Origin of the sequence: Streptomyces sp. NBC_01288 (genome assembly GCF_035982055.1) — a bacterium.
GTDB lineage: Bacteria > Actinomycetota > Actinomycetes > Streptomycetales > Streptomycetaceae > Streptomyces.
This window is the reverse complement of the sequence record NZ_CP108427.1, coordinates 7599701-8061073: the sequence shown is the minus strand read 5'-3', so window position 1 is coordinate 8061073 and position 461373 is coordinate 7599701. Positions and strand designations below refer to the sequence as shown.

The following is a 461373-nucleotide window of genomic DNA, read 5'->3' as shown; positions in this document are numbered from 1 at the left end:
TCATGCCACTCAACGCGACGATCCTCGCGGGCATCGCACCCCGCGAGGCGGGCGCCGCGTCCGGTCTCCTTCAGACCCTCCAGTGGCTCGGCGGCACCCTCGGACTGTCCATCCTGGTCACGGTGTTCGGCACGGCGACCCGGCACGCGACCGGGTCACCGTCCGAGATCCTCGTCCACGGATCGGCCAGGGCGTTCGGCGTCGGCGCGCTGATCGCCCTGACCGCGCTGCTGGTGTCGGCGTTCGTGATCACCGGGAGGAAGACCGAGGGGGCCGGGAGGGCTGCCGCGAAGGCTCCCTAGAACAGCGCGCTGTACGCGTTCAGCGCGGGCTGGCCGCCGAGGTGGGCGTAGAGCACGGTGGAGTCGGCGGCGATCTCACCGCGGGCGACCAGGTCGATCATCCCGGCCATGGACTTGCCCTCATAGACAGGGTCGGTGACCATTCCCTCGGTGCGGGCGGCGAGGCGCATCGCCTCCAGGGTGGTCTCGTCCGGGATGCCGTAGATGCCGGCGTGGTAGCGGTCGTCGAGTTCGACGTCGTCGAGGGTCAACTCACGCTTGACGCCGATCAGTTGGGCGGTGCTCTGGGCGATGCGGGCCACCTGCTCGCGGGTCTCGGCGGGCTTCGCCGAGGCATCGATGCCGAGCACCCGGCGCTCGCGGCCGCCCGCCTCCTCGATCGACCGGAACCCGGCGACCATGCCGGCCTGGGTGGAGCCGGTCACCGAGCACACCACCACGGTGTCGAAGAAGACGCCCAACTCCTGTTCCTGTTGGGCGACTTCGTGGGCCCAGTTGGCGAAGCCGAGGCCGCCGAGCGGGTGGTCGGAGGCGCCGGCCGGGATGGCGTACGGCTTTCCGCCGCCCTCCTCGACCTCCCTCAGCGCCTGCTCCCAGCTCTCCTTGAAGCCGATGCCGAACCCGGCCTTCACCAGGCGTACGTCCGCTCCGGCGAGGCGGCTGATCAGGATGTTGCCGACCTTGTCGTAGACGGAGTCGGGCCACTCCACCCAACTCTCCTGGATCAGCACGCACTTGAGCCCGGCGCGGGCGGCGCAGGCCGCGACCTGGCGGGTGTGGTTGGACTGCACGCCGCCGATCGAGACGAGGGTGTCGCAGCCCTTCGCGAGGGCGTCGGCGACGAGGTACTCCAGCTTGCGGGTCTTGTTGCCGCCGTACGCGACACCGGAGTTGCAGTCCTCGCGCTTGGCCCACAGGGCGGCGCCGCCGAGGTGCGCGGTGAGGCGCTCCAGCGGGTGGACGGGCGAGGGGCCGAAGAGGAGGGGGTAACGGTCGTACGAGGAAAGGGACATGAGTTCTCCAGGGTCAGTCGGCGTCGGCCAGGTCCGCGAGGGTGTGCCAGATGTCGGCCGTGACGCGGACCGCACCGTCCGTGTCACCTTCGGCGCAGGCCTCGATCAGCCGCTCGTGCAGTCCGGCCGAGCGGCATGAGCCGCCCTCGCCGAAGCGTCGTCGCTCCAGTCGGCGGATGAGCGGGGTGTAACGGGAGATGGTGGCGGCGGCGGCGCGATTGCCGCTCACCCGCACCGGTACGTCGTGGAGTTCGTCGTCGGCGCGCAGGGCCGCGTCCACGTCACCGGCGGCCACGGCGGCGGCGAACCGGTCGTTGGCCGCACGCATCACATCAACGTCGGTGTCCCGCAGGAGGGGTACGGCGACCCGGGTCACCAACTCGTGCATGGCCCCGACCACGGCGGCGGCGTCCCGCACCTCGGCGGCCACGACCGGCGTCACCCGGGTGTAGCTCTGCGGCTTGCTCTCCAGCAGCCCCTCCTCCACCAGCCGCGAGAACGCCTCCCGTACCGGTGCGCGCGACAACCCGAGCCGCTCGGCGAGATCGGCATCCCGCACCACCGCGCCGGGCTCGATGTCACCGGCCACGATGGCGTCGCGGATGGCTTCGTAGGCGCGGTCGCGGAGGAGGGTGCGCGGGACGGGCCGTAGGGCTTCCATGCATCGAATAGTAGAACTGAAATGTTAGATGTCAATGGCTCACCCGCACCCTTGTCCGGACATGGGTGTGGCCCGCACCCCCCGTGGAAGTGCGGGCCACGCCTCCGCTCTCAGGCCGCCCAGGGCCAGTCCGCGTCCCGGGCCGCCTCCAGCAGCGGCACCATCCGGAAGGCCGCGTCCGAGAGGCCGCCGAAGGTGTGCCGGTTCGCCGTGCCGGACGGGCCGTGGCCTGCCCGGTATCCGGCGAGGTTCCAGGTGTAGACCGGCACCCCGGCCGGTACCTGCTCGGTCGGGTCACCGTGCCGGCTGTACGCGTACTGCTCGTCGGTGACGATCAGCACCCGGTCCTGGCCCCGGTAGTGCGAGCGGACCGCCGAGGTGGTGTCGGTACCGCCCAGGTCGCCGAAGCGGCCCAGGATCTTGAGCACCGACTCGCCCGCGCCGAAGTCCAGACGCCTGCTCGTGGTGCCGAACTCGACGAGGTCCGCGTCCGCCGCCCGCAGCGCGAGCGCCGTGCCGAAGATCGCCGCCGCGTCGGCCCGGTTCAGCTCCGAACGGTCGGACAGCCGCGAGTAGAACATCGAACCCGAGCGGTCCACGAGCACGAGCGTGCGGCCCGGCAGCGCGGGAACGTTGGCCAGCGAGTGGCCGAGTGCCTGCTCCAGCGGGTACGACCAGCGCAGCGAGGGCGCGTGCCGGTACGCGGCGAGGTACCGGAACGGGAACTGCCGCGAGCGCGCGACCTCCGCCGGGTCGCTGATCTTCGCCGCGACCCGGGCCGCGACCTCGTCGGAGACCCCGGCCTCGTCGAAGTTCCGGAGATTTCGGACGAGCGCCATCGAACCCATGGACGGGATGACCGCCTCCCAGGCCGCCTTGTCCATCGGCCCCTGGAGCCACCCGGCCAGCGCCTCCCACGTCATCCCGGCCGCCGCGAGCCGCTCGGCACCGTCGGCCGCCGTGACGACAGCGCGTCGCCGCTCGACCGGCAGCGCCATCAACTCGCGGTGCGCGGTGAGGACTTGGTTCGACGCGGGCGGTACGGCGGTGTCCGGGTGGTGCCGGCGGTCCAGCGCGTACTGGAACAGCTCGCCCTGCCACGCCTTGTCCGGGTCCGGCGCCGCGTGCACCAGGTTGAGGATGTCGCCGAAGCGGTAACCCTTGGACGCGGTGTCGTACTTGAGCAGCGACTTGCCGCCGTAGAGACGTCGTACGGCGTCGGCGACACCGCGCTTGACGGGCTTCGGGACGGCGCGGCCGTAGCGCGCGGTCCAGTACGCGAGCAGTTCGCCGGGCTCGTCCGGGCGGCGGAGCACGGAGTCGACGACCTGTCGGTTCGAGGGGCCGTCGGTGGCTCCGGCGTCGAGGCGGGCCTTCACGTACTCGGCGGCGCCCACGACGGCGGCCGTACGGAGGTTGCCCTCGCCGCGCAGCCAGCCGAGGAGGCCGGCCGTCCAGGCCGGGTCGGTGACGGCGAGCTCGCGCACGAGGGTCGCGAAGCGGTCGTCCCGGTCGGCGCCGGACTCGTAAAAGGTCTGCTGGGAAACGAAGTTGGCCACCGCGAGCAGGAAAAGCTCGGAGCGCGCGTCGCGCTCACTGCCACGGCCGCCCTGGTAGGTGCGGAGCACTCGGCCCGTGGAGGTGACGCGCGAAGTGGGCTGGATCTTCGCCGCCTTGGTGTTGAAACGCGTCATGGTGAATTCCCCCGAATTCCTTGGTGTTTCGGAGGAGGACGCAGCGGAAGGTGGATGCCCGAGATCAGAAAGCGGCGACGGACTTATCAGATGCTCTACCCAATTGAGCTACACCGACCCGAAGTCGATGACGGGACTCGAACCCGCAACCGTCTGGCCCAATGAAGTAACCGTTGCCTGCGCACCGGGCACCCACCATGAGCTGCGCCTCCCGAGATCAAGCCGGCCACGGTGTTGGATTCTTTTTCGAGAAGAAGTAACCGCGTCCTTCGCACCGGGAGGTGCGTTGCCTTTCTGATCTCAATGTAGGAGACGCAGCAGGAGGTCGCGAACGAATTAAAGGGTGGGCCTCTCGGCTCGCTCAGCAGGCGGGCAGGTCGAGACCGTCGCGTTGGCCCGGGTCGATCCAGACGGCGGAGATGAAGCCGAACCTGCCGTCGCCCCAACGAATGCCGTACCAGAGGTGGGTCTTGTCGAGCCCGGGGTTGTTGTCGTCGCGCGCGTTCCCGTCCTCGCCGTTGGTCGTGCGGTCGCCGTCGGTGCGGCAGGTGGCGGTGATCACGTCGTCTGTAGTGAGCTGGGTGTCTGGGAGGGCGCAGCCGTTGTCCGCGCAGAAGTTCTTGGTCACCGTGGAGAGGTAGGCCGGGTGGTCGTCGTCGCGCATCTGGGTCGGGCCGTTGGTGACCTTGTTGTAGACGGTGAGCTGCCGACTTACGGGGGCCTCCGAGGGGGAAGACGTCGGAGAGGGCGGAGGGGCCTCCACCTCCTTGATCGTGAACGAGCCCTCCACCGTGCGCCCAGTCGATCCGTCGACGAGTTCCGTGGTGTACATCCCGGCGGGGTCGCCCTTGCACGGCCACTTCCAACCGACGGAGCCGTCGGCGGCCACAGTGCCGGAGTCGCTGTCGAGCGGATAGAGCGACCCGTCGGGACGAGTGGCGGAGATCGCGTACTGGCCGCCCGGCGTGAACTCCGCGCTGCGGTTGGACAGTTCACCGCCCTGGCTGGTGCAGGTTCCTGTCACGTCGAAAACGAGTGGCTTCGGGGGTGGTGCCGGCGGGTCCTTCTCGTAGCCGATGCTGGGGCACTCAGAGGTGCCGTACGTCTGGTCCTTGACCAGGTCCGACCACACCCAGCCCTCCCGCCCATGCGCGGCTCCGCTCGTAACAGTGACCTTGAACCATTTCGCGGACGGCTCGACCGTGTTGCCTTGCTCGTCCTTCCTGGGTTCCTCGTCTGGTGGGGGCGTGGTGCTCACCCAGCACTGCATGGTCACGGTGGTGCCGTTGTCCAGCCCCTCCAGGGCCATGCAGTCGAGACTCCAGGGGTTCTGCCCGAGCGGCTTGTCGGCACCGGCCTGCGGGCAACTGCGCAGGGTCACCTTGCCGTTCGCGCCGTTCTTGTCGTCCTCCAGACGCGTGTGCACGTACGGTGTTCGGGCGGCCGAAACGCCCGCGTCCGAGGCCCGTGCGGGTGCAGGTGCAGGTGCAGGTGCGCTGGAGGGCTCGGCCGGGGATCCCGGCGCGGCGGAGGCGAACCGGAGGACGGTGCCGGTGCCGCCGATCAGTGCCACGGTGGCGGCAATCGCCGTCAGGCGTCGGTTCATTCGCATGCGCGTCTCCTTCGGATGTGGGCGAGGCCGGATGTCAGTCGACCTTGTCCACCTGGAACGTGTCGTGAGCGGTCTTCCCCGTGGTCGTGTCGGTGACGGCGATGCTGTAAACGCCCGATGCGTCCTTCGCCTCGCAGGTCCAGCCGGTGTGCAGGGCGCCTTGCGCGGTCGCCGTGCCGCTGCTGCCGTATGACAGGTCGTAGGGTCGGCCACCAGGTTCCGTCACCGTCACCGTGTACTGCTTGTTCGGTGTGAATCCGCCGGAGGAGACGGCGAGTTGGTCGCCTGGGGCGGTGCAGGTGCCGGTGATGTCGACCCAGGGCGTAGTGCTGTCGGACTTGTCGGTGTTCCAGGGGAGGAAGGGCACCATCGCGACAGCGACCGCGGCGAGGGCGGCAATCGCCGCCCCGATGATGGTCGCGAGCGCCGGAGTCATCCGCCGTCGCTGGCGGTCTTCCGGGGTATCGCCCGGCGTAGGGCTTGAATCGTCGTCTCCGGGTTCTTCCGCATCGCGCGGGCGACGGGCAGGGACAACTCCGCTGCTTTCCGGCGTCGGTTCGGGCTGCCCCGCGGCGAGTTCCTTGCGCAGCAGTTCGAGTTCGGCCGCATCGCAGCCGGGCATGGTGAGCCAGGCAGACTCAGAGAATCCCTTGTCCGGGATCTCGACCTGAATGGGGATGAAGTTGCGCTCTTCAAGACTGCCCAGGCGCTGCTCGACCAGGCTGTGGAGCCGGTCGTCGATGACTACAACGAGCGGTCGGTGCGGGAGGAGTTCAAGGGCGGCACGGCTCTGCCGGCAGTCCAGGAAGCGTTTGGCGGTGATCGGCGCGGCCCCGACGAGACCATCACCGACCCGCCGACTGACGCCCTCTACCGCAGCCATCCGCATCCGGGAGCGGGCCTCCTCGGTGCGGCGCTCGTTGGCCCTGCCGAGTTCGACGGCGAGCGTCGGGACATAGCGGTCCAGCAGGTCCAACCCGCTGACGGTGTAGGGCCAACGGACCAAGTCGCCGTCGCCGTGGTTCTGGACAAAGGCCCCGTCCGAGTCCAGTCGGGCGTTGTGCACGGCGCGGGAGCGGGCGCTCCGTACGGTCGACAGTTGGTCTTCCTGGGCGTATGGCACGTTGTCGCTCCACCGCCTCAGATCGTCGTCGGTGTGGACGCGCTGAACGGGTCCTTCGGCGTGCTCCGGCGTCATCTGCCGTTACCCCCTGGAGGAGTGACGAGTCGTGGTGTTCGCGGTGCAGCGAGCAAGGAGGGCACCGCGGGACAGCAGTATGTCGATCCGCTCATCTCATGCCAAAGCACGCCGTCACGTGACGGCGTTCCCGTAACAGATGACTAAACGTCGGCGAAGGCGCGCAGCCTCGGCAGGTCCCGCACCACGATCCTGCGGTAGCGGACAGTAACGAGTTCCCGGTGCTTGAGCTCTTTCAAGGCGCGGAACGCGGTGGATTCACTCGCCCCTATCAGTGCTCCCCACTCGGTCTGGGTGAGGTCCACGCCGATCTCCAGGCCGTCACGAAAGGTGGGCGTACGAACCCCGTAGTCCTCCGCCATGTCCGCGATCACCCGCGCGAGCCGGATCTCCGCGGTGAATCCCGCGAAACCGGCGCGCCGGCGGGTCGCCGCAATGAGTTTGCGGGCCACGGAGGCGGTCAGCAGCATGTGCGCGTCCGGCAAGATCCGGATCACATCAAGGAAACGACGGCCTTCGACCTTCACGGCCAACACTGGTTCGCGGCCCCGTACCTCGACGGTGGCCGTGCGCCGGAAGCCCTCCAGTGTGGCGAGTTCACCGATGACATCGCCTCCGGCCCGGACCGCGATCAGGGTTCGCTTCTTCGTTCTGGTGCGCGTGGTGACCTTCACCGTCGAGGACAGCAGGAGGAAGACATCGGTGTCCGGTCCGCCTTCGGTGACCAGTACCTCTCCCCTGCCAAACTCGACCGGTGCGCCAGCGTCGAGGACAGCCCACAACTCGTCGTCGTTCAGTCGGGCCAGAAAGGTTCCCCCGCCCCAGGTTCTACGGTGCCGGCGTAGCAGGCCGGTCAGGTTCTGCGCGTCGATCCGCTCCACTGGGCCTCCCTCACCGACACCGTCGCGGTGTGGGCATTGTCCTGCTTCGGAATGCCGGAGGAGGGCGTTCCGGACAGAACATGAGATGCCACACAGATCGGGCCGACAAGCGCTTTCGCCCGTCGGCCCGTCAGATCGTGGTGGAACCGGTCAGCGCTTCTGCCGCTTCCAAGGCCCCGTGATCGCGAGCATGATCCCCGGAGTCTGGATGTTCGCGTACAGGGTCTTGCCGTCCGGGGAGAACGTCACACCCGTGAACTCGCTGTACTCCGGCTTCTCTTCGGTGCCGATGTTGAGTTCGTTGCGGGCGATCGGGTACGTGCGCCCGCTGTCCGTCGCGCCGAACAGGTGCTGGACGCCCTCGCCGTCCTCGGCGATGACGAGGCCGCCGTAGGGAGAGACGGTGATGTTGTCGGGGCCGTCGAACGCGCCGTCCACGGACGGGTCGGGGTTGACGCCGATCAGGACCTTGAGGGTGAGGGTGCGGCGCTTGGGGTCGTAGAACCAGACGGCGCCGTCGTGCTGGACGGGGCTCTCCGTGCGGGCGAACGAGGAGACGATGTACGTGCCGCCGTCGCCCCACCACATGCCCTCCAGCTTGCGGGCGCGGGTGATCTCGCCGGTGGCGAACTGCTTGCGGACGGAGGTCGTCTTCGCGTCGCGGTCGGGGACGTCGACCCAGTCGACGCCGTAGACCGTGCCGATCTTCGTGGCGCGGGAGAGGTCGTCGACGAACTTGCCGCCGGAGTCGAAGCACTTGAAGGCCTGGAGGACGCCCGCGTCGTCGGCGAGGGTGCGGAGCTTGCCGCGGCCGTGGTGGAAGTGCTCGGGCGGGGTCCAGCGGTAGAGGAGGCCGTTCGGGCCCGACGCGTCCTCGGTCAGGTAGAGGTGGCCGCGCTTCGGGTCGACGACCACCGCCTCGTGGGCGTAGCGGCCAAGTGCCTTGATCGGCTTGGGGTTCCGGTTGGCGCGGCGGTCCACCGGGTCGACCTCGAAGACGTAACCGTGGTCCTTGGTGAAGCCGTTGGTGCCGGCCTTGTCCTCGGTCTCCTCGCAGGTGAGCCAGGTGTCCCAAGGGGTGTTGCCGCCCGCGCAGTTGGTGACGGTGCCGGCGATGCCGACCCACTCGGCGACGTGGTCGCGGCGGACCTCGACGACCGTGCAGCCGCCGGCCCCGGCGGGGTCGTAGACGAGGCCCTCGGTGAGCGGGACGGGGTGGGGCCATTGGGCGCGGGGGCCGGCCAGCTCGTGGTTGTTGACCAGGAGGGTGGCGCCGCGCGGGCCGTCGAAGGTGGACGTGCCGTCGTGGTTGGAGGGGGTGAACTCGCCCGATTCCAGCTTGGTTTTGCCGCTGTAGGTGATGACGCGGTATTTGAAGCCGGCGGGCAGGGCGAGGATGCCGTCCGGGTCGGGGATCAGCGTGCCGTAGCCGACGCCGGTGTGCCCGTGTCCGTGTCCGTGATCGGCCGCCGACTTCTCGTCGTAGGTGTCGGTGGACGCGAGGGCGTTGGGCGCGGTGGCGAGGGCGCCGACGCTGCCCGCCAGCGCGACCCCGGCACCGGTCATCGCGGACTTGGCGGTGAAATCCCTGCGGGTGAGCGACATACGTGTCTCCTGTGACGGTGGGTGTGCCGTGGAGGGTGGCGGACCTCGGTCGGCGCCACGCTTCCGCCCATGTCTGAACACGAGTTGAACACCGGCCGACTTCGCCGGGCCCTCTTCCATGAATCCGTAAGAGCCGACCCACGAAGCCGTATGCACTCAACCATGGAACTCAAAAGTCCCGCAGGGTGGATCCGGTCAACTTCCTTGCTGGGAACGCGCCTTGAACGCCGCCTTCCGCGCTTCCTTCGCGATCCGCTTGTCCGGGTGCAGGCGTCCCATCGCCTCCAGGACGTCCGCGGTCGCCGGGTGGTCGACCCGCCAGGCAGCCGCGAAGAACCCGTTGTGCTGCTGGGCCAGCCCCTCCACCAGGGCCTGCAACTCCTCGGAGTTGCCCTCGGCGGCGAGCTGCGCGGCGACCGTGTCGACGGTGAGCCAGAAGACCAGGTCCTCGGAGGGCGCGGGGACGTCGCTCGCACCGTGCTCGCTCAGCCAGACCCGGGCGAGACCGCCCAGCTCGGGGTCTTCGAGCACCTCGCGCAGCGCCGGCTCGGCCTCGTCGCCGACGAGGGAGAGCGCCTGCTGGCAGAGCAGCCGTCGTAGCGGCGCGCCGGTGTCGGCGCCGCGGGCGGCGGCGAGCAACTCCCGTGCCGCGGCGAGGGGTTCACGGCCGGCCAGCCACTGCTCGGTCTCGGCCCGCGCGGCCGCCTGCGGGAACGTCGACGTCCCGTCGAGCAGCGCGTCCGCGCCCTTGTCCGCGAGATCTCCTACGGCGGGGGCGGCGAAGCCGGCCTCCAGGAGGCGGGCGCGGAGGCCGTAGAGGCCGAGGGGGGTGAGGCGGACCATGCCGTAGCGGGTGACGTCGGTCTCGTCGACGGGTGCGGAGGGTCCGTCCGTCAGTTCGTCGGGGTCGGCCATGAGTGCCTCGTCGACGGGCTGGTACTCGACGATGCCGATCGGTTCGAGGAGCCGGAACTGGTCGTCGAGGCGCATCATCGCGTCGGAGACCTGTTCCAGGACGTCGTTGGTGGGCTCGCCCATGTCGCTGGGCACGATCATCGACGCGGCGAGCGCGGGCAGCGGGACGGGGCCGTCGCCGGGGCCGTCCTCGTTGACGGTGAGGAGGTAGAGGTTGCCGAGGACGCCGTCGAGGAACTCGGCCTCCGCCTCGGGATCCCAGTCGAGTGACGAGAAATCGACCTCGCCGCCCTCGTCCATGGCGTCGACAAGACCGTCCAGATCGGGCACGCTCGCGTCCGCGAGGAGGGTGTCGAGGGCGCCGAGCCACACCGTGAGGACGTCGCCGGGCGAGCCGGAGGTGAGCAGCGCCAGCTCCTCGCCGGTCGCCACGGTGCCCTCCTCCTCGTCGACGACCTCGACGAGCCCGGTGTCCACGGCGACCCGCCAGGCCTCGCTCGCGTCGGCCGCGGCATCCTCGCCGGTGAGCCCGAGCAGCTCGGCCGCGGCGGGCAGCTGCTCGTCGACAAGGCTGCCACCGGCGTCGATGCGGGTGTCGGGGCCCGCCCAGCGGGCGAGCCGTGCGGCCCGGGCGAGCAGGGGTGTGGACAGCGCGTCGCGCGCCAGCTCCGCTTCGGAGTGCAGCCGCACCGGCGGCAAGGGGGAGCTGTCTGACATCGGTGGGTTCTCCTAGGCGCCTCGAAGGCCGTACGACGGCTGTACGACCGCCTTACACGACACACGACTCAGCCGCTCAGCCTAGACGGATTTCGACCCATGCCGCCCGGTTCATGTTCCGGCCACGAGGAGTACATGGCTGAAACCTTGACAACTGGGCGGCGCCGCAATGAGATTGACGCGCGTAGAAATGTCATGGACACCCATTCCAGGTAAGTTCTACGCGCGTCGCCACCGCCCCACCGGTTCGCGGCTCCCACCGCCGTATCACCTGTTCTCACCTGTTCCTGTTGTTCCATCACCCTCGTCCCGGCACTCATGCATGTCCCCGGAGGGATCCCGTTGCCGAGCAAGTCCTCCGCGCGCCTCGCCGCGCTGACCGTCGCCGCCGTCTGTTCCGTGGCGTCCACGATCGTTCTCACCTCGCCCGCGCACGCCGACAGCGTGCGCATCCATGACATCCAGGGCACGACCCGGGTGTCCCCGTACGCCGGCCAGAAGGTCGCGGACGTACCGGGCATCGTCACGGGCGTCCGTACGTACGGCTCGTCGAAGGGGTTCTGGTTCCAGGACGCGACCCCGGACGACAACCCGGCCACCAGCGAGGGCGTCTTCGTCTTCACCAGCTCCACGCCGAAGGTCGCCGTCGGCGACTCGGTCACCGTCTCCGGCACGGTCTCCGAGTACGTGCCGGGCGGTGCCTCCACGGGCAACCAGTCGCTGACCGAGATCACCAAGCCGACGGTCACCGTCGTCTCCAGCGGCAACGCCGTACCGGCCGCCACGGTGATCAGCGACCGGTCCGCGCCGAGCAGGTACACGCAGGCCGGCGACACCGCCGCGAGCGATTCGATCAACGCGCTCGCGCTCCAGCCCAAGAAGTACGCCCTGGACTACTACGAGTCCCTTGAGGGCATGAACGTCCAGGTCTCGAACGCCCGTGTGGTCACCGCGACCGACCCGTACGCGGAGCTGTGGGTCACGGTGAAGCCGCACGAGAACGCCACCCAGCGCGGCGGCACGGTCTACGGCTCCTACGACTCGCAGAACGGCGGCCGCCTCCAGATCCAGTCCCTGGGCGCGACGGCGGACTTCCCGGTCGTCAACGTCGGCGACAAGCTCACCGGCACCACGGCCGGCCCGCTGGACTTCAACCAGTACGGCGGCTACACCCTCGTCGCGAACGAGATCGGCGCCGTGAAGAGCGCCGGCCTCAAGCGCGAGACGACGAAGAAGCAGTCGCGCAGCCAGCTCGCGGTGGCGACGTACAACGTCGAGAACCTCGACCCGTCGGACGGCACCTTCGCCGCGCACGCCGCCGCGATCGTGAACAACCTCCAGTCCCCCGACATCGTGTCCCTGGAGGAGATCCAGGACAACAACGGTGCGACGGACGACGGCACGGTCGACGCGAGCGTCACGGTCAACAAGCTGATCGATGCGATCGTCGCGGCGGGCGGCCCGAAGTACGACTGGCGCTCGATCAACCCGGTCAACGACCAGGACGGCGGCGAGCCCGGCGGCAACATCCGCCAGGTGTTCCTGTTCAACCCGGAGCGGGTCTCCTTCACCGACCGCGCGGGCGGCGACTCGACGACCGCCGTCGGTGTCACCAAGGTGCACGGCAAGGCCCAACTGACCGCGTCCCCGGGCCGGATCGACCCGGCCAACGCGGCCTGGAGCGCGAGCCGCAAGCCGCTCGCGGGCGAGTTCGTCTTCAAGGGCAGGACGGTCTTCGTGATCGCCAACCACCTGATCTCCAAGGGCGGCGACCAGCCCCTGACCGCGCAGTACCAGCCGGTCACCCGCAGCTCGGAGACCCAGCGCCACGCGCAGGCGACGGCGGTCAACGCCTTCGTCAAGGAGATCCTCGCCGCGCAGAAGGACGCGGACGTCATCACGCTCGGCGACATGAACGACTTCGAGTTCTCCGACACCGCGAAGATCCTCGAAGGCAAGGGCGAGCTGTACTCGGCGATCAAGTCCCTGCCGAAGAACGAGCGTTACACGTACGACTACCAGGGCAACGCGCAGGTCCTGGACCAGATCCTGATCAGCCCGTCGATCCGCAAGGACTGCTTCGAGTACGACAGCGTCCACATCAACTCGGAGTTCAACGACCAGATCAGCGACCACGACCCGCAGGTGCTGCGCTTCCAGCCGTAGCACCTACGGGGTGGGCCACGGGGGCTCACGGGGGGGGTGGTTGGACGGGGTCTCGCCGACTTGCACCAGGTCAGACGAAGGCCCCGTCCAGCCAGTTCCGCCAGGCGAGTTCGTTCGTCTTGGCGTCGGCGTCCGGGGCGAAGTCGTGGACGCTGATGCCGACCGGGGCGCCCCAGTGGTTGCGCCCGAAGAAGCGGATCAACGCGCTGTCGGTGCGCAGTCCGATGAAGTACGGGCTGCGGAAGTCGAGTACGGCGTCCAGGAGTTGGCCCTCGGGCCCGCGCGCCCGGACCCGTGCTCCCTCATTGGTGTCGTCCGCGAGGCCGAGCGCCCGGCCGACAACTCCGAAGGCGTCGGCGGCGGTTGAGGCTTCGGGACCGTCGAATGTCGCGAACGCGACCGGGCGGCCCGCGAAGTGGGTGACGTACTCCCGCAGGGTGTGCAGGTAGAACGCGTTGTGCTTGCTCGCGCCGTCGTACTGGTTGTCCCAGTCGTCGGTGAAGATCCCGCTGTGCACGTACCGCACCCAGGCCCGCCGGCCGCCGTCGCGGGGCTCGATGGTCTCGTCGATCTGGTTGAGACTCTGGGTGGGGAAGCCGACGTCCTCGCTGAGGGCGGTGAGCCGGTGCGGCGGGTCGAAGTTGGTGAGCGTGGATCCGAAGGGCCCGACCCGCTTCTCCCCGTCGAACTCCATCGGCCACAGCCACCCGCCCGTACCGGACGTGATGGCGTCCCACACCTCCCCCGGCGTGGCGTCGACCTCAAACTCGTAGACGATCTCGAATTCCTTGGACATGACTGGCTCCTGAGTCCTACTGGTCCAATTCCGGTACGGGCAGCGGCTGTTCCTTCAGCGTGGGGTGGACGGCCACGACGATCCGGTGGTCGCGTCCCTCCTCCGCGTCACCCGCGTCGTACTTGCGGATGAGGGCGCTCACCCCGGCGGTCAACTCCTGGATGAACGCGGCCCGGTCGGCGGCGGACGCGAAGCGCACCTCGCCGTCCAGCGCGTAGGTCGCCAGCCGCTGATGGGCCTTGGTCGCCCCGGTGATCAGCGAACCGACGTCCCGCACCAGCCTGGCGCCGAGCGCCAGCAGCCACCGTGCGGAGAGCTGGTCGCGGAACCGGTCCGGGTCCGGCTGCACGGCGGCGAGCGCGAGCGGCGAGATGACGTACGACGCGGCGGTCGCCCGCATCACCCGCTCGGTGACATTGCCCTTGCGCCGCTCGCCGTCCAGCTCGACCAGGCCGTGCCGCTCCAGCGCCTTGAGGTGGTAGTTCACCTTCTGCCGGGGCAGTCCGACCTTGCCGGCCAGCATGGTGGCCGACGCGGGTCCGGCCGCCAGTTCGGCGAGCAGCCGGGCCCTTATGGGGTCCAGCGAGACGGCTGCGGCCTCGGGGTCCTCGATCACGGTGACGTCCAGCATGCGTCCACCGTCTCACCGAACACTTTTTTTGTCCAGGTGGGTGGGATTGTCGGCGGAAGCCGGGGCGCCGGTCAGTCAGGGACGAGGCCGAGCGCGTGGTCGTAACGGCTGACCGTGGTGCTCTTCAGTCCCGGCCAGGTCTGGACGCGTTCCCAGAGTGCGGTGGCGGAGCCGATGCCGTCGCCGGGGGCGGCGAGGGCCTCGATGTGGGCCTGGGCGCTGTCCCACTCGGCGTAGTTGAGGACGCGGGCGCCGTCGGTGGAGAGGTGGAAGTGGGCGGAGATACCGCCGGGGTGCGGCGCGGGCTCGTTCTCCAGGGCCTCGAACACGGCGTCCACCCAGGCGCGTTGGCGGTCGGGGTGGGGGCCCTCGAACACCACGTCGACGATCACGACGCAACCGGGGACGCGCCTGGGGATGCGCCCATCCCGGTCTGTCAGGGTGCCGCCGCTGCGGTAGTGGCGATAGCGGCCGAGGCCGAGGCGTTCGATGCCCGGTACGGCGGTGTCGATCTCGTCGACGCGCTCCTGGCGGTGGGTCTTGACGAAGGTCTCGTACGCCGGCTCGCTCGTCCACTGCGAGTAGTGCAGCAGGGTGGAGGCGTCGTGGCCGGTGTAGACGTGGTAGCCGAGGAGGTCGTCGGCGGGCCAGGGCCGGCGTTCCCAGGCGCCCGCGATCGCCTCGACGGACTGCCGTTGGCGCAGGGGTGTGCCAACGCGCCAGGTGCTGAAGAAGGGGGCGCCGACGCGGGGGTCGGCGAGGTCGGGGTGGGAGTCGGTTCGGCGGGTCATGCGGGCCTCCGGTGATCGGTACGGGTGTGTACCGACCAGCCTTCAACCTCGACCGGAGTTGAGGTCAAGGCCCGCCTTGTTGCTGTCCCCCGCTCCCTTCCAGACGCGCCAACCGGCTCTGGAACCAGTCGAGGCGGGCCTGCAACAGGGCGGCCTCCGCGACGAGTTCGGGCACGCCGAGTCCTTCGGGAAGTCCGGGGTCCACGGTCGCCGTCTCCCCGTCGCTTCCCGCCGCCACCCGTAGCCCGTCCCCGGCCCGCCGGGCGAACTCGGCGAGCGAGACGGACGTACGACTGCGGACGCAGCCCGCGCAGGCGGCGGCCAGGGCGCGCCAACCGGGCCTGCCCCAACCGGCGTCGGCGAGGGCGACGGCTCGGGCGCCGCAGGCGCAGGGGCCGACGGTGGCGGCGCGGACGCGTTGGCGGGCGTAGCGGAAGCCGAGTTCGAAGCGGATGTAGGCGCCGAGCACGGTGATGTCGAGGAGGACCGCCGCGCGGTGCTCGGCGGTGCACAACAGGGCTTCCGCCGCTGCCCGTTCGTGCACGCAGTGGAAGCCGCAGTCGCAGAGTCGCGCGGGCGAACGGTGGCGGCGGCCGTAGACGCAGGACGCGTCGGCCACGACTCCGTACGGCAGCGCGCCGCCCAGCGACACACCGGTGAACCCGGCCCGGGTGCCGTCCTGGGACAGCACCGGGTGGGCGATCTTGAATCCGGTCGGCGGCTCCGTCGGGCGTTCCTCGGGGAGCCGCAGCCTCATCGGGCGGCCGGGACCTCTTCGGGCGCCTTCTCCTCCGTGAACTCCGCGATCCTCTCGGGGAGTTCGAGCTCCTCCTCGTGGATCCGCTGCCGCTCTTCGGCGACTCCGGTGGCCAGTGCCTTGCCGAGCTTCATGACGCCTCCCGTGACCAGGGGTGGATCAACTTCCCACGTCCGTGACCTTCCTGGCCATGGTGACCCATGAGGGGGTCAATTGGACATAGGGCCTTGATGCTCGGGGGGCTAGTAGGGGCCGCCCCGGAAGTAGAGACTCCTGTACGGCCGAGGGCGGTCGCCGTGTTCGTGGGCGGCGTCGGAGCGGTCGGCGGGGGCCGTGCGCCCGGCCAGGCCTCGCAGCGTCTCCAGACCGGCCAGGAGCTCGGCGCGGTGCTCGGAGGTCTTCATCCAGGCAGGCAGCCGCGCGAACATCGCCCTCGTCGGCGACAGTCCGCCCCGCTCGCGCAACCGCGCGCCCACATAGGCCGAGAGGGCGTCGACGTGCACCTCGCTGTAGGCCCACAGGATGTGACCGACGCAGCGGGTCTGCAACCAGAGGGGGCGCCCGAAGAAGGGGTCCTCGGTGCCGCCCGGCGCCACGCCGATCAGGGCGTTGTCCCGCGTCGCGGCCGCCCAGTCGGCGACGGCCCCGCACCCGGCGCACGCCAACCGGCGTGGCTGGTACAGGAGTTCCGTGGCGTACCGGGGCGCGGGCAGACCAGGTCGCGGGACGACGAGCGCGCGGCCGCCGCAGCGGGGACAGACCACCAGCACGCGGTCGGTGAAACGGGCCAGCGGGACGCCGTGGTCGCGGTGGCGTACGGAGTCTTCGGCGTCCCCTTCCTCGTCGGGCCGCCGTGCGGGATCCCCCGTGCCGCCCCTCCCCGTCACACCGCCCCCATCTTTCATCGCCACACCACGCCACGCCACCCATTCCGCAGCATCACTTATCGATATCCGGTAGAAGAATTAAGTGGTGCTTCACTGTCGCTCTGCCGAGACTACTCCCATGACGACCGCAGCCCGACCCGCCCCTCCTCCCTTCGGCCGCGCCCTGTGCGCGATGATCACCCCCTTCACCGAGGCCGGGGAACTCGACCTCCCCGGTGCCCAACTCCTCGCCGGGCGGCTGGTGTCGGAGGGCTGTGACGGGCTCGTGCTGTCCGGGACGACCGGGGAGTCGCCGACCACGACGGACGCGGAGAAGGCGGCGCTCGTCACCGCCGTCCGCGAGGCCGTCGGTGATCAGGTCCCCCTCGTCTCGGGCGTCGGCACCTTCGACACCCGGCACACCGTGGAACTCGCCCTCCAGGCCGAAAAGGCGGGCGCGGACGGGGTGTTGGTGGTCTCGCCGTACTACAGCAGGCCCCCGCAGGACGCCCTGGAGGCGCACTTCCGCGAGGTCGCCGACGCCTCGGGACTGCCCCTCGTGCTCTACGACATCCCGGGCCGCACCGGCACCCGTATCGAACCGGAGACCATGATCCGGCTCTCCGAGCACCCCAGGATCGTCGCGGTCAAGGACTGTTCCTACGACTTCCTCGGCACCCAAAAGGTGCTGGACCGCACGGAGTTGGCGTACTACGCGGGCTGCGACGAGCACATCCTCGCGCTGTACGCGGTGGGCGGGGCGGGCTATGTGAGTACCGTCGCGAACGTCGTCCCGGCTCAACTCCGGGCGATCCTGGACGCGTTCGAGGCGGGCGACACCCCCGTGTCCGCCCGCCTCCAACAACGTGCCACGCCGCTCATCGAGTTGATGATGTCGGCGGGGCTCCCCGGCACCGTGACGGTCAAGGCCCTGCTCAACTCGCTGGGCCTGCCCGGAGGTTCGGTCCGGGCCCCGCTGCGGCCCGCCGGCCGGGACGCGGCCCGTGAACTGCTGGCGGCGTACGAGGAGTTCGTGGCCGCCTGACCGGCACGCGGTCGGTCAGCGCTCCGCGAACACGGGCTCCCACCGTCCGGAGCTGTTGTCTGGATCGGTGCCGCTGTCCTTGCGGAAGCCGCTCAGCGGTACCTCCTTGTCGCTGCCGATGGTGACCAGCACCAGCCGCTGGTGGTACTCGCTCTCCTTCGCCCCCTTCCCGATGTCCCAGGCGATGAGGGACCTGTCGTCGGCCCAGGCGAGCAGTTGCTGCCCGTGGATCTCGGTCTTCCTGCCGGTGGTCGCGTCGACGACGTAGGACGAGGTGTGCCACTTCTTGCCCGCGAAGTCACCGGCGACGAGGTTGCCGCTGGGCGAGTTCCACGCGTCGACGTACCAGACCAGGTACTTCGCGTTCTCCGGTACGGGCTCGGCGGCACCCGTGAGGTCCCAGAACTGCTTGCCGATGTTGCCCATGGGGTTCCCGGCCCAGATGTACCTGCCGTCCCGGGTGAGGGCGAAGTCCTGGCGGGAGTTGATGAAGCCGGCGCCCATGGGGTCGCTCGCGTCGCCACCGAGCTTGACCTCGCTCCAGGAACCGTTGCCGGAGCCCACGTCGAGGACGTAGAAGCCGGTGCGGCTCGACGGCTCCTTCCCGCTCCAGGCGTTGGAGCCCTTCGGCTTGACCATTTGGTCGGGGTTCTCGCCGTAGGTCGTCGCGACGAGCTTCCGTCCGTCGCGCGAGAACTCTAGCCCCGCGACCCCGTGGTCGACCTGGATCCACCTCTCGACCTTGCCGGTGGCCAGGTCGAGCAGGCCGATCCGGGAGGCGGGCAGGGTCTTCTCCAGGACGGCGGCGGTCTTCATGCCGGGGGCGACGGCGACGACGGACCACCGGGGGGCCTTCACGTACTTGCCGGTCTTCGGGTCGAGCAGCCGGTAGGCGCGCTCCGAGACGGCCTCCGTGGCCGACCGCTTGACGGTGGTCGGAACGTAGTAGGCGGCAACTGCCGTGTTCCCGGCCGCGATCAGGTCGCGCGGCGGCGACTGGCTCGGGTGGGCTTTGACTCCCTTCTGCTCCACGACACCCGACGGACGGACGTCGTCCTTCCCCGAGTCCAGCAGCGGCACGGCCACGGCGATGGCGACCACGGCGGCCGTGGCGGCGGCGACGCTCGCGAGCCTGCGGTTGCGGCGGCGCCGGCGGACGGCCAGTACCCAGTCGGCGAACCCCGGTCCCGCCGGGGGCTGTTCGGCGGCCTGCTCGCGCAGCGCGTCGCGGAGGAGTTCCTCGACGTTCACGGACGCACCTCCACGGGTGAGTAGTCGCGGGACGGCTGGAGCTCGACGTCGGCGAGGCCCAGAGCGGCCAACTCCGGTGCGAGGACGCGCAGTCGGGCCAGGGAGCGGTGGGTGGTGGACCGTACGGTGCCCACGGAGCAGCCGAGGAGGCGGGCCACGTCGGCCTCGGGCAGGTCCTCGAAGTAGCGCAGCACGAGCACGGTGCGCTGGCGGGCGGTGAGCCGGGACAGCGCCTGGCGCATGACCAGGCGCAGTTCGGCCGCGGCGGCCGCGTCGACACCCGCGCCCGCCTCGGGCGGCTCGGCCACGCTGACCTCGCGCCTGCGCCATTTCAGGCGCCAGCGGCTGACCTGCTGGCGGTAGAGGATCCGCCGTACGTAGGCCTCGGGTTCGTCGATCCGCTGCCACCGTCCGGCCGCTTTGGCCAGGGCGTTCTGCAGCAGGTCCTCACCGGCGTGCAGGTCTCCCCCGCAGAGCAGCACGGCCGTCTTCAGCAGGGCCGACGACCTGTTGTCCACGAAGTCCCGGAAACTCTCCAGCCCTTCGGCATTCATCGTCACCTTCTCTTCCCCCGGCGGAGCCCGTGCCCCACCCCTGTGTTCGTTGTGACGCTCGCGGGGGTGCCTGGCTATGCCTGCCGCCGCGAGAAATTTCCACCCGCCCCACACGACCACTCCCCTACGGTGGCCACATGAGCCGCCGCCCCCTGCTCTTCCTCGACGTCGACGGCCCCCTCAACCCGTACGCCGCCCAGCCGGAACGCCGCCCCGAGGGCTACAGCACGATCCGCGTCACCGTGCCCGACCGCCGCCGCCCCCTACGGGTCTGGCTGAACCCCGCGCACGGCCCGGCACTCCTCGGGCTCGGCTACGACCTCTGCTGGGCGACCACCTGGATGGCCGCCGCGAACCGCTGGATCGCCCCGGTCGTCGGCCTGCCCGAGCTGCCGTACGTCGACTTCGGCGACCGTCTGTTCGCCGAGCGGCCCGACGGGGTCCACTGGAAGACGGAGGCGATCGTGGCGTACGCCGAGGGCGGCCCGTTCGCCTGGGTGGACGACGAACAGAGCGCGCCGGACGGCGAGTTCGTGACCGCCCACCATCCCGGCCCCGCGCTGCTGCACCACGTGAACCCCCGACTCGGGCTGCGCGAGGGCGACTTCGCGGCGCTGGCGGAGTTCGCGGTGGCCGTGCGGACATGAGTGAGCGCCCTCCCGGTGAACGGAAGGGCGCTCGACTCACCTGACGGCGCTGCTAGTTGTGGCTGTGCAGGATCTCGTTCAGGCCGCCCCAGACCGCGTTGTTCGGGCGCGCCTCGACCGTGCCGGTGACGGAGTTGCGGCGGAAGAGGATGTTGGAGGCGCCGGAGAGTTCGCGGGCCTTGACGATCTGGCCGTCGGGCATCGTGACGCGGGTGCCGGCGGTGACGTAGAGACCGGCCTCGACGACGCACTCGTCGCCCAGCGCGATCCCGACACCCGCCTCGGCGCCGACCAGGCAGCGCTCGCCGATGGTGATGCGGACGTTGCCGCCGCCCGACAGCGTGCCCATCGTGGACGCGCCGCCGCCGATGTCCGAACCGTCGCCGACCACGACACCGGCGGAGATCCGGCCCTCGACCATCGACGTGCCGAGCGTGCCGGCGTTGAAGTTGACGAAGCCCTCGTGCATGACGGTCGTGCCCTCGGCCAGGTGCGCGCCGAGGCGGACCCGGTCGGCGTCGGCGATGCGGACGCCCTTGGGGGCGACGTAGTCCGTCATGCGCGGGAACTTGTCGATCGACGTCACCTGGAGGTGCAGGCCCTCGGCGCGCGCGTTCAGCCGCACCTTCTCGACGTCGTCCACGGCGACCGGGCCGAGCGAGGTCCAGGCGACGTTGGCGAGGAAGCCGAACATGCCGTCCAGGCTCTGGCCGTGCGGCTTGACCAGGCGGTGCGAGAGGAGGTGCAGGCGCAGGTAGACGTCGTGCGCGTCGAGCGGCTTGTCGTCGAGGGAGGCGATGACCGTGCGGACCGCGATGACCTCGACGCCCCGGCGGACGTCAGGGCCGATCGCCTTGGCCGCACCCTCACCGAGCAGCTCCACGGCACGCTCGGCGGACAGGCTCTCCGTACCGGCGGGCCCGGGTCGGGCGGACAGTTCGGGCGCGGGGAACCAGGTGTCGAGTACGGTCCCGTCGGCGGCGACGGTGGCGAGCCCGGCGGCAACGGCGCCGGTGGTGCGGGGTGCGGTCGTGTCGGTCATGAGGGAAACCTAACCTGGCGGGGGCGGCGGGGACCAACTCGTGCGCGGGGCGTCTCAGAGAACGACACGCACGGGCTCGTAGTACGGCGGCAGGGTCCGACTCAGCCGCGTTCGCCGGCCTTGTCCACCACCGCCCACGCCGCAGTCGAACTACCGCCGACGACCGTGCCGTCCAGGAGCATCCGCGTCCCCGTGATCCGGTACGTCTGCGGGTCGAACAGCCACTGATCCGCCTCCCCGGACTTCAGGGCGCCGCTCCTGACATAGGTCAGGACGATCACCCGGCGCCCGGCGGCGTCCTTCACCAACTGGTCGGTGACCTCGCCGCCGGGCAGGGTCGCGAGCGCGCGGTAGAGCGAGGCCAGCCCCTTGGACGTCATCAGATGGGCGCCCAGGAGGACGCTGATCCCGGTGTAGTCCGACTGGGCCTGGGTCCGCCCCTTCTGGTCGGCGATGGCGTTCTTGTGCCGGAGGAACTTCACGGTCTGCTCACCGCCGGCGGGCAGCGCCGTCAGGACCCGGCACATCTCGCGCGGCGAACGGTCGTCGCCCTCCCCGCCGTTCTCCAAGTGCATGGGGGTGACGATGAGTTGGGGGCGCTGTCCCTTGCGGGCGATGTCCTCGGACGCCGTCGCGGTGCCGTCGTAGCGGATCCAGCTCGGCATCTCGGTCACCGCCGCCACGGGGGCCTCCGACATCTGGAGGGTATAGATCCACTGATCGGCCCTCGGTACGGCGGAGTCCGGCTCCTTCTCGACCAAGTCGGCCGCCCGCTCCAGGAGTTGGGCCGCGCTCAGCCCCTTCAGGCTCACGTTCGGCGTGCCGGCGGGCTCCACCTTCCGGCTGCCGGGGGCGGTCCCGCTCAGCAGCACGGTGACGGTGACGGCCACGGCGGTGACCGCCGCCACCACCGCGACGATCACGAACTCCCGGCGCCGCCACAGCACTTGGTGCCGCCCGCCGGCCCGTGCCGACTCGGTCAGCCGCGTACGTCCCGCCACGAGCCGTCCGCGGTCGGGCACCGGCGCTCCGGCGCGCGGCTCGCGCACCTGCGTCATCTCGTCCATCGCTACGCCACCTCCGGCGCGTCGTTCACGAATGCGGGATCGGCGCCCAGTGCCGAACGCACCTTGCGCCGCGCCCTGTTGAGCCGGGAACGGACGGTGCCGACCGGGATGCCCAGCGCCTCGGCGACCTCCTGATAGGTGAGATCGGCCCAGGCGACGAGCAGCAGCACGTTCCGGTCGCCCGCCGAGAGCGCGGCGAGGGCACCGGCGAGCGGACCCTGCGCGGCGATCCGGCTGTCGGCGTCCTCGACCCAGGAGTCCCCCCAGGACGCGGCGACGGGGTCGCGCCCGGTGCGGGCCAGCGCCTTGAGCGCCCGCACCTCGGTACGGCGCTGCTTGCCGATGAGGTTGCCCGCTATGCCGTACAGCCAGGGGCGGGCGTTGGCCCGAGTGAGGTCGTAGCGCGAGCGGATGCGGAACGCCGTGAGGAACGTGTCGGCGATGAGGGTCCCCCCGCGCGAGCGCATTCGCGCGTGGGGGAGTCATCGGCCGCGCCGTCGCCCAACCGCCGTGCCGCGTACCGGTGGATGTCCGCCGCGTACCGGTCGTAGAGCAGGGCGAACGACTCCGGCTGCTCCAACGACCGGGCGACGACCTCCGCGTCGTCGCCGTCCCGCGCCGTGCCCGGCGGTGGTCCGCTCACCAGGTCTCCCCCGATTCGTCAGTAGCGTCGACGGCGTCGAACTGCCGTCGTGTCGGCCCCTGTTACCCGGTGGGGGTCGAAGAGTTCACGGAGCCGAAGAGTTCCCGAGGGGGCTGCGGGAAAGTACTTCAGTCCTCCGCAGGCCGCGGAATCACCCGCCCCAGCACCTCCCGCGCATACGCCTCGTCGTACACCGCGCCCGTCAACAGCACCTGTAGACAGATCCCGTCGATCAGCGCGACGAGCGCCCGCGCGGTCACCGGGTCGGTGCGCCGGGCCAGTTGGTCGGCGAGGTCGCGACCCCACTCGTCGGCGACGGGGCGCAGGGCCGGGCGACGCAGGGCGGCGAGGTACAGCTCGTACTCCAGCTCGACGCCGGTGCGGTCACCCGCGAGCCACTCCCCCATCCAGCCGGCCAACTCCCCGGCCAGGTCCGTCCGCGGGTCCTCAAGACCACCCCGCGAGGCGATCACCTTGGCGAAGGCCTCGTTGGCCTGACGCAGGGCGGCGACCATCAGTTCGTCGAGGGTCGTGAAGTGGTACGTCGTCGAGCCGAGCGGAACATCGGCCTCGGCGGCGACGGAACGGTGGCTCAGTCCGGCGATGCCCTTGGCCCCGACCACCCGGATCGCCGCGTCGATGATCCGCTGCCGCCGCTCGGGGTCGTAGCGCCGGGCCATCAGTGCGTGCGTCCCTCGACCATCATCAGTGCGCACCGCCGAGGTTGAGGACCACGACCCCGACGATGATCAGGGCGATGCCGGCGGCCTTCGCGAGGGTCATCCCCTCGCCGAGGAACACCGTCCCGATCCCCACGATGGCGGCGGTGCCGAGGCCCGCCCAGATCGCGTAGGCCGTACCCACCGACATGGACTTCAGCGTCTGCGCGAGCAGCGCGAAGGAGAGCACGTATCCGAGGACCGTGAGGACCGACGGCCACAGCCGGCTGAAGCCGTGGCTGAACTTCATGGCGGTGGTGCCGCCCACCTCCGCGGCGATCGCCGTGAGGAGCATCAGGAATCCCATGTGTACGAGTGTACATAACGGAATCTCGTAGAAACCGCTCACTGAAACGGCTGCTCGGACGCCTCTCGCTCCACTACTGTTTCACCGTTCACACACCTGGCTTTCACGGTCACTGCCGTCGCCATGGGCGCCGCTGGAGGAACAGCGCATGCCAGACAGTTCACCCCCGTCTTCCCCCAACTCCCCCTGGGAGAACGGCTGGAACCCCGACACCTCCCGGGCCCCCGGAACCCGCCGGCTCTATCTGGCCGGGGTGCTCGCCGTCACCACGATCGTCGTGTGCGTCACGGCAATCGTCGTGACGGACAAGCAAACTGACGACACGTCACGCACGAAGAAGGCGGATTCGACGACACCGGCGGGTGCGGACGGCCCCGGTCTGCTCTCGTACGCGTCCCCGTCGAAGCAGCGCACGCCGACGCCCGACGAGCACAAGTCGAACTCGGGCTCGGCGAAGACGCCGGGCAGCACCACGTCGACCGCCACCTCGGGACACAGCTCGAAGCCCGCCGCGAAGTCACCGTCCCCGTCCAAGTCGACGTCCTCCCACGGGAGTTCATCCGGCTCGCACGGATCGTCGGGCTCGTCGGGCTCCTCGTCCTCCACGGCCTGGAAGTCGGTCCGCTCGGTCAACTACCCGGACCGCTACTGGCAGGTGAGCGGCGACTTCGTCAAACTCAACCCGGCCACCTCCACCGCGGCCCGCCGCGCCGCCACCTTCAAAGTGGTCAAGGGCCTTGCGAACAGCTCCTGTTACTCCTTCACGACGGCCGGCGGCACCTATCTCCGCCACCGCAACTTCATCCTCCGCGCGGAACGCAACGACGGCTCCCCCCTCTTCAAACAGGACGCCACCTTCTGCCCCCGCCCGTCGCCCTACTCCGGCGCGGTGATGCTGGAGTCGGTCAACTACCCGGGCCGCTTCCTCCGCCACCAGAACTTCCAACTCAGGCTGGACCGCTACCAGGACAGCACCCTGTACCGGTCGGACTCGGCGTTCCGATTGGTGGCGGGGCTCAACTAGGCGGGCTCAACTAGGCGCGCTCAACTAGGGGGCGCGTCACGAAAGGCGATCAGCGAGGCCTTGGGCCGCAGGACGCAGAACTCGTTTCCCTCCGGGTCGGCGAGCACCACCCAGCCCACGGCCTCGCCCTGCCCGACATCGGCCCGCCGCGCCCCCAGCGCCAGGATCCGCTCGACCTCGGTCTCCTGGTCATCCGGCGCGAGGTCGAAGTGCAGCCGGTTCTTGACGGTCTTCGGATCGCTCACCGGCATGAAGCAGATGCCGGTCTCCGCGAACTCCCCTGGCCCGATGACCACTTCGCGCGGTTTCTCGGACAGCACCCGCCAGTCCAACACCCCGCACCAGAAACGGGCGAGCCCGGGAAGGTCGTACGCGTCGACAACGACGTGATGCAAAGAAACGGCCATACCCCAAAGGTATGGCCGTTCCCGGTGAGCCCGAAGGCTCAGAGCTGCTCAGGCAGGCTCACACGTTCTCAGACGTTGAACCCCAACGCCCGAAGCTGATCGCGGCCGTCGTCCGTGATCTTGTCCGGGCCCCACGGCGGCATCCACACCCAGTTGATGCGGAGTTCGTTGACGAGGCCGTCCGTCGCGGACTTGGCCTGGTCCTCGATGACGTCCGTCAGCGGGCAGGCCGCCGAGGTGAGGGTCATGTCGATGGTGGCGATGTTGGCGTCGTCGATGTGCACGCCGTAGATCAGGCCGAGGTTGACGACGTCGATGCCCAGTTCGGGGTCGACGACGTCGAGGAGGGCCTCGCGGACCTCCTCCTCGGAGGCGGGCTTGATCTCCATGGTCTCGGTGTCACTCATGCCGTCTTCCTTTCCGCGTCGGAGTCGGCTCCGCCCAGGGCCTGGGCCGTCGCGTCCTTCCACGCCATCCAGCTGAGGAGGGCGCACTTCACCCGTGCCGGGTACTTGGAGACACCGGCGAACGCGATCGCGTCCTCCAGTACCTCCTCCATCGCGTCGTCGGGCTCGATCCTGCCCTTGGACTGCATCAGCTCCAGGAAGGTCTCCTGGATCTTCTGCGCCTCGGACAACTCCTTGCCGACGAGGAGGTCGTTCAGCACGGAGGCCGATGCCTGACTGATCGAGCAGCCCTGGCCCTCGTAGGAGATGTCCGTGATCTGCTCGCCGTCGTACTTCACGCGCAGCGTGATCTCGTCGCCGCACGTCGGGTTGACGTGGTGCACCTCGGCGTCGCCATCCCGCAAGCCCCGGCCGTGCGGGTGCTTGTAGTGGTCCAGGATGACTTCCTGGTACATCGAATCCAGCTTCACGGTCTCAGTTCACGTCCCTCAGCCGAAGAAGTTCCGTACGTGCTCCAAGCCGTCGACCAGTGCGTCGATCTCGGCCGGCGTGGAGTACAGATAGAACGACGCTCGCGTGGTCGCAGGAATTCCGTAGCGCAGGCAGACCGGTCGGGCGCAGTGGTGTCCGACCCGGACCGCGATGCCTTCCTCGTCCAGCACCTGGCCCACGTCGTGCGGGTGGATGTCACCGAGCGTGAACGAGATCGCCGCGCCCCGGTCCTCGGCCGTGGTGGGGCCGATGATCCGCAGGTCGGGGACGTCCAGCAAGCGCTTCACCGCGTACTCGGTCAGCGCGTGCTCATGGGCGAGGATCTTGTCCATGCCGATCGCCGACAGGTAGTCGATGGCCGCACCGAGACCGACCGCCTGGGCGATCGGCGGGGTGCCCGCCTCGAACTTGTGCGGGGCGGGAGCGTACGTCGACGAGTGCATCGACACGGTCTCGATCATCTCGCCGCCACCCAGGAACGGGGGGAGGTCTTCGAGCAGCTCCTGGCGGCCCCAGAGGACGCCGATGCCGGTCGGACCGCACATCTTGTGGCCGGTGAAGGCCACGAAGTCGGCCTGGAGGGCCTGCACGTCCAGCGGCATGTGCGGCGCGGCCTGCGAGGCGTCGATCAGGACCAGGGCCCCGACCTCCTGCGCGCGGCGCACGATCTTCTCGACCGGGTTGACCGTGCCGAGGATGTTCGACACCAGGACGAAGGAGACGATCTTCGTCTTCTCCGTGATGATCTCGTCGATGTTCGAGAGGTCGAGGCGGCCGTCGTCCGTGAGGCCGAACCACTTCAGCTTCGCGCGCGTGCGCTGCGAGAGCAGCTGCCACGGCACGATGTTGGAGTGGTGCTCCATCTCGGTGATGACGATCTCGGTCTCGTGGTCCACGCGGTAGGGCTCGTCGGCCCAACCCAGCATGTTCGCAACGAGGTTGAGCGACTCGGAGGCGTTCTTGGTGAAGATCACCTCGTCGCGGCTGGGCGCGTTGATGAACGTCGCGACCTTGTCGCGCGCGCCCTCGTACAGCGCCGTGGCCTCCTCGGCGAGCACATGCACACCGCGGTGGACGTTGGCGTTGTAGCGCTCGTAGTACTCGTTCAGGGCGTCGAGCACCTGGCGCGGCTTCTGCGAGGTCGCCGCGTTGTCCAGGTACACAAGCTTCTTACCGTCGTGAACCGTGCGGTCCAGGATGGGGAAGTCCTTGCGGAGCGCCTCGGTGTCGAGGAGGCCGGAAAGCCCCTGGCGGGCCACTGTCACGCTGATACGCCACCCTTCGTGTAGGCCTCGTAGCCCTCGTTCTCCAGCTTGTCGGCGAGTTCGGCGCCGCCGGACTCGACGATCCTGCCGCCGGAGAAGACGTGCACGAAGTCGGGCTTGATGTAGCGCAGGATGCGCGTGTAGTGCGTGATCAGCAGGGTGCCGACCTCACCGGTCTCGCGGACTCGGTTGACGCCCTCGGAGACGACGCGCAGGGCGTCGACGTCCAGGCCGGAGTCGGTCTCGTCGAGGATCGCGATCTTCGGCTTGAGCAGCTCCAGCTGAAGGATCTCGTGGCGCTTCTTCTCACCGCCGGAGAAGCCCTCGTTGACGTTGCGCTCGGCGAAGGCCGGGTCCATGGAGAGGCGCTCCATGGTCTCCTTGACCTCCTTCACCCACGTACGCAGCTTGGGGGCCTCACCGCGGATGGCGGTGGCGGACGTACGGAGGAAGTTGGAGACGGACACACCGGGGACCTCGACCGGGTACTGCATCGCGAGGAACAGGCCGGCGCGGGCGCGCTCGTCGACGGACATCTCCAGGACGTCCTCGCCGTCGAGGGTGACGGTGCCGCCGGTGATCGTGTACTTCGGGTGGCCCGCGAGCGAGTAGGCGAGGGTCGACTTGCCGGAGCCGTTCGGGCCCATGATGGCGTGGGTCTCGCCCTGCTTCACGGTGAGGTCGACGCCCTTGAGGATCTCCTTCGTGGCGTTGTCGGCCTCGACGGTGACGTGCAGGTCGTGGATTTCAAGCGTTGCCATGGGTTCCTCAGGACTCCTGGGTGAGGGAGGCGCGTACGTCAACGAGGACGCTGCCCCCTTCGATCTGTACGGGGTAAACGGGTACGGGGCGCGTGGCGGGAAGGCCGGACGGCTTGCCGGTGCGCAGGTCGAACGCGGAGCCGTGCAGCCAGCACTCGATCTGGCAGTCCTCCACGTCGCCCTCGGAGAGCGAGACGTTCGCGTGCGAGCAGATGTCGTTGATCGCGAACACCTCCCCTCCGGTCTTCACGACCGAGACCGGCGTGCCGTCGAGTTCCACCCGCTTCGGGGTGTCCTCCTCCAGCTCGTCGAGGCCACAGGCGCGTACGAAGGTCATCAGACCGACGCCTCCAGCTCCGCGTCGATCTTCTCCAGCAGCCGCTCCTGGATGTCGGCGACACCGATCTGCTGGACCAGCTCGGCGAAGAAGCCGCGGACCACCAGGCGTCGGGCGTCGTCGGCGGGGATGCCGCGGGCCATCAGGTAGAAGAGCTGCTCGTCGTCGAAGCGGCCGGTCGCGGAGGCGTGTCCGGCGCCGACGATCTCGCCGGTCTCGATCTCCAGGTTCGGCACGGAGTCGACGCGGGCGCCGTCGGTCAGCACGAGGTTGCGGTTCATCTCGTACGTGTCGGTGCCCTCGGCGGTGGCCTCGATGAGGACGTCGCCGATCCACACCGCGTGGGCGCCCTCGCCCTGGAGCGCGCCCTTGTAGACGGCGTTGGACTTGCAGTGCGGGACGTTGTGGTCGACCAGGAGGCGGTGCTCCTGGTGCTGGCCGGCGTCCGTGAAGTACAGGCCGAACAGCTCGGCCTCGCCGCCGGGTCCGGCGTAGGCCACGCGCGGGTGCAGTCGTACGAGGTCGCCGCCGAAGGTGACGACGAACGACTTGAACGTGGCGTCCCGGCCGATCAGGGCGTTGTGCTGGCCGACGTGCACGGCCTTGTCGTCCCAGTCCTGGACGGAGACGACGGTGAGCTTGGCGCCGTCGCCGACGATGTAGTCGACGTTGGCGGCGAGGACCGCGTCACCGGTGTGGTCGATGACGACGACGGCCTCGGCGAAGGCTCCCAGCTCGATGACCTGGTGGCCGTAGGCGACGCCGCCCTCGCCATGCACGACGATGCGGATCGGCTCGGTCAGGACCGTCTCCGTGGGGACGGTGACGACCGAGGCCTTCTCGAAGGACGAGTAGGCCTGCGCGGCCACGCGGTCCACCGGGGTGCCGGCCTTGCCGAGTCGCGCGTCGTCACGGCCGACGGTCTCCACGGTGACCCCCTCGGGGGTCCCGATGGCGACCTTCACGCCGTCGCCGGTGGCGACCGCGGTGCCGTCGTGCAGCCCGCGCAGGCGCTCCAGCGGGGTGAACCGCCACTCCTCCTCGCGGCCGTGGGGGACCGGGAAGTCCGCCACGTCGAAGGAGGGGGGCGCGCTCATGCGCGTGGCGACGGTCGACTCGGCGGCCACCGCGATCGATCCGGCGGTGGTGGAAGATCCCACCGTGGAGTTCTGAGCCTCAGCCATGGCTGTCGTAGTGCTCGCTTTCTGTGATCAAGAAGTGTGCCGGCAGACGGTCGCGGTCAGCCGACCGAGCCTTCCATCTGGAGCTCGATCAGCCGGTTGAGTTCGAGCGCGTACTCCATCGGCAGCTCCTTGGCGATCGGCTCGACGAAGCCGCGCACGATCATCGCCATCGCCTCGAACTCGGTCATGCCCCGGCTCATCAGGTAGAAGAGCTGGTCGTCGCTGACCTTGGAGACGGTCGCCTCGTGGCCCATGGACACGTCGTCCTCGCGGACGTCCACGTACGGGTACGTGTCCGAGCGGGAGATCGTGTCGACGAGCAGCGCGTCGCACAGCACGTTCGACTTGGAGCCGTGCGCGCCCTCGCCGATCTCGACGAGACCGCGGTAGGACGTACGACCGCCGCCGCGCGCCACCGACTTGGAGACGATGTTGGAGGACGTGTTCGGCGCCATGTGGACCATCTTGGAGCCGGCGTCCTGGTGCTGGCCCTCGCCCGCGAAGGCGATGGAGAGGGTCTCGCCCTTGGCGTGCTCGCCCATCAGGTAGACGGCCGGGTACTTCATGGTGACCTTGGAACCGATGTTGCCGTCGATCCACTCCATGGTCGCGCCCTCGTACGCCACGGCGCGCTTGGTGACCAGGTTGTAGACGTTGTTCGACCAGTTCTGGATGGTCGTGTAGCGGCAGCGGCCGCCCTTCTTCACGATGATCTCGACCACCGCGGAGTGCAGGGAGTCCGAGGAGTAGATCGGCGCCGTACAACCCTCGACGTAGTGCACGTAGGCGCCCTCGTCGACGATGATCAGCGTCCGCTCGAACTGGCCCATGTTCTCCGTGTTGATACGGAAGTAGGCCTGGAGCGGGATCTCGACGTGCACGCCCTTCGGCACGTAGATGAAGGAGCCGCCGGACCACACGGCGCTGTTCAGCGACGCGAACTTGTTGTCACCGACCGGGATGACGGTCCCGAAGTACTCCTTGAAGAGCTCCGGGTGCTCCTTCAGCGCGGTGTCGGTGTCCATGAAGATGACACCCTGCGCCTCAAGCTCTTCGTTGATCTGGTGGTAGACGACCTCGGACTCGTACTGCGCGGCGACACCGGCGACGAGGCGCTGCTTCTCCGCCTCCGGGATGCCGAGCTTGTCGTACGTGTTCTTGATGTCCTCGGGCAGGTCCTCCCAGGACTCCGCCTGCTTCTCCGTGGAGCGCACGAAGTACTTGATGTTGTCGAAGTCGATGCCGGAGAGGTCGGAGCCCCAGTTCGGCATGGGCTTCTTCTCGAACAGGCGCAGGCCCTTGAGACGGAGCTTGGTCATCCACTCCGGCTCGTTCTTCTTGCCGGAGATGTCCCGGACGACGTCCTCGTTGATGCCGCGCTTGGCGGAGGCACCGGCCACGTCGGAGTCGGCCCAGCCGTATTCGTACGTGCCCAGACCTTCAAGCTCGGGGTGGGCGGTCTCCTCGATGGGGAGCGTCATGCGGGGTTCCTCCCGGCGGTACGTGCAGATGAGTCAGATGGATCGGAAACGGTCTTGGAATTCTTCGGGATAAACGTGGTGCACACGCCGTCGCCATGGGCGATGGTGGCCAGTCGCTGGACATGGGTGCCGAGCAGTTGGGAAAAGAGCTCGGTCTCCGCCTCGCACAGTTGCGGAAACTGCTCGGCGACATGGGCGACCGGGCAGTGGTGCTGGCAGAGCTGCTCACCGACCGGTGCGCTACGCGCCGTAGCAGCGTACCCGTCCACGCTCAGGGCCTTGGCCAGGGCTTCCGCGCGGTTCTCGGGCGCGGCGGCCTCGACGACCTTGCGGTAGGCGATGGCCTGGGCCGCCATGCGGTCGCGGGCGAAGGCGACGACGGCCTCGTCCCCGCCCTCACGCTGGGCGATCCAGCGCAGCGCGTCCGCGGCGAGCTTGTCGTAGGACTGGTCGAAGGCGTCACGGCCGCAGTCGGTCAGGGCGAACACCTTCGCGGGGCGGCCGCGCGTACGCGCTCCGTAGACCCGCTGCTCACGTGCTTCCACGACGTCGTCGGCGACGAGTGCGTCGAGATGACGGCGTACGGCGGCCTGGGTCAGCCCCAGCCGACCGGCGAGGTCGGTCACGGTCGACGGGCCGTGGTCCAGGATGGAGCGCGCGACGCGGTTGCGGGTGGACCGCTCACCGGTCGCGAGTTCCTCCTGCGGAGCCTCGCCAACGTTTTTCACAACGCCATTGTTGCGTAATTCCTCAGAGGCAGGCAACCCGCGTCCGGCGGACGGACGGTGCGCTGCATCACTTAGGCATACCTAATCTGACCTGCGGGAACGATCTTTGATCGATCAATTCACTGGCGTCACCGACCCCCTTCGAGGACACTCCACGACCATGCCGACACCCCCTCCCACCGGCCCACTTGTCACCCGGGACACAGTCGCCGCACAACTGCGCGAACTGGGCGTGCGCCCCGGCGAGACCCTCCTCGCGCACACCTCCCTCAGCTCCCTCGGATGGGTCTGCGGAGGCGCCGTGTCGCTCGTCCAGGGACTCCTCGACGCCATCGCCCCGGACGGCACCCTGGTCGTCCCCACCCAGACCGGCGACCTCTCGGACCCGGCCCAGTGGGGAAACCCGCCGGTCCCCCGCGAGTGGTGGGACACCATCCGCACGTCCATGCCGTCCTACGACCCCCTCGTCACGCCCTCACGAGGCGTCGGCATCGTCCCGGAGACCGTGCGCACCTGGCCCGGCGCCGAGCGCTCCGCGCACCCGCAGACCTCCTTCGCGGCGATCGGTCCCCGCGCGGGCGAGATCCTCGACGGCCACGCGACCGACTGCCGGCTCGGCGAGCGCAGCCCGCTGGCCCGCCTGGAGGGCCTCGACGCGCGCGTGCTGCTGCTCGGCGCGGGCTACGACGCCTGCACGAGCTTCCATCTCGCCGAGTACCGCATAGCCTCCCCGCTGGTCCAGGTCGGCCGCCCCGGTGCGGACGGCTGGGAGACGGTGACCGAGGTGTCGATCACCTCCGACCACTTCGACGAACTGGGCCACGACTTCGAACGGGACCGTCCGGTCCTCCGGGGGAAGGTGGGCGCGGCCGACGTACGCCTGTTCCCGGTGGCGGACGCCGTGGCGTACGCGGAACGGTGGCTGCCGCTGCACCGCCCCCGTGAGGAGGAGATCCCGTCCGGGGGAGATCCCGCACCCGCCCGCCTGAGGCGCGGGCCGCGTACCTAGACTCGGGCCCATGCGAAGTGAGCCCGTGGTCCAGGTCCAGGCCCTGGTGAAGCGGTACGGCACGAAGACCGCGGTGAACGGCCTCGACCTGGTGGCCGATGCGGGTGTCACCGCCGTGCTCGGTCCCAACGGGGCGGGCAAGACGACCACGGTCGAGACCTGCGAGGGGTACCGGAAGCCGGATTCCGGCACGGTGCGCGTCCTGGGCCTCGACCCGGTCCGCGAGTCCGCCGCACTGCGCCCCAGGATCGGCGTGATGCTCCAGTCCGGCGGCGTCTACTCGGGCGCCCGCGCCGACGAGATGCTCCGCCACATCGCCGAGCTGCACGCGCACCCGCTGGACGTGGACGCGCTCATCGAACGCCTGGGGCTCGGCAGTTGCGGCCGCACGACGTACCGCCGACTGTCCGGCGGCCAGCAGCAGCGCCTCGCACTCGCGATGGCCGTCGTAGGCCGCCCGGAGTTGGTCTTCCTGGACGAGCCGACGGCGGGCCTCGACCCACAGGCCCGCCGCGCGACCTGGGACCTGGTCAGAGACCTGCGCACGGACGGCGTCTCGGTCATCCTCACGACCCACCACATGGACGAGGCCGAGCAGCTCGCCGACGACGTGGCGATCATCGACGCGGGCAAGGTCATCGCGCACGGCTCCCCCGAGGACCTGTGCCGGGGCGGCGCCGAGAACACGCTCCGCTTCGGCGGTCGTCCCGGCCTCGACGTCGGCTCCCTCCTGAAGGCTCTCCCGGCCGACTCCACGGCCGTCGAACTGACCCCGGGCTCCTACCGCGTCGGCGGCAAGGTCGACCCGCAACTGCTCGCCACGGTCACCTCCTGGTGTGCGCAGCACGGGGTGATGCCGGAGAAGATCTCGGTCGAACGGCACACCCTGGAGGACGTTTTCCTGGAGCTGACCGGCAAGGAGCTGCGCTCATGACGACGACTGTTCCGGGGACCTACACCCCGCGGCCCGGGGCGGCCCCGCTCCCCCGCATGATCGCGGCACAGGCGGCCCTCGAAACGAAGATGCTCCTACGGAACGGCGAGCAGCTCCTCCTCACGGTGGTCATCCCGACCCTCCTGCTGGTCCTGTTCAGCTCGGTGGACATCGTCGACACCGGCAAGGGCAAGTCCGTCGACTTCCTCACCCCCGGCATCCTGGCCCTCGCCGTGATGTCGACGGCGTTCACGGGCCAGGCCATCGCGACGGGCTTCGAGCGCCGCTACGGCGTCCTGAAGCGCCTCGCGTCCTCGCCGCTCCCCCGCTGGGGCCTGATGACCGCGAAGACGGCGGCGGTGCTGGTCACGGAGATCCTCCAGATCATCCTGCTGACGGCGATCGCCTTCGCGCTCGGCTGGTCCCCGCACGGCAACCCCTTCGCGGTCTTCCTCCTGCTGATCCTGGGGACGGCGGCCTTCTCGGGCCTGGGCCTGCTGATGGCGGGCACCCTGAAGGCGGAGGCGACGCTGGCCGCCGCGAACCTGGTGTTCCTGCTGCTGCTCGTCGGCGGCGGGGTCATCGTGCCGATGGACAAGTACCCGTCGGGGGTTCAGGACGCGCTGGGGCTGCTGCCGATCTCGGCACTGTCGGACGGCTTGCGGGACGTGTTGCAGCACGGGGCCGGGATGCCGTGGGGCGACCTGGGGATCCTGGGCGTGTGGGCGGTCGTGGGGCTGGCGGCGGCCGGGACGTTCTTCCGCTGGGAGTGAGCGCCGTACTCCGACGCCGGGGACCCTCGTGAACGCGTGCACAAGCACCCCCCTACGATGGTCCCCGTGCCAAACGTGACCCCCGCCGACGTCGTAGCCGCCGCGCGCAACCCCCTCGCCTTCATCGCCGCACGTTGGACCCCGGATCCCCGGACGGTCCGACGGGCCGCTCTCGCCGCGCTCGTCATGTCGGTGGTCATCGTGGTCACCGGCGGTGCCGTGCGGCTGACGGGTTCCGGGCTCGGCTGCCCGACCTGGCCCAAGTGCACGGACGACTCGCTGACCACCACCAGCGCGATGGGCTTCCACGGTGCCATCGAGTTCGGCAACCGGATGCTGACGTACGTCCTGTGCGCCGCCGTCGGCTGGGCGATCATCGCCGCGCGCTCGGAGAAGCCGTACCGCCGCACCCTCACCCGGCTGGGCTGGGCGCAGTTCTGGATCGTGATGAGCAACGCGATCCTCGGCGGCATCGTGGTGCTGGTCGGCCTCAACCCGTACACGGTCGCGGCCCACTTCCTGCTCACCACGGCGCTCATCGCGGTCGCCGCGCTGATGTGGCAGCGCAGCCGGGAGGGCGACGGGGAACCCAAGCCGCTGGTCGGCAAGGCCGTGCAGCAGCTGGTGTGGTTCCTGGTCACCGCCTCCGTGCTGCTGATCGCGGTCGGCACGGTGGTCACCGGCGCGGGCCCGCACGCGGGCGACTCCAAGGAGGTCGAACGGATCCCGATCGACTGGGAGACGGTCGCCAAGCTGCACGCGGTGCTCGCCTGGATCGTGGTCACGCTGACGTTCGCCCTGTGGTTCGTCCTCAAGGCGGTCGACGCCCCCAAGGGCCCCCTGGACCGCACCCGCGACCTGTTCCTGATCCTGCTCGCCCAGGGCGTCATCGGTTACGTCCAATACTTCACGAACCTCCCCGAGGCCCTGGTCGGCCTGCACATGTTCGGCGCCTGCCTGGTGTGGATCGGGGTGCTGCGGGTGCTGCTGTCGCTGCGCGAGCGGCCGGAGGTCGTGGCCGACCTGCCGGGCCCGTCGGTGGAACAGTCACTGCCCACGCGCGCGTGAAGCGTCACCCGTAATAAATGGCTCACCCGTAGCGCGTCACCAAGTCGTCGATCGCCGGGCCCAGATAGGCCCGGGTCAGCTCCGCCCTGCGGTGGAGCCAATCGCCCTCTACGGAGGCGGCGGACGGGACCGTGTCGTCGTAACGCCGCCGTACGACGTCCTCCACGACCTCCACCGGAGCGCCGAGCGCGGGCAGCAGGTCGAGGGCCTCGCGCTTGGTGATCAGGCGGCCGTCCCGTCTGGTGACGGTCGCGCGGGCGAAGGTGGTCAGGCCCACGTCGACCCAGCCGTTCTCAAGCCAGATCTGCGGCTTGTCGACGGCCGGCCGCCAGAACTCCCGCTGGTCCCGTACGACGAACTCGGCCAGTTCCTGGTCCGTCACGGCCGGCAGCAGGTCCTTCGGTGATCCGCCGTGCAACACCCGCCCGAATTCGTGCAGTTCACGTCGTGTGACCGGCGTGACGGGCCGGCGGGTGACGTGGTCGTGGGCCCAGGTGAGATGGCGCTGGTTCGGGGCGTCCTGCGTTCCCGGGGCGAGGTAGCTGCAGTGCAGCCGGACGGCGAGGGGATCGGTGCGCAGCCCGCGGTGCAGGGCGACGAGTTGTCGGGCGGTGCTCGGCTTGAGGGGATGGTCGAGGATGGCTATCAGGTCCAGGTCGCTGCGGCCCTCCTGGTAGTCGCCCCCGCCGAGCGAACCGTGGGCCCACACGGCGACAGGCTCCAGGGGGGCCAGTTCGTTCAGGAAGCGGTCGAGCAACGCGTCGGTCGGCATGGGCCCAGTCTGTACAGCTCACTCCAGCCCGTACACCCTCTTTGCGTTGCCGACCGCGATCAGTCCCGCGACCCGTTGCGCGTCGGCCGGTGACCAGGCCCCCTCGGCGACCCAGGTACCGAGCACCCGCGCGAGCGCCTCACGGAACAGCCGCGCTCCCACGACGTGCAGTTCGGGCAGTCCGTGGGCCCCGCTGGAGAAGAGGATCTTGCCGAAGGGGGCCAGTTCCAGGATCTCGGCGAGCACGGTCGCGGCGCGGGCGCCGGTGCGGACGAGCGCGGCGCCGGAGTCGGCGTAGACATGCGGGAAGACGCCGGCGAGGTGAGCCGCGTGCCGGTGGTACGGATAGCTGTGCAGCAGCACCAGGTCCGTGCCGAGGCCGGCCGTCGCCCGCACGAAGTCGGTGAGCAGGACGGGGTCGGTGCGGTCGATGCGGACGCCCGGTTCGCCCAATCCGGCGTGCAGTTGGAGCGGCAGACCGGACGCCACGGCGATCCACAGCAGATGCCGTAGCAGCACCGGGTCGCTGAGCGTTCCGCCCACCCTGCGCCCGGCCAGCCAGCGGGCCGCCGCGCCCCGCACCTCACCGGACCCGGGCGGTTCGGGTGCGAGGGCGAGGCCGTGCCGTACGCCCGCCACGGAGGTGAAGGCGACCGCGCTGCCCGCCGCGCCGTGGACCGACTCGGCGAGGTTGGCGAGGAAGGACTCGACGGTGCCGGAGGTGTCGGCGACCTGTTCGGCGAGGAGTTCCAGGCGGACGATCTCCCGGGCGTCCGCCTGGCCCGCGGTCGCCATCTCGGCGGGTCCTGTGAGGTCGCCGGGCAGGCCGGTGTCGATCAGATACGTCGTGATGCCACTGCCGCGCAGCAGCCTGCGGCCCGCTTCGAGTACGCCGAGTTCACGGCGCCGGGCGAGATAGCGGGCGGGTGGGCAGTGCGGCTCCAGGCCGAGCAGGGGTGGGCACCATCGTCGTACGGCGAAGCCCGTCTGGGTGTCGAAGAGGGTGGTGCCGGCTGCGGGTGGGCCCTCGGTGCGGGCGAGTTGGGCCTCGAAGGTGCCGAGGCCCAGCTCCGTTCTCAGGACGCCGTGGCAGTACTGGTCCACGAGGGACGTCGTTTCGATCATCCGGACTCCCCGTGGCTGGACCGTGTGTTCCTGAGGTCCTAACGGGTGAATCGGGTGTGAGGTGTTGCTGGGACACACCCCGTGTGAGGGGACGCCAGGAGGGAGGGGTGCGGGTTCGTCAGCGATCTACGGTTCGTTGTGGCTGGTCGCGCCCACGCGGCGGAGCCGCAGATCGATACAGCCTCGCGCCCCTTTGGGGCGCTACCCGCCCACCTGGATGCCTGCCATGCGCTTCCACTCGTACGGGCCCGTCTTCACCTTGGCCGCGAACTCGCCGTCGAAGTTCTCATGGACGGTGATCCCGGACTTCTCGACGGCCTGCCGGGCGATCTCGTAGGTCGTGGCGACCAGGTCGCCCCAGCCGCCGTCCTCGCCGACGAGGACGATGCGGGCGCCGCGTTCGCCGATGTACGCGACCTGGGCCTCGGCCCCGCCGTGTGCCTTGGAGAAGGTGCCGATCTGCTGGGCGAGGCGGGCCACCTGGCGCTCGGCCTTCGCGTCAACCTGCTGCGTGTCTGCCATGGCCAGGATGCTACCGATGGGTAGATCGAACGGCGACGGGCGGGGTGAGTGACTCCTACCTCAGGAAAGGGTCCACCGCGATCGACACGAACAGGATCGACACATAGGTGATCGACCAGTGGAACAGCCGCATCTCCTTGAGCTTGCCGCCGGTCACCTCGCCCTTGGCGCGGTTCTGGAGGCCGTGGGCCTCCCAGAGCCAGAAGCCGCCGGCCAGGAGCGCGACCGTCGTGTAGAACCAGCCCGTGTAGCCGAGCAGGGGCAGGAGCAGCGAGATGCCGACCATCGCCCAGCTGTAGAGGACGATCTGGCGGGCGACGACCTTGTTCGAGGCGACGACCGGGAGCATCGGAACGCCCACGCGCGCGTAGTCGTCGCGGACCTTCATGGACAGCGGCCAGTAGTGCGGCGGCGTCCAGAGGAACATCACCCCGAAGAGGATGATCGGCGCCCACGACATGGAGTCCGTGACGGCCGACCAGCCGATGAGCACCGGGAGGCAGCCGGCGATGCCGCCCCACACGATGTTCTGCGAGGTACGGCGCTTGAGGATCATCGTGTAGACGACGACGTAGAAGAGGAGTGCTCCGAGCGCGAGCCAGGCGGACAGCCAGTTGACGGTCAGGCCGAACATCAGCGTCGAGATGACGCCGAGCGAGATGCCGAAGGCGAGGCACTCGCGGGGGCTGACCATGCCGGTGACCAGGGGGCGCTGCGAGGTGCGGTCCATGAGCGCGTCGATGTCGCGGTCGATGTACATGTTGAGCGCGTTGGCGCCACCGGCGGACAGATAGCCGCCGACGCAGGTGAGGAGGACCAGCTTGAGGTCCGGCACACCCTGCTGGGCCAGGAACATCACCGGAACGGTGGTGATCAGCAGCAGCTCGATGATCCGCGGCTTGGTCAACGCCACGAACGCCATGACCCGGGCCCCGATCGGCCGCCGGCTCGGGCTCTGGCTCGCCCCGACAATCCCCGCTGGACGGGATTCAACGGCCGTCACGCACACCCCTGACAGAGACATCCCAGCAAGCCTTCGGGTGTGAACTCCCCGTAAAGGCTCACGCGTACCACGCCACTGTAGACGTTGCCCAGACCCGGACATTCGCGGGGGTGGGGTCGTGTTGGACGGCACCCCCGGAAGAGCTGATCGCCACTCTGTTGAGCACTCGAACGAGCACCTCCGTATTCAGTTGCCGAATGCGAAACGGACCAGTCGGGAGGCGGATCCGCGAGACTCCCGGCAGTCTGGAATGACTCGAAAAAATGCACGTTCTTACGGGGGTAGGCTCGACAACGGCCGGTGGGCGCCGCGTGCACCGGCATTCGACATGCGTGACATGTGGAGAGGAGCCCTGACCCAGGGTGAGCACCAAGCCGACCACAACAGACCTCGACTGGACCGAGTTGGACCAGCGCGCGGTGGACACCGCGCGCGTCCTGGCAGCCGATGCCGTACAGAAGGTCGGTAACGGCCATCCCGGTACGGCGATGAGCCTGGCCCCGGCCGCGTACACCCTCTTCCAGAAGGTGATGCGCCACGACCCCGCCGACGCCGACTGGGTGGGGCGCGACCGGTTCGTACTGTCCGCCGGTCACTCGTCCCTGACCCTCTACACGCAGCTCTACCTGGCCGGGTTCGGCCTGGAGCTGGCCGACCTCGAAGCGTTCCGCACATGGGGCTCCAAGACTCCGGGGCACCCCGAGTACGGCCACACCACCGGCGTGGAGACGACGACGGGCCCGCTGGGCCAGGGTGTCGCCAACGCGGTGGGCATGGCCATGGCCGCCCGCTACGAGCGCGGCCTGTTCGACCCGGACGCCCCGCAGGGCGAGTCCCCGTTCGACCACTTCATCTTCGCGATCGCCGGTGACGGCTGCCTCCAGGAGGGCATCTCCGCGGAGGCGTCCTCCATGGCGGGCCACCAGGAGCTCGGCAACCTCGTCCTCCTGTGGGACGACAACCACATCTCCATCGAGGGCGACACCGAGACCGCGGTCTCCGAGGACACGGTCAAGCGCTACGAGGCCTACGGCTGGCACGTCCAGCGCGTCGCCCCGAAGCCGGACGGCGACCTCGACCCGCACGCCATCTACAACGCCATCGAGGCCGCGAAGAAGGTGACGAACAAGCCGTCGTTCATCGCGATGCGCTCGATCATCGCCTGGCCCGCGCCGCACGCGCAGAACACCGAGGCCGCGCACGGCTCGGCGCTCGGCGCGGACGAGGTCGCGGCCACCAAGCGGGTCCTCGGCTTCGACCCGGAGAAGTCCTTCGACGTCTCCGACGAGGTCCTCAAGCACACCCGCCAGGCGCTGGACCGGGGCCGCGAGGCGAAGGCCGCGTGGGACCCGTCGTACCAGGAATGGCGCACCGCCAACCCGGAGCGGGCGGCCGAGTACGACCGCATCCGCGCGGGCGAGCTGCCGGCCGGCTGGGAAGAGCAGCTTCCCGCCTTCGAGACGGGCAAGTCCGTCGCCACCCGTGCCGCGTCCGGCAAGGTGCTCCAGGCGCTCGGCGCGGTCATCCCGGAACTGTGGGGCGGCTCGGCCGACCTCGCGGGCTCGAACAACACGACGATCGACAAGACGTCGTCGTTCCTCCCGGCGGACAACCCGCTGCCGGAGGCGAACCCGTACGGCCGCACGATCCACTTCGGCATCCGCGAGCACTCCATGGGCGCGGAGCTGAACGGCATCACGCTGCACGGCAACACGCGCGCCTACGGCGGTACGTTCCTCGTCTTCTCCGACTACATGCGCAACGCCGTACGACTGTCGGCGCTGATGCACCTGCCGGTGACGTACGTGTGGACGCACGACTCCGTCGGTCTCGGCGAGGACGGCCCGACCCACCAGCCGGTCGAGCACCTGGCCTCGCTGCGCGCCATCCCGGGCCTGAACGTGGTCCGCCCGGCCGACGCCAACGAGACGGCCATCGCCTGGCGCGAGGTCCTGCGCCGCTACACGAAGGTCTACGGCGAGGGCGCTCCGCACGGTTTCGCGCTGACGCGCCAGGGTGTGCCCACGTACGACGCCAACGAGGACACCGCCAAGGGCGGCTATGTGCTGTTCGAGGCGTCCACGGGTACGCCCGAGGTGATCCTCATCGGTACGGGTTCCGAGGTGCACGTGGCCGTCGAGGCGCGTGAGCAGTTGGAGGCCTCCGGGGTTCCGACGCGGGTCGTGTCCATGCCCTGTGTGGAGTGGTTCGACGCGCAGGACCAGGGGTACCGGGACAGCGTGCTGCCGCCGTCCGTCAAGGCGCGGGTCGCGGTCGAGGCCGGGATCGGTCTGACCTGGTACCGGTTCGTCGGGGACGCCGGTCGCATCGTTTCCCTGGAGCACTTCGGGGCTTCCGCCGACGGCAAGGTGCTCTTCCAGGAGTTCGGCTTCACTGCCGAGAACGTGGCCGAGAAGGCCCGGGAATCCATCGCCGCCGCCCAGAGCTGACGCTGACAAACGACACGTAGGAGATGCATTTTCCATGACAGACGCACTCAAGCGCCTCTCCGAGGAAGGCGTCGCGATCTGGCTGGACGACCTGTCGCGCAAGCGGATCACGTCCGGCAACCTCGCCGAACTGATCGACCAGCAGCACGTCGTGGGCGTCACCACCAACCCGTCGATCTTCCAGAAGGCCATCTCGTCGGGCGACGGATACGAGCAGCAGCTCACCGACCTCGCCGCCCGCAAGGTGACCGTCGAGGAAGCCATCCGCATGATCACGACGGCGGACGTCCGTGACGCCGCCGACATCCTGCGTCCGGTCTACGACACGAGCGGCGGCCAGGACGGCCGGGTCTCCATCGAGGTCGACCCGCGCCTGGCGCACAACACGGCGGCGACCATCGCCGAGGCCAAGCAGCTGGCCTGGCTGGTGGACCGGCCGAACACCCTGATCAAGATCCCGGCCACCCGGGCGGGTCTGCCGGCGATCGCCGAGACCATCGGCCTCGGCATCAGCGTCAACGTCACGCTGATCTTCTCGCTGGCGCGCTACCGCGAGGTCATGGACGCGTTCGTCACCGGCCTGGAGAAGGCCAAGGAGCGCGGCCTGGACCTCTCCAAGATCCACTCCGTGGCGTCCTTCTTCGTGTCCCGCGTGGACACCGAGATCGACAAGCGGATCGACGCGCTGGGCACCGACGAGGCCAAGGCCGCCCGCGGCAAGGCCGGTCTCGCCAACGCGCGGCTCGCCTACGAGGCGTACGAGGAGGTCTTCTCCTCGGACCGCTGGGCCGCTCTCGACAAGGCGCAGGCCAACAAGCAGCGTCCGCTGTGGGCCTCGACCGGCGTCAAGGACAAGGCGTACAAGGACACGCTGTACGTGGACGACCTGGTGGCGCCGAACACGGTGAACACCATGCCGGAGGCCACCCTTGAGGCCACCGACGACCACGGACAGATCACCGGCAACACCATCTCCGGCACGTACGAGCAGTCCCGCGCCGAGATCGCCGCCGTGGAAGCGCTCGGCATCTCGTACGACGAGGTCGTACAGCTGCTGGAGGACGAGGGCGTCGAGAAGTTCGAGGCGGCCTGGACCGACCTGCTCAAGTCGACCGAGGCGGAGCTTGCGCGCCTCGCCCCTTCGGAGGGCTGAAACCTTGTCGAGCAGCAACCCGCTGCGTGACCCCGCCGACCGACGGCTCCCGCGTATCGCGGGGCCGTCGGGCCTGGTCATCTTCGGCGTCACAGGCGATTTGTCACGCAAAAAGCTGATGCCCGCCGTGTACGACCTCGCCAACCGGGGTCTGCTGCCGCCGGGTTTCTCGCTCGTCGGCTTCGCCCGGCGCGAGTGGGCCCACGAGGACTTCGCACAGGAGGTCCACGACGCGGTCAAGGAGCACTCCCGCACGCCGTTCCGTGAGGAGGTCTGGCAGCAGCTCGTCCAGGGGATGCGCTTCGTCCAGGGCACCTTCGACGACGACGACGCGTTCGAGCGGCTGCGCGACACGATCGACGAACTGGACAAGGCGCAGGGCACGGGCGGCAACTTCGCCTTCTATCTGTCGGTGCCCCCGCGCTCGTTCCCGGTCGTCATCCAGCAGCTGAAGAAGCACGGTCTCGCCGACCAGGAGAAGGGTTCCTGGCGCCGCGCGGTCATCGAGAAGCCCTTCGGCCACGACCTCAAGTCGGCCGAGGACCTCAACAAGGTCGTGCACGAGGTGTTCGCCGCGGACCAGGTCTTCCGCATCGACCACTACCTCGGCAAGGAGACCGTCCAGAACATCCTGGCGCTCCGCTTCGCCAATACGATGTTCGAGCCGATCTGGAACCGGTCCTTCGTGGACCACGTGCAGATCACCATGGCCGAGGACATCGGCATCGGCGGCCGGGCCGGCTACTACGACGGCATCGGCGCAGCCCGTGACGTCATCCAGAACCACCTGCTCCAGCTGATGGCGCTGACCGCGATGGAGGAGCCGTCCTCCTTCTCCGCCGACGCGCTGGCCGCCGAGAAGGAGAAGGTGCTCGGCGCGGTACGGCTGCCGAAGGACCTGGGCAGGAACACGGTCCGCGGGCAGTACGCGGAGGGCTGGCAGGGCGGCGAGAAGGCCGTCGGCTACCTCCAGGAGGACGGTATCGACCCCAAGTCGAAGACCGACACCTACGCCGCCATCAAGGTCGAGGTCGACAACCGCCGCTGGGCGGGCGTCCCCTTCTACCTGCGCACCGGCAAGCGTCTGGGCCGCCGCGTCACCGAGATCGCGGTGGTCTTCCAGCGCGCCCCGCACTCCCCCTTCGACCAGACGGCGACGGAGGAGCTGGGCCAGAACGCGATCGTCTTCCGCGTCCAGCCCGACGAGGGCGTCACGGTCCGCTTCGGCTCCAAGGTGCCCGGCACCTCGATGGAGATCCGGGACGTCTCCATGGACTTCGCCTACGGCGAGTCGTTCACGGAGTCCAGCCCCGAGGCGTACGAGCGCCTGATCCTCGACGTCCTGCTCGGCGACTCGAACCTCTTCCCGCGCACCGAGGAGGTCGAGCTCTCCTGGAAGATCCTCGACCCGATCGAGCAGTACTGGGACAAGCACGGCAAGCCCGCGCAGTACCAGTCCGGGACCTGGGGTCCGGTCGAGGCGGACGAAATGCTCGCACGAGAGGGACGGAGCTGGCGTCGGCCATGAAAATAGACCTCACCGACACCACTGCCAGCAAGATCAACAAGGGGCTGGTGAAAGCCCGCCGTGCCATCGGCACCCCGGCCGTCGGCATGGTGCTCACCCTCGTCGTCGTCACGGACGAGGAGAACGCCTACGACGCCCTGAAGGCCGCCAACGACGCGTCGCGTGAGCACCCCTCGCGCACACTCGTGGTCATCAAGCGCGTCTCGCGCTCACCTCGGGACCGCACCCAGTCCCGCCTCGACGCCGAGGTCCGGGTGGGCACGGACGCGGGCAGCGGCGAGACGGTCGTCCTGCGGCTCTACGGCGAGGTCTCCGACCACGCCCAGTCCGTGGTGCTGCCGCTGCTGCTGCCGGACGCGCCGGTGGTGGTCTGGTGGTCGGTGGACGCGCCGCGCGACCCGGCCAACGACCCGCTGGGCGCCCTGAGCCAGCGCCGGGTCACCGACAGCTACGCGGCCGAGAAGCCCGTCGACGAACTGCGGTCCCGCGCCGAGAGCTACGAGCCGGGCGACACCGACCTGGCCTGGGCCCGGGTCACCCCGTGGCGTTCGATGCTGGCCGCCGCGCTCGACCAGGTCGACTCGGAGATCGTCTCCGTCGAGGTGGCGGGCGAGGAGTCCAACCCGAGCGTCGAACTGCTCGCGATGTGGCTCGCCGACCGCCTCCACGTGCACGTCCGGCGGGCGGTCTCCGCGGGTCCCGGTCTGACCCAGGTGCGCCTGGAGACGACCGGCGGTCCCATCACGCTGCATCGCTCCGACGGGGCGATGGCCACCCTGGCGCTGCCCGGCCAGCCGGACCGCGCGGTGGCGCTCAAGCGCCGCGAGACGTCCGAGCTGCTCGCGGAGGAGCTGCGCCGGCTCGACCCGGACGACACCTACGCGTCCGCGCTGCGGTTCGGCGTGGACCGGCTGGGCGGCATCCAGTCGGCGGCGGAGCGGGCGGAGGCAGCGGCTCAGCCGGTGCCGGCGCTGCCGGTGCGCGCGGTGACGGAGCCGGCGGCGACCGGCGTGCGGCCGGCCGCCTCGGAGAGCGGGGACGCCGACCGGCCCACCCCCGCGAAGATGCCCCCGGTCAAGAAGGCTGATCCGCAGTGAGCACTCCCCAACTCGTCGTCCACCGCGACAAGGAACTGATGGCCCAGGCCGCCGCGGCCCGGCTGATCACGAAGATCGTGGACGCGCAGGCCTCGCGCGGCTACGCCTCGATCGTGCTCACCGGCGGTCGCAACGGCAACGGTCTGCTGGCAGCTCTGGCGGGTCAGCCCGCCCGGGACGCCGTCGACTGGGGCCGCCTCGACCTGTGGTGGGGCGACGAGCGGTTCCTGCCCGAGGGCGACCCGGAGCGCAATGTCACCCAGGCCCGTGAGGCACTGCTCGACGCGGTGCCGCTGGACCCGAAGCGCGTGCACGCCATGCCCGCGTCCGACGGCCTCTACGGCAACGACGTGGAGGCGGCGGCGGCAGGCTACGCCGAGGAACTCGCCCGGTCCGCCGGTCCCGAGAACCACGGTTCGGTCCCGACCTTCGACGTCCTGATGCTGGGCGTCGGCCCGGACACCCATGTGGCGTCGCTCTTCCCGGAGTTGCCCGCCGTACGGGAGACCGAGCGCACGGTCGTCGGCGTCCATGGCGCGCCCAAGCCGCCGCCGATCCGGGTCACGTTGACCCTTCCGGCGATCCGGTCGGCCCGCGAGGTGTGGCTGCTCGCGGCCGGCGAGGACAAGGCGGAGGCCGCGGCCATCGCCCTGTCCGGCGCGGGTGAGATCCAGGCACCGGCGGCCGGCGCGCAGGGCCGCGCCCGCACCCTGTGGCTGCTGGACGCGGCGGCGGCTTCCCAGCTGCCACGCGCGCTGTACCCGCCGGCTTCGGCCTGACACCGGCTGCTACACCGGCGGGGCGGGCAACCTGTTGAAGAGCCCGTACGACCTCGGTCGTACGGGCTCTTCCGTGTCTCAACGCCCGCGCAGCTCGCGGTACTTGGCGACCAGGGCCGTCGTCGACGCGTCCAGACCGGGCACGTCCGCGCCCTCGCTCAGGGCGGGTTCGACGCGCTTGGCGAGGACCTTGCCCAGCTCGACGCCCCACTGGTCGAAGGAGTCGATGTTCCAGACCGCGCCCTGCACGAACACCTTGTGCTCGTAGAGCGCGATCAACTGCCCGAGGACGGACGGGGTCAGCTCACGGGCCAGGATCGTCGTCGTGGGGTGGTTGCCCTTGAACGTCTTGTGCGGCACCAGCTCCTCGGGCACACCCTCCGCGCGCACCTCGTCCGGTGTCTTGCCGAACGCCAACGCCTGTGTCTGCGCGAAGAAGTTGGCCATCAGCAGATCGTGCTGCGCCTTGAGCCCGTCGCTCAACTCGGCCACCGGCTCGGCGAAGCCGATGAAGTCCGCCGGGATCAACTTCGTGCCCTGGTGGATGAGTTGGTAGTAAGCGTGCTGCCCGTTCGTCCCCGGGGTGCCCCACACCACCGGCCCCGTCTGCCAGTCGACCTCCTGGCCGTCCCGGCCCACGTACTTGCCGTTCGACTCCATGTCCAGCTGCTGGAGATACGCGGTGAACTTGGAGAGGTAGTGGCTGTACGGCAGCACCGCGTGCGACTGGGCGTCATGGAAGTTGCCGTACCAGACACCCAACAGGCCAAGGAGCAAAGGCACGTTGGACTCGGCGGGCGCGGTGCGGAAGTGCTCGTCGACGAGGTGGAAGCCGTCGAGCATCTCGCGGAAACGGTCCGGGCCGATGGCGATCATCAGCGACAGCCCGATCGCGGAGTCGTACGAGTACCGTCCGCCGACCCAGTCCCAGAACTCGAACATATTGGCCGTGTCGATGCCGAACTCGCTGACCTTCCCGGCGTTCGTCGACAGCGCCACGAAGTGCTTGGCGACGGCGTCCTGACCGGCCTTCAGCTCGGTGAGCAGCCAGTCGCGGGCGGAGGTCGCGTTGGTGATCGTCTCGATCGTGGTGAAGGTCTTGGACGCGATGATGAACAGCGTCTCCGCCGGGTCGAGGTCGTGGGTCGCCTCGTGCAGGTCGGCGCCGTCCACGTTCGACACGAACCGGACCGTCAGACCGCGGTCGGTGAAGCCGCGCAGCGCCTCGTAGGCCATCGCCGGACCGAGGTCGGAGCCGCCGATGCCGATGTTGACGACGTTGCGGATACGACGGCCCGTGTGACCGGTCCACTCGCCGGAGCGGACACGGTTCGCGAAGCCGGCCATCTTGTCGAGCACGGCGTGCACCTGCGGCACCACGTTCTCGCCGTCGACCTCGACCACCGCGTCACGCGGGGCGCGCAGCGCGGTGTGCAGGACCGCGCGGTCCTCGGTGACATTGATCTTCTCGCCGCGGAACATCGCGTCCCGCAGGCCGAACACGTCCGTGGCGGCGGCCAGCGCGTGCAGCAGCCGCAGGGTCTCGCCGGTGACGAGGTGCTTCGAGTAGTCGAGGTGCAGGTCACCGACCTTGAGCGTGTAGCCGGTGCCGCGCCCGGGATCTGCGGCGAACAGCTCCCTCAGCCGCACCTCGCCGAGCTCCTCACGGTGCTTGGCCAAGGCGGTCCACTCGGGCGTCTGGTTGAGCCTGGTACGGCCGTCTGCGTTCATTGCGACTTCAGCCTTCTTTCCTACCGACCTGGGGGCCGGTTCCAACCTAATTGATCAGCCCGTGGCATGAGCGGTCGTCGCGTCGTCCTGCGGGGCAACAACAGGTACGTCCGGCTTGACCGCAGGTATCAGCGCGATGACCGACAGGACGAAGAAGGCGGCGGTGAGCAGGGCGGGCGTGTTCAACCCCCAGGCGGTGGCGACGGCCCCACCGAGGAGGGCGCCCAGCGGGGCCCCGGCGGCGGCCAGGGTGCGGAAGGCGGAGCTGACCCGGCCCAGCATGTCGGCGGGGGCACGCTGCTGCATCAGCGTGGTCGTGTTGACGTTCCACAGCATGCTCATGCAGCCGAAGACGCCGAGGGCCGCCACGACCGCGATCAGGCTGCGCACGGAGCCCATGACGACGAGGGCGCCGGTCTGCACCAGGCCCGCGAGCAGCACGCTCCGCATCGGGCCGAGGCGGGTGGTGATCCGCCGGTTCACCAGTCCCCCGGCCAGACCGCCGACGGTGAACGCGGTGGTCGCCGCCGCGTACCCGGCGGTTCCGGCGTCCAGCCAGCCGGTCACCAGGATGACCAGGGTGGCGATCAGGGCGCCCATACCGACGTTGCACAGGGCTGTCGCGGCACACAGTCCGCGCAGGGGCCGGTCGCGCCACAGCGTGCGCAGCCCGTCCGCGATCTCCCCGCGCAGGGTGCTGCCCACCGGTCCCGGCCCGCGGTCGGGCGCCGCGGTGCGCAGCAAGGCGACCAGTGCGGCGGCGAGGAGGAAGGTGCCCGCGTCGGCCACGAAGGGAACCGCCGCCCCCGCGGCGATCAGCAGGGGCACCACGGGCGCTCCCATCAGGCCACCCGCGATCTTCTGCCCGGTCATCAGCCGGGCGTTGGCGCTGCCGAGCGCCGCCCGGTCCACCAGGGCCGGCAGCAGGGCCGTAGAGGCGTTGTCGAAGAGGGTCTGGAGCGTGGTCAGTGCGAAGGCCAGCGCGATGAGCAGCGGGATCGAGGCGTGACCGAGGGCGACGGCCACGGCGAAGGCGGCGACGAGCAGTCCGCGGGCCGCGTCCACCGTCCACATCGCGCGCCGCTGGTCCACCCGGTCCGCGACCGCGCCGCCGAGCAGCCCGAAGACGATCCAGGGCAGATAGCCGCAGGCGGTCACGGAGGCGATGAGGAGGGGCCGGTCCGTCAGCGAGACGGCGAGCAGTGGCAGTGCCGCACCCCGCAGCGCGTCCCCGAACCGCGAGATCACAGCGGCGCTCCACAGCCGCCCGAACCCCCCGCGCCACGCGGGCACATGACTGCCCGTCACCTCGACCGCCGTCACCGCTCCCCCTCACGATTCGTCACTTCACAAACCGTAGAGGGCACCACTGACAATCGGTCCGGAGGCAGTCGGCCACCGGCCTGCGAAACAGCTCCGGCCAGACACCTTGTGGGCGTCCGGCCGGTTCAACTCCTAGATTTCTCCCCGCAGTTTGGCGAGCGCCTCGGCGAGGATCGCCTCGCCGTCCGCGTCGCTGCGCCGCTCCCGTACATACGCGAGGTGCGTCTTGTAGGGCTCGGTGCGCGGCGGGGCCGGCGGATTGTCCCGGTCCTGTCCGGCCGGGAAGCCACAGCGGGGGCAGTCCCAGGTTTCGGGAACCTGCGCGTCGCTGGCGAAGCTGGGCTGTGTCTCGTGTCCGTTGGAGCACCAGAAGACGATGCGCAGCCGGGGCGCGGACTCGCCGCGCTCGGCCTCGCCCATCGGCCCCGCCCCGACCCGGCTTCCTCGGATCGCGTTGCCACTTGCCACGGTCGTAACTCCCTGCGTGATGGTGCCGCGAAGCGAGTCGGCGTTTTCGCTCCGTTGCGAGCGCCTCAGTCTACGTAAGGCCCAACGCGCGTCCAGTGGTTGGAGTTACAGCCCCTACACCTAGACGCAAGCCCCATGATAGGCCGCGCTCAGCTGCGCGTACCGAACATGGGGCCTTACGTACGGAATGTGCGAAGGAACGTGCGGTCAGCTCGTCTTCAGCAGCAGGCCGAGCACGACGATGCAGGCGAACCAGAGCAGACCGAGCACCACGGTGATGCGGTCCAGGTTGCGCTCGGCGACCGAAGAGCCGCCGACGGACGACGCCATGCCGCCACCGAACATGTCGGAGAGACCGCCGCCCTTCCCCTTGTGCATCAGCACCAGCAGCATCAGCAGCAGGCTGAAGACGATCAGGGCGATCGAGAACCCCAAAACCACGGCTGGACCAACTTCCTCGGATTCGGATGGACGACAGGGGCATAGCGGCTGGCGCTATGCCCCCGCAAGGGTACGACGGATCGCGGCTACCGCCTACACGCGGCCGGACTCACTGGTCGCGGAAGCGCGCGATCTTGACGAACTCGTCCGCGTCCAGCGAGGCACCGCCGACCAGGGCGCCGTCGACGTCGGGCTGGGCCATGATCTCGGCGACGTTGCCGGACTTGACGGAGCCGCCGTACTGGATGCGGACCTGGTCGGCCAGCTCCTGCGAGTACAGCTCGGCGAGCTTGCCGCGGATGGCCTGGCAGACCTCCTGCGCGTCGCCGGCGCCGCAGACCTTGCCGGTGCCGATGGCCCAGACGGGCTCATACGCGATGACGACGGACTCGGCCTGCTCGGCCGGGACGTCCTTGAGGCCGCCCTCGACCTGGGAGAGGGTGTGCGCGACGTGGTTGCCCGCCTCGCGGATGTCGAGTTCCTCGCCGACGCAGAGGATCGGGGTCAGGCCGTGCTTGTAGGCGGCCTTGACCTTGGCGTTGACGATCTCGTCGGTCTCCGCGTGGTACTGGCGGCGCTCGGAGTGGCCGATGGCCACGTACGTGCACTTCAGCTTGGCCAGCATCGCACCGGAGATCTCGCCGGTGTAGGCGCCGGAGTCGTGCGCCGAGATGTCCTGGGCGCCGTACTTGATCTTGAGCTTGTCGCCGTCGACCAGGGTCTGCACGGAGCGCAGGTCGGTGAAGGGCGGCAGGACAGCGACCTCGACGGCCTCGTAGTCCTTGTCCGCGAGGGCGAAGGCGAGCTTCTGGACGTGGGCGATGGCCTCAAGGTGGTTGAGGTTCATCTTCCAGTTGCCCGCCATGATCGGCGTGCGTCCAGAGGAAATAGATGGAGCCATGTGAGGTCAGTCCTCCAGTGCGGCGAGGCCGGGGAGCGTCTTGCCCTCTAGGTATTCGAGGGAGGCGCCGCCGCCGGTCGAGATGTGGCCGAATGCGTTCTCGTCGAAGCCCAGGATGCGGACGGCCGCGGCGGAGTCGCCACCGCCGACGACCGTGAAGGCCGGGGAGTCGAGAAGGGCCTGGGCGACCGCCTTGGTGCCCTCGGCGTAGTCGGGGTGCTCGAAGACGCCCATCGGACCGTTCCAGAAGATGGTGGCCGCGTCGGCGAGCTTCGAGGCGTACAGGGCACCGGTCTCGGGACCGATGTCGAGGCCCATCTGGTCGGCGGGGATGGCGTCCGCGGCGACGACGGTGGGGTTGGACGGGGCCTTGGTCTTCAGGTCCGGGAACCCGGCCGAGGTCACGACGTCGACCGGGACGACGAGTTCGACGCCGTTCTTCTCGGCGCGCTCGACGTACTCGGTGACGGCGGGCAGCTGGTCGTCCTGGACCAGGGAGGCGCCGATCTCGTAGCCCTTGGCCTTGAGGAAGGTGAAGGCCATGCCGCCGCCGATGAGGATGCGGTCGGCCTTTCCGAGCAGCTGGTCGATGACGGCGAGCTTGTCGGAGACCTTGGAGCCGCCGAGGGCTACCACGTAGGGCCGCTTGACGTCCTCGGTGAGCTTCTTCAGGACGCCGACCTCGGTGGCGATGAGGTAGCCGGCGTAGTGCGGCAGGCGGGCCGGGAGGTCGTACACGGAGGCGTGCTTGCGGTGCACGGCGCCGAAACCGTCGCCTACGTAGACATCGGCCAGGGCGGCGAGCTGGTCGGCGAACTCGCCGCGCTCGACGTCGTCCTTGGCGGTCTCGCCCGCGTTGAAGCGCAGGTTCTCGATGACCGCGACCTGGCCGGGTTCGAGGCCGCGCACCGCGTCGTGGGCGGCGGGGCCGACGGTGTCCTGGGCGAACGCGACCGGCGCGCCCAGGAGTTCAGCGAGGCGCTCGGCGGGCTGGAGGAGGGAGAAGGCCGGGTCCGGGGCGCCCTTGGGGCGGCCCAGGTGCGAGGCCACGATCACCTTGGCGCCCGCCTCGACGAGGGCCTTGACCGTGGGCAGCACGGCGCGGATACGGCCGTCGTCGGTGATGAGGCCGTCGGCCAGCGGGACGTTGAGGTCGGCGCGGACGAAGACCCGCTTGCCGTCCACGCCTTCGGCGAGAAGTTCGTCGATCGTCTTCATAAAGGGACTCCTAGGGAGGGCTCTTCAGATCCGAGAGGGCTGATCGATCACTACGTAGCAAAGGCTCGGACACTACGTAGCAAGGGCTCGGACAGCGCGGCGTGCGCTGCCCGAGCCCTGACTCACATCGAGTTGCCTGCTCTGGGAGTTAGAGCTGGCCGCCGACGAAGACCGTGAGGTCGACGAGGCGGTTGGAGTAGCCCCACTCGTTGTCGTACCAGCCGAGGATCTTCACCGTGTTGCCTTCCTGAACCATGGTCAGGAGGGAGTCGAAGGTGCAGGAGGCCTGGTCGCCGACGATGTCCGAGGAGACGATCGGGTCCTCGGTGTAGGACAGGTACCCCTTGAGGTCGCCGTCCTCGGAGGCCTTCTTGAACGCGGCGTTGACCTCGTCCTTGGTGGTCTCGCGCTGGAGCGTCACGACCAGGTCGGTGGCCGATCCGGTCGGGACCGGGACGCGCATCGCGATGCCGTCCAGCTTGCCCTTGAGCTGCGGGAGGACCAGGGCGGTGGCCTTGGCGGCACCGGTCGTGGTCGGGATGATGTTCTCGGCGGCGGCACGCGCGCGGCGCAGGTCCGAGTGCGGGAAGTCCAGGATGCGCTGGTCGTTCGTGTACGCGTGGACCGTCGTCATCAGGCCCTTGACGATGCCGAAGTTCTCGTCGAGAACCTTGGCCATCGGCGCCACACAGTTGGTGGTGCAGGAGGCGTTCGAGATGACGTGGTGGTTGGCCGCGTCGTACTTGTCCTGGTTGACGCCCATCACGATCGTGATGTCCTCGTCCTTGGCCGGAGCCGAGATGAGGACCTTCTTGGCGCCGCCGGCGATGTGCTTCTCGGCGTCGGCCTTCTTCGTGAAGATGCCGGTCGACTCGATGACGATGTCGACGCCCAGTTCACCCCACGGGATGTCGGCGGGGTTGCGCTCGGAAAGCACCTTGATCGTGTGCCCGTCGACGGTGATCGTGTCGGCGGTGTGCGACACCTCGGCCTGGAGGCGGCCCAGGATGGTGTCGTACTTGAGCAGGTGAGCGGTGGTCGCGGTGTCACCCAGGTCGTTGACAGCCACGATCTCGATGTCAGCACCCTGCTTCAGCAGCGCGCGGAAGTAGTTACGACCGATGCGGCCAAAGCCGTTGATGCCTACGCGGATCGTCACGAACCGATCTCCTCGTTGGTACGCCGGCTCAGTGCCGGCGAGTTGTATGGGATGTCCCCGACCGCCTACGACCCTACCCTCCTGAGCCCGCCGTGGTGACATCGAGATGCCCCATACACGGCAGGGCGGTCCGTACCCGCCAGTAGGGGTACGGACCGCCCTTGATGTTCATGACATGGTCACACGGGGTCAGCTGGTCAGAGCGGTCAACGCCTTCTTGAGGAGGGCTGCCCGGTCGGTCGCCGAGGTGACCTGTTCCAGGCCGAAGCCGAGCAGCACGGTGCGGTCGGTGGTGACCGCGCCGTACGTCTGGAACAGGGCTCCGGTGCGGGTCCAGTCCTTCAGGACCGCGGGGCTGCCCGGGGGCGGTCCCGTCACGCTCCAGGCGCCCAGGGAGGTCTCGAAGCCCTCGGTCTGGGTCGCCGTACCGCCGACGACGAGCGAGGTGTCGTCGGCGAGGACGCCGTGGCCGCCGGTGCCCGGGTCGGTGATGTAACTGAGCGAGACCTCCACCGACTTGCCCGCGTAGGCGCTCAGGTCGAAGCCGACCTGCTGCCAGCCGTTGGAGGCGCCGGTGAAGCTGTTCCACGAACCGGTGGAGCCGGTCGCGGTGCAGCCGCTGGTGGAGAAGGTCAGGTAGTGCTTGAGCCACGGGTGCTCGGCGACCAGGAACCCGGCCTCGCACTCCGAGGGCAGGGCGGTGCTGGTGGCGCCGCCGACCTCCGGGAGCGTGGTCCAGTCGTCGGCCCCGGTGGTGTGGATCTCGACGACGGCGTGGTCGTAGCCGGGCTCGGTGTCCCACAGCAGCTCACTGCGCAGCGTGGGCTTGTCGGCCGCGCTCACCCCGGTGAGGTCGATGGTGCGGGTGAGGCGCTTGTAGGCGTCGTCGGTGTGGACGGCGGCCGCCATGTAGGAGCCCGCGTAGGGCCCGTACGGGTTGACGGTCCCGGCGAACTGGCCCGCCCCCGCACTCGCGAACTGCGGGTACGTGGTGGGCGACAGCGAGTCGGAGGTGACGCTGTAGGTGCCGGCCCGGTCCAGCGGGTTGCCGGGCGCGCCGCTGAGCGGCGCGGTGAAGCCGGCGAGCTTGCCGGAGCCGGTGAAACCGGTGGCTCCGGGGGTGGATGTACGCGAATAGGCGCCCAGGTAGTACTGGCTGAAGTCGTTCGAGGGGGTGCCGTCGGCGAGGGCGACGGAGCCGCCGGCCTGTTCGCCGGCCTCGATCAGCTTGCCGCCCTCGTTGAGGAAGGCGCGCAGCTGGAGCTGGGTGTCGTTGCCCGGTCCCGCCGTGCCCGAGTAGTGGACGACGGTCTTGAAGTGGTCGAGCACGCCGAGCGCGTCGGGCGCGCCCTGGGTGGCGACGTCCCAGACGACCGCCTTACGGCCGTTCGCCTTCAGCGCGTCCACGTAGGTCTGCGCCTGAGTCGCGGCAGCGCCTTCCTCGGCGACGACGAGGGTGTCGGCCGCGGGCCGCTTGGCCACCGTGTAGGTGAAGTGCGCGCTGGAGGTGGGCTTCCCGGCCTTCGTCTCGCCGGTGAACCAGACCTCGACCTTGTCGCCCGGGTCGCCGTCCTTGACCTTGGCGCGGTACTCGTCGAAGTACAGGTTGTCGTCCCCGCCGTAGGTCCGGCCGCCCTTCCAGGGCTTCAGTGCCATGTCCTCCGTACGGCCGCCGTTGACGCGGTACTTGAGCTCCTTGTCGCGCACGGACTTCCGTACGACGACGGAGACCTCCTGGTCGGCGCCGCGCGAGTACGACGTGGAGAAGGTGGCCGGGGTGAAGTCGGCGGCGCTGAGGCCGACCGACGACGTGGGCCGGTCGGGGTGGGCCGCGGTCTCGGCGACGGAGAGCGCGAAGGGGATGTTCTTCGCGAACTCGTCCTGGATCAGCTTCTCGTCGTCGGGGAAGTTGAAGACGGACTGGCAGTCGGCCGCGTTCCAGGCGTCGTTCGGGTCGATGTTCGACGCGGTCTGGCAGGTCGACATCTCCGGGGTGAACATCGACATGCTGTTGACGTTCGACGCGTGGCCGTCCGCCTCGCCGTTGGTCGTGTACAGCTCTGAGGAGACCTGGGAGTGGTAGCCGGGGATCGCCGGGTTGTCAGGCGTACCCGCGAGGGCCTTGTAGAGGACGTCGTCCGGGGTCGGGGTCGCGACCTGCCAGCCGACTCCGTAGAGGAGCAGTTCGGCGGCGGAATGGTAGTTGATGCCGTAGGTGAAGCCGATGCGCTTCTCGAAGGCGTCGAGTGCGGCGGTCTCCGGCTCGGAGTTGGGGGCCGCGCCCCGGTAGGTCTCGCTGGTCGGGTTCGGGGACGAACCCTCGTCGTCGTAGCCCCACTTGTAGGCGAAGTTGCGGTTGAGGTCGACGCCGTCGCCGGTGGAGATGGTGCCGTCGCCGTTGACGTCCCGCAGGTTCTTGCGCCACAGGCGCGTGTCGCTGTTCTGGAAGGTGTAGTCGTAACCGTCCGGGTTGGCGGACAGGACGAACCACAGCTCGGTCGAGTCGACGATCTTCTTGATGCGCTTGTCGGTCTTGTAGTTGTCCAGGTAGTAGTGCATCAGCCGGCGGGTCATCTCCGGCGTGATCCACTCGCGCGCGTGCTGGTTGGACACGTACAGCACGGAGGGCTTGGAGCCGTCCTTGGTCTTCTTCGCGTTCTTGGTCAGTTTGAGCGCGAGGATGTCCTGGCCGTCGATCGTCTTGCCGATGGACTCGACCTTCGTGAGACCGGGGTTGGCCTGCCCGGTCTTGACGATCTCCTCTTCGAGGCCGCCGCTTCCGCTGTACGGGCGGAACACGCCCTGCGCCGCGTCCTCGACCCGCGTCTCGGCTTTGGCAGACAGGGTGTGCTCGGTGAGGTCGACGCCCTGCTTCTCCAGCTTCTGAGCCTGCTGGTCGGTGAGGTAGACCTCTACGGCGGTCTTGCCGGACGCGGAGAACTGGTTGTCGCCGAGTTCGTGGGCGTCCTGTCCTGCCTTCAGGAGCAGGGGTATCTGCTTCTGGGTGACGTCGGCGTGGAAGACCTTGACCTCGGCGGGGTCCGACTTCGTGGAATTCCCGCCCTGCGCCTGGGCGATGGGTGCGATGCTCGCCCCGGCGATCAGGAGGGCGCCGACAGCGAGGATCGATCTCGCTCTGTGTCTCATGAATCCCCCTAGCAATCGTTCGCCACAGCGGCGAACAGTTGCCAGGCTCATGACACTTCATGATCGAGTCAAGGGGGCCTCAAGGACAGTCAAATGGCGGGATGGGTGCGGGACTTCGGCGGGGGCGGCGGATCGTGCCGGGGAGGCGAGGGGCGACGCGTGTCCCTCGCGGGGGCTCAGGCGGCGTTGCTCGTGGGCCGCGCGGGGCCGAGCTGTATCGAGTTCGGCGGCGCGCAAGGCCGATGCAGGGCGACGCGGGGGTCCACGGGCAAGCCCGGCCGATCTCCCTGGGGGGTGTGGGCCGGGCGGAGGTCGCTTCCCCTTGAGGGGCGCGGGTCGGGCGCGGTTCGTTTCTCCTTGAGGGGCGCGGGTCGTTGATTCTCCCGGGCCTGATCAGCCGGCAGGCTGATGGGGCGCCCGCACCGGTGTATCGACAACTCGCCGGGATCGAGACGAGAGCGCCCGCAACAGAGAAGCGCCGGTGTCAGGGGCTTCCGAGGAGGCCCTCGGGTCTTCCCCAAAACCACACGGGCCGGCACACATTCGCCCGGCGGGAGCCCTCGCAGCCCTGCTCTCAGCCGTCGGCTCCCTCGCGCCGACCGGTCGGCGTCGTTTTCCTCCGGGCCGATCCACCGGACACGCCCGGACGGGGCCCGCACCGGCGAATTGACGACCCGTCGACATCGAGGCAATTGCACCCGGGCAGAAAACACGCCGACGCCCTCGGACGAGCCCGTACATCCTCCCGGGGACGCAAGGGCCGGCTTCCGCTCGCCCAGCGGAAAACCCTCACGGTCCGCCACCTCCGGCCCGATCCACCAGGCGCGCCCGCACAGGCGGCCCGCACCGGTGCGTTGACGGCCCGTCGGCATCGCAGCCAAGGCACCCCACGACAGACGAACGCCGGTGCCGACGCCCTGACTGGGCATCGACACCGGCGTATTGACGGATCGTCAGTCGATCCGTGACGAGTGATCGTCAGCCGACCATGTTGTCGGCCATCTCCTCGGTGATGCTGGACTCCGTGCCCGGGATGCCGAGGTCCTGGGCCCGCTTGTCTGCCATCGCCAGCAGTCGGCGGATTCGGCCGGCCACCGCGTCCTTGGTGAGCGGCGGGTCGGCGAGGGCGCCCAGTTCCTCCAGGGAGGCCTGCTTGTGGTCCATGCGCAGGCGGCCTGCCGCCGCGAGGTGCTCGGGGACCTCGTCGGCGAGGATCTCCAGGGCACGCTGTACGCGGGCGCCGGCGGCCACGGCCGCGCGGGCCGAGCGGCGGAGGTTGGCGTCGTCGAAGTTGGCGAGCCGGTTCGCCGTGGCGCGCACCTCGCGGCGCATCCGGCGCTCCTCCCAGGCCAGCACCGACTCGTGCGCGCCGAGCCGGGTGAGCAGGGCGCCGATCGCGTCGCCGTCACGGACGACCACCCGGTCGACCCCGCGCACCTCGCGCGCCTTCGCCGCGATCGACAGCCGGCGCGCGGCGCCGACCAGTGCGAGCGCGGCCTCCGGACCCGGGCAGGTCACCTCCAGGGAGGAGGACCGGCCGGGCTCGGTCAGCGAGCCGTGCGCCAGGAACGCGCCTCTCCAGGCCGCCTCCGCGTCACAGGTGGCCCCCGAGACGACCTGCGGCGGCAGGCCCCGGATGGGGCGTCCGCGGCCGTCCACGAGGCCCGTCTGCCGGGCCAGCTGATCGCCGCCCGCAACCACCCGGACGACGTAACGGGAACCGCGGCGGAGTCCGCCGGGCGCCATCACGATCAGTTCGGAGCTGTGGCCGAAGATCTCCAGGATGTCCCGCTTGAGCCGGCGCGCCGCCATCGCGGTGTCCAGCTCCGCCTCGATCACGATGCGCCCGCTCACCAGGTGGAGGCCTCCGGCGAACCGCAGAATGGCGGAGACCTCCGCCTTCCTGCAGCAGGTCCGGGTGACGGGGAGCCGGGAGATCTCATCCTTCACCGCTGCCGTCATCGCCATGGGCCGATCCTTCCATGCATCCGAAAAATACGGTCGTACGCGGCGGCCAACAGCTCCGGGTCGTGCCTTGGAGTTCCGTCGGTCCGGGCCACCGGCGCCAGCTCGACCGCGGCGTCCAGCCGCTTGGCGGCTTCGGTGAGCGACGCACGATCGGGCACGGCGGCCTCGTCGGCCAGCACCACGTCCAGGGCGAGTTTAGGGGCGTGTCGTCCCAAAACCTCCAAATGACGCTGCGGGGAGAAGCCATCGGTTTCTCCGGGCTGCGGCGCGAGGTTCAGGGAGAGTACCCGGCGCGCCTTCGTCTCGGTGAGCGCGTCGAGCAGTTCCGGCACCAGCAGGTGCGGGATGACGGACGAGAACCAGGAGCCGGGACCGAGCACCACCCAGTCCGCGTCGAGCACGGCGGCGACGGCCTCGGGCACGGCCGGCGGGTCGTGCGGCACGACGTGCACGGACATCACCTCACCGGGGGTGAGGGCGACGGTCGCCTGTCCCCGGACGGTGTCGACGTCGTCGGGCCGCGCCGGATCGTGCCCCTTGACCAGGGCCTGGAGCTCCAGCGGTACGGCGGACATGGGCAGCACGCGCCCGTGCGCGCCGAGCAGCTTGCCGACCAGGTCGAGGGCCTGGACGTGGTCGCCGAGCTGCTCCCACAGGGCGACGATCAGCAGATTGCCGACCGCGTGTTCGTGCAGGTCGCCCTTGGACTGGAAGCGGTGCTGGATGACGCGGGCCCAGGTCTGGCCCCAGTCGTCGTCGCCGCACAGCGCGGCGAGGGCCTTGCGCAGGTCGCCGGGGGGCAGCACGCCCAGTTCGTCGCGCAGGCGTCCGCTGGAGCCGCCGTCGTCGGCCACGGTGACGACGGCGGTGAGGTCGCCGGTGATGCGGCGCAGTGCGGTGAGCGAGGCGGACAGGCCCATGCCGCCGCCGAGGGCGACCACCTTGGGCTGGGTGCCGCGCCGGCGCGGCTTGCCGCCACGGGCCTCCACGGGCCTGGTCGTCCGTCCTTCGGGCACCACGCGGCGCAGCCTGCCCAGCCGTGGGCTACGTCCTGTCATTCCCGTCCCATGTCCCGGTGTACGACCACCGTCTCCACGCCCTCGGCCACGAGCCGCGCGGCGAGCTTCTCCGCCGTGGCGACCGAGCGGTGCTTGCCGCCGGTGCAGCCGATCGCGATCGTCACGTACCGCTTGCCCTCGCGCCGGTAGCCGGCCGCGATGAGCCGCAGCAGCTCGGCGTAGCGGTCGAGGAACTCCTTGGCGCCGGGCTGGTTGAAGACGTACGCCGAGACCTCTTCGTTGAGGCCGTTGAAGGGGCGCAGCTCCGGGATCCAGTGCGGGTTGGGCAGGAAGCGCATGTCGGCGACGAGGTCGGCGTCGACCGGGAGGCCGTACTTGAAGCCGAAGGACATGACGGTGGCCCGCAGTTCGGGCTCCTCCTCGCCGGCGAACTGGGCGTCCATCTTGGCGCGCAGTTCGTGGACGTTGAGGCTGGAGGTGTCGATGACGAGGTCGGCGTCGCCGCGCAGTTCGCGCAGCAGTTCGCGTTCGGCGTCGATGCCGTCGACGATGCGGCCGTCGCCCTGGAGGGGGTGGGGGCGGCGCACCGACTCGAAGCGGCGCACCAGGGCGTCGTCGGAGGACTCCAGGAAGACGATCCGCCGGGTGACCTGCTTGGAGGCCAGGTCGGCGAGGGACTCGCGGAGGTTGTCGAAGAAGCGCCGTCCGCGGACGTCGACGACGACCGCGATCCGTGCCACGTTGCCCTGGGAGCGGGCGCCGAGCTCCACCATGGTGGGGATCAGGGCGGGCGGGAGGTTGTCGACGACGAACCAGCCGAGGTCCTCCAGGCACTTGGCGGCGGTGGACCGCCCGGCTCCGGACATGCCGGAGATGATCACCAGTTCGGGGATGGCCGCTTCGGGCACCCCGGGTGTCGTGCTGTCCGTACTCACCTGTGCTCCGTCGTCCTGGACCTCTTGCTGTGGAGCTTGATCGTCGCCGGTTTCCTTGTGCGTCCGATCTCGGTCCGCTGTGGGCTGCTTCTCTTGTTCGCTCATGTCTCCTGCCCCCGTCGCTCGTCCGGGGCTCCCGCGGGTACGGGCTCCCCTGGGGCACCCGCCGTGGTCCCGGGTGTCCCGTCTTCCATGTCTTCCATGATCTCTCCAGTCGCCGTGTTCACGGCGGGTGCGGCCGGGGCCGCCTGGGCGAGGGCCACCGCGATGGTCTCGGCGGTCTTGCGACCTATGCCCGGAACCTCGCAGATCTGGTCGATTGTCGCGGACCGCAGCTTCTTCACCGAACCGAAGTGCTTGATCAGTGCCTGTTTGCGTGTCTCGCCGAGGCCGGGCACGTCGTCCAGGGGGCTCGCCCGGAACCGCTTGGCACGCTTGGCGCGCTGGTAGGTGATCGCGAAGCGGTGGGCCTCGTCGCGGACGCGCTGGAGGAGGTAGAGGCCCTCGCTGGTGCGGGGCAGGACCACCGGGTCGTCGTCGTCCGGGAGCCAGACCTCCTCCAGGCGCTTGGCGAGGCCGCACACGGCGATGTCGTCGATGCCCAGCTCGTCCAGGGCCCGCTTGGCGGCGGCGACCTGCGGCTGGCCGCCGTCGACCACGACGAGCTGCGGCGGGTAGGCGAACCGCTTGGGGCGGCCCTCGTCGTCCTTCAGGTCGCTCAGCTCGTCGCCGTCCGCCCACTCCCCCGTCTTCTCCTTCTCGGCGAGATAGCGCCGGAAGCGGCGGGTGATCACCTCGTGCATCGAGCGGACGTCGTCCTGGCCCTCGAAGCCCTTGATCTGGAAGCGGCGGTACTCGCTCTTGCGCGACAGCCCGTCCTCGAAGACGACCATGGAGGCCACGACGTCGTCGCCCTGGAGGTGCGAGATGTCGTAGCACTCGATTCTGAGGGGGGCGCTGTCCAGGTCGAGGGCGTCTGAGATCTCCTCCAGGGCGCGTGAGCGGGTGGTGAGGTCGGAGGCGCGCTTGGTCTTGTGGAGGATCAGCGACTGCTGGGCGTTGCGCGCGACGGTCTCCATGAGGGACTTCTTGTCGCCGCGCTGCGGGATGCGCAGCGACACGTTCGCCCCGCGCCGGTCGGTCAGCCACTGCTGGACCGGCTCCACGGGGTCGGGCAGGGCCGGGACGAGGACCTCCTTGGGGACGGAGTCCCCGGTCTCCTCGCCGTAGAGCTGCTGGAGGGCGTGCTCGACGAGGGCCGCGGTGGTGACGTCCTCGACCTTGTCGGTGACCCAGCCGCGCTGGCCGCGCACGCGTCCGCCGCGGACGTGGAAGATCTGGACGGCCGCCTCCAACTCGTCCTCGGCCACGGCGATCAGGTCGGCGTCGGTGGCGTCGGCGAGGACGACCGCGCTCTTCTCCATGGCCTTCTTGAGGGCGTCGATGTCGTCGCGCAGGCGGGCGGCCCGCTCGTACTCCATCTCCTCGGCCGCGTCCGTCATCTGCTTCTCCAGACGGCGGATGTACGTGCCCGTGCGGCCGGCCATGAAGTCGCTGAACTCCTCGGCCAGTTCGCGGTGCTCCTCCTCGGAGACGCGGCCGACGCAAGGGGCGGAGCACTTGCCGATGTAGCCGAGCAGACAGGGGCGGCCGGTGCGCGCGGCGTTCTTGAAGACGCCGGCCGAGCAGGTACGGACGGGGAACACGCGCAGCAGGAGGTCCACGGTGTCGCGGATCGCCCAGGCGTGGCCGTAGGGCCCGAAGTAGCGGACGCCCTTCTTCTTGTGACCGCGCATCACCTGCACGCGCGGGTACTCCTCGTTCATCGTCACCGCGAGGTACGGGTAGCTCTTGTCGTCGCGGTACTTGACGTTGAACCGGGGGTCGTACTCCTTGATCCAGGAGTACTCCAGCTGGAGGGCCTCGACCTCCGTGGACACCACCGTCCACTCCACCGACGCGGCCGTGGTGACCATCGTGCGCGTGCGCGGGTGGAGTCCGGCCAGGTCCTGGAAGTAGTTCGCCAGGCGCTGGCGCAGGCTCTTCGCCTTTCCGACGTAGATCACCCGGCGGTGCTCGTCGCGGAATCTGTAGACCCCGGGCGAGTCCGGGATCTCTCCCGGCCTGGGGCGGTAGCTGGAGGGATCGGCCATGTTTCCCACCCTACTGGCGCGGAGTGACAGCGCGGCGGGGCTGTGGACAACGCCGGACACGCCCGGCGGAACTCCTGCCGGAACGATTGTCGGATGTCCGGCCGGTCCTCCTAGCGGGACTCCAGGAACGTGAGAACGGCCAGGACGCGGCGGTGGTCGTCGGCGGCTTCCGGGAGGCGGAGTTTGCCCAGGATGCTGCGGACGTGTTTCTCGACGGTGCCCTCGGTGACCCACAGCCGGCGGCCGATGCCGGCGTTGGAGCGGCCCTCCGCCATCAGCGCCAGGACCTCGCGCTCGCGGGTGCTGAGGAAGGACAGCGGGTCGTCGCGGCGCTGTGCCGAGAACAGCTCGTGCACGAGGGAGGGGTCGACGACCGAGCCGCCCTTGTGGATGCGGTCGAGGGCCTCGACGAACTCGTCGACGACCGTGATCCGGCTCTTGAGGAGATACCCGACCTTGTGCCCGCCGGCCAGCAGCTCCAGCGCCTCCTCGACCTCGACGAACGCCGACAGCACAAGGATGCCGGTGTCGGGGTGGCGCTCCCGGATCGTGCGGGCCGCCTTCAGGCCCTCGGTGGAGTGGTCGGGCGGCATCCTGATGTCGACGATCGCGAGGTCGGGCCGCTCGGTGTCGACCAGTTCCAGGAGCCGTACGGCGTCGCCGGCCTGGCCCGCCACCTCGTAGCCCAGGCGTTCGCACAGGCTCGCGAGACCCTCCCTGAGCAGGACGTCGTCGTCGGCGAGGACCATCCGTCCCCGCGCGGTCTGCTGCGATGCGTCCATCGTCACGGCTCCCCTTGCCCGACCGGTGCGGTGCGCCACGCACAGACTGCCGGACCGGGTCGGGTACGGCTAGCCGGTAAGGGAATTGGGGGGTGACCGTGAAGACACGGCGCCGCGTCCGGGGGATTCTCGAAGCAGTGCGAATGCAGGCGGACCGGTCACCCGGGCGAGAGGCGACGGGCCCCGGGTCGGAAGGTCGGAAGGGCTGCGGGAGATGCGGCGGACACGGGCGGACAGACGACGGCGGTCGGTCCGTGTCCGCCCGTACGAGGACGGCACACGGTCCTTGAAGGACCTCCTGGACCCGCGCGACCCCGACATCATCCGCGCCAAGCGCCTACAAGCCAGAGCTTCGGAGCACACCTAGAACCGGACGGCTGCCTCTCCGTCCGAGAAGACCGCCCGACGCGTACGCGACGTCACCGAGTCCACGGCTCCCCCGACCTGGACCCCATCGCGTACGCATCGGGCGGTCACCCCTCCGTCCGGGGAAGCGGCAGTCGTACGGTCAGGGTCGTGCCCTCCCCGGGTGGGCTGCCGACGTGCAGCTTGCCGCCGATCGCCTCGACGCGGTCGACGAGTCCGATGAGCCCGGAGCCGTGCCCTGGATCGGCGCCGCCCACTCCGTCGTCGGCGATCGTCACCTCCAGGACGTCGTCCTCGACCCGCGCCGACACCGCCACGAAGCTCGCGCGCGCGTGCTTGACGGCGTTGGTGAGGCACTCGGAGGTCACGTAGTAGACGGCGACCTCGATCCGCTCCGGGAGCCGGCCCGCGGGCAGGCGCAGGTCGAGTTCCACGGGGACGGCGGAGCGGCGGGCGAGTGCGCGCAGGGCCGGGCCCAGGCCGCCCTTGGAGAGGATCGCGGGGTGGATGCCGCGCGCGACCTGCAACAGGTCGGCGAAGGTGTCGTCCAGGCCCTTGGCGATGTGGTCCAGCTGCTCGGCGAGTTCCTCCGGCTGCTCGTCCAGCATCGACTGGGCCATTCTGAGGTCGAGTTGGAGCGAGACGAGGCGCTGTTGGACGCCGTCGTGCAGATCGCGTTCGATACGGCGTCGGGAGGCGTCCCCGGCGGCCACCACGCGTGCGCGTGACGCGGTGAGCTGGTCGCGGCTGTCGGCGTTGGCGAGGGCGGTGGCGACGAGTTCGGTGAAGTCGGCGAGCCGGGACTCGGTGCCCGGGGGCAGCGGTTCGGTTCCGGCGGCCGCTACGACGGCACCCCACAGCCGGTCGTCCACGACGATGGGGGCGCCCACCGAGCGGCCCACGCGCGCGGGGCGGGCGGTGCGCGCCACCTCCGCCGCGGCGGCCGTCTCGGCCTCGGCCGCGGGCCCGCGCGCGGAACCGAGGACGGTGGCGGCCCCGTCGGCGCCGTAGCGCAGGACCGCTGCGGAGCCGCTGCTCAGGACCTTGCCCACCTGGTCGGCGACTTCGGAGAACACCTCGTGCGGTGGCACCCCGCGCGCGACGAGGGTGGCGACCCGGCGCAGCGCGGTCTGTTCGCGGGCGGCGCGGCGGCTCTCGGTGACGTCGCGCGCGGCGGCGTAGATCAGACCGTCCGCGGTGACCGGGCGGGCGCTCCACTGGAGCCAGCGTTCGGTGCCGTCGTCCCGGACGAAGCGGTTCTCGAACTCGGCCAGTTCGAGGCCGCTCGCGAGCCGGTCGAGGACGGCACGCGTGCGTGCCCGGTCCTCCGGGTGCACGAACTCCAGCCAGGGTCTGCCCAGGAGTGCGTCGGCGGAGTGGCCGAGGGTGCGCTCGAAGGCGGGGTTCACGCGCTTGAAGTAGCCGTCGAGTCCCGCGATGCACAGCAGGTCGAGGGAGAGGTGGAAGATGCTCGCCAGTTCCTGCTCGGCCTTGTCGCGCCGCCCGTGCGCGGCGGCGAAGGACGCCATGGTGCCGTTCATGCCGCCGAGCAGTTGCGCCCAGGTCCCCTCGAAGGCGGCGACGTCCGCGCGGTGACCGAGCCGGTTGTCGTCGATGGCCGTGTTCATGGTGTTGATCTCGCCGGCGAGCCGTTCGGTGGTGACCCGAAGTTCGCGGAACGTGTCGGCGACGGCGCCGAGTTCGTCCCGGCCCGCGTACCGGATGTCGTACGACAGGTCCCCCTCGGAGAGCGCGCGGGCGCCCGCCGAGACCTCGCTGAGAGGGCGGGTGATCGACAGCCGCAGGGTCAGCGCGAGGACGGTGACGGCGGCCAGGACGGCCAGCGACACGCTGAGGTCGCGTGCCTCACGCGTGCGTGCGGCGTCGAGATCGTGCGCGGCGTCATCGCCCAGCTCGGCGGCGGCCTGGTGCTGGATGACGCGCAGCGCCTCGATGCGCCGGGTCGACGCGGTCAGCCAACTGGCGTACGTGGGCGAGGAGTTGCGCTGGGCGTGCGAGTCGGCGAGGGTCTCGCGGGTCTGGCGTACGACGAGGCCGGGGTGCTGGAGGAGGACCACGTAGAGCCTGCTCTTGAGGGCGGCGGGCGCGGTCCGGTCGACGTCGTCCAGGAGCGCCTTCTCCAGGGCCGACCAGCGGTCCGTGGCGGTGGCGTGCGGGGCGTCGGGGGTGTCGAAGAGCACGGCCAGTTCGGCGCGTTCGCGTTCGGCGGCCTCGATGGCGTTCAGGAGCGCGATGTGGGTGTCGGCCGCCTGCCCTGAGGTGCGGGTCGGGCGCCCGGACTCCAGAGTGGCGGCCAGTTCCAGGAGGTCGTCCTCGATCGTGTCGTACTGGGCGGCGAGTTGGGGCGCGGTGAGCGAGCCGGTCCCCGACTGGAGCCGCAGGGCGTGCAGTTGGCGGTTCCGCGCGTCGAGCCGGCCCGGGACATCGGGTGGGCCGGTCCAGCCGGCGGCACCCAGGAGCGCCGCGTCCAGGGCGTGATCGGTGGCGCGTTGCGCACCGGAGCGTTCCTTCAGGGTCGCCGCTCCGGGACGCAGCCGGGCCTTAACGGCGGCGATGCGTTCCCCGGCGATGGCGTCGGTCAGCGCGGTGGTCCTGAACGACAGCGCGGTCGCAGCACGGAAGTCCCGCATCGTCTGTGCGTCGTGCCACTGCGAGACGGCGCCGAACACGGTGAACGCCAGCATGCCGGTCACCGGGAGCAGCACCAGGAGCATCAGCTTGCGCCCGACGCGCAGCCGGGCGAGGAAGGGGATCCGGAGGGCGGCACCGGGCCGCGGGCGCCGACGACGGGGGCCGCGCGGGCCGGGGCGGTCCGAGCGCGGACTGCGCAGCTCGGCGAGCGCGGTGGGCGTGGCGAGGTCGGGCTCGGGGCGGAGCCCTGCGAGCACCCTACTGAGCGGGCCCGGGGACAGGGGGCGACGCATGGCGGGCTCTCAGCGGCCGGCGGGTGGGGAGTATCGATGATGGTCGGTCACGTGCCCAGCCTGCCCCCAATCGGCCATGATCGTCAGGGCCTTGGGGAGGACGGGCCCCTCGGAATCGGGCACGTGCACCTAGGACCCACGTCGGGCACGCGCGCGTAGGACCCCTGTCGAGCACACGCGCGTGTAGGACCCATGTCGAGCACGCGCGTGAAGGCGGCCCCGCCAGGCACGCGCCCGTGGAACCCTTGTCGAGCAGGCGCGCGTACGACCCCATCCGGCACCCGCCCGTAGAACCCCGTCGGGCACACGCGCGTGGCGCCCGCTTTCGCTACTTGCTCGGTGGATAGCCGTCGTGCGCCGCGAGGTCCTCGTCGATCTTCCTGGCGGCCTCGTCGAGGGTGGCCTGGACCGGCGCCCGGTTGAAGATGATCTTCGCGAAGGCCCGGGAGAAGGCGTCGGTGATCGCCGGGTAGGCGGGCGTCTGCGGCCTGGGGCGGGCGACTCCGTCCCGGAGTTGCTCGATGAAGAGGTGCTCGGGGCCGCCGGGCGCGTACTGCGGCGAGAGCTTGATGGCGCTCTCGGTGGCCGGGATCGCCCCGTTGGCCACGGTCATCCGGTGCACCTGGGCGGGCCGGAGCAGGAAGGACAGGAAGCGCCAGACGGCGTCACCGTCCGCGTTGCCCGCCGGGACGCCCCACTGGAAGGAGCCCATGCCGGTGACGGTCCCCTGGCCGAAGTCGGGCAGCGGGACGATCGCGACGTCCCCGGGGAAGGCCTTGTTGAATTCCGGATAGGTCCAGTGCCCGCACCAGGAGATCGCGCTGCGGCCGCTGACGAACGCCTTGTCGTCCTTGACCATGTCGATGAGCCCTGCCTTGGCCCAGTTCTGCATGTCGGTGAGCGCCTTGACCGAACCGGGGCCGTTCACATAGCCGTCGGCAGTACGGAAGTTCTTGGGCTCGATCAGGTCGCCGCCCGCCGACCACACGGCGGGCGCGAAGCCGTAGGTGTTCCACTCCTGGCCCGGCTGCGAGTAGACGAGCCGCAGGTCGAGGGGTGCCTTGTAGCCCTGGGTGCGCAACTCGCGCAGGATGCCCGTCAGTTCGGTGGCCGTCCAGGCGTCCTCGGGGCCGGTCGGGATGCGTATCCCGGCCTTCTTCATGACGGACTTGCGCACATACAGGCCCATGCCCGAGTCGAAGGTGCCGATGCCCCACAACCTGCCCGCGTAGGTGCCCTGTTGACGGATCGTCGGCAACAGGTCGGCACGGACGCTCGCGGGCACACAGGAGTCGATCGGCCGGAGCTTGCCCGACCAGGCGTAGCTGTAGAGGTTGGGCCCGTCGAAGTCGAGGAGGTCGGGCAGGTCGCCGCTGGCCGCGGCGGAGAGCACCAGGTCGGTGTAGGCGCGGTTCTCCGGGAGGGTGACCAGCTCGACGCGCACCTGCTTCTGCGCCTTGTTGAAGTCCTTCACCTGGTCCCGCAACGTGGTGAGTTCGCCGCTCGGACCCGCGTGGAACCACACCGTGATGTGCGCGGTGCCGTGGATCTTCCCGTCGCAGGTGGTGTCCTTCGGGGACGCGCTCGCGCTCTTGGCGTCGCTCGCGCCGCCGTCGCACGCGGCCAGCAGCAGGGCCGCGCACACCACCCAGGGAACCAGGGTTCTCCGGATCCGACGGACCCTGCGAACCTGACGAGCGTCGGGCCACGCGCGCGTGGCACTCGTTCCGTTCATAGCACACCCCCACCCGACCGGACGGCATGGTCTCCCCAGGGCGCCGTCATGCTACCGCCCGTCGCATCCCCCTCGCCCTGCGTGCACGAGAACCTTCGGTCGCGGCACGGGAGTTCAGCACTTTCCGGCTAGCTGGAAGGCGCGACCGACCACCGGTTGGCAAGCTGGGCACATGTCGCTGCGCTGTCTCCTCGTCGATGACAGCGCCCGGTTCCTGGAGGCGGCTCGCGCGCTGCTGGAACGTGGCGGCGTGGAAGTCGTCGGCATCGCCTCGACGGGCGCGGACGCCCTCTCCCAGGCCCGGGAAAAGGCCCCCGACGTCGTCCTGGTCGATCTCGACCTCGACGGCGAGAACGGCTTCGACGTCGCGCGCCGGCTGGTGGGCGACGTACCGGCGGTGATCCTCATCTCGACCCACTCCAGGGAGGACTTCCAGGAACTCATCGCCGCCAGTCCCGCACACGGCTTCCTGCACAAGTCGGCCGTGTCCGCGCGGGCGATCAGGGACGTGCTGGGCACCGACGGGCCGCCCGCACCGCCGTGAGACCACCCACCGCGACCGGGCCAAGTCACATATGCCTGATGGGCGACAGGTGTTGTCGGGACTTGGTCAACACGCTTCAATGCGGGGGAACTCGGGGCGTGAACGAGGGCGTACGGATGTGAAGGACCTTTCTCCGGCGCCGACGGGGGCCCCGAAGCAACTCGCGTGAACGGCCTGACCAGCCGTTGTGAACATTCACAGAAAGGGCCCCTGCATGCCGCACGCCACACAGCAGGCGGACGTCGCCACCGCGGAACTGGACTCGGCCCTGCGCGGCGGCCCCTTCCATGTCGCACTGCGCGCCGCCATCGCCGCGCGCGGACTGCCGCTGCAACGCGTCCAGCACCACCTGACGCGCTACGGGGTCAAGGTCGGTGTCACCAGCCTGAGTTACTGGCAGCAGGGCGCCCGCCGCCCGCAGCGCCCCGAGTCGCTGCGCGCCGTACGCGCGTTGGAGGAGATCCTCCAGCTCCCGGAGGAGTCCCTGATCCGGCTGCTCGCCGAGGCCGAGGAACGCGCCGTGGCGCAGCGCCCGGCGGCCCGCTCGTACCGCTCCTTCGTCGAGGCCTCCGGCGTCCTGGAACAGCTGCTGGCCGAGCTGGAGGCCTCGCTCGACAGCGGCCTGCACACCCTGGGGCACCACGAGCGCGTGCGCATCGGGCCGCACCGCGAGCTGGTCGGCCGCGAGTCGCACCACATCGTCCGCGCCCACCGGGACGGCATCGACCGCTTCATAGCCGTGCACTACGGAGACCCGGGCTGCGCCCCGGACCGCATGACCGTGCACGCCCTGGAGAACTGCCGCACGGGCCGCGTCCGCCGCCACCACGAGACCGGCATCCTGGTCGCCGAGCTCCTCTTCGGCACCCGGTTGCGCTCCGGAGATACGTTCCTCTTCCGCTACGGCGTCGAGGACGGCACCGCCGGCGTCTCCCGCGAGTACGTCCGAGACTTCGGTATCGCGGGCGGCCAGTACGCGCTCCAGGTGCGCTTCGACGAGAACGCGCTGCCGGTGCGGTGCCACCGCTTCACCCAGCACTCGGCGGCAGCGCCGCGCAGCGGCCGCCAGGAGCTGCGGCTGGCCGGAGGGCACCACTCGGTGCACCTCGTGGAGCCGCGGATGCGGTCGGGGATCGTGGGGATCGGCTGGGACTGGGAGTGAGCCGCCCCGGTCCGGACGCCCTGAGGCTCAGGCGGCCGGCCCCGCGACGATCTTCCCGTTCTCGGCCGTCACCTTCAGCTCCTGCAAGGGCTCGGTGGCCGGCGCCTGCACCACCCTGCCGGTCATCGCGTCGAACTGGCTGCCATGACACGGGCAGACGAGGGTCGTGCCGTCCAACTTGTTGATGGGGCACTGCGCGTGCGTGCAGATCGTGCTGTACGCCTTGAGGGTGCCGTTCGCCGCCCGGCTGACGACCACGTTCTGATCGCGGTACAGCTTGGCGCTCCCCTTGGCGACCTCGCTCTCCGCGCCCAGCTCCACGGGCGCGGTCGGGGTCGCCGCGGCCCCTGAGCCACCGCCCGAGCAGGCGGCGAGTCCGAGCCCGGCGACAGGCGTGAGGGCCGCTCCGCGCAGGACGGTACGACGGCTCGGGGCGGGGCGGCCGGGCATGGGGGTCTCCAGCTGTTGTTCGGGCTGCTCAAGGGGCACTGCACGGCGACGATACCCGCGCGGTTCCGCCCGCTTTGAGGTGGGTTCACCGGACGGGCGCTCACGGTACGTAAACGTTTGCGCAAGCGTTTACGTCTGGCGGCGGATGGGATACGTTCCCGCCCAGAAGGCCCGCACCATTTCAGGGCCCGCCGCACCTCGGGGAGGGGGATCCGGGATGGCCACCATGGCCGACGTCGCGCGGAGCGCCGGTGTGTCCGTCGCGACCGTCTCGCACGTCCTGAACGACACCCGTCCGGTGCTGCCCGGCACCCGGCAGGCCGTACTGACCGCGATCGAGGAACTGGGCTACACCCCCAACACCCTCGCCCGTTCCCTGGTCACGTCCCGCACCCGCTCCATCGGCCTCGCGGTGTCGGCGATCAGCAACCCGTACTTCACGGAGATCCTCCAGGGCGTCGAGGCCGGAGCCCTGGAACAGGGCTACAGCCTGCTCATCGCCGACCCGCACGACGACCCGGAGCACGAGCGCACGGTCGTCCAACTCCTGCACGAGCGCCGGGTGGACGGCATGATCGTCGCGCCGTCGGCGGCCCCGGACGCCCTGGTCGCCTACCTCGGCCGGCACTCCGTACCGACGGTGTTCCTGGACCGGGTGGTCGAGGCGCCCTCGGCCGACGCGCCGCCCGTCGACCAGGTGTGCGCCGAGAACGTCGAACCGACGGCCCACCTCGTCACCCACCTCGCCGGACTCGGCCACCGCCGTATCGGTCTCGTCGCGGGCCTGCCCGGGCTGAGCACCACCCGTGAGCGGATCACCGGATACCGCCACGGCCTCGCCGCCGCCGGACTCCCTTACGACGAGCGGCTGTTGACGCACGGCGACTCCGAGTCGGCCGCCGCCGCGCGGGCCACCGAGAAGCTGCTGTCCCTCACCGCCCCGCCCACGGCCCTGGTCACCGCCAACAACGCGATGACCATCGGCGCCCTGCGCGCCCTGCGCGCACGCGGTCTGTCCGTCCCCGGCGACCTCGCACTGTGCTGCTTCGACGACTTCACCTGGGCCGACCTGTTCGAGCCCCGGCTCACCGCGATCGCCCAGCCCAGCAAGGAGATCGGCGCCCAGGCCGTACGGCTGCTGCTGGACCGGCTCGCCGCGCCGGACCGACCGGCCCAAGTCCTGCGGCTCCCCTGCGCCTTCGTCCACCGCACGTCCTGCGGCTGTCCCAACCAGCCCGCCCCGTCCGAACAGTCCCAGAAGGGAAACATCTCGTGATCGTCGTAGCCGGTGAGGCCCTGATCGACCTGGTGCCGCAGGGCACGGGAGCCCTCGCCGCCCTGAAGCCGGCGCTCGGCGGCGGCCCGTACAACACCGCCGTCGCCCTCGGCCGCCTCGGCTCCCCCACCGCCTTCTGCTCCCGCGTCTCCGACGACGCGTTCGGCGAGGCCCTCCTCGCCGGGCTGCGGCAGGCCGACGTGGACGTCCTGGACGTACAGCGCGGCCACGAGCCGACCACCCTCGCGGTCGCCACGCTCGACGCGCACGGCTCGGCCACGTACTCCTTCTACGTCGACGGCACCGCCGACCGGCTCTTCGAGGTGCCCGCGGCGCTGCCCGCCGAGACCGAGGCGGTGTCCTTCGGCACCTGTTCGCTCGTCCTGGAACCGGGCGCGAGTGCCTACGAGGAGCTGATGCGGACCGCGTTCGCGCAGGGCGTGTTCACTCTGCTCGACCCGAACATCCGGGCGGGTCTGATCCCCGACGCGGACGCCTACCGGGCGCGCTTCAAGAGCTGGCTGCCGTACGTGTCGCTCCTCAAGCTCTCCGAGGAGGACGCGCTGTGGCTGGGCGGCACCCCGCGCGAGTGGCTGGACGCCGGCCCCTCGGCGGTCGTGATCACCCATGGTGGCGACGGCCTCGCCGCGTACACCCAGGACGGCACGGTGTACCCGATTCCGGGCGAGAAGGTCGACGTCGTGGACACGATCGGCGCCGGCGACACCGTCAACGCGGCCCTGCTGCACGGCCTGTCCACGCGCAACGCGCTGTCCGCGGAGGGGATGGCCGTCCTGGGCCGCGACGGCTGGACCCAGTTGCTGCGGCTCGCGGCGCGGGCGGCGGCGATCACGTGCTCACGGGCGGGCGCGGAACCGCCGTACGCCTCCGAACTGGGCGATCTGTAGCGGGTGTTGAGCGGTGGCGGGCTGTGCGCGCCGCCAAGTGCGGCGCCCCGCGGGGGAGTTCCCGCGGGGCGCCGCATTCATGTTCCTGCCGTGTGCCGGTCAGGCCTTGCGGGCCCGCGTGGTCTTCTTCGCGGGCGTGGCCTTCTTGGCGGGCACGGACTTCTTCGCCGCGACCGCCGCGGTCTTCTTGGCGGCCGTCTTGCGCGGGGCCTTCACCGGGGCGCCGTCGCTGATCCGGTCGGCGTCGAGGATCTCGCGCAGGAACTTGCCGGTGTGGCTGGCTCCTACGGCGGCGACCTGCTCCGGGGTGCCCTCGGCGATGACGAGACCGCCTCCCGCGCCGCCTTCGGGGCCCATGTCGACGACCCAGTCGGCGACCTTGATCACGTCGAGGTTGTGCTCGATGACGATGACCGTGTTGCCCTTGTCGACCAGTCCGCCGAGCACCGTGAGGAGCTTGCTGATGTCCTCGAAGTGCAGGCCGGTGGTCGGCTCGTCCAGGACGTAGACCGTACGGCCGGTGGAGCGGCGCTGGAGCTCGCTGGCGAGCTTGACGCGCTGGGCCTCACCGCCGGACAGGGTGGTCGCGGACTGGCCGAGCCGGACGTAGCCGAGGCCGACGTCCTTGAGGGTGTTGAGGTGGCGGGCGATCCCGGGGACCGCCTCGAAGAACTCCGTGGCCTCCTCGATCGGCATGTTCAGGACGTCGGCGATGGACTTGCCCTTGTAGTGGACGTCCAGCGTCTCCCGGTTGTAGCGGGCGCCGTGGCACACCTCGCAGGGGACGTAGACGTCCGGCAGGAAGTTCATCTCGATCTTGATGGTGCCGTCGCCCGCGCAGTTCTCGCAGCGGCCGCCCTTGACGTTGAAGGAGAAGCGGCCGGGCAGATAGCCCCGCACCTTCGCCTCGGTCGTCTCCGCGAACAGCTTGCGGACGTGGTCGAAGACTCCGGTGTACGTCGCCGGGTTGGACCGGGGGGTGCGGCCGATGGGCGACTGGTCGACGTGCACGACCTTGTCGACGAGGTCGTCGCCGTCCACGCGCGTGTGCCGCCCCGGCACGCTCCTCGCGCCGTTCAACTCCCGGGCCAGGTGTGTGTAGAGGATGTCGTTGACCAGGGTCGACTTGCCGGAGCCGGAGACGCCGGTGACCGCGGTGAACACGCCCAGGGGGAACGAGACGTCGATGTCCTGGAGGTTGTTCTCCCGGGCGCCGTGCACCGTGAGCCGGCGGGAGGGGTCGAGCGGGCGCCGGACGTCGGGCAGCGGGATGGCCTTCTTGCCGGACAGGTACTGCCCGGTCATCGACTCCTCGTTGGCGAGCAGCTCCTTCAGGGAGCCGCTGTGCACGACGTTGCCGCCGTGCTCGCCCGCGCCGGGGCCGATGTCGACGATCCAGTCGGCGACCTTGATGGTGTCCTCGTCGTGCTCGACGACGATGAGCGTGTTGCCCATGTCGCGCAGCCGGACCAGGGTCTCGATCAGCCGGTGGTTGTCGCGCTGGTGCAGGCCGATGGACGGCTCGTCGAGGACGTACAGGACGCCGACGAGTCCGGAGCCGATCTGGGTGGCCAGGCGGATGCGCTGGGCCTCGCCGCCGGAGAGGGTGCCGGCCGCGCGGTTCAGCGAGAGGTAGTCGAGGCCGACGTCGACCAGGAAGCGCAGCCTCTCGTTGCACTCCTTCAGCACGCGCTCGGCGATCTTCTTGTCGCGGGCGTCGAGCTTCATGCCGCCCAGGAACTCCGCGCAGTCGCTGATGGACATGCCGGAGATCTCGGCGATCGACTTGTCCATGATCGTGACCGCGAGGACGACGGGCTTCAGGCGCGTGCCGTGGCAGGTGGGGCAGGGCACCTCGCGCATGTAGCCCTCGAAGCGCTCCCTGCTGGCGTCGCTCTCGGCCTCGCCGTGCCGCCGCTTCACGAAGGGGACGGCGCCTTCGAAGGGCGTCGTGTAGACGCGCTCGCGTCCGTACCTGTTCCGGTACCGGACCTCGATCTGCGTCTTGTGGCCGTAGAGCAGGGCCTTCTTGGCGCGCTGCGGGAGGCCCGCGAAGGGAATGTCGGTGCGGAAGCCCAGCGCGTCCGCGAGGGCGCCGATGAGGCGGCTGAAGTAGTCCTTGGTGTGGCCGTGCGACCACGGGTGGATGGCGCCCTCGTCCAGGGACTTGTCCTCGTCCGGGACGATCAGCTCGGCGTCGACCTCCATGCGCGTGCCGATGCCGGAGCACTCGGGGCAGGCGCCGAAGGGCGAGTTGAAGGAGAAGGAGCGGGGCTCCAGCTCCTCGAAGGACAGGTCGTCGTACGGGCAGTACAGGTGCTCCGAGAACATGCGCTCGCGCTCGGGGTCGTCCTCGGGGAGGTCGACGAAGTCGAGCACGATCATGCCGCCGGACAGCCCGAGGGCGGTCTCCACGGAGTCGGTGAGGCGACGCTTGGCGGAGTCCTTCACCGTGAGGCGGTCGATGACCACCTCGATGGTGTGCTTCTCCTGCTTCTTCAGGACGGGCGGCTCGGAGAGCTGGATGGTCTCGCCGTCCACGCGCGCGCGGCTGTAGCCCTTGGTCTGGAGGTCGGCGAACAGGTCGACGAACTCGCCCTTGCGCTCGCGCACCAGCGGCGACAGGACCTGGAAGCGGCTTCCCTCGGGCAGCGCCAGGACCTTGTCGACGACGGCCTGCGGCGACTGGCGCGAGATGGGCCGGCCGCACTCGGGGCAGTGCGGCTTGCCGATGCGCGCGAAGAGCAGGCGCAGGTAGTCGTAGACCTCGGTGATGGTGCCGACCGTCGAGCGCGGGTTGCGCGAGGTCGACTTCTGGTCGATGGAGACGGCCGGGGAGAGACCTTCGATGAAGTCGACGTCCGGCTTGTCCATCTGGCCGAGGAACTGGCGGGCGTACGAGGAGAGCGATTCCACGTAGCGCCGCTGGCCCTCGGCGAAGATCGTGTCGAAGGCCAGGGAGGACTTGCCCGACCCGGACAGGCCCGTGAAAACGATGAGCGAGTCGCGTGGAAGGTCGAGCGAGACATTCTTCAGATTGTGCTCGCGCGCGCCACGGACGATGAGACGGTCGGCCACGCCGGTCCGCACCTTTCTTGAGAGAAGTGACAGGGGCGGGGCCCCCGTCGTTCTCAGACTAGGGGGAGCCACTGACAACGCCGGTCGGAATCCCGGCCGAGGCATAACAACCTCCGGCCTTCCAGCATGCCCGACGCCGCACCCGACGATATAGCACGTGCATTCGATTTACGGCACTGCTTCACCACCTTCACCCAAAGGTGTGGCGGGACTAGGGTCAGCAGCATGATTGATCACGCTCATGACCTGGCCTCTGTACGTGATGCGACCGAGCGAGTGCTCACCGCTGCCGCCGGACTGGACAACGCTTCCGTGGCCGAGCCGTCACGGCTTCCCGGCTGGAGCCGCGGCCACGTCCTCGCCCACCTCGCCCGGAACGCGGACGCCCTCGTGAACGTCCTGGAGGGGCGCCCCATGTACGCGACGGCGAGCGTGCGCGACGCCGACATCGAGCACGACGCCCCTCGCCCCCTGGACGTCCAGCTCACCGACGTGCGCGAGAGCGGGGCCCGTTTCCAGGACGCGGGTGCCGCTCCCGCGGACTGGTCGCGCACCGTGGAGCTGCGCAACGGGGTCGTCGACTCCGCGTCCCAGATCCCGTTCCGGCGCTGGGCCGAGGTCGAGCTGCACCACGTGGACCTGGGCATCGGGTACGAGCTGGAGGACCTCCCGGAGGAGTTCACCCAGCGGGAGATCTCCTTCCTGGTCGAGCGGTTCGACGGGCACCCGGACGTACCGTCGACCCACCTCACCGACGGCACGCACGCGTGGAGCACGGGCCGGGCCTCCGAGAAGCCCGAAGTCACCGTCACCGGAAGCCCGGCGGATCTCCTCGGCTGGCTCAGCGGGCGCCGTGACGGATCCGGCCTGACGGTCGACGGGGGCTCCTTGCCGACGCTGCCGCCGCTATAGGCCCACGGCCCGGCCGTAGAGCCTCCGGTGCCACTCGTTGGCGTCGGGTGCGGGTTCGACGGCGAGCACGGGGTTCGGGCCGGTCTCGATGAGGTGGAGGAGCGTCCAGGCGACGCCGTAGCAGTCGTCCGGGCCGAAGCAGGAGACGAGTGCCAGGGCTTCCTCTCCGGTGACCGGCTTCGAGATCGCGTGGAGCTGTTGGACCCGTCTGTCGATCTCCTCTTCGCTCGCGTCCCAGTCGGGTAGCGGGCCGTCTGCGACGAACGTGCGCACTTCGGGTCTCATGGGTGGATGATCGGCTTCCGTCGCCACGGCGAGCAAAGGATCCCGGTCCCGCACCCGAACGCCCGGAGGACGCCAGTCCCTCCGGAACGCCCTTAAAGACGCACTAGGCTGACCGCCATGACGTACAGCGGCGAGGTCACGGTCGGTGGACCGGCGGATGTGCACGAGCTCACGGACCTGATGATCACGAAGATCGCGGTCGGGCCCATGAACAACAACGCCTATCTGCTGCGCTGCCGGGCCACGGACGAGCAGTTGCTGATCGACGCGGCCAACGACGCGGAGACCCTGCTCGGCACGATCGGTGACGACGGCATCGCGTCCGTCGTCACCACCCACCAGCACGGCGACCACTGGCAGGCGCTCGCCGAGGTCGTGACGGCCACGCGCCCGCGTACGCACGCGGGCCGCGAGGACGCCGACGGTATCCCGGTGCCGACCGACGTCCTGGTCGACGACGGCGACACCATCCGGGTGGGCCAGGTCGAGCTGACCGCGCGTCACCTCGTGGGCCATACGCCGGGTTCGATCGCGCTCGTCTACGACGACCCGCACGGGCACCCTCATGTGTTCACCGGGGACTGCCTGTTCCCGGGTGGGCCTGGCCGGACAACACAACCGGAGGACTTTCAAAGCCTGATGAGTGGGCTTGAGGAGAAGGTGTTCACCCTGCCAGATGAGACCTGGATCTACCCCGGGCACGGCAACGACAGCACCCTCGGGGCGGAACGCCCGCACATTCAGGAGTGGTGGGCTCGGGGCTGGTAGTCGCAGGCAATGAGAACTCAGATCGTCACGGCCGTAGTAGGCGTCGTTGGCACTGGCCTCGGCGCCTCCTTGACGCTGATAGGTACGACCTGGCAAGCCCGAACAGCAGCGCGCAGCAAGCGCCAGGAGCTGGATCAGTCGAAGGAACAAGCCCGCACGCAGTTGTACGTCGATCACGTGGGCAGGCGCCTGGAAAACCGTCGAGCGACGTACATCGCCTTCATGCAGGCGGTGTCGACACTGGTCCAGGCGACGCGAGACGACAGAGTTGACGGAGCTCGGTTGACCGGCCAAATCGTCCAACACCTCGCGGAGATGGCCGAAGCCGCTGGCGAGATCGATACGGCCCGCAACACGGTGATGATCGACGGGCCGCAGGCAGTCGCCGGCCAGGCCGCGGAGCTGTGCCGTATCCCGTACAGACTGGCGAGTGCCGTGTCGGCGATCTACGACGAGTCCTTGGACGACGACGGCAGGCAGCAGGCGTTGCAGGCGGCCGTCGACATTCGTGTCAATCTCGTCCGGGAGCTGACGCTGTTCTCGGTGATGGCGTCTGCGGCATTGAATCTGGACGGGGTCGGCAATCACCTCGACAGTTTTCAGACGCCCGGCGCTGCGCCCTCTGCTACATAGGCCAGGGCGGGCGCGTAGGGCAGACGCGGCCCATACTCAGGGATCTGTTCGAGGGTGACCCAGGCGACGGCGGAGAACTTCCGCAGAGAGGCCGCGCCGGTTTCGCCTCGGAGGACCCTGCAAGCCACGTAGGCGATGCGTCGGCTCCGGGCAGACGAGGGCCTGGTCGATGTGGAGGCCGGGTGCCTTGAGCGTCCACATCTTCACGTAGCCGCGCAGCTCGCGCAGTTGGACACGGATGGTCTTCTTCTCGTCGCTGGTCAACATCACGAGGCACTTCTCCTTCGGGTTGGCCGGCCGCCGGTCGACTGCCGGAGTTTCTGCGGTCACCGGGTGGACAGCGCAAACAACTGGTGGCACTTCACCTACGGTCTCTCTGTGACCAGGCAAAACACCGCGTCGCCACCTGTTCACCGGCGCCGCGCCAGTGACAGAACGCTGCGCTTGCCGAATACCTCCTCCATGCTGGTCAGGCGGCATGTTGACACTCGTGGAGGGTGCCGCCGAGTCGCGCTCGCCGTCGTATGTCCAGGTGGGCGATCCGGTCCGGGTCCTCGATCGGAGCGGGCAGCGAGTGGAGGGGGCGGGCATTCGCAAGACCCTGGTGCGGCCGGTGCTCGTTATAGAACGTCTCGAACTCGCGCAGGGCGCGCAGGAGATGGCGCTGGTTCCGGATCAACGTACGATCTGGCAGCTCTCGCCTGCACGTCTGCACCCACCGCTCCATGATCGAGTTCATGCGCGGCATCCGGACGCCGCTGAGCACCACCTCGATACCCGCGTCCTTGAGCACCTCGTCGAACGGCCGTGGGAACTTCCCGTCCCGATCCCTGATCAGACAGCGAGCCCGGCAGTCGGCGTCCTTGAGGTCCATGACGAGATTCTCCGCAGCCTGGACCACCCAGGACGCGGTCGGGTGCGCGGTCGTGCCCAGGATCCGGATCCGGCGGCTCGCGTGCTCGATCACGGCGAACACGTACAAGCGGGCCCCGGACGGGGTGACGGCCTCGAAGAAATCGCACGCCAGGAGCGCGTCGGCCTGGGAGCGCAGGAAGTCCGCCCACGTGCTGGAGGCCCGCCCGGGCGCCGGGTCGGCGTCGGCCTCCTTCAAGATTTCCCAGACCGTTGATGCTGCCACCTTCACCCCGAGTACGAGCAGCTCACCGTGCAGGCGCCGATAGCCCAACTTGGATTTCCCTGGCCAGGCGCAGCACCAGCGCCCGGGTCGAGTGCACGGTGCGGGGCCGGCCTCCGCGCTTCGGCCGGGACTGGGAAGCGTGTCGGCGGGCGATGACGTCGCGGTGCCGGCGCAGTACCGAGTCCGGCCGCACCAGCAGCCGCATCCGCGCAGCACTTCCCGTGGCAGGCCATGGAGGAGCGACGCCAAAAACGCCCGGTCGCTCGCGTGGAACCGGACCTGCTGCCCGTTCAGCTGCCGTTCCAGAACGCCGATCCGGTGGCGCAGAGCGAGGATCTCGACATCTTTCTCCCGGTCGCTCATCGGCAGCAGTCGCAGCCTCGCGAACGCGCTCGTCACACCCAGGTACGCCAGTCTCAGCAGCACGACCGATCATCATGCCGCGCCAACCGGCGCCGCGCGATACCGGCGACTCGATCGGCCTCGGCCAACGCCCAAACCCGATCTCACCTGCGTGGATGAGGTATTCGGCAAGGGCAGGGTCGGATCGAGCTACGACAATGCACTTGCCGAGTCATTCTTCGCCGGCATCAAGCGGGAACTGCTTTACGGAGAGCGATGGTTGAGGAATTCCGAGGCTCGCATGGCCGTTTTCACGTGGCTGGCCCGGTACAACAACCGGCGCCGTCACTCCGCACTCGGTCATATCAGTTCGGTCGAATTCGAACGACGCTCGATCAACTCGGGTGGCCTGAACTTGGCTGCACAGTTCGCAGATGTCCACACAGCGGGGCGAAGCCCGGTCGGCGGGACGGACCAGTTCGGCACTCGCCGGCGTACGTCCGGGGCGCCGTGTCACCGAGGTGAGGTGGGGTTTCGGTGCCGCTTAAGGGGAGTTGAAGGGGGGTGTTAGGGGGCGGACCTACGCTGCGCGGAGGAGCTTTTGTCGCGCTGTGTGGGAGGTTGGATGTCCGGCGAGGAGAAAATTCGCGAATATCTTCGGCGGGCGACGAATGACCTTTATCGCACGCGGGAGCGGGTGCGGGAGCTCGAAGAGCGGCAGGGTGAGGCGATCGCGATCGTCGGGATGGGGTGCAGGTATCCCGGCGGGGTGGGGTCGGCTCGGGAACTGTGGGAGCTGGTCGCCGACGGGCGGGACGCCGTTTCGGAGTTTCCGTCCGATCGGGGGTGGGACGTCGCCTCGCTGTACGACCCCGATCCCGGGAAGGCGCACACGAGTTATACGCGGTACGGGGGATTTCTGCATGACGCCGGGGAATTCGACGCCGAATTCTTCGGGATCAATCCGCGTGAGGCGCTTTCGATGGATCCGCAGCAGCGGCTTCTTCTGGAAACGACGTGGGAGACCGTCGAGAACGCGGGAATCGCCGCGGCGGAACTGCGCGGGACCGACGTCGGCGTGTTCGCCGGGGTGATGTACCACGACTACGGGGGGCGGATCGTCCGGGCGCCCGCCGAGGTCGAGGGATATCTCGGGCAGGGCAGCGCGGGCAGCGTCGCCTCGGGGCGGGTCTCGCACGCGTTCGGGTTCCAGGGGCCCGCCGTGACGATCGACACCGCCTGCTCGTCGTCGCTGGTCGCGATCCATCTGGCGGCGCGGGCGCTCCGGTCCGGCGAGTGCTCGATGGCGCTGGCGGGCGGCGTCACCGTGATGTCGACGCCGTCGGTGTTCCTGGAGTTCAGCCGGCAGCGCGGCCTGTCCCCCGACGGCCGGTGCAAATCGTTCGCGGCCGCCGCCGACGGCACCGGCTGGGGCGAGGGCATCGGGCTCGTCCTGCTGGAGCGGCTGTCGGACGCCGTCCGGCTCGGGCATCCGGTGCACGCGGTGCTGAAGGGTTCGGCGATCAACCAGGACGGGACGACCACGCAGCTGTCCGCGCCGAACGGACCGGCCCAGCGGCGGGTCATCGAGCTGGCGCTGGCGAACGCGGGGCTCTCCCCCGACGAGGTCGACGCGGTCGAGGCGCACGGCACCGGCACCACCCTCGGCGACCCCATCGAGGCACAGGCGCTGCTCACCACCTACGGGCGCGCGCACTCCGCCGACCGGCCCGTCCACCTGGGCGCGGTCAAGTCGAACCTCGGGCACACGCAGGCCGCGGCGGGCGTCGCGGGCGTCATCAAGATGGTGCAGGCGATGCAGCACGGCGTCCTGCCGAAGACGCTGCACGTGGACGCGCCGTCGCCGCACGTCGACTGGGCGGACGGTCATGTCGCGCTGCTCACCGAGGCCACGTCCTGGCCGGACACGGGACGTCCGCGCCGCGCGGCGGTGTCGTCGTTCGGGATCAGCGGCACCAACGCCCACGTCATCCTCGAACAGGCACCCGAGCGGGAGACCGCCGAGCCGCCCGTCGGCCCTGTCGTGGTGACGCTGTCGGCGCGGACCCCTCAGGCGCTGCGCACCGCGGCCGCCCGGCTGGCCGGTCATCTGGCCGCCGGCCCGAAGGCGTCCCCCGACGGGCTCGCGGCGTCCCTGACGGCCCGTGCCCTGTTCACGCGGCGGGCGGCCGTCATCGTGGACGGCTCCGACCGGGAGTCGCTCGCCGGAGCCCTGTCGGCGCTCGCCTCCGGTGCGCCCGACCCGCGCCTGGTGACGGGTGAGCCCGGCGACGGCGGGACCGTGTTCCTGCTCAGCGGACAGGGCAGCCAGTCCCCCGGCATGGGCCGGGGCCTGCATGCCGCGTTCCCGGTCTACGCCGCCGCCTTCCATGAGGTCTGCGCCGCGTTCACCCCGTATCTCGACCGGCCGCTCGACGAGGTGATCCTCGGCGGCGACGAGATCATCCACGACACCGCCTACGCGCAACCCGCCCTGTTCGCCCTCCAGGTCGCCCTCTTCCGGCTCCTCGAAGACCACGGCGTCCGCCCCGACCAGCTGCTCGGGCACTCCATCGGCGAACTCACCGCCGCCCACCTCGCCGGACTCTGGACCCTGGACGACGCCGCCCGGCTCATCGCGGCGCGCGGACGGCTCATGAGCGCACTCCCCGCCGGCGGAGGCATGCTCACCGTCCAGGCGGGCGAGGCCGAGCTGCTCCCCCACCTCGACGGCACCGGCATCGATGTCGCGGGCGTCAACTCGCCGCACGCGACGTCCGTCAGCGGCCCCCTCGACGCCCTCGACGCGCTCGCGGACCGGCTCGCCGCCCAGGGCATCACGGCACGCCGCCTGGTGGTCAGCCACGCCTTCCACTCGGCCCTCATGGAACCCATGCTCGCCGACTTCCAGAAGATCGCCGAGACCGTCACCTACCACCCGACCCGGCTTCCCGTCATCTCCAACGTCACCGGACGCACCGCCACCGAAGACCAGCTCACCGACCCCGCCTACTGGACGTCCCAGATCCGCAGTGCCGTCCGCTTCCACGACGGCCTCACCCACCTCCACACCGAACACTCCCCCGCCCTCTACCTCGAACTCGGACCGCGCCCGACGCTCACCACCCTGGCCCAGCAGAGCCTGGACGGGGCGGTGACCCAGGCCGTCCTCGATCACCGCGACCCCGACGCCACCGCGTTCCTGACCGCGCTCGCCCACGCCCACACCGGCACCCACGCCAAGGTCTCCTGGCGGCTCGCCTCCTCCCCGCTGCTGGACCCGCCGCCCGCCTACCCGTTCCAGCGGACCCGGTTCTGGCTGGAGGCCCCCGCCGGTGACGCCGCTGGGCTCGGCCTCGTACCGGCCGGGCATCCGCTGCTCGCGGCCGAGTCCGCGCTCCCGGACGGCAGTTGGCAGGCGACCGGCCGGATCGGTCTCACATCCCGTCCGTGGCTGGCCGACCACGCCGTCCACGGCATGCCGCTGCTGCCCGGCACGGCCCTCCTCGACCTGGCCCTGCACGCCGGGGAGGCCACCGGCTGCCCGGACGTCGACGAGCTGATCCTCCAGGCACCGCTGACGCTGTCGGCCCCGCGCGTCCTCCACATCGTGGCCGAACGGGCCGGTGACGACGGCCGCCGCCCGTTCGCCGTCCACTCGCGGCCCGCCGACGACCCGTCCGGCTGGGTGACGCACGCGACCGGGATCCTCGCCCCCGAACTCCCCGCGATACCGGTCCCGGACGTCCCAGACGTCCCGGACGGCGACCCGGCCGACCTGTCCGGCCTGTACGAACGTCTGGAGAGCGACGGCTACGGCTACGGCCCCGCGTTCCGCAACCTGCGCGGCCTGCGCCGGGCCGGTGACGCGCTACGCGCCGAGGTCCGGCTGGACGCGACGACACCCGTCGACGGCCACGGCCTTCACCCGGCCCTGCTCGACGCGGCGCTGCACGCCCTCGCCGTCGACGGCCTCGGCGAGCAGGGCACCGGTCTGCCGTTCTCGTGGCGCGGCGTCCGGCTGCACGCGACCGGCGCCGACACCCTCCAGGTCACCTTGACGCCGCTTCGCCCCGACGCGGTCGCCCTCCACGCGACCGACCCGGCGGGCCGTCCCGTCCTGACGGTCGAGGAGCTGGTCGTCCGTCCGCTGACCGGTGATCTCACCGCGGCGGCCCCTGCGAAGTCCGGTGTGCCCGGCCTGTTCCACCCGGTGTGGATCCCGGTCGAGGAGCCGGACCGGCTGAGCCCGGCGGACGCGGTCTTCCTCGGCTCCCCGCCGGACGACGCTGACGTCCCCTTTCACGCGGACTTCGCGGCCTGGTCGGCGGCGCTCGGCGACGACGTCCCGCCATCGGAGGTCGTCGCGCTGCCGGTGACGGCGGCCTGCCCGCACGCGTCCGGCGGCTGCGACTGCCCCGCCTCGGCGACCGCGGCGGCCGGAACCATGCTGGGGCTGCTGCGCGAGTGGGCGGCCGACGACCGGTTCGCCGGTTCGGTCCTGACCGTCGTCACGCTCCTCGCGCAGGCCCTCCCGGACGACGAGGAGGCCCCGTCCCCGGCGCAGGCGGCGCTGTGGGGCCTGGTCCGCAGCGCGCAGAGCGAGCACCCCGGCCGTTTCCGGCTGGTGGACGTCGCGTCGCCGGAGCCGGGCCCGCTGCTGTCGGCGATCGCGGCCGCCGAGGCCCTGGACGAGCCGCAGCTGGCGGTGCGGGCCGGGACGCTGTTCCGGCCGCGGCTGGCCGACGCCCACGAGTCGTTCCTGGTGCCGCCGTCGGACACGGGCTGGCAGCTGATGTCGACGAGCCGGACGGGGTCGCTCGACGACATCGTCCTGGCAGCGACCGATCTGCACGACGGCCCGCTGGGGCCGGACGAGGTCCGGATCCGCACCCGCGCGGCCGGTCTGAACTTCCGTGACGTCCTGGTCTCGCTCGGCATGGTGAAGGCGCTGGCCCCGATCGGCGGCGAGGAGGCCGGTGAGGTCATCGAGGTCGGCTCGAACGTGACGACGCTCCGTCCGGGCGACCGGGTGACGGGGCTGTTCTCACGTGGCGGCATCGGCCCGGTCGCCACCACCGACCGCCGGCTCGTCATGAAGATCCCCGACGACTGGACCTGGGCCGAGGCCGCGACCATCCCCGTCGCATTCCTGACCGCCTGGCACGGATTGGTCGTCCTCGGCGGCCTCAGGAAGGGCCAGAAGGTCCTCATCCACACCGCCACCGGCGGCGTCGGGCAGGCCGCCCTCCAGATCGCCCGGCTGTTCGAGGCCGAGGTGTACGCGACGGCCAGCCCACGCAAGTGGCCCGTCCTGCACGGCCACGGCCTCGAACACGACCACATCGCCAACAGCCGCACCACCGACTACGAGCACCACTTCAGGAAGACCGATCCGCACGGCGTCGACATCGTCCTCAACAGCCTGGCGGGCGAGCACATCGACGCGAGCCTCCGGCTGCTCAAGCCGGACGGCCGCTTCATCGAGATGGGCAAGACCGACATCCGAACGCCCGAGGAGCTGACCGACCACCCCGGCATCGACTACCAGGCGTTCGACCTGGTCACCACGGGGCCCGAGCACATCGAGGGCCTCAACCGGATCGTGCACGGCCATCTCGCCGCCGGGAGCCTCACGCCGCTCCCGCACACGTCCCACCCGATCGCGCACGCCCGCACCGCCATCCGCACCCTCGCCCACGCCACCCACATCGGGAAGATCACCCTCACGCTGGATCCGCCGCCCGTCCACCGGACCGTCCTGATCACCGGCGGCACCGGGACGCTCGGCGGGCTCGTCGCGGAGCATCTCGCCGAGCGGGGGGCCGAGCATCTCCTGCTTGTCAGCAGGCGCGGCCCGGACGCTCCCGGCGCGGACGACCTCAAGTCCCGTCTGGAAGCGCTCGGCGCGCAGGTGACGATCGCCGCCTGCGACAGCGCCGACCCCGACGCGCTCGCCGCACTCCTCGCCACCGTCCCCGCCGAACACCCCCTCACCGGGGTCGTGCACGCGGCGGGCGTGCTACGGGACGCGCCGCTCCACGAGCAGAGCCCAGAGCACCTCGCCGCGGTGTTCGGCCCGAAGGCGGACGCCGCCTGGAACCTGCATCAGCAGACCAAGAACCTCGACCTGAACACGTTCGTCCTGTTCTCCTCGGCAGCCGGCACCCTCGGCAACCCCGGACAGGCCAACTACGCCGCCGCCAACACCTACCTCGACGCCCTCGCCCACCACCGCCGCGCCCAAGGCCTCCCCGCCGTCTCGATCTCATGGGGGCTCTGGGAACGGGCCAGCGGCATGACCGGGACCCTCACCGACACCGACCTCGCCAGGCTCCGCCGATCCGGGCTCGTCCCCCTCACCGACGACCACGGGCTCGCCCTGTTCGACGCCGCGCTCCGGCTCGACGAACCGCACGTCGTCGCCCTGCCGATCGCCCCCGCGGCGGACACGCACCCATCGCCGCTGCTGCGCGACCTCGCCCCGCGATCCCGCAGGACGGCCGCCACCCGCGGCACTGACGGTCCCGGCGCGGGCGGCGACCTCGCCTCGACCCTGGCGGGGCTGACCGCCGATCAGCAGCGCCGGCGGATGCTCACCCTCGTACAGGCGCAGGCCGCCGCCGTCCTCGGGCATCCCGCCGCGCACACGATCGTCGCGGACCAGCCGTTCAAGAACCTCGGCTTCGACTCCCTCACCGCCGTCGAACTCCGCAACCGGCTCGCCAGCGCGACCGGGCTGCGGCTGCCGCCGACCCTGATCTTCGACCAGCCCAGCCCCGCCGAACTGGCCGCGTGGCTGCTCGGCCGGCTCGCACCCGCGGCGGCCGAACCGGTGCGCGCGATCCTCACCGACCTGGACGCTCTGGAGACGGTCCTCGCCGAGGTGCCGTCCGACGACAAGGGCCGTCCCGCGGTCACCGCCCGGCTGGAGACCCTGCTGGCCCGATGGGCCGGAGCGCGGACGGACGCCGACGGCGACGACCTGTCCGCCGCGACGGACGACGAGATCTTCAGCGTCATCGACCACGAGCTCGGAATCTCCTGACCCCTTCACGTGAGGAACCAGATGTCCAACGAAGAGAAGCTCAGGGACTATCTGAAGCGCGTCACGGCCGACCTGCGCAGGTCCAGGCAGCGCGTTCACGAGGTGGAGTCGGAGCGGTTCGAGCCGATCGCGATCGTCGGGATGGCGTGCCGGTACCCGGGCGGAGTCCGCTCCCCCGACGACCTGTGGGACCTGGTCGCCGAGGGCCGGGACGGCATCTCGGACTTCCCCGTCAACCGCGGCTGGCCCGCCGACCTGTACGACCCCGACCCCGACCGGGCCGGCACCACCTACACCCGGCACGGCGGGTTCCTGCACGACGCCGACATCTTCGACGCGGCGTTCTTCGGGATCAGCCCGCGTGAGGCGCTCGCCATGGACCCGCAGCAGCGGCTCCTCCTCGAAACCACGTGGGAGACGTTCGAGGACGCCGGGCTCGACCCGTCCGGGCTGCGGGGACACGGCATCGGGGTGTTCGCGGGCGTCCTGTCGAGCCACTACGGCTCGCACCTGCTGATAGAGACGCCCGAGGAGATCCAGGGCTACCTGTCGACGGGCATCAGCAACAGCGTCGCGTCCGGCCGGATCTCCTACACCTTCGGCTTCCAGGGTCCGGCCGTCACCATCGACACCGCCTGCTCGTCCTCACTCGTCGCGATGCACCTGGCGGCGCACGCGCTGCGGTCCGGCGAGTGCTCCATGGCACTGGCCGGCGGTGTGACGGTCATGGCGGCGCCCACACCGTTCGTGGACTTCAGCCGTCAGCGGGGCCTGTCCGCCGACGGGCGCTGCAAGCCGTTCGCGGCCGCCGCCGACGGCACCGGCTGGGGCGAGGGCGTCGGCCTCGTCCTGCTGGAGAAGCTGTCGGACGCCCAGCGCAACGGCCACCGGATCCTCGCGGTCATCAAGGGCTCGTCGGTCAACCAGGACGGCGCCAGCAACGGGCTCGCCGCCCCCAACGGGCCGTCGCAGCAGCGGGTCATCGAGCAGGCCCTGGCCAACGCGCGGCTGTCGGCCGACGAGGTCGACGCCGTCGAGGCGCACGGCACCGGCACCCGGCTGGGCGACCCGATCGAGGCGCAGGCGCTGCTCGCCACCTACGGACGGCACCACACCAGCGCGCTGCCGCTGCGGCTGGGGTCGATCAAGTCGAACATCGGGCACAGCCAGGCCGCCGCCGGCGTCGCCGGTGTGATCAAGACGGTGCAGGCAATCCGGCACGGCGCGCTGCCGAAGTCGCTGCACGTGGACGAGCCATCGCCGCACGTCGACTGGTCCGCCGGGCATGTGACGCTGCTGACCGAGACCACGCCGTGGCCCGAGACGGGACGGCCGCGCCGCGCGGCGGTGTCGTCGTTCGGGATCAGCGGCACCAACGCCCACCTCATCCTGGAGCAGGCGCCGGAGCCCGACGACGCCGAGGCCCCGGCCCCCGCGCCGGACGCACCCGCCGTCGCGCTGCCGCTGTCGGCGAAGGACCCCGAGGCGCTGCGCGAGACCGCCCGGCTGCTCGGGGAGCGCCTCGACGCACGTCCGGAGCTGGAGCCCGCCGCCCTGACCGCGCCGCTCGCCGGACGGTCGCTGCTCGGCCACCGGGCGGTCGTCGTCACCCCGCCGGACGACCGCGCCGGGACCGCCGCGGCCCTCGACGCGCTCGCCGGCGGGTCGCCCCATCCGTCGCTGATCGTCGGCGACGAGCCTCCCACTTCGGGCGGGACCGTGTTCGTCTACCCCGGCCAGGGCTCCCAGTGGGCGGGAATGGGCACGCTGCTCGCCGCCGAGTCGCCGGTGTTCGCCCGCGCTCTGGACGACTGCGCGCAGGCGCTCGAACCGCACACCGGCTGGAACCTCAGGGACGTCCTGTCCCGGCCCGAGCTGCCCGCCGGAACCGACGTGGTGCAGCCCGCGCTGTTCGCGATGATGGTGGCGCTGACCAGGCTCTGGCAGCACCACGGCGTCAGTCCCGACGCGGTCGTCGGTCACAGCCAGGGCGAGATCGCCGCCGCTCACATCGCGGGCGCGCTCAGCTTGGACGATGCCGCACGGGTCGTCAGCGTCCGGTCGCGGGCGCTGCTGGACCTCGCCGGAACCGGCCGGATGGTGTCGGTGCCGCTGGACGCCACCGCCGCCGAGACGCTTGTCGGCGACCTCGGCCTCAGCGGCGAGCTGCGGGTGGCGGCGTTCAACGGGCCGAACCACACGATCGTCGCGGGCGCCACCGCCGCGGCCGAGGCGCTGACCGCCCACGCCGCGACCACCGGCCTCGACGCCCGGATGATCCCGGTCGACTACGCCTCGCACACCCCGCTCGTGCGGGGGCTGCGCGACCGGCTCCTGGCCGACCTCGGCACGGTCGCGACCGGCCCGGCGGCGATCCCGTTCCACTCGACGCTCACCGGCGGGCTCGTCGAGGACACCGGGCTGCTCGGCGCCGGCTACTGGTACGACAACCTGGCCGCCCCGGTGCTGTTCCACCCGGTGCTCGCCACGCTCGTCCCGCAGCACACGGAGTTCGTGGAAGTGAGCCCGCACCCGGTGCTCGTCCCCGCGATCCTCGACCTGCTGCACGGCGGCGGGACGGCCGGGTCGGCGCATCCGACGCTCCGCCGCGACCAGGGCGGCCTCGGCCGGTTCCTGACGTCGCTGGCCTCCTACCATGTGCACGCCGACGCGCCCGGCACGGACTGGCACGCCCCGGCCTCGCGGGAGCGGGTGCCGTCCTACCCGTTCCAGGGCCGCCGGTTCTGGCTCGACGGGGCCGCGCCCGTCACGAAGGCGACCGGGCTCGGGCTGGCGTCGCCGGAGCATCCGCTGCTCGGCGCGGTCGTCGAGCATCCCGACGGGACGATCGCGTGCACCGCGCGTCTCGCGCTCGACACCGAGCCATGGCTCGCCGACCACACAGTGAACGGGACGGTCCTGCTGCCGGGCACGGCGTTCGTCGAGCTCGCCCTGCACGCAGGGCACCGCTGGGGTTGCGAGACCGTCGAAGAGCTGACGTTGCAGGCTCCGCTCGTGCTGTCCGCGGGGCCACAGGATCTGCACGTCACGGTCAGCGCCGCCGGAGACGGCGGACGCCGGTCGTTCGCCGTGCACTCCCGACCGCACGGCGACCAGGCCGAGTGGACGGTCAACGCGACCGGGACCCTGACACCGGAGCTCTCGGCCGCGGTCCCGGCGGGCCCTCCGCCCGGCGGCACGCCCGTCGACGTCTCGGGGCTGTACGACCGGATCGCCGAGGACGGCTACGGCTACGGGCCGTCCTTCCGCGGTCTACGCGGCCTGCGCCGCGACGGCGACGTCCTCCACGCGGAGGTCAGCCTCGGCGAGGACGCCGCCACCGGCGGGTACGGCCTCCACCCGGCGCTGCTCGACGCCGCCCTGCACGCCCTCATCGCCGACCGGGACGACCGGACGCCCGACGGCGGGGAGCCCGGCGGCGTCAGCCTTCCGTTCTCCTGGACCGGGGTGCGCCTGCACGCGACCGGCGCCGACACCCTGCGGGTCGCGGTGACCCGGCTGCGAGACGGCGCGGTGGCGCTGTATGCCGCCGACCCGCAGGGCCTCCCGGTGCTGACCGTCGACGAACTGACCCTGCGCCCCCTGGGCGCGGGCCTGTCGGTCTCGGCCGGTCCGGCCGCGCACGACCTGTTCCATCCGGTCTGGCACGCCCTGCCCGACACCGCCCCCACCCGCGTCGACGGCGATCCCGTATTGCTCGGGTCCCCCGCCGAGGGCGCGGCGTGCGGCGGGCTCGCGGAGCTCATCGGGGCCCCCGGCGAGGCGATCGCGCTGCCGTCGCTGACGGCGTCCTCCTGCGCGCACGGGGTCTGCGGCTGCCCCGAGGCGGTCGCCTCTGCGACGCGGGCGGCGCTCTCCCTGGTCCAGGGCTGGCTCGACGCGGACGGCGGCACCCTGACGTTCGTGACCCGGGAGGCCCACGACGACCGGGGTCCGTCGCTCACGGCGGCGGCGGTGTGGGGGCTGGTGCGCGGGGCGCAGAGCGAGCATCCGGGGCGCTTCCGGCTCCTCGACGCCGACACCGACGACACGGCCACGCTCCTGCGGGCGGTCGCCGCGGGGCGGTCCCTGGACGAGCCTCAGCTCCTGTTGCGCGGCGGTGTCCTGCACCGGCTCTGGCTGGTCGACAGCCGCAAGGAGTTCCTGATCCCGCCGGACCACGACGGCTGGCAGCTGGAGAAGATCACCCGGACGGGCACCCTGGAGGACGTCGTGCTCGCGCCGACCGACCTGCACGACCGTCCGCTGGAGCCGCACGAGATCCGGATCAGCACCCGTGCGGCCGGCCTGAACTTCCGGGACGTCCTCGTCTCGCTCGGCATGGTCGCCACCGACTCGCCGATCGGCGGCGAGGAGGCGGGCGAGGTCGTCGGCGTCGGCGCGGACGTCACCGGGTTCCAGCCGGGTGACCGGGTGACGGGCCTGTTCACCCATGGCGGCATCGGCCCGGTCGCCACCACCGACCACCGGCTCGTCATGAAGATCCCCGACGCGTGGACGTGGCCGCAGGCCGCGACGATCCCGGTCGCGTTCCTCACCGCCTGGCACGGGCTGGTCGTCCTCGGCGGCCTCGGAAAGGGCCAGAAGGTCCTCATCCACACCGCGACCGGCGGCGTCGGGCAGGCCGCCCTCCAGATCGCCCGGCTGTTCGAGGCCGAGGTGTACGCGACGGCGAGTCCGGCCAAGCACCACGTCCTGCGCTCGCACGGCCTCGACGACGACCACATCGCCAACAGCCGCGTCGCCGACTATGAGGACCCTTTCCGGCGGACGGCCCCCGGCGGCTTCGACATCGTGCTGAACAGCCTCGCCGGGGAGCACGTCGACCTCGGGCTGCGGCTGCTCAAGCCGGGCGGGCACTTCCTGGAGATGGGCAAGACCGACATCCGGACGGCCGAGCAGCTCGCGGGCCATCCCGGCGTCGACTACCAGGCCTTCGACCTGATCAGCACGGGCCCCGAGCACCTCGGCGTCCTCACCGAGGCCGTCCGCGGGCATCTCGCGTCCGGGGCGCTCGTCCCGCTGCCGTGCACCTCCCATCCGATCACGCACGCCCATGCCGCCATCCGGGTTCTCACGCGGGCCGAGCACATCGGGAAGGTCACCCTCACGCTGGATCCGCCGCCCGTCCACCGGACCGTCCTGGTCACCGGCGGCACCGGGACGCTCGGCGGGCTCGTCGCCGGGCATCTCGTCTCGGCGCACGGGGTGCGGCGGCTGCTGCTCGTCAGCCGCAGTGGCCCGGACGCTCCCGGCGCGGACGACCTCAAGTCCCGCCTGGAAGCGCTCGGCGCAAGCGTGACGATCGCCGCCTGCGACACCGCCGACCCCGACGCGCTCGCCGCACTCCTCGCCACCGTCCCCGCCGAACACCCCCTCACCGGGGTCGTGCACGCGGCGGGCGTACTACGGGACGCACCCGTGGAGGCGCAGACCGCCGACCATCTCGACGCGGTCCTGCGGCCGAAGGCGGACGCCGCCTGGAACCTGCATCAGCAGACCAAGAACCTCGACCTGAAAACATTCGTCCTGTTCTCCTCGGCAGCCGGCACCCTCGGCAACCCAGGACAGGCCAACTACGCCGCCGCCAACACCTACCTCGACGCCCTCGCCCACCACCGCCGCGCCCAAGGCCTCCCGGCCGTCTCGATCGCATGGGGACTCTGGGAACGGGCCAGCGGCATGACAAGCGCGCTGTCGGAGGCGGAGTGGGCGCGACTGCGCCGCTCCGGCGTGAACCCGCTCTCCGACGACCACGGCCTGGACCTCCTGGACGCCGCGCTCCGGCTCGGCGAACCGCAGGTCGTCGCCGCGCCGATCACTGCCTCGACCACCGAGCACCACCCGTCGCCGCTGCTGCGCGGCCTGGCGCCCGCCCGCCGCCGGACGGCCGCGGCCGGCGCGCCCACGGGCGGCGGCGGTCTCGGCGCGGAGCTGGCGCCGCTCGACGACGACCGGCGGCGGGAGCGAGTCCTCGGGGTCGTCCTGGCGCAGGCCGCCGCCGTCCTCGGCCACCCGGACCCCGACCTCGTCTCCCCCCGCCTGGCCTTCAAGGACCTCGGCTTCGACTCCCTCACCGCCGTCGAACTCCGCAACCGGCTCGCCCACGCGACCGGGCTGCGGCTGCCGCCGACCCTGATCTTCGACCATCCGAACCCGTCCGAGCTCGCCGCCCACCTCCTCACCCGGCTCGCCCCCGACGCCGCGCCCGCCGCACCGGCCGCGCCGGTCAGGTCGGTTGCGGCCGACGACGAGCCGATCGCGATCGTCGGGATGGGCTGCCGCTACCCCGGTGACGTCCGGACGCCGGAGGACCTGTGGCAGCTCGTCGAGGGCGAGGTCGACGCGCTGACCGCGTTCCCCGCCGACCGCGGCTGGCCTGCGGGCCTCTACGACCCCGACCCGTCCCGCCCGAACTCCAGCTACACCGACCGGGGCGGATTCCTGCACGACGCCGGGGACTTCGACCCGGCGTTCTTCGGGATCAGCCCGCGCGAGGCGCTCGCCATGGACCCGCAGCAACGGCTTCTCCTCGAAACCGCGTGGGAAACCCTGGAGAACGCGGGACTCGCCCCCGAACGGCTGCGGCCGCGGGCCGTCGGCGTCTACACCGGGGTCCTGGCCAGCAACTACGGCGCGCATCTGCTGCACGAGGCGCCCGAGGATGTGCAGGGCTACCTGTCGACGGGCATCAGCAACAGCGTCGCGTCCGGCCGGATCTCCTACACCTTCGGCTTCGAAGGTCCGGCCGTCACCATCGACACCGCCTGCTCGTCCTCACTGGTCGCGATGCACCTGGCGGCACAGGCCCTGCGGTCCGGCGAATGCGAACTCGCCCTCGCGGGCGGCGTCACCGTGATGGCCGCGCCAACCCCGTTCCTGGAGTTCAGCCGCCAGCGCGGCCTCGCCCCGGACGGCCGCTGCAAAGCATTCTCCGCGACCGCCGACGGAACCGGCTTCTCCGAAGGCGTCGGCCTCGTCCTCCTCGAACGACTCTCCGACGCCCAACGCAACGGCCACGAAATCCTCGCCCTCCTCCGCGGATCAGCCGTCAACCAGGACGGCGCCAGCAACGGCCTCTCCGCCCCCAACGGACCCTCACAAGAACGCGTCATCGAACAAGCCCTCACCAACGCCCGACTCACCCCCGACCAAATCGACCTCATCGAGGCACACGGCACCGGCACCACCCTCGGCGACCCCATCGAAGCCCAAGCCCTCCTCCACACCTACGGCCGACACCACACCACCGAACAACCCGCCTACCTCGGATCCATCAAAACCAACATCGGCCACACCCAGGCCGCCGCCGGAGTCGCAGGCGTCATCAAAAGCATCTACGCCCTCCAGAACGCAGTCCTCCCACGAAGCCTCCACAACGACAACCCCACCCCACACGTCGACTGGACAACCGGAAACATCACCCTCCTCAACCACACCCGCCCCTGGCCCGACACCGGACAACCACGCCGCGCCGCCATCTCCTCCTTCGGCATCAGCGGCACCAACGCCCACCTCATCCTCGAACAAGCACCCGAATCCACCCCGACGGCAGGCGCTGCGGACGTGCCGCCGTCGGTGGCCGTGCCGCTGTCGGCCAAGACCCCTGAGGCGCTGCGCGCCGCCGCGCTGCGGCTGTCCGACCGGCTGGCGAACGACCCCGGGCTCCGGCCGGACGATCTCGCGGCTCCGCTGTCGGCACGGTCGGTCTTCGACCATCGCGCGGTCGCCGTCACCGGACCCGCCGACCGGGCCGGGCTCGCCTCGGCGCTCGCCGCCCTCGCCTCGGGCGACCCGCACGGCGGCCTCGTCACCTCCGAGGGACCGCCCACGGCGGGCGGAACCGTGTTCGTCTTCCCCGGCCAGGGCTCCCAGTGGGCGGGCATGGGCACCTTGCTCGCCGCCGAGTCGTCCGCGTTCGCCGCCGCCCTCGACGACTGTGCGCAGGCCCTCGAACCGCACACCGGCTGGAACCTCCTGGATGTCCTGTCCCGGCCGGAGCTGCCCGTCGGAACCGACGTGGTGCAGCCCGCGCTGTTCGCGATGATGGTCTCTCTCGCCCGGCTCTGGCAGCACCACGGCGTCGAGCCCGACGCGGTCATCGGCCACAGCCAGGGCGAGATCGCCGCCGCCCACATCGCGGGCGCACTCAGCCTCGACGACGCCGCACGGATCGTCGCCACCCGCGCCAAGGCGCTCCTCGGTCTCGCCGACACCGGCCGGATGGTGTCGCTGCCCCTCGACGCGATCTCCGCGGAGGCGCTCATCGGCGACCTCGGCCTCACCGGTGAGCTGCACGTCGCGGCGTTGAACGGCCCCGCCCACACCGTCGTGGCAGGCGCGACGGCGGCCGCCGAGGCGATCGTCGCGCACGGCCGGGCCGCCGGGCTCAACGCCCGCATGGTCCCGGTCGACTACGCCTCGCACACGCCGCACATGCACGCCCTGCGCGGCACCCTCCTGGCCGAGCTGGCCGGGATCTCGCCCCGCAAGGCCCGGATTCCGTTCCACTCCACGCTCACCGGTGCCGTCGTCGAGGACACCACCGTCCTGGACGCCGCCTACTGGTACGACAACCTCGCCAATCCCGTCCTGTTCCATCCGGTACTGGCCGCGCTGAGCCCGCGGCACACCGCGTTCGTCGAGGCCAGCCCGCATCCGGTGCTCGTCCCGGCGATCGACGCCGTGCTGCACGCATCAGGAGCACCCGGCGCGGCCCATCCGACGCTCCGCCGCGACGACGGCGGCCTCGGCAGGTTCCACGTCTCGCTCGCCGGCCGCCACGTGCGGGCCGCCGAGCCCGGCACCCTCTGGCGGCCGCCGACGACGGGCAGGGCCGGGCATCCGCCGACCTACCCGTTCCAGCACAGCAGGTTCTGGCTGGGCTCGACCGGCGCGGGCAACGCGTCGGGGCTCGGCCTGGTCGCGGCCGACCACCCGCTGCTCGCCACCGCCATCCCGCTCCCGGACGGCCGCTGGCAGGCGACGTCCCGGCTGTCGGCCGACACCCTGCCGTGGCTCGCCGACCACGCCGTCCACGCGACCCCGCTGCTGCCCGGCACCGCGTTCCTCGACCTCGCGCTCCACGCCGGGCAGGCGTCAGGCTGCCCCACCGTCGCGGAGCTGACCCTCCAGACGCCGCTCGTCCTCACCTCGGACACGCCCCGCGACCTGCATGTGGCGGTCTCCGCGCCCGACGACGACGGCCACCGGCAGATCACCTTCCACTCCCGGACCGGGGCCGACTCTCCGTGGGTCGAGCACGCGACGGGACGCCTCTCCCCCGACGAGGCCGAAGGGCCGCAGGACGCGCCCGACGCCCCCGCCGGCGGCCCCGTCGCGATCGACGGGCTGTACGACCGGCTCGCCGAGCACGGCTACCACTACGGTCCCGCGTTCCGGAACGTCCGGGAACTCCACCGGGACGGCACCGTCCTGGACGTCCGGGTCGTCCTCGACCGTGACCTGGCGGCGGGCGCGCACGGCATCCACCCGGCGCTGCTGGACGCGGCGCTCCACCCACTCGCCCTGACCGGCGACGACGGGGCCGGCCTGGCGCTGCCGTTCTCGTGGCGGGACGTCCGGCTGACCGCGACCGGCGCGACCGAGCTGCGGGTCAGGCTGACCGAGATCGGGGAGAAGACCCTCCGTGTCGAGGCGTGGGACATGTCCGGGACTCACGTTCTGACGGTCGGTGCGCTGACCCTGCGGACGGTGAGCGGCGAGGAGTTCCTGCGGTCCTTCGCGGCCGCCGCCGACCGCTCCCTTTTCGAGGTTGTCTGGAACCCGGTCGCGGTCGGCGAGGCGGGCGAGCCTCCCGTGCCGTTCGCCGACGCGTCGGCCCTTGAGACGCCGCCCGCCGCCGTCCTGCTCGACGTCTCCGGAGAGCCCGACGGCCCGGACGCGGTCCGCGGCCTGGCCGCGGAGGTCCTGGAGGCCGTACGCGAATGGGCCGCCGACGCGCGGTGCGCCGGGTCGCGACTGATCGTCCGGACCACGAACGCCTTGCCCGTCTCCGGGACGGACGCCGTCCCCGAACTCGCGCCGGTGTGGGGTCTGGTACGCGCCGCCCAGTCGGAGAACCCCGGCCAGTTCGTGCTCGTCGACACCGACGGCCTTCCCGCGTCGGACGCACTGCTCCCTGCGGCGATCGCGTCCGGGCAGCCGCAGCTGGCGCTGCGCGACGGCCGGGTTCTCGCCCCCGCGCTCGCCAAGGTCGCGCTCCCGGGCTCGGCCCCGTCGCCGCTGTCGGGGACGGGGACCGTCCTGGTCACCGGCGGCACCGGGACGCTCGGCGGGCTCGTCGCCGGGCATCTCGTCTCGGCGCACGGGGTGCGGCGGCTGCTGCTCGTCAGCCGCAGTGGCCCGGACGCCCCCGGCGCGGACGACCTGACGGCCCGTCTGGAAGCGCTCGGCGCACAGGTGACGATCGCCGCCTGCGACAGCGCCGACCCCGACGCGCTCGCCGCACTCCTCGCCACCGTCCCGGCCGAGCATCCGCTGACGGCCGTGGTCCACGCGGCGGGCGCGCTCCAGGACGCGCCGCTGCTCGGCCAGACCGCCGCCCATCTGGAGACCGTGTTCCGGCCGAAGGTCGACGCCGCCTGGAACCTGCACCGGCAGACCAGGGACCTGGACCTGGAGGCGTTCGTCCTGTTCTCGTCGGCAGCCGGCACCCTCGGCAACCCCGGACAGGCCAACTACGCCGCCGCCAACACCTACCTCGACGCCCTCGCCCACCACCGGCACGCCCAAGGCCTCCCCGCCGTCTCAATCGCATGGGGGCTCTGGGAACGGGCCAGCGGCATGACCGGGACCCTCACCGACACCGACCTCGCCAGGCTCCGCCGATCCGGGCTCGTCCCCCTCACCGACGACCACGGGCTCGCCCTGTTCGACGCCGCCCTCGGCCTCGACCGTGCGTCGCTGCTGGCCGCGACGCTCGACACGTCCGCCGCGGCGGCGCATCCGTCGCCGCTGATGCGCGGCCTCGCGCCGCGGTCCCGCCCGGCGGCGGCCGGCGGGAGCGGCTCGCTGGCCGGACGGCTCGCCGAACTGGAGCCCGAGCAGCGGCTCAAGCACCTCCTGGGCGTCGTCCGGGCGCACTCCGCCGCCGTACTCGGGCACCAGGACCCGGACGGGATCGCCGACGACCGGCCGTTCAAGGACCTCGGCTTCGACTCCCTCACCGCCGTCGAACTCCGCAACCGGCTCGCCAACGCGACCGGGCTGCGGCTGCCGCCGACGCTGGTCTTCGACCATCCGAGTCCCCGGGCGGTCGCCGAGCATCTGCTGGCCGCGCTCACCGAGGCGCCGTCCAGGAGCCGCCCGGCCCGGCGGACGGCCGCCGCGGCCGACGAGCCGATCGCGATCGTCGGGATGGGCTGCCGCTACCCGGGCGACGTCAAGACCCCGCACGACCTGTGGCGGCTCGTCGAGGGCGAGGTCGACGCCATGTCAGCGTTCCCCGCCGACCGCGGCTGGCCCGCCGGGCTCTACCACCCCGACCCCGCCCATCCCGGCACCACCTCGACCGACCGGGGCGGATTCCTGCACGACGCCGGGGACTTCGACGCGGCGTTCTTCGGGATCAGTCCGCGCGAGGCGCTCGCCATGGACCCGCAGCAACGGCTTCTCCTCGAAACCGCGTGGGAAACCCTGGAGAACGCGGGACTCGACCCGTCCGGGCTGCGGATGCGGCAGGTCGGCGTCTACGCAGGCGTCATCAGCGCCGACTACGGGCTGCGGATGCTGAACGACGTACCTGAGGAGTACGAGGGGTACCTGCTGACCTCCAACGGCGGCAGCGTCGCGTCCGGCCGGATCTCCTACACCTTCGGCTTCGAAGGTCCGGCCGTCACCATCGACACCGCCTGCTCGTCCTCACTGGTCGCGATGCACCTGGCGGCACAGGCCCTGCGGTCCGGCGAATGCGAACTCGCCCTCGCGGGCGGCGCGACCGTCATGGCGACGCCGTCCCTGCTCGTCGAGTTCAGCCGCCAGCGCGGCCTCGCCCCGGACGGCCGCTGCAAAGCATTCTCCGCGACCGCCGACGGAACCGGCTTCTCCGAAGGCGTCGGCCTCGTCCTCCTCGAACGACTCTCCGACGCCCAACGCAACGGCCACGAAATCCTCGCCCTCCTCCGCGGATCAGCCGTCAACCAGGACGGCGCCAGCAACGGCCTCTCCGCCCCCAACGGACCCTCACAAGAACGCGTCATCGAACAAGCCCTCACCAACGCCCGACTCACCCCCGACCAAATCGACCTCATCGAGGCACACGGCACCGGCACCACCCTCGGCGACCCCATCGAAGCCCAAGCCCTCCTCCACACCTACGGCCGACACCACACCACCGAACAACCCGCCTACCTCGGATCCATCAAAACCAACATCGGCCACACCCAGGCCGCCGCCGGAGTCGCAGGCGTCATCAAAAGCATCTACGCCCTCCAGAACGCAGTCCTCCCACGAAGCCTCCACAACGACAACCCCACCCCACACGTCGACTGGACAACCGGAAACATCACCCTCCTCAACCACACCCGCCCCTGGCCCGACACCGGACAACCACGCCGCGCCGCCATCTCCTCCTTCGGCATCAGCGGCACCAACGCCCACCTCATCCTCGAACAAGCACCCCAGTCCACCCCGACGGAGGTCCCGGACGAGGAGGCGCCGGCCGTCGCGGTCACGCTGTCGGCCAAGGACCCGGCCGCGCTCCGCGCCGCGGCGTCCCGGCTCCGTGACCACCTCGACGCGCAGCCCGCCGCCGTCCCGGCCGGACTCGCCGGGAGGCTCGCCGCCCGGACCCTGTTCGACCACCGGGCGGTGATCGTCACGGCGGGCGGAGACCGCGCCGGGCTCGGCGCGGCGCTCACCGCCCTCGCATCCGAACGGGAGCATCCCGCGCTGGTCACGGGATCACCCTCCGGACGCGGCGACGGCGTGGTCTTCCTGCTCAGCGGCCAGGGCAGCCAGCATCCCGGCATGGGACGGGAACTGCACGCGGCGTCCCCCACGTTCGCCGAGGCCTTCGACACCGTGTGCGCCGCGTTCGACCCGCACCTCGAACAGCCGCTCAAGGACGTCATGTTCGACGGCGGCGACCTCGTCAACGACACCGCCTACGCCCAGCCGGCGATCTTCACGCTCCAGGTCGCGCTGCACGCCCTGCTCGGCCACTACGGCATCACGCCCGACCGGCTGCTCGGCCACTCGATCGGCGAGCTCACCGCCGCCCACCTGGCCGGAGTATGGACCCTCGACGACGCCGCCCGGCTCGTCGCGGCGCGCGGACGGCTGATGAGCGCGCTGCCGTCCGGGGGCGGGATGCTGAGCGTCCAGGCGCCCGAGGCCGAGCTGCGGCCGCTGGTGGACGCCGAGGACGGCGTCGCCGTCGCGGCGCTCAACGGGCCCGCGTCGACAGTCCTGTCCGGCGAGCTCACGGCGCTCGACCGGATCGCCGAGCGGCTCGACGGGCTGCGGCTGCGGCACCGGCGGCTGGTCGTCAGCCACGCCTTCCACTCGCCGCTGATGGAGCCGATGCTCGACGAGTTCCGGGAGGTCGCCGCGGGCGTCACCGCACGCCCGGCACGGATCCCGCTGATCTCGAACGTCACCGGGCTGCCCGCGACGGACGAGCAGCTCGCCGACCCCGCCTACTGGGCCGGTCAGATCCGCGGTGCCGTACGGTTCCACGACGGCCTCGCCCGGCTGGACGCCGACCACGCTCCCGCCTGCTATCTGGAGCTCGGCGCGCGTCCCGCGCTCGCGACCCTCGCCCGCCAGTCCCTGGACGGCGTCACCGCACGGTCCGTCCTCGACACGGCCCTCCCGGAACCGGCCGCGGTGCTGACCGCGCTCGCCCACCTGCACACCGCCACCCGGATCCCCGTCGGCTGGCGGGCCGGAACCGCGACGGCGTCCGCTCCGCCGCCCACCTACCCGTTCCAGCACCGCGCCTACTGGTACGAGCCGGTCGCGGCCCCCGCCCCCGCGGCGGAGTCCGAGACGGCCCTGTGGGAGGCGATCGACCGCCAGGACCTGAGCGCCCTGTCCACCACCCTGGACCTGGACCTGGACGACCCCGCCAAGCGGCTCCTCCTCGCCGAGCTCCTCCCGGCCCTCTCGGCCAGCAGGCGCAGCAACGGCTGGTGGCACGAGCAGACCTGGCAGCGCGTCCCCGTCGCCGCCGACATGCCCCTTCCCGGCACCTGGCTCCTCCTCACCGACGACCCCTCCTCCACCCTCCCCACCGCCTTGATCCCCCTCCTCACCGAACGCGGCGCCCAGCCCCTCCACCTCGGCCTCTCCACGACCGCCGACGGCGCAGTCGCCTCCGGCACGGGCTCCGGTCCGGTCGGCGGCGCGGGGAGCGGTCTCGATCGGCTCGCCCGGGTGCTGGGTGAGGCCGTGGAGGGGGCAGCGGTCGAAGGGGTGCTGTACCTCGCGGCGGACGTGGACCGGGAGGCGGTGCGGTGGACGGCCGAGCTGCCCGAAGCGCTGGCGCGAGCCGGGGTCGACGCGCCGTTGTGGTTCGTCACGCGGGGAGCCGTCGGCGACGGGGCGGCCGCACCGGTCGGCGATGTCTCGCAGGGTCTGCTGTGGGGAGTCGTGGAGACGGCGGTGCGGAGCGGGTCGCCTCGGCGGCTGCGGGCCGTCGATCTGCCGCTCGAAGTCTCTGGACGGGTAGGGCGGGCGTTCGCGGCCGCGTTGACCGGCGGGGACGAGCTCGTGGCCGTCCGGGACGGGGCGCTGCTGGTGCCGCGGCTGACCCGGGCGCCGGGCGGCGACCGCGGCTGGACGCCCGCCGGGACGGTCCTGGTCACCGGCGGCGGACTCGGGGTCGAGACGGCGAAGTGGCTGGCGGGCGCGGGAGCGTCCAGCGTCCTCCTGGCCGTCGGCCCGGCCGAGCCCGCACCCGACGGGCTGGACGGCGCGATCACCTCGGTCGTGTTCGACCCCGCCGATCCGGCGGCGATTCCCGCTCTCCTCGAACTCCTCCCGGACGGCGAGCCGCTCGCCGCGGTCTTCCACACCGCGGCGATGGCCGGCGGCGAGGCGGCCATGGACGCCGCCCGGCAGCTGCACGAATCCACCAAGGATCTGGAACTGTCCGCCTTCGTCCTCTTCGCTCCGCTGACGGCGTCGGCCGGAGCCAGCTCCGCCCGTCCCGAGGATCTGGCGGTCGGGGCCTTCCACGACGCCCTCGCACGCCGGCGTCGCGCCGCCGGGCTCCCGGCGACGTCGCTGCTGTGGGGGACGGTCGAAGGCGGCGGCGACGAGCAGCCCGGCCTGCGCCCGATGCGCGCGTCGGCCGCCCTGCGGGACCTGCCGCGGATCCTCGCCGGGCCGCCCTGCGTGGTCGTCGCCGACGTCACCGCGGCGTTCCCCGGCGCGGCCCCGCGCACGTCCAGGGACGACGCCCCTGCCGCCGACCCCGGCGGCCTCCTGCTCCGGCTCGAAGGCCGCTCCCCCGGGGAGCGCGACCGGTTGCTGCTGGAGTTCGTGCTCGCGACGACCGCCGACGCCCTCGGCCACGAGGGCGGCCACGCCGTCGCGCCCGAGGCCGACTTCCTCGACCTCGGCATCACCTCGCTCGGCGCCCTCACCATGCGCGACCGGCTCGCCCGGGCGACCGGCCTGTCCCTGCCGCCCAGCGCGGTCTACGACCTGCCGACCCCGTCCGCGCTGGCCGAGTACCTCGGCGCGGAGCTGGACGGCACCAGCCAACGGAGCACATCGTGAACGAACCTGTCGTGATCGTCGGAGCCGGCCCTGGCGGCCTCATGCTCGCCTGCGAGCTGGCCCTCGCCGGAGTCCCCGTCACCGTGTTGGACCGCCGGACGGAGCGCTCGCACGAGTCGGGCGGCGCGCTGCTGCACGCCCGCTGCGTCGAGACGCTCAAGCAGCGCGGCATCGCCGACCGGTTCGGCGACGCGTCCACCCCGCGCTGGAACCGGACCCATTTCGGCCTGCTGTACATCGAGTTCGACGAGGAGCTGGGCGAGACCGAGTTCGACTGGCTCGTCCCGCAGGTCCGCACCGAGGAGATCCTGGAGGAGCGGGCCCTCGAACTCGGCGTCCAGGTCCTGCACGGCCAGGAGGTGACCGGGGTCGAGCAGGACGCCGGCGGCGTCACCGTGACGGTGGCGGCACAGGACGGCGAGCGGACCGTCCGCGGCGCCTACCTGGTCGGCGCGGACGGCGTGCACAGCACCGTCGCCAGGCTCTGCGGGTTCGACTATGAGGAGTTCGCGCCGGCCTACTACGGCGTGACGGCCGACGTCGGCGACTTCGCCGGCAACCGCGACAAGTTCGTCAACGGCCTGTACCCGGGCGGCCAGCTCGGCATCCTGCCGCTCCAGCCGGGCCGCATCAGGATCATGACGGTCGAGTGGGAGGACCGTGACGTCCCGCCGGGCACCCCGGTGACCAGGGACGAGGTCCTCGGCAGCGTCCGCAGGCTCGTCGGCACGGCGCCCGACGTCGAGGAACCGACCTGGATGGAGCGGAACGGCCACGCGACCCGGCTGGTCCGCTCCTACCGGGACGGCCGCGTGCTGCTCGTCGGCGACGCCGCTCACTCGCACCCGCCGTCCTCCGGCAACGGCATGGTCACCACCCTGCACGACGCCGTGAACCTCGGCTGGAAGCTCGCCGCCGAGGTGCTGGGACGGGCGCCGGAGGGCCTGCTCGACAGCTACGACGCCGAGCGCCGTCCGGTGGGCCGCCGGGCCTGCGTGCGGGCGGCGGCGCAGATCGCGATCCAGCATCCGCTGGAGAAGGTCGGGCCGCTGCGGGAGATCCTGGCGGGGCTCGTCGAGATGAAGGCGGTGCAGCGGTACCTCGTCCAGTACGTCACCGAGGTGTCCTACGCCTTCGACCTGACCGGCGTGCCCGGCGAGCCGCACGAGCTGATCGGCCGGCGCTTCCCGGACGTGCGGACGACCCGTCCGGACGGTACCGAGCTCACGACCTACGAGCCGCTGGCGGGCGGCCGGGGCCTCGTCCTCAACCTGACGGGCAAGCCGGAGGCCCTGCCCGCCGTCCCCGAGCACCTCGCCGACCTCGTCGAGGTGGTGACGGTCGAGCCGGTCGCCGACCTCGACGCGCGGGTCGTGGTCGTCCGCCCCGACGGCTTCATCGCCTGGGCCGACCGCGGCGAGGACGGCGACCCCGGGTTGGCCCGGACGCTCCGCACCTGGTTCGGCTGAGCCCGCTTAAGCGGGCTTTGAGGGGTCTTTTACGGGCTTTCGAGAGAATGGCCGTGGCAATTCCAGAATTGCCACGGCCAAATCCTGCCCATGCGAAAAAGGGGTACCCACATGTCCGATGGCCTCCGCATTCTCGGAACAGCCTCGCACGTCGCCAACCTTCTCGGCGGCGACTCCAGCGTCCACAGCCTGTACGGCCCCGAGGGATCGCCGGTCTACCACTTCCTCACCCGCTACGACGAGGCCGACGCCGAGGCGATGCTGGCGGTCGCCCAGGGCCGCAAGGGGACGCTGCTTGAGCTGGCGTGCGGCTCGGGACGGCTCACCTTCCCGTTCCTGGAGCAGGGGTTCGACGCAGTCGGCCTCGACATGTCGCCGCACATGCTGAGCCTGTTCGCCGAGCGCCTCGAAGAGGAGAAGGAGGACGGCTCCGACTACACCGGCCGAGTCGCCACCATCGAGGGCGACATGACGTCGTTCTCCCTCGACCGGACCTTCGACTTCATCACCCTCGGCGCGAACGCGATCAGCTACCTGGAGAAGGAACAGCGCGCTTCGCTGTTCGCCTCCGTGCGCACCCACCTCGCCGAGGACGGCCGCTTCCTGATGACGCTCATCGAGTTCCCCGGCATCGAGGAGCGCTCGGAGCCGTTCGAGACCCAGGCGATCGTCGCGACCGGCGCCGACGCCGACATCCCGATGTTGCTGACCCTGCTCGACTACGTGGACCCGGTGGAGATGCTCCGGTCCAGCAACTTCCTCGCCCACCGCATCGAGGGCGGCAGGGTCATAGACTCCAAGATCTTCACTGCGCTGTCCGGCGTGCTGCCGGCCGCCCCGCTCCGTGCGGAGATCGAGGAGGCCGGCCTGCGAGTGCTGAAGCAGCACGAGGTGGTCAGCCAGTTCCAGATCCAGGCGTCCTTCGCGATCACGCCGAAGATCTACCTGCTCGAAGTGGCCCTGTAGTCCGTGCCCTTCCCCGGGGCCTCAGGCCTCGGGGAAGGTCTGCCCGAGCTCGGCGAAGGACTCCCCGCCGTGGTCGCCCCACAGATGCGTGATGGCTTCGAGCGTGCAGTAGTCGCGGAACAGCACGATCTGGCCGTCGCGGATCCGGAGGACCTGGATGTAGCGCGCCTGGAAGTGCTCGCCGGTGACGGTGTCCTCGGTCCTGGACGTGAACTCCGCGATGACGACCTCGGGGTCGTCGGTCTCGTAGACGGTCTCGTCGAGATGGTCGAGCAGGCGCCGGGTCCCGCGGGTGGCGTTCTGCAGGGCCGCCGAGATGACGGCCCGGATCGTCTCCCTGCCTTCGAACCGGCGCGGCAGGCCGTTCGGCGAGAACGGCACCTCCAGCACGCCGTCCTCGGCGAACAGGTCGGCCTGCCCGTCGGCATCCAGCCGGGAAATGCGTTCCTGCTTGAGCATGAAGATTTCACGGGGCGTCAGGTCTCTGTTGTGATTCATGGACACATCGAACAACAAGCCACTAAACGCACCCTTTGAGCGCCCTAAAACGATCTTGCCGGTGCCTGGTCGGTTTGATATCGAGAAAGGCACCGGATATCACGTCGTCCGACCGTAGGGACCAAGAGATGAATGAGCCCATCGCCATTGTTGGAATTTCTTGCCGGTTTCCCGGGGGTGACGGCCCCGAGCAATTCTGGCGGCTGCTGCGCGACGGCCGCAGCGCGATAGGGCAGGCTCCGGAGGGCCGCTGGGACGACGTCGAGCTCCCGATGCGCACGGGCGGGTTCCTCGACCGGATCGACGGCATGGACCTGGGCTTCTTCGGCATCTCGCCGCGCGAGGCCTCGGTCATGGACCCGCGGCAGCGGCTCATGCTGGAGCTCGGCTGGGAGGCCCTGGAGGACGCTCGGGTCCTCCCCGACGAGCTGCGCGGCTCCCGGACGGGCGTCTACGTCGGGGCCATCTGGGACGACTACGCCGCCCTGCTGCGTGATCTGGGCGGGCCGACCCCGCACTCGCTGACCGGCACCAACCGCGGGATCATCGCCAACCGGCTGTCGTACGTGCTCGGCCTGCACGGACCGAGCATGACCGTCGACACCGGGCAGAGCTCGTCGCTGGTCGCGGTCCGGCTGGCCTGCGAGAGCCTGCTGCGCGGCGAGTCGGAGTTCGCGCTGGCGGGCGGCGTCAACCTGAACATCCTCGGTGAGGGGACGCTGGCCGCGCTCCGTTTCGGCGCCCTGTCCCCCGACGGCCGGAGCCGCGCGTTCGACGCGGACGCCAACGGCTACGTGCGCGGCGAGGGCGGTGCGGTGGTCGTGCTGAAGCCCCTCGCGCGGGCGATCGCGGACGGCGACCGGATCTACTGCACGGTCCTGGGCGGCGCGGTCAACAACGACGGCGCCACCGACGGGCTGACCACTCCGAGCGCCGAGGGCCAGGCACAGGTCCTGCACGACGCCTACCGGGACGCCGGGGTCGCGCCCGCCGACGTCCAGTACGTCGAGCTGCACGGCACCGGCACGAAGGCCGGCGACCCGATCGAGGCCGCCGCGCTCGGCGCCGTCCTCGGCCCGGACAGGGAGGGCCGGCTGCTCGTCGGCTCCGCCAAGACGAACATCGGCCACCTGGAGGGCGCCGCGGGCATCGCCGGCCTGGTCAAGACCGCCCTGAGCCTCCTGCACCGCGAAATCCCCGCGAGCCTCGGCTACGAGACCCCGAACCCCGCCATCCCGCTGGACGAACTGCGCCTGACCGTCCAGACCGAGCCGTCGGCGTGGCCCGGCGCGCACGGCGACGCCCTCGCCGGTGTGTCCTCCTTCGGCATGGGCGGCACCAACTGCCATCTCGTCCTCGGCGCGCCCCCCGTACCCGCCCTGCCCGTAGAGCGGCCCGGCCCCGCGACCGTCCCCTGGCTGCTGTCGGGACGGACGCCCGCGGCCGTCCGCTCACAGGCCGCGAAGCTCGCCGCCTACCTGGACGAACAGCCCACCCCGACCGCCCAGACGCAGACCGAGGAGCCCGCCGACCTTCTGGATGAGCGGCCGAGGCCGTCCGTCGTCGCGGTCGCCGCCGCTCTGGCGACCACCCGCACCGCTTTCGAGCACCGGGCCGCGGTGCTCGGATCCGACCGCGACACCCTCACCGCGGGCCTCCGTGCCCTCGCCGTCTCTGACGAGGGGCTGACGGGTCGGGTCGATGGCGGGGCGACGGCGTTCCTGTTCACCGGGCAGGGGGCGCAGCGCGTCGGCATGGGGCGTGAGCTGGCCGCGGCGTTTCCCGCGTTCGCCGAGGCACTGGACGCCGCCGCCGGTGAGCTCGACCGGCATCTGCCGCGCGGGCTGCGGGAGATCATGTGGGCGGAGCCGGGCGGAGCCGACGCGGCGCTGCTGGATCACACGCTGTACACGCAGGCGGCGCTGTTCGCCGTCGAGGTCGCGCTGTATCGGCTGGTGGAGTCGTTCGGGGTGCGTCCCGAGTACGTCGCGGGGCACTCGATCGGCGAGTTCGCCGCCGCGCACGTCGCGGGCGTGCTGAGCCTGGCGGATGCGGCGCGGCTGGTGGCGGCGCGCGGGGCGCTCATGGAGGAGCTGTCCGAGGGCGGCGCCATGATCGCGGTCCGTGCCTCGGCCGAGGAGGCCGCCGGGGTGCTGACGGGCGGGGTGGGGCTGGCGGCCGTCAACGGGCCGCGCTCGGTGGTGCTGTCGGGGCCCGAGGACGAGACCGTCCGGGCGGCGGCCGCGCTGGAGGAGCGCGGCCACCGGACCCGGCGGCTGCGGGTCGGCCGCGCCTTCCATTCGGCACTCATGGAGCCGATGCTGGAGCGGTTCGCCGAGGTCGCGGCCTCGGTGGAGTTCCGGCCGTCCCGGCTGCCGGTGGTGTCGATGCTCACCGGACGGCCCGTGGACCACGAACTGCGGGACCCCGCGTACTGGGTGCGGCAGATCCGGGAGCCGGTGCGGTTCGCCGACTGCGTGTCCTGGCTGCGGGAGGCCGGGGCCCGGACGTTCCTCGAACTCGGGCCCGGACGGGTGCTGACCGTCCTCGCCGAGGAGAACCTCGACGACGGCGCGTCGGTGTTCCTGCCCACGCTCCGCGACGGGGCGGAGGAGCACGCGTTCGTGACGGCACTCGCGGGCCTGCACGTCCACGGCGCCGAGATCGACTGGCGGTCCCTGCTCGGCTCCGGGACGACCGACCTTCCCACGTACGCCTTCCAGCGCAGGCGGGTCTGGCCCGACCAGGCGAACCTGCGGACGAACAGCCATGTGCCGGTCGTATCGCAGGAAGCGTCCGAGGATGCCGGGGAGGAGCCGTCCGAGGACGGGCCGTACGGGCGGGACGCTCTGGGAGCGCTCAGCGGGGCCGCGGCCCGGCGGAGGCTCGCCGACCTGGTCAGGGTCTGCGTGGAAACGGCGCTCGGATACGGGCCCGAGGACGCCCTCGACACCGGGCTGACCTTCAAGGAGCTGGGGTTCGACTCCGTGACCGGGGTCGATCTGCGCGGCAGGCTCCAGGCGATGAGCGGCCTGCGGCTGCCCGCCACCATGATCTTCGACTGGCCGACTCCGGAGACCCTCGTCGGCCATCTCGTCGAGGAGCTGCTCGCGGCGCCCGGCGACGACGCCCCGACCCTGACGGCGGCGCGCGCCGACGAGCCGATCGCGATCGTCGGGATCGGCTGTCGTTACCCGGGAGGCGTCCGGTCCGCCGACGACCTGTGGCGGCTCGTCGACGAGGGCCGGGACGCCATCACCGAGTTCCCCGGCAACCGCAGCTGGGACCTGCGATCCCTGCTCGGCGACGCCGCCGCGCCCGGTGGCTCCACCACCCGGCACGGCGGGTTCCTGCACGATGCCGCCGCCTTCGATGCGGCGTTCTTCGGGCTCAGCCCGCGCGAGGCCACCGCGATGGACCCGCAGCAGCGGCTGCTGCTGGAGACCGCGTGGGAGACCTTCGAGCACGCCGGAATCGACCCGACGGGCCTCGCCCGCCGTCCGGTCGGCGTGTTCGTCGGCGCGACGGCGCACGGCTACGGCCCCGAGCTGCGCGAACCCGTCGAGGGCTACGACGGGTTCCGGCTGACGGGCAGCACCGTCAGCGTCGCGTCCGGGCGGATCGCCTACACCTTCGGCTTCGAGGGCCCCGCCGTCACGATCGACACGGCCTGTTCGTCCTCGCTGGTGGCGCTGCATCTCGCGGGGCGCGCGCTGCTGGCGGGCGACTGCACGATGGCGCTGGCCGGCGGGGTGACGGTGATGAGTTCGCCCGGCATGTTCCTGGAGTTCAGCCGCCAGAACGGCCTCGCCCCCGACGGCCGCTGCAAGCCGTTCGCGGCCGCCGCCGACGGCACCGGCTGGGCCGAGGGTGTCGGCCTGGTCCTGCTGGAGCGCCTGTCGGACGCGGAGCGCCTCGGCCACACGGTCCTCGCGGTCATCAAGGGTTCGGCGATCAACCAGGACGGTGCGAGCAACGGGCTGTCCGCGCCGAACGGTCCGTCCCAGCAGCGGGTGATCGAGCGTGCGCTGGCCGGCGCGGGCCTGACCGCCGACGAGGTCGACGCGGTCGAGGCCCACGGCACCGGCACGACCCTCGGCGACCCCGTCGAGGCGCAGGCGCTCCTCGCCACCTACGGCCGCGACCGCGCCGGCGGGCACCCCGCCCGCCTCGGCTCGATCAAGTCGAACATCGGCCACACCCAGGCCGCCGCCGGCGTCGCAGGCGTCATCAAAATGGTCCAGGCGATGCGCCACGGCACCCTCCCGAAGACCCTCCACCTGGACGAGCCCACGCCGCACGTCGACTGGACCACCGGCGCCGTCACCCTCCTCGCCGAACCGGCCACCTGGCCCGACACCGGCCGCCCGCGCCGCGCCGCCGTCTCCTCCTTCGGCATCAGCGGCACCAACGCCCACCTCATCCTCGAACAGTCCCCCACCGGGGTGGCCGCCTCCAGTGGGGAGGCCGCTTCCGGGCAGGGGACGGACGTCGTGTTGCCGGTGTCGGCGAAGGAGACGACGGCGCTGCGGGCTTCGGCCGGGTTGCTGGCCGGTCATCTCGGTGGGCGGGACGGGCTGGTGCCCGGGGATCTGGTGGGGGGACTCGCCGGGAGGGCGCAGTTGGCGCGGAGGGCAGCGGTCGTCGTCGGGAGAGACGACAGGGAAGGTGCGATCGAGGCGTTCGAGGCGTTGGCGGCCGGGCGGCCGCATCCGGCGGTGGTGCTCGGGCCCGAGACGCAGCCCGCGGGGAGCGGGACCGTGTTCGTGTTTCCCGGGCAGGGGTCGCAGTGGGCCGGGATGGGGTTGCGGCTGCGGGAGGAGTCGGCGGCGTTCGCGGCCGCGCTCGACGACTGTGCGCAGGCGCTCGAACCGCATACCGGGTGGCGGCTGCTCGATGTCCTGGCGCTGCCCGAACTGCCGGGGGGAACCGACGTGGTGCAGCCCGCGCTGTTCGCCATGATGGTGGCGCTCGCCCGGCTCTGGCAGCATCACGGGGTCGAGCCCGACGCCGTGATCGGGCACAGCCAGGGAGAGATCGCCGCCGCGCACATCGCCGGCGCGCTCAGTCTGGACGACGCCGCGCGGGTCGTCGCCGTCCGGGCGCGGGCGCTGCTCGACCTCGCCGACACCGGACGGATGGTCTCCGTCCCGCTCGATGCCGGCTCCGCCGAGGCCCTCATCGGCCGGCTCGGCCTCACCGGGGAGCTGCACGTCGCGGCCGTCAACGGGCCCGCCCTGACCGTGGTGGCCGGGACGACCGCCGCCGCCGGGACGCTGCTCGCCCACTGCGCCGCCGAGCACGTCGACGCCCGCACGATCCCCGTCGACTACGCCTCGCACACCCCGCTCATGCGCCCGCTGCGCGCCGATCTCCTGGCCGAGCTGGGCGACGTGACCGCGATGCCCGCGCGGATCCCGTTCCACTCGACCCTCACCGGCGGCCTCCTGCCCGACACGACCGTCCTGGACGCGGCCTACTGGTACGACAACCTCGCCAACCCCGTCCTGTTCCTGCCGACGCTCACCGCACTCGCCGAAGACCACACGCTGTTCGTCGAGACGAGCCCGCATCCGGTGCTGGCGCCCGCGATCCGGGAGACCGCCGACGCGCCGGTCTCCGCGCATCCGACACTCCGCCGCGACGCCGGCGGCCACCGCAGGTTCCTCGCCTCGCTCGCCGGTGTCCGCCTGCACTCGGCCAAGCCCGACTGGCCTGCGCCACGCCGCCCGGAGATCCCCCTGCCGTCCTACCCGTTCCAGCCGGTCCGCTACTGGCTGGACCCGGCCGGCGACGGCAACGCCGCGGGCACCGGCCTCGACCGGTCCGACCATCCGCTGCTCGCCACGGCCGCCGTGCTCCCCGACGGCCGCTGGCAGGCGACCGGCGTGCTGTCGCCCGAAACGCCCGCGTGGACGCCCGACCACGCCGTGCACGGCGTCCCGCTGCTGCCCGCGACCGCGTTCCTCGACCTGGCGCTGTACGCGGGCGACGTCACCGGCTGCCCTGACGTGGAGGAGCTGACCCTCCAGGCACCGCTCACCCTGACCGAGCCGTGCGACCTGCACGTCTCGGTCACCGCCCCGGACGACCGGGAGCGCCGCAGGATCACCGTTCACTCCCGTCCGCGTTCGGGCGGCGGCTGGACCGAGCACGCGTCCGGGACCCTCGTGCCCACCCCTCCGCGGGCTCTGCCCGCCCCCACGTCCTGGCCGCCGGACGGCTCAGCCGCCGCCGACGTCACCGGCCTCTATCCGGCGCTCGCCGACCGTGGCTACGGTTACGGCCCCGCCTTCCAGAACCTGCGCGAGTTCCGCACGCGCGGCGCTGAGCTGCACGCCCTGGTGCGGCTCCCGTCCGACCTGCCCGCCGGACGGCACGGGCTCCACCCGGCACTGCTGGACGCCGCGCTCCACGCCCTGCTGCGGACGACCGTCCTCGACGGCGACGGCCCCGTCAGCCTGCCGTTCTCCTGGTCCGGAGTCCGGCTGTGGGCGACCGGCGCGGAGACCCTGCACGTCGTGCTGACACCGCTGCGGCCCGGCGCGGTCTCCCTGCACGCCGCCGACCCGTCGGGACGGCCGGTGCTGACCGTCGCCGAGCTGACGCTGCGCGAGCAGGCCGGCGGCCCGGCCCCCGCCCGGACCGCGGACGACCTGTTCGACCTCGGCTGGCTGCCCGCCGGGCTCCCCGGCGCGGACCGTCCGGCGCCGCTCCGGCTCGACGGGCCGCTCGCCGAGCTGGCGGCGGCCGTCGAAAGCGGGACGGTCGAAGCCCCCCTGGACGTCGTCGTGCCGCCCGCGATGATCGCCGCGACCTGTGGCCGCGAACTGGACGACTGCGACTGCCCCGACTCGGTCGCCACCGCCACCACGGCCGCACTGGCCCTCCTCCAGGAGTGGCTGGCCTCGCCCGCCCTGCACGGCGGCACCCTCACCCTCTGCACCGTCCGTGCGCACCGGCTGCCCGGCGACGACCATCCGATCCACCTGCCGCACAGCGCGGTGTGGGGTCTGGTCCGGTCCGCGCAGAACGAGAACCCCGGCCACTTCCAGCTGCTGGACGTCGTCGCCGACGTGCCCGGGGAGATCGCGGCCGCCGTCTCGGCCGCCCACGCCCTTGACGAGAACCAGCTGGCGCTGCGCGGCGGGGCCGTCCACGTGCCCCGCCTCGCCAAGGCCGCCGCCGGACGGCTCCTGCCGCCCGCCGGGCCGTCGTGGCGGCTGGACATCACCGGCCTGACCGGAACGTTCGATGATCTCGAAGTGGTCCCGTCCGACGCGCCGGACGTCCCGCTCGGCCCCGGCGAGGTTCGGGTCGCGGTGCGGGCGGCGGGCGTCAACTTCCGTGACGTGTTCGTGTCGCTCGCCATGCGCGAGGGCGAGACCGGGCTCGGCCTGGAGGGTGCGGGCGTCGTCCTGGAGACGGGGTCGGAGGTGACCGGCCTGGCGCCCGGCGACCGGGTGTTCGGGCTGTTCTCCCACGCGTTCGCGCCGTTCGCGGTCGCCGACGCCCGGCATCTGGCGCCGCTGCCGGAGGACTGGACGTTCGAGCAGGGCGCGTCGGCCCCGATCGTGTTCCTCACCGCCTACCACGGCCTCGTGGATCTCGCGCAGATCAGGCGCGGGCAGCGGGTGCTGGTGCACGCGGCGGCGGGCGGCGTCGGGATGGCGGCCGTCCAGCTGGCCCGGCATCTCGGCGCCGAGGTGTTCGGGACGTCGAGCGCCGGCAAGCGGGACGCTCTCGACGCCCTCGGCCTGGACGAGGCGCACCGGGCGGACTCGCGGAGCCTGACGTTCGAGGACACAGTCCGCGAGTCGACCGGCGGCCGCGGCGTCGACATCGTGCTGAACTCGCTGGCCGGGGAATACGTCGACGCCTCGCTGCGGCTCCTCCCCCGGGGCGGCGCGTTCGTCGAGATCGGCAAGACCGACATCCGGGACGCCGGGGCCGTCGCCGCCGACCATCCGGGCGTCGCCTACACCGCGTTCGACCTGCTCGTGGTGGACCCGGACCGGGTCCAGGCGATGATGGGTGAGCTGTCGCGGCTGTTCGCCTCCGGGATGCTGCGGCCGCTGCCGGTCCGCGCCTGGGAACTGGCGGAGGCGCGGACAGCCCTCCGCCACCTGCAGGAGGGCGCGAACGTCGGCAAGGTCGTGTTGACCCCGCCGCGGGCCCTCGACCCGGACGGCACCGTCCTCATCACCGGCGGCACGGGCACGCTCGGCGGCCTCGTGGCCCGGCATCTGGTGACCGTCCACCACGCCCGGCGGCTGCTGCTCGTCGGCAGGCGCGGCCCGGACGCTCCCGGCGCGGCCGAGCTGGTCGAGGAGCTGGAGGGCCTGGGGGCGCGGGTGACCGTCGCGGCCTGTGACGTGGCCGACGCCGTCGCCCTGGACACGCTCCTGTCGGGGCTCTCCGCCGAACATCCACTGACGGCGGTCGTCCACGCGGCGGGCCTGCTCAGAGACGCGCCGATCACCGGCCTGACCGAGGAGGCCCTGGAGGAGGTGATGCGGCCGAAGATCCACGCCGCCTGGAACCTGCACCAGCAGACCTGGGACCTCGATCTGGCCGCGTTCGTGCTGTTCTCGTCCGCGACCGGGGTGCTGGGCAACCCCGGGCAGGGCAACTACGCCGCTGCCAACACCTATCTCGACGCGCTCGCCCATCTGCGCCGCGGGCACCGGCTGGCGGCCCTGTCGGTGTCGTGGGGCCTGTGGGAGCGCGGCAGCGGGATGACCGGCGAGCTGACCGACGCCGACCGTGCCCGGCTGCGCCGGGCGGGCCTGACCCCGCTGGCCGACGATCATGCCCTCGCGCTGCTGGACACGGCGCTGCGGCTCGGCAGCCCACACGTGGTGGCGACGCCGCTGCCGCCAGAGACCGCGGCCGCGCATCCGTCGCCGCTGGTGCGCGGCCTGGCACCCGCGGCCCGGCGGGTCGCGGCGGCGGGCAGCGCCCCCGACGCGACGGGCTGGGCGGGCCTGATCGCCTCCCTGCCGGAGGACGAACGGTACACACGGGTGCTCGGAGAGGTCCGCGACCAGGTCGGGATCGTGCTGGGGCATCCGTCGCCGGAGAGTCTCGACACCGGGCAGGCATTCCGGGAGATCGGATTCGACTCGCTGACAGCGGTGGAGCTCCGCAACCGGCTCAACGCGCTGACCGGGCTGCGGCTGCCGACGACGGTCGTGTTCGACCGGCCCACCATCGACTCCCTCACGCGGTTCGTGCTGGAGGAGCTGTCCGGGAGCGTCCCGGCCGCGCCCACGGCCACCGTCGCGGTGGCGGCCGACGACGATCCGATCGCGATCATCTCGATGAGCTGCCGTTATCCCGGCGGGGCGGACACCCCCGAAGCCCTGTGGCGGCTCGCCCTGGACGGCATCGACGCCATCGGGGCGTTCCCCGCCGACCGGGGCTGGAGCACCGAGCTGTTCGACCCCGACCCCGACCGTCCGGGGACGTCGTACGTCCGGGACGGCGGATTCCTCTACGACGCGGGCGGGTTCGACGCCGAGTTCTTCGGGATCAGTCCGCGTGAGGCGCTCACCATGGACCCGCAACAGCGGCTCTTCCTGGAAACCGCCTGGGAGGCGCTGGAGAACGCCGGGATCGACCCGGCGGAGCTGCGCGGCCGTCCGGTCGGCGTGTTCGCGGGCGCCATCGCCCAGGACTACGGGCCGCGCATGCACCACGGCCCGCGCGACGTCGGCGGCTACCTGCTGACCGGTTCGATCACCAGCGCGATCTCAGGCCGGGTCTCCTACACGTTCGGGTTCGAGGGTCCCGCCATGACGGTCGACACCGCCTGCTCGTCGTCGCTGGTGGCGCTGCACCTGGCGGCACGTTCGCTGCGGTCGGGCGAGTGCGAGATGGCGCTGGCGGGCGGCGTCACGGTGATGAGCTCGCCGGGCATATTCCTGGAGTTCAGCCGCCAGCGGGGCCTCGCCCCCGACGGCCGGTGCAAGCCGTTCTCGTCCGCCGCCGACGGGACGAGTTTCGCGGAGGGCGCGGGACTGGTCGTCCTGGAGCGGCTGTCGGACGCCGAACGCCACGGGCACACCGTCCTCGCGGTCCTGAAGGGGTCGGCGATGAACCAGGACGGCGCGAGCAACGGGCTGGCGGCGCCGAACGGGCCGTCGCAGGAGCGGGTGATCGAGCAGGCGCTGCGCGACGCCGGGCTGACCGCCGGGCAGGTGGACGCCGTCGAGGCGCACGGCACCGGCACCACGCTCGGCGACCCGATCGAGGCGCAGGCGCTGCTCAACACCTATGGCCGCGGCCGTGACGACGCTCCGCTGCGGCTGGGGTCGATCAAGTCGAACATCGGGCACAGCCAGGCCGCCGCCGGCGTCGCGGGCGTGATCAAGATGGTGCAGGCGATGCGGCACGGCACGCTGCCGAAGTCGCTGCACGTGGACGCGCCCTCCCACCACGTCGACTGGGAGTCCGGCGCGGTGGAGCTGCTGACCGAGACGACTCCGTGGCCCGACACGGGACGTCCGCGCCGGGCGGCGGTGTCGTCGTTCGGGATCAGCGGCACCAACGCGCATCTCGTGCTGGAGCAGGCTCCGGAGCCCGTGCCGGTGGACGCCGGTGGCACCGAGGTCGTGACGGTCCCGCTGTCGGCGCGGACTCCGCAGGCGCTGCGGGACGCGGCCGGGAGGCTCGCGGCCCATCTCGCCGTACGGCCTGAGGCGGCGCCCGGCGGGCTGGCGGCGGTGCTGGCGCGGCGGCGGCCGCTCCAGCACCGCGCCGTGGTGATCGCCGGGCGCGACGACCGGGCCGGGCTCGGCGAGGCCCTCGCGGCGCTCGCCGCCGGTGAGGAGCATCCGGCCGCCGTCACCGGGGTTCCGGGGGCGGGCGGGCTCGTGTTCCTGTTCAGCGGGCAGGGCAGTCAGTTCTCCGGCATGGGACGCGACCTGCATGCCGCGTTCCCGGTGTTCGCGGCCGCCTTCGACGAGGTCTGTGCGGCGTTCGGGGCGCATCTCGAACGGCCGCTCAAGGACGTCGTGTTCGGCGACGACGACGCGATCAACGACACCGCCTACGCGCAGCCCGCGCTGTTCGCGCTCCAGGTCGCCCTCTTCCGGCTGCTCGAAGGGGACGGCGTCGCGCCCGACCAGTTGCTCGGGCATTCCATCGGCGAGCTCACGGCCGCCCACCTCGCCGGGCTGTGGACGCTCGACGACGCCGCCCGGCTGGTCGCGGCGCGGGGACGGCTCATGAGCGCGCTCCCCGCCGGCGGTGGCATGCTGACCGTCCAGGCGGGCGAGGCGGAGCTGGCGCGATATCTGGACGGCGTCGAGGTCGCGGGAGTGAACTCGCCGCGTTCGACGGTGCTGTCCGGGCCGCTCGACGCCCTCGACCGGGTGGCGGCGCGGCTGGCCGAGGACGGCATCGACGCGCGCGGCCTGGTGGTCAGCCACGCCTTCCACTCGGCCCTCATGGAACCGATGCTCGCCGACTTCCAGGCGATCGCCGAGACCGTCACCTGCCACCCGACCCGGCTGCCGGTGATCTCGAACGTCACCGGTTTGACCGCCACCGAAGAGCAGCTCACCGACCCCGCCTACTGGGCCTCCCAGATCCGCAGTGCCGTCCGCTTCCACGACGGCCTCACCCACCTCCACGCGGAACACTCCCCCGCCCTCTACCTCGAACTCGGACCGCGCCCGACGCTCGCGACACTCACCGAACAGTCCCTGGACGGCACGGCCGCCGTGTTGCCGGTGCTGCATCACCGGAAGCCGGACGTCACCGCATATCTGACGGCCTTGGCGGGCCTGTACGTTCGGGGCAGGGCCGTGCTGCCCGTAGGCGGCCCGGTGCTCGACGTGCCGCCGCCCGCCTACCCGTTCCAGCGGACCCGGTACTGGCTGACCGCGGCGAACGACGCCGGAGACGTCACCGGGCTCGGGCTCGGCGCGGCGGGGCATCCGCTGCTCGCCACCGAGACGACGCTGCCCGACGGCCGCTGGCAGGCGACCGGCAGGCTCTCCCGGGAAGGCCTGCCGTGGCTCGCCGACCACGCCGTCCACGGTGCGCCGCTGCTGCCCGGCACGGCCTTCCTCGACCTGGCGCTGTACGCCGGGCGGGCCACCGGCTGCCCCGCCGTCGAGGAACTCACCCTGCGCAGCCCGCTGTTCCTCGAACCCGGCCGTCCCCGCGACGTGAACGTCACCGTGGCGGCCCCCGACGAGCTGGGCCACCGCGCGCTGACCCTGCACGCCCGGACGGGCGACGACGAGGAGTGGACCGAGCACGCCTCAGGCCTCCTCGCCCCCTCCGGAGACCTTCCCGAAGCGGCGGACCCGCCGTCCGGCCATGCCGAGGCCGTCGACCTGACGGACCTGTACGAGCGGCTCGCCGACCACGGCTACGACTACGGCCCGGCGTTCCAGAACCTCCACGACCTGGAGCGCGACGGCGCGGTGTTCCACGGGACGGTCAGGCTCGGGCCCGACCACGACACCGCCGGGTTCACGGTGCATCCGGCATTGCTGGACGCCGCGCTGCATCCCCTGGCCGTCCAGGGCATGGCGGACGGCGCGCACCCGCTGCCGTTCACCTGGCGTGACGTGCGCGCCGTCCCGTCGGACGCGGCCGAGCTGCGGGTGCGGATCGCCCCGGCAGGGCCGGGCGCCGTCGAGGTCACGATCACCGATCCTGCCGGCCTGCCGATCCTGTCCGCCGGGGAGTTGTCGACCCGCCCCGTCTCGGCGGAGGAACTGCGGCGGGTCTTCTCCGGCCGGAAGCCGGTGCCGCTGACGACGGTCGTGTGGGAGCCGGTCGGCTCCGGCGACGCCGGCGGGACGGTCGGCGGGGTGCTGGAGGTCCCGTCCGGGCTGGAGCCCCTCGCGACGGCCGGGCACGTCCTGGACGCGGTCAGGTCCTGGCTCGGCGCGGACCACGACGGGCCGCTGCTGGTCGTCACCCGACCGGCGGACGGCGCCGATCTGGGGCAGGCGAGCGTCCCCGGGCTGGTCAGGTCCGCGCAGTCGGAGCATCCCGGTCGGATCGTGCTGCTGGACGCGGACACGGACGTCACCGCCGAGCTCGCGGCGGCCGCGATCGGGACCGGCCGTCCCGATCTGCTGCTCCGCGACGGCGGGTTCCGCGCGCCCCGGCAGGCCGACGCCGCGCCCGGGACCGGGCGGTTCCGCACCGACGGAACCGTGCTGATCACCGGCGGGATCGGGGCGCTCGGCGGGCTCGTCGCCGAGCACCTGGCCGTCCGGCACGGCGTCCGGCGGCTGCTGCTCACCGGGCGGCGCGGCCCCGCGACGCCGGGCGCTGCCGACCTCAAGGCCCGCCTGGAAGGCCACGGTGCCGAAGTCGTGATCGCCGCCTGCGACGCCGCCGACCCTGGCGACCTCGCCGCGCTCCTCGCGTCGGTCCCGGCCGAGCACCCGCTCACGGCCGTGATCCACGCGGCGGGGACGCTGCGCGACGCGCCCCTGGAGCGGCAGACACCGGAGCATCTCGCCGACGTGTTCCGGCCCAAGATCGACGCCGCCTGGAACCTGCACCGGCAGACCCGCGGCCTCGACCACTTCGTCCTGTTCTCGTCCGCGGCCGGGTTCCTCGGCACGCCGGGGCAGGCCAACTACGCGGCGGCCAACACCTGCCTCGACGCCCTCGCCCACCACCGCCACGCCGAAGGCCTTCCCGCCACCTCGATCGCGTGGGGGCTGTGGCAGGAGGTGGGCGGCATGACGTCGCGGCTCACCGACTCCGACCTGGCCAGGCTGCGGCGGGCGGGGATCGTCCCGCTGACGGCCGAGCAGGGTCTCGCCCTGTTCGACGCCGCCCTGGCCACCGCCGAACCGTATGTGATCGCCGCACCGCCGTCGAAGAAGGCCGCGCCGCCGCGCACGCGGGGCGGCGGCCTCGCCGCACGGCTCGGCGGATGCGCCGAGGCCGAGCAGGCCGAGATCCTCGCCGAGGTGCTCCGCACCGAGATCGGCACCGTCCTCGGGCTCGGCCGCGACGCCGTCCTCGACCCGGACCTGCCCTTCCGCGATCTGGGATTCGACTCCCTGGCCGCCGTCGAGCTCCGCAACCGGCTGGCCAAGGCGACAGGCCTCAAGCTGCCGTCCACGCTGGTGTTCGACCATCCGACGGCGGGCGCCCTCGCCCGGCATCTGCGGGCTGAGCTCACGGGGGCCGCCGGAGCGGGCGCGGTGGTCAGGTCCCGGACGGCCGATCCCGGCGAGTCGATCGCGATCGTCGGGATGGGCTGCCGCTACCCCGGCGGGGTCAGGTCGCCGCTTGACCTGTGGCGTCTGGTGGAGTCCGGCGGCGACGCCATCGGCCCGTTCCCCGCCGACCGGGGCTGGGACGACGACCTGTTCGACCCCGACCCGGAGCGGACCGGAAAGTCCTACGTCAGGCACGGCGGCTTCCTGTACGGGGCGGGCGACTTCGACGCGGCGTTCTTCGGGATCAGCCCGCGTGAGGCGCTCGCCATGGACCCGCAGCACCGGCTGCTGCTGGAGATCTCCTGGGAGTCCCTCGAAAGCGCCGGGATCGACCCCGGCACGCTGCGGGGACGTTCCGTCGGGGTGTTCACCGGCGTCATGTACGACGACTACGGCCAGCGGGTCGCGCGGTCGTCGGGGTCGTCGGGGTCGTTGGAGGGCTATCTCGTCAGCGGCAGCGCCGGGAGCATCGCGTCCGGCCGGGTCGCCTACACCTTCGGGTTCGAAGGACCCGCCATCACCATCGACACCGCCTGTTCCTCCTCGCTGGTCGCGACCCATCTCGCTGCGCAGGCCCTGCGGTCCGGCGAATGTGAACTGGCGCTCGCGGGCGGTGTGACGGTCATGGCGACCCCGTCGGTCTTCCTGGAGTTCAGCCGCCAGCGGGGCCTGGCGCCCGACGGCCGCTGCAAGCCGTTCTCGGCGTCCGCCGACGGGACCGGCTGGGGCGAGGGCGCGGGCGTGCTCCTGTTGGAGCGGCTCAGCGACGCCCGCCGTAACGGCCACGAGATCCTTGGCGTGATCCGCGGCACCGCCGTCAACCAGGACGGCGCGAGCAACGGGCTCACCGCCCCGAACGGCCCGTCGCAGGAGCGGGTGATCGGCCAGGCCCTGGCCGGCGCGCGGCTCACAGCCGGCGAGGTCGACGCGGTCGAGGCGCACGGCACCGGCACCACGCTCGGCGACCCGATCGAGGCGGGGGCTCTGCTCAACACCTACGGGCGCGCACACTCCGCCGACCTGCCGGTCTACCTGGGCGCGATCAAGTCGAACCTCGGGCACACGCAGGCCGCCGCCGGAGTCGCCGGAATGATCAAGATGGTGCAGGCGATGCGGCACGGCAGCCTGCCGAAGACCCTGCATCTGGACGGGCCCTCGCCGCACGTCGACTGGTCCGCCGGGCACGTGGCCCTGCTGTCGGAGACGACGCCGTGGCCGGAGACCGGACGGCCGCGCCGCGCGGCGGTGTCGTCGTTCGGGATCAGCGGCACCAACGCGCACGTGATCCTCGAACAGGCTCCCGGGGCCCCGGCCGCCGTCGAGCCGGAGGCCGGGCCGGTGCTGGTGCGCCTGTCGGCCAAGGATCCAGCGGCGCTGCGGGAGGCAGGGGCGCGGTTCGCCGGGCATCTCGCGGAGCATCCCGAGGTGACGGCGCGCGAGCTGGCGGCGGGGCTCGCGGCCCGGCCGCTCTTCCCCCACCAGGCGTCGGTGGTCACCGGCGATCGGGGGGGCCTCGCCGGGGCCCTCTCCGCGCTCGCGGCCGGTGAGCCGCATCCGGATCTGGTGGTCGGCGAGCCGCGCGGCGGCGGTGTCGCGTTCCTGCTCAGCGGACAGGGCAGCCAGTTCTCCGGCATGGGACGCGACCTGCATGCCGCGTTCCCGGTCTACGCCGCCGCCTTCGACGAGGCTTGCGAGGCGTTCGGGCCGCATCTCGAACGGCCGCTCAAGGACGTCGTGTTCGGCGACGACGACGCGATCAACGACACCGCCTACGCGCAGCCCGCACTGTTCGCCCTCCAGGCCGCCCTCTTCCGGCTCCTCGAAGACCACGGCGTCCGCCCCGACCAGCTGCTCGGGCACTCCATCGGCGAACTCACCGCCGCCCACCTCGCCGGACTCTGGACCCTCGACGACGCCGCCCGGCTCATCGCGGCGCGAGGGCGGCTCATGAGCGCGCTCCCCGCCGGCGGAGGCATGATGACCGTCCAGGCGGGCAACGCGGAGCTGGCGCGTTGTCCGGACGGCGTCGAGGTCGCGGGAGTGAACTCGCCGCGTTCGACCGTCGTGTCGGGGCCGCTCAACGCCTTGGCCGCGTACGCGGCCGTCCTGGACGGGGAAGGAATCAAGCATCAGAGCCTGGTGGTCAGCCACGCCTTCCACTCGGCCCTCATGGAACCGATGCTCGCCGACTTCCAGAAGATCGCCGAGACCGTCACCTACCACCCGACCCGGCTTCCCGTCATCTCCAACGTCACCGGGCAGACCGCCACCGAAGAGCAGCTCACCGACCCCGCCTACTGGACGTCCCAGATCCGCAGTGCCGTCCGCTTCCACGACGGCCTCACCCACCTCCACACCGAACACTCACCCGCCCTCTACCTCGAACTCGGACCGCGCCCGACGCTCACCACCCTGGCCCAGCAGAGCCTGGACGGGGCGGTGGCGCGGGCAGTCCTCGATCATCGCAAGGACGACGTCACCGCGTTCCTGACGGCGCTCGCGCACACCGGGGCGCCGTGGAAGGCTCCGGCTGTCCGGCCCACGGTGCCGCTGCCGACCTACCCGTTCCAGCACCACCGCTATTGGGTGACCGGCGACGCCGCCCCCGCGACCGCGACCGGTCTCGGACTGGCCGCCGCCGGGCATCCGTTGCTCGGCGCGGCCGTCGAACTGCCCGACGAGACCGTCGTTCTCACCGGGCGGCTCTCGACGGGAACCCATCCTTGGCTGCTCGACCACGCCGTCCACGGGACGCCGCTGCTGCCCGCCGCCGCCCTCCTCGACCTGGCGCTGCACGCCGGGCGGGCCGTCGGATGCCCGGTCGTCGACGAGCTGACGCTCCTCGAAGCCGTGTTCGTCGCCCCGGAGACACCGCTCGACCTGCAACTGATCGCCGGGCCACCGGACCCGGCCGGGACGCGCCCGCTCACCGTGCGCTGCCGTCCCAGCGGCTCGGACACCCCCTGGACGGCGCACGCCACCGGCACGCTCACCTCGGTCGAGCCCGCCCCCGTGCCCGTCCCGGACGTCCCGGACGACGCGAGCCCCGTGGACGTCAGCGGGCTGTACGAGACGCTCGCCGCCCACGGCTACGACTACGGGCCCGCCTTCCAGAACCTGGCCGGGCTGAGCGAGTCCGGCGACGCGCTGCACGCGACCGTCCGGCTCGGCGAGGACACCCCCACCGCCGGATTCGGCGTCCATCCGGCGCTGTTCGACGCGGCGCTGCATCCACTGGCGCTGCGCGAGGCGTCGAACGGGGGACGGTTGCTGCTGCCGTACTCCTGGTCGGGGGTCGTCCTGCACGCGGCGGACGCGACCGAGGCGCGGGCCGTCATCGAACCGGCCGGCGGCGACGCCCACCGGATCGTCCTCGCGGGCGCCGACGGCCGGCCCGTCCTGACCGTCGGATCCCTGTCCGTCCGCGCCCTGCCCGACGGGGCCCTCGCCGGACGGCACCGCGACCCCCTCTACGAGACCGCCTGGATCCCGGCGTCGGCCTCGGCCGACCCGCAGGAATCCCCGTACGTCCTCCTGCCCGTCCCCGACGAGCCGCGCGAGCCGCTCGCCGTGGCGTCGGCCGCGCTCCTGGGGCTGCGTGACCTGCTCGACAAAGACGCCCGCATCGTCGTGGTCACCTCGGGGGGCGTCGTGGCCGGGCCGGGTGAGGACCCGCGCCTGGACCACGCGGTGCTCTGGGGCCTGGTCAGGACTGCCCAGTCCGAGCATCCCGGACGGATCGTGCTGATCGACTCCGACGGAACCGCGGCGTCCGCCGCCGCCCTCGCCTCGGCGATCGCGTCGGGCGAGCCGCAGCTCGCACTGCGGGACGGCCGTGCCCTGGTCCCCCGGCTGACGCCCCTGACCGCCGCCCCGGACGCCCCGCCGCCGTTCACCCGGCCGGGCACCGTCCTGATCACCGGCGGCACCGGGGCGCTCGGCGGGCTCATCGCCGAGCACCTGGCCGTCCGGTACGGCGTCCGGCGCCTCCTGCTCACCGGGCGGCGCGGCCCCGACGCCCCCGGCGCGGCGGACCTCGCCGCCCGCCTGGAGGAGCACGGCGCGCACGTGACGATCGCCGCCTGCGACGCCGCCGATCCCGGCGACCTCGCCGCGCTCCTCGCGTCGATCCCTGCCGAGCACCCGCTCACCGCCGTGATCCACGCGGCCGGAGTGCTCCGCGACGCCCCGCTGCACGCCCAGACCGGCGACCACCTCGCCGACGTGTTCCGGCCCAAGATCGACGCCGCCTGGAACCTCCACCGGCAGACCCGCGACCTCGACGCCTTCATCCTGTTCTCGTCTGCCGCGGGACACCTCGGCACGCCGGGGCAGGCCAACTACGCGGCAGCCAACACCTACCTCGACGCCCTCGCCCACCACCGCCACGCCCAGGGCCTCCCCGCCGCCTCCATCGCGTGGGGGCTCTGGGACCAGGGCGGCATGGGCGGCGCTCTGTCGGCGGCGGCGCTGGCGCGGCTCGCCCGCTCCGGCATCGTCCCGCTCCCGCCCGAGCGGGGCCTCGCCCTGTTCGACGCCGCCCTCGCGGCGGGCTGTCCCGTACCGGTGCCGATCGGCCTCGACACGGCGGCGCTGCGGCGCTCCGACACCGAAACCCTCCCCGCCGTGCTACGGGGCCTGGTGCGGAGCCGCGCCGTCCGGCGAGCGCCCGCGGCACTCTGGACCGACCGGCTCACCGGCCGCCCCACCGACGAGCGGGAGGGCCTGCTGGTCGGCCTCATCGGCGGGGAGGTCGCCGAGGTCCTCGGCCTCGACGGCACCGCGTCGGTCTCCCCCGACCGTGGCCTGTTCGACCTGGGCCTGGACTCGCTGACGGCGATGGACCTGCACGGCCGGCTGTCCCGGGCGACCGGGCTGAAGCTCCCGTCCACGCTGGTCTTCGACTATCCGACCCTGCTCCAGCTGGCGGGCCATCTCCGGGACGGCCTGGACTCCGGACGTCCGGACGGGGCCTCGCCGCTGACGGCGCTCGCCGAGCTGGAGGCCGCTTTCGCCGACCTGCCCGACGACCCCGAGCTGCGGTCCGCCGCGGCCCGGCGGCTGCGGGATCTGGTGGACCGGCTCGGCGAACGTCCCGGGACCGGCCCGGCCGACCGGTTCAGCGGGGCCGACGACGAGGAGCTGTTCGCCTTCCTCGACGGCCCGGCCGACTGACCGCCCGTCCGGGCCCGGCGGTCGCCGGGTCCGGACCGGCATGTCGAAAGGCCGCGGGCCCGGGGATCACTCCCCGGGCCCGCGGCCTTTCGAGAAAGTTCAGCCGGCGACGCGGACCCGCCCCGAGTCACGGGCCAGGATCGTCCGCTGCGCCTCGCGGAGCCCCGACCCCGGTTCGAGGCCGATCTCCCGGTCGAGGGTGTCCCACGCGCTCCGGTAGACGCGCAGCGCGTCGGCGCGCCGCCCAGAGCTGAACAGCGCCCGCATCAGCTGCTCGTAGAAGACCTCGTTCAGCGGATACTCGTTGATCAGGCCGTAGAGGAAGCTGACCAGCTCCCGATGGCCGCCCAGGATCAGCTTGGCCTCGACGAGCCGCTCCAGGCACTCCACCCGGATCTCCTCGACCCGGGTCACGAGGCCGCGGCCCATCGGCCCGAGCGGCAGCCCGCTGAGCATCGGGCCGCGCCACAGCGCGAGGGCCTGCTCGAACACCACGAGCGCGGCCTCGCAGTGGTCCCGCCGCAGCTCGCCGCGGCCCACCCGGACGAGGTCCTGGAACAGCAGGTAGTCGATGTCCTCAGGGGCGGCCCGCAGCACGTAGCCGGGCGCCTGCGTGACGATCGGGCTCTCCCCGCCAGGCCTGGACAGGAGCTTGCGCAGCTGCGAGATGTAGACGTGCAAGGCGGGAACGGCACGCAGCGGCGGGTCCCCGTCCCATATCTCCTCGATGAGCTGCTTGGTCGAGACGACCTGGTTCACCTGCGCCAGCAGCGCCGCGAGCGCCGTCCCCATCTTCTGGGCCTGGACCAGGTGCACGGTGTCGGCGTCGACCAGCTTGATGGGACCAAGGACCTGGTATTTCACAGGCTGCCTCCTCCACGGATCCTGGCGGCGAGCGCCAGCGGCGTCGGATGTTCGAAGATCTCCGCGAGCGGCAGCGTCACAGCGGTCAGCTCCTCGACCCGCTGTCCCAGCAGCGCGCCCTGCAGCGAGTTCCCGCCGCTGAGGAAGAAGTTGGTGTGGCCGTCGGGGTCGGGGAGGTCGAGCAGCTCACTCCAGATGCCCAGCAGGGCTGTCACGAGTTCGTCGCCGTCGGCGGGCCCGCCGCCCGAGCGGGCGGCGGGCACGGCGCGGCCGGCCAGGAGGCGGGTCAGCGCCGGATAGTCGATCTTGTCGTTGGCGGTCTTGGGAAACTCCGCCAGCTCCGCGAACTCGGCCGGGACCATCGAGCGGGGCAACCGCTCACCGGCCCAGCGCCACAGCTCGTCGGGCGACGGGGCCGTCCCGGCGGCGGTCACGAACGCGACCAGCCGGCCGTCGCCGGTCGGATCGCCGTCGAGAACGACGGCCACCGACCGCAGATCGGGATGCTCGGCCAGGACCGACTCGATCTCACCCAGCTCGATCCGGTTGCCGCGCAGCTTGATCTGCCGGTCGCCGCGGCCCAGCAGGACGAGGCTCCCGTCGGCCTGCCAGCAGGCGGTGTCCCCGGTCCGGTAGAGGCGGCCGAGCCCGGGAACGTCGGGGAACCGCTCGGCGGTCAGGTCGGGGCGGCCGTGGTAGCCGTCGGCGAGACCGCCTCCGGCGATGCACAGCTCGCCGCGCACGCCGATCGGCAGCGGCCTGCCGTGCGGGTCGAGGACCAGCACGCGGGTGTCGCGGATCGGCCGCCCGATGTCCATCCTGGCGTCGATCGGCCCCGGCACGACCGCCGACGTCGACCAGATCGTCGTCTCGGTCGGGCCGTAGACGTGGTGCAGCTCGCAGCCGGTCTCCAGCAGGCGCCTGGCCAGCTCGGGCGCCAGCGGCTCGCCGCCGCTCAGCACCTGCCTGCCGCCCAGTGCCGGGCCCGCCTCGTCCAAGACCGCCCGCCAGGTCGTGGGGGTCGCCTGGACGGCGTGGGCGCCGTGCCGCTCGATCACCCCGGCGAGGACTCCGCCGTCGACCCTGGCCCGGTCGGGGGCGACGATGACGCGGCCGCCCGAAGCCAGCGGGACGAACAGCTCCAGGCCCGAGATGTCGAACGCGAACGTGGTCAGCCACACCATCGCGTGCCCGGAGTCCGCGCCGAGCTCCTCGGCGAAGTGGGTGACGAGATTCGCCAGCGCGGCCCGTCCGACCAGGGTGCCCTTCGGCCTGCCGGTGGAGCCCGAGGTGTACATGAGGTAGGCGAGCGCGGCCTGGTCGTCGTCCGGGGCCGGGCCCACGGGGACGCCGCCCTCGCCGGGCACCTCAGGGATCTCCCGGACGTCCGGGGCCTCGACAGCGGGCTTGCGCCCGTGCCACAGGAGCGTTCCCGCTCCGGAGTCGGCCATCTGGTGGGCGATCCGGGCCGCCGGATGGTCGGGGTCGATCGGAAGGTACGCGGCGCCGGTCAGCCAGACGCCGAGGACGGCGGCGGCCAGTTCCGGCCCGCGGGGAGCGGCGACCGCGACGACGTCGCCGGGGCCCGTCCCTTCCAGGAGGTCGCGGACGACCAGCGCCCCCGCCCAGAGGCCGCCCCTGGTGACGGTGCGGTCACCGTCCAGGACGGCGGGGGCGGCGGGATCCTGGACGGCGCGGGCGTGGATCGCGCCCAGCACGCCGTCCGCGGGGGCGGCCTCGGTGGCGTTCGCGGCGCCGATCACGGTGTGGTCGCGGTCGCTCCACGCCCTCAGCGAGCCGACGGTCGCGCCGGGATCGGCGTCGAGGGCGGTCAGGAGCCGTTCGTAGCGGTCCAGCATCAGGTCGACGTCGTCCCGGTCGAACAGCTCCGTCCGGTAGACCGCCCGGATCCGGACGGCGTCGGGCGCCGACATCACGAACATCTCAAGGTCGAACTTGGCGGAGCCGTTCTCCAGGTGCAGCGGCTCGGCCTTGAGCCCGTCGAGGGCGAACGCCGGGATGCCGAGGCCCTCCACGTGGTTGAAGGCGTGCTGGAACAGCATGGTCCGCCAGGAGTCGCCGGAGCGCCCGGCACGGCGGGTCAGCTCGTCCACCGGGACGTCGGCGTGCACGAGGGCGTCGAAGTAGAGGTCGCGGACACGGCGGACGAAGTCCCGTACGGTCTCGTCGCGGTCGACACGGGTCCGCAGCGGCAGCACGTTGACGTGGTAGCCGATCGCCTGGGGGTCGGTCCTCGGTCGGGTGCTCGCCGGGACGCCGACCACCAGGTCGGGACCGGCGCCGTGCGCGTCGAGCAGCAGCAGGTAGGCGGCGAGGAGGACGGCCGTCTGCGGGGCGCGGACCGTGCGCTGGATCCGCCGGACGGCCGCGATGACCGGTTCCGGCAGGGCGCGCAGGAGACGGTCGCCCGCCAGGGTCGGCGCGGACACGTCCGAGCGGCCGCACCACAGGTCGGCGGGGCGGGCCACCAGCCCGGCGAGGCGCTCGTCCCAGTACCGCTCGCTCTCCGCGGTGACGGGCGGGTCCTGAAGTGCGGGGACCACCGCGGCCAGGTCGGACGGGACCGGCCTGCCCGCGGCGAGCGCGGTGTAGGCGGCGGCGAACTCCTCGACGAACACCGGGATCGACGTGGCGTCGAAGACGAGGTGGTGGACGACGAAGCACAGGACGTCGGCGTGCTCGCCGGAGAGGACGGCGGCGCGGATCAGCGGCTCGCCCGCGAACGCGAACGGCTCGGCGACGAACGGCGCCAGCTCCTCCTCGGGGACGCCGCCCGCCGAGGCGATCCGGGTGACCTCCGGGGCCCGCACCGCGCGGGACAGGACCGTCCGGACGAGGGCCGCCCCCTCCGCCCGGTACACGGTCCGCAGGGACTCGTGCCGCTGGATCAGGGTGGTCAGCGCGTCACCGACGGCGGCGGACAGCAGCCGGCCATCGGTGCGGAACGCGAACGCGAGATTGTTCGGCACTCCGTCCGGGACCATGCGGTCCAGCAGCCAGAGCGCCTCTTGCTTGACCGAGGCCCTGGCCTCGGCCTGCGCGGTGCCGGTCATCGCTCCCTTTCGGTCAGCAGGCCCTCGACGGCGGCGGCGACATCGGGGGCGCGCAGCAGTTCGGGGTGCGGCAGGTCGAACAGGATCTCCCGGCCGACGGCGCCCTCGCGCCGGTCGGCGGGCAGGGTGTTCAGGCCGTTGTGCTCGGAGGCCGAGGTGATCGCGGTCGCCGCGGCCCAGCCGCGGCTCGGGTCGAGTTCGGCCGCCGACACCAGGTAGGACAGGAAGGCGCGGAACCCGCCGAGCAGTTCGGCCGACCGGTCGGCGGCCAGGCCGATCCCGGCGAGGGCCGGCTCTCCGTACGCCACGACGAGATCGCTGAGCACTTTGGCCAGTTCCGTCATCGCGAGCTTCTCCGCGAGCGCGACGTCGCCCTCGCGGCGGGCCGCCTGGACCTGCGCGGCGGTCATGAACCCCGCGAGCGCGGTGACGGCGTCCAGGTAGTGGCGGTGCAGCAGCGCGGGGTGCGGCACCTCAGGGTCGAAAACGATCAGCGTCGGCGGCTCCTGCCAGGCCGACACCCGCTCGACCAGCCCGGCGCCGAACACGCTGCCGACGCAGTACCCCAGGACCGCCCGGACCGTCAGGCCGGACGCGCGGACGTCGGCGGCCCACCGGTCCAGATGGTCGTCGGCGGACCTGTCGCCGGGCGCGGGCGGCCGGGTCTCCCAGACCGCGTAGCCCGTCTTGAGCCTCGGGACGAGGTCGCTGAAAGAGCCCACGGTCCGCCCCGTCGTGGCGGCGAAATCCGAAGCGAGAATCAGATCCGCGGTCGAGGAACCGCGAAGAACGTTGAACGCTGCCGGCTGTTCCATTTCGCCTCTTGATCTTCATAGACACCAAGGTTCGAACGCGGACCACGCTCGCATCCCGCTGCGGGGGTAGAAACCCCTACCGACCCCATTTCCGCAGGGTGGCCAGCCCGTCTAGGGGGCGGTAGGGGCTTCTGGGACGTCAATTCGCCGATCTACGCTCCTGGTCGGAGCGCAGTAATTCACACGACCAGGGAGCGAATATGGGCGTCGACGGAACGTGGCATCTGAGTCTCGACAGCGCGATGGGAAAGCAGGAGTTCGACTTCGATCTGAAAGCCGCGGGATCGGAGCTGACCGGCACCGGGACCGCGGAAGGCCGTGAGATCGCCCCCGAGATCATCGGGGGCGCGATGGACGGCGCGACCGCCTCCTGGAAGGTAAAGGTCCTGAAGCCGATGAAGATCACCCTCACGTTCACCGTCGAGGTCGAGGGCGACGAGATGAACGGCAAGACCAAGGCGGGGATATTCGGCAGCTTCCCGGTGAAGGGCCGGCGGACCTCATGACGGCGACGAGGCCGGTGGACCCCGTCGCACCGTTCACCGGCCTGTCCGCCGTGGTGACCGGCGGGGGCTCGGGGATCGGCCTGGCGACGGCCCGGATGCTCGCCGCCCGCGGCGCGTCCGTGGTCTGCGTCGACCTGGACCCGTCCGCCGTCGACGGCCCGCTGACCGGCCTGCGGGGCGACATCTCCGATGACGGGATCGCCGAGGTGGTCTCGGCGGCGGCCGAGCGGCTCGGCGGCATCGACGTACTGGTCAACCATGCCGGGCTGCTGGCTCGCGGCTCGTTCGAGGACAACGGGCTGGACGAGTGGCGGCGGGTGTTCGAGGTGAACGTCCTCGGAACGGTCCGGGTCAGCAGGGCGGCCATGCCGTGGCTGCGCGAATCGGCGAGGGCCGGGCGGAATCCGGCGATCGTCAACACCTGCTCGATCACGGCGCTGGTGGGGATGCCGGGCGGGGCGGTCTACGGCTCGTCCAAGGGCGCGCTGTACTCGCTGACCCTGTCGATGGCGGCCGACCTGCTCGGCGAGGGCGTGCGCGTCAACTGCGTCGCGCCGGGCCCGGTCGACACCCCGTGGGTGCGGCGGGAACTCGCCGTCGCGCCCGACCCGGAGGCCGCGCTGAAAGCCGTCCACGCGCGGCAGCCCAACGGTCGGCTCATCACCGCGGACGAGGTCGCCGAGGCGATCTGCCACCTGGCGGGGCCGCTCTCAGCGGCCACGACGGGGACCGCCCACGTCATCGACGGCGGGCTGCGGAGCCTCCGGGTGCCGTAGCCCATCCAGGCGGTTGACACTCTGACACCATGACGTCATAGTGTCAGCATGACACCAAGGAAGACGCCTGAGGATCGGCGTGACGAGATCCTCACCGCCGCCTTGAAGGTCTTCGGCCACTACGGCTACCGCAGGGCCTCCATGGAACTGATCGCGCAGGCCGCGGACATCTCGCGACCGGCGCTCTATCAGCACTTCAGCGGGCGGGAGGACATTTTCCGCGCGATGGGGGCCCGCATGCTCGACGGCGTGCTGGACACCGCCCGGGACGCCGCGGCTACGCAGACCACCCTGGTCGACAGGGTGTACGCGGCCCTGTCGGTCAAGCTCGAACTCGTCGTGGGCTCGGTCAACGCCGAGTTCCGGACCGAGCTGCTCACCGAGGCCGGGCTCGTCGCGGCCGACCTGATGGCCTCCTTCAAGATCCGCTTCGCCGACCTGGTCGAGGAGCAGCTCGCGGCGTCGTCCGCCGAGCTCGCTCAACTCGGCACGGTCATCTCGGCGCGCGACTGCGCCGACCTCCTTCTCGACACCGTCGTCGGCATCAGCCAGGCCGACGCCCCGGCCGAATCACTGCACCGCAGGCTCCACCAGATGGTGGAGCTGACCGTGCTCGGGCTCGGGCTCGGGCTGCCCCCGGTGGCAACGCCGGTCCACTGACCGGCGCTTCCTCTCTCAAGGAGACACCCCTCATGGATGCCGCTACCGTTCACAAACGGCGCTGGGCGATCCTCGCCGTACTGAGCCTCTGCTTAGTGATCAGCGGACTCGACGCCCTGGTCATCGCGATGGCGGTGCCGAAGATCCAAGAGGATCTCGGTGCCACCGTCGGCGAGATGCAGTGGTCGGTCGACGCCTACACCCTGACCTTCGGCGGGCTGCTGCTGCTCGCGGGAACCCTCGGGGACCGCTTCGGCCACAAGATCATGCTGCTGGGGGGGCTCGTCCTCATCCTCGGCTTCTCCGTCGCCGCCGCCTTCGCGAGCGGCCCCGGCACCCTCATCACCTTCCGGGCCGGCATGGGGCTCGGCTCGGCGATGGTCATGCCCGCCACCCTCGCCATCATCAAGCAGGTCTTCCCGCCCGAGGAGCAGGCCAAGGCGATCGGCGTGTGGTCCGGCGCCGCCGGGATCGGCATCCCGCTCGGCCCCGTCATCGGCGGCCTGCTGCTCAACCACTACTGGTGGGGCTCGATCTTCCTGATCAACGTCCCGGTCGTCGGGCTCGCCCTGATCGGCGGCTTCGTGCTCATCCCGTCCTGGCGTGCGCCGAAGGCCATCACGCTCGACCTCATCGGCGCGTTCCTGGCGGTCGGCGGCCTGGTGCTGCTCGTCTACGGGCTCATCGAGGCTCCGGCGGACGGCTGGGGCAGCGGCACCACCCTCGCCTCGCTGATCGGCGGGGCGGTGCTCCTGTGCGGGTTCATCGCCTGGGAGGCCCGCACCGCCCACCCGATGCTGCCGCTGTCGCTCTTCGCCAACCGGCGGTTCAGCGGCTCCGCCGCCGCCCTGTTCTGCCAGGCGTTCGCGCTGTTCGGCAGCCTCTTCGTGCTCACCCAGTACTTCCAGATCGCCCGGGCCCACGACCCGCTCGCCTCCGGCGTTCGCATGCTGGCGATCATCACGCTGATCATCTCGTCGCCGCTGGCTCCGAACGTCGTAAAGATGATCGGTGACAAGGCCACCATCATCCTGGGGATGCTGCTCATCGCGGCGGGCGCGTTCGCCCTGTCGACCGCCGCCGTCGACGCCGAGACGACCGTCCTCATCAGCCTCGGCGTCATGGGCTTCGGCATCGGCCTGTCCATCCCGCCGTCGGTCGACGGCATCCTCGCCAACGCCCCCGAGAACCAGGCCGGGACCGCCTCGGCGGTCAACGACACCGCGCTCCAGGTCGGCGGCGCGGTCGGCGTCGCGATCCTCGGCACGGCGATGACCTCGGCCTACCAGGGAGCGCTGCCGTCCCTCGACGCGCTGAGCCCGGCCGACCGGTCGAACGTCCACGACTCGCTCGGCAGCGCACTGGCCACCACCGCCAGGATCGGCGACACCGGCCTCGCGGCCAAGGCCGTCGACGCCTTCGGTTCCGGCCTCCACGCCGCGGCGATCACCAGCGGGATCGTCGCGGTGGTGGGCGCCGCCGTCACGGCGTTCCTCATGCCGCGCGGACTCAAGCAGCCCGCCAAGCCGCACGCCGTCCAGGCCGAACAGACGGAACCGGCGGAACAGACCGCAGGCCTCGCCGACTGACCGGACCATCCCCTCATCGGCTTCGGCCGGACCGCTCCCCCGTGCGGTCCGGCCGAAGCCTTTTCAGCCAGGGAGTCACCGCCCGAAAACCCCTACGCGCCCGCCCCTCCGGAGGATAGGGGGAGGTTTAGGGGTCAGCATCCGCGCTCCTCTGATTATCGTTCCATTGGCCGATGGTTCGGATGGGGACGGGGTTCACCGTGGATTTCAGTCTGTTCTACTTCGCCGACACAGGAAACGCTACGCAGAACAGATATGAGCTCCTTCTCGAAGGTGCGCGATTCGCCGATGTCCATGGATTCGCCGCCGTGTGGACACCTGAGCGTCATTTCCATTCCTTCGGCGGTCTCTACCCCAATCCCGCGGTGACCTCGGCCGCCGTAGCGGCGATCACCGAGCGCGTCTCCATTCGCGCCGGCAGCGTGGTCGCCCCCTTGCACCACCCCGTCCGGATCGCCGAGGAATGGTCGGTCGTGGACAACCTCTCCGGGGGCCGCGCCGGAGTCTCGTTCGCGTCCGGATGGAACGCCGTGGACTTCGCCCTGCGGCCGGAGAACTTCGCCGACAGCAAGCGCGTCCTCGTCGAGACCGTCGAAACGGTGCGGCGCCTGTGGCGGCAGGAGGAGCTGGAGTTCACCGACGGCACCGGTGCCGCCTCCTCCGTGCGGATCTTCCCGCCGCCGATCCAGCCCGAACTGCCGATCTGGCTCACCAGCGCAGGGTCGATCGAGACCTTCCGGCAGGCCGGCGAGCTGGGCGTCGGGGTGCTCACCCACCTGCTCGGGCAGGACCTCGACGGCCTCGCCGGGAAGATCCGCGCCTACCGGGACACCCACGCCGAGCACCACGGCACCCGCGGCCATGTGGCCCTCATGCTGCACACCTACATCGGGACCGACCGCGACGAGGTCAGGAAGCTGGTACACGACCCTTTCAGCGCCTACCTCCGCAGCTCCATCGGCCTGTTCGCGCGGGCCATCAGCGCCGACATGCCGGGCGTCGACCTGAACCGGCTGACGCCCGCCGATATCGACTTCATCATCTCCCGCTCCTTCGACCGCTACTTCGACACCGGCGGCCTGTTCGGCACGGTGCAGGACGCGCTGAAGACGGTGAAGGCGCTGAAGGACATCGATGTCGACGATCTCGCCTGCCTCATCGACTTCGGTCTCGACACCGGCGTCGCGCTGGAGGGCCTGAGCCGTCTCGACGAGGTCCGTCGGCAGCAAGACTGATCGCGTTCAGGTCCCGGGAAACATCGCATATCTCATTCTGTGCCCGGCGCCATCGGGGGGTGCGTGTCACGTTGCAACGCCAAGCTGAGTTCGAAGTCCTCTCTTCGCTTCTGTCCGACGTCCTGCACGGTAAGGGCGGCGCCGCTCTGATCACGGGGCTCGGCGGCTACGGCCGGACCAGTCTGCTTCGCACCTTCGGCGAGGAGGCGACGGCACGGGGCGCCGTTTTCCTCGGCGCCTCCGCGACGCGCGCCGATGACGATCCCGCCGAACTCTTCGGTCAGCTCCTGCTGCATCCACGTATCCCGGCATCGGCAGCCGAGTACCTGTCCGAAATCTGGGTGGAGGGGGGCCGCCCGCCCTCGGCGGCGCAGCTGCACCGGTTCTGGCGGCCCGTCCAGGAGCTCGCCGACCGCACCCCGGTGGTGATCGGCATCGACGACACCCACCACGCGGGCGCCGAGGTACTGCGGAGCCTGCTCTACCTCACCCGGCGACTGGACACCGCGCCGATCCTCATCGCGATGACGCTGTCATCCTGCCCGCTCGACGAGCGTCCCCAGTTCTCCGCCGAGATGAGCAGCCAGCCGCACTGCAGCCACATACGGCTGGAACCGCTGCCGCCGCCGGCCGCCGCCGACGCCGTTCGGCGCGCGCTGCGGCCGATCACGCAGGACGTCAAGCCGTCCGGGTTCGTCCGGCTCAGCGCCGGCAACCCGCTGTTGCTGTCGGCGCTCGTCGCCGACGCCCGCGCCTACCGGCCCCCGGCGGGGACCGCGGTGCCGGGAGGCCACTTCGCGACGGCCGTGTGGCGGCTCCTCCACCGGGGGCATCCGACCGTCGCCGAGCTCGCGCGGGCCGTCGCCGTCCTCGGCGACGTGGCCACCCCCGGACTGCTCGCCGAGATCCTCACCATCGACCCTACCGTCGCCGTCCAGGGGCTCCAGTCCCTTGAGGCGTCGGGACTGCTGCTCGGCGGCGGGTTCCGCGCCGACGCCGCCCGCGACGCCGTCCTGTCCAAGATCCCGGCCAAGCGGCAGACCGAGCTGCTGCTGCGCGCGGCGGCCGTACTGCGGGACGACGGCGCGCCGCCGACCCGCCTGGCCGCGCTGCTGTCGAAGGCCGGCGACATCGACGAGCCGTGGATGGTGGACGTCCTCCGGGACGCCGCCGGCCAGGAGGAGCGCGGCAACTTTCCGCGCGCCGTCCGCTACCTGCGGCTGGCCCGGCAGGCCTCCGCGCGGGGCGGGCCGGAGCACGCCCAGATCACCTCCGATCTGGCCGCCGCCGAATGGCAGATCGACCCGCTCTCGGTCGTCCGGCTGCTGCCCGACCTCGACGAGGCGGCGAGAGGCGGCAGGCTCACCTCCTCGCAGACCGAGAACCTCGTCACCTGTCTGCTCTGGCACGGTCAGCGCGAGAACGCCCTCGCGCTGCTGGCCAGCGGAGTCGACCTCGGCGCCCCGCCGGACTGGGCGGAGGGGTTCCGCTCCTGGCTGTACCCGTCCCTCGTCCCCGAGCGGGCCGGCCCGCCCGACGACGTCCGGACGGCCGGGACCGCGGCCATCCCCGGCATGGAGATCGACGACGACATGCTCATCGCGGCCGAGCAGTCGCTGCTGAACACCCGGCTCGACGACTCGGCGCTGGTCCCCGCGCTGTCGGCCCTGTCGATGCTCGTCTACACCGATCGCCTGGACCGTGCCGGAACCTGGATCGACATCCTGTTGCAGGCGGCCGAACGCCGCGGCTCGGTGACGTGGCGGGCGCTGCTGTCGACCGCGCTCTCGATCATCGATCTGCGCCGCGGCGACCTCACCGCCGCGGACGCGCACGCCCAGCGCGCCCTGTCGCTGCTGTCGAATCGCAGCTGGGGGATGGCGATCAGCCTGCCGCTGTCGAGCGCGGTGAACGCCTCGACCGACCGGGGCCGCCATGACGAGGCCGCGGCCCTGCTGGCGGTGCCGCTCCCCGACGGCATGTTCGAGACCCTCCCCGGCCTCTACTACATGTACGCGCGGGCCCGGCACCACGCCGCCATCGGCCACCATCTGACGGCGCTGGCCGACTACGACTCGTGCGGCGAGCTCATGCGCTCCTGGGAGATCGACCAGCCCGCGCTGATCCCGTGGCGGAACGGCGCGGCCCTGGCCGGTCTGCGGCTCGGCCGCACCACCTACGCCCGCGCCCTGCTGGCCGAGCAGCTGGCGTTGACCGAACCGTGGGATCTGCGCACGCGCGGCGCGACCCTGCGGATCCACGCCATGCTGTCGCACGGAGCCGATCGGGTGGCGATGCTGTGCCAGGCGGTCGCGGCTGCCGAGCAGACCTCCGACCTCGTCGGCCTGGCGACCGTCCTCATCGACCTGGGCCGGGCCCAGCGGGCGCAGAACGACCTGGTCGGCGCCGAGGCCACCTGGCGCCGGGCGGGCGCGCTGATCGCCCGTACGGGGATGAAGACCCCGTCCGATGCTCCGTCGCAGGCGCGGTCCACCGATGACGACCGGGCGGGCACGATGGAGCTGAGCGACGCCGAGCAGCGGGTCGCCTCGCTGGCGGCGGCGGGCTACTCCAACCGGGAGATCGCGACCGAGCTCTGCATCACCGTCAGCACCATCGAGCAGCACCTCACCCGGGTCTACCGCAAGCTGAAGGTGAGCCGGCGCCCGCACCTGGCCAAGGCTCTGGACGGCCTCACCTGACCTATCCGGCGAGCGCCCGGAACCTGCTGCGGTGGAAGACCAGCGGGCGCTCGCCCTGATAGTCGGCGACGGCCCGAACCTCCAGCAGGACGACGAGGTGATCCCCGGCGAGGATCTCGTCCGCGACCACGCACTCCAGCCACGCGACCCCGCCCGGCAGCAGCACCGCGCCGCTGTCGACCGGGGCCCACTCGACCCGCCCGAACCGCTCGGCGGCGGGCCCCGCGAGGTCGCGGCAGATCCCGCCGTCTCCCTCGGCCAGGACACTGATCCCGACCGCCGGGCTCTCCCGCAGCTCCGCCCACGTCCGTGAGGTGACCGATACGCACACCGACACCAGGGCGGGCTCCAGCGACACCGACGTGAACGAGCTCACCGCCATTCCGGCCGGTGCGCCGTCGCGGAGCGCGCACACGGCGACGACGCCGCTCGGGAAGCCGCCCAGTACCGTCCGCAGATCCCGCTCGTCGGTCACCGCACGCAGTCGCGGCCGTCGCTCTGCCATCCCGCCCCCTCGTCATCGCGCCCGGACAGGCCGTCAACGAACTTCCGCCAGGCGTCCCGCTCCCCCGAGGTCAGGGCTCCGGCCCCGCTGACCTCGGGATGCGACGGAGGCGGCCCGGCGCGTTCCGGCTGAGGGACGAGGAAAGGGACATCGGCCACGGCGAACACACAGCCCTGGCATTGCCCGGCGGAATCCAGCACCATTCCGCCCAGCATCCGGACAATCGATCCCACCATGCCTCCCCGCCGCCTGGACAATACGGCAACCCTAACCACCCACCCTTAAGAACCCCCAAATCACCGCAGCGAATACAGGAATCGTCACAGGCCATGCGATCTCGGAATCATGAATGCCGATCAGAGCGGCCGACCGGAACGTGTGCGGGGGTCTGTACGCATAGCGATCGAGACGATGACGCCGACAGCGCGCGGCTGCCCAGGAGCGAGCGCGGGCGGCCTCTCCGCCGGGTGCCATCAAGGCCACGCGGTGCGACACCTGCCCCACCAGCAGTTTCTTCGTCTACTGGCGCTCCCCGCCCCCACCCGTCAGCCGCGTCAACAACCGGGTGTCATGACGCACGCATCGGCGACTTGCCAGCGCCCGGTCGTGGACACGGGAAAGGACGACGGAGCCGGGATCAGCAGCCGGGCCTCGAATTACCCCTGCCTTGTAAAGGGATTCCTTCGCGCAGAACAGGAGCCGACCCCAGTGGCAGTGAGTCGATATCGAAGACAGCGTGGCGAAATGCCTTCGCTCCGTATGCGACGCGATATGCGGCAGAACGCCCTGGGGTAAGGGAGCGTGCGGCTCGGCGTCGATGCCCATGGACATCAGATCGGTGACTCCTGCCACTGCGGCCGTTCTGTATCCGGCGCAATGGGTGAGGGAATCCGTGAACCCGTAAGGCCAGACAGGGGCGCCGCGCTCGTCGGGAAGGATGGCAGCCGACGGGGCAGAGAGTGACGCCAGAGCTCGCCGGGCGCAAGCCCTGACCGCAGCGAATTCACGACGCCGACCGGGAACCGCGAGCGACCACCGCTTCTTCGGCATCGTAGAGCGGAGCTTCGCTGAACTCGTCGCCGAAAGCCTCTGCGGCAGCCGCCTGCACCGGCAGGATCGCTTCGATCATGGATGTGACGGAGTGGACAGGATGAGCTGGGACACCTCGGCGACGACCTTGTCCGCGCGCGCCGTCAGATAGAAGTGGTCGCCCTTGAAGACGCGCATCGAGAAAGTGCCGCTGGTGTGCTCGCGCCAGGCCTTGGCCTCCTCCAATGTGGTCAGCGGGTCGGCGTCTCCGACGAAGGCGTGGATCGGACAGGTGACGCGAGGGATGCCGACGGGTCGGTAGGTCTCGATGGCGGTGTAGTCGGCACGCAGAGCCGGCAGGAAGAGGCGGCGAGTTTCCGGATCGGCGAATGTGGCGGGATCTGTGCCGCCGAGCGCAGCGACGGTGGCGATGAGCCCGGCGTCGTCCTGACGGTGCACGGCCTCCTCCCGGATGCGGGAGGGCGCGCGCCTGCCGGAGACGATGAGCCCGGTGGGCGTCTCGTTCAGCTCTGCTTCCATCAGCCTCGCCACCTCGAACGCGAGCGCGGCTCCCATGCTGTGACCGAAGAGCCAGGTGCGGCCCACCTTGTCCTTGGGCAGGGCGCGGAACACTTGAGCGGCCAGGGTGTGGATGTTGCTGATTGCGGGTTCCCTGTGCCGGTCCTGACGCCCCGGGTACTGCACGGCCAGGACCTCCACCTTTCCTGCCAGCGCACGAGAAACCGGGAAGTAGTAGCTGGCTGCCCCGCCCGCGTGAGGGAAACAGACCATTCTCGGCGCCCGCTCGTCCGCAGGCTGAAAGCTGCGCGCCCATGCCGACACGTGGTTTTGGGGGATTACCGACATCAGCCAAGGTCCTTGGATTCGGTGTTTGGTGAAGAGCGACAGCCTCCAGCCCTGCTTTCAGCCTTCAGCCGGGTCCCGCTGGACGGCAACCCCTACGGCCTCCTACCTCACCCCTCTCCTTCCGGACCCGCCCGACTCGACAGAGTCGTCACGCTTCGTTCATGACGAATCACACAGAGTGACGAATCTCCATCCTTTGCCATCCCTTGATGTTTTGTTTCGTTCTGTTCTACGTGGGTTGCTAAACTGCGACTAGTGAGGTACACGGGACACGCATGTGTCCTTTGTGTTAATCGGGGATCCTGTCCGGCGAGCCTCACTTGGCCTCGATCGGACATGGCAACCACTTCACACGGGGGTTTGCTGCATGTTTTTCGTCGAATACCGTGAGGCGTTCCGCATTCTGCAGGATTCAATGTCGCTGGCTGCCGCCGGAAATGGTCAGCTCGTTCTTGTGAGCGGCGCATTAGGAGGCGGCAAAACGCGCCTTCTTCATGAATTCTGGAAATCGGCATCAGGACATGACGCACTCGTGCTCTGGGCTACCGGCTCACGCGCCGAGCAGGGACTGCCGATGGGGGTGGTCGATCAGCTGATTCATCACGCGGATCTTCCGAATGACCTCACCGACGGTATATCCCGGCTCATCGGCCGGTCCTTTCAGGAGTTCAGCGCTCCTGCGTTCGACTCACCGGCCGAGTTACCGGCGCTGCGGGAAATCTGCCAGCTGCTGTTAGAGCTGTGCACCGAGAGGCACGTCGTGATTTGCGTCGACGATCTGCAGTTCGTGGACCCTGCCTCTCTGCAGGTTCTGCTCTACCTGCAGCACAGGATGAGGTCTCGGCGCCTGTTGGTGATCCTCAGCGAATGGGAGTATCCGTGGGTTGCCCAGCCGCCGTGCCGGGCCGAGGTCACCCGGCAGCCACACCTGCGGATCCAGCTGAAACTGATGACCGAGGAAAAGATCTGCTCGTTGCTCGCAACGATCACTGATCCGTCTACCACCGCCTGGCTCGCGCGCAGGCTCCACCACCTCAGCGGCGGCAACCCGACCCTCGTCAACGCCCTGGTCGAGGACTTACAGCTCGCAACGGAACACGAGGGGGCGCCTGGCCCCGGTCTGGGTAAACGGTTCGGCCGGGCCGTCGTGACCTGTCTGCACCGCTGGGAACCCCAGATGTTCGACGTAGCCTGCGGCCTTGCGGTGCTCGGCGAGCACGCCTCCCCTTCTCGGCTCAGTCGGCTGCTGGATCTCGATGCGGCACAGGTCGGGCATTCGATCGAGGTCCTCACCCGGGCCGGCCTCATCGGCGCCGACCGCCTGGGCTCCCGCGAGGTCGCTTCCGTAATCCTGGCCGGCATGTCGGCCGAGGAACGGTCGGCGATGCACTTGGGCGCTGCCGGCCTGTTGTACGACGCCGGAGAAGACGCTGCCGATATTGCCGCGCATCTGCTCGCCGCAGCCCGCGCGGACGGCGACTGGGCTCCGCGAGTGCTGTCCGAAGCGGCCGAACGGGCCCTGGGCAAGGGGGACTCCACGACCGCGCTCAGCTGTCTGGGCCTGGCGCTGGACGCGGCCGACGACACCGACCAGCGTCGTGTGGTCCTGCGGCGGCTGTTCAAACTCACACTGCAGACCAATCCCACCGCCGCGCTCTCGTTCCTGTCGCTGCTCCGGGAGGCGCTGCGCGCGGGCAGGCTCGTCGACCGGGACGTAGTTTCCCTCGTACGACTCCTGGTGTCCCGCGGGGACGCCGACGGCGCGGTGAGTGTCATGGAAGACGCCATGACGAGCGGCATCGCCCTCGGTCAAGAGGCCCGCTTGGAACTTGAGTTGACGTTCCGGCGCTGGTACGGCGCCGCGTGCCCGCCGTTCCTCACCTCGGACAGTCTGCGAGCCTGGTACACCAAGGCCTCCGGTACCGGGGCACCGCGCCTTGACACGGGCCAGATCTTCGCCCGGGTGTGGGTCAGGGGTGGCGACGAGGAGAGCGCGGAGGCGGCCGAGCAGGTGCTCCGGCAGAGCAGACTGGGCGTCAGGCCGCTGGAGACGATGAGCGCGGCAATTCTTGCCTTGGCCTACGGAGGCCGGTGCGACAGGGCGCTGTCCTGGTGCGACGAACTGATCGAGCATTTCGGCGACCGGGGTGCCACGGCCTGCCTGGCTGAAATGCAGGCTGTACGGGCCGATGTGTGCTTGCGCAGTGGCGATTCCGACGCCGCGATCGAGCTGGCGCAGAACGCGGTCACGCTGCTTCGGAACGAGGGCTGGGGCCTGCTCGTCGGGTACCCGCTGTCGGTTCTCATCGAGGCCAACCTCGCACTGGGCCGAGTGCGGGAGGCTGTGGACAACGCCGCGCGGCCCGTACCGGAGGCGATGCTGGAGACGGCCGTCGGTGTCCGCTACGCGCACGCCCTCGGACGACTGGCGATGGCCAGTGGCAGGATCACCGAGGCTCTGGACTACTTCCACGCCTGCCGCCACCGGCTGGATGTGTGGAACGTGCAGATGGGCGTGCCCGTCCCGCTGCCCGCCAGCACGGCCGAGGCCCTACTGATCAGGGGCGACAGGACCGGCGCGCGCGAGGTGCTCCAGGACTGGCTGGAGCAGCCTGCGTGCCGGGACGGCAGGACAGCGGGCATGGCACTGCGCCTACTGGCCGCCACCGCGGAGCAGGACGAGCGGGTGCGGCTGCTGCTGCGCGCGGTGGACCGGCTCAGGGCCGCCGACGATTCCGTCGAACTGCTCCGGGCGGAAAGGGAACTGCAGCACACCTACGACGGCGGCGGCCAGCGCTTTGAACAACGGGATGGCATGCGTCCGGGCCGGCCCGAAAGGGTGCCCGATCCGGCCGGCAGCAATTCTGTCGGCGATCTTGAGGAGCTCAGCGAGGCTGAACTGCGGGTAGCGAGGCTTGCCGCGATGGGACGCTCGAACCGCGACATCAGCCGCGAACTGTGGATCACCGTGTCCACCGTGGAACAGCATCTCACCCGGGTCTACCGCAAGTTGAGGATAAGCGGCCGGTCCAAGCTGTCGAAGCTGTTCGGCCCTATGGCGATGTGCGGACCGCAGTGAGGGTTTTCCAACATCACGGTGATGCGGTTGGTGCTGCAGCGGAGTGAGCTTCGCCCTGTTATGTGGACACCTGCGAACTGTGCAGCCAAGTTCAGGCCACCCGAGTTGATCGAGCGTCGTTCGAATTCGACCGAACTGATATGACCGAGTGCGGAGTGACGGCGCCGGTTGTTGTACCGGGCCAGCCACGTGAAAACGGCCATGCGAGCCTCGGAATTCCTCAACCATCGCTCTCCATAAAGCAGTTCCCGCTTGATGCCGGCGCCGAATGACTCGGCAAGTGCACTGTCGTAGCTCGATCCGACCCGCCCATCGAGCTACGAACCCAGTGCTTACGGCAGGAGTGGCGAGTTCGGCCGTCTCGGATGGTGGGAACGCGGTGGTCTCGCCGTAGTCGGTGCCGGTGGTGAGGCAGTGGTGGAGGCAGCCGAGCAGGCGGTTGAAGAGGCTGCGTTGGGCGGCGGTGTGGCGGTCGCCCGCCTCGCGGCGGCGGTCGTAGTGGGCGCCGGGTGAGGCGGTCAGGGCGGCGAACGCCCCTACGTAACCGGCTGCGGCCAGGCGCTGGTTCTTGACCCGGCGGGTCATGACCGCAACGCTCTTGCCAGACGCCCGGGTGACCGGTGCGGCTCCGGCGAAAGCCTTCAGGCCCTTGGCGCCGGCGAAGCGGGATCGGTCGTCGCCGATCTCGGCGGGCACCCGGGCGCCGGTGAGTGAGCCGAGCCCTGGGAAGCTGGTGATGATCTCGGCGTTCGGGTGCTTCTCAAAAGACTCCACCGCCGCTTGTGCGAGGTCATCCGCGCTGATGCAGGCGACGTCCGGCTTGCGCACCAAGGTCACGGTCTGGCGGCCCTGCGCCTGCCGAGGATCCGGAGGCGTTCGCGAGCCTGCTCCACGACGTCGAGACGAAGATCTTCGGCACGCTCCCGGACGAGACCTGGGTCTACCCGGGACACGGCAACGACACGACGCTGGGCGCGGAGCGCCCGCACCTGCCGGAGTGGCACGCGCGCGGGTGGTGAGGATCGGCCGGAGTGGTGAGCGTCCGGCGTGAGTCGGTGCGTGCGCGCCCCGTGTGAATCCTTCGCACACGCCGGTGTCCCGCGCGCGCTCCCGTCATACGTGGTTGCGCGGTCGACTGGAAGCAGCACCGCTCAGGACGACGGCTCCTGCGCGGACGGGCCGCCGGTCGACCGACCCCGCCCCAGACCGGCGGCCCCGGCGCGCGTCGCGGAATCGGCACAGCACAGGTGCTGTTCACAGGAGCGCAACATGTGTTCCCACTATGCGGACAATTGAGGCTGTGACCTGGACAATCAGGACGTCTGGCTGCCACTCTCCCGCCATGCACCTTGCCCCTCGCGTACTGCGCCGCGCGATATCCGCCGCAACCGTAGCCCTGCTCGCCACCGCCGTCGGCTGTGCTCCGCAGCCGGAGGACAAGGCCTCGGACCAGGCCTCCGGTTCGACCGCGACCACCTGCGCCAAGGGCAAGTTGGCCACCCAGACCTCCGGCAAGCTGACGATCGCCACGGACGAGCCGGCGTACGAGCCGTGGTTCGAGGACGACAAGCCGGCCAACGGCAAGGGCTTCGAGTCGGCGGTCGCGTACGCCGTGGCGAAGCAGCTCGGCTACGCCAAGAGCGCCGTCGTCTGGCAGAGCGTCCCCTTCAACAAGGCCTTCGCGCCCGGCGTGAAGACCTTCGACTTCGACATCAACCAGGTGTCGATCAGCACCGAGCGCAAGAAGGCCGTCGACTTCTCGTCCGGCTACTACGACGTGCGTCAGGCCGTCATCGCGCTCAAGGGCAGCAAGGCCGCCAAGGCGACGAGCATCGCGGGCCTCAAAGGCCTCAAGCTGGGCGCCCAGGTCGGCACCACGAGCCTGAACTACATCAGCGACGTGGTGAAGCCGACGCAGCAGGAGGCCGCGTTCTCCAAGAACGACCAGGCCGTCTCCGCGCTCAAGAACGGCCAGGTCGACGCGATCGTCGTCGACCTGCCGACCGCCTTCTACATCACCTCGGCGGAGGTGACCAACGCCAAGATCGTCGGCCAGTTCGAGAACCAGGGCGGCACGCCCGAGCAGTTCGGACTCGTCCTCGACAAGGGCAGCGACCTCACGTCGTGCGTGTCGTCGGCCGTGGACGCGCTCCGCAAGGACGGCACGCTGGCCGCGCTGGAGAAGCAGTGGCTCTCCGACGCCGTCGACGCCCCGGTCCTCAAGTGACCGTGGTGAAGGACGACTCCGGCCGGGAGGCCGCGGACGACAAGGGCGACATGCCCGGCGGGGGCGACGCGTACGTCCCCTCGCAGCGGCGCGTGGACCGCGAGCGGCACAAACGCGCGCGTGCCCGTCGCGCGACCGCGATCGCCGCGGTGTCGACCCTGGTGACGGCCGTCGTCCTGTACGTGGTCGTGGTCAGCGCGCCGGGCTGGGAGCGCACCAAGGAGACGTTCTTCGACGGGCACTACGCGCGCGAGGCGTTCCCCAAGGTCCTCGATGGCCTGTGGCTGAACATCCGGCTGCTGCTGATCTGCGGCGTGCTGGTGCTCGTCCTGGGCATGCTGATAGCCATCGCGCGCACCCTGCGCGGACCGGTGTTCTTCCCCCTGCGGGTGCTGGCGGCCGCGTACACGGACTTCTTCCGCGGGCTGCCGCTGATCATCAACCTGATGATCGTGGTCTTCGGAGTGCCCGCTCTGCGCCTCCAAGGCGTGACCGTCGACCCCGTGTGGCTGGGCGGTGCGGCGCTGACGCTGACCTACTCGGCGTACGTCGCCGAGGTGTTCCGCGCCGGCATCGAGTCCGTGCACCCCTCGCAGCGGGCCGCGGCCCGCTCGCTGGGCCTGAGCAACCGGCAGGCGCTGCGGCACGTGGTGCTCCCCCAGGCCGTACGCCGGCAGGTGCCGCCCTTGTTGAACGATCTGGTGTCCCTCCAGAAGGACACCGGGCTCGTGTCGATCGGCGGCGCGATCGACGCCGTAAGGGCGTCCGACATCATCGCGCAACGCGCCCTGAACTACACGCCGTACATCGTCGCCGGGCTCGTCTTCGTGGCGCTGACCATCCCGATGACCCGCTTCACGGACTGGGTGACCGCGCGGATGGACCGGCAGCGCGCCCAGGGAGGCACGACATGAGCGACGACAACACCTCTCCCGTGCTGCGCATGGAGTCCGTCCGCAAGACCTTCGGTACGTCGGTCGTCCTGCGGGACGTCGATCTGGAGGTCCCTCCGCACACCGTGACGGCGCTGATCGGCGCCTCCGGCTCCGGCAAGTCGACGCTGCTGCGGTGCGCGAACCTCCTGGAGGACATCGACGACGGCGCGATCTGGCTGGACGGCGAGGAGATCACCGACCCGCGCGTCGACCCGGACGCGATACGGCGCCGTATCGGCGTGGTGTTCCAGGCGTACAACCTGTTCCCGCACATGACCGTCCTGGAGAACATCACCCTCGCCCCGCGCCGGGTGCACGGCGTGTCCCGCGCGGAGGCCGAGACACACGCGCGTGAGCTGCTGGAGCGGCTCGGGCTCGGCGACAAGGCTGGCGCCTACCCGGACCGGCTGAGCGGTGGTCAGCAGCAGCGGGTGGCGATCGTGCGCGCCCTGGCCGTACGTCCCCGGCTGTTGCTCTTCGACGAGATCACCGCCGCGCTCGACCCCGAGTTGGTCGGTGAAGTGCTCGCCGTGGTGCGGGACTTGAAGGACGAGGGCATGACCATGGTGCTGGCCACGCACGAGATGGGCTTCGCCCGGGACGTCGCCGACCAGGTGTGTTTCCTGGACGGAGGCGTCGTCCTGGAGCGCGGCACGGCCCAGCAGATCTTCGGCGACCCGCAGCAGGAGCGCACACAGCGCTTCCTGCGACGGATCGTGGAGGCGGGCCGCCTGTGACGGGGCGTCTGTAACTGTTGGTCTGTAAGAGGCGTGCGCCAGGAGGCCGATCCTTACCGCCCTACACCCTACGCGTCGGCCTTCCCCGCGCCCGCCAGCGCGGCGACCCGCTCCACGCCGAACACGTACCCCTGCACACCGCACCCCGCGATGACACCGTCGGCGCGCAGCGAGACGTACGAGTGGTGCCGGAACGTCTCGCGCTGGTGGATGTTGGAGATGTGGACCTCCACCACCGGTAGTCCGTCACAGGTGTTGAGGGCGTCCAGGATCGCGACCGAGGTGTGCGAGTAGGCGGCCGGGTTGATCACGATGCCGCAGTGGTTGAGGCGTGCCTCGTGGATCCAGTCGACCAGTTCGCCCTCGTGGTTGGACTGCCGGAAGTCCACCGTGCCACCGTGCCCGGCCGCCGCGTCGACGCACAGGGCCTCGACGTCGGCGAGTGTGCCGGAGCCGTAGATCTCCGGCTGGCGCTGGCCCAGGAGGTTCAGGTTGGGGCCGTTGAGGATCATGATCGGGGCGTTGGCCAGGGTGCGGGGCACGGTTCCTCCGGTCCGTTCGGACATGTCGTTCGAGACGGGGCCGCCGGTCGACGGCCGCTGCTCGGATCCGGTCTATCACGACCCCTCCGCACCTCCGCGCGCCCCCGTAACCGTTGCTCACTGTGGGTAGTTGACGCGGCATGCACGATGTACGCACCGTAAGGCCCCCTTCCATGCTGCGCCTCGCGGCCGCCTCGCTCGCCGGGACCGCGATCGAGTTCTACGACTTCTTCGTCTACGGCACGGCGGCGGCCCTGGTTCTCGGCCCCCTGTTCTTCCCGACGTTCTCGCCGGTGGCGGGGACCCTGGCCGCCTTCGGGACGTTCGGGGTGGGTTTCGTGGCGCGACCGCTGGGCTCGATCCTGTTCGGGCACTTCGGGGACCGGCGCGGACGCCGACCGGTGCTCGTCGCCTCGCTACTGCTGACCGGTGCCTCGACGGTCGCGGTCGGCTGCGTACCGTCGTACGGCTCGATCGGGGTGGCCGCTCCCGTGCTCCTCCTGGTGCTGCGTTTTCTGCAGGGCCTCGGACTCGGCGGGGAGTGGGGCGGTGCGGTGCTGCTGACCGCCGAGCACGCGCCGGCCGGACGGCGCGGGCTGTGGTCGAGCTTTCCGCAGGCCGGGCCCGCGGTGGGGTTCCTGCTGGCCAACGGCGTGATGCTGGCGCTGTCGGCGACCCTGACGGACGCGCAGTTCGCGCAGTGGGGCTGGCGGGTGCCGTTCTGGGTGGCCGGGGTGCTGGCCCTCGGCGGGCTGTGGCTGCGTTCGTCGCTCGCCGAGAGCCCCCGCTTCCTCGAAATCGACGACCACGCGCGTGTGCCGCTCGCCGAAGTCGTGCGCGAGCACTGGCGGTTGGTCCTGCTGACCGCCGGCGCGCTGTCGGTGGGGTACGCCATCTTCTACGCGGTGACGACGTGGTCCCTCGCCTACGGCACGGAGCGGCTCGGGGTCGGCCGTACGGTCATGCTGGCGTGCATCATGGCCGCCGTGGTGGTGAAGGGCTCGCTCACCCCGCTGGTGGCGCTGCTGAGCGACCGCTATGGGCGCCGTCCGCTGTGTCTGCTGGGGTGCGCGGCCGCCGCGCTGTGGATGTTCCCGATGGTCGCGCTGCTCGCCACGGGCGCGCCGCTGCTGATGTTCCTCGGGTTCCTGGGGGCGCTGCTCGCGTTCGTGACCATGTTCGCCGTGCTCGGCGCGTATCTGCCGGAGCTGTACGAGCCCCGGGTGCGCTGCACGGGCGCCGCCGTCGGCTACAACCTCGGCGGGGTCATCGGCGGCGCGCTCACCCCGATCGTGGCGACGGCGCTCGCCGAGCACAGCGGGCGCGTCCCCTGGGGTGTGGGTGCCTATTTGACGGGGATCGCCCTGTTCAGCCTGGGCTGCTTCGCGCTGCTGCCGGAGACCCGGCCGGTGGAGATGGCGGTGGTGGAGCCGGTCGCCGGGTGAGGGCTCGCGCGGCGGGTGACGTAAAGCGGCAGGGACGTAAAGGCTTGCGCAAGCGTTTACGTACCGTCCGGAACACCCCGCACTCACTACGGAACGCCTCGCGTACGGAACTCCGCACGTCACGGATTGATCGCCAGCTCCAAGTACGCCGCGAACAGCACCAGATGGACTCCGCCCTGGAGCGGTGTCGCCCGGCCCGGCACGACCGTCAGCGAACTCACCACGATCGTCAGGGCGAGCAGCACCATGTGCGTGGAGCCGAGGCCGAGGACGAGCGGGCCCGAGAGCCAGATGGACGCGAGGGCGACGGCCGGGATGGTGAGGCCGATGCTGGCCATCGCGGAGCCAAGCGCGAGGTTGAGGCTGGTCTGCACCCGGTCGCGGCGGGCGGAGCGCAGGGCGGCGATGGTCTCGGGGAGCAGCACGAGCAGCGCGATGATCACGCCGACGACGGCGTGGTGCAGCCCGGCCGCCTCGACGCCGGACTCGATGGTCGGCGAGACGCCCTTGGCCAGTCCGACCACGCCGATCAGGGCGAGACCCAGCAGGCCCAGGCTGATCAGGGCGGTGCTGGCGGAGGGCGCGTCCGCGTGGAGGTCCTTGGTGATCGTCTCGCCCTGGTGGGAGACGGGCAGGAAGTAGTCGCGGTGCCGCACGGTCTGCGTGGCCACGAAGAGGCCGTACAGGGCGAGTGAGGAGAGCGCGGCGAAGGTGAGCTGGGCGCCGGAGAACTCCGGGCCCGGCTTGCTGGTGGTGAAGGTCGGCAGGACCAGGCTGAGCGTGGCCAGGGTCGCCACGGTGGCGAGGGCGGCGCCGGTGCCCTCGGGGTTGAAGACCGCCGTGCCGTGGCGCAGCGAGGCGACGATGAGGACCAGGCCGACGATGCCGTTGCAGGTGATCATGACGGCCGCGAAGACGGTGTCCCTGGCGAGGGTCGAGCTCTTGTCGCCGCCGTCGGCCATCAGGGTGACGATCAGGGCCACCTCGATGATCGTGACGGCGACGGCGAGGACGAGGGAGCCGAAGGGTTCTCCGACACGGTGGGCGATCACCTCGGCGTGGTGCACCGCGGCCAGCACGGCGCCGGCGAGGACCAGGGTCACCAGGGCGACGACCACGACGGGCAGGTCCTTGCGCCCCCAGGTGAAGATCAACAGGACGGCGGCGAGCACCGGTACGAGGGTCGTCCACCGGTTGGTGAGCGACCTGAGCCGAGTGATCATGAAGCGATCCTCGCAGAGGCGTACGGGCCCCGCACTCCGGCGCCGCGGGGCCCGTACGGCGCTACTTGAACTCGGTCATGTCCAGTACGTCGCAGTCGGTGAACGACGGCGGCCTGGTACACAACGCGGCCATCCGCTCGGCCATTTCGCCGGTCTCGGGATCCTGGCTGTTGCGCATGGCGTCCTCGTACGAGTCGAACTCGATCACGACGAGGACATGGCCGGGATTGTTCCGGTCCCGCAGGACGAGGCGGTGCGTCGGCCCGCCGGCCCGGCCGGCCATCCGCTTGTCCGCTTCCTCGGCGACCGCCTGCATCTCGCCGAAGCGGTCGGTCTCGAAGTCGACGATCTGCACGAACTTCTTCGATACGTCCATGGATACCTCCACCCGGCCGTGGCGCTCCCGGACCGGTCGCGCTCGGTATCCAACGAAGCACCGGGAGCGGTGGTCGGCAATTCATCGTGCGGTGCTCCCGGTGATCGTTGTTCCTACGTCCGACGTGGTCAGGCGTCGATGCTGTCCTTCGGAGCGCCTTCGGTCCCCGTCCGCGCCGCCTCGGCCGACGCCGTCTTCTTGTTGGCCATCAGACTGGTGATCGTGGTGACGATCAGGACCGCGCAGATCACGCCCAGCGAGACGGGGATGGAGATCTCCGGGACATGGACGCCGGACTCGTGCAGGGCGTGCAGCACGAGCTTGACCCCGATGAAGCCGAGGATGACCGACAGGCCGTAGCTGAGGTGGACCAGCTTCTTCAGCAGGCCGCCGATGAGGAAGTACAGCTGCCTCAGGCCCATCAGCGCGAAGGCGTTGGCCGTGAACACGATGTACGGGTCCTGGGTCAGGCCGAAGATCGCCGGGATGGAGTCGAGGGCGAACAGCACGTCCGTCGTACCGATCGCGAGCATCACGACCAGCATCGGGGTCATGATCCGCTTGCCGTTCTCCCGGATCCACAGCTTGGTGCCGTGGTACCGGTCGGCCACGCCGAAGCGGCGCTCGGCGGCCTTGAGCAGCTTGTTCTCCTCGAACTCCTCTTCCTCCTCGTCGGCGCGGGCCTCCTGGATGAGCTTCCAGGCGGTCCAGATGAGGAAGGCGCCGAAGATGTAGAAGACCCACGCGAAGCTGGCGAGGATGGCCGCGCCGGCCGCGATGAAGATGGCCCGCAGGACCAGGGCTATGAGGACACCGACGAGCAGCACGCGCTGCTGGTACTGCGAGGGCACGGCGAACTTCGCCATGATCAGGACGAAGACGAAGAGGTTGTCGACGCTCAGCGACTTCTCGGTGATGAAGCCGGCGAAGAACTCGCCGCCGGCCTGGCCGTCCCCGAAGACGAGCAGGCCGAGTCCGAAGAGTCCGGCGAGGGCGATCCAGACGATCGTCCAGATTCCGGCTTCCTTGATCGACACGTCATGCGGCTTGCGGCCGATGAAGAAGTCGACCGCGATGAGGGCCGCCAGCCCCACGATGGTCAGGACCCACAGGGTCACGGAAACATCCACTACTGCTCCTCCGGCGGTATTAACGGCAAATGGTCAGCGTCGTCGCTACCGGAGGTCTCTTCCACCTTGGACGGGTGCCCAGGGCCGACGCCCCGGGATCTGGCCTGATCCGTATTGACGGGTACGCCGCAGCAGATAGGGAGTACTCCCCTCCGTACGGAAAAGCCTACCCCAACCACCAAGGAAAGGTAAAGCTATTGCCAAAGAAAGGATAAAAGCGCAGGTGGAAGCTCTTTACCTGAGCTTGGTGCGGGCCGTCGCGACCTCCGTCAGCACCTGCCGCAGCACCTGACTGCCGGACGGCGCCAGCGAAGGCTCGTACGTCCAGGCGTGTCCGACCCAGGGGTCGGCGAGGTGGTCGTCGGGCAGCGGGGTGAGTCGCATCAGCGAACGCCAGAGGGGGTCGAGCAACGGGCCGTAGCCCGCGGCGTCCTCACGGTCCGCGACCATCATCAGATGGACGCCGACACTCGGTCCCTCGTCGGCGAGGTAGCGCAGCTGGGTCACGGCCCGGTCGTCGAAGCCGTGCGGGAAGTCGTTGACGATCAGCAGTTGCTCGGCCGTGTCGAGGCCGGGCGGCAGCGAGTCGGCGGCGCCGCCGCGCACCGCCATCTGCACCAGGTCCACCCGCTGGGTGAGCCGGGTCAGCACGTCCGTCACCCCAGCGGCACCCACGGCGGGCGGCGCCGCGAGCACGCCGGTGTGTACCAGCGGGACCAGCGCCTGCGCCGCCGAACCGGCCGGGTCGATGACCTGCACGGCGAACTCGCCCGCCGGATAGACGGCGAGCAGCCGGGCCGCGTGCGCCACGGCCGTGTCCAGCGCGAGGCGCCGCAGCTCGTGCGAGTCGGTGAACGAGCCGTCCAGGGACTCCGCGCCACCGCTGTCGATCCACAGACCGCGCTCCAACGGCAGCCGGACCAGCATCGGGATGCGCAGCTCAGGGCTCTCCGGGAGGTGCAGATCGCCGAGGCGCACGGCCATCGGGATCTCCATGGGGACGCGGTAGCCGTGCCAGACGGGGTTGTCCCAGCCCGCGAACGCCGGAGGGAGCGCGGGTTCGACCACGTCGGACTCGGCGGCCAGCTGGGCGAGGTCCCGGTCGAGGGCCGCCCGAGCCTGGTCGACTAGTTGGGCGTGCTTGGCCTGCGCCGCCTCCCGGGCCGTGTCCCCCTGACCACCGATCCGGCTCCGCGGATCGGACAGCGCCTGGTCCAGCTCCTTCTCCATGCGCGAGTCCGCGAAGTCGACCGCGCTGCGGTACGCGGCCATGGTGCGCGCCAGATCCTCGAACATCCCCCACACCTGGTTGTACAGCCGCTCCTCCATCGACCAACCGGTCGCGTCCCCGGCGACGGGTCGCGCGGCCTGCCCGGGCGGAGCCGGCGCCGCGGTCGGCGCGGGCGACGGGGGCGCCCCGGTCTGGTGCCGACGCGGGTGGCTGTAGTCGATCGGGCCATCCGTGGCGGGGGCGGCCGGCTGAGTGGCGGCCGGATCCGCAGGAGCGGCGGAACCGGGGAATCCGGACTGCGGCGCTACGGTCCCCGGGGTGCCCTGCGTCGTGTACGGAGACGTCGGCTGCGGTGCTACGGCTCCGGAGGCGCCCTGTGTCGTAGGGCCGCTCCCCTCGGGGCCGAGGGCCGGTGTGGCCGTCTGGCGGGTGCGGTCGCCGTCCGGGGTACGGGGTGGGGGTGCTGCCACGGAGCGGGCGAGGCCGTGGGCCACCGCTTCGTTGATGGTGCCCGCGAGGTGCGGGGCGTGGGGCAGGCCCTGGTCGGTGAGGAGTTCGGCGAGGCCGCCCGCGTAGCCCTGGCCGACGGCGCGTACCTTCCAGGCGCCCTGCCTGCGGTACAACTCCAGGGCCACGACGGCGGATTCGGCGTCCAGGCCGGTGATCGTGTAGCTGGCGACCTCGGTGCCGTCGAGGCCGGTGACGGCTACGAAGGGTGCGGCGACGGCGCCGAAGCGGGCGGGGCCGTCGCCGCCGAGGGGCAGGGCGAGGAGCACGCTGACGCGGTGCACGGCCTCCGGCATGGCGCCCAGGTCCACCGCGAGGCGGTGGTCGGCGGCCGCCTGCTTGGAGACCTCCAGGCCGGGCAGGGTGGGTGTGCCCGGGTGGGCCACCCACTCGACGCCGTGGATCCTGCCCCGCTCGTCGCCGAGCGTGGCGGCGGCCACGACCGACTGGCCGGCCGCGACCCGGATCTCCAGGCGCAGTTGGGAGAGCGGGTGGTTCTGCCCTCGCGCCAGCTCGGCTGCCATCGCTCTCGTCCCCCTGCTCAGCCGTGTCCTGTCGTGTGCGCCGGGCCGTCCTACAGGTGCGGCAGGATCGCCGGCATCAGGTCCTGGAAGGTGCGGCCGTTGGTCGGTGTGCCGAGGGCCGTCAGTGTCCAGCCCGAGCCGGTGCGGTGCACCTTCGCCATGATCTGGGCGGTGTACTGGCCGCCGCCCGCCAGCGTGTAGCGGGCCAGCTCCTGGCCGTTGGTCTCGTCGACCAGGCGGCAGAACGCGTTCTGCACCTCCTGGAAGGTCTGGCCCGTGAAGGAGTTCACGGTGAAGACGATCTGGTCGATGTGGACCGGCACGCGCGCGAGGTCGACGAGGATCGCCTCGTCGTCCCCGCCCTGGCCGACCCCGCCGACGAGGTTGTCACCGGTGTGGCGCACGGAGCCGTCGTCGCTGACCAGGTGGCGGAAGAACACGACGTCGACGGGCTGCTTGTCCGCGAAGAGCACGGCGGACGCGTCGAGGTCGATCTCCCGGGTGCGCGAGCCGAACAGGCCGCGCCGGGGAGCCGCCTGCCAGCCGAGACCCATGCGCACCGCGGTCAGGCCGGATCCGTCGTTCTTCTGCAGACTGATGGCCTGACCCTTGGTCATGTTGACCGTCACGGCTGTTCCCCTCTCGAACTGTCCCCTGTTGCCGCGGAATCCGCGGATGTCCAGAACCCTACGCAGCGCCACTGACGGTGCCGAACCCCGCATCGGACTTTGTGTCGGTCTTGCAACACAGAGCGCATACCCCGAGGTCCGGCGGTCCACCCGGGCGGTCAGGCCAGGCCGCCCTCCTTCATCTGCCGCAGTTCCTTCTTCATCTCGTGCACCTCGTCGCGCAGCCGGGCCGCGACCTCGAACTGCAGGTCCGCGGCGGCGGCACGCATGCGTGCCGTCATCTCCTCGATCTGCTCGGCGAGTTCGGCCGCGGGACGGTCGGTCGGCACCGTGTCCTGGGCCTTGCCCTTGGCGGACCTGGCGCCCTTCGCGGCCTTGCCGCCGAGCGCGGGCACGGGGGTCTTGGCGCCCTTGCCGTCCTTGGCCTTGCGGTAGCCCGAGCCGAGCAGCTGCTCCGTGTCGACGTCCTCGCGGGCGATCTGCGCGACGATGTCGTTGATCTTCTTGCGGAGCGGCTGGGGGTCGATGCCGCGCTCCGTGTTGTACGCGACCTGCTTCTCCCGGCGGCGGTTGGTCTCCTCGATGGCCTTCTCCATCGCCGGGGTGATCCTGTCGGCGTACATGTGGACCTGACCGGAGACGTTGCGCGCCGCGCGGCCGATGGTCTGGATCAGGGAGGTGCCGGAGCGCAGGAAGCCCTCCTTGTCGGCGTCCAGGATGGCGACCAGGGACACCTCGGGCAGGTCGAGGCCCTCCCGGAGGAGGTTGATGCCCACCAGGACGTCGAACTCGCCGGAGCGCAGCTCGCGCAGCAGCTCGATGCGGCGCAGGGTGTCGACGTCGCTGTGCAGGTAGCGGACCTGGATGCCGAGCTCCAGGAAGTAGTCCGTGAGGTCCTCGGCCATCTTCTTGGTGAGCGTGGTGACCAGGACCCGCTCGTCCTTCTCGGTGCGCTTGCGGATCTCGTGCACCAGGTCGTCGATCTGGCCCTCGGTGGGCTTGACGACGACCTCGGGGTCGATGAGGCCGGTGGGGCGGATGATCTGCTCGACGGCGCCGTCCGCGCGCGAGAGCTCGTACTTGCCGGGGGTCGCCGACAGGTAGACCGTCTGTCCGATGCGCTTCTGGAACTCCTCCCACTTCAGGGGCCGGTTGTCCAGGGCGGAGGGCAGCCGGAAGCCGTGGTCGACGAGGGTGCGCTTGCGGGAGGCGTCGCCCTCGTACATGGCGCCGATCTGCGGGACGGTGTTGTGCGACTCGTCGATGACGAGCAGGAAGTCTTCCGGAAAGTAGTCGATCAGGGTGTTCGGCGCGGAGCCGGGCTCGCGGCCGTCGAAGTGCATCGAGTAGTTCTCGACACCGGAGCAGGAACCGATCTGGCGGAGCATCTCCAGGTCGTACGTGGTCCGCATGCGCAGGCGCTGGGCCTCCAGGAGCTTGCCCTGCTTCTCCATCTCGGCCAGCCGCTCGGCGAGTTCCTTCTCGATGTCGTTGACGGCCCGCTCCATGCGCTCGGGGCCGGCGATGTAGTGGGAGGCCGGGAAGACGTAGAGGTGCTCGTCCTCGCTGATGATCTCGCCGGTGAGCGGGTGGAGGGTGGAGAGGGCCTCGATCTCGTCGCCGAACATCTCGATGCGGACGGCCAGCTCTTCGTAGACCGGGAAGATCTCGATGGTGTCGCCGCGGACGCGGAAGGTGCCGCGGCTGAAGGCCACGTCGTTGCGCGTGTACTGGATGTCCACGAAGCGGCGCAGCAGCTGGTCGCGGTCGATCTCGTCGCCGACCTTGAGGGGGACCATGCGGTCCACGTACTCCTGCGGAGTACCGAGGCCGTAGATGCAGGAGACGGAGGCGACCACGATGACGTCGCGACGGGTGAGCAGCGAGTTGGTCGCGGAGTGGCGCAGTCGCTCGACCTCCTCGTTGACCGAGGAGTCCTTCTCGATGTAGGTGTCCGACTGCGGGACGTAGGCCTCGGGCTGGTAGTAGTCGTAGTACGAGACGAAGTACTCGACGGCGTTGTTCGGCAGGAGCTCGCGGAACTCGTTGGCCAGCTGGGCGGCCAGGGTCTTGTTCGGCGCCATCACCAGGGTGGGGCGCTGGAGCTTCTCGATCATCCACGCGGTGGTGGCGGACTTGCCGGTGCCGGTCGCGCCCAGCAGGACGACATCCTTCTCACCTGCCTCGACGCGTCGGGCCAGCTCGGCGATGGCCGCCGGCTGGTCGCCGCTGGGCTGGTAGGAGCTGACGACCTCGAAGGGCGCCACCGTGCGTTCGATGTGGGAAACGGGCCGCATGGAACCAACCGTACGACCCACCACTGACAACGGGGTCGGATCAGCGGTTCTGCGGGGTGCGGGAGCGGCGGTGCCCGAGCTCGCGGGCGGCGCGGACGGGGGCGCGCCGGGGGTGCGGCACGAGGGCGCCGGCCGGGACTCCTGGTTTGTGCTCGACGGGGGCCTGGGCGGGCTTCCCCATGACCATCAGCGGGTCGAACATCACGACGACGCCGGCCAGGAGGAGGAAGGCGAGGGGGCCGATCATCATGGGCGCGAGCAGGGACGCGGCCGACACGCCGTCGGTGGTCGGTGCCGTGCCGTGGACGTGGACGCTGAGGGCGGCCATGCCGGTGTAGTGCATGCCGGCGACGGCGAGCCCCATGACGAGGCTCGCGCCCACGCTCCACAGGAACCCGCGGACCTGGCCGGCGGCCCAGAGGGCGGTGATCGCGGCCACGACCGCTATGACGACGGACACGGAGACGGTGAACGTGTTGTATTCGAGCTTTCCGTTGAGGCGCATGCTGGCCATGCCCAGGTAGTGCATCGAGGCGATGCCCAGGCCGGTGAGAGTGCCGCCGGTGAAGAGCGCCGTCCCCTTCGCTCCCCTGTAGCCGACGATGAAGATCCCGACACCCACCATGACGATGGCGACGGCGAGGCTCGCGAAGGTCATGGGTTTGTCGTAGTGGACCGGTGTCTGGCGGACCGAGAACCCCATCATCGCGATGAAGTGCATCGTCCATATGCCGGAACCGATCGCCGCCGATCCGAGGGCGAGCCATCCGGGGCGCCAGGACTGGGCGACGAGCATCGATCTGGTGGTGCAGCGCAGGCCGAGGGCGCCGCCGAGGCACGCCATGAGGTAGGCCACCAGCGGTGTGACGAGTCCGTAGCTGAATCCGTCGACCGTGCCCTGCATGCGCAGTTGCCCTTCCGTCCTGTTCCATTCCGGAATTCCTGAAACGCGCCCAGCCCCAGGACCGCCGGAACGGTCAGGGTCGACGCAGAGAGTATGACCCCCACCGGAATGGTCGAACGATTTTCCGGCAAAGAAACACGGCCCTGCCCCAGTTGTGCGGCACCGGTGAGCGGACTTGGGCAACACCATTCATTCTGTGTCCATCCTGTACCCCACGGGTAGTGACGTTCCGCTGTCATCCTTGAGCTGTATGTGATCGCTCGATGCGAGGAGTACGCATGCACCTGCGCGCAGTTGCCGCCTCGACCACCGCGCTCCTGGGGGCCGCCGCCCTTCTGCTCCCCTCCCCCGCCGCCCGGGCCGGCGACGCCACCCAGTGGCCGACGGTCGTGGCCCACCGGGGCGCGTCCTCCTATGCGCCCGAAAACACCCTGGCCTCCATCGACAAGGCGGCCCAGCTCGGCTTCCAGTGGGTCGAGAACGACGTCCAGCGCACCAAGGACGGCGAGCTCGTCGTCATCCACGACGACAGCCTGAAGCGCACCACCGATGTCCAGAAGGTGTTCCCAGATCGGGCTCCCTGGAAGGTGAAGGACTTCACCGCCGCCGAGATCGCGCGCCTCGACGCGGGAAGCTGGTTCGGTCCCGCGTTCACAGGCACGCGCGTGCCCACGCTCACGCAATACATGCGCGAAGTGGAGCACAACCACGAGAGTCTGCTCCTGGAGATCAAGAACCCGGAGCTGTACCCCGGCATCGAGCAGCAGACCCTCAAGCTCCTGGGCAACGAGGGGTGGCTGGACCAGGGGCACCTCGACGGCCGGCTGATCGTGCAGAGCTTCAGCGCGGACAGCATCCGCATCGTGCACGACCTGAAGCCCGCCATCAGGACCGCCTTCCTCGGCACGCCCCCCTTGTCCGCCCTTCAGGGCTACGCCGCCTACACCGACCTGATCAACCCGTCGTACGGCTCGATCTCCCTCGGCTACGTCTCCGCCGTGCACGGGCACACGGGCCCGCACGGCCGTCCGATGGAGGTGTACGCCTGGACCGTCGACGACGCGCCCACGGCGTGGAAGGTCGCCGGGTACGGCGTGGACGGGCTCATCACGAACAAGCCGGACGTGGTGCGGTCCGCGCTGAACGGGTTCTGAGGCCGCTCGCGGGGCGTTGTCAGTGCCGGGTCGTACGGTGGGCGCATGGACAGCCATGGGCAGAACGAGCAGCGGGTCGTGTGGACCGTCGTCGGCACCGACATCGGTCCCCTGCTGCTGGCCGCGACGCGGGACGGCCTGGTCAACGTCGTCTTCCACGCCACGGACGCGGTGCGCGACAAGACCCTCGACCGACTGGCGACCCGGCTGGGCACCGAGCCGGTCGAGGCGCCCGACTCCCCCTTGCTGGCCGAGGCGATACGTCAGATCGAGGCCTACTTCGCCGGTGACCGGCGCGACTTCGAGCTGCCGCTCGACTGGTCCCTGAGCTCCGGCTTCAACCGGCAGGTGCTGCGCGAGCTGGCCTCCGGCGTGCGGTACGGCTCGGTGGTCGGGTACGGCGATCTGGCCGGGCGGGTCGGGCAGCCGTTCGCGGCCCAGGCGGTCGGGGTGGCGATGGGGTCCAATCCGCTGCCGGTCGTGGTGCCGTGCCATCGGGTCGTCGAGAGCGACGGTGGGATCGGCGGGTTCGGGGGCGGCCTGGAGACGAAGAGGAAGCTGCTGGCGCTGGAGGGGGTGCTGCCCGAGCCGTTGTTCTGAGGGCTCGGGCGGACCGGGAATTCGGGGGAATGCTGTGCTGGTGAGGACCGGCTTCACGTGCGCGTGCGGCGACGGCGGTACCGGGTGTGTGCTGTGACCGCCGTCGAGGGGCAGGGCGCGGTGCCCGTCGCGGCCGACCGGCTGCCCGCGCTGCGGCGCCGGGTGTCCGGTGTGCTGATCACGACCCAGATCCTGGGCGGGCTCGGCGTCGCCACCGGGATCGCGCTGGCCGCCGTGCTGGCCAAGCAGGTCAGTGGGACCGAGTCGCTGTCCGGGCTGGCGCCCACGGCGACGGTCACGGGGACCGCGGTGCTGTCGATGCCGTTCGCGGCGCTGATGACGGCGCGCGGCCGGCGTCCGGGGCTGGTCCTCGGGTATCTGGTCGGGGCGCTGGGAGCCGGGATCGTGGTGCTCGCGGCGAGCATCGGGAGTTTTCCACTGCTGCTGTGCGGCATGGCCGCGTTCGGGGCGGCCTCGTCGGCGAATCTGCAGTCCCGGTTCGCGGCCGCCGATCTGGCCGAGCCGGAGCAGCGGGCCCGGGCCATCTCCCATGTCGTGTGGGCGACGACCATAGGGGCGGTCCTCGGACCCAACATCGCCGCGCCGGCGGGCCGTAGCGTCTCCGGGATCGGGATACCCGCGGCGGCCGGGCCCTTTCTGTGGGCGGGCGGGATCTTCCTCATCGCCGCGGTCGTGGTCGCCGTACTGCTGCGGCCCGATCCGTTGTTGACGGCGCGGGCGCTCGCGCCGGACGAGGACCGGTCGCCCGCCGCGCGGTCGCTGCGGGCCGGGTTCGCGGCGGTGGCGGCCTCGCCGCGGGCGCGGCTGGCGCTGGTGACGGTGGCCGTGTCGCACACGGCGATGGTGTCGGTGATGGCGATGACCCCGGTCGAGTTGGGGCACCACGGGGCGAGCATCGATCTGGTCGGGCTGGTGATCAGTGGGCACATCGCGGGGATGTACGCGTTCTCGCCGCTCATGGGGAGACTGTCCGACCGGGTCGGGCGATTGTCGGGGATAGGGCTCGCGGTGGGGCTGCTGGCCTGTGCCGCGTTCATCGCCGGTACGGCGGGCGGGATCCACGGGCGGATCGCGCTGGGGCTGTTCGTGCTGGGCCTGGGCTGGTCGGCGGGGCTCGTCTCCGGCTCGGCGCTGCTCACGGACTCGGTGCCGCAGTCCGCGCGTGCCGCCGCGCAGGGCCTGTCCGACCTCGCCATGAACACCTCGGCGGGCATCGGCGGGGCGGTGGCCGGGCTGGTGGTCGCCGAGGCGAGTTACGGATGGCTGAACCTCACCGCCGCCTGCCTGCTGATACCCCTGGCCGCGCTGGCCCTGTTCACCCGCTCCCGGAAGATCCCGGTTTCCGATGCCCCGCGAAGGGTGGCCGGGAGGCCGAGCCGGTAGCAGACTCCGCCGTGCGCGCGCACAGCCACTGGCATCCGGGGGACCGGAGCCGAAGGGACGGCGAACACGCATGAGTGGAAGCGGAAACAGGGCAGTCGCGTATCTCAAGCCGGGAGCGGTCGACGTCAGGACCATCGACTACCCGACGCTTGAACTGCAGGACGGGCCGGGAGTCGCCCCCGCCAACGTCGGCCGCAAGGTCCGGCACGGGGTGATCCTGAAGGTGCTCGCCAGCAACATCTGTGGCAGCGACCAGCACATGGTGCGCGGTCGGACGACCGCGCCCGAGGGGCTGGTCCTCGGACACGAGATCACCGGAGAGGTCGTCGAACGGGGTCCGGACGTCGAGTTCATCGACGTGGGCGACATCGTCTCCGTACCGTTCAACATCGCCTGCGGGCGGTGCCGCAACTGCAAGGAACGCAAGACCGGCATCTGCCTGAACGTCAACCCGGCCCGCCCCGGGGCGGCTTACGGCTATGTCGACATGGGCGGCTGGGTCGGCGGTCAGGCCGAGTACGCCATGGTCCCGTACGCGGACTTCAACCTGTTGAGGTTCCCGGACCGGGACGAGGCACGCGAGAAGCTGCTCGACCTGACCATGCTGTCCGACATCTTCCCGACCGGTTTCCACGGCGCGGTCACAGCGGGCGCCGGGGTCGGGTCCACGGTGTACGTCGCCGGGGCGGGTCCGGTCGGTCTGGCGGCGGCAGCGTCGGCGCAGCTCCTGGGCGCCGCGGTCGTCATCGTCGGCGACCTGAACGCCGAACGCCTGGGCCAGGCGAGGAGTTTCGGCTGCGAGACCGTCGACGTCTCACGCGGCGACATCGGGGAGCAGATCGCCGAGATCCTCGGCGAACCCGAGGTGGACGCCGCGGTCGACGCGGTCGGCTTCGAGGCGCGGGCGCACGGCCCGGACGCCCCGGAGGCGCCGGCGACGGTCCTCAACTCGCTGATGGGCGTCACGCGCGCGGGCGGTGCCCTGGGCATCCCCGGGCTGTACGTCACCGCCGACCCCGGCGGGGTCGACGAGGACGCGAAGAGCGGCACCCTGAAGGTGCGGCTCGGCCTCGGGTGGGCCAAGAGCCACGGGTTCACGACCGGTCAGTGCCCGGTGATGACGTACCACCGGAGTCTGATGATGGCGATCCTGCACGGGCGCGTGCACATCGCCAGGGCGGTCAACGCGACCCCGATCGCGCTGGAGGACGCACCGCGCGGCTACGCCGAGTTCGACCAGGGCGCCAGCCGCAAGTACGTGCTCGATCCGCACGGGACGCTGGCGGGCGTGAGCCCGGTCTGACGCACGGAAAGCGGGGGCCACGCACGCGTGGCCCCCTTTTTCCACGTCGACCGCTGGTGGTGTCCCCCACAGTCCGCGAGGGTTTGACCAGGCCCGGCACCCGCCAGGGATGAGGGAAGACCGAACGACAGGAGGCGCGTGGTGCTGGTGGTGTCCGAGGAAGTACGCGAGGCGATCGACGCGCGTCGACCCGTGGTGGCCCTGGAGTCGACGATCATCGCGCACGGGCTGCCCCGCCCGCGCAACCTGAGGGTCGCGCTGGAGCTGGAGGCGGCGGTACGGCAGGAGGGGGCCGTACCCGCGACGATCGCCGTGCTGGACGGGCGGCCCCATGTCGGCCTGGACAAGGAGCAGTTGGAGCGCGTCGCCAACGAGGACGGGATCCGCAAGCTGGGCCACCGTGACCTGCCGCTCGCGGTGGCGGCCGGGGCCAGCGGGGCGACCACGGTGTCGGCCACGGCGCTGCTGGCGGCGCGGGCGGGCATCCGGGTGTTCGCGACCGGGGGGCTCGGCGGGGTGCACCGGGAGTGGACGGTGACCCAGGACGAGTCCGCCGACCTGGGGCTGCTGGCGTCCACCCGGATCACGGTCGTGTGCGCCGGCGTGAAGTCGATCCTGGACGTGCCGGCGACCCTGCAACGCCTGGAGACACTGGGAGTTGCGGTCGCCGGCTACGGCACGGACCGCTTCCCCGGCTTCTACCTCTCCGACTCCGGCTATCCGGTGGACTGGACGCTGGAGACCCCGGAGCAGGTCGCGGCCGTGATGCGGGCGCAGGACGCGCTGGACGCCCCGGAGTCGACGCTGATCGTCGCCAATCCGGTGCCCGAGGAAGAGCAGTTGGATCCCGGGCTGCACGCGCGTGTGCTCGCCGACGCGCTGCACGCGTGCGAGGCGGAGGGCGTCACCGGGCAGGCGGTCACCCCGTTCCTGCTCGGCTACCTGGTGGAGCACACCGACGGTGCCTCGCTGAGCGCCAACCTGGCGGCCGTGCGCGGCAACGTACGGCTGGCTGGACGGATCGCGGCGGCGTGGGCCGAGGAGGCATGACGACCGAGGCGAACGGCGCCCTCCTGGTCGTCGGGGACGTCGTCACGGACGTCGTCGCCCGACACCGGGGGCCGCTCGCCCCGGGTACCGACACCGCCGCCGCGATCCGCACGGTGCCGGGCGGCGCGGGCGCCAACGTGGCGTGCTGGGCGGCCCATTGGGGCTGCACGGACGTGCGGCTGCTCGGTCGTGTGGGTGCGGACTCGGCGGCGTGGCACGAGCGGGAGTTGGTCGCCTCCGGGGTGCGGCCCCGGCTCGTGGTCGATCCGGAGGCCGCGACCGCGACGGTGATCTGTCTGGTCGACACGGGCGCTTCGGCCGAGCGGACGCTCGTCACCGACAGTGGAGCGGCCCTACGGCTCGGCCCCGAGGACTGGTCGGACTCGCTGCTGGACGGCGTCGTACGGCTGCATCTGTCGGGCTATCTGCTGTTCTCCGAGCCGGGCCGGGCGTTGGCGTACGTGGCGGTGGAGTCGGCACGCGCGCGTGGGGTGCCGGTGAGTCTGGATCCGGCGTCGGCGGGGTTCCTGGTGGAGCTGGGCGTCGACCGCTTCCTGGCGCTCGTCGAGGGGGTGGACGTCCTGCTGCCGAACCGTGACGAGGCGTGCCTGCTCACGGGGTTGCCCGACCCGGCGGACGCGGCGGCCAAGCTGAGCCGTCATGTCCCCCTGGTGATTACCAAGCAGGGCGCCGAGGGAGCCCTGGTCGCCCACTCGGGCACAGTCCACGCACGCGTACCGGCCGAGCCGGCTGTTCCCCTGGACACCACGGGAGCGGGGGACGCCTTCACGGGGGCGTTCCTCGCAACGCTGCTGACCGGCGCCGATCCGGAGAAGGCCGCACGGGAGGGGTGCCGGGCGGGGGCTCGGGCGGTGGAACTGGTGGGAGGGCGACCGCCTGGGCGGGGGTGACAGTCGCTGGAGACGGTTGCTGGTACCCGGTTGGCGGCCGCCGGTGCGGAGCGGGGTGCTCTTGTGTACGCGGCCGACGGTCGCCGGTGTTGGGCAGAGGCCGCGCGGGCTGGGCAGACGGCGACAGCGACAGGCCTACCAGCAGCGGATGTCGGGTCCACGGTGATCGCCACCGGACCCACTGACGGTCGGTGTCAGGCTGCCGGCGGCAACCCGCTGCCGGACAACAGCGCGGCCGACGGCGGCACTTGGCGGGAGTGAGTGACAGATGCGTCCGGCCGACGTCATCTGCCCGGAGGAACCGCGCCCCCGGCGCGTGCCCGAGCCCGCGACGTCCGTCCACCCACGTCAGACAAACGCCCACCCCAGCCCGAAAGCCCACTGCCCACCGGCACCGGCACCGGCACCGGCACCGGCACCGGCACCCACCTTCAACTCCCGCCCCCCGCCTAGGCCTTCCGCCCCCAAGCCGAGATCATCGGAGCCGTAGCCAGATCCATCGTGCCGGAGGCGACATTGGCCAGGTGGCGGTCGATGTCCTCGTCCGTGGCCAGGCCCGCGGTGACGAGTTGGCCGCGGATCTGGCGGACCGTGGCGGACTCCAGCGCGGCGCAGGCCGGTGAGGTGACCGGGAAGTACGCGTCGGCCTCGACCCGGCGCAGGCCGGCCTCGCGGAGCAGGCGCGGGAGTCGGCGGCCGTAGGAGAGGTCGGCGCCGCGGTCGGCGAGGAGCTTGCGGAAGCCGTGGCGGAGGCGGTTCGCGAGTTGTTGCTCGGGGCCGTGCTCGTCGGGGCAGAGCAGGGGCTGGAGGGCCGGGTCGGCGTCCTCGATCAGCAGGCGGCCGCCGGAACGCAGGGACTTGATCATCGAACGCAACGCCCGCTCCCGGTCCGGGACATGGACGAGGACGAGCCGGGCGTGCACGAGGTCGAAGCCCTCCCCCGGCGGTTCCTCGGCGCCGACGTCGTGGACGCGCACCTCGACCGGCGGGCGGGCTGCCGAGGCGACCTGGGACGTGTCGATGTCGGTCGCCACGACCTTCCCCGTCGGCCCGACCTTCTTGGCCAGCCAGGACACCACCGAGGTGCCGCCGACGCCGACTTCCCAGACGCGCCAGCCGGGTCCGACGCCGAACCCCTCCAGGTGCCGGAACGTCGTGGGGTCGAAGAGCGTGGCGAAGGCGTCGAAGCGCTGTCCCGCCTCGGACTGCCGGTTGTCGAGGAGATACCCGTCGGATCGCGTCATGCCGCGATCATCCCAGTTGCCCCGCTTGTCGACAGGGGGCGACGCTCCGGTTGTCGGGCGGGGCGAAACTCCGGTTCGGCGCGGGCGGAGCTCCGGCCGACCACACCCTTGTCGCGACCGTGCACCGGTTCGTCCACGGCTTCGTCCACAGCCGGGAACAAAGCGGAGGATTCCGTTCCCACAGGCTTACCCGCGGCTCACGTCGGCCTGGCAAACTGGCACGCCAAGGCGCAGAAATGCGATGCGAGGGGATCCACGCAAGGAGAGCCGGATGTCCATGGCAGGGAATCTTCGGAAGGTCACGGGCCTCGGCAGGGTCGGCGGCCTCCGCAAGGTGGCACGGCTGGCCCGGCGACGCCCCCGGGTCGACCTGAGCCACCATGCCCGGTCACCGCTGGGCTCCTCGGTGGTGAAGTGCGTCACGTATCAGGACGGCGTCCGCATCCCCGTCGCCGGCGATCTGGTGGACACCGTCGAGCGGGTGCGCAAGAAGGAGGACGGCTTCGTCTGGCTCGGCCTGCACGAGCCGACGAACGACGAGTTCGCGGGCATCGCCGAGCTCTTCGACCTGCACCCGCTGGCGGTCGAGGACGCGATCGAGGCCCATCAGCGCCCCAAGGTGGAGCGCTACGGCGAGACACTGTTCGCGGTGTTCAAGACGGTCTGCTACGTCGAGCACGAGAAGCTGACGGCGACGAGCGAGGTCGTGGACACCGGCGAGATCATGGTGTTCGTCGGCGCCGAGTTCGTCATCACGGTGCGGCACGGACGGCACGGCTCCCTGGGGCCGCTGCGCGAGGAGTTGGAGTCGAACCCGCGGCAGCTCGCCAAGGGACCGGCCGCGGTGCTGCACGCGATCGCGGACCATGTGGTCGACGACTATCTGAGCGTCACGGACTCGGTACAGGCGGACATCGACCAGGTGGAGACGGACGTGTTCGCGGAGAACGGCGCGCGGGCGGACCCGGGCCGTATCTACCAACTCAAGCGTGAACTCCTGGAGTTGAAGCGGGCGGTCGTCCCCCTCAGCCGCCCGCTGGAGGAGCTCGCCACCCGGCCGATGCGGGTGATCGGACCGGAGATACAGGCCTACTTCCGGGACGTCTCCGACCATCTGCTGCGCGCGAAGGAGCAGATCGCGTCCTTCGACGAACTGCTCAACTCGATTCTGCAGGCGCACCTCGCCCAGGTGACGGTCGCGCAGAACGAGGACATGCGGAAGATCACGGCCTGGGCCGCGGTGATCGCCGTACCGACGATGGTGTGCGGTGTGTACGGCATGAACTTCGACCACATGCCGGAGCTGCACTGGCGGTTCGGCTATCCCCTGGTCATCGGCGTGATAACCGTGGCGTGTCTGGCGCTGTACCGGGGCTTCCGGCGCAACGGCTGGCTGTGAACGGCAGCCGCTGAACCGGAAGCGGTCCGGCACGCAGTACCGGGAAAGGGTCCGGCGGTTCAGCGCCCGGCACCGCCCGGCGGTTCAGCGCATGCCGCTCCGGGCGTAGACGCTCTCGACCCAGCCGGCGAGCTGTTCCTCCGTCAGATGCTGGGCCAGGTCGGCCTCGCTGATCATGCCGACGAGGCGTTTGTTCTCGATGACGGGGAGCCGGCGGATCTGGTGTCCCTGCATCTCCTGGAGCACCTCGCCGACATCGGCGCCGGAGTCGATCCAGCGGGGGGTGCCCTGGGCCATCTCGCCCGCGGTGATCTTGGCCGGGTCGTGGCCCATGGCCACACAGCCGACGACGATGTCCCGGTCGGTGAGGATGCCGCAGAGCCGTTCGTTCTCGTCGCTGATGGGCAGAGCCCCGACGCCCAGTTCGCGCATCAGCTGGGCGGCGCGGTCCAGGGTTTCATGGGCGGGGATCCACTGGGCGCCCCGGTGCATGATGTCTCCGGCGGTGGTCATGAAGTACCTCCCGGTGCCGGACGGCCGGCGCGGCACAGAACGTTCCGCTAGTCCCGGCGCCCTACATTCTCGCCGCGCGGCCGGGGGAACGCACCCGGACGGTCACGACTTCCGGTGTGCCGGACTCGGTGAATCCCACGACACCCCGGGTCCCACGGGACTCACCGAGTCCGTGGCTCAGCCGTTCCACGCCGGGTGACGCGGATCGTCGGCGCGTACCAGGACGTCCGCCGTGCCGGCCGGGTCGGTCTCGTCCTCGTAACGCTCGAAGACGGGGAGGGTCCAGTGCTCGGGCTCGGGGGTTCGGCGGCGCAGGGCGCCCGGTGAGAGGAGGACGTGGACGGTCAGGTCGAAGGGGAACCAGTGCCGAAGGAGGAGGGGGCCGTGCAGCAACAGGACGGCGCCGGGCGGGAGTTGGACGTAGGGGCTGCGGGTGGCGCGGTCGGCGACCGGGTCCCACAGGTCGGGCAGGACGCGGCCGTCGCCGTCCGGTTCGAGCGGGCCGAAGACCTCGCGCCACAGGGCACGGGTGTCGAACCAGCCGTCGTAGTACGCCTCGACGTCCTGGCGCCCGTACTCCAGACGCAGCGAGGCGGGGCGCAGAAACCCCTCGGTGGCGACGACGAGCGAAGACCGGCCGCGTACGCGCAGCGCCTCCGAGACGCGCTCGGCGAGGTCGCCGGGGTGACCCGCCGGGGCACCGTCGAAGGCGACCCGCGGCCAGGGGCTGCCGTCGGCCGGCTTCAGGTCGAGCAGACGCTCGGCCAGGAGGTCGCCGAGCCGGTCCCAGGTGATCGCTTCCAGTCGCACAGGGACCATGATGCGGCAGGCGGCGATCAGGGTGCGACGGGCGGCTGATGGCTGCGAGGAGTTGCGGGAGGCGGGTCTCGCTCCGGGCGCGGGCGGCGGGAGGAACAGGAGAGAGGCGCACAGCAGGAGGGAATGCTCCTCATATGGCTCGCATGGCTCGCATGGCTGGCACAGCTCGTACGGCATCGCTCGCGACTCCACCGACCCGTAGTGGACCGCTCGTTGTTCAACCGCTCAGGAAGCGGCACTGTGCCGGGTGTCGTCGGGGGCCGTTGGCGTTGCTGGTCGTCGAGGGTGGGGTGCCGCGGTGTCTCGACTGTGTGGATCTCGGGCATCTGGTGTTCCTGCCGCGCGGCGACACGGCGTTGACGCGCAGGGCGCGGGAGGAGAGTGGGCTGTCGGCGGTGGTGGTGCGGTTCGACCGGCGGCGGGGCCGGTACGAGCGGCAGGGTGTCCTCGTCGAGGAGGCGGGGCTGGCGCGGGCCGAGGAGCGGTGCCTCGCGGACGCGGAGGCGCGGCGGCGGCGCCGGGTGCGGGACGCGGTGCGGCGGGCCGCGCAGGACGTGCGGTTCACGGAGGCGTTCGCGGCGGAGATACGACGGCTGTTCCCCGGCTGCCCCGAGGCGCGGGCCCGGGCCGTCGCCGCGCATGCCTCGGCGCGGGGCAGCGGGCGGGTGGGGCGGAGTGCGGCGGGGCGGGCGTTGTCCGAGGGCGCGGTGGTCTCGGCGGTGGTGGCTTCCGTAAGGCATGTGGACACGCCCTACGACCAGTTGCTGATGAGTGGGGTGCCTCGACATGAGGCACGGCGGCGGATCTCGGTGGGGGTGGAGGGGGTTCTACGGGGGTGGCGGGAGGGCGGGGTTCAAACGGAGAAGAGGGAGGAGGCGGAGGCGGATGTCCCAGCGAACGCGGAGGCCGGGTGAGGAGGGTGGCAGGGAACCCGGTTGCCCAGCACGCCGTCGTCACCCCGGACGGCGCCGTCACCGACCCGGAGTGCGCCGTCGCCAGCGGCCCGAAAGGGGCCGTCACCGGCCCGGAGTGTGCCGTCGTCGCCCCGGAGGGCCTCGTGGACGTCCGCGTATGCCCCGGCGATTCTCGGCCATGGTGACCCGGTCAAGGGCGGGGTTGACTTGTCCCGGTGGTCGGTGGTGGGCAGGATCTCGGGTCTACGGGCGGGAGTTGATGTCGGCATGATCGGTGAACCGTATGTGACGCTGACGGTTCTGGGGGTGCTCGTGACCGGCGTGATGGCCGGGGTGTTCTGTGCCTTCTCCGTGCTGGTCATGCGAGGGCTGGCCCAGTTGCCGCCCGCGCAGGGGGTCGCCGCGATGAACGCGATCAACACGGCGGCGATGACGCCGGCCTTCATGCTGCTGTTCGCCGGTTCCGCGGTGGTGTGCGCGGTGATCGCGGTGGTGACGTTCGTACTGTGGCCGGACCAAGGGACCGTGGAGTTGCTCCTGGGCAGCGCGCTGTATCTGTTCGGCGCGTTCGGGCTGACCCTCGTCGCGAACGTGCCCCGGAACGAAGCGCTGCTGAAGCTGGACCCGGGGACGCCGGAGGCCGCCGCCTACTGGCCGTCGTACGTGCGCGAGTGGACGATGTGGAATCACGTCCGCGCGGTCGCCTCGGCCGCCGCCGCGCTGGTGTACATGCTGGCTCTCACCTGAGAGAAACCGCATGATCACCTGAGCGAACGCTGGTGGGGCCCGCGGGACCAGGTGAGAAAGCCGTCTCGCCCCACTCTGCGCGCCCGGCCCAGGGGCCTTATCGTGGCTGAAAGAGTGCCGCCCGATGACGCACGGCCTGTCGTACGCGGACGCGAGGAAGACGGCCATGGCCGATCCCAAGGGTTTCATGACCACTCCGCGCGAGGAGTGGCCCCGCAGGCCTGTCGAGGAGCGGGTGCGTGACTGGGACGAGGTGTACGTCCCGGGCGCGCTGCTGCCGATCGTCAACAAGCAGGCCGACCGGTGCATGGACTGCGGTGTCCCGTTCTGCCACGACGCGTGCCCGCTCGGCAATCTGATCCCCGAGTGGAACGATCTGGTCAGCCGGGACGACTGGCGCGCGGCGGCCGACCGGCTGCACGCCACCAACAACTTCCCCGAGTTCACCGGGCGGTTGTGCCCGGCACCCTGCGAGGCGGGGTGCGTGCTCGCCATCAACCAGCCCGCCGTCACCATCAAGAACGTCGAGGTCGCCATCGCCGACCACGCCTGGACCGACGGTTTCGCGCCACCTCGGCCACCGGACCGACTGTCGGGGCGGACCGTCGCGGTGATCGGCTCCGGGCCCACCGGCCTCGCCGCGGCACAGCAGTTGACGCGAGCCGGGCACACGGTCGCCGTGTACGAGCGAGACGACCGGCTCGGCGGCCTGATGCGGTACGGCATCCCCGAGTTCAAGATGGAGAAACGGCATCTGGAACGGCGCCTTGAGCAGATGCGCGCCGAGGGCACCAAGTTCCGTACGTCGACGACGGTCGGGCGCGACATCGGGGCGGCCGAACTCCGGGCGCGCTACGACGCCGTGGTGATCGCCACCGGAGCCACGGCGTGGCGTGAACTGGCCGTACCGGGGCGTGAGTTGACCGGCATCCACCAGGCGATGGAGTACCTGCCGCTGGCCAACCGGGTGTGCGAGGGCGACTTGGCGGCCTCTCCCCTGTCCGCCGCCGGGAAGCATGTCGTGATCGTGGGCGGCGGCGACACCGGGGCCGACTGTCTCGGCACCGCGGTGCGTGAAGGGGCCGCGTCCGTAACCCAGTTGGACATCTACGCCCAGCCGGACGCCGAGCGCGACGAGAACGCGGAGCCGTGGCCGACGTATCCGAAGATCTACCGGCTCTCGGCCGCGCACGAGGAGGCTCGGGATCTGGAGACGGCTCCGGCTGCGGACGCGGACGCGCGGCTGTTCGCGGCGTCGACGCTCCACTTCGAGGGGGCCGGGGACGGGCACGTGCGGTCCCTGCACCTGGTCGAAGTCGACGCGCAGCGGCGCCCGTTGGACGGTTCCGGACGCAGCCTGCCCGCCGATCTCGTGCTGCTCGCCCTCGGGTTCTCCGGGCCCGACCGGGAGGACGGGCTCGTCGATCAACTGAGGTTGGCGATGGCGCCGCGCGGCACGATCACCCGGGACGCGGACTTCGCGACGAGTACGCGGGGCGTGTTCGTCGCGGGGGACGCGGCGCGCGGGCAGTCGTTGATCGTGTGGGCGATCGCGGAGGGACGGGCGGTGGCGGCGGCCGTCGACCGCTATCTGACGGGAAGTTCCCAACTCCCGGCGCCCATCGGGCCGTACGACCGCCCGATGACCGTGTGAGACAGCGGAGGCGGAGGAGCCGGAGGTAGAGACATCTCTGCTGCCGGATGAGCACGCGTACGTCCGTCCTCGGTCCTGCGGATGAGGCGGGGTGTACTGCGCCGGTACGAGGCGCCGGGCCGGTCCTCCTCCCGGCTCACGAAATCGTTCGGTGGCGGACGGGAAAGTGACTTCCGGCCGACCTGTAGGCCAACGGCGGTGGGATCATCGGCGCAGGAGGCGAGTCGTGGTCGGCCCGGAGTGGGGTCGGGCGCGGCGGCGCCCCCATCCTTCGTTCCGTCGTCAGACGCAGGGCCACCCCCGCGCGTCCCCCCTGTTGGCGGTCGGTTCTGGAGGGTGTTGATGACGACGCTCGACGAACGCCGTGGCGAGGACGCGCGGGAGGCGGCGGGGGCGTACCGCCCGGACGCCGCCGTCTCCCTCGGCCAACTCACGGCGATACAGACCCTGTTCGCCGGTTCCAAGGCGGCGAACCTCGCCCGCGCGGCCCGGGCCGGCTGGAGCAACCGCCGTTGCCGGTGGTCGCCGTCAGCCGGCTGGTGGACGCGCCGCGACGCATGCTGTCGTGGCTCTGAAACAGCACATCAAGGACCTCAGGGCTTGCGGCCCACCGCCCCGTAGCCGGGAATCGTGCCGTCGTCCTGACCCGGTACCGGTTCGCCCAGTTCCGGATGCCAGCGGTCGACCACCGTCACCCCCGGCTCGACCAGGTCGAGGCCGGTGAAGAAGCGGGCGAAGCCGGTGCGGGAGCGGAGGGCCACGGTGCTGCCCGCCGCCGTGAGCTTCTCGACCGCCGCCGTCGACTCCTCCGGGGTGAAGTCGGTGGTGGCGTGGGTCATCATCAGGTAGCTGCCGGTGGGAAGTCGGGACAGCAGGCCGTCGACCAGCTCGTGCGCGCCGTCCTCGTCGGGGACGAAGTGCAGCAGGGCGACGAGGGACAGGGCGACGGGTCGGGTGAGATCGAGGACCTGTCGAGCGCCCTCGATGACGGCGTCGGGATCGCGCACATCGGCCCGCACATACGCGGTCGCACCCTGGGGTGTGCCGCGCAGCAGGGCCGCCGAATGGGCCAGCACGACCGGGTCGTTGTCGCAGTAGACGACACGTGCCTCGGGCGCGACGGCCTGCGCGACCCGGTGCAGGTTCGGCTCGGTCGGGATACCGGTGCCGATGTCCAGGAACTGCCGTACGCCGTGCCCGGTGAGCCAGCGGGTGGCCCGGTGTGTGAACGCGCGGTTGACACGTGCCATGACCGGCACCCTCGGGTCGAGGGCGAGCATCTGGCGGCCCATCTCGGCGTCGACGGGGTAGTTGTCCCTGCCGCCGAGGTACCAGTCGTACATGCGGGCGGGGTGGGGCCTGCTGGTGTCGATCTCGTCGGTCTTGTCGATCCTGTCGGTGGGCCGCACGGTCATGGCGTGCTCCATAAGCTCTTAAAGCAATATGTGATCAAGTCAGTACCAAAATAAGGAGGTTCGGTAAGGAAAAAGCATTCAGCACAGGTCGCCGACTCAGGACAGCAAGAAATCCGCCTCGCCCGCTTTCGCCCCCTCGATGAAGGCCGTCATCTCGTCGGTCGTGTAGATCAGGGCCGGCCCGTCCGGGTCGGTGGACTGACGGACGGCGATCCGGCCGTCGGCGAGCTTCATCGCCTCCAGGCAGTTGCCGCCGTTGCCGCCGCTCCACGGCTTGTGCCAGCCTTCGCTTCCCAAGTCCCGCGCGGGCATACCGTTGTAGACGCTCATACGCGGCTTGATGCGATCCATTCACAGCTCCTTGCGGAGATCCTTGAGGATCTCCTTCGTGCGATGTGCCGTAGCGGCCTGCGCCGCCATGCGGTCCATGACCTCAAGGTGGGTTCCCACCTCTTCGCGCGAGTCCAGATAGACGGCGCCGGTCAGGTACTCGCTGTAGACCATGTCCGGCAGTTCTGACATGGCAAATCGGAACAGCACGAAGGGCCCGTACGTGCCCGGGTGCGGCCCCGAGGAGAACGGGGCGACCTGAAGGGTCACGTTGGGCAGCTTCGTGGCGTCGAGCAGTTTGTCGATCTGGGCACGCATCACCTCGGGGCCGCCGACCGGGCGGCGCAGGGCGGTCTCGTCCATGACGACCCAGAAGCGGGGCGCGTCGGGACGGGTGAGCAGGCCCTGGCGCTGCATGCGCAGATCGACGTGGCGCTCGATGTCGTCGGGCTCGGTCTGGCCGATGGCACCGGACTTCAGCACCCCGCGCGCGTAGTCCTCGGTCTGCAGCAGCCCGGGCACGAAATGCGGTTCGTACGACCTGATGAGCGCGGCCGCGCCCTCCAGGCTGACGTGCATCGAGAACCAGCCGGGCAGGATGTCGTGGAAGCGCTGCCACCAGCCGGGCCGGTTGGCCTCCTCGGCGAGCTGGACGAAGGCCTCGGCCTCCTCGTCGGAGACGCCGTAGGACTTCAGGAGGAGCTGGAGGTAGGGGATCTTGAGGGAGACCTCCGCCATCTCCATGCGGCGGACCGTGGCGGGGGCGACGCGGAGGACGCGGGCGGCCTCCTCGCGCTTGAGCCCCGCGCGTTCCCGCAGGTCCAGCAGGCGCCGGCCGAGGACGACCTGGCCGACCGTCGGTGCGGACCGCGGCTCGCTCACGCTCCACCTCCACGAATGAGTGATGAGTCCTGACAGCTGGGTACCGGGTACTGACTTGAGTGCTGGGCAGTGGATCTTGAGTGCTGAGCAATGGGTCTTGAGCGCTGGGCAATGCGTTGAGTACTGACAGCGCATGCGTCCGTACAGTCCGTCGAGAGGGTTCTCACGGACCTACGAACCGATCCCGGCCCGACGTACCGATCCCGGCGAACCGAATCCTGACAGGCCTGCGGCGCCATTCGAAGACTCATTCGAAGATCGGGACAGACCTCCGGAGATCCCAACTGGCGCCGCGCGACTTTCTGTTGCGAGCAGTGTGCCACGACCGTCCAGACCGTCATACGGCACTCTGCATTTTTCATAGTGACACTTGCCAAGTGTTCACGGCGGGGCGATAGTGGCAAGCGTGATTCCGTCCGCGCCCTTAGGAACAGACGCCGCCGCAGGCCGCCTCGGTCTCGGTGCCGCCGCGGGAGCCGTCCCTGGTGGGGCCGCTGCCGAGCGCCGGTTCCGGTTCGAGCTGGCCGCACATCCGGGTTCCCCGGCCCAGGCGAGACGCCTGACGCGGGCCCGGCTGTCCGGCTGGTCCGTCTGCGAGGACACCTGCGACACGGCGGTACTGGTCGTCTCCGAGCTGGTCACCAACGCGATCGTGCACACCGCGAGCAGCCACATAGTCTGCGAGCTGCACGATGGCGACGACCTGGTGCGGATAGCCGTCCGTGACGAGGGCTGTGCTCCCGGTGAGCCCCGCCCGTCGCCGCGGCGGCCGGATGAGGAGCACGGGAGGGGACTGCTCCTCATCGATGGACTCTGCCGGGCCTGGGGCGCCCAGGAACACGGACCCGGCCTGCTGGTCTGGGCCGACCTGCCGCGGCAGGCGGACCCGACACACGGCCACCACCCGGCCCCCGTCCACGACAGTTCCGTACCGCTCAACGACCTGGGTTGGGGCGCACGACCCAAGCCGGGTCCGTCGGGCGGTTCGGGCGACGAGGACGAGGCGACGGCACACTTCGGGGCCTTCGAGGATCTGGGCGTATTTCCGGGGCGGGGGCATGGGGGTGCCTCCGGCAGCGGGCATGGGGGTGCCGGCGACTTCGGAAATCCGGATCTCGGCGGCTTCGGGGGCCGGGAGCACGAAACCGGAGGCGGCCCTGCTCGTGGTGGGGCCGGCTCCGGTACGCGGGGCCGGGAGGGCGCGGGCCACTTCGGGGGCCTCGGTCAGGAGACCACAGGTCTCTTCAGGGGCCGGGGACACCAGGACGCCGGCGACCTCCCGGACTCCGCGGAGACCGGGGAATCCGGCGGGTTCGCGGATTCCGGCGGGTTCAGGAGTACCGGCGGGTTCAGGGAATCCGGTGGACTCGGGGACTTCGGTACGGGGGTCGAATGGGTGTGAGCGGCGGGTCTCGTCCCGGCCAGGTGCTCAGTCTCGACACGCTGGTCCGTCTGGGGCGTGCGCTGCACGGGCCGGGCGCGCCGCGCCGGCTGGCCGTCCCCGAGGGCATGACGGCTCCGCTCGGCTGCGACGCCGTGGCGGTGCCCGCACGTTTCGGACCGCTGGTTCTGCCCCGGCTGCCGCGTGTCGGTTGTGTCTACGCCGACGAAGCGCACTGGTGGTGGATCGTTCCGTCCGACTCGGATTACGCGCTGGACTGGCCTGCGCCGGCGCGGTACACGACGGGGGCGCTGGTTCCGGACTCGCCTCGCGCGCCGGGTCTCATTCACAAGCCGGACGGGAAGCTGCCGTATACGCCGCCGATTCCGTTGTACCTGGCGGTGTGTCGGGTTACGGGGACTACGCCTTCTTGGTCGCGGCCCATCAGCGCGTAGCGCTCCGCGGGTTGAGCGGATTTTTCTGCGGGGTCGGTAGGGGCGGGGCCCGGGGTGAGCGGTTTTCGTCTGCGGGTCGGTGGGGGCTGGTCGCGCAGTTCCCGGGGTGGGCGGATTTCATCTGCGGGCCGGTGGGGGCTGGTCGCGCAGTTCCCCGCGCCCCTTTCGGGCGCGGTGCGCCCGCCCGGCGCTCACCCGGCTGCGCCGCGCATCGACAGAGTCCCGCCCCACTCTCGACGAGCGCCACCCCCTCCCCGCACCCGCCCACTCGGCGGAGCCGCATATCGAACGGCCCCACCCCTCCGCCTTCCCGGCGTACGCCCGCGCGTCCCCGCCTCACCTCCCCGCGCTCTCCCCCGCACCCCTCCCGCCCCGCGATAGTGGCCGTTCGTTCGTCCACGATCGGGGGAGGTCGGCGGTGGGGAGCAAGGGCAAGGGGGGCTCGGGGCCGGGGGAGGCGTCCGCTTCGGAGCGGCTGCTCTTTGGTGGGCCCTTGCGGTACGACACGGGGTGGAGTCAGCACAATGACGCGTTTCTGGAGCTGAGTTTCCGGTCCATGGTGACGCGGTTGCCGGCGATGCTGCGGTCGAGTTTCCGGCTGGCCTGGCAGGCCGATCCGCGGGCCGCGCGGGTCGTGCTGGCGGCCGAGGCGTGCCGGGGTGCCACGCAGGCGGTGAGTCTGCTCGCGGTCAACAGCGTGCTGGGGCGGCTGATCACCGGCGGTGCCATCGCGGACCGGCTGCGCGGTGCCGTCCCCGCGCTGGTGACGATGGCCGCGGTGATGCTGGTGGGCGCGCTGCTGCGGGCGGCGTCGACGTACGCGACCGGGCGGCTCGAACCGAAGGTGGAGCGGGTCGCCACCGAGCTGTATCTGGAGCGGGCGGCGGCCGTGGAGCTGGCCGCGATCGAGGACCACGCGTTCCACAAGCTGCTGGACACCGCGCAGTACGGCGCCATGTCGGCCCGCCGCATGATCTCGTACGCGACGAACGTCATGAACGCGCTGATCTCGCTGATCGCGGCGGCGGGCGTGCTGACCGTGCTGCACCCGGCGCTGCTCCCGCTGCTGGCGACGATGACGCTGCCGAGCGCCTGGGGCGCGCTGACGAACGCGCGGCGCCACTACGAGTCGTTCCACACCTGGGTGCAGCACGTCCGGGCCGGCCGCCTCATCGGTTCGCTGCTCACCGAGCCGGAGGCGGCCCCCGAGATCCGCGTCCACGGTGTCGGACCGTTCCTGCTGCACCACTTCCACGAGATGTCGGAGAGCGCGGAGGCGGAACAGGCCCGGCTGGCCCGGCTCACCGCCCGCACCGGGCTGATCGCGGCGACCTGGACGGGCCTCGCGACGGCGGCTACGTACGCGACGCTGGGCGGGCTGCTGCTGTCCGGGGCCATGGCGCTCTCGGTGGCGGGTACTGCGGTGATCGCGATCCGCACCGGTTCCACGAGCCTCGACACGCTCGTCCTGGCGGTGAACCAGCTGCACGAGGAGGCCCTGTTCGTGGGCGATCTGCAGAAGCTGTACGAGGAGGCGACCGAGTGGGCGATCCCGGTCGGCGGGACGGCGCTGCCCGAGGAGCCGCGGGAGATCCGCTTCGAGAACGTCACGTTCAGCTACCCGGGCGAGGCCACCCACCCCGCGCTCGACGACGTCACGCTCACCCTCCCGCTGGGTCGGATCATCGCCCTGGTCGGTGAGAACGGCTCCGGCAAGACGACCCTGGTCAAGCTGCTGGCCGGGCTGTACCGGCCGGACCGGGGCCGGATCCTGTGGGACGGCGTCGACGCGGCGGGCGCCGACCGGCAGCAACTGTCCGACCGGATCGCGATGGTGGCGCAGAACTTCAAGCGCTGGCCGTTCACCGCCCGCGTCAACGTGGCCGTCGGGCGGTCCGCGGCGCCCCTCACCGAGGAGCGGCTGACGGATGCCGTCGCCGAGGCCGGTGCGCAGGACGTGGTCGCGGATCTGCCGCGCGGTCTGGACACGCTGCTGGCCCGCAACTTCAGCGGCGGGCACGAGCTGTCGGGCGGTCAGTGGCAGCGGCTCGGGATCGCGCGGGCCGCGTACCGGAGGGGCCGCATCCTGATCGTGGACGAGCCGACGGCGGCCCTCGACGCCCGGGCCGAGCTGGAGGTCTTCGAGAAGATCCGCGCGCTGGCCGGCACCGGGCAGACGGTCGTGCTGATCACGCACCGGCTGGCGTCCGTACGCCACGCGGATCTGGTGCACGTCCTGGATCAGGGGCGGCTGGTGGAGTCCGGGACGCCGGACGAGCTGCTCGCGAGCGGCGGGGTGTACGCGGAGCTGTACGCGCTCCAGGCTGACCAGTTCACGGCGAAGGTGCCCGCCCCGAAGGCGGGCTGACCTCTCAGGCGGCGGCGTCCACGACGTCGCCGCTGCGCACGACCACGAGGAACGCGTCGGTCGCGATGTCCATGACGACCTCAGCGTGCAGGCCCTCCAGACGGCGCGCCTGCGCGAACTCCTCCGCCGGCCACGAGCCACGCGGCCCGCCGGCGGGAAAACGCTCAAGCACCGTTCGCCCGTTCACCCTGTACCTCCCTGTCGTGCTGAAACTCGGAGAGCTTCGTGAAGCCTCATAGAGTTAAACGCCGACAGTACGGTGAACGGCTCGCGAAGTGACGGTACTGAGACATAGTCGACACCTGGCCACACATCTTCGGCACAGGTTCTCGAAACAAGTTTCCCGTGTCAGTCCTCGTATTCGTCGTGATAGCGGACGCGCTCACTTCCCGCAGGCGCCCCGAGCGCCGATGCGCGCCCCTTGGGCTCCTCCCACTCCTCCTGCCGCCCCAGCGCGGTCAGATCCAGGAAGGTGGTGGTCGAGCCGAGCCCGTCGAGCCCGCGCTCATAGGTGGAGTAGGTGTGGAACACCCGGTCGCGGTCCCGCAGGAAGCAGCTGACGCCCGGCCGCTCGACGGGTTCCCCGTCCCCGACGAACGTGACCTCGAAGTCCCAGTTGAAGTCCCCGCCGAAGGACGAGTACCAGGGCAGCGTCCACCCCATCCGCGCCTTGAACGGCAGGATCTTCGTGTACGGCGCCCTCGACACGGCGGCGAACGTCGTGCCGCGCGCCTTCAGATGGGCGAGATGCCCGATCTGGTCGAGGAACGCCGAGCAGCTACGGCAGCCCGCGTCCCACTCGGGCGCGAACATGAAGTGGTAGACGACGAGTTGGCCGCGCCCCTCGAAGAGGTCGAGCAGGGTGGCCTTCCCGTCGCCGCCCTCGAAGAGGTACTCCTTGTCGATCTCCACCATGGGCAGCCCGCGCCGCTCGGCGTTGAGCGCGTCCCGCGCGCGCGTGGCCGCCTTCTCCTTGACCAGCAGTTCCTCGCGCGCCGCGCGCCACTGCGCACGCGAGACGATCTCCGGAAGCGACATGGGGGCCCTCCTGTGACAACGGTCCGTTGAGGGGTGGACCGGAGGGAGGACCGGAACTCATCGCCGCGTCGGAAAGTTTCTCGGAGAGATCTTCAGAAGGTCGGCGGATGTTCAGAGAGTTGGGGGTTCTTCAGAGGGCTGGGGATCTTCAGAGGGACTTCTTCGCGTACGTCACCGGAAGCGCGAGCAGTCCCCGGGCGCGCAGCGACGGCCGCCACCGCACCTCGCCCTCCCCCACCCCCAACTCCAGCCGCGGGAACCGCTCCAGCAGCGCGGCCAGCGCGATCTCCGTCTCGGCACGGGCGAGCGGCGCGCCCAGGCAGTAGTGGATGCCGTGCCCGAGCGCGAGATGCCCGGAGGTGTCGCGGGAGAGGTCGAGCCGATCGGGCTCGGGGAAGCGGCCCGGGTCACGGTTCGCGGCGGACGCGGACACCCACACCGTCTCGCCGGCGGGGATGGTGACCCCGCCAATGGTGACGTCCTCGACGGGGAAGCGCCGGATGGCGAGCAGCGCGGGCCCTTCGTACCGCAGGAACTCCTCTACGGCGGCCGGGAGTTGAGCCGGGTCAGCACGCAACGCGGCCAGCTGCTCGGGGTGTTGCAGCAGGGCGAGCACGGCGTTGCCGATGAGCTGGACGGTGTTCTCGTACCCGGCGAAGAGGATGAGGAAGGCGAGGGACATCAGCTCGTCCTCGCTGAGCCGGTCGCCCTCGTCGCGCACGGCGATCAGGTCGGACAGAAGATCGTCGCCGGGCTCTTCCCGTTTGTCTGTGAGGAGTTGGGTGAAGAAGCCGAGCATCGCGACGACCGCGTGTTTGCCGGCCTCGGGCGGTGTCCCGGGGGCTGGCGCGACGAGGGCGTCGGTCCACACCCGGAAGTCCCGGCGGTGACCCGCGGGCACGCCGAGCAGGTCGCAGATGACGGTGATGGGCAGGGGCGCCGCGTAGGAGGCGATGAGGTCGGTGTCGCCCTCCTCCCCCAGAGCGTCGAGGAGTTGGTCGGCGGTGCGCCGAATCGGCTTACGGAGCCGCTCCGTCCGTCGCGGGGTGAACGCGCGGCCGACCAGGCGCCGGATGCGGGTGTGGTCCGGCGGATCCATGTTGAGGAGGTTCGCGTCGAGCGCGGGCGGCAGCGAGAACCCCTTGTAAGTCCCGGCCGTGGCATGCCTCTTGTCCAGCGAGAGCCGCGGATCGGCCAGCGCCGCCCGCACGTCGTCGTACCGGGTGACGAGCCAGGCGGGGGTGCCGTCGGGGCCGGCGATGCGGTGCACGGGGGCGCTGTCGCGCAGGCGCCGGTACACGTCGTACGGGTGGTCGAGAAGGCCGTCCGCGAGATCCATGGGAACAGCCTAGAGGCGCGGCTCAGGTGTCGTATTCCTGGATGCGCCGACCGTGGCTCCGGTCCACGAGGGCGGGCAGCCGCTCCCCCAACTCCCGTACGGCAGCGGGCACATCGAGCGTGAGCAGCTCGCGGTCGCGCATGAGAACCCGGCCGTCGACGATCGTGGTCCGGACGTCGGCGGAACGGGCGCTGTGCACGAGGGTGGCGGCGAGATCGTGGACGGGCTGGGTGTGCGGCCCGGTGAGGTCGACGAGGATGATGTCGGCCCGCCGCCCCGGCGCGATGGACCCGATCGAGTCACCCGATCCGACGGCCTGCGCACTCTGGAGCGTTGCGTGGTGCAGTGCTTGACGGGACGTCAGCCATCGCGGGTCACCTTCGGCGTGCTTCTGCACCAAGGACGTGAGCGCCATCGACTCCCACACGTCGAGGGAGTTGTTGGAGGCGGCGCCGTCCGTGGCGAGCCCGACCGGGATGCCGATGGCGCGCAGGGCGCGGATCGGAGTGGTGTCCGGCCAGGCGAACTTGAGGTATCCCCGGGGCGCGGTGGCGACCGCCGTACGGCCGCTCGCGCGCTCCAGGACGGGGAGGTCGCGGTCGATGACGCCGGTGCCGTGGGCGATGAGCAGGTCGGTGGCCAACAGGCCCGCACGGTCGAGGACTTCGATGGGGGTGAGGCCGTGGCGGGCGAGGCCGGTGTCGGTCTGGTCGCGGTTCTCGGCGGCGTGGAGGTGGACGGGGAGGCCGTGTTCCAGGGCGAGTTCGGCGGTGGCGGCGAGGTCGGCGTCGGTCACCGTGTAGGGGGCGTGCGGGGCGAGGGCGGTGGTGATGCGGCCGTCGGCGGTGCCCCGGTGCCGTAGCGCGAACTCCAGGGATTTCTCCCGGCCTTGAGGACCCTGGGAGGAGAAGTAGGCCTCGCCGAGGTGCGCGCGGATCCCGCACTCGGCGACCACGGCGGCGACGGTGTCCATGGAGAAGTAGTGGTCGGCGAAGCAGGTGACCCCGGCGCGGATCATCTCGGCGCAGGCGAGCCGTGCCCCCAACTCCACGTCTTTTTCGGTGAGGTTGGACTCGACGGGCCACACGACGTCGTTGAACCACTCCTCCGTGGGCAGATCCTCGGCGAGCCCGCGCAGCGCGACCATCGGGGCGTGGGTGTGGCAGTTGATCAGCCCCGGCAGGGCGACCTGGCCGCGCGCGTCGATGCGCTCGACGGCGGCGAGGCCGACCACGTCCGTCACGTCCGCCGCGCTCGTCACCGACTCGACGCGCCCGTCCCGTACGACGATCGCGGCGTCCCGCTCGAAGCGGATGCGCTCCTGGTCGTCGTGGACGAGGACGGTGCAGCCGGTAATGAGGAGATCGACAGGAGAGTCACTCACTCTCCCAACGTACGACGCCGTCCTCGCCCCGCGTGAGCCGAACCGCGCATCCCGGTGTTGCGCTGTCGCTCGCCGCCCCGGACCAGCACGCTTGCCTCACCATCAAGGCTTCTGGCACACAACCAAGGCTGCACAACCAATGCTTCACGACCAAGGCTTCTGGAAGGGGCCCGCATGCTCCTCGGCACCTAGAATCTGGAGAACCTGTTCCGTCCCGGCGGCCCGTCCGGACCCAAGGACAAGGCCACCTACGAGACGAAGCTCGCCTCCCTCGCCGCCGTGATCACGGAACTGGACCCGGTGCTGCTCGGCGTCCAGGAGGTCGGCGACCCTGCGGCGCTCGACGACCTGGCCGGGATGCTGGACGGCGAATGGCACACCGCCACCTCCGCGCATCCGGACGTCCGGGGCATCCGGGTCGGCTTCCTCAGCCGTACGGAGCCGCGGGTCGTCGCCGACACGAACACGTTCCCGGCTCACCTGCGCCCGGTGCAGTCGGACGACTCGGGCGCCGCGGAACCGAACGCGGGCCGGGGTTTCCTGGCCGTGGAGGTCACGACGGCGACCGGCCCGCTGACGGTGGCCGTCGCCCATCTCAAGTCGAAACTGCTGACCTACCCGGGCGAGCGTTTCTTCCCGCACGACGAGGGCGAACGGGCCCGCTACGGCGCCTACGCCCTCTACCGCCGGGCCGCCGAGGCGACGACCCTGCGCGCGCTGGCCGACGAACTGCTCGCCGGTGAGGGCCGTACCCGGGACGTGGCGGTGCTCGGCGACATGAACGACGAGGTGCAGGCCGCGACCACCCAGATCCTGCTCGGCCCGCCCGGTTCGGAGATCGGCACGTCGGGCTACGACCGGGCCGACCAGGGCGACGCGGTCCGCCTGTGGGACGTGGCCCCGCTCATCCCCGCCGACCAGCGCTACTCCCGGATCAACTCCGGGCGCCGCGAGTTGATCGACCACATCCTGCTCAGCCATCACCTGGTCCACCGGGTGACGGCGGCGGGGACGGGCCTGCCGGGTGAGGGAACGTTGCGGCTGCCGTCGGTGGGCCCGGACCCGGCGGCGCGGCGGGAGGCGCCGGGGTCGGATCACGCACCGGTGTGGGTGCGGATGAACTGACGGGGCCGGTCCAAGTACCTAGACGGCGATGGTCAGTTCGATGGCACGCAGCCCGACCCGCCCCCGACCCCGCTCGAACTCCTCCAGCAGCTCGGTGAGTTGCTCGATGTGGCGGGACGTGAGCCGCCCCGCGTCGTCGAGATGGACGGCGCAGGCGGTGGTCGTGTCCACGAGCCGTTCGAGGACGGCCGCGACCTCGTCCGTGCCCTCCGTGTGCCGGGCGAGGGCGGGGAGTTCGGCGGCCGAGACGGCGATGGCGCCGCGGGCCTCGGCGAGGGTGCGGTAGGCCTCGCGGCGGAGGGTCCAGCGTTCGGCGCGGTCGTCGGACTCGCTGAGGACGTGCACGAGGTAGGCGTGTGCGGCGGCGCCCGCGGCCGCGAGCCGGGAGCGTACGCCCCCGCCGCGCTTCCCCGGCATCGGCAGATGCCCGACGATCAGCACGATCGCGCAGGCCAGCAGCGTCTCCCCGATCCGGCCGGCGGAGGCCTGCGGCTCCCCGCCCACCATCACGAGGGAGAGCACGAGAACGGTGACGACGGCGGTCTGCGCGGCGAAGTGCCGGGTGGCGACGGGAATGAGCGCACCGCTGAGCGCCACGAGCGCGACAAGCCCTTCGGGCCGGGGCAGCACGGCGGCGAACCCGGCAAAGAGAAGCGCCCCCAACACGGTCCCCGCCGCCCGGCTCAACGCCCGCGAGGCGAGCGGTCCGAGGTCGGGCTTGACGAGGAAGACGGCGGTGGCGGGCAGCCAGTACCAGTGCTCGTGCTGCCCGTACCAGCGGGCCTGGTGCAACGCCTGAGCGACGGCGACACTGGCCCCGAAACAGAGCGCGACCCGCAGGCCGTACTCCCGCCCCCCGGCCCCAAACGCCTTACGGAGCACATCGGTTGGCGTACGCCGACGCGTGTGCAGACTCGATTCGCTCCCCTCCGCCTGGTCGAAGGCGTCGGCGGCGTGCAGCAGCGCGTCGTCGAGGGCGCGCAGCGCGGGCGCGGAACGGTCGGGCGCGGGCAGCGGCCCGGTGGCCGCGTTGTCACGCACGGCGGCGGCGAGCCGACGCGGCCCTTCACCGGCCCGTGCCGACACCGCCTCCCCGGCCCAGGCGATCGCGGTCGCGGCCTCGGCGAGCGGCAGCGCGGCGGCGTACTGCCCGTGCAGCCGCCGCTCGGCCGACGAACTGGCGTACCGCCGCAGCCGCGGCCCGGCCAGCGCGTCCTGCGCGTGATCGAGCGCGGCGGTCAGCGCGGCGCGCCGCCCCGTCGCCTCCGCCCCACCGCTGGCGTCGAGCAGCGCGGCGATCGCGTCGTACACGGCGGCTACGGCGTGCCGCTCGCCGTCGAACCGGTAGTCACCGGCGATGGCCCCGGGCGTGGGCAGCGCCAGCCGCAGCAGAACCAGCCAGGCGGCCCCGGCGAGGAAGGCGAGGGCCCGCTCCCACCCCGGTTCGGGCAGGGGCATCCCGGCGCCGATGGCGGAGGCGACAAGCAATTGCGTACCGGCACCGGAAGCGACGGGCCCGATGGCACTGAACCCGCCGGCGACCAGCCCGATCCCGGTGAAGAGAAGCGTCAGCACGACAGCCCCGACATGCGCCCCGGCGTACGTCCCGATCAGCAGCCCGGCGGCTCCGGCGAGCGCGGGGCCCCCGAGTCGCTTGACGGAGGCCCGCCGGCTCCCGGGCCGGTCGTTGATCCCGGCGAGCATCGCCCCGAGCGCGGCCAGCACCCCGAGGGACGTACGCCCGACGAGCACGGCCACCGTCAGCAGCGGCCCGGCGGCCAGCGCCCCGCGCGTGACCGCGCTCCAGGGAACCGGCCCGCGCTGGGCACGGAGCGTGTGGGCGAGCCAGGGCGGAAGCGAGAACGCGTCGGTACGACGGGACACAGGGCTCCTGTCTTGACGAGGGCGGGGTGTGCCTTCGGGCGACGGTGGCCGGGGCGGTAGCTGGAGCGGGTGCTGAAGCTGATGCGGGCGGCTGGGGTGGTAGCCGTGGTATCCACGGTAGTTCCCGACCTTGTGCGGAACGGGGCGCACGCATTTCGGGGATGTGAAGGTTGACCGGAAGCCCGCTTTCTTTATGAACGCAACGCCGAGAAGAGCACTCCCACGTCGGAAACCGCACGATCAAGCACCTCAGGCTCCGCCCTCAACCCCGCCACAATGCCGTCGACCGCCCGCAGCCCGGCCCGCTCCAGCAGCCGCTTCTCGTTCGTCACCCACTCCCCCCGCCCCGCCAGCACCCCGTGCCCGGCCTGCACGGCGGCCACGGCGATCGCACCGGCGACCTCGGTGAGCCGCCCCTCCGGCACGTGGTTGGCCCGCGCATACGCGAGAGTGGCGTCGGCGGTGCCGTGCCAACGCTCGGCGGCGGAGAGCCGTAGCTTGTTGGGATAGCCGTCCGGGCGGGGTAGTTCGCCTCGCAGCACGCGGTTGATCGCCAGCTCGGCAACGACCAGGTAGCTGGGAATCCCGGCGAGATGGAACAGCAGCGGCTCCACCCGGAAACGCCCCTCCTCCGCCTCCGCCAACTCCCGTTCCACCACGTCGAGATCGCGATAGTGCACGTCAACTCGCCGCCCCTCAACGGTCAACCAGGCACCACCGTTGAAGACTCCGCCGCCCCACCCGCCGACCTCGGAGACCTCGCCGTCCCACCCGAGTGCACGGAGGTCGGCGGGGTCGAAGGGCCCGCGGTAGTAGACCGCCAAGTCCCAGTCGCTGTCGGGGCGGTGAGTGCCTTGAGCACGGGAACCGCCGAGGGCTACGGCTTGGACGGTGGGGAGGGTGGCGAGGCGGTCGGCGGTGGTGTCGAGGAAGTCCGCGTCGTCGGCGGGCGTGGGCGTGGGCACGGCTGGGGCTCCAACTGGTCGGCCGGTGGCGAGGATTGGCGGGAGCGTACGCAGGGGCGTGTGTCGGGCGCCACGCGTTAATGCGTGACCCTCCGACCCGGCGTCACGCGTTTCCGCGCAACCGATCAGCCCGTCGCCGCCATCCCGAAGTCCGCTCCCGAGATACCGCCCAGTGCCTCGGCGATGCGCAGCAACGGCTCGCGCAGGGTGGTCAGTTCGGTGCGCATCGCTTCCGCCTGCGGCCAGGCGGCCTCGTGGTCGAGGGGGGCCGCATCCGCCGGGCAGCGCGCTTCGTAGGCGGCGAGGCGGGGGTGCCAGGTGCTGGTGAAGGGGCGGATGGTGTCGTTGATGAGGGCGTAGGCGAGGCTCTGGACGGTCGGTGCGCCGGAGCCGCGTTCGAGGCCGATGCTGTACGTGTGCAGCGTCCCGCGCGTGAAGTCGATCAGTGACTTCAGAGAGGCCAGCGCCTCGCGCAGACTGCCCGTGCCCGGTGCCAGTTCCTGCACCCCGATGCGGGTGACCAGTTCGACCTGGATGTCGAAGGCGGCCATCCGCTCCGACTCACTGGGTGCTGCCATGGGTGCCTCCCTCCGGCTGCCGGGGAAGGTCAGCGTAACCGGGTCGCGGCGGCCGCACAGGGTCCGCAGGGCCGCGTGCCGCAGGGACTCGGTGCGGGCGGGCGCCGGGTCGTGATGGTGCCACGCGTGCAGGGTTACCGGGTGGAGCCGCCAGCCACCGTCGGCCACCGGGGCGAGCAGGCCGCGCACACGCAGTTCGGCGACGCCGTTCCCGGCCCGCCGGGCGGCGACGGCCCTGGGCACCCGGTCGACGGCGGCGAGCACACGCTCCGCGTCCTCCACCGTCAGCGGCAACGGGTGCAGTACGGCGGCGCAGCGCAGGACGTCGGCGGCCTCCGCCGTGTCCACGTCCCGTACGAGAGCGCCGGTGACGTCCGTCCCGGCGAGCGTGTCGAGAAGCGATCCCCCGCGCGCGTGCAGCCGGTCGTACAGTTCGCGCGGATGATGCCCGGCCCGGATCGCGCGCCCCAGGAGTCCCAGGGCGAGCGGATGTCCCTCGACCGCCTCGGCCAGCGCGTCGTCACCGCCGACGAGCACGCGCGCGTGGAGGGCGTCGAGCGGTTCGAGGTCTACGGGGGTGCCGATTCCGGCATAGGCGCGGCTGCGCAGGGTGAAGACGGTGCGGCCGAGTGGATGGGGTGCCGCCATCGCGGCGATGTCGCGGGCGGTGAGCCGGTCGGCGGGGACGGAGTCGACGATCCACAGGAACGGCCCGTCGGCACCGAAGGAGGTGCCGGCGGAGTCGGAAAGGGCCCGCACGGAGTCGTCGTAGGCCTGCCCGTTCACCCAGAAGACACCGCCCGGGTAGGCCGCCTCGAAGCGGAGGGCGTACTCCTGGGCGAGCGCGGACTTGCCGATGCCTGCCATGCCGCGGATCTGTACGGCGCGCGGGGCGTCGCGGCCGGTGACGAGGGGCGCGGAGTGGGCGTGCAGGGCGGAGTGCACCTGCCAGAGCTCGGAGAGGCGGCCCAGGAAGTCGAGGCGCGGCTCCGGGGAGCCCAACAGCCAGCGTCGTACGGCACGTTCCCGGATGGCCATCGGGCCGTCGAGGCGGGCGACGTGCTCGCGTACGTCGGCCACCAGGGCGGCGGGATCGTCGGCCGAGGCGTGCCGGGCGTCGCGGAGTTCGACGGGGTGGATGTGGTCGGAGGTCGGCTCCGGGTTGACGACCATGACGCGGCCGCGCGGATCGCCCTCCCCCAGGCCCGCCAGATAGGCCGTGGTCAACTCCCACTGACAGGCCTCGCGTTCGGGGTAGCCGGTGGAGTAGTAGGCGAGCAGCGCCTTGGAGCGGGCCAGTTCGCGTCGGATGGTGTCGCTGATGCCGGCGAAGGAGGCGACCCCGGTCTCGTCGGTGAACACCTTCAGCCCGCCGTCGCGCAGCACCTGCGCGAGCGGTCGGACCCGCTCCACGTCACCGCGGCTGTAGCTGAGGAAGACATCCCACACGACGGCTTACCCTACTGTGGGTACCGGGGAGGGCGATCATGAGACACAGGCAGCGCAGGCGGCGGGGTCCGGGCGGTCCGTCACAGATCACGGCCAGACTGACGATCCCGTTCGTCGGCGAGATCTCCGGCACCTGGGAACCGGCCGACGCGGAGCGCAGCGCGGCCTGGGAGCTGTACCTGCAACTGGTCACCCGCGTGTCGGTCGAGGAACTCGCCGCCGACGAGGGCTTCCTGCGCGAGGCACTGTCCTCCTTCTACACGTTCTTCGGCACCACCCGTGACATCCTCCACCGCCACGGGCCCCAGATCGCCCCGCCCGTACCCCCCGGTCACGTCAGCTTCGCCGTCCTCGCGGTCACCGTCCTCAACCGCGTCCTGCGCCCCCTCCTCGCGACGTGGCATCCCCGGCTCGCCGCCTACGAGTCCCAGCGGCCCGAAGGACGCGATCCGGTGGCGTGGGAGCGGGAGTGGGAACACGCGGACGCGCTGCGCGGTGCGATCGCGGAGGTGCGGGGCGTGCTGAGGTCATTGGCGCGGACATTGCAGGAGGTGGCCGGGGTCGGCGACCTCATCGACCTGCCCGCACCGCGCACTCCCGAGGACGCGACGACAAGGGCGAATCGGGGCACCCCCCCCCGGAGGTTCAGACAGGTTCTGACGCTCCGAACGCTCCTGACGCTTCCGGAGTCTGAGGTCACTCTCGCCGCGTGAGGCCGTCGGGCCGATTGTCAGTGGTGCGCGCTTCACTGGAGTGGTCACTGAGAGTCACCACGGGGAGCGGTCGATGGCAGCGCACGAGACGAATGAGAGTGGGCAGGGACAGGAGCAGGAGCAGGGGCGGGACGCGGAGGGCAGCGGCGGCGCGCAGGCCGCTCGTACGCATCTCTCGGCCGCCAGGTTGCGCGCGCGGGGATGGACAGCCGGGATGGTGCGTCAACTGCTCGGTGAACCCGACCTGTTGCGAGTCAATCCGCAGGTCCGGGCGGCTCCGCGAATCCGGCTGTACTGCGTCGAGCGGGTCGAGGCCGCTGAACGGAGTGAGGAGTTCCGGGCCGTTTCGGCGGCTGCCGCACGGAGGTCGGCCACGGCGCGGATCGCCGCTCGGCGCAGGCGGCGGGAGGTGCTGGCACGGATCGCGGCCGAACCGATCGACGTGCCTCTGCTGGCTCCGCGCACGTTGGCGACGCTGGCGGTCGAGCATCGCGATCGGCGGGACGGGGAGCGGGCGTACGAGCGGCTGGTGCTGCCGCCAGAGGGTGCTGTCGTGCCCGACCGGTGGAAGGTCGACTATCTGATGCACCGGCTGGCTCGTTACGACGAGTTGTTGCACGGGCTGCATGGAGGTGCGGGGCGGGCCACCGCGGAGGAGCTGCTCCGGCGGCGGATCTATGCGGCCATCACCGAGGCGTACCCGCTCCTTGCACGGGAGTGCCAACGCCGACTGTCTACCGGAAATTCGGATGCGGGCGCTTCGTCCATGTGATCGGCTGACGCCCGCACCCGCGCCGACCGTAGGCCGCCGACCGCCAACTGCCGGCCACCGGTGACCGATCGACCGATTTCTGGGAGACCCCGTGCTCGAACGCGTCACCGTCCCCACCCTCTTCCCGCCGCCCACCTACTCCCACGCGACCGTCGTCGAAGCCGGTACGAAGCTCGCCTTTCTCGCCGGGGCGGTTCCGCTCGACGTCGACGGCAAGGTGGTCGGTGTCGGGGACGCGGTGCGGCAGGCCGAGCAGGTGATGGTGAATCTCGGGGAGCAACTGCGGGCGGTCGGGAGCGACTTGGGGCATGTCGTCGCGACGGACGTGTATGTCGTGAGTAGCGAACCCTCGGTGCTGTCCGCCGTGTGGGAGGTGGTCGAGGCGTCCGGGCTCAGCGCGGGACCGCATTCGTCCACGCTCGTCGGCGTGGCCTGCCTCGGGTACACCGGGCAGCTCGTGGAGATCACGGCGACAGCCGTCGTACCGGAAGAAGGGCCGGCAGAGGAAGAGGTGTCTCAGCCGTGAACCCCGACTCCGAGGTCGTCGTCACGCTGCGGCGGGCCACCGCACCCGATGCGCGCCCCGCAGCCGATGTGTGGCTGCGTTCGTTCGCCGCCGCGCTGCCGACCGTCGTCAGTCCGCGGTCCGCCGATGACGTGCGGGACCACTTCCGGGACGTGGTCGTGCCGTTGCGGGAGATCTGGTTGGCCGACGCGGGGGACGGCGGTGGGGTCGTGGGGCTGATGGTGATCAACGGGGATGAGTTGTCGCAGCTGTATCTCGAACCGGACTGGCGCGGGCGGGGGCTCGGGGACCGGTTCGTCGAGCTCGCGAAGGAGCGGAGTCCGGGGGGCCTGGAGCTGTGGACCTTCCAGGTGAACAAGCCCGCCCACCGGTTCTACGAGCGGCACGGCTTCGTCGCCGTCGAGTTCACGGACGGGAGCGGCAACGAGGAGCGGGAGCCGGATGTGCGGTACGTCTGGGAGCCCAAGCCGTAGGCAGGCCACCAGGTGACCAAGTCATGGGTCAGGGGCGGGCGTTGCGGGCCAGTTCGAGGGCGTTCGACGGCCACCACTGGCCTGCCGTCGGGCCGCCTCGGCAGGTGCCGTCGGACTCGCCGGGGCGTTTGATCCACAGGTAGGCGTCGAGGAGGGGGTTGTCCGTGCGAGTCGTCGGCGGGGTGCCGAGGGCGCGGCCGGGTGGATTGCACCACGCGTCGGTGCCGGTGTAGGGGCCGTTGCCGTTGCGGCTGGTGTCGACGACGTAGTGCTTGCCGGCGAGGTCTTTGGAGAGTTGGTCACCGTACGTCGAACTCGCCTCGTTCGTCTGGTAGTTGGAGACGTTCAGGGCGATGCCGTCGGCTCGGGCGACGCCGGACGCCTTGAGCGCGGCGACCAGTCGCCAAGCCTCGGGGATCCAGCTGGAGTTGCCCGCGTCGACGTAGACGTGGGTGTGCGGTTGGCCCTTGAGACGGTCGACCGCGTGGGCGAGCAGTGCGTAGCGTTCGCTCGCGGTGACCCGGGTGCAGCCGGCGACCACTTGGGCGACCGCGTCCGGTTCGACGATGACGTAGGCGCCCCGGTCGCCGAGGGCGGTCGCGAACTCGTCGATCCAGGTGCGGTAGGCGGCTGCGGTGGGGGCGCCGCCCTGGGAGTACTGGCCGCAGTCCCGGTTCGGGATGTAGTACGCGACGAGTACGGCGGTGCGGCCCGCCTGGGCGGCGGCGGTGGTGCGGGCGCGGACGACCGGGCCGGGGTCGGGGCCGTTGAGCCACTCGGCTTCGGGTCTGGCGGCGATGCGGTCCATCAGCGTGGCGTCGGCTGTCCGGCCGGCCTCGCGCCAGGCGGCTGCCTGCTGTGCGGCTCGGGAGTCGGGGGCGGCCCAGAACGGTTCCGGTACGTCGCGTGTCGCCCCGGCGCAGCACAGTCCTGCGAGGAGGGTGGCGAGGAGGGCTCGGCGTACCGGGGTGGGCAAGGTGGCTCCGTTCTGCCGCGCGGGGTGACTGGGCGGCGACTTGTCCTTCCCGGAGTCTGCGGGGCGCCCGGGGTTGGTCCGGTGCGTGACCTGGCAGGGCGGGGGAAGATCACCCCGACGGGGGTGTGCCTCGACGGGTGCGCTGTGACGGGGGATGCGCCGCGGTAGGGGGTGCCACGGTCTGTCGTTGAGCGGCTACAGCGCCGTCGTGGCTGGTCGCGCAGTTCCCCGCGCCCCTAAAAGCCACGACCTCGCACCCCTGAACGCCGGACCAGCCAAGGCGCTTTTAAGGGGCGCGGGGAACTGCGCGAGCAACCCCCACGCACCCGCACTCTGAACTCAACCCAGCAGCCCCGACCACCCCCACCCCTTCAGCGCCCCCACCCCCTCCTCTTCACCACCGGCCGGCCAAAACTCCCCACCCTGCTCGTCCTCAACCCCAACCCCACCAACGACTCGGCCAACTTCACCCCCGCCCCCACCCCGTCCACCACCGGCAACCCCAACTTCTCCCCCACCGCCCGCTGCAACCCCGTCATCCCGGCACACCCCAGCACCAGGACCTCCGCCCCCGCCGCGCACACCCGTTCCGCCGCCGCGAGGAACGCCGCCTCCGTACGGGCCTCGTCGCCGCCCAGGTCGAGGACGCTCAACCCCGTCCCCACCACCCCCGCGCAGTTCCGGCCGACCCCCGCCAGCTCCAGGCTGTCCTCGATCTGTCCGCAGGACCGTTCCAGCGTGGTGACGACGCCGTAGCGTCGGCCGAGCAGGCAGGCCAGGTGGGCGGCCGCCTCGGTGATGTCGACGACCGGTACGTCCACCAACTCCCGGACACCTTCCCGCCCGTGCTCCCCGAAGCCGGCCATGACGACGGCGTCGTACGCAGGGCCCTCGTACGTACGGAGCAGATCCATTACGGCCGCCGCCGACAGATAACTGTCCAGCCAGCCCTCCGCCGACTCGGGGCCCCACGCCGGGGTCAGGCCGGTCACGGTGGTGCCCGGGCCTGCCGCGGCCCGGGCACCTCGTACGATCTCCTCGGTCATCGCCTGCGTGGTGTTGCAGTTGGTGACGACGATGCGCACGCGGGTCAGACCTCCAGCGGCTCGGGAGCGGGCGCGGGCTCGGCGGCGGCTCGATCGGTGCGGCAGATCAGTACGTACAGGCCCGCGCCCAGTGCCGTACCGATGAACCACGAGTACGGGGCCACGTCGCTGAACGTCTTCACCAGCGCGAGCACCGCCGCTACCGCCGCCGCAGGCAGGAACGCCGCGAGGGCCTTGGGGTTCACGCCGCCCCGGTAGTAGTAGCGAGAGCCCGGGGTCGCGTCGAACAACGCCTGCACATCGACCCGGCCGCGCTTCACCCAGTAGTAGTCGACCATGATCACGCCGAACAGCGGGCCCAGGAAGGCGCCGAGGCCACCGAGGAAGTAGTTGACGACCGTGGGGTTGGAGAAGAGGTTCCACGGGGTCACCACCAGCGCGGCGACGGTGCTGATCATGCCGCCGATCCTGAAGGTGATCTTCTGCGGCCAGACGTTGGCCAGGTCGTACGCCGGCGAGACGAAGTTGGCGACGATGTTGACGCCCATGGTGGCGACGGCGAACGTCAGCGCGCCCAGCACCATCACCCAGGTGTTGCCGACCTTGGCGACCAACTCGGCCGGATCCGTGATGGCTTGACCCCAGACCTCCAGCGAGCCGGCCGTGACGATCACCGAAACGACGACGAACGCCGTGGAGTTGATGGGCAGGCCCCAGAAGTTGCCGCGGCGGACGGTCTTGTAGTCCGGCGCGAAGCGGGAGAAGTCGCAGAAATTGAGCATCAGCGTGCCGTACGTCGCGAGGATCAGGCCGATCGCGCCGAACCACTGGCGCCACTGCTCGCCGAACGAGACCGGGTGCGGGGTGGAGGTGAGGGAGATCGACCAACCCGCCTTCGCCAGTACCCAGATGGCCAGCGCGATCATCACCAGCCAGATCGCGGGGCCGCAGAAGTCCTGGAACTTCCGTACGGATTCCATGCCCTGACTGATGATCACCGCCTGGATCAGCCAGAGGGACACGAAGGAGACCCAGCCCAGGGCGTCAAGTCCCAGAAAGGAGTGGTGAGTCCAGGACTCCAGGCCCGGCCACGCGGCCAGCAGCATCACGTTGACGGCGACGGAGGCGAGGTAGGTCTGGATGCCGTACCACATGATGGCGATCACGGCCCGGATGAGGGCCGGGATGTTGGCGCCCCACACGCCGAAGCTGACGCGGCTGACGACCGGGAACGGAACGCCGTGCGCCTGCCCGATCCTCCCCATCCAGTTCATGCCGACGTAGATGAGCACGAAGCCGACGAGCAGGGCGGTGAAGACCTGCCAGACGTTCATGCCGAGGACCAACAGGCCTGCGGCGAACGTGTAGTTGCCGAGGTTGTGGACGTCGGACATCCACATGGCGAAGAGGTCGAAGACCTTCCAGTTCCGCTTGTCGGCGGGGGCGAGGTCTTCGTTGGTGAGCCGTGGGTCGGGGACGAACGCTGGTGTGCCGGTGGCTTCGGCGCGGTCGGCGAGGGACACGGGGCCTCCAGGGCGAGGGGACGGGAGGGATGGAAGGGATGGGCAGGACGGCTTCCGGTGTCGTTTGGTATACCAAACTGCCGTCATGGTCCTCCCGTCAACGGTTCCGACCGATGTCTCCGTTGTTAACGCTCCGTAAAAGACCCTCGGAGTCGGCGAAGATAAACCCATGAGCTCCACGACAGCGAAGATCGAACCCCTCGGAGCGGTGCGCGAGCGCGTCCTGGCCACCCTGCGGCAGGACGTCATCGCCGGTCGCCTCCGTCCCGGTGACCGGCTGGTGGAGCGCGAGCTGGCCGAGCGCTTCGGCATCTCCCGGGTGCCGGTCCGCGAGGCGATCCGCGCGCTGGTCGCCGAGGGGTTCGTCCACTTCGAGACCCCGCGGCGCACGGTCGTACGCCGTCTCACCCCGAACGACGTCCGGGAGCTCTTCGAACTGCGCGAGGCCCTGGAGGTCTACGCCGCCGGGCTCGCCGCGTCCCGCGCGACACCGGAGGAACTGGCCGAGGTGGCGGAACTCCTCGACCGTGCGGCCGCCGCGACCGAGGCGGGGGACGCCGAGGTGATCACGGACATCAACAGCCGCCTGCACGACAGCATCGTGGCGATCGCGGGCAACACGCTACTGACCGCCGCCCTGGAGCCGGTCGCCGGCCGACTGCGCTGGATGACCCGCCGGAACGAGGAGTGGCCCCAACTCCTCGTGGAACACCGTGAGTTGTACGAGGCGATCGCATCCGGCGACCCGGACCGCGCCCGCGCGCACGCACTGGCCCACGTACGGACCAACTACCGTTCCACGGTCCGGCATCTGTTCGGGGACGACGCGGAGCGGTAAGCAGAGGGAGCGAACATGGTCAGCAGACGTGGCCTGTTGAGCGGGGCCGCGCTGGTCGGGGTCGGGGCGATGGCGGGCGTCGCGCAGGGAGCGGGGGTGGCCGTGGCGGACGTGGCGCTGGACACTCCGTTCACGCCGGTCGGCACGCCGCATCTGGCGCAGGCCGAGCAACTGGTGGGATATCAGCGGCTGTTGGCGGCCGGGTATCTGGTCGACGGGCTGGTGGGGCACTGGGCGCTGGACGGTTCGGGCGCGGACCGTTCCGGCCGGGAGCATCCCCTCACGCTCGGCTCCGGCGCGACCTGGACGGCGTTGCGCGCGGGCGGCGAGCTGAGCCTCGACGGGACGTCCGGGGCGTACGCAGCCGCCGATTCCGTCCTGGACACGACACTCCCCTTCACCGTCTCGGCGTGGGTGCGCCTGGCGAGCGACGCCGACCCGGCGACCATGTACACGGCGGTGAGCCAGGACTCCGCCACCACCAGCCGCTTCCTCCTCCAGTACGACAACACCGTCTCCACCTGGGCCTTCAAGGTCCGCGGCGAGGACCAGGCGACCAAGGTGTCCGCCGTCGCCACCTCACCGGCCGGTCTCGGCAGCTGGACCCATCTGACCGGCGTCTGGGACGGCACGCAGATCCGGCTGTACGTCGACGGGCAGCCGCAGGGCAGCGCCGCGACCGCCCTGTCCTGGGCCGCGACCTCCGGTTTCTCCATCGGCCGGGCCCGTTTCGACGGCGCGCCCGTCAACCGGTTCAAGGGCGCGATCGACGACGTACGGACGTACGCCCGCGCCCTGACCGCCGACGAGATCGCCCTGGTCAGCGGCCGTACGGCCCGCGAGAACAACGTCTACCAGTCGGGCTCGCCCGCCACCCTCGCCTGGGGCACGCCCGACGACCCGGCGAGCTGGGTGGCCCGCGCCCGCTGCGCGTCCTTCGTCACCGGTGTCCTCAAGCACACCTACGGCTGGGCGGACGACGCCTACTTCCTCCAGTACTTCCAGGAGAAGGTCCCGGAGGCCGCCGACTACTGCGCGGCCTTCCTGAACGCCACCGCCGGCCCCCGCTTCCAGCGCGTCCGCAAGGTCGCCGACCTCCGGCCCGGCGACATCATCGCCGTCGACCACAACGGCAGCGACCCCGACAACACCGGCCACATCGTCATGGTCCGCGAGGTCAAGGGCGTCTTCAGCGGCACCGCCGACTTCACCGGCGAGACGCAGTACGCCGTCGAGATCGTCGACTGCACCTCCGACCCGCACGGCGTCTACGCCCTGACCAACTACCCCAAGTACCCGGACACCCGCATGGTCGGCGATGTCCCCGGCGAGAACCTCCAGGGCGTCGGCATCGGCCACATGATGTTCTACGCCTCCGATGCCACGGGTGAGTTCTCGCGGTACCGGTGGAGCGTCAACTCGTCGAAGAGCAGCGGGACTTACGACGTGTCGGCACGACCGGTGGCGGCGGCGCGCATCGGCTGAGCAACAGGGCCAAGGGGGTCAATGGCGCTGGCGGCGGGCGTACTTGTCCGTCGCCGCCACCAGCGCCTCCGCGACGCCCGGCGCGCTCGCGTTGTGCCCGGCCTCGTCCACGACCACCAACTCGCTGCCGGGCCAGGCGTGATGGAGTCGCCAGACGACACCGAGGAGATTGCCGAGGTCGAGGCTGCCCTGGACGAGGGTGCCGGGGATGTCCTTGAGGAGGGGCGCGTCCCGCAGCACGACGCCCTCCTCGTTTCCCTCTCCCAGGAAGTGGTCCTTGCCGAAGTAGTGCGTGACGGTCCGGGCGAAGCACATCCTGAACTCCGGGTGCTCGTACCGCTTTTCGGAGCGCGGAGGAGCCGGGACGATCGCCGTCTCCCAGTCCGTCCAGGCACGTGCGGCCCGCTCCCGCACCGCCCGGTCAGGCGATTCGATGAGCCGGTGGTAGGCCGCGGCGAGGTTCCCTTCCCGTTCCGCGACGGGGAGTTCACCGACGAACGCCTCGAACGCCTCCGGGAAGAGCTTGCCAAGTCCCCTGGTCAGCAAGGCCACTTCAGGATTCGACCCGGTGGCGACACAGGTAAGCACCAGCTCCGACACCGCACTTGGATGCGTCTGCGCGTACCGCAGCCCGAGCACCGACCCCCACGACGCACCCCACACCAGCCACCGTTCGATCCCCAACTCCCGCCGCAGCAGCTCCAGATCGGCGATGAGGTGGGCCGTCGTGTTCACGCTCATGTCGGTGTCGTACGCGCTCGCGTGCGGTGTGGAGCGTCCGCACCCGCGCTGGTCGAGCAGCACGATCCGGTAGGCGGCGGGGTCGAAGTACCGCCGGGGGTAAGGGGAACAGCCCGACCCCGGGCCGCCGTGCAGCACGACCGCGGGCTTGCCGCGCGGGTTTCCGCAGGTCTCCCAATAGACGTGGTTGCCGTCGCCGACATCCAGCATGCCGTGGTCGTACGGTTCGATCTCCGGATACAGGCCCATCCCGCGACCCTAACCTCGCTACGGTTGCGGCGACTCCGACTCGCTACGGCGTGGTCGGCAGCCCCGCCGCCCCGGCCGCCGTGCGCAGGACGTCCCGCAGCATCGCGGGGGTGAGTTTGCCGGTGAAGGTGTTGCGCTGGCTGACGTGGAAGCAGCCGAAGAGGTCGAGGCCGTCGAGGGAGACCCGGGCGCCGTGCCCGAACGCGGGCCGTGGGCGCGGGACTTGCCAGCCCGCCGCCGCGAACGCGGGCAGCGCCGCCTGCCAGCCGAAGGCGCCGAGGACGACGACGGTCCTCAACGTCGGTCGCAGCAGGGTGAGTTCCTCGACCAGCCAGGAACGGCAGGTGTCGCGTTCCTCGGGAGTGGGCTTGTTGGCGGGCGGGGCGCAGCGCACCGGCGAGGTGATGCGCACGCCGTACAGTTCCAGGCCGTCGTCGGCGCTCACGGCGGTCGGCTGCGAGGCGAGGCCGATGTCGTACAGGGCCTCGTACAGGACGTCCCCGGAGCGGTCGCCGGTGAACATGCGGCCGGTGCGGTTGGCGCCGTGCGCGGCCGGGGCGAGGCCGATGATCAGAAGCGACGCGTCGGCGGGGCCGAAGCCGGGTACCGGGCGACCCCAGTACGTCCAGTCGGCGAAGGCGGCGCGTTTGGTGCGAGCGACCTCCTCGCGCCAGGCGACCAGGCGGGGGCAGGCCCGGCAACCGGTGATCCGGTGGTCGAGGTCGGACAGGTTCATCCCCTCACCGTACGGTCCAGGTGAGGATCACGACGGCTCACGTGAAGACCGCGCCGAACGCCACGAACCCGCAGATCATCAGGAACAGCAGCGCCAGCAACGGCCATACGAACCGCAGGTACTTGTCGTAGCCGACCTTCGCCAGCGCCACCCCGCCGATGGTGACGGCGGTCGTCGGTACCCACAGGTTCATCCAGCCGCTGGCTGCCTGCCAGGCGGTGACGACGACCGCGCGGGAGACGCCGGCGAAGTCGGCGAGCGGGGCGAGGATCGGCATGGCGAGGGTCGCGTGGCCGGAGGTGGACGGGATCAGGAAGGCGAGCGGCAGGTTCACGACGAAGACGATGATCGCGAAGACGCCGGACGAGGTGCCCTTCACGATGCCCTCGATGGAGTGCAGCACCGTGTCCGTGATCTTCGAGTTGTTCATGATGACGGTGACCCCGCGGGCCAGCACGATCACCAGGGCCGGCGAGATGAAGTCGGCGGCACCCTGGATGATCATCGAGCTGAGCTTCTGCTCGCCCATCCGCGCCACCAGCCCGATCAGCACGGCCGCGCACAGGAACAGCGCCGCCAACTGCGGGAAGGACCAGCCGAGTTCGAAGCCGTACGGTTTCGCGTCCGCGTCGCCGGTGAGCGCGCTCGCCCAGGGCACCACCGAGAAGATCATGAAGGCGAAGACCAGGCCCATGGTGACCAGAACCGCCTTGTGGAGCCCGGTGAGTTGGGGTTCCTCGGCGGATTCCGGGACGTCCTCCTGGTTGTTGTCCCGGTCGCCGGGCAGGAACCCGGTGATCGACCGCTCGGGGTTCCGCCGCACACGGCGCGCGTACCGGGTGACGTACGCCACCGTCACCGCCGTCAGCACCACCCACATCACGAACCGCAGCACGATGCCGTCGCCGAGCGAGATGTCCGCGGCGGAGGAGGCGACGCCGGTCGCGAAGGGGTTCACCGTCGAGCAGAGCACGCCGATCCCGGCGCCGAGGATGATCGTGCCGACGGCGACCATCCGGTCGTAGCCGAGGGCCAGCATCAGCGGCACGATCAGGCCGTAGAAACCGAGGGTCTCCTCGGCGAAGCCCTCGACGGTGCCGAGGATCGAGAAGACGACCATGATCCCGGCGATGAGCAACGCGCCGCGCTCGCGCAGCCGGTGGGCGAGCCGGCCGATGCCCCGGTCGAGGGCGCCGGTCGCGAACACCACGGTGATGAACGCCCCGATGGCGAGCACGAACAGGAACACGCCCGCGCTGCCGTACAGTTCACCGGCCAGATCGGGTCCGACCTGGCCGGTCTTCTCGTCCTGGACGCCGTAGAGGCCGTTGACGGGCGCGAGGAACAGGTCGTTGAGCCGGTCGACGAAGCTCTGGCCGGAGTCGACGCGGTGGTAAGTGCCTTGGATCGGGGCGCCGGAGGCGTTGCGGTCGTACTGCCCGGACGGGACGAGGAACGCGAGCAGCCACACGGCGATCGTGACGACCGCGAGGACGGTCAGCGCGCTGGGGAAGGTGAACTTCGGCTTGTGCGGCGGCTGTTCGGTGGTCTGCCGACTGTCGGTGGTACTCATACGCCCGCCGCCCCACCCTGACTCCGGCTCCGGCTCCGGAAGTCGGCCGCGTATCGCTCGACGAACGCGCACATCGCGACGACCGTGTTCCGCAACTCCGAGAACAACACCCGCTCGTCGGGCGCATGCAGATTGCACATGCTGTCCTGCGCGCCGAACAGCAGCACCTCGGCGTCGGGCGCGGCCCGCGCGAGCCCGTTGACCAGCGGGATCGAACCTCCCGTCGCGACATACGACGGCTCGGCACCCCACGCCTCCTTGAGCGCGGCGCGCGCGGCACGGTAGGCGGGCCCGCCGGTCGAGGCCTCGTAACCGGGGCCGGTGTCGCCCGGGGTGACAGTGAGCGAAACACCAAAGGGCGTAAGCGAGTTGAGGTGATCGACAAGCCGCGCCTGTGCCTCGTGGGGATCCTGGAGCGGGTGAAAACGGAGGTTCAGCTTGGCACGCGCATACGGCACGACCGCCGAGGCCGCGTGATCGACACCGGGCGCGTCCAGCCCGACGACGGTGATCGCCGGCCCGCTCCAGAGCCGCTCACCGAGACTCCCGCCACCGATGAGCGGAACCCCGTCGCACACGCCCGCCAACTCGCGGAACTCCTCCTCCGTGTACGACGCCCCGCCCCACTCCTCCCGCCGCAACCCCTCCACGGCGACATCACCACGCACGTCATGCAGAGTGGCAAGAGCCTTGAGCAGCACAAGCAGCGCGTCGGGGGCAGCACCGCCGAACTCCCCACTGTGCCGCGGCTCTTGAAGAGTCCGAACCTCTACGACCACCTCGGCCGCCCCGCGCAGTCCGGTGGTCAGGGTCGGGGTGCCGGGGCGCAGATTGCCGAGGTCGGCGATGACCATGGCATCGCAGGCGAAGCGCTCGGCGTCGGTCGGCGGGTAGGTGTCGAAGGGGCTGCCGTACTCCTCCTGCCCCTCGAACACGATCTTCACCCCGACCGGCGGCCGCCCCTCGTACGTCCGCAGCATCCCGAGGTGCGCGATCACGTTCGACTTGTCGTCCGCGATCCCGCGCGCCCTCAACCCGCCTTCCACGGGCGTCGGTTCAAAGGGCGGCGAGTGCCACAACTCCTCGTCGCCGGGCGGCTGGACGTCGTAGTGCGAGTAGAGGAGAACGGTCGGGGCGTCGGGGTCCGGCGGCGGAATCTCCGCGAAGATCACCGGCGCGGTGTCGGGCAGATCGATCCGCTCGACGCGCTCGACACCGGCCCCGCGCAACAAGCCGACGAGCAGATCGTGCGCTTCCTGCACCGGCTCGGGCGGAAACCCGGGAAATGCCACGGAGGGAATCGCGGCGAGCCGCACGAGGTCGGCCTGGAGCCCGTCCATCAACGCGTCGACCTTCGCTGCCATGTCGTGCACGACCGACCCCTCGTCTCTACGCCGACTGCGGCCGCTACGACCTCTACGACCTCGGGAAACAGCCTCTGCGGTACGGGGTAGGGGTGCATCCGGGGTGGGCCAGGGGGGTGCTGGACGGGAGGTGGGGATCAGGGGGGCTCTGTAGCCTGGCGGCGCTGTATGTCGGGGGGAGCTGACCGTGGAGAACATCCTGGCCGTGGCCATCGGGGCCGTCATCGGGCTCATGGGGGCGGTGTTCGGTTCGTGGTTCACCGCGCGCCGACAGGACCGCATGTGGCTCCGCGAGCAGAAGCTCAAAGCCGGGATCGGCTTCAACACGGCGGTAGTTCAGCTGCTGGACCACCTGAAGGACACCCGGCTGAGTGACGACGGTCCCGGAGCCAACGAGTTGGCGAACCAGATGCAGGAAGCACGCTCGGCCCTCTACCTGCTCTGTGCCGACGACACCGTCGATCTCGCCGACGCTCTCGCGCGCCGGGTCTGGAGCACCCGGCCCACCGACGACAGGGACGACCGCCGGGCCGAGTTCCGCGAGACGCTGGACCTCCTGCGCCGCTTCACCCATCAGCTCCGGCAGGAGATCGCCAGGCCATAGCCCCGTCGGATCACCGGGCGGACCGGGGGTGGGACTGCGGGTTCAAGGCCGCGGGGCCAGGGCTGCGGGTCCGGTGCCGCAGGCCGCGGGCCTCGTCTGAGGAGCAGCGCCGGGGAGATGAGCGCCGGGCGGGAGAGTCCGCGAGTCGAGGGATGAAGACGCAGGTCAAGGGCGGGAAGCCGCAGGCTGGGGGCGGGGGGCACAGGTCCGGGTCCGGGTCCGGGTCCGGGTCCGGGTCCGGGTCCGGGTCCGGGTCCGGGTCCGGGTCCGGGTCCGGGTCCGGAGCGAGGCCGGAACCGGAGCGGGAGCCCAGTGTCGGGGACGAGGCCACGCGCCGGGCCGCAGGCCAGGGCTTGAACCGGGCCGGAGCCGAGGCTGGAACCCGGGCCGGAACCGAACCTGGAGCCAGGGCCAGAACCCGAGCCTGGAACCCGGGCCAGAACCCGAGCCTGGAACCCGGGCCCGAACCGAACCTGGAACCCGGGCCCGAACCGAACCTGGAACCCGGGCCGAAACCCGGGCCCGAGCCAAGGCTGAAACCGGAGCTGGAACCCGGGCCGGAGATGAGACTGGAACCCGAGCCGGAACCGGAACCGTGGCCACACGCCGGAACCGGAGTCGCAGCCGCAGCCGTGCCCCCACGCCGGAGTCAGGGCCAGAGCCCGCAAGCCCGGCGTAGCAAGGAGCCTCCGTGTTCAGGTCCGCGGCCGAAACCCGCCGGAGCCGCCCACCCCGGGGTACTAAAGTCGAGGCATGGCTTCCGAGGGTGCGGACGAGACCGACGGCGACAACGGAACCGGCGCGACCACGACGAGCCGGAACACCGACGCGCCCCAGAGCCCCGCGACTGAGCCACAGAGCGACGCCGTGGCCGCCGCTAGGGCGGCCGGTCCCGCCAACGGTGCGGGCGTCCGCGTCGACAGTTGGATCTGGTCCGTCCGCCTGGTCAAGACCCGTTCCATGGGTGCCGCCGCCTGCAAGGGCGGCCACGTCCGTGTCAACGGTGAGCGGGTGAAGCCCGCCCACTCCGTCCACGTCGGCGACGAGGTGCGCCTCCGGCACGAGGGCCGCGAGCGCGTCGTCATCGTGAAGCAGGTCATCCGCAAACGCGTCGGCCCTCCGGTCGCCGCCCAGTGCTACATGGACAACTCCCCGCCGCCCCCGCCCCGCGAGGCCGTCGCCCCGGCCGGCATCCGCGACCGCGGCACCGGCCGTCCCACCAAACGCGACCGCCGCGACATGGAACGCCTGCGCGGCACCCCCGGCGCCGGCCTCGACCCCGCCGCCGCTCCCGACACCCACCGGGACCGGGACACCCGCCGCGACGCACGCCGCGGTACCCGCCGCGACCCACAACGGTGACAACCGGCCCCAGGCCCGCTACCACCGTTCCCGACATCCCCCGCCACCGCGATACACACCGCGACCCGCAACGGTGACATCCGGCCCGGGCCCCTCGGCCCACCGGACGCCACCGTCACCCCGTGCTCAGCGGCAGCCCAGGCCGTCGCTGTCAGCCGTACCGCACTGATCACGCCCGTCGTCGTACCACTCGCAGCAACTCCGTGTTCTGCCCCCGCCGTGCCCAGGCGATCAGGGCGAGCGGGATGATCAGGATCAGCGGTGTCGCCGCGTTCTCTCCGTGGAACACGGTCATCTGCACGACGAACGCACCCACCATCAGCGCACTGAGCGCCGTCGCCGCCACCGACTGCAACATCGGGACCAACAGCCCGACCGCACCGGCCAGTTCGAGCGCGCCGATGGTGTACATGGCCCCGCTCCCCCAGCCGATCTTGTCGAAGGACTCCACGGCCGACGAGTTCGCGATCAGCTTGGGCAGCGCACTCGCGACGCCGTAGAACAGAGCGAGCAGCACCTGGAGGGCGCGCAGCGCGATCCGGGCACGGCGACCGCGGGTGGTCGCGGACTCGGCGACGACGGTGCGGGAGGTGGCGGACGCGGCGGAGGCTACGGAAGCGGTGGTCTCGGACATGAGGTTCTCCTGTGGGAAGCGGTGGGAGCGCCGGTAAGCGGTCCGTGTTGCTGTCACAGGGGTAGACCGGCCCTCGCCCTCGAACTCATCGCCGCCGCACGGGATTTCCTCCGCTAGTCCGCTGCCGCTCCCTCTTCTTCGGCTGTCGCCGCCACCGCCCTCACCCATATCCGGTCCGGTGTCAGATAGCTGTCCACCTTCAGTCCCGCCTCCGCCAGCGCCTCCTCGAACTGGTCCTTCGTCAACGGCCGGGACAGGAACGTCTGGGTCCAGACCGCGTCCGGGAACACATACTCCGCGTGCACCGAGTCGACCCCGTCCCCGACCGGCTCCGCCGACACCATCCGCACGGTGAAGCCACCGGGGTCAACCCGCTCGCGCGGCAGGTTCGTGTGGTAGTCCTCGCCCTCCCGTTGGATCAGCACGCAGCCGCCCGGCGCGACATGCCGTACGCAGGTCCGCAGCAGTCCGCGCCGCACCTCGACGTCCCCGGCGTGCACCAGGAACGAAGCGAGCATCACCACGTCGAACGTCTCGCCCAGATCGAGGTGTTCGACCGGGCTGCATATCGTGCGCGCCCCATGGACGCGTTCCAGCATCTCGGCGGATTCGTCGACCGCCGTGACCGTGAACCCGCGCTCCAGGAGGGGGTGGGTCATCCGCCCCACCCCGCTGCCCAGCTCCAGGATGCGCGCACCCGCCGGCACGGCCGCGGCGATGATGTCCGGCTCCTGGTCGATCGACAGCCGCGAGTACAGCTCGACCGCGCAGCCGTCCGGGGTGATCGCCCCGGGTCCTGTCCCCTCGTACCCTTCACGCATTTCGATTCGCATGCCCGTCCAACGGATCGCGTCCGCACGCCCGTTCCCGACTCGCACTGGTTCACCCGTACGAGTCAATTCCCTTCGGGCAGGCAACTGTTGGCGCCTGTGAGAGGTCGGAGCCGCGCCGGGATCAGAGCGGGAACCACCCGTGCCCGAGGTACCAGTGCCCGCCCGCCCGCAGATGATCCCCGACAGCGCGCTCCACGGACGTCCGCCGCGGCAGACTCTCCGCCGCCTGATCGGGATGGCCGAAGACGAACTGGACGGGCTCGGTGTCGGCGGGCTCCGTGTCCTCGCGGATCACTCGGAACCGTTCCTGGAAGCGGACGATGTTGGAGTCGGCGGAGAGGTACCGCTTCAACTGCGGGTCGAGCAGCCAGGAATGGCAGGTCGCGACCTCGTGACGCTCCTCGGGGAAGTACCGGGCGAAGAACGCGCGGGCCGACTCCAGCGAGCGGTCGCAGGCGGCCGGGGTGAGCGGCCCGGAGTAGTCGGGGATGTGCAGGTTCAGGCAGGGCGTCCCCGGCTCCGCATCGAGCCCCGCCTCCGTGAGCGCCTGCGCACTGCGTTCACCGAGCCGCGCCCGCTCGAACTGGAGCCGCCCCAGCTGGTACAACTCGCCGCGGAAGTGCGGGACGAGCCACTGCGGGAACGGCAGCCCTGCCTCGCCGAACCGTCTGTGGTGCACCGCGATGTTGCGCCCCAGGTCGGCGAGGGTGTGCCGGGAGACGCCGGCGGGGATGCCGCGTTCGCGGTGGTACGCGCGCGTGTAGGGCAGCGCGGCGACGAACACGTACACGGGGAAGCAGGCGCCGATCTCGGGCGGGGCCTCGGGCAGCCGGGCCAGGAGCAGTTCGGTGAGGCGGGTCCAGTGGCCGTGCTCCCCGATGTCCTTCACCAGCTCGCCGACGCACTCCTCCAGGAGCCGCGTCGCGTCGGTGTCCCGCGTCAACACCCGGCGCAGTCGCACCAGTTCGTTGATGTCCTCATGGGGTACGGCGAGGTCGAGCAGGACCTCGGGCAGTTCGTCGGCGTCCGGCAGCACGGTGCGCTTCCCCTCCCTGTGGAGCCCTGTGGAGCCCTGTGGAGCCCTGTGGAGAACGTCCGAGCCGAAGAGTACGTTGGAACGAGGAGCAGGTGATCCCGATGCGTACAGGCAGTGAGCCGACGACGGCGCGCAGTCCGCTGCGGACGCGGTTCTGGCTGAGCGTGTGGGGGCTGGTCTGGACGGTCTTCGGCACGATCGCGTTCGCGCTCGCCGGGCGGCCGGGGTGGGCGGCGGCGTGCGCGGTGCTGTGGCTGATCGTCACGATCGACATGGCCATGATCCTCAGGCACATGCGCCAGGGTCCGCACTACCAGCCGGGCCCGGACGTCCCGCCGTACCGGCCCCCGGAGCACCGCCACCCCTGACCGGCAGAAGCGTGCCCCGTAGGCGTGCCCTCACAGGTGCACGCCTACGGGTGTGTGCCTACCCGTCGAAGCGGGCCGCCTTCAGGTACTGCGGCTTCGGGTCGAGCGCGGCGGCCAGCCGGAAGTGGCGCTTGGCCTGGTCGGCGCGGCCCTGTCGCTCGTAGGTGCGGGCGAGCGCGAAGTGCGCGAAGGCGTTGTCCGGCTCGCGCTCCAGGACGATGGTGAACTCCAGCTCGGCTGGGCGCAGTTGCGCGGCCGCGAAGAAGGCACGCGCGCGCAGCAGACGCGCGGCCGTGTTCTCCGGGTGCGCGCCGATGACGCGGTCGAGCAGCTTCACCGCGCCCCGTGGGTCCCGCGCGTCGAGCAGTTGCTCGGCGGCGCGGAAGTCGATGACATGCGTCTCCGGAGTACGTCCGGTCGTTCCGCTGTTCTCGGGCACGGCAAAGTCCTTCCCTCACTAGGACGTTTCAACGCCCGGAGAAAGGGCCGCTATTCCTGGGGTGGCTGTTGGGGCGCGTGCGCCCTGCGCACGAGTTCGGCCCATACGTCCTGTACGCGCCGCTCCAGCGCCTCCAGGGGTACGTCGTTGTCGATGACCATGTCCGCGATGGCGAGCCGCTTCTCGCGCGTCGCCTGGGCGGCCATACGCGCGCGTGCGTCGTCCTCGGTCATCCCCCGCAGCCGGACCAGCCGGTCGAGCTGTGTCTCGGGGCTCGCGTCAACAACGATCACCAGGTCGTACAGCGCGGCGAGGGCGTTCTCGGCGAGGAGGGGGACGTCGTGGATCACTACGGAGTCGTCGGCCGCGGCGGTTTCCAGTTCGCGGGAGCGCCTGCCGACCAGGGGGTGGACGATCTCGTTGAGCACGGCCAGCTTCTCGGGGTCGGCGAAGACGATGGAGCCCAGTTTCGGCCGGTCCAGGCCGCCGTCCTCGCCGAGCACGTCCTCCCCGAAGGCCTCGACGACCGCCGCGAGCCCGGGAGTTCCGGGCGCGACGACCTCGCGCGCGATGCGGTCGGCGTCGATCAGCACGGCGCCGTACCCCACGAGCAGCCGCGACACTTCACTCTTACCGGCACCGATGCCCCCGGTGAGGCCGACCTTCAGCATGGACCGAAGCCTACGGCCTGTTACTGACAGGGCACGCGGTGACCGGCGGTGACCCGGTGATCGTCGGCCACCACCCGGGACCGGGCCCGGGGACAGGCCCTAGCTGTCGCCCTCGCGCTCCGCCAGGAAGCGCTCGAACTCCTGCCCGATCTCGTCCGCCGACGGGATCTCGACCGGCTCGGCGAGCATGTTTCCGCGGCTCTCGGCGCCCGCGGCGGCGTCGTACTGGTGCTCCAGGCCCTGGACGAGCGCCACGAGTTCCTCGTCGCCCTCCTGGATCTGGCGGTCGATCTCGGTCTGGGTGCGGTGGGCCTCGGTGCGCAGGGCGTGCGCGATGCCCGGGAGGACCAGTCCGGTGCCCGCCGTGATGGCCTCCAGGACGGTCAGGGCCGCGTCCGGGTACGGGGAGCGGGCGATGTAGTGCGGGACGTGCGCGGCGACGCCCAGGACGTCGTGACCGGCCTCCATGAGGCGGTACTCGACGAGCGCCTCGGCGCTGCCGGGGACCTGCGCCTCGTCGAAGGGGCTGCGGTGCCCCGGGACGAGGTCGTTGCGGTTGCCGTGCGGGGTGACGCCCACGGGGCGGGTGTGCGGGACGCCCATGGGGATGCCGTGGAAGTTCACGGACAGCCGGACGCCGAGCCGCTCCACGATCTGCTGGACGGCCGCGGCGAAGCGCTCCCACTCCACGTCCGGCTCGGGGCCGGAGAGGAGCAGGAAGGGGGCTCCGGTGGCGTCCTGGACCAGTCGTACGTCCAGGGTGGGCTCTTCGTAGTCGGTCCAGCGGTCCCGCTTGAAGGTGAGCAGCGGACGGCGGGCCCGGTAGTCGACGAGCCGGTCGTGGTCGAAGCTGGCCACGAGCTGGTGGGGCAACGTATCGAGCAGACGTTCGACGATCTGGTCGCCTGTCTCGCCCGCGTCGATGTATCCGTCGAAGTGGTAGAGCATGACAAGACCGGCCGACTCCTGTGCGAGCGCCATGTCGACGACTGCCAGGCCCTTCGGCTCCCATGCGTACAAACCCTGCGGATCAAGCACAGTGACCGCTCCTCCTCGTGTTCGTACTGCACAACGCCCTCCAGGGCATGGGCATTCCCGCCCATGCCCCTGATCAGGCACCTCTTACGGGCTTTTCATGCACCGCTCCCCTGTGTCACCGGGAGAGTGTCCACGTCACGAGGACAGCACGCGCGCGTGGAGTGCGGTCACGGCCTTGCGGGCGGAGGAGAACGCGCCGTGCTGCCAGGCGTCGGTGTAGCTGAGCCAGTCGCCGGCGAAGTAGACGCGTCCGGTGGGGTCGTTGAGCGGCTTGTAGCGGACGTCGTCGGGGCCGCCCGGGGTGTCGTGCCACGCGGCCTCCAGGTGGGGCGTCTGACGCCAGTGGTGGGAGAAGGACGATGCCAGTTCGCTGCGGTACTTCTCCCCGTAGATCTTCACGCCCGCGGCCACCGCCCGCTCTTCCCGCCCCTTGGGGCTGAGCTTCGCGTAGGAGTCCGCGTTGTCGTCGTAGTTGTAGTACCCGATCAGGACGCCCCGCTCACCGTGGAATCCGTATGAAGGGTGCCAGATGTGGGTGACGTCCTGGTCGGTCTCGGTGATACCGCCGTAGATCCGGTGATCCAGCTCCCACCAACGGGACTTGTACTCCAGGCCGATCTTCGCGGCGGACGACGGGGTGATCGCCTCCAGCGCGGTCTGGACGCCGGTGCCGAGGTTGTGCGGGATCTGGGCGAGGATGTTGGGCGGCAGGGCGCCGACGCAGTAGTCGGCCTCGATCACCTTCGTACGGCCGCCCTGGGTGTAAGTGACGGAAACACCACTCCCCTTGTCCGTGATTTTCGAGACGGCCGCTCCCGTACGGATGCGATGCGCGCCGATCGCCCGGGTCAGGGCCTTCGGTATCTGGTCCATGCCGCCGACCGGCTGGAACATCAACATGGCCTGGTCGAAGCCGAATTCGAAGGAGAAGTAGCGGCCGACACCGCTGGCGAGGACCTCGGAGGCGGTGGGCACGTCCCCGAGCAGCACACCAGGAGTGCCCGCGGCGGCCGGAATGGTCGAGTACCCGCGGAAGTCACCGCCCTCATAGGTGAGTTTGTCCCCGAGCCCTCCCCAACCCTTGAGGAACTCGACGAGCCGCTCCTGGTCGGTGGCGGTCAACTCCTTGTCCAGGGCGCCCTTGTCCGTGGCCTTGGCGAGCAACTCCGAGACGTAGCCGTAGACATCGGCCTTGGCGGTGCGGTAGCGCTCGGGCTTGGTCATGCCGCTGGACTCGTTGTAGATGTACGCGTCCGCGTTGACGTTGGTGAACACCTGGATGGGGACACCGAGTTCACGGCAGTAGTCAAGGGTGACCATCCACTGCGGGATCCGCGCGGGGCCGCAGTTCATGTAGTGGCCGTCGGCGAAGCGGGCGGTCTGCCGGTTGCCGTAGAGGTCGGTCGTGGTGTCGCCGCCGCGGACGGTGAAGTTGCGGCCGCCGGTACGGTCCCTGGCCTCCAGGATCGTACAGTCGTAGCCGGCCTTGCCCAGTTCGTACGCCGTGGTCAGTCCGGCGATGCCACCGCCGACGATGACGACCTTGGCCGCGCCGCGTCCGGTGAGATGGAAGTCGCCGGCGCTCAGAGCACGGAAGGGCTGTTCCCGCTGGGCGGCCTGCGCGGTGGGGGCGAGTCCGAGGGCCCCCATGGTGGCGAACATCGTGCCCGCGCCACCGGTGAGGCCCACGTTCCGCAGAAATGCACGTCGGCTCTGGTTCCTTGCCATGGTCCGGCTCCCCTTCTCCGATCATGAATGACCGAGGCAGGGTCCCAACAGCCGGTTACGGCACGGCAGTTACTGATGTATCCCACAAGTTTCTGCAAGCCCGAGGAAACGCGCCCCTTCAGGGACGCGTGCCGAAGGGGCGCGGGGAACTGCGCGACCAGCCACAACGGACCGGCAGCCGTATGACGACCGTCCGCGCACACGACTGAGGGGCCGCACCTCGAAAGGTACGACCCCTCAGTCAAGAGCTACTGCTCAGTGATCAGCTCTGGCCGCCGGCCAGCTTCTCACGCAGGGCGGCAAGCGCCTCGTCGGACGCCAGGGCGCCAGAGGTGTCCGCACCCTCGGAGGAGTACGAACCGCCACCGCCGCCGCCACCGCTGGCCGCGGCCGGAGCCGCACCCGCCGTGTCGACACCCTCGGCCGCCGCCTGGGCGTCGGCCTCGCGGGACTTGATGACCTGCGCCTGGTGCTGCTCGAAGCGCTGCTGCGCCTCGGCGTACTGGGTCTCCCACACCTCGCGCTGGGATTCGAAACCTTCGAGCCAGTCGTTGGTCTCGGGGTCGAAGCCCTCGGGGTAGATGTAGTTGCCCTGGTCGTCGTACGACGCGGCCATGCCGTACAGCGTCGGGTCGAAGTCGACCGAGGCCGGGTCGGCACCGAAGGCCTCGTTGGCCTGCTTCAGCGAGAGGCTGATGCGACGACGCTCAAGGTCGATGTCGATGACCTTGACGAAGATCTCGTCGTTGACCTGGACGACCTGCTCCGGGATCTCCACGTGGCGCTCGGCCAGCTCGGAGATGTGCACCAGACCCTCGATGCCCTCGTCCACGCGGACGAACGCACCGAACGGAACCAGCTTCGTGACCTTTCCGGGCACGACCTGGCCGATCTGGTGGGTGCGGGCGAACTGCTGCCACGGGTCTTCCTGGGTCGCCTTCAGCGACAGGGAGACGCGCTCGCGGTCCATGTCGACGTCGAGGACCTCGACGGTGACTTCCTGGCCGACCTCGACAACCTCGGAGGGGTGGTCGATGTGCTTCCAGGACAGCTCGGAGACGTGGACCAGACCGTCGACGCCACCCAGGTCCACGAAGGCACCGAAGTTGACGATCGAGGAGACCACACCGGAACGGACCTGACCCTTCTGGAGGGTCGTGAGGAACGTCTGGCGGACCTCGGACTGGGTCTGCTCCAGCCAGGCACGGCGGGACAGGACCACGTTGTTGCGGTTCTTGTCCAGCTCGATGATCTTGGCCTCGAGCTCCTTGCCCACGTAGGGCTGGAGGTCGCGGACACGGCGCATCTCGACGAGAGAAGCCGGCAGGAAGCCACGGAGGCCGATGTCGAGGATGAGACCACCCTTGACGACCTCAATGACGGTACCGGTGACGATGCCGTCCTCTTCCTTGATCTTCTCGATGGTGCCCCACGCGCGCTCGTACTGTGCGCGCTTCTTCGAGAGGATCAGGCGGCCTTCCTTGTCCTCCTTCTGGAGAACAAGGGCTTCGATCTCGTCGCCGACCTTGACGACCTCGTTCGGGTCGACGTCGTGCTTGATCGAGAGCTCGCGGCTCGGGATGACACCTTCGGTCTTGTAACCGATGTCGAGGAGAACCTCGTCCCGGTCAACCTTGACGATGACGCCATCGACGATGTCACCATCGTTGAAGTACTTGATCGTCTCGTCGATCGCGGCGAGGAATGCTTCCTCGTCACCGATGTCGTTGACCGCAACCTGCGGGGTGGTGGCGGTGGTCTCGGTGCTGCTCGTCATGTGGGAAAGGGCTCCGGTACGGACATTGAAGTCGTAGGTACTGCTCACGCCGAGAGCCGTTTTCGCTTCGCTCTGCAGAAGGCCGGACAGCCAAGGAAGCGCCAGTCCGGAACACCAGGGTGTCCGGTTGGCGCCTCGAAAACCGAGGGGTCATACATACAGATGCGAGCGCAACCTGCTACGTCTGAGGTGCGCAGGCCCGCAGCGCAACTTGTAGCATACGGGGGCAGCCAGGCAGGGTCAATGCGCGAAGGCGCACACCCGGGGCGGATCGCCGCATACCCGGCACAAAACGTGTCCCGCGAGGCCACGCAGGCCTGAACCACCCCTTCAGTGACGCCGCCGGGGACAGCCGCACCGTAGAGGTGACGGAAGAGTACGACGAGGGAGCCGATCATCCAAGAGCCCGATGCGTTCGAGCCGGAAGCCACCCGACGTGACGCGGACGTCACCGAGAGTTCCCGGGCCAACCGGGGCTGGTGGGACCGGAACGCGGACGACTACCAGGTCGAACACGGCACGTTCCTCGGCGACGACCGCTTCGTGTGGGGCCCCGAGGGCCTCGACGAGGTGGAGGCCGAACTGCTCGGCCCGCCCGAGGAACTGAAGGGCAAGGACGTCCTGGAGATCGGCGCCGGCGCGGCCCAGTGCTCGCGCTGGCTGACCGCCCAGGGAGCCCGCCCGGTCGCCCTGGACCTCTCCCACCGCCAGCTCCAGCACGCGCTGCGGATCGGCGGATCGTTCCCTCTGGTGTGCGCCGACGCGGGCGCGCTGCCCTTCGCGGACAACTCCTTCGACCTGGCCTGCTCGGCGTACGGGGCGCTGCCGTTCGTCGCCGACCCGGTGCTGGTGCTGCGCGAGGTGCGCCGGGTGCTGCGGCCCGGCGGCCGGTTCGTCTTCTCGACCACGCACCCGATCCGCTGGGCCTTCCCCGACGAGCCGGGCCCCGAGGGCCTCACGGTCTCCGCCTCGTACTTCGACCGCACGCCGTACGTCGAGCAGGCCGACAACGGCAGCGCGGTCTACGTGGAGCACCACCGGACGATCGGTGACCGCGTCCGGGACATCGTGGCGGCGGACCTTCGCCTGGTGGACCTGGTCGAGCCGGAGTGGCCGTCCTGGAACACGGCCGAGTGGGGCGGCTGGTCGCCCCTGCGCGGCAACCTCATCCCCGGGACGACGATCTTCGTGTGCGAACGCGACCGCGAGAACAGCTGAAGGGAACGGCGGGCACGCGCGCGTAGAGGTCGTTCCGCACGGCGTACGACACTGGGGTCGTGATCCGCTACGACGCCCTCGACGCGCTGCCCGTCCGCAGTGCCCTGCCCGGACTCGACGCCGCCCTGGAGGCGGGCGGTGCGGCCGTGCTCGTCGCGCCGCCCGGCACCGGCAAGACGACGCTGGCGCCACTCGCGCTGGCCGGGCTGCTCGGCGAAGGGCCCGCGCGGCGGGTGGTCGTCGCCGAGCCGCGGCGGATCGCGGCGCGGGCGGCGGCCCGGCGCATGGCGTGGCTGCTGGGCGAGAAGGTCGGCGAGAGCGTCGGCTACACCGTGCGCGGCGAGCGGGTCGTCGGACGGCACGCACGCGTGGAGGTCGTCACGACCGGCGTGCTGCTCCAACGGCTGCAACGCGACCAGGAGTTGACCGGCGTCGACGCCGTGATCCTGGACGAGTGCCACGAACGGCACCTCGACGCGGACACGGTGGCCGCCTTCCTGGTCGACGTACGGGAGGCCCTGCGGCCCGAGTTGCGTCTGGTCGCGGCGTCCGCGACCACCGACGCGCAGGGCTGGGCCCGGCTGTTGGGCGGTGCGCCGGTGGTCGAGGCGGAGGGTGTCGCGTACCCGGTGGAGGTGGTGTGGACGCCTCCGGTACGTCCCGTACGACCGCCGCACGGGATGCGGGTGGACCCGGCGCTGCTCACGCATGTGGCGGCGACGGTGCGGCGGGCGCTGGGCGAGCGGGACGGGGACGTGCTGTGTTTTCTGCCCGGGGTCGGGGAGATCGCGCGCGTGGCCGGGCAGTTGGGCGATCTGGGCGGGGCCGAGGTGCTCCAGGTGCACGGGCGGGCACCGGCCGCCGTACAGGACGCGGTGTTGTCCCCGGGGGCGCGGCGGCGGGTCGTGCTCGCGACGTCCGTGGCGGAGTCCTCGCTGACGATTCCCGGTGTACGGGTGGTCGTCGACTCGGGCTTGGCTCGGGAGCCGCGAGTGGATCACGCGCGCGGGCTGAGCGCGTTGGCGACGGTACGGGCGTCGCAGGCGGCCGGACGGCAGCGGGCGGGGCGTGCCGGGCGTGAGGCACCCGGGGCCGTGTACCGGTGTTGGGCCGAGGCCGAGGATTCCCGCCTGCCGCGTTTTCCGGCGCCGGAGATCAAGGTGGCCGACCTGACGGCGTTCGCGCTTCAAGCGGCGTGCTGGGGGGATCCTGGGGCGTCGGGGCTGGCGTTGCTGGATGCGCCTCCCTCCGGGGCGATGGCGGCGGCTCGGGGTGTTCTGGCGGCCGTGGGTGCCGTCGACTCGGGTGGGCGGGCTACCTCACGGGGTGTGCAGCTGGCTCGGCTGGGTCTGCATCCTCGGCTGGGGCGGGCCTTGTTGGACTCGGGTCCGGCCGGCGCCGAGGTTGTCGCGCTGCTCAGTGAGGAGGCGCCGCGGGCTTACGGGGATGATCTTGCAGGGGCTTTGCGGAGTGCCCGGCGTGGAGGGGACGCCTATGCCGGACGGTGGCGTGCGGAGGTTCGGCGGCTACGGTCCGTGGGAGGGGAGATTTCCCACCAACCCACCCGAAACCCCGCACCGATGAAGGTGAACGTCGAGGCTTCGCCAGGTGTCGTAAGTGACGACGCGCTCGTCGGACTCGTCGCCGCCCTCGCCTACCCCGAACGTGTCGCCAAGGCCGACGGCGGTTCCTACCTCCTCGTCTCCGGCACCCGTGCCGAAGTCGGTGACGCCAGCGCCTTGCGCGGGGCGCCCTGGATCGCCGTCGCCGTGGCGGACCGACCGATCGGCAAAGGGCACGCACGCGTGCAGCTCGGGGCCGTGGTCGACGAGGACGCCGCCCGGTTCGCGGCCGGGGCGCTGCTCAGCGAGGTGGACGAGGTCCACTGGGCCGGCGGAGATGTCGTGGCCCGGCGCGTCGAGCGGCTCGGGGCCGTCGAGTTGGCGGTGCGGCCTCTGAAGAACGCCGACCCCGTTGCCGTACGGGATGCGCTTGTTGAAGGGCTGCGGCAGGAGGGGTTCGGGCTGTTGCGGTGGTCCGCCGATGCTCAAGTGTTGCGGCAGCGGCTGGCGTTCCTGCACCTGAATGTCGGGGAGCCCTGGCCCGATGTGTCCGACGAGGCGCTGCACGCGCGCGTGGACGAGTGGTTGGAGCCGGAGTTGGGGCGGGCGCGGCGGCGGGGGGATCTGGGGCGGATCGAGGCGGGGCAGGGGTTGCGGCGGTTGTTGCCGTGGGCCTCGGGGGACGCGGGGCGGTTGGACGAGTTGGCTCCGGAGCGGTTCCTCGTGCCGAGCGGGTCCAGAGTTCGGATCGACTACGGGAATCCCGAACAGCCCGTGCTCGCCGTCAAGTTGCAGGAGATGTTCGGGCTTCACGAGTCGCCGACCGTCGCCGGGGTGCCCGTGCTCGTGCATCTGCTGTCCCCCGCCGGGCACCCCGCCGCCGTCACGGCCGATCTCGCGTCCTTCTGGAAGGACGGCTACAAGGGCGTGCGGGCCGAGTTGCGGGGGCGTTATCCGAAGCATCCGTGGCCCGAGGATCCGGCTGCCGCCGAGGCCACGCGGTTCACGAACGCACGGCTCAGGCGTTGACCGGCTCCGGTTCGTGGACCTCCGTGGGGGCGGGGTCTCCTGGGCGCCTGCTGCGGGCCTCCAGGTAGAGGGAGAGCGCCAGCAGGAGGAGGCCGAGGGTCAGGAAGCCCCAGGGGAGGTAGGAGACCATCAGCAGGACGAGGGTGCGGTTGGACTTCACCAGGGCGACGGTGTGCTTGATGTAGTCCTCGCGCATCTTCACGTCACCGGCGAACGCCGTCACCTTGTCCCGGCCCCCCAGGAGAGTGCCGCCCCGCAGCTCCTCCTTGTGGATCTCCTCGCCGTAGACCGGTGCTCCGGTGACGGGTTCGACCCAGAACTTGCGGACCGTGGTGTACCAGCGGGTGGTTCCCGTCTTGGCGACGGACTCCGGGGTGATGCCCTTCACGGGCATGGTCCTGGGGAAGGGGACCTTGGTCCAGGGGATGGTCTGCTCGAAGTAGTAGACCTTGACGCCTCGGAAGTTCTGGGTGCCCTTGTAGTGGATGGGGTTGGTGGTGCGGGTCTGCGCGTCGAAGTACTCGTAGTCCCGCTTCTGGGTCAGGAACGGCCACTTGAACTCGATGCCGTCCCGTTTCACCGGGTCGCCGTCGACCATCTCGCCGGTGGCGTGGACGGGGTCCTGGGTGTGCGCGTCGAAGATGTAGCGCTCGGGGATGGAGGAGACCATCTTGCCGTCGGGGCCCTGGACGTAGGACAGGCCGTCCCAGACGACGACGTCGCGGCCGGCCGTCTTGTCGATCTTCTTGGCGGCCTCCACGTCGCCCTTGAGGGTCTGCACGATGGTGACCTTGGGGACCGTCTTGGCCTGCATGGTGCCGTAGTCGAGGAGGGTGGCGTTCTTCGCCTCCAGGACCATGTCCTGGTACTGGTTCGCCGGGATCTTGGCCAGGCGCGGGAAGGCGTACCAGCGCAGCAGCGGGGACAGCGCCGTGAAGAACACGGCGAGGGCGAGCAGGATCAGGCTGGCCTTGCGGCGCATCTCGGCCTCCTTCCCAGGGAGTTAAACGCTTGCGCAATCGTTTACGGGTGCGCGGGCACCGTCGTCAGCAGCGGTTTCGGGGAGGTCTTGCCCATCGGTGAGCCCATCGCGGTGACGGTCAGGACCAGCGCGAACGCGAGCACGAGTCCGGTCGCGGCGGCGATCAGGGCGCGCATGCCGGGCCTCCCGACAGACAGAAACCGAATGGATTCAGGAACTGATAGGTCGTCAGGTCCGGCACCGTAGCAACGCACGGGCGAGATGAGAACACGTTGCACACACGACAAAAGCGCCCGCCCGCCGAAGCGGAGGGGCGCCCTCGTCCTACGGTCGCGCAGCCGGACTACGCGCTCGGCGACGCGGACGGGCTCGGGCTCGCGCTCGGGCTGGACGACGAGGTGTCGGCCGCCGCCACGGTCAGTTCGACCGTGAGGGTCGCGCCGCCCGTCGTGGTGATCCGGAGCAGGAAGGTGCCGGTGGTGTCGTCGGCGTACAGCTTCGGCAGCTTGAGCAGGCCGTCGGCGTCCGTGGCCAGGCCCGTGAGGGTGCGTACGGTCTTGCCGTCCGCGTCCTTGAAGTAGGGGCCCTTGTCGTTCTCGGTGGCGTCGTCGGCGGCCTTGATGAGGGTCGCGGTGGCGGCGACCTTGTCGGCGACCGCGCCGTCGTTCGTGGCCTTCACCTCGACCTGGTCGGCGAACTCCCCGCCCGGGGTGCAGGTCAGCGCCGTGGTGCTGGTGCGGACCAGGGTGTCGGCGACGCGGGGCGTGACGCTGGCCGTGTAGTCGAGACCGGCGATCGTACGGCCGACGACGGTCGCGCGGACGGTGAAGTCACCGGTGGTCTCGCCGGCTTGGAGGGCGGGGGCGACGGCCACACCGGAGGCGTTGGTGGTGACCGCGGCTACCTTCTCGCCGCCGACGAACGTGGCGTCGGTGGTCCCGACGATCGTGAACCGGATCCTGACCTTGCCGACAGCCTTGCCGGCCGAGGTCTCGGCGCTGGTGCTGATCTTCTTGCTGAACTGGTCGCCCGCCATCGCGGTGAGCTTCGCCGTGCCCGCGTCCGCCAGCTTGGCCACCGTGTCGGTGGGGGTCGGCGTGGGCGTCGGGGTGCCCGGCGTGGAGGGGGTCGTCGGGGTCGTCGGAGTGCTCGGCGTGGAGGGGCTCGTCGGGGTGCTCGGAGTCGACGACGAGGGCGGAGTCGTAGGACTGGACGGGGAGTTGTCGTCGCTGCGGCCCGACGGCACGGTGCCCGTGCCGTCCGGGACCGAGTGGGTGCCCTTGCGGTAGTACTCCAGCCAGGACAGGACCGTGTTCAGGTAGTCCGTCGAGTTGTTGTAGCTGAGGATCGCGCTGCGCAGGCCCGCGTCGGTCGACAGGTTCCAGTCGTTGCGGCAGAGGTAGTGGCCGGCGGCGAGCGCGGCGTCGTAGACGTTGTTGGGGTCCTTGACCCCGTCACCGTTGCCGTCGCGTCCCGCCCAGGCCCAGGTGGACGGGATGAACTGCATGGGTCCGACGGCCTGGTCGTACGTGCTGTTGCCGTCGTACAGGCCGTGGTCGGTGTCCTTGATGAGCGCGAAGCCGTTGCCGTCGAGCGCAGGGCCGAGGATCTTGGAGGTCGTGGTGCCGTCGGCGTCGACCTGGCCGCCGCGGGCCTGGCCGGACTCCACCTTGCCGATGGCGGCGAGGAGTTGCCAGGGCAGGTTGCAGCCGGGCTTGGAGGAGGCGAGTTCGGTCTCGGCCTTCTTGTAGGCGTCGAGGATGGTCGCCGGGATGCCGGCCTCGGCCTCGCCGACCGAGACCGGGGTCCCTATGGAGGGCGACTGGCTGTCGCTCGGGCTCGGGTTGGGGCTGCTCAGGGGCGGGAGGTCCGTGTAGTACGGCGAGTCTCCGGTGGCGCTGTGGTCGGTGCTCCCGTCGGGCGTCGCCTGGCCGGTGGCGAGCGTTCTGTGGCCGCCGGTCACCGCCGGAGCCTGGGACGCGGACAGTGCCGCGACCGCTGCCGCGGCCACCGCCGTCGTCGCCGCACCCTTGCGCAGCCGCCTGCCGAAATGCGCCGTCATGGAGTGAACCCCTCCCAGGGACGCCCGAGCGCCCGTCCTTGTCTGTTGCCTCTGCGCCTGTTGTGACGGTCGACCCGCCTCGCAGGTTGCCCTCGTGGTGCTTTTCGGATGGTGTGTACTTCTGTTCCGGTGCCTCCGCCCGCCCGTGCTCCCCTGCGCGGGGACCCAGGCGACCCTACGACAACTTGCTTTGCACGGGCACCCGTTCGTGACCGTTATTCACCGCCTGGCCATATGCCGATGTCTCCTACGGGGAGCCCTGTTGCCGTTCACTTTGAGTCATGCCGCCGCCGTACTGCCCGCCGTGCGCGGCGACGGGAGGGGGCGCGGCCGTCTCGTACCGGCGGTGCTGGTGGCGGGTTCCTTCGCTCCCGACATGACGTACTACGCGGCGAGCGCGGTCCCCGGGGCGATGGAGTTCGGGGAGGTCACGCACTCCTTCCGGGGCGTCTTCACGGTCGACGTCGCGATCACCTGGGCGACGGTCGGGCTGTGGCTGCTCCTGCGCGAACCCCTGGTGGCCCTGCTCCCGCGCGCCCGTCAGCCCCGGACGGCGACCCTGTCGCGCTGCGGCGCTCCACGCGCGCGTGCGACCCCGTCACTGGCCGCGTGGTGGTACGTCTCCGCGGTCCTCGGCGGCCTGACCCACGTCGTGTGGGACGCGTTCACGCACCACGACCGGTGGGGCGTACGGCTGTTCCCCGTCCTCGACCGGGAGTTGGGCGGCCGGCCTCTGTTCTCGGCCCTCCAGTACGGTAGTTCGGCGCTCGGCGCGCTGCTGATCACCGCGTTCGTGGTGCGTGCGCTACGACGGGTTCCGGCCGCCGAGCCGGTGGGGGTACCCGTGCTGTCGGTACGGGACCGGTGGGTGGCCGGGATCGTCCTGGCCGCCTGCGCCCTGATCGCGGCAACGGAACGGGCATCGACCTGGTGGGCCTACTGGGGTTCGACGGCAACCCCCTGGGACCTGATCCCGACCGTGTGCTTCGGCGCGGGGGCGGGACTGGTGCTGGGCGTGCTGCTGTACGCGGCCGGTGTCCGCGTGTGGCGTCCGGCGACGACCGGGGTGCCTGGCGACCCGGACGGGGTCAGCGCGGGGCGGAGCCGCCGGGCCGGCTCACGCTGAGCACGGTAACCCGGAGATCACGCGGAGGGCCGAGGGGCGGCGCGAGGCGACACGGTCACGCGGAGCCGTCCGGCGGGGTCGCGATGAACACCGTCATGGTGTGCGCGGCGGGTGACCTCGGGAGGCGGCTGAGGACGAGGTCCAGGTAGCTGCGCCCCAGGTCGGCCCAGAGCCGCAGGACGGGGGTGCCGGTGGGGGTGATGGCGGGTCCCTGGGGGTGTCTGGCTTGTTCCCGGGGGTCTACGTCCGTGTCGTCCCGACGCGTCAGGCGGCGCCGAAGGCCTGCGGCCGTGTGCTGGACGGCCATCGCGAGGTCGGCGGGAATGCGGGCGGTGCTTGCGCCGACCGCGAGGGCCGGGACCGGCGGGCGGGGCGTCACCTGGGCGGCAGCGGCGTTCGCTGCCTGTATTCGGGTCCGCGCCCGACCCGTCCGGCGATGGAGCATGCGTATACCCATGCCCGCATCCTTACGGCCGTGGGGGGCGCGGGGCGCTTCCGGCGGGGCCACGCGGGTGACGGGCCCTCCGGGGGTTGGGCGGGGGCTTGTGTGGGCCGGGGGTTGGTCTTGGTGCCGGGATCGTTTCGTTGCCCTGCGGACGGCCCGGGAGGGGACGGGGCATGTGCCGACTGGGATGGGGTGCGGTGCGGTGCCCTGCGGGCCGCCCAGGAGGGGGTGTTTCGCGGGTGTGGCGCCGTGGGGGGTTAGGTTGTTTTGCAGGTGCTGCGGCGTGGGGGCTGGTCGCGCAGTTCCCCGCGCCCCTTTGGGGTGCTGGTCCTCGGGGGGGGTTGTCCTGCGGGTCGGATCGAAGTGCCCGGGGGTGACGTAGCGGGGGGGCAGTGCGGTACCGCCTGCTCTGCCGCAGTGGGTGTTCGCGGCATCGCGGCGGGGCTTTCGTGCGGGTCGGGTCAGCGAACAGAGAGGGCGGGCCGCGCCAGCGGATGTTCGCGGCATCGCGCCGGAGTGTTCGTGCGGGCCGGGTCGGAGAACCGAGGGCGGGGCAGCGTCGGTGGGCCCGTCGTGAGGGAGGGAGGCGCGAGACACGACCTGCGCCCACCACGCCACCCGGGCCGGCACATGGACGGGAGACGACCAGCCCCCGCCACCCCACCCCGGCCAGCTCACTCCCACCCACCGGCCGGAGAAACCCCCCGCACAACCCCCGCCCAACCGCCGGAGGCTAGTGCGCGGCCGACTCCCAGTCCGGGCCCACGCCCACCGAGACGTCCAGCGGTGCCCGGAGATGGACCGCGCCGGCCATCGCGTGGCGGACGAGTTCCTCTGTGGCCGTTCGTTCGCCGGGGGCGATCTCCAGGACGATTTCATCGTGGACCTGGAGGAGCATGCGGGACTTGAGGTCGGCCTCGCGCAGGGCGGTGTCGACCTTGAGCATGGCCATCTTGACGATGTCCGCCGCGGTGCCCTGGATCGGGGCGTTGAGCGCCATGCGCTCGGCGGCCTCACGGCGCTGGCGGTTGTCGCTGTTGAGGTCCGGGAGGTAACGGCGGCGGCCGAAGAGGGTCGCCGTGTAGCCCGTCGCCCTCGCCTCGTCGACCGCGCGGCGCAGATAGTCCCGTACGCCGCCGAAGCGCTCGAAGTACGTGTCCATCAGGACCCGTGCCTCGCCCGCGTCGATGTTCAGCTGCTGGGAGAGGCCGAAGGCGGACAGGCCGTAGGCGAGGCCGTACGACATGGCCTTGATCTTGCGGCGCATCTCCGCGTCGACCGCGGAACCCTCGACCGAGAACACCTGGGACGCGACCGTGGTGTGCAGGTCCTCGCCCGAGGTGAACGCCTCCAACAGGCCCTCGTCCTCGGAGAGATGGGCCATCACGCGGAGCTCGATCTGGCTGTAGTCCGCGGTCATCAGGGACTCGTAGCCCTCACCCACCACGAAGCCCCGGCGGATCGCCCTGCCCTCGTCCGTGCGGACCGGGATGTTCTGGAGGTTCGGGTCCGTGGAGGAGAGGCGGCCTGTCGCAGCGACCGTCTGGTTGAAGGTGGTGTGGATGCGGCCGTCCGTCGCGACGGTCTTGATCAGGCCTTCTACGGTGACGCGCAGCTTCGCCTGTTCGCGGTGGCGGAGCATGATGACCGGCAGTTCGTTCTCGGTCTGGTTGGCCAGCCAGGCCAGGGCGTCCGCGTCCGTCGTGTAGCCGGTCTTCGTCTTCTTGGTCTTGGGCAGGCCGAGTTCGCCGAAGAGGACTTCCTGGAGCTGCTTGGGCGAGCCGAGGTTGAACTCGTGCCCGGCCGCCGCGTGCGCCTCCTTCACCGCCTGCTGGACGGCGCCGGCGAACATCTGCTCCATGGCTTCGAGGTGTGCCTTGTCGGCCGCGATGCCGGACCGCTCCAGGCGGGCCAGCAGGATCGAGGTGGGCAGCTCCATGTCACGCAGCAGGTCGGCCGCGCCGACCTCCTGGAGGCGTTCGCCGAAGGCGTCCCCGAGGTCGAGGATCGCTCGGGCCTGCACCATCAGGGCGTCCGCCTCGGCACCGTCGTCCGCGCCGAAGGCGAGCTGGCCGTCGGCCGTTGCGGCGGGGGCCAGTTCGCGGCCGAGGTACTCCAGGGACAGCGCGTCCAGGTCGAAGGAGCGGCGGCCGGGCTTGACCAGGTAGGCGGCGAGCGCGGTGTCCATGGAGATGCCGGCGATCGTCCAGCCGTGCTCGGCGAAGACCCGCATCGCGCCCTTGGCGTTGTGGAACACCTTGGGGCGGTCGGCGTCGGACAGCCAGGCCGAGAACGCGTTCTCGTCGCTCTCGTCCAGCTCGGCGGGGTCGAACCAGGCGGCCGCTCCCCCGGCGGTGGCGAGCGCGACCTCGGTCACCGAACCGGAGCCGAGCGCCCAGGTGTCGACGGTGGCGACGCCGAGCGGCTCGGTGCCGTAGTCGGCCAGCCAGCCGGTCAGTTCGCCGGTGGAGAGGACCGAGCCGTCGACCGCCACACCGCTCTCGGCGGGCGGGGTCGCGTCGGCCTCCTCGTTGCCCGGGTCGACGGCCAGCAGGCGCTCGCGCAGCGACGGGTTGCGGATCTCCAGGGTGTCGAGAACCATCGCGAGGGCCGTGCGGTCGTACGGAGCGCGCTCCAGGTCGAGGACCGTCTTGGGCAGCTCGACGTCCTTGACCATCTCGGTGAGGCGGCGGTTGAGCTTGACCGCGTCCAGGTGGTCGCGGAGGTTCTGCCCGGCCTTGCCCTTGACCTCGTCGACGCGCTCCACCAACTCGTTGAACGAACCGAACTGGTTGATCCACTTCGCGGCGGTCTTCTCGCCGACGCCGGGGATGCCCGGGAGGTTGTCGGACGGGTCGCCGCGCAGCGCCGCGAAGTCCGGGTACTGGGCGGGCGTCAACCCGTACTTCTCGACGACCTTCTCCGGAGTGAACCGGGTCAGCTCGGAGACGCCCTTCGTCGGGTACAGGACCGTGGTGTGGTCGGACACCAGCTGGAAGGAGTCGCGGTCGCCGGTGACGATCAGCACGTCGAAGCCCTCGGCCTCGGCCTGGGTGGCGAGCGTGGCGATGACGTCGTCGGCCTCGAAGCCGTCGACCGCGAACCGCGGCACGTGCATCGTGTCGAGCACCTCGCCGATCAGCTCGACCTGGCCCTTGAACTCGTCCGGGGTCTTGGAGCGGTTCGCCTTGTACTCGGTGAACTCCTCGGAGCGCCAGGTCTTGCGGGACACGTCGAAGGCCACCGCGAAGTGCGTGGGCGCCTCGTCGCGCAGGGTGTTGGCCAGCATCGACGCGAAGCCGTAGATCGCGTTCGTCGGCTGGCCCGTCGCGGTCGTGAAGTTCTCCGCGGGCAGCGCGAAGAACGCGCGGTAGGCCAGCGAGTGCCCGTCCATCAGCATCAGCCGTGGACGGTCTCCGCCGGAGGTGTTCCCGGAGGTCTTGTCGGTCTTCTTCGATGCTGTCTCTGCCACGACCCCGATCCTGCCACGCCCCACTGACAGTCTGAGTCACGGTCGCCGCGTCGGAGGTCCCGGTCGCGACGGCGGGCTCGCGCCGGGGGTGGCGGAAGTCGCCGCCGCGGCGGCGCGAGCGGCGGCCGAAATCGTCGCGGCCCGCAGCGTGGAGGCGCATGCGGAGGCGGGGGTGGAGGCAGTCCGCGGAGGCGAGTCCACGGAAGACGAAGGCGGTGAGCCCGGTCGCCTCGCGGCAACGGTCGTAGGAAAACCGGTCCCCGTGACCGCGCGGCCACGCGCGCGTGAAACGTGAGAAAAGAGGTCCTGCCTATGCGAGATACGGAGGCGATCGGCCACGCGCGCGTGCATGAGGTCGCAGAGGTCACCGTCGCCGCGCGTGAAGGGGTCCCCGTCGCCGCGGCGGACCCGGCCGGACGCGTCCCGCCCCGCCCCGCCGCCATGAAGATCGGCCGGACCGGCACCGCCCGCCGCAGCACAGGCCGGCCGGACGGCAGCACCCGCGGCGGCGAAGACCGCCTGACCAGCGGCACCCGCAGTGGCGAGGAGCCGGACAAGCCCGCCCCACCCCTCCCCGCACCACTCCTCGTCCTGCCCCGCCCTACTCCTCCCCCGCACCACCCCCGCCCTGCACCATTCCTCCCCCTCACCACCCCCGTCCCGCCCCACTCCTCCCCCGCACCACCCCGGCCCCACCCCGCTCCTCCTCCCCCCACCTCACACACCCCCCACCCCCACCCCACCCCCCGAACCCATAGATCCCACGAACCGACCTCGGCGCTGTCACTACCCCGTGCGAGGATCGGAGACGTAGCGCACATGTGCCAGTGAAGGAGGGCCCGCGATGGCCACGAAGCCGCCCAAGGGTGATCCGGTCCAGGACGCCCCGCAGGTCACCGAGCCCAAGCACGCCGCGGCCGGACTTCCGGCGATCGGGCACACGTTGCGCATCGCCCAGCAGCAGATGGGGGTCAAGCGCACCGCGTTGACGCTGCTGCGGGTCAATCAGAAGGACGGCTTCGACTGCCCGGGCTGCGCCTGGCCGGAGCCGGACCACCGGCACGCGGCGGAGTTCTGTGAGAACGGCGCGAAGGCGGTCGCCGAGGAGGCCACCCTGCGCCGGGTCACCCCGGAGTTCTTCGCGGCCCACCCGGTGGCCGATCTCGCGACCCGCAGCGGGTACTGGCTGGGCCAGCAGGGGCGCCTGACGCATCCCATGTATCTCCCCGAAGGGGCCGAGCACTACGAACCGGTCTCCTGGGAGCGTGCCTTCGACATCGTCGCGGAGGAGATCGCCGTCCTCGGCTCCCCCGACGAGGCGCTGTTCTACACCTCGGGGCGGACCAGCAACGAGGCCGCGTTCCTGTACCAGTTGTTCGCGCGGGAGCTGGGCACCAACAACCTGCCCGACTGCTCCAACATGTGCCACGAGTCGAGCGGTTCGGCCCTGAACGAGACGATCGGCATCGGCAAGGGCAGCGTCCTCCTGGAGGACCTCTACCAGGCCGACCTGATCGTCGTCGCCGGCCAGAACCCGGGCACCAACCACCCGCGCATGCTCTCCGCCCTGGAGAAGGCCAAGGCCAACGGCGCGAAGATCATCAGCGTCAACCCACTGCCCGAGGCGGGCCTGGAGAAGTTCAAGAACCCGCAGACCCCCCAGGGCATGCTCAAGGGCGCCGCCCTCACCGACCTGTTCCTGCAGATCCGCATCGGCGGCGACCAGGCCCTCTTCCGTCTCCTGAACAAGCTCATCCTTGAGACGGAGGGTGCGGTCGACCAGCCCTTCATCGACGAACACACCCACGGCTACGAGGAGTTCGCCGCCGCCGCGCGGGACGCCGACTGGGACGAGACGCTCCTCGCCACCGGGCTGACCCGCCCGGAGATCGAGAAGGCCCTGGAGATGGTCCTCGCCTCCGAGCGCACCATCGTGTGCTGGGCGATGGGCCTCACCCAGCACAAGCACGCCGTCCCGACCATCCGCGAGGTCGTCAACTTCCTTCTGCTGCGCGGCGACATCGGCCGCCCCGGCGCCGGCGTGTGCCCTGTACGCGGCCACAGCAACGTCCAGGGCGACCGCACGATGGGCATCTTCGAGCGGCCCGCACCCGCCTTCCTGGACGCCCTGGAGAAGGAGTTCGGCTTCGCCCCGCCGCGCGAGCACGGCTACGACGTCGTCGCCGCGATCCGCGCCCTGCGCGACGGCGACGCGAAGGTCTTCTTCGCCATGGGCGGCAACTTCGTGTCCGCGTCCCCCGACACCGAGGTCACCGAAGCCGCCATGCGGCGCGCCAGCCTCACCGTGCACGTGTCGACGAAGCTCAACCGCTCGCACGCCGTCACGGGCGCGCGTGCCCTCATCCTGCCCTGCCTGGGACGCACCGAGCGCGATCTCCAGGGCGGCGGCGAGCAGTTCGTGACCGTCGAGGACTCCATGGGCATGGTGCACGCCTCCCGTGGCCGCCTGGAGCCCGCGAGCGCCGACCTGTTGTCGGAGCCGGCCATCGTGTGCCGCCTCGCCCGCCGCGTCCTCGGCGATGAATCCCGCACGCCCTGGGAGGAGTTCGAGAAGGACTACGCGACGATCCGCGACCGCATCGCCCGCGTGATCCCCGGCTTCACCGACTTCAACGCGCGCGTGGCCCACCCCGGGGGCTTCGCCCTCCCGCACGCCCCGCGCGACGAGCGCCGCTTCCCCACCGCGACCGGCAAGGCCAACTTCACCGCCGCGCCCGTCGAGTACCCCGAACTCCCCGAAGGGCGCCTGCTGTTGCAGACGCTGCGCTCGCACGACCAGTACAACACCACGATCTACGGCCTCGACGACCGCTACCGGGGCATCAAGAACGGCCGCCGGGTCGTCATGGTCCACCCCGACGACGCCGACCGGCTCGGGATCGCCGACGGGTCGTACGTCGATCTGGTCGGCGAGTGGAAGGACGGCGTGGAGCGGCGGGCGCCCGGTTTCCGGGTCGTGCACTATCCGACGGCCCGGGGCTGCGCCGCCGCCTACTACCCCGAGACCAACGTCCTGGTCCCCCTGGACGCCACCGCCGACACAAGTAACACCCCGGCCAGCAAGTCCGTCGTCGTACGTCTGGAACAATCAACGACCGACTGAGCGTTCGCTCAGTCGTCGGTCAGGTGCACCGGCCAGGCGTAGGACGAACGGAGTCGGCTCCATGGGCGAGCAGCAGCACGGGAAGTTCCCGCAGGACGTCATCGACGAGTACTCGGCACTCGGCATCGACCTGGTCGCCCTCTTCTCCGCGGGGCACCTCGGCACCCGGATGGGCGTGGAGATCGTCGAGGCGTCCGCCGAGCGCGTCGTCGGCACCATGCCGGTCGAGGGGAACACCCAGCCGTACGGACTGCTGCACGGGGGCGCGTCCGCCGTCCTGGCCGAGACCCTCGGCTCGCTCGGGTCGATGCTGCACGGCGGCAGCACGAAGCTCGCCGTCGGCGTCGACCTCAACTGCACCCACCACCGCGGCGCCCGCTCCGGCCTCGTCACCGGCGTCGCCACCCCCGTGCACCGGGGCCGCTCGACGGCGACGTACGAGATCGTGATCAGTGACGAGGACGGGCGACGGGTGTGCACCGCGCGGCTTACCTGCATGCTGCGGGACATCAAGCCGGGCGACCCGATCCCCGCGCGCACCGCGAACTGACAGCCCGGCGCGAGCCGTTCGCGGCCGGGTCCACGCGCACGCCGCGAACCAGCCCAGGACCGGAGGATCTCGACCTCGTCTTCCGCACCCCCGTCCGCTCCCCTACCGTTTCCCCATGAGGCTGCCGGCATGAGCGGTATCGGGCCCGTCGAATCCGTCGACTCACCGGAGAGAGACGGGAGTTACGAAGTCATCGGGGGTGACTCGCCCCGCCTGGGCGACCGTTGGCACACCCTGCCGCAGCGCACCCGCAGGACCGTGCTCACGGCGGGCACGGTCGCCGCCGTGGCCGTCGGAGCCGTCCTCCTGCCGCCCTTCCACGACGGGCGGCAGGACGACCCGACCCCGCCCGTCCCGTGGCCCGCGAACATCACCGAATGGCGCTACACCGGGCTCGCCCAGACCACCGACACCCCCACCACGACCGGCTTCTTCCGCTTCGCGGTCACCGTGGACAGCGGGCCCCCCGTCGCCATACGGGTCATCGGCGCCGCCTTCGACGGCCTCACCGCCCAGGCCGTCCCGGCCCCCTCCTTCACCGTCCGCACCGGGGCGACCCGCCGCGTCACGGTGGAGATATCGGTTTCCGACTGTTCGGGACTGCCCCTGAATGCGGACCTCGCCTTTCTGGACGTAACGCTGCGTAACACGCGCGCAATACAACACCACAGTTTCATCTTCGGCAGCGCCTACTCCAAGGACCTTTCCCAGCTCCTCCACAGGGCCTGCGGCACGACAAAGGCCAGGCCAGGCCCGCGGCCAAGCGGAAGTGCAGGTTCTCAAAATGTGGACCGCGGCTGAATTCCGCCAAACCGGCCGAGACCCACCCTCCACGATCCCCGCCAACCTGCACGTCATAACAAGAAAGTCACAAGCCAGCGCACGACGATGCCCATGCCCACAGACCGGGCTTAGAGTCACGGCCAGTCACCGCTCCATCGGGAGTTGGGTACCAGCGCAGCACCTTGCCGCTCCACACCGGGGCGACTGTGCCTGCGGAAAGGACTGATTGTGCGACAGCGTTCTTTGGTGATACTGACCTCCGTTCTCACGACCGGAGCTCTGACCCTCACCGCGTGCGGCTCCCGGGACAGCGGCAGCAAGAGCGACAGCGGGTCGACCACCCTGACCATCGGTGTCGACGCCCCCCTGTCCGGCGAGAACTCCACCACCGGTCTCGGCATCCAGTACGGCGTCCAGATCGCCGTCGACGACGCCAACAAGAACAACTGGGTCCCCGGCGTCAAGTTCAAGGTCAAGGCCCTGGACGACAAGGCGCAGCCCGCCACCGGCCAGTCCAACGCCACCGCCTTCACCGGCGACAGCAACGTGGTCGGCGCCGTCGGCCCGCTGAACTCCGGCGTGGCCCAGTCGATGCAGCAGGTGTTCGCCTCGGCCAACATGGTCGAGATCTCCCCGTCGAACACCAACCCCGCCCTGACCCAGGGCAAGGACTGGACGACCACCAAGACGCGGCCGTACAAGACGTACTTCCGCACCGCCACCACCGACGCCCTCCAGGGTGCCTTCGCCGCCGACTACGCGTACAACGGCCTCAAGAAGAAGAAGGCCTTCGTAGTCGACGACAAGCAGACCTACGGCGCCGGCCTGGCCGGGATCTTCAACGGTGCCTTCAAGAAGCTGGGCGGCTCCATCGCGGGCACCGACCACGTCAACACCGGCGACACCGACTTCAGCTCGCTCGTCACCAAGATCAAGAACTCCGGCGCCGACCTGCTCTACTACGGCGGCCAGTACGACGAGTCGGAGAAGATCACCAAGCAGCTCAAGGGCGCCGGGGTCAAGATCCCGCTGTTCGGCGGTGACGGCATGTTCGCCACCACCTACATCCAGACCGCGGGCAAGGCGGCCGAGGGCGACCTCGCCACCTCCGTCGGTGTCCCCGCCGACACCCTGCCCGCCGCCAAGCAGTTCATCGCGACCTACAAGGCCAAGGGCTACAAGGGTGACTACGGCGCCTACGGTGCCTACGCCTACGACGCCGCCACCGCCATCATCAAGGCAGTGAAGGCCGTCAAGGACGCCAACAGCGACAAGCTGCCCGCCAGCAACGACCTCCGTTCCAAGGTCGTCGACGCCGTACAGAAGTCCGACTTCGAGGGCATCTCCGGCAAGGTCGCCTTCGACCAGTACGGCGACACCACGAACAAGCAGCTCACCGTCTACCAGGTCACCAACGGCGCCTGGAAGGCCGTGAAGACCGGCACGTTCAACGGCAGCTGACCACACCAGCTCCAGCACCACCGCACCACGGGCCGCGCGGAAGGAGGATCCCGACCGCGCGGCCCGTTGTCACACCCCCCCACCCCCAGGCACGCGATCTGTGCACACGACCACCAGCGACAATGGAGGCCACGCGGTGAACACCCTGCCGCAGCAGCTGGCCAACGGGCTGCTCCTAGGCTCGATGTACGGGCTGATCGCCATCGGCTACACGATGGTGTACGGCATCGTCCAGCTCATCAACTTCGCGCACGGCGAGATCTTCATGACCGGGGCCTTCGGCGCCCTCACGGTCTACGCCTACATCCTGCCCGACGGCACCGCGATGGTGGTCGCCGTACCACTCATGCTGATCGGCGGCGGAATCGTCTCCGTCCTCGTCGCGGTGGGGGCAGAACGGTTCGCCTACCGCCCCCTGCGGCAAGCACCACGGCTGGCGCCCCTCATCACCGCCATCGGCCTCTCCCTGTCACTCCAGGAACTCGTCCGGAACTTCTACCCGGGCGCCGACAAGGCCCGTTCCTTCCCCAGCCTCGACGGCAACCACGACATCGGCTCCGTCACCATCTCGGACGCCGACATCTTCCTGGTCATCGCCGCCATCGTGTGCATGTCCGGCCTCGCCTGGTTCGTCCGCAAGAGCCGCACCGGCCGCGCCATGCAGGCCACCGCGCAGGACCCGGACACCGCCCAGCTCATGGGCATCGACACCAACCGCATCATCGTCATAGCCTTCGCCATCGGCGGCTTCTTCGCCGCCGTAGCAGCCGTCTCCTACGGCCTGAAGTACGGCAACATCGACTACCGCATGGGCTTCCTGATGGGCCTCAAGGCCTTCACCGCGGCCGTCATGGGCGGCATCGGCAACATCTACGGCGCCATGCTCGGCGGAGTCGTCCTCGGCGTCGCCGAGACCCTCGCCTCCGCCTACATCAGCCACATCCCCGGCATGGAACAGCTCGGCGGGTCCAGCTGGGCCAACGTCTGGGCCTTCTGTCTCCTCATCCTCGTACTGCTGTTCAGGCCACAGGGCCTGCTCGGCGAACGCGTCGCGGACAGGGCGTGATCACATGACCGAGACGACCAAGACCCCGGCCACCCCGCCCGCCGACGACGCCACCCCCGCGCCCGCGCACAAGGGCCTCATCCCGATGCCCGCCGCAGCGGCCCGCGGCCTCACCCTCGGCGGCGGCATCGCCACCGTCGTCTCCGCGTTCCTCGCCTGGACGTGGACCTCGGACTTCCCCGGCGACCTCACGGTCTACGGCTACCCCGGCGGCCTCCAATGGCTCACCGTCGTGGGCGGCCTCCTCGTGGCCCTCTTCTCCCTCGCCGGATACGGCATCCGCGGCCTCGGCTGGCTCACCCCCGTCGGCGCCACCGGACCCACCCTCCTCACCGCACTCGGCGCCTTCGCCACCACCTGGTACACGGTCATCGCGATCGCCGTACAGCTCGGCGGATTCGTCAACCTCGAACCCGGCGCGTTCATCGCCGCGGTCGCCTCCCTCGCCACGGTCATCGGCGCCTTCGGCCTGCCCGCCGGCGAAGGCGCGACCCAGAGGGCGAAGGAAGCGTCCGGCTCCTACCTCGCCATCCACGGCCGCTCCCGGTGGCGGCTCGTCCTCGCAGGCGTCAAGTTCCTCAACGCCTACATCGGCAAGCCCGCCACCATCCCCGCCGCCGCGCCGACCGCCCCCTGGATCCAGCGACTCGTCATCACGATCGTCGCCGCCCTCGCCCTCACCGTCTTCGCCTACGGCATCGACGCCGAGGACCAACTCTTCGTCGGCTTCCTCATCGTGGTCGTCTTCACCACCTGGGCCCTGCACAGCGCCGGCCTCTTCGACCGCTTCAGCCACCTCACGGCCGCCAACCGCAGCTTCGCCCTCGCCATGGGCTTCGTCGCCGCGATCGGCTTCCCCTTCACCCAGACCAATGACCACTACGCCAACCTCGGCGTCAACATCCTGATCTTCGGCACCGTCGCCCTCGGCCTCAACATCGTCGTCGGCCTCGCCGGACTCCTCGACCTCGGCTACGTCGCCTTCCTCGGCGTCGGCGCCTACACCGCCGCCCTGGTCTCCGGCTCCGAGTTCTCCAAGTTCTCCGGCGTCCAGTTCCCCTTCTGGGCCGCCGCCCTCACCGGCGCAGCCGCCAGCCTGATCTTCGGCGTCCTCATCGGCGCCCCCACCCTGCGGCTGCGCGGCGACTACCTCGCCATCGTGACCCTCGGCTTCGGAGAGATCTTCCGTATCTCCGTCAACAACATGGACGGCGTCTCCGGCCCCGACATCACCAACGGCCCCAACGGCATCCCGTCCATCCCCGACCTGTCGTTCTTCGGCTTCAACTTCGGCCAGAACCACGACATCGCCGGATTCACCATCGGCCGGTTCGCCAACTACTACCTGCTCATGGTCCTCATCAGCGCCCTCGTCGTCACGATCTACCGCCGCGCCTCGGACTCCCGCATCGGCCGGTCCTGGATCGCCATCCGCGAGGACGAGACCGCCGCCACCGCCATGGGCATCAACGGCTTCCGCGTCAAGCTCATCGCCTTCGCCCTCGGCGCCACCCTCGCCGGCCTCGCCGGCACGGTCAGCGCCCACGTCACCTACAGCGTGGTGCCGAACCCGTACCAGTTCGCCGGAGCGGCCCCGCCCAACTCCGCGTTCCTGCTGGCCGCCGTCGTCCTCGGCGGCATGGGCACCGTCTCCGGACCCTTCCTCGGCGCCGCCCTGCTCTACCTGCTCCCGGAGAAGCTCGTCGCCCTCCAGGACAAGTCGCTCCTCGCCTTCGGCATCGCGCTCATCCTCCTGATGCGCTTCCGCCCCGAAGGAATCATCCCCAACCGCCGACGCCAGCTCGAATTCCACGAGACCGGCCAACTCGACGTACCGGACACCACGACCCTGACCGACGAACCGGCCATCACCAAGGCAGGGGCGTAGAGAGCCATGACGACACCTGTACTCGAAGCCCGTGACGTCACCATGCGCTTCGGCGGCCTCACCGCCGTCCGTTCCGTCGACTTCACCGTCAACGCCGGCGAGATCGTAGGCCTCATCGGCCCCAACGGCGCCGGCAAGACCACCTTCTTCAACTGCCTCACCGGCCTCTACGTCCCCACCGAGGGCACGGTCTCCTACAAGGGCACGGTCCTCCCGCCGAAGCCCCACCTGGTCACCAAGGCCGGCATCGCCCGCACCTTCCAGAACATCCGTCTGTTCGCGAACATGACGGTCCTGGAAAACGTCCTCGTAGGCCGCCACACCCGCACCAAGGAAGGCCTCTGGTCGGCCCTCCTGCGCGGCCCCGGCTTCAAGAAGGCCGAAAAGGCGAGCGAGGAACGCGCCATGGAACTCCTGGAGTTCATCGGCCTCGCCCACAAGCGGGACCACCTGGCGAGGAACCTCCCCTACGGCGAGCAGCGCAAGCTGGAGATCGCACGCGCCCTGGCCTCCGAGCCGGGCCTGCTCCTCCTGGACGAGCCGACCGCCGGCATGAACCCCCAAGAGACGCGGGCGACCGAGGAGTTGGTCTTCGCCATCCGCGACAAGGGCATCGCCGTCCTCGTCATCGAGCACGACATGCGCTTCATCTTCAACCTCTGCGACCGCGTCGCCGTCCTCGTCCAGGGCGAAAAACTCGTCGAAGGCACCTCCGACGTAGTCCAGGCCGACGAACGCGTCGTGGCCGCCTACCTCGGCGAACCCTTCGAAGGCGCCCCCGAGGAAACCCCGGCGGAGACTCCGGCAGCGGCGGCAACGGCGGAACCAGAAGCGGAGAGCACCACCAGCACCAAGGGAGAAGCCCAGTGACCGCACTGCTAGAGGTCGAGGACCTCAGGGTCTCCTACGGCAAGATCGAAGCCGTCAAGGGCATCTCCTTCAGCGTCGAAGCCGGCCAGGTCGTCACCCTCATCGGCACCAACGGCGCCGGCAAGACCACGACCCTGCGCACCCTCTCGGGCCTGCTCCAGCCCTCGGGCGGCAAGATCACCTTCGACGGCAAACCGCTCAACAGCGTCCCCGCCCACAAGATCGTCGCCCTCGGCCTGGCCCACTCCCCCGAAGGCCGGCACATCTTCCCCCGCCTCACCATCGCGGAGAACCTCCAGCTCGGCGCCTTCCTCCGCAAGGACAAAGAAGGCATCGAGAAGGACATCCAGCGCGCCTACGACCTCTTCCCCATCCTCGGAGAACGTCAGAAGCAGGCAGCCGGCACGCTGTCCGGCGGCGAGCAGCAGATGCTGGCGATGGGCCGCGCGCTCATGTCCCAGCCGAAGCTCCTCATGCTGGACGAACCGTCCATGGGCCTCTCGCCCATCATGATGCAGAAGATCCTGGCGACGATCGTCGAGCTCAAGGCATCGGGCACGACGATCCTCCTGGTCGAGCAGAACGCCCAAGCAGCGTTGTCCTTGGCCGACCAGGGCCACGTCATGGAGGTCGGCAACATCGTCCTCTCCGGCACGGGCGAGGACCTCCTGCACGACGAGTCGGTACGGAAGGCGTACCTCGGCGAAGACTGAGTCATCACCTGCCGGTCGCTACCGGTTGGTCTTCTACGACGAGGCCCGCGCCCCCGAAGCTGGGGGCGCGGGCCTCGTCGTACGTACCGCCGTGGGTCGGTGTCAGCCCTTGGAGGACTTCTTCTCGTCGGCGTCCTGGATGACCGCCTCGGCGACCTGCTGCATGGACATCCGGCGGTCCATCGACGTCTTCTGGATCCACCGGAACGCGGCCGGCTCGGACAGCCCGTACTCGGTCTGAAGGATCGACTTCGCACGGTCGACCAGCTTGCGGGTCTCCAGACGCAGCGTGAGGTCGGCGACCTCCTGCTCCAACTGCTTCAACTCCGTGAAGCGGGACACCGCCATCTCGATCGCCGGCACGACGTCACTCTTGCTGAAGGGCTTCACCAGGTACGCCATCGCACCGGCGTCCCTCGCCCGCTCGACGAGGTCGCGCTGCGAGAAGGCGGTGAGCATCAGCACCGGCGCGATGCCCTCTTCGGCGATCTTCTCGGCGGCGGAGATACCGTCCAGCTTGGGCATCTTCACGTCGAGGATCACCAGGTCGGGCTTGTGCTCACGGGCCAGCTCGACGGCCTGCTCACCGTCACCGGCCTCACCGACGACGGTGTACCCCTCCTCCTCCAGCATCTCTTTGAGATCGAGCCGGATCAGGGCCTCGTCCTCGGCGATGACGACACGGGTCGTCAGCGGAGGCACGTGCGACTTGTCGTCGTCGGGCGCGTCTACGGGCTGGGGCGACTCGGGGGCGGTCACGGGGGCTCCTCGTTCAGGGCACGGGGGTAGTGCTGACAAGAGCGTACCTAGCTGCAAGTCCATACGGTGACCCGGTACACTCACGGAGGTGTCCTGGCCGGGTTGGCGGAACAGGCTTACGCGGATGTCTCAAACACATCTGTCCGAGAGGACATACGGGTTCGAATCCCGTACCCGGCACCTCTGAAGCGGAGGCTCACGTTCGCGTGAACCTCCGCTTTTTGCTGCACTCGATGTCGATCAGTCACGCAGAGTGTTCGCATGAACTTTCACGGCACTGAGGTTCGACACAAGGCACTCATTCTGCTGCGAAACGGCGCGAAGAACGCGGACGTAGCACGACAGCTCGCCGTCCCGCTCGGCACAGTCGGCTACTGGAAGCACCTGGACCGCGCGAAACGCGGCGAGTGCCCGGGAAAGCACGACCCGAAGTGCCCGCGCTGCGACGACCGAGACCTCGATCACGCGGCGTACAGCTACCTGCTGGGCCTCTACCTCGGCGACGGCCATATCAGCCAACTCTCGGAGCACCGTGTGCCCAGCCTCATGATCACGTGCGACGAGTCATGGCCCGGGCTCATGGACAAGTGCGAAGAAGCCATGCGCACCGTCTTCCCCGACAACTCCGTCTGCCGAGTCCGCAAGGTCGGCTGCCGCAACGTGAAGGTCTACTCGAAGCACCTGCACTGCCTCTTCCCCCAACACGGCCCCGGCAGGAAGCACGAGCGCCGCATAGCCCTCGAACCCTGGCAGCAGGACGTCGTCGACGCCCACCCCTGGGAGTTCGTCAGAGGCCTCATCCACTCCGACGGCTGCCGCATCACCAACTGGACGACCCGCATGGTCGCCGGTGAGCGCAAGCGGTACGAATACCCCCGGTACTTCTTCACCAACAAGTCCGACGACATCCGGAAGCTCTTCACCGACACCCTCGACAAGGTCGGCGTCGGATGGACCACGCTGGCCCGCGGCAGCGACCCGTTCAACATCTCCGTCGCCCGCAAAGCCTCAGTCGCCCTCATGGACACCCACGTAGGCCCCAAACACTGACCCCGCAACGTGACGCGTCACGACGGAGCTCACCCCCCTTTGTGACCTGCCCCAATTCCCCGCACGACCGTTGACCAGCCCAAACCCCACCCGCGATGTTCGCCGCATGACACCCCTGAACAGACGAGGTTTCGTCGCGGCCGCCGCCGGTGCCGCCGCGGCAGCCGTAGCCATGAGCCCGGAATCCGCCGCAGCCCTGAGTCAGGAACAAAGTCCCTCAAGCATGGACGAAATCAACTTCTCCAACAAAGCCGACTTCACCGCCGCCGACAAGGGATTCATCGCCGCCCTGAATCCCGGCGTCGTCAAGAACGCAGCCGGAGACATCGTCTGGGACAACGACGCCTACGCCTTCCTCAAAGGCAACGCCCCGAAGACCGCCAACGCCAGTCTCTGGCGCATGTCTCAACTCACCCGGAAACAGGGGCTGTTCAAGGTCACCGACCGGATCTATCAGGTCCGCGGACTCGACCTCTCCAACATGACGATCGTCGAGGGCGACACCGGCGTCATAGTCATCGACCCGCTGATCTCCGCCGAAACCGCCGCCGCAGCGCTGAAGTTGTACCGGGACCACGTCGCCGACAGAGAAGTGACCGGCCTCGTCTACACGCACCCGCACGTCGACCACTACGGCGGCTGCCGAGGCGTCCTCCCGGACGGTGCCGGTGACGTGCCGATCATCGCGCCCGAGGGTTTCATGGAGCACGCGGTCTCCGAGAACGTATACGCGGGCACGGCGATGACCCGCCGGTCCATCTACATGTACGGCGCCCAACTCCCCAAGGGCCCTGCCGCGCACGTCGGTTGTGGGCTCGGGCAGAACATCTCCACGGGGACGATCGGGCTCCTCGAACCCACCCAGTACGTCTCGACCACCGGGCAACGCCTCACCGTCGACGGCGTCGTCATGGAGTTCCAGATGACGCCGGGGACGGAGGCGCCCGCCGAGATGAACTTCCTGTTCCCCGGTCTCCGTGCCGTGTGCATGGCCGAGAACGCCACGCACACGATGCACAACATCATCACGCTGCGCGGAGCCCAGGTCCGGGACGCGAAGGAGTGGGCGGCGTATCTGACGGAGTCGATCGGGCGCTACGGCGGTCAGGTCGACGTCGCGTTCGCGTCGCACCACTGGCCGACTTGGGGCAACGACGAGATCGTCGGGCTGCTCGAAGCGCAGCGGGACCTGTACGCGTACATGCACGACCAGACCCTGCGGATGCTCAACTCCGGTCTCACGGCCCGGGAGATCGCGGAGGATTTCCAACTGCCGCCCGCGCTCGCGGAGGTGTGGGCGAACCGGGGTTATTACGGGTCCATCAGCCATAACGTGAAGGGTATTTACCAGCGGTACATGGGGTGGTTCGACGCCAATCCGGCTCATCTCTGGGAGCATCCGCCGGTCGCTGAGGCGAAGCGGTATGTCAAAGCGTTGGGAGGTCCGGAATCCGCCCTGTCGAAAGCCCGGGCATTCGTCCGCGACGGAGATCTCCGGTTCGCCGCCACTCTCCTCAACCATTGTGTATTCGCCGACCCCGACGAGAAGAAACCCAAGCAACTCCTCGCCCAGGTCTACGAAAGGCTGGCGTACGCGACGGAGAACGCGGTCTGGCGGAACTTCTATCTCACGGGTGCGATGGAGTTGCGGGAGGGGGTGAAGGCGCCTTCGTCCACCTCCGACAGTTCGGACGTGAAAGCGGCTCTCTCCGTCGATCAGCTCATCGATGCCATGTCGGTGCGGGTCGACGGGCCGAAGGCGTGGGATCTCGATCTCGCCATCGACTGGTGTCTGCCGGGGCAGGGCACGTACTGGCATCTGCGGTTGAGGCACGGTGTGTTGACGCGTACGTCGGGTGCCTCGCCCAACCCCTCCGCCGGGCTGACGCTCACCATGAACAAGGTGCAGTTGCTGGGGCTGTTGGCCGGGAAGGGGTTGGGGGCGATTCAGGTGTCCGGGGACGTCACGTTGCTGACCACGTTGTTCTCGGTGATCGTGACTCCTACGGCGGACTTCGCGATTGTCACGCCATGACTGTCAGACCGTGACTCTCAGGCCGTGGGCGCTACTTGGGGCTGTCGTCCTCGCCGACGTGGTGGACGCGGACGAGGTTCGTCGAGCCGGCCACTCCGGGGGGTGAGCCCGCCGTGATGACGACGATGTCGCCCTTCTGGCAGCGGCCGTACTTGAGGAGGAGTTCGTCGACCTGGTCGACCATCGCGTCGGTGGAGTCGACGTGGGGGCCGAGGATGGTCTCCACGCCCCAGGTGAGGGTGAGTTGGGCGCGGGTGGCCGGGTCCGGGGTGAAGGCCATGACCGGGATCGGCGAGCGGTAGCGGGAGAGGCGGCGGACCGTGTCGCCGGACTGGGTGAAGGCGACGAGGAACTTCGCGCCGAGGAAGTCGCCCATCTCGGCGGCGGCTCGGGCCACCGCGCCGCCCTGGGTGCGGGGCTTGTTGCGTTCGGTCAGTGGGGGCAGGCCCTTGGCGAGGATGTCCTCCTCGGCGGCCTCGATGATGCGGGCCATGGTGGTGACGGTCGCGATGGGGTACTTGCCGACGCTGGTCTCGCCGGACAGCATCACCGCGTCCGTGCCGTCGATGACCGCGTTGGCGACGTCCGAGGCCTCCGCGCGCGTGGGGCGGGAGTTCTCGATCATCGAGTCGAGCATCTGGGTGGCGACGATGACCGGTTTGGCGTTGCGCTTGGCCAGTTTGACGGCGCGCTTCTGGACGATCGGGACCTGTTCGAGGGGCATCTCCACGCCGAGGTCGCCGCGGGCCACCATGATGCCGTCGAAGGCGGCGACGATGTCGTCGATGGCCTCGACCGCCTGGGGTTTCTCGACCTTGGCGATGACGGGGAGGCGGTGGCCCTCCTCGTCCATGATGCGGTGGACCTCGTCGATGTCCTTGCCGCTGCGGACGAAGGACAACGCGATGACGTCGAAGCCCGCGCGCAGGGCCCAGCGGAGGTCGGCCTCGTCCTTGTCGGAGAGGGCCGGGACGGACACGGCGACTCCGGGGAGGTTCAGGCCCTTGTGGTCGGAGACCATGCCGCCTTCGACGACCTTGGTGTGGACGCGGGGGCCGTCGACGGCGGTGACTTCGAGGCAGACCTTGCCGTCGTCGACGAGGACGCGTTCGCCGGGGGTGACGTCGGTGGCGAGGCCGGCGTAGGTCGTTCCGCAGGACTGGCGGTCGCCCTCCGCGCCTTCTTCGACGGTGATGGTGAAGGTGTCTCCGCGTTCAAGGAGTACGGGTCCTTCGGTGAAGCGGCCGAGTCGGATCTTCGGGCCTTGAAGGTCGGCGAGCATTCCGACGCTGCGGCCGGTCTCCTCGGAGGCCTTTCGGACGCGCTGGTAGCGCTCCTCGTGTTCGGCGTGGGTGCCGTGGCTGAGGTTGAAGCGGGCTACGTCCATTCCGGCTTCGACCAGGGCTTTGATCTGGTCGTACGAGTCGGTGGCGGGGCCCAATGTACAGACGATTTTTGCTCGGCGCATGGTGAGAGCCTAGGCCTTACCCATGGGTAGGGAATTGGCTGTGCATGACTACTCAACAACCTTTGGGTGAAGGGTTATTGACAAGGCTTGAATGTGCGGCGGGCTGCTCCAATGAGCGTTCGAATGGTCGAATTGAAGGGTGGGCTTACAGGCGCGGGGGTGCCATCGTGAAGCGCGCGTTGACCTGGGCGTAGACGTGTTGCCGTTGGGGTTCGAGGTCGAGGGGTGCGGCGGCCGTGTCCTCGCCTCCGCCGCCGGCGAAGGACATGGAGCGCATACGGCCCTGGGGGGCGCCGTAGGTCTGGGCGTTCTCGGCACCGATGTCGGCCAGTTCCACGAGTGCGGCCAGCGTCGTACCCAGTGCTTCGGCGTATTCGCGGGCGCGTTGGACGGCTTCGCGTACGGCTTGCTGGCGGGCCTGGCGGTGGACGGGCGAGTCGGGGCGCAGGGCCCACCAGGGGCCGTCGACGCGGGTGAGGTCGAGGTCGGCGAGGCGGGTGGTGAGTTCGCCGAGGGCGGTGAAGTCGACGAGTTCGGCGGTGATGTTGACTCTGCCGTGGTAGCGGTGGACGCGTTCGCCGCGACCGTGTTTGGTGAGTTCCGGGGTGATGGAGAAGCCGCCGGTCTCCAGGCGTTCGACCGCTTCGCCGTAGCTCTTGACCAGGTCGAGGACGGTGGCGTTGCGGCGGGTGAGGTCGTCGAGGGCGGTGCGGCGGTCGGTGCCGCGGGCGGCGACGGTGATGCCGATGCGGGCGATCTCGGGGTCGACTTCGAGGCGGGCCTCGCCGCGGACGGCGATGCGGGGGGCGTCGGGGGTGCCGTAGGGGACGGGGGTTTGGGGTTCGTCTGTGGGCGTGGTCATGCGTCCCACTGTGTCATTCACCGGTGGGTCACAGCTTGTGGTGGTCACCAGATCGAAACCTGCGGGGGCTGTTGCGCCAGGTAAGAAACAGGTCAGAATCTACGCGCGTTGTTGACCGTTTCCCGAGGAGATCGAGACATGCCCTTGAACCGCCGGAAGTTCCTGAAGAAGTCCGCCGTGACGGGCGCGGGGGTGGCGCTGGCCGGTGCGGCGGCGGCTCCGGCGGCGCAGGCCGCGGAGAAGAAGAAGCCGGGTCGGCACCCGAAGCGGTACTCGCTGACCGTCATGGGCACGACGGATCTGCACGGGCATGTCTTCAACTGGGACTACTTCAAGGACGCGGAGTACGCGGACGCCAAGGGCAACGCGATGGGTCTGGCGCGGGTCTCGACCCTGGTGAACCAGATCCGCCAGGAGAAGGGGCGGCGGAACACGCTGCTGCTGGACGCCGGCGACACGATCCAGGGCACCCCGCTGACGTACTACTTCGCGAAGGTGGACCCGATCACCGCCAAGGGCGGGCCGGTGCATCCGATGGCGCAGGCGATGAACGCGATCGGGTACGACGCTGCGGCGCTGGGCAACCACGAGTTCAACTACGGCATCGAGACGCTGCGGAAGTTCGAGGACCAGTGCCGATTCCCGCTGCTCGGGGCGAACGCGCTGGACGCGAAGACGCTGAAGCCCGCGTTCCCGCCGTACTTCATCAAGACGTTCCAGGTGCCGGGCGCTCCGCCGGTGAAGGTGGCGGTGCTCGGGCTGACGAACCCGGGTATCGCGATCTGGGACAAGGCGTATGTGCAGGGAAAGTTGACGTTCCCGGGGCTGGAGGAGCAGGCGGCTAAGTGGGTGCCGAAGCTGCGGTCGATGGGGGCGGACGTCGTCGTCGTGTCGGCGCACTCGGGGTCGTCGGGGACGTCGTCGTACGGTGACCAGCTGCCGTACGTGGAGAACTCGGCGGCGCTCGTCGCGCAGCAGGTGCCGGGGATCGACGCGATTCTCGTGGGCCACGCGCATGTGGAGATCCCGGAGTTGAAGGTCACCAACACGGCGACGGGCAAGACGGTCGTGCTGTCCGAACCGCTGTGCTACGCCGAGCGGTTGAGCGTGTTCGACGTCGAGTTGGTCTTCGAGAAGGGGCGTTGGACCGTCGAGTCGGTGGCGGCGTCGCTGCGGGACGCCAAGACCGTCGCGGACGACCCGAAGATCACGGGGTTGCTGAAGGACGAGCACGCGCTGGTCGTGGAGTACGTCAACCAGGTCGTCGGTACGGCGACGGCGACGCTGACGACGGTCGACGCGCGGTACAAGGACGCGCCGATCATCGACCTGATCACCAAGGTCCAGGAGGACGTGGTGAAGGCGGCGTTGGTGGGGACGGCGTACGCGTCGCTGCCGGTGATCGCGCAGGCGTCGCCGTTCTCGCGGACGTCGGAGATCCCGGCGGGCAACGTGACGATCCGGGATCTGTCGGGTCTGTACGTGTACGACAACACGCTGGTCGCGAAGTTGCTGACGGGTGCTCAGGTGCGGGCGTACCTGGAGTACTCGGCGGAGTACTTCGTACAGACGGCGGCTGACGCGGTGATCGACACGGAGAAGCTGACGAACGCGAACGGCCGCCCGGACTACAACTACGACTACGTGTCCGGGTTCTCGTACGACATCGACGTCGCGCAGGCGGCCGGTTCGCGGATCAAGAACCTCACCTACAACGGTGCGGCGCTGGACGACACGCAGCAGTTCGTGCTGGCGGTGAACAACTACCGGGCGAACGGCGGCGGTGCGTTCCCGCATGTGGCGTCGGCGACCGAGGTGTGGTCGGAGTCGACGGAGATCCGGACGCGGATCGCGGAGTGGGCGACCGCGAAGGGTGTGCTGGATCCGGCCGACTTCGCCTCGGTGGACTGGAAGTTGACGCGGAACGGAACGCCGGTTTTCTAGGGCGTTCGGTTCTCTGAGGGGTCCGGCGGTTCTGGTTGCCGCCGGGCCCCTTTCTAGCGTCCTTCCACGAGCGGGGTGAGGGTGCGGGCCGCCTGGCGGGCCGGGGGGATCTGGACCTGGGGGTCGAGTCCGAAGGTGGTGAAGGCCGTTCGGCCGGGGAGGGAGTAAGGCTCCTTCCCCGTGAGGGAGTTGAGGATGGTGGCGCTGCGCCAGGCGGCGAGGCCGAGGTCGGGGGCGCCGACGCCGTGGGTGTGGAGTTCGGCGTTCTGGACGTAGACCTGGCAGCCCGAGCCGGTGACGGACGGATCGAGCACGAGCCTGAACTGGTCGTCGATGCGCGGGCGTTCGGCGCTGTCGCGGCGCAGGTAGGGGTCGAGTCCGGCGAGGATGCGGTCGAGGGGGCGTTCGCGGTAGCCGGTGGCGAGGACGACGGCGTCGGTGGTGAGGCGCGAGCGGGTGTTCTGCTGGAGGTGTTCCAGGTGGAGCTCGACCTTGGTGGTCGCGATGCGTCCCGCGGTACGGACGCGGACGCCGGGGGTGAGCACGGCGTCGGGCCAACCGCCTTGCAGGGTACGGCGGTAGAGCTCGTCGTGGATGGCGGCGATGGTGCCCGCGTCGATGCCCTTGTGGAGTTGCCACTGCGAGGTGACGAGGCGGTCGCGGACTCCTTCGGCGAGGGCGTGGAAGTAGCGGGTGTAGTCGGGGGTGAAGTGCTCCAGGCCGAGCTTGGAGTACTCCATGGGGGCGAAGGCCTCGCTGCGGCCGATCCAGTGGAGTTTCTCGTGTCCCGCGGGGCGGTGGCGGAGCAGGTCGAGGAAGACCTCGGCGCCGGTCTGTCCCGATCCGATGACGGTGATGTGGTCGGCGGCGAGAAACGTTTCGCGGTGGGCGAGGTAGTCGGCGGCGTGGATGACGGGGACGCCGGGTGCTTCGACGAGGGGCTTGAGCGGGTCGGGAACGTAGGGGGCGGTGCCGACGCCGAGGACGATGTTCTTGGTGTACGTCCGCCCGAGGGCTTCCGCTTCTCCGTCACTGTCGAGCTGGGTGAAGTCGACCTCGAACACGTCGCGTTCGGGGTTGAAGCGGACGGCGTCGACCTGGTGGCCGAAGTGGAGTCCGGGGAGGCTGCCCGCGACCCAGCGGCAGTAGGCGTCGTACTCGGCGCGCTGGATGTGGAAGCGCTCGGCGAAGTAGAAGGGGAAGAGGCGGTCGCGGTCCTTGAGGTAGTTGAGGAAGGACCAGGGGCTGGCGGGGTCGGCGAGGGTCACCAGGTCGGCCAGGAACGGGACTTGGACGGTCGCGCCGTCGATGAGCAGGCCGGGGTGCCAGTCGAAGCCGGGGCGCTGTTCGTAGAAGACGGTGTCGAGTTCGGTGAGGGGGTGGGCGAGGGCTGCCAGCGAGAGGTTGGACGGTCCGATGCCGATGCCGACCAGGTCGCGGGGTGCTTCGGGTTCCGGGCGTGGGGGGTTGGGGGTCTGGGGGTGACCCGTCGGGGGGTGGCTCATCGGGGGGTGTTTCCTTCCACCAGTTTCAGGAGGGCGGCCAGGTCGTCGGGCCGGGTGTGGGGGTTGAGGAGGGTGACCTTGAGCCAGAGCCGGCCGTCGAGTGCGGCCCGGCCGAGGACGGCCCGGCCGTCGGTGAGGAGTCGGCGGCGTACGGCGGCCACGGCGTCGTCGGTGGCGTCGGCGGGCCGGAACAGGACGGTGCTGATGACGGGCGGGGCGTACAGCTCGAAGCCGGGGTGGTCGCGGATCAGCGCGGCGAACTCCCGTGCGCGGGCGCAGACTTGGTCGACGAGGGTGCCGAGTCCGGTGCGGCCGAGGGTCTTCAGGGTGACGGCGAGCTTGAGGACGTCGGGTCTGCGGGTGGTGCGCATCGAGCGGCCGAGGAGGTCGGGCAGGCCCGCTTCGGTGTCGTCGTCGGCGTTGAGGTAGTCGGCGCGCTGGGTGAGGGCGGCGAGGTCGCGGGGGTGGCGTACGGCGAGGAGGCCGGCGGCGACGGGCTGCCAGCCGAGTTTGTGCAGGTCGAGGGTGACGGTGTGGGCGCGGTCGAGGCCGGCGAGTTTGTCGCGGTGGCGGTCGCTGAAGGTGAGGCCTCCGCCGTAGGCGGCGTCGATGTGGAGGCGGGCGCCGTGGGCGGCGCACAGGCCGGCGATCTCGGGCAGCGGGTCGATGAGTCCCGCGTCGGTGGTACCGGCGGTGGCGGCGACCAGGACGGAACCACGAGGACCCGGCAGTGCGGTGAGGGCCTCGTCGAGGGCGGCGGGGTCGAGGGTGCCGGTGGGGGCCGGGACGACGACGGGGTCGGGCAGGCCGAGGAGCCAGGCGGCACGGGGCAGGGAGTGGTGGGCGTTGCTTCCGCAGACCAACCGCACGCTGCCGCCGTTGGCCTCACGGGCGAGCAGCAGGGCGAGTTGGTTGGCTTCGGTGCCGCCGGTGGTGACGAGGGCATCGGCCAGACCGATCTCGTGGGCGAGGGTGCGGGTGACGAGGGCTTCGAGGGCGGAGGCGGCGGGGGCCTGGTCCCAGGAGTCCAGCGACGGGTTCAGCGCGCTGACGGCGAGGTCGGCCGCGGCGGCGACCGCGAGCGGCGGACAGTGCAGGTGCGCCGCACACAGCGGGTCGGCGGGGTCGGCGGCGCCTTCCGCGAGCGCGTGCACGAGGGTGCGCAGGGCGTCGGGATCGCCGTCATCGGGGAGTACGTCCCCTACGGCGTCCCGCATACGGGCGGCGACCGCGTCGGGGCCGCCCGCGGGGAACGGGCCGCCGCGGGCCCTGCGTCCGGTGCCGAGTGCGTCGAGGACGGTGTCGAGCAACGGCCGCAGGGCGTCGGGTCCTTCGGGGCCTGAGGCGAGGGGTGCGCTGCTCATGCTGTCCTCCGGGGCGCGGGCAGGGGGTTCCAGCGGGGAAATCCAGCTTGGACCCGGATGAGTCGACGCGCCCGGGGAGAACAACGATCGGAACCCGAAAGGGTGTTGTTCAGTGCGAGGTGTTGGTGTTGGTACGGGTGCCGGTGTTGGGGCTGGCGTTGCTGGGGGCTGCGCCCCCAGACCCCCTTCGGCCCTGAAGGGGCCTCGTCCTCAGACGCCGGACGGGCTGGACTGCACCCCCTGTACCTTCAAAGCGCGCCCCAGGTCGTCGAGTTGGTCGACGAGCTTGCGGCGCAGGGACGGGATGAGGTCGGCGTCGCGGAGGCATTCCTCGCCGAGGCGGACGGTTTCGGGGTCGATGGCGTAGGCGGGGAAGGCCCAGCGGCCGGCCGCGTCCGCCATGGCGGGGCCCCGGCGGGTGGCGAGGGCCACCGCGTCCGTGAAGAAGCGGGGCATGTACTCCCGTACCAGGTCGGCCTGTTCGGGCTGCCAGAAACCCTGGGCCGTCGCGGTGAAGAGGTAGTTGGAGAGGTCGTCCGAGATGAACATCGCCTCCCAGGCCGTGCGCTTGGCCTCGGGGTCGGGGAGGGCGGCGCGGCAGCGGGCCGCGCCCTCCTGGCCGGTGGCGGACGGGTCGCGCTCCAACTCGGCCGCGATCGCGGGCTCGTCGGTGGCGCCGAGGACGGCGAGGCGGGACAGGACGCGCCAGCGCAGCTCGGGGTCCAGCTCGGGGCCGCCGGGGACGGTGCCTTCGGTGAGCCAGGCGGCGATGGTGTCGGGGTGCGCGGCGACGTCGATGAAGTGGCGTACGGCGATGAGGCGCAGGCCGGGGTTGGAGCCGTCCTCGGTGCGGCGGATGAGGTCGCGGCACAGGGCGGTGAGGGTGGCGAGGGCGACCGGGCGGGCCTCGGGGGTGAGGTAGCGGTCGGTGACCTGCGTGGAGGCGAAGGCGAGGACGCCCTGGACGAGGGCGAGGTCCGTCTCGTGCGGGAGGTGGGCGCGGGCGGCGTCCAGGTAGGCGGAGGCGGGGAGTTCGCCGTCGCGGACCGCGTCGCGCAGGGCGTTCCAGACGACCGCGCGGGTGAGGGGTTCGGGGAGGCCGGAGAGGCTGGTGCGGACGGTTTCGAGGGACTCGGCGTCGAAGCGGATCTTGGCGTAGGTGAAGTCGCCGTCGTTGAGGAGGACGAGGGCGGGGCGCGGGCCCGAAGCGCTGATGCCCATGTTGCCGGTGCGAGGGAGGTCCGCTTCCAGGCGGGTGCGCAGGGTCAGGCGGTTCGCGTCGTGGAGGTCGTGGTCGTAGACGCCGATGGTGATGTGGTGCGGGCGGATGTCGGGGGACGAGGTGAGGGTGGTGAGGTGGGTGAGTCCGTCCCGGTCCTGGCTGGGGTCGGGCTTGGACCAGACTCCGGGGCTGCCTCGGTGCCCGATGTCGAGGTGCCAGTTTCCGTCCTCGGCGCGGACTTCGGGCGTGAGGGTGTCCACGCCCGTCGTGCGCAGCCATACGTCCGCCCACGCGTGAACGTCCCGTTCCGTGCCGGAGGCGAGGGAGTCGATGAAGTCGGCGAGGGTGGCGTTGCCGAACTTGTGGCGGGCGAAGTGGGTGTTGATGCCGGCGAGGAAGTCCTTCTCGCCGAGCCAGGCCACCAACTGCCGTAGCGCGGAAGCCCCCTTGGCGTACGAGATGCCGTCGAAGTTGAGGAGGGCGGAGGCCGTGTCGTCGACGTTCTCCGGAGCCACGGGGTGCGTGGAGGGGCGCTGGTCGGCGTCGTAGCCCCAGGCCTTGCGGACGACTCCGAAGTCGGTCCAGGTGTCGGTGAAGCGGGTGGCCTCGGTGAGGGTCTGGTAGCCCATGTACTCGGCGAAGGACTCGTTCAGCCAGATGTCGTCCCACCACTGGAGGGTGACGAGGTCGCCGAACCACATGTGGGCCATCTCGTGGGCGATGACCATGCCGCGGGTCTGCCGCTCGGTGTCGGTGACGGCGGAGCGGTAGATGAACTCGTCGCGGAAGGTGACCAGGCCGGGGTTCTCCATGGCGCCCGCGTTGAACTCGGGGACGAAGGCCTGGTCGTAGGAGTCGAAGGGGTAGGGCTCCTCGAACTTCTCGTGGTAGCGGTCGTAGCACTGGCGGGTGATGTCGAGGATCTCGTCGGCGTCCGCGTCGAGGTGGGGGGCCAGCGAGCGGCGGCAGTGGATGCCGAAGGGCAGGCCGCGGTGTTCGGTGCGCACCGAGTGCCAGGGACCGGCGGCGACGGCGACGAGGTAGGTGGAGATGAGGGGGGTGGGGGCGGCCTGCCAGCGGCCTTCGCCGAGGTGTTCGGTGATGCCGTTGGCGAGGACGGTCCAGCCTTCGGGGGCCTTGATGGAGAGGTCGAAGACGGACTTGAGGTCGGGCTGGTCGAAGGCGGCGAAGACGCGCTGGACGTCCTCCATGAAGAGCTGGGTGTAGACGTAGGTCTCGCTGTCGGTGGGGTCGGTGAAGCGGTGCATGCCCTCGCCGGTGCGGGAGTAGCGCATGCTCGCGTCGACGCGCAGTTCGTGCTCACCGGCGGTGAGGCCGGGCAGCGGGAGCCGGTTCTCGACGAGGTGCTCCGGGTCGAGGGGGCGGCCGTCGAGGGTGACGGAGCGCAGCTCGGCGGGCTTGAGTTCGACGAAGGTGTCCGCGTCGGCACGAGCGGTGAACGCGATGACGGTGCGGGAGTCGAAGGTGTCGTCGCCCGTCGTCAGATCGAGTTCGATCGTGTAGCGGTGGACGTCGAGGAGCCTGGCACGGGTCTGCGCTTCGTCGCGCGTCAGTACGGACATGCAGGACATGCTGCCTGATGGCACTGACATGGCACAGGGGTGGTTCCGTACGCGGCTTATGTCCGGTCGGAGGCGGGCGTGGGTGTGGGCGTGGGGGCGGGGTTCCGGGCGTCGCGCTGGTAGGGCACGTGCGCGTCCGGGTGGGGCAGGGCGGGGCGGGGTTCGTGCGGGTCCTTGAGGAGGGCGCGGAGTTCGCGGACCTCGCGTTCGAGGGCCTGGTGGCGCTGGTGGGCGTCGTAGAGGTAGCGGACCTTGGTGCGCAGGGCCCAGGGGTCCACGGGTTTCATGACGAGGTCGGCGACGCCGAGGGTGAAGGCGGCGGCGGTCGTCTCGGGGTCGGGGCCGAAGCCGGTGAGGAGGAGGACCGGGATGTGCTGGGTCTGCTCCAGGCGGCGCAGGTAGCGGACGACGTCCAGGCCGCCGACGCCGGGCATGCGCACGTCGAGCAGGAGCAGGCCGACCCGGCCGCGGAGCACCTGCTTGAGCGCCTCGTCGCCGCTGGTGGCGCGGGCGAGCCGGTAGCCCAGCGGGGCCAGGGCGCTCTCCAGCGCGTACAGCGTGTCCTCATGGTCGTCGACGATGAGGATCTCGGCATCCGACGGCATGGCCCGACGTCCCTCCCGCGTGGGACAACCAGCTTATGACGCAGGCGTTGACGGGGTGTGCCCGTCGACTGACATGGAGTGCACAAGGAGTGCACAGCGCAGCATGGCCCCGAACTCGCCCCGCTGTCACGCCCCTTACCGGACGCGCGAGGTCAGTTCGCCGTGGGTGAACCGCCGTTCACGGCGTCCTCCGCGATGCGCTCGTGGTGGCGGATCACCTCACCAATAATGAAATTCAGGAACTTCTCAGCGAACGCCGGGTCCAGCTTGGCGCTTTCGGCCAGCGCGCGGAGGCGTTCGATCTGGCGGGCCTCGCGGGCCGGGTCGGCGGGCGGCAGCCGGTGGGTGGCCTTGAGGACACCGACCTGCTGGGTGGCCTTGAAGCGTTCGGCGAGCATGTGGACGACGGCCGCGTCGATGTTGTCGATGCTGTCGCGCAGCCGGGCGAGCTCCTCGCGCACGGCGGGGTCGACGTCACCGGTTCCGTTGGTGCTGGTGGTCATGGGCGACCACCCTACGTGGCGTGCGACCACTCGATGATCGGCCCCTGTGTGGTGTGCGCCTATGTGGCGTGCGGCCACTCGATGATCGGTGGATCGGCCGGGTCGGGCACTTGGTCGCTCCAGCCGCCGGGGACGGTACGGCCCTGCTGGGCGCGGAAGCGGACGGGTGGCATGCCGACGCGGCGGGTGAACAGGCGGCTGAAATAGGCGGGGTCGTCGTAGCCGACGCGGCGGGCGACGGCGGCGACCGGGAGTTCGGTGGCGGCGAGCAGTTCCTTGGCGCGGCCCAGGCGGATGCCGAGGAGGTAGTCCTTGGGGCTGCATCCGGCGCCCTGGCGGACGGCGGTGCGCAGGGCGGCGGGGCTCATGCCGTGCCGGGCCGCGTGGTCGGCGACGGTGAGCGGCAGGCAGGCGTCGCGGGCGAGGGCCTGGAGGACCGGGTCGCCGTCGGGGGCGAGGTCGGCGCGGGCGCGGCGCAGGGCGACCAGGAGTTCGTGGACGGCGGCGCCGGTCTCCACCTCCAGAAGGGGGTTGCCACGGCGTGCGGCGCGGGCCATGCGCCCGATGACCGCACGGGGTCCGGCAGCGTCCGAGAGGGCCACCACGGGCCGTTCCGGCTCGATGTAGCCGAGTTCGGTGTACGTCGTGGTCGCGGGCCCGGTGAAGTCGACGAACCCCTCGTCCCAGCCGCCGCCGGGGTCGGGCGCGTAGTGGTGCGGCACTCCGGGGGTGAGCCACAGCAGCGCGGGCGCGGTGACGGTCGTACGGCGGCCGTCGGGGCCCAGGTACCAGCCGCCGCCCGCGCTGATCACGACGGCGACGTGGTGGTCGAGGGTGCGGGGTCCGACGGTGGGCAGGGCGCCGTGCTGGAGGCCCACGCCGAGGCAGGCGAGACCGAGGCGGTGGTGGGCGGGTGTGGGCGTGAAGAAACGCATCCAGGTGTGGTACATCGGCGCCCCCTCACACGGTGTTCGGTCCGCTCGGTCCAAGTAGCGGCGATCTTTGTCCATGGACGTGATCGGCGCCAAGGGGAGAGAGTCGTCGGCATGAGTGAGTTCACGGTGGGCGACAGGGACTTTCTGCTGGACGGGCGGCCGGTGCGGCTGCTGTCCGGGGCACTGCACTACTTCCGGGTGCACGAGGCGAGCTGGGGACACCGGCTGGCGATGCTGCGGGCGATGGGCCTCAACTGCGTGGAGACGTACGTCCCGTGGAACCTGCACGAGCCGGCGCCGGGCGACTTCCGGGACGTCCGGGCGCTGGGCCGGTTCCTGGACGCCGCGCGGGAGGCGGGCCTGTGGGCGATCGTGCGCCCGGGGCCGTACATCTGCGCGGAGTGGGAGAACGGCGGGCTGCCGCACTGGCTGACCGGCGAACTGGGGGCACGCGCGCGTACGCGTGACGCCCGCTTCCTGGACCACCTGGAGCGCTGGTTCCGGGAGTTGCTGCCCGAGGTCGTGTCCCGGCAGCTCGACCGCGGCGGCCCGGTGATCATGGTGCAGATCGAGAACGAGTACGGCAGTTACGGCTCGGACTCGGTGTATCTGCGGCGCGTGGAGGAGTTGTTGCGGGACCAGGGGGTCACGGTTCCGCTGTTCACCTCGGACGGTCCCGAGGACTTCATGCTGAACGGCGGTTCGGTCCCCGGTGTCCTCGCGACGGTGAATTTCGGGTCCCACGCGCGCGTGGCCTTCGAGACGCTGCGCGGGCATCAGCCCGAAGGGCCGTTGATGTGCATGGAGTTCTGGTGCGGCTGGTTCGACCACTGGGGCGGCGAGCACGTCGTCCGCGATGCCGGGGACGCGGCGGACGCGCTGCGCGAGATCCTGGAGTGCGGCGCGTCGGTCAACCTCTACATGGCGCACGGCGGCACCAACTTCGCCGGCTGGGCGGGCGCCAACCGGGGCGGCGGCGCGCTGCACGAGGGCCCGCTGGAGCCCGATGTGACGTCGTACGACTACGACGCCCCGATCGACGAGTACGGGCGCCCCACGGACAAGTTCTGGCGCTTCCGCGAGGTGCTGGCCGCGTACGCGGACGGCCCGCTGCCCGAACTCCCGCCCGCCCCGGCAGTGTTGGGCGCCCCGGCCGGGGTGAGCCTGACCGGCTGGACGCCCCTGGCCGCCGTACTGGAGGCGCGCGGCGGTCCGGAGACCGAGGGTCCGGTGCCGCCGACCTTCGAGGAACTGGACGTGGACCGCGGAATCGTCCGCTACGAAGTGACCGTTCCGGGACCGCGCGTACCGTATCCGCTCACCGCGCGCGGGCTGCGGGACCTCGCGGTGGTGTATGTCGACGGGGAGCAGGCCGGGGTCCTCACGGAGGGCGACGAACAGCTCAAGGAGCCCGTCGCCGGGCACGCGCGTGTGCAGTTGTGGGTGGAGTCCCTGGGGAGGGTCAATTACGGGCCGCGGCTCGGGGAGGCGAAGGGGATCACCGGGGGGCTGTTGCACGAGCGGCAGTATCTGCACGACGTACGCGCGCGTGGGCTGCGGTTGGACGCGCTCGACTCGCTGGACTCTCTGGACGACGTCGAGGGGGTGCCGCTGCGGGAGCTGCCCGCGGACGGCTCCCCCGGGCTGTACCGGGGCACCGTCGAGGTGCGCGGCGCCGGGGACGCCCTGCTCGAACTGCCGGGCTGGACACGGGGGTTCGTGTGGGTCAACGGGTTCAATCTGGGGCGGTACTGGTCGGCCGGGCCGCAACGGGAGTTGTACGTCCCCGGTGCCGTGCTGCGGGAGGGCGTGAACGACGTGTGGGTCCTGGAGCTTCAAGAGGCGCCGGGCCCTTCGGAGTTCGCCCTCACGCTGAAGGGTCTGTAGCGGGCTCTGAGGGGTCTCTAGGGCTCTGGAGGGTCTGGAGAGGGCCGAGGGATCATCGGCCGACGGGCACGGACCCGATCTCGACCACCCGCGCCCAGTCGGGCGGTGTGTCCGGCACGTAGTCGGGGTCGTCCTCGTCGTACGACGCCCCGTCCTCGTGCCGGCGCGGGAACAGGCCGACCACCGTCCGGCACGGCGGTCGTGACTCCGGCCAGGGTGTCTGGCCGTCGGTGAGGACGACGACGGCGTCGGGCTGCCCGCGCAGCGCCTTGGCGAAGCCGGTGCGCAGATCCGTGCCGCCGCCGCCCAGCAGCTCGATGCCCTCGGCGCGGCACAGCGGTTGCGCGACCTGGGCGGCCGCGTCGCAGGACACCACGGAGACCAGGTCGCGGCGCCCGCCCACGGCCCGGGAGATCGCGGCGACTTCGAGGAGCGCGCTGCCCAGCTCGGCGTCGCTGACCGACCCGGAGGTGTCGATCACCACGCACACCCGGGGCGGCCGGCGGCGCAGGCTCGGCAGCACGATGCCGGGCAGTGACACCGAGCGGCGCGAGGGCCTTCCGTAGGTGTAGTCCTCGCCCACGCCCGGAGCGGAGACCGCCGAGCGGACCGCCGCGCCCAGCAACTCCCGCCACGGCTGCGGCGGATGGAACGCGTCCTCCGCCCACCGTCGCCACCCGCTGGGGGCGCTGCCGGGGTGGCCGGTGATGCCCTGTGCCACCCGGAAGCGGACCGCGTCGCGCTGTTGCTCGCTGAGTCCGTGCGCGCCGTCGGGCCCCAACTCCCAGCCCCGGTCAAGGCCGTCGGCGCCGCTGCCGCAGTCCAGCCACGCCAACTCCTGGGTGCGCGGGCCGAGTTGGAACCAGCGCAGGTAGTCCTCCATCAGGTTCCCGGCGGGCAGCCCCAACTTCCCCGGCTGGACCGCACCTTCGGGGGTGACCAGGCCGTCGCCGTACGCGTCGTCGTTGATCTCCATGTCGGCGGCGATGTTCATCCGCAACCGCTCCCCCGGACCGGTCAGTTCGCGCTCGCGGGCGACACGGTCGCTGCGCCCGTGGTGGTCGCGAAGGAGGTGCGAGACCTCGTGGACCCAGACGCCGGCCAGGTCCTCGACGGACATCCGGTCCACGAAACCCGGCGAGACGTAGCAGCGCCAGTGCCGGTCGACGGCCATCGTCGGGACCTGACGCGACTCGACCGTGTGGAGGGCGAACAGGGCCGTGGCGAGGTAGGGGCGGGCGCGGGCGGCGTAGAGGCGGGCGGCGAAGAGCTTGTCGAGGTCGAGGCCGGTCGCTGATTGCGCGGTCATCGGCGGGCCTTCGCCGCCTCGGCGGCGCGGTCCGCCCGCTGCGACAGGGTGACGACTCCGGCGAGTCGCTCGATGGCCGGGGGTACGTCCCAGTCCTCGCGGCGCAGCGAGGCGAGGGTGGTCGCGGGGACGACGACCAGGTCCGGGGCGCCGGTCTCCAACGCCCGGACCAGCAGCGCCCAGGCCGCGTCCCAGCGGGCCCGGTCGGGACGGTTGCGGACCGCGGCCACCACACCGTCGAGCACGGCCTGGCGCAGATCCCCGCGCGCAGGCAGCTCACCGGCCGTCGGGTCGGTGAGGAAGATCTCGGGGTCGGGAAGGTCCATCCGGTCCACGCAGGCCAGCAACTCCAGGCCGGGACCGTCCCCCACCGTGCCCCTGACCAGCAGGGACAGCACCTCCCGGGAGGAACCGGCCGCGGTCGCGAACGCGATCAGGCTCATCGCCATCTCCCAGCTCCGGGGCGACGGCCAGGCGCCACCGCGCCGCGTCTCACTGCTGGGCAGTTGGTGGACGAGCTTGGGGCGGCCGGTGAGCAACCCGCACACCGCGCGGCGCGCGAAGTCCACGGCCTCGGGCAGCTTCTCCGGGTCGAGCCGCGGCAGGGTCGCCCGGGGCCAGGTGCCACCGAGTCCGCGTACGACGACCTCGTGGTCGTGGGTCCACTGAAGGTGCACGAACCGGTTCGCGAGCGGCGGGCTCAGCTCCCAGCCGTCGGCCGCCGAGGACCGCGGGTTGGCGGCGGCCACGATCCGCACCCCCGGCGGCAACCGCAGCGCCCCGATCCGCCGCTCCAGCACCAGCCGCAGCAGCGCGGCCTGCACGGCCGGCGGCGCGGTCGACAACTCGTCCAGGAACAACAGCCCCCGCCCCGCCCGCACGAGCCGTACGGCCCAGTCCGGCGGCGCCATGGGGACGCCCTGCTCGGCCGGATCGTCGCCCACGACGGGCAGCCCGGAGAAGTCGGACGGCTCGTGCACGCTGGCGATCACCGTGGTCAACGGCAGGTCCAGAGCGGCGGCGAGCTGCGTGAGCGCGGCCGTCTTGCCGATACCCGGCTCGCCCCACAGCAGGACGGGAAGGTCGGCGGCGACGGCGAGGGTGAGGGCCTCCAGTTGGGTGTCGGGGCGGGGTTCGGTGGTGGTGTCGCGCAGGAGGGTCAACAAGTCCTCGGCGACGTCGAGTTGGGCGGGTGAGGGGATGGGGTCGGCGGGGTTGAGGGCGGCGTACAGGGTGCGTGTGGGCATATGTGGTCACCTTTGGGGTCGAGTTGGGGTGAGGTGAGGCGTGCGTGGGTGACGGCGGGGGCGAAGTCCCGTGCGGTCAGTGGCCGGTGGTGCGGCGGGGGCGGAGCTTTTGGGGGTGCGGAAGTCCCGGGAAGAAGTGGCCGGACCGTGGGCCCGGTTCGGCCAGGCCCGCCCTGAACAGCCCGTACACGAGCCGCCGTTCCGCAGCCGCCCGGAGTTCGTCCCGCAACGCGCCACCGCGCAGCACCGCGTCCGGACCGAGCAGTCCTTCTACGACGGCCAGCGCGCCGGCGGTGTCCCCGTGGACGAGACGTTCGCGCACGCCGGTGAGACAGTCCGGGTGACGGTGGGCCTCGTCGATGGCCTGGAGGCAGGGCAGCGGGGTGCCGGTCAGCGCGACCAGCAGTTCCTCGCGGCGGATCTCGGCCGGATCGTGGTCCAGGGGTGCCAGTACGCCGTCGACCAGGCCGATACGGTGCTGGGCGCCCCGGCAGTCGATCAGGTGCGGTTGGCCTGCCACCGCCGCCCGGTCCAACATCCGCGTGGAAGCGTGCGGTTGGGGCCGAGGCCGATCCGGGACAAGTGCGGCGGCGACCAGTGGATGCAGTTGGTCGGCGTCGATGGAACCGGTGCGGAGCAGTTCCAGGTCGGGCAGGACCCAGGTCGCCGCGTCCGGGAGGACCGGTGGTGCGGTGGCGCCGCGGTCCGTCGGTGCGGGTGCGATGTGCAGGGTGTCCTCGACCGGGTCCAGGGTCAGCGCGAGCCGGTGCCGGGAGCCGAGCCGTACCGTGACGGGACCGGTCGTACGTCCCTCGGCGTGGAGCAGGATCGCCGCCTCCGCCGCCCATCGGTCGACGGCGCAGTGGCGTCCCTCCGGCACCGTCCCCGACACCTCCGGAGGGTCCGGCATCTCCGGCCGGTCCGCTCCCGACCGGGCCCGCAGCTCACCGCTCCTCCCCGCGTCCCACAGATGCCGGTGCAGGTCGAGGCGGAACCAACGGCTGGGCCGGGGATGCGGATGCCGACGGGCGTCGGCGGCACGGCGGGTGCCGTCCCACAGCGCGAGGCTGATCCGCTGACCGCCGTCCGCCCAGGCGGGCGGAGTCCGGACCACCAGATACGGCGGGCCCGTGGCATCGCCAACGCCATCGCCCTCGTCGCCGTAGCGGGCCAGGGTGAGGGTCAGTCCCGGGCGCAGCAGGCCGTCCGGCGCGATCCTCGGCAGATGCCAACGGAGCAGGTCAGGGGCGAGTCGGCGGAGATCGGCGCGGACCTTGGCGGCCAGTTCCCGGCCGTGGGTGCGCGCTACGGACCGTAGGTCGAGATCGATGTCCACGCCCGCGGCGGCGCAGGCGCCCGCCCAGTCCCCGGCGTGCCGACGGACCGTAGCGGTCTCGATCATGGAGGGCGGCACGGCGAACTCGCGCACGCGCGGCCAGAAGGAAAGTCGGGAATCCCCGTTCGCGGTGTGAGGGAGCATCAGCTCTCACCTTGCGCGGACGGGACCCCCGATCTCTGTACGAAGTGAACAGTCATCGTCGTCATCGCGGGGAGCATAACCTCCCCGTCCGCGATCTGTCAGGGGGATTTCAGGGGCGTGCATTCGTGCGCACCGGCATACAGTGGATGCGGGTTCAGGGCGTCTCTGGGGGTTGTGGACGTGGCGGACGACGGACCGGTCGAGCACGGCTACCCGCACCTCGATACGGTGCGGGACGCCATCACCGCGCTCTACAAGCGGTTGTCCTACGACACCGTCCAGACGTTCGCGACCAGCGTGGCCCCCGTCGACGTGGCGTTCTGCGACACGGACGACCTGCACCTGGGCGCGCAGCGGGTGGCGCGCGAGATGGTCCGGCACTACCGGCTCCCGGACGCCCGGCCGATCATCAGCTTCCGTGAGATGACGCATGCGGCGAACGTCGAACTCACCGCGGGGCCCGAGTACTTCATCGAGTTGAACGACCGGTTCCGCACGCATCGGCGGGACATCGGCGCGGCTCTCGCGCACGAGGTGATGCACGTCTATCTGCACCGCCTCGACCTGTCCTTCCCCGGCACCCGTGAGAACGAGATCCTCACGGACACGGCGGCGACGTATCTGGGCGCGGGGTGGCTGCTGCTGGACGCGTACCGGGAGGACTCGGCGTCCTCGCAGAAGCTGGGCTATCTCACGCCGGAGGAGTTCGGGTACGTCCTCGCGAAGCGGGCCCTGGTCTTCGGCGAGGATCCCTCCGTGTGGTTCACCAGTCCCCAGGCCTACACGGCGTACGTCAAGGGCATGGCCCAGGCCCGGCGTGACGAGCAGCAACCACCCTTGACCGCGGCGGGGTGGGCGGGGCGGCGCCGGTACGCCCATGACCGCCGGCATGCCCCCGGGCCGGGTTCTCAGCCAGGCGTGCCGTACGCCTTCAGCGGGGACCGGGGTGGCAGCCTTCGGGTGTCCTTCCCGTGCCCTACGTGTCATCAGCGCATCCGGGTGCCGGTGCGGGGGCGGGTACGGGCGAGGTGTTCTCTGTGCCGGACGGTGTTGGAGTGCGACACGTAAGTCCCTTTCAGGTGACTGGTGTTGACGCGGGCGTCCCTGGGGGCTCCGCCCCCAGACCCCCAGGCCTATGCCCACCCACCACCCGTGGCAGTTGGCTGAGAAGTTGACGTAGAACGTCTCCACCTACGCCCCGTAGACCGCCCCCGGAACCCCCGTCTCCGCAAGGAGTTTCACCACCGTCTCCCCCACCTCCCCCACCCCCCACCGCTCCCCCTTGTCCACGCTCGGCCCCGCCCGCCACCCCTCCATAACGGTGATCCGCCCACCCTCAGCCTCAAAAACCCGCCCGGTAACCCCAGCACTGGCCCCGGACCCCAACCACACCACCAAGGGCGACACATTCTCCGGCGCCATCGCATCGAACCCGGAGCCGGGCGCGGCCATGGTCTCCGCGAAGGCGTGTTCCGTCATGCGGGTCCGCGCGGCGGGGGCGATCGCGTTGACCTGGACTCCGTAGCGGGCGAGTTCGGCCGCCGCGACCAGGGTCAGGCCGATGATGCCGGCCTTGGCGGCGCTGTAGTTGCCCTGCCCGACCGAGCCCAACAACCCTGCCCCGCTACTGGTGTTGACGATCCGGGCGACCGGAGTACGGCCGGCTTTCGCCTCCGCCCGCCAGTGCGCCGCCGCGTGTTTCAGGGGCAGGAAGTGGCCCTTCAAGTGGACCCGCATCACCGCGTCCCAGTCGTCCTCGTCGAGGTTGACGAGCATCCGGTCGCGCAGGTAACCCGCGTTGTTCACAAGGGTGTCGAGCCGGCCGTAGGTCTCCAGCGCGGTCGCGACCAGGGACGCGGCACCGGCGTCCGTGGCGATGTCGCCGCCGTGGGCCACCGCCTCGCCGCCCGCCGCGCGGATCTCGGCGACGACCTGCGCGGCCGGGCTGTCCGGGTCCGGGGCGCCGTCCAGGCCGACGCCGAGGTCGTTCACGACCACCCGGGCACCCTCCGCCGCGAACGCGAGGGCGTGGGCGCGGCCGAGCCCCCGCCCCGCGCCGGTGACGACGACGACCCGCCCGTCACAGATTCCGCTCATCTCGATCACCCTTCAACTCGCTTCCCCTTGTTGGCAGTTGCCGCGTCGAGGAACGCCGGTCGTTCCCCGCCCCCGTGGACCAGAAGGCTCGCCCCGCTGATGTAGGCGGCGGAGGGGGAGGCCAGGAAGACCGCCGCCGCGCCGATGTCGGAGGGGGCAGCGAGCCGGCCTAGCGGAACGGTTCGGGAGACGGCCTCGATGGCGTCCTCGTCGCCGTAGTGGAGGTGGGCCAGCTCCGTGCGGACCATGCCGACGACGAGCGTGTTGACCCGGATGTCCGGCGCCCACTCCACCGCCATCGAACGGGCCAGGTTCTCCAGACCGGCCTTGGCCGCCCCGTACGCCGCCGAACCGGGCGAGGGCCGGCTGCCGCTGACGCTGCCGATCATCACGACCGAGCCCTTGGCCCGCTTGAGGTGTTCGTACGCGGCGAGGGACGCGGTGAGCGGGGCGAGGAGGTTCAACTCGATGATCCGCGCGTGGCGTTCGGCCTCCGCGTCGACGAGTGGGCGGTACGGTGCGCCGCCCGCGTTGTTGACGAGGACGTCGAGTCGGGGCAGCGCGGCGAAGAACTCCCGTACGGCGTCCGGGTCGCGGAGGTCGAGGGGCCTGAACTCCGTTCCCTTGACGGGGTTTTCGGGCGGTCTGCGCGCGCAGGTCAGCACCTCGGCACCGGCCTCGGCGAAAGCCCGTGCGATACCGGCGCCGACGCCTCGGGTGCCGCCGGTGACAAGGACGGTTCTGCCGGCGAGCGGGGCGTCGCGCGAGTTGTCCACAGGGCGATCGTCGGCAGGGTGGTTGTCCACAGGGCCTCCCGCTCGGATTCTCCGGCTGCTAGCTTCGAAGCCTCGCACCTAACAAATGTTTGGTGGAAAGGTAGCTGATGCATCCATGGGTGTCTCCACCTCGACCTCGACAAAGGGGCCCGATAAAAAAGGCATCGCCGTCGTCACGGTCGACTACCCACCGGTGAACGCGTTGCCGGTGGACGGCTGGTTCGCCCTGGCCGACGCCGTGCGCACGGCCGGGCGCGACCCCGATGTGCGCTGTGTGGTGCTGGCGGCCGAGGGACGGGGTTTCAACGCGGGCGTGGACATCAAGGAGATACAGGCGCGGGGGCGGTCGGCCCTGGTCGGGGTGAACCGGGGCTGTTTCGAGGCGTTCGCGGCGGTGTACGAGTGCGAGGTGCCGGTCGTCGCGGCGGTGCAGGGTTTCTGTCTGGGCGGGGGCATCGGGCTGGTCGGCAACGCGGACGTGATCGTGGCGAGCGAGGACGCCACCTTCGGCCTGCCCGAGCTGGACCGGGGCGCACTGGGCGCCGCCACGCACCTGGCCCGGCTGGTCCCCCAGCACCTGATGCGTGCCCTGTACTACACCTCGCGCACGGCGACGGCGGCCGAGCTGCACGCGCACGGCTCGGTGTGGCGGGTCGTACCGTGCGCCGAACTCCTGCCCGCAGCGCTGGAGTTGGCGGCCGAGATAGCCGCCAAGGACGGCGAGCTGATCCGCCTCGCCAAGTCCGCGATCAACGGCATCGACCCCGTCGACGTCCGCCGCAGCTACCGCTACGAACAGGGCTTCACCTACGAGGCCAACGTCAGCGGGGTGGCCGACCGGGTCCGCGACACGTTCGGCTCATCGGAGAGGAAGGAGGCGTAGGTGACCGACAAGACGATGACGGCCGACGAGGTCGTCGCCCGGCTGCACAGCGGCATGACCCTCGGCATCGGCGGCTGGGGCTCGCGCCGCAAACCCATGGCCCTGGTACGGGCGTTGCTCCGCTCGGACCTCACCGACCTCACCGTCGTCTCCTACGGCGGCCCGGACGTCGGCATGCTCGCGGCGGCCGGCCGCATCCGCAAGCTGGTGGCCGCCTTCGTCACCCTCGACTCGATCCCCCTCGAACCGCATTACCGCGCGTCACGCGAGAACGGAGCCTTCGAGCTGATGGAGGTCGACGAGGGCATGTTCATGTGGGGCCTGCGCGCCGCCGCGAACCGGCTGCCGTTCCTGCCGGTGCGCGCGGGGATCGGTTCGGACGTGATGCGGGTCAACCCCGGCCTGCGGACGGTCACTTCGCCGTACGACGACGGGGAGACGTTCGTCGCGATGCCCGCGCTGCGGCTGGACGCGGCCCTGGTCCACGTCAACCGCGCCGACCGGCTGGGCAACGGGCAGTACCTGGGCCCGGACCCGTACTTCGACGACCTGTTCTGCGAGGCGGCGGACGCGGCCTATGTCTCCTGCGAACGGATCGTTGACACGGCCGAGTTGACGAAGGAGGCACCTCCGCAGTCCCTGCTCGTCAAGCGGCTGAGCGTGACCGGAGTCGTCGAGGCCCCGGGCGGCGCCCACTTCACCTCATCCGCTCCCGACCACGGCAGGGACGAGGCCTTCCAGCGGATGTACGCGACGACACCCTGGGCGGAGTTCTCCGAGCGCTTCCTGGCCGGTGACGAACAGGCCTATGAGTCGGCGGTGCGGAACTGGCAGGAGGAGCAAGGGTGATGGACGTATCGCGTAGCGACGTACCGCGTACGGACGTACGGCGTGCCGAGTACTGCGTGATCGCCTGTGCGGAGGCGTGGCGTGACTCCGGGGAGATCCTGGCCAGCCCGATGGGGTTCATCCCCTCCGTCGGCGCGCGGCTGGCCCGGCTCACCTTCGCGCCGGATCTCCTGCTGACCGACGGCGAGGCGATGCTGATCCGTCCGGACGGGACACCGGAGGGCTGGTTGCCGTACCGGCAGCATCTGGCCCTGGTGTCCGGGGGGCGGCGGCACGTGATGATGGGCGCGAGTCAGATCGACCGGTACGGCAACCAGAACATCTCGTGCGTCGGCGACTGGGCGCGGCCGAAGCGGCAGTTGCTCGGGGTGCGCGGGGCGCCGATCAACACGCTGAACAATCCGACCAGTTACTGGATACCTCGACACTCACCCCGGGTGTTCGTGGAGAAGGTCGACATGGTGTGCGGGGTGGGGTACGACCGGGTCGCCGAGCACCCGGGGACGGCCCGCTTCCACCGCATCCCCCGGGTCGTCTCCGACCTCGGTGTCTTCGACTTCGCGACCCCCGACCACTCGATGCGGCTGGCCTCGCTGCATCCGGGGGTGAGTGTGGAGCAGGTGCGGGAGGCGACGGGCTTCGAACTCGTCATCCCGGACGATGTGCCGTCGACCCGCGAACCCACTCCGGACGAGTTGCGGCTGATCCGTGAAGTGATCGACCCGGCCGACACCCGGTTCAGAGAAGTGGGTTCGTGATGGAGACCGCGTTGACCCGGCTGGTCGGGGTCCGGCATCCGATCGTGCAGACGGGCATGGGCTGGGTGGCGGGACCCCGCCTGGTGTCGGCCACGGCGAACGCGGGCGCGCTGGGCATCCTCGCCTCCGCGACCATGACCACCGACCGGCTCCGGGACGCGGTCCGCGAGGTCAAGTCCCGTACGCGGGAGCCGTTCGGGGTCAATCTGCGCGCGGACGCGACCGACGCCGGCGACCGGGTGCGGATCATCATCGAGGAGGGTGTACGGGTCGCGTCCTTCGCGCTCGCGCCGTCCGCCGAGCTGATCGCCGAGTTGAAGGAGGCGGGGGTCGTCGTGATCCCGTCGATCGGGGCGCGGCGGCACGCGGAGAAGGTCGCGGCGTGGGGCGCGGACGCGGTGATCGTGCAGGGCGGGGAGGGCGGCGGGCACACCGGGGAGGTGGCGACGACGGTGTTGTTGCCGCAGGTCGTGGACGCGGTGGACATACCGGTCATCGCGGCCGGCGGCTTCTTCGACGGGCGGGGCCTGGTCGCGGCCCTCGCCTACGGGGCGGCGGGCGTCGCCATGGGCACCCGCTTCCTCCTCACCTCGGACTCGACGGTCCCGGACGCGGTGAAGGCGGCCTATCTGGCGGCGACGGTCAAGGACGTCACGGTCACGAGGGCGGTCGACGGCCTCCCGCACCGCATGCTCCGCACCGAACTGGTCGACACCCTGGAGAACTCCGGCCGCACGAGAACCCTGTTCCAGGCGATACACCGGGCAGCGGGCTTCCGCCGACTGTCCGGACTGACCTGGCGCCGGATGATCCGCGACGGCCTGGCCATGAAGCACGGAAAGGAGCTGACCTGGAGCCAGGTGCTGCTCGCCGCGAACACACCGATGCTGCTCAAGGCGTCGATGGTGGACGGCCGGACGGACCTCGGGGTGATGGCGTCCGGGCAGGTCGCCGGGGTGATCGAGGATCTGCCGTCGTGCGCGGAGCTGGTGGCGCGGGTGATGAAGCAGGCCGACGAGGTGCTGTGGGCGCTGGTGCGGGCTGACGCCTGACCGAGTGTACACACCTCTGTGTACACTCGAAGCATGTCAGAGGCCATGAACATCCGAGAAGCCCGCGCCGGACTCTCCGGAATCCTCAGCAAGGCGGAGGCAGGCGAAGCCACCGTCATCACACGCAACGGCACGCCGGTCGCGGCGCTGGTGCCCATGTCCGAATACGACGCGCTTGAGGAAGCCGCAGACGAACTGCTGGCCCGGGAGGCACGCCAGCATCTGGACGAGCCGACGGTGAGCATGGCGGAGGTCCTCGCCGACCTGTTCAGCGAGGATTCGGGGCAGGGCACCGCGTGAAGTACGCGTTCCGTTTCACAGCCACAGCTCAACGGCAGCTCCGAACCGTCGACCGCACCAGCGCCATGCGAATCCTGACCGCGCTCACACAGCTTGGCGACGATCCGTACCGCGACGACGCCGACGTGAAGAAGCTCTCCGGCCACGACGGCTTGTATCGGCTCCAAGTCGGCGACTTCCGCGTGGCCTACCGCATCGACGACGGACAGCTGATCATTCTCGTCGTCAAAGTCGGCAACCGTCGCGACGTTTACCGCTCGCTCTGATCACTCGGGCCCACGACGCGCCCCGCACCTCACAGCCGTTCGATGATCGTCACGTTGGCCTGGCCGCCTCCCTCGCACATGGTCTGGAGGCCGAAGCGGCCGCCGGTGCGCTCCAGTTCGTGCAGGAGGGTGGTCATGAGCTTGACGCCGGTCGCGCCGAGGGGGTGGCCGAGGGCGATCGCGCCGCCGTTGACGTTGACCTTCTCCGGATCCGCGCCCGTCTCCTTCAGCCAGGCGAGGACGACGGGTGCGAAGGCCTCGTTGATCTCGACGAGGTCGATGGCGTCGATGGAGAGGCCGGTCTTCTTCAGGGCGTGGGCGGTGGCCGGGATGGGGGCCGAGAGCATGCGGATGGGGTCCTCGCCCCGGACGGAGAGGTGGTGGACGCGGGCGCGGGGCGTCAACCCGTGTTCGCGTACCGCCCGTTCCGAGGCGAGCAGCATCGCCGCCGCGCCGTCGGACACCTGGGAGGAGCACGCGGCCGTGATGGTGCCGCCGTCGACGACCGGTTTCAGGCCGGCCATCTTCTCCAGCGAGGTGTCGCGGCGCGGGCCCTCGTCGACCGCGACCGAGCCGTAGGCGACCGTCTCGCGTTCGAAGCGGCCCTCGTCGATCGCGCGCAGGGCACGCCGGTGCGAGCGGAGGGCGAACTCCTCCTGGTCCTGCCTGCTGATGCCCCACTTCGCGGCGATCATCTCGGCCCCGGCGAACTGGTTGACGGGCCGCGTCCCGTACCGCGCGCGCCAGCCCTCGCTGCCCGCGAAGGGGCCGTCGGTGAGGCCGAGCGGTTCGGCGGCCTGGCGGGAGGCGAAGGCGATGGGGATGAGGGACATGTTCTGGACGCCGCCCGCGACGACCAGGTCCTGCGTGCCGGACAGCACGCCCTGTGCGGCGAAGTGCACGGCCTGCTGCGAGGACCCGCACTGCCGGTCCACCGTCACGCCCGGCACCTCCTCGGGCAGCCCGGCCGCCAGCCAGGCGGTCCGCGCGATGTCCCCGGCCTGCGGCCCCACCGCGTCCAGGCACCCGAAGACGACGTCCTCGACGGCGGCGGGATCGATCCCCGAGCGCGCGACCAGTTCCTTGAGCACATGCGCCCCGAGGTCGGCCGGATGCACCCCGCTCAGCCCGCCCCGGCGCCGCCCGACGGGCGTACGGACCGCTTCGACGATATAGGCCTCGGCCATGTCAACTCCCCATACAGACCCGTGAGTTACGTGCGTACGGCGATCCCGTCCAGCACCATCGACAGGTACTGCCGGGCGATCTCCTCGGCGCTGTGCTGGCCGCCCGGCCGGTACCAGGACGCGGCGACCCACACCGTGTCCCGGACGAACCGGTAGGTGAGCCGGACGTCGAGGTCGGCCCGGAAGACCTGGGCGGCGACCCCGCGTTCCAGCGTGGACAGCCACGCCTTCTCGAACTTGCGCTGCGACTCGGCGAGGAACGCGAACCGCTCCTGCGCGACCAGGTGCTTGCTCTCCTTCTGGTAGATCGCAACGGCGGCGCGGTGCCGGTCGATCTCCCGGAACGACTCGGTGACCAGGGCCTCAAGCGTCTCCCGCGGGCTCAACTCGGCGTCCAGGACGGTGTCGTAGCCGCCCCAGAGTTCGTCGAGGAAGGTCCGCAGGATCTCCTCCAGCATCGATTCCTTGGAGTCGAAGTGGTAGTAGAGGCTGCCCGCGAGCATGCCCGCGTGGTCGGCGATCTTCCGTACGGTGGTGGCGTTGTACCCCTGTTCGGCGAAGACCTCGGCCGCCGTGTCGAGGAGTTCACGACGGCGGGCCGGAGCGGCGGTCACCGGGGGTTTCTTCTTGGTCGGCACGCCACCATTGTCGTGCCAGAGCCTTGGTCCCTCGCGCCGTTACGCATGCTGACTGCTCACGGAGACGACCTCGCCGGTCATGTACGAGGAGTAGTCCGAGGCCAGGAACACGATCACGTTGGCCACCTCCCAGGGCTCCGCGTACCGCCCGAAGGCCTCGCGCGCGGTGAGTTCGGTCAGCAGCTCGGGCGTCGTCACCTTCACCAGGTGCGGGTGCATGGCGAGGCTCGGCGAGACCGCGTTGATCCGCACCCCGTACCCGGCGGCCTCGATCGCCGCGCACCGGGTCAGCGCCATCACGCCCGCCTTGGCCGCCGCGTAGTGCGCCTGCCCGGCCTGGGCACGCCAGCCGACGACGGAGGCGTTGTTGACGATCACCCCGCCACCGCTCTCGCGCATCGCGCGCAGGGCCGCCCGGGTGCACCGGAACGTGCCGTTCAAGGTCACGTCCAGCACCCTCGACCACTGCTCGTCGGTCATGTCGACGAGGTCCGAAGTGCCGCCCAGGCCAGCGTTGTTGACGACGACGTCCAGCCTCCCGTGCACAGCGACGGCCGCGTCGAACAACCCCTGCACCTGGGCCTCGTCAGTCACATCGCACGGCAGCGCGGCGACCGACTCCGACCCGAACTCCCCGGCCAGCTCGGCCTCGTACTCCTTCAGCCGTCGCGTGTGCGCGTCGCTGATCAGCACCCGCGCACCCTCCTGAAGGAAGCGGCGCGCGGTGGCCCCGCCGATGCCCGCGCCGGCGGCGGCGGTGACAACGGCGGTGCGCCCCTTCAGCAGCCCGTGCCCGGGGACGTATGCCGGACTCTCGACGCCTGTCATACCGCCACGCTAACCTACCAAACACTTGTTAGGGAAGGATGGGCGGTCAATGGACCTGGACTTCACGCCCGACCAGGAGGCGTTCCGCGCCGAGGCCCGCGCCTGGCTGGACGCACACGTGCCGGCCGTCCCGCTCCCCTCCCTGGAAACGGCCGAGGGCTTCGCCGCGCACCGCGTCTGGGAGGCCCAACTCGCCGCGGACCGTTGGTCGGTGGTGTCCTGGCCGGAGGAGTACGGCGGCCGGGGCGTGGACATCGTGCGGTGGCTGGTCTTCGAGGAGGAGTACTACGCGGCGGGCGCACCGGGCCGCGTCGGCCAGAACGGCATCAACCTGCTCGCCCCGACCCTCTTCGACCACGGCACACACGAGCAACGCGCGCGCGTACTACCGCCGATGGCCACCGGCGAGGTGGTGTGGGCACAGGCGTGGTCGGAGCCGGAGGCGGGTTCTGACCTCGCGTCCCTCACCTCGCGGGCGGTGCGCACAGGCGGGGGCTGGCTGCTGAGCGGCCAGAAGACCTGGTCATCGCGGGCGGCCTTCGCGGACCGCGCCTTCGGCCTGTTCCGCAGCGAGCAGAACGCCCCGAAGCCCCACCAGGGCCTGACCTACCTGATGTTCGACCTGCGCGCACCCGGCGTCACGGTCCGCCCGATCGGCCGCCTCGACGGCAGACCGGCGTTCGCGGAGCTGTTCCTGGACGAGGTGTTCGTCCCCGACGAGGACGTGATCGGCGAGCCGGGCCAGGGGTGGCGGGTCGCCATGTCGACCGCGGGAAACGAACGCGGGCTCACCCTCCGCTCCCCCGGCCGCTTCCTCGCCGCCGCCGACCGCCTCCTCAACCTCTGGCGTGCGCAAGGGAGTTCGCAGGCCGCACGGGACCAGGTGGCCGACGCGGTGATCGGCGCCCGCGCCTACCAGCTCTTCACCTACGCCAACGCCTCCCGCTTCCTCGACGGCGAGTCCATCGGCCCCGAGTCCAGCATCAACAAGGTCTTCTGGTCCGAGTACGACATCGCGCTGCACGAGACGGCTCTCGAACTGCTGGGTGAAGAGGGCGAGTTGACGGACACGGACTGGTCCGAGGGCTATGTCTTCTCCCTCGCGGGCCCCATCTACGCCGGTACGAACGAGATCCAGCGCGACATCATCGCCGAGCGCCTGCTCGGCCTGCCGAAGGGCCGCCGCTGATGCGCTTCCTCCTCGACCCCGAACAGCGGGCGTTCGCCGACTCGTTGAACGCGATGCTGACGGCGGCGGACACTCCGTCGGTCGTACGGTCCTGGAGCCGCGGCGAGCATGCGAGCGGGCGGGCGCTGTGGCGCCGTATCGCGGGGGCGGGGGTGTTCGCCCTCGCGGTGCCCGAGGCCTACGAGGGCCTGGGTCCCCGGCCCGTCGAACTCGCCGTGGCGTTCGTGGAGTTGGGGCGGCACGCGGTTCCGGGACCGTTGGTGGAGACGGTCGCGGCGGCGGCGCTGCTGACCGCCCTGGACGACTCGGCCCCGGCCAAGCGGCTGTTGCCCGCGCTGGCCTCCGGCGAGTCGACGGCGACGCTGGCGACGGGGCGGTACGCGCTGGACGCGGACATCGCGGACGTACGGCTGACGGCCTGGGCGGCGCGGGGCCCGATGGGACAGGCCGCGGCAGAGACGGTCGTAGAAGCTGAGGCGGCGGACCGATCGGCGTCCAGAGAAAACACGTCGACGTCCGGGGCAGGCGCGTCGACGTCCGAGGCAGGCGCGTCGGCGGCGGAGTCGCGGCTCGCCTGCCCGCCCGGTGACGCACTCCCGCCCGGTGACGCACCCCCGGCGGCCGAGTTGCGGCTCGCTCCCCCGCCCGGCCGCGCGCCCTCGACGGCCGGGCCGCACGCGTCTCTCGACCCCGCCCGCCGTCTCTTCCCCACCCCCACCGGCGGTGAACTCCTCGCTGTCGGCCCGCACGTGGCCGCCGCCGTCGCCCACGCCCTCACCTGGGCCCGCCTGGCCACCGCCGCCCAAGCCCTCGGCGTCGGGCTCGCGTTGCTCGACAGGACCGTGGCCTACGTCAAGCAGCGCACCCAATTCGGGGTCCCCATCGGCTCGTTCCAGGCGGTCAAGCATCAACTGGCCGATGCGAAGATCGCGTTGGAGTTCGCGCGCCCGCTGCTCTTCGGCGCCGCGCTCACCATGACGGAGTCGGACGTGGCCGCGGCCAAGGTCACGGCGTGCGAGGCGGCGTACAGGACCGCGCGTACGGCGCTTCAGCTGCACGGCGCGATCGGTTACACCGCCGAGTACGACCTGTCGCTGTGGCTGACCAAGGCACGTGCCCTGCGCACGAGTTGGGGCAGCCCGGGCGAGTGCCGGGCCGCGGTGCTCAACAGCCTCAGTGGTGATGGTCGCCGCTCGTGAGTTCCTTGTACTCCTCCGCCGTCGGCTTCGGGATGCGGGCCTCGGGGCCGAACATCGCCTTGGCCAGCCGGGCGCGTACCCGCTGACCGCCCTTGACCTGTCGCTCGACGCCGTTCGCGTCGACGAGCGGGCCGATCGCGTACGGCGGTTCCTGTTCGTGCTGGGTGAGCCTGAACCGCTCGTCCGGGGTGAGGGGTTCGTGGACCTCGACGTACTCGCCGTGCGGCAGCATCTTGATGAGGCCGGACTCGCGGCCGTGCAACACCTTGTCGCGGTCCCGGCGTTGGAGCCCGAGGCAGACCCGCTTGGTGATCAGGAACGCGGCCACCGGCATGACGAAGAAGGAGACCCGCACGAACCAGGTGATCGCGTTGATGGAGAGATTCAAATGCGTGGCCACTACGTCGTTGCCGCCGCCGATCAGCAACACCGCGTAGAGGCTGAGCCAGGCGACCCCGAGCCCGGTGCGCACGGGCATGTTGCGCGGCCGGTCCAGGATGTGGTGTTCGCGTCTGTCGCCGGTGATCCAGGCCTCGATGAAGGGGTAGGCGCCGATGGCGGCGAGGATCAGCGGGAAGAGCGTGAAGGGGATGAAGACGCCCAACTCCAGTGTGTGGCCCCAGGCGTTGAGCTCCCACCCGGGCATGACCCGGATCAGCCCCTCGGAGAAGCCGAGGTACCAGTCGGGCTGTGCGCCGGTCGTCACCAGGTCCGGCCGGTACGGCCCGAACGCCCACACGGGGTTGATGCTGGCGATCCCGCCCATGATCGCGAGGACACCGAAGACGAGGAAGAAGAAGCCGCCGGCCTTGGCCATGTAGACCGGCAGGAACGGCATGCCGACCACGGACTTCTGGTTGTGTCCGGGCCCGGGGTACATGGTGTGCTTGTGGTAGAAGACCAGGATCAGGTGCGCGACCACCAGGCCCAGCATGATCCCCGGCAGCAGCAGGACATGGACCGGGAAGAGCCGCGAGATGATGTCGTGCCCCGGGAACTCCCCGCCGAACAGGAACATCGACATGTACGTACCGACGATCGGCACGGACAGGATCGCGCCGTCCGCGAAGCGGATGCCGGTGCCGGACAGCAGGTCGTCGGGGAGCGAGTAGCCGGTCAGGCCGGTGATGATGCCGAGGAACAACAGGGTCCAGCCGAACACCCAGTTGATCTCGCGCGGCTTGCGGTACGCGCCGGTGAAGAACACCCGCATCATGTGGATGAGCATGCCGGCGATGAAGACGACGGCCGCCCAGTGGTGGATCTGCCGGATCAGCAGCCCGCCGCGCACGTCGAAGCTGATGTCGAGCGTGGACTCGAAAGCCCGGGTCATCGGGATGCCGTTCAACGGCGCGTAGGAACCGTGGTAGATGACCTCGACGCCGCTCGGCTCGAAGAACAGGGTGAGGTAGACGCCGGTCAGGATCAGGATGATGAAGCTGTAGAGGCAGATCTCGCCCAGCATGAAGGACCAGTGGTCCGGGAAGACCTTGCGCATATTGGACTTGGCGATCGCGTACAGCCCGAGCCGCCCGTCGGCCCAGTCGGCGAGCTTCTCCCCTTTTCCGGCCGCGTCGGGCCGTCCGGCACCCACCGCTCCCTTCACCGATCGTGCGCCGTCCATACGTTGGCCGCCCTCCCCGTCGGATCACCCCACAGGGTGCCACGAGGTCCCGGCTAAGCCAACGGTGCGTCAGCGGGCAATGGCAGCCCGATCACGGCGGTACGTCCCCGGGCGTGGAGCACCGCCTCCTCATCGCCCAACTGCACGGCGTCGTAAGGCCCGAGGGCCAGCCCGGCCACCTCTGCGGTCCCGTCGAGCGCCACGACCAGAGCGCCCGCGCGCAGGGGCAGCCGCCCTCGGACGACAGCCACCGTAGGAACAGCAGTCGTAGAACCCGCGCAGCCCCGGCGCCACATCACGTTGAGGTTGACGACCGGCCCGTCCAGCAGTCGGCAGTCGGTCGGTACGTCGCCTCTGAAGTCCCTTGGTACGTAACGGGTGTTGACCAGCCACCGTTCGCCGCCCACCGTCAGATCCATGCCCGCGCCCTCGACGACGGTCAGGGTGCGATCGACGTCGGGAAAGGCCGAGAACGGTCCGTCCGCCGCGACCTCGGCCAGGCTCACCCGCCACGCGAAGGCGTCCATGCCCGAGCCTTCGGGCCACGCGGCGATCTCCCTCGTCACACCGCCACCGTTCTTCCAGGGCACGGCAGTTCGGGCCGAGGCGGGCAGGGTGCGGATCACTGGACGAACCGCCGCTCCCGTGCCGCCGCCAGCCACTGCGGGAACTCGCCCACGAGCCGGTCGTAGAGTTCCGCGTCGGACATCTTCAGCGGGTCCGAACCGGCGTGGAAGAAGCCCGCGTTGTCGATCTCCCGCTTCTGCGGCACCGCCAACTCGTCCAGTTTGCGCAGGAATTCGAACTGCTTGCTCTTCGCGTCGCCGAACCCGACGAACTGCCAGAACATCGGGAGCTTCGCCGCCTTGCACAAGTACCGTTCCGCGGCGAGCTTGTTGATCGGGCCGCCGTCGGTCTGGAAGACGACGAGGGCGGGGTCCTTGGCGCCGCTGTCGAGGTAGTGGTCGATGACGGCGTCCATGGCGAGGTGGTAGCTGGTCTTGCCCATGTGCCCGAGCCCGGCGACGATCCGTTCGATCCGGCCCTGGTGGTCGGCGAGGGCGATGTCCGTGACGGCGTCGACGTCGGTCGAGAAGAATATGACCGGCACGGTCCCGTCGTCGTCGAGGTGTGCCGACAGGCCCAACACCCGGTCGGCGAGCGCCTGCACGCTGCCGTCCTTGTAGTACGGCTTCATGGAGCCCGAGTAGTCGACCACGAGATATACGGCGGCCCGCTGCCCGTCCAGGCCGTGCTTGCGCAGCGAGACTCCGGCGCTCTTGTACAGGCTGACCAGCGCGGGCGCGGTCTCCTCGACCTTGCTGAGCGAGATCGCGGCCACGGGGGCTCCCTTCGGATCACGGCGAAAGGATCGAGGTTACGGCACGGAGGTCAGGCATTCGCAATGTCCCCCCAACCCCCGGAATAAGGGACGTAACCGCACTTACGCTGGGCCCCATGAAACGCGCCGGCGTCCTGATGCTCGCCGCCGTGCCCGTCGCCATAGCCGCGACGGCCTACGGCCTCTCACCCAGTACCCACACCGACCCGCGGCCCACGCAGCCGTCCGCCGCGACCGAACGCAGAGCGCCCGAGGGCCTGGCCGCGCCGGCCATGAAGAACCTCGCGCAGAAGCTGGTGGCCAGCGCCGAGAACTCCACCCTCAACTGGCGCAGCGCGTACGGCTATGTACAGGACATCGGCGACGGACAAGGCTACACCGCGGGCATCATCGGCTTCTGCACCGGCACCCACGACCTGCTCGTCCTGGTCGAGCGCTACACCGCGGCCCACCTCGACAACGGCCTCGCCCGCTACCTCCCCGCCCTGCGCAAGGTCGACGGCACGGCCTCCCACGAGGGCCTGGACCCCGGCTTCCAGGCCGCCTGGCGCGCCGAGGCGAAGGTCCCCGCCTTCCAGGCGGCGCAGGACACGGAGCGCGACCGCATCTACTTCGACCCGGCGGTCAGCACCGCCAAGCGCGACGGCCTGGGCCCGCTCGGCCAGTTCATCTACTACGACGCGATCGTCTTCCACGGCCCCGGCACGGACGGCTTCTACGGCATCCGGGAACGTGCGATGCGGCAGGCCAAGACCCCGGCCGAAGGCGGCTCCGAGAAGGCCTACTTGAGCGCCTTCCTCGACGTCCGCCGCGCCACCATGCGGGCCAAGCATCCCGGCATCGACACCACCCGCATCGACACGGCCCAGCGGAAGTTCCTGGAGGAGGGGAACCTGGAGCTGCGGACGCCGTTGGTGTGGAAGGTGTACGGGGAGACGTACAAGGTGCCGTAGGAAGGCGGGAGTTGGGCCCGGACATATGGCGACGCCTGCCGGGTCCGGTCGGGGACAAGGCAGGCGCCGTCTCGTGCTCCGCACGCCTTTGTGCGGACGTCTTTTGATGAACCGTCAGACGGCGAACCGTCGGACCGTGAACCGTCAGACCATCAATGCCCGGTCCGTCGGCCGGATCGGCGCAGGCAGTTCGCTGGCGCCGGTCAGGAAGCGGTCGACTCCGCGTGCGGCCGAGCGGCCCTCCGCGATCGCCCAGACGATGAGGGACTGGCCGCGGCCCGCGTCACCGGCGACGAAGACGCCGGGGACGTTGGTCTGGAAGTCGGCGTCGCGGGCGATGTTGCCGCGCTCGTCGAGGCCCAGGGCGAACTGGTCGACCAGGCCGTTCTCGCGGTCGGGGCCGGTGAACCCCATGGCCAGCGTGACCAGTTGGGCGGGGATCTTGCGCTCGGTGCCCGGCTTCTGGGTCAGCTTGCCCTCGACGAACTCGACCTCGACGAGGTGCAGCCACTGGACGTTGCCGTCCTCGTCGCCCTCGAAGTGGGTGGTGTTGACGGAGTAGACCCGCTCACCGCCCTCCTCGTGCGCGGAGGTCACCTTGTAGAGCATCGGGAAGGTCGGCCAGGGCTGCGCGACCGCGTTCCGCTCGTCGCCCGGGCGGGGCATGATCTCCAACTGCGTGACGGACGCGGCCCCTTGGCGGTGTGCCGTACCGACGCAGTCCGCGCCGGTGTCGCCGCCGCCGATGACGACGACGTGCTTGCCCTCGGCCGAGATCGGGGCGGTGACGTAGTCGCCTTCCTGGACCTTGTTCGAGAGGGGCAGGTACTCCATCGCCTGGTAGACGCCGGTCAACTCCCGTCCGGGGACGGGGAGATCACGCGCGGTGGTGGAGCCTGCGGCGATGACGACGGCGTCGTAGCGCTTGCGCAGGTCGGTGGCCTTGAGGTCGCGGCCGATCTCGATGCCGGTGCGGAAGCGGGTGCCCTCCGCGCGCATCTGCTCGATACGGCGGTTGATGTGCCGCTTCTCCATCTTGAACTCGGGGATGCCGTACCGGAGTAGGCCCCCGATGCGGTCCGCGCGCTCGTAGACGGCGACGGTGTGGCCCGCCCGCGTGAGCTGCTGGGCGGCGGCGAGGCCGGCCGGGCCCGAGCCGATGACCGCGACGGTCTTGCCGGAGAGGCGCTCGGGAGCCTGCGGGGCGACGTCGCCCGTCTCCCACGCCTTGTCGATGATGGAGACCTCGACGTTCTTGATGGTGACCGGCGGCTGGTTGATGCCCAGCACACAGGCCGCCTCGCACGGCGCGGGGCACAACCGCCCGGTGAACTCAGGGAAGTTGTTCGTGGCGTGCAGACGCTCCGACGCGGCCGTCCAGTCCTCGCGGTAGGCGTAGTCGTTCCACTCGGGGATGAGGTTCCCCAGCGGACAGCCGTTGTGGCAGAACGGGATGCCGCAGTCCATGCACCGGCCGGCCTGCTTGCCGATGATCGGCAGCAGCGAACCGGGGACGTAGACCTCGTTCCAGTCCTTGAGACGGACGTCCACGGGGCGGGACTTGGCGACCTCGCGCCCGTGGTTCAGAAAGCCCTTCGGGTCAGCCATTGATCGCCGCCTCCATCATCTTCTCGGTGATCTCAGTCTCGGAGAGACCCGCTCGCTCGGCGGCGTCCTTGGCGGCGAGCACTGCCTTGTACGCACTGGGGATGATCTTGCTGAAGCGCTCCACGGACACGGTCCACTCGGCGAGCAGCTTCTCGGCGACCGTGGAAGCGGTCTCCTCGGCGTGCCGGCGCACCACGTCGTGCAGCCACTGCTTGTCGTCCTCGTCCAACTCGTGGACGGCACCCGCGTTTCCGACGTTGACGTTGTCGGGGTTCAGGTCGATGACGTAGGCGATGCCGCCGGACATGCCCGCCGCGAAGTTGCGGCCGGTCTCACCCAGGACGACCGCCCGGCCGCCGGTCATGTACTCGCAGCCGTGGTCGCCCACGCCCTCGGAGACCACGGTGGCACCGGAGTTGCGGACACAGAACCGCTCACCGGTACGCCCGCGCAGGAACAGCTCGCCGCCGGTCGCGCCGTAGGCGATGGTGTTGCCCGCGATGGTGGAGAACTCGGCGAGGTGGTCGGCGCCCCGGTCGGGGCGGACGATGACCCGGCCGCCCGAAAGGCCCTTGCCCACATAGTCGTTGGCGTCGCCCTCCAGGCGCAGCGTGACACCGCGCGGGAGGAAGGCGCCGAAGGACTGGCCCGCCGAGCCGGTGAAGGTGATGTCGATGGTGTCGTCGGGCAGGCCCGCGCCGCCGAACTTCTTCGTCACCTCGTGGCCGAGCATGGTGCCGACCGTGCGGTTGATGTTGCGGATCGCGACCTGTGCGCGGACCGGCTGGGCGTCGGTGGCGCTGGACGCGGCGAGGGCGTCGGCGGCGAGCTTGATCAGCTCGTTGTCGAGCGCCTTCTCCAGGCCGTGGTCCTGCTTGATGACCTGGTGGAGGGCTGCGCCGTCCGGGAGTTCGGGGACGTAGAAGAGGGGGGCCAGGTCGAGGCCCTGCGCCTTCCAGTGGTCCACGGCCCGCTCGACGTCGAGCGTTCCGGCCTTGCCGACGGCTTCCTCGATGGTGCGGAAGCCCAGCTCGGCGAGGATCTCGCGGACCTCTTCGGCGATGAACTGGAAGAAGTTCACGACGTATTCGGCCTTGCCGGCGAACCGGTCGCGCAGCACCGGGTTCTGCGTGGCGATGCCGACCGGGCAGGTGTCGAGGTGGCAGACGCGCATCATGACGCAGCCGGAGACGACGAGCGGCGCGGTCGCGAAACCGAACTCCTCGGCGCCGAGCAGCGCGGCGATGACGACGTCACGGCCGGTCTTGAGCTGGCCGTCGGTCTGGACGACGATGCGGTCGCGAAGTCCGTTGAGAAGCAAGGTCTGTTGGGTCTCGGCGAGGCCCAACTCCCAAGGTCCACCCGCGTGCTTCAAAGAAGTAAGAGGGGAAGCACCCGTACCGCCGTCGTGGCCGGAGATGAGGACGACGTCCGCGTGCGCCTTGGAGACACCCGCGGCGACCGTGCCGACACCGACCTCGGAGACCAGCTTCACGTGGATCCGCGCCTGCGGGTTCGCGTTCTTCAGGTCGTGGATCAGCTGGGCGAGGTCCTCGATGGAGTAGATGTCGTGGTGCGGCGGCGGCGAGATGAGACCGACACCGGGGGTGCTGTGCCGGGTCTTGGCGACCCAGGGATAGACCTTGTGGCCGGGCAGCTGGCCGCCCTCGCCGGGCTTGGCGCCCTGGGCCATCTTGATCTGGATGTCCTCCGCGTTGACCAGGTACTCGGAGGTGACGCCGAAGCGGCCGGAGGCGACCTGCTTGATGGCGCTGCGCCGGGCCGGGTCGTAGAGCCGGTCCGCGTCCTCGCCGCCCTCACCGGTGTTGGACTTGCCGCCCAGCTGGTTCATGGCGATGGCGAGGGTCTCGTGCGCCTCCAGGGAGATGGAGCCGTACGACATGGCGCCGGTGGAGAAGCGCTTGACGATCTCGGAGACGGGCTCGACCTCGTCGATGGAGATCGGTTCACGGCCGCTCTTGAAGCCGAAAAGCCCGCGCAGGGTCATCAGCCGCTCGGACTGCTCGTTCACGCGGTCCGTGTACTTCTTGAAGATGTCGTAGCGGTTGGTGCGCGTCGAGTGCTGGAGGCGGAAGACCGTCTCCGGGTCGAACAGGTGCGGCTCGCCCTCGCGGCGCCACTGGTACTCGCCGCCTATGTCGAGGGCGCGGTGCGCGGGCGCGATGCCGCTCGCGGGGTACGCCTTCGCGTGCCGGGCGGAGACCTCCTTGGCGATGACGTCGATGCCGACGCCGCCGATCTTGGTGGCCGTACCGCTGAAGTAGCTGTTGACGAACCGCTCGTCCAGGCCGACCGCTTCGAAGACCTGGGCGCCCCGGTAGGAGGCGACGGTCGAGATGCCCATCTTGGACATGACCTTGAGGACGCCCTTGCCGAGCGCGTAGATCAGGTTGCGGATGGCCTGCTCGGCCTCGATGTCGGTGAGGAAGGTGCCCGCGCGGACGAGGTCCTCGACGGACTCCATCGCGAGGTACGGGTTGACGGCCGCGGCACCGAAGCCGATGAGCAGGGCGACGTGGTGGACCTCGCGAACGTCACCGGCCTCCACCAGCAGACCCACCTGGGTGCGCTGCTTGGTGCGGATGAGGTGGTGGTGAACGGCGGCGGTGAGCAGCAGCGAGGGGATCGGCGCGTGCTCGGCGTCGGAGTGCCGGTCCGAGAGGACGATCAGGCGGGCGCCGTTCTCGATCGCGGCGTCGGCCTCGGTGCAGATCTCGGCGAGGCGGGCGGCGAGGGAGTCGCCGCCGCCGGAGACCCGGTACAGGCCGGAGAGGGTCGCGGCCTTCATGCCGGGCATGTCGCCGTCGGCGTTGATGTGGATGAGCTTGGCCAGCTCGTCGTTGTCGATCACCGGGAAGGGCAGGGTGACGCTACGACAGGAAGCGGCCGTCGGCTCCAGCAGGTTGCTCGCGGGTCCGAGGGACGAGCGCAACGAAGTCACGAGCTCTTCGCGGATCGCGTCCAGCGGCGGGTTGGTGACCTGCGCGAACAGCTGGGTGAAGTAGTCGAAGAGCAGCCGCGGGCGGGCGGAGAGCGCGGCGATCGGCGAGTCGGTGCCCATCGAACCGATGGGCTCGGCACCGGCCTTGGCCATCGGCGCGAGGATGACGCGCAGCTCCTCCTCGGTGTAGCCGAAGGTCTGCTGGCGGCGGGTGACCGAGGCGTGGGTGTGCACGATGTGCTCACGCTCGGGCAGGTCGGACAGCTCGATCTCACCGGCTTCGAGCCAGTCGGCGTACGGCTTCTCGGCGGCGAGGCCGGCCTTGATCTCGTCGTCCTCGATGATGCGGTGCTCGGCGGTGTCCACGAGGAACATGCGGCCGGGCTGGAGGCGGCCCTTGCGGACGACCTTCGCGGGGTCGATGTCGAGGACGCCGACCTCGGAGCCGAGGACGACGAGACCCTCGTCGGTGACCCAGTAGCGGCCGGGGCGCAGGCCGTTGCGGTCGAGGACCGCGCCGACCTGGGTGCCGTCGGTGAAGGTCACGCAGGCCGGGCCGTCCCAGGGCTCCATCATCGTGGCGTGGAACTGGTAGAAGGCGCGGCGGGCCGGGTCCATGGAGTCGTGGTTCTCCCACGCCTCCGGGATCATCATCAGCACGGAGTGCGGCAGCGACCGCCCACCGAGGTGGAGAAGTTCCAGCACCTCGTCGAAGGACGCGGAGTCGGAGGCCTCGGGCGTGCAGATCGGGAAGATCCGGTCGATCTTCTCCTGGTCGCCGAAGAGGTCGGAGGCGATCTGGGACTCGCGGGCCGCCATCCAGTTGCGGTTGCCCTTGACCGTGTTGATCTCGCCGTTGTGCGCGACGAAGCGGTACGGGTGGGCGAGCGGCCACGACGGGAAGGTGTTCGTGGAGAACCGGGAGTGCACGAGCGAGATCGCGGAGGCGAAGCGCCGGTCGGACAGGTCCGGGAAGAAGGGCTCCAGCTGACCTGTGGTGAGCATGCCCTTGTAGACGATGGTCCGCGCGGACAGCGACGGGAAGTAGACGCCGGCCTCGCGCTCGGCGCGCTTGCGCAGCGCGAAGGCCTTGCGGTCGAGGTCGATGCCCTGGCTCTGCCCGTCGCTCACGAAGAGCTGACGGAACAGCGGCATGGTGGAGCGGGCCGTGGCGCCGAGGAGTTCGGGCGCGGTCGGAACCTCACGCCACCCGAGAACCGTGAGGCCTTCTTCTACGGCGATCGTCTCAACCTGCGAGACGATCGCGTCGGCGCCGTCCTCGGGCAGGAAGGCGATGCCGACCGCGTATCCACCGGCGGCGGGGAGGTCGAATCCGGCCACCTCGCGGAGGAAGGCGTCCGGCACCTGGGACAGGATGCCCGCGCCGTCGCCGGAGTCGGGCTCGGCACCCGTCGCACCGCGGTGCTCCAGGTTGCGCAGCACGGTGAGCGCCTGCTCGACCAGCGCGTGGCTCGCCTCGCCGGTGAGGGTGGCCACGAAGCCGACGCCACAGGCGTCGTGCTCGTTGCGGGGGTCGTACATACCCTGCGCGGCAGGGCGAGCATCCATGAAGGACCAGTTCTGGCCATTCGCGGTGTGCTGGGACGGCTGGCGCGGCGTACGCATCGGCTCTCCCGTCGTCGTCGTGGCATATGCGTGGGCATAGGGACGACGTTGGCCCTCTGCGAGTTAGCGCAAAATTTCGTGCAGGTTACATGATGGAGCGGTTCTCGGGAACCGGATACTCCGTTCCAACATGCGGACGCCACGGGGTCGCGGCGTAGCACCGCACAAGCGGTGAAGGTGAAGGGGACCAAAGCGGACAGATCGATGTCCGTCGGTCCAGGGCAGAGGGAGCGTCGTAGCCCATCCCGCGGGTGCGCCGCGAGCGTCATTGCCCACAGCGCTTACGGCTCATGCCCAGTGGTTAAGCGTTCGAAACCAGCGAGTAACGGCTACTTATGCGACCCAGCGCATAAGTGCGCGTCGAGCTATCCTACGACCGTTCCGAACAGGGTGCCCAGGGCGTACGTCACACCGGCCGCCGCACCCCCCAGCACGAGCTGCCGCAGCCCGCTGAACCACCAGGTCCGCGCGGTCACCCGGGCCACCACCGCACCGCACCCGAACAACCCGACGAGCGCGAGCAGCAGCGCCGGCCAGAGCGCGGTCGCCCCGAGCAGGAACGGCAGCAGGGGAAGCAGCGCCCCCAGCGCGAACGCCCCGAAGGACGAGACTGCGGCGACGAGCGGGGAGGGCAGATCGCCGGGATCGATCCCCAGCTCCTCCCGAGCGTGTATCTCAAGGGCCTGCTCGGGATCGCGCGAGAGCTGCCGGGCGACTTCACGGGCGAGCGCGGGCTCGACCCCACGGGACACGTACAGAGAGGCGAGCTCCCCTTCCTCATCCTCCGGGTGCCTGCGCAGCTCGCGCCGCTCGACCTCCAACTCGGCCTCGACCAGCTCGCATTGGGAGGCGACGGAGGTGTACTCGCCGGCCGCCATGGAGAAGGCGCCGGCGGCGAGCCCGGCCAGCCCGGTGATGACCACGGTCTGATGACTGACGGCACCACCGACGACACCGGTCATCAGGGCGAGGTTGGAGACGAGACCGTCCATGGCGCCGAACACCGCGGGGCGCAGCCAACCGCCGCTCACATCCCGGTGGGTGTGGTTGTCGCGGTGCGCCTCGTGGAGCGTCGCTTCGGTCTCGATGATGGCCATGCGGTGATCCCCCTGGAGGCTGAGAGTCAGCTGACGAATAGCCGACAAGCAGCTAAGGCGAGGCTAACTTTAGACAAGTTCCACTCTTTGACAACACTCAACATACGCTTTTCATTTCCCGCCCTCCAGCAAGGAAAGGCTGCGCTAACCTGCACCTTTACCCTCGAACGCTCATACGTGACAGTGACTGATCAGATGTCGACCGGGTGACGCTGCACTCCGTCAGGCTCTGCCGAAGGCCTCCCGTGGGAGACATCCGCAAAGGGTTCCGCGCCCTGAGGCGCCCTGAGGGAACCCCGTAGGAGAGGCCGCGTATGGCATCGATCGCCTGCATTCCCCCGGTCCCGGCGCCCAAGAACGCCACCGAACTCCGCGAACGAGCGCGCGGCGCGCTGCTCGGCCTCGCGGTAGGGGACGCCCTCGGGGCACCAGCAGAAAACATGAAGCCTTCGGAGATCCGCGCCCGTTGGGGCCGCATCACGGGCTACGTCGCGGAGAACCCGGCCGGCACGGACGACACGGAGTACGCGATCTTCTCCGGCCTCCTCCTCGCCCGCCACGGCTCGGCCCTCACGCCGACCCACGTAGAGGCGGCCTGGCACGAGTGGATCGCGGACCGGGACGAGGGCCCGTTCCGCGGAGCGGGCTTCAGCGAACGCGGCACCCTGGAGAACCTCCGCCGAGGCCTGGCCGCCCCCATCTCGGCCCAACACCGCCACGCCTGGAGCGACGGCCTGGCCATGCGCGCGGCCCCCTTCGGCGTCTTCGCGGCGGGCCGCCCGGCGGAGGCGGCCCGTCTCGTCGCGATCGACGGTTCGGTGAGTCACGACGGCGAGGGCATCTACGGCGGCCAGGCGGTCGCGGCGGGCGTGGCGGCGGCGATGGCGGGAGCCCCGACGATCGCGGTGGTCGCCTCCGCCCTGGCGGTGGTCCCCGACGACTCCTGGACGGCCCGCTCCCTACGCCGAGCGGTGGCGGTGGCCCACCGAGGCGAACGAGCGGTCCGCTCCGCGGTGGTCATCGGCGGCTACCCCTGGACCGACCTGGCCCCCGAGGCGGTGGCCCTCGCCTTCGGCGCATACGCGGCAGCGGACGGCGACTTCGTGGAGTCGGTCCTCACCGCGGTGAACATGGGGCGGGACGCGGATACGACGGCCGCGGTGGCGGGGGCGCTGGCAGGCGCGACCCGGGGCGCGTCATCGATCCCACCCGACTGGGCGTCGGCGATCGGCCCGGCACGGGGGAGCTGCCTACCGGCGATGGCCGGTCACCATGTGCTGGACATCGCGGAGTTGCTGGTTCCGGGGGAGGGCGGGAAGTGGGGCACGGGGGGCTTTGTCCGACGAGACCAGCGTGAGCGACGCAACCAACGGGATCAACGGGAGTACGTGCTGGCTGCGGATGAGGACGAGGTGCAGCTGTGAGGCGTGAGGAGAGCGGGGGCGACGGGGTGGCACCGGACGCGCAACGGATTGAACCCGCGTTCCCTGAGGGCGAGTTCACGCGACAGGGGCAACAACCCGCACCCGGTGTCCCGCTCCACCGGAAGCGGCTCCAACCCGCAGCGCCTGACGGCGAATCCGCCCTGCGGCAGCCACCTGCGGCCGCGGATGACGAACGCACTCCGCAGGGGCCACCCGCACCCGGCCCCCATCTCTACCCCAAACCGCTCCAACCCGCAGCCGCACACGGCGAGTTCACCCCGCAGGAACCACCCACGGCCGCCGACAGCGAATGCACCCCGCAAGGGCCACCCACCTCCGACTCCCGCCCCAGGCCGCTCCAACCCGCAGCCGCCGAAGGCAAGTCCGCCCCACAAGGACCACCCGCCTCCAGTCGCCCACTCCGCCCCAAGCCTCTCCAACCGACGGCCGCCGACAGCGAGTTCGCCCCGCGGGAGCAACCCGCGCCCGCCAACGGTGAACGCACCCCGCAGGAACCACACACCTCCGACTCCCGCCCCAGGCCGCTCCACCCCGCAGCCGCCAACGGCGAACGCACCTGGCCACCCACCTCCAGCCCTCGTCTCCACCCCAACCTGTTCCACCCCACGGCCGCCGAAGGCGAATCCGCCCCGCACGACCCGCCCGCATCCGCTTCCCACCTCAACGCACCCCACCCCACCCACCTCAACCGCACAGCCGCCGACGGCGATTTCGCCCCACAGGGGCCACCCGCACCCGACGACGAAAGTTGTACGGGCGGTGCGGGTGGGAACACCAAGGCCGATGGCGGAGCCGAGGCTGTTCGCAAGGCTCGCCGTATCGAGGGGCTGCTCCTCGGGCTGGCCGCAGGTGATGCCGCCGGCTGGCCCGCCGCAAGGCACCGCGCTGCTCGCATGCCCGAGTGGACCCGCCGCCTCACCCGCGAGCTGGACACCTTCGCCGAACAGAACGCGACCACCACCCTCCCCGTCCCCATCGCCCTGAACCAACCCCCCGAACCCCTACGCCTCGGGCCCTCCGACGACGCCGAATGGGCGGCGTTCGCCGCAGAAGCCGTACTGAGAGCCGGCGACGACACAGTCCTGGGCGACCTGAGCCGCGAGCGCCGCACCCGCGCCGCGATCGACCTCACCTGGAACGCCATCGCCAGCGAGGTCGCCGCCGCAGCGGACCGCGCCCCGGAGGTCGAGTCCGCCGTGCTCCCCCTCCGCGCCCGCATCTCGGTAAGGGCAGGCCTGGGAAACCTCGCGGCCGGCCTCCGCCCACCCGCCACCGGCCACGACAACCCCCACTACTTCGACGACGCGGCCTGCGTAAGAGCCTGCGTACTAGCGGTAGCGCACCCCGGCGACCCCCAACGCGCCGCCGCCCTCGCCGAGTTCGACGCCCACTACACCCAGGACGGCGACGGAGTCCACGGCGCCAGAGCCATGGCGGCGGCCCTCTCCCTCGCCCTGGTCGGCGCGGACGTGGACGAGTGCGTGGCAGCGGCCCTCGCCGAACTCCCCGAGGCCACGGAGATCGGCCGCAACGCCCGCCACGCCCTGAAGTTGGCCCAGGACAGCGACAACGCCTTCGCGCTGATCCCCCTCCTGGAACACCAGATCGTCGACCACGTCTACAGCTACGGCATCGCAGCCGCCGAAACAGTCCCCGTAGCCCTGGCCCTGGCAACAGCAGCCCGCGGCCGCATCGCGGAAGCGGTCCCCGCCGCGGCCTGCCTCTCCCGGGTCGCCGACTCGGCCCCGGCACTCGCAGGCGCCCTAACCGGAGCACTCAGCGGCGGCCAGGCGATCCCGTCGACCTGGCGGGACGCCTGCCGCACCCTCTCCGGCTGCGCACTCCCCCGCCTCACCGGCACGGACCTCGTAGAACTCGCCGAACTCCTGGAAGCCACACAACCGCCCCCACCAGGAGGATGATTCGGTGCATGCCACCCAAAGAACTCAAAGAACCTAAAGAGCTGGAAACCAGCCTCGACGAAAGGATCACCGGAGCCCTGGTGGGCGCCGCCGTCGGCGACGCCCTCGGCGGCCCCGTGGAGGGCTACTCCCCCGAGCAGATCCTCGAACGCCACGCCGGCCGCGTCCACGGCATCGTCGGCCCCTGGAACGGCGAAGCCTGGCGCACCGCCCGCCCCATCGCCCCGTACCACAAGGGCGACGGCCACGTCACCGACGACACCTTGATGACCCACGCTCTCGTACGGGTCTACGCCCAGGTCCGCGACCACCTCGACGCCTACTCCGTCGCCGACCACCTCGTCCCGGACCTGATGCGAACCCCGCGCTGGATCCCGGAGTTGGAGGCGGAAGCCATCCCCCTCCACCGCATCTTCCTCGCCGAGAAATGGCTCGCGACCCGCCTGCACTACGGCCACATCGACCCCCGCGAAGCCGGCGTCGGCAACATCGTCAACTGCGGTGCCGCGATGTACATGGCCCCGGTCGGCCTGGTCAACGCGGCCCATCCGGCGGCCGCTTACGCCGAGGCTCTCGACATCGCGGGCGCCCACCAGTCGTCGTACGGCCGAGAGGCGGCCGGCGTCTTCGCCGCAGCCGTATCGGCAGCCTGCGTCCCGGGCGCCACCCCAGACTCGGTCGTGGCCGCCTGCCTCGCCCTGGCAAAAGACGGCACCCGCACCGCCATCGAGCGGGTCTGCGAAGTGGCCGCCCGCTACTCGGACTTCGAGTCGGCCCTGGTCCCCCTGCGGGAGGCGATCGCGCCGTACGACACGGTCGGCCCCGACTACCGCGCCCCCTCCCTCGACGCCCGCCGCCCTTCCCGCACCAAGGCGATCGAGGAACTCCCGGTCGCCCTGGGCATGTTGGTGGTCTCCGGCGGCGACTACCGCCACGCGGTGCTGGGTTCGGTGAACTACGGCCGGGACTGCGACTCGATCGCGACGATGGCCGGCGCGGTGGCCGGCGCCCTCGGCTCCACGGTCCCGCAGGACTGGTCGAAGACGGTCGCGGAAGCCAGCCGCCTGGACCTCTGGGAACCGGCCGCGACCCTCACCGCCGTCACCCGCGAGCTCTTCGAACGCGACGTCCTCCGACGCCGGGCCCACGAGGCCGCGTTCACCGAGATCGGAGGACTGCGGTGCTCCGACTGACCTGGGTCCAGCCGGAGGACCTGCTCGGCCACGAACTGCGCCAGGCCGCCCAGGACGGACGCGAACCGTCCGCGATCGCGGCACGCTGGCGAGCGGCGGGCGGTACGGAAGCCCCGGAACGGGCAGGCGCGTCGGACCGACCCCCCACCCGCTACCTCCGGTTGCTCGCCGAGGACCTGCTCGACGAACTGGCCGACCTACCGAGCAGGTTGGCGGACCATGAACCCACCGACCTGGCACGCATCAAATCCCTCTGCCCCAACTGGCCCACCCCACAAGCCACTTCACCGCATCTCCCACCCCGTCCGGCCCGCCTCCAGGCCGCCTGGCTGGGCCGCGCCGTCGGCTGCCTCCTCGGCAAACCCGTCGAGAAGATCAGCCTCGACGGCATCCGCCAACTCGCCCGAGCCACCGGCAACTGGCCCCTCAACTCCTACTTCACCGCCCGTGGCGTCCCCGCCGAACTCCTCGCCACCCACCCCTGGAACCGCCGCTCCGCCCCCACCTCCCTGGCCGAGAACATCGACGGCATGCCCGAGGACGACGACCTCAACTACCCCCTGTTGAACCTCCTGTTGCTACAGCGCCACGGCAAGGACTTCACCACCGCCGACGTGGCGAAGCTCTGGCTCGACGAACTCCCCGCAGGCCGCACCTTCACCGCCGAACGCATCGCCTACCGCAACCTCCTCACCGGCCTGGAACCCCCGCGAACGGCCCGCCACCGCAACCCGTTCCGCGAATGGATCGGCGCCCTGATCCGCGCCGACGTGCACGGCTGGACCAACCCCGGAAACCCCGGCGCGGCAGCCGAACAGGCCCACCGCGACGCCACGTTGACCCACACCGCGAACGGCGTCTACGCGGCGATGTTCACGGCGGCCGTCATCGCCACCGCGACCACCGGCACCCACGACGTCCACACCTGCCTGCGCACCGGACTCACGGTCGTCCCGCCCGACTCCCGCCTCGCCAAAGCGATTCACCACGCCCTCCAACTGGCCCGAAAACAGCGGGACTTCGACACGATCGTGGACGAACTCCACGCCACCTACTCCCCCACCCACCACTGGGTCCACGCGATCCCCAACACCGCCCTGATCGCCGCCGCCCTCACCCACGCTGACGGCGACTTCACCGGCTCCATCTGCCGTGCGGTGTCCGGGGGTTGGGACACCGACTCCAACGGCGCGACGGTCGGCAGCATCGCCGCCCTTCTCTCGGACTCCGCGCTCCCCGACCGCTGGACGACCCCGCTCAAGAACCGACTCGCCACCTCCGTAGGCGACTTCAACGGCATCGGCTTCGACACTCTCGCCCGGCTCACCCATCAGGAGACCGCCCGCCCATGACCCACATCGCCGTGCTCGGCAGCACGAACATGGATCTCGTCGCCTACGTCGCGAAGGCCCCGCAGCGCGGAGAGACCGTGACGGGACGGGAGTTCCGCACGATCCCCGGCGGCAAGGGCGCCAACCAGGCCATCGCCGCGGCCCACGCGGGCGCGACGGACGTCACGATCGTCGGCGCGGTCGGCAACGACGCCTACGGCGCCCAACTCCGCGCCACCTTCGAACACTCCGGTGTCGACACCGACCATCTGCGCACCGTCGAGGGCCCGTCCGGCACCGCGCACATCGTCGTGGACGACGAGGGCGGCAACGCGATCGTCGTGATCCCCGCCGCCAACGGCACCGTCGACCACCTCGCCCCCGGCGACGAGGCCACCATCGCCACGGCCGACGCCCTGCTCCTCCAGTTGGAGATCCCGCTCGCCGCGGTGATCGCGGGCGCGGAGGCGGCCCGCCGCCACGGCGTCCGGACGATCCTCACGCCCTCGCCCGCCCAACCCCTACCCGCCGAACTCCTGGCCGCCGTAGACCTGTTGGTCCCCAACGAGCACGAGGCCACCGCCCTCACCGGCCGCACCGACCCGCGCGAGGCGGCGGCGGCCCTGCTCGACCAGGTGCCCGAGGTGATCGTCACTCTCGGTGCGGCGGGCAGCCTGTACGCGGCCCGGGGCGCCGAGCCGTTCACCGTGTCCGCGCCTCAGGTGACCGCCGTGGACTCGACCGGCGCGGGCGACACCTTCGTCGGCGCGCTGGCGGTGGCGCTCGCCGAGGACCGCCCGATGCGGGACGCGCTGGCCTGGGCGGCAGCGGCTGCGGCGCTGTCCGTGCAGCGGCCGGGGGCGACGGCGTCGATGCCGTTCCGCGCGGAGATCGAGAAGCAGTACGCCTCATGACCGAGACGCCGACCACAACTCCCCTGTCAGGCCTGCGCGTTCTCGATCTCGCGACGCTCTTCGCCGGCCCCCTCGCCGCCACCATGCTCGGCGACTTCGGTGCCGAGGTCATCAAGGTCGAGCACCCGACCAGGCCCGACCCGTCCCGGGGCCACGGCCCCTCGAAGGACGGCATCGGCCTGTGGTGGAAACTCCTCGGCCGCAACAAGCGGGCGATCACCCTCGACCTGTCGAAACCGGGCGGGCGCGCCACCCTGCTCCGGCTCGCCGCGACCGCCGACGTGATCATCGAGAACTTCCGCCCCGGCACCCTGGAGAAATGGGACCTCGGCTGGGCCGAACTCTCCGCGGCCAACCCGCAGTTGGTGCTCGCCCGGGTCACCGCGTTCGGCCAGTTCGGGCCCTACGCGCACCGCCCCGGTTTCGGCACCCTCGCCGAGGCGATGAGCGGTTTCGCCGCGATCACCGGCGAACCGGACGCGCCCCCGACCCTCCCGCCGTTCGGCCTCGCGGACTCGATCGCGGGCCTGGCGACGGCGTACGCCGTGATGACAGCGCTGGCCGCCCGCGACCGCACCGGCGAGGGCCAGGTCGTCGACATGGCGATCATCGAACCGATCCTCACCGCACTGGGCCCGCAGCCCCTCTGGTACGACCAGCTCGGCCACGTCCAGCCACGCACCGGCAACCGCTCGCAGAACAACGCCCCGCGCAACACCTACCGTACGGCGGACGGCAGTTGGGTCGCCGTCTCCACCTCGGCCCAGTCGATCGCCGAGCGCGTGATGCGCCTGGTCGGCCGCCCGGAACTGATCGACGAACCGTGGTTCGCGACGGGCGCCGAACGGGCCCGGCACGCCGACGTCCTGGACGCGGCGGTCGGCGACTGGATCGCGCAGCGCACCCGCACCGAGGTGCTGGCCGCGTTCGAGAAGGCGGAGGCGGCGGTCGCCCCCATCCAGGACGTACGGGATGTCATGACGGACCCGCAGTACCAGGCCCTCGACACGATCACCACCGTCGACGACCCCGAACTCGGCCCCCTCCGCATGCAGAACGTCCTCTTCCGCCTCTCCGCGACCCCCGGCGCGATCCGCTGGACCGGCCGCCCCCACGGCGCCGACACGGACCCTGTCCTCACCGAACTCGGCCTGACCGAAACCGAGTTGACCACCCTCCGCCAGGAGGGCGCCCTGTGACCCCGCACCCCCTGACCTGGCTCTACGTCCCCGGCGACCGCCCTCCGATCGTCGCCAAGGCCCTCACCGCCGGCGCGGACGTGGTCGTCGTGGACCTGGAGGACGCGGTGGCCCCGGACCGCAAGGACTACGCCCGCGCGGCCACGGCGGAGCTTCTCTCGGAGCCCCAACTCAACGTCCACGTACGCGTGAACGCCCTCGACACCCCCTGGGCCGCCGACGATCTCCGCACGCTCACACCCCTCCCGGGCGTGTCCGGCCTACGGCTCCCGAAGGTGACGTCCGCGGAGGACGTCGTAGCCGTAGCGGAAAGGGCCCGCGACCTCCCCCTGTACGCCCTCCTGGAGACGGCCCTCGGGATCGAGCGCGCCTTCGCGATCGCCGCCGCGCACTCCTCCGTGCACGGCATCGCGCTCGGCGAGGCGGATCTACGGGCCGACCTGGGCGTACGCGACGACGCCGGCCTGGACTGGTCCCGCTCGCGGGTGATCGTCGCCGCCCGGGCCGCTGGCCTGGCCCCGCCGCCCCAGTCCGTCCACCCGGACATCCGCGACCTGGAGGGCCTGGCGGCCTCCTGCGCGCACGGCCGCGCCCTGGGTTTCCTGGGTCGCGCGGCGATCCACCCCCGTCAACTCCCGGTCATCGAGAGCGCGTTCCTCCCGACGGACGAGGAGATCGAACAGGCCGAGACGATCATCAAGGCCGCCATGCAGGAGGAGGGTGCCCAGGCACTGCCCGACGGCCGGTTCATCGACGCGGCGGTGGTGGCGGCGGCGCAGCGAACGCTCACGTTGGCGCGCCGCACCTGAACACGATGAGGGCGCCCCGTCAGCGACAGGGCGCCCTCATCGTCGTAGAACCGGCCGTCAGCCCTTCTTCGCCGACTCGGCCTCGTCTTTCTTCATGTCCACTTCGTTCTCCACGTCCGCTTCCTTGGCGTCCGCGTCTTCCTTCGGCTCGTCTTCCGCGGTCGCCGCGCTGTCGTCACCGTCGGTGTCGCCGCCGGAGGCGTCCGCGTCCGTCTCCGTGTCCGGTTCGACAATCTCCTCGCGGCCCGGGCGCTTCTTCGCCGAGATCACGAAGTACGTCACCGCGAGCAGGAAGACGATCATCGCGGTCCAGTCGTTCAACCGCAGGCCCAGGAAGTGGTGGGCGTCGTCGACGCGCATGTACTCGATCCAGCCGCGGCCCACGCAGTACGAGGCGACGTACAGCGCGAACGCCCGGCCGTGGCCCAGCTTGAAGCGGCGGTCGGCCCAGATGACGAGGAAGCCGACACCGACGCACCACAACGACTCGTACAGGAAGGTCGGGTGGTAGTAGCCGGGGACGCGGCCGTCCGTCGAGGACGTGATGTGCAGCGCCCAGGGGAGGTGCGTCTCGCGGCCGTACAGCTCCTGGTTGAACCAGTTGCCCCAGCGGCCGATGGCCTGGGCGAAGGCGATGCCGGGGGCGAGGGCGTCGGCCCAGGCGGGCAGCGGGATGCCACGGCGGCGGCAGCCGATCCACGCGCCCACGGCGCCGAGCGCGATCGCGCCCCAGATGCCGAGGCCGCCCTGCCACACCTTGAAGGCGTCCACCCAGTCACGGCCCTCGCTGAAGTACAGCTCGTAGTCCGTGATCACGTGGTAGAGGCGACCGCCGACGAGGCCGAACGGCACGGCCCAGACAGCGATGTCGGCCACCGTCCCGACCTTGCCGCCGCGGGCGACCCAGCGTTTGTTGCCGAGCCAGACGGCGACGAAGACGCCGATGATGATGCAGAACGCGTAACCGCGCAGCGGAATGGGGCCGAGGTGGATGACCCCGCGCGACGGGCTGGGAATGTAGGCAAGTTCCATGGCAGGGTCGACGCTACCGTGCCGGACCGCGACCACGGCAAGCGGCCCGGCTACGGCTCCATAACGGGCCGGTATGAAAACCGGCCCGCCCGCTTACCCCTCGCTACCCCTTGTTCGCCGCCTGGACCAGCTGCTTCAGCTTCGCCGGGGTCATCGTCTGGTCCGCGTAGATGTTCTTGCCGCCGAAGAGGACGGTCGGGGTGCCGGTGAATCCGCCGGCCTGGAACGCGGCGGCCGACTTCGTGACCCAGCTGTCGTGCGTACCGCTGTTGACGCACTTCTGGAAGGCGGGCGTGTCGAGACCCTTCACCTTGCCCGCCAGCTCGATCAGCTTGGCGTTGCTCGCGTAGGCGTCGTCCGTCTCCTTGGGCTGGTTCTCGTACAGCACGTCGTGGAAGTCGCGGAACATTCCGGCGTCCTGGGCGCAGGCCGCCGCGTTGGCCGCGCGCTTGGAGCCGGTGCCGCCGAGGTTGCCGTCGATGATCGTGACCAGGTGGTACTGCACCTTGAGCTGCCCGGAGTCCGTCAGCTCGTGGAGTGTGGAGCGGTACGCCGTCTCGAAGGCCTGGCAGGCCGGGCAGCGGAAGTCCTCCCACACCGTGAGCGTCTGTTTGGCGCTGTCCTTGCCGACCTGGATCGCCAGGCTGTCCTTGCCGGTCGCCCCGGAGGGCGCCACGACCGGGCCCGCCTTGCTGCTGCCGCTGTCGTCCTTGCCGTGGTTCGCGGCGAGGACGCCGCCCACCGTCGCCAGACCCAGCACGCAGACGACGCTGGCGGCCACGATCAGCGTGCGCCGCCGCCTCTCCGCGGTCTTCTGCTTCTCACGCTCGACCGCCAGCCGCTCGCGGGCGGTGCGCTTTCCGTCACGGTTCTTCTCGCTCACACCCGCAGAACGAACCGGGGAGGCGCAGCGCGCCTCCCCGGTCCCAGGTCCACTCATACGAGGGACCAGTTGTTCTGTTATTCCGGTTGCTCCGTGACGCCCGGCGCTCTGCTACGCCTGTCCGCGCACGCCCTTCGCGAGGTCGCCCGCGAGCACGCGGACCGCCTCTACGCCGGCCGCGTCGTCCGGCGCGTCCAGCATCCCCTTGACGAAGGCCGAGCCGACGATCACGCCGTCCGCGAAGCGGGCCACCTCGGCGGCCTGCTGGGCGTTCGAGACACCGAGTCCGACGCACACGGGCGTGTCGGTGGTGGCCCGGGTGCGTTCGACGAGGTCCTGCGCCTGCGCGCCCACGGACGCGCGGGTGCCGGTGACGCCCATCAGGGAAGCGGCGTAGACGAAGCCGGTGCCGACCTTGGTGATCTCGGCGAGGCGGGCGTCCTTGCTGCTGGGCGCGACCACGAAGACCGTGGCGAGCCCGTGCTTCTCGGCGTGCTCCCTCCAGAGCCCCGCTTCCTGCACGGGCAGGTCGGGCAGGATGCACCCGGCGCCGCCAGCCTCGGCCAGCTCGGCGGTGAAGCGCTCGACTCCGTAGCGGTCGATCGGATTCCAGTACGTCATGACGAGTACGGGCTTGCCGGTCGCCGCGTGAGTCTCGCGGACCGTGCGCATGACGTCGGCGATCTTGACGCCGCCGCGCAGGGCGATGTCGTCGGCGGTCTGGATGACGGGACCGTCGAGGACGGGGTCGCTGTGCGGCAGGCCCACCTCGACGATGTCCGCGCCGCCGTCGAAGGCCGCCTTGATCGCCTCGATACCGCCGTCCACGGTCGGGAACCCGGCCGGGAGATAGGCGATGAGCGCGGCGCGCCCTTCGGCCTTGGCGGCGGCGAGGGTGTCGGACAGCAGCTGAATGTTCCCGCTCACTTGGCGTCCCCCTCGATCTCCGCGACGTCGGCCGCGTTCGCCGCGACTTCGGCATCGGCACTGGTGTCGTACAGGCCGAAGTACCGCGCGGCCGTGTCCATGTCCTTGTCGCCGCGCCCGGACAGGTTGACGACGATCAGCCCGTCCTTGCCCAGCTCCTTGCCGACCTCCAGCGCACCCGCCAAGGCGTGGGCGCTCTCAATCGCCGGGATGATGCCCTCCGTACGCGACAGCAGGCGCAGGGCCTGCATCGCCGCGTCGTCGGTGATAGCGCGGTACTCGCCGCGTCCGCTGTCCTTGAGGTAGGAGTGCTCGGGGCCGATGCCCGGGTAGTCCAGTCCGGCCGAGATCGAGTACGGCTCGGTGATCTGGCCCTCCTCGTCCTGGAGGACGTAGGACCGCGAACCGTGCAGGATGCCGGGCTCGCCCGCGGTCAGCGTCGCCGCGTGCTCGCCCGTCTCCACGCCGTGTCCGGCGGGCTCGCAGCCGATGAGGCGTACGTCCGCGTCGGGGATGAAGGCGTGGAAGAGGCCGATGGCGTTCGAACCGCCGCCGACGCACGCGATCGCCGCGTCGGGGAGGCGTCCGGCGCGCTCCAGGATCTGGCGGCGGGCCTCGACGCCGATCACGCGGTGGAAGTCGCGGACCATGGCCGGGAAGGGGTGCGGGCCGGCGACCGTACCGAAGAGGTAGTGCGTGCGGTCGACGTTGGCGACCCAGTCGCGGAACGCCTCGTTGATCGCGTCCTTGAGGGTGCGGCTGCCGGACTTCACGGCGATGACCTCGGCGCCGAGCATGCGCATCCGGGCCACGTTCAGCGCCTGGCGCTGGGTGTCGATCTCGCCCATGTAGATGGTGCATTCGAGGCCGAACAGCGCGCAGGCGGTGGCGGTCGCGACGCCGTGCTGGCCGGCGCCGGTCTCCGCGATGACCCTGGTCTTGCCCATGCGCTTGGTGAGCAGGGCCTGGCCGAGGACGTTGTTGATCTTGTGCGAACCGGTGTGGTTCAGGTCCTCGCGCTTGAGGAAGATCCTCGCGCCACCCGCGTGCTCCGCGAAGCGGGGTACCTCGGTGAACGCGCTCGGCCTGCCGGTGTAGTTGAGGAGAAGGTCGTCCAGCTCTCGGGCGAACTCGGGGTCGTGCTTGGCCTTGTCGTACTCGACGGCCACCTCGTCCACGGCGGCGACGAGGGCCTCCGGGATGAATTTGCCGCCGAAGGCGCCGAAGTAGCCCTCGGCGCTGGGGATTTGACCGTCGGGGTCTGGGATGAAGAACTCGCTGGGCATGCGGAAACCTCACGGTGAGTTTGGGAAATACCTAATCGCCGTGGGGGCAGGGACCATTGTTGAGTACCGGCCGGATGTGGCTGGTCGCGCAGTTCCCCGCGCCCCTAAAGGGCGCGCTGCCATCGACGGCCGTTTACCTGCCCAGGTTCGTCTCCGATGACGTAACGCACCCTGCGGCCGTGCACCCTGCGGGCCGGGGCACGGCAACCCCTCGGACGGCAGCCGCGCGCGAGGCGGGCGTGCCGGTCCATGGGTGTCAGGGTGAGTGTCATCGGGGGCAGCCTAGCGGGTGATCAGCTACGGCCGTGGCGGAGTGCGGGGTGCTCGCCCGCCGCCACCAGATCCGAGACCGCCGACTTCGGGTCGCGGCCGGTGACCAGGGACTCGCCCACCAGGACCGCGTCGGCGCCCGCGTTGGCGTAGGCGATGAGGTCGTGGGGGCCGCGGACGCCGGACTCGGCGATCTTGACGATGTGGGCCGGGATCTCGGGGGCGACGCGCTCGAAGGTGCCGCGGTCGACCTCAAGATTCTTGAGGTTGCGGGCGTTGACGCCGATGATCTTGGCGCCGGCGTCGACCGCGCGGTCGACCTCGTCCTCGTCGTGGACCTCGACGATCGGCGTGAGACCGATCGACTCGGCGCGCTCGATGAGGGACTCCAGGGCCGGCTGGTCCAGGGCCGCGACGATCAGCAGGGCGAGGTCGGCGCCGTAGGCCCGGGCCTCCCAGAGCTGGTACGACGTGACGATGAAGTCCTTGCGGAGGACCGGGATGTCCACCCGCGCGCGGACGGCCTCCAGGTCGGCCAGCGAACCGCCGAAGCGGCGCTGTTCGGTGAGGACGGAGATGACGGCGGCGCCGCCCGCCTCGTAGTCGGCGGCGAGGCCCGCCGGGTCGGCGATCGCGGCCAGCGCGCCCTTGGAGGGGCTGGAGCGCTTGACCTCGCAGATGACCTTGACGCCGTCGCCGCGCAGGGCGGCGACACCGTCCTTGGCCGCGGGAGCCTTCGCCGCGCGCTCCTTGAGCTCGTCGAGGCTGACGCGCGCCTGCCGTTCCGCCAGGTCGGCACGGACTCCGTCGATGATCTCGTCGAGCACACTCACGCGAGCGGCCCCCTTCCGGACGGTGGAAAAGCCATGGTCACATCTGACCTCGATGGTATCCGGAGGAAGGCGTAGCCCTCGCATCCGGTTGACGCCGGTCCCACTACCTGGACATGTGTCGGTTGATCAAGGGTGTAGCCAGCCACCGAACGGCAGGTTCCGGACAACCGTGAAGACCAGCACCAACGCGCCCAGACCCCACAGCTGGACCCTGCCGAGTTCGATCCGCGCGGGCCGGCCGCGCGCCGCACGGACCACCCAGACGGTCCATACGACCATGAAGGCCAGATAGCCCACTACGGCGATCGCGTTGTCCTGGAGCGCGGCCAGGAAGTCCCCGTGGATGAACTCGTGCGCGCTGCGCAGGCCGCCGCAGCCGGGGCAGTACAGGCCGGTGAAGCGGTACAGGGGGCAGACGGGGTAGTGGCCGGGCTGGTTCGGGTCGACGGTGCCTACGTAGGCGAAGGCCCCGGCGACGGTCGCGAGGACGGCGGCGGGCACGGCGACGCGGTTCAGCACGGAGGCGGTACCTGGGGCGGTACCGGGGGTGTGCGTCTTCGGCATGCTCTGGCTGTCGGCGTTCACGTCTCGCATTGTGCCCCCTGGCCCTTTCGTGCGGCACGCGCGCGTGAGGGGCGGTTCCCGGTGCTCCCGGGACCGCCCCTCCACGAAGTGGTGGCTGACAGCTACTGCCTACGGCTCAGCTGTCGGCGTGCGCCGTCTTGCCGAGCAACTCGGTCAGGTCCTGGGGACGGTCCTTGGGCATGCCCATTCCCATCGCGCTCATGACCCAGCCGACGATGCCGCCGACGACCGCGAGCCCCATTCCGGCCCAGAAGCCGATCGGCTGCGCCATGACCATGAACGCGCCGCCGACCAGGAAACCGATGAAGATGATGGTGGTACCGGTCCAGGCGGCCAAAGTGTGACCGTGGCTGTTGCCCGCCATGACGTGCTCCTCGTTGCCGTGTACGTGTGTGAGCAGACGCTCACGCCTCATTGTTCCGCACGCGCGCGGAAGCGATGCTTCGGGGTGGCCCCGTGTCTGCTGCGGTGCAGGAGCGCCCCCGAAGGGGCGCGGGGCTGTGCCGATCTGCGGCTCCGCCGCGTGGGCGCGACCAGCCACGACGACGCCGCACCCGACGGACAACGGACGCTTCCTCCCTCACCCAGCGGAGCGCTACGCGCCGGTGGGGTCCTCACCCCGGTCCAGAGCCTTCCAGATGTCCTCAGGACGATCGGGGTCCACCACAGGAGCCCGCCGGGGGCGAGGCGTGCCGTTGCGTTCGTAGCGGCCCGACATCGCGGGCCAACGGCGGCCGTAGAGGAGGGCGAGCAGGCCGGCCAGCAGGATCAGGCCGCCGCCCACCGCGGCGACGTAGGGCCAGGCGGTGTGGTCGAAGGCGTGGACGACGGACGAGGTGTCGCCGGAGGCCTGCGCGGCCTTGTCGTCGAGCGCGGAGCTGTCGGTGGCGCCGAGGAGCGCCGCGGCGACGATGCCCGCGCCGGAGAGCGCGAGGAGGGCGGAGACCGCGAAGCGGCCCGCCCTGCGGACGGCGAAGACGGCGACGAGTGCGGCGAGGCCCACTATGGCGAGCGCCGCGGGCACGCCCGTGACGTCGCTGCCCTTGACGGACAGCGGGAACGCGTCGCCGGCCACCGTCGCGGTCCCCATCGACCAACGCTGACGGGTGGCCAGCAGCGCCACGGCCGCGCCGAGCGCACCGCTCAGCAGGGCCACGGCAAGGCTGCGGCGGCCGGCGCGCGCGGCGGGGCCTTCGCCTTCGGAACGGGGGTGAGGAACAGCAGCAGTCACGTGCTCCACTATCGCTCGAACCCCGGGCGAACCGTCACCCGGGGTTCATATGACCCTCGTCCTATTGCCCGAGCCGGTTCGCCGTGTGCACGGCGCGGAGGACCGCCGCCGCCTTGTTGCGGCACTCCTGGTCCTCCATCTCGGGGTCCGAGTCGGCGACGATGCCGGCGCCCGCCTGGACGTAGGCGGTGCCGTCGCGGAGCAGGGCCGTACGGATGGCGATGGCGGTGTCGGAGTCGCCCGCGAAGTCGAGGTAGCCGACACAGCCGCCGTACAACCCCCTTCTGGACGGCTCCAGTTCGTCGATGATCTGCATCGCGCGGGGCTTGGGCGCGCCCGAGAGGGTGCCGGCCGGGAAGCAGGCCGTGAGGACGTCGAAGGCGGTACGGCCGGGTGCCACGCGGCCGGTCACCGTCGAGACGATGTGCATCACGTGGGAGTACCGCTCGACGGACATGAAGTCGACGACCTCGACCGAGCCGGGCTCGCAGACCCTGCCCAAATCGTTACGCCCGAGGTCGACCAGCATGAGGTGTTCGGCGCGCTCCTTGGGGTCGGCGAGGAGTTCGTCGGCGAGGGCCTGGTCCTCCTGCGGGGTCGCGCCGCGGTGCCGGGTGCCGGCGATCGGGTGGACCATCGCACGGCCGTCCTCGACCTTGACGAGGGCCTCCGGGGAGGAGCCGACGACGTCGAAGCCGTCGAAGCGGAACAGGTACATGTACGGCGACGGGTTGGTCGCCCGCAGCACCCGGTACACGTCCAACGCGCTTGCCGTGCACGGTGTTTCGAAGCGCTGCGAGGGGACGACCTGGAAGGCCTCGCCCGCGCGGATGCGCTCCTTGATGTCCTCGACGGCCTCCTTGAAGTCGGGGCCGCCCCACAGCGCGGTGTACTCCGGGAGCTCGGAGGGCGGGAGCTGGGCGGGCGGCTGGGCCACCGCGCGGGAGAGGTCCGCCTCCATGGTGTCGAGGCGGGCGATCGCGTCCGCGTAGGCCTCGTCGACGCCGGTGTCGAGGTCGTTGTGGTTGATCGCGTTGGCGATCAGCAGGACCGAGCCCTCCCAGTGGTCCATCACGGCGAGGTCGCTGGTGAGGAGCATGGTCAGCTCGGGGAGTTTGAGGTCGTCGCGCTCGCCGGGGCCGATCTTCTCCAGGCGGCGGACGATGTCGTAGCCGAGATAGCCGACCATGCCGCCGGTGAAGGGCGGCAGGCCCTCCTGGTGGGGCGTGTGCAGGGTCTCGATGGTCGCGCGCAGGGCGGCGAGCGGGTCGCCGTCGGCCGGGACGCCCACGGGCGGGGTGCCGAGCCAGTGGGCCTGCCCGTCGCGGGCGGTGAGGGTGGCGGCGCTGCGGACGCCGACGAACGAGTACCGGGACCAGGAGCGGCCGTTCTCCGCGGACTCCAGGAGGAAGGTGCCGGGGCGCTCCGCGGCGAGTTTGCGGTAGAGCGCGACCGGGGTGTCGCCGTCGGCGAGGAGCTTGCGGGTGACCGGGATGACGCGACGGTCGGTGGCCAGCTTGCGGAACGTCTCAAGGTCCATGGCGGCTGACCCTACTTTTCCACGGGGGCGGCACTGGAATCAGCGCCGTCCTTGAGGAGCACGTCCGCGTCGAAGCAGGTGCGGGCGCCGGTGTGGCAGGCCGCGCCGACCTGGTCGACCTTCACGAGGACCGTGTCGGCGTCGCAGTCCAGGGCGACGGACTTCACGTGCTGGAAGTGGCCGGAGGTGTCGCCCTTCACCCAGTACTCCTGGCGGCTGCGGGACCAGTACGTGCAGCGGCCCGTCGTCAGGGTGCGATGCAGCGCCTCGTCGTCCATCCAGCCGAGCATGAGCACCTCACCGGTGTCGTACTGCTGGGCGATCGCGGGGACGAGCCCGTCGGCGCTGCGCTTGAGGCGGGCGGCGATATCGGGATCGAGGCTGCTGGGCTGGGGCGTGCTGGTCATGAGGCCATTGTGCCGCGCTCCACTGACAGTCCCGGCCCGGCGTCCATCTGATGGGAAGCAGTGGCGCGAAGCGCCTCGTTGAGGGGCGGTGGCCGGGAGACGGGTGGGCGGACCCTCCCCGCGGTCGTAGGCTGACGGTATGTCGACCTTCGCCAAGCGTGAACGACTTCTTCTCGCCGATCTCCTGGAGACCGCGGGCCCGGACGCCCCGACTCTCTGCGAGGGGTGGCGGACCCGCGACCTCGCCGCGCACGTCGTGGTGCGCGAGCGCCGCGCCGATGCCGCCGGCGGCATCATGATCAAGCAGCTCGCGCCGCGACTGGAGCGGGTGATGACGGAGTTCGCGGCGAAGCCGTACGAGGAGCTGATCCAGCTCATCCGTACAGGCCCGCCGCGCTTCTCGCCGTTCCAGCTCAAGCAGCTCGACGAGGCGTCCAACACGGTCGAGTTCTACGTCCACACGGAGGACGTACGGCGGGCACAGCCGGAGTGGACGCCGCGCGAGCTGGACCCGGTGTTCCAGGACGCCCTGTGGTCGCGGCTGGAGCGTATGGCCCGGCTGATGGGCCGTAGCGCGCCGACCGGGCTGGTGCTGCGCCGCCCGGACGGGCAGACGGCGGTCGCCCACAAGGGGGCGCCGGTCGTGACGGTGACCGGTGAGCCCTCGGAGCTGCTGCTGTTCGCGCACGGGCGGCAGAGCGTGGCCAAGGTGGAGCTGGACGGCGACGAGAACGCGATCGCCAAGCTCCAGGAGGCCAAGCAGCTGGGGATCTGAGCCCGCGGTTGCCAACAGGCCGGGTCATCCGGGCAGTTCGGCCCGCCGCAGGTCGCGGACGCACAGTGCGATGGCCCCGCCGAGACCGCAGACCACCGCGCTGACCACGAACACCGGGCCCGTGCCCCACACGCCGATCGCCGCGGCCGACAGCGGCATGCTCAGCGGGGCGAACCCGAGGCTGACCAGGCCGGAGACGGCGGTGACCCGGCCGAGGTAGGCGGGGTCGGCCTGGGTCTGGAGCAGGGCGCCGCACAGGGCTCCGCTGAGACCGGCGAGCAGCCCGATGAGCAGGGCGACGCCGACGGCCGCGAGGACGCTCGGGACGAAGGCGAGGGCGCCGATGGCGACGGAGCCGGCGACGATCGAGCAGCCGGCCAGCCACCCCGCGTACGGAAGCCGGCCCCGCACGGTCAGCAGCAGGGCCGCCGCCCCCGCGCCGACCCCGAAGCCTGAGAGCACCCAGCCCATGCCCGACGCGCCCCACCCGCGCTCGTCCGCCAGCAGGGTCAGGCCCACGTTGAGCGGGCCCACGAAACCGAGGTCCCCGAGCGCGATGGCCAGCATCAGCGGGGCGAGGACACGGTGGCCCCGGATGTAGCGCAGTCCGGCCCTGAGGTCGTCGACAGGGGATGCCGGGCGGGCGTCGGTTTTGGCGGGGGCGGTGGTGCCACGCGCTTCGGAGTCGGCCGCGCTTACGACACCCGCACCGGGCGCCGTGCCACGACCGCCCGCGGCAGCACCCGTATCGGCGGTGCCGCCGAGCGCGTCGGCCTTGTCGTCGGCGGGCAGTTCCCGCATCCGTACGGAGATCAGCAACGGCACCGACACGGCGATCAGCAGTCCGGCGAACGCGAACGCCGTCGCCGCGCCGCCGATCGCGACACCCAGGCCGCCGAGCGGACCGCCGACGACGTTGGCGAACCGGATGGCGAGCCCCCGCATGCCCTGCACGCGCGCGAGTTGGTCGCGGCTCGTCACGCGCGCGGGGAGTGCGCCCACGGCCGGCATGAACACGGCGTCGACCGTTCCGAACATCACGGCGAGCAGCGCCAGCGGCCACAGTCCCGGGCTCGTCAGGAACAGCAGCGCGGCCACCGCCAGCACCGCCGCGCAGCGCACCGCGTCGCTCCCGATGACCACCCTGCGCGGCCCGAACCGGTCGGCGATCACTCCCCCGCCCAGCATCAACAGGGCCCGCGGCACGGCACTCACCGCCATCACGGCACCGGCCTGTGCGGGCGAGCCCTGCTGTACGGCCGCCCAGGACAGGGCGATGTAGTACACGCTGTCGCCGACCATCGAGGACGTGTAGGCCGCGAGCCAGCGCAGGACGTTGGGGTCGCGGTGGGCGGCGCGGCCGGGGGCGTCGGCGGGGGCTATGAGGGTGCCGGTCACGGGAGGTCGTCCTCTCAGGCGCGGAACGGGAAGCCGTACAGGTGGATGGCGACGTTCTCGCGGCCCTGGGTGTCGCCCGCCGTCTCGGCGGCTCGTCCCCTGGCCTGGTACTTGTTGATCAGGGTGTCCAACTCGCCCTGCATTTCGGCGAGTTCGGACGCGTTCAGACGCGGGAGGTACTCGCCCTCGAAGCCGGCCGAGCGCCACTCGTCGCTCCAGGACTCGGACTCGTCGAGGTGGCGCCGGTAGAGGTCGACGCGCTGCTCCAGCAGGATCCGGGTGAGCGCTCCCTGGGCCGCGAGCTTCTCGGGGGCGTCCTTGACGTCCTCGTGCCGAACGGTCAGGCCCTCCGAGGCCGGCTGCCACCAGCGCTCCCGGCCGTCCTCGCCCTGCCGCTCGGCCTCCTCGATGAGCCCGTGCTCGGCGAGCTTGCGCAGGTGGTAACTGACCAGCGACACGGCCTCGTCGACCTGGTCGGAGAGCTGCGAGGCGGTCGCGGTACGGGCCACGTGCAGCGCCCGGTACAGCTTGATGCGCAGCGGGTGCGCGAACGCCTTGAGCGTGCCCAGATCGGTGATGGCACGGGTCTCTTTCGAGGTCATGCACCCCACGCTAGATACGAAAGATAAGTTGCGCAACATATTTTGCGCAACTTATCTTTCGTATCTCGCCACGAGTAAGCCCCGACCGCCAGGCAGCCGGGGCTTACAACGTGTCCAAGAAGGTCACCTCACCGGGTGACCCGCCTCCCGCAACGCCTGCTTGACCTCGCCGATCCGCAGATCCCCGAAGTGGAAGACGGAAGCCGCGAGCACCGCGTCCGCCCCCGCCGCCACCGCCGGCGGAAAGTCCGCGAGCTTGCCCGCGCCCCCGGAGGCGATGACCGGCACGGTCACGTGCTTGCGGACCGCCGCGATCATCTCCAGGTCGTAGCCGTCCTTCGTGCCGTCCGCGTCCATCGAGTTGAGCAGGATCTCCCCCGCCCCCAACTCGGCCGCCCGGTGCGCCCATTCGACCGCGTCGATGCCGGTGCCCTTGCGGCCGCCGTGGGTGGTGACCTCGAAGGAACCGGACTCCGTACGCCGCGCGTCCACCGACAGCACCAGCACCTGTCGCCCGAACCGCTCCGCGATCTCCCGGATCAGCTCGGGGCGCGCGATCGCCGCCGTGTTGACGCCGACCTTGTCCGCGCCCGCCCGCAGCAGCTTGTCCACGTCCTCGGCCGTGCGGACGCCGCCGCCGACCGTGAGCGGGATGAAGACCTGCTCGGCGGTGCGGCGGACCACGTCGTACGTCGTCTCGCGGTTGCCGGAGGACGCGGTGATGTCCAGGAAGGTCAACTCGTCGGCGCCCTCGGCGTCGTAGACCTTGGCCATCTCGACGGGGTCGCCCGCGTCGCGCAGGTTCTGGAAGTTGACGCCCTTGACGACCCGGCCGTTGTCCACGTCCAGGCAGGGAATGACTCGTACGGCGAGCGTCATGCCGAACCTCCGCCCTCGGTACCGGAGCGGTACGCCTCCACCTCGACCTCGACGACCAGGCTCGGGTCGACGAAGCCGGAGACGATGATCATGGACGCGGCGGGCCGGATCGCGTCGAAGAGTTCCTTGTGTGCGCGGCCCACGTCCTCGACGTCCCGGGCGTGGGTGATGTACATACGGGTGCGCACCACATCGGCGGGGCCGAGACCCAGCTGGTCCAGCGCCGAGAACGCGACGTTGAACGCGTTGACCGTCTGCTCGTAGGGACCGCCCCCGGCGATCTCGCCGTCCACTATCGACGTGCACCCGGAGACCAGCACCAGGCCGTTCGGCAGCTCCACCGCGCGGGAGTAGCCGAAGGCGTCCTCCCAGGGGGCGCCGGTCGACACGCGTCGTAGTTCGGTCACCGGGCCACCGCCTCCAGAGCCTCTTCCAGGGTGAACGCCTTCGCGTACAGGGCCTTTCCGACGATGGAGCCCTCGACACCGAGGGGGACCAGCTCGGAGATGGCGCGGAGGTCGTCGAGCGAGGACACGCCGCCGGAGGCCACGACCGGGCGGTCGGTGGCCGCGCAGACGTTGCGCAGCAGCTCCAGGTTGGGGCCCTGGAGGGTGCCGTCCTTGGCGATGTCGGTGACCACGTAGCGGGCGCAGCCCTCGGAGTTGAGGCGGCCCAGCGTCTCGTAGAGGTCGCCGCCGTCACGGGTCCAGCCGCGTCCGCGCAGGGTCGTGCCGCGTACGTCGAGGCCGACCGCGATCTTGTCGCCGTGCTCGGCGATGACCTTGGCGACCCACTCCGGGGTCTCCAGCGCGGCGGTGCCGAGGTTCACCCGGGTGCAGCCGGTGGCGAGGGCGGCGGCGAGGGTGTCGTCGTCGCGGATGCCGCCGGACAGCTCGACCTTGATGTCCATGGCGCCGGCGACCTCGGCGATGAGCTTGCGGTTGTCGCCGGTGCCGAACGCGGCGTCCAGGTCGACGAGGTGCAGCCACTCGGCGCCGGAGCTCTGCCAGGCGAGGGCGGCCTCCAGGGGGGAGCCGTAGGAGGTCTCGGTCCCGGACTCGCCGTGCACCAGGCGGACGGCCTGGCCGTCGCGGACGTCCACGGCGGGGAGGAGTTCGAGCTTCGAAGGCATCAGAGGGTTCCGATCCAATTGTTCAACAACTGCGCTCCGGCGTCGCCGGACTTCTCGGGGTGGAACTGCGTGGCCCACAGGGCGCCGTTCTCCACGGCGGCCACGAAGGGCTTGCCGTGCGTCGACCAGGTCACCAGGGGGGCGCGCATCGCCGGGTTCACGACGTCGAGGGACCAGTCGTGGACGGCGTAGGAGTGCACGAAGTAGAAGCGCGCGTCCGTGTCGAGGCCGGCGAAGAGCTGTGAGCCCGCCGGGGTGTCCACGGTGTTCCAGCCCATGTGGGGCACGATCTCGGCCTGGAGCGGCTCGACGGAGCCGGGCCACTCGTCCAGGCCCTCGGTCTCCACGCCGTGCTCGATGCCCCGCGCGAACAGGATCTGCATGCCGACGCAGATGCCCATCACCGGGCGCCCGCCGGCCAGCCGACGGCCGACGATCCAGTCGCCGCGCGCCTCCTTGAGGCCCTGCATGCAGGCGGCGAAGGCGCCGACACCGGGCACGAGCAGCCCGTCCGCGTTCATCGCCTTGTCGTAGTCACGCGTTATCTCGACCTCGGCACCCGTGCGCGCGAGGGCACGCTCGGCGGAACGGACGTTCCCGAAGCCGTAGTCGAAGACGACGACCTTCTTGGACGCGTTCTTCGCCGCGCTCAACTCCACACCGCCAGCCGCATGACCCCCGCGACCAGACACATCGCCGCGCCGATGGAGACCAGCACGATGAGCTGGCGCGGCATCTTCTGCTTGACGAAGGAGTAGACCCCGCCGAGGAGGAAGAGTCCGACGACGATCAGGAGGCTGGAGAGGCCGGTCACAGCGCGCCCTTCGTGGAGGGGAGGATGCCGGCCGCGCGCGGGTCGCGCTCGGAGGCGTACCGCAGGGCACGGGCGAGGGCCTTGAACTGGCACTCCACGATGTGGTGCGCGTTGCGCCCGTACGGCACGTGCACGTGCAGCGCGATCTGGGCCTGGGCGACGAAGGACTCCAGGATGTGCCGGGTCATCGTGGTGTCGTACTCGCCGATCATCGGCGCCATGTTCTCGGGCTCGGTGTGCACGAGGTACGGGCGGCCGGAGAGGTCGACGGTCACCTGCGCGAGGGACTCGTCCAGCGGAACCGTGCAGTTGCCGAAGCGGTAGATGCCGACCTTGTCGCCGAGCGCCTGCTTGAAGGCGGCGCCGAGGGCGAGGGCGGTGTCCTCGATGGTGTGGTGCGAGTCGATGTGCAGATCGCCCTCGGTCTTCACCGTGAGGTCGAACAGACCGTGCCGGCCGAGCTGGTCGAGCATGTGGTCGTAGAAGCCGACTCCTGTCGACACGTCGACCTTGCCGTGCCCGTCGAGATCGATCTCGACGAGGACCGACGTCTCCTTGGTCGCCCGCTCCACACGTCCTACGCGGTTCATGTGCTCTGCTCCTTCGGGGGTGTGGGGGTGTCCCCCATAGAACTCATCAACTCACGGACCGCGTCGAGGAACGCGTCGTTCTCTTCGGGGGTTCCGGCGGAGACCCGCAGCCACCCCGGGATGCCGTTGTCCCGGACCAGGACGCCCTGGTCGAGGATCTTCTGCCAGGCGGTGTGCGAGTCCGCGAACCGCCCGAACTGCACGAAGTTCGCGTCGGACTCGACGACTTCACAGCCGATGGCCCTCAACTCGCCCACCAGCCGGTCCCGTTCGGACTTCAGCTGCTCGACGTATCCCAGCAGTGTGTCGGTGTGCTCCAGTGCGGCCAGCGCGGTCGCCTGGGTCACGGCCGACAAGTGGTAGGGCAGCCGTACGAGTTGGACGGCGTCGACGACGGCCGGGTGTGCGGCGAGATAGCCGAGGCGGAGGCCCGCCGCGCCGAACGCCTTCGACATCGTCCGCGAGACGACGAGATTCGGCCGCCCTTCGAGCAGCGGCAGCAGCGAGTCGCCGTGGCTGAACTCGATGTACGCCTCGTCGACGATCACCATCGACGGCTTGGCGGCCTGCGCGGCCTCGTACAGCGCGAGGACCGTCTCGGGCGGAACGGCGTTGCCCGTGGGGTTGTTGGGGGTCGTGACGAACACGACGTCGGGCTTGTTCTCGGCGATCCAGCGCTCGGCGGCGGCGAGATCGATCGTGAAGTCCTCGTTGCGCGGGCCGGAGATCCAGCCGGTCCCCGTGCCGCGCGCGATGAGCGCGTGCATCGAGTACGACGGCTCGAAGCCGATCGCGGTACGGCCGGGCCCGCCGAAGGTCTGGAGCAGTTGCTGGATGACCTCGTTGGAACCGTTGGCCGCCCACACGTTCTCGACGCCGACCCGGTGACCCCCGGTCTTCGTGAGGTAGTCGGCCAGCTCGGTGCGCAACTCGACCGCGTCCCGGTCCGGGTAGCGGTTGAGATCGCGGGCGGCTTCACGAACCCGCTCGGCGATCCGGTCGACCAGTGCCTCGGGCAGCGGGTAGGGGTTCTCGTTGGTGTTCAGCCGTACGGGGACGTCCAACTGGGGCGCGCCGTAAGGGGACTTGCCGCGCAGCTCGTCCCGTACGGGAAGATCGTCGATTCCGAAGCTCACTTGCCGGGCACCTTCCAACCACGCGACATTTGTTCGTCTCCGACAAACCTCGCCTTGACCGCCGCGCCGTGCGCGGGCAGGTCCTCCGCCTCCGCCAGCGTCACCACGTGATGCGCTACGTCCGCCAGCGCGTCCTTCGTGTAGTCGACGATGTGGATGCCGCGCAGGAAGGACTGCACGGAGAGCCCGGAGGAGTGGCAGGCGCAACCCCCGGTCGGCAGCACGTGGTTGGAGCCGGCCGCGTAGTCGCCCAGCGAGACGGGCGACCAGGGTCCGACGAAGATCGCGCCCGCGTTCCGCACCCGGTCGGCGACCGCGGCGGCATCCGCGGTCTGGATCTCCAGGTGCTCGGCGCCGTAGGCGTTGACGACCCTGAGTCCCTCGTCGATGCCGTCGACGAGGACGATCGCGGACTGCCGGCCGGCCAGCGCCGGGGCGATCCGGTCCTCGATGTGCTTGGTGGCCGCGACCTGTGGTTCGAGTTCCTTCTCGACGGCGTCCGCGAGCGTCACGGAGTCCGTGACCAGGACGGCGGCGGCGAGCGGGTCGTGCTCGGCCTGGCTGATCAGGTCGGCGGCGACGTGCACCGGATCGGCGGTGTCGTCGGCGAGGACCGCGATCTCGGTCGGGCCGGCCTCGGTGTCGATGCCGATCTTGCCGGTGAAGTAGCGCTTGGCGGCGGCGACCCAGATGTTGCCGGGCCCGGTGACCATGTTGGCCGGGGCGCAGGACTCGGTGCCGTGGGCGAACATCGCGACGGCCTGGGCGCCGCCTACGGCGTAGACCTCGTCGACGCCGAGCAGCGCGCAGGCGGCGAGGATCGTCGGGTGCGGAAGCCCGTCGAACTCGGCCTGCGGCGGGGAGGCGAGCGCGACGGACTCGACGCCTGCCTCCTGCGCGGGCACCACGTTCATGATCACGGACGACGGGTAGACGGACCGCCCGCCGGGCGCGTACAGCCCCACCCGATCCACCGGCACCCACTTCTCGGTGACCGTGCCGCCGGGCACGACCTGCGTGGTGTGCGTCGTGCGGCGCTGCTCACGGTGGACGAGCCGGGCGCGCCGGATGGACTCCTCCAGGGCCGCGCGCACCGCCGGGTCGAGCTGCTCCAGCGCGTCGCTGAGCGCCTGCGCCGGGACCCGTACCGATTCCAGCCGCACGCCGTCGAACTTCTCGGCGAAGTCGATCAGCGCCGCGTCGCCCCGATGATGCACGGCCTCGCAGATCGGCCGCACCTTCTCCAGGGCGGCCGAGACGTCGAAGTCGGCTCGGGGCAGCAGGTCGCGCAGGGCGGGTCCCTCGGGGAGGGCGTCGCCGCGCAGATCGATTCGGGAGATCACGGGAGCAATTCTCGCAGACGGCGATCGAGGGCCGCTCACGCATATCAATGGCTGATACAGAACGTGGCCGGAACCCGGAAGATCCCCTTCACGTCTAGTGTTCCGGGGGTTACTCAGCGGGCATGAACAGCTGTGCGAAACCCGTGAGTGGTCGAGAGGGATGAAAGAGCAGTGACCGAGGGTGTCGGCCTCCGCGCGGGGGATGTGCCGGACGATGCGACCGCCGCCGAGGCCGGTATGTGGCAGGCCTTCCGCAACGGCAGCGTGTACGACCTGAGCAGCGGCGACAGTGTCGTCGACGATCCGCACGGCGGACATCCGTGGGGCCCGGAGCGGACCGTGCGGGCGCGGTTCGTGTGCTGGCTGCTCCTCGACGGCCCGCCCGCGCTGTCGGGCCGGGTGGCCTCCCTGAAACTCACCGGCGTGCAGATCAGCGGCGTGCTGGACCTGGCGGGCGGCACCGTCACGCCGTACGTCGAGCTGAAGGGCTGCCGTTTCGAGCGGGAGGTGCTGCTGCCGGAGGCGCGCTTCCAGACCGTACGGCTGGTGAACTGCTCGGTGCCGCGGTTGGAGGCGGCGCGGGTGCACACGGAGGGTGACCTGCATCTGCCGCGCTGCCGCTTCCACAACGGCGTCCGGCTGACCGACGCGCACATCGGCACCGATCTGCTGCTGAACCAGGCGATCGTCTACCGGGACCGCACGGGCCGTTCGATCGCCGCCGACGGCATGACCGTAGGACAGGATCTACAGGCCGAACTCCTCGAATCGCACGGCGAGTTGAGTCTGCGCAGCGCCAAGGTGGGCGTCTCGCTGAGCCTGCGCGGCGCCCGGCTGGCGAACCCGTACAGCCGACTCGCCCTGAACGCACCCCAGTTGACCGTGGGCCGCACCCTGTACCTCACCCCCGCCGGCGTCGGCGGCCCCTGGCTGAGCGGCACAACTCCCGCGCGCGGGACCCGCATTCAGCGTTTCTCCTGCCAGGGCGGGGTGCGGCTGGACGACGGGCGGTTCGGGGACGCGGTGGACCTGGAGCGGGCCCGGTTCACGTTCACGGACGACCAGGAACTGTCGCTGCTGCGCATACAGGCGCCCGAGCTGCGTTTCCTCGGGGAGCGGCCGCAGCGCGGGAAGGTGGTGCTGTCGGGGGCGCGGGTGGTCAACCTGATCGATTCGGCGACCAGTTGGCCGAGCCCGGGCAACCTGCACATGGGCGGCTTCGTGTACGAGAACCTCGTACCGCAGGGCCCGTTCCCGCTGGACGCCCGCCTCGACTGGGTGGCGGCGGCGACCGCCGAGTACGCCCCGGAGCCGTACGAGCGGCTCGCGACCGTGCTGCGCAACGCCGGTGAGGACGAGGACGCGCGCGAGGTGCTGCTCGCCAAGCAGCGGCGGCGCCGGGAGAGCCTGCCGATCGCGGCCAAGGTGTGGGGGGTCGCGCAGGACTGGACGGTCGCCTACGGGTACCGGCCGGGCCGGGCCGCCGTATGGATGGCGGTGCTGTGGGCGGCCGGCTCGCTGGCCTTCGCGCACGCCGACCACGCGCCGGTGAACGCGAACGGGCATCCGCCGTGGAGCCCCGCCCTGTTCGCGCTGGACCTGCTGCTGCCGGTGATCGACCTGGGGCAGGCGGGCCAGTGGCAGCTGCACGGCGGCTGGCAGTGGCTGTCGGTGGCGCTGATCCTGCTGGGGTGGATCCTTGCCACGGCGGTCGCGGCGGGCGCCACAAGGCTGCTCAGGCGCGGCTAGGAGCCCCTCGGAAGCCCGCGCGCACAGCACTCGAACAGTTGAGCAACAGTCACCTTTTGCCTGGGCTTGACCGAAGCGCGTACAACTTTCAGCCGGGTACCCAATCGGTCTGGCGCACTCCGGATCGGCGGTCCTTCAATGGTCGACACCATGGCTCTGCTGCGCGCGTTCATCCGCACCGCCCGGATGGCAAGGAACACCTCGCGGCTCGCCGCCGGGCTGCCGGCCGACGACGAGGTCCTCCTCGACGCGCCCGACGACCGGCTCGGCCCCGCGCTGGTCGCGGCCGGGCGCGGCGAGTACGGGCCGGCCTCCGATCTGCTGTCCGCCACCCGCGCCGCCGCGATGTGGGAGGACCGCGACCGCCACACGCGCCGGCTCGCCGCGTTCGCCCGCTGCCGTCCCGAGTGGCTGGACGACTGGTACGCGGCCGCCCCGCAGGACCCGGACGCGCTCCTCCTCACGGCCCAGCTGGCGATGGACCGCGGCTGGGAGTCCCCGGCCCGCGCCGAACTGCTCCGCGAGCTGAACCCGCTGATCACGGCGGCGGCCGAGGCCGAACCACGCGACCCGGTGCCGTGGCGCATCGCGCTGGACCGGGCGCGGGGCACGAACGCCGGGCACGCCGAGTTCGAACGGCTGTGGGGCGAGGCGGTCCGCCGCTCCCCGCACCACTACGGCTGCCATGTGGCGGCCCTTCAGTACCTGTCGGCGGCCTGCTGCGCGCAGTGGGGCGACACACCCCACACCGCCCGCTGCTCCCACCGCGAGTGCTTCGACTTCGCCGAGCCGGCCGCCCAGGACGCCCTGCCGGGCTCACTCGTCCAGGCGCTGCCGGTCCGCGCGGCCTTCGCGTGCCTGACCGACGGCTGCGCTCCTACGGTCCCCCGCGCCCGCCTCGACGCGGCGGCCGACCTGGCGATCGCCCTCTCGGCCACGTACGCGGCGGCGGACCCGTGGCCCGCCGAGGTCCGCAACCTCCTGACCTACGTCCTCATCCGCCTCGAACGCTGGACGGACGCGCTGGACCAGCTCCGCCTGATCGGCCCGTACGCCACGTCGTTCCCCTGGGACCGGATCTCGGACGACCCGCTGGGCCAGTTCCTGGAAATCCGGGACGGCGTACGCATCGCGGTGGCCGCGGACGTCCCCCTGGGCGGCCCGATTCCTCCGGCCCTGCAAGCGATTCCGACGCAGCCGTGGGCCTTCGAGGACGCACCCGGGTATCCACGGAGTGAGCACGACGGACGTGCCCGCTCCGGCGACCATTAGGCTTTTGCGCCGTGACCACCGTCCGGCTGCCCCTCTTCCCCCTGAACTCGGTTCTGTTCCCGGGGCTCGTGCTTCCTCTGAACATTTTCGAGGAGCGCTATCGCGCCATGATGCGCGATCTGCTCAAGACCCCTGAGGAGGATTCGCGCCGATTCGCCGTCGTGGCCATCCGCGACGGCCACGAGGTGGCATCGACCGCCCCGGGCATGCCCGACCAGACGGCCGTGCCCGAACGCGGCCCCGCCGCCGGCTTCGGCCCCGACCCGCTCAAGTCCTTCCACTCGGTGGGCTGCCTGGCCGACGCGGCCACGATCCGCGAGCGCGCCGACGGCTCCTTCGAGGTGCTGGCGACGGGCACGACCCGCATGCGACTGCTCTCCGTGGACGCCTCGGGCCCGTTCCTGACGGCCGAACTGGAGGAGCTGCCCGAGGAGAAGGGCGACGAGGCGGGCGCGCTTGCGGAGGGCGTGCTACGCGCGTTCCGCCAGTACCAGAAGCGCCTGGCCGGCGCCCGCGAACGCACCCTGTCGACGGGCGAGGCCGAACTCCCCGACGAGCCGGCCGTCGTCTCCTACCTGGTGGCCGCCGCGATGATGCTCGACACGGCGACGAAACAACGCCTCCTCCAGGCCCCCGACACCGCCTCCCGCCTACGCGACGAACTGAAACTCCTCCGCTCCGAGACGGCCATCATCCGCAACCTGCCGTCCCTCCCGGCATCGGACCTGACCCGCGGCCCGACCAGCCTGAACTGACCCCGGAAACCGGACAATCTGATGGCCAAGAAGCCAAAACAACAACAGTCGGGCGGCACCCCGGCGACAGTCGCTCTGACAGCGGCCGGGGTGCCGTACGAACTCCACGCCTACGACCACGACCCGTCCCACCCCTCCTACGGCGAGGAGGCGGCCGAGGCGATGGGCGTCTCCCCGGACCGGGTCTTCAAGACCTTGCTGGCGGACGTGGACGGCACACTGACAGTGGCCGTGGTCCCGGTGGCAGGCCAACTGGACCTGAAGGCACTCGCCTCGGCGGTAGGCGGCAAACGCGCGACCATGGCCGACCCGACCCTCGCCGAACGCACCACCGGCTACGTCCGGGGCGGCATCTCCCCCCTGGGCCAACGCAAAAAACTCCGCACGGTCCTGGACACCTCGGCCACCACCCACCCCACGATCTGCGTCTCGGCCGGCCGCCGCGGCCTGGAGGTGGAACTCTCCCCCGAGGACCTGAAATCCCTCACGTCCGCGGTACTGGCCCCCATCGGCCGTGCGTAGCCTCTCGACGCCGCGCCTGTCCTCGGTTAAGCACGAGAGGCATGTCGAAGAAAACACGGAAACGAAAGTGGCGCGTACGGAAGCACAGGGCTAATCACGGGCGCAGGCCGGCGTAGGGGGCAGCACCTCTTCAACACAGGGCCGGCTACCTCCAGCCCGTCCGGCGCTTGAGGACGAGGCCGTCCAGGCCGAAGCGGGGGTCTGGGGGCGCAGCCCCCAGGCGGGGCGGAAGGGGCAGCAGCCCCTGGAGATGGGACGGGTAGGGGAGGCGGGGGCGAAAATCCCCTAGGCCAGCGGAGCCCCGTACCCATCCGTAGGCCCAACCCCCTGCTGCACATACCCCGGCTCAGGATCCCGAGGCCCGAACAACGCAGTCAGCCCCAGATGAACGACCAGCCCGGCAACCGGCCAGGCCAGCAACGCCCCCTTCGCCCCCAACTTCAGCGGCGCAGAAAACGTAACCCCCTTACCCACGGCCTTGGCGTGCGCGAGCACATCCTTGGTGGGCCCGAACCACATCCCCAGCCGCCAGGCGATGAACGAAGCGAGCAGCCCGCCCAAGGCCAGTGCGGCGACCAGCGGCACTCCCCCACGCCGCCGCAGCAAAAAGACGACAAGGGCGCTCACGACCCCGAAAGCCGCCGCGAGCAGAGTGAACGTTCCGTCCACCCCCACGGCCTGCTCACCCTCGGAGTCCTTGAGATAGACGACCCAGCTCTTGTCGACCACGTCCCCGACGAGCGGAACATGCGGCGCCAGCCACCACCACAACACCCCGAGCAACAGCCCACCGACCGCCGAGGCGACCGTGACGACGACGGCCTCGATCAGCTCCGTCCTGATCCCGGGCCCGTCCTGGCCGTAGGACGCTTCCTGCGGGGGGTACGCCGGATACCCGGCACCGGAGGCACCCGGGTCGGCCGGGGCGCCGGGGTCACCCGAGGTACCCGGGTCACCCGGCGGCTGCCACGCATCGTGCGGGGACTGGTCACGCGGCGGCGGAGGCGGAGTCAGCGGTGCGGTCACACTGCCATCGTGCCAGGCCCGGCTGTGCGGCGCGTCACCGGACGGCGGCCCGACGGTACGCCCAGGCGGCGACGGCCAGCGAAACGACCCCGACCCCGGCGCATACGGCGAGGTCACCGAGGACGAGCGCCCAGTCCGGATGCGCCGCGAAGGTCTGCGCGAACGCCTCCACGCCGTACGTCGAGGGCACCAGATCCCGCAGGAACCGCACCGCGTCCGGCATCCGATCAGCAGGCAGCACACCCAGCAACAGGGCCGCGGACATGCCCAACTGCCCGAGCAGCGTGGCAAGTTCGGGCCGAGGCGCAAGCAGCCCGAGGGCCGCCCCGAGCCCGGCGAGCGCGGCCCCGGCGAGCGGGATCACCGCCGCCAGGATCCAGATGTTCCCCATCGGCAGCCCGAACAGCACACACCCGAAGACGGCGGTGAGCACGGTCCCCGGCACGGTGAAGGAGGCGTACGCGCCCGCGGCGCCCAGCACCACGGCAGCGGGCGGCACCGGCAGGGTGGCGTAGTGGTCGAGCCCGCCGCTCCCGCGCAGCTGCCCGAAGTACTGGGCGAGGAGGTTGAGCCCGACGTAGGCGACGACCAGCACGGACGAACCGGCGACGACGAACCGGGCGTCGTGGCTCCCGCCGTCGACGACCCCGCGCATCATGATCAGGATGCCGACCGACTGGAAGGTCGCCACGAACAGCAGCGGGATCCGCGCGACCCGCGCCCGGGACAGCTGCGCCCGGTACACGGCGGCCATGGAAGGCCACAGCCTGGCCTTGGGCCCCAGCTCGGCCGCGCCCGAGGCGGTGGCCTCCGGCACGGCCAGGGGGCCACTCGGCAGAACATCGGCGGATACGACACTCACGTCGCGCTGCTCCTCTCGACGCCGGAAGCCGTCCTGTCCCCTACGGGTACAACGGCGGTCGCCCTGTCCCATACGGATACGACGGCCCGTGTACTCATGCCTTCACCAGCCCCTGCGCGTTTCCGCCCAGCGTCAGATACACGTCCTCCAGGCTGGGCGTGGCCAGGGTGAAGTCGTCCAGGGCGGCGAACGCGGCCCCGCCGGTCACCGTGGCGACGGCCACCCGGGCCTCCTCGGGGGCGAGCCTGAGCGTCCAGCGGCGGCCGGACTCGACGGCCCGGTCCCGCAGCGCGGCGACCTCCGGGACGTCCAGCGGCGGCTTCTCCCGCCACACCAGCTCGACCCGCACCTCGCCCGCGACCTGTTCCTTGAGCCCGGCGGGGGTGTCGCAGGCGATGACCTTGCCCTGGTCGAGGACGGCGACCCGGTCGAGGACGGTCTCGGCCTCGATGACGTTGTGGGTGACGAGCAGCACGGTGGACCCGCGCTCGGCCCGGCGCCGGTCGACGGCGGACCACACGGCCCTGCGCGCGACCGGATCCATCCCGGTGGTCGGCTCGTCGAGCACCAGCAGCGGCCGTTCCCCGACCAGCGCGGCCGCGACACACGCCAGCCGCCGCTGCCCACCGGACAGCTTCTTGAGCGGCCGCCCGGCAATGGCCGTAAGCCCCAACTCGTCCAGTACGGCGTCCCGTTCGGCCCGTGCGTCGCGCAGGTCCAGGCCGCGCAGCCGGGCGGTGGTCTCGGCGGCCAGCGACACGGTGAGTTCGTCGAGCGCGGAGGACTCCTGGCCGAGGTAGGCGAGGATGCGCGCGGCCCGCTCCGGGTGGCGGACGATGTCGTGGCCGAGGATCTCGACGCTGCCGGCGTCGGGCCGCATGAGCCCGGTCAGCTGGCGTACGAGGGTGGACTTGCCGGCGCCGTTCGGGCCGAGCAGTCCGAAGATCTCGCCCCGGCGGATGTCGAGGGTGACGTCGTCGGTGGCCCGCACCTCGGGGCTTCCCGGCGCACCGCGTCGGCCGCGCACCGCCGGATAGGTCTTGCTGAGCCCGCGCACCGCACACACGACATCCCCACCGTGTCGAAGTGCCTGTCCCGCGCGCGTACTCACGGGACGAGACTACGGGGTCCGGAAGCCCCGCCCGTTCGCGGGTCGGTCGAGAACGGCACATTCGTCGGTAAAGCCGTCCCGCCGCGAGGCCGCCCGGCAACCGGACCGGCCGGCTCCGCTCACTCTCCGGCAGGGGCGTGCTCGGCCGCCGTCCGTACGTCGATCTCGCGCCAGAAACCGGCCCGGATCGCGTACCGGTCGTGCTCGTCGATCTGGTCGTCCTTGTGCGCGAGGAGGCCGAACCGGGCGGCGTAGCGCAGCAGTTCGCCGTCGATGCGGTGCGGGACGCGCGGGTACATCCCGGACAGTTTCTGCAGGTGGCTGCCGTGGTCGCCGAGGCGGCCCATCCAGCGGCGGGCGAAGACCTGGCCCACCTCGTACGGGTCGCCGCCGACCGTGGTGATGTCCTCCTCGCGGTCGGCCCAGCGCTGCTCGGCGGTGGTCAGCTGCGCCAGCGTCGGCATCGAGGCGACCTCGGGCGGCTCGGCGGCGCCGCCCGGCCGGTCGACCCACCCTTTGTCGGAGGACCAGCGCAGGGTCGCGCTCGCGGGCTGCTGCGCGGGGGCGGCGGCACCCGGGGCCTTCAGGCTCGCCAGGTCCTTCGGGGTGGGCACGCCCTTGTGCGCGGGCACCCGCTCCTGCGAACCGTTCTCCGAACCCGCCTCGGCCGCCGCGTGCTCGCTCTCCTCGGCCGACCGCTCGCGCGCGGCCGGCGCGGACTCGGGCAGCGGCGCGGACAGGATCGCGGCGATCTCCGGCCGCGGCACGGGCGGCGGCGCGCACACCCCGCCGAGATCCTTCGCCCGTACGGCCTTGGTGATCCAGGTCCGGTCCAGCACCCGCCGCTCGTCGGCCTCGGCGACCAGGTCCTCGGACTGGTTGTAGTCCCCGTCCGCGGCCTGCACGGCCCACAGGTGTACGGCGACGCCGTGCTCCTTGGCGGCCATCATGCCCGGCAGCAGATCGCCGTCACCGGTGACGAGCACGACGTCGGAGCAGGCGCGGTTGCGGGCCAGCTCGGTCAGCTCGGCGTGCATGGCGGCGTCGACGCCCTTCTGCGCCCAGCGGCCGTCGCTGCGGGTCAGGGCGCCGAGGCGGACGGTGACGCGGGGCATCACGCGCAGCCTGCGGTGCTCGGGCTGCGGGACGCGGTCGGGGGCGCCGTCGAACCAGTAGATGCGCAGCAGGGGGCGTTCCGTGTCGGACTCGGCTCGCTCGCGCAAACCCTGGATGAGGGCGGCGTGATCGACGGTGATACGGGAACGCGAGGGCTCTCCGGCGAGGAGACTTGCCGCCGCCCCCAGCAGATACCCGGCGTCCACCAGGACGATGCAGCGGTCCACGCGACTCACCCTCTTCCCGGTCGGTTTGCTTCGGGCTTGCTTCGAGTCTGCCCGACCGCGCAGGGGTTAACGGCCCGAACTCGATCTTCGGCGTGGCGTTTCGGGGCTTCTCTCTCGTACCAACCATGTCACACACGGTAATTATCCGAAATGCGTTCTTCGTCAGCCTATGTGAATCTGGTCGCGGCCCTGGCCCCTAGATCCCCCTCAGGAGGCAGAGAACCATGGCCAAGAACAAGAACCGTGACCGTAAGCAGCCGCAGTCGGAGCGCGCCCAGGAACAGGCCACGTCGTCCTCGATGGAGGCACAGGCCGAGCAGCGCATATCCCAGGTGACACCCGGCGACATGGCCCGCAAGGGCAAGCAGAAGCGCTTCGGCCACAACTGAGGCCTGCTTCAAGGGTTGTTGAACGACTGAGGGGCGCATCCGTTGGCGGATGCGCCCCTCAGTCGCTTCTCTGCGTGTCTGTTGCTCAGCCCGCCAGGCAGGCCGCGCCGAGCAGCACCTTCAAGTCGCCGAACAGTGCCGGGTCGGGCTTCACCCGGTGCTTGTCCAGGCGCAGGATCGTGGTCTTGGTCGGGCCCTGGAGCCTGATGCGGACCTCGCTGTCGCCCCGGTGATGGCTGAGGATCTCACCGAGCCTGCTGATCATGGGCGGAGTGACCCTGGTGGCCGGGATGGTGAGGATCACGGGCGCGTTGGTGCCCACGTTCGACACGTCCGGGACCTGCATCTCCATCGCGACCAGGCGCGGCACGTCCTCGCGCTTGTCGAGGCGGCCCTTGACGAACACGATGGTGTCCTCGACGAGTTGGGTCGACACCAGCTGGTAGGACGCCGGGAAGAACATGCACTCGATGGAGCCGGCGAGGTCCTCGACGGTGGCGATCGCCCAGGCGTTGCCCTGCTTGGTCATCTTGCGCTGGAGGCCCGAGATGATGCCGCCGATGGTGACGACCGCGCCGTCCCCGTGCTCACCTCCGGTGAGCTGGGCGATGCCCGCGTCGGCCTTGTCGGACAGCACGTGCTCCAGGCCGAAGAGCGGGTGGTCGGAGACGTACAGACCGAGCATCTCCCGCTCCTGCGCGAGGAGATACGTCTTCTCCCACTCATCGGTGGTGAACTCCACGTCGAGTCCGAAGCCGGGCTCGCTGGTGTCCTCCTCGCCCATGCCCCCGAAGAGGTCGAACTGCCCCTCGGCCTCCTTGCGCTTGACCGCCACCACGTTGTCGATCATCGGCTCGAAGTGCGCGGTGAGGCCCTTGCGGGTGTGCCCCAGGGTGTCGAACGCACCGGCCTTGATGAGGGATTCGGTGGTCCGCTTGTTGCAGGCGGTGGCCTCGACCTTGTCCAGGTAGTCGGGGAAGGAGCCGTACTTCCCCTTCGCCTTGCGGGACCTGATGATCGAGTCGACCACGTTCGTGCCGACGTTGCGCACGGCCTCCAGGCCGAAGAGGATCACGTCGTCGCCCTGGGCGGCGAAGTTGTGCACCGACTCGTTGACGTTCGGCGGGAGCACCTTGATCTTCATGCGGCGGCACTCGTTGAGGTAGATCGCGGACTTGTCCTTGTCGTCCTTGACCGAGGTGAGCAGCGCCGCCATGTACTCGGCCGGGTAGTTGGCCTTCAGGTAGGCGGTCCAGTACGAGACCAGGCCGTACGCGGCGGAGTGCGCCTTGTTGAAGGCGTAGCCGGCGAAGGGGACCAGGACGTCCCACAGGCCCTGGATCGCCGCGTCGCTGTAGCCGTTCTTCTGGGCGCCGGCCTGGAAGATGGTGAAGTTCTTCGCCAGCTCGTCGGCCTTCTTCTTGCCCATCACGCGGCGCAGGATGTCGGCCTCGCCGAGCGAGTACCCGGCGACGATCTGGGCGGCCTTCTGCACCTGCTCCTGGTACACGATCAGGCCGTAGGTCACCGCGAGGACCTCCTCAAGGGGCTCCTCCAGCTCCTTGTGGATCGGGGTGATCTCCTGGCGCTTGTTCTTGCGCTCGGCGTAGTTGATGTGCGAGTTCATGCCCATCGGGCCGGGCCGGTACAGGGCCGAGACGGCGGAGATGTCCTCGAAGTTGTCGGGCTGCATCTGGCGCAGCAGGGAGCGCATCGGGCCGCCGTCGAACTGGAAGACGCCCAACGTGTCGCCACGGCAGAGGAGTTCGAAGGTCTTGGGGTCGTCCAGCGGGAGGGCGAGCATCTCCAGGTCGATGCCCTTGTTGGACTTCACCATCTTGATGGCGTCGTCCATGATCGTGAGGTTGCGCAGGCCGAGGAAGTCCATCTTCAGCAGGCCGAGCGACTCGCACTGCGGGTAGTCCCACTGCGTGATGGTCACGCCGTCGGTGTGGCGCACCCACACCGGTGCGTGGTCGACGATGGGCTCGCTGGACATGATGACGCCGGCCGCGTGCACGCCCATCTGCCGGACCAGGCCCTCGACGCCCTTGGCGGTGTCGATGACCTTCTTGACGTCCGGTTCGTTCTCGTACATCCCGCGGATCTCGCCCGCCTCGCCGTAGCGGGGGTGCTTGGGATCGGTGATGCCGGAGAGGTCGATGCCCTTGCCGAGGACGTCGGCGGGCATCGCCTTGGTGAGCCGGTCGCCCATCGCGTACGGGTAGCCCAGCACGCGCGCGGAGTCCTTGATGGCGTTCTTGGCCTTGATCTTGCCGTAGGTGCCGATCATGGCGACCTTGTCGGCGCCGTACTTCTCCGTCACGTACCGGATCACCTCGACGCGCCGACGCTCGTCGAAGTCGATGTCGACATCGGGCATGGAGACGCGCTCGGGGTTGAGGAACCGCTCGAAGATCAGGCCGTGCGGGATCGGGTCGAGGTCGGTGATGCCCATGGCGTACGCGACGATCGAACCGGCCGCGGAACCACGGCCGGGGCCGACCGCGATGCCGTTGTTCTTCGCCCACATGATGAAGTCGGCGACGACAAGGAAGTAGCCCGGGAACCCCATCTGGATGATGACGTCCATCTCGTAGTCCGCCTGCTTCTGGCGGTCGTCGGGGATGCCGCCCGGGAAGCGGCGCTCCATACCGCGCCGGACCTCCTCCTTGAACCAGGTGATCTCCGTGTAGCCGTCCGGAATATCGAACTTCGGCATGAGGTTCTTCGCCTCGAACATGCCGGAGGTGTCGATCTGTTCGGCGACCAGGAGGGTGTTGCGGCAGCCCTCCTGCCAGGCGTCCGAGGAGTCCACGGCGTACATCTCGTCGGTGGACTTCAGGTAGTAGCCGGTGCCGTCGAACCGGAAGCGGTCCGGGTCGGAGAGGTTCTTGCCGGTCTGGATGCAGAGCAGGGCGTCGTGCGCGACCGACTCGTGCGCGTACGTGTAGTGCGAGTCGTTCGTCACCAGGGGCGGGATGCCGAGCTTCTTGCCGATGTCCAACAGGCCGTCACGGACCCGGCGTTCGATCTCGATGCCGTGGTCCATCAGCTCCAGGAAGTACCGGTCCTTGCCGAAGATGTCCTGGTACTCGGCGGCGGCTTTCAGCGCCTCTTCGGGCTGGCCCAGGCGCAGCCGGGTCTGGAGCTCGCCCGAGGGGCAGCCGGTGGAGGCGATGAGACCCTCGGACCACTGGGAGATGGTCTCCTTGTCCATGCGCGGCCACTTCTGCAGCCAGCCCTCGGCGTACGCGTCCGAGGACAGCTTGAAGAGGTTGTGCAGGCCCGTCCTGTTGGCCGCCCAGATCGTCTTGTGGGTGTAACCACCGGAGCCGGAGACGTCGTCGCGCTTCTGGTGCGGCTGGCCCCACTGGATCTTGCGCTTGTTGCGCCGCGACTCGGGGGCGACGTACGCCTCGATGCCGATGATCGGTGTGACGCCCGCCTTCTTCGCCGTGTGGAAGAAGTCGTAGGCCCCGTGCAGGTTGCCGTGGTCGGACATGGCGATATGGCTCATGCCCATCTCGTTGCACGCGTCGAACATGTCCTTCAGCCGCGCGGCACCGTCCAGGAGCGAGTACTGGGTGTGGACGTGCAGGTGCGTGAACGGCGGCTTTGACACGGCTTGGCCTCCAGGGGAAACAGTCGACAACAGACAGCGGGCGGTCTGGGGGGACGAGACCGAATCCTATGCCTCGCCACTGACACACGGCGGGCACTCCCACGTACCTTCAAGCGTTGGAAAGTGACGACAGACCCGTCACATGTCACGCACCACCCGTACCAGGAGGCACAGAGCGATGTCGGTTCCGCAGCTCAACGACGAGCACCGCGGCGAGGAGATCCTTGCCGTCTTCGACACCGCCTTCGGCGAGCTCCTGGCCGCCGACCCGGCCGCGTTCCGCGTGAAGTTCCGGAAGATGGCAGCTTCGGCGTTCGCGTTCTACCGGGGCACGGCGTGCCTCTTCTACCACGACCTCGACGCGGAGAAGCGGGGCGGCCCGTACCTGGACGACCGCACCTCGCGCGTGTGGATCCACGGCGACCTGCACGCAGAGAACTTCGGCACCTACATGGACTCGAACGGCCGGCTGGTCTTCAACGTCAACGACTTCGACGAGGCCTACGTCGGCCCGTTCACCTGGGACCTCAAGCGCTTCGCCGCCTCCGTCGCGCTGATCGGGTACGCGAAGGCGCTCAGTGACGAGCAGATCACCGAGCTGGTGCAGGTCTACGCGGGCGCGTACCGCGAGCGGGTGCACGCGCTGGCGACCGGCGCGAAGAGCGACGAGGTGCCGCCGTTCACGCTGGACACGGCCGACGGCCCGCTCCTGGGCGCACTGCGCACCGCCCGCTCGCTGACCCGCTTCGAGCTGCTGGACTCGATGACCGAGATCCGCGACTTCGAGCGCCGGTTCGCGCCGGGCGGCGGCTCCATCGAACTGGACGCGGCGACCCGCTACAAGGTCCTCGCGGCCTTCGACGGCTACCTGGAGACGCTTCCCGAGTCCTCCCTGGACCACCCCGACTCCTACCGCGTCAAGGACGTCGTCGGCCGCCGGGGCATCGGCATCGGCTCGGCCGGACTGCCGTCGTACAACATCCTTCTGGAGGGCAACAGCGACGCCCTGGAGAACGATGTGGTGATCTACATCAAGCAGGCCCAGACACCGGCCGTCTCGCGGCACATCACGGACTCGGCGATCCGGGACTACTTCCAGCACGAGGGCCACCGCACGGTGATCTCCCAGCGCGCCCTCCAGGCGCACGCGGACCCGTGGCTGGGCTGGACCGAGCTGGGCGGGACCGGGCAGTTGGTCGCCGAGGTCTCGCCGTACGCGGTGGACCTGGACTGGAGCGACATCGACGACCCGGAGGAGATCGCCGCCGTCGTCGCCGACCTCGGGCGGGCCACGGCCACGATGCACGCGGCGGCCGACGACCAGTCCGGCGAGTCCCTGGTGCCGTTCTCCACGGAGCGGGCCATCGACGCGGCGATCGCGGCCGACGAGGACGGCTTCGCGGGCGTGCTCGTCGACTTCGCGCACAGCTACGGCGCACGCGCGCGTGCCGACCACCAGACCTTCGTCGACCTGTTCCGCAACGGCCGGATTCCGGGTCTGTAACCATCCGTACGCTCACAGGAACCCTTTAGGGGTCCCTTACCGGAGCACATGACAGACTCTCCTCCGCTATGGACATATCCGGGATCCAGCTCAGGGCCGTACGCGCGGCGCTGTTCACGGCACTGGTCGTGACGCTCAGCACCGCGTCGCACGTGCTGCTGTCCCGGGTCCCGCTGCCGCTCGGCACGGTGGCGGCGATCGCCGCCACCGTGTTCGTGATCGCCTACGCGCTCGCGGGCCGAGAGCGCGGCTTCGGCCGGATCGCCGCACTGCTGATCCCGCTGGAGCTGGCCGCCGACACGGTCTTCACCACCGGCCAGCACGCCTGCTACGGCAGGGCGGGCGGCCCGGTCGCCGGACCGCTGCGCGCGGTCGGCCTGGACGTGCTGTGCAGCGGCGGCGGTGTGGGCACCTCGCTGGCCCGGATGACCGACGATCCCCATCAGGCGGCGGCGCTGCTCGCGCACACCGACGCCACCGCCGCCTGGCTGCTGCTCGGCGCGCACATCGGCGTGGGCCTGCTGGCCGCCGCCTATCTGCGCCGCGGCGAGCGCGCCGTGGCCGAACTGCTGCGCGCGGCAACGGCGGTGGGCTTCCGCCCGCTGCTGCTGGCCGTCGCCGCGGTGTCGGCCCGACGCACCGCGCCGGTCCGCCGGCTGCCGCGCACCGCGCACCGCACGGCCACCGCCCGTGAGCGGCTGCTGGTGCACTCCCTGGGACGGCGTGGACCGCCGTGCTCGGTCCTGCCCGCGGTCTGAAACACCCCACAGGTACCTGAGCACACATCAGTCCCCCACACGTATTCCGCGTACGACGTGTACGCGTCCCATATGGAGATCACCAACATGAGCAAGCGGAACAGCGCGGCGGCCAAGACGCAGGCCCGTGAGCGGCTGCGCGCCGAGCGCGAGAAGCAGGCCAAGCGCGCCAAGGTCAGGCGGCAACTCATAGTCGCCGGTTCGGTCGTCGCGGTCCTCGCGATAGCCGGCGGCATCGGCTACGCGGTCGTACAGAACAACAAGCCCGGCTACTGGGAGTCGGCGAAGGACGACAAGCTCGTCAAGCCGGCCAACACCACCGGCACCAACGGCACGACGGTCGTCCTCGGCAAGAGCACCGCCAAGAAGACCCTGGTCATGTACGAGGACCCGCGCTGCCCGATCTGCGCCCAGTTCGAGCAGACCGTCGGCTCGACCGTGAAGAGCGACTTCGACGCCGGCAAGTTCAAGATCCAGTACGTCGGTGCCACGTTCATCGACAACAAGGACAACGGCGAGGGCTCCAAGAACGCGCTGAGCGCCATGGGCGCCGCGCTGAACGTCAGCCCCGAGGCGTTCCTTGAGTACAAGACCGCGCTGTACTCGACGAAGTACCACCCGGACGAGACGACCGACAAGTTCAAGGACGACGCGTACCTGATCAAGGTCGCGAACACGGTCTCCGCCCTGAAGAACAACGCGGCCTTCCAGAAGGCCGTGAAGGCCGGCACCTACGACAAGTGGGCGCTGGACATGTCGGCGACGTTCGACAAGAGCGGGGTGACCGGCACGCCGACCCTGAAGATGGACGGCAAGACGCTGACCGGCTCGGACGGCACGAACGCGCCGATGTCGGTGGCCGACTTCACCACGGCGATCACGGCGGCCCTCAAGGCCTGAGCCTTGTAAGACGCTGTTGTAAGACGCGCAGCCGAAGAGCGGGCGAACTTTTACGAGTTCGCCCGCTCTCGTTAATACCGGTCAGTAACCTATTCGCTCGTGACCAGTCGATACAGAGCACCCGAGAGCGTCAACTCGCCCTCCCCGCGCCGCCGTACGGTCGTCAAGGCCGCGGCCGCCACCGCCGTCCTGACCGGCCCGCTGCTCGCAGCGCTGCCCGCCAAGGCCGCCACCGACACCCCCTCCTTCCTGCACGGCGTCGCCTCCGGAGACCCGCTCCCGGACGGCGTCCTGCTGTGGACCCGGGTGACGCCCACCGCCGAGGCGGTCCCCGGCTCGGGGCTCGGCCCGGACACCGAGGTGAGCTGGACCGTGGCCACCGACAAGGCGTTCACGAACGTCGTCTCCAGGGGCTCCCTCACCGCGACGACCGCCTCCGACCACACCGTCAAGGCCGACATCCGCGGCCTGGCCCCGGCCACCGACTACTGGTTCCGCTTCTCGGCCGACGGCACCGACTCCCCGGCGGCGCGCACCCGCACCGCGCCGGCGGCGGACGCGACCGTGACCGGCCTGCGCTTCGGCGTCGTCACCTGCGCCAACTGGGAGGCGGGCTACTTCTCGTCGTACCGCCACCTCGCGGCCCGCAACGACCTGGACGCCTGGCTCCATCTCGGCGACTACATCTACGAGTACAAGTCGGGCGAGTACGCGGCGCGAGGCACGGTCGTACGGCCGCACGCGCCCCTGAACGAGATCATCACGCTCGCCGACTACCGCACCCGGCACGGCAAGTACAAGACCGACCCGGACCTCCAGGCGCTGCACACCAAAGCACCGGTCATCGCGATCTGGGACGACCACGAGTTCGCGGACAACGCCTGGTCCGGCGGCGCGGTCAACCACACCGAGGGCGCCGAAGGCACTTGGACGGCCCGTCAAGCGGCCGCGAAACAGGCGTACTTCGAGTGGATGCCGGTACGCCCGGCGATCGCGGGCACCACCTACCGCCGCCTGCGCTTCGGCAAGCTGGCGGACCTCTCGCTCCTCGACCTGCGCTCCTTCCGTTCGCAGCAGGCGAGTTCGGGCAGCGGTTCGGTCGACGACCCGGACCGTACGATCACGGGCCGCGCCCAACTCGACTGGCTGAAGGCCGGGTTGAAGGCGTCGGACACCAAGTGGCGGCTGGTCGGCAACTCGGTGATGATCGCGCCGTTCGTCGTCGGCGCGCTCTCCGCCGACCTGTTGAAACCGCTCGCCAAGCTGCTGGACCTGCCGCAGGAGGGGCTCGCCGTCAACACCGACCAGTGGGACGGCTACACCGACGACCGCCGTGAACTCCTCGCCCACCTGCGCTCGAACGCCATCGGCAACACGGTCTTCCTCACCGGCGACATCCACATGTCCTGGGCCAACGACGTACCGGTGGACGCAGGCACTTACCCGCTCTCGCCCTCTGCGGCAACGGAGTTCGTGATCACGTCCGTCACCTCCGACAACCTCGACGACATCGTGAAGGTCCCCGAGGGCACGGTCTCCGCGCTCGCCGCACCGGTCATCCAGCTCGCCAACCGGCACGTCCACTGGGTCGACACGGACCGCCACGGCTACGGCGTCCTGGACATCACGGCCGACCGGGCACAGATGGACTACTACGTCCTGTCCGACCGCACGTCGGCGACCGCGACCTCGTCCTGGGAGCGGTCGTACCGGACGCGGAGCGGCACGCAGAAGGTGGAGCGGACGTACGACCCGGTGTAGGTAAGGCCTTTTACCGGCACAGGCAAGGCTTTTAGAGGGTCTCCAGGAAACCGAGGGCCACCCGCCAGGTGGCCTCGGCGGCCTCCTCGTCGTAGTCCGGGAGGTCGGGGTCGGTGTACAGGTGGCCGGCCCCGGCGTACCGGTAGATCTCGACGTCGGCGCCCGCCCTGCCCATCTGGAGATACCAGGAGCTGAGCCAGTCGTCGGTCTCGAACTGGTCGGGCTCGGCGACGTGCAGTTGCACCGGCAGGTCGTCGACGGAGGCGTTGGCCGCGATGTCCGAGGTGCCGTGCAGGAGGAGCAGCCCCAGCGCCTTCTCGTCGCCGAGGGCGAGGGTCTGCGCGACGGAGGCGCCGAGCGAGAACCCGGCGTAGACGAGCCCGCGCTCGGAGTAGGGGGCGGCGGCCAGCACGGCCCGCTTCAGCAGCTCGTCCTTGCCGATCCCGTCGTTGAAGGTCATGCCCTCCTCGACCGTCTCGAACGTACGCCCCTCGAAGAGGTCCGGGGTCCACACCTCGTGGCCCGCCGCGCGCAGCCGCTCGGCGGCGTCACGCACCGCCGGCCGGAGACCGTACGTGGAGTGGAAGAGCATGATGTTCATGAAGCCATCGTGCCAGTACGGTCGGACACATGGAGAACGTACTGCGCCCGCTGATCGTCATCGGCGGCTCCGTCGTCCTCACGCTGCTCATCGGCTGGGTCACCGACCTGCTGCTGCGCAAGGCGGACGCCCGGCACGACGACACCACGCTGTGGGGCCTGCTGCGCCGAGGCCGGGTCCCGTACCAGCTCGTCCTCTGCGCGGCCTTCCTCAGAGCCTCCTACGACCAGGCACAACTGCTGGAGGAACACCGGATCGGCATCGGCCAGACCCTGACCCTGGTGCTGATCGGCGCCACCGCGTGGCTGATGATCCGGGTTGCGGCGGCGATCGTGGAGTCGTCGTACGCGCGCTACGCCCGCGCCTCCCGCGACGCGGCCCGGGTCCGCCGGGTCCGGACCCAGGTGACGCTGATCACGCGGGTGGTGGCCGCGATCGTCGGCGTGGTTGCGGTCGCCGCGATGCTGCTGACGTTCCCCGCGATGCGGGCGGCCGGCGCGTCCCTGCTGGCCTCGGCGGGCGTCCTGGGCATCGTCGCCGGTGTCGCTGCCCAGTCCACGCTCGCCAACCTCTTCGCGGGACTCCAGATCGCCTTCGGCGACATGGTCCGCATCGGGGACACGGTGGTGGTGGACGGCGAGTGGGGCACGATCGAGGAGATCACCCTCACCTTCCTCACGGTCCGCACCTGGGACGAACGCCGGATCACCATGCCGGTGTCGTACTTCACGTCCAAGCCCTTCGAGAACTGGTCCCGCGGCACCCCCCAAATGACCGGCATCGTCTATTTCCAGGTCGACCACTCGGCCCCGGTGGACGCGATGCGCACCCAGCTCCGCGAAATCCTCCGCGCCTGCCCGGCTTGGGACGGCCGCAGCTACGGCCTCGTCGTCACCGACACGACCCCGAACACGATGGAAGTCCGGGCCCTGGTCACGGCAAAGGACGCGGACGACATCTGGACGGTACGGGTCACCGTCCGCGAACAGATGATCCGCTGGCTGTACGTGGAGCACCCATACGCGCTCCCCCGCGTCAACACGGCGGACGCGGCACCGATCCCGGGGGAGGATCCGTCACCGAATGGTGGGGGTGGGGGCATCGGGCGTGCGGCGCATGAGCCTCCGGGGGGTAATCGGGGGTGAGGGGTGGGCGGGGCGGGGCCTGCCGGTCGGCTGAGGGGTTGGGCGGGGCGGGGCGTGCCGGTCGGCTGACGGCCACGGCTGAATTACCCACCCACGCCCACCTGTTCACCGTCGGTTGAGGGGTGGGCGTTTGCCGTTGGGGCGTGGCGCGGCTGGTGGGTGGCCGGTTCAACACCCCAACACCCGTGTTGGGCAACGCCGTTGGACTGGGCTACCCGTGAAGCGACCTGGAACTGGTTACTACCGAGCACCGGAACCCGGCTACGGCTGAGCAACTCCGGGTACCCCAACACCCGTGCCCAGCACCACCATTGCCCCGGACACCCAGCGAGCAACCGGCCCCCGGCAGCCAGAGAGACCAGCCGGACCGAGCTCGCAACGCCCATGCCCGGCGAGAACCCTCCCCCGACCCGAACCCCCAATCCCGAGCCGAGGCCAGTGCCCGGCGCCTCAATCCCCGCGCCTGGCAACGCCGTTAACCCAGCCGACCAGCGAGGCAACCAGGGCCCAGCCGTCGGCGAGACCAGCCGGCCCAAGGCCGCAGCACCCATGCCGGGCGAGAATCCCTCCCTCGCCCGTGAACGACACGGACCGAACCAGGGCCGGCGAGTCCGGACGCCTCAACACCCCCGCTGGACAACGCCATTGGTCTGCACAACCTGCGAAACGGCCGAGACCCGGCTACAGCCACAGCCACAGCCAGGCAACACCAAGCACCCCAACGCCCGCGCCCACCGCAGCCGTTACCGGACGACCGACAAACCGACCGGAACCCGACCACGACTGAGCAAGTCCGCGCCCCTCAACGCCCCCGTTCAGCCCCGCCATTGACCTGAATCACCTGCGAAGTCACATGCCCGGCAGCCGGGGACGCGAGCCAGTGCAAGGTCGCGGCGACATCCCCTGGCGTACCGGCCCGCCCGGTCGACGTGTCGTTGATGAGCCGTTCACGCCGGGCGGGATCGATCTGCGGCCCGAAGAACTCGGTGTCCTCGATGTACCCGGGCGCGACCACGTTCACAGTGATGCCGCGCGGGCCGAGATCCCGGGCCAGGTCATAGGCGTACGGATGCAACGCGGCCTTGGCCCCGCCGTACGCCCCGCTCCCCGAACCCCGGTACGCGGCGATGGAACTGACGAACAGCACCCGCCCGCCCGGCTCCGCGAGCCGCGGCTTCAGCGCCTCGGTGAGCAGCGCGGCGCTGAGGGTGTTGATGCGGAAGTTGACGGTCCAGTCGTGCGCGACGCGGTCCAGCGGATCATCGCTCGCGCTCCCCGGTTCCAACGCCCCGGTACCGCCCGCGCCGTGCACCAGCACATCCACGGTCCCGAACTCCTCGGCGACGAACCGCCCGACCCCGCGAACGACTTCGGGCTCACTCAGATCCCCGGCGTACGTCAGCGCCCCCGGCACTCCGGTCTTCTCCAACACCTCGCGCCGACGGCCGAGGAGCAACACCCGATCCCCGTCACCCGCGAAGGCATGCGCCGCGGCGAGCCCAATTCCCGTACCACCACCACTGATTACAACGTTGCGAGCCATGGGACGAGCCTACAAAGAGGGCGAGGACAAACACGAGCCAATTTGTCCGGTGGCCGCCAACGGCGCCGAGCCCTCACGGGAGACGTCCACCCCTCAATCGCCCGTAAACGGGCGGCGCGCGGGTGGGCAAGCATGTCGACCCGCAGCCGCCAACGGCGCTCGGCCCCCGCGACAAACGCCCACCCTCCAGCCCACGGTGAACGGGCGGTGCGCGGGTGGGCAAACATCTCAACCCGCAGCCGCCAACGGCGCAGCACCCCCACCACAAACGTCCACCTTCCAGCCCATGGTGAACGGGCGGTACGCGGGTGGGCAACACGGCTCACCTCAAGCTACGCACATCCAAATGCCGAAGCACCCGGTCCACGATCTCCGGATCCGCCCCGGGTTCGCTCCGCGCCGCCAACACCTCATGCCGAGCCGCGCTCATCATCTCCCCCTGGATCCGCCGCATCCGCTTCACCCGCTTCACCCGCTTCTCGTACGCCTCCCGCCGCTCCCCGTCCCCCACCTCGGGAGAGATCCGCACCCCGATGTCGAACGCCCGCCGCAACAACTGCTCGGACACCTCCTCCGGCAGTTCCTCGACATCCTCGATCTCCCGCAGCCGCCGCTTCGCGGCCTTCGCCGCCCGCACCGCCAGTTCCTTCTCGAACGCCTTCTCGCTGTCGGTGTCGGCCCGCACCCCGAGCCGCTTCACCAGCCACGGCAAGGTGAGCCCCTGAAGCACCAGCGTCGCCATGATCACCCCGAACGCGATGAACACGATCTCGTCCCGGTCCGGGAACGCCGACCCGTCGTCCATGGTCAGCGGAATCGCCAGCGCCAGCGCCACGGACGCCACCCCGCGCATCCCAGCCCACCACATGATCACGGTCTCCCGCCAGGACGTCGGGATCTCCTCGTCGTAGTCCCGCTTGGCGTGCAGCCGTTTCGTCAGCCAGGTCGCCGGCAGCAACCACGCCAGCCGTACGACCACCACGACCCCGACGATCGCCCCGGCCCAGCCGAGCATCTCGCCCCACCGCCCGGACGCCGTACGGATCGCGTTGTGCAGTTCGAGCCCGATGAGCCCGAACGCGACCCCGGTGACCAGCGTGTCCACGACATCCCACACGGTCGCCCCTGCGAGCCGGGTCAACACGTCATCGGCGCCCAGGGAGTACTCCGCCAGGAACAGCGCGGTGGTGAGCACGGCGAGCACCCCGGAGCCGTGCAGTTCGTCGGCCAGGACGTACGAGGCGTACGGCACCAGGAGGGTCAGCCCGATCTGGAGGGTGGCGTCGTCGAGGGCGGACATCAGCTTGTTCGTGGCCCATCCCAGGGCCACTCCGACCGCTACGGCGACGACGGCGGACAGCACGAAGTCGAGCCCGGCGCGCCAGAACTCGAAGCTCCCGCTGACAGCGGCGGCAATCGCGACGTGGTACAGCACGATGGCCGTCACGTCGTTGAAGAGGCCCTCGCCCTCCAGGATCGACACCAGCCGCCGCGGCAGCCCGAGCTGCCCCGCGACCGCGGTCGCGGCGACCGGGTCGGGCGGCGCCACCAGCGCACCGAGCGCGACGGCGGCCGCGATCGGCAGCCCCGGCACGATCGCGCTGGCGACGACCGCCACGGCGAGGGTGGTGACGAAGACCAGCGCCACGGCCAGCAGGAAGATGGGCCGGATGTTGGCCGTGAACTGCCGCCAGGAGGTGCGCCGTACGGCCGCGTACAGCAGGGGTGGCAGCAGCAGGGGCAGGATCAGGTCGGGCGGGACGTTCACGTTCGGCACGAAGTCGGCCACCGCGAGGACTATCCCGAGGAGGGTCATGAGCACCGGCGCCGGCAGACCGAACCGGTCCCCCAGTGGGACGCTCACCACGGCCCCGAGCAACAGGACGAAAAGCAGGGCCAATTGATCCACGGTCAGGGCTCCGGCGGGATCTCGACGTTCACACAGCGGACGCCCCAGCCTGCCACGCCACCTGCCCGACCAGCTCTTTCGACGCCCCTTGGTTATAGAGCCGGTTGCGGAGCCAATTACAGAGCGCGCCGCATCGCCCGATGAGAAATACCAGCGTCCGGAAATTCCGGCCCGTACGCCTCGTAACCGAGCCGTTCGTAGAACCCCAGCGCATGCGTCTGCGCATGCAGATCCACGGCGGCCAGCCCACGCGCGCGTGCCGCGTCCTCGATCGCCCGCACCAGCTCGACCCCGACCCCGAGCCCCCGCGCCTCCTTGGTGACGGCCAGCCGCCCCAGGGACCCCACGGTCGGATCCCCGCCGGTCTTCGCCGCGGCCGCCTCGCCGTACAACAGCCGCCCGGTCCCGAGCGGCACCCCGTCCTCACGCACGGCGAGCACATGCGTCGCTACGGCGTCGTGGTCGTCGTACTCGATCTCCTGGGGCACGCCCTGCTCGACGACGAAGACCTCCTTGCGCACCGCGAAGCAGGCCTCACGGTCGGCCGGGTCCTCGGCGACGCGCACCACGTAGGGCGCCGGAGTCATGCGTACGTCTCCTCGCGCACCAGGTCCAGGGCCTGCTGGAGGTCGTCCGGGTAGCCGCTCTCGAACTCGACCCACTGCCCGTCGGCGGGGTGCTCGAAGCCGAGCCGGACGGCGTGCAGCCACTGGCGGGTCAGGCGCAACCGCTTGGAGAGCGTCGGGTCGGCGCCGTACGTGAGGTCGCCGACGCACGGGTGGCGGTGGGCCGCCATGTGTACGCGGATCTGGTGGGTGCGGCCGGTCTCCAGCTTCACGTCGAGCAGGGAGGCCGCGCGGAACGCCTCGATGAGGTCGTAGTGCGTGACGGACGGCTTGCCCTCGGCGGTGACCGCCCACTTGTAGTCGTGGTTCGGGTGGCGGCCGATGGGGGCGTCGATGGTGCCGCTGGTCGGGTCGGGGTGGCCCTGGACCAGCGTGTGGTAGCGCTTGTCGACCGTGCGCTCCTTGAACTGGCGCTTCAGGGAGGTGTACGCCCGCTCCGACTTCGCGACGACCATCAGGCCGGACGTGCCGACGTCGAGGCGGTGCACGATGCCCTGGCGCTCAGCGGCACCGGACGTCGAGATGCGGTACCCGGCGGCGGCCAGCCCGCCGATGACCGTGGTCCCGGTCCAGCCGGGGCTGGGGTGGGCGGCGACACCGACCGGCTTGACGATCACGATCACGTCATCGTCGTCGTAGACGATCTCCATGCCCTCGACGGGCTCGGCGACGATCTGCACGGGCGCGGGCGCCTGCGGCATCTCGACCTCCAGCCAGGCCCCGCCGTGCACCCGCTCGGACTTCCCGACCACCGAGCCGTCGACCGTGACCTTCCCCGCCGCGGCCAGCTCGGCGGCCTTCGTACGGGAGAAGCCGAACATGCGGGAGATGGCGGCGTCGACACGCTCGCCCTCCAGGCCGTCGGGCACGGGCAGGTTTCGGATCTCGGGAACTGTGCTCACCCGGTCGAGTATGCCGGACGGGTCCGACACCGCCTTACCCGAGCCGGGGCGCTCAGGCCTCGCGGACTCGCCCTCAGCCCTCGTGGATCCGCGCTCAGTCCTTGTGGACGGTGCCGTCCGGGTCCAGGCCGCGGAAGGAGAGCAGCACGATCAGGATGCCGCCGCACACGATCGCCGAGTCGGCGAGGTTGAAGACGGCGAAGCCCTTGGGCGCGATGAAGTCGACGACCTCGCCCTGGAAGATGCCGGGCGAACGGAAGATCCGGTCGGTGAGGTTGCCGAGCGCACCGCCCAGCAGCAGCCCGAGCGCGATGGCCCACGGCAGGCTGTAGAGCTTGCGGGCCAGCCGGGCGATCACCACGATCACGGCGGCCGCGATCATCGTGAAGATGACCGTGAAGGCCGCGCCGAACCCGAAGGCCGCGCCGGGGTTGCGGATCGCGTGGAACTCCAGCCAGTCCCCGAAGACCTCGATCGGCGCGTGGTGCTCCAGCTTGGCGACCACGAGCAGCTTGCTGACCAGGTCGAGGGTGTACGCGAAGGCGGCCACCACGAACAGCACGGCGATCCGGCGCTTCCCCCTGGGGGGCGACGCGGTGTCACCCTGCTCCGGCTCTGCCCCCGCCGCCTCTGGGGTATCCGGCGTACCGATGATGCGCTCCGCCTCTGCCACGTGAGTCCCTCGACCTAGGTGCCTAACTCTGGATGAGGGTACGGCACACCTGTCGGGGGCTTCAGTACCGGCGTCAGTACCGTCGTTCCTGCTTCTGCTTGCACTCGACGCACAGGGTGGCCCGGGGGAAGGCCTGCATGCGGGCCTTGCCGATCGGGTTGCCGCAGTTCTCGCACAGGCCGTAGGTGCCGGCGTCCAGCTTCCCCAGGGCGCGCTCGGTCTGGATCAGCATCTCGCGCGCGTTGGCGGCCAGCGCCATCTCGCTCTCGCGCGTGATGTTCTTGGTGCCGGTGTCGGCGTCGTCGTCGCCCGCGCCGTCCCCGGAGTCCCGCATCAGACCGGCGAGGGCCTGCTCGGTGGACGTGATCTCCTCGCTGAGCCGCGCGGCCTCGGACTGCAACTCGGTACGGGCCTCCTCGACCTCCTCGGGCGTCCAGGGGTCCTCGCCGGGGCGCACCGCGAGCTCGCCGGGCACCGCCGCGACCCGCGCCTTCGGAACGGCCCTCTTCGCCGCCGTGGCCGTGCCAGGAGTCTTCTTCGCAACCACCGTCGTGGCTCCCGTCTGCTCCGCGGCCTGCGCCGCGCCCGCCTTTGCCTTCTTGGCCGCGCTCTTCTTCGTGCCGGTCGTGCCCTTGGTTCCCGCAGTGCGATTCGTGCCCGTAGGGCTCTTCGTAGAACCGCTTTTCGCGCTGGCGGTGCTCTTCGTAGGACTGCTCTTCGTCGACGTGCTCTCAGGGGCGACGGTCTTCTTCACGGCCGCTTTCTTCACAGCCGTCTTCTTCGTGTCCGTAGCCTTCGGAACGGCCGTCGCCTTCGTAGCGGTCGTCTTCCTGGTGGTCACCGTCTTCGTAGCGGCCGTCTTTGTAGCGGCCGTCTTCGTAGCCGTGGCCTTCGCAGCCGCCGCCTTTTCCGTCGCCGTGGATTTCGCGGCGCTCTTCTTGGCCACCGCCTCCTCGGCCACTGTCTCCTTGGCCACCGTCTTCTTGACGGCCCCCGGTCTCTCGGCCCCTTCCCCGGTCACCTTCTTCGAAGAAGCCGTCTTCGTAGCGACCGCCCTCTTCGCCGCGGTCTTCTTCGTTGCGGTCTTCTTCGCCACCATGGCCGCGGCCCCTTCACATTGTGTGATCACGCACGCGAATCGTGCTGGGACGATAAATCGACTTGAGTCCCGCGGCAACGGGGCACGCCGCCCGATTCGTCCACCCCCCTGGCCCCGCGCGGCAAGCCTTCATGCGTTGTGCCCAGCTCTCCGCCGGGTAATCCGCCGAGTCCGACACCCCGAACATCGAACGCACGTTCAGCACCATTCGAGTCATGAAACGTGTTCGCAAGCCTCCCGCCGCGGCCCCCGCAAAACCGGTCGGCCGCTGTCCGTGCGGCGCCGTACACTGGCCGGAGCGAGAAGCGTGGATGGGGACGAGTAGCGGCGTACGCAGCCCAGAGCGACCCGGGGACGGTGGAAGCCCGGGGGCCGGCGCGACGTGAAGATCACCCCGGAGCCGCCGGAAGAAAGCCGCAGCCCACCAGCCGCGGCCGGTAGACCCGGTATCGCGACCCCAATGAGGGGGCTCACCGGTGTGCAAGGTGCACCGGGGAGCCAAGGAGGGTGGTACCGCGGGAGCGCGCCGCACACGGCGTACGGAAAGTCGTAGCTCTCGTCCCTCCGGACGGAAGGCAGAAAGTCCGCCGGAGGAAGCTCGCTGATGACAACGCCGACGTATCGCCAGGTGCCCGCCCAGGTCGACCTGCCCGCGCTGGAGCACGCCGTGCTCGACTTCTGGCGCGAGCAGAAGATCTTCGCCAAGACCCTGGACCAGTCCGAGGGGCGCCCCGAGTGGGTGTTCTACGAGGGCCCGCCCACGGCCAACGGCATGCCGGGCGCCCACCACATCGAGGCGCGCGTCTTCAAGGACGTCTTCCCCCGCTTCCGGACCATGCGCGGCTACCACGTGGCCCGCAAGGCCGGCTGGGACTGCCACGGCCTCCCTGTGGAGCTGGCGGTCGAGAAGGAGCTGGGCTTCACCGACAAGCAGGACATCGAGGCGTACGGCATCGCCGAGTTCAACGCCAGGTGCCGCGAGTCCGTGACCCGGCACACCGACGCCTTCGAGGCGCTCACGACCCGCATGGGGTACTGGACGGACCTCGAGAACCCGTACCGCACGATGGACCCCGAGTACATCGAGTCGGTCTGGTGGTCCCTCAAGGAGATCTTCGACAAGGGCCTGCTGGTCCAGGACTACCGCGTCGCCCCCTGGTGCCCGCGCGACCAGACGGGCCTCTCGGACCACGAGCTGGCGCAGGGCTACGAGACGGTCGTCGACCCCTCCGTGTACGTCCGTTTCCCGCTCACCTCCGGTCCGCTGGCCGGCCGTGCCGCGCTCCTGGTGTGGACGACGACCCCCTGGACGCTGGTGTCCAACACGGCCGTCGCCGCCCACCCCGAGGTCACCTACGTCGTCGCGACGAAGGGCCCCGACAGCGCAGAGCAACTCGTCGTCGCCGAGCCGCTGTTCACCAAGGCGCTCGGCGAGGGCTGGGAGACAACCGGTGAGACCTTCACCGGCGCCGAGATGGAGCGCTGGACGTATCAACGTCCGTTCGAGCTCGTGGAGTTCCCGGAGCCGGCGCACTACGTGGTGAACGCGGAGTACGTGACGACCGAGGACGGTACGGGTCTGGTCCACCAGTCCCCCGCCTTCGGCGAGGAGGACCTCAAGGTCTGCCGCGCGTACGGCCTGCCGGTCGTGAACCCGGTCCGCCCGAACGGCACCTTCGCCGAGGACGTCCCGCTCGTAGGCGGTGTCTTCTTCAAGAAGGCCGACGAAAAGCTCACCGAGGACCTCAAGGACCGCGGCCTGCTCTTCAAGCACGTGCCGTACGAGCACAGTTACCCGCACTGCTGGCGCTGCCACACCGCGCTGCTCTACTACGCACAGCCCTCCTGGTACATCCGCACCACGGCCGTCAAGGACCGTCTCCTCCAGGAGAACGAGAACACCAACTGGTTCCCGGACACGGTCAAGCACGGCCGCTACGGCGACTGGCTGAACAACAACATCGACTGGGCGCTGTCCCGCAGCCGCTACTGGGGCACCCCGCTGCCGATCTGGCGCTGCGAGGACAACCACCTCACGGTGGTGGGCTCCCGCGCGGAGCTGACCGAGCTGACGGGCACCGACCAGTCGGGCCTGGACCCGCACCGCCCGTTCATCGACGCCGTCACCTTCGCCTGCCCCCAGTGCGGCGAGAGCGCCACGCGCGTGCCCGAGGTCATCGACGCCTGGTACGACTCGGGGTCGATGCCGTTCGCGCAGTGGGGCTACCCGCACAAGAACAAGGAACTCTTCGAGTCCCACTACCCGGCGCAGTTCATCAGCGAGGCCATCGACCAGACCCGCGGCTGGTTCTACACGCTGATGGCGATCGGCACCCTGGTGTTCGACAAGTCGTCGTACGAGAACGTCGTCTGCCTCGGCCACATCCTCGCCGAGGACGGCCGCAAGATGTCCAAGCACTTGGGCAACACCCTGGACCCGATCCCGCTGATGGACCGTCACGGCGCCGACGCGGTGCGGTGGTTCATGGCGGCGGGCGGCTCCCCGTGGGCGGCACGCCGCGTGGGCCACGGCACGATCCAGGAGGTCGTCCGCAAGACCCTCCTGACGTACTGGAACACGGTCGCCTTCCAGGCCCTGTACGCGCGCACATCCGACTGGGCGCCGAGCGCGGCGGACCCGGCCCCGGCCGACCGCCCGGTCCTGGACCGCTGGCTCCTGTCCGAACTCCACGCGCTCACCGACCAGGTGACACAGGCTCTGGAGTCCTACGACACCCAGCGCGCCGGCAAGCTCCTGTCGGCGTTCGTCGACGACCTGTCCAACTGGTACGTCCGCCGCTCCCGCCGCCGCTTCTGGCAGGGCGACAAGGCCGCGCTGCGCACCCTGCACGAGGTCGTCGCGACGGTCACCCAACTGATGGCCCCGCTGACCCCGTTCATCACCGAGCGGGTCTGGCAGGACCTGATCGTCCCGGTGACCCCGGGCGCCCCCGAGTCGGTCCACCTGTCCGCGTGGCCGGAGGCGGACCTGTCCGTCATCGACCCCGAGCTGTCGAAGCAGATGGTCCTCGTACGGCGCCTGGTGGAGCTGGGCCGGGCCACGCGCGCGGAGTCGGGCGTCAAGACGCGCCAGCCGCTGTCCCGCGCGCTGATCGCGGCCACGGGCTTCGCCGCCCTGGACCGCGAACTGCACGCGCAGATCACGGAGGAGCTGAACGTCGAGGGGCTCGCTTCGCTGAGCGAGGTCGGCGGCTCGCTGGTGGACACCACGGCGAAGGCCAACTTCCGCGCCCTGGGCAAACGGTTCGGCAAGCGCGTCCAGGACGTGGCCAAGGCCGTGGCGAACGCGGACGCGGCCGCGCTGTCCCTGGCGCTGCGCGAGGGCACGGCGTCCGTCGAGGTGGACGGCGAGACCATCACGCTGGCCCCGGATGAGGTGATCATCACAGAGACCCCGCGCGAGGGCTGGTCCGTGGCCTCCGACTCGGGTGCGACGGTCGCCCTCGACCTGGAGATCACCGAGGAGCTGCGGCAGGCGGGCCTGGCCCGTGACGCGATCCGCCTGATCCAGGAGTCCCGCAAGAACAGCGGCCTGGACGTCGCCGACCGGATCGCCCTGCGCTGGACGTCGACCGACCCAGCGGTCATCGCGGCCCTGTCCGAGCACGCGGCCCTGATCGCCGACGAGGTCCTCGCCACGGACTTCGCCCAGGGCGAGGCGGACGACAGCTACGGCACCCCGTTCACCGACGAGGGCCTGTCCCTGGTGTTCCGCCTGCACAAGGCGTAGGCACCACCGGCACGGGAAAGGGCCCGGCCTCCTTCGAGGAGGCCGGGCCCTTTTCGCACGCCCGACGGCCAACTCACCTGCCCCAATGGTCAACTCACGTGATCCAGCACTCAACCCGCGTAAAAAGGGCGGGGCCCCGGATCGAAATCCGGGGCCCCGCCCTGAACGCTGCCGACGCCGAAGGCGTACTAAAGGCCGGTCAGTTGTCGTCCTCGTCGATCAGGAACCCGCGCATCGGCGAGGGAGCCTGGCCCATCGGCGACGGGCCCTGCGGCCGTACCGGCGCCATCGGCTGGGTCATGGCCGGGGACATCTGCTGCTGGCCGCCGTAGGACGGACCGGCGGGCGGCGGGCCGCCCATGCCCTGGTTGCCGCCGTACGACGGGGCGCTCGCGCCTGCCGGGGCCATGGAAGGCGCCGGGGACGGCGGAAGCGACGCGGCGGCCGGAGCACGCGGCGGAGCCAGCGAGTCGTCGGCCTGGGTCTCCAACTGACGCAGCTGGGACTCCAGGTAGGACTTCAGACGCGTGCGGTACTCGCGCTCGAAGCCGCGCAGGTCCTCGACCTTGCGCTCCAGCGTGGCGCGGGCGGACTCCAGGGAGCCCATCGCGACGCGGTGCTTCTCCTGCGCGTCCCGCTCCAGGGCGTCGGCCTTGGCACGGGCGTCACGCTCAAGACCCTCGGCGCGCGAACGGGCCTCGCCGACGATCTTGTTGGCCTCGGAACGGGCCTCGGCGATCGCCTGGTCGGCGGTCTGCTGGGCCAGCGAGAGGACACGGGCGGCGCTGTCGCCACCGGGGCCCTGCTGCGGCATGCCGCCACCCATGGGACCGCCCATGGGACCGCCCATCTGCTGCTGCATGGGGGGCTGGCCGCCCATCTGACCCTGCATCGGGCCCTGGCCCATCTGCTGCATCTGACCCTGCATCGGGCCCTGGCCCATCGGACCGCCCATGGGGCCCTGTCCCATCGGACCCTGACCCTGCGGGCCGCCCTGACCCTGGCCACCGGGGCCTGCGGGCAACTGCGGGGCACCGCTCGGCAGCTGGGGCGGGCCTCCCATGGGGCCGCCCATCTGCTGCTGCGGCGGGCCCGATATGCCGGCGGGCACCGGGCCGCCCGGACCGCGCATGCCTTGCGGGGGCATGCCCTGCTGGGGCATCCCCTGCTGCTGCATGCCGCCTTGCTGCATGCCGCCCTGCTGCTGGTCCTGTTCGGGGGGCTTGCGCATGTTCTGTTGGTTCTGGGCCGCGGCGCGCGTGGCCGCGGCCAACTTGGCGCGCAGGTCCTCGTTCTCGCGGAGCAGGCGCGTCAGTTCGGCTTCGACCTCGTCGAGGAAGGCATCGACCTCGTCCTCGTCATAGCCTTCTCGGAGGCGGACGGTCGTGAACTGCTTGTTCCGCACGTCCTCGGGGGTCAACGGCATCTCTTCACCTCAACGTAGTCATCGGCAGTCGGCAAGACCGTATCGTCCACTGTCACCTCGCGAGATTGCCCACGATAGAGATCAAGATGTAGACGATGATCATCAGGACGAAGAAGGACAGGTCGAGCGCCACGCCCCCGAGACGCAACGGCGGGATGAACCGCCGCAGAAGCTTCAACGGTGGATCGGTGACAGTGTAGGCGGCCTCCAGAACGACCACCATCGCCTTGCCGGGTTGCCATGAGCGGGCGAACTGGAAGACGTAGTCCATGACCAACCGGAAGATGAGCACGATGAGGAACACCATCAGCGCGATGTAGATCACCTGCGCGAACACGCTCATGGTCTGTCTTTCCCTCTCCCCTGTTCCGTGCTTTCTAGCGGCTGTCTGTCTCAGCTCTGATTGAAGAACCCGCCCTCTGCGATGCGGGCCTTGTCCTCCGCCGTGACATCGACGTTAGCAGGCGACAACAGGAACACCTTCTGCGTCACCCGCTCGATGCTGCCGTGAAGACCAAACACCAAACCGGCCGCAAAGTCGACAAGTCGCTTGGCGTCTGTGTCATCCATCTCAGTCAGATTCATGATCACCGGGGTGCCTTCACGGAAGTGTTCCCCGATGGTACGGGCCTCGTTGTAGGTCCGGGGGTGAAGTGTGGTGATCCGGTAAGGCTCTCGTTCCGACACGACCTTGGGCATGATCACCGGTGCGTTCTTCTCCAGGGACTGGCGTTCTTGTGTGATGGATGCCACGGGCGCGATACGCGCCGGACGCCCTGATTCCGCACCCAGTGAAGCGGAATGGGACACCGGTTCACGAGGGGCCGGAGGCTGCACCACTCGTACCGGTTCGTCCCTTTGAGACTGATGTGGGGTGTGTGACTGGTGCGACGGCTCGTGCCGTCGACGGTCCCGCTCGGGCTCCGGGTCCAGTTCGGGTTCGAAGTCGTCATCGGGGTCGAAACCCCGGCCGTCGTACCCATCGTCCTCCACGAGGCCGAGGTAGACCGCCATCTTGCGCATCGCGCCGGCCATGCTCTGAGTCCTCCGCTCTGTGGTGGATCGGCTGACGACTGCCAAGTGCCCGCGATCCACGAGGTCGTTGCGCCCACCTTCGGCGGCATTGACCATATTTTCTGCTGTGGTCCGACTTCCTGGCGACGTTACCCGAGCCTGGGGCGCACGCCGAGTACCGCAGTGCCGACGCGTACATGTGTCGCTCCGGCTGCCACGGCCTGTTCGAGGTCCGCACTCATCCCTGCCGACACCATGTTCGCAGCAGGATGGGCTCGGCGCAGGTCAGTCGACAAATCCATCAACCGCCCGAACGCCTCCAGTTGGCGTCCCTCGTACTCACCGGTGAGCGGAGCGACGGTCATCAGTCCGTCGAGCCGCAACCCCGGGGCCCCGGCGACGAGATCGGCCAACTCCCCGATCCCACCCGGTCCGACGCCACCCCGCTCGCCCCGCCCGCTCACTCCCGCGTCGAGTGCGACCTGGATGAGACAGCCCAGTTCGCGCCCGGACCGCTCGGCCTCCTTCGACAGCGCGGTGACGAGCCGGGACCGGTCGACCGACTGCACGACATCGGCGTAACCGACCACGGATCGCACCTTGTTGGTCTGCAACTGACCGACGAAGTGCCAACTCAGCGGCAGATCCGCGCATTCGGCGGCCTTCGGGGCGGCGTCCTGGTCCCGGTTCTCGGCGACATGACGCACACCGAGTTCCGCCAACATCCGCACGTCGCTCGCCGGATAGGTCTTGGTGACCACGATCAGGGTCACTTCTTCACGCTTGCGCCCGGCCGCCGTACAGGCGGCGGCGATACGTTCCTCGACTCTCGCCAGATTCACGGCGATTTCTTGCCCACGGTCCGTCATGTCCGATCAGTCCAGCCAGACATAGCTCGCCAGGCGCCCGGTCGTACGGTCGCGGCGGTACGAGAAGTGGTCGTCCGATTCACGGGTGCACACCGACGACCGCTCCCGGTCGCGCACCCCGAGCCGGCCGAGCTGCGCGTGCGCCCCGGCGGTCACGTCGACCGCGGGAGTGCCCCAACTCGTCTCGGCGTACGCCGCCGGTTCCACGGCGGCGACGTCGGCGCGCATGTCCGCGGGCACTTCGTAGCACCGGCCGCAGACGGCGGGTCCGGTGCGGGCGAGGATCCGGGCGGGATCGGCGCCGAGTTCCACCATGGCCCGTACGGCGGCGGGGACGACCCCGGCGACCATGCCCGGGCGTCCGGCGTGGGCCGCGCCCGCGATCCCGGCGACCGGGTCGGCGAGCAGGACCGGCGTGCAGTCGGCGGTCAGCACGGCGAGGGCGAGGCCGCGCCGGGCGGTGACGACCGCGTCGACGGAGGGGATGTCCGAGGCGTCCCAGGGCTCCTCGACGACCGCCACGTCCGCGCCGTGCACCTGGCTCATCCAGACCACCAGCGCCGGGTCCAACCCCAGTGACTTGGCGGCCAGTTCGCGATTGGTACGGACCGCGTCGGCGTCGTCGCCGACCGCTCCGCCGAGGTTGAGCTCCTCGTACGGAACGGCGCTCACCCCGCCCCACCTGTCGGTGAAGGCGAAATGCGCGCCGCTCACGGTGTCGAACTGTCCTATCACTTCAGGAAGTCCGGTACGTCCAGCTCCTCGGCGGCGCTGTCCGAGTAGGTCCGCGACGGCGGGACCGGCGGGGCGACCGGGTGGTCGGCGACCGGCTCCGGAGCGTGCTCCGGCTCCTCCTTGGGCTTGACGCTGCCGAGCGAGCCGAAGGACGGACGGCTCTCCTGCCGTACCGGAGTCGGCTCGTCGCGGCGGGCCGAAGTGGAGCTTCCGCCCGTCTCGCGGCGGGTCGGCGGCTGGCCACCGTCGAAGCCGGCCGCGATGACCGTGACCCGGACCTCGTCGCCGAGGGCGTCGTCGATGACCGCGCCGAAGATGATGTTGGCCTCGGGGTGGGCGGCCTCGCTGACCAGTTGGGCCGCTTCGTTGATCTCGAACAGGCCGAGGTCGGAGCCGCCGGAGATGGAGAGCAGGACGCCGCGGGCGCCGTCGATGGAGGCCTCCAGGAGCGGCGAGGAGATCGCCATCTCGGCCGCCGCCACCGCGCGGTCGTCGCCGCGGGCCGAGCCGATACCCATGAGGGCCGAACCGGCCTCGGACATCACGGACTTGACGTCGGCGAAGTCGAGGTTGATCAGGCCGGGGGTGGTGATGAGATCGGTGATGCCCTGCACACCGGAGAGCAGGACCTGGTCCGCCGACTTGAAGGCGTCGAGGACCGAGACCTGGCGGTCCGAGATGGACAGCAGCCGGTCGTTCGGGATGACGATGAGGGTGTCGACCTCTTCGCGGAGTTCGGCGATGCCGTCCTCCGCCTGGTTGGCGCGACGCCGTCCCTCGAAGGTGAACGGGCGGGTGACCACGCCGATGGTGAGGGCGCCGAGCTGGCGGGCGATGTTGGCCACGACGGGCGCGCCGCCGGTGCCGGTGCCGCCGCCTTCGCCTGCCGTCACGAAGACCATGTCGGCCCCCTTGAGGACCTCCTCGATCTCCTCGCGGTGATCCTCGGCGGCCTTGCGGCCGACGGCCGGGTTGGCGCCGGCGCCGAGTCCGCGGGTGAGTTCACGGCCGACGTCGAGTTTGACGTCGGCGTCGCTCATCAACAGCGCCTGCGCGTCGGTGTTGATGGCGATGAACTCGACGCCCTTGAGACCGACCTCGATCATCCGGTTGATGGCATTGACACCACCGCCGCCGACACCGATGACTTTGATGACTGCGAGGTAGTTCTGCGGTGCTGCCACGTCGAAGGCCTCTCGCCTCGAGTTACGTGTCGTCGATCGCGGTGTTCCGCGACCCGACGACGGATGCCGAATGGGACGGTCCGTAGCGCCGACCCGAACCCTAACGTTGAAGTTTAGGGTTACCAGTGTGTCCGTTCCTTGAAGTCTTCTGAACAGGACACTAAGTCGACAAGTGGCGCACGTTCAACGAACACGCCGAACCTCCCGTTTTTCTTTTCACCCTATGTGATCAGCCGTAGCGCTGCCCAACCAGGGTGCTGGCCTGCGCGAATGTGCGTCAACTCCCGGCTGACGCAGGGGCGGTGGGAACACTTACGTCGAAGTGCCGGGCGCCGGAAGCTGCTTTCATGAGAGCGGTGAGCGTACGCGCCTTCGCCGCGCCCTTGTCACCACTTCCCCAAGAGACCGTCCGGCCGCCGCTCAACTCCAGCGAGATGCCGTCGTAGGAACGGACCTTGACGACCTGGGTGACGCGTGCGACCGCGGCCGGAATGTCACCCGCGACCTTCACCGCCTCGCGCACGAGTCGGTCCTCGCCGAAGCGGCGCAGGCCCGCCGCGGACGAACTCGACGGGGAGAGCGCCAATTCGAGAGTGGGGACGGACTTCGGTGGCGTGGAAACGGTGGCGAACCGCACGCCCTTGCCGTCCACTTCGATGAAGTTTCCGCCCTTTTTCTCCACCAGGACCGGGCTGCGTTCGGTCACTTTCAGCCCGATTCCATGAGGCCAGGAACGGACTACGTCAACAGTGCCAATTCGGGGCAATTTACTGCGGAGTCGGGCTTCGATCGCATCGGTGTCGACGGAAATCAACGGTCCGCCGACCGGAACGTCGGCGGCTTCGCGCACCTGCTCCGGCGTCAGAACCTTTGTCCCGGAGACCGACACCTTCTCGACCCGCAGCCACTGCGAGCCGTAGAGCAGCCAGACCGCGGCGGTGCCCAACAGGGCTGCGGCGAGGGCGAGTACGACAATCAGACGAAGGCGTCTTGGTCCCAGACGCCGGACAAGGGGCGGGCCGGACGACTCCTGTTGGCGTTCACCGCGCTCGGCGGTGCTCGGTCCGGCCACGCTCCCCTGCCTCTCTCACATATGGCTAACGGTGCCGCGAGGCGATCGCCTCGTACACCATGCCGACGAGCAGGTCGTCGGCGTCCCGGCGGCCGAACTCGCTTGCCGCGCGCGACATCTCGTACAGCCGGTGCGGGTCGGCGAGCACGGGCAGGACGTTGCCCTGGACCCACTCGGGCGTCAGTTCCGCGTCGTCGACCAGGAGTCCGCCGCCGGCCTTGACCACCGGCTGGGCGTTCAGCCGCTGTTCGCCGTTGCCGATGGGCAGCGGGACGTAGGCGGCCGGGAGTCCGACGGCGGAGAGTTCGGCGACGGTCATCGCGCCCGCGCGGCAGAGCATCATGTCGGCCGCGGCGTACGCGAGGTCCATCCGGTCCACGTACGGTACCGGGATGTAGGGGGGCATCCCCGGCATCTGGTGCACCTGCGGCAGTTCGTTCTTCGGGCCGACCGCGTGCAGGATCTGGATTCCGGCCTGTTGGAGGTACGGCGCGACCCGCTCGACCACCTCGTTCAGGTGCCGGGCGCCCTGCGAGCCGCCGGAGACCAGCAGGGTCGGCAGGTTCGGGTCGAGCCCGAACGCGGCCCGGGCCTCGGGCCGTACGGCCGCGCGGTCCAGGGTGGCGATCGTGCGGCGCAGCGGGATGCCGATGTAGCGGGCGTCCCGCAGCTTGCTGTCCGGGGTCGAGACGGCGACCCGGGCCGCGTACCGCGAGCCGATCTTGTTGGCCAACCCGGGCCGGGCGTTGGCCTCGTGGATCACGATCGGCACCCCGAGGCGCTTGGCCGCGAGATAGCCGGGCAGCGCCACATAGCCGCCGAAGCCGACGACACAGTCCGCCTTGGTGCGCTCCAGGATCTGCTCGGCCGCCTTGATCGTGCCGCGCAACCGGCCCGGCACGGTGATCAGTTCGGGGGTGGGCCTGCGCGGCAGGGGTACGGCGGGGATCAGCGCGAGTTCGTAGCCCCGCTCGGGTACGAGACGGGTCTCAAGGCCGCGCTCCGTGCCCAGGGCTGTGATCCCCACGGTGGGGTCCTGCCTGCGCAGGGCGTCCGCGAGGGCGAGCGCCGGCTCGATGTGGCCGGCGGTCCCCCCACCGGCGAGTACGACATGCACCGAAATTCACCGCTCTCCGGACGAACGCGCCGCCGAGGCACGCCGTCGCATCGTGTTCCATCTCCGGGGCCTTTGGCCGGAACCGGTACCCCTGCCTCCCCGTTTTCTACCAAAGCGGGGTTGCCGCATCGCAAGCGCCGCCCGCGCAGCGGGGTCGTCGCGCGCGAAGGCGATCAGCAACCCGATGGCGAACATGGTCGGCAGCAGGGCGGAACCCCCGTAGGAGAACAGCGGGAGCGGGACGCCGGCGATCGGCAGCAGGCCGAGCACCGCACCGATGTTGATCACCGCCTGAGCGATGATCCAGGTGGTCACGCCTCCCGCGGCATACCTCACGAAGGGGTCCTCCGTGCGTCCGGCCACGCGGATACCCGCATAGCCTAGAGCCGCGAAGAGGGCGAGCACCGACAGTGTGCCCGCCAGACCCAGTTCCTCACCGGTGACGGCGAAGATGAAGTCGGTGTGGGCCTCGGGGAGTTGACCCCATTTCTCCACACTCGCGCCGAGCCCGGAGCCGAAGATCCCGCCGGATGCGAGCGCGTAGATCCCGTGCACGGCCTGCCAGCAGTCGGCGACCCCGGTCTTGGGCTCGGTGGCGCCGATGCAGGCGAGCCGGGCCATGCGGTTGGGGCTGGTCTTGATGAGGATCACACCGATCACGGCCGCGATCGACAGCACGCCGGCGAAGAGCCGAGTCGGAGCGCCGGCCAGCCAGAGCAGGCCGAACAGGATCGCGGTGAGGATGATCGCCGTACCCATGTCGCCGCCGAGCATGATCAGTCCGAGCAGCATGAACGCGACCGGCACCAGCGGCACCAGCATGTGCTTCCACTGGGACAGCATCGCCTTGTCCTGCTTGCGGGCGAGCAGGTCGGCGCCCCACAGGACCAGGGCCAGCTTGCCGAACTCGCTGGGCTGGATCTGGAAGGAGCCGCCGAGCGAGATCCAGTTGCGGTTGCCGTTGACCGACATCCCTATCCCCGGCAACTGCACCAGCGCCATCATGAAGACGGCGCCCGCGAGGATCGGATAGGCCAGCGCCCGGTGCAACTTGACCGGCATCCGCGAGGCGGCCAGCGCCAAGACCCCGCCGATACAGGCGGCGAGGAACTGTTTGCGGAAGAAATAGGAGCCGGGCAGCGAGAGTTGGAGTGCGGTGATCTGGGAGGCCGAGTAGACCATCACCAGACCGAGCACGGTGATCAGCACGCTGCCGCCGGCGATCAGGTAGTAGGCGGTCAGCGGCCGGTCCCAGGCCCGGCGCGCGTTGGTGTAGAGCCGTCGTACGGGGTTGTCGCGGACGGTCCTGGCGGCGGCGGGACGTCTGGGGGTCCGCTGCTGCACGGGCGGCCGGCCGGTACGGCTACTGGGCATCAGCGCCTCCGCTTGCGTCGGTCAGGCGCCGAGTTCGCGAACCGCCGAGGCGAACGCGTCACCGCGCTTGTTGTAGTTGGCGAACATGTCCATGGAGGCGCAGGCCGGGGCGAGCAGCACCGTGTCGCCGGCGGCGGCGAGCCGCTGTGCCTCCTGGACAGCCGCGAGCATCGCCCCAGTGTCGGTCCGGTCGAGGTCGACGACGGGTACTTCCGGCGCGTGTCGCGCGAGGGCTTCGCGGATCAGCGCGCGATCGGCGCCGATCAGCACCACACCCCGAAGGTGCTTCGCCGACTTGGCGACCAACTCGTCGAAGGTCGCTCCCTTGGCTAGTCCGCCCGCGATCCACACGATCGACTCGTAGGCCGCCAACGAGGCTTCCGCCGCATGGGTGTTGGTGGCCTTGGAGTCGTCGATGTACGCGACACCGTCCACATCGGCCACGTGCGCGATGCGGTGCGCGTCGGGCGTGAAGGCCCGCAGCCCGTCCCGTACGGCCTTGGCGGGCACCCCGAAGGCGCGCGCGAGGGCAGCGGCGGCAAGGGCGTTGGCGATGTTGTGCGGGGCGGGCGGGTCGACGTCGGAGACCTCCGCCAGCTCCTGCGCGTTCTTCTGCCGGTCCTCGACGAAGGCGCGGTCCACCAGGACGCCGTCCACGACGCCGAGTTGGGACGGCGCGGGGCTGCCGAGGGTGAAGCCGATCGCCCGGCACCCCTCCTCGACGTCGGCCTCGCGGACCAGGTCCTCGGTGGCCTTGTCGGCGACGTTGTAGACGCAGGCGACCCGATTGCCTTCGTAGATACGGCCCTTGTCGGCGGCGTACGCCTCCATCGAGCCGTGCCAGTCGAGGTGATCGGGCGCCAGGTTGAGAACGGCGGCGGAGTGGGCGCGCACCGAGGGCGCCCAGTGCAGCTGGTAGCTCGACAGTTCCACGGCGAGGACGTCGTACCGCTCGTCCCCGAGTACGGCGTCCAGGACCGAGACGCCGATGTTGCCGACCGCCGCCGTACGCAGGCCGCCCGCCTTCAGGATCGAGGCGAGCATCTGGACGGTGGTGGTCTTGCCGTTGGTGCCGGTGACGGCCAGCCAAGGGGCCGCCTCGGGGCCGCGCAGGCGCCACGCCAGCTCCACGTCGCCCCAGATCTCGACACCGGCCGCCCGGGCCGCCGTGAACAGCGGCTTGTCGGGCTGCCAGCCGGGGGTGGTGACGATCAGTTCGGTGCCGTCGGGCAGGGTCGCACCATCACCGAGACACACGGTGATGCCGAGCGCCTCCAGGTCGGCCGCCTGGGCCCGGGAGCGCTCGTCGGCGCCGTCGTTGACGACCGTGACGAGCGCGCCGAGGCCGTGCAGGACCTTGGCCGCCGGGATGCCGGAGACTCCGAGCCCGGCGACGGTGACGTGCTTGCCCTCGAAGGAGAGCCCCTGACCGTCGGTCACTTTTCCGCTGCCCATCCCGCGTAGAAGAGGCCCAGGCCGACGATCACGCAGATGCCCTGGATGATCCAGAAGCGGACCACCACGAGCACTTCGGACCAGCCCTTGAGTTCGAAGTGGTGCTGGAGCGGGGCCATTCGGAAGACCCGCTTGCCGGTGAGCTTGAACGAGCCGACCTGGATGACCACCGACATGGTGATGAGGACGAAGAGGCCACCCATGATGGCGACGAGCAGCTCCGTGCGGGAGAGGATCGCCAGACCGGTGAGGACACCGCCGAGGGCGAGTGAGCCCGTGTCGCCCATGAAGATCTTGGCCGGCGAGGTGTTCCACCACAGGAAGCCCAGGCAGGCACCCATCAGCGCGGAGGCGATGACCGCGAGGTCGAGCGGATCGCGCACTTCGTAGCAGGCGTTCGGGTTGGTCAGGGTCGTCGCGTTGGCGCAGGACTCCTGGAACTGCCAGACACCGATGAATGTGTAGGCACCGAAGACCAGGACCGACGCGCCGGTGGCGAGACCGTCCAGACCGTCCGTCAGGTTCACGCCGTTCGACATCGCGAGGATCATGAACAGCGCCCAGATCACGAACAGGATCGGGCCGATCTTCCAGCCGAAGTCCGTGATGAACGACAGCTTCGTGGAGGCCGGGGTGTTGCCGCGGGAGTCCGGGAACATCAGCGCGAGCACCGCGAAGCTGATGCCGACGATCAGCTGGCCGGCCATCTTCGCCTTGGCCCGCAGGCCCAGCGAACGCCGCTTGACGATCTTGATGTAGTCGTCGAGGAAGCCGACCACACCCATGCCGCACATCAGGCCGAGCACCAGCAGCCCCGAGTAGGTCGGGGGGTATCCGGTGATGACCTTGGACAGGAAGTACGCGGCGACCGTCGCGAAGATGAACGCGATACCGCCCATCGTCGGCGTACCGCGCTTGCTGGCGTGCTCGCGCGGGCCGTCGTCGCGGATGTACTGGCCGTAGCCCTTGCGGGCCAGCAGCTTGATCAGCAGCGGGGTGCCCAGCAGGGTCAGGAACAGGCCGATGACTCCTGAGAACAGGATCTGCTTCATCATCGGACAGCGACCTCACCCTCGGTACCGGCCTCGACGAGCGCCTGCGCCACGCTCTCCAGACCGACCGACCGGGACGCCTTCACGAGAACGACGTCTCCCGGGCGCAACTCGCTGCGCAACAGGTCGACCGCCGCCTGTGCGTCGGACACGTGCACCGACTCCTCACCCCACGAACCCTCGTTATATGCGCCCAGTTGCAGCCAGGACGCTTCCCTGCCCCCGACCGCGACGAGCTTGCCGACATTGAGCCGGACAGCGAGCCGTCCGACCGCGTCGTGCTCGGCGAGCGCCTCGTCCCCGAGCTCGGCCATCTTGCCGAGCACCGCCCAGGTCCGCCGCCCCTTGCCCATGGCCGCGAGCGCGCGCAAGGCGGCTCGCATGGACTCGGGGTTCGCGTTGTAGGCGTCGTTGACGATGGTCACGCCGTCCGGTCGCTCGGTGACCTCCATCCGCCAGCGGGAGAGGGAGCCCGCCTCGGAGAGCGCGGTGGCGATCTCGTCTGCGGACATGCCCAGCTCATGGGCGACGGCGGCCGCGGCGAGCGCGTTCGACACGTGGTGCTCACCGTACAGGCGCATGGTCACTTCGCTGCACCCGGAGGGTGTGTGAAGGCTGAAGGCGGGCTGTCCGCTGTCCGTGAGTCTCACGTTCTCGGCCCGTACGTCCGCTTCGCCGGACTCTCCGAAAAGGATCACCTTCGCCTTCGTACGGGACGCCATGGCCCGTACGAGCGGATCGTCCGCGTTGAGGACCGCGACGCCGCCGTCTTCAACTGAAGGGAGCGCTTCTACGAGTTCGCCCTTTGCCTGTGCGATCTGCTCCCGGCCACCGAACTCGCCGATGTGGGCGGTGCCGACGTTGAGGACGAGGCCGATCTGCGGGGGCGTCAGATCCGCGAGGTAGCGGATGTGACCGATGCCGCGGGCGCCCATCTCCAGGACGAGGAACCTCGTCTCGGCGGTGGCGCTCAGCGCGGTCAGCGGCAGCCCGATCTCATTGTTCAACGATCCCGGTGTGAACACCGTGGGCGCCTTGCGCGCGAGCACCTGGGCGATGAGGTCCTTGGTGCTGGTCTTGCCCGCCGAGCCGGTGAGGGCCACGAGGGTCGCGCCGAGCCGTCGTACGACATGACGGGCGAGGGCGCCCAGGGCGCTCTGGACGTCGTCCACGACGATCGCGGGCACGCCGACCGGGCGGGACGCCAGGAGGGCCACCGCGCCCGCCTCGACGACCGCGGCCGCGAAGTCGTGGCCGTCGACGTGCTCGCCGACGAAGGCGACGAAGAGGCTGCCGGGTTCCACTTCCCGGGAGTCGCGGACCACCGGGCCGGTGACCTGGACGGACGGATCCGGTATGTCGTGCGTCTGCCCGCCGACGACTTCAGCGATCTCGGCGAGGGAGAGGGCGATCACAAGTTCATCCCTGGGTCTTCTGGATAGCTTCGCGAAGCACCTGGCGGTCGTCGAAGGGACGGACCACTCCGGCGATGTCCTGGCCCTGCTCGTGGCCCTTGCCCGCGACCAGCACGGTGTCGCCCGGCTGTGCGCGGGCGACGGCGGCGGCGATGGCGGCGGCCCGGTCCTCGAAGACCTGGACCTCGCCGCGCTCGTGCGCGGGCACCGACGCGGCGCCCTGGAGCATTGTCGCGAGGATCGCGAGGGGGTCCTCGGAGCGGGGGTTGTCCGATGTCAGTACGGCGGTGTCGGCGAGCCGGGCGACGGCGGCACCCATGGGCTCACGTTTCGTCTTGTCGCGGTCCCCGCCGCAGCCGAGCACGACGTGCACCTTGCCCTCGGTGACCTTGCGCAGCGCGCGCAGAACCGATTCGACGGCGTCCGTCTTGTGGGCGTAGTCGACGACCGCGAGATACGGCTGCCCGACGTCCACGCGCTCCAGCCGGCCCGGCACGCCCGGCACCGCGGCGATGCCGTCGGCGGCGAGTTGCGGGTCGAGGCCGGCGGTGGCCAGGGCGGCGATCGCGGCGAGGGTGTTGGCCACGTTGAAGGAGCCGGCGAGCGGTGAACGAGCGGTGATCAGCTCGCCCTTGGGGCCGACCGCGGTGAACGTCGAGTCCATCGGGCCGACTTCGACGTCCTGGGCGCGCCAGTCGGCGTCCGGGTGGCCCTCGGCGGAGTAGGTGACCACGGGGACCGTGGCCTCGACGGCGAGCCTGCGGCCGTACGCGTCGTCGAGGTTGACCACCCCTTGTCGGCTGCGCAGCGGGGTGAACAGCTGCGCCTTGGCCTGGAAGTAGTCCTCCATGCCCGTGTGGAACTCCATGTGTTCCGGGCTGAGGTTGGTGAAGACCGCGATGTCGAAGATGCAGGCGTCGACCCGGCCGAGGACCAGCGCGTGGCTGGAGACCTCCATGGCGACCGCGTCGACCCCGCGCTCCAGCATGACCGCGAACAGGGCCTGGAGATCGGTGGCTTCGGGGGTCGTGCGCTCCGACTTGATGCGCTCGTCGCCGATGCGCATCTCGACCGTGCCGATCAGACCGGTGGACCGGACCGTTTTCAGGCCGCCCTCCACGAGGTACGCGGTCGTCGTCTTGCCGGATGTTCCGGTGATGCCGATCTGGAGCAGATCGCGGCCGGGGTGGCCGTAGATCGTGGCCGCCAGCTCGCCCATCTGCCCGCGCGGGTCGTCAACGACCAGTACCGGCAGGCCCGTTGCGGCCGCTCGGTCGGCACCGGCCGGGTCCGTCAGGACGGCGACGGCGCCGAGGCCGGCCGCCTGGGTGACGAAGTCGGCGCCGTGCAGACGGGCGCCGGGCAGCGCGGCGTACAGGTCGCCGGGGCGGACGGCGCGCGAGTCATGGGTGATGCCCGTGATCTCGGCGGTCGGCACCGGCGCTGTCGTCATGGTCACGGCGGCGCCCAGTTCGTCGGCGAGTTCCGCGAGGGGTGTGGCGGAGATCTGCGCCGGCCTGGGCGGCCCCGGGTAGGTCACGGATGCGCCCTTCTGGGGGGTTTGGGAGTGGTCGGCGGGTGGCACGGCGGTGAGCGTACCGGGCGCACCCGCCCCGGGGCGAAGCGAGGGGCCGGGCCTGCTGTCCTGCTGGCCCTGGTTCCCGGACTGGGAGGTGATCATGGTCACGGATCGGTTCCTGGCTGTTGCGCTGATCAGGGCGTGAAGGTCACGGGCAGATTCGCGGCCTTCGCCCCGGTGGGCGGGACCTGGAGGGTCTTGAGGGCGAACTCCATCACCTGCTTGTAGATCGGTCCGCAGATCTGACCGCCGAAGTAGCTTCCGCTGGTGGCGTTCTGGATCGCGCAGTAGACGGTGATGCGGGGGTTGTCGGCGGGCGCGAACCCGGCGAACGACGAGGTGTAGCCCTTGTACTTGCCGGTGGCCGGATCCACGCGGTTGGCGGTGCCGGTCTTGCCCGCGACCCGGTACCCCGGAATCGCGGCCTTACCACCAGTGCCCTGCTCGTCGTCCACCACGGACTCCAGCATCTGGGCGAGGGTCTTCGCCGTCTTGGCACTGATGACCCGGGTCTTCTTGGGCGTCGCCGCGGGCGTGAAGCGGCCGTCGGGCCCCTTCGTGCCGCGCACCAGGGTGGGTTCGACGCGGACTCCGCCGTTGGCGACCGTCGAGTAGACGGAGGCCGCCTGGAGCGCGTTGAGGGACATGCCCTGGCCGAAAGGAATCGTGTACTGCTGCGAGGTCGACCACTTGTCGGCGGGCGCGAGGATGCCCTTGGTCTCGCCGGGGAAATTGAGCCCGCTGTAGCTGCCGATGCCGAACTTGCGCAGATACGAGTACAGGACCTGGTTGGCCTCGGGCTGGGTCTTGCCGAGCTGGCCGGCCGCCTCGATGGTGCCGATGTTGCTGGACTTGGCGAGCACGCCGTTGAGGGTCAGGTTCCAGGTCGCGTGGTCCACGTCGTCCTGGAAGAGCCGGTCCCCGCGGTGCAGCCGGTTCGGCACGACGACATGCGTCAGCGGGGTGGCCGCGTTCTCCTGGAGTACGGCGGCCATCGTCATGACCTTGGCGGTGGAACCGGGCTCGTAGGCGTCCTGGACGGCCGCGTTGCCCAGGGACGCGGCGCTGGCCTGCGAGAGGTCGTTCGGGTCGAAGCCGGGCGCGTTGGCCATGGCGAGGATCTCGCCGGTGCGGGTGTCCTGCACTATCACGTACCCGCGGTCCGCCTTGGACTTCTTGACCTGCTCGGTGATGGCGTTCTGCGCGGCCCACTGGATGTCGCGGTCGATCGTCAGCTCCACGTCGGCACCAGGCACCGCCGGCGTCTCCGTGGAGCCCGCGGTGGGCACCTGGAGACCGCCTGACTGGGCGTAACGGACCTTGCCGTCCTTGCCGGTGAGGTCCTTGTTCAGCTGCTGCTCGACCCCGCCGCCGCCCTTGCCGTCGGCGTTGACCCAGCCCAGTATCCCGGCGGCGAGATCGCCGTTCGGGTATACGCGCTTGGTGGTGGGGACGGCGAGGACACCGGCGATGACGTTGACCGTGGTCGGGTCCGTCGAGGCCTTGGTGTTCAGCGCGCTCTTCAGGTCCTTGATCTGCTTCCAGACCTGCGGGGTCTGCCGGTTGGCGAGCACTACGTAGCGCAGGTTCTTGTTCGCGGGCCTGAGCTTCTTGACGAGGGATGCCTGGTCCACGCCGAGGATCGGGGCGAGGAGGGCGGCCGCCTGTTCGGGCCCGTCGTCGATCTTCAGCTGCTTGCGGGTGAACAGCGTCGGGTCGGCGGTGATCGTGTACGCGTCCACGCTGGTCGCCAGCGCCACCCCGGAACGGTCGGTGATCTCGCCGCGCTCGGCGGCCAGGACGTAGTCGACGTACCGGTTCTGCGCGGCCTTGGCGGCATACGCGCTCGCGTCGACGGCCTGCACCTGGAGCAGCCGTACGACGAACGCGATCAGGACGAGGGTCAGCGCCAGGCTGATCATGCGCAGCCGGGGGCGGGGGCTGCCGAGCCGGAGGGAGCGGGAGCCGGTCGGACGGGCCGCGGGAGGGGGCGAGGCCGGGCGGCGGGCCGGACGGGCACCGGGCCCGGGGCGGCGCCGTGGGGCGTTGCCCCCTTCCGGCCGTTCGGGCCTGGCCGGTCCTGGCACTCGGCGGCGCGGCGGTTCCCTGTCGGACACTTCCGTCACCTGCCGGGGGTTGTCGGGGTGGAGGACTGTGCTGTGGAGGTCTGGGTTGTAGCGGACCGCGCGGTGGATGTCTGTGCGGGCCGGGTCGCGACGGGGGTGGCCGCGGGGGCCGGTGCCGGTACGACGGACGTGGGGCCCGGGCTCGAACTGGGGCTCGGGCTCGGCCTGCTGACGAGTGCTTCGGGTGCGAGGACCGCCGGTGTGCTCACGGTCTTCGCGGCGGCCTGCTCCGGGACACCCTTCACGGTGCCGTTCGGGTCGAGGAAGGCGGGGTCCCCGCCGGGCACCATGCCCAGCTCGTGGGCGCGGCGCTGGAGGGCGTCGGGGGCGGAGTAGGCGTCGACGTCCCGCTGGAGGGCCTGCTCCTCGTCAGTGAGGCTCTTCGTCTGCTTCTGGAGGTCGTCCAGCTTGAACTGCCCTTCGCTGAGCGCGGAGTTCAGCACGAGCAGCGCGATCAGGCCGCCGCCGAGAAGCAGCACGACAAGGAGGACGAACGGGGTCCGGGCCGCCTGGATCCCGCCCGACTGCGCGGGACCGGTGGGGAAGAGCCGCGCGAGTCGGGCGGCCCTGCCCCTCAGTTCGGGTTTCCTACTCACTCACGCACCCCGCACCCCAACACCCCGCACCGACTTGGTACGTACTCACCCGATGTCCTCCCTGATGCGCTCGGCCCCCCGCAGCCGCGCGGGTGCCGCCCGCCGGTTCTCGGCGACCTCTTCCTCGGTGGGAAGTTCGGCACCGCGCGTCAGGAGCTTGAGCCGGGGCTGGTACTGCTCGGGCACGACAGGCAGCCCAGGAGGCGCGGTGTTGGCGGCGCCGGCCGCGAACACCTGCTTGACCAGGCGGTCTTCGAGCGAGTGGTACGACAGGACGGCGATCCGGCCGCCCACGGCAAGGGACTTCACGGCGGCGGGGATCGCGGCCTCCAGGACGGACAGTTCGCCGTTGACCTCGATGCGCAGCGCCTGGAAGGTGCGCTTGGCCGGGTTGCCTCCGGTGCGCTTGGCGGCCTGCGGCAGCGAGTCGCGGATCAGCTCGACGAGCCGCGCGCTGTTGCTGAACGGCTCCTTGTCGCGCTCCCGGACGACCGCGGAGACGATCCGCTTGGCCTGCTTCTCCTCGCCGTACGCCCGCAGGATCCGGACGAGTTCACCGGGCGCGTAGGTGTTGAGGACCTCGGCCGCGCTGATGCCGGTCGTCTGGTCCATGCGCATGTCGAGGGGCGCGTCCTGGGCGTAGGCGAAGCCGCGGTCGGCCTCGTCGAGCTGCATGGAGGAGACGCCGAGGTCGAACAGAACGCCCTCCACGCGCGCGAGGCCGAGCCGCTCCAGTACGTCGGGCAACTCGTCGTAGACCGCGTGCACGAGGGTCGCCCTGTCCCCGAAGGGGGCGAGGCGCTCGCCGGAGAGGCGCAGGGCCTCCTTGTCGCGGTCGAGGGCGACGAGGCGGGCCTCGGGGAACCGGGTCAGCAGGGCCTCGCTGTGCCCACCGAGGCCGAGCGTGCAGTCGACGACCACCGCGCCCGGCCGCTCCAGCGCGGGGGCCAACATGTCCAGGCACCGCTGGAGCATCACCGGGACGTGTCGACTCTGGCTCAAGGGGCCCTCTCAGATCCGGCACGGAGCCGTACGCACCGCCGGGTCCCCGCCCGCCAATGAAGAGGAGGCCTGCCGGCGCCGGAAGCGTCAGCCGACCGGGAGCGGGAGGAGGCCGAGCCGTACGTACGCGCCGCGCACGTGTCGTTCAAGCTGGGGGAGAATCCGGAAAGTCGCCGGGGTCTCCGGGAAATGTCCAGCAGGGAGAGCCTCGCCTCCCGCTTCGCGCAACTTTAGTCCACGCTGTCTCACGGTCAATCAACCGGCCTGCGCGTCGCGGGCCCGGGTGCGTGCGATGCGTCAAAACGGGAAGAATCACCCGGACGGGTGCACCACCGCCACCCGTGTGGGTTACCTCACAAGAGGACGCAATGACGCTCTTTTTCCCGTCCCGCACCAAGACCGCACCGCCGGTGACCAGTACCGTCATAGGTATGACGACCTCCGCATCCGTACCCACAGAGTCCGAAGGCGCCATAGCCGACGGCGGGACCGTGACGGACCGCCTCGTCGAGGCCAACGCGCGATACGCCGCCGCCTTCACCGATCCCGGGATGGACGCCCGTCCCGTCCTACAGGTGGCCGTGGTGGCCTGCATGGACGCGCGTCTCGACCTGCACGCCGCGCTCGGTCTGGAACTGGGCGACTGCCACACGATCCGCAACGCGGGCGGTGTGGTCACCGATGACGCGATCCGCTCCCTCACCATCAGCCAGCGGGCGCTCGGCACCCGCAGTGTCGTGCTCATCCACCACACCGGCTGCGGCCTGGAGTCCCTCACCGAGGAGTTCCGGCACGACCTGGAGATGGAGGTCGGCCAGCGCCCCGCCTGGGCGGTGGAGGCCTTCCGGGACGTCGAGCAGGACGTACGGCAGTCCATGCAGCGTGTGCGTACCTCGCCGTTCCTGCTGCACACTGATGATGTGCGCGGCTTCGTCTTCGACGTGAAGTCGGGTCTGCTGCGCGAGATCGACCCCGCCTGACGCACCCGCCCGCCCCGAAACTTCGAAAAGTTCGCCCCTCGGACCGCCCAAAAGGTCGTAAGACCCGACAAAGCGAAGGCAGTTGTCCACAGGCGAGTGACACGAACCGGTAACGGCAACAAGAATGCGGGTGTGGCGTCACGCGGAACTTTTCCCGCGTGCCGTCCGTGTTTCGGGGTGGGCCGGTCCGCAGTGCGTGCGCCGGCCCATGGAAAGAACGGGCCGAGGAGGGCCGGGTGACGACCTATGACGATCGAGCGAGCCTTACAGATCTGACCGCCACTGTGGAGCAAGTCCGCAGTTCGGTGGAAGGAGTGATCGAGGGCAAGCCCGAGGTCGTACGGCTTTCGCTGACCGTGCTGCTCGCCGAGGGACATCTTCTGATCGAGGACGTTCCGGGTGTGGGCAAGACAATGCTGGCCAAGGCGCTGGCGCGGTCGATCGACTGTTCGGTGCGGCGAATCCAGTTCACGCCCGACCTGCTGCCCTCGGACATCACCGGTGTGTCCATCTGGGACCAGCAGCAGCGGGACTTCGAGTTCAAACCGGGCGCGATCTTCGCGCAGATCGTGATCGGCGACGAGATCAACCGCGCCTCGCCGAAGACCCAGTCCGCGCTCCTGGAGTCCATGGAGGAGCGGCAGGTCACCATCGACGGCCAGACCTACGCGCTGCCCAGCCCCTTCATGGTGGTCGCCACGCAGAACCCGGTCGAGATGGAGGGCACCTATCCGCTGCCCGAGGCGCAGCGCGACCGCTTCATGGCCCGGGTCTCCATCGGCTATCCCAGCGCGGAGGCCGAGTTGCAGATGCTGGACATCCACGGCGGGGCGAGCCCGCTGGACGACCTCCAGCCCGTGGCCCACGCGCACGACATCGTCAAGCTGGTCGAGGCGGTCCGCGGCGTCCATGTCGCCGACCCGGTGCGCAGGTACGCGGTGGACCTGGTCTCCGCCACCCGCAACCACCCCGACCTCAGACTCGGCGCCTCCCCGCGCGCGACGCTGCACCTGCTGCGCGCGGCGAAGGCCTCCGCCGCCCTGAGCGGCCGTGAGTACGCGCTGCCGGACGACATCCAGGCGCTCGCGGTCGCGGTCCTGGCGCACCGCCTGCTGCCCACCGCGCAGGCCCAGCTGAACCGTCGTACGGCGGAGCAGGTCGTCCAGGAGATCCTCCAGCGCACCCCCGTGCCGGCGGCGCCGGCCCCGCAGAGCGGCCTGGGTCTCGGGGCGTACGGGCAGCAGCAGCCCCGGAGGCTGTGATGACCACCGGGGAGGCGGAGACCGACCGGGACGAGAAGGGCGGTGTCCGTACGGCCCTGGCCGGGCTGACGACCCGTGGACGTTCCTTCCTGGCCGCCGGTATCGCCGCCGCGGTGTGCGCGTACGTCCTGGGGCAGAGCGATCTGCTCCGGGTCGGGCTGCTGCTCGCGGTGCTGCCCCTGGTCTGCGCGACCGTGCTCTACCGCACCCGCTACCGGGTGGCCGGCAGCCGCCGGCTCTCCCCCGCGCGCGTGCCCGCCGGCAGCGAGGCCCGCGTCCATCTGCGGATGGACAACGTCTCCCGGCTGCCCACGGGCCTGCTGATGCTCCAGGACCGGGTGCCGTACGTGCTCGGTCCGCGCCCCCGGTTCGTCCTGGACCGGGTCGAGGCGGGCGGCCGGCGCGAGGTGTCCTACCGGGTCCGCTCCGACCTGCGCGGCCGCTACCCCCTGGGCCCGCTCCAGCTCCGTCTGACGGACCCCTTCGGGATGTGCGAGCTGACCCGCTCCTTCTCGACCTTCGACACCCTCACGGTCATCCCGCGCGTGGAGGCCCTCCCCCCGGTCCGCCTCAGCGGCGAGGCCAAGGGCTACGGCGACGGCCGGAACCGCTCGCTGGCCCTGGCGGGCGAGGACGACGTGATCCCGCGCGGTTACCGCTACGGCGACGACCTGCGCCGCGTGCACTGGCGCTCCACCGCGCGCTACGGCGAGCTGATGGTGCGCCGCGAGGAGCAGCCGCAGCGCGCCCGTTGCACGGTCCTGCTCGACACCCGGGGCATCGCCTTCGCGGGCCAGGGCCCGGACTCGGCCTTCGAGTGGGCCGTCTCCGGCGCCGCCTCCGTCCTGGTGCACATGCTGGAACGGGGCTTCTCCGTACGGCTGTTGAGCGACACCGGCAACTCGGTGCCGGGCCAGGACGCCGACGGGTTCGCGGGCGCGAGCCAGGAGTCGGCGGACGCGGCCGGGCTGATGATGGACACCCTCGCGGTGATCGACCACTCGGACGGCTCGGGCCTGTCCCGGGCCTACGACGTTCTGCGCGGCGGGAACGAAGGGCTGCTGGTGGCCTTCTTCGGCGACCTCGACGAGGAACAGGCGGCGGTGGTCGCGCGGATGCGCCAGCGCAGCGGGGGCGCCCTCGCCTTCGTGCTGGACAGCGACGGCTGGGTGCGTGAGTCGACCGGTGTCCCCGGTGCCGGGGACGAGCCCGATGAGCGGCTGCGGCTGCTGCGCGACGCGGGCTGGACCGCCGTGGGTGTGCCGCGTGGCGCCTCGCTGACCGATCTGTGGCAACAGGCCGACCGGGAGCGCAACGGCATCACCGCGACCGGCCTCGGGGAGGGATGGGCATGAGCGGGCGGGCACGACTGGCGATCTGCGCCTGGGTGGCCACACTGATGGCGTCCTGCGCCATGCTCCCCCTGGTGTCCCCGGCGACCTGGATCATCCAGGCCGCCTTCATGCTGGCGATCCAGACCGGCGTGGGCGCGGCGACCCGGCGGGTGCCGCTGGCCCGGCCGCTGACCGTCGCGGCGCAGGCCCTGGTCACGCTGCTGATGCTGACCCTGGTCTTCGCGCACGCGCAGGCCCTCGCCGGGTTCGTCCCGGGCCCCGAGGCCTTCCAGCACTTCGCCGACCTGCTCCAGCAGGGCTCCGACGACGTCTCCCGGTACGCGATCCCGGCACCGCTGCACGACGGCATCCGGCTGATGCTCATCGGCGGTGTCCTGGTGATCGGCCTCGCGGTGGACACCCTCGCGGTCACCTTCCGCAGCGCGGCCCCGGCCGGACTGCCACTGCTCGCGCTGTACTCGGTCGCCGCCGGATTGTCCGAAAGCAGCGTCAGCTGGCTGTGGTTCCTGCTCGCCGCGGCCGGCTATCTGATGCTGCTGCTGGCCGAGGGCCGGGACCGGCTCGCCCAGTGGGGCCGCGTCTTCGGCGGGGCGCCCCGCACCACCCCGGGCTCGGACTCCTCTGGCCCGCTCGCCCCCGTCCGCACCGGGCGCCGGATCGGCGCGGTCGCGATGGCCATCGCCCTGCTGCCGCTGCCCACCATCTCGGGCGGCCTGCTGGACGCCGCCGGGACCGGCGTGGGCGCGGGCAACGGAAGCGGCGGCACGATCTCGGCGGTCAACCCGCTGGTCTCGCTGCGCGACAGCCTGAACGTGGACGAGAACCGCCAGGTCCTGTCCGTGCGCACCAACACGAACGACATCTCGGACATGTATCTGCGGATCGTGTCCCTGGACGACTTCGACGGCACCACCTGGAAGCCGTCCCAACGGCACATCCAGGGTGTGCCGAACACGTTCCCCACCCCGACCGGTCTCGGCGCCGACATCAAGCGCTCGGAGATCAAGACCCGGATCTCGGCCGCGGACTGGTACGCCCAGGACTGGCTGCCGATGCCGTACCCGCCCAGCGGCGTGAGCATCGACGGCAGTTGGCGCTACGAGCCGGTGGGCATGACGGTCGTCGGCGATCACGGACAGAACACCCGCGGGGTGACCTACCAGGTCACCAGCCTCGACGTACAGCCGACCGCGGAGCAACTGGCCACGGCGCCGGAGCCGTCGGCGGCCCTGCGGAACCAGTACACGAAGGTGCCGAAGTCGCTCCCGGCGGTCGTGGCCGACACCGCCCGCAAGGTCACCGCGGGCTCGACCAGTCACTACGAGCAGGCGGTCAAGCTCCAGGACTACTTCGCGGTGACCGGCGGCTTCCAGTACGACACCCAGGTGGACGTCGGCACCGGCCGCGACGCGATCGCCAAGTTCCTCAAGGACAAGCAGGGTTTCTGCGTCCACTTCTCCTTCGCGATGGCGGCGATGGCCCGCACCCTGGGCATCCCGGCCCGGGTCGCGGTGGGCTTCGCGCCGGGCACCCCGGAGGCCAACGGCTCGGTGTCGGTGGGCCTGAAGGACGCGCACGCCTGGCCCGAGCTGTACTTCGAGGGCGTGGGCTGGACCCGCTTCGAGCCGACCCCGAACCGGGGCTCGGTGCCGTCGTACACCCAGTCGACCACGCCCGGCAGCGACGTCCCGGACCCGGCCCTCCCCTCGACCTCGACGAGCACGGCGCCCTCCGCGGCCCCCTCGGCGAGCGAGAGCTGCACGGCCCAGCTGCGGAAGCTGGACGGCTGCACGAGCCAGGCCCCGGCGCTCGCGACGGGCGATGACCCGCGCGGCCCCTGGTCGTACGTACAGCTGGTGGCGCTGGGCCTGGGCGCGCTCCTGCTGCTGACGATCCCGTTCTCGCCGATGCTGTGGCGGACCCGGATGCGCTCCGTACGGCTGGGAGCGCACGGTCGTACGGAGGCGGACGCGGCGGTCCACACGCTGGCGGTGTGGGAGGAACTGACCGATACCGCCTGGGACTTCGGGATCTCGCCCGACGAGTCGCTGACTCCGCGCAGGGCGGCGGCGCGGATCGTGGAACTCGGGCATCTCGATCCGCCGTCGGCCGCCTCGGTGCACCGCGTGGCGGACGCCGTGGAGCAGGTCCTGTACGCGCCTCGGCCGCAGCTCGCGGCGGGGCTCGCGAAGGACGTGCGCCAGGTGGCCGTCGGGTTCCAGGACACGTCCGGCCGCGCCACACGGCTGCGCGCACTGGTCGCCCCGCGCTCGACCGTCCGGGTGGTGTGGATGCTGTCGGCCTGGTGGACGTCGGTGACGACACGGGCGGCAGCGCTACGGCCGACCCTGCGCAAGCCGTCCGGACAGCGGGGCTAGCGGGCAGGGCAGAGCAGGAGAGCAGGGCACACGGGAGGGGGTGACCACCGGTCCGGTGGTCACCCCCTCGCTCGTGTCTGAGGAGCGCCGCGTGTGCTGCGGGGCCGGTGCTGCTACTGGCCGCCCTGTTGCTCGTCGCGGCGGCGCTGCCAGCGCTGCTCGATACGATCCATCACCGAGCGCCGCTGCCGTCCCTGGCTGCGGGCGTGCGGAGCGCCTGCGGCGGGCTGTTCGCCAGGCTTGGGGGCCTTGCGCCAACCGGTCACGGCGAGTACCGCGCAGCCCAGCATGACGAGGAATCCCACCACGCTGACCCAAATCTGCAGCGTGACCATGCCGGCGATGAGGAGCGCGATACCTACGAGAAAGCCGGCCACTGCCTGGTAGACCCGTCGCCGGGTGTACGTGCGCAGGCCGCTTCCTTCGAGCGCTGTCGCGAACTTGGGGTCTTCGGCGTACAGCGCTCGCTCCATCTGCTCAAGCATTCGCTGCTCGTGCTCCGAGAGCGGCACGGAGTCCTCCTCATCGTGCAGTCGCCGGGGCGACCCGGGGGGTCCCTTCAGGATAGGCAGGGAATCGCCCCCGTGAAACCCGCCCCTCTACGCCAATTGGCCAACCGGAATCCGTCATAGCCGTTCCGACTCGCTGAAGCTTCCATTCCCCAGGAGTCGTCCCGTCATGCCGGGCGGTCTCCCTCGATCATACGGCGCCGGGCCCGCGATCGGGGGGCCTGTGGCGTACTCCATGTGCTGTCGAGCCCCTGATCAGGGGTCCGGCGCGGGAGGCCACTCACGCCTCGACCGCACCCCGCGTCTCGCCGAGCACATGAAGCTGCGTGGCCACGGAGTGGTACGCCGGGAGCTCGGCCGCCGCGGCCTCCAGCTTCAGCAGCGCGTCCAGGGCGCCGGGCTCGGTGTCCACGAGGACTCCGGGAACCAGATCGGCGAAGACCCGCACCCCGTGCACGGCGCCGACGTCCAGGCCCGCGCCCTCGACGTACGCGGCGAGTTGCTCGGCGGTGAAACGGTGCGGGACGGGGTCGGCGTCGCCCCAGCGGCCGTTCGGGTCGTCGAGGGCCTGGCGCGCTTCCTTGAAGTGGCCGGCGAGGGCGCGCGCGAGCACGGCACCGCCGAGTCCGGCGGCGAGCAGGCTGAGGACGCCCTCGGGGCGCAGCGCGGCCACCACCGTGCGGACGCCCTCGGCGGGATCGTCCACGTACTCCAGGACGCCGTGGCACAGCACCGCGTCGTAGCCGCCGCGCTCGACCACGTCGAAGAGGCCGTGCGCGTCGCCCTGGACGCCCCGCACGCGGTCGGCGACACCGGCCTCGGCGGCGCGGCGCTCCAGCGCGAACAGCGCGTTCGGGCTGGGGTCGACGACGGTGACGCGGTGCCCGAGGCGGGCGACGGGCACCGCGAAGTTGCCGCTGCCGCCTCCGGTGTCGAGGACGTCCAGCGCGTCCCGACCCGTGGCCTTGACCCGGCGGTCGAGGGCGTCCTGCAGGACGTCCCAGACCACGGCGGTACGGAGGGAGGCGCGGGGGCGGCTCGGGTCCGACACGGCAGTTGACTCCTCGGCGCGGCACCGCCTGTGCACGGCGGAGCGAACGGGCTGCCTCCCCGGCCCGGGTGCGGGCGGGTGGAAGGCTTCAGGCGCCTTCCACCCTATTGCCTCCGATGCCGTACCTGGTCATGCGTCTCGCGCCTGAGCGCTCCGCTGGTAGAGCGGTGATGAACCTGCCGGCCGGTGGGGGCTGGTCGCGCGCACGCGGCGGAACCGCATATCGACACAGCCCCGCGCCCCTTTGGGCGCCGCACCTCGCCGCGCCTCGCCGGAGTTCGCCCAGGCGCCGCTCACCCCGCGCGGTCCCCCGGCCGCTCCGGGTCCTGGCGTGGCTGGGGCAGGACCGGCTGGAGGACGAGCATGCGCTCGACCAGGCGCAGGAACATCGCCACGTCGCGTATGAGGTCGTCGGCGTCCCGGCGGGTCGCCGCGCCCTGGATGCCCGCCTCGGCCCGCGCGCGGCGCCGGGCGCCGGAGGCGAACAGGGCGCTCCACTCGGTGAGTTCGGGCGCGATCTCGGGGAGCACTTCCCAGGCGCTGCGGATACGGCCGCGGCGCCGGGCCGTGGGCTCGGGCTGGACCCGCGCGGCGAGTACCGCGGCGGCGGTGCGCAGGGCGGCCAAGTGGGCTGTGGCGTAGCGCTCGTTCGACGTTTCGAGGACGGCTGCCTCGTCCAGTCCCGCACGGGCCTGGGCGAGGAGGTCGAGGGCGGCGGGCGGGGCCGTGGCCCGGCGGAGCACGGGGTGCACGTCGCTCGCCGGGCCGGTCAGTGAGGGGGCAGGGCCGGCGGCGCGGCGCCGACGGGCGGCGGCTGCGGACGGATGGGCCATGACGAACCTCCTGTCGTCGTGTGACGGCACGCCCAGTCAGGTAGTGCCGTATGTGCCCATCGTGAGGTATGGCACTGACAATCCGTTCTGACCTGCGCTTTTGCTTCGATCGAAGGTTCGGGTTACTTTTTGCACTGACCAGTCAGTTCAAAAGAATTCGGCAACAGGGGATGGGGAACCGTGGGTGGGGTCGGTGTCGCAGCCGAGGACTTCGGGGTCGAGGGGCCGCGCGGCTGGGCGTTCCGGGGGATCTCCCTGGACGCCGGGCCCGGGTCGCTGATCGCCGTGGAAGGGCCGTCCGGGTCCGGGCGTACGAGCCTGCTGCTCGCGCTCACCGGGCGGATGAAGGCGTCCGAAGGGACCGCCACCGTGGGCGAGTTCACGCTCCCGAAGCAGTCGGCGGCCGTACGGCGGATCAGCGCGCTGGCGAATGTCACCGGGGTCACCGACCTCGAACCGGCACTGACCGTCGGTGAGCACCTGCGTGAACGGGCGCTGCTGCAAAGGCGGTTCGGGGACTCCGTACGCGGGCTGCTGCGGCCCCGCACCGAGCGCGCCGTCGAGGCCGGGCTGCGGATCGAGCGGGCCCTGACCGCCGCCGGACTCGACCGCGGGACGCTGCCCAAGGGCGCCCGAACCGCAGTACGGGATCTGGAGCGGCCGCAAGAAGTGCGGCTGTCCATCGCGTTGGCACTCATCGGGCGGCCCGTGCTGCTCGGGGTGGACGACGTCGACCTCAAGCTCTCGGTTGCCGAACGGACCGAGATCTGGGACCTGTTGAGGTCCCTTGCGGATTCCGGAACGACTGTCGTAGCGGTGTCCACCGAGGGGACGGAGAAGGCCGATGCACGCGCCCAGACTGGCCGCGCTTGAGTTGAAGCGCTTCGGCAGGGGGAAGTTGCCGCGCGCGGCTCTCGTCGCCCTGCTATTGCTGCCGCTGCTCTACGGAGCCCTGTATCTGTGGTCCTTCTGGGACCCGTACGGCCGTCTGGACCGCATCCCCGTGGCGCTCGTCAACGACGACAAGGGGGCGAGCGCCGACGGGAAGAAGGTCACGGCGGGCGACGACATCACCCGGGGGCTGCGCGACAGCGGGACGTTCGACTGGCACGAGGTGAGTGCGGCCGCCGCGCGGAAGGGCGTCGAGGACGGCACGTACTACCTGTCGCTGACCATGCCGGCCGACTTCAGTGAACGCGTCACCTCCAGTGCGGGCGACTCCCCGGAGACGGGCGCGCTCCAGGTGCGGACGAACGACGCGAACAACTACATCGTCGGGCAGATCTCCCGGACGGTGTTCAGCGAGGTGCGGTCGGCCGCGTCCACCAAGGCCTCGCGGACCTTCCTGGACCGGATCTTCGTCTCGTTCTCCGACATCCACGGCCAGACCGTGAAGGCGGCCGACGGCGCCGACAGGCTCAAGGGCGGCATCGGTACGGCCGAGGAGGGCTCCAAGGATCTCGCCGACGGCCTGAAGGACGCCAAGAAGGGCAGCGGCAAGCTCTCCAAGGGCCTGAAGAAGCTCGACACGGGCGCGGGCGACCTGGCGGACGGTTCGCGGCAGGTGGCGGCAGGGACGCAGACCCTCGCCGACACCGTCAACGGGGTGGCCGACAAAGTGGGGCCCTTCCTGAAGGACAACGAGAAGACCATCGGGGACACGGCTCAGTTGGTCGCCGACTCGGCCAGGACCATCCGCGCCAACCTGGGCACCCTCGTGAAGACGGCTCCGGTCGCAGCCAAGGGCGCGCACGCGGCCTCGGACACCCTGGACGAGGTCTACAAGGCGCGCTGCGAAAGCATCGTCCTGAAGGATGACGCCTGTCCCGACCTGAAGAAGGCCGCCACGGCCGCCTCCGATGTGGCGAAGGTCGCCGATGACGTCAACAGCCTGGTCGTCGACCAGAACGGCGACCTGAAGAAGCTCGACGCGAACCTGGCCACGCTCCAGACGCAGGCCCAGGCGCTCGCCGACCACGCCCCGCACCTCTCCGAGGACCTCGACGACGCGGTGGCCAAGGTCAACAGGCTGAACGACGGCGCCTCGAAGGTCGCCGCCGGCGCCAAGACCCTGCACACCGGGCTCGGCACGGCCAAGACCGGCGCCGCCGACCTGGACACCGGCGTCGGCAGGCTCAGGACGGGCGCCGTGGACCTCAACGGCGGCCTGTACAAGCTCGTCGACGGCTCCGGGAAGCTCGCCGGCGGTCTGCACGACGGCGCCGCGCAGATCCCGGACTACGACAAGCAGGACCGCGACCAGCGCACCGGCGTCATGGCCGACCCGGTCCAACTGGTCACCCAGGACCTGCACAAGGCGCCCAACTACGGCACCGGATTCGCCCCGTACTTCATCCCGCTGTCCCTGTGGGTGGGCGCGATGGTGGCCTACATGCTGATCGCGCCCATGAACCGGCGCGCACTCGCCGCCGGTGCCTCGGCCTGGCGGATCGCGCTCGCGGGGTGGCTGCCGGTGGTCGCGGTCGGGGTCCTCCAGACGGTGGCCCTGATGGCCGTACTGCACTGGGCGATCGGCCTGGAGATGGCACACGCGGCCGGCACGGTCGGCTTCCTGTTCCTGGTGACGGCGTGCTTCGCGGCCATCGTCCAGTGGCTGAACGCACACTTCGGAGCGGCGGGCCGGATCCTCGTACTCGCCCTGCTGATGCTCCAGTTGACGTCGGCGGGCGGCACCTATCCGGTGCAGACCAGTCCCGGTTTCTTCAACGCGATCCACCCCTTCCTGCCGATGAGTTACGTCGTCGAGGCTCTACGGCGGCTCATCACGGGCGGTGGCCTGGGACCCGTGTGGCACGCGTGCGTGGTGCTCGTCGCCTTCACCGCCGGGGCTCTCGCGCTGACCGCGCTGTCGGCGCGCCGCCGCCAGGTGTGGACGCTGGACCGGCTGCACCCGGAGCTGAGCCTGTGACCGCGCGCGGGACCTCGACACCCGTGCCCGGCGCGGGAGCCGGGCCTGTGACAATCAGGCCCATGGAAAGCAGCAGCACCCCGTCGGGCGGCAGCACGCGCCGCGAGGCCACCCGGCAGAAGCTCTACGAGGCGGCCGTCACGCTCATCGCCGAACAGGGCTTCTCCGCCACCACGGTGGACGAGATCGCCGAGCGTGCCGGGGTCGCGAAGGGCACCGTCTACTACAACTTCGCCAGCAAGTCCGTCCTCTTCGAGGAGTTGCTGCGGCACGGCGTGGGCCTCCTCACCGCCTCGCTGCGGGAGGCGGCCGAGCAGACCGCGCGGGACGGCGGCAGCAAGGTCGACGCCCTGGACGCGATGGTCCGCGCGGGCCTCGTCTTCATCGCCCACTACCCGTCCTTCACGCAGCTGTACGTGGCCGAGCTGTGGCGCACCAACCGCGCCTGGCAGTCCACGCTCATGGTGGTGCGGCAGCAGGTGAACGCGGCGATCGAGGACGTGCTGCACGCGGGCGTGGCCAACGGCGAGTTCAGTCCGGAGATCGATGTCCGGCTGACCGCGGCCGCGCTGATCGGCATGGTCGTGGTGGCCGCCCTGGACTGGCAGTCGTTCCAGCCGGAGCGCTCCCTGGACGACGTCCACGCGGCGCTGTCCCGGCTGCTCCAGGGGCGGGTCAGCGGCGGCCGCTGACGGCGGCACCCGGACAACGCGCACACAGAAGCGCCGGTCCGCTGTGGCCGCGTCCCCCGCGGGCCACCTCGAACCGGCGCTCCCTTGCGCTCCCCCGTACGTTCCCCCTGTCGGAACCCCCGTCGGTCGGTCCAGGGTTCCCCCGTGCCTCGCTTCCGCCGAAGGTTCGGCGGAAGGAGCGGCCAAGGGCGCGGGCCCCGTTCCGCCGCCCCGTGTCGGCGGTTCCGGAGCCGCGCCCCTTTCCGTGCCCCTACTCTCTCGTTCGCGCAGGTCGCACCCCATCCGCGCGCGTACTCAACTCACTCCCTAGGTACGGATACTCAGCCGTACGCACTCAGGCCCAGGACGCCAAGTTGCCGAGTGGTTACTATCGCCTCCGTGTCCGTACTCCCCCTGGTCTTCACCAGCGGCTGGGCCAGCGGCATCAACGCGTACGCGGTGGTGCTGCTGCTCGGGATCTTCGGCGCGACCGGAGTGACCGACGCGGTCCCCGAGTCGCTGCAACGCCCTGAGGTCCTCGTCACAGCGGGCGTCCTGTTCCTGTGCGAGGCCGTCGCCGACAAGATCCCCTACGTCGACTCCCTGTGGGACTCCGTGCACACGGTGATCCGGCCGGCCGCCGGGGCGTGGGTCGGGGCGGTGCTCGCGGGCCACAGCGGTTCGATGAACGATGTCGTGGCGGGCCTGATCGGCGGTTCGTCGGCGCTGGCCAGCCATACCGTCAAGGCCGGGACGCGGATGGCGATCAACACCTCGCCGGAGCCGTTCAGCAACGTGATCATGAGCTTCGCGGAGGATCTCGGCGTCGGCGGGATCGTGTCGTTCGCGATGTTCCATCCCCAGGCGGCGGCGATCATCGCGGCCGTACTGCTGGTGGCCGGACTCACGGTCCTGTTCTTCCTGGTCTCCCGGATCCGCCGCTTCCTGCGCCGCCGGGCCCAGCGCCGGGAGGAGAGACGGCTCGCCTCGCAGGCGGGACACCCACCCGGCCGGCCGCCGGACCCGCCACCGTGGTGACAGCCCGTGGCCGGACTGTCAGTGGCGGCCGATAAAGTCGCGGGCATGGCACGGATTGCGGTGATCGGCGCCGGCATGGGCGCGATGGCGGCCGCTGCCCGGCTGGCCGTCGCGGGCCACCGGGTGGCGGTGTACGAGCGTACGGAGACGTACGGCGGTGCGGTGCGCCGTTTCGAGCGGGACGGGTTCTCCTTCGACGCCGGCCCCGGTCTGCTGCCCGTGCCCGCGGTCTACCGCGACCTGTTCATCAAGACCGGCAAGGAGCCGCTGGAGGACCTGGTCGAGCTGGTCCAGGTCGACCCGTCGTCCCGGCACGTCTTCGCGGACGGTACGGAGGTGTCGTTGCCGAACGCCTCCCGCGCGGGTGTCGTCACGGCCCTGGACGAGGCCCTGGGCGGCGGCGCGGGGCAGCGCTGGGGCGACTTCCTGATCCGGGCCCGCGAGGCCTGGGACCGCACCCGCAGGCCCCTCCTGGAGGAGCCCCTGTGGATCGACTGGTCGGTGCTGGCCGACCAGGAGCCGTATCCGGCGGTCCCGCACAAGAAGCTGCTGCGCACCCGGCGGGCGGGCACCCTCGCCGAGATCGGCGCCTGGGAACTACGCGACGAGCGCCTGACGGCCCTTCTGGAGAGCCACGCGCTCGCGTACGGCCTCGATCCCCGCACCGCACCGGCGAGCGCGGCCGTGCTGCCGTACATGGAGCACGCCTTCGGCACCTGGTATGTGCGGGGCGGCATAAGGGAGTTGGCCCGCGCGGTGTACGAGCGGTGTGTGGCGAGGAGGGTCGAGTTCGTCTTCGGGGCCGAGGTCACCCGGGTGCTGGAGAAGGACGGGCGGGCGGCCGGGGTGGAGCTGGCCGACGGGACGGTGGTCGACGCGGACCATGTCGTCGCGGACGTGGACCCCGCGCGGCTGCGGGCCCTGACGGAGCGTCCGCTGGACGAGGACGGTGATGTGCGGGCCGACGCGGACTCACCCCGGCCGGTGCGGTGCACGCTCCTGCTGGCTCTGCGTGGCCCGCGCGAGGACGGGGCCGTTCACCGGACGGTGGTCCACGCCCCGGACCGCGAGGCCGAGTTGGACCTCCTGGCCTCCCCCGGCGGCGACGAGCCCCGCTGCCCCACGGTGACGGTGCTGCGGCCCGACGACCCCGCGCTCCGGCCGGACGACGACCACGAATCCGCGGTCGTGTCCGCCGTGCTGTCGGGCGAGGCCGGCTGGGACGACGAGGGCACGGTCGGGCGGTACACGGACTTGCTCCTGGAAGCCGCCGGGCGGGCCGTACCGGGGCTGCGGGAGCGCCTGTTGTGGCACGAGGTGCGTACCCCGCAGCACACGGAGAGTGAGACGGGCGCCCGCTTCGGAGCCGTGCCCGCGCCTTCGCTCGCCGCCGGGCGGGGCCGTTTCCTGCACCCGGCGAACACCACGCGCGTGCCCGGGCTCTACCGGGTCGGCGGCTGGTCCCATCCCGGCGGCGGGCTTGCGCACGCCGGGATGTCGGGAGCGCTGGTCGCCGGACTGATCGTGGAGGGACCCCGGTTCAAGGGGTCTCAGTAGGCTTCAGAAACGGTACTGCTCGTCGTAGCCGGGGCCCGACTGCGGTTGCTGCTGCGGCTGTTGCTGGCCGTCGCCCTGGTAGGGGTACTGCTGCTCCGGCGGCATTTCACCGCCGTACGTCTCGTCGTTGCGCTGCTGCGGGACCCACACCCCGCCGGCCGGGGTCTCGCCGCCGTAGCCGGCGTTGCCGTACTGGTCCTGCGTGTAGCCCTGTTGGGGATACTGCTGCTGCCCGTCGTAGCCCGTGTCGTAACCGGTGCCGCCGTAGGTCTGCGTGCCGATGTACGGGTCGGAGTAGGCGGCGTACTGCTGCTGGCCGGTCGTGTCGTAGCCGTACTGCTGCTGGTCGTAGCCCGTGTAGGTGTTGTCGTAGCCGTAGTTCTGGTCGGCCGCCGCGTAGGCCTGGTCCTGGGTCTGGCCCGCGGCAGCCGCGGCGTACGCCTGGTCGGTGCCCTCGTAGTTGGGGTCCGTGGCGTTCGCGTACGCGGTGGCGTTGTACACGCCGTAGGAACCGGTGTCGTCCGGGAGGGGCTGCGGCTCGTAGACCGAGGTGGTCTCGGCGGCCGTGGGGGCGACGGGGCGGTTCGGGGTGAACACGTCGTCGCGGTCGTAGTCGTCGTCCTGGCCGTAGGCGGGCTTGTTCTGGCCGTACTCCTGGAAGCCGCTCTCCGCCCCTTCGAGGCCGGAGGCGTCCAAGTCCTGCTCGTCGGGCTCGCCGCGGCGGCGCTTGAGGCCGCCCGCGCCCGGTCGGCCGGAGACCGCCCAGCCGGCTTCGAAGCCGCGGCGGAACGACAGCGTGACGTAGGTCTGGCCGACGGCGAACGCCACGGCGCCCAGGCCGATCACGACGACGGAGGGAATCAGCACTCCGAGGACGACGCCCAGGAAGCCGACGAAAGCGAGCAGTCGCCAGCGCAGGCGTGCCTTGTACTGCAGCAGCACCTCACCGAGCAACCACAGTGCGACGACGCCGAACGCGATGTAGAGGACCGTCCAGCCCATGTACGCCCCTCTCCCAGTGGCCGCTACGCAGTGTGTCGTATTCCGGAGCGACCGGTCTAGGCCCGCGGTGGGTGGTGCAGGCCCAAGTTCTCGTAGATTTCGAGTGACGCCGTGGAGCTGTTGAGCGTGATGAAGTGAAGTCCGGGGACTCCCTCGGCCAGCAGCCGGGCGCAGAACTCGGTGGCGAACTCGATTCCGATCGAGCGTACAGCGGCCGGATCGTCTTTGGCTGTGAGGATTCGCTCTTTCAGAGCGGCCGGGATGTCGGCGTTGCTGAGCTGCGGCAACCGCTCCAGCATCCGCACGCTGGTCACCGGCATGACCTCGGGGATGACCGGGGTCCCGCAGCCCGCGGCCTCGACGCGGTCGCGCAGCCGCAGATACGACTCGGGTTCGAAGAACATCTGCGTGACGGCGTAGTCGGCGCCGGCCCGGCACTTGTCGACGAAGTGCGCGACGTCCGTGTCCCAGTCCGGGGAGCGCGGGTGCATCTCCGGGAAGGCGGCGACGCCGACGCAGAAATCGCCCGACTCCTTGATGAGCCGCACCAGTTCGGCCGCGTACGTCAGCCCCTGCGGGTGCGCCACCCAGTCGGCCATGGGGTCGCCGGGCGGGTCGCCGCGCACGGCGAGGATGTTGCGGATGCCCGCGTCGGCGTACTGGCCGATGATGTTGCGCAGTTCGGCGACGGAGTGGTTGACCGCGGTGAGGTGGGCGACCGGGGTGAGCGTGGTGTCGGCGACGATCTGCTCGGTCTCCCGGACGGTGCCCGCGCGCGTGGAGCCGCCGGCGCCGTAGGTCACCGAGACGAAGTCGGGGGCGACCGCCTCGACCCGCCGCAACGCGCTCCACAGGTTCCGCTCGCCCTTGGGGGTCTTCGGCGCGGAGAACTCGAACGAGTACGTCGCTTTGCCGGTCGCGAGCATGTCCCGAACGGTGCGTGCGCGATCAGTCCTGGTCGATGCGGTTCCGAAGGCCATACCCGCAGGTTAGTCAGGGGGCGGCGGTCACCCAACCGGAAGTGGGAATTTGCCTGGTTTGTCGCCCTCTTGTCCACCCATCGGACAACAGCGCGACTTTCTGGACGCCTGCTGGACGCCTGTCAGAGCTGCCGCAGCCGCTTCGCGAACTCCGCCGCCGCCGCGCCCGGGTCGTCGGCCTCCGTGATCGCCCGTACGACGACGACGCGGCGGGCGCCCGCTTCGAGGACCTCGTCGAGGGTGCCCAGGTCGATGCCGCCGATGGCGAACCAGGGACGGTCGGTGCCCAGGGCGGCCGTGTACCGGACCAGGTCGAGGCCGGGGGCGTGCCGGCCGGGCTTGGTGGGGGTGGGCCAGCACGGGCCCGTGCAGAAGTAGTCCACGCCCTCCTGGACGGCGGCCGCCGCCGCTTCGGACTCGGCGTGCGTGGAGCGGCCGATCAGGATGTCCTCGCCGAGGATCGCGCGGGCCGCGGGGACCGGGAGGTCGCCCTGGCCCAGGTGCAGGACATCGGCGCCGGCGGCGTGGGCGACGTCCGCGCGGTCGTTGACCGCGAGGAGCCTCCCGTGCCGGGCGCAGGCGTCGGCGAACACCTGGAGGTGCTCCAGTTCCTCGGCGGCCTCCATGCCCTTGTCGCGCAGCTGCACGATGTCGACCCCGCCGGCCAGGACCGCGTCCAGGAACTCCGCGAGGTCGCCCTGGCGTCGGCGGGCGTCCGTGCAGAGGTAGACCCGGGCGTCGGCGAGTTCCGCGCGGGCTGCGGCTGCGGCGGTGTCGGGCATGGGTGTGTCCCCCGTTGTCCTGCTGGTCGGGTGGTGGTGTCGCGTACGGGCCGCGGGCAGGGCCTTTCCAGGCAGGCCCTCGCGTCACCGCGGCCCGTACACCGGTCGGTCGTGCGGGTCAGACGGCGAGCGCCTGGGCGCGGCGCTTCACCTCCGTGCCGCGATTCTCACTCAGGGCCTGCGCGGGGGTACCGGGCAGGCTGGGGTCGGGGGTGAAGAGCCATTCGAGCATCTCTTCGTCGGAGAAGCCGTCGTCCCGCAGGAGCGTCAGGGTCCCCGTGAGGCCCTTGACGACCTTCTGCTCGGCCCCGTCGATGAAGGCGGCGGGGACGTGCAGCGCACGGTTCTCACCACGGCGTACGGCGATGACTTGGCCGTCCTTGACCAGCTGCCGCACGCGTGTCACCTCGATATCGAACATTTCTGCGATGTCGGGCAGCGTGAGCCAGGCGGGGACGAGAGCATCGATCTTTGCGTCAATCTCGGTCACGTAAACAGCGTGCCATCCCGGACTGACAGTCGGAAGTCGGGCCGGTCCGACCCGGGGGACGAACTAGGCGATAGCCGCCTTCATCGGCAGAGAAGCATCGGCCAGCAGTGCGTGATCCATGGGCGTGGCCGACTCGATCAGGCGGCGGCCCTGGGCCAGGTCACGGGGGCGGCCGACCGCCAGGAGGGCCACCAGACGGTCCTCGCGCAGCCAGCAGACGCTCCAGGCGGGGGTGGTCGGGTCGCCGCGCCACAGGGTGGTGTCGGCGGACGCGTGGTGGCCGGCGTACTGGACGAACCGGCCGAACTGCTCCGACCAGAAGTACGGCACCGGGTCGTAGACCGCCGGGGTCTCCCCCACGATGTTCGCGGCGACCGTGCGCGGCCCCTGGAGGGCGTTGTCCCAGTGGTGGACGAGAAGTCGCTCGCCGTACCTCCCCGAAGGGAAGGAGGCGCAGTCGCCGACCGCGTACACGTCCGGCACCGAGGTGCGCAGTCCGGCGTCGGCCAGGACCTCGCGGTGCGCGCCCAGTTCGATGCCGGAGCCCGCCAGCCAGGCGGTGGCGGGGCGGGCGCCGATACCGACCACGACGGCGCCCGCGGGCAGCCGTGAGCCGTCGTCGAGGACCACCTCGCCGGGTTCGACGTGCGCCACGCGTGCGTGCGTCCGCAGCGAGGCCCCGGCTGCGGCGTACCAGGCGGCCATCGGCGCGGCCACCTCGGCGGGCAGCGCGCCCGCGAGCGGCCGGTCCGCGGCCTCTACGACGGTCACCGCGCAGCCCGCCTCACGCGCGGCCGTGGCGAACTCGGCGCCGATCCAGCCCGCGCCGACGACCACGATGTCGTGCTGCCGCGCGAGCACCGGGCGCAGCCGCTCGGCGTCGTCCAGGGTGCGCAGCAGATGTACTCCGGGGATGCCGTCGGCGCCAGGCAGCCGGATCGGTTCGGCACCGGTGGCGAGCACGAGGACGTCGTAGGGCACCGGGCCCTCGGCGGTGTCCAGTTCGTGGTCGGCGGGGCGCACGCCCACGACCTCGCGCCCCAGCTGCACCTCGATGCCGAGCGCCTCGAAGTCGACGTCGAAGGCGGAGCCCTCGGCCTTGCCGAGCAGGACGGCCTTGGACAGCGGGGGCCGGTCGTACGGCTGATGGGGTTCCGCGCCGATCAGCGTGACGGTGCCGGTGAAGCCCTGGTCCCGTAGCGCGACCGCGGTCTGCACCCCGGCCATGCCCGCGCCGACGACGACCACGCGCCGCCCTGCCACCGTGCCCTGGTCCCGCGTCTGCTCGCTCACTCGATCACCATAGACACCTGACAATTTGTCAGTCAGCGGGCGCGTCAGGTGACCTGTTCCACAGTGCTGGTCCCGTTTCCCGGCTGAGACTCCCACTCCCAGGTCTCGTCGAGGCGAATGCGGCCGTCGGGCAACTCGACCACTTCGGACACGCAGTGCCCTGAGGACGTCGTCCCGTCCGTCTTCAACTGCACGTACCGGAAGTCCAATCGGTCCCCCGCGCGCGTGCCGACGAGACGCCCCCGTACGACGTCGCCGCCCGCGTACTCGGCCCAGATCTCGCCGTCCTTCTCGTGGTACGCGAACCGGGTGCGCGTACCGACCTGACCTGGGGCCTGGTCCGCGACGGGGGCGAGGACGAGACCGTCGAGCGAGCGGGCCATGGACAGAGGCTCCCTTACTGGCACACAGGGCACGGGCTAGGGTGGCAAACGTAAAGCACTCGCGGGAGTCCGGACGTACCGGGCTGAGAGGGAGGCTGGCGGCCTCCGACCGTACGAACCTGATCCGGGTCATGCCGGCGAAGGGAGGGGCTGGACGCCCATGCCTGCACACACCTCAGACGTCCTCGTCGTCGGGGGCGGGATCATCGGCCTGGTCACGGCCTGGCGCGCGGCCCAACGCGGCTTCGCCACGGCCGTGGTGGACCCGGAGCCGGGCGGCGGGGCCGCCCAGGTGGCCGCCGGGATGCTGGCCGCCGTCACCGAGCTCCACTACGGCGAACAGACCCTGCTCGCCCTCAACCTGGCCTCGGCGGACCGCTACCCGGACTTCGCAGCCGAGCTGACCGACCTCACCGGCCTCGACCTCGGTTACCGCCGCTGCGGCACGCTCGCCGTCGCCCTGGACGCCGACGACCGGGCCCATCTGCGCGAACTGCACGCCTTGCAGCACCAGTCGGGGCTCGACTCCGAGTGGCTGTCGGGGCGCGAGTGCCGGCGCCTGGAGCCGATGCTCGCGCCGGGCGTGCGCGGGGGGCTCAGGGTCGACGGCGACCACCAGGTCGACCCGCGGCGGCTGGCGCGCGCGCTGGTGGCCGCCTGCGAGCGCGCCGGGGTCGTCCTCCACCGGACGTGGGTCGAGCGGCTCACGGTCGAGCGGGACCGCGCCACGGGGGTCGTCACGCGCGAGGACGTCACCCTCGCCGCAGACCAAGTGGTGCTCGCGGGCGGCAGCCTCAGCGGGCAGCTGAAGGGGGTCCCTGACGACGTCCTGCCGCCCGTACGGCCCGTGAAGGGCCAGGTGCTGCGGCTGACCGTGCCGGAGCGGCACGCGCCCTTCCTGAGCCGGACCGTGCGGGCCGTGGTGCGCGGCAGCCAGGTGTACCTGGTGCCGCGCGAGAACGGCGAGCTGGTCGTCGGCGCGACCAGCGAGGAACTGGGCTGGGACACCACCGTGACCGCCGGCGGTGTCTACGAACTGCTGCGCGACGCCCACGAGTTGGTCCCCGGGATCACCGAACTCCCGCTCACCGAGACCCGCGCCGGACTGCGCCCCGGCTCCCCCGACAACGCGCCGCTGCTCGGCCCGACCGCCCTGCCGGGACTGCTGCTGGCCACCGGGCACTACCGCAACGGCGTGCTGCTCACCCCGGTCACCGGCGACGCCCTGGCGCACGCGCTCAGTACCGGTGAACTCCCGGACGAGGCACGCCCGTTCACCCCGAAGCGGTTCGCCCGCACGCACCTCGTGGAGCAGCCCGCATGAACATCTCCGTCAACGGCGAGCACCAGGAGATCGCTCCCGGCACGCCCCTCGACGTGCTCGTACGGTCCCTCACCCCGGCCCCCTCCGGAGTGGCCGCCGCCCTCAACGAAACCGTCGTCCCGCGCGCGGAGTGGCCATCGACCTCCCTCTCCGAGGGAGACCGCGTCGAGGTCCTCACCGCCGTCCAAGGAGGCTGACCCATGGCCGACGACCCCTTCGTCCTCGCCGGTACGTCCTTCACGTCCCGGTTGATCATGGGCACCGGGGGTGCCCCCAGCCTCGATGTCCTGGAGCGCGCGCTGGTGGCCTCCGGCACGGAACTCACGACGGTCGCGATGCGGCGCGTCGACGCCTCCGTGCACGGCTCGGTGCTGTCCGTGCTGGAGCGGCTCGGCATCCGGGTGCTGCCCAACACCGCGGGCTGCTTCACGGCGGGCGAGGCGGTGTTGACGGCCCGGCTGGCGCGGGAGGCGCTGGGGACCGCGCTGATCAAACTCGAAGTGATCGCGGACGAGCGCACATTGCTGCCGGACCCGATCGAACTCCTCGACGCCGCCGAGACGTTGGTCGACGACGGCTTCACCGTGCTGCCGTACACGAACGACGATCCCGTGCTGGCGCGGAAGCTGGAGGACGTCGGGTGTGCGGCGATCATGCCGCTCGGGTCGCCGATCGGTTCCGGGCTCGGGATCCGCAACCCGCACAACTTCCAGCTGATCACCGAGCACGCGCGTGTGCCGGTGATTCTGGACGCGGGGGCGGGTACGGCGTCCGACGCGGCGTTCGCGATGGAGCTGGGGTGTGCCGGTGTGATGCTCGCCTCGGCGGTGACGCGGGCGCGGGAACCGGTGCTGATGGCCTCCGGCATGAGGAGTGCGGTGGAGGCGGGGAGGTTGGCGTTCCGAGCGGGGCGTATCCCCCGTAGGCATTTCGCCGAGGCGTCCTCTCCTGCGGAGGGCCTGGCGGTGCTGGATCCTGAGCGGCCCGCTTTCTAGGCACCCTGCGCCGCACTTCCGTTTTGTCTCCCACCCGCGCACCACCCGTTTCCAGTCGGCCAAGAGGTGACCCAACCTGCGGGACTGCCCCGCCATTGGCGGCCGACCGCTCGTGGTATCCGTCACAGGTCCGCTTCAGTACCGCCTCGAAACCGGGCGAAAGGGCTGTCCTTTCAGCCATGGCTCGTACACTCACCTGCGTGGATACGACCCTTCATGACCCTCTCGTCGGGCAGTTGCTCGACGGCCGCTATCGCGTCGACGCGCGGATCGCCGTCGGCGGGATGGCCACGGTCTACCGGGCCGTGGACACCCGCCTGGACCGGGTTCTCGCGCTCAAGGTGATGCACCCGACGCTGGCGGCCGACGCCCACTTCGTGGACCGGTTCATCCGTGAGGCGAAGTCCGTGGCGCGGCTGGCGCATCCGAACGTGGTGCAGGTCTTCGACCAGGGCGCCGACCGGTCGTACGTCTATCTGGCGATGGAGTACGTCGCCGGCTGCACCCTGCGGGACGTGCTGCGCGAGCGCGGGGCGCTCCAGCCGCGGGCCGCCCTCGACATCCTGGAGCCGGTGCTGGCCGCGCTCGGTGCCGCGCACCGGGCCGGGTTCGTGCACCGGGACATGAAGCCGGAGAACGTGCTCATAGGAGACGACGGCCGGGTCAAGGTCGCCGACTTCGGGCTGGTCAGGTCCGTGGACACGGTGACCAGCACCACGGGGTCCGTGCTCGGCACGGTGTCGTATCTCGCGCCGGAGCAGATCGAGGGAACCACCGCCGACCCCCGGGTCGACGTGTACGCGTGCGGTGTCGTCCTGTACGAGATGCTCACCGGCCAGAAGCCGCACGACGGGGACTCCGCCGCGATCGTGCTCTACAAGCACCTGCACGAGGACGTCCCGCCGCCCTCGGCGCAGGTGCCGGGGCTGGCGTACGAGCTGGACGAGCTGGTCGCCACCGCCACCGCGCGCACCCCGGACCTGCGGCCGTACGACGCGGTCGCGCTGTTCGGTCTGGTCCGCGAGGCGCGGTCGGGGCTGAGCACCGAGCAGTTGGACGCGGTGCCGCCGCAGGCGCTGACCTCGGAGTATCCCGACGCCGAGAACCGTACGAGTGTGATCCCGCGCTCGCTGACCGTGCCACGTCCGCTGCCGGTCAACGAGGACGACGAGCCGGGTGACCGGTTCGACCGGACCAGCCGGTTCGAGAGCGGTCCGCCGCTGCCGCCCCGGCGGCGCGAGGCGCGGCGGCCCCGGCGGGGGCTGCTGGCGATCGTCGCCGCCCTGCTGCTGATCGTCGGGGTCGGGGCGGGCGTCTGGTACATCAACTCGGGTCAGTTCACCAAGGTCCCGCCGCTGCTGGCGAAGACCGAGGCACAGGCGCGGGAGCGGCTGAAGGACGCCGGTCTCGACGTCAAGAAGGTCGACCACGCGTACAGCGACACCGTGAAGCGCGGCACGGTCGTCAGCACCGACCCGGAGTCCGGCGCCCGCATCCGGAACAACGACTCGGTCGCCCTGACCATCTCGGACGGCCCGGAGACCGTGAACGTCCCCGACCTGACGGGCACCCGCCTGGCCAAGGCGCAGACCCTGCTGAAGCAGGACGGGCTGGCGGCCGGCATGGTCACCAGGGAGTTCAGCGACGACGTCCCCAAGGGCTTCGTGATCAGCACGGACCCGGAGGCGGGCACCAAGCGCCACGCGGGTTCGGCGATAGCCCTGACCGTCAGCAAGGGCAGCGCGGTCGACGTCCCCGACGTCACCGGCGAGGACCTGGAGGACGCGAAGTCGGACCTCCAGGAGGCCGGTCTCACCGTGAAGGTGTCGGACACCGAGATCACCTCGGAGTACGACGCGGGCCAGGTCGCCCAGCAGACCCCGGCCGGCGACGGCCGGGCCGCCGAGGGCGACACGGTGACGCTGACGCTGTCCAAGGGCCCGGAGATGGTCGAGGTCCCGAGCGTGGTCGGCGCGAGCGTCGACGCCGCGACGAAGCTCCTTGAGCAGTCCGGCTTCGAGGTCAAGGAGGACCGGGGCCTGCTCGGTCTGTTCGGCGACACCGTGAAGAGCCAGTCCGTGGACGCGGGCGAACAGGCCGCCAAGGGGTCGACGATCACGATCACCATCCGGTGACGGGGGCGGCACGCGCGCGTGACACCCTGGACGGGTGAGCAGCGAGTCCCCTTCCAGCGCCCCCGGGTTCCCCTCCCGCATCCCTTCCCGCAACCCGGTCGGCGGCCATGTCCCGGTCGCCGGCGGCCTCCACTCCGTAGGACTGTCCTACGCCCGTGAGCTGGCCGCCGAGACCGTGCAGGTCTTCGTCGCCAACCCGCGCGGCTGGGCAACACCGGTCGGGAACCCGCGCCAGGACGAGGAGTTCCGCGCGGCCTGCGAGGCCGAGTCGATCCCGGCGTACGTGCACGCTCCGTACCTGATCAACTTCGGCTCTCACACCCAGGCAACCGTGGAGAAGTCCGTCGATTCGCTACGGCACTCGCTGCGGCGCGGGCGGGAGATCGGCGCCCTCGGTGTCGTCGTGCACACCGGGAGCGCGACGGGCGGCCGGGAGCGGTCGGTGGCGCTGGCCCAGGTGCGGGAGCATCTGCTGCCGCTGCTGGACGAGTTGACCCACGACGACGACCCGTTCCTGCTCCTGGAGTCGACGGCCGGCCAGGGTTCCTCGCTCTGCTCCCGGACCTGGGACTTCGGGCCGTACTTCGAGGCGCTGGACGCCCATCCGAAGCTGGGCGTCTGCCTGGACACGTGCCACATCTTCGCCGCCGGGCACGACCTGACCGGCCCGAGCGGCATGCACCAGACCCTCGACCTGCTGGTGGACACGGTCGGCGAGGGCCGCCTGAAACTGATCCACGCCAACGACTCCAAGGACGTCGTCGGCGCCCACAAGGACCGCCACGAGAACATCGGCTCCGGCCACATCGGCGAGGACCCCTTCCGCGCCCTGATGACCCACCCGGCGACCGCGGGCGTACCGCTGGTCATCGAGACGCCCGGCGGCAAGGAGGGGCACGCGGCGGATGTGGAGCGGCTGAAGAAGCTGCGGGACGGCTGACGCCCGGGCCGTAGTCAGCCGGCACCCAGCGCGTACGCCCCCACCGCCAGCCCCGCGCCCAGCAGCGCCAACGCCCCGCGCAGGAAGCGGTACTTCGCCGCGAGGATCACGCTGACGTCCTGGAACTGCGTGAGCAGCCAGCGCACCGGGTCCCGGCCGGCCTCGGCGACACCGCGCAGCAGTGCCTCGGGGTCGTCGCGGGCCTCGACCGCGTCGGCGTAGAACGTCGGGCCCAGGGTCCTGCGTACCGTCCAGGTGCGGGGCAGGATCACCCCGAGCAGCAGGACGGTGCCGGCCGCCCACAGCACCGCGGCGCCCACGAGCAGCACCTGGCCGGTGCCGGAGACGCCGCCCGGCGCCCGGCCGCCGCCGATCAGCAGCGCGGGCACCGCCAGGGCACCGGAGAGCAGCACGGACGCCTTCACGTCCGCCCTGCCCAGGTCCTCCCGTACGGTGAGCAGCAGCCGCTCGGCGACGTACCGGGCGTCGGTGTCGGAGTCCGGCACCGCGGGCTCCGGGGAGTTCACGTCCGGCCGCCCGACTCGTCCGTGGTGTCCGGCGCGGCGTCCTGCGGCTCGTCGGTGTACGGCTTCGGCGCGGCGGGCGGCACCGGCAGGGCGCCAGCCACGGCCGGCGGCGGCATGAGCGGTGCCGGAGGTACCGGCGGCGCGAGGGGTGTCGGCGGAACGGGCAGCGCGGTCGGGGCGGGCGGTAGTCCGTTCTGGAAGACACCGTGGGCGGCCGTGCGGCTGAAGTCGATGAGCGCCTGTACCTGGTCGTCGATCTGGTGCCGCTGCACCACCCCCTGGTTGATCAGGTTGGTGAGGTAGTCCAGGGCTCCCTGCCGCTGTTCCCTGGCCTGCACCTGGAGCGCGCCCAGGATGTCCTGCGCCCGGGACGGGTCCTGGGCCAGGACGTGGGCGTACTGTTCGGCCTCGCCCGCGGAGATGAGCCCCCGGGCGACCTCCATGTTCGCCTCGATCCGCGCGTTGTTGGCGGCGTCCACGGCCCGCTGGACCTCGCTGTCCGACTGCACCGCCACCATGTTGGCGTGGTGGTCGGAGGCGGCCTGGCCCAGGTCGATGCGGATGAACACCTGGGTGGCCAGGCCCAGTTCGGCCCCGAAGTCGTTCCAGCGGCCGCTCGCCAGCTCGTCCTGGATCGCCTCGTCCGCCTGCTGTGCGGAGTCGAGGTTGTGCCGCCTGCTGATCCCGCGCAGCCGTGCCTCAAGGGGCGGTCGGAGCATCCGCTCCACGTCCACCACCCGCTTCTCGGCGGCCAGATGGAAGTTGTGCACCTCCCAGTTGACGTCGGCGCCCGCCTTGAAGCGTGACTTGTCGCCGTAGCTGGGAAGTTCCAGCTGGAAGGAGACCTGGTGCTGGCCGCGGGCGACCCAGCAGACCGAAGTCGGCTTGCCCATCAGGGGTTTGTTGTGGTGCTCGGCCCCGCGGACCGTGACGACGCTGTGTCCGCCGTTGCGGTAGAAGAGCACGGAGGCGACCTGGCTGCTGCGGTGCCGGTAGGGGCCCGTCGGGGTGAACTCCGTGACGAAGGGGCCTCTGATGTCGTGCGGAAGGACGAACTCCCCCTGGGGGTTCTGGGGCTGCCAGGCCTGTTGGCCCCACATGTTGTTGCTCATGGTGTTCCCGCTCCCTGGACCGCCTCCCACATGCGGCGGACCTGCTGGTCGTCCAACGGATTGTCGGGGTCTTCCGACAGTTCTTTGATCAGTGAAAGCAACCGGTGCCGGTCGTCCGGCCCATGTACGAGCAGCGGCAGGAACCGCTCCAGCGGCTCCGCCCAGACCCGGCCCGCGCAGCCGCGCAGCCAGTCCGCCAGGGTCTCCACGGCCGCCTCGTACGACCGGCCGGTCTGCAACGCGGTCCACAGCAACCCGGCGAGTTCCGGGGCGAGTTCGGGCCGTACGGCGGCCAGCGCCAGCATCAGCGGCCAGTCGCCGTAGCCCTCCAGGTCCGGGTGCTGGTTCCACAGGTCGACCACGGAGAGGCCGGCCAGGTAGATCGCGCTCTGGAGGCCGAGGTCCTGCTGCGGCCGGCGTTCGTCGGAGAGCCAGAGGCGGATCCGCCGGAAGGTCGCCGGGTCGCAGTTCGCGCCGCTGAAGTGGGCGACCTGGGCCGAGGCGACCGTCCTCAGCTTCCCCTCCTCCCAGACGCCGATGCCGCCGAGGAGGTCGAGCGAGTCCCGGACGGTGACGGTGGCCCGGCCCCGGCCGAGGACCGCGGCTGCCGTCCAGCGCAGGTTCTCCTCCCCCTCGCGCGCCCAGACCCCGACCAGGGCCCGGGTCGCGCTGCCGACCTCGGGGGAGGCCACGGCCACGTCGAGCACGTTGGCGGCGAAGACCCGTCGGCGGAGCTGGTCGGCCTGGCCCATGGGCTGCACCAGTTCCTGCACGGTGTGCGAGCAGTCGAGCCGGCACAGCTGTCCGGCCGCGACCGCGGCCCGGACCCAGACCTGGGGACGGCTGTCCTCGCACAGCCCGGACAGCCAACGCAGCACCGGGCCGCGCACATTGTGTCGGTGCTCCCAGAGATGGATGAGGACGGCGGCGGCGAGCGACTCGCCCCGGAACCGGACCGTGCGCACCGGGACGTCCTCGTCGCCGACCTGTTCCACGCCGAGTTCGGCCACGGCCCGGGCGGAGACGAGCCGGGCGTCGACACCGTCACTGAACAGCGGGCGGCCCGGTGTCGACTCCGGGTCCACGGTGACGGCCAGCTCCCAGGCGAGGATCTCCGCGGCCTCGGCGACCGCGCTCAGCGACGCCCCGCCGAGCACCGCCACGGCGATCCGGTACGCCGCGTCCCGCAGCCGCTGCGGAGTCTCGGACCGCGGGCCTCCCACGAACCACTCCGCGGCCTGCGCCTTGGCGAACTCCCGGCATTCGTCGAGGAGTTCGGCATGGGTACGGGATCCGCGCGCGTACTTGGCGACCAGCACCGCGAACCGGGCCGCCTCCCGCGGCCGGAGCTCACCGATGCCGAGCGCCGCGGTCACGTCCGGGGCGGTCGCGGCCGACCGTGCCGTGCTCCGCGTCGGCGGCGGCACGTCCTCCAGTTCGTTCGCGAGGTGCTTCTCCAGTACGTCGGCGGCGGCGGCCGGGGTGTGGAGGTGGTGGTAGCGACCGCCCTGGGTGTACAGGTCGCCGACCTCGGGCACGGCCAGCAGGACGGCGTACGCCTTGCGGTCACCGAGGAGGGCGCACCACCGGTCCAGGCCGGCCTCGCCCGGCAGTCCGGTGGTCGAGGACTCCAGGACGTAGCCGTGCCCCTCGTGGATCTGTTCGGCCTCCAGCTCGTCCAGGTCGGTCTCGGGGTCGAGCCGGGAGACCTTGCCCCGGGCCAGGTCGTCCACCAGGGACAGGGCGGTGTACATCCGGCCGGTCCCGGGCTGTCCGCACAGCAACAGCAGCCGCCGGGAACGGAGTTGCTCCTTGAGTCCGCCGTATCCGTCGGGCTCCTGGAAGACCTGGCGCAGCGTGCGCAGTTCCTCCTCGGGGACCGGGCCCGCGAGCAGCCGGGGTCCCTGCTGCCCGAACAGGTTGACGGCCCCGATGGAACCGCCGCTGATCAGGGTGCTCGACCCCTGCGAGGTGAAGCTGGGTCCGGCCGACCGGTAGACGCGGGACGCCGCCGCGCCGGAGCCCAGCCCCTCCCCCGCCAGCGGGTCGGCGGACGCGCCCCCGATGACGTCCGGCGCCGACTCGGATCCGCCGACGGGCTCGGCCTTCGGCTGCTGGTCCTGCTGGGGGTTCTGGGGCCCGGCGCCCGCGGGCTGCCCTCCGGGGTTCGGCTTCGGGCCGGGTCCGGGGGGCGCCGGGTTCTGCGCGTTCACCGCTCACCGCCCGGGTGTGCGGACCTGCCGATGTTGATCGTCTCGATCCGTTCGCTGTTGATGAACTCCCCGCTGCCGTTGTTGTGGTTGTTGACCACGCGCCCGGGAGCCGCCGCGGGCGGGGCCGACGCGGCCGGCGCGAGGCCGGAGGTGCCCGCCGAGGGCTTCCCGGGTTCGGGCAACGGCGGCTGCGGCAGCCCCGGGACCATGAACCACGCGGTCTGCGGGCCTTCCTTGAGCCTCACCTCGCGGCCGGCGTAGTACTCGGGCTCCACCCAGCGCCCGCCGGGCCGTACGACCTCCTCGTACAGCCGGTCGGAGACCACCGCGACCAGGCCCGCCTGCGGGGCCAGTTCGAGGACGGCCTTCGCCGTGTCGCAGTTGCCGAGGCGGCAGGCCAGGTCGACGGCCCGGCCGGAGCGGCCGTGGGTGTCGGCGGTGACCGGACCGATGTGCATGCCGGCGCGGAGTCTGAGCGGGACCCTGGCCCGGTCGTTGTTCTCGCGCAGGTTCTGGTGGAGATATTCCAGCCATTCACCGACCACCCGCTTGGGCGCCACGGTGGACGTGAGGATGCTGAGAATCCCGTCCCCCCGATCCTCCTGGTACAGGCGCGGCGCCCGGATGCCCGCCTGTTCGAAGGCCGTGCCCGAGACCTCGTAGAGCCTGGCCCGCATGTCCGGTTTCTCCGAGTCGGACAGCAGCCCCGACCCCTGAGCGTCCAGATTCACGATGAAGCCGTACTCGGCTTGCCCCTCCATCACTTTCCCCTCCCTGCCGTTCCGGCGACCCCGGACCCCTGCGATGTTCCCGGGCCCGACGGGTCGCCGCTGTAGCCGTTTACACAGCGCGGCACTTCCGTGTCGTCAGGTGTCCTGCTCCCGGTGCTCCCCGCTCGCCAGCAACCGGAGTGGTTCCAGGTCGGCGACGGCCAGGGTGCCGGGGCCGGTGCGGACCAGGCCCTGCTCGCGCAGCAGTCGCAGTGCCTTGGCCACGGCCTCGCGGGTGGATCCCACGGAGGCGGCCAGTTCGTGCTGGGCGAGGGGCAGTCTGATCGTGACTCCGGTGCCCTCGGGCCGGCCGGTGCGGTCGGCGAGTTCGACCAGTCGCTCCGACAGTCTCTGTAGCACGGTCATGGAGGCCAGGGCCCGGCGCTCGTGGTCGGCACTGCGCAGCCGTTCGCTGAGCTGTCCCACCAACAGGGCGTTGGCGTGCGGCCGTTCGGCGAGGAACCGGCGGAACCGCTCCGCCGGGACGACCAGGCCCGTGACCGGGCCGAGCGCGCTCACCGAGGCGCTGCGCGGCCTGCCGTCGAGGGCCGCCATGTCGCCGACGACCTCGCCGGCCTGACGCAGCCCCAGGATCAGCCGTCCGCCCCGCTCGGTCGTCGACCACACGGTGCACCAGCCGCTGAGCACCACCACGGCGAACGTGGTGCGCTCCCCCTCGCTCATGAGGGGATCCTGCGACGCGTACGGATGTCGGGTGCCGAGCGCGGCAAGGGCCGCGCGATCAGCGGCAGCCAGTCCGCCCATGAAGGTATGGCGCTCGCCGAAAAGCCCCACCGTAGTCCCCCGACCGATATCCCCCGATGGTCGCCAAGCGGAATGCGGCATGGCCCGGTGAACTACGTCCGCCCGTGGCCTCGCCCGCCAAGCGAGGCACTCAGAGTAGCGCTCTCGGCACGGAATGCGCCCCCAGTTACCGGAATGCGACCTTGGCACCACGGCGAGTGAGAGGCATCAGAGTTCCGGGCCGTCCTCGGGCTCCTCCTGATACGAGTACCGCTGCTCTTTCCACGGGTCCCCCACGTTGTGGTAGCCCCGCTCCTCCCAGAACCCCCGCCGGTCCGCCGTCATGTACTCGACGCCCCGGACCCACTTCGGGCCCTTCCAGGCGTACAGGTGGGGGACGACCAGGCGGAGCGGGAAGCCGTGTTCCGCGGTGAGGAGTTCACCGTCCTTGTGGGTGGCGAAGATGGTGCCGTCGGCTGCGAAGTCGGCCAGGCGGAGGTTGGCGCTGAAGCCGTACTCGGCCCAGACCATGACGTGGGTGACGGCCGGGGCCGGCGGGGCGGTGTCCAGGATCGTGCGGGCGGGGATGCCGCCCCATTCGGCGCCGAGCATGCTGAACTTCGTGACGCAGTGCAGATCGGCCACCACCGAGTCGTAGGGCAGGGCCGTGAACTCGTCGTGGTTCCAGCAGTGCTTGTCGCCGTCCGCCGTGGCGCCGAAGACCCTGAACTCCCAGCGCTCAGGGCGGAACTTGGGTACCGGGCCGTAGTGCGTGACCGGCCAGCCGCGCTGGAGCCGCTGGCCCGGTGGAAGCTCGGACTGTTCGACCCCTCTCTGACCCATGACTCCATCCTGACAGACCGGGGGCGGTGCACATGACCGGCTCTGGGCGGATTCGGGCAACTCCTACTAAGCATGCACTTACTGGACGACGTCTTCGCGCCGGTGCAATCATGCGGCGCAACCCGCCAGTTCCCCCGTTTTTGGAAGGAGCCTCTGCGATGCAGGGCGACCCCGAGGTCCTCGAATTCCTGAACGAGCAGCTCACCGGCGAGCTGACCGCGATCAACCAGTACTGGCTGCACTACCGCATCCAGGACAACAACGGCTGGACCAAGCTCGCCAAGTACACGCGTGAAGAGTCCATCGATGAGATGAAGCACGCGGACAAGATCACCGAGCGCATCCTGATGCTCGACGGCCTGCCGAACTACCAGCGGCTGTTCCACGTCCGGGTCGGCCAGACGGTCACCGAGATGTTCCAGGCGGACCGGCAGGTGGAGGTCGAGGCGATCGACCGCCTCAAGCGCGGTATCGAGGTGATGCGCACGAAGGGCGACATCACGTCGGCCAACATCTTCGAGGACATCCTTGAGGACGAGGAGCACCACATCGACTACCTCGACACGCAGCTCCAGCTGATCGAGCAGCTCGGCGAGGCGCTGTACATCGCGCAGCAGATCGAGCAGCCCAGCTAGAGCCAGGCAGAGCCGCTGGAGCCCGCTAGGCAGCGTCTTCCAGATCGGCCATCGCGGCCACTCCGGTCAGCCCGGTGAGTATCGACTCGCCCTGGTCGGCCGCCTCACGGCGCGGGCAGGCGCCCCGGCCCAGCAGGGCCTGGATACGGCGTACGCACGACCCGCAGTCGGTGCCCGCCTTGCAGGCCGACGCTATCTGCCGGGGGGTGCAGGCACCGCCCTCCGCGTGCTTCGCGACCTGCGCCTCGGTCACACCGAAGCAGTTGCAGACGTACACGCGGGTCACCTCCCGGGCGGGATCGAAGGTCGTCGTGCCATCCCGTTAATCGGTGAGGCTAACCTAACCTTACCCGCCATGCAGGAGCCGCAAAAGTGCCGTGGGGCGGGGATCGTATGTGATCCCCGCCCCACGGCACACTGCTGTAACAGGTGAAACGGCTACTGGTCCCTGTACATCTCGGCGACGAGGAAGGCCAGGTCGAGCGACTGGCTGCGGTTGAGGCGCGGGTCGCAGGCCGTCTCGTAGCGCTGGTGCAGGTCGTCGACGAAGATCTCGTCGCCGCCGCCCACGCACTCGGTGACATCGTCACCGGTGAGCTCGACGTGGATGCCGCCCGGGTGGGTGCCGAGGCCCTTGTGGACCTCGAAGAAGCCCTTCACCTCGTCGAGCACGTCGTCGAAGCGCCGGGTCTTGTGACCGGAGGCCGCCTCGTACGTGTTGCCGTGCATCGGGTCGGTGATCCACGCCACGGTCGCGCCGGACGCGGTGACCTTCTCGACCAGCTCGGGCAGCTTGTCGCGGACCTTGTCCGCGCCCATCCGCACGATGAAGGTGAGCCGGCCGGGCTCGCGGTCCGGGTCGAGGCGCTCGATGTACTGCAACGCGTCCTCGGCGGTCGTCGTCGGGCCGAGCTTGATGCCGATCGGGTTGCGGATCTGCGAGGCGAACTCGATGTGCGCGCCGTCCAGTTGACGGGTGCGCTCGCCGATCCACACCATGTGCGCGGAGACGTCGTAGAGCCGGCCGGTGCGGGAGTCGACCCGGGTCAGGGCCGACTCGTAGTCCAGCAGGAGCGCCTCGTGCGAGGAGTAGAACTCGACGGTCTTGAACTCCTCCGGGTCCGTCCCGCAGGCCCGCATGAAGTTCAGCGCGCTGTCGATCTCGCGCGCGAGCTGCTCGTAGCGCTGGCCCGACGGGGACGACTTCACGAAGTCCTGGTTCCAGGCGTGCACCTGGCGCAGGTCGGCGTAACCGCCGGTGGTGAAGGCGCGGACCAGGTTGAGCGTGGAGGCGGACGCGTTGTACATCCGCTTCAGGCGCTCGGGGTCCGGGATGCGGGACTTCTCGTCGAAGTTGAAGCCGTTGACCGAGTCGCCGCGGTACGTCGGCAGGGTCACGCCGTCACGGGTCTCGGTGCCCTTGGAGCGCGGCTTCGAGTACTGGCCGGCGATGCGGCCGACCTTCACGACCGGCACGGAGGCGGCGTACGTGAGGACGGCGCCCATCTGGAGCAGGGTCTTCAGCTTGTTGCGGATCTGGTCGGCGGACACCGCGTCGAAGGCCTCGGCGCAGTCGCCGCCCTGGAGGAGGAACGCCTCTCCCTTGGCGACGGCCGCCAACCGGGCGCGCAGCTGGTCGCACTCGCCCGCGAAGACGAGCGGCGGATACGACTCGAGGTCCGCGATCACTGCGCGCAGAGCCTCGGTGTCGGGGTACTCGGGCTGCTGCGCCGCGGGCAGGTCTCGCCAGGTGTTGCCAGCGCTGGCGCTGGTCTTAGCGTTCACGGTCACGCCCTCAACATTACGGGGTCGTGTCGAGCAATTTTCGCGCGGCTCGACAGGTGAGACACCCTCACGCTCAGGTGCGCGTGGGGTAGGGTGCCGCCCATGTTCGCGCATTCGACCCGTAACTGGTGGTGGACCGCTCATCCGGCGGCCCACTGACTGCGCGTACTCCCAGTACTCCGCGAAGGCCGCCCGAGGGGCGGCCTTCGGTGTGTCCGGGGTCCGTTCCTCTCCACGAGAAGGAACCAAGGACCCATGCATCTGGACGACCTGCTCCGCGATCCCCGCCCGTTCGCCCTGCTGCGCCGTCGCACCCCGGGCCACGACCACGACGTGATCGAGGTCATGCTCGGCCCGGTCGCCTCCTACGACCGCCTCGCCGACCTCCCGGCCGAGGGCCTGGCCCTGATCCCCTTCCGCCAGATCCGCGAGCGCGGCTTCGACGTCCGCGACGACGGCACGCCGCTGTCCTTCCTCACGCCCGAGGAGTCGTACGAGATCCCGCTCGCCGACGCGCTGGCACAGCTGCCCGCGCACGACGTACGGGTCGAGGGCGGCGGCTTCGACGTCGACGACGAGGCCTACGGCGAGATCGTCGGGCGGGTGCTGCGGGAGGAGATCGGGCGGGGCGAGGGCGCCAACTTCGTCATCCGGCGGACGTACGAGGGCGAGATCCCGGGGTACGGCAGGGCCGACGCACTGGCGTTGTTCCGGCGGCTGCTGGTCGGGGAGCGGGGCGCGTACTGGACGTTCGTCGTGCACACGGGCGAGCGGACGCTGGTCGGGGCCAGCCCCGAGGTCCACGTCCGGATGTCCGGCGGGACCGTGGTCATGAACCCGATCAGCGGGACGTACCGCTATCCGGCCGAGGGGCCGACGCCCGAGCATCTGCTCTCCTTCCTCGCCGACGGCAAGGAGATCGAGGAGCTGTCGATGGTCGTCGACGAGGAGCTCAAGATGATGTGCACCGTCGGCGACATGGGCGGGGTCGTGATCGGGCCGCGGCTGAAGGAGATGGCCCATCTCGCGCACACCGAGTACGAGTTGAGGGGCCGGTCCTCGCTGGACGTGCGCGAGGTCCTGAAGGAGACGATGTTCGCGGCGACGGTCACCGGCTCGCCGGTGCAGAACGCCTGCCGGGTCATCGAGCGGCACGAGGTCGGCGGGCGCGGCTACTACGCCGGTGCGCTGGCCCTGCTCGGCCGCGACTCCGGCGGCGCCCAGACCCTCGACTCCCCCATCCTCATCCGCACCGCCGACATCGACGAGGCCGGGCGGCTGCGGGTGCCGGTCGGCGCCACCCTGGTCCGCGGTTCGGACCCGGCGAGCGAGGTCGCGGAGACCCATGCGAAGGCGGCGGGGGTCCTGGCGGCGCTCGGCGTACGACCGTCCCGGCCGCGGAACGAGGACACCCGCCCCCGGCTGGCCGACGACCCACGCGTGCGTGCCGCGCTCGACGGCCGCCGCACCTCGTTGGCCCCCTTCTGGCTGCGGATGCAGGAGCGGTCCGAGGAGCTGACCGGGCACGCGCTGGTCGTCGACGGGGAGGACACCTTCACGGCGATGCTCGCGCATGTGCTGCGGTCGAGCGGCCTCGATGTGACCGTGCGGCGGTACGACGAGGAGGGGCTGCGGGAGGCGGTGCTCGCGCACGAGGGGCCCGTGGTGCTGGGCCCCGGTCCGGGCGACCCCTCCGACACGGCCGACCCGAAGATGCGGTTCCTGCGGGCGCTGACCGCCGAGGTACTCCGGGAGAACCGGCACGGCGTCCTCGGCGTGTGCCTCGGACACGAGCTGATCGCGGCGGAGCTGGGCCTGGAGATCGTACGGAAGGAGGTTCCGTACCAGGGGGCGCAGACGGCGATCGATCTGTTCGGGCGGGCGGAGACCGTCGGCTTCTACAACAGCTTCGTGGCGCGGTGTGACGACGAGGCCGCCGCTGAACTGGCCGCCCATGATGTGGAGTTGAGCCGGAGCGGGGCGGGCGAGGTGCATGCGCTGCGCGGGCCCGGGTTCGCCGGGGTCCAGTTCCACCCGGAGTCGGTGCTGACGCTCAACGGGGCTGCTGTCGTACGGGAGTTGGTGGGTCAGTTGCGCGGGACGAGCACGTTCTCGGAGCGGCGGCCGGCCGTGTAGTCGAGGACGTTTTGGACGGTGGCGTCGATGATCTGGGTGACGGCGTCCTCGGTGTAGTACGCCTGGTGGGAGGTGACCAGGACGTTCGGGAAGGTGACCAGGCGGGCCAGGGTGTCGTCGTCGACGGCCTCCAGGGACTTGTCGAGGAAGAACAGGCCCGCCTCCGCCTCGTAGACGTCCCACCGGAGCAGCCAGACCGGGCCGTTCCACCGGGCGCCGCGGGCGCCGCCGCCGCTGCGGGCGGTCCAGCCGGATCCGACCCTCCAGCCCCTTCCACCGGACCAGCGGGTTCGGACCGTTCCGCCGGGCGCCGCGAGCGGTTCAGCCGGATCCGGCCCCTTCAACTCCTTCCACCGGAGCAGCCGGTTCCGGCCGTTCCACCGGGCGCCGCGAGCGGTTCAGGCGGGTCCGACCCTCAGCCCCTTCCACCGGACCAGCCGGACCGGCCCGTTTCGCCAGAACAGCCGGTCCGGCCCGTTCGGTCGGATCAGCCGGTCAGCCGGAGCTGGTCTTTCGCCGGATCCGCCCGTCCCATCGGCTCAGCCGAAGAACACCCCGACCTCCTCGTACAGCTTCGGGTCGACCGTCTTCAGTTGGGCCGTCGCCTCCGCGATCGGTACGCGGACGATGTCCGTGCCGCGCAGGGCGACCATCTTGCCGAAGTCGCCGTCGCGGACGGCTTCGATGGCGTGCAGGCCGAAACGGGTGGCGAGCCAGCGGTCGAAGGCGCTGGGTGTGCCGCCGCGCTGGACGTGGCCGAGGACAGTGGTGCGGGCCTCCTTGCCGGTGCGCTTCTCCAACTCCTTGGCCAGCCACTCGCCCACCCCGGACAGCCGGACGTGTCCGAAGGAGTCGAGGGTGCCGTCCTTGAGGACCACGTCGCCGTCCTTCGGCATGGCCCCCTCCGCGACGACCACGATCGGGGCGTACGACGCCTTGAAGCGGGACGTGATCCAGGCGCACACCTGGTCGACGTCGAAGCGCTGCTCGGGGATGAGGATGACGTTCGCGCCGCCCGCGAGGCCGGAGTGGATGGCGATCCAGCCGGTGTGCCGGCCCATCACCTCGCAGACCAGGATGCGCATGTGCGACTCGGCGGTGGTGTGCAGCCGGTCGATCGCCTCGGTGGCGATACCGACGGCGGTGTCGAAGCCGAAGGTGTAGTCGGTGGCGGACAGGTCGTTGTCGATGGTCTTCGGTACGCCGACACAGGGCACCCCGCTCTCGTCCCAGAGCCGCGCGGCCACCCCCAGCGTGTCCTCGCCGCCGATCACGATGAGCGCGTCGACCTCCTGCGCGGCGAGGTTGGCCTTGATGCGGCTGATGCCGTTCTCCAGCTTCAGCGGGTTGGTGCGGGAGGAGCCGAGGATGGTGCCGCCGCGGGGCAGGATGCCGCGCACCGCGGGGATGTCGAGCCGGACGGTGTCGCCTTCGAGCGGGCCTCGCCAGCCGTCCCGGTAGCCGACGAAGCTGTAGCCGTACTCCTGTACGCCCTTGCGGACGATGCCCCGGATGACGGCGTTGAGTCCGGGGCAGTCGCCGCCTCCGGTCAGTACTCCGACGCGCATGGAAATATCCCTTCGCCGCGGTTTCCTGTGAGAGCCACGCTAATGGTGATCCAGGTCACAGAGGGATGGGCGGGAAGGTCAATTCCGATGTCAGTTCCGAGATCAACTCCACTGAATTGTCGGGGAGTTGATCAACCGGGCCGGCTACGCGTCGTCGAGACCGCGCTCTATCGCGTACCGGACCAGCTCCACCCGGTTGTGCAACTGGAGCTTGCCGAGGGTGTTCTGGACATGGTTCTGGACCGTGCGGTGCGAGATGACCAGGCGTTCGGCGATCTGCTTGTAGCTCAGGCCCTTGGCGACCAGGCGGAGCACTTCGGTCTCGCGGTCGGTGAGTTGGGGTGCCTTGGGCCGGTCGCCGTCCGTGGCCGGTGCCGGGTCGGAGGCCAGACGGCGGTACTCGCCGAGGACCAGTCCGGCGAGCCCGGGTGTGAACACCGGGTCGCCGACCGCCGTTCGCCGCACCGCGTCCAACAGCTCTTCCGTGGAAGCCGACTTGAGCAGATAGCCGGTCGCGCCGGACTTCACCGCCTCCAGGACGTCCGCGTGCTCGCCGCTCGCGGAGAGGACCAGGACGCGCAACGCCGGGTTGGCGCCCACCAGTTCCTTGCAGACCTGGACGCCGGGCATCGCCGGCAGGTTCAGGTCGAGGACGAGGACGTCGGGGGCGGCGGCCTTGGCCCGGCGCACCGCCTGCTCGCCGTCTCCGGCGGTGGCGACCACGTCGAAGCCGGACTCGGCCAGGTCGCGGGCGACGGCGTCGCGCCACATCGGGTGGTCGTCGACCACCATGACCCTGATCGGGCCCTGCTGCTCACTCATCGTGTCCCCGCCTTCCCCCGTGCTTTCGGTACCTTCAACTCAACTTCCGTGCCCTGCCCGGGAATCGACACCAGTTCGGCACTGCCCCCGAGGTCCCGCAACCGCCCCCGGATCGACAGGGCGACGCCGAGCCGCCCCTCCCCCTCGGCCTGCGCGAGCCGCCCCTCGGGAATCCCGGGCCCGTCGTCCCGTACGGTCACCACGACCTCCCGGGTTTCGTCCTCGACCAGGATCCACGCCCGCGCGTCCTCCCCGGCATGCCGGCGCACATTGTCCAGGGCGGCCCCGACAGCGGCGGCCAGCTCCTTCGCCGCGGGCGCGGGCAACGGCACCGGAGCCCCCGGCTCGGCGAAACTCACCTTGGCCGCGGCATAGGGCGCGAGCAGCCCCCGCAGATCGACCGGCCCGTCGTCGGGTTCCTCGACTTCCACTTCCACGGCCCTCACGACCGCGCCCTCCGCCGCGTCCAGCGACACCCGGGACACGGGCACCAGCGCGCCGGAGACCAGGGTGCGCAGCGCGATCTCCTGCTCGCCCGCCATCCGGCCCAGCTCACTCGCCTCGCCGCCGAGCACGGCACCGCGCCGCTGCACCATCGCCAGCACCTGGAGGACACCGTCGTGGATGTCGCGGGCGAGGCGCTCCCGTTCCCGGGTGGTGGCCTCGATCTCCAGGGCGCGGGCGAGGGTGCGCTCGGAGGCGCGGGCGACCTCCACGACGTAGCCGATGGCGATGGAGGCGACCCAGACGAGGACCACGTTGTGGACGGTGTCGCGGGCCGGGGAGCCGCGCTCGATCAGGTTGGCGACGGCGACCGGGGTGGAGGCGAACGCGGCCCAGCGCCAGCCGCCCTTGATGGCGAACGCGAGGACCGAGCCGGCGGTCCATATCGACGGCAGGGTGGGACCGCCGCTGGAGATGTGGTGGTCGTCGGCCGCGAGCGGGGTGAGGACGATGCCGGTCAGCGCGATCGCGAGGTCGACGGCGAGGAAGCGCTTGGTGCAGGCGACCGCGCTCTGCACCCGGGGCAGGGTGGCGAGCGTCCAGACGAACAGGACGACGTAGAAGGCGATGGCGATGCCGGGTCGGTCGAACTCGTCGTAGGCGGAGGCGAAGAGCCCGATCGCGTACAGCATGGTCAGCACGCGGTAGCCGCTCAGGGCGCGCCAGAGCGGCTGCTCCACGGACATCCTGACGACACGTACCTGCTTGGCCATCTCCCCCACCCCCGACACAGACTCCGGCCCGCCTATGGGCTGGTCTGTTCCTTCTCCGCTTGTGCGAGCGCGGCCTTGGCCGCCTTGTCCGCTTCCTTGTCGACCTTCGCCGCCTCCGCGATCTGCCGCTTGGCGGCGGTCGCGTAGATGTCGACGTACTCCTGGCCGGAGAGCTTCATGATCTCGTACATGACCTCGTCGGTCACCGCGCGGAGGACGAAACGGTCGTGCTCCATGCCGTTGTACCGGCTGAAGTCGAGCGGCTTGCCGATCCGGATGCCGGGCCTCATCAGCTTCGGCATGACCTTGCCAGGCGGCTGGATCTTCTCCGTGTCGATCATCGCGACCGGGATCACCGGGGCGCCGCTGGCGAGCGCCACGCGCGCGAGGCCGCCGGGCTTGCCCCGGTAGAGCCTGCCGTCCGGGGAGCGCGTGCCCTCCGGATAGATACCGAACAGTTCACCGCGCTCCAGGACGTCGATCCCGGCCTTGATCGCGGCCTCGCCCGCCCCGCGCGCACCGGAGCGGTCCACCGGAAGCTGGCCGGCGCCCTTGAAGAACGCGGCCGTCAGCTTGCCCTTCACCCCGGGGGTCGTGAAGTACTCGGCCTTCGCGATGAAGGTCACCTTGCGGTCCAGGACCGCGGGCAGGAAGAACGAGTCCGAGAACGAGAGGTGATTGCTCGCCAGAATGGCGGCGCCGTCGTCCGGAATGTTCTCCAGGCCCTCCACCCAGGGTCGGAAGGCGACCTTCAGCGGTCCCCCGATGGCGACCTTCATCGTGCCGTACAACAACCGAGTGCCTCCCGTTTCCGTCGATCAGACCTTAACCCGGAGCACTGTCAAAGGACCCGACGACCCTGGTCGGTGTCAGTGCGGTCGCGTACGGTTAACCGCACCTGGACTTGTTCAGACCCCTCTCATGAACACGCGTCTCACCACCACGCCCTTCTCATGAACAGGAGACCGAAGGTGCCGGTCCTCCCCGGAGCCGAGCCGTACCGCCACGAGGGCGGGGAGGTCGGAGTGCTCCTCTGCCACGGCTTCACCGGTTCCCCGCAGTCGCTGCGCCCCTGGGCGGAGCACCTGGCCGAGCGCGGCCTCACCGTGTCGCTGCCGCTGCTGCCCGGGCACGGCACGCGCTGGGAGGACATGCAGCTCACCGGCTGGCAGGACTGGTACGCGGAGGTGGATCGCGAGCTGCGCGCCCTGCGCGAGCGCTGCTCGCAGGTCTTCGTCGCGGGCCTGTCCATGGGCGGCGCGCTGGCCCTGCGGCTGGCCGCGAAGCACGGTGACGAGATCAGCGGTGTCGTGGTCGTCAACCCCGGTATCAAGGTGCACGGCCTCGCGGCGTACGCCCTTCCGGTGGCCCGCCATCTGGTGCGTACGGCGCCGGGCATCGCCAGCGACATCGCGAAGGAGGGCAGCGAGGAGGTCGGGTACGACAAGGTGCCGCTGCACTCCGCGCACTCCCTGCGTATTTTCTTCCGGCTGGTCGACAGCGAACTCCCGCAGGTCACCCAGCCGCTCCTGCTGCTGCACAGCCCCCAGGACCATGTGGTTCCGCCGGCCGACTCGGCTCGTGTCCTCAGCCGGGTTTCCTCGGCCGACGTGACGGAGATCCTGCTGGAACAGAGCTACCACGTCGCGACGTTGGACCACGACGCGGACCGGATTTTCGAGGAGAGCTTCGCGTTCATCGGCCGGCTCGCACCCAGTGTCGGCAAGCAGGCGTCCGACACGGGCCGGGTGAGCGAGCAGGAAGGGACGGCCACAGGTGGCTGAGCACGACTCCGACCGCGAGGGCCTCGAACCGGACGAGCAGGGCGTCCCGTTCGACGAGGAGGCCGCGTGGGCCGCGATCGTCGCCGGGTACGGCGACGAGCCCAAGGATCCGCCGGGCGCCAAGCCGTTCAAGTCGATCGAGGATCTCGCGCTGCTCGATCCCGAGAAGAACGACGAGCAGCCGAAGGCCAAGGAGCAGGACAAAGGCACCGCCAAGGACAAAGCCGCGGAGGAGCCGCCGGCGCCCGCGAAGCCGTTGGGCAGTTCGGTCTCCTTCGCGCCCGGTGTCGGCGGTCCCCGTGACTTCACCTCGCCGGACTCCTCCGAGGAGGACTTCGACGAGGACGACGAGGGCCACTTCGTACCGCCGGAGCCGCCACCACTGCCGGACGCCGACACGACCGCCAAGTTCGCCTGGCTCGGGGTGATCGGCGGCCCGATCCTGCTGCTGCTCGCGGTGCTGCTCGGCTGGGAGATGACCTGGTGGCTGGCGACCATCGGGATCGGTGGATTCCTGGGCGGATTCGGCACGTTGGTGATGCGGATGCGGACGGACGAGGAGGACGGGGACGATCCCGGACGCGGGGCCGTCGTCTAGCTCGCGGGGATCCTGAGGGCGGCCAGGACCGGGAAGTGGTCCGTGGCCGCCCTCAAGTCCGTCTCCGTGACTCCTGGTTGGGCCGAGGGCACCCCGCAGCCCAGCACCTCGATGCCCTGCGTCGCGAAGATCGCGTCGATGCGCTGGAAGGGGTTGCCGGGGGTCCAGGTGTTCTCGTCGCCCCAGGGGGCGGTGGCCCAGCAGTCCTGGAGTTCCTTGGCCAGGCGGCCGAAAGTCCGGCCGTCGGGGCGGTCGTTGAGGTCGCCGCCCGCGATCACGTGGTCCACGCCCATGCCGGCCAGCCGGTCGAGCAGCATGCCGCCCTGTTCGTAGCGTTCGTCCTGGCGGAGGCTGAGGTGACAGCTGAGGACTCCCAGGCGGGCGCCGCCGAACCGTACGACCGCGGTGGCGAAGCCGCGTCGGAACTGGCCCGGGGTCAGTGGCAGGAGTACGTCCTCCGTGCGCTCGACCGTTGCCCGGAGTGAGCACAACAGCGCCGGGCCGGCTGCGGTGCCTCCGCCGGAGAGGACCACCAGGCCGGAGGCGGAGGCGAGGCGGGCCAGCTTCTTGCGCCAGCGGAAGAAGAGGGGGGCCTCTTGGATCAGGACGAGGTCGGGGGCGCAGGCCCTGATGACGCGGGCCAGGGCGTCTGTGTCGTCGCGCATCGAGCGGATGTTGTAGCTCAGGACGCGGATGATCGCCGAACCGTCGGGGTCTGTGCGGGAGTTGGGGAGCGGCACCATGTGGATCAATCTACGCCGAACAGCTCGGGGCGCGAGGTACGTGGGCGACTGCCAGTGGTACGTGGCTGATCGCGCAGTTCCCCGCGCCCCTAAAAGCAAAAGGCGGGGTGGGTTACATAATCGGGTCCGGCTCCCTCGCCAGGTCCGCCGCGCCCACCATGCCCGCCTTGTTGCCCAGCTGGGCCGCGATCACGTCGGCGACCGGGCGCCAGTTGCCGCCCACCAGCCAGCGTTTGTAGGACTTGCGGATGGGGTCGAGGACCAGCTCGCCCTCGTCGGAGAGGCCGCCGCCGACGATGAAGGCGGAGGGGTCGAAGAGGGAGGCGAGGTCGGCGAGGCCGGCGCCGGCCCAGCGGGCCAGTTCGCGGTAGGAGTCGACGGCGACCGGGTCGCCCTGCCGGGCGGCCATGGAGATGTGCTTGCCCTCGATGCCGTCGGGGGTGCCGTCGCCGAGCGAGAGGAGCACCTCCGCGGACTCGGGGGTGGCGTTCGCGCGCTGCTTGGCGTAGCGCACGAGCGCGCGGCCCGACGCGTACTGCTCCCAGCAGCCCTGTGAGCCGCAGCCGCACAGCAGGCCGTCCGGCACCATGCGGATGTGGCCGAACTCGGCGGCCACCCCGAAGTGTCCGCGGCGCAGCTTGTTGCCGATGATGATGCCGCCGCCGAGGCCGGTGCCGAGCGTGATGCAGATGACGTTGCGGTGGCCCTTGCCGGCGCCGAACTTGTACTCGCCCCAGGCCGCGGCGTTCGCGTCGTTCTCCACGACGACGGGGAGGCCCACGCGGGCCTCGACCTTCTCCTTCAGCGGTTCCTGGCGCCAGTCGATGTTCGGCGCGAAGTAGACCGTGGAGCGCTGACGGTTGACGTATCCGGCGGCACCGATGCCCACGCCGACGATCTCGTGCCCGGCGCGCGCTCCGTCGACCGCGGCGGCGATGGCGTCCACGATGCCCTCGGGCGTACCCGGGGTCGGCACCTTGTGGGTCGAGAGGATGTTGCCTTCCTCGTCGACCACCCCGGCCGCGATCTTGGTGCCGCCGATATCGACGCCGATGGTGAGTCCCATGAATCCCTCAGTTTCGGTCGAGCCCCGCTACGGCCCACCGTACCCGAGGGCCTGCCGTCGGAATCGCGGCGTTCGCCCGCTGGGCGGGCCCTGCGGGCTCTGGTGGCGGTGAGGGAGGTGCGCACCAGAGCCCGCCGGGCGGACGCGAATCCGACGGCGGGCCCTCAGGGACTTCTAGTCCAGGTCGATGCGCTCCCCGGGACCGGAGTCGTCTCCCCGGTCGCGGCGGTCGTCCTTCAGGTCCTTCAGCTCGCTGTCGCGGGCCGTCCAGCGCTGCTCCTGGGCCTGGACCGCGGAGCGGTACGCGGCGAGGAGTTCGCTGCCGGCCGCCGCGAGGTGGTCGAAGACGTCCGGGTTGCGTTCGATGACGGGCTCGACGGCGGCCTTGGCCTGCTGGACGACCTGCTTCACCACCTGCTGGGCGGCCGGTCCCGCGACCTGGCCGAGCAGCGGGGACTGGAGGCCGGACAGCTTGTCCGCGACGGTGTCGACGAGCTTGCGCAGTTCCTCGGCGGCCGAGCCCGGGGGCTGACCGTACTGGGTGCGGCGGCGGGCCTTCTCCGCCGCGAGGTCTTCGGCGGCCGCCGTCGCCCAGGCGTCGGCGTCGGTCGCCCGTACCTCGTCGAGCGCCTCGTCCTTGCGGGCGTCGGACGGGGGGAGCTCTTCGCTCATGACGGACTCCTGACTACGGTTCGTCTCTACGACGTTACCCGAATGGGCGTACGTGCTTCACGGCTCCGCACCCACCGATCCTCACCTTCCCTGCGGCCACAGGTCCGGGTCGGGGGCGAAACGGATGCGCAGTTCGCCCTCGCGCAGGGCGGCGCCGGCCACGGTGCAGCGGCGCAGGGCCGACGGCAGCGGCACGATCCGGCGGAACCGGCCGACGGTGACGACGAGTTCGTCGCCGCGCCGGACCAGGTCCAGCTCGTCCCGTATCGCGCCGGGCAGCGGAATGCCCCAGACCAGCACGCCGTCCTCGGCCAGCCGGTCGGTGACCGGCCACTCGACCGCGGAACCGGCCTCGGTGACACCGGGCACGGCGAGCGCGGTGAGGTCGTCGGTGCCGCGCGGGTCGTGGCCGAGGTGCGGGACGTGCCGGACGTCGTCGTACGTCCCCTGCCACTCGTCCAGGGTCTTGCGCTGCTGCGCGTTGAGGCCGGCGAGCCAGGTGTCCTCGACGGACTCGGGCAGCACCCGGTTGGCGACCAGCACGTCGGGGCGCAGGCCGCGCAGGGCGAGCGCGAGTCCGGCCTCGCGGACGGCGTCGGCGCCCGCCGGTCCGGGCTCGGCGACCAGTCGTACGGTCGTGTTCCGGTCGGCGAGAACCGCTTCCACGGCGGCCAGTTCGACGTCCCAGCGGCCGGCCGTGTCGTAGAGCCACTCCGAGGGCATCGGGACGCCGGCGAGGCGGCCGAGGACCGGGCGGAGGGCGCGGGCCGCCTGGCGCTCCGCCGGGAGGAGGCGGCGTAGGTAGCGGCGGAGTTCTTCGGGGAGGGCGAGGAGTGCGAGCGCGTGGGGGGTGGGCGGGAGGTCCACGACGAGGAGGTCGTAGGCCTCGGACAGGGCCGCGTCCCTGAGGGCCCGGAGGAGGGCCAGTTCCTCGGCGCCGGGGAGGGGGGTCACCTCTTCCGCGTCCAGGCGGGCCGCGCCGAGGAGTTCGAGGGCGGTGGAGGCGCGGTCCTGGAAGGCGGTGAGGTCCGCACGGAAGGACTCCGTGGCGTCGGGGCGCCATGCCGTGAGGTTCTCGGCGGCTTCCACTGGGGCCGCTCCCGTCACCACGCCCAGGGCGGCGCCTAGGGTGTCGCCGCGGTCGGCACCGAGGAGGAGGGTCCGGGTGCCGGTGCCTGCGGCGGCTTGGGCGGTGGCTGCGGCGAGGGTGCTGCGGCCGCTGCCGCCTGGGCCGGTGATCAGGATGGTACGCATATGAGTGAACGGTAGTCGCTCGGTGGGGGTTGAGCGCCGCTGCCGGAGGCTCCGTCCCCGGACCTCCGTCGGCCCTGAAGGGGCCTCGTCCTCAAACGCCGGACGGGCTGGGTGATGCCGGCCCTCGTTCGAAAGGCGCCGGACGAGTTGGACGGTGCCGGCCCGTCTCAGCAACGCACCGCAAGACTGGATACAGCCGGCCGGCGTCAGAGAGGCGCCGCACGAACTGCGTAGCGCCGCCCCGCATCGGAAAGACACCGCACGGACCGGACAGCACGGGCCCGCGTCAGGAAGGCGCCGCGCGGACTGGATACGCCGACCCACGTCAGAAAGGCACCGCACGGGCCAGGAACGCCCGCCGGCGCCGAAAAGGCCCTACTTCTCGCCCGTCTCCACCGGCGGCTCGCCCGACTCCACCCGCTTCTTCAACCCCGCCAACGCCCGGTCGATGATGACCTTCTCGGCCTTGCGCTTGATCATGCCCAGCATCGGGATCTTGACGTCCACGGTGAGGAGGTACGTGACCTCGGTGGCGCCCGCGCCCGACGGCTTGAGGAGGTACGAGCCGTCCAGGGAGCGCAGCATCTGGGACTTGACGAGGGTCCAGGAGACCTCGTTGTCGCCGGTCCAGGTGTACGCGAGGGTCTGGTCGTCCTTGATCGCGCCGGCGTCCATGACGAGGCGGACCTGTTCGGCGCGGCCGCGTTCGTCGGTCTTGAGGACGTCCGCCTCCTTCACCTCGCCGGTCCAGTCCGGGTAGCGGGCGAAGTCGGCGATCACTTCCATCACTTCGGCCGGTGCCGCCTCGATCGTGATGCTCGAACTGGTGTGTTCCGCCATCGCTGTGGCTCCTCCAGATGCGGACCGGCAGGGCGTCGTCGTCGTGCGCATGTGCGTGCAGCGTGAAGGCTACCTCCCCGCCAACCCCCTTACCGCACCCCCTACCTGCGGACATCAGGAGGAGGTCAGGGCGAAGTCAGGAGGAGGTCACCACTCCAGCACCCACGGCTTGCCGCTCCCCGCGAAGTGCCCCACGTTCACGCACTCGGTCGCCCCGATCCGCATCCGGCGCACGAGCGGCTGGTGGACGTGGCCGAACAGTGAATAGCGGGGCCTGGTGCGGCGGATGGCGTCCAGGAGGGCGCGGCTGCCGCGTTCGAAGCGGCGCGCGACGGTGTCGTAGACCAGCTCGGGGACCTCGGGCGGGATGTGGGTGCAGAGGACGTCGACCTCGCCGACCGCCTCGATCTTGGCCGCGTACTCCTCGTCGCTGATCTCGTACGGGGTGCGCATGGGGGTGCGGAGGCCGCCGCCGACGAAGCCGAACGTCCAGCCGCCGATCTCGACGCGCTCGCCGTCGAGCACGGTGGTTCCGGGGCCGGCGTACTCGGACCACAGGGTCGGCATGTCGACGTTGCCGTAGGTGGCGTACGTCGGGGAGGGGAAGGCGGCGAACATCTCGGCGTACTGTTTCCGGACCGCCTTCTCGATCAGGGCCGCCCGGTCGCCGCCGACGCCGGACCAGAGGCGGGCGCCCAGTTCGCGGGCCTCCTCGAAGCGGCGGGCGGTGCGCAGCTCGACCAGGCGGTCGGCGTTCTCCTCACCGAAGAGTTCGGGGAAGATCCCGCGCGCGTGGTCGGCGTAGTCGAGGAAGAGGACCAGGTCGCCCAGGCAGATCAGGGCGTCGGCACCTTCGCCGGATCTGGCCAGGTCACGGGCGTTGCCGTGCACGTCGCTGACCACATGGATGCGCGTCCCGGAGTTACCGGCCGGTGTGGGTGCCATGACGATCAAGCGTAGGCGTGTGCGGCAAACGTGAACAGTGGCGGCGGAGCTTGCGGTTACTGGCCAGTCAAGAAAGGCGTGGACTACTGTGCGCGAGGAAACACCAATCTGTGTGACGCAGCGAACATCTCGCCGGACCCCCCTGTCGTAGGACCCATACCGACGGGTAACGTCCGGGCAGTCCAGTCGTGCTCAGGATTTCAACCACCGGGTCCTGACGCACCTGCCCGAGTCTTGGACCGGACCGTCGCATCACACAACGTCGTGGCGCCGGCGCCCTATGAGGAGCAGCAGTCTTGCGCGAGTTCAGCCTTCCGGCTTTGTACGAGGTCCCTGCGGACGGCAATCTGACCGACATCGTCCGCAGAAACGCCGCGCAGCACCCAGATGTCGCCGTGATCGCCCGCAAAGCGAACGGCGGCTGGCAGGACGTGACCGCCACGGTCTTCCTCGCCGAGGTGCACGCCGCCGCCAAGGGGCTCATCGCCTCCGGCGTCCAGCCCGGCGACCGGGTCGGCCTGATGTCCCGCACGCGGTACGAGTGGACGCTGCTCGACTTCGCGATCTGGTGCGCGGGCGCGATCACCGTGCCGGTGTACGAGACCAGCTCGCCGGAGCAGGTGCAGTGGATCCTCTCCGACTCGGGCGCCACGGCCGTCGTCGTCGAGCAGGACGGGCACGCGGCCACCGTCGAGTCGGTGCGGGCGCAGCTGCCCGCGCTCAAGCACGTGTGGCAGATCGACGCCGGCGCGATCGACGAGCTGGACCGCGCGGGCAAGGACATCACCGACGCGACCGTCGAGGAGCGCAGCTCGCTGGCGAAGGCCGACGACCCGGCGACCATCGTGTACACCTCCGGTACTACGGGTCGCCCCAAGGGCTGTGTGCTCACCCACCGCAGCTTCTTCGCGGAGTGCGGCAACATCGTGGAGCGGCTGCGCCCGCTGTTCCGCACCGGCGAGTGCTCGGTGCTGCTGTTCCTGCCGCTCGCGCACGTCTTCGGGCGGCTGGTGCAGATCGCGCCGATGATGGCGCCGATCAAGCTGGGCCTGGTCCCGGACATCAAGAACCTCACCGACGAACTGGCCTCGTTCCGGCCGACGTTGATCCTCGGCGTGCCGCGTGTCTTCGAGAAGGTCTACAACTCCGCGCGGGCCAAGGCGCAGGCGGACGGCAAGGGCAAGATCTTCGACAAGGCGGCCGACACCGCGATCCTGTACAGCCGCGCGCTGGACACCCCGGCGGGTCCGTCGCTCGGGCTGAAGATCAAGTACAAGACGTTCGACAAGCTCGTCTACAGCAAGCTGCGCGCGGTGCTCGGCGGCAAGGGCGAGTACGCGATCTCCGGCGGCGCCCCGCTGGGCGAGCGCCTGGGTCACTTCTTCCGCGGCATCGGCTTCACGGTCCTGGAGGGCTACGGCCTGACCGAGTCCTGCGCGGCCACCGCGTTCAACCCCTGGGACCGGACGAAGATCGGTACGGTCGGCCAGCCGCTGCCCGGCTCGGTCGTGCGCATCGCGGACGACGGCGAGGTGCTGCTGCACGGCGAGCACCTGTTCAAGGGCTACTGGAACAACGAGGCCGCCACGGCCGAGGCGCTGGCCGACGGCTGGTTCCACACCGGGGACATCGGCACCCTCGACGAGGACGGCTACCTCAGCATCACGGGCCGCAAGAAGGAGATCATCGTCACCGCGGGCGGCAAGAACGTCGCCCCGGCCGTGATCGAGGACCGCATCCGCGCGCACGCGCTGGTCGCGGAGTGCATGGTCGTCGGCGACGGGCGGCCCTTCGTGGGCGCGCTGGTCACCATCGACGACGAGTTCCTGGGCCGCTGGGCCGCCGAGCACGGCAAGCCGGTGGGTTCCACCGCGGCGTCGCTGCGTGACGATCCGGACCTGGTGCGGGCGGTCCAGGACGCGGTCGACGACGGCAACGCCGCGGTGTCGAAGGCGGAATCGGTGCGGAAGTTCCGCATTCTGTCCTCCCAGTTCACGGAGGAGTCGGGCCACCTGACGCCGTCGCTGAAGCTCAAGCGCAATGTGGTGGCCAAGGACTACGCGGACGAGATCGAGGCCATCTACCAGAAGTAGCGGGCCCGGTACGGGAGTTGGTCTATGACGCGGTGTCCTCGGCAAGGACCCGCGTCATCGTCCTTTCCGCGAGTGCGGTGATCGTCACGAACGGGTTGACCCCGATCGAGCCGGGCACCAGTGAGCCGTCGGTGATGTACAGCTTCGAATACCCCTTCACCCGGCCGTAGTTGTCGGTCGCCTGGCCCAACACGCAGCCGCCGAGCGGGTGGTAGCAGAAGTCGTCGGCGAAGACCTTGCTGGTGGAGCCGAACAGGTCGTACCGGTAGATCGTCCCGTTCGCCGCGTTGATCCGGTCGAACAGCTTCTTCGCCATGGCGACCGAGACCGCGCTCTGCGCCGCGGTCCAGCCGAGTTTCACCGTTCCTGAGGCGGAGTCGTAGGTGAACGACGCCCGCTGCGGGTTCTTGGTGATCGCCAGATACAGGCTGATCCAGTGCTCGATGCCCATCGGCAGCGGGGCGATCTCCGCGAAGACGGGGTTGTCGGTGTTGGCCCAGTCGTCGATGCCCATGACCGGCATCGTCGACTCGTTGGCGCCGACCGTGTCCCAGATGTGGTTGGCGCGTCCGACCATCGTGTTGCCGTTGGTCCCCCAGCCCGCGCCGACGCTCGCGTTGAGGGCCGGGAGGGTGCCCGTGTCCCGGGCGCGGACGAGGAGTTCGGTGGTGCCGAGGCTGCCGCCGCCGAGGAACAGATAGGTGCAGCTGTACTGCTTGGTCTCGACGACCGCGCCGGTGTCGTCGATCCGGTCGACGGTCAGGACGTACGACCCGTCGCTCGCCCGCGTGACCCCCTTCACCTTCTCCATGGTGTGGATGGTGACCTTGCCGGTGCCCAGCGCGGAGGCGAGGTAGGTCTTGTCGAGGCTCTTCTTGCCGTAGTTGTTGCCGTAGATGACCTCGGCGGCGAGCGCGGACTTGGTGGCGGTGCCTGCGGCCTCCTTCTGCATGTAGCCGAAGTCGTAGACGTTGGGCACGAAGGTGGTCTTCAGGCCGGCGGTGGTGGCGGCCTTCCGTGAGGTGCGGGTGAACTGGTACCACTCCGTCGACTCGAACCAGGCCGGGTCGACGGTGTTGACGCCGAGCATGGTGCGGGCGCGCGGGAAGTACGTGGCGTACATCTCGGTGGCGTCGACGGTGGGGAACTGCTCGGTGAAGTACGACTGGAGCGGGGTGACGGCCATGCCGCCGTTGACGAGCGAACCCCCGCCGACGCCACGTCCCACGTACACGGACATGTTGTCGTAGTGCACGCGGTCCAGGACGCCGGGGTACAGGCCGATGTCCTTGTTGACGATGTCGAGCCACAGGAAGGTGGCGAGCGGGGCCTCGGTGCGGGTCTTGAACCACATGGACCGCTGGTCCGGGGCGGAGGTGGAGCAGAAGATCTTGCCGTCGGACCCGGCCGTGTTCCAGAGCTTGCCCATCTCCAGGACGAGGGTGGTGATACCGGCCTGGCCGAGCCGGAGGGCGGCGACCGCACCGCCGTAACCGGACCCGACGACGATCGCGGGGGCGGTCTGGACGGCCGCGGGTTCGACGGCCTGCGCGGACTGCAGACCGATACGGGTGAGACCGGCGGTGGCGGCGGTCTGGAGGGCGATCATGCCCAGGATTTGACGTCTCGTCAGCTGATGCTGCGTCAGTTTTGCTGTCATGCGCGCAGCATGTGCGGATTATTGGGTTCCGCCAAGGGGCTGCGCCGGTTTTGGGGCGCCGTCTGGGGTGCCAACTGGGGTGCCGGGTGAGGTGGTTGGGCGGGTGCGGGTGGGGGGTGGCTGGTCGCGCAGTTCCTCGCGCCCCTGAAAGGCAGGGGGTTGCGCAGGCCTTGGTGGCGCCATCCGGGGTGCCGGGGGAGGTGGTCGGGCGAGTGCCGGTTGTGTGTGGCTTGGCGCGCAGTTCCCCGCGCCCCTAAAAACGAGGGGCACGGGCAAGCCGAGCCGCGAACGCTCGGCTCCACCCCGCGGCGCCCCGCAAACAGGCGCAGCCGGCCGTCTTTAGGGGTGCGAGGAACGGCGCGACCAGCCACACACGACCCGCACCCGCCGACTAGCCCGCGCGGCACCCCGAGTTCAGCACGGCCTCTCGACGCAACCCCCTGCCTTTCAGGGGCGCGAGGAACGGCGCGACCAGCCACCCTCCACCCGCAGCCGCCCGACCACCTCACCCCACACCCCGAATCGCGCCCCTAGAGCAGCTGCTCCTTGAGCCGCTCCGCCAGGAGGTCCCAGCGCCACCGTTCCTCCACCCACTGCCGCCCCCGCTCACCCATGTTCCGGCGAAGCTCCGCATCCCCGAGCAGCGCGGTGATGCGATCGGCCGCGTCCTCCGGGGAACCGCCGCGTACGACCCACCCGGTCTCACCGTCGAGGACGGCGTCAGGCGCGCCGCCGGAGTCGCCGGCCACGACGGGCAGGCCGGTGGCGGACGCCTCCAGGTAGACGATGCCGAGGCCTTCGACGTCGAGGCCCCCGCGCCGGGTACGGCAGGGCATCGCGAAGACGTCACCGGCACCGTAGTGCGCGGGCAGTTCGGACCAGGGAACGGCGCCCGTGAAGCGCACGGAGTCGGTGACGCCGGTCTCGCGGGCGAGGCGGCGGAGGTCCTTCTCGTACGGACCGCCCCCCACGATCAGCAGCACGGCCTCCGGCTCACGGACCAGAATGCGCGGCATCGCCAGGATCAACGTGTCCTGCCCCTTGCGCGGCACGAGTCGCGAGACGCAGACGACCACCGGACGGTCGGTCAGCCCGAGGCGCGCTCGGACCTCCGCCCCACCCGACCCGGGATGGAAGACCTTCTCGTCCACGCCCGGCGGGAGTTGGACCATCCGCGAGGCCGCCGCCGGACTCAGCGCGGCGGCGATACGCGAGCGCGTGTACTCACCGAGGTAGGTGATCGTGTCGGTGGACTCCCCGATGCGGTGCAGGAGTTGACGCGAGGCGGGGAGCTGGGCCCACCCGGCCTCGTGGCCGTGGGTCGTGGCCACGAGCCGTTCCCCGCCCGCCTTCCGCAACGCCGGCGCCATCAGCCCGAGCGGCGCAGCCGCCCCGAACCACACCGCCGTACACCCGTGTTCACGCAGCAGCCCCACGGCCCTGCGGGTCGCGGCCGGCGTCGGCAGCAGCATGGTCGTGGCGTCCCGTACGACGGTGAAGGGCTGCTCGGCGTCGAACGCCGCCGTCGCCTCCGCGCCCTCCCTCCCGCGCTTCCAGGTCGAGGCGTAGACGACGAACCGCTCGGGTTCCAGCCGTAGCGCCATGTTGTGCAGAAACGCCTGGATGCCACCGGGCCGGGGCGGAAAGTCATTGGTCACGATCAGGGTCTTGCGCACGCGGCAGACCCTACCGGCCCCACCCGACGACGACTCACAGGCCCGCACGGCCGCGCTTCATGGCCATCGCACAGGGGATCGGGAGAACATGTGCCCCACATCGGCAGGCACTGCACGGCACGGCAAGGAACAGGGGCTCAGGTGGAGATCGCGGGCGCGGGACGGCGGCTGGCGCCGCTGCTGGGAACCTGGGGCCTGACCAGAGTCGTCCTCCTGCTGTTCGTCTTCAAGGTGCTCGTGTTCCCGGGCCCGGACGTCACCAGCGACGTCTCGGTGATCTACCACGGCTGGTACGAGACACTCCGCCACGGCGGCTTCCCGCTGGACGACGTCACCTGGCAGTACCCGCCCGCCGCCGCCCTCCCGATCCTCTCCCCCGCCCTGCTCGGCTTCCTGGACTACGCGTCGGCGTTCTTCGTCCTCGCCTTCCTCGCCGACCTGACCGTCCTGGCCCTGCTCCTGTACACGGGCCTGCGCCCCGGCCGCACCCTCCGCGGTGCCTGGGTCTGGATCGCGGGCGTCCCGCTCCTCGGCCCGACCGTGTACGCGCGCTACGACGTGATGGTGACCGCGGTCGCGGTGGCCGCGCTGCTCGCGGGCTCCCGGCACCCGCGCGTGATGGGAGCGCTGGCCGGCTTCGGAGCGCTGCTGAAGGTCTGGCCGGCGCTGCTCCTGCTGGGCGCGGTCAAGCGCCGCGCGTGGGGAGCGGCGGCGGTGACGGTCGTGGTGATCGCGTCCCTCTTCGCGGTGTCGATGCCGGGCGCGTTCGCCTTCCTGAACTTCCAGCGCAGCCGCGGCACGGAGGTCGAGTCCCTGGGCTCCCTCGTCTTCCACGTGGCCCGGCACTTCGGCTGGCCGGGCCAGGTCCTCCTGAACTACGGCTCGGTCGAGTTCGTCGGCCCGTACGTCAACTGGGTCAGCACCGCCGCCCTGGGCCTCACCGCGATGGCCTTCGGCTGGCTCATGCTCTGGCGCCTGATGGCGGCCCGCTTCCTCCCCCACACCCTCGCGGACGCGGCCTTCGTGGCGGTCCTGATGTTCACGGTCACCAGCCGCGTCATCAGCCCCCAGTACGTCGTCTGGCTGATCGGCCTCGCGGCCGTCTGCTCCTGCTTCCGCGCCAGCCGCATGAGACTCCCGGTGGGCCTGGTCCTGGCGTCGGCCTTCGTCACGGTCCTGGAGTTCCCGATCTGGTTCGCCGACGTGGTCGCGAGCGACGGACTGGGCGTGACCCTGCTGATCGTCCGCAACGGCCTGCTGGTGGCCGCGACGCTCACCGGCGCACGGGAGTTGTGGCGCGCGTCTGTCACGTGGGCGGACGTGCCGCCGCTGCCGACCCAGGCGACGCGCTCGAAGGCGACTTCGGCGTCTTCCTGAGCCAAGACCCGTCTGAGCCAAGACCCGCCCGGATCAGCCGAGTTGAGCCTTCAGATACTCCCGCCACTCCGCCGTGAAGTCCCCCGACGTCACCCCGAGCACGCTCTTCAACGCGTCCTCCACCGACCCCGCCCGCTTCTTGTGGGCGCCAACAGCCCGGTAGAACTTGCCCAGTTGATCGACCCCCCACCGGTCCTCGATCATCCGGCAGGCCATCCAGCCGCCCTCGTACGCCTGCGCGAGCTTCGTCGACTCGCTGTCGAAGCCGAAGTCCTTGTCGGTGGGGAGGGCGGTCGGGAGGTCGCCGTCCTCCACGGCGCGGTAGAGCTCCGGGGCGGCCTGGGCGGGGGTGCGGCCGGTGCCTCGGTAGCCGATCCAGTCGGCGTAGCCCTCCGAGAGCCAGAGGGGGGTGGCGGCGGTGGTGTGGGCGCGGGTCGCGACGTGGGTCGTCTCGTGGGTCAGGACCACCTGCTTGCCCATGGAGCCCAGGAGCGCGTACGCGTCCGGGTTCACGATGATCCGGTCCGCGGGCGCGCTGCCCGAGCCGCCCGCCTCGCCCGTCGTCACCGCGGCGATACCCCGGTAGGAGGCCGCCGGTGAGCCCAGGAGGCCCGCCATGCCGTCCAGGGAGCCGGGGACGAGCACGACGACGTGCCGGGTCCAGTCCGTGCCCCACGCCTCCGACACGGCCGGTACGGCGTCGTCCGCGAGGGAGCGGTAGTCGCGGAGGGTGGCGGCGTCCTGGCCGACGCCCATGACCAGGCTGTGCGCGCCCTTGACGACGCTCACCTTCCCCTGGTCCCACAACTGTTGGCCGGACTTCTTCGCGGGCTTGTCCGAGTCGACGTACCACTGCCCGTCGGCGGTGAGGCGGAGCCCGAGCGTGCGGCCGACGGTGACGGGTGAGGTGTCGTAGCCCTTGACCTTGTAGCTCAGTTCGGCGTCGGCGGTCGCGGTGGCGCCGCTGGGGTGGAGGGAGGTCAGCCGGTAGGACCAGGAGGCGAAGGGGACCGCGCTCAGGTTCTCGTACGCGGTGCGCGCGCCGGTCCTCGTGTACGCCGTCTCGTCGTGGTGCAGGACCGCCGTGGACCGGCGGTCGAGGAGGCTCTGGACCTCCGCCTTCGCGCTGTTCGCCGCCGGCTGCCCGCCGCACGACACCAGCGAGCCGAGCAGCAGACACAGCGCGAGCACTCCGGAGCGCGACGCCCGCCTACGACCAGTCACTTCCCGATCGTACGACCCTTTCGGGCGGGTTCAGACCCTCGTGACCGACGAGATGGGCATCATGCCGACCGGGTCGTAGCGCACCGGCGCGCCGGGGTAGGGGGCGTGGATGACCTGGCCGTTGCCCACGTACATGCCGACATGGCTGGCGTCGGAGCGGTAGACGACCAGGTCGCCGGGCTGGGCCTGGGAGAGCGGGATCCGATGGCCGGCGTAGCGCTGTTCCTGCGAGGTGCGCGGGAGGTGGACGCCCGCGTGGGCGTACGACCACTGCATCAGGCCGGAGCAGTCGAAGCCGCCGGGGCCGTTGGCGCCCCAGATGTACGGCTTGCCGAGTGCCGTGCGGGCGGCGGCCACGGCTGCGGCGGCGCGGCCCGAGGAGGGGACGCCGGCGCCGAGGTCGGGGATGTCCTCGCGGGTGGAGCGGGAGGCCCGGTCGAAGGAGGCGCGTTCGGCGAGCGGCATCCGGTTGAGGAGCTGCCGGGCCTTGGCGAGTTTCCGTTCGACGGTCTTCTTGTGGGTGGCGACGGCCTTGCGGCTGCGCTCCAGTTCGGCGAGGTGCCCGGCGGCCTCGGTGCGTTCCTGGGCGAGTTCGCGCATGGCCTCCTGGAGGTCCTTGAGCTGGCCCGCCTGCTGGGTGGTGATGCGGTCGAGGACGGAGGCCTTGTCGAGGTAGTCGGCCGGGTCGTCGGAGAACAGCAGCGCGACGGTGGGGTCGATGCCGCCGGAGCGGTACTGGGCGCCGGCGAGTGAACCCAGCGCGTCCCGCATGGTGTTGATGCGCTGCTGCTGCCGGGCGATCCGGTCCTGGGCGTCGCTCACCTGCCGGTGCAGCTGTCCGGCGCTCTCGTCGGCCTTGTCGTAGGCCTCGGTCGCCTGCTCGGCCTCGTGGTAGAGCCGGTCCACCTCGGCCCGGGAGTCGTCGTGCGGCGCGGCCACGGCGGAGCCGGCCGGCAGGGCGCCGAGTGCTGCTGCGGCGGCGGACAGGACACAGACCGCGGCACTGGCGCCTCGGTCGAACCCGGACGGTGCAAGGCGACGACGGGATCCCACGGGAAGCCGCACTTCCTTCCGCTGGCGGACACGGACCGCTCCCCCGGTGCGGGGAAACGCGCCAGACAGTAGCTCTGTGAAGGGGTGCGGGCCAAAGACCGCCGCAGGCACACAACGTGACGCCCCGCCTATGACGCAGGTCATCGGCGGGGCGTGGGGTCAGCCCGGTGTGTCGTAATTCGCCCGTTCGGGCGGTGCGCAAGGGCCGGAGAACGACCGGAGAGGAACCGGACGGGCTCGGATCAGATCCGGACGCCGAACTCGAAGGTCATATTGCCGATCGCCTCGTAGCGGACCACGGCGCCGGTGTGCGGGGCGTGCAGCACCTGGCCGTTGCCCGCGTAGAGGCCGACGTGGTGGAAGTCGCCGTAGAAGATGACCAGGTCGCCGACCTTGAGGTCGCTCTGGCTGTAGATCCGGGTGCCGGCGTTCGCCTGCGCCTCGGACGTGCGGGGTATGGAGACGCCCGCCTGCGCGTAGGCCCAGGAGGTCAGGCCGGAGCAGTCGAAGGAGGACGGGCCGGAGGCGCCGTAGACGTACGGGGAGCCGATCACGGACTGGGCGGCGGCGAAGGCGGAGGCGGCGCGGCCGGAGGCGGAACCGGTGCTGCCGAGGTTCACGCGCGAGCTGGAACGGTTGGCGGCCTGCGCCTGCTCCTGGTCCAGCGCCGCCTTCTCCGCGGCGGTCAGGGTGTTGAGGAGCTTCTGGGCCGAGGCCAGCTTCGCCTTGACCTCGTCCTTCTTCTTCTTGAGCTCGGTGCGGGTGGCGGAGAGGTCCTTGAGCTTGCTGCTCGCCTCCGCGCGCTCCTGGGCGAGTTCGCGCTGCTTGCCCTGGATCTTCGTGAGCGCCTCGACCTGCTGGGCGCTCAACTGGTCCATCGTGGACGCCTTGTCGAGGTAGTCGTCCGGGTCCGAGGACAGGAACAGCTGGATCGAGGGGTCGATGCCACCGGTGCGGTACTGGGCGCTCGCCATCGTGCCGAGGCCGTCCCGGAGCTTGTTGAGCTCCTCCTGGCCGCGGGCGACGTTGTCCTGGATGGTGGAGATCTCCTTCTGGAGCTTCTCCTGCTTCTCCTGGGCGCCGTCGAGCTTCTCGGTGGCCTGCTCGGCCTGCTCGTAGAGGGCGTCGACCTTCGCCTTGACCTCGTCCTTGTTGGGCTTCTCGCTCGGCGCGGCGTTCGCGGCCTGGGAGCTGAGAACAACGGCGGCAGCGGCTGCGGTGGTCAGCACAGTGACGCGCGTGCGGCTCGGCTGCTTCGGTCGACGATGGGACGCCACGGAGTCGAGCTCCTTCTATTGAGTGATCACCCGTTCGGAGGTTCGAGGCCTGACCCTAGTGATGTTTCTGTGATCAGTTCAAATCCTCACACGAAAAAATGCTGTCACTCAAAGCATTCTTTGCACATAACCAACGTGCAGTGATGGCCGATTGACGCTACGTTGCGTGACGGTTCGGTCAATTCCGGCATTAAACCTGTACGTTGACCTTCACGACAGTCGCTTGAGGAGTACCGCAGAAGCGACGGGCCGGGCGCCCGCCTTCGCGATGCCGTCGGCCACCTCGCGGTCGGTCGACGCGACGATGACGGGCCGGCCCGGCGGCTCGGCGCGCACCAGCCGGCGGATCAACTCGTCGGCGGTGACGCCGGGTTTGGAGAACAGCACCCGCACTCCGCGCGGCGGCGCGAGCAGCACGGGCGCGGCCAGCTCGGCCCCGTCGAAGACACAGGTGACCTCGGCGCCGGTCTGCGCGGCGAGCTGCGAGAGCTGCCCCAGCAGCCTCAACCGCTGCTTCTCCAGGGGCATTTGGGGATAGCCGGTCTTGGTGACGTTGTAGCCGTCGACGACCAGGTGCGCCTGCGGCAGCGCGAGCAACTGGTCAAGGATCGCCGGGTCGTTGTCCGACAACGCCCGCGCCGCGATGTCCTTCGGGGTCATTCGTCCCGGTTCGACCGCGTCGACGGTCTCGGCGGGCCGTACGGAGACCGGCGGCAGAGCCAGTTCCCTCCGCAGCCCCTGGGCCGCGTCCAGCACGGTGTCGAGCAGCAGCCGTACCCGCATGTCCTCGACGCTGCGGCCCTCGCGGGCGGCCTTGCGGGTGGCCTCCAGGGCCGCCTCCGCCTCGCCCAGCCGCACCTTGAGGCGGCGGCCCTCGCTCTCGGCGGCGGACACCTGGACCTGGCTCTCGGCGCGCGCCGCGTCCGTCTCGGCACGCAGCTTGCGCAGGGCGGCCTCGCCGCGTTTGACGTCACTGTGGGCGGCGCGCAGCTTGCGGTGCAGCGAGTCCGCTTCCTTCTTCGCCGCGTCCAGCTCGGTGCGCAGCCGCTCGGTGTCGGCCCTGGTCGCGTCCCGCGCCTGCGCCAACTCCTCGCGCAGCCGCTCCAGTTCGGCCCGGCTCTCCTCGTCGGCGCGCTCGGCGTCGGCACGCAGCGCCTCCTCGCCGGCGGCGGTCACGAGTTTCACCCAGCCGGCGGGGCGCAGAACATAGGCCGCGGCCGCCACGTCGAGCGGATCCGCGGCCGGGGGCGGCGAGCCGGAGTCGAGAGCTCCGGCGAGCTCCGACTGGGCCTCTCTCAGCTTCTCCCCGATCCGCTGCCGGAACAGCGGATCGGTCTCCAGAGCGGCGGCCATCGCGTTCCCGGCGAACTTGGCGCGCCGGTTGGGGGCGAAGCGGGCGTACTGTCGTAGCTGCGCGGGCAGTTCGGCGACGGTGAGGCCGCCGAAGGCGTCAGAGACGATCTGTACGACTCTTCTCCGCACGCCGTCGGGCAGCGGACGGTCGAGCACCTCGGCGGCGCCGTCGCCCGGCCCCCCGCCTGAGTTCTCCACCATCCTCACACCCCAATGTCTGTGCGGGGCCTCTCCCTCTCAGGAGGCGGCGCCCGGCCTGTCCACGAGTTCCACCTGGTCCATGGCGTTGCACCAGCGGCAGCGCACCGACTCGATGGTCTCACTGACCACCTCGCGCTCCTCCACCTTCGGCTCACCCGCCAGGTCCAGGTGGAGGTACTCCACGACCTTCGACGAACGCGTCACGTCGAAGCGCGTGAGGTTGCCGCAGAGGGTGCAGCGCCACCGCGTGGAGGCAGTCGGCAGGGGAACCGTCATCGTGGCTGTCCGCTTCCTTCTCGTTCCAGTTTCCGTGATCGCCGGTTTCCCCGGCGAGTGTGGCTCGTAACCCTACGGCCTGGCGGGTACTCGCCGCTCGGCCGTCCACAGCGGCGATTCACCCTGTCCCGTTGCATCCCGTTACGTCATGCTCTGTAACCATGATCAGCAACTGGGGCTCGGCACTCACCAGGCCGTTCCGCGGCACCTCGACGCCCATGACGTACACCCTGATCGGCCTGTGCTGCCTGATCTTCGTCCTCGGCCCGGCCTCGGGCTTCGTCCCGTCCTACGGCACCGGGGACGCGCTGCTCGCCGCGCAGCGGGCGTACTTCCGCCGCTGGGGCGTGGTCCCGGCCGACCTGTTCGGCAGCCCCGCCCGGGAGGCCCTGACCCCGGTCACGGCCCTCTTCATCCACGGCAGCTGGATCCATCTCCTCGGCAACATGCTCTTCCTCTACGTCTTCGGAGCGATGACCGAGGAACGGCTTGGCCGGGTCGAGTTCACCCTGTTCTACGTCGTCTGCGGCTACCTGGCGCTGCTGGGCTACGCGGTGGCCAACGCCGACTCCGAGCAGTCGCTGGTCGGCGCGTCCGGGGCGATCTCGGCGGTCCTCGGGGCGTTCCTGTACTTGTTCCCCCGGGCCCGCGTGACGAGTCTCCTCCCCTTCCTCTTCTTCCTGCCGCTGCGGTTCCCCGCGTGGGTCGTGCTGCCGTTCTGGGCGGCCCTCCAGTGGCTGGCGGCGGGCCAGGCGGCGCAGGGGCCCGGGGTGGCGTACCTCGCCCACTTGGTGGGCTTCACGCTGGGCTTCGGTTACGCGTGGGTGCGATTCGGTCGTACGACTAGAGTTGGGCCCGCCCCAGTAACGGTCCCCGAGGGAGAGAACCAGCCGTGATCACCGCGATCGTCCTCATCAAGACCAGCGTGGACCGGATTCCGGAGATCGCCGAGTCGATCGCCGCGCTCGAATCCGTGAGCGAGGTCTTCTCCGTCACCGGTACGTATGACTTGATCGCGATGGTTCGGGTGCGGCAGCACGAGGACCTGGCCGAGGTGATCCCTGGGCGGATCAGCAAGATCCCCGGGGTCGAGGGGACGGATACGCACGTGGCGTTCCGGACGTACTCGCAGCATGACCTTGAGGCGGCGTTCGCGATCGGGCTGGACTCTTGAGATGAGCGCCTAGTGGGGTGGGGGCGCGGATCGTTTGCGGGTGACCGGTTCGTCGTGGCTGGTCGCGCAGTTCCTCGCGCCCCTTCAGGGCACGCCCCTGACGTCAGTCGAGATCACACCGCCGGGACGCAGCGGCCGTTCTCCGTGTGGTAGGTCCACTCGGCGCCCTTAGTCACCAGTTCGCGTACCGCGTCTACGAAACGCTCGACGTGCTCGTCCGGCGTTCCCGCGCCGAGGCTCACCCGGATCGCGTTGAGCCGGTCCAGTATCGAGAGCACCTGGTCGTCCGCCACCCGCTGCCGAACATGGTCGGCGACGGACGTGTCCACTGGTTCCCGGGGCGCTCCTCGTCCGTCTCCGTGGTCTGCCACTCGTCGACGGCGAAACCGTGCTCGACGCTGCTCGTCTCGTCTGAAGCTCATGTCCCTGATGGAACGCCAGTGCGTCACGTCCGCCCAGCGACGGATCCGCGTACCGGGTACGAGGACGAACCCCTCCTCGTACGAGTGGACGGACCTGCCGCCGAGGAGACGCGGCACACGCCGTACGACCGCCTCGCCCAGCGGCTCGCCCAAGCCTTCGGCCGCCGCCGCTCAGCTCACCCCAGGTGGTGTCCCCGCCCCTGGACGGTCACACGGCCGGTACGCAACGGCCGTCCTGCGTACGGTAGTTCCACTTCGCGCCGTCGGTCACGAGCTCCCGTACCGCCGTCACGAACCGCTCGACGTGCTCGTCCGGGGTGCCCGCGCCGAAGCTGACCCGGATCGCGTTGAGGGACTTTTCACCCGGGGCCGCCTCGGGGGCGCCGCACTCGCCCTGGGTCTGCGGGTCGGACCCCAGCAGGGTGCGGACCAGCGGGTGGGCGCAGAAGAGGCCGTCTCGGACTCCGATGCCGTACTCCGCGGAGAGGGCGGCGGCGAAGTGGGAGCTGTTCCAGCCGTCGACCACGAAGGAGATCACGCCCACCCGGGGGGCGTCGTCGCCGAACAACGACAAGACGCGCACCTCCGGAACCTCTGCCAGGCCCGCGCGCACCTTCTCGATCAGGTGCTGCTCTCGGGCGACCAGCGTGTCGAAGCCCGCCTCCGTCAGTGCCTTGCAGGCCGAGGCGATGGAGTAGGCGCCGATGACGTTCGGGGAACCGGCCTCGTGCCGGGCCGCGCTGTCGTGCCACTCCACGTCCACTCCCCCGTCCTCGCGCCGGGTGACCTTGCGGCTGGCGCCGCCGCCCGCGAGGTAGGGGTCGGCCGCCTGGAGCCAGTCCGCGCGGCCGGCCAGGACGCCCGAGCCGAAGGGGGCGTAGAGCTTGTGGCCGGAGAAGGCGATCCAGTCGACGTCGAGGTCCTGGACGGACACCGGGTGGTGCGGGGCGAGTTGGGCGGCGTCCAGGACGATACGGGCGCCGTGGGCGTGAGCCGCGGCCGCCAACTCCCGTACGGGCCACAGTTCGCCGGTGACGTTCGAGGCGCCGGTGACGCAGACCAGGGCCGGGCCCTGAGGGTCGCGGGCGGCGAGTGCCTGCTCCAGGGTCTCGACCGCCTGGCCCGGGGTGCGCGGGGCGTTGAGGTAGGTGACCCGGGCGTCCTTCCACGGGAGCAAGGACGCGTGGTGCTCGGTCTCGAAGACGAAGACCTGGCAGTCGGCCGGGAGGGCGGCGGCGAGGAGGTTCAGGGAGTCCGTGGTGGAGCGGGTGAAGATCAGCTGGTCGTCGGCGCGGCAGTCCAGGAACTCCTCGACCGTCCTGCGGGCGTTCTCGAACAGGTCGGTGGAGAGCTGCGAGAGGTAACCGGCGCCTCGGTGCACGCTGCCGTAGTACGGGGCGTAGGCCGCCACGTCGTCCCAGACGCGCTGGAGGGCGGGGGCGCTGGCCGCGTAGTCGAGCGCCGCGTAGGTGACTTCGCCGCCCGTGACGAGCGGGACGGTGACATCCCGGCCGAGAACGGGCAGCTGGGCACAAATGGTCTGGGCGGCGGCAACAGTGGAGACAGACATGGCGAACTCCCGTGAGAGGCAGGCGAATTCACTGCGCGAGGGGGCATGGCTTCGGCGCAGGAAAGGGTGAAGGGGGATGTGCGGAGTGGGGGCTTCGCGCCCTATCGCATTCGCTTGCTCACAGAGAGCTCCCTCGATGACCAGGACCCCTGGTGTCTTTCGAGGGGCCCGCGCTTGCCGCAGACCTCGCTGCCTACGGCCTGGTCTTCACCCGGGGCACCCCGCCACGGACGGAGGGTTGCCGGACAGTCGGCCGGGGCCTCATGACTGTCACTCATGACCTGGTCGGAAAACTTACGCGAGGTGATCGTCGTCCCGCAACCCGTGTCCGGATCGCGGGACGACGACCGCCGTACCGCTATGCGTTGCTGGCGGCGGCCCAGCGCTCCAGCGTGCGCTTGGCCGCCCCCGAGTCGATCGACTCCCGCGCCTTCTCCATCCCGGCCCGGATCCGGTCCACCAGCGGCCCGTCCCCGGCCTCCAGCGCCACCAGGGCCGCCGCCGAGTTCAGGAGTACGGCGTCCCTTACGGGGCCCGTCTCGCCGTCCAGGAGACGGCGGGCGACGCCCGCGTTGTACTCGGGGTCGGCGCCGCGCAGGGCTTCCACGGGGACCAGTTCGAGGCCGACGTCCCGCGGGTCGAAGGACTCCTCGGTGACCTTGCCGTCGCGGACGATCCACACCCGGGAGGTGGCCGTGGTCGTCAGCTCGTCGAGGCCGTCGTCGCCGCGGAACACCAGCGCGGAGGAGCCGCGTTCGGCCAGCACGCCCGCGATGAGCCCGGCCATGCGGGTGTCGAAGCAGCCGACCGCCGACGAGGTGACCCTGGCCGGGTTGGTGAGCGGGCCGAGGAGGTTGAACGCGGTCGGCACCCCCAGGTCCCGCCGGACCGCGCCCGCGAACCGCATCGTGGGGTGGAACTTGGCCGCGAAGCAGAACGTGATCCCGGCCTCCTCCACCACCTGCGCGACCCGCTCGGGCGACAGCTCCAGGTTGATGCCGAGCCGCTCCAGCACGTCGGAGGAACCGCTCGCCGAGGACGAGGCGCGGTTGCCGTGCTTGACGACCTTCGCGCCGGTGCCGGCGATCACGATGGCGGACATCGTCGAGATGTTGACCGTCTTGGCCCGGTCGCCGCCCGTACCGACGATGTCGACGGCCGGCCCCGGGATGTCCAGCGGCTTCGCGTGGGCGTACATCGTCTCGACGAGGCCGTTGATCTCCTCGACGGTCTCGCCCTTGGCCCGCAGCGCCACCAGGAAGCCCGCGATCTGGGCGTCCGCCGCCTCGCCGCTCATGATGCGGTCCATCGCCCACGCCGTGTCGGCGGTGCTCAGGTCCTGTCCGGCCAGCAGCGCGCTCAGTACGTCGGGCCAGGAACGGGCCGCCGCGGTGTCGCCTCCAGCGGGGGTCACAGCGCTCATACGGCCGCTCCTGAGTGTCGTAGAAACTTGGTTTTAATAGGCGTCCCCACCCTATCCAGCGCGGGGCACGGCGAAGGGCCCCGTCCGGTGTTCGGACGGGGCCCTTCGACTGTGGCGTGGCGACGCCTCAGCGATCAGTGGTGGCCGTGGCCGCTCGTGATCTCCTTGTACTCCTCGACGGTGGGCTTGGGGATCTGGGACTCCTCGCCGTAGTACGCCTCGCTCAGCTTGGCGCGCAGCTTCTGGGAGCCCTTCACCTTGCGCTCGACGCCGTTGTCGTCGACGGTCGCACCGATCGCGGCCGGCTCGTACTGCTCGTGCGCGGTGAGCGTGTGCAGCGCGTCCTGACTGAGCGGCTCGTGGATCTCGACGAACTCACCGTGCGGCAGGCGCTTGATGATGCCCGACTCGCGGCCGTGCAGCACCTTGTCCCGGTCGCGGCGCTGGAGGCCGAGGCAGACCCGCTTGGTGGCGATGAAGACCAGCACCGGCACCACGAAGAAGCCGACGCGCACGAACCAGGTGATCGAGTTGATCGACAGGTGGAAGTGCGTGGCCCAGATGTCGTTGCCGCCACCGATGAGCAGGACGAAGTACCAGGAGATCCACGCGACGCCGAAGGCCGTACGGGTCGGGACGTTGCGCGGGCGGTCCAGGATGTGGTGCTCGCGCTTGTCGCCGGTGACCCAGGACTCGATGAACGGGTAGACCGCGATCGCGACCAGGACCAGCGGGAAGACGATCAGCGGGATGAACACGCCCAGGACGAGCGTGTGACCCCAGAAGTTGATCTCCCAGCCAGGCATGACACGGATCAGGCCCTCGGAGAAGCCCATGTACCAGTCGGGCTGGGCGCCCGTGGACACCATGTCCGGACGGTACGGGCCCATGGTCCAGATCGGGTTGATCGAGGCGATCGCCGAGACGGCCGCGATGACACCGAAGACCAGGAAGAAGAAGCCTCCGGCCTTGGCCATGTAGACCGGCAGCAGCGGCATGCCGACGACGTTGTTGTTCGTCTTTCCGGGACCCGCGAACTGCGTGTGCTTGTGGTAGAAGACCAGGATCAGGTGGCCGACCACCAGGCCGAGCATGATGCCCGGCAGCAGCAGGATGTGGATCGAGTAGAAGCGGGACACGAAGTCGCCGCCCGGGAACTCGCCGCCGAAGAGGAAGAACGACAGGTACGTGCCGACGATCGGCACGGACAGGACCGCGCCCTCCATGAAGCGGACACCGGTGCCGGAGAGCAGGTCGTCCGGGAGCGAGTAACCGGTGAAGCCGGTGAACATGCCCAGGACGAACAGCAGGAAGCCGAACAGCCAGTTGACCTCACGCGGCTTGCGGAACGCACCCGTGAAGAACACGCGCATCATGTGCACGAACATGGCGGCGAGGAAGATCAGCGCCGCCCAGTGGTGGATCTGACGGATCAGCAGACCGCCGCGCACATCGAAGGAGATGTGCATCGTCGAGTTGAACGCCTCCGACATCAGCTGCCCCTGGAGCGGGACATAGCTGCCGTGGTACGTCACCTCGTTCATCGACGGGTGGAAGAACAGCGTCAGATACACACCCGTGAGGATGATGATGATGAAGCTGTAGAGGCAGACCTCACCCAACATGAACGACCAGTGGTCGGGGAAGATCTTGCGCATGTTGGACTTGGCGAGGGAGTAGATCCCGAGCCGTCCGTCGGCCCAGTCGGCGATCTTCTCGCCGGCCGGTGCTTTGTCGCGCCGCTCATTGTTCTCGTTGGTGCTCATCCGCGCTCCCAGAATGCAGGACCGACGGGCTCCTCGAAGTCGCCGAGCGCCTGGAGGTAGCCCTCGTCGCTCACGCCGATGCGCAGCTGCGGCAGGGCGTGACCGGCCGGGCCGAAGATCACTCGGGCACCGTCGGAGAGGTCGAAGGTGGACTGGTGGCACGGGCACAGCACGTGGTGCGTCTGCTGCTCGTACAGGGAGATCGGGCAGCCCACGTGGGTGCAGATCTTCGAGAAGGCCACGATGCCCTCGTGCGCCCACTCCAGTTCGCGCTTGTCCTTGATGTTGTCCGGCTGGAGCCGGACGATCATCAGCGCCGACTTGGCGATCTCGGTCTGGAACTCCTCGTCGGTCTCCTCCAGGCCCTCGGGCTTGGCGAAGGTGAGCGAGCCGACGGCCACGTCCGAGGGACGCAGCGGCAGGTTCGTGTTCATGTTGACGAGCAGCTTGCCCTTGGACCACAGGGTGTGGCGGAGTTTCGTCCCCGGCAGCGGGCCCAGGTCGCGCAGCAGCATGACGCCGGAGAGCGGGAACAGGGCCAGCGCGCCGAACATCGTGTTGCGGATCAGCTTGCGACGGCCGAGCGCCGACTCCTTGGCACCGTCCTTGAAGTCGGCCATGACCTTGGCCTTGACCTCGGGGGGTGCCTCGATCGCGTGCCGCTCGTCGGCGATCTCCACGTCGGACATCAGGGTGCGGGCCCAGTGGACCGCGCCCGCGCCGATGGTGAAGAGCGCTCCGCCGAGGGTCAGACCCAGCGCGAAGTTGAGCGCGTTGATGTGACCGATCGGGAAGACGAAGATCGCCTTGTCGTGCGGGATCGCCACGTACGAGGCGATGAAGCCGACCGTGAGGAGCATCGACAGCGTGAACAGGAAGGCGACGACGCGCTCGGACCGCTTGGCGGCCCGCTCGTCGATGTCCTGGACACGGTGCTCGTGGGGCGGGAGTCCCGGGTCGGCGAACGGGTCCTGCTCGTCCGCGACCGACACCGCGCCGTGCGCGTCCTGCTCAGCGGGCAGGTTCTCTTCTGGAATGTCTTGGCTACTCATGACTTCTTGGCCTTTGCGGTCCGAGCGGCGACCCAGACGGCTACCGCGATCAGCACGCCCAGACCGAAGATCCAGGCGAAGAGACCCTCACTGACCGGACCGAGACCACCCAGCTCAAGCCCGCCGGGGCTCTCGGTGTTGTCGCCGTTGACCGCGTTGAGGTACGCGATGATGTCCTTCTTGTTCTTCGACGACAGCGTGGTGTCGGGGAAGGAAGGCATGTTCTGCGGGCCGGTCTGCATGGCCTCGTAGATGTGCTTCGGGGCAACGCCTTCGAGGCTCGGCGCGAACTTGCCGTGCGTCAGCGCGCCGCCCTTCCCGGTGAAGTTGTGGCACTGGGCGCAGTTGGTGCGGAACAGCTCGCCACCCTTGGCGATGTCCGAACCGGCGGGCCCGTACTCGTTCTTCGTCGGGATGACCGGACCGGCGCCCAGCGAGGCGATGTACGCCGCGAGCTGGTCGATCTCGGCCTGGGAGTAGATGACCTTCTTGGCCGGGATCTGAGCACCCGGCTGCTGCGCCGGCATCCGGCCGGTGCCGACCTGGAAGTCGACCGCCGCGGCGCCGACACCCACCAGGCTCGGACCGTCGGAACTGCCCTGACCGCCGGTGCCGTGGCAGCTTGCACAGCCGACGGCGAACAGCTTCTTGCCCTCGTCGATGGCGAGGGACTGAGCGGACTCGTCGGCCTGCGCCTTGCCCGCGGGGGCGAGGAAGCTGAACACCCCCCCGGATACCGCCAGCGCGAGGAGGAGTACGACGACCGCCGCCAGCGGATGGCGTCGTCGTGTGGAGAGCTTTTTCACGGATTACCCCGGTGTCAGGATCTTCTGCGTCGATGCTTCTGGAATGTGCGCTTCTTGGCTGCGCGCGGGATCGGGCCCGACTACTTGATCAAGTAGATCGTGGCGAAGAGGCCGATCCAGACGACATCGACGAAGTGCCAGTAGTAGGACACGACGATGGCCGCGGTCGCCTGTTCGTGAGTGAACCTCTTCGCCGCGTAGGTACGTCCGAGGACGAACAGGAAGGCGATGAGGCCGCCCGTCACGTGCATGCCGTGGAACCCGGTGGTCAGGTAGAACACCGAGCCGTACGGGTCGGAGGACAGCGAGATGCCGTCCTTCTTCACCAGCTCCGTGTACTCGAAGATCTGACCGCCGATGAAGATCGCACCCATCACGAACGTGATGATGAACCAGCCCCGGAGCTTCTTCACGTCCCCGCGCTCGGCGGCGAAGACGCCGAGCTGGCAGGTGAGGGAGGAGAGCACCAGGATCGTGGTGTTGGTCGCGGAGAATGGAATGTTGAGATGGCTCGCCATCTCCTTCCAGTGGTCCGGACCGGTCACCGATCGCAGGGTGAAGTACATCGCGAAGAGGGCCGCGAAGAACATCAGCTCGGAACTCAGCCAGATGATGGTTCCGACGCTGGTGAGGTTCGGTCGGTTGACCGACGGGTGCGCGTGCCCGGTTTCTACTGTCGTTGCTGTCGCCACGACCGACATTATGTCGGTCGCTTATCCCGCCCTCACTCCGGGGGGTGCCGTTCGGAGTGTTCGCAGCGTGTGTACTGCCCGTATGGCCCATCGCAGGGGTGTTCCAACAGGTGTTGACGGGGTGTTCAAGGGAGTAGCATCCGCGCAACGGACCTTGGGAGGAAGAATGCAGGCGACCGCCACGGTGCTGGTCTACAGCGATGACTCCAACACCCGCGAGCAGGTGCGGTTGGCCTCCGGCAAGCGGCCGGCGTCCGATGTGCCGTTGGTCGAGTTCCTTGAGTGCGCTACGCCCGCGGCGGCTTTGAAGGAGCTGGACCGGGGTGGGATCGACGTCTGTGTGTTCGACGGGGAGTCCTCGCCGATGGGGGGCATGGGACTGTGCCGCCAGGTGAAGGACGAGGTCTTCAACTGCCCGCCGGTGCTGGTGTTGATCGGGCGGCCTCAGGATGCGTGGCTCGCCACGTGGAGCCGTGCGGAGGCTGCTGTGACCTTGCCTGTGGACCCCGTTGAGTTCGCGGCCACTCTTGCCTCTCTGTTGCGTGAGAAGCGGGCCTTGAGCGCCTAGTAGCTCGGGGCGGCCCGCAGTTTCGCGGCTGCGGGCCGGTTGTGGTTGCTCGCGCCCACGCGGCGGAGCCGCAAATGTCACAGCCCCGCGCCCCTTTGGGGCGCGTCTCACACGGACTCAGGGCGGAGCCGTGCCGCATCCTCCGGCCGAGGCCCATCCGGCGTTCCGCCCACCAGTGCGCTGCCGCCTCGCCAGTTCTTCCAGCCGAGGTTCCAGTCGCCGAAGCCGTTGCCGAAGGGTTCCATGTCGTCGCCGTTGGAGTTGACGACCTTGACCACGTCGCCCTCGTGGATGGTGTCGAAGAACCACTCGGCGTTGCTGGTGCTCATGCCGGTGCAGCCGTGGCTGACGTTCGCGGAGCCCTGGGAGCCCACGGACCAGGGGGCGGCGTGGACGTACTCGCCGCTCCAGGTGACGCGGGTCGCGTAGTAGACGGGGAGGTCGTACGAGTCCGAGGAGCCCTCGGAGATGCCGACGGTGGTTCCGCGCATCCGTACGAAGTACTCCTTGCCCAGGACGACCTTGACGCCGTTTCGGGTCTCGAAGCCGGGCTTGCCGGTGGTGACGGGGATCTCGTTGATCTCCTCGCCGTTCCTGTAGACCGTCATCTCGTGGGACGCGGCGTCCGTGACGGCGACGATCTTGTCGCCCGTGGTGAGCTTGAGGCCCTTTGAACTGCCGCCCCACAGGCGGTCGCTGATCTTCACGCCGTCGAGGTTGCTGCGCACCTGGACGGTGGCGTGGGCGGGCCAGTAGTCCTTGGGGCGGTAGTGGAGTTCCTTGTCGTCCACCCAGTGCCAGGCGCCCTCCACGGCGGGTACGGAGTCCACCCTCAGGGCGCGTTCCACGATGGCCCGCTGTGCCTTGTCCTTGACGGGCATGTTCAGTTCGGCGGTGATCGGCTGTCCGACGCCGTACTGGCCCGCGTCCGGCCCGAACTTCACCGTCAGGCTCTTCTTGGCCGTCGGCTTGCTGGTGTCGAAGGTGAGGACCTTGCGGCCGGGGGCGCCGTCCTCGTCCTCCGTGCTCACCCGGACCGTGTAGTGGGCGTTGGCGGCCAGCGGGGAGGTGCTGTGCCAGCGAGTGCCGTCGGCGGCGAGTTCGCCCGTGACGTAGCGTCCCGTGGCGTCCATGGCGGTGACGTCCGTGATGCGCCCGTCGTCACCGGAGGCGGTGACGGCCAGGGGCTTGTCGGGGTCGACCTTCTTGCCCTTGCCGGACGGGCCGTTGAAGGAGATCTGCCCCGCCGCGTCGTACGGCTTGGCCGACAGCGGGTTGCCGCCGTCGGACCCGCAGGCGGTGACGCCCGCGCCGAGGGAGATCACCAGCAGGGTGCAGCTGACGACGGTGCGGGTGCGCGGAGAGTGGCTCATGAGCCGAGGTTATGAAGCTTCGTCAGCCCCGGCGCGGTGGGTCACTCGGACGAGGGACCGGCGTTGCGGCAAAAGCACGAGCCCGGACCCTCCTGACGGAGTGTCCGGGCTCGTGAGGGCTCTGCGCGTGCTACTGGGTGCGGTCTTCACCGCGGTAGTACTCGAAGACCCAGCCGTACAGGCCGATCATGATGATCGGGGCGGAGAAGTACAGCAGCCACCAGCCGATCGCGATCGACAGGAAGGCCAGTGCGCCACCGACACCGAGGGCGAGGGGCTGCCAGCTGTGCGGGCTGAAGAAGCCCACCTCGCCGGCCTCGTCCGCGACGTCGGCCTCCTTGTTGTCCTGCGCGAGCGTGTCGATCCGCCGGGCGGTGAAGCCCAGGTAGAAGCCGACCATGATGCACAGGCCGAAGGCCATGAAGAGGGCCGTGGTACCGGCCGCCTCCTTGGACCAGACGCCGTAGACGATCGCCGTGGCGAGCACGAAGACGGCCAGCCACATGAACATCCTGCCCTGGACCTTCACTTGCCCGCCTCCTTGCCGCCAGTGAGGGCCTTGTCGCCGTGATGCGCGTTCTCAAGCTGGTCGAGAGCGGCGATCTCCGGGTGGTGCAGGTCGAACGCCGGGGATTCGCTGCGGATCCGCGGCAGGGTGAGGAAGTTGTGCCGCGGTGGCGGGCAGGACGTCGCCCATTCGAGCGAACGGCCGTAGCCCCACGGGTCGTCGACCTCGACCTTCTTGCCGTACTTGGCCGTCTTCCACACGTTGTAGAGGAACGGCAGGATCGACAGGCCGAGCAGGAAGGAGCTGATCGTCGAGATCGTGTTCAGGGCGGTGAAGCCGTCCTGCGCCAGATAGTCGGCGTAACGACGCGGCATGCCCTCGGCACCCAGCCAGTGCTGGACCAGGAAGGTGCCGTGGAAGCCGATGAACAGCGTCCAGAAGGTGATCTTGCCGAGGCGCTCGTCGAGCATCTTGCCGGTCATCTTCGGCCACCAGAAGTGGAAGCCGGAGAACATCGCGAACACGACCGTGCCGAACACCACGTAGTGGAAGTGGGCGACGACGAAGTACGAGTCCGAGACGTGGAAGTCCATCGGCGGCGAGGCCAGGATGACACCGGTCAGACCACCGAAGGTGAAGGTGATCAGGAAGCCGGTGGCCCAGAGCATGGGGGTCTCGAAACTCAGGGACCCCTTCCACATCGTTCCGATCCAGTTGAAGAACTTCACGCCGGTCGGTACGGCGATGAGGAACGTCATGAAGGAGAAGAACGGCAGCAGGACTCCGCCGGTGACGTACATGTGGTGGGCCCACACGGTCACGGAGAGGCCGGCGATGGAGATCGTGGCCGCGACCAGTCCCATGTAGCCGAACATCGGCTTGCGGGAGAAGACCGGGATGACCTCGGAGATGATGCCGAAGAACGGCAGGGCGATGATGTACACCTCTGGATGGCCGAAGAACCAGAAGAGGTGCTGCCACAGCAACGCACCGCCGTTGGCGGCGTCGAAGACGTGTGCCCCGAATTTCCGATCCGCCTCCAGCGCGAAGAGCGCGGCGGCGAGGACCGGGAAGGCCAGCAGAACGAGTACGGCGGTGAGCAGCACGTTCCACACGAAGATCGGCATGCGGAACATCGTCATGCCCGGTGCACGCATGCAGATGATCGTGGTGATGAAGTTGACCGCACCGAGGATCGTGCCGAAGCCGGAGAAGGCCAGACCCATGATCCACATGTCGGCGCCGATACCCGGCGAACGGACCGCGTCCGACAGCGGGCTGTACGCGAACCAGCCGAAGTCCGCCGCGCCCTGCGGGGTGAGGAAGCCCCCGACCGCGATGGTCGAGCCGAACAGGTAGAGCCAGTAGGCGAACATGTTCAGCCGCGGGAACGCCACGTCGGGCGCGCCGATCTGGAGCGGCATGATCCAGTTCGTGAAACCGGCGAACAGCGGCGTCGCGAACATCAGCAGCATGATCGTGCCGTGCATCGTGAACGCCTGGTTGAACTGCTCGTTCGACAGGATCTGGAGACCCGGCCGGGCCAGCTCGGCGCGCATCAGCAGCGCCATGACGCCGCCGATCAGGAAGAACGCGAACGACGTGACCAGATACAGCGTGCCGATCGTCTTGTGGTCGGTGGTGGTGAGCCACTTGATCACGACGTTACCGGGTTGCTTGCGCCTTACCGGCAGCTCGTCCGCGTAATGGGACTCCGCCGCCGCGGCACCCTGAGGTTCGTTGAGGATGCTCACAGGTTGTTCGTCTCCCGGTTCTTCTCGTGGCTCGTCTGCGCGATGCCAGCGGGGATGTAACCGGTCTGCCCCTTCTTGGCGAGGTCCTTGAGGTGCTGCTGGTAACGCTCCGGCGAGACGACCTTCACGTTGAACAGCATCCGGGAGTGGTCGACGCCGCAGAGCTCGGCGCACTTGCCGAGGTAGGTGCCCTCCTTGTTGGGGGTCACCTGGAAGGAGTTGGTGTGGCCCGGGACGACGTCCATCTTCATCAGGAACGGCACCACCCAGAAGTCGTGGATGACGTCCCGTGAGGTGAGGACGAAGCGGACCGTCTCGCCCTTGGGGAGCCAGAGGGTCGGGCCCGGGTTGCCCGTCTGCGGGTTCTTCGTGGCGGGCGTACCGACGTCGTAGACTCCGCCGGCGTTCGCCGGGAACTCCTTCTTGAACCGGTCCGGAATGGCCGCCAGGTTCTTGTCGGTCGTCGCGTCGCCGCTGACACCGTCGACGTTCTCGATGTAGTTGAAGCCCCAGCTCCACTGGAAGCCCACGACGTTGACCGTCACGTCGGGCTTCTTGTCGAGGCTCAGGAGCTTCGTCTCGTCGCGGGCGGTGAAGTAGAACAACACCGAGACGATGATGAGCGGAACAACCGTGTACAGCGCCTCAATAGGCATGTTGTAACGGGTCTGCGGGGGGATCTCGACCTTGGTGCGGCTGCGCCGGTGGAACACGACGCTCCACATGATCAGGCCCCACACCAGGATGCCGACGGCCAGCGCGGCGGCCCAGGACCCCTGCCACAGGGAGAGGATCCGCGGACCCTCCTCCGTGGTCGGGGTGGGGAAACCAAGGCGAGGAAAGTCCTTGGATGTGCAACCGGTCGCGGTCGCCAGGACCAGGCCCGCAGTCATTGCCTGCAGCAGCTTCCGCCGCATCGGGCGCCGCGGCGAGCGGTCGGAGCCGTTGGGACTCACGTAGCGCCTTCCCGAGAGTCTCGCCCGCGCGGATTGGCTGCGGCCTGCCTTCACGCGGGTCGGTCGCCGCCCTGCGTCGGGCAGGGGTTTGGATGTTTATGCGGACCAAACCCTAGCCGACGCCCTCCGGGGGTTCGCGGGGAGGGTGGCATACGCGCCGGGGTTTACTCCGGGCGCCTAATAGCTCGGGGGTTGAGGTGGTTTGGGCGAGTGCGGGATGCGTTGTGGCTTGTCGCGCCCCGCGGCGGAGCCGCTATGTCACAGTCCCGCGCCCCTTCGTAACGTGCCCCTCGTTCTAACGTTGGCGTGTGTCCTACTTTGATGCTGCCTCTTCCGCTCCTCTCCATCCCGTCGCGCGGCAGGCGCTGTTGGCGTCTCTCGACGACGGGTGGGCGGATCCTGCTCGGCTGTATCGGGAAGGGCGTAAGGCGCGATTGCTGCTGGACGCTGCCCGTGAGGCGGCCGCCGAGGCTGTCGGGTGCAGGGCCGATGAACTCGTCTTCACGTCCTCCGGGACGCGGGCCGTACACACGGGGATCGCGGGGGCGTTGGCGGGGCGGCGGCGCGTCGGGCGTCACCTGATCGTGTCAGCGGTTGAACACTCTTCCGTGCTCCATTCGGCCGAGGCACTGGTCGCGGAGGGCGGTTCGTCGACCGAGGTGCCGGTGGACCGTACGGGTGCGGTGAGCGTGGCGGCCTACGCCGACTCCCTCCGCTCGGACACCGCGCTGGCCTGCCTCCAGTCGGCCAACCACGAGGTGGGGACCGTGCAGCCGGTCGCCGAGGTGGCCGAGGCATGCCGGGCGGTCGGGGTGCCGTTGCTGGTCGACGCGGCGCAGTCGCTGGGCTGGGGTCCGGTCGAGGGCGCGTGGTCGCTGCTCGCGGCCAGCGCGCACAAGTGGGGCGGCCCGGCCGGCGTCGGCCTGCTGGCGGTACGCAAGGGCGCGCGCTTCGCGCCCCAACGCCCCGTGGACGAACGGGAGTCGGGCCGCGCCGCCGGCTTCGAGAACATCCCCGCCGTGGTGGCCGCGGCCGCCTCCCTCCGCGCGGTCCGCGCGGAAGCGGCCCAGGAGGCGCTACGGCTGCGGGAACTGACGGAGCGGATCCGGGCCCGGGTACCGAAGCTGGTGCCGGGGGTGGATGTGGTCGGCGATCCGGTGCGGCGGCTGCCCGGGATCGTCACCTTCTCCTGTCTCTACGTCGACGGCGAGACCCTCCTCCACGAACTCGACCGCGCCGGTTTCTCCGTCTCCTCCGGCTCGTCCTGCACGAGCAGCACGCTGACACCCAGCCATGTGCTGAAGGCGATGGGCGTACTGAGTGAGGGAAATGTGCGGGTGTCGTTGCCGAGGGGGGCGGTGGAGGAGGACGTCGAGCGCTTTCTCGCCGTACTCCCGGGGGTGGTGACGGGAGTACGGGAGAAGCTGGGAGCGCAGGCGCCGGTGACCCTCGTAGAAGACGACTCGCTCGTCGTGAACGCCCTCGGCAAGCGCTGCCCGATCCCGGTGATCGAGCTGGCGAAAGTCATCGGAGATGTGCCGGTGGGTGGCACGGTCAGGGTCCTGTCCGACGACGAGGCGGCACGGCTGGACATCCCGGCTTGGTGCGAGATGCGGGGCCAGGAGTACGTGGGGGAAGAGGAGGGCCCGGCGTACGTGATCCGCCGGGTAAGTTGAGCGCCCTTAAGGGGCGCGGGGAACTGCGCGACCAGCCCCCACGCACCCGCACCCGCACCCGACGAATCAGCCCAGGTAACCCCGAACCTCACCCGCCGCGTCATGCCCATACGCCTTGGTGAACCGGTCCATGAAGTGCACCCGCCGCAGCTGATACTCCTGCGTACCCACCGTCTCGATGACGAGAGTCGCCAGCATGCAACCGACCTGCGCCGCCCGCTCCAGCGAAACCCCCCACGCCAGCCCCGAGAGGAACCCCGCCCGGAACGCGTCGCCGACACCCGTGGGGTCGGCCTTGCGCTCCTCCTCCGCGCAGCCGACCTCGATCGGGTCCATACCGACGCTCTCGATACGGACACCGCGCGGGCCGAGCGTGGTGACACGGTGGCCGACCTTGGACAGGATCTCCTCGTCGCTCCAGCCGGTCTTGGACTCGATGAGTCCCTTCTCGTACTCGTTCGAGAAGAGGTACGCCGCCCCGTCCAGCAGGATGCGGATGTCGTCGCCCTCCATGCGCGCGATCTGCTGGGAGAAGTCCGCGGCGAAGGGGATGGAACGGGTACGGCACTCCTCCGTGTGGCGGAGCATCGCCTCGGGGTCGTCCGCGCCGATCAGGACCAGGTCGAGGCCGCCCACGCGGTCGGCGACGGTCTTCAGCTCGATCTGCCGGGCCTCGCTCATGGCACCGGTGTAGAAGGAGCCGATCTGGTTGTGGTCGGCGTCGGTGGTGCACACGAAACGGGCGGTGTGCAGCGTCTCGGAGATACGCACCGAGCCGGTGTCGACGCCGTGCCGGTCGAGCCAGTCGCGGTACTCGGCGAAGTCGGAGCCGGCGGCGCCGACCAGGATCGGCGCGGTGCCGAGCTGGCCCATGCCGAAGGCGATGTTGGCGCCGACACCTCCCCGGCGTACGTCGAGGTTGTCGACCAGGAAGGAGAGCGACACCGTGTGCAGCTGGTCCGCGACCAGCTGGTCGGCGAAGCGGCCGGGGAAGGTCATGAGGTGGTCAGTGGCGATGGAGCCGGTGACTGCGATGCGCACGGCGAGGACTCTCCTGAGGGAGGCTGCGTTGACACTTCACGCTACCCGGTCCGCACGGCGGCTCTGAAGGTGCCAAAACTACCCGATAGTAGATCTTTCTTCGCGAGGTCGAGCGTGCCTACGGTGCCGCTATGACGAACCTCAAGGTCGACGGCCCCGTTCCGGTTCACTTTCCCGTTCACGTTCCGGTCCATCTCGAAGGCGAGGGCGAGGCCGATCTCGCGTCGCTGCGCGGCGACTGCGCCCGGATGGCTCCCCACTGGACGGTTCCCGACCGGATCGTCACCCACCCGGTGTCCCCGGCGCTCATCCACGGGGTGACCGTGCCGTCGACGTCGGCCCGGCTGCTGGACGGTATGTCGGAGTACGGCAACTGAGCGGAGTCGTTCGGCAGGATCGGCGCGCTCGGGGGAACCGTGCGCTCCCCCGCTGCGTCCCATCGCTGTCCCCCGTAAAGGGGATGCGGGATACGACCCTTCTGCCTGCCCCTTTGACAGGGCCGGGTCAGGGTCATGGGACAGTTGCGCAGCCGAAGGAGCGATGCGGTGAACACCGAGCGACCCGACAACGACGACACGACCGGCACGTCCGGTGACGTGCGGGGCGTGGGGGACGCCGCGAAGGGCTCCGCGAAGGGGCCCGAGGTCGACGACACCGGGGCCGGCGGGGAAGTGACCGGTGCCGAGACCGGCAGTGGGGAAAAGACTGGATCTACGGCGCCCGACGCGGAGGCCGGTACCGGTCGGCCGGACGAGACGGGGTCCACGGCATCCGGCGTAGAAGCCGACCCCTCGGAAGCAGCGGAAGAAGTCGAGCCGACGGGGTCGGACACGGAAGCCGAGCGGCCGGAAGATGTCGAACTCTCGGCATCCGACGCCGAGGCGGACCGACCTGAAGAAGTCAGCCTCGCGGCATCCGACGCCGAGGCGGACGACCGACCGGAAGCCGCCGACCCCACACCCCCCGAGGCCGCCCACCTGGAGCAGCCCGTCGCAACCGCCGCCGACACCGAACTCTCCCTGCACGACCACTCCCCCGAAACCGACGACGACCGGCGCCCCGCCCGATCCAGGTCGCCCCTCGTCATCGCCTCCGTGGCCGCCGCCGTGCTGCTCGTCGGAGGGGGCGGGGCGTATCTGGCGTCGTCCTCGTCCGGGTCCGGGGGTTCGGCGGAAGGGACGGGGTCCGCGGCGTCCGGCGCCGACGGGACCCCGCCGCCGCTCGCGCTCGACGGGTACTCCTCCGGCGGTACGAGTGGGATCGCGTCCGGGGAGCCGAATCCGTACGGGGAGACGTATCGGGCCGTGGGGAGTCTGCCCGACGGGCCGGACTCCGCCGCCGTGTACCCGCCGGAGGGCGAGGTCGGCAAGGACGCGGTGAGCCGGCTCGCGAAGGCGCTCGGGGTCGTGGGGACGCCGGTCGCCGAGGGGCAGCTCTGGAAGGTGGGCGGGCAGGACGGTACCGGGCCCAGCCTTCAGGTGAACAAGGCGGCGCCGGGCATGTGGACCTTCAGCCGCTACGCGCCCGGCACCGACGACTGCACCGGCGGCACCCTCAAGTGCACGCACGATCCCGGCACTTCGGCCACCGACCCGGTGAGCGCGTCCGTGGCCGAGAAGGCCGCCGCCCCGATCCTCAAGGCCGTCGGCCAGGACGACGCGAAGGTCGACGCGAGCCAACTCATGGGCGCGCAGCGGGTGGTGAACGCCCAGCCGGTGATCGGCGGGCTGCCGACGTACGGGTGGACCACCGGGCTGACCGTCAGTGCCCAGGGTGAAGTGGTCGGCGGGAGCGGGGACTTGGCGGCGCCGATGAAGGGTGACGTCTATCCCGTGCTGAGTGCCCAGAAGACGCTCGACCTGATGAACGCGGCGCCGAAGTCCGACCACCGCATGGGCATCGGCGGTTGCGCCAGCCCCGTACCGCTGAAGGACCGGCTGGAGGCGCCCTGCGGGTCGTCGACCTCGTCGACCGCTTCCCCCGCCGCTACGCCCACGCAGGCGTCGACCACCGTCGAGCACGCGGTGTTCGGGCTCGCCGTGCACTCCGTGAACGGGCAGCAGATGCTGGTGCCGTCCTGGTTGTTCGAGGCGCGGCAGCCGGGCGGGCAGGACAGCTTCACGCTGACGTATCCGGCGATCGACCCGAAGTACCTGGCCTCGGCCAACACACCCACCCCTACGGCGAGTTCGACGTCCACCGCGGCGCCGCACGACATCAAGGCGGACGGTTACACGGCCGACGGGAAGAGCCTCACCGTGGCCTTCACCGGCGGGGTGTGCGCGGACTACAAGGCGTCGGCCGTGGAGAGTTCGGACAAGGTGACGGTCACGGTGACGGACACGCCCTGGCCGAACAAGATCTGCGTCATGATCGCCAAGATCTACCACCAGACCGTGCAGTTGAAGGCGCCGGTCGGTGACCGGACGGTCGTGGGGGCGGACGGCACGAAGATCCCCGTGGAGAAGAAGGTCGAGGTGGGGGCAGGACCCTCACTCGCCCGGTAGCGACGACCGCAGCAGTAACCGCAGCAGTAACGACCCCACGGGCTCCGGAAAAGCCCGAAGGCGGCGGCCCTGTCGGAGGGGGCCGCCGCCTTCGTTCTGCTCAGTCGCCCCCAGTGGGGCTTGAGCCGGGCTTAGCTGAACGAGTCGCCACAGGCGCAGGAACCCGTCGCGTTCGGGTTGTCGATCGTGAAGCCCTGCTTCTCGATGGTGTCGACGAAGTCGATGGAGGCGCCGCCCAGGTACGGGGCGCTCATACGGTCGGTGACGACCTTGACACCGCCGAAGTCCTTGACGACATCGCCGTCCAGGGAGCGCTCGTCGAAGAAGAGCTGGTAACGCAGGCCGGAGCAGCCGCCGGGCTGGACGGCGACACGCAGAGCCAGATCCTCACGGCCTTCCTGGTCGAGCAGGGCCTTGACCTTCGCCGCGGCGGCGTCGGACAGAAGGATGCCGTCGGTGACGGTGCTGGTCTCGTCCGATACGGACATCTACATCTCTCCCGGGTTGTACGGAGACTGCTTGCCGACATTTCAACCGGCGTGGCCGCGGATTCATTCCGGGCCGGGCGGCGTTCTTTTCGCCTGTACCTCTTCTGCTCTCTCTTCCATGCTCGCACACACCCGCAAGGTCCCTCGCCGAGTGCGTCCCGGGATTGATGTCACATCGACGCTATGGCCATCGTCAAACTGACGTGAAGCGGTTATGATAGATAACGTCAATTCGACGAAAAGGGCCGTCCTCCCATCAGGGCGGCCCGGCCCGCAGAACAGAAAGGGTGCGTGTCGTGACCACCGCCCAGACCCAGGAGCTCGACGTTCAGCCGACGCCCCTCGCCCTGCTTCTCCTCGGCCGTGAGGCCGACCCGAGCAGCGAGCGCGGCGTCGAGTGCCCCGGTGACCTGCCCTCGCCGTCCGACCCGGACCTGGTCGAGCGGGCCCGCGCGGCCAAGGAGAAGCTCGGCGACAAGGTCTTCGTGCTCGGCCACCACTACCAGCGCGACGAGGTCATCCAGTTCGCCGACGTCACGGGTGACTCCTTCAAGCTGGCCCGGGACGCGGCCGCGCGCCCGGAGGCCGAGTACATCGTGTTCTGCGGTGTGCACTTCATGGCGGAGTCCGCGGACATCCTCACCGGCGACGACCAGAAGGTCGTCCTCCCCGATCTCGCGGCCGGCTGCTCGATGGCCGACATGGCCACCGCCGAGCAGGTCGCCGAGTGCTGGGACGTGCTGACCGAGGCCGGGACAGCCGAGCAGGTCGTGCCCGTGTCGTACATGAACTCGTCCGCCGACATCAAGGCGTTCACGGGCAAGCACGGCGGCACGATCTGTACCTCGTCGAACGCCGAGCGGGCCCTTGAGTGGGCCTTCGAGCAGGGCGAGAAGGTCCTGTTCCTGCCGGACCAGCACCTGGGCCGCAACACGGCGGTCCGCGACCTCGGCCTGAGCCTCGACGACTGCGTGCTCTACAACCCGCACAAGCCCAACGGGGGCCTCACCGTTGAGCAGTTGAGGGCCGCGAAGATGATCCTGTGGCGCGGCCACTGCTCCGTGCACGGCCGCTTCTCGCTGGAGTCGGTGGAGGACGTGCGGGCCCGGATCCCGGGTGTCAACGTCCTCGTGCACCCCGAGTGCAAGCACGAGGTCGTGAGCGCGGCGGACTACGTCGGCTCAACCGAGTACATCATCAAGGCACTTGAGGCGGCCCCGGCCGGTTCCAAGTGGGCCATCGGCACCGAGCTGAATCTCGTACGACGGCTCGCGAACCGTTTCGCCCCCGAGGGCAAGGAGATCGTCTTCCTCGACAAGACGGTCTGCTTCTGCTCGACCATGAACCGCATCGACCTCCCCCACCTGGTCTGGACCCTGGAGTCCCTCGCCGAGGGCAACCTGGTCAACCGCATCGAGGTGGACAAGGAGACGGAGGCGTTCGCCAAGCTGGCGCTGGAGCGGATGCTGGCGCTGCCGTAGCCGTAGCCGTACCGGGCTATTCCACCCGCGGCCGGACCAGGCCCGACTCGTAGGCGATGACGACGAGTTGGGCCCGGTCGCGGGCGCCCAGTTTGGACATGGCGCGGTTGACGTGGGTCTTCACCGTCAGGGGGCTGACCTCCAGGCGCTCGGCGATCTCGTCGTTCGAGAGGCCGCCGGCCACCTGGACGAGGACCTCGCGTTCGCGGACGGTGAGGGCGTCGAGGCGTTCGGCTCGGGCCGGGTCACGGTCATCGTCCAGGTCGCCGCCCTGGGCGAGGAAGCGGGCGATCAGGCCCTTGGTCGCCACCGGGGATAGCAGTGCCTCTCCGGCCGCCGCGACCCTGATCGCGCTGAGGAGTTCCTCCGGTTCCGAGCCCTTGCCGAGGAAGCCGGACGCGCCCGCGCGCAGGGACTGGACCACGTAGTCGTCGACCTCGAAGGTCGTCAGTATGACCACGCGGACGTGGGCGAGCGACGGGTCGGCGCTGATCATGCGGGTCGCGGCGAGGCCGTCCGTGCCGGGCATCCGGATGTCCATCAGCACGACGTCGACCCGCTCCTCCTTCGCCAGTCGTACGGCCTGTGCGCCGTCCGAAGCCTCTCCCACGACCTCCATGTCGGGCTCGGAGTCGACGAGTACGCGGAAGGCGCTGCGCAGCAGGGCCTGGTCGTCGGCGAGCAGGACACGGATCGTCGTCATACGGGGTCCCCCGAGGCGCGTGGGCGGGTCTTGACCGGCAGGATCGCATGCACGCGGAAGCCGCCTCCGTACCGGGGACCGGTGGTGAGGGTGCCGCGCAGGGCGGTGACGCGCTCGCGCATGCCGAGCAGGCCGTGCCCGCCGCCGGAGTCGGGGTCGTGGTCCTCGCCGGAGCCGTTGTCGAGGACGGTGACCTCCACGTTCGGGCCCACGCGGACGACACTCACCTCGGCCTTCGCCTCCGTACCGGCGTGTTTCTGCACGTTGGTGAGGGCTTCCTGGATGACGCGGTACGCGGCCAGGTCCACGGCTGCGGGGAGCGTGGTGCCGTTGTCCGCGCGGGCGACCTCGACCTGGAGGCCGGCGCTGCGGAAGGTGCCGGCGAGTTCTTCGAGGCGGTCGAGGCCCGGGGCCGGTTCGGTGGGGGCCTCGGGGTCGCCGGACTGGCGCAACAGGCCGACGGTGGCCCGGAGTTCGTTGAGCGCGGAGCGGCTGGCCTCGCGTACGTGCGCGAGGGCTTCCTTGGCCTGGTCGGGGCGCTTGTCCATGACGTGTGCGGCGACTCCGGCCTGGACGTTGACCAGGGCGATGTGGTGCGCGACCACGTCGTGCAGGTCGCGGGCGATGCGGAGGCGTTCCTCGGCGACCCGGCGGCGGGCCTCCTCCTCGCGGGTGCGTTCGGCCCGTTCGGCGCGCTCGCGTATGGCGTGCACGAATTCCTTACGGCTGCGTACGGCGTCGCCGGCGGCGGCCGCCATGCCGGTCCAGGCGAAGATGCCGAGGTTCTCCTGGGCGTACCAAGGGAGGGGGCCGCCGAGCATCGCGGCGCCTGTCAGCACGGTCATCGTGAGCAGGGCGACGCGCCAGGTCGTCGAGCGGTCGGTGGTGACGGCGACGGTGAACAGGGCGACCACGGCGGACATCGCGACCGGGGCGCGGGGGTCGCTGGTGACGCTCTCGATGAGGGAGGCGGTGGCGGTGACGGCGAGCACCAGCATGGGGGCGCGGCGGCGTTTGACCAGCGCGGCGGCGCCGACCGCCATCAGGATCAGGCTGAGGGGGGCGGGGGTGCGGAGGCCCCAGCTCACACCGTTGTCCCCGTGGGGGTCGACGAAGGATCCGGCGACCATGCAGACGAGCACCGCGGCGGCGAGCGCCGCGTCCAGGGCGGAAGGGTGCGCCTTCGCTTGGCAGCGGGCCCGGTCGAGGGTGCGGGTCCCTGCCGGGGGCGGAACGGGGGCCAACGGTACGTCTCCTTGTGAGTGACCGGTGCTGGGGTGACCCCGTACCGGGGGCTGTCGCCCCCACCCCCGCTTCGGCCTGAACGGCCTCGTCCTCAAACGCCGGACGGGCTGAATACGGTCACCGGCACTGAAGGATCACCCCGGGATCAAGCCGTCGTCGCTCAGCAGGTCCCGGACCTCCTCCAGGGTCGCGTCCTCGGCCGGGAGGATCAGCTCCGACGGCTCCAGGGAGTCGTCCGGCAAGGGCTCGCCCAGTTCCCGGACCTTTGCCAGGAGGGCCTGGAGGGTTTGGCGGAAGGCTGGGCCGTCGCCGTTCTGGACCTCCGTGAGGAGGATGGTGTCCAACTTGTTCAGCTCGGTGAGGTGGCCGTCGGCCAGCCTCACCTGCCCCTCCCCCATGATCCGTACGATCATGTCGCCCTCCTCAGGCGTGGGCCTACTGCTTGTCGAAACGCGGGGTGTCCTGCGGCTGCGAGGACGACTGCGACTGGGACTGGTCCTTGCCGCCTTCGATCGCCTGCTGTGAAGCGGACGAACCGCCGGCCAGCTCCGCCTTCATGCGCTGGAGTTCCAGCTCCACATCCGTACCACCGGACAGGCGTTCCAGCTCGGCCTGGATGTCGTCCTTGGCCATGCCGGTCGGGTCGTCCAGGGCGCCGGAGGCAAGCAGTTCGTCGATCGCGCCGGCGCGGGCCTGGAGCTGCTGGGTCTTGTCCTCGGCCCGCTGGATGGCAAGCCCGACATCGCCCATCTCCTCGGAGATGCCGCTGAAGGCCTCGCCGATCCGGGTCTGCGCCTGGGCCGCCGTGTACGTGGCCTTGATGGTCTCCTTCTTCGTACGGAAGGCGTCCACCTTGGCCTGGAGGCGCTGGGCCGCGAGGGTGAGCTTCTCCTCCTCGCCCTGGAGCGTGGTGTGCTGCGTCTCCAGGTCGGTCACCTGCTGCTGGAGCGCGGCCCGGCGCGAGAGCGCCTCGCGGGCCAGGTCCTCGCGGCCGAGGGCGAGCGCCTTGCGGCCCTGGTCCTCCAGCTTCGAGGACTGCGACTGCAACTGGTTGAGCTGGAGCTCCAGACGCTTGCGGGAGGTGGCGACGTCGGCCACTCCCCGGCGCACCTTCTGAAGCAGCTCCAGCTGCTTCTGGTACGAGTAATCGAGGGTTTCGCGCGGGTCCTCGGCCCGGTCAAGGGCCTTGTTCGCCTTCGCGCGGAAGATCATCCCCATACGCTTCATGACACCGCTCATGGGCTTCGCGCGCCCCCTTCTGACGGACTCCAGCTACAGCGACTACAACAGGACCAACAGTACGGGCCCTGCATCCATTACCGCACTGTTCGGGGACGGATGCGCTCATCCCCAAGGACGACTGACCGCGGTCCTGATCCAGCCTGAGGAGTAGGTGCTCCCCTGGCAGGACCCGCTCATGACGTCCTTCTCTGTCCCCCTACAGACGAGCGGTGTTGCCGGATCGTTCCCCACAGGGCTGGGGTCCAACCCCATTCACCCCTTACCCTTGGGTTTTGTGTTCCGTAGCCGCGCCAAGGAAGAGAAGGCAGCGTCCACCGACAAGGTGTCGCTGACCGACTCCACAATGCCCCGAGACCCTCAGGCCCCGAAGGGTCGGCCCACGCCCAAGCGCAGTGAGTCCCAGACTCAGCGCCGCAGCGTCGCCAACACCTCGATGTCGCGCAAGGACGCCTCCAAGCGCCAGCGCGACGAGCGGCGCACGGCGATGGAGAAGCAGCGCCAGGCGCTCTCCGGCCGTGGCAACGAGCGGGATCTGCCCCTCCGTGACAGGGGTCCGATCCGCAAGTTCGGGCGTGACTACATCGACTCGCGCATCAACATCGCCGAGTTCTTCCTGCCGCTGGCCGTGGTGATCCTCGTGCTCAGCGTGGTGCAGATCCCCGCACTCCAGAACATCGCGCTGCTGCTGTGGCTCGTGGTGATCGTGCTGATCGTGGTCGACTCCTTCTGGAGCGTGTTCCGGCTGCGCAAGCTGCTCGCCGAGCGCTTCCCGGGCCAGGACACCAAGGGCACGGTCTGGTACGCCCTCATGCGCTCCCTCCAGATGCGTCGACTCCGGCTGCCGAAGCCGCAGGTCAAGCGCGGAGAGCGGCCCTGAGCGCGGAGTCATTCTCCGGGGGCGCGGCGGATGCCTGGCTGAGCAGGCTGGGCGGGTTGCGGAATGTCGTACGACAGGAGCTGGTGGCCCGGCAGCTCGACGAGCAGATAGCCGGTCGGTATCCGGTCGGCCGGCGGTTGCGGGTGCTCGACGTCGGGATGGGCCAGGGCACGCAGGCACTGCGGCTGGCCCGGGCCGGGCATCAGGTGACCGGGCTCGAACAGGAACCGAAGATGGTCGCCGCGGCCCGTGAGTCGCTGTCCGGCGAGCCCGAGGGCATCCGGGAGCGGGTCCGCATCATCGAGGGCGACGGCCGGGACACCGGCGTGCACTTCCTGCCGGGCAGCTTCGACGTCGTGCTCTGTCATGGCGTACTGATGTACGTGTCCGAGCCCGATCCGCTGCTCGCGGGTCTCGCCCGAATGCTGGCGCCGGGCGGGCTGCTGTCGCTGCTCGTGCGGAACGCCGACGCGTTGGCCATGCGGCCCGGGCTGTCCTGGGACTGGGCGGCCACGGCGGCCGCTTTCGACTCGGCCGCGTACCGCAATCGGCTCGGCATCGACGCGCGGGCGGACCGGCTGGACACACTGACGGCGACGCTGGCGGGGATCGGGGCGCCGTTGCAGTCCTGGTACGGCGTGCGGGTCTTCACCGACACGGCTCCGGAAGGGGCCGAGATCCCGGCGGACGTCGAGCCGCTGCTGGCCGCCGAGGAGCGGGCCGGGCGGACGGATCCGTACCGGGCGGTGGCCGCGCTGCTGCATCTGTGCGGCGTGCGGGGCTGAGGGCGCGGCTCTCTCCCCCCAGCCCCTAGGGGCCCGTTCGGGTCAGCAGTACAAGCCGGATATTCACCCCAAAGAGACACTCGGCGTATGGACTCTCCCCGTATCCGCGCCCTCCGCCCCATAGCTCTCCTCGTCTGTTCGCTCGCGCTGGTCGCCGGGTGTTCCGGTTCCGACTCCGGGTCCTCGTCGGCCTCCTCGGCCTCCTCGGCCTCCTCGAAGAAGGACGGCTCGACCACGCAGGCCGCCGAGGCCGCCGTACCGATGTCGAGTGACGACCTTCAGAGCGACTACCTGAAGGTGATCAAGGAGGTCCTGCCGTCGGTCGTGCAGATCCAGGCCAGCAGTGATCTGGGGTCGGGGATCGTGTACGACGACCAGGGGCACATCGTCACCAACGCGCATGTCGTCGGGGACGAGAAGACGTTCAAGGTGACCACCGCGAACAGCGAGGACGTGCTCACCGCCAAGCTCGTCTACTCGTACCCCGAGCAGGACCTGGCCGTCGTCAAGCTGGACAAGGTGCCGGACGGGCTGAAGGCGGCGACCTTCGCGGACTCCTCCAAGGTCGAAGTGGGGCAGATCGTCCTCGCCATGGGCTCGCCGCTCGGACTGTCGTCCAGCGTGACGCAGGGCATCGTGTCGGCGACCGGACGGACCGTCAGCGAGGGCAGCAGCGGCGGCGGTACGGGCGCGACCATCGCCAACATGGTGCAGACCTCGGCCGCGATCAACCCCGGCAACAGCGGGGGCGCGCTGGTGAATCTGAACGGGCAGGTCATCGGCATCCCGACCCTTGCCGCCACCGATCCCGACCTCGGGGGCGGTGCGGCGCCGGGGATCGGGTTCGCGATTCCCTCGTCGATGGTCAAGACCGTCGCCGACCAGATCGTCAAGGACGGCAAGGTCACCGACTCGGGGCGGGCGGCCCTCGGCATCACCGGACGTACGGTCGTCGACGACAGATATCAGGCGGCCGGGGTCGCCGTGGTCGAGGTGAAGAGCGGTGGGGCCGCCGACAAGGCCGGTATCCGGGCGGGCGACATCATCACGAAGCTCGGTGACACGGGTATCACCACGATCACCTCGCTGTCGGAGGCGCTGGCGTCCGACAGGCCGGGGCAGAGGACGACGGTGACGTACTCGCGGAACGGGGCGTCGAAGAAGGTCGACGTGACGCTGGGCGAGCAGTAGCCCGGCCCAGCGCGTTTCAGCTCAGGAACGAGGTGGGGGCGGCCGGTGTCTCTCCGGCCGCCCCCACCTCTTTGGCCTACGACGGGTTACGCGTCCTCGGCGTGCAGGCTCATCGGACCGTAGATCTGCGTGCCGTCCTCGAAGAGGAACACCTGGTCCGCGCCGCCCGCGACGAGTTCTTTCCAGATCTCGCCGAGCCAGGACTCCGCGTCGCCCTGCGTGGTGAACTCCTCCGGCGTGACCGCGGGTTCGACCTCGGTCCCGTCGGACTTCTCGAACCGCCAGATCCATGCCGCCATCTACGCCTCCAAGGTCTGAGCGCGTGCAGAACAGAAGCCGGATCTTGGTCCGGCTTCTGTGTGCAGCGTATTCGCTCCGCTGGGTTAGTGGGGGGTGAGCTGCGGATATTCGGTCGGGTGCGGGCGCGTGGGGGCTGGTCGCGCCCCGCGGCGGAGCCGCAAATGTCACAGCCCCGCGCCCCTTAGGGGGGTCCAGGGCGCGCATGTCTCCTAGTGAGCGGTGAAAATCGATCCGTGGAACTCACTCTGCTCGGTACCGGTGCCCCTGCGGGACTGCCCCGCCTCGATTGCCCCTGTGCGGCCTGTGCCGTGTCGCTCGGGGTGGATGCCCGGGCTGCTACCGCCGTGCTTGTGGACGGGACGTTGTTGCTCGACCTGACGCCCGGGGCCGCCTTTGCCGCGGCTCGGGCCGGGCACTCGCTCGGCGGGGTGCGGCAGGTGCTGTTGTCGCATCCGCATGACGGGCCCGCGGTGGAGGTGCCTGCGGGGCTGCCGCAGCCGGGGCGGGTGCCGGACGGGCGGGAGCTGGCGTTGTTGACGGGGCATCGGGTGCGGGCGGTGGCGATGGACGCGCCCGGTACCGGGTACGCCGTCACCGGGCCCGACGGTCAGCGGGTGCTGTATCTGCCGCCGGGGGGCGCGCCGGCCGGGCTTGAGGAGGGGGCCGTGCCGTCGTACGACATGGTGCTCGCCGATGTCGTGGGGCGGCCGGACGCCCTGGCCAAGCTGCGGGCCGTCGGGGCGATGGGGCCCGCGACCGACGTCATCGCCGTCCATCTCGACCACGATGTGGCGCCGGGGGCCGAGTTGGCGCGGCGGCTGGCGGCCGTGGGGGCGCGGGCCGTGCCGGACGGGACGACGTTGACCGTGGGGGTGTACGAGGACGTGCCCGATGTGCCGCGGCGGACGCTGGTGCTGGGTGGGGCGCGGTCCGGGAAGTCGGTCGAGGCGGAACGGCGGCTGGAGGCCTTTCCCGATGTGCTGTACGTCGCCACCGGCGGCTCGCGCAACGGGGACACCGAGTGGACCTCCCGCGTCTCCGCGCACCGGGAGCGGCGGCCGGGGTCGTGGCGTACGGCGGAGACGTGCGACCTGGTGCCGTTGCTCGCGGAGGACGGGCCGCCGTTGCTCATCGACTGTCTGTCGCTGTGGCTGACGGACGCCATGGACTCCGTGGGGGCGTGGGACGACACGGAGTGGGGGGACGGCGGGGAGAAGAAACTCCGGGAGCGGGTACGGGAGTTGACCGCCGCTGTGCGCACCACGCGGCGGACCCTGGTCGCCGTGTCCAACGAGGTCGGCTCGGGGATCGTGCCGGCGACCGCGTCCGGGCGCCGGTACCGCGACGAGCTGGGGCGGTTGAACGCCGCGCTCGCCGGCGAGTGCGAGCACGTGTTGCTGGTGGTGGCGGGGCAGGCGCTGACGTTGCGCGGCTAGGCCGTGTCCGGGAGGTCCGTCGTCCGCCCGAAGGGCGGGCCCCGCGGCGTCCGGTGCGGGGCCGAGTGCGTGCCGGGCGTCGCGGGGCTGGGGGCACCTCCCACGCCTTTGAGCAGTGGGGGAGGGACTTCGCGGACACGGCCTAGGACCCGTCCCGCCCGTCGATCGGTGGCTGTCGGGCGAGGAACTCGGCGAACGCCGCCGCCTGCTTCGGGCTCATGTACACCTGGCGCCCGTTGCGCGCCCACAGCTCCAGCCAGTCGAGTTCGGCCGCGGACCGCAGCTCGGCCACGACCGCGCGATCCCGCGTGAATGTCATGCGCACCCCGTCCGCGTGCACGTACCGGATGTACGGGCCATGTCGCTCCGGTCCTGGCGGCGGCTCCGGCGCGGCGTCCGGACGGGGCATGGCGGCGCCGTAGGCCCTTGCTCCTCGCTGCGCCCAGTGCTCCAGCTCGGCCAGTTCGGCGGCCGGGAGGAGTACGCCCGCCGGCTCGCCGTCCACGGTGACGCTGACGCGTTCGCCGGTCTCCTCGACCAGGGCGACCGCGCGCTCCAACTCCTCGGCGCTGCTTGTCGGTTCCATGCTCCTCATGGTCCCCGACGCTATCGGCGGCGCCCTCTCGGCGTGCTCAGCGCCTGCGGGCGATGATCCGCTGCGGGGGCGGGAGCCGGTCCTGGAAGCCTCTGTGTTCGGGGACGAACTCGCAGTCGTGGGGCTCCAGTTGGGCGCGCAGGTCGTCCGGGCGGCCTTCCAGGAGGAGGAGGCCGCCGGGGCGCAGGACCGTGAGGGCGGCGCGGAGTTCGGCGTCGGGGTCGGGGGCCGGTGAGCGGTCGCGCAGGAGGGTCACGACGTCGTAGCGGGACTGGAGGGCCGTGGTGATGTGCGGGTCCGTGAGGTGGCCGGCGTAGGCCTCCTCGATGCGTTCGGCGGCGCGGGCGCGGACGACTCGGGGGGTGGGGTCGAGGCCGTCGAAGGAGGTGTACGGGAAGAGGGTCTTCGCCGTTTCGGGGAAGTGGGCGTCGCCGGTGCCGACGTCGAGCCAGCTCTCCGGTTCCGGGAGGAGCCGGAGGATCGCGCGGGCCAGTGCGCGGTGGCGGCGGCGCGCGTCGAGGGTGCTGACGCGCGTGCTGACGCGGGTGCGCAGGCTGTTCATGGGCGGCTCCCGGAGTCGTACGGCAAAACGGTGCAAACCGATACGTACGGGATCTAGATCTTGAGGGCAAGGACGTCCGGGGCGCGTGGTGGCCATGTGGCGCTGTCGCGTTCGATCGCTGCCGGTACTGTTCGGCGAATGAGCTCGCTTAATCTCGACGACTTCTCCGATCTGATCGAGCGCCCCGACGGCGGTGTGCGCCGTGACGCGGAGGCGCGCCGCGAACGTCAGATCGTGCCGCCCGGGTCGCTGGGGCGACTCGACGACCTGGGTGAGTGGCTGGCGGCGGCGCAGGGCGTCGTGCCGGTGCGGCCGGTCGAACGGCCGCGTCTGGTGCTGTTCGCGGGCGACCACGGCATCGCCGAACTCGGTGTGTCGGCCCGGCCGGCGGGCAGCGCCGGGGAGTTGGTGCGGTCGGTACTGGAGGGCGGCAGCCCGGCGGCGGTGCTCGCCCGGCGGCTCGGCGTGCCGGTGCGGATCGTGGACATGGCCCTGGACTGCGACCCCGGCTCCCTGCCGGACGAGGTCGTGAAGCACCGCGTACGGCGGGGCAGCGGGCGTATCGACATCGAGGACGCGCTGACGCCGGAGGAGGCGACGGCCGCGTTCGAGGCGGGGGTCGCCGTCGCGAACGAGGAGGCCGACTCCGGTACGGATCTGGTGGTCCTCGGCGATGTGAGCGTCGGCGGTACGACGCCTGCCTCCGTGCTGATCGCCGCGCTGTGCGGGACCGACGCGTCCGTCGTCACCGGGCGGGGCGGCCTCGCGATCGATGACCTCGCGTGGATGCGCAAGTGCGCGGCGATCCGGGATTCGCTGCGGCGGGCCCGGCCGGTGCTGGGCGACCAGTTGCAGCTCCTCGCGACGGTGGGCGGTGCCGACCTCGCCGCGATGACCGGGTTCCTGTTGCAGAGTGCCGTACGGAAGCTGCCGGTGATCCTGGACGGCGTCGTGGCCGCCGCGTGCGCGCTGGTGGGCCAGCGGGTCGCGTTCCGGGCGCCTGACTGGTGGCTCGCCGGGCAGAACAGCGGCGAGCCGGGCCAGGCGAAGGCGCTGGACCGGATGGCCCTGGAGCCCCTCCTCGACCACGGAGTGACGGTGGGAGAAGGCGCGGGCGCGTTGCTCGCGCTGCCGCTGGTGCAGGCCGCGGCGGCACTGGCGGCCGAACTCCCGCTCAGGCCGGAGGAGTTGGAGGAGTTGGAGCAGCCAGTGGAGGCAGAGGCGGCGTCGGCGGCCGAACCGGAAGACTTGGCGGTGTCGGCGGTGTCGGCGGTGTCGGCGGAGCCTTCCGTGGCGCCCGAAACGGCGGAGAAGGATGCCGACGCTCCGGAAGCGGCCGTGGGCCCCGAGAAAGCCCAGGACACGACGCCTTCCGAAAAGTCCGTGACGGCCGCGGAGCCGGAGAAGCCCGCGCAGCCGGAATAGGCCGGGAGCGGACGCGGGCCAGTGAGCGAACTCGGACCCGGAAGCGGACGCGTGCCCGGTGAAGGCCGACGGCCCCGGCCGGGGCCCGGAAGCCGCCGCCCGAGGCGAACAGGCCGGCCACCACACAGCGGCCGACCCCCGCGCGGAAGCCGTCCGACGCACGAGCCCCGGCCAACGCACGGCAGCCGACCGGGGGTCGGTAAGTCGGTCGGCCCGGGTCGCGGAGCCCGAGGAGTGACCTGGGCCTGGTCGTGATCGTTGCGGCGGCGGATAAGAACCGTTCGTCGCGACAACGCCCATATGATCCTCCTTCATGGGAGATGTCCGGGTCGGGCCCGTTCAGGAACGTCACAGCTCAGGCGCCTCGCGGCGGGCCGCGGCCTTCGCCGTCTGGTATTTGCGGGCCGTCGCGTTCATCAACTTCCTCAGCGCGGCGTGGGTTTCGCTGGGGCAGGACGTACGACGGCACAACCAGGAGAACTTCTTCACGCCGTATCTGCTGACGGCAGGCTTCGCGTCCGGGGTGTTCACGGCGTTCCTCGCCATCACCATGCGGCGCCGCAAACGCGCCGCGTGGATCCTGAACCTGGTGGTCAGCGGGCTGTTCCTGGCGCTGTTCGGGTTCGCCATGTCGTTCCAGGAGATCCGCCAGTACCCGCAGAACTGGATCTCCCTGGTGCTGACCGCCGCGTTCGTCGCCGCGCTGGTGGTGGGGCGGCGGGAGTTCTACGCCAAGGGCGACCGGTCCAACCCCCGGCTCGCCGCGGTCGTCGCCGTCGGCGGCACGCTGGCCGCCTCACTGCTCGCCGCGCTATTGGTGACGGTCACCAACCAGGCGCACGACGCGTCCCGTTCGACGTTCGTGGAGCGCTGGCGCTACGGCGCGTTCCGGCTGGTGTCCATCGCCGCGCCGGAGAATCGCTTCCCCGGCATCTGGACCCCGAACTGGGTCAACGTCGTCATCAACGTCCTCAGCACGGTCCTGGTCCTCGCCGTGTTCTACGCCGCGTTCCGCTCCCGGCGCGCCGTCGACCCGCTCACCGAGGACGACGAGAAGAAGCTCCGGGCGCTCCTCGAACGGCAGGGCGAGCGCGACTCGCTCGGGTACTTCGCGCTGCGCCGGGAGAAGAGCGTGGTGTGGTCGCCGACCGGCAAGGCTGCCGTCGCGTACCGGGTCGTGGGCGGGGTGTCGCTGGCTTCCGGTGACCCGATCGGCGACCCGGAGGCATGGCCCGGCGCGATCGAGCCGTGGCTGGCGGAGGCCCGGGTTCACGGATGGATTCCGGCCGTGATGGGCGCGAGCGAGGAGGCGGGCACCGTCTACGCACGGCACGGCCTCGACGCCCTCGAACTCGGGGACGAAGCCCTCGTCGAGGTCGCCGAGTTCACGCTGGAGGGGCGCGCCATGCGGACCGTACGGCAGGCCTTCAACCGGGTGAAGCGGGCCGGGTACACCGTACGCATCCGCCGCCACGAGGACATTCCGGCCGAGGAGATGGCGTATCTGCTGAAGCGCGCGGACGACTGGCGCGACGGGGCCACCGAACGCGGGTTCAGCATGGCGCTCGGGCGGCTCGGGGACCCCGATGACGGGCGGTGCGTGATGCTCGAATGCACCGACGGGGAGGGCGAGTTGAGGGCGGTGCTGTCCTTCGTGCCGTGGGGGCCGCACGGGCTGTCGCTCGACCTGATGCGCCGGGACCGCGGCTCCGACAACGGGCTCATGGAGTTCATGGTGATCGAACTCCTGCGCCGCGCCCAGGAGATCGGCATCACCCAGGTCTCGCTCAACTTCGCCATGTTCCGTTCGGTCTTCGAACGGGGGGCGCGGATCGGTGCCGGGCCGGTGCTGCGGCTGTGGAGGTCGCTCCTCAGCTTCTTCTCGCGCTGGTGGCAGATCGAGTCGCTGTACCGCGCCAACGCCAAGTACCGGCCCATCTGGGAACCCCGGTTCCTGCTCTTCGAGAAGAGCGCGGACCTGCTGCGCATCGGCCTCGCGGCGGCGCGTGCTGAAGGGTTCCTGGAAGCTCCGGGCCTGCCGAAGTGGCTGCACCGCAAGCACCTGGAGACGCACAGATGAACCGTCTCGCCCGCTGGGCCCGCGCCGAATGGGGACTGCTCTACGTCACCGTGCGCGAGCCGCTGCTGAAGCGGCGCCGGCGGGCGATCCCGATGACGATCGGCGCGGTGCTGCTGACGGCGGTCCTGCAATTCGTGCAGAACCAGTCTTGGGGTTACCAGTTCGTGCAGGACACGGGCGCGGTACGGGCCGTGGATCCGCTGTGGCTGGCCCTCCTCCGCACCCCGCTCTCCCTCTTCGTGCCCGCGCTGGACCTGCCCGTGTGGGGCGCCCTCGCCCAGATCCTCTTCGTGTTCGGCATCGCGGAGATCGCCCTCGGCCGCTGGCGCACGCTCGCCATCGCCTACGCCGCGACCCTCGCCGGCACGCTCTACGCCCGCCTCGGCATCCGGCTCGGCTTCGACAACCCGTTCGGGCTGCCCGGCTCGGACCGGCTGGTCGTGGACACGGGTCCCTCGGCCGCCGTGGTCGGCCTCGCGGTGTTCGTCGCGTGGCGCTACGGCGCGTACGCCACGGCCCTCGCGGTGACCGCGGCGATAGTGATCGAGGTGATGCTGAAGGGCAACCTCGCGGGCAAGGAGCATCTGGCGGCGATCATCGCGGTGGGGGTGCTGTGTCTGGCGTCGGCGCTGCGGCACCGGCGGAGTGGGTTTTGGGCGGGGGCGGGCCCGCGGTCACGGTGAGGTCGCCCGACTGCGCCAGGGACCCTTGCCGCGAAAGTGTGACACTTTAGCGAAAAGTGTCACACTTTCGCGGGAAGTGTCACACTTTCGCGGGAAGGGTCCCTGGCGACGATCCCCCTCCTCACCGCCGACCGGGAATCCGCACCGGCTCCGGATCCGGTTTCCCCCCGAGCCAGTCCTGGACAGCGCGGCGCGGGCCCGCCCAGCGGCGGTCGTGGTGGTAGGCGCGGAGGGTGGAACGGGCTCGGGCCCGGTGGCGGCGCTTGCGGTAGAAGCGCTTGGCCCAGGGGGAACCCGGGCGGGCCAGCCGGATCGCGCCGACGACGGCGACCAGCGGGACGAGGACGCCGAAGACCGCCGTGCGGGCCTTGCCCTTGCTCAGGGCGATGAGGGAGAAGAGGAAGTTCACCGCGACGCTGACGATCACGCTCGCGCGGTCGTGCAGTTCGGTGTCGGTGAGGTCGTTGACGCCGAAGGGCGAGAAACCGGCGAGGACGAAGCCGACCAGGGCCGCCGTGAGCACCACCGCCTCGACGCTCTTGCGGCCCGCCTCGGTCCAGTACACGTCGTCGAGGTAGAGGATCAGCGCGAACTCGTCCAGGACCAGGCCCGCGCCCATGCCGAAGACGATCGCGAAGATCGCCGATCCGACGCCGTAGCGCGTGCTGGCCACCGCGCCGAAGCCGCCGATCACGGTGAGGACCACGCCCGGGACGACGTGGTGGATGTGTACGTCGCCGGCCTTGATGTTGCCGAAGGGGCCCTTGCCGGCGCGGATCAGGCGGGTGATGACCCGGGTGATGAGGAAGGTCAGGACGAAGGCGGTGAGCGCTAGGAGCAGGGGGAGTTTGCCCGGCTCTACGATGTTGCGATGCAGCCAATGTCCCATATGTGCACTTTAGCTACGGCCGCCGGGGGTGCCCTCCTGACCGCCGGGTAATCTGCGCCGGTGTCCAAGACCTCGCCCTTCGACGGCTTCCGCTTCGCGTTCGGCACGCTGACTGTTCTCCCGGTCGGGGTGACCCGCTGGGACCGGGAGGCCGCGCGCCGCGGAATGATGGTGGCCCCGACCGTCGGAGTGGTTGTCGGTGGGTGCGCGGGCGGGCTTGGGCTGCTGCTTCTGTTTCTGGGGGCGGGGCCGCTGCTTGCCGCCGTCGGGAGCGTTGCCGTGCCTGCGGTTCTTACTCGGGGGCTGCATCTGGATGGGCTTGCGGATACCGCCGATGGACTGGGCAGCGGGAAGCCCGCCGAGGATGCGCTGCGGATCATGAAGCAGTCGGACATCGGGCCGTTCGGGGTGCTCGCCCTTGTCTTCGTGCTGCTGGCTCAGGTGGCTGCGTTGGCTCAGCTCTACGGCGACTCGTGGGGGCGGGGTGTGGCGGCGGCCATTGTCTCCGGGATCGTGGCTCGGCTGGCGCTGACGTGGGCTGCCCGGGTGGGGGTGCCTGCGGCTCGGCCGGAGGGGTTGGGGGCGGCGGTTGCGGGGGTGGTTCCGGTGGGGGGTGCGGTGGCTGTGACCGTGTCCAACGGGGTGATTTCGGTGGCGTTCGGGCCGTTCTTCGGGGGGCGTGGGTATGTGCACGTGGTTGTCGCCGTCGTTGTGGCGCTCGTTGTCGCTGAGCTTCTTCTGCGGCGCTGTCGGCGGCGGTTCGGTGGGGTTACGGGGGACGTGTTCGGGGGGCTTGCGGAGACTGCGGCTACGGCTGTGCTTGTGGTGCTTTCGGTGGGTGGGTGAGTGCGGGTTCGTCGTGACTGGTCGCGCAGTTCCCCGCGCCCCTAGGTGGGCTGCCTTGAGGTGTGTTCGACGGGACCCGGCGTAGTCAGCAGGCCTTGCGCCACGCGCCCAGTTCGTACTTCTTCTCCAGGGAACTCAGCTTCAGGTGGCGGGAGTCGGGGCAGAAGCGGCTGGTCGGGAGGTCGTACTCGACGTGGAAGACCGCCTTGTTGGCCTTGATGAACGGGGTCAGGGTGTCGCACTCGTCGTACTGGGCGCACTGTTCGTTGACCGCGAAGTCGAAGTCGCTTACCAGGGCGGGGATTTGGTCGAGGTCGTTCTTCAGGCCGACCGCCATGCCCCGGTCGTGGGACAGCTTGGCGATGAGGCGGTTGTAGCGGAGTTGGTCGGCTGCCTTGAGGGGGAAGCCGGTGTCGTTCCGGTAGCCGTCCATGTTGTCGGGCTCCACCGCGTCGAAGCCCTTGTCGCGGCACATGTCCAGGCGGGCCGCCATCAGGGGTTCGAGGACGTCCGTGCGGCGGATGTCCAGCCAGCGTTCGCCCTTCCAGCCGTTGCCCTTGCCCAGCACCGACTTGGGGAACTTCTTGGCGTCCGGGCGGAAGTCCTCCCAGGCGCCGGTCGAGATGTAGCAGATGACCTTGCGGCCCTTGTCGTGGAGTGAGGTCACCGTCGCCTTGGAGTGGTCGAAGCCGTCGATGTCGTAGACCGGGACGTCGATGGATGTGTCCAGGCGGCCGCTCAGCTGCCACTGCCAGGCCACTCCCGGGCGGGGCTGCCAGCGCTTTCCGGTGGTCTGCGTGGGGGTCGGCTTGGCGTCGGGGGTGGTGGTGCAGCCCGCGAGGAGCAGGACGAGGAGGGCGAGCAGTGGGGCGGGGTGGATCGGGCGGATCATGGAACGGGCTCCAAGGTGTGGGGCAAGGTACCCCACGGATGATCTCCCATGCCGGGTACCGCGCAGTGCACCGAGGCCCCTCGCGCACGGGCCTCCGCCTCGAAGTCGGCGTCGGGCGGGACGCCGTGGACGAGGTGGCCGAGGTGGGTTCCCTTCGTGCCGTGCCAAGGGTGGGGGGTCAGGTCGCGGTACGTCGTCCAGGGGCCCTCGAAGGTGATCAGGACGTCGGCTATGCGGGCGTAGGACGGGTGGGGGGTCGTGCCGTGGTTCAGCACGAGCGTGCCGCAGCCTGTGGCCCAGGCGGCGGTGGCGATGCGTTGGTAGTGCCTGAACTCGGCCTGGGTGGAGGGGACTTGGTCCAGGAACGCGCCGTCCGTGCCGTACCAGTCGCGGTAGCGGGTCAGGTCCGCTGCCACGTCCGCGTGCGGGCGGCGGCCGTAGTCCGTGTCCGTGTAGCCGAGCAACCGGACGTCCGTGGCGCGGAGTTGGGCCGCCACCTCGGCGAAGGCCCGGTCCGGGGTTTCGCCGGGGCCGCTGGCCGGGTTGAGGATCACGGCATAGAGGCGGGGGGCTGCCGCCACGATCGCGGCCCACTCGGAGGGGCGGACGGTGGGGTGTTCGTAGTACGGGACCAGCAGTTGGCTCATCGGTGTGCCGTGACCCTGCTCAACAGGGCGCAGACCAGGGCCACTTGGACCGCCGCCGCCGTGCCGTACACATACAGGGCGATCCAGTGTGGGCCGGCTGTGTGGGTGAGGAGGGCCAGGGTCTGGGCTACGGCTGCCGCGCAGCAGGTCGTTGCCGCGGCGAGGACCGCGCCGAAGGACTGTAGGAGCAGGCCTGTCCACAGGACCATGCCGAGGAGGAGCAGGGCCGCGAGGCTTACTCCGTCGAGGCTTGGGGTGTTGGGCCAGAGGGTGGTGGCCAGGAGGGTCAGGAGGGAGAGGGCTGCGAGGTAGGCGGTCAGGCACAGGGTGAGGGTTTGGCCTGTTGTGCGCCAGAAGGCTTTGGGGGTGCGGGTGTTGCGTAGGCCGGTGAGGCTGTCGCTGCGGAAGCGGTACAGGAGCCACTCGGCGGGGCCCATGCTCAGGGTTAGGGGGACTGCGGCGACAGCGCTGCCGCTCAGGGCGGCGTAGAGGACGAGGGCGCCGCTGCCTAGGCCGAACAGGGCGTAGGGGAGGGATGCGGTGAGTCGGGGAGCCATCGTTGTTTTTTGTCTGCGGGCCGGTGGGGGCTGGTCGCGCAGTTCCCCGCGCCCCTTGAAGGCATCGCGGTCGGGCTGTACTTCAAGCAGGGCCAGTGTCACTACCGCCAGCAGGGAGCCCAGCAGCAAGGTCAGTCTCAGCGCGTCCGGAATCGGCTGAACCATGGCCACGACCGCGACCGCCGTCATCGGCAACAAGGTTGCAAGCAAAGCTCGTTCGCGGCCCATGACCAGCAACACCGTGGCCGCGCCCAAGTAGCAGGACTGGCCTGCGGCGAAGGCTACGGCGACCGGGTGGGCTGTGCCCGCGACCGCCAGGGCGATCCCGGCGCCCAGGAGGGCGCCCAGGGGCGCGCCGGTGAGGAGGCTGTGGCGGGCGGCCGGTTTGTCGCCCAGGCCGAGCCAGGAGTAGGCGCGGTGGGCCAGGCCCTGGTTCCAGGTCCAGCCGACCAGGGCGCCGGACAGGAGGGGGAGGGTGCCTGCCGGGAGGCCGAAGGACTCGGGGTGGCCTGCCAGGAGGGGGGCGCCCAGGACGTAGCCGAAGCCGGGCAATGCGAAGACGACGCCTCTCAACAGGCAGCCGAGCAGGCCTACTTGCCAGGGGTCGTGGACCGGGCCGTCGGGTTCCGGGAAGCGGCGGGTTACGCGTTCGTACAACTCCTCCGCCAGGGCGAAGGAGTTCTTGACGCCGTAGCGCTCGCGTATCTGGTCGTCCGACATGCCGTCGGATTCGAGGAGGGCGGCTATCTCGTCGGGGTGCACGGCCGCGGCGACGAACTCGTCGAGACGGTCGGCGAGTTCGTCGATCGGGTCGGGTTCGGCCCAGCTCGGGGTGGGGCGTTGTTTGGGGACGCCGGGGAGAGTTTCCGAACTCGCCCCGGGCGGGAGCCAGATGGAACCCGTCACCAGTCCGTCCCGTCGGTGGCGACCGCCTTGTACCACGGATCGCGCAGCTCGGCGGTCCAGTCGGCGACGGTCTCGACGGTGGGCTCGTACACCTCGGGACGGCCCGCCAGCTCTTGGTAAATAGTCCGGAAATTGTCCACCGAGCGACGCAACGTGAACCGCTCGATAACCCTCTGCCGGGACAACTCCCCCAATTTCAGGCGGCGTTCGTCGTCCCGGAGGAGGGTGAGGACGGCGGCGGCCATCTTCTCCGGCTCGCGCGGCGGGACCACGAGGCCGGTGTCGCCGACGGCCTCGCTGACTCCGCCGACGTCGGTCGAGACGGTCGTACGGCCGCAGGACATGGCCTCGATGATGGAGAACGGGAAGCCTTCGGAGATCGAGGAGAGCATGACGACGTGTCCGGCCGCGTAGGCACGCCAGACCTCGCTGATGCGGCCCTCGAAGGTGACCCCGTCGGTGACGCCCAACTCGGCTGCCAGCTTTTCGAGTCTGGTGCGGTAGGCCTCGCCGCCGGCCGGGACCGGGCCGAACAACCGCAGCCTGGTTTCCGGGAGTTCGGCACGGACCTCCGCATACGCGCGTAGAAGTGTTTCGAGATCCTTGATGGGGTCCACGCGGCCGCACCAGGAGAGGGTGGGGATCTCCGGTTCGGGGCCCGCGTGCGGGAAGGCGGCCGGGTCGACGCCGTTGTAGACCGTGCGGATCTTGTCGGCGTCGGCGCCGCCGCGCTCCTCCCAGCGGCGGTTGTACTGGTTGCACGGGGTGATCAGGTCGGCGGCCTTGTACCCGTGGGAGTTCAACTCGCGGTAGAAGCCGAGCATGAAGGCCTTCACGGGCCAGCGCTGGCCGTCGCGGCGGTAGCCGAGGTAGCGCTCGCGCAGGTAGATGCCGTGCTCGGTGAGGAGGAACGGCACTCCATCGAGCTTCTTCGCGGCGAGCGCGGGCAGGGTCGCCAGGCCGCTGCTGACGGCGTGGGCGACGCAGTCCTCGGGGATGCGGACGCCGAGCGGGCGAAGTGCGTGCTCCAGCAGGTCCGTTGCGGTGAGCGCGTCGTGAACTGTGGGCCGGGCGGCGGCCGTTGCCAGGTGCGGCATCGTCCATATCCACATCAGCGAGCGCAGCGCCGTCTCGGTGCGCAGGGCCGCCGACAGGCGTCCTTGGCGGGCGAGTCGGGCCAGGTCGTAGAGGCTCTCACCGAAGTCGCAGTGGGCCTCGGGGTCGAGGAAGGAGAGCAGGAACCGCTCGTAGGAGTCGACGAAGCGGCGGCGGGCGGCGCCGTACAGGCCGTGTCGGCGGCGGCCCGGGCGTGGGCCCCAGGTCGGCACGGACGTGTGCCGGTAGGCGTTGGGCGGCAGCTCCCAAGTCACGGGTTCGCGGCCGCTGCCGGTGAGCGACAGGATGTGGAAGTCCACCTCCGGCATGCCCTTGACGAGCTGGTCGCACCAGGTGCTGACCCCGCCGTGGACGTGCGGATAGGTGCCTTCGGTGAGCATGGTGACGTGACGGCCGGTACGCATCGCTGCGCGGCTCCCCCCAGTTGGCGGATGGTGTGTGGGGAACTGCGGGTCGGACCCCGACTGCGGGTCCGTCGTGGCTGGTCGCGCAGTTCCCCGCGCCCCTTCAAGGGGCGTTGCTCTACGGCAGGTTGAGAGTGAGAGCGGTCTGCGTAAGCTCCGGCGTGGTCCAGGCCGAGCGCTCTCCCGCGTACGGCGTCCCGAACGCGGCTGTGCCGAGCGGCAGTTGCTTGGTGGTCCCTTCGGGTGCGGTCAACGGGATCTGGATCCCGGTGGGGGCGTTGACGGTGACGGTGGTGCCGATCCGGTACGCCTCGACGTCGCCGTTCGTGACGGCGGTCTGCCAGACGGTGCGGTTCTGGAGTTCGGTGCCGATCGCGCTCTCCCGCAGGTTCTCCAGCGGGGTGTTGTCGGCGAACAGCGCCTGGTATCCGGCGAGCACCTTGTCCAGGACCGGGTAGAGGACGCGGTCCTCGGCCAGGTTGGACTGGTGCGCGTAGTGCGGGAGCGGGTCGTTGCTGATGGCGTGGCCGAGGTCGGTGGCCACCTCCTGCGGGACGATGTAGTCGTCGTAGCCGGTGGCGGTGTCCAACGGGGCTGCCAGGCAGGTGGAGTCGGGGTTGTTCTCGCAGACTCCGCTGCCGCCGTCTGCCGTGGAGGTGTAGATCCAGTTGTACTCGTCGGCCAGCTCGGCCTTGGTGCCCGCGTTGTAGTACACGTTCATCGGATAGCGGGGCACGGTGAGCGCGTCGCCGACGGCCCGCTGGTCGCTCTCGCGAGAGTGGTCGGAGGCCGTCCAGGTGATGCCGTTGGCGGCGAGGGCGCCGGCCAGGTTCGGGTTGTCGTCGGGCTGCTGGGGCAGCGTCCTGAGGCCCGAGTGCTCACCGGTGACCAGCTCGTCCCGCTCGACCGGAAGGCCGTTCGCCAAAGCCCAGTTGTAGTTGTTCGCGATCTCCGCGGAGATGTCGGCCTGGCTCATGTACTGGGTCGTACCGTCCGCGTTCTTCGCGCAGCTCCAGGGCACGGTCGTCAAGTCCTGGACGCAGCCGAGGAATTCGTGCGTGTACGTGTGGTTGATCCAGCGGAAGTCGGCCTTGTCGGCGAGGAGCTGGTCGGTGAGGGCGTCCGTGCCGCCGTTCTCGCTCTTCCAGTCCTCGCCCAGGCCCGCGTTGAAGGCCAGGTCCAGGGTGAAGCCGTGGTCCTGCTCCCACTGGGCCGCGTACGCCGCGTCGGCCGCGGTCATCCGGATCGGTGTGGCGGTCGAGCCCTCGCCCGCCGCGCAGTCGTAGTCGCCGGGCGTGCAGTTGAGCTCGGTGTCCCAGCGGTCGTCGGGCGCGAAGACGTCGTCGACATGCACCGAAAAATAGTTGCGCGCCTGGCCCAGGTGCACGCCCTGAGTCAGCCATTCGACGATGCCGCGCGCCAACACCCGGAACTGCTCCTGGTATTGGTTGTACGCGAAGGTCAGCACCAGTTCGCGGCGCCCGTCGTGCGCGTACTCGCCGACCAGGCTGCCCCGCCCGGTGCCGCCCGGTACGGCGGTGTCGACGTAGCTCGTGAAACCGGTTCGGGGCGTGGCCACGAAGCCGTAACTCTCCTGCACGGACGAGGAGTTGTCCTCGAACGTGAGCGGTCCGTCGAGATAGCCGAAAGAGCCCGCCCTGCCGTCGGCGGTGACATCTGCCTCATGCCCGTCGAGTGCCCCCGAGTAGACGGCGTAGTCGAGACCGACCTCCGGGTGCGCCCACGTGTAGGCGTCGACCTGCGGGATGCCGTACGTCGTCTCGTAGGCGTCCAGCGCGGTCTGTTCCGCCGAACTCGTCCCGAACGGCGCCTCGTTGGGCAGGACGACGCCCTGGTACTTCGCGCGGGGTGTGCCGTCGACCGTGTCGCCGAGGAAGGCCGCGTCGATCGTGGGGCGGCCCGGGTCGTTCAGGTTCACAGTCGTGTACGGAATGCCCTCGCTCTTCAGCTGGGCGGCGATGGCCTCGACGGGGCTGTCCCCGTTGTCCACCACCAGCACCTTGAGATCGATGCGCGGCTCGTCGGCGGCCGATGCGCCCGGCGCCTCCAGGCCCAGCACCAGCAGTCCCGCGGCCGCCAGTACCGCGGCTCCGGCTCTCCACCTGTGCGTTCTCTGTGCCATGCCGCCCCTCCCCAGGCGATCCTCCCTGTGGTCGTCTCGCGGAGGATCCGTGGAAACCATGCGAATCGATGAGCATGTCGCCCACATGAACCTCACGAGTGTGGCGCAGGACATCCAGGGTGAGGATCGAGAAGTGGCCACTCCGCTTCCGACAGGTGAACCCCTCGCGGGAACAGGTGAACCCCCCGCGCGAATGAGCCACGACACCCACGCGCGTACGCTCGTCCTGGGCGCTCCACCAGCCCCCTATGCCCACCACCGCCGCAGGTCGGAAATAGGGTCGGCTGTCGGGCCCGGTCGACCCACCCCGATCGACCACAGGAACTTCACATCGGAAGCGAGAATTCACCACTGTGACTGCTCTCACTCTCAGCACCGCCGCGGCGCCCGGCCTGCGGGCCGACGCGATCGTGATCGGTGTCGGCAAGGGCGGCAAGGGCCCGGTCGTCGCACCGGGCGCCGACGCCGTGGACAAGGCGTACGACGGCAGGCTCGCCGGCGTCCTGGAGACCCTGGGCGCCTCCGGTGCCGAGGGCGAGATCACGAAGCTGCCCGCACCGGCCGGCTTCAAGGCCCCGCTCGTGCTCGCGGTGGGACTCGGCGCGGAGCCCGAGGAGGGCGAGGCGTACGACGCCGAGGCGCTGCGCCGGGCCGCCGGCGCTGCCGCCCGCGCGCTCACCGGCGCCAAGAAGGCCGCCTTCGCGCTCCCCCTCGCCGACGCCGCCGACGCCGGCGCGATCGCCGAGGGCGCGCTGCTCGGCGCGTACTCCTTCGACGCGTACAAGGGCAGCGTCAAGGACGCGAAGGCGGGCGGCAAGGCCCCCCTCGCCGAGGTCGCCCTGCTCGGCGGCAAGCCGCGCGACAAGGAGTACAAGGCGGCCGTGGAGCGTGCGCTCGCGGTCACCGAGGAGCTCAACCGCGCCCGCGACCTGATCAACACCCCGCCGAACGACCTCGACCCCGAGGCCTTCGCGGCCGTCGCGCAGACCGCGGCGAAGGAGCACGGCATCAAGGTGCAGGTGCTCGACGAGAAGGCCCTGGAGAAGGGCGGCTACGGCGGCATCCTCGGCGTCGGCGCCGGTTCCGCGGCCGGTCCGCGCCTGGTGAAGCTGTCGTACACGCACGCCGACGCGACCAAGCACCTCGCGTTCGTCGGCAAGGGCATCACGTACGACTCGGGCGGCATCTCGCTCAAGCCGGCCGGGCACAACGAGACGATGAAGTGCGACATGAGCGGTGCGGCAGCGGTGTTCGCCGCCGTCGTCGCGGCCGCGCGGCTGGGCCTCGCCGTCAATGTCACCGGCTGGCTGGCGCTCGCCGAGAACATGCCGTCGGGTTCCGCGACCCGTCCCGGTGACGTGCTGCGGATGTACAGCGGCAAGACCGTCGAGGTGCTCAACACGGACGCGGAGGGCCGGCTGGTCCTCGCGGACGCGCTGTGGGCGGCGTCGGCGGAGAAGCCGGACGCGATCGTGGACGTGGCGACGCTGACCGGGGCGATGGTTCTGGCTCTCGGGAGCCGGACGTTCGGTGTCATGGCGAACGACGACGCGTTCCGCGCGGCGATCGTGGACGCGGCGGAGGAAGTCGGCGAGCCGTCGTGGCCGATGCCGCTGCCGGAGCACCTGCGCAAGGGGATGGACTCTCCCACCGCCGACATCGCGAACATGGGTGAGCGGATGGGTGGCGGGCTCGTCGCCGGGCTGTTCCTGCGGGAGTTCGTGGGCGAGGGGATCACCTGGGCGCACGTCGACATCGCGGGGCCTGCGTTCAACGAGGGCGGGGCGTTCGGCTACACGCCCAAGGGCGGGACCGGGTCCGCGGTGCGGACGCTCGTGCGGCTGGCCGAGCTGACCGCTGCCGGGGATCTGGGCTGACGTTCGCCCAGTAGCTCGGTGCCTTCAGGTGCGTGGGCGACTGCGGGACGGCCTGTGGCCGGTCGCGCAGTTCCCCGCGCCCCTGGGGGGTCGCACCCAGGGATGGCAAAAGCCGCAGCGTCTCTCAAGTGAGCGTGTGGTGTCTCACACCCGGGCCCGGCGTCTCGTTGGGCCCCGACAAGTGCGAAGATGGGCTCGGCAGGACAGGGCCCCCACCACAGGGCCGAAGAAAGAGCGGCCGGACACCAGCCGCCGACCGGTCGTCGCCGACCGGCGTGGCGCACATGCATGGAGGACGTGACGTGGCGAACGACGCCAGCACCGTTTTCGACCTAGTGATCCTCGGCGGTGGTAGTGGCGGTTACGCCGCGGCGCTGCGCGGGGCCCAGCTGGGCCTGGACGTCGCCCTGATCGAGAAGGACAAGGTCGGCGGCACCTGCCTGCACCGAGGATGCATCCCCACCAAGGCCCTGCTCCACGCGGGCGAGATCGCCGACCAGGCCCGCGAGAGCGAGCAGTTCGGCGTCAAGGCCACCTTCGAGGGCATCGACGTACCGGCCGTCCACAAGTACAAGGACGGCGTGGTCTCGGGCCTGTACAAGGGACTCCAGGGTCTGATCGCATCCCGCAAGGTGCACTACATCGAGGGTGAGGGGCGGCTCTCCTCCCCCACCTCCGTCGACGTCAACGGCCAGCGCGTCCAGGGCCGCCACGTCCTGCTGGCGACCGGCTCCGTGCCGAAGTCGCTGCCGGGCCTGGAGATCGACGGCAACCGGATCATCTCCTCGGACCACGCCCTCGTCCTGGACCGCGTCCCGCAGTCCGCGATCATCCTGGGCGGCGGTGTCATCGGCGTGGAGTTCGCCTCCGCGTGGAAGTCCTTCGGCGCCGACGTGACGATCATCGAGGGCCTGAAGCACCTCGCTCCTCTTGAGGACGAGAACTCCTCCAAGCTTCTTGAGCGCGCGTTCCGCAAGCGCGGCATCAAGTTCAACCTGGGCACCTTCTTCTCGAAGGCCGAGTACACCGAGAACGGTGTCAAGGTCACCCTCGCCGACGGCAAGGAGTTCGAGGCCGAGCTGCTGCTGGTCGCGGTGGGCCGCGGCCCGGTCTCCGCCGGTCTCGGTTACGAGGAGCAGGGCGTCGCCATCGACCGCGGCTATGTCACGGTCGACGAGTACATGCGGACGAACGTCCCGACCATCTCCGCCGTCGGCGACCTCGTCCCGACGCTCCAGCTCGCGCACGTCGGCTTCGCCGAGGGCATCCTGGTGGCGGAGCGTCTGGCCGGTCTGAAGACCGTTCCGATCGACTACGACGGTGTCCCCCGGGTGACGTACTGCCACCCCGAGGTCGCCTCCGTGGGCATCACCGAGGCCAAGGCCAAGGAGATCTACGGCGCGGACAAGGTCGTCGCTCTGAAGTACAACCTCGCGGGCAACGGCAAGAGCAAGATCCTCAACACCTCGGGCGAGATCAAGCTCGTCCAGGTGAAGGACGGTGCCGTGGTCGGCGTCCACATGGTCGGCGACCGCATGGGCGAGCAGGTCGGCGAAGCCCAGCTGATCTACAACTGGGAAGCGCTGCCCGCCGAGGTCGCCCAGCTGATCCACGCCCACCCGACGCAGAACGAAGCGCTCGGCGAGGCCCACCTGGCACTGGCGGGCAAGCCTCTCCACTCCCACGACTGACCCCCTCGGTCGGACGACGACACAGACTTCCGCAATTCGTAAGGAGCAACCGAAACCATGGCGGTTTCCGTAACCCTTCCGGCGCTCGGTGAAAGCGTCACCGAGGGCACTGTCACCCGCTGGCTGAAGGCCGAGGGCGAGCGAGTAGAGGCCGACGAGCCGCTGCTCGAAGTGTCGACCGACAAGGTCGACACCGAGATCCCCTCGCCGGTCGCCGGTGTGCTGGCCTCCATCAAGGTGGCCGAGGACGAGACCGTCGAGGTCGGCGCCGAGCTGGCCGTGATCGACGACGGTACCGGCGCTCCCGCCGCTGCCCCGGCCCCGGCCGCCGAGCCCGAGGCGGCTCCGGCCCCCGAGCCCGCTCCGGCCCCGGTCGCCGAGGCCCCCGCGGCTCCGGCGCCCGCCCCGGCCGCCCCCGCCGAGGCCCCTGCCGCTCCGGCCGCCGGCGCCTCCGGTACCGACGTCGTACTGCCCGCACTGGGCGAGTCGGTCACCGAGGGCACCGTCACCCGCTGGCTGAAGGCGGTCGGCGAAGAGGTCGCCGAGGACGAGCCCCTCCTGGAGGTCTCGACCGACAAGGTCGACACCGAGATCCCCTCCCCGGTCGCCGGCGTCCTGCTGGAGATCCTGGTCGGCGAGGACGAGACCGCCGAGGTCGGCGCCAAGCTCGCCGTCGTCGGCGCCCCGGGTGCCGCTCCGGCGGCTGCCCCGGCCCCCGCCGCCCCGGCGCCCGCTCCGGCGGCCGCCGCTCCGGCTCCGGCCCCCGCGCCGGTGGCCCCCGCGGCTCCGGTCGCACCGCCCGCCCCGGCTCCGGCGCCCGCTCCGGTCGCCGCGGCTCCGGCTCCGGCCGCCCCCGCCGCCCCGGCCCCCGCGCCGGTCACTGCTCCGGCCCCGGCCGCTCCGGCGCCCGCCGCCGCGCAGGCGACGGACGACGGCGCGTACGTCACCCCGCTGGTGCGCAAGCTCGCCTCCGAGAACGGCGTGGACCTGGGCTCCGTCAAGGGCACCGGCGTCGGCGGCCGTATCCGCAAGCAGGACGTCATCGCCGCCGCCGAGGCGGCGAAGGCCGCCGCGGCGGCCCCGGCTCCGGTCGCTGCCGCCGCTCCGGCCGCCACCGCCTCCGCCAAGAAGGCCCCCGTCCTGGAGGCCTCCCCGCTCCGCGGCCAGACCGTCAAGATGCCCCGCATCCGCAAGGTCATCGGCGACAACATGGTCAAGGCGCTGCACGAGCAGGCGCAGCTGTCCTCGGTCGTCGAGGTCGACATCACGCGCCTGATGAAGCTCCGCGCCCAGGCGAAGGACTCCTTCGCCGCCCGCGAGGGCGTCAAGCTCTCCCCGATGCCGTTCTTCGTGAAGGCGGCGGCCCAGGCGCTGAAGGCCCACCCGGCCATCAACGCCCGGATCAACGTCGAAGAGGGCACGATCACCTACTTCGACACCGAGAGCGTCGGTATCGCGGTGGACTCCGAGAAGGGCCTGATGACCCCGGTCATCAAGCACGCGGGCGACCTGAACATCGCCGGTATCGCCAAGGCCACCGCCGAGCTCGCGGGCAAGGTCCGGGCGAACAAGATCACCCCGGACGAGCTGTCCGGCGCGACCTTCACCATCTCCAACACCGGTTCGCGCGGCGCCCTGTTCGACACGATCATCGTGCCCCCGAACCAGGTCGCGATCCTCGGCATCGGTGCCACGGTCAAGCGCCCGGCGGTCATCGAGACCGAGGAGGGCACGGTCATCGGCGTCCGCGACATGACGTACCTGACCCTCTCCTACGACCACCGCCTGGTGGACGGCGCGGACGCCGCCCGTTACCTGACGGCGGTCAAGGCGATCCTGGAGGCAGGCGAGTTCGAGGTCGAGCTCGGCCTGTAGCCGACTCGCCGGCCAGCCGGCCTGTTGTTTGTACGGTGCCCCCGTTCCGGAAATTTCCGGGCGGGGGCACCGCGCGTTTCCCGCACGGGCAGCGGCAGGGCGTACGTCGTGTCCAGGCAGCCCGGTGAGGTGGGTTCCCGCTGCGCCGCCTGCCGGAGCACGGCCCCGGGCTGCGCCCACGTCGCTTGTCGGGGAGCCTGCGCGGCGGTAGCGGGTCGCGCCCGGGGGCATGCGGTCGAGCGTCCCGGCGTACGATCCCGTCGGGTGCCGGCGCCGGTGTGGCCGCCGGACGGGACGCACAGCCGACCCCGGCCGACTCGGCCCAACTCCCGGGCGCCGTCCGGTCTCACGAAGACGCGGGCACCGCCGAAGCCGGGGTGCCGACCATGATCCGCTGCCGCGCGGTGCCCGTCCGGCCGCACGCCGGAGTGAGCGCCGGTCGACAACCGGTCACCCTCACCGCCATCAACCCGAGACCCCGGGCCTCACTTCGAACTCCCCAGTTCATCGCGCCCCCCGACGCCCCGCAGGGCACCCGCGCACTCCGCCCACCAGCGTGTAAGTCTCGTCTCACCTGCATGAAAGCGCCCCCGTGCGCCCCTCCCGAGCGGGCGTGCGGCCTTATTGTCTAAACGTCAAACGCCCTTAAGGAGCTCTCATGACCGCGCCCGTCGTCCACTCGCTGCGCGAACAGATCCGCGAGCACATCGTGGAGGGGATCGTGAGCGGCCGTTGGAAGCCGGGCGAGCGGATCGTGGAGCGGCGGATCGCGACCGAGCTGGAGGTCAGCCAGACGCCGGTGCGGGAGGCGTTGCG

At 70.6% G+C, this 461373-nt stretch carries 375 protein-coding genes, 1 tRNA gene, 12 pseudogenes and 2 riboswitches (2 of these 390 only partly in view); of the genes and pseudogenes, 149 read left to right on the top strand and 239 right to left on the bottom strand.

The annotated features are described in order from the left end of the window. Window positions 1-302, top strand: partial view of an MFS transporter gene (locus OG194_RS36215; RefSeq protein ID WP_327404970.1) — the end only. It extends 1159 nt beyond the left edge of the window; the window shows 302 of its 1461 coding nt (coding positions 1160-1461); its start codon lies beyond the left edge, outside the window; the stop codon is at window positions 300-302. Here OG194_RS36215 and OG194_RS36210 read toward each other — a convergent pair. The 8 genes from OG194_RS36210 to OG194_RS36175 form a co-directional block, all read right to left on the bottom strand. Beyond that, a complete protein-coding gene (locus tag OG194_RS36210; protein ID WP_327404969.1) occupies window positions 299-1315 on the bottom strand; it encodes a 1-aminocyclopropane-1-carboxylate deaminase in 1017 nt (338 codons plus the stop codon). The two genes, OG194_RS36215 and OG194_RS36210, sit on opposite strands and share 4 nt — an antisense overlap. Before the next feature lie 13 nt (window positions 1316-1328). Then, a complete protein-coding gene (locus OG194_RS36205) occupies window positions 1329-1976 on the bottom strand; it encodes a GntR family transcriptional regulator (RefSeq protein ID WP_327404968.1) in 648 nt (215 codons plus the stop codon). A 110-nt stretch (window positions 1977-2086) separates the two neighbouring features. Continuing rightward, window positions 2087-3670, bottom strand: a complete 1584-nt coding sequence (locus OG194_RS36200) for a TROVE domain-containing protein (RefSeq protein ID WP_327404967.1) — start codon at window positions 3668-3670, stop codon at window positions 2087-2089. Window positions 3671-4031: 361 nt separating this feature from the next. Beyond that, window positions 4032-5282: a hypothetical protein gene (locus OG194_RS36195; protein WP_327404966.1), complete on the bottom strand. Its 1251-nt coding sequence runs from the start codon at window positions 5280-5282 to the stop codon at window positions 4032-4034. A gap of 34 nt (window positions 5283-5316) precedes the next feature. Then, a complete protein-coding gene (locus OG194_RS36190) occupies window positions 5317-6258 on the bottom strand; it encodes a hypothetical protein (protein WP_327404965.1) in 942 nt (313 codons plus the stop codon). 365 nt (window positions 6259-6623) lie between these two features. Further along, window positions 6624-7361, bottom strand: a complete 738-nt coding sequence (locus tag OG194_RS36185) for a Crp/Fnr family transcriptional regulator (protein ID WP_327404964.1) — start codon at window positions 7359-7361, stop codon at window positions 6624-6626. A 150-nt stretch (window positions 7362-7511) separates the two neighbouring features. Further along, window positions 7512-8966 (bottom strand): alkaline phosphatase PhoX, encoded by a 1455-nt coding sequence (locus OG194_RS36180; RefSeq protein ID WP_327404963.1) that lies wholly within the window; start codon window positions 8964-8966, stop codon window positions 7512-7514. A gap of 195 nt (window positions 8967-9161) precedes the next feature. Beyond that, window positions 9162-10598: a hypothetical protein gene (locus OG194_RS36175; RefSeq protein ID WP_327404962.1), complete on the bottom strand. Its 1437-nt coding sequence runs from the start codon at window positions 10596-10598 to the stop codon at window positions 9162-9164. A gap of 342 nt (window positions 10599-10940) precedes the next feature. Between OG194_RS36175 and OG194_RS36170 the strand changes: the two genes are divergently transcribed. Further along, complete coding sequence (locus OG194_RS36170) at window positions 10941-12764, top strand: endonuclease/exonuclease/phosphatase family protein (protein ID WP_327407330.1); 1824 nt, start codon at window positions 10941-10943, stop codon at window positions 12762-12764. 70 nt (window positions 12765-12834) lie between these two features. On the opposite strand, the gene OG194_RS36165 is transcribed toward OG194_RS36170, so the two are convergent. The 6 genes from OG194_RS36165 to OG194_RS36140 form a co-directional block, all read right to left on the bottom strand. After that, entirely contained in the window at window positions 12835-13560 is a 726-nt protein-coding gene (locus OG194_RS36165) for an SRPBCC domain-containing protein (protein ID WP_327404961.1), read from the bottom strand. A 16-nt stretch (window positions 13561-13576) separates the two neighbouring features. Beyond that, a complete protein-coding gene (locus OG194_RS36160) occupies window positions 13577-14191 on the bottom strand; it encodes an ArsR/SmtB family transcription factor (RefSeq protein WP_327404960.1) in 615 nt (204 codons plus the stop codon). A gap of 71 nt (window positions 14192-14262) precedes the next feature. Continuing rightward, window positions 14263-14982: an antibiotic biosynthesis monooxygenase gene (locus OG194_RS36155; RefSeq protein ID WP_327404959.1), complete on the bottom strand. Its 720-nt coding sequence runs from the start codon at window positions 14980-14982 to the stop codon at window positions 14263-14265. 64 nt (window positions 14983-15046) lie between these two features. Further along, complete coding sequence (locus OG194_RS36150) at window positions 15047-15739, bottom strand: hypothetical protein (protein ID WP_327404958.1); 693 nt, start codon at window positions 15737-15739, stop codon at window positions 15047-15049. Then, a complete protein-coding gene (locus tag OG194_RS36145) occupies window positions 15736-15873 on the bottom strand; it encodes a hypothetical protein (RefSeq protein WP_327404957.1) in 138 nt (45 codons plus the stop codon). Before OG194_RS36145 ends, OG194_RS36150 begins: the two co-directional genes overlap by 4 nt. A gap of 108 nt (window positions 15874-15981) precedes the next feature. Further along, complete coding sequence (locus tag OG194_RS36140; RefSeq protein ID WP_327404956.1) at window positions 15982-16626, bottom strand: hypothetical protein; 645 nt, start codon at window positions 16624-16626, stop codon at window positions 15982-15984. Between the two features lie 118 nt (window positions 16627-16744). Between OG194_RS36140 and dapA the strand changes: the two genes are divergently transcribed. Continuing rightward, window positions 16745-17650, top strand: a complete 906-nt coding sequence (gene dapA, locus OG194_RS36135; RefSeq protein WP_327404955.1) for a 4-hydroxy-tetrahydrodipicolinate synthase — start codon at window positions 16745-16747, stop codon at window positions 17648-17650. A gap of 15 nt (window positions 17651-17665) precedes the next feature. Here the strand turns inward: dapA and OG194_RS36130 are convergent, their stop codons facing one another. Both OG194_RS36130 and OG194_RS36125 read right to left on the bottom strand, forming a co-directional pair. After that, complete coding sequence (locus tag OG194_RS36130) at window positions 17666-18901, bottom strand: WD40 repeat domain-containing protein (protein WP_327404954.1); 1236 nt, start codon at window positions 18899-18901, stop codon at window positions 17666-17668. Further along, on the bottom strand, window positions 18898-19455 hold the full coding sequence (locus OG194_RS36125; RefSeq protein WP_327404953.1) for a SigE family RNA polymerase sigma factor: 558 nt from the start codon (window positions 19453-19455) through the stop codon (window positions 18898-18900). The genes OG194_RS36130 and OG194_RS36125 overlap by 4 nt, the downstream gene beginning before the upstream one ends. Window positions 19456-19592: 137 nt before the next feature. Here OG194_RS36125 and OG194_RS36120 point away from each other — a divergent pair, with 137 nt between their 5' ends. Then, window positions 19593-20102: a hypothetical protein gene (locus tag OG194_RS36120; RefSeq protein WP_327404952.1), complete on the top strand. Its 510-nt coding sequence runs from the start codon at window positions 19593-19595 to the stop codon at window positions 20100-20102. Between the two features lie 52 nt (window positions 20103-20154). On the opposite strand, the gene dapD is transcribed toward OG194_RS36120, so the two are convergent. The 5 genes and pseudogenes from dapD to OG194_RS36095 all read right to left on the bottom strand — a co-directional run bounded on the left by dapD (window position 20155) and on the right by OG194_RS36095 (window position 23880). Continuing rightward, complete coding sequence (dapD, locus tag OG194_RS36115; RefSeq protein WP_327404951.1) at window positions 20155-21144, bottom strand: 2,3,4,5-tetrahydropyridine-2,6-dicarboxylate N-succinyltransferase; 990 nt, start codon at window positions 21142-21144, stop codon at window positions 20155-20157. A gap of 101 nt (window positions 21145-21245) precedes the next feature. Beyond that, window positions 21246-22211, bottom strand: a complete 966-nt coding sequence (locus OG194_RS36110) for a CU044_5270 family protein (RefSeq protein ID WP_327404950.1) — start codon at window positions 22209-22211, stop codon at window positions 21246-21248. A gap of 2 nt (window positions 22212-22213) precedes the next feature. Then, window positions 22214-22854 (bottom strand): annotated as a pseudogene (locus OG194_RS36105) (RNA polymerase sigma factor). A gap of 128 nt (window positions 22855-22982) precedes the next feature. Then, window positions 22983-23534 (bottom strand): TetR/AcrR family transcriptional regulator, encoded by a 552-nt coding sequence (locus OG194_RS36100; RefSeq protein WP_327404949.1) that lies wholly within the window; start codon window positions 23532-23534, stop codon window positions 22983-22985. A gap of 25 nt (window positions 23535-23559) precedes the next feature. Beyond that, on the bottom strand, window positions 23560-23880 hold the full coding sequence (locus OG194_RS36095) for a DMT family transporter (protein ID WP_318015597.1): 321 nt from the start codon (window positions 23878-23880) through the stop codon (window positions 23560-23562). Window positions 23881-24028: 148 nt separating this feature from the next. On the opposite strand from OG194_RS36095, the gene OG194_RS36090 reads away from it, so the two are divergent. Continuing rightward, the gene (locus OG194_RS36090; protein WP_327404948.1) at window positions 24029-24904 is read left to right on the top strand and encodes an AbfB domain-containing protein; all 876 of its coding nucleotides are present in this window, start codon (window positions 24029-24031) and stop codon (window positions 24902-24904) included. Between the two features lie 20 nt (window positions 24905-24924). On the opposite strand, the gene OG194_RS36085 is transcribed toward OG194_RS36090, so the two are convergent. The 9 genes from OG194_RS36085 to OG194_RS36045 form a co-directional block, all read right to left on the bottom strand. After that, on the bottom strand, window positions 24925-25311 hold the full coding sequence (locus tag OG194_RS36085) for a VOC family protein (RefSeq protein WP_327404947.1): 387 nt from the start codon (window positions 25309-25311) through the stop codon (window positions 24925-24927). A 68-nt stretch (window positions 25312-25379) separates the two neighbouring features. Next, window positions 25380-25718, bottom strand: a complete 339-nt coding sequence (locus OG194_RS36080) for a metal-sulfur cluster assembly factor (protein WP_019060535.1) — start codon at window positions 25716-25718, stop codon at window positions 25380-25382. Further along, window positions 25715-26188, bottom strand: coding sequence for a Fe-S cluster assembly sulfur transfer protein SufU (sufU, locus tag OG194_RS36075; protein WP_019060534.1), 474 nt, complete (start codon window positions 26186-26188; stop codon window positions 25715-25717). The genes OG194_RS36080 and sufU overlap by 4 nt, the downstream gene beginning before the upstream one ends. Before the next feature lie 18 nt (window positions 26189-26206). Further along, window positions 26207-27475, bottom strand: a complete 1269-nt coding sequence (locus OG194_RS36070) for a cysteine desulfurase (RefSeq protein ID WP_327404946.1) — start codon at window positions 27473-27475, stop codon at window positions 26207-26209. Continuing rightward, complete coding sequence (gene sufC / locus OG194_RS36065; protein WP_093625398.1) at window positions 27472-28236, bottom strand: Fe-S cluster assembly ATPase SufC; 765 nt, start codon at window positions 28234-28236, stop codon at window positions 27472-27474. The genes OG194_RS36070 and sufC overlap by 4 nt, the downstream gene beginning before the upstream one ends. Before the next feature lie 7 nt (window positions 28237-28243). Next, on the bottom strand, window positions 28244-28576 hold the full coding sequence (locus OG194_RS36060; protein WP_327407329.1) for a bifunctional 3-phenylpropionate/cinnamic acid dioxygenase ferredoxin subunit: 333 nt from the start codon (window positions 28574-28576) through the stop codon (window positions 28244-28246). After that, a complete protein-coding gene (sufD, locus tag OG194_RS36055; protein ID WP_327404945.1) occupies window positions 28573-29757 on the bottom strand; it encodes a Fe-S cluster assembly protein SufD in 1185 nt (394 codons plus the stop codon). The genes OG194_RS36060 and sufD overlap by 4 nt, the downstream gene beginning before the upstream one ends. Before the next feature lie 56 nt (window positions 29758-29813). After that, the gene (sufB, locus tag OG194_RS36050; protein WP_019060529.1) at window positions 29814-31238 is read right to left on the bottom strand and encodes a Fe-S cluster assembly protein SufB; all 1425 of its coding nucleotides are present in this window, start codon (window positions 31236-31238) and stop codon (window positions 29814-29816) included. Next, window positions 31235-31966, bottom strand: coding sequence for a helix-turn-helix transcriptional regulator (locus tag OG194_RS36045; RefSeq protein WP_327404944.1), 732 nt, complete (start codon window positions 31964-31966; stop codon window positions 31235-31237). The genes sufB and OG194_RS36045 overlap by 4 nt, the downstream gene beginning before the upstream one ends. A gap of 160 nt (window positions 31967-32126) precedes the next feature. On the opposite strand from OG194_RS36045, the gene OG194_RS36040 reads away from it, so the two are divergent. The 4 genes from OG194_RS36040 to OG194_RS36025 are packed head-to-tail and all read left to right on the top strand — an operon-like array spanning window position 32127 to window position 35750. Beyond that, complete coding sequence (locus OG194_RS36040; RefSeq protein ID WP_327404943.1) at window positions 32127-32975, top strand: aminoglycoside N(3)-acetyltransferase; 849 nt, start codon at window positions 32127-32129, stop codon at window positions 32973-32975. A 10-nt stretch (window positions 32976-32985) separates the two neighbouring features. Beyond that, a complete protein-coding gene (locus OG194_RS36035; protein WP_327404942.1) occupies window positions 32986-33909 on the top strand; it encodes an ABC transporter ATP-binding protein in 924 nt (307 codons plus the stop codon). Further along, window positions 33906-34682, top strand: coding sequence for an ABC transporter permease (locus tag OG194_RS36030; protein ID WP_327404941.1), 777 nt, complete (start codon window positions 33906-33908; stop codon window positions 34680-34682). The genes OG194_RS36035 and OG194_RS36030 overlap by 4 nt, the downstream gene beginning before the upstream one ends. 57 nt (window positions 34683-34739) lie before the next feature. After that, on the top strand, window positions 34740-35750 hold the full coding sequence (locus OG194_RS36025; RefSeq protein ID WP_327404940.1) for a COX15/CtaA family protein: 1011 nt from the start codon (window positions 34740-34742) through the stop codon (window positions 35748-35750). A gap of 22 nt (window positions 35751-35772) precedes the next feature. On the opposite strand, the gene OG194_RS36020 is transcribed toward OG194_RS36025, so the two are convergent. The 4 genes from OG194_RS36020 to OG194_RS36005 all read right to left on the bottom strand — a co-directional run bounded on the left by OG194_RS36020 (window position 35773) and on the right by OG194_RS36005 (window position 39178). Further along, entirely contained in the window at window positions 35773-36522 is a 750-nt protein-coding gene (locus OG194_RS36020) for a nucleotidyltransferase domain-containing protein (RefSeq protein WP_327404939.1), read from the bottom strand. Between the two features lie 18 nt (window positions 36523-36540). Beyond that, on the bottom strand, window positions 36541-37647 hold the full coding sequence (locus OG194_RS36015) for an amidohydrolase family protein (RefSeq protein WP_327404938.1): 1107 nt from the start codon (window positions 37645-37647) through the stop codon (window positions 36541-36543). Window positions 37648-37848: 201 nt separating this feature from the next. Next, the gene (locus OG194_RS36010; RefSeq protein WP_327404937.1) at window positions 37849-38169 is read right to left on the bottom strand and encodes a hypothetical protein; all 321 of its coding nucleotides are present in this window, start codon (window positions 38167-38169) and stop codon (window positions 37849-37851) included. Between the two features lie 55 nt (window positions 38170-38224). After that, a complete protein-coding gene (locus OG194_RS36005; protein ID WP_327407328.1) occupies window positions 38225-39178 on the bottom strand; it encodes a heme o synthase in 954 nt (317 codons plus the stop codon). 356 nt (window positions 39179-39534) lie between these two features. Between OG194_RS36005 and tkt the strand changes: the two genes are divergently transcribed. Genes tkt through pgl form a run of 5 tightly spaced genes read left to right on the top strand, consistent with a single transcriptional unit; the run spans window position 39535 to window position 46179 of the window. Beyond that, window positions 39535-41622, top strand: coding sequence for a transketolase (tkt, locus tag OG194_RS36000; RefSeq protein WP_327404936.1), 2088 nt, complete (start codon window positions 39535-39537; stop codon window positions 41620-41622). A gap of 34 nt (window positions 41623-41656) precedes the next feature. Then, entirely contained in the window at window positions 41657-42775 is a 1119-nt protein-coding gene (gene tal / locus OG194_RS35995) for a transaldolase (RefSeq protein WP_327404935.1), read from the top strand. A 4-nt stretch (window positions 42776-42779) separates the two neighbouring features. Beyond that, window positions 42780-44303, top strand: a complete 1524-nt coding sequence (zwf, locus tag OG194_RS35990) for a glucose-6-phosphate dehydrogenase (RefSeq protein WP_033283122.1) — start codon at window positions 42780-42782, stop codon at window positions 44301-44303. After that, window positions 44300-45400 (top strand): glucose-6-phosphate dehydrogenase assembly protein OpcA, encoded by a 1101-nt coding sequence (gene opcA, locus OG194_RS35985; protein ID WP_327404934.1) that lies wholly within the window; start codon window positions 44300-44302, stop codon window positions 45398-45400. The genes zwf and opcA overlap by 4 nt, the downstream gene beginning before the upstream one ends. Beyond that, window positions 45397-46179, top strand: coding sequence for a 6-phosphogluconolactonase (pgl, locus tag OG194_RS35980; RefSeq protein ID WP_327404933.1), 783 nt, complete (start codon window positions 45397-45399; stop codon window positions 46177-46179). Before opcA ends, pgl begins: the two co-directional genes overlap by 4 nt. Window positions 46180-46257: 78 nt before the next feature. Here pgl and pgi read toward each other — a convergent pair whose 3' ends face one another. The 15 genes from pgi to OG194_RS35905 form a co-directional block, all read right to left on the bottom strand. After that, complete coding sequence (gene pgi / locus OG194_RS35975; RefSeq protein ID WP_327404932.1) at window positions 46258-47910, bottom strand: glucose-6-phosphate isomerase; 1653 nt, start codon at window positions 47908-47910, stop codon at window positions 46258-46260. Between the two features lie 54 nt (window positions 47911-47964). Beyond that, window positions 47965-49233, bottom strand: a complete 1269-nt coding sequence (locus OG194_RS35970) for an MFS transporter (RefSeq protein WP_327404931.1) — start codon at window positions 49231-49233, stop codon at window positions 47965-47967. Window positions 49234-49365: 132 nt separating this feature from the next. Continuing rightward, entirely contained in the window at window positions 49366-49701 is a 336-nt protein-coding gene (locus OG194_RS35965; RefSeq protein WP_078623027.1) for an RNA polymerase-binding protein RbpA, read from the bottom strand. Between the two features lie 207 nt (window positions 49702-49908). Next, entirely contained in the window at window positions 49909-50142 is a 234-nt protein-coding gene (gene secG, locus OG194_RS35960) for a preprotein translocase subunit SecG (RefSeq protein WP_327404930.1), read from the bottom strand. A gap of 109 nt (window positions 50143-50251) precedes the next feature. Continuing rightward, window positions 50252-51007 carry a triose-phosphate isomerase gene (gene tpiA, locus OG194_RS35955; protein ID WP_327407327.1) on the bottom strand — a complete coding sequence of 252 codons (756 nt, stop codon included), beginning with the start codon at window positions 51005-51007 and terminating at the stop codon, window positions 50252-50254. A gap of 42 nt (window positions 51008-51049) precedes the next feature. Beyond that, a complete protein-coding gene (locus OG194_RS35950; RefSeq protein ID WP_327404929.1) occupies window positions 51050-52261 on the bottom strand; it encodes a phosphoglycerate kinase in 1212 nt (403 codons plus the stop codon). 148 nt (window positions 52262-52409) lie between these two features. After that, window positions 52410-53420, bottom strand: a complete 1011-nt coding sequence (gene gap / locus OG194_RS35945; RefSeq protein WP_266876785.1) for a type I glyceraldehyde-3-phosphate dehydrogenase — start codon at window positions 53418-53420, stop codon at window positions 52410-52412. A gap of 189 nt (window positions 53421-53609) precedes the next feature. Next, window positions 53610-56567, bottom strand: a complete 2958-nt coding sequence (locus OG194_RS35940) for a M14 family metallopeptidase (RefSeq protein ID WP_327404928.1) — start codon at window positions 56565-56567, stop codon at window positions 53610-53612. 978 nt (window positions 56568-57545) lie between these two features. Further along, window positions 57546-58535, bottom strand: a complete 990-nt coding sequence (gene whiA / locus OG194_RS35935; RefSeq protein ID WP_019067568.1) for a DNA-binding protein WhiA — start codon at window positions 58533-58535, stop codon at window positions 57546-57548. After that, window positions 58526-59593 (bottom strand): gluconeogenesis factor YvcK family protein, encoded by a 1068-nt coding sequence (locus OG194_RS35930; RefSeq protein WP_026150944.1) that lies wholly within the window; start codon window positions 59591-59593, stop codon window positions 58526-58528. The genes whiA and OG194_RS35930 overlap by 10 nt, the downstream gene beginning before the upstream one ends. Next, window positions 59590-60594 carry an RNase adapter RapZ gene (gene rapZ, locus OG194_RS35925; protein WP_327404927.1) on the bottom strand — a complete coding sequence of 335 codons (1005 nt, stop codon included), beginning with the start codon at window positions 60592-60594 and terminating at the stop codon, window positions 59590-59592. Before rapZ ends, OG194_RS35930 begins: the two co-directional genes overlap by 4 nt. Then, a complete protein-coding gene (gene uvrC, locus OG194_RS35920; protein WP_327404926.1) occupies window positions 60591-62642 on the bottom strand; it encodes an excinuclease ABC subunit UvrC in 2052 nt (683 codons plus the stop codon). The genes rapZ and uvrC overlap by 4 nt, the downstream gene beginning before the upstream one ends. A 110-nt stretch (window positions 62643-62752) precedes the next feature. Further along, the gene (locus tag OG194_RS35915) at window positions 62753-63424 is read right to left on the bottom strand and encodes a response regulator transcription factor (RefSeq protein WP_327404925.1); all 672 of its coding nucleotides are present in this window, start codon (window positions 63422-63424) and stop codon (window positions 62753-62755) included. Window positions 63425-63897: 473 nt separating this feature from the next. Next, window positions 63898-66525, bottom strand: coding sequence for a PAS domain S-box protein (locus OG194_RS35910; protein ID WP_327407326.1), 2628 nt, complete (start codon window positions 66523-66525; stop codon window positions 63898-63900). 538 nt (window positions 66526-67063) lie between these two features. Next, a complete protein-coding gene (locus OG194_RS35905; RefSeq protein WP_327404924.1) occupies window positions 67064-68470 on the bottom strand; it encodes an ABC transporter substrate-binding protein in 1407 nt (468 codons plus the stop codon). Between the two features lie 172 nt (window positions 68471-68642). Here OG194_RS35905 and OG194_RS35900 point away from each other — a divergent pair, with 172 nt between their 5' ends. Next, complete coding sequence (locus tag OG194_RS35900) at window positions 68643-69014, top strand: response regulator (RefSeq protein ID WP_327404923.1); 372 nt, start codon at window positions 68643-68645, stop codon at window positions 69012-69014. A 214-nt stretch (window positions 69015-69228) separates the two neighbouring features. Continuing rightward, a complete protein-coding gene (locus tag OG194_RS35895; RefSeq protein ID WP_327404922.1) occupies window positions 69229-70176 on the top strand; it encodes a hypothetical protein in 948 nt (315 codons plus the stop codon). A 27-nt stretch (window positions 70177-70203) separates the two neighbouring features. Here the strand turns inward: OG194_RS35895 and OG194_RS35890 are convergent, their stop codons facing one another. After that, window positions 70204-70626: a Rieske (2Fe-2S) protein gene (locus OG194_RS35890; protein ID WP_327407325.1), complete on the bottom strand. Its 423-nt coding sequence runs from the start codon at window positions 70624-70626 to the stop codon at window positions 70204-70206. 217 nt (window positions 70627-70843) lie between these two features. Here OG194_RS35890 and OG194_RS35885 point away from each other — a divergent pair, with 217 nt between their 5' ends. Together OG194_RS35885 and OG194_RS35880 are read left to right on the top strand one after the other, a co-directional pair. Beyond that, window positions 70844-71902 (top strand): LacI family DNA-binding transcriptional regulator, encoded by a 1059-nt coding sequence (locus OG194_RS35885; protein ID WP_327404921.1) that lies wholly within the window; start codon window positions 70844-70846, stop codon window positions 71900-71902. Beyond that, window positions 71899-72810: a carbohydrate kinase family protein gene (locus tag OG194_RS35880; protein ID WP_327404920.1), complete on the top strand. Its 912-nt coding sequence runs from the start codon at window positions 71899-71901 to the stop codon at window positions 72808-72810. Before OG194_RS35885 ends, OG194_RS35880 begins: the two co-directional genes overlap by 4 nt. Window positions 72811-72909: 99 nt before the next feature. On the opposite strand, the gene uvrA is transcribed toward OG194_RS35880, so the two are convergent. Next, the gene (uvrA, locus tag OG194_RS35875; protein ID WP_327404919.1) at window positions 72910-75888 is read right to left on the bottom strand and encodes an excinuclease ABC subunit UvrA; all 2979 of its coding nucleotides are present in this window, start codon (window positions 75886-75888) and stop codon (window positions 72910-72912) included. A 225-nt stretch (window positions 75889-76113) separates the two neighbouring features. Here uvrA and OG194_RS35870 point away from each other — a divergent pair, with 225 nt between their 5' ends. After that, window positions 76114-76800 (top strand): maleylpyruvate isomerase family mycothiol-dependent enzyme, encoded by a 687-nt coding sequence (locus OG194_RS35870; RefSeq protein WP_327404918.1) that lies wholly within the window; start codon window positions 76114-76116, stop codon window positions 76798-76800. On the opposite strand, the gene OG194_RS35865 is transcribed toward OG194_RS35870, so the two are convergent. Beyond that, complete coding sequence (locus tag OG194_RS35865) at window positions 76795-77085, bottom strand: hypothetical protein (RefSeq protein WP_327404917.1); 291 nt, start codon at window positions 77083-77085, stop codon at window positions 76795-76797. The two genes, OG194_RS35870 and OG194_RS35865, sit on opposite strands and share 6 nt — an antisense overlap. A gap of 117 nt (window positions 77086-77202) precedes the next feature. On the opposite strand from OG194_RS35865, the gene OG194_RS35860 reads away from it, so the two are divergent. Together OG194_RS35860 and OG194_RS35855 are read left to right on the top strand one after the other, a co-directional pair. Next, the gene (locus tag OG194_RS35860; protein ID WP_327404916.1) at window positions 77203-77853 is read left to right on the top strand and encodes an MBL fold metallo-hydrolase; all 651 of its coding nucleotides are present in this window, start codon (window positions 77203-77205) and stop codon (window positions 77851-77853) included. A gap of 9 nt (window positions 77854-77862) precedes the next feature. Continuing rightward, window positions 77863-78486, top strand: coding sequence for a hypothetical protein (locus OG194_RS35855; protein WP_327404915.1), 624 nt, complete (start codon window positions 77863-77865; stop codon window positions 78484-78486). Window positions 78487-78955: 469 nt separating this feature from the next. Here OG194_RS35855 and OG194_RS35850 read toward each other — a convergent pair. Then, a pseudogene (locus OG194_RS35850) lies at window positions 78956-80050 on the bottom strand (integrase core domain-containing protein). A 106-nt stretch (window positions 80051-80156) separates the two neighbouring features. Here OG194_RS35850 and OG194_RS35845 point away from each other — a divergent pair. The 5 genes and pseudogenes from OG194_RS35845 to mpaM form a co-directional block, all read left to right on the top strand. Next, window positions 80157-80390 (top strand): annotated as a pseudogene (locus tag OG194_RS35845) (integrase core domain-containing protein); the annotation flags it as partial. A gap of 201 nt (window positions 80391-80591) precedes the next feature. Beyond that, the gene (locus OG194_RS35835) at window positions 80592-87014 is read left to right on the top strand and encodes a type I polyketide synthase (RefSeq protein WP_442811680.1); all 6423 of its coding nucleotides are present in this window, start codon (window positions 80592-80594) and stop codon (window positions 87012-87014) included. Window positions 87015-87035: 21 nt separating this feature from the next. Further along, window positions 87036-102731: pseudogene (locus OG194_RS35830) on the top strand (SDR family NAD(P)-dependent oxidoreductase); the annotation flags it as partial. 50 nt (window positions 102732-102781) lie between these two features. Next, window positions 102782-104254, top strand: coding sequence for an FAD-dependent monooxygenase (locus tag OG194_RS35825; RefSeq protein ID WP_327404913.1), 1473 nt, complete (start codon window positions 102782-102784; stop codon window positions 104252-104254). Window positions 104255-104365: 111 nt separating this feature from the next. Further along, on the top strand, window positions 104366-105220 hold the full coding sequence (gene mpaM, locus OG194_RS35820; protein ID WP_327404912.1) for a daptide-type RiPP biosynthesis methyltransferase: 855 nt from the start codon (window positions 104366-104368) through the stop codon (window positions 105218-105220). A 21-nt stretch (window positions 105221-105241) separates the two neighbouring features. Here the strand turns inward: mpaM and OG194_RS35815 are convergent, their stop codons facing one another. Continuing rightward, window positions 105242-105718: a nuclear transport factor 2 family protein gene (locus OG194_RS35815; RefSeq protein ID WP_327404911.1), complete on the bottom strand. Its 477-nt coding sequence runs from the start codon at window positions 105716-105718 to the stop codon at window positions 105242-105244. A 128-nt stretch (window positions 105719-105846) separates the two neighbouring features. On the opposite strand from OG194_RS35815, the gene OG194_RS35810 reads away from it, so the two are divergent. Then, window positions 105847-125103 carry an SDR family NAD(P)-dependent oxidoreductase gene (locus OG194_RS35810; RefSeq protein WP_327404910.1) on the top strand — a complete coding sequence of 6419 codons (19257 nt, stop codon included), beginning with the start codon at window positions 105847-105849 and terminating at the stop codon, window positions 125101-125103. 99 nt (window positions 125104-125202) lie between these two features. Here the strand turns inward: OG194_RS35810 and OG194_RS35805 are convergent, their stop codons facing one another. From OG194_RS35805 to OG194_RS35795, 3 genes are read right to left on the bottom strand one after another with little or no spacing between them, the layout of a single operon-like run. Further along, on the bottom strand, window positions 125203-125967 hold the full coding sequence (locus OG194_RS35805; RefSeq protein WP_327404909.1) for an AfsR/SARP family transcriptional regulator: 765 nt from the start codon (window positions 125965-125967) through the stop codon (window positions 125203-125205). Beyond that, window positions 125964-129041 (bottom strand): non-ribosomal peptide synthetase, encoded by a 3078-nt coding sequence (locus OG194_RS35800; RefSeq protein WP_327404908.1) that lies wholly within the window; start codon window positions 129039-129041, stop codon window positions 125964-125966. Before OG194_RS35800 ends, OG194_RS35805 begins: the two co-directional genes overlap by 4 nt. Next, a complete protein-coding gene (locus tag OG194_RS35795) occupies window positions 129038-129856 on the bottom strand; it encodes a hypothetical protein (RefSeq protein WP_327404907.1) in 819 nt (272 codons plus the stop codon). The genes OG194_RS35800 and OG194_RS35795 overlap by 4 nt, the downstream gene beginning before the upstream one ends. A gap of 200 nt (window positions 129857-130056) precedes the next feature. Between OG194_RS35795 and OG194_RS35790 the strand changes: the two genes are divergently transcribed. From OG194_RS35790 to OG194_RS35765, 6 genes are all read left to right on the top strand, one after another. Then, the gene (locus OG194_RS35790; protein ID WP_327404906.1) at window positions 130057-130362 is read left to right on the top strand and encodes a hypothetical protein; all 306 of its coding nucleotides are present in this window, start codon (window positions 130057-130059) and stop codon (window positions 130360-130362) included. After that, window positions 130359-131138: an SDR family NAD(P)-dependent oxidoreductase gene (locus OG194_RS35785; RefSeq protein WP_327404905.1), complete on the top strand. Its 780-nt coding sequence runs from the start codon at window positions 130359-130361 to the stop codon at window positions 131136-131138. Before OG194_RS35790 ends, OG194_RS35785 begins: the two co-directional genes overlap by 4 nt. A gap of 48 nt (window positions 131139-131186) precedes the next feature. After that, a complete protein-coding gene (locus OG194_RS35780; RefSeq protein ID WP_327404904.1) occupies window positions 131187-131798 on the top strand; it encodes a TetR/AcrR family transcriptional regulator in 612 nt (203 codons plus the stop codon). Window positions 131799-131830: 32 nt separating this feature from the next. Further along, on the top strand, window positions 131831-133387 hold the full coding sequence (locus OG194_RS35775; RefSeq protein WP_327404903.1) for an MFS transporter: 1557 nt from the start codon (window positions 131831-131833) through the stop codon (window positions 133385-133387). Between the two features lie 173 nt (window positions 133388-133560). After that, window positions 133561-134622 (top strand): MupA/Atu3671 family FMN-dependent luciferase-like monooxygenase, encoded by a 1062-nt coding sequence (locus OG194_RS35770; RefSeq protein ID WP_327404902.1) that lies wholly within the window; start codon window positions 133561-133563, stop codon window positions 134620-134622. A gap of 71 nt (window positions 134623-134693) precedes the next feature. After that, window positions 134694-137324 carry a helix-turn-helix transcriptional regulator gene (locus OG194_RS35765; protein WP_327404901.1) on the top strand — a complete coding sequence of 877 codons (2631 nt, stop codon included), beginning with the start codon at window positions 134694-134696 and terminating at the stop codon, window positions 137322-137324. Between the two features lies 1 nt (window position 137325). Here the strand turns inward: OG194_RS35765 and OG194_RS35760 are convergent, their stop codons facing one another. From OG194_RS35760 to OG194_RS35745, 5 genes are all read right to left on the bottom strand, one after another. Continuing rightward, entirely contained in the window at window positions 137326-137829 is a 504-nt protein-coding gene (locus tag OG194_RS35760) for a flavin reductase family protein (protein ID WP_327404900.1), read from the bottom strand. Next, window positions 137796-138065: a hypothetical protein gene (locus OG194_RS35755; RefSeq protein WP_327404899.1), complete on the bottom strand. Its 270-nt coding sequence runs from the start codon at window positions 138063-138065 to the stop codon at window positions 137796-137798. Before OG194_RS35755 ends, OG194_RS35760 begins: the two co-directional genes overlap by 34 nt. A 283-nt stretch (window positions 138066-138348) precedes the next feature. Further along, window positions 138349-138879, bottom strand: coding sequence for a 4'-phosphopantetheinyl transferase family protein (locus OG194_RS47750; RefSeq protein ID WP_442811678.1), 531 nt, complete (start codon window positions 138877-138879; stop codon window positions 138349-138351). Next, the gene (locus OG194_RS35750; RefSeq protein ID WP_327404898.1) at window positions 138833-138958 is read right to left on the bottom strand and encodes a hypothetical protein; all 126 of its coding nucleotides are present in this window, start codon (window positions 138956-138958) and stop codon (window positions 138833-138835) included. Before OG194_RS35750 ends, OG194_RS47750 begins: the two co-directional genes overlap by 47 nt. Further along, on the bottom strand, window positions 138955-139725 hold the full coding sequence (locus OG194_RS35745) for a thioesterase II family protein (protein WP_327404897.1): 771 nt from the start codon (window positions 139723-139725) through the stop codon (window positions 138955-138957). Before OG194_RS35745 ends, OG194_RS35750 begins: the two co-directional genes overlap by 4 nt. 367 nt (window positions 139726-140092) lie before the next feature. On the opposite strand from OG194_RS35745, the gene OG194_RS35740 reads away from it, so the two are divergent. Further along, window positions 140093-142804, top strand: coding sequence for a helix-turn-helix transcriptional regulator (locus OG194_RS35740; protein WP_327404896.1), 2712 nt, complete (start codon window positions 140093-140095; stop codon window positions 142802-142804). On the opposite strand, the pseudogene OG194_RS35735 reads toward OG194_RS35740, so the two are convergent. Then, window positions 142726-143100 (bottom strand): annotated as a pseudogene (locus tag OG194_RS35735) (integrase core domain-containing protein); the annotation flags it as partial. The gene OG194_RS35740 and the pseudogene OG194_RS35735 sit on opposite strands and share 79 nt — an antisense overlap. A gap of 271 nt (window positions 143101-143371) precedes the next feature. Continuing rightward, window positions 143372-143500: pseudogene (locus OG194_RS47745) on the bottom strand (transposase); the annotation flags it as partial. A 164-nt stretch (window positions 143501-143664) separates the two neighbouring features. On the opposite strand from OG194_RS47745, the pseudogene OG194_RS35725 reads away from it, so the two are divergent. The 4 genes and pseudogenes from OG194_RS35725 to OG194_RS35710 all read left to right on the top strand — a co-directional run. After that, window positions 143665-143823 (top strand): annotated as a pseudogene (locus tag OG194_RS35725) (MBL fold metallo-hydrolase); the annotation flags it as partial. Between the two features lie 323 nt (window positions 143824-144146). After that, window positions 144147-145031 (top strand): ABC transporter substrate-binding protein, encoded by an 885-nt coding sequence (locus OG194_RS35720; protein ID WP_327404895.1) that lies wholly within the window; start codon window positions 144147-144149, stop codon window positions 145029-145031. Then, window positions 145028-145945: an amino acid ABC transporter permease gene (locus tag OG194_RS35715; RefSeq protein WP_327404894.1), complete on the top strand. Its 918-nt coding sequence runs from the start codon at window positions 145028-145030 to the stop codon at window positions 145943-145945. Before OG194_RS35720 ends, OG194_RS35715 begins: the two co-directional genes overlap by 4 nt. Beyond that, window positions 145942-146703 carry an amino acid ABC transporter ATP-binding protein gene (locus OG194_RS35710; protein ID WP_327404893.1) on the top strand — a complete coding sequence of 254 codons (762 nt, stop codon included), beginning with the start codon at window positions 145942-145944 and terminating at the stop codon, window positions 146701-146703. Before OG194_RS35715 ends, OG194_RS35710 begins: the two co-directional genes overlap by 4 nt. A gap of 68 nt (window positions 146704-146771) precedes the next feature. On the opposite strand, the gene aroQ is transcribed toward OG194_RS35710, so the two are convergent. Then, window positions 146772-147245, bottom strand: coding sequence for a type II 3-dehydroquinate dehydratase (aroQ, locus tag OG194_RS35705; RefSeq protein ID WP_327404892.1), 474 nt, complete (start codon window positions 147243-147245; stop codon window positions 146772-146774). 173 nt (window positions 147246-147418) lie between these two features. Here aroQ and OG194_RS35700 point away from each other — a divergent pair, with 173 nt between their 5' ends. After that, window positions 147419-148690, top strand: a complete 1272-nt coding sequence (locus tag OG194_RS35700; RefSeq protein ID WP_327404891.1) for an MFS transporter — start codon at window positions 147419-147421, stop codon at window positions 148688-148690. A 119-nt stretch (window positions 148691-148809) separates the two neighbouring features. Here OG194_RS35700 and OG194_RS35695 read toward each other — a convergent pair whose 3' ends face one another. From OG194_RS35695 to OG194_RS35665, 7 genes are all read right to left on the bottom strand, one after another. Continuing rightward, complete coding sequence (locus OG194_RS35695) at window positions 148810-149913, bottom strand: calcium:proton antiporter (RefSeq protein ID WP_327404890.1); 1104 nt, start codon at window positions 149911-149913, stop codon at window positions 148810-148812. Between the two features lie 61 nt (window positions 149914-149974). Next, window positions 149975-150289, bottom strand: a complete 315-nt coding sequence (locus OG194_RS35690; RefSeq protein ID WP_327404889.1) for a hypothetical protein — start codon at window positions 150287-150289, stop codon at window positions 149975-149977. Between the two features lie 128 nt (window positions 150290-150417). Next, complete coding sequence (locus tag OG194_RS35685; RefSeq protein WP_327404888.1) at window positions 150418-151419, bottom strand: TerC family protein; 1002 nt, start codon at window positions 151417-151419, stop codon at window positions 150418-150420. Between the two features lie 234 nt (window positions 151420-151653). Next, complete coding sequence (locus tag OG194_RS35680) at window positions 151654-153681, bottom strand: TerD family protein (protein WP_327404887.1); 2028 nt, start codon at window positions 153679-153681, stop codon at window positions 151654-151656. Between the two features lie 50 nt (window positions 153682-153731). Continuing rightward, window positions 153732-154310 carry a TerD family protein gene (locus tag OG194_RS35675; protein WP_033283094.1) on the bottom strand — a complete coding sequence of 193 codons (579 nt, stop codon included), beginning with the start codon at window positions 154308-154310 and terminating at the stop codon, window positions 153732-153734. 158 nt (window positions 154311-154468) lie between these two features. Then, window positions 154469-156607: an excinuclease ABC subunit UvrB gene (gene uvrB, locus OG194_RS35670; protein ID WP_327404886.1), complete on the bottom strand. Its 2139-nt coding sequence runs from the start codon at window positions 156605-156607 to the stop codon at window positions 154469-154471. A 40-nt stretch (window positions 156608-156647) separates the two neighbouring features. Beyond that, the gene (locus OG194_RS35665) at window positions 156648-157511 is read right to left on the bottom strand and encodes an MHYT domain-containing protein (protein WP_327404885.1); all 864 of its coding nucleotides are present in this window, start codon (window positions 157509-157511) and stop codon (window positions 156648-156650) included. 278 nt (window positions 157512-157789) lie between these two features. On the opposite strand from OG194_RS35665, the gene OG194_RS35660 reads away from it, so the two are divergent. The 6 genes from OG194_RS35660 to OG194_RS35635 all read left to right on the top strand — a co-directional run bounded on the left by OG194_RS35660 (window position 157790) and on the right by OG194_RS35635 (window position 163933). Continuing rightward, window positions 157790-158665 (top strand): glycerophosphodiester phosphodiesterase, encoded by an 876-nt coding sequence (locus tag OG194_RS35660; protein WP_327404884.1) that lies wholly within the window; start codon window positions 157790-157792, stop codon window positions 158663-158665. A gap of 45 nt (window positions 158666-158710) precedes the next feature. Then, window positions 158711-159265 carry a methylated-DNA--[protein]-cysteine S-methyltransferase gene (locus OG194_RS35655; protein WP_327404883.1) on the top strand — a complete coding sequence of 185 codons (555 nt, stop codon included), beginning with the start codon at window positions 158711-158713 and terminating at the stop codon, window positions 159263-159265. Window positions 159266-159358: 93 nt separating this feature from the next. After that, a complete protein-coding gene (locus OG194_RS35650) occupies window positions 159359-160669 on the top strand; it encodes an MFS transporter (RefSeq protein ID WP_327404881.1) in 1311 nt (436 codons plus the stop codon). Between the two features lie 70 nt (window positions 160670-160739). Then, window positions 160740-161972, top strand: coding sequence for a formaldehyde dehydrogenase, glutathione-independent (gene fdhA / locus OG194_RS35645; RefSeq protein WP_327404880.1), 1233 nt, complete (start codon window positions 160740-160742; stop codon window positions 161970-161972). Window positions 161973-162110: 138 nt separating this feature from the next. Further along, window positions 162111-163022, top strand: a complete 912-nt coding sequence (locus tag OG194_RS35640) for a pseudouridine-5'-phosphate glycosidase (RefSeq protein ID WP_327404879.1) — start codon at window positions 162111-162113, stop codon at window positions 163020-163022. Continuing rightward, on the top strand, window positions 163019-163933 hold the full coding sequence (locus OG194_RS35635; protein WP_327404878.1) for a carbohydrate kinase family protein: 915 nt from the start codon (window positions 163019-163021) through the stop codon (window positions 163931-163933). The genes OG194_RS35640 and OG194_RS35635 overlap by 4 nt, the downstream gene beginning before the upstream one ends. A gap of 449 nt (window positions 163934-164382) precedes the next feature. Here OG194_RS35635 and OG194_RS35630 read toward each other — a convergent pair whose 3' ends face one another. Further along, window positions 164383-165177, bottom strand: a complete 795-nt coding sequence (locus OG194_RS35630; protein WP_327404877.1) for a methyltransferase domain-containing protein — start codon at window positions 165175-165177, stop codon at window positions 164383-164385. Between the two features lie 271 nt (window positions 165178-165448). Between OG194_RS35630 and corA the strand changes: the two genes are divergently transcribed. Next, complete coding sequence (corA, locus tag OG194_RS35625) at window positions 165449-166576, top strand: magnesium/cobalt transporter CorA (protein ID WP_327404876.1); 1128 nt, start codon at window positions 165449-165451, stop codon at window positions 166574-166576. A gap of 84 nt (window positions 166577-166660) precedes the next feature. Here corA and OG194_RS35620 read toward each other — a convergent pair whose 3' ends face one another. After that, a complete protein-coding gene (locus OG194_RS35620) occupies window positions 166661-167089 on the bottom strand; it encodes a CBS domain-containing protein (protein WP_019060469.1) in 429 nt (142 codons plus the stop codon). A 177-nt stretch (window positions 167090-167266) separates the two neighbouring features. Then, window positions 167267-167908 carry a uridine kinase gene (locus OG194_RS35615; protein ID WP_327404875.1) on the bottom strand — a complete coding sequence of 214 codons (642 nt, stop codon included), beginning with the start codon at window positions 167906-167908 and terminating at the stop codon, window positions 167267-167269. Window positions 167909-168060: 152 nt separating this feature from the next. Between OG194_RS35615 and OG194_RS35610 the strand changes: the two genes are divergently transcribed. From OG194_RS35610 to OG194_RS35590, 5 genes are all read left to right on the top strand, one after another. Then, the gene (locus OG194_RS35610) at window positions 168061-168822 is read left to right on the top strand and encodes a DUF2293 domain-containing protein (protein ID WP_327404874.1); all 762 of its coding nucleotides are present in this window, start codon (window positions 168061-168063) and stop codon (window positions 168820-168822) included. A 5-nt stretch (window positions 168823-168827) separates the two neighbouring features. Further along, window positions 168828-169007 (top strand): hypothetical protein, encoded by a 180-nt coding sequence (locus OG194_RS35605; protein ID WP_327404873.1) that lies wholly within the window; start codon window positions 168828-168830, stop codon window positions 169005-169007. An 82-nt stretch (window positions 169008-169089) separates the two neighbouring features. Beyond that, a complete protein-coding gene (locus OG194_RS35600; RefSeq protein WP_327404872.1) occupies window positions 169090-169569 on the top strand; it encodes an anthrone oxygenase family protein in 480 nt (159 codons plus the stop codon). 166 nt (window positions 169570-169735) lie between these two features. Then, entirely contained in the window at window positions 169736-171223 is a 1488-nt protein-coding gene (locus OG194_RS35595; RefSeq protein ID WP_327407323.1) for a glutamate synthase subunit beta, read from the top strand. Between the two features lie 342 nt (window positions 171224-171565). Further along, entirely contained in the window at window positions 171566-171844 is a 279-nt protein-coding gene (locus OG194_RS35590) for a hypothetical protein (protein ID WP_327404871.1), read from the top strand. On the opposite strand, the gene OG194_RS35585 is transcribed toward OG194_RS35590, so the two are convergent. From OG194_RS35585 to OG194_RS35575, 3 genes are all read right to left on the bottom strand, one after another. Further along, window positions 171817-172638, bottom strand: a complete 822-nt coding sequence (locus OG194_RS35585) for an SAM-dependent methyltransferase (RefSeq protein WP_327404870.1) — start codon at window positions 172636-172638, stop codon at window positions 171817-171819. The two genes, OG194_RS35590 and OG194_RS35585, sit on opposite strands and share 28 nt — an antisense overlap. Window positions 172639-172734: 96 nt before the next feature. Continuing rightward, entirely contained in the window at window positions 172735-172989 is a 255-nt protein-coding gene (locus tag OG194_RS35580) for a DUF397 domain-containing protein (protein WP_019060458.1), read from the bottom strand. Beyond that, window positions 172990-173850 (bottom strand): helix-turn-helix domain-containing protein, encoded by an 861-nt coding sequence (locus tag OG194_RS35575; protein WP_327404869.1) that lies wholly within the window; start codon window positions 173848-173850, stop codon window positions 172990-172992. It abuts the gene before it with no gap. A 397-nt stretch (window positions 173851-174247) separates the two neighbouring features. Between OG194_RS35575 and OG194_RS35570 the strand changes: the two are divergent. From OG194_RS35570 to OG194_RS35560, 3 genes and pseudogenes are all read left to right on the top strand, one after another. Beyond that, a pseudogene (locus OG194_RS35570) lies at window positions 174248-174856 on the top strand (ATP-binding protein); the annotation flags it as partial. Between the two features lie 386 nt (window positions 174857-175242). Then, window positions 175243-175686 (top strand): hypothetical protein, encoded by a 444-nt coding sequence (locus OG194_RS35565; RefSeq protein WP_327404868.1) that lies wholly within the window; start codon window positions 175243-175245, stop codon window positions 175684-175686. A gap of 556 nt (window positions 175687-176242) precedes the next feature. Then, a complete protein-coding gene (locus OG194_RS35560) occupies window positions 176243-178054 on the top strand; it encodes an ABC transporter ATP-binding protein (protein ID WP_327404867.1) in 1812 nt (603 codons plus the stop codon). Window positions 178055-178058: 4 nt separating this feature from the next. On the opposite strand, the gene OG194_RS35555 is transcribed toward OG194_RS35560, so the two are convergent. The 4 genes from OG194_RS35555 to OG194_RS35540 form a co-directional block, all read right to left on the bottom strand. After that, on the bottom strand, window positions 178059-178241 hold the full coding sequence (locus OG194_RS35555) for a hypothetical protein (RefSeq protein ID WP_327404866.1): 183 nt from the start codon (window positions 178239-178241) through the stop codon (window positions 178059-178061). 161 nt (window positions 178242-178402) lie between these two features. After that, window positions 178403-179092: a DUF899 domain-containing protein gene (locus OG194_RS35550; protein WP_327404865.1), complete on the bottom strand. Its 690-nt coding sequence runs from the start codon at window positions 179090-179092 to the stop codon at window positions 178403-178405. Window positions 179093-179240: 148 nt separating this feature from the next. Then, window positions 179241-180431, bottom strand: a complete 1191-nt coding sequence (locus OG194_RS35545) for a cytochrome P450 family protein (RefSeq protein ID WP_327404864.1) — start codon at window positions 180429-180431, stop codon at window positions 179241-179243. A 22-nt stretch (window positions 180432-180453) separates the two neighbouring features. Then, the gene (locus OG194_RS35540) at window positions 180454-181815 is read right to left on the bottom strand and encodes an amidohydrolase (RefSeq protein ID WP_327404863.1); all 1362 of its coding nucleotides are present in this window, start codon (window positions 181813-181815) and stop codon (window positions 180454-180456) included. A gap of 195 nt (window positions 181816-182010) precedes the next feature. On the opposite strand from OG194_RS35540, the gene OG194_RS35535 reads away from it, so the two are divergent. After that, window positions 182011-182940 carry an endonuclease/exonuclease/phosphatase family protein gene (locus tag OG194_RS35535; protein ID WP_327407322.1) on the top strand — a complete coding sequence of 310 codons (930 nt, stop codon included), beginning with the start codon at window positions 182011-182013 and terminating at the stop codon, window positions 182938-182940. A gap of 18 nt (window positions 182941-182958) precedes the next feature. On the opposite strand, the gene OG194_RS35530 is transcribed toward OG194_RS35535, so the two are convergent. The 3 genes from OG194_RS35530 to OG194_RS35520 form a co-directional block, all read right to left on the bottom strand. Further along, complete coding sequence (locus tag OG194_RS35530; protein ID WP_327404862.1) at window positions 182959-184824, bottom strand: FUSC family protein; 1866 nt, start codon at window positions 184822-184824, stop codon at window positions 182959-182961. A 191-nt stretch (window positions 184825-185015) separates the two neighbouring features. Continuing rightward, entirely contained in the window at window positions 185016-185789 is a 774-nt protein-coding gene (locus OG194_RS35525; RefSeq protein WP_327404861.1) for a nucleotidyltransferase domain-containing protein, read from the bottom strand. 125 nt (window positions 185790-185914) lie between these two features. Then, window positions 185915-187816 (bottom strand): tetratricopeptide repeat protein, encoded by a 1902-nt coding sequence (locus OG194_RS35520; RefSeq protein ID WP_327404860.1) that lies wholly within the window; start codon window positions 187814-187816, stop codon window positions 185915-185917. A 38-nt stretch (window positions 187817-187854) separates the two neighbouring features. Here OG194_RS35520 and OG194_RS35515 point away from each other — a divergent pair, with 38 nt between their 5' ends. The 4 genes from OG194_RS35515 (at window position 187855) to OG194_RS35500 (ending at window position 190300) form a co-directional block, all read left to right on the top strand. Beyond that, entirely contained in the window at window positions 187855-188529 is a 675-nt protein-coding gene (locus OG194_RS35515; RefSeq protein WP_327404859.1) for a hypothetical protein, read from the top strand. 73 nt (window positions 188530-188602) lie between these two features. Next, window positions 188603-189301 (top strand): hypothetical protein, encoded by a 699-nt coding sequence (locus OG194_RS35510; protein ID WP_327404858.1) that lies wholly within the window; start codon window positions 188603-188605, stop codon window positions 189299-189301. 91 nt (window positions 189302-189392) lie between these two features. Further along, window positions 189393-189827, top strand: a complete 435-nt coding sequence (locus tag OG194_RS35505; protein WP_327404857.1) for a RidA family protein — start codon at window positions 189393-189395, stop codon at window positions 189825-189827. Then, complete coding sequence (locus tag OG194_RS35500) at window positions 189824-190300, top strand: GNAT family N-acetyltransferase (protein ID WP_327404856.1); 477 nt, start codon at window positions 189824-189826, stop codon at window positions 190298-190300. The genes OG194_RS35505 and OG194_RS35500 overlap by 4 nt, the downstream gene beginning before the upstream one ends. 28 nt (window positions 190301-190328) lie before the next feature. Here OG194_RS35500 and OG194_RS35495 read toward each other — a convergent pair whose 3' ends face one another. The 3 genes from OG194_RS35495 to OG194_RS35485 all read right to left on the bottom strand — a co-directional run bounded on the left by OG194_RS35495 (window position 190329) and on the right by OG194_RS35485 (window position 193845). Further along, window positions 190329-191276, bottom strand: coding sequence for a glycoside hydrolase family 6 protein (locus tag OG194_RS35495; RefSeq protein ID WP_327404855.1), 948 nt, complete (start codon window positions 191274-191276; stop codon window positions 190329-190331). Between the two features lie 371 nt (window positions 191277-191647). Further along, window positions 191648-192361, bottom strand: a complete 714-nt coding sequence (locus OG194_RS35490) for an aspartate/glutamate racemase family protein (RefSeq protein ID WP_327404854.1) — start codon at window positions 192359-192361, stop codon at window positions 191648-191650. 5 nt (window positions 192362-192366) lie between these two features. After that, window positions 192367-193845 carry an NCS1 family nucleobase:cation symporter-1 gene (locus tag OG194_RS35485; protein ID WP_327404853.1) on the bottom strand — a complete coding sequence of 493 codons (1479 nt, stop codon included), beginning with the start codon at window positions 193843-193845 and terminating at the stop codon, window positions 192367-192369. 169 nt (window positions 193846-194014) lie between these two features. Between OG194_RS35485 and OG194_RS35480 the strand changes: the two genes are divergently transcribed. Next, the gene (locus OG194_RS35480) at window positions 194015-194683 is read left to right on the top strand and encodes a GntR family transcriptional regulator (protein WP_327404852.1); all 669 of its coding nucleotides are present in this window, start codon (window positions 194015-194017) and stop codon (window positions 194681-194683) included. 15 nt (window positions 194684-194698) lie between these two features. Next, on the top strand, window positions 194699-196168 hold the full coding sequence (locus tag OG194_RS35475) for a LamG domain-containing protein (protein WP_327404851.1): 1470 nt from the start codon (window positions 194699-194701) through the stop codon (window positions 196166-196168). Between the two features lie 18 nt (window positions 196169-196186). Here OG194_RS35475 and pip read toward each other — a convergent pair whose 3' ends face one another. Genes pip through OG194_RS35455 form a run of 4 tightly spaced genes read right to left on the bottom strand, consistent with a single transcriptional unit; the run spans window position 196187 to window position 200831 of the window. Beyond that, window positions 196187-197158, bottom strand: a complete 972-nt coding sequence (gene pip, locus OG194_RS35470; protein WP_327404850.1) for a prolyl aminopeptidase — start codon at window positions 197156-197158, stop codon at window positions 196187-196189. Window positions 197159-197201: 43 nt separating this feature from the next. Further along, window positions 197202-197894 carry a uracil-DNA glycosylase gene (locus OG194_RS35465; protein WP_327404849.1) on the bottom strand — a complete coding sequence of 231 codons (693 nt, stop codon included), beginning with the start codon at window positions 197892-197894 and terminating at the stop codon, window positions 197202-197204. A 37-nt stretch (window positions 197895-197931) separates the two neighbouring features. Next, window positions 197932-199467, bottom strand: a complete 1536-nt coding sequence (locus tag OG194_RS35460; RefSeq protein ID WP_327404848.1) for a YfcC family protein — start codon at window positions 199465-199467, stop codon at window positions 197932-197934. Then, window positions 199464-200831, bottom strand: a complete 1368-nt coding sequence (locus OG194_RS35455; protein ID WP_327407321.1) for a M20/M25/M40 family metallo-hydrolase — start codon at window positions 200829-200831, stop codon at window positions 199464-199466. The genes OG194_RS35460 and OG194_RS35455 overlap by 4 nt, the downstream gene beginning before the upstream one ends. Window positions 200832-201018: 187 nt before the next feature. On the opposite strand from OG194_RS35455, the gene OG194_RS35450 reads away from it, so the two are divergent. Beyond that, a complete protein-coding gene (locus tag OG194_RS35450) occupies window positions 201019-201435 on the top strand; it encodes a hypothetical protein (RefSeq protein WP_327404847.1) in 417 nt (138 codons plus the stop codon). A 753-nt stretch (window positions 201436-202188) separates the two neighbouring features. Then, window positions 202189-202797: an RNA-binding S4 domain-containing protein gene (locus tag OG194_RS35445; protein ID WP_327404846.1), complete on the top strand. Its 609-nt coding sequence runs from the start codon at window positions 202189-202191 to the stop codon at window positions 202795-202797. Window positions 202798-202966: 169 nt separating this feature from the next. Here OG194_RS35445 and OG194_RS35440 read toward each other — a convergent pair whose 3' ends face one another. The 3 genes from OG194_RS35440 to OG194_RS35430 all read right to left on the bottom strand — a co-directional run bounded on the left by OG194_RS35440 (window position 202967) and on the right by OG194_RS35430 (window position 205300). Continuing rightward, window positions 202967-203431 carry a DoxX family protein gene (locus tag OG194_RS35440; protein WP_327404845.1) on the bottom strand — a complete coding sequence of 155 codons (465 nt, stop codon included), beginning with the start codon at window positions 203429-203431 and terminating at the stop codon, window positions 202967-202969. Window positions 203432-203544: 113 nt separating this feature from the next. Continuing rightward, on the bottom strand, window positions 203545-204252 hold the full coding sequence (locus OG194_RS35435) for a class I SAM-dependent methyltransferase (RefSeq protein WP_327404844.1): 708 nt from the start codon (window positions 204250-204252) through the stop codon (window positions 203545-203547). Window positions 204253-204385: 133 nt separating this feature from the next. Next, window positions 204386-205300, bottom strand: coding sequence for an acyltransferase domain-containing protein (locus tag OG194_RS35430; RefSeq protein WP_327404843.1), 915 nt, complete (start codon window positions 205298-205300; stop codon window positions 204386-204388). Between the two features lie 101 nt (window positions 205301-205401). Between OG194_RS35430 and OG194_RS35425 the strand changes: the two genes are divergently transcribed. Then, window positions 205402-205668 (top strand): DUF6343 family protein, encoded by a 267-nt coding sequence (locus tag OG194_RS35425; protein WP_327404842.1) that lies wholly within the window; start codon window positions 205402-205404, stop codon window positions 205666-205668. A 58-nt stretch (window positions 205669-205726) separates the two neighbouring features. Here OG194_RS35425 and OG194_RS35420 read toward each other — a convergent pair whose 3' ends face one another. The 5 genes from OG194_RS35420 to rpsA form a co-directional block, all read right to left on the bottom strand. After that, window positions 205727-206107, bottom strand: coding sequence for a tetratricopeptide repeat protein (locus tag OG194_RS35420; RefSeq protein ID WP_327404841.1), 381 nt, complete (start codon window positions 206105-206107; stop codon window positions 205727-205729). Between the two features lie 50 nt (window positions 206108-206157). Beyond that, a complete protein-coding gene (gene coaE, locus OG194_RS35415; RefSeq protein ID WP_327404840.1) occupies window positions 206158-206778 on the bottom strand; it encodes a dephospho-CoA kinase in 621 nt (206 codons plus the stop codon). A 99-nt stretch (window positions 206779-206877) separates the two neighbouring features. Beyond that, complete coding sequence (locus OG194_RS35410; RefSeq protein ID WP_327404839.1) at window positions 206878-207816, bottom strand: PAC2 family protein; 939 nt, start codon at window positions 207814-207816, stop codon at window positions 206878-206880. 135 nt (window positions 207817-207951) lie between these two features. Beyond that, the gene (locus tag OG194_RS35405) at window positions 207952-209544 is read right to left on the bottom strand and encodes a flavin monoamine oxidase family protein (protein WP_442811675.1); all 1593 of its coding nucleotides are present in this window, start codon (window positions 209542-209544) and stop codon (window positions 207952-207954) included. 262 nt (window positions 209545-209806) lie between these two features. After that, window positions 209807-211321: a 30S ribosomal protein S1 gene (rpsA, locus tag OG194_RS35400; protein ID WP_327404838.1), complete on the bottom strand. Its 1515-nt coding sequence runs from the start codon at window positions 211319-211321 to the stop codon at window positions 209807-209809. Between the two features lie 393 nt (window positions 211322-211714). On the opposite strand from rpsA, the gene OG194_RS35395 reads away from it, so the two are divergent. Both OG194_RS35395 and hrpB read left to right on the top strand, forming a co-directional pair. After that, entirely contained in the window at window positions 211715-212539 is an 825-nt protein-coding gene (locus OG194_RS35395) for a class I SAM-dependent methyltransferase (protein WP_327407319.1), read from the top strand. Window positions 212540-212598: 59 nt separating this feature from the next. Next, window positions 212599-215130, top strand: coding sequence for an ATP-dependent helicase HrpB (gene hrpB / locus OG194_RS35390; RefSeq protein ID WP_327404837.1), 2532 nt, complete (start codon window positions 212599-212601; stop codon window positions 215128-215130). Here hrpB and OG194_RS35385 read toward each other — a convergent pair. The 3 genes from OG194_RS35385 to OG194_RS35375 all read right to left on the bottom strand — a co-directional run bounded on the left by OG194_RS35385 (window position 215120) and on the right by OG194_RS35375 (window position 218174). Further along, entirely contained in the window at window positions 215120-216112 is a 993-nt protein-coding gene (locus tag OG194_RS35385) for a DUF3068 domain-containing protein (RefSeq protein WP_327404836.1), read from the bottom strand. The genes hrpB and OG194_RS35385 overlap by 11 nt on opposite strands. A 41-nt stretch (window positions 216113-216153) precedes the next feature. Beyond that, on the bottom strand, window positions 216154-216288 hold the full coding sequence (locus OG194_RS35380; protein WP_106971750.1) for an SPW_0924 family protein: 135 nt from the start codon (window positions 216286-216288) through the stop codon (window positions 216154-216156). Between the two features lie 167 nt (window positions 216289-216455). Next, a complete protein-coding gene (locus tag OG194_RS35375; protein WP_327404835.1) occupies window positions 216456-218174 on the bottom strand; it encodes a lytic transglycosylase domain-containing protein in 1719 nt (572 codons plus the stop codon). A 262-nt stretch (window positions 218175-218436) separates the two neighbouring features. On the opposite strand from OG194_RS35375, the gene OG194_RS35370 reads away from it, so the two are divergent. Then, window positions 218437-219300 (top strand): DUF4184 family protein, encoded by an 864-nt coding sequence (locus tag OG194_RS35370; RefSeq protein WP_327404834.1) that lies wholly within the window; start codon window positions 218437-218439, stop codon window positions 219298-219300. A gap of 55 nt (window positions 219301-219355) precedes the next feature. On the opposite strand, the gene OG194_RS35365 is transcribed toward OG194_RS35370, so the two are convergent. Both OG194_RS35365 and polA read right to left on the bottom strand, forming a co-directional pair. Continuing rightward, window positions 219356-219757, bottom strand: coding sequence for a hypothetical protein (locus OG194_RS35365; RefSeq protein ID WP_327404833.1), 402 nt, complete (start codon window positions 219755-219757; stop codon window positions 219356-219358). A gap of 721 nt (window positions 219758-220478) precedes the next feature. Beyond that, window positions 220479-223217, bottom strand: coding sequence for a DNA polymerase I (gene polA, locus OG194_RS35360; protein ID WP_327404832.1), 2739 nt, complete (start codon window positions 223215-223217; stop codon window positions 220479-220481). An 844-nt stretch (window positions 223218-224061) separates the two neighbouring features. On the opposite strand from polA, the gene OG194_RS35355 reads away from it, so the two are divergent. The 8 genes from OG194_RS35355 to OG194_RS35320 all read left to right on the top strand — a co-directional run bounded on the left by OG194_RS35355 (window position 224062) and on the right by OG194_RS35320 (window position 233672). Beyond that, window positions 224062-226341 carry an FdhF/YdeP family oxidoreductase gene (locus OG194_RS35355; RefSeq protein WP_327404831.1) on the top strand — a complete coding sequence of 760 codons (2280 nt, stop codon included), beginning with the start codon at window positions 224062-224064 and terminating at the stop codon, window positions 226339-226341. Between the two features lie 61 nt (window positions 226342-226402). After that, window positions 226403-226891: a PaaI family thioesterase gene (locus tag OG194_RS35350; protein ID WP_327404830.1), complete on the top strand. Its 489-nt coding sequence runs from the start codon at window positions 226403-226405 to the stop codon at window positions 226889-226891. Window positions 226892-227020: 129 nt separating this feature from the next. After that, window positions 227021-227692 carry a hypothetical protein gene (locus tag OG194_RS35345; RefSeq protein ID WP_327404829.1) on the top strand — a complete coding sequence of 224 codons (672 nt, stop codon included), beginning with the start codon at window positions 227021-227023 and terminating at the stop codon, window positions 227690-227692. 225 nt (window positions 227693-227917) lie between these two features. Next, the gene (locus OG194_RS35340) at window positions 227918-229135 is read left to right on the top strand and encodes a branched-chain amino acid ABC transporter substrate-binding protein (RefSeq protein ID WP_327407318.1); all 1218 of its coding nucleotides are present in this window, start codon (window positions 227918-227920) and stop codon (window positions 229133-229135) included. A 136-nt stretch (window positions 229136-229271) separates the two neighbouring features. Continuing rightward, a complete protein-coding gene (locus OG194_RS35335) occupies window positions 229272-230201 on the top strand; it encodes a branched-chain amino acid ABC transporter permease (protein ID WP_327404828.1) in 930 nt (309 codons plus the stop codon). A gap of 4 nt (window positions 230202-230205) precedes the next feature. Next, window positions 230206-232089: a branched-chain amino acid ABC transporter permease gene (locus OG194_RS35330; RefSeq protein ID WP_327404827.1), complete on the top strand. Its 1884-nt coding sequence runs from the start codon at window positions 230206-230208 to the stop codon at window positions 232087-232089. Between the two features lie 6 nt (window positions 232090-232095). Continuing rightward, window positions 232096-232959, top strand: coding sequence for an ABC transporter ATP-binding protein (locus OG194_RS35325; protein WP_327404826.1), 864 nt, complete (start codon window positions 232096-232098; stop codon window positions 232957-232959). Further along, window positions 232956-233672: an ABC transporter ATP-binding protein gene (locus tag OG194_RS35320; protein WP_327404825.1), complete on the top strand. Its 717-nt coding sequence runs from the start codon at window positions 232956-232958 to the stop codon at window positions 233670-233672. Before OG194_RS35325 ends, OG194_RS35320 begins: the two co-directional genes overlap by 4 nt. 102 nt (window positions 233673-233774) lie before the next feature. Here OG194_RS35320 and OG194_RS35315 read toward each other — a convergent pair whose 3' ends face one another. Continuing rightward, window positions 233775-234431, bottom strand: a complete 657-nt coding sequence (locus OG194_RS35315; RefSeq protein ID WP_019062225.1) for an ANTAR domain-containing response regulator — start codon at window positions 234429-234431, stop codon at window positions 233775-233777. Between the two features lie 96 nt (window positions 234432-234527). Here OG194_RS35315 and OG194_RS35310 point away from each other — a divergent pair. The 3 genes from OG194_RS35310 (at window position 234528) to OG194_RS35300 (ending at window position 237516) form a co-directional block, all read left to right on the top strand. Continuing rightward, a tRNA-Leu gene (locus OG194_RS35310) sits at window positions 234528-234611 on the top strand. Between the two features lie 81 nt (window positions 234612-234692). Continuing rightward, a complete protein-coding gene (locus OG194_RS35305) occupies window positions 234693-235481 on the top strand; it encodes a helix-turn-helix domain-containing protein (RefSeq protein ID WP_327404823.1) in 789 nt (262 codons plus the stop codon). A gap of 106 nt (window positions 235482-235587) precedes the next feature. Continuing rightward, window positions 235588-237516 carry an alkyl/aryl-sulfatase gene (locus OG194_RS35300; RefSeq protein WP_327404822.1) on the top strand — a complete coding sequence of 643 codons (1929 nt, stop codon included), beginning with the start codon at window positions 235588-235590 and terminating at the stop codon, window positions 237514-237516. A 31-nt stretch (window positions 237517-237547) separates the two neighbouring features. On the opposite strand, the gene pyk is transcribed toward OG194_RS35300, so the two are convergent. Next, the gene (gene pyk / locus OG194_RS35295) at window positions 237548-238984 is read right to left on the bottom strand and encodes a pyruvate kinase (RefSeq protein ID WP_327404821.1); all 1437 of its coding nucleotides are present in this window, start codon (window positions 238982-238984) and stop codon (window positions 237548-237550) included. A 145-nt stretch (window positions 238985-239129) separates the two neighbouring features. Further along, entirely contained in the window at window positions 239130-239846 is a 717-nt protein-coding gene (locus OG194_RS35290) for an SIMPL domain-containing protein (protein ID WP_327404820.1), read from the bottom strand. Window positions 239847-239984: 138 nt separating this feature from the next. Here OG194_RS35290 and OG194_RS35285 point away from each other — a divergent pair, with 138 nt between their 5' ends. Then, window positions 239985-241790, top strand: coding sequence for a bifunctional metallophosphatase/5'-nucleotidase (locus tag OG194_RS35285; RefSeq protein ID WP_327404819.1), 1806 nt, complete (start codon window positions 239985-239987; stop codon window positions 241788-241790). Between the two features lie 53 nt (window positions 241791-241843). Here the strand turns inward: OG194_RS35285 and OG194_RS35280 are convergent, their stop codons facing one another. From OG194_RS35280 to OG194_RS35255, 6 genes are all read right to left on the bottom strand, one after another. Continuing rightward, window positions 241844-243295, bottom strand: coding sequence for a lysine N(6)-hydroxylase/L-ornithine N(5)-oxygenase family protein (locus OG194_RS35280; RefSeq protein ID WP_327404818.1), 1452 nt, complete (start codon window positions 243293-243295; stop codon window positions 241844-241846). Further along, window positions 243292-244659 (bottom strand): pyridoxal phosphate-dependent decarboxylase family protein, encoded by a 1368-nt coding sequence (locus OG194_RS35275; RefSeq protein ID WP_327404817.1) that lies wholly within the window; start codon window positions 244657-244659, stop codon window positions 243292-243294. The genes OG194_RS35280 and OG194_RS35275 overlap by 4 nt, the downstream gene beginning before the upstream one ends. Window positions 244660-244869: 210 nt before the next feature. Continuing rightward, window positions 244870-247464 carry an aminopeptidase N gene (gene pepN / locus OG194_RS35270; protein ID WP_327404816.1) on the bottom strand — a complete coding sequence of 865 codons (2595 nt, stop codon included), beginning with the start codon at window positions 247462-247464 and terminating at the stop codon, window positions 244870-244872. Window positions 247465-247520: 56 nt separating this feature from the next. Further along, the gene (locus OG194_RS35265; RefSeq protein WP_327404815.1) at window positions 247521-248069 is read right to left on the bottom strand and encodes a response regulator; all 549 of its coding nucleotides are present in this window, start codon (window positions 248067-248069) and stop codon (window positions 247521-247523) included. 152 nt (window positions 248070-248221) lie between these two features. Further along, a complete protein-coding gene (locus OG194_RS35260) occupies window positions 248222-248572 on the bottom strand; it encodes a chorismate mutase (protein WP_033286773.1) in 351 nt (116 codons plus the stop codon). A 59-nt stretch (window positions 248573-248631) separates the two neighbouring features. After that, window positions 248632-249522 (bottom strand): helix-turn-helix domain-containing protein, encoded by an 891-nt coding sequence (locus tag OG194_RS35255; RefSeq protein ID WP_327404814.1) that lies wholly within the window; start codon window positions 249520-249522, stop codon window positions 248632-248634. A gap of 96 nt (window positions 249523-249618) precedes the next feature. Here OG194_RS35255 and OG194_RS35250 point away from each other — a divergent pair, with 96 nt between their 5' ends. Next, a complete protein-coding gene (locus OG194_RS35250) occupies window positions 249619-251394 on the top strand; it encodes a glycoside hydrolase family 35 protein (RefSeq protein WP_327404813.1) in 1776 nt (591 codons plus the stop codon). Window positions 251395-251446: 52 nt separating this feature from the next. On the opposite strand, the gene OG194_RS35245 is transcribed toward OG194_RS35250, so the two are convergent. The 3 genes from OG194_RS35245 to OG194_RS35235 all read right to left on the bottom strand — a co-directional run bounded on the left by OG194_RS35245 (window position 251447) and on the right by OG194_RS35235 (window position 255430). Then, window positions 251447-252703: a vWA domain-containing protein gene (locus tag OG194_RS35245; RefSeq protein WP_327404812.1), complete on the bottom strand. Its 1257-nt coding sequence runs from the start codon at window positions 252701-252703 to the stop codon at window positions 251447-251449. After that, a complete protein-coding gene (locus tag OG194_RS35240; RefSeq protein ID WP_327404811.1) occupies window positions 252700-253950 on the bottom strand; it encodes an AAA family ATPase in 1251 nt (416 codons plus the stop codon). Before OG194_RS35240 ends, OG194_RS35245 begins: the two co-directional genes overlap by 4 nt. 76 nt (window positions 253951-254026) lie before the next feature. Beyond that, window positions 254027-255430 carry a hypothetical protein gene (locus tag OG194_RS35235; RefSeq protein ID WP_327404810.1) on the bottom strand — a complete coding sequence of 468 codons (1404 nt, stop codon included), beginning with the start codon at window positions 255428-255430 and terminating at the stop codon, window positions 254027-254029. A gap of 180 nt (window positions 255431-255610) precedes the next feature. Here OG194_RS35235 and OG194_RS35230 point away from each other — a divergent pair, with 180 nt between their 5' ends. Then, window positions 255611-256498 (top strand): hypothetical protein, encoded by an 888-nt coding sequence (locus OG194_RS35230; RefSeq protein WP_327404809.1) that lies wholly within the window; start codon window positions 255611-255613, stop codon window positions 256496-256498. A 123-nt stretch (window positions 256499-256621) separates the two neighbouring features. Here OG194_RS35230 and OG194_RS35225 read toward each other — a convergent pair whose 3' ends face one another. Further along, window positions 256622-257527, bottom strand: a complete 906-nt coding sequence (locus OG194_RS35225) for an SDR family oxidoreductase (protein ID WP_327404808.1) — start codon at window positions 257525-257527, stop codon at window positions 256622-256624. 5 nt (window positions 257528-257532) lie between these two features. Further along, window positions 257533-258303 (bottom strand): SDR family oxidoreductase, encoded by a 771-nt coding sequence (locus tag OG194_RS35220; RefSeq protein WP_327404807.1) that lies wholly within the window; start codon window positions 258301-258303, stop codon window positions 257533-257535. A gap of 115 nt (window positions 258304-258418) precedes the next feature. On the opposite strand from OG194_RS35220, the gene OG194_RS35215 reads away from it, so the two are divergent. From OG194_RS35215 to OG194_RS35190, 6 genes are read left to right on the top strand one after another with little or no spacing between them, the layout of a single operon-like run. Further along, on the top strand, window positions 258419-259186 hold the full coding sequence (locus OG194_RS35215) for an enoyl-CoA hydratase family protein (RefSeq protein WP_327404806.1): 768 nt from the start codon (window positions 258419-258421) through the stop codon (window positions 259184-259186). Then, window positions 259187-260035: a CoA transferase subunit A gene (locus OG194_RS35210; RefSeq protein ID WP_327404805.1), complete on the top strand. Its 849-nt coding sequence runs from the start codon at window positions 259187-259189 to the stop codon at window positions 260033-260035. Next, entirely contained in the window at window positions 260035-260793 is a 759-nt protein-coding gene (locus OG194_RS35205; protein WP_327404804.1) for a CoA-transferase subunit beta, read from the top strand. The genes OG194_RS35210 and OG194_RS35205 overlap by 1 nt, the downstream gene beginning before the upstream one ends. Then, window positions 260793-261845 carry an NAD(P)H-dependent flavin oxidoreductase gene (locus OG194_RS35200; RefSeq protein ID WP_327404803.1) on the top strand — a complete coding sequence of 351 codons (1053 nt, stop codon included), beginning with the start codon at window positions 260793-260795 and terminating at the stop codon, window positions 261843-261845. Before OG194_RS35205 ends, OG194_RS35200 begins: the two co-directional genes overlap by 1 nt. A gap of 33 nt (window positions 261846-261878) precedes the next feature. Continuing rightward, window positions 261879-262145 (top strand): type II toxin-antitoxin system Phd/YefM family antitoxin, encoded by a 267-nt coding sequence (locus OG194_RS35195; RefSeq protein ID WP_327404802.1) that lies wholly within the window; start codon window positions 261879-261881, stop codon window positions 262143-262145. Then, on the top strand, window positions 262142-262411 hold the full coding sequence (locus OG194_RS35190) for a type II toxin-antitoxin system RelE family toxin (protein WP_327404801.1): 270 nt from the start codon (window positions 262142-262144) through the stop codon (window positions 262409-262411). The genes OG194_RS35195 and OG194_RS35190 overlap by 4 nt, the downstream gene beginning before the upstream one ends. Before the next feature lie 29 nt (window positions 262412-262440). Here the strand turns inward: OG194_RS35190 and OG194_RS35185 are convergent, their stop codons facing one another. Genes OG194_RS35185 through OG194_RS35175 form a run of 3 tightly spaced genes read right to left on the bottom strand, consistent with a single transcriptional unit; the run spans window position 262441 to window position 265064 of the window. After that, a complete protein-coding gene (locus OG194_RS35185; protein ID WP_327404800.1) occupies window positions 262441-263598 on the bottom strand; it encodes an acetyl-CoA C-acetyltransferase in 1158 nt (385 codons plus the stop codon). Between the two features lie 26 nt (window positions 263599-263624). After that, window positions 263625-264236 (bottom strand): TetR/AcrR family transcriptional regulator, encoded by a 612-nt coding sequence (locus OG194_RS35180; RefSeq protein WP_019062253.1) that lies wholly within the window; start codon window positions 264234-264236, stop codon window positions 263625-263627. Between the two features lie 39 nt (window positions 264237-264275). Next, entirely contained in the window at window positions 264276-265064 is a 789-nt protein-coding gene (locus OG194_RS35175) for an SDR family oxidoreductase (RefSeq protein WP_327404799.1), read from the bottom strand. 49 nt (window positions 265065-265113) lie between these two features. On the opposite strand from OG194_RS35175, the gene OG194_RS35170 reads away from it, so the two are divergent. Together OG194_RS35170 and OG194_RS35165 are read left to right on the top strand one after the other, a co-directional pair. Next, window positions 265114-266253 (top strand): acyl-CoA dehydrogenase family protein, encoded by a 1140-nt coding sequence (locus tag OG194_RS35170; protein ID WP_327404798.1) that lies wholly within the window; start codon window positions 265114-265116, stop codon window positions 266251-266253. Next, entirely contained in the window at window positions 266253-267452 is a 1200-nt protein-coding gene (locus OG194_RS35165) for an acyl-CoA dehydrogenase family protein (protein WP_327404797.1), read from the top strand. Before OG194_RS35170 ends, OG194_RS35165 begins: the two co-directional genes overlap by 1 nt. Here OG194_RS35165 and qcrB (OG194_RS35160) read toward each other — a convergent pair. From qcrB (OG194_RS35160) to OG194_RS35150, 3 genes are read right to left on the bottom strand one after another with little or no spacing between them, the layout of a single operon-like run. Beyond that, window positions 267427-269076, bottom strand: coding sequence for a cytochrome bc1 complex cytochrome b subunit (gene qcrB / locus OG194_RS35160; protein ID WP_327404796.1), 1650 nt, complete (start codon window positions 269074-269076; stop codon window positions 267427-267429). The two genes, OG194_RS35165 and qcrB (OG194_RS35160), sit on opposite strands and share 26 nt — an antisense overlap. A gap of 53 nt (window positions 269077-269129) precedes the next feature. Then, window positions 269130-269702: a HutD/Ves family protein gene (locus tag OG194_RS35155; RefSeq protein ID WP_327404795.1), complete on the bottom strand. Its 573-nt coding sequence runs from the start codon at window positions 269700-269702 to the stop codon at window positions 269130-269132. Further along, window positions 269699-270418 carry a vWA domain-containing protein gene (locus tag OG194_RS35150; protein WP_327404794.1) on the bottom strand — a complete coding sequence of 240 codons (720 nt, stop codon included), beginning with the start codon at window positions 270416-270418 and terminating at the stop codon, window positions 269699-269701. The genes OG194_RS35155 and OG194_RS35150 overlap by 4 nt, the downstream gene beginning before the upstream one ends. A 116-nt stretch (window positions 270419-270534) precedes the next feature. Here OG194_RS35150 and OG194_RS35145 point away from each other — a divergent pair, with 116 nt between their 5' ends. Further along, a complete protein-coding gene (locus tag OG194_RS35145; RefSeq protein ID WP_327404793.1) occupies window positions 270535-271371 on the top strand; it encodes a chitosanase in 837 nt (278 codons plus the stop codon). A 144-nt stretch (window positions 271372-271515) separates the two neighbouring features. On the opposite strand, the gene OG194_RS35140 is transcribed toward OG194_RS35145, so the two are convergent. The 3 genes from OG194_RS35140 to OG194_RS35130 all read right to left on the bottom strand — a co-directional run bounded on the left by OG194_RS35140 (window position 271516) and on the right by OG194_RS35130 (window position 278664). Further along, window positions 271516-272979, bottom strand: coding sequence for a glutamate synthase subunit beta (locus OG194_RS35140; protein ID WP_327404792.1), 1464 nt, complete (start codon window positions 272977-272979; stop codon window positions 271516-271518). Further along, window positions 272972-277567 carry a glutamate synthase large subunit gene (gltB, locus tag OG194_RS35135; RefSeq protein ID WP_327404791.1) on the bottom strand — a complete coding sequence of 1532 codons (4596 nt, stop codon included), beginning with the start codon at window positions 277565-277567 and terminating at the stop codon, window positions 272972-272974. The genes OG194_RS35140 and gltB overlap by 8 nt, the downstream gene beginning before the upstream one ends. 365 nt (window positions 277568-277932) lie before the next feature. Further along, window positions 277933-278664, bottom strand: coding sequence for a VIT1/CCC1 transporter family protein (locus tag OG194_RS35130; protein WP_327404790.1), 732 nt, complete (start codon window positions 278662-278664; stop codon window positions 277933-277935). Window positions 278665-278978: 314 nt separating this feature from the next. Between OG194_RS35130 and OG194_RS35125 the strand changes: the two genes are divergently transcribed. The 7 genes from OG194_RS35125 (at window position 278979) to OG194_RS35095 (ending at window position 287477) form a co-directional block, all read left to right on the top strand. Further along, complete coding sequence (locus OG194_RS35125) at window positions 278979-280088, top strand: ADP-ribosylglycohydrolase family protein (protein ID WP_327404789.1); 1110 nt, start codon at window positions 278979-278981, stop codon at window positions 280086-280088. A 614-nt stretch (window positions 280089-280702) separates the two neighbouring features. Next, window positions 280703-282031 carry an ADP-ribosylglycohydrolase family protein gene (locus OG194_RS35120; RefSeq protein ID WP_442811818.1) on the top strand — a complete coding sequence of 443 codons (1329 nt, stop codon included), beginning with the start codon at window positions 280703-280705 and terminating at the stop codon, window positions 282029-282031. Window positions 282032-282039: 8 nt separating this feature from the next. Then, on the top strand, window positions 282040-283224 hold the full coding sequence (locus tag OG194_RS35115) for an ADP-ribosylglycohydrolase family protein (protein WP_327404788.1): 1185 nt from the start codon (window positions 282040-282042) through the stop codon (window positions 283222-283224). Next, on the top strand, window positions 283212-284576 hold the full coding sequence (locus tag OG194_RS35110) for an ADP-ribosylglycohydrolase family protein (protein WP_327404787.1): 1365 nt from the start codon (window positions 283212-283214) through the stop codon (window positions 284574-284576). The genes OG194_RS35115 and OG194_RS35110 overlap by 13 nt, the downstream gene beginning before the upstream one ends. Then, a complete protein-coding gene (rbsK, locus tag OG194_RS35105; RefSeq protein WP_327404786.1) occupies window positions 284573-285469 on the top strand; it encodes a ribokinase in 897 nt (298 codons plus the stop codon). Before OG194_RS35110 ends, rbsK begins: the two co-directional genes overlap by 4 nt. After that, complete coding sequence (locus OG194_RS35100) at window positions 285466-286668, top strand: CaiB/BaiF CoA transferase family protein (protein ID WP_327404785.1); 1203 nt, start codon at window positions 285466-285468, stop codon at window positions 286666-286668. Before rbsK ends, OG194_RS35100 begins: the two co-directional genes overlap by 4 nt. Next, the gene (locus OG194_RS35095) at window positions 286665-287477 is read left to right on the top strand and encodes an HpcH/HpaI aldolase/citrate lyase family protein (RefSeq protein WP_327404784.1); all 813 of its coding nucleotides are present in this window, start codon (window positions 286665-286667) and stop codon (window positions 287475-287477) included. The genes OG194_RS35100 and OG194_RS35095 overlap by 4 nt, the downstream gene beginning before the upstream one ends. 57 nt (window positions 287478-287534) lie before the next feature. Here OG194_RS35095 and lgt read toward each other — a convergent pair whose 3' ends face one another. The 11 genes from lgt to hisI form a co-directional block, all read right to left on the bottom strand. Then, window positions 287535-288509 (bottom strand): prolipoprotein diacylglyceryl transferase, encoded by a 975-nt coding sequence (gene lgt / locus OG194_RS35090; protein ID WP_327404783.1) that lies wholly within the window; start codon window positions 288507-288509, stop codon window positions 287535-287537. Between the two features lie 103 nt (window positions 288510-288612). Then, window positions 288613-289392 (bottom strand): DsbA family protein, encoded by a 780-nt coding sequence (locus OG194_RS35085; RefSeq protein WP_327404782.1) that lies wholly within the window; start codon window positions 289390-289392, stop codon window positions 288613-288615. A gap of 111 nt (window positions 289393-289503) precedes the next feature. Then, window positions 289504-290319 (bottom strand): tryptophan synthase subunit alpha, encoded by an 816-nt coding sequence (trpA, locus tag OG194_RS35080; protein WP_327404781.1) that lies wholly within the window; start codon window positions 290317-290319, stop codon window positions 289504-289506. After that, window positions 290316-291605: a tryptophan synthase subunit beta gene (gene trpB, locus OG194_RS35075; RefSeq protein ID WP_327404780.1), complete on the bottom strand. Its 1290-nt coding sequence runs from the start codon at window positions 291603-291605 to the stop codon at window positions 290316-290318. Before trpB ends, trpA begins: the two co-directional genes overlap by 4 nt. A 104-nt stretch (window positions 291606-291709) precedes the next feature. Beyond that, window positions 291710-291877, bottom strand: a complete 168-nt coding sequence (gene trpM / locus OG194_RS47740; protein ID WP_399120547.1) for a tryptophan biosynthesis modulator TrpM — start codon at window positions 291875-291877, stop codon at window positions 291710-291712. A gap of 21 nt (window positions 291878-291898) precedes the next feature. Next, window positions 291899-292708, bottom strand: coding sequence for an indole-3-glycerol phosphate synthase TrpC (trpC, locus tag OG194_RS35070; RefSeq protein ID WP_327404779.1), 810 nt, complete (start codon window positions 292706-292708; stop codon window positions 291899-291901). Window positions 292709-292834: 126 nt separating this feature from the next. Next, complete coding sequence (locus OG194_RS35065; RefSeq protein ID WP_327404778.1) at window positions 292835-293302, bottom strand: DUF2752 domain-containing protein; 468 nt, start codon at window positions 293300-293302, stop codon at window positions 292835-292837. A gap of 106 nt (window positions 293303-293408) precedes the next feature. Continuing rightward, on the bottom strand, window positions 293409-293657 hold the full coding sequence (locus tag OG194_RS35060) for an HGxxPAAW family protein (RefSeq protein ID WP_327404777.1): 249 nt from the start codon (window positions 293655-293657) through the stop codon (window positions 293409-293411). A gap of 231 nt (window positions 293658-293888) precedes the next feature. Next, entirely contained in the window at window positions 293889-294533 is a 645-nt protein-coding gene (locus OG194_RS35055; RefSeq protein WP_327404776.1) for a TIGR02234 family membrane protein, read from the bottom strand. A gap of 52 nt (window positions 294534-294585) precedes the next feature. Next, the gene (locus OG194_RS35050; protein ID WP_327404775.1) at window positions 294586-296064 is read right to left on the bottom strand and encodes an anthranilate synthase component I; all 1479 of its coding nucleotides are present in this window, start codon (window positions 296062-296064) and stop codon (window positions 294586-294588) included. An 11-nt stretch (window positions 296065-296075) separates the two neighbouring features. Next, a complete protein-coding gene (gene hisI, locus OG194_RS35045; RefSeq protein WP_327404774.1) occupies window positions 296076-296471 on the bottom strand; it encodes a phosphoribosyl-AMP cyclohydrolase in 396 nt (131 codons plus the stop codon). A gap of 139 nt (window positions 296472-296610) precedes the next feature. On the opposite strand from hisI, the gene OG194_RS35040 reads away from it, so the two are divergent. After that, window positions 296611-297246 (top strand): TIGR03085 family metal-binding protein, encoded by a 636-nt coding sequence (locus OG194_RS35040; protein ID WP_327404773.1) that lies wholly within the window; start codon window positions 296611-296613, stop codon window positions 297244-297246. Between the two features lie 24 nt (window positions 297247-297270). Here OG194_RS35040 and OG194_RS35035 read toward each other — a convergent pair whose 3' ends face one another. The 10 genes from OG194_RS35035 to hisD all read right to left on the bottom strand — a co-directional run bounded on the left by OG194_RS35035 (window position 297271) and on the right by hisD (window position 305140). Beyond that, window positions 297271-298644, bottom strand: coding sequence for an MFS transporter (locus tag OG194_RS35035; protein ID WP_327404772.1), 1374 nt, complete (start codon window positions 298642-298644; stop codon window positions 297271-297273). A 14-nt stretch (window positions 298645-298658) separates the two neighbouring features. Continuing rightward, on the bottom strand, window positions 298659-299246 hold the full coding sequence (locus OG194_RS35030; RefSeq protein ID WP_327404771.1) for an ArsR/SmtB family transcription factor: 588 nt from the start codon (window positions 299244-299246) through the stop codon (window positions 298659-298661). 123 nt (window positions 299247-299369) lie between these two features. Continuing rightward, the gene (gene hisF / locus OG194_RS35025) at window positions 299370-300125 is read right to left on the bottom strand and encodes an imidazole glycerol phosphate synthase subunit HisF (RefSeq protein WP_327404770.1); all 756 of its coding nucleotides are present in this window, start codon (window positions 300123-300125) and stop codon (window positions 299370-299372) included. Beyond that, window positions 300122-300532: a RidA family protein gene (locus OG194_RS35020; protein ID WP_327404769.1), complete on the bottom strand. Its 411-nt coding sequence runs from the start codon at window positions 300530-300532 to the stop codon at window positions 300122-300124. The genes hisF and OG194_RS35020 overlap by 4 nt, the downstream gene beginning before the upstream one ends. After that, entirely contained in the window at window positions 300529-301257 is a 729-nt protein-coding gene (gene priA / locus OG194_RS35015; RefSeq protein ID WP_327404768.1) for a bifunctional 1-(5-phosphoribosyl)-5-((5-phosphoribosylamino)methylideneamino)imidazole-4-carboxamide isomerase/phosphoribosylanthranilate isomerase PriA, read from the bottom strand. Before priA ends, OG194_RS35020 begins: the two co-directional genes overlap by 4 nt. Next, window positions 301257-301916, bottom strand: a complete 660-nt coding sequence (gene hisH, locus OG194_RS35010) for an imidazole glycerol phosphate synthase subunit HisH (protein ID WP_327404767.1) — start codon at window positions 301914-301916, stop codon at window positions 301257-301259. The genes priA and hisH overlap by 1 nt, the downstream gene beginning before the upstream one ends. Further along, complete coding sequence (locus OG194_RS35005; protein WP_327404766.1) at window positions 301907-302071, bottom strand: hypothetical protein; 165 nt, start codon at window positions 302069-302071, stop codon at window positions 301907-301909. Before OG194_RS35005 ends, hisH begins: the two co-directional genes overlap by 10 nt. Then, on the bottom strand, window positions 302068-302661 hold the full coding sequence (gene hisB / locus OG194_RS35000; protein WP_019062289.1) for an imidazoleglycerol-phosphate dehydratase HisB: 594 nt from the start codon (window positions 302659-302661) through the stop codon (window positions 302068-302070). Before hisB ends, OG194_RS35005 begins: the two co-directional genes overlap by 4 nt. Then, entirely contained in the window at window positions 302658-303797 is a 1140-nt protein-coding gene (locus OG194_RS34995) for a histidinol-phosphate transaminase (RefSeq protein WP_327404765.1), read from the bottom strand. Before OG194_RS34995 ends, hisB begins: the two co-directional genes overlap by 4 nt. Continuing rightward, window positions 303794-305140 (bottom strand): histidinol dehydrogenase, encoded by a 1347-nt coding sequence (gene hisD, locus OG194_RS34990; protein WP_327404764.1) that lies wholly within the window; start codon window positions 305138-305140, stop codon window positions 303794-303796. Before hisD ends, OG194_RS34995 begins: the two co-directional genes overlap by 4 nt. Window positions 305141-305311: 171 nt before the next feature. Here hisD and OG194_RS34985 point away from each other — a divergent pair, with 171 nt between their 5' ends. From OG194_RS34985 to ybaK, 4 genes are all read left to right on the top strand, one after another. Continuing rightward, on the top strand, window positions 305312-306889 hold the full coding sequence (locus OG194_RS34985) for an oxidoreductase (protein WP_327404763.1): 1578 nt from the start codon (window positions 305312-305314) through the stop codon (window positions 306887-306889). 138 nt (window positions 306890-307027) lie between these two features. Continuing rightward, on the top strand, window positions 307028-308161 hold the full coding sequence (locus OG194_RS34980; RefSeq protein WP_327404762.1) for a hypothetical protein: 1134 nt from the start codon (window positions 307028-307030) through the stop codon (window positions 308159-308161). An 11-nt stretch (window positions 308162-308172) separates the two neighbouring features. Next, window positions 308173-308916: an LON peptidase substrate-binding domain-containing protein gene (locus OG194_RS34975; protein ID WP_327404761.1), complete on the top strand. Its 744-nt coding sequence runs from the start codon at window positions 308173-308175 to the stop codon at window positions 308914-308916. Between the two features lie 21 nt (window positions 308917-308937). Beyond that, on the top strand, window positions 308938-309438 hold the full coding sequence (gene ybaK / locus OG194_RS34970) for a Cys-tRNA(Pro) deacylase (RefSeq protein ID WP_327404760.1): 501 nt from the start codon (window positions 308938-308940) through the stop codon (window positions 309436-309438). A 152-nt stretch (window positions 309439-309590) separates the two neighbouring features. Here ybaK and OG194_RS47735 read toward each other — a convergent pair. From OG194_RS47735 to OG194_RS34950, 5 genes and pseudogenes are all read right to left on the bottom strand, one after another. Then, a pseudogene (locus OG194_RS47735) lies at window positions 309591-309761 on the bottom strand (response regulator); the annotation flags it as partial. Beyond that, on the bottom strand, window positions 309724-310464 hold the full coding sequence (locus OG194_RS34965; protein ID WP_327404758.1) for a DUF2567 domain-containing protein: 741 nt from the start codon (window positions 310462-310464) through the stop codon (window positions 309724-309726). The pseudogene OG194_RS47735 and the gene OG194_RS34965, both read right to left, overlap by 38 nt. Window positions 310465-310498: 34 nt before the next feature. Beyond that, window positions 310499-311326 (bottom strand): ABC transporter permease, encoded by an 828-nt coding sequence (locus OG194_RS34960; protein ID WP_327404757.1) that lies wholly within the window; start codon window positions 311324-311326, stop codon window positions 310499-310501. Window positions 311327-311420: 94 nt separating this feature from the next. Continuing rightward, window positions 311421-312392, bottom strand: a complete 972-nt coding sequence (locus tag OG194_RS34955; RefSeq protein WP_327407316.1) for an ABC transporter ATP-binding protein — start codon at window positions 312390-312392, stop codon at window positions 311421-311423. Between the two features lie 164 nt (window positions 312393-312556). Continuing rightward, complete coding sequence (locus tag OG194_RS34950; RefSeq protein WP_327404756.1) at window positions 312557-313780, bottom strand: NYN domain-containing protein; 1224 nt, start codon at window positions 313778-313780, stop codon at window positions 312557-312559. A 224-nt stretch (window positions 313781-314004) separates the two neighbouring features. On the opposite strand from OG194_RS34950, the gene OG194_RS34945 reads away from it, so the two are divergent. Continuing rightward, on the top strand, window positions 314005-314169 hold the full coding sequence (locus tag OG194_RS34945; RefSeq protein WP_019062300.1) for a hypothetical protein: 165 nt from the start codon (window positions 314005-314007) through the stop codon (window positions 314167-314169). A gap of 85 nt (window positions 314170-314254) precedes the next feature. Here OG194_RS34945 and dnaE read toward each other — a convergent pair whose 3' ends face one another. Continuing rightward, window positions 314255-317794 carry a DNA polymerase III subunit alpha gene (gene dnaE / locus OG194_RS34940; RefSeq protein WP_327404755.1) on the bottom strand — a complete coding sequence of 1180 codons (3540 nt, stop codon included), beginning with the start codon at window positions 317792-317794 and terminating at the stop codon, window positions 314255-314257. A gap of 178 nt (window positions 317795-317972) precedes the next feature. On the opposite strand from dnaE, the gene OG194_RS34935 reads away from it, so the two are divergent. The 4 genes from OG194_RS34935 to OG194_RS34920 all read left to right on the top strand — a co-directional run bounded on the left by OG194_RS34935 (window position 317973) and on the right by OG194_RS34920 (window position 322717). Next, entirely contained in the window at window positions 317973-319298 is a 1326-nt protein-coding gene (locus tag OG194_RS34935) for a DUF2252 domain-containing protein (RefSeq protein WP_327404754.1), read from the top strand. A 68-nt stretch (window positions 319299-319366) separates the two neighbouring features. Then, a complete protein-coding gene (locus tag OG194_RS34930; RefSeq protein ID WP_327404753.1) occupies window positions 319367-320056 on the top strand; it encodes a hypothetical protein in 690 nt (229 codons plus the stop codon). A gap of 87 nt (window positions 320057-320143) precedes the next feature. After that, window positions 320144-320956: a thioredoxin domain-containing protein gene (locus OG194_RS34925; RefSeq protein WP_327404752.1), complete on the top strand. Its 813-nt coding sequence runs from the start codon at window positions 320144-320146 to the stop codon at window positions 320954-320956. Window positions 320957-321055: 99 nt separating this feature from the next. Continuing rightward, window positions 321056-322717 (top strand): alkaline phosphatase D family protein, encoded by a 1662-nt coding sequence (locus OG194_RS34920; RefSeq protein WP_327404751.1) that lies wholly within the window; start codon window positions 321056-321058, stop codon window positions 322715-322717. A gap of 31 nt (window positions 322718-322748) precedes the next feature. Here OG194_RS34920 and OG194_RS34915 read toward each other — a convergent pair whose 3' ends face one another. Beyond that, window positions 322749-323318, bottom strand: coding sequence for a dienelactone hydrolase family protein (locus OG194_RS34915; protein WP_327404750.1), 570 nt, complete (start codon window positions 323316-323318; stop codon window positions 322749-322751). Window positions 323319-323347: 29 nt separating this feature from the next. On the opposite strand from OG194_RS34915, the gene OG194_RS34910 reads away from it, so the two are divergent. Beyond that, on the top strand, window positions 323348-324463 hold the full coding sequence (locus OG194_RS34910) for a mechanosensitive ion channel family protein (protein ID WP_327404749.1): 1116 nt from the start codon (window positions 323348-323350) through the stop codon (window positions 324461-324463). An 802-nt stretch (window positions 324464-325265) separates the two neighbouring features. Here the strand turns inward: OG194_RS34910 and OG194_RS34905 are convergent. The 6 genes from OG194_RS34905 to OG194_RS34880 form a co-directional block, all read right to left on the bottom strand. Further along, on the bottom strand, window positions 325266-326006 hold the full coding sequence (locus tag OG194_RS34905; RefSeq protein WP_327404748.1) for an SDR family NAD(P)-dependent oxidoreductase: 741 nt from the start codon (window positions 326004-326006) through the stop codon (window positions 325266-325268). Window positions 326007-326328: 322 nt separating this feature from the next. Further along, window positions 326329-327915 carry a Na+/H+ antiporter gene (locus tag OG194_RS34900; protein WP_327404747.1) on the bottom strand — a complete coding sequence of 529 codons (1587 nt, stop codon included), beginning with the start codon at window positions 327913-327915 and terminating at the stop codon, window positions 326329-326331. Between the two features lie 116 nt (window positions 327916-328031). Beyond that, entirely contained in the window at window positions 328032-328502 is a 471-nt protein-coding gene (locus OG194_RS34895) for a GNAT family N-acetyltransferase (RefSeq protein WP_327404746.1), read from the bottom strand. Continuing rightward, window positions 328499-329443, bottom strand: a complete 945-nt coding sequence (locus OG194_RS34890; RefSeq protein ID WP_327404745.1) for an RluA family pseudouridine synthase — start codon at window positions 329441-329443, stop codon at window positions 328499-328501. Before OG194_RS34890 ends, OG194_RS34895 begins: the two co-directional genes overlap by 4 nt. A 94-nt stretch (window positions 329444-329537) precedes the next feature. After that, window positions 329538-330116 (bottom strand): signal peptidase II, encoded by a 579-nt coding sequence (gene lspA / locus OG194_RS34885; RefSeq protein WP_327404744.1) that lies wholly within the window; start codon window positions 330114-330116, stop codon window positions 329538-329540. 73 nt (window positions 330117-330189) lie between these two features. Next, a complete protein-coding gene (locus OG194_RS34880) occupies window positions 330190-331215 on the bottom strand; it encodes a TraR/DksA family transcriptional regulator (protein WP_327404743.1) in 1026 nt (341 codons plus the stop codon). Window positions 331216-331819: 604 nt separating this feature from the next. On the opposite strand from OG194_RS34880, the gene ileS reads away from it, so the two are divergent. Continuing rightward, the gene (ileS, locus tag OG194_RS34875; RefSeq protein ID WP_327404742.1) at window positions 331820-334966 is read left to right on the top strand and encodes an isoleucine--tRNA ligase; all 3147 of its coding nucleotides are present in this window, start codon (window positions 331820-331822) and stop codon (window positions 334964-334966) included. 199 nt (window positions 334967-335165) lie between these two features. On the opposite strand, the gene OG194_RS34870 is transcribed toward ileS, so the two are convergent. The 16 genes from OG194_RS34870 to rsmH form a co-directional block, all read right to left on the bottom strand. Next, a complete protein-coding gene (locus OG194_RS34870; protein WP_327404741.1) occupies window positions 335166-336392 on the bottom strand; it encodes a DivIVA domain-containing protein in 1227 nt (408 codons plus the stop codon). A gap of 52 nt (window positions 336393-336444) precedes the next feature. Beyond that, window positions 336445-336735: a YggT family protein gene (locus OG194_RS34865; RefSeq protein ID WP_019062316.1), complete on the bottom strand. Its 291-nt coding sequence runs from the start codon at window positions 336733-336735 to the stop codon at window positions 336445-336447. A 50-nt stretch (window positions 336736-336785) separates the two neighbouring features. Continuing rightward, window positions 336786-337427 (bottom strand): cell division protein SepF, encoded by a 642-nt coding sequence (locus OG194_RS34860; protein ID WP_033284465.1) that lies wholly within the window; start codon window positions 337425-337427, stop codon window positions 336786-336788. A 128-nt stretch (window positions 337428-337555) separates the two neighbouring features. Then, complete coding sequence (locus tag OG194_RS34855) at window positions 337556-338275, bottom strand: YggS family pyridoxal phosphate-dependent enzyme (RefSeq protein ID WP_327404740.1); 720 nt, start codon at window positions 338273-338275, stop codon at window positions 337556-337558. Between the two features lie 6 nt (window positions 338276-338281). Then, the gene (gene pgeF / locus OG194_RS34850; protein WP_327404739.1) at window positions 338282-339010 is read right to left on the bottom strand and encodes a peptidoglycan editing factor PgeF; all 729 of its coding nucleotides are present in this window, start codon (window positions 339008-339010) and stop codon (window positions 338282-338284) included. Beyond that, the gene (ftsZ, locus tag OG194_RS34845; protein ID WP_327404738.1) at window positions 339007-340194 is read right to left on the bottom strand and encodes a cell division protein FtsZ; all 1188 of its coding nucleotides are present in this window, start codon (window positions 340192-340194) and stop codon (window positions 339007-339009) included. Before ftsZ ends, pgeF begins: the two co-directional genes overlap by 4 nt. Window positions 340195-340471: 277 nt before the next feature. Then, the gene (locus OG194_RS34840; RefSeq protein WP_327404737.1) at window positions 340472-341266 is read right to left on the bottom strand and encodes a cell division protein FtsQ/DivIB; all 795 of its coding nucleotides are present in this window, start codon (window positions 341264-341266) and stop codon (window positions 340472-340474) included. A 25-nt stretch (window positions 341267-341291) separates the two neighbouring features. Next, window positions 341292-342383: an undecaprenyldiphospho-muramoylpentapeptide beta-N-acetylglucosaminyltransferase gene (murG, locus tag OG194_RS34835; protein ID WP_327404736.1), complete on the bottom strand. Its 1092-nt coding sequence runs from the start codon at window positions 342381-342383 to the stop codon at window positions 341292-341294. Between the two features lie 6 nt (window positions 342384-342389). Further along, window positions 342390-343757 carry a putative lipid II flippase FtsW gene (gene ftsW, locus OG194_RS34830; RefSeq protein WP_327404735.1) on the bottom strand — a complete coding sequence of 456 codons (1368 nt, stop codon included), beginning with the start codon at window positions 343755-343757 and terminating at the stop codon, window positions 342390-342392. Window positions 343758-343778: 21 nt separating this feature from the next. Next, window positions 343779-345212 (bottom strand): UDP-N-acetylmuramoyl-L-alanine--D-glutamate ligase, encoded by a 1434-nt coding sequence (murD, locus tag OG194_RS34825; protein ID WP_327404734.1) that lies wholly within the window; start codon window positions 345210-345212, stop codon window positions 343779-343781. Continuing rightward, the gene (gene mraY, locus OG194_RS34820) at window positions 345194-346267 is read right to left on the bottom strand and encodes a phospho-N-acetylmuramoyl-pentapeptide-transferase (protein WP_327404733.1); all 1074 of its coding nucleotides are present in this window, start codon (window positions 346265-346267) and stop codon (window positions 345194-345196) included. Before mraY ends, murD begins: the two co-directional genes overlap by 19 nt. After that, window positions 346264-347679 (bottom strand): UDP-N-acetylmuramoyl-tripeptide--D-alanyl-D-alanine ligase, encoded by a 1416-nt coding sequence (locus OG194_RS34815; protein WP_327404732.1) that lies wholly within the window; start codon window positions 347677-347679, stop codon window positions 346264-346266. The genes mraY and OG194_RS34815 overlap by 4 nt, the downstream gene beginning before the upstream one ends. A gap of 4 nt (window positions 347680-347683) precedes the next feature. Beyond that, window positions 347684-349219: a UDP-N-acetylmuramoyl-L-alanyl-D-glutamate--2,6-diaminopimelate ligase gene (locus OG194_RS34810; RefSeq protein ID WP_327407315.1), complete on the bottom strand. Its 1536-nt coding sequence runs from the start codon at window positions 349217-349219 to the stop codon at window positions 347684-347686. Window positions 349220-349392: 173 nt separating this feature from the next. Beyond that, on the bottom strand, window positions 349393-351375 hold the full coding sequence (locus OG194_RS34805; protein WP_327404731.1) for a peptidoglycan D,D-transpeptidase FtsI family protein: 1983 nt from the start codon (window positions 351373-351375) through the stop codon (window positions 349393-349395). 5 nt (window positions 351376-351380) lie between these two features. Further along, on the bottom strand, window positions 351381-351980 hold the full coding sequence (locus OG194_RS34800) for a septum formation initiator family protein (protein WP_327404730.1): 600 nt from the start codon (window positions 351978-351980) through the stop codon (window positions 351381-351383). A 45-nt stretch (window positions 351981-352025) separates the two neighbouring features. Further along, window positions 352026-352982, bottom strand: a complete 957-nt coding sequence (gene rsmH / locus OG194_RS34795; RefSeq protein WP_327404729.1) for a 16S rRNA (cytosine(1402)-N(4))-methyltransferase RsmH — start codon at window positions 352980-352982, stop codon at window positions 352026-352028. Window positions 352983-353413: 431 nt separating this feature from the next. Here rsmH and OG194_RS34790 point away from each other — a divergent pair, with 431 nt between their 5' ends. From OG194_RS34790 to OG194_RS34775, 4 genes are all read left to right on the top strand, one after another. Further along, the gene (locus OG194_RS34790; RefSeq protein ID WP_327404728.1) at window positions 353414-353962 is read left to right on the top strand and encodes a beta-class carbonic anhydrase; all 549 of its coding nucleotides are present in this window, start codon (window positions 353414-353416) and stop codon (window positions 353960-353962) included. A 236-nt stretch (window positions 353963-354198) separates the two neighbouring features. Further along, on the top strand, window positions 354199-355224 hold the full coding sequence (locus tag OG194_RS34785; RefSeq protein WP_327404727.1) for an AAA family ATPase: 1026 nt from the start codon (window positions 354199-354201) through the stop codon (window positions 355222-355224). Further along, on the top strand, window positions 355224-356579 hold the full coding sequence (locus OG194_RS34780; protein WP_327404726.1) for a DUF58 domain-containing protein: 1356 nt from the start codon (window positions 355224-355226) through the stop codon (window positions 356577-356579). The genes OG194_RS34785 and OG194_RS34780 overlap by 1 nt, the downstream gene beginning before the upstream one ends. After that, window positions 356576-358957: a transglutaminase TgpA family protein gene (locus tag OG194_RS34775; RefSeq protein ID WP_327404725.1), complete on the top strand. Its 2382-nt coding sequence runs from the start codon at window positions 356576-356578 to the stop codon at window positions 358955-358957. The genes OG194_RS34780 and OG194_RS34775 overlap by 4 nt, the downstream gene beginning before the upstream one ends. Window positions 358958-359070: 113 nt before the next feature. Here the strand turns inward: OG194_RS34775 and OG194_RS34770 are convergent, their stop codons facing one another. From OG194_RS34770 to OG194_RS34760, 3 genes are all read right to left on the bottom strand, one after another. Beyond that, window positions 359071-359469 carry a DUF3040 domain-containing protein gene (locus OG194_RS34770; protein ID WP_327404724.1) on the bottom strand — a complete coding sequence of 133 codons (399 nt, stop codon included), beginning with the start codon at window positions 359467-359469 and terminating at the stop codon, window positions 359071-359073. 277 nt (window positions 359470-359746) lie between these two features. Next, a complete protein-coding gene (locus tag OG194_RS34765) occupies window positions 359747-360517 on the bottom strand; it encodes a methyltransferase (protein WP_327404723.1) in 771 nt (256 codons plus the stop codon). Between the two features lie 293 nt (window positions 360518-360810). After that, on the bottom strand, window positions 360811-361350 hold the full coding sequence (locus tag OG194_RS34760) for an SAV_6107 family HEPN domain-containing protein (protein WP_019062337.1): 540 nt from the start codon (window positions 361348-361350) through the stop codon (window positions 360811-360813). A gap of 180 nt (window positions 361351-361530) precedes the next feature. Between OG194_RS34760 and OG194_RS34755 the strand changes: the two genes are divergently transcribed. The 5 genes from OG194_RS34755 (at window position 361531) to OG194_RS34735 (ending at window position 367545) form a co-directional block, all read left to right on the top strand. Next, window positions 361531-362223 carry an ATP-binding cassette domain-containing protein gene (locus OG194_RS34755; RefSeq protein WP_327404722.1) on the top strand — a complete coding sequence of 231 codons (693 nt, stop codon included), beginning with the start codon at window positions 361531-361533 and terminating at the stop codon, window positions 362221-362223. Further along, on the top strand, window positions 362195-364279 hold the full coding sequence (locus tag OG194_RS34750) for a YhgE/Pip domain-containing protein (RefSeq protein ID WP_327404721.1): 2085 nt from the start codon (window positions 362195-362197) through the stop codon (window positions 364277-364279). Before OG194_RS34755 ends, OG194_RS34750 begins: the two co-directional genes overlap by 29 nt. A 62-nt stretch (window positions 364280-364341) precedes the next feature. Beyond that, on the top strand, window positions 364342-364971 hold the full coding sequence (locus OG194_RS34745) for a TetR/AcrR family transcriptional regulator (RefSeq protein WP_327404720.1): 630 nt from the start codon (window positions 364342-364344) through the stop codon (window positions 364969-364971). Between the two features lie 378 nt (window positions 364972-365349). Next, window positions 365350-365988: a DUF4126 domain-containing protein gene (locus tag OG194_RS34740; RefSeq protein WP_327404719.1), complete on the top strand. Its 639-nt coding sequence runs from the start codon at window positions 365350-365352 to the stop codon at window positions 365986-365988. Window positions 365989-366033: 45 nt separating this feature from the next. After that, on the top strand, window positions 366034-367545 hold the full coding sequence (locus OG194_RS34735; RefSeq protein ID WP_327404718.1) for a phytoene desaturase family protein: 1512 nt from the start codon (window positions 366034-366036) through the stop codon (window positions 367543-367545). A 3-nt stretch (window positions 367546-367548) separates the two neighbouring features. Here the strand turns inward: OG194_RS34735 and OG194_RS34730 are convergent, their stop codons facing one another. The 6 genes from OG194_RS34730 to OG194_RS34705 form a co-directional block, all read right to left on the bottom strand. Next, the gene (locus OG194_RS34730; RefSeq protein ID WP_327404717.1) at window positions 367549-368547 is read right to left on the bottom strand and encodes an SCO2102 family sporulation regulator; all 999 of its coding nucleotides are present in this window, start codon (window positions 368545-368547) and stop codon (window positions 367549-367551) included. Window positions 368548-368603: 56 nt separating this feature from the next. Then, the gene (metF, locus tag OG194_RS34725; RefSeq protein WP_327404716.1) at window positions 368604-369527 is read right to left on the bottom strand and encodes a methylenetetrahydrofolate reductase [NAD(P)H]; all 924 of its coding nucleotides are present in this window, start codon (window positions 369525-369527) and stop codon (window positions 368604-368606) included. Between the two features lie 122 nt (window positions 369528-369649). After that, complete coding sequence (thiE, locus tag OG194_RS34720) at window positions 369650-370309, bottom strand: thiamine phosphate synthase (RefSeq protein WP_327404715.1); 660 nt, start codon at window positions 370307-370309, stop codon at window positions 369650-369652. A 118-nt stretch (window positions 370310-370427) separates the two neighbouring features. Continuing rightward, complete coding sequence (locus OG194_RS34715) at window positions 370428-370799, bottom strand: Rv2175c family DNA-binding protein (protein ID WP_327404714.1); 372 nt, start codon at window positions 370797-370799, stop codon at window positions 370428-370430. A 63-nt stretch (window positions 370800-370862) separates the two neighbouring features. Then, complete coding sequence (locus OG194_RS34710; protein ID WP_327404713.1) at window positions 370863-372092, bottom strand: NAD(P)/FAD-dependent oxidoreductase; 1230 nt, start codon at window positions 372090-372092, stop codon at window positions 370863-370865. A gap of 44 nt (window positions 372093-372136) precedes the next feature. Further along, window positions 372137-372475, bottom strand: a complete 339-nt coding sequence (locus OG194_RS34705; protein ID WP_327404712.1) for a hypothetical protein — start codon at window positions 372473-372475, stop codon at window positions 372137-372139. A 51-nt stretch (window positions 372476-372526) separates the two neighbouring features. Then, window positions 372527-372638, top strand: a riboswitch (TPP riboswitch). On the opposite strand from OG194_RS34705, the gene thiO reads away from it, so the two are divergent. From thiO to OG194_RS34680, 5 genes are all read left to right on the top strand, one after another. Then, on the top strand, window positions 372636-373799 hold the full coding sequence (gene thiO, locus OG194_RS34700; RefSeq protein ID WP_327404711.1) for a glycine oxidase ThiO: 1164 nt from the start codon (window positions 372636-372638) through the stop codon (window positions 373797-373799). (Overlaps the previous riboswitch by 3 nt.) Further along, window positions 373796-373996, top strand: coding sequence for a sulfur carrier protein ThiS (gene thiS / locus OG194_RS34695; protein WP_327404710.1), 201 nt, complete (start codon window positions 373796-373798; stop codon window positions 373994-373996). Before thiO ends, thiS begins: the two co-directional genes overlap by 4 nt. Before the next feature lie 3 nt (window positions 373997-373999). After that, on the top strand, window positions 374000-374794 hold the full coding sequence (locus tag OG194_RS34690; protein WP_327404709.1) for a thiazole synthase: 795 nt from the start codon (window positions 374000-374002) through the stop codon (window positions 374792-374794). Window positions 374795-374973: 179 nt separating this feature from the next. Then, the gene (gene pknB / locus OG194_RS34685) at window positions 374974-376929 is read left to right on the top strand and encodes a Stk1 family PASTA domain-containing Ser/Thr kinase (protein WP_327404708.1); all 1956 of its coding nucleotides are present in this window, start codon (window positions 374974-374976) and stop codon (window positions 376927-376929) included. Between the two features lie 34 nt (window positions 376930-376963). Next, a complete protein-coding gene (locus OG194_RS34680) occupies window positions 376964-377869 on the top strand; it encodes a deoxyribonuclease IV (protein ID WP_327404707.1) in 906 nt (301 codons plus the stop codon). Between the two features lie 14 nt (window positions 377870-377883). Here OG194_RS34680 and OG194_RS34675 read toward each other — a convergent pair whose 3' ends face one another. From OG194_RS34675 to OG194_RS34650, 6 genes are all read right to left on the bottom strand, one after another. Next, window positions 377884-378375, bottom strand: coding sequence for a Pycsar system effector family protein (locus OG194_RS34675; protein WP_327404706.1), 492 nt, complete (start codon window positions 378373-378375; stop codon window positions 377884-377886). Window positions 378376-378392: 17 nt separating this feature from the next. Beyond that, window positions 378393-379508 carry a hypothetical protein gene (locus OG194_RS34670; RefSeq protein ID WP_327404705.1) on the bottom strand — a complete coding sequence of 372 codons (1116 nt, stop codon included), beginning with the start codon at window positions 379506-379508 and terminating at the stop codon, window positions 378393-378395. Then, the gene (locus tag OG194_RS34665; RefSeq protein WP_327404704.1) at window positions 379505-381721 is read right to left on the bottom strand and encodes a hypothetical protein; all 2217 of its coding nucleotides are present in this window, start codon (window positions 381719-381721) and stop codon (window positions 379505-379507) included. Before OG194_RS34665 ends, OG194_RS34670 begins: the two co-directional genes overlap by 4 nt. Further along, window positions 381718-382482 carry a hypothetical protein gene (locus OG194_RS34660; RefSeq protein ID WP_327404703.1) on the bottom strand — a complete coding sequence of 255 codons (765 nt, stop codon included), beginning with the start codon at window positions 382480-382482 and terminating at the stop codon, window positions 381718-381720. The genes OG194_RS34665 and OG194_RS34660 overlap by 4 nt, the downstream gene beginning before the upstream one ends. Before the next feature lie 105 nt (window positions 382483-382587). Next, entirely contained in the window at window positions 382588-383286 is a 699-nt protein-coding gene (locus tag OG194_RS34655) for a Crp/Fnr family transcriptional regulator (RefSeq protein WP_442811672.1), read from the bottom strand. A gap of 177 nt (window positions 383287-383463) precedes the next feature. After that, window positions 383464-384078, bottom strand: coding sequence for a sulfite oxidase-like oxidoreductase (locus tag OG194_RS34650; RefSeq protein WP_327404701.1), 615 nt, complete (start codon window positions 384076-384078; stop codon window positions 383464-383466). 158 nt (window positions 384079-384236) lie between these two features. Between OG194_RS34650 and bfr the strand changes: the two genes are divergently transcribed. Next, window positions 384237-384713, top strand: coding sequence for a bacterioferritin (gene bfr, locus OG194_RS34645; RefSeq protein WP_019062355.1), 477 nt, complete (start codon window positions 384237-384239; stop codon window positions 384711-384713). Between the two features lie 25 nt (window positions 384714-384738). On the opposite strand, the gene OG194_RS34640 is transcribed toward bfr, so the two are convergent. Beyond that, window positions 384739-384999, bottom strand: coding sequence for a (2Fe-2S)-binding protein (locus OG194_RS34640; protein WP_327404700.1), 261 nt, complete (start codon window positions 384997-384999; stop codon window positions 384739-384741). A 152-nt stretch (window positions 385000-385151) separates the two neighbouring features. Continuing rightward, window positions 385152-386504 (bottom strand): class II 3-deoxy-7-phosphoheptulonate synthase, encoded by a 1353-nt coding sequence (locus tag OG194_RS34635; protein WP_327404699.1) that lies wholly within the window; start codon window positions 386502-386504, stop codon window positions 385152-385154. A 96-nt stretch (window positions 386505-386600) separates the two neighbouring features. Here OG194_RS34635 and OG194_RS47730 point away from each other — a divergent pair, with 96 nt between their 5' ends. Together OG194_RS47730 and OG194_RS34630 are read left to right on the top strand one after the other, a co-directional pair. Next, the gene (locus tag OG194_RS47730; RefSeq protein ID WP_073735655.1) at window positions 386601-386657 is read left to right on the top strand and encodes a trp operon leader peptide; all 57 of its coding nucleotides are present in this window, start codon (window positions 386601-386603) and stop codon (window positions 386655-386657) included. 96 nt (window positions 386658-386753) lie between these two features. Next, window positions 386754-388634, top strand: coding sequence for an anthranilate synthase family protein (locus OG194_RS34630; RefSeq protein WP_327404698.1), 1881 nt, complete (start codon window positions 386754-386756; stop codon window positions 388632-388634). On the opposite strand, the pseudogene OG194_RS34625 reads toward OG194_RS34630, so the two are convergent. The 5 genes and pseudogenes from OG194_RS34625 to OG194_RS34605 all read right to left on the bottom strand — a co-directional run. Further along, window positions 388586-388813, bottom strand: a pseudogene (locus OG194_RS34625) (2-hydroxyacid dehydrogenase); the annotation flags it as partial. The gene OG194_RS34630 and the pseudogene OG194_RS34625 sit on opposite strands and share 49 nt — an antisense overlap. A gap of 360 nt (window positions 388814-389173) precedes the next feature. Next, window positions 389174-390202 (bottom strand): 6-phosphofructokinase, encoded by a 1029-nt coding sequence (locus OG194_RS34620; RefSeq protein WP_327404697.1) that lies wholly within the window; start codon window positions 390200-390202, stop codon window positions 389174-389176. 144 nt (window positions 390203-390346) lie between these two features. Next, window positions 390347-391024 carry a response regulator transcription factor gene (locus OG194_RS34615; protein WP_327404696.1) on the bottom strand — a complete coding sequence of 226 codons (678 nt, stop codon included), beginning with the start codon at window positions 391022-391024 and terminating at the stop codon, window positions 390347-390349. After that, window positions 391021-392241 (bottom strand): MacS family sensor histidine kinase, encoded by a 1221-nt coding sequence (macS, locus tag OG194_RS34610; RefSeq protein WP_327404695.1) that lies wholly within the window; start codon window positions 392239-392241, stop codon window positions 391021-391023. The genes OG194_RS34615 and macS overlap by 4 nt, the downstream gene beginning before the upstream one ends. A gap of 32 nt (window positions 392242-392273) precedes the next feature. Continuing rightward, window positions 392274-393020 carry a lysophospholipid acyltransferase family protein gene (locus tag OG194_RS34605; RefSeq protein ID WP_327407314.1) on the bottom strand — a complete coding sequence of 249 codons (747 nt, stop codon included), beginning with the start codon at window positions 393018-393020 and terminating at the stop codon, window positions 392274-392276. 192 nt (window positions 393021-393212) lie between these two features. Here OG194_RS34605 and OG194_RS34600 point away from each other — a divergent pair, with 192 nt between their 5' ends. Continuing rightward, window positions 393213-394025 (top strand): alpha/beta hydrolase, encoded by an 813-nt coding sequence (locus OG194_RS34600; RefSeq protein ID WP_033284424.1) that lies wholly within the window; start codon window positions 393213-393215, stop codon window positions 394023-394025. Further along, complete coding sequence (locus OG194_RS34595; protein ID WP_327404694.1) at window positions 394018-394623, top strand: hypothetical protein; 606 nt, start codon at window positions 394018-394020, stop codon at window positions 394621-394623. The genes OG194_RS34600 and OG194_RS34595 overlap by 8 nt, the downstream gene beginning before the upstream one ends. Here OG194_RS34595 and OG194_RS34590 read toward each other — a convergent pair. The 6 genes from OG194_RS34590 to OG194_RS34565 all read right to left on the bottom strand — a co-directional run bounded on the left by OG194_RS34590 (window position 394620) and on the right by OG194_RS34565 (window position 400101). After that, window positions 394620-395366, bottom strand: coding sequence for an endonuclease/exonuclease/phosphatase family protein (locus OG194_RS34590; RefSeq protein WP_327404693.1), 747 nt, complete (start codon window positions 395364-395366; stop codon window positions 394620-394622). The two genes, OG194_RS34595 and OG194_RS34590, sit on opposite strands and share 4 nt — an antisense overlap. 112 nt (window positions 395367-395478) lie before the next feature. Further along, window positions 395479-396432 carry an ROK family glucokinase gene (locus tag OG194_RS34585; protein ID WP_327404692.1) on the bottom strand — a complete coding sequence of 318 codons (954 nt, stop codon included), beginning with the start codon at window positions 396430-396432 and terminating at the stop codon, window positions 395479-395481. Between the two features lie 174 nt (window positions 396433-396606). Further along, on the bottom strand, window positions 396607-397104 hold the full coding sequence (locus tag OG194_RS34580; RefSeq protein ID WP_327404691.1) for a DUF5304 domain-containing protein: 498 nt from the start codon (window positions 397102-397104) through the stop codon (window positions 396607-396609). Window positions 397105-397185: 81 nt separating this feature from the next. Beyond that, window positions 397186-398358: an ArsA family ATPase gene (locus tag OG194_RS34575; protein WP_327404690.1), complete on the bottom strand. Its 1173-nt coding sequence runs from the start codon at window positions 398356-398358 to the stop codon at window positions 397186-397188. A 375-nt stretch (window positions 398359-398733) separates the two neighbouring features. Next, on the bottom strand, window positions 398734-399198 hold the full coding sequence (locus OG194_RS34570) for an SRPBCC family protein (protein WP_327404689.1): 465 nt from the start codon (window positions 399196-399198) through the stop codon (window positions 398734-398736). Between the two features lie 147 nt (window positions 399199-399345). Continuing rightward, window positions 399346-400101 (bottom strand): metallophosphoesterase family protein, encoded by a 756-nt coding sequence (locus OG194_RS34565; protein WP_327407313.1) that lies wholly within the window; start codon window positions 400099-400101, stop codon window positions 399346-399348. 338 nt (window positions 400102-400439) lie between these two features. Here OG194_RS34565 and OG194_RS34560 point away from each other — a divergent pair, with 338 nt between their 5' ends. Beyond that, window positions 400440-402236, top strand: a complete 1797-nt coding sequence (locus tag OG194_RS34560; RefSeq protein ID WP_327404688.1) for an AMP-dependent synthetase/ligase — start codon at window positions 400440-400442, stop codon at window positions 402234-402236. A 22-nt stretch (window positions 402237-402258) separates the two neighbouring features. Here the strand turns inward: OG194_RS34560 and OG194_RS34555 are convergent, their stop codons facing one another. Further along, complete coding sequence (locus OG194_RS34555; RefSeq protein ID WP_327407311.1) at window positions 402259-403845, bottom strand: GMC oxidoreductase; 1587 nt, start codon at window positions 403843-403845, stop codon at window positions 402259-402261. Between the two features lie 581 nt (window positions 403846-404426). Further along, a complete protein-coding gene (locus tag OG194_RS34550) occupies window positions 404427-405572 on the bottom strand; it encodes a glycosyltransferase family 4 protein (protein WP_327404687.1) in 1146 nt (381 codons plus the stop codon). Window positions 405573-405713: 141 nt separating this feature from the next. Between OG194_RS34550 and OG194_RS34545 the strand changes: the two genes are divergently transcribed. Further along, on the top strand, window positions 405714-406949 hold the full coding sequence (locus tag OG194_RS34545) for a glycosyltransferase family 87 protein (RefSeq protein WP_327404686.1): 1236 nt from the start codon (window positions 405714-405716) through the stop codon (window positions 406947-406949). A gap of 33 nt (window positions 406950-406982) precedes the next feature. On the opposite strand, the gene OG194_RS34540 is transcribed toward OG194_RS34545, so the two are convergent. The 5 genes from OG194_RS34540 to OG194_RS34520 all read right to left on the bottom strand — a co-directional run bounded on the left by OG194_RS34540 (window position 406983) and on the right by OG194_RS34520 (window position 412333). Next, window positions 406983-408173, bottom strand: a complete 1191-nt coding sequence (locus OG194_RS34540; protein ID WP_327404685.1) for a hypothetical protein — start codon at window positions 408171-408173, stop codon at window positions 406983-406985. 30 nt (window positions 408174-408203) lie between these two features. Continuing rightward, a complete protein-coding gene (locus OG194_RS34535; protein WP_327404684.1) occupies window positions 408204-409226 on the bottom strand; it encodes a C40 family peptidase in 1023 nt (340 codons plus the stop codon). A 242-nt stretch (window positions 409227-409468) separates the two neighbouring features. Then, complete coding sequence (locus OG194_RS34530; protein WP_327404683.1) at window positions 409469-410503, bottom strand: C40 family peptidase; 1035 nt, start codon at window positions 410501-410503, stop codon at window positions 409469-409471. 210 nt (window positions 410504-410713) lie between these two features. Beyond that, window positions 410714-412057 (bottom strand): NYN domain-containing protein, encoded by a 1344-nt coding sequence (locus OG194_RS34525; protein ID WP_327404682.1) that lies wholly within the window; start codon window positions 412055-412057, stop codon window positions 410714-410716. Window positions 412058-412093: 36 nt separating this feature from the next. Continuing rightward, complete coding sequence (locus OG194_RS34520; RefSeq protein WP_327404681.1) at window positions 412094-412333, bottom strand: hypothetical protein; 240 nt, start codon at window positions 412331-412333, stop codon at window positions 412094-412096. A gap of 161 nt (window positions 412334-412494) precedes the next feature. Here OG194_RS34520 and OG194_RS34515 point away from each other — a divergent pair, with 161 nt between their 5' ends. Then, window positions 412495-413229, top strand: a complete 735-nt coding sequence (locus OG194_RS34515) for a rhomboid family intramembrane serine protease (RefSeq protein WP_327404680.1) — start codon at window positions 412495-412497, stop codon at window positions 413227-413229. Continuing rightward, complete coding sequence (locus OG194_RS34510; protein WP_019062383.1) at window positions 413226-413507, top strand: Lrp/AsnC family transcriptional regulator; 282 nt, start codon at window positions 413226-413228, stop codon at window positions 413505-413507. Before OG194_RS34515 ends, OG194_RS34510 begins: the two co-directional genes overlap by 4 nt. A gap of 113 nt (window positions 413508-413620) precedes the next feature. Here OG194_RS34510 and OG194_RS34505 read toward each other — a convergent pair. The 7 genes and pseudogenes from OG194_RS34505 to ctaE all read right to left on the bottom strand — a co-directional run. After that, window positions 413621-413764, bottom strand: a pseudogene (locus OG194_RS34505) (aminotransferase class V-fold PLP-dependent enzyme); the annotation flags it as partial. Window positions 413765-414137: 373 nt separating this feature from the next. Further along, window positions 414138-415499: an aminotransferase class V-fold PLP-dependent enzyme gene (locus OG194_RS34500; RefSeq protein WP_327404679.1), complete on the bottom strand. Its 1362-nt coding sequence runs from the start codon at window positions 415497-415499 to the stop codon at window positions 414138-414140. A 165-nt stretch (window positions 415500-415664) separates the two neighbouring features. Continuing rightward, a riboswitch (SAM riboswitch) is annotated at window positions 415665-415781 on the bottom strand. A gap of 76 nt (window positions 415782-415857) precedes the next feature. Continuing rightward, a complete protein-coding gene (gene trpD / locus OG194_RS34495) occupies window positions 415858-416922 on the bottom strand; it encodes an anthranilate phosphoribosyltransferase (protein ID WP_327404678.1) in 1065 nt (354 codons plus the stop codon). A gap of 134 nt (window positions 416923-417056) precedes the next feature. Continuing rightward, entirely contained in the window at window positions 417057-418688 is a 1632-nt protein-coding gene (gene qcrB / locus OG194_RS34490; protein WP_327404677.1) for a cytochrome bc1 complex cytochrome b subunit, read from the bottom strand. Beyond that, window positions 418685-419740 carry a cytochrome bc1 complex Rieske iron-sulfur subunit gene (gene qcrA, locus OG194_RS34485; protein WP_033284405.1) on the bottom strand — a complete coding sequence of 352 codons (1056 nt, stop codon included), beginning with the start codon at window positions 419738-419740 and terminating at the stop codon, window positions 418685-418687. The genes qcrB (OG194_RS34490) and qcrA overlap by 4 nt, the downstream gene beginning before the upstream one ends. Further along, entirely contained in the window at window positions 419737-420546 is an 810-nt protein-coding gene (qcrC, locus tag OG194_RS34480) for a cytochrome bc1 complex diheme cytochrome c subunit (RefSeq protein WP_327404676.1), read from the bottom strand. The genes qcrA and qcrC overlap by 4 nt, the downstream gene beginning before the upstream one ends. Before the next feature lie 80 nt (window positions 420547-420626). Beyond that, entirely contained in the window at window positions 420627-421247 is a 621-nt protein-coding gene (ctaE, locus tag OG194_RS34475) for an aa3-type cytochrome oxidase subunit III (RefSeq protein ID WP_019062389.1), read from the bottom strand. A 157-nt stretch (window positions 421248-421404) separates the two neighbouring features. Between ctaE and OG194_RS34470 the strand changes: the two genes are divergently transcribed. Further along, the gene (locus OG194_RS34470) at window positions 421405-421806 is read left to right on the top strand and encodes a hypothetical protein (RefSeq protein ID WP_327404675.1); all 402 of its coding nucleotides are present in this window, start codon (window positions 421405-421407) and stop codon (window positions 421804-421806) included. 107 nt (window positions 421807-421913) lie between these two features. Here OG194_RS34470 and OG194_RS34465 read toward each other — a convergent pair whose 3' ends face one another. The 4 genes from OG194_RS34465 to ctaC all read right to left on the bottom strand — a co-directional run bounded on the left by OG194_RS34465 (window position 421914) and on the right by ctaC (window position 426397). Continuing rightward, entirely contained in the window at window positions 421914-423179 is a 1266-nt protein-coding gene (locus OG194_RS34465; protein ID WP_327404674.1) for a L,D-transpeptidase, read from the bottom strand. A 130-nt stretch (window positions 423180-423309) separates the two neighbouring features. Beyond that, complete coding sequence (locus OG194_RS34460) at window positions 423310-423708, bottom strand: cytochrome c oxidase subunit 4 (protein ID WP_033284401.1); 399 nt, start codon at window positions 423706-423708, stop codon at window positions 423310-423312. Continuing rightward, entirely contained in the window at window positions 423705-425441 is a 1737-nt protein-coding gene (gene ctaD, locus OG194_RS34455; protein ID WP_327404673.1) for an aa3-type cytochrome oxidase subunit I, read from the bottom strand. The genes OG194_RS34460 and ctaD overlap by 4 nt, the downstream gene beginning before the upstream one ends. Then, on the bottom strand, window positions 425438-426397 hold the full coding sequence (gene ctaC, locus OG194_RS34450) for an aa3-type cytochrome oxidase subunit II (protein WP_033284151.1): 960 nt from the start codon (window positions 426395-426397) through the stop codon (window positions 425438-425440). Before ctaC ends, ctaD begins: the two co-directional genes overlap by 4 nt. A gap of 308 nt (window positions 426398-426705) precedes the next feature. On the opposite strand from ctaC, the gene OG194_RS34445 reads away from it, so the two are divergent. Further along, window positions 426706-428073 (top strand): cysteine desulfurase/sulfurtransferase TusA family protein, encoded by a 1368-nt coding sequence (locus OG194_RS34445; protein ID WP_327404672.1) that lies wholly within the window; start codon window positions 426706-426708, stop codon window positions 428071-428073. Between the two features lie 66 nt (window positions 428074-428139). Here the strand turns inward: OG194_RS34445 and OG194_RS34440 are convergent, their stop codons facing one another. Beyond that, window positions 428140-429114, bottom strand: a complete 975-nt coding sequence (locus OG194_RS34440; RefSeq protein WP_327404671.1) for a carbohydrate kinase family protein — start codon at window positions 429112-429114, stop codon at window positions 428140-428142. A 131-nt stretch (window positions 429115-429245) separates the two neighbouring features. Here OG194_RS34440 and OG194_RS34435 point away from each other — a divergent pair, with 131 nt between their 5' ends. Then, the gene (locus OG194_RS34435) at window positions 429246-429491 is read left to right on the top strand and encodes a hypothetical protein (RefSeq protein ID WP_327404670.1); all 246 of its coding nucleotides are present in this window, start codon (window positions 429246-429248) and stop codon (window positions 429489-429491) included. A gap of 168 nt (window positions 429492-429659) precedes the next feature. After that, entirely contained in the window at window positions 429660-431621 is a 1962-nt protein-coding gene (locus tag OG194_RS34430; RefSeq protein WP_327404669.1) for a hypothetical protein, read from the top strand. A 131-nt stretch (window positions 431622-431752) separates the two neighbouring features. Here the strand turns inward: OG194_RS34430 and OG194_RS34425 are convergent, their stop codons facing one another. Beyond that, window positions 431753-432109, bottom strand: a complete 357-nt coding sequence (locus tag OG194_RS34425) for an iron-sulfur cluster assembly accessory protein (protein WP_019065032.1) — start codon at window positions 432107-432109, stop codon at window positions 431753-431755. Between the two features lie 296 nt (window positions 432110-432405). Between OG194_RS34425 and nadA the strand changes: the two genes are divergently transcribed. Further along, entirely contained in the window at window positions 432406-433590 is a 1185-nt protein-coding gene (gene nadA / locus OG194_RS34420) for a quinolinate synthase NadA (protein ID WP_327404668.1), read from the top strand. 16 nt (window positions 433591-433606) lie between these two features. Here the strand turns inward: nadA and OG194_RS34415 are convergent, their stop codons facing one another. From OG194_RS34415 to OG194_RS34400, 4 genes are all read right to left on the bottom strand, one after another. Then, a complete protein-coding gene (locus tag OG194_RS34415) occupies window positions 433607-434293 on the bottom strand; it encodes a response regulator transcription factor (protein WP_327404667.1) in 687 nt (228 codons plus the stop codon). After that, window positions 434290-435537, bottom strand: a complete 1248-nt coding sequence (locus tag OG194_RS34410; RefSeq protein ID WP_327404666.1) for a sensor histidine kinase — start codon at window positions 435535-435537, stop codon at window positions 434290-434292. The genes OG194_RS34415 and OG194_RS34410 overlap by 4 nt, the downstream gene beginning before the upstream one ends. 135 nt (window positions 435538-435672) lie before the next feature. Next, window positions 435673-435951, bottom strand: a complete 279-nt coding sequence (gene pspAA, locus OG194_RS34405; protein ID WP_327404665.1) for a PspA-associated protein PspAA — start codon at window positions 435949-435951, stop codon at window positions 435673-435675. Between the two features lie 22 nt (window positions 435952-435973). Continuing rightward, window positions 435974-436777 (bottom strand): PspA/IM30 family protein, encoded by an 804-nt coding sequence (locus tag OG194_RS34400; RefSeq protein WP_327404664.1) that lies wholly within the window; start codon window positions 436775-436777, stop codon window positions 435974-435976. Window positions 436778-436955: 178 nt separating this feature from the next. Between OG194_RS34400 and OG194_RS34395 the strand changes: the two genes are divergently transcribed. The 3 genes from OG194_RS34395 to OG194_RS34385 all read left to right on the top strand — a co-directional run bounded on the left by OG194_RS34395 (window position 436956) and on the right by OG194_RS34385 (window position 439633). After that, window positions 436956-437657, top strand: a complete 702-nt coding sequence (locus OG194_RS34395; protein ID WP_327404663.1) for a DUF3043 domain-containing protein — start codon at window positions 436956-436958, stop codon at window positions 437655-437657. Window positions 437658-437740: 83 nt separating this feature from the next. Further along, window positions 437741-438442: a class I SAM-dependent methyltransferase gene (locus tag OG194_RS34390; protein WP_327407310.1), complete on the top strand. Its 702-nt coding sequence runs from the start codon at window positions 437741-437743 to the stop codon at window positions 438440-438442. Between the two features lie 87 nt (window positions 438443-438529). Beyond that, window positions 438530-439633, top strand: a complete 1104-nt coding sequence (locus OG194_RS34385) for a S1C family serine protease (protein ID WP_327404662.1) — start codon at window positions 438530-438532, stop codon at window positions 439631-439633. A gap of 86 nt (window positions 439634-439719) precedes the next feature. Here OG194_RS34385 and OG194_RS34380 read toward each other — a convergent pair whose 3' ends face one another. Then, complete coding sequence (locus OG194_RS34380; protein ID WP_033284163.1) at window positions 439720-439932, bottom strand: hypothetical protein; 213 nt, start codon at window positions 439930-439932, stop codon at window positions 439720-439722. A gap of 234 nt (window positions 439933-440166) precedes the next feature. Between OG194_RS34380 and OG194_RS34375 the strand changes: the two genes are divergently transcribed. Further along, entirely contained in the window at window positions 440167-441369 is a 1203-nt protein-coding gene (locus OG194_RS34375; protein WP_327404661.1) for a bifunctional adenosylcobinamide kinase/adenosylcobinamide-phosphate guanylyltransferase, read from the top strand. A gap of 142 nt (window positions 441370-441511) precedes the next feature. Here OG194_RS34375 and OG194_RS34370 read toward each other — a convergent pair whose 3' ends face one another. Next, window positions 441512-441955 (bottom strand): type II toxin-antitoxin system Phd/YefM family antitoxin, encoded by a 444-nt coding sequence (locus OG194_RS34370; RefSeq protein ID WP_327404660.1) that lies wholly within the window; start codon window positions 441953-441955, stop codon window positions 441512-441514. A gap of 46 nt (window positions 441956-442001) precedes the next feature. Then, the gene (locus OG194_RS34365; RefSeq protein WP_327404659.1) at window positions 442002-442526 is read right to left on the bottom strand and encodes a methyltransferase domain-containing protein; all 525 of its coding nucleotides are present in this window, start codon (window positions 442524-442526) and stop codon (window positions 442002-442004) included. Between the two features lie 138 nt (window positions 442527-442664). Here OG194_RS34365 and cobT point away from each other — a divergent pair. From cobT to OG194_RS34350, 3 genes and pseudogenes are all read left to right on the top strand, one after another. Continuing rightward, window positions 442665-443771, top strand: a pseudogene (gene cobT, locus OG194_RS34360) (nicotinate-nucleotide--dimethylbenzimidazole phosphoribosyltransferase); the annotation flags it as partial. Window positions 443772-444264: 493 nt separating this feature from the next. Then, window positions 444265-446031 carry a phosphatidylglycerol lysyltransferase domain-containing protein gene (locus OG194_RS34355; protein ID WP_327404658.1) on the top strand — a complete coding sequence of 589 codons (1767 nt, stop codon included), beginning with the start codon at window positions 444265-444267 and terminating at the stop codon, window positions 446029-446031. Further along, complete coding sequence (locus tag OG194_RS34350) at window positions 446028-446714, top strand: hypothetical protein (protein WP_327404657.1); 687 nt, start codon at window positions 446028-446030, stop codon at window positions 446712-446714. The genes OG194_RS34355 and OG194_RS34350 overlap by 4 nt, the downstream gene beginning before the upstream one ends. 121 nt (window positions 446715-446835) lie before the next feature. Here OG194_RS34350 and OG194_RS34345 read toward each other — a convergent pair whose 3' ends face one another. Next, window positions 446836-447603 (bottom strand): hypothetical protein, encoded by a 768-nt coding sequence (locus OG194_RS34345; RefSeq protein ID WP_327404656.1) that lies wholly within the window; start codon window positions 447601-447603, stop codon window positions 446836-446838. A 60-nt stretch (window positions 447604-447663) separates the two neighbouring features. Between OG194_RS34345 and OG194_RS34340 the strand changes: the two genes are divergently transcribed. Continuing rightward, window positions 447664-448449 carry an adenosylcobinamide-GDP ribazoletransferase gene (locus OG194_RS34340; RefSeq protein WP_327404655.1) on the top strand — a complete coding sequence of 262 codons (786 nt, stop codon included), beginning with the start codon at window positions 447664-447666 and terminating at the stop codon, window positions 448447-448449. 85 nt (window positions 448450-448534) lie between these two features. Here OG194_RS34340 and OG194_RS34335 read toward each other — a convergent pair whose 3' ends face one another. From OG194_RS34335 to OG194_RS34315, 5 genes are all read right to left on the bottom strand, one after another. Then, entirely contained in the window at window positions 448535-449341 is an 807-nt protein-coding gene (locus tag OG194_RS34335; protein WP_327404654.1) for an endo alpha-1,4 polygalactosaminidase, read from the bottom strand. Continuing rightward, a complete protein-coding gene (locus OG194_RS34330) occupies window positions 449338-449988 on the bottom strand; it encodes a spherulation-specific family 4 protein (protein WP_327404653.1) in 651 nt (216 codons plus the stop codon). Before OG194_RS34330 ends, OG194_RS34335 begins: the two co-directional genes overlap by 4 nt. After that, window positions 449985-451451: a hypothetical protein gene (locus tag OG194_RS34325; RefSeq protein WP_327404652.1), complete on the bottom strand. Its 1467-nt coding sequence runs from the start codon at window positions 451449-451451 to the stop codon at window positions 449985-449987. The genes OG194_RS34330 and OG194_RS34325 overlap by 4 nt, the downstream gene beginning before the upstream one ends. Then, entirely contained in the window at window positions 451448-452971 is a 1524-nt protein-coding gene (gene pelF, locus OG194_RS34320) for a GT4 family glycosyltransferase PelF (protein ID WP_327404651.1), read from the bottom strand. The genes OG194_RS34325 and pelF overlap by 4 nt, the downstream gene beginning before the upstream one ends. A 118-nt stretch (window positions 452972-453089) precedes the next feature. Then, the gene (locus OG194_RS34315) at window positions 453090-455114 is read right to left on the bottom strand and encodes a hypothetical protein (protein ID WP_327404650.1); all 2025 of its coding nucleotides are present in this window, start codon (window positions 455112-455114) and stop codon (window positions 453090-453092) included. Window positions 455115-455467: 353 nt separating this feature from the next. Here OG194_RS34315 and OG194_RS34310 point away from each other — a divergent pair, with 353 nt between their 5' ends. The 4 genes from OG194_RS34310 to OG194_RS34295 form a co-directional block, all read left to right on the top strand. Beyond that, entirely contained in the window at window positions 455468-456991 is a 1524-nt protein-coding gene (locus OG194_RS34310; RefSeq protein ID WP_327404649.1) for a leucyl aminopeptidase, read from the top strand. A 302-nt stretch (window positions 456992-457293) separates the two neighbouring features. Continuing rightward, window positions 457294-458682 carry a dihydrolipoyl dehydrogenase gene (lpdA, locus tag OG194_RS34305; RefSeq protein WP_327404648.1) on the top strand — a complete coding sequence of 463 codons (1389 nt, stop codon included), beginning with the start codon at window positions 457294-457296 and terminating at the stop codon, window positions 458680-458682. A 57-nt stretch (window positions 458683-458739) separates the two neighbouring features. Then, the gene (gene sucB / locus OG194_RS34300) at window positions 458740-460557 is read left to right on the top strand and encodes a 2-oxoglutarate dehydrogenase, E2 component, dihydrolipoamide succinyltransferase (protein WP_327404647.1); all 1818 of its coding nucleotides are present in this window, start codon (window positions 458740-458742) and stop codon (window positions 460555-460557) included. 658 nt (window positions 460558-461215) lie between these two features. Further along, a protein-coding gene (locus tag OG194_RS34295) for a GntR family transcriptional regulator (RefSeq protein ID WP_327404646.1) crosses the window boundary here: on the top strand, window positions 461216-461373 show its start. The gene runs 466 nt beyond the window's last position; the window shows 158 of its 624 coding nt (coding positions 1-158); its start codon is at window positions 461216-461218; the stop codon falls past the right edge of the window.

Bases quoted from the DNA above. Each gene is read 5' to 3' on its own strand.
- OG194_RS34780 (WP_327404726.1), top strand. From the start codon at position 355,224: ATGACCACCGGGGAGGCGGAGACCGACCGGGACGAGAAGGGCGGTGTC.
- OG194_RS35665 (WP_327404885.1), bottom strand. From the start codon at position 157,511: ATGCAGGGCACGGTCGACGGATTCAGCTACGGACTCGTCACACCGCTG.
- OG194_RS34735 (WP_327404718.1), top strand. From the start codon at position 366,034: ATGGCACGGATTGCGGTGATCGGCGCCGGCATGGGCGCGATGGCGGCC.
- pknB (WP_327404708.1), top strand. From the start codon at position 374,974: ATGGCTCGTACACTCACCTGCGTGGATACGACCCTTCATGACCCTCTC.
- OG194_RS35215 (WP_327404806.1), top strand. From the start codon at position 258,419: ATGGGTGTCTCCACCTCGACCTCGACAAAGGGGCCCGATAAAAAAGGC.
- OG194_RS35580 (WP_019060458.1), bottom strand. From the start codon at position 172,989: ATGGATCGCATCAAGCCGCGTATGAGCGTCTACAACGGTATGCCCGCG.
- OG194_RS35300 (WP_327404822.1), top strand. From the start codon at position 235,588: ATGACACCCCTGAACAGACGAGGTTTCGTCGCGGCCGCCGCCGGTGCC.
- OG194_RS35205 (WP_327404804.1), top strand. From the start codon at position 260,035: ATGGACGTATCGCGTAGCGACGTACCGCGTACGGACGTACGGCGTGCC.
- uvrC (WP_327404926.1), bottom strand. From the start codon at position 62,642: ATGGCCGATCCCTCCAGCTACCGCCCCAGGCCGGGAGAGATCCCGGAC.
- OG194_RS35655 (WP_327404883.1), top strand. From the start codon at position 158,711: ATGGACAGCCATGGGCAGAACGAGCAGCGGGTCGTGTGGACCGTCGTC.
- OG194_RS35870 (WP_327404918.1), top strand. From the start codon at position 76,114: ATGATTGATCACGCTCATGACCTGGCCTCTGTACGTGATGCGACCGAG.
- OG194_RS34690 (WP_327404709.1), top strand. From the start codon at position 374,000: ATGGCCGACGACCCCTTCGTCCTCGCCGGTACGTCCTTCACGTCCCGG.
- OG194_RS34590 (WP_327404693.1), bottom strand. From the start codon at position 395,366: ATGGTGCCGCTCCCCAACTCCCGCACAGACCCCGACGGTTCGGCGATC.
- ftsW (WP_327404735.1), bottom strand. From the start codon at position 343,757: ATGCCCAGTAGCCGTACCGGCCGGCCGCCCGTGCAGCAGCGGACCCCC.
- OG194_RS35145 (WP_327404793.1), top strand. From the start codon at position 270,535: ATGAAACGCGCCGGCGTCCTGATGCTCGCCGCCGTGCCCGTCGCCATA.
- OG194_RS35710 (WP_327404893.1), top strand. From the start codon at position 145,942: ATGAGCGACGACAACACCTCTCCCGTGCTGCGCATGGAGTCCGTCCGC.
- OG194_RS35720 (WP_327404895.1), top strand. From the start codon at position 144,147: ATGCACCTTGCCCCTCGCGTACTGCGCCGCGCGATATCCGCCGCAACC.
- OG194_RS35460 (WP_327404848.1), bottom strand. From the start codon at position 199,467: ATGAGTACCACCGACAGTCGGCAGACCACCGAACAGCCGCCGCACAAG.
- OG194_RS35030 (WP_327404771.1), bottom strand. From the start codon at position 299,246: ATGACCTCGAAAGAGACCCGTGCCATCACCGATCTGGGCACGCTCAAG.
- OG194_RS35325 (WP_327404826.1), top strand. From the start codon at position 232,096: ATGACGACACCTGTACTCGAAGCCCGTGACGTCACCATGCGCTTCGGC.
- OG194_RS35660 (WP_327404884.1), top strand. From the start codon at position 157,790: ATGCACCTGCGCGCAGTTGCCGCCTCGACCACCGCGCTCCTGGGGGCC.
- OG194_RS34370 (WP_327404660.1), bottom strand. From the start codon at position 441,955: ATGGAACCGACAAGCAGCGCCGAGGAGTTGGAGCGCGCGGTCGCCCTG.
- OG194_RS36025 (WP_327404940.1), top strand. From the start codon at position 34,740: ATGGTCCCCGTGCCAAACGTGACCCCCGCCGACGTCGTAGCCGCCGCG.
- OG194_RS34345 (WP_327404656.1), bottom strand. From the start codon at position 447,603: ATGGGACATTGGCTGCATCGCAACATCGTAGAGCCGGGCAAACTCCCC.
- OG194_RS35050 (WP_327404775.1), bottom strand. From the start codon at position 296,064: ATGGACCTTGAGACGTTCCGCAAGCTGGCCACCGACCGTCGCGTCATC.
- dapD (WP_327404951.1), bottom strand. From the start codon at position 21,144: ATGACCGACACGACCGCACCCCGCACCACCGGCGCCGTTGCCGCCGGG.
- OG194_RS35355 (WP_327404831.1), top strand. From the start codon at position 224,062: ATGGCCACGAAGCCGCCCAAGGGTGATCCGGTCCAGGACGCCCCGCAG.
- OG194_RS34580 (WP_327404691.1), bottom strand. From the start codon at position 397,104: ATGAGCGAAGAGCTCCCCCCGTCCGACGCCCGCAAGGACGAGGCGCTC.
- sufC (WP_093625398.1), bottom strand. From the start codon at position 28,236: ATGGCAACGCTTGAAATCCACGACCTGCACGTCACCGTCGAGGCCGAC.
- OG194_RS36040 (WP_327404943.1), top strand. From the start codon at position 32,127: ATGCCGACACCCCCTCCCACCGGCCCACTTGTCACCCGGGACACAGTC.
- OG194_RS36155 (WP_327404959.1), bottom strand. From the start codon at position 14,982: ATGACCCGCCGAACCGACTCCCACCCCGACCTCGCCGACCCCCGCGTC.
- OG194_RS35510 (WP_327404858.1), top strand. From the start codon at position 188,603: ATGGCAGCGCACGAGACGAATGAGAGTGGGCAGGGACAGGAGCAGGAG.
- OG194_RS36160 (WP_327404960.1), bottom strand. From the start codon at position 14,191: ATGCTGGACGTCACCGTGATCGAGGACCCCGAGGCCGCAGCCGTCTCG.
- OG194_RS35060 (WP_327404777.1), bottom strand. From the start codon at position 293,657: ATGGCGGGCAACAGCCACGGTCACACTTTGGCCGCCTGGACCGGTACC.
- OG194_RS34615 (WP_327404696.1), bottom strand. From the start codon at position 391,024: ATGAGTGAGCAGCAGGGCCCGATCAGGGTCATGGTGGTCGACGACCAC.
- OG194_RS35745 (WP_327404897.1), bottom strand. From the start codon at position 139,725: ATGTCGGTAATCCCCCAAAACCACGTGTCGGCATGGGCGCGCAGCTTT.
- OG194_RS34775 (WP_327404725.1), top strand. From the start codon at position 356,576: ATGAGCGGGCGGGCACGACTGGCGATCTGCGCCTGGGTGGCCACACTG.
- OG194_RS35890 (WP_327407325.1), bottom strand. From the start codon at position 70,626: ATGCCCGGCCGCCCCGCCCCGAGCCGTCGTACCGTCCTGCGCGGAGCG.
- OG194_RS35185 (WP_327404800.1), bottom strand. From the start codon at position 263,598: ATGGCCGAGGCCTATATCGTCGAAGCGGTCCGTACGCCCGTCGGGCGG.
- corA (WP_327404876.1), top strand. From the start codon at position 165,449: ATGTCCATGGCAGGGAATCTTCGGAAGGTCACGGGCCTCGGCAGGGTC.
- OG194_RS34385 (WP_327404662.1), top strand. From the start codon at position 438,530: ATGGACTCTCCCCGTATCCGCGCCCTCCGCCCCATAGCTCTCCTCGTC.
- OG194_RS35250 (WP_327404813.1), top strand. From the start codon at position 249,619: ATGAGTGAGTTCACGGTGGGCGACAGGGACTTTCTGCTGGACGGGCGG.
- OG194_RS34730 (WP_327404717.1), bottom strand. From the start codon at position 368,547: ATGGGCTGGACGGTCCTCTACATCGCGTTCGGCGTCGTCGCACTGTGG.
- OG194_RS36030 (WP_327404941.1), top strand. From the start codon at position 33,906: ATGACGACGACTGTTCCGGGGACCTACACCCCGCGGCCCGGGGCGGCC.
- rpsA (WP_327404838.1), bottom strand. From the start codon at position 211,321: ATGACGAGCAGCACCGAGACCACCGCCACCACCCCGCAGGTTGCGGTC.
- OG194_RS35630 (WP_327404877.1), bottom strand. From the start codon at position 165,177: ATGACGCGATCCGACGGGTATCTCCTCGACAACCGGCAGTCCGAGGCG.
- OG194_RS35475 (WP_327404851.1), top strand. From the start codon at position 194,699: ATGGTCAGCAGACGTGGCCTGTTGAGCGGGGCCGCGCTGGTCGGGGTC.
- OG194_RS35140 (WP_327404792.1), bottom strand. From the start codon at position 272,979: ATGGCTGACCCGAAGGGCTTTCTGAACCACGGGCGCGAGGTCGCCAAG.
- OG194_RS34915 (WP_327404750.1), bottom strand. From the start codon at position 323,318: ATGAACATCATGCTCTTCCACTCCACGTACGGTCTCCGGCCGGCGGTG.
- OG194_RS35835 (WP_442811680.1), top strand. From the start codon at position 80,592: ATGTCCGGCGAGGAGAAAATTCGCGAATATCTTCGGCGGGCGACGAAT.
- OG194_RS35115 (WP_327404788.1), top strand. From the start codon at position 282,040: ATGCCACCCAAAGAACTCAAAGAACCTAAAGAGCTGGAAACCAGCCTC.
- OG194_RS35350 (WP_327404830.1), top strand. From the start codon at position 226,403: ATGGGCGAGCAGCAGCACGGGAAGTTCCCGCAGGACGTCATCGACGAG.
- OG194_RS35785 (WP_327404905.1), top strand. From the start codon at position 130,359: ATGACGGCGACGAGGCCGGTGGACCCCGTCGCACCGTTCACCGGCCTG.
- OG194_RS35240 (WP_327404811.1), bottom strand. From the start codon at position 253,950: ATGCCCACACGCACCCTGTACGCCGCCCTCAACCCCGCCGACCCCATC.
- OG194_RS35930 (WP_026150944.1), bottom strand. From the start codon at position 59,593: ATGACAGGACGTAGCCCACGGCTGGGCAGGCTGCGCCGCGTGGTGCCC.
- OG194_RS35700 (WP_327404891.1), top strand. From the start codon at position 147,419: ATGCTGCGCCTCGCGGCCGCCTCGCTCGCCGGGACCGCGATCGAGTTC.
- OG194_RS36015 (WP_327404938.1), bottom strand. From the start codon at position 37,647: ATGATCGAAACGACGTCCCTCGTGGACCAGTACTGCCACGGCGTCCTG.
- sufD (WP_327404945.1), bottom strand. From the start codon at position 29,757: ATGGCTGAGGCTCAGAACTCCACGGTGGGATCTTCCACCACCGCCGGA.
- rapZ (WP_327404927.1), bottom strand. From the start codon at position 60,594: ATGAGCGAACAAGAGAAGCAGCCCACAGCGGACCGAGATCGGACGCAC.
- fdhA (WP_327404880.1), top strand. From the start codon at position 160,740: ATGAGTGGAAGCGGAAACAGGGCAGTCGCGTATCTCAAGCCGGGAGCG.
- trpM (WP_399120547.1), bottom strand. From the start codon at position 291,877: ATGACACTCACCCTGACACCCATGGACCGGCACGCCCGCCTCGCGCGC.
- OG194_RS34870 (WP_327404741.1), bottom strand. From the start codon at position 336,392: ATGCCGTTGACCCCCGAGGACGTGCGGAACAAGCAGTTCACGACCGTC.
- OG194_RS34790 (WP_327404728.1), top strand. From the start codon at position 353,414: ATGACGACCTCCGCATCCGTACCCACAGAGTCCGAAGGCGCCATAGCC.
- OG194_RS34555 (WP_327407311.1), bottom strand. From the start codon at position 403,845: ATGATCGCCCTCCAGACCGCCGCCACCGCCGGTCTCACCCGTATCGGT.
- OG194_RS35635 (WP_327404878.1), top strand. From the start codon at position 163,019: ATGACGACCGAGGCGAACGGCGCCCTCCTGGTCGTCGGGGACGTCGTC.
- OG194_RS34760 (WP_019062337.1), bottom strand. From the start codon at position 361,350: ATGGCCCATCCGTCCGCAGCCGCCGCCCGTCGGCGCCGCGCCGCCGGC.
- OG194_RS35800 (WP_327404908.1), bottom strand. From the start codon at position 129,041: ATGACCGGCACCGCGCAGGCCGAGGCCAGGGCCTCGGTCAAGCAAGAG.
- OG194_RS35245 (WP_327404812.1), bottom strand. From the start codon at position 252,703: ATGACCGCGCAATCAGCGACCGGCCTCGACCTCGACAAGCTCTTCGCC.
- OG194_RS35585 (WP_327404870.1), bottom strand. From the start codon at position 172,638: ATGACCGTGCGGCCCACCGACAGGATCGACAAGACCGACGAGATCGAC.
- ybaK (WP_327404760.1), top strand. From the start codon at position 308,938: ATGGCCAAGAAGCCAAAACAACAACAGTCGGGCGGCACCCCGGCGACA.
- OG194_RS35235 (WP_327404810.1), bottom strand. From the start codon at position 255,430: ATGCTCCCTCACACCGCGAACGGGGATTCCCGACTTTCCTTCTGGCCG.
- OG194_RS36095 (WP_318015597.1), bottom strand. From the start codon at position 23,880: ATGGGATTCCTGATGCTCCTCACGGCGATCGCCGCGGAGGTGGGCGGC.
- hisF (WP_327404770.1), bottom strand. From the start codon at position 300,125: ATGACGCTCGCCGTACGAGTCATTCCCTGCCTGGACGTGGACAACGGC.
- lgt (WP_327404783.1), bottom strand. From the start codon at position 288,509: ATGGAACTTGCCTACATTCCCAGCCCGTCGCGCGGGGTCATCCACCTC.
- OG194_RS36150 (WP_327404958.1), bottom strand. From the start codon at position 15,739: ATGAGGCTGCGGCTCCCCGAGGAACGCCCGACGGAGCCGCCGACCGGA.
- OG194_RS35620 (WP_019060469.1), bottom strand. From the start codon at position 167,089: ATGACCACCGCCGGAGACATCATGCACCGGGGCGCCCAGTGGATCCCC.
- OG194_RS35815 (WP_327404911.1), bottom strand. From the start codon at position 105,718: ATGAATCACAACAGAGACCTGACGCCCCGTGAAATCTTCATGCTCAAG.
- OG194_RS35790 (WP_327404906.1), top strand. From the start codon at position 130,057: ATGGGCGTCGACGGAACGTGGCATCTGAGTCTCGACAGCGCGATGGGA.
- OG194_RS34925 (WP_327404752.1), top strand. From the start codon at position 320,144: ATGAGCAAGCGGAACAGCGCGGCGGCCAAGACGCAGGCCCGTGAGCGG.
- OG194_RS34350 (WP_327404657.1), top strand. From the start codon at position 446,028: ATGAACCGTCTCGCCCGCTGGGCCCGCGCCGAATGGGGACTGCTCTAC.
- OG194_RS35770 (WP_327404902.1), top strand. From the start codon at position 133,561: ATGGTTCGGATGGGGACGGGGTTCACCGTGGATTTCAGTCTGTTCTAC.
- OG194_RS35810 (WP_327404910.1), top strand. From the start codon at position 105,847: ATGAATGAGCCCATCGCCATTGTTGGAATTTCTTGCCGGTTTCCCGGG.
- OG194_RS35855 (WP_327404915.1), top strand. From the start codon at position 77,863: ATGAGAACTCAGATCGTCACGGCCGTAGTAGGCGTCGTTGGCACTGGC.
- OG194_RS36200 (WP_327404967.1), bottom strand. From the start codon at position 3,670: ATGACGCGTTTCAACACCAAGGCGGCGAAGATCCAGCCCACTTCGCGC.
- OG194_RS36195 (WP_327404966.1), bottom strand. From the start codon at position 5,282: ATGCGAATGAACCGACGCCTGACGGCGATTGCCGCCACCGTGGCACTG.
- OG194_RS34705 (WP_327404712.1), bottom strand. From the start codon at position 372,475: ATGGCCCGCTCGCTCGACGGTCTCGTCCTCGCCCCCGTCGCGGACCAG.
- OG194_RS35760 (WP_327404900.1), bottom strand. From the start codon at position 137,829: ATGGCAGAGCGACGGCCGCGACTGCGTGCGGTGACCGACGAGCGGGAT.
- OG194_RS36085 (WP_327404947.1), bottom strand. From the start codon at position 25,311: ATGGCCGTTTCTTTGCATCACGTCGTTGTCGACGCGTACGACCTTCCC.
- OG194_RS34865 (WP_019062316.1), bottom strand. From the start codon at position 336,735: ATGAGCGTGTTCGCGCAGGTGATCTACATCGCGCTGATGGTGTTCCTC.
- OG194_RS35265 (WP_327404815.1), bottom strand. From the start codon at position 248,069: ATGCCGTCGGATGCCGAGATCCTCATCGTCGACGACCATGAGGACACG.
- gltB (WP_327404791.1), bottom strand. From the start codon at position 277,567: ATGCGTACGCCGCGCCAGCCGTCCCAGCACACCGCGAATGGCCAGAAC.
- OG194_RS34935 (WP_327404754.1), top strand. From the start codon at position 317,973: ATGTCGGTTCCGCAGCTCAACGACGAGCACCGCGGCGAGGAGATCCTT.
- OG194_RS36175 (WP_327404962.1), bottom strand. From the start codon at position 10,598: ATGTCAGACAGCTCCCCCTTGCCGCCGGTGCGGCTGCACTCCGAAGCG.
- OG194_RS35905 (WP_327404924.1), bottom strand. From the start codon at position 68,470: ATGAACGGAACGAGTGCCACGCGCGCGTGGCCCGACGCTCGTCAGGTT.
- OG194_RS35040 (WP_327404773.1), top strand. From the start codon at position 296,611: ATGTCGACCTTCGCCAAGCGTGAACGACTTCTTCTCGCCGATCTCCTG.
- qcrB (WP_327404677.1), bottom strand. From the start codon at position 418,688: ATGAGCACCAACGAGAACAATGAGCGGCGCGACAAAGCACCGGCCGGC.
- OG194_RS35330 (WP_327404827.1), top strand. From the start codon at position 230,206: ATGACCGAGACGACCAAGACCCCGGCCACCCCGCCCGCCGACGACGCC.
- ileS (WP_327404742.1), top strand. From the start codon at position 331,820: ATGACAACGCCGACGTATCGCCAGGTGCCCGCCCAGGTCGACCTGCCC.
- OG194_RS34605 (WP_327407314.1), bottom strand. From the start codon at position 393,020: ATGAAGGTCGCCATCGGGGGACCGCTGAAGGTCGCCTTCCGACCCTGG.
- OG194_RS34575 (WP_327404690.1), bottom strand. From the start codon at position 398,358: ATGCGTACCATCCTGATCACCGGCCCAGGCGGCAGCGGCCGCAGCACC.
- OG194_RS35600 (WP_327404872.1), top strand. From the start codon at position 169,090: ATGATCGGTGAACCGTATGTGACGCTGACGGTTCTGGGGGTGCTCGTG.
- OG194_RS35130 (WP_327404790.1), bottom strand. From the start codon at position 278,664: ATGGCCATCATCGAGACCGAAGCGACGCTCCACGAGGCGCACCGCGAC.
- OG194_RS35755 (WP_327404899.1), bottom strand. From the start codon at position 138,065: ATGGTGGGATCGATTGTCCGGATGCTGGGCGGAATGGTGCTGGATTCC.
- OG194_RS34620 (WP_327404697.1), bottom strand. From the start codon at position 390,202: ATGCGCGTCGGAGTACTGACCGGAGGCGGCGACTGCCCCGGACTCAAC.
- OG194_RS36010 (WP_327404937.1), bottom strand. From the start codon at position 38,169: ATGGCAGACACGCAGCAGGTTGACGCGAAGGCCGAGCGCCAGGTGGCC.
- OG194_RS34980 (WP_327404762.1), top strand. From the start codon at position 307,028: ATGGTCGACACCATGGCTCTGCTGCGCGCGTTCATCCGCACCGCCCGG.
- OG194_RS35200 (WP_327404803.1), top strand. From the start codon at position 260,793: ATGGAGACCGCGTTGACCCGGCTGGTCGGGGTCCGGCATCCGATCGTG.
- OG194_RS34525 (WP_327404682.1), bottom strand. From the start codon at position 412,057: ATGGTGGAGAACTCAGGCGGGGGGCCGGGCGACGGCGCCGCCGAGGTG.
- OG194_RS35125 (WP_327404789.1), top strand. From the start codon at position 278,979: ATGGCATCGATCGCCTGCATTCCCCCGGTCCCGGCGCCCAAGAACGCC.
- OG194_RS35885 (WP_327404921.1), top strand. From the start codon at position 70,844: ATGGCCACCATGGCCGACGTCGCGCGGAGCGCCGGTGTGTCCGTCGCG.
- OG194_RS35610 (WP_327404874.1), top strand. From the start codon at position 168,061: ATGGCTGGCACAGCTCGTACGGCATCGCTCGCGACTCCACCGACCCGT.
- OG194_RS35695 (WP_327404890.1), bottom strand. From the start codon at position 149,913: ATGATCACTCGGCTCAGGTCGCTCACCAACCGGTGGACGACCCTCGTA.
- OG194_RS36125 (WP_327404953.1), bottom strand. From the start codon at position 19,455: ATGAATGCCGAAGGGCTGGAGAGTTTCCGGGACTTCGTGGACAACAGG.
- OG194_RS36165 (WP_327404961.1), bottom strand. From the start codon at position 13,560: ATGTCCAAGGAATTCGAGATCGTCTACGAGTTTGAGGTCGACGCCACG.
- OG194_RS35385 (WP_327404836.1), bottom strand. From the start codon at position 216,112: ATGCGCCGCAAGGCCAGCCTGATCCTGCTCGCCCTCGCCGTGTTCTTC.
- OG194_RS35435 (WP_327404844.1), bottom strand. From the start codon at position 204,252: ATGCGTGAAGGGTACGAGGGGACAGGACCCGGGGCGATCACCCCGGAC.
- OG194_RS35100 (WP_327404785.1), top strand. From the start codon at position 285,466: ATGACCGAGACGCCGACCACAACTCCCCTGTCAGGCCTGCGCGTTCTC.
- OG194_RS35780 (WP_327404904.1), top strand. From the start codon at position 131,187: ATGACACCAAGGAAGACGCCTGAGGATCGGCGTGACGAGATCCTCACC.
- OG194_RS35425 (WP_327404842.1), top strand. From the start codon at position 205,402: ATGCGTACAGGCAGTGAGCCGACGACGGCGCGCAGTCCGCTGCGGACG.
- tal (WP_327404935.1), top strand. From the start codon at position 41,657: ATGACAGACGCACTCAAGCGCCTCTCCGAGGAAGGCGTCGCGATCTGG.
- OG194_RS34425 (WP_019065032.1), bottom strand. From the start codon at position 432,109: ATGTCCGTATCGGACGAGACCAGCACCGTCACCGACGGCATCCTTCTG.
- OG194_RS34365 (WP_327404659.1), bottom strand. From the start codon at position 442,526: ATGAACAGCCTGCGCACCCGCGTCAGCACGCGCGTCAGCACCCTCGAC.
- OG194_RS35280 (WP_327404818.1), bottom strand. From the start codon at position 243,295: ATGAGCCACCCCCCGACGGGTCACCCCCAGACCCCCAACCCCCCACGC.
- pyk (WP_327404821.1), bottom strand. From the start codon at position 238,984: ATGCGCCGAGCAAAAATCGTCTGTACATTGGGCCCCGCCACCGACTCG.
- OG194_RS34745 (WP_327404720.1), top strand. From the start codon at position 364,342: ATGGAAAGCAGCAGCACCCCGTCGGGCGGCAGCACGCGCCGCGAGGCC.
- OG194_RS36145 (WP_327404957.1), bottom strand. From the start codon at position 15,873: ATGAAGCTCGGCAAGGCACTGGCCACCGGAGTCGCCGAAGAGCGGCAG.
- OG194_RS35375 (WP_327404835.1), bottom strand. From the start codon at position 218,174: ATGACGGCGCATTTCGGCAGGCGGCTGCGCAAGGGTGCGGCGACGACG.
- OG194_RS35590 (WP_327404871.1), top strand. From the start codon at position 171,566: ATGACGACGCTCGACGAACGCCGTGGCGAGGACGCGCGGGAGGCGGCG.
- mpaM (WP_327404912.1), top strand. From the start codon at position 104,366: ATGTCCGATGGCCTCCGCATTCTCGGAACAGCCTCGCACGTCGCCAAC.
- OG194_RS34630 (WP_327404698.1), top strand. From the start codon at position 386,754: ATGCATCTGGACGACCTGCTCCGCGATCCCCGCCCGTTCGCCCTGCTG.
- OG194_RS36090 (WP_327404948.1), top strand. From the start codon at position 24,029: ATGCCAGACAGTTCACCCCCGTCTTCCCCCAACTCCCCCTGGGAGAAC.
- OG194_RS34750 (WP_327404721.1), top strand. From the start codon at position 362,195: ATGCACGCGCCCAGACTGGCCGCGCTTGAGTTGAAGCGCTTCGGCAGG.
- OG194_RS35465 (WP_327404849.1), bottom strand. From the start codon at position 197,894: ATGAACCTGTCCGACCTCGACCACCGGATCACCGGTTGCCGGGCCTGC.
- OG194_RS34465 (WP_327404674.1), bottom strand. From the start codon at position 423,179: ATGAGCCACTCTCCGCGCACCCGCACCGTCGTCAGCTGCACCCTGCTG.
- OG194_RS35680 (WP_327404887.1), bottom strand. From the start codon at position 153,681: ATGGCAGCCGAGCTGGCGCGAGGGCAGAACCACCCGCTCTCCCAACTG.
- OG194_RS34670 (WP_327404705.1), bottom strand. From the start codon at position 379,508: ATGAGCAACAACATGTGGGGCCAACAGGCCTGGCAGCCCCAGAACCCC.
- rbsK (WP_327404786.1), top strand. From the start codon at position 284,573: ATGACCCACATCGCCGTGCTCGGCAGCACGAACATGGATCTCGTCGCC.
- OG194_RS36180 (WP_327404963.1), bottom strand. From the start codon at position 8,966: ATGTCGCTCACCCGCAGGGATTTCACCGCCAAGTCCGCGATGACCGGT.
- OG194_RS35285 (WP_327404819.1), top strand. From the start codon at position 239,985: ATGCCCTTGAACCGCCGGAAGTTCCTGAAGAAGTCCGCCGTGACGGGC.
- OG194_RS34945 (WP_019062300.1), top strand. From the start codon at position 314,005: ATGGCCAAGAACAAGAACCGTGACCGTAAGCAGCCGCAGTCGGAGCGC.
- OG194_RS35275 (WP_327404817.1), bottom strand. From the start codon at position 244,659: ATGAGCAGCGCACCCCTCGCCTCAGGCCCCGAAGGACCCGACGCCCTG.
- pgi (WP_327404932.1), bottom strand. From the start codon at position 47,910: ATGAACGCAGACGGCCGTACCAGGCTCAACCAGACGCCCGAGTGGACC.
- tpiA (WP_327407327.1), bottom strand. From the start codon at position 51,007: ATGGCGGGCAACTGGAAGATGAACCTCAACCACCTTGAGGCCATCGCC.
- OG194_RS34860 (WP_033284465.1), bottom strand. From the start codon at position 337,427: ATGGCCGGCGCGATGCGCAAGATGGCGGTCTACCTCGGCCTCGTGGAG.
- OG194_RS34500 (WP_327404679.1), bottom strand. From the start codon at position 415,499: ATGTCTGTCTCCACTGTTGCCGCCGCCCAGACCATTTGTGCCCAGCTG.
- OG194_RS35910 (WP_327407326.1), bottom strand. From the start codon at position 66,525: ATGCTCCTGGTGCTGCTCCCGGTGACCGGCATGCTGGCGTTCACCGTG.
- OG194_RS34330 (WP_327404653.1), bottom strand. From the start codon at position 449,988: ATGAGCCAACTGCTGGTCCCGTACTACGAACACCCCACCGTCCGCCCC.
- OG194_RS34380 (WP_033284163.1), bottom strand. From the start codon at position 439,932: ATGGCGGCATGGATCTGGCGGTTCGAGAAGTCCGACGGGACCGAGGTC.
- OG194_RS35860 (WP_327404916.1), top strand. From the start codon at position 77,203: ATGACGTACAGCGGCGAGGTCACGGTCGGTGGACCGGCGGATGTGCAC.
- OG194_RS36110 (WP_327404950.1), bottom strand. From the start codon at position 22,211: ATGGACGAGATGACGCAGGTGCGCGAGCCGCGCGCCGGAGCGCCGGTG.
- OG194_RS36120 (WP_327404952.1), top strand. From the start codon at position 19,593: ATGAGCCGCCGCCCCCTGCTCTTCCTCGACGTCGACGGCCCCCTCAAC.
- hisB (WP_019062289.1), bottom strand. From the start codon at position 302,661: ATGAACCGCGTAGGACGTGTGGAGCGGGCGACCAAGGAGACGTCGGTC.
- OG194_RS36205 (WP_327404968.1), bottom strand. From the start codon at position 1,976: ATGGAAGCCCTACGGCCCGTCCCGCGCACCCTCCTCCGCGACCGCGCC.
- hisI (WP_327404774.1), bottom strand. From the start codon at position 296,471: ATGACCAGCACGCCCCAGCCCAGCAGCCTCGATCCCGATATCGCCGCC.
- sufB (WP_019060529.1), bottom strand. From the start codon at position 31,238: ATGACGCTCCCCATCGAGGAGACCGCCCACCCCGAGCTTGAAGGTCTG.
- pepN (WP_327404816.1), bottom strand. From the start codon at position 247,464: ATGTCCGTACTGACGCGCGACGAAGCGCAGACCCGTGCCAGGCTCCTC.
- OG194_RS35345 (WP_327404829.1), top strand. From the start codon at position 227,021: ATGAGCGGTATCGGGCCCGTCGAATCCGTCGACTCACCGGAGAGAGAC.
- OG194_RS35365 (WP_327404833.1), bottom strand. From the start codon at position 219,757: ATGGGTATACGCATGCTCCATCGCCGGACGGGTCGGGCGCGGACCCGA.
- OG194_RS35260 (WP_033286773.1), bottom strand. From the start codon at position 248,572: ATGACCACCAGCACCAACGGAACCGGTGACGTCGACCCCGCCGTGCGC.
- uvrB (WP_327404886.1), bottom strand. From the start codon at position 156,607: ATGCGGCCCGTTTCCCACATCGAACGCACGGTGGCGCCCTTCGAGGTC.
- OG194_RS35750 (WP_327404898.1), bottom strand. From the start codon at position 138,958: ATGATCGAAGCGATCCTGCCGGTGCAGGCGGCTGCCGCAGAGGCTTTC.
- OG194_RS34400 (WP_327404664.1), bottom strand. From the start codon at position 436,777: ATGAGCGGTGTCATGAAGCGTATGGGGATGATCTTCCGCGCGAAGGCG.
- OG194_RS36210 (WP_327404969.1), bottom strand. From the start codon at position 1,315: ATGTCCCTTTCCTCGTACGACCGTTACCCCCTCCTCTTCGGCCCCTCG.
- OG194_RS34930 (WP_327404753.1), top strand. From the start codon at position 319,367: ATGGACATATCCGGGATCCAGCTCAGGGCCGTACGCGCGGCGCTGTTC.
- OG194_RS34905 (WP_327404748.1), bottom strand. From the start codon at position 326,006: ATGGCTCGCAACGTTGTAATCAGTGGTGGTGGTACGGGAATTGGGCTC.
- macS (WP_327404695.1), bottom strand. From the start codon at position 392,241: ATGGCCAAGCAGGTACGTGTCGTCAGGATGTCCGTGGAGCAGCCGCTC.
- dapA (WP_327404955.1), top strand. From the start codon at position 16,745: ATGACGACCGCAGCCCGACCCGCCCCTCCTCCCTTCGGCCGCGCCCTG.
- OG194_RS35795 (WP_327404907.1), bottom strand. From the start codon at position 129,856: ATGGAACAGCCGGCAGCGTTCAACGTTCTTCGCGGTTCCTCGACCGCG.
- OG194_RS35865 (WP_327404917.1), bottom strand. From the start codon at position 77,085: ATGAGACCCGAAGTGCGCACGTTCGTCGCAGACGGCCCGCTACCCGAC.
- OG194_RS35170 (WP_327404798.1), top strand. From the start codon at position 265,114: ATGGACCTGGACTTCACGCCCGACCAGGAGGCGTTCCGCGCCGAGGCC.
- thiE (WP_327404715.1), bottom strand. From the start codon at position 370,309: ATGCCCGACACCGCCGCAGCCGCAGCCCGCGCGGAACTCGCCGACGCC.
- sucB (WP_327404647.1), top strand. From the start codon at position 458,740: ATGGCGGTTTCCGTAACCCTTCCGGCGCTCGGTGAAAGCGTCACCGAG.
- OG194_RS35940 (WP_327404928.1), bottom strand. From the start codon at position 56,567: ATGAGACACAGAGCGAGATCGATCCTCGCTGTCGGCGCCCTCCTGATC.
- OG194_RS35560 (WP_327404867.1), top strand. From the start codon at position 176,243: ATGGTGACGCGGTTGCCGGCGATGCTGCGGTCGAGTTTCCGGCTGGCC.
- OG194_RS34520 (WP_327404681.1), bottom strand. From the start codon at position 412,333: ATGACGGTTCCCCTGCCGACTGCCTCCACGCGGTGGCGCTGCACCCTC.
- OG194_RS35380 (WP_106971750.1), bottom strand. From the start codon at position 216,288: ATGCGCGCCCTGATCGCCGCCGCGACCGGACTCGTGCTCGCGTTCGCG.
- OG194_RS35740 (WP_327404896.1), top strand. From the start codon at position 140,093: ATGTTTTTCGTCGAATACCGTGAGGCGTTCCGCATTCTGCAGGATTCA.
- OG194_RS34335 (WP_327404654.1), bottom strand. From the start codon at position 449,341: ATGATCCGCCCGATCCACCCCGCCCCACTGCTCGCCCTCCTCGTCCTG.
- qcrB (WP_327404796.1), bottom strand. From the start codon at position 269,076: ATGGACGGCGCACGATCGGTGAAGGGAGCGGTGGGTGCCGGACGGCCC.
- murD (WP_327404734.1), bottom strand. From the start codon at position 345,212: ATGGGCAGCGGAAAAGTGACCGACGGTCAGGGGCTCTCCTTCGAGGGC.
- mraY (WP_327404733.1), bottom strand. From the start codon at position 346,267: ATGATGAAGCAGATCCTGTTCTCAGGAGTCATCGGCCTGTTCCTGACC.
- OG194_RS34355 (WP_327404658.1), top strand. From the start codon at position 444,265: ATGGGAGATGTCCGGGTCGGGCCCGTTCAGGAACGTCACAGCTCAGGC.
- OG194_RS35165 (WP_327404797.1), top strand. From the start codon at position 266,253: ATGCGCTTCCTCCTCGACCCCGAACAGCGGGCGTTCGCCGACTCGTTG.
- thiS (WP_327404710.1), top strand. From the start codon at position 373,796: ATGAACATCTCCGTCAACGGCGAGCACCAGGAGATCGCTCCCGGCACG.
- OG194_RS35065 (WP_327404778.1), bottom strand. From the start codon at position 293,302: ATGCGAGACGTGAACGCCGACAGCCAGAGCATGCCGAAGACGCACACC.
- OG194_RS35445 (WP_327404846.1), top strand. From the start codon at position 202,189: ATGGCTTCCGAGGGTGCGGACGAGACCGACGGCGACAACGGAACCGGC.
- opcA (WP_327404934.1), top strand. From the start codon at position 44,300: ATGAAAATAGACCTCACCGACACCACTGCCAGCAAGATCAACAAGGGG.
- OG194_RS34585 (WP_327404692.1), bottom strand. From the start codon at position 396,432: ATGGGACTCACCATCGGCGTCGATATCGGCGGCACCAAGATCGCGGCC.
- OG194_RS36080 (WP_019060535.1), bottom strand. From the start codon at position 25,718: ATGAGTGACACCGAGACCATGGAGATCAAGCCCGCCTCCGAGGAGGAG.
- OG194_RS35175 (WP_327404799.1), bottom strand. From the start codon at position 265,064: ATGACAGGCGTCGAGAGTCCGGCATACGTCCCCGGGCACGGGCTGCTG.
- trpB (WP_327404780.1), bottom strand. From the start codon at position 291,605: ATGCCCAGCGAGTTCTTCATCCCAGACCCCGACGGTCAAATCCCCAGC.
- OG194_RS34415 (WP_327404667.1), bottom strand. From the start codon at position 434,293: ATGACGACGATCCGTGTCCTGCTCGCCGACGACCAGGCCCTGCTGCGC.
- OG194_RS34855 (WP_327404740.1), bottom strand. From the start codon at position 338,275: ATGACGGACCGTGGGCAAGAAATCGCCGTGAATCTGGCGAGAGTCGAG.
- OG194_RS35775 (WP_327404903.1), top strand. From the start codon at position 131,831: ATGGATGCCGCTACCGTTCACAAACGGCGCTGGGCGATCCTCGCCGTA.
- qcrA (WP_033284405.1), bottom strand. From the start codon at position 419,740: ATGAGTAGCCAAGACATTCCAGAAGAGAACCTGCCCGCTGAGCAGGAC.
- OG194_RS35550 (WP_327404865.1), bottom strand. From the start codon at position 179,092: ATGTCGCTTCCGGAGATCGTCTCGCGTGCGCAGTGGCGCGCGGCGCGC.
- OG194_RS34910 (WP_327404749.1), top strand. From the start codon at position 323,348: ATGGAGAACGTACTGCGCCCGCTGATCGTCATCGGCGGCTCCGTCGTC.
- OG194_RS35305 (WP_327404823.1), top strand. From the start codon at position 234,693: ATGAACTTTCACGGCACTGAGGTTCGACACAAGGCACTCATTCTGCTG.
- OG194_RS34515 (WP_327404680.1), top strand. From the start codon at position 412,495: ATGATCAGCAACTGGGGCTCGGCACTCACCAGGCCGTTCCGCGGCACC.
- OG194_RS36035 (WP_327404942.1), top strand. From the start codon at position 32,986: ATGCGAAGTGAGCCCGTGGTCCAGGTCCAGGCCCTGGTGAAGCGGTAC.
- OG194_RS34470 (WP_327404675.1), top strand. From the start codon at position 421,405: ATGCAGGCGACCGCCACGGTGCTGGTCTACAGCGATGACTCCAACACC.
- OG194_RS34315 (WP_327404650.1), bottom strand. From the start codon at position 455,114: ATGGCACAGAGAACGCACAGGTGGAGAGCCGGAGCCGCGGTACTGGCG.
- pspAA (WP_327404665.1), bottom strand. From the start codon at position 435,951: ATGATCGTACGGATCATGGGGGAGGGGCAGGTGAGGCTGGCCGACGGC.
- OG194_RS35480 (WP_327404852.1), top strand. From the start codon at position 194,015: ATGAGCTCCACGACAGCGAAGATCGAACCCCTCGGAGCGGTGCGCGAG.
- OG194_RS34395 (WP_327404663.1), top strand. From the start codon at position 436,956: ATGACGTCCTTCTCTGTCCCCCTACAGACGAGCGGTGTTGCCGGATCG.
- OG194_RS34435 (WP_327404670.1), top strand. From the start codon at position 429,246: ATGACGAACCTCAAGGTCGACGGCCCCGTTCCGGTTCACTTTCCCGTT.
- metF (WP_327404716.1), bottom strand. From the start codon at position 369,527: ATGGCCTTCGGAACCGCATCGACCAGGACTGATCGCGCACGCACCGTT.
- OG194_RS35615 (WP_327404875.1), bottom strand. From the start codon at position 167,908: ATGGTCCCTGTGCGACTGGAAGCGATCACCTGGGACCGGCTCGGCGAC.
- OG194_RS35440 (WP_327404845.1), bottom strand. From the start codon at position 203,431: ATGTCCGAGACCACCGCTTCCGTAGCCTCCGCCGCGTCCGCCACCTCC.
- OG194_RS35455 (WP_327407321.1), bottom strand. From the start codon at position 200,831: ATGGCAGCGAAGGTCGACGCGTTGATGGACGGGCTCCAGGCCGACCTC.
- OG194_RS34895 (WP_327404746.1), bottom strand. From the start codon at position 328,502: ATGACTCCGGCGCCCTACGTGGTGCGCGTCGCCGAGGACCCGGCCGAC.
- OG194_RS34570 (WP_327404689.1), bottom strand. From the start codon at position 399,198: ATGGCGGAACACACCAGTTCGAGCATCACGATCGAGGCGGCACCGGCC.
- OG194_RS35950 (WP_327404929.1), bottom strand. From the start codon at position 52,261: ATGAAGACGATCGACGAACTTCTCGCCGAAGGCGTGGACGGCAAGCGG.
- thiO (WP_327404711.1), top strand. From the start codon at position 372,636: ATGCCTGCACACACCTCAGACGTCCTCGTCGTCGGGGGCGGGATCATC.
- trpD (WP_327404678.1), bottom strand. From the start codon at position 416,922: ATGAGCGCTGTGACCCCCGCTGGAGGCGACACCGCGGCGGCCCGTTCC.
- bfr (WP_019062355.1), top strand. From the start codon at position 384,237: ATGCAGGGCGACCCCGAGGTCCTCGAATTCCTGAACGAGCAGCTCACC.
- OG194_RS35255 (WP_327404814.1), bottom strand. From the start codon at position 249,522: ATGTACCACACCTGGATGCGTTTCTTCACGCCCACACCCGCCCACCAC.
- OG194_RS35225 (WP_327404808.1), bottom strand. From the start codon at position 257,527: ATGAGCGGAATCTGTGACGGGCGGGTCGTCGTCGTCACCGGCGCGGGG.
- priA (WP_327404768.1), bottom strand. From the start codon at position 301,257: ATGCCTTCGAAGCTCGAACTCCTCCCCGCCGTGGACGTCCGCGACGGC.
- OG194_RS34880 (WP_327404743.1), bottom strand. From the start codon at position 331,215: ATGGTGGCGAAGAAGACCGCAACGAAGAAGACCGCGGCGAAGAGGGCG.
- OG194_RS35290 (WP_327404820.1), bottom strand. From the start codon at position 239,846: ATGACCACGCCCACAGACGAACCCCAAACCCCCGTCCCCTACGGCACC.
- OG194_RS35915 (WP_327404925.1), bottom strand. From the start codon at position 63,424: ATGGACGCATCGCAGCAGACCGCGCGGGGACGGATGGTCCTCGCCGAC.
- OG194_RS35515 (WP_327404859.1), top strand. From the start codon at position 187,855: ATGAGACACAGGCAGCGCAGGCGGCGGGGTCCGGGCGGTCCGTCACAG.
- OG194_RS35895 (WP_327404922.1), top strand. From the start codon at position 69,229: ATGCCGCACGCCACACAGCAGGCGGACGTCGCCACCGCGGAACTGGAC.
- pelF (WP_327404651.1), bottom strand. From the start codon at position 452,971: ATGCGTACCGGCCGTCACGTCACCATGCTCACCGAAGGCACCTATCCG.
- OG194_RS34660 (WP_327404703.1), bottom strand. From the start codon at position 382,482: ATGGAGGGGCAAGCCGAGTACGGCTTCATCGTGAATCTGGACGCTCAG.
- OG194_RS35900 (WP_327404923.1), top strand. From the start codon at position 68,643: ATGTCGCTGCGCTGTCTCCTCGTCGATGACAGCGCCCGGTTCCTGGAG.
- OG194_RS36020 (WP_327404939.1), bottom strand. From the start codon at position 36,522: ATGCCGACCGACGCGTTGCTCGACCGCTTCCTGAACGAACTGGCCCCC.
- ctaE (WP_019062389.1), bottom strand. From the start codon at position 421,247: ATGTCGGTCGTGGCGACAGCAACGACAGTAGAAACCGGGCACGCGCAC.
- OG194_RS35405 (WP_442811675.1), bottom strand. From the start codon at position 209,544: ATGGCAAGGAACCAGAGCCGACGTGCATTTCTGCGGAACGTGGGCCTC.
- OG194_RS47750 (WP_442811678.1), bottom strand. From the start codon at position 138,879: ATGCCGAAGAAGCGGTGGTCGCTCGCGGTTCCCGGTCGGCGTCGTGAA.
- whiA (WP_019067568.1), bottom strand. From the start codon at position 58,535: ATGGCGATGACGGCAGCGGTGAAGGATGAGATCTCCCGGCTCCCCGTC.
- OG194_RS36100 (WP_327404949.1), bottom strand. From the start codon at position 23,534: ATGGCCCGGCGCTACGACCCCGAGCGGCGGCAGCGGATCATCGACGCG.
- coaE (WP_327404840.1), bottom strand. From the start codon at position 206,778: ATGCTGAAGGTCGGCCTCACCGGGGGCATCGGTGCCGGTAAGAGTGAA.
- OG194_RS34650 (WP_327404701.1), bottom strand. From the start codon at position 384,078: ATGGGTCAGAGAGGGGTCGAACAGTCCGAGCTTCCACCGGGCCAGCGG.
- OG194_RS35195 (WP_327404802.1), top strand. From the start codon at position 261,879: ATGTCAGAGGCCATGAACATCCGAGAAGCCCGCGCCGGACTCTCCGGA.
- OG194_RS35545 (WP_327404864.1), bottom strand. From the start codon at position 180,431: ATGGATCTCGCGGACGGCCTTCTCGACCACCCGTACGACGTGTACCGG.
- pip (WP_327404850.1), bottom strand. From the start codon at position 197,158: ATGGGCCTGTATCCGGAGATCGAACCGTACGACCACGGCATGCTGGAT.
- OG194_RS35565 (WP_327404868.1), top strand. From the start codon at position 175,243: ATGGGTGTGAGCGGCGGGTCTCGTCCCGGCCAGGTGCTCAGTCTCGAC.
- OG194_RS35690 (WP_327404889.1), bottom strand. From the start codon at position 150,289: ATGGACGTATCGAAGAAGTTCGTGCAGATCGTCGACTTCGAGACCGAC.
- OG194_RS35595 (WP_327407323.1), top strand. From the start codon at position 169,736: ATGGCCGATCCCAAGGGTTTCATGACCACTCCGCGCGAGGAGTGGCCC.